This window comes from Shewanella bicestrii, assembly GCF_002216875.1.
Lineage (GTDB): Bacteria > Pseudomonadota > Gammaproteobacteria > Enterobacterales > Shewanellaceae > Shewanella > Shewanella seohaensis.
The window spans coordinates 286,904-748,276 of record NZ_CP022358.1; the positions used below are offsets into that span (position 1 = coordinate 286,904).

Below are 461,373 nucleotides of genomic sequence, written 5' to 3' on the forward strand. Positions count from 1 at the left end.
GGTAAGACGACTCTGCTCACGGCGTTAGCCACAGATTTTGATGAGTCGAATGCTGCGTTAGTCATTTGTCCTATGCATGCCGACAATGCTGAAATTCGTCGCAAGATTTTAGTGCAATTGGTGTCATCTCCGATTTTTGATGACGAAATCTCCCTCGCTGAAACCATACTGCGTGTCGCGCCGAAACAAAGTAAGCCGCTGCACATCATTATCGATGATGCTCATTTGCTCTCTAAAGAATTGTGGGCCGAGTGCATCATACTCAATCAAGTGCAATGCGCGGGTCAGCGTATCGCCGTGACGTTAGCTGTACCGCCTGCATTTCTAGCCGACTTACTCCCTCAGCTGCCAGAGTCGTTAAGACGACAAATTCTGCCAGTCAGCATTGATCCCTTAAGCCTGCCGGAGCGCGAGGCGCTGTATCAAACCTTGCTGCGATATAGTGACCAAAATCCGTTTACGCCAAGGGACATAGTGCGCGCTCAGCTTGAGAAGCAAACGGGCACTCCTCAGGAGGTGGTGTCCTTGCTGGAGCTGGCTCTACATGGTCAGGGTGAGAAAAAATCAGTATGGACACAATACAAAGTCGCGCTAATTGGGCTCGCCAGTGTGCTGATTTCCATAGTAATTTGGCTTGGTCTGGCTAAACCCTTTTCCAGTGAGCCAATTCCTGAGATCGTGACTTATCCTGCTGTGGATTCCGCAGAGTTTCTTGCCCATGGCAAACAGATACTAGTGCCGTATTTTAAGCAGCGAGCCGAGTCGTTAGCGCAGGCATTATTAGCGGAAGCGGTGGAGCAAGCTGACCCATTGGCTAAGTTCCATGGGGAAGAGCCTCAAGTGGAAGGAGAGACAGACATAGCGCCACCAGTCGATGAAGCGACAAGTAAGGGCGACAGCACCGTCACCGAGGTTGATGAGGCAGAGCCTGCGCCAGCTCCTACAGAGCACGCGAAAGATGACTCCGCTACTCAGGTGGTGAATGCAACTCCTGAGCCTGCATCGCCAGTATCTGCGCGGCCGAAAACGGGCTATGCGATCCAAATTGCGACAGTCTCCCAGCGTGAAACTGTACAGTCGCTCCTTAAGAAACTGCATAATGTGCCAGAGGTGCGAGTCGCCAAATACAAACAGTTTTGGGTGGTGTTAGTAGGGCAGTTTAACGACAGTCAATCGGCACAGCAGGCGGCTGCAGAATTGGTCAAAGAGTATCATCTTAGCCAACCTCTGATAAAAAAATGGGCAGAACTCGGCGGTTATCAACTACAAGAAACGCGCTCAAGCGGTGAAATTTCAGAATAAACAGAGTACAATCATGGCCTTTATTTTTGTCGGCATTCATCAAGTTAAATGATCAAAAAACATAGAGCCTTCCTGAAATGGGCCGGCGGAAAATTTAAATTGGTGGATGAGCTCGCGAACTACTTACCGACAGGTGAGCGTTTAGTTGAGCCCTTTGTCGGCGCAGGTTCAGTCTTTTTAAATACTGACTACCCCAGCTATTTACTCTGCGACATCAATCAAGATCTGATTAATCTCTACAACATAGTGAAAGAAAGGCCTGCCGAATACATTGAGGCGGCCAAGAAGCTATTCGTCGATGAGATGAATCAAAAGGATGCCTACTACCGCGTGCGTACAGACTTTAATAAATCCCGCGATCCTTTTTTACGCTCGGTTTATTTTTTGTACTTGAATCGCCATGGTTTTAATGGCCTATGCCGTTATAACCGCAAAGGGGGCTTTAATGTGCCCTTTGGCTCATACAAGAAACCGTATTTCCCTGAGAAGGAAATCCTAGCCTTTTCAAAGAAAGCTCAGCGCGCCGAGTTTAAGTGCATCGGCTATGAAAAAGCCTTCGAGCAAATCCGTGCAGGCGATGTGATCTATTGCGATCCGCCCTATGCGCCACTCTCGACCACTGCGAGTTTTACCACCTATGTCGGTGCGGGTTTTAGCCTAGATGATCAGGCGCTGTTGGCACGTTATTCGCGACATATGGCCTTAGAGCAACGCATTCCTGTCGTGATTAGTAACCATGATATTCCACTGACACGAGAGTTGTATCGCGGTGCCCACCTTGCCAAGATCCAAGTGCAGCGCAACATTAGCCAAAATGGCAGTGGTCGCAACAAAGTTGACGAGCTGATTGCGTTGTACGACGAGAATTATGATCCGCAGGATGATTGATACTAAGTTGTCGTATCGAGTGGCTTAGCCAACGACTTGGCTAACAAGTAGAATCAGGCTGGCGACCAAGGCAATCGCTAACACTATCCCCATCAAGATATAGGGTAATGGTGAGTTGGTCTGGAAGTCTTTTTGACGATTTCTATCTGACTGCACCCCAAAGAAGGCGGCTATTGTACTGTGAAAGACTTGCCAGATCCGGCTTAGCATCAATAGGACTGTTGTGAATTAGCGGGCTTTAGGTCATCGATAGGTTTGTCTTGATGACCATGGAGTAATTCAAGCAAGTCGACAAAATGGAACTGGCTAGAGCGATTTTTGCCAGTGAGCCAAGTCTTCCAGCTTAAGGTTTGCGCCTGTTCGGCACAGCGGTTATTTGGATGGCTGCTAGGTAAGCTGTTGTTGTAACGAGTATCGCTACTACAAGCACAGGCGGAGGTATCGTTACTTGCGGTGAGTTTTTCCACGCCAAAGGCTAAGGAGGCGACGACCACTGCGGTAAATGCCAACATCATCGATGACTTAAAGGTCACCGAGCCTAAAATGTGTGAAAACTGTGTTAACCGCCCCTTCATGATACTTCCTTTACAACCACTAAATGATCCACGATAGCGACCCGAGTATAACAAACTCGCTTAGTTTATGAACAATAATTTATCAATCTTCACTAAAATCTTTCTAACGCTTCAGCATCTCCTTGAGTTTACCGTACGTTATGAGTGCGCCAATTGCGCCTCTATTGGGTTTCAATCGCGATAAATGTGGCATTTGCTATAGAGGCATGACCTAGCTAAGGGTAAAATAAGGCACTTTTTGTTCAATAGCAGCGAGTGTCCTATGCGCCCATTTTTAATTGCTCCATCGATTTTATCCGCCGATTTCGCCCGTTTAGGGGATGACGTTAAAGCCGTGTTAGATGCAGGGGCTGACGTAGTGCATTTTGATGTGATGGATAACCACTATGTGCCCAACTTAACCATTGGCCCTATGGTGTGCAAAGCGTTACGTGACTATGGCATCACGGCCGATATCGATGTGCATTTAATGGTTAAGCCTGTTGATCGTATCGTGCCTGATTTTGCCAAGGCGGGTGCGTCTATTATTACTTTCCATCCCGAGGCCTCTGAGCATATCGACCGCACCCTGCAACTGATTAAAGAATCGGGTTGTAAAGCGGGTTTAGTGTTTAATCCAGCAACACCGCTGCACTATCTCGACCATGTAATGGATAAGTTGGACGTGATTTTGCTGATGTCGGTCAACCCAGGTTTTGGTGGGCAATCCTTTATTCCTTCGACCTTAGATAAATTACGCCAAGTGCGTGAGCGTATCGATGCCAGCGGTTTCGATATTCGCTTAGAGGTCGATGGTGGCGTTAAAGTGGATAACATTGCCGAAATCGCCGCCGCAGGCGCCGATATGTTTGTCGCAGGTTCTGCCATTTTCGGTAAGCCAGACTATAAAGCCGTCGTCGACGAGATGCGCGCCGAGCTAGCGAAAGTTGAGGTCAAATAATGCGGGAACAGATTAAAGCGATTGCCTTTGATCTCGACGGCACACTGATTGACAGTGTGCCCGATCTTGCGGTCGCGACCCAGGCGGCACTCGCCGAATTAGGTTTAGCAAGGTGTACCGAAGCACAGGTAAGAACTTGGGTAGGCAATGGCGCTGAAATGCTGATGCGCCGCGCCATGAGCCACGCTGTAGGTACAGACGTTGAGCAAACGGCATTGGATGCGGCTATGCCCATCTTTATGCATCACTATCAAGAAAACCTTGAGAAGCACAGTGCACTCTATGCCGATGTGCACCAAGTGCTGCAAATCCTGTTTGATGCGGGATTTAAGCTGGCTGTGGTGACCAATAAACCTTATCGCTTTACCTTGCCCTTGCTTGAAGCCTTTAAGATTAATGACTTCTTTAGCTTAGTGCTTGGTGGTGATTCGCTGGCGAAGATGAAGCCAGACCCATTACCGCTCGAGCATCTATTGGCCGAATGGCAACTCGATAAAAGTGAGTTGTTGATGGTGGGCGATTCTAAAAATGACATTTTAGCGGCGAAAGCGGCGGGTGTTGCATCAATCGGCTTGACCTATGGCTACAACTACGGTGAAGATATTGGGCTCACTGGCCCTGACGCTGTATGTGAGCAGTTTGTCGAGATCCTGCGCTGGCTAAATCTCGCTCAGCCAGTTTAATCGAATCTTTTTTATCTTTATTTGGAGCAATGACGTAATGACCAAACCCATAGTACTCAGCGGTGCACAGCCGTCCGGCGAATTAACCATAGGTAACTACATGGGTGCATTGCGTCAATGGGTTGCCATGCAAGATAGCCACGACTGCCTATATTGCGTGGTGGACTTGCATGCCATTACCGTGCGCCAAGACCCTCAAGCATTGCGTGAAGCTTGTTTAGATACGCTCGCACTGTATTTGGCCTGTGGTGTCGATCCAAAGAAAAGTACAGTGTTTATCCAATCCCAAGTGCCACAGCATACCCAACTGGGTTGGGCGTTAAATTGCTATACCCAAATGGGTGAATTGAGCCGTATGACGCAGTTTAAGGATAAGTCACAAAAGCACGCCAACAATATTAACGTCGGTCTGTTTGGTTATCCTGTACTGATGGCGGCGGATATTCTGCTGTATCAAGCAAATGAAATCCCCGTTGGTCAAGATCAGAAACAACATCTTGAGTTAACACGTGATATCGCGACTCGCTTTAACAACGCTTACGGCGAGACGTTTACCATTCCTGAGCCTTTTATTCCTGAGCATGGCGCTAAGGTGATGTCGCTGCAGGAACCGTTGAAGAAAATGTCTAAGTCGGACGACAACCGTAACAACGTGATTGGCCTGCTTGAAGATCCAAAAGCGGTCATGAAAAAGTTGAAAAAAGCCATGACCGACAGTGATGAGCCGCCAGTCGTGCGTTTCGATATGGAAAACAAGCCAGGCGTATCTAACCTGCTGAGTTTAATGTCGGGTATCACGGGTCAAAGTATTGCCAGCCTCGAAGCCGAGTTTGAAGGCAAGATGTATGGTCACTTAAAAGGTGCCGCGGGTGAGGCGGTAGTGGGCATGTTAGAGCCGCTGCAAGAGCGTTACCGTGCGCTGCGTGCTGACCGTGCTTACCTCGACCAAGTGATGAAAGCTGGCGCTGAAAATGCCCAGGCTCGCGCCGAAGTAACGCTTAAAAAGGTGTACGAGAAGATTGGTTTGTTAGTGTAATTTGCCCTAAAGAGCGCATTACACAACACGTTATTAAGCCGACCTATTCTTAGGTCGGCTTTTTTGTATCTGTTATTCATTGGGGTGGTTGATACAAGTGTTTAGGCCTGCGATTTTAGCCAAGAGGAAAAGGCGGCAATCGCGGGTTCAGCCAGACGGCGCTGCTTACAGATAAAACTAAACTCAAAGCCCGTATGAACATCGGGCAGATTAACCGCAACCAGTCTGCCAGTGCTGATATCACCTGCCACCATAAAATCGGGGGCGAGGGCGAGGCCTTGGCCCGCAATCGCCGCCTCAATCGCCATTACGATATGGCTAAAAATATGTTGTTGCTCGTTATTCAGCGGGATCTGGTGAGCTGATGACCATTTGTGCCAATCGAGTCCCAGCGGCCCCTCGTCCACAATCAGTAGCGCCTGTTGCTGGAAATTGCTTAAGTTAATATCACGCCACTTGGGGTAAAAACTCGGGCTACATACTGGGATGAGCCGCTCCTTATGTAGTAACTGTTGCCAATAGCCCCGCTGATTGAGTTTGCCCGCGATAAAGATATCGGCCGTGCTGGTGCTGAGATCGGGGTCTTGAGTGATCATCTCGAGGCGAATTTTAACGCTGGGATACTGGCGTCTAAAATCCGCTAATCTCGGGATCAACCATTTCACCGCAAAAGAGCTGTACACCGCCAAACAGAGTTGTTGGTTTGGGGTGTCGCGGATCTTGAGATTAAGATCGCTTAACTCATTAAAAATCCTTTCTAACTCAATAAATAAGCTTTGGCCTTTAGGCGTGAGTTGCAATTTTCGTCCCTGACGGTCGAAAAGCTGCTCGCCAAAATATTCCTCTAATACACGCACTTGGTGTGAAACTGCGCTTTGGGTAATGCAAAGTTCGGCGGCAGCCTTGGAAAAATGCTGTTGCCTTGCGGCAGTCTCGAAGACTTGTAGCGCGCGTAATGGAGGAAGCTTTCTCATGATTTTCAATGCCTAAAAAATTTAGTATGAATTTAATTCATCTAGCATGAGAAAGCATCATTTCAGCTTAAGTTTTGTGGGGATTATCATGCCAGCATCGAGATTTGCGGATGGTAAAAAATGCAGCGCCCTGTAGTTATCGGTTTGATTTTATTGATAGTGGGTAATCTATTTAGTGCTTTTTACGATGTATCGATCAAATGGCTGCCAGAAGATGCAAATGCGGCCACTTTTCTACTCGTGAGACAAATCACTTCAGTATTGATGTTAATCCCCATTTGGTTGTACTCACAGCGACCCAAGACGGAACATATTTCGGTCCACCTTTGGCGTGCCAACATAGGCTCGGTTGGTGCGCTTTTTTTAATTATTGGCCTAATGGCTTTGCCGCTCGCGACGGTCAGCTCCCTGTTTTACTCGGCGCCGCTGATGATTATTCTGATGGGCTATTGGTTTTTAAAGGAGCGGATCACCACAGGGCAAGTGGTATGCACATTACTTGGGTTTGTCGGGATCTTAATTATTCTCAGACCGAGTGAGATGAACTGGTTTGGATTGGCAGTGTTATTCTCGGCGTTTACCTTTGCCGTCAACCAGTTGACCCTGAAAAAAGTCCCAAATACTGAACATCCAGTATTAACCTTGATGTTGTATAACCTGCTGGGTATTCCTGCGACTTTAATCATCGCGGCCTTTCAAGGAGTTGCGGGGCTGAGCTGGGGATTGTTAGCTGTAGCACTGCTCAGTAATGCCTTCTTGCTGATTTATCACTGGTTCTGCGTGCTGGCCTATCGTCGCGCGCAAGCGAGCGATATTGCGATTGCCGAATATACTGGCCTGTTATTTATCGTCTTTTTGGGCTGGCTGTTATTCGATGAATGGTTAGATAGCCTAAGTTGGTTGGGCGCCGCATTGATTGTGTTGCCGTCACTGTTTTTACCTTGGATTGGCATGTGGGTGGCCAAGTCACCCAAGGTGATGAATGACATCCAAGTAAAAGCGTTAGGACTAGAAGCGGTAGAAGGCGAGCCTAAACCCTAAGGGCTTAGGCTCAATCGGTTATTCGATGTATTCGAATACTTTAACGACTTTACGCACGCCCGCGGTGTTGCGCGCGATATCGACGGCCATGTCGGCCTGAGAGCGGTGAATGAGTCCGAGCAGGAAGACTTCACCGTTTTCTGTGATGACCTTAATACGGGTGACATCCAACTCTTTCTCGTTGAGCATGCGTCCCTTCACTTTCGTTGTCACCCAAGTGTCATTGCTACGGGTGGTGAAAGAGGTTGGGTTACCGATGCGGATCTGATTGTGGATTTTACCGCCAAGCTTAAGATCTTGTACGACCTTAATCGCCTTATCCCTCAACATAGAGTTGGGAGCTTGGCCAATCATCAGCACATTACCGTTAACCGAAACACCCGTGATATTCGTTTGTTTCTTCAGATCTTCATGCTCCAGCAGGGCACTGGTGATCTTAAAATCGGTATTGGTATCGTCGAGCTGAGTCTTCACCGAACGCTCATCGTTGGCCATCATGGCGCCACTAACTGCGCCCACCATAACGGCACCGGCGCAACCTTGCAGCAGCATGCAAACCATTAACAGTGGGGCAGCATATCTCATTGCTGTTCGTCCTGCGGGAAGAGCGTGCGGTCGATATTGTCACAGAGGCAGTGGATAACCAGTAAGTGCACTTCTTGAATACGTGCCGTCACGTTTGAAGGTACACGGATTTCCACGTCGCCTACGCTCAGTAATCCCGCCATCGCGCCACCGTCTTTACCGGTTAAGGCAACGATAGTCATATCGCGGCTCAGGGCGGCTTCCATAGCTTTAATCACGTTGCCTGAATTACCGCTGGTGGAAATCGCTAACAGAATGTCACCCGGTTGACCTAAGGCTAAGATTTGTTTTGAGAAAATCTCATCATAGCTGTAGTCGTTGGCAATCGCAGTGATGGTTGACGTGTCAGTTGACAGCGCAATCGCGGGCAATGGTGGACGTTCAATTTCGTAGCGGTTTAATAGCTCGGCCGAGAAGTGCTGAGCATCACCGGCACTGCCACCGTTACCGCAGGCAAGAATTTTATTGCCGCCCAAAAGACATTGCACCATCATCTCGGCCGCTTTGGCGATGGATTCTGGCAGTGCTTCGGCTGCATCGATTTTGGTCTGGATAGATTCAGTAAAGCTGTCTTTAATGCGTTCTAACATGGATACATCCTTTCAGGATAAAGTGTGGCTATGATGCCATATTTCCACGGTGGAGTTGAGGCATAAGCGTTAAAAATTATTCGATTAGCTGAGTCGAAGGCCTCGTTTAAAAGGCATCTACTAGCCAGTGGATTTGCGCGTCTTCGATGGCGACAACGTCGAATCGGCACGGCACATCCAGTTTATGCGTCTGTAAATAGTGGCTGGCCGCCATGCGGATCCTGCCGATTTGTGCTTTGCTAAGTGCTTGTATTGCGCCGCCAAATTGATTTGCTGAGCGATATTTTACTTCAACAAATACCCAGTGGTGTTTATGGCGCATGACGAGGTCTATTTCACCAAAGGGATAGCGGACATTGCGCTCGACAAAGGTTAACCCTTGCTGTTCGAGGTAACCTTGAGCGAGCGACTCTGCCTGCTGTCCGAGTGTCATAGTTGACGGAAACTGCCTCTCTGATAGCGTCCCCAGCTTAATTGGCGGTTAATCACGCCGTCAGGATTGACGGATAATACGCCGCTACGTCCATTGAACTGGTAACCCGTGAATGAGCGCATCTGCGCCAGTTTGCTGATCAAATCCATGGCATCATAGCCCATCACGAACAGGCGTTTCTGGCCGTTATTCCAACCCGACCACAGAGTGTTAACCATCAGGTTTTCTTCACTGTTTTGCATCAGCCAAGGTGCATCGCTCATGGTCAGGTTATTTAAATCCTGCGCCGTTTGGCTCGATTCGTTGTCGATGCGGCTGCGGCTTGAGGTGTACAACGGCACTGGCTGAGTAAATACGCTGAAGTTCACATCGATAAAGGCCTTGAGCAAGGTTAAATCCTGCGGCGTCGAGATCATATAGATCGCATCGATATCTTGGCGCGAACGAAAATCGGCCTGTACCGAATTACCGAGCAGCTCCTTGATCCGCGCGATACGCGCTTGGCTATCACGGACACCGAGTGCATCCTGCACTGTGGTTTTCATCTTATCGCCACCATCGTAGTAATAGACTTCGATAGGGGTATCGCTTTTCTTTTTCCAGGCTTGGATAAAGCTTTCTGCCATGCGTTTGCCTGTGGCATCGTTGCTGGCAAGCAGTAATGGCATAGTCACGCCATCTTGATACATACGCGTTGCGGCATCGGCAGCTTCTTGGGCTGGTGACAGAGCAAAGTAGAACTTATTGATATCGGGCACAAACTTATCGGTTTGATTTAAAAATAGCTGCGGGATCGGTGCAGTCGGTACCGTGGGCGCGGCAGGTGCAGAGCCCGATGGCATGCTGATCGCAGGGCTGGTGTTGCTGTTCAGTGCCAGCAATTGATCGATTTCATTTGGCAGCAAGGGGCCAATAATAAACTCGGCGCCCGCGTTCACCGCTTGCTGATAGGCCGCTACGGCATCATTGGCGGTATCGTAAAAATTAACCGCAACCTGCTCATTAGGTTTGGCTAAATAGCTGGCCAAAATCCCTTGGCGAATCGCGTTGGCGGCACCCGCGCGCTGGCCTGTAAGCGGAAGCAGAACGGCGATATTCTTCGGCATAAAAGGCTTGGCATTGAGCGCCCGATCCAAATCGGTCGGTAATTTCGCCGCCGCTGGATGATAAGGATTCTGCTTTTGCCAGTCGCCTAAGTAACGAACCAGTTGATTGGGGTCGACCGCATAATGTTTGGCGATATAGGCGAGTTGCAACCAACCGGCAAATACTGGGTTGTTGGCATCGCGGATAAAGGTTTGCAGGGTTTGCTCATGCATTGGCTGCAACACTTGCCAGATTTGGTTATTGACTTCACTCGCCTCGGCGGGCGGTAAATAGGTGGTCAATAAACTCAGCTCGCGCACTTGCTCGATAGGTTGCTTATTCAACTGGAACAAATGCGCTCTAAATTGATGATACGCGGCCATTTGCCAGCCGGGTAAAACCCAAGTGCTTGGATAGCTCAGGGTCTTGAGTGCCTCGACATAGGTCGATGTATGCTCTAATACCCGCGCCGTCAGGTATTTATGCTCGGCCACCAGAGTGGGAGTCTGAGTCAGGCTAGGCTGCATCGACTTCAGCAGTTTCTGCGCCGCCGCATAGTCATTGGCATTGATATAGGCATGCGCCGCCAGCAGCAGGTTAGTATCGCGCTGCTGCGGATCTTTGCTATTCGCGGCCTGTGCTAAATACACATTGGGCGCCAATGGTGCAGAGGCTAAAGAGGTGGCCACTGTGGGGGCTGTACCGGTTGAGCTGGGCGCTTGGCTGCCGCAACCCGCCAACACTGCGGATAAAATGGCCACGGAAACGAACTTAGTTGTATTCAGGCTTTTTAACACTGGGCTTCACTCTGGTAAGATGCTGCCTCTAGTTTAACCTTCTCTTGCGCTTGACGAAAGTCTTGGCACTGTCATTACCGAGGTATATATGGACCAAAGCGTCGCACTCTACATTGTTCCCACTCCCATTGGTAACTTGGGGGACATGAGCCCACGTGCTATCGAAGTGCTCACTCAGGTCGCATTGATTGCCTGTGAAGATACGCGCCACAGCGGCAAGTTATTGAGTCATTTTGGTATTTCTACCAAAACTATCGCATTGCATGACCATAACGAGCGTGCCCGCGCCCAGTGGATTGTCGAGCAGTTAGCCGCAGGGCAATCGATAGCGCTGATTTCCGATGCGGGCACGCCACTCATTTCAGACCCCGGCTATCACTTAGTCTCCCATGTGCGCCAGTCGGGTTTTCGAGTGATCCCATTGCCCGGCCCTTGCGCGGCGATTGCCGCATTAAGCGCGTCGGGTTTACCGTCGGATCGCTTCTCCTTTGAGGGCTTCTTACCTTCTAAAGAGAAGGCGCGCGCCGATAAGTTACTCGAACTTAAGGAAGACCCTCGCACGCTGATTTTTTATGAATCACCGCACCGCATCGAGCATAGTCTGACTACCATGGTTGAAGTGTTAGGAGGCGAGAGGCAAGTGGTGATGGCGCGAGAAGTCACTAAAACCTTCGAGACCTTCCTCTCTGGCCCTGTGGCCGAGGTGTTGACCACGGTCAGCAGCGATCCTAACCAGCAAAAAGGCGAGATAGTGCTGATGGTACATGGTCATCGCGCCGCGGAGGATGATGACGCCATTCCGACTGTCGCCATCAACACCTTGAAATTACTCTGTGAAGAATTGCCCCTCAAAAAGGCTGCTGCCATTGCCGCGCAAATTCACGGTCTTAAAAAGAATGCCCTGTACAAGTTTGGTTTAGAGTCTGATTTATAAGCACTGGTGCACACGGGCGGGATTAACAGTGGTACACGCAGGTTGCTTAGGCTATAATCCGCGCCGAGTTGGCCAGACAGTCGCTGCGCTCGCAAGAGCGGGGAGGAAAGTCCGGGCTTCAAAGAGCGGGGTGCCAGGTAACGCCTGGGCGGTGCGAACCGACGACAAGTGCAACAGAGAGGAGACCGCCATCATAGCTTAGGCTAAGGTGGTAAGGGTGAAAGGGTGCGGTAAGAGCGCACCGTGCGGCTAGCAATAGTCCGTAGCAAGGTAAACTCCACCCGAAGCAAGACCAAATAGGGTTCCGTATGGCGTGGCTCGCGTTGGAACCGGGTAGGTCGCTTGAGCCTGCGAGCGATTGCAGGCCTAGATGAATGACTGTCCAAGACAGGACCCGGCTTATCGGCCAACTCATCAAATTCAGTAAAAAGCCCGTTTATCTATTAGGTAAACGGGCTTTTTATTTGGGTTCAATGCTAGGTTATGTCGCCTAGCAACGTCCCATATTTGAGTGCTGGCGGCGTAATTGTGTTCTTTGCTTTGCCAGCTTTTCCATTGCGGAGAGTATGATATGACTCTTGCTCAGAACCTCTGCATCCTGTTCGCTCTGTTGTGTTGCCTGTTGGGCGATAAGCTCTGTCAGTGAGACGATGAGCTGTTCAGCCTGAGTAAGACTCTGGTGTTGTAGCTCTTTCACATAGAGCAGCAAAAAACGTTGCAATAACACGTCGAGCAGCAAAGGCAAGGTGATATTGAAGTTGCCTTCCTCAGATTTTGGGGGCAATTCTCCCATCGCCGCAATCAAGTGGCATACTGTTTGGCAGCCAGTCGCGCCGATAAAGAGTCGCATCGCATCTCGATTCGACGCAATATACTGTTCCAGTTGATGGGCAAATTCTGCCTTATCCCATTGATAGGCAATAGAGTGGATAACGCTCATGTTGTTGGCTCATCACCTTTCTATCCGTTGTTAACGAAAGAGCATGGATTGCTGCTTTATGATCTCGAGTTGCTGAGATACATGCTCGAGATAGACTCTGCTCAAAATAGCAATGCCTCTATAAAATTCGCTGTCGGCATGTTGCTCCGCTAATTCGAGGCAGCGCTCCGCCCAAGGCAGTAGATGCTGTTGCAATAGTAGCGTGCAGGTTCCGAGGATATTTTTGTCTTCTGGCGAGGCCGCAAGTTGGTTAAATAAATATTCTAATGTCAGTAAAATCAAACCAATATGATCTATCGGCTCGTTTCTCTCTAATGTGAATTCGATATTATGTGCCTTATAGAAGGCCATCAGTTTTTGGGTCGAATCACCATTTAATGACTGCTCTTCCCCGGTATAAACAGACCCCCAAGGCGCCGCTTTAGGGTCGCTTGGACCAAAAAACAACTGTCCGTAATCTACCTTTAACTCGGTAAGTTGCGTTTCTGTGCTTTGCCAGTGGCTTAAATAATTGCCTAGATAGGTTCGCCCCTGTTTTTCATATTCAGAATCCACAAGCTGCGGCCAGCTGATGTGGAGTTCATCCTGCTTAAAACTGTCGATTAAGGGAGCTTCTGGGTAGGTATATAAAATATTATGCAGAACCTTAGCGATAGCTCCCCATGTCAGGTAATCATCCGCTTTTATCTTTGACATAACTCTTCTCTTATCTCGACGGAACCAATGAGGGGCGCCATGCCCCTCATTAATCCTATGACTTAAATTTCAGACCAATTAAGCACTTGCCCACCTGATTGCGCATTTGGGTTATTTTTGACAATCAGATTGGGAGAGGTAATAGATGACGATGGCAATGGTGCAATGTGCCCGTCACCTTCACCATATTTGGCTTTTAGGTTTTCCATAGTGTCAAAGTCGAGTGCCCGTAATGGGCAAGCATTGACACAAATCGGTTTTTTGCCATCGGCGAGTCGGTCATAACAGCCATCACACTTAGTCATGACTTTACGCTGAGTATCTAATTGTGGCGCGTCATAAGGGCAAGCTCTTGCGCAGCTTCCACAACCAATACAGATGGATGATTCCACCAACACTAAACCGTTATCTTGGCGTTTATGCATGGCACCTGTCGGACAGGCTTTTACACACACAGGCTCGCTGCAGTGGTTGCAGCCTATAGATGTGTAGTATGCAAATACGTTTTGCTCGAAACTACCATCGGCATTTTGGCCCCAGTTACCGCCACCGTATTCAGTGACGCGGCGCCATAGCACTCCAGGAAGATTGGCAACGCTACCATTGCCGTCATTTGCGCGGATAAGACCGGTCATTCTGTCTTTACAGGCGATATGGCACGCCTTACATCCAGTGCATTTGCTGCTGTCAAAGTAAAAACCATATTGTGTTTCTTGATTCATTTGTATTTACCTCTTAAGCCTTAGCAATCTGCACGCGGTTAGTGTGTTGTGGGTTACCTTTTGCGGCAGGGCTAGGTTGGTAGCGAGTAAGCGTGTTGATGCAGCCCCCAATATCAATTACATGGCCGGATGGGCCGACTCGACCCGATGGATCTGGGGTATACCAAGCGCCTTGACCCAGAGCCGCCACGCCTGGTGCAACTCTTGGAGTAATGCGAACAGGAACTTCAATGGTGCCACGCTGGCTCCATACATGAACGGTATCTCCCTGCGCTAAGCCACGAGCATTGGCATCAATCGGGTTCATCCAGACCGCGTCTTCAACGGCTTCTCGTAGCCAAGCCACGTTGTGATAGCTGGAGTGGGTGCGGCCCTTGGTGTGATAACCCATTAATTGCAGTGGGTAAGTCTCTATAGTGTCGGCATCCTCATAGCCTTCCCAAGTTGGTTGGTATTTGGGTAATGCGGTGATGTAGTTGCCTTTGACGCTTGCATCGAACTCCCATTCGGCCGCTTTTTGCGCAAAATCGAGTGAGTAGAATTCGACTTTACCGGTAGGTGTGCCGAGAGCTTTACCGCCATTGATATAGCTATCTAAGGCGATGCGCTTGGTGCCATTGAAGGCGCGGAAGACCCCAATTTTTTGAGCTTCTTCATAGGTGCTTGGTAATGCAGGAATGGCGTTCGCACTTGAAGGTGCAGTCAAAGTGCCAGCATAGAGCTGATTTAACCATGCAGTTTCGTCTTTACCTTCAGAGTACTGTTGATAAACGCCCATTTTTTGTGCGATCAGACCGCACATGTCATACATGGACTTGCATTCCCACATTGGCTTCACCGCAGCCTTCATCGCAACTAAGTAGCCCATGAGACCTGTGGCATAGCTGCCATCCACGAGGTCATTAGACTCTAGCCAGCTGGTATCTGGCAGGAGGATGTCGGCATAACGTGCTGAAGGCGTCATCCAGCAATCGGCCACCACGATTAGCTCACACTTAGTATCGTCCTCTAAAATCTTCGAAGTACCGTTAGAGTCGGCATGTTGGTTGACGAGTGAGTTAGAGTTAATGGCGAAAATGGCTTTAATATTCTGCCCCAATGGCGTATCTAAATCGGCCATACCTCTTACGCCATCTTTACGGGCGGTCATTTCTGCGCCGCGCTCAATGGCTTCAGAGAAGGTGAAGAAGGAAATGGATTCTTTAATCGGATTAGACAAGCCCGATAGACTTGATTTGCTCATGCTGCCTTGTACTGGTAAGGCACCGTTGTTGACACCTGGTTGCCCCACTTTGCCCGTTAAGAAGGGCAGCATATAGCAAGCGCGCATCGCCTGTTCGCCGTTGGCATGGCGGTTAACACCTGCACCTATGATGATATAAGGTGCTTTGGCATTCATGACTTTCTGGGCGATAGCTTTGATGTTGGCTTCCGAAATCCCACAAACGGTAGCTGCCCACGCAGGTGTTTTGGCCTCGGTGAATTTACCCTCGCCTAGGATGTAATCGCGGTAGTTTTCTTCGACATCGATAAACTTGGCGTATTCCAGTTTGCTGGCATCGCCCGATGCTTCTAGCTCGGCTTTGGTTTGTTCCAGTGAGGCCTTGTCATAACCGACGCAATACTTATCCAAGAAGGCTTTAGAGTTGGCATCGACCCAGCCTGAAGAAATCATTTCATAGGCAATGGCTTCTGCAAATGCGGCATCTGTGCCAGGGCGGATCGGATACCAGTGGTCTTCTTTACCCGCCATGGAGTCTGTATATCGTGGGTCGACCATGATGACTTCAATGCTTGGGTTATTTTGAATAGCTTGCAGGTAATCGTAACCTTCGCCCGAACCGCTTTGGCGCATTTCGCTAGGGTTATAACCAATGCCTAAAAACAGATCGCTGTCGGCAACGCAGACCATAGAGCTGCCGTTAGTTGAGCTGCCACCCCAAGTGGCTGCGGCGGCTTCAATTTGTTGTGCCCAAGAATAGTTACCATAAATATTCAGGAAGCCACCGTTGAGATTCAGCAGGCGGTTGAAGCAGTTTGAGCTAGAGAAACCATAATAAGCACCTGAACCGTATAGTTTTAAAATTGAACGGTTTGTGTATTCGGCGGTAATACGTTGTAGTTCACTGGCAATCGTTGAGGCCGCTTCATCCCAAGTAATGGGGACAAATTTACCTTCACCGCGCTTACCCACACGCTTCATGGGGGTCTTTAAGCGATCCGCAGCATAAGTGCGTTGTCTGAGTGAGCGTCCACGCGCACAAGCACGGATCTGGTGGTTGTAGCCATATTCGTCAGTGGTTTCATTGTCGGCTTCGACGCGCGTGATCACACCATCTTTAGTAAATACCTTGATTGGGCAGTTAGATCCACAGTTAACAAGGCAGGATGACCAGGTTTGGACCTCACCATCGGTTACCGGAGGCGTTGGTGGTACCACATCGACATCATTCGAGCTGGAGTCACAACCTGTGACGGCCGCCGCTGCACTAAGTGCGGCACTCATCTTTAAAAAACTTCTACGTTCCATTCTCTTCACCTCTGTTAAATCAAGGCAGCATGTAGCTGAAGGTCAACATCAGCAGATGCGCGTTGTAGTTATGATTAAGCTCACCCAAGGTCACTAATCCTGGGACGGCATAGGGGCTGACCTCGGCGTAGTCAGTGTCGTAGTAACGTTCGTACTGGTAGCTCAGCTTGAGTCCCATGCGCTCGTTCAGGGCATAACGGCCATACAGCTCAAGGTTGTGGCTGTAGGAGTAGTAATCGCCGTAAGGTTGGTCAGTGGTTGTGGTGATGAGGGTGTCACTTGCGGAGTTCGCAAATTGGTAATTCCCCCCAATGCTTAAGCGGTCATCCATCAGTCCGTCGTAGGTAAATCCAATATTGAGGTCGATAAACTCATCGTCGACATTGGTGTACCAATCTGGTGAGGCATAAGCTTGGCTTCCTGCCATGTCAGACTCAATCCACTGTTGCCCTGCGCTAGCAAAAACGTTGAGTCTGTTGGACAGCTGGGCACTGAGTTGTACGTTGTACCCGTAGTCCTTCACCCCTGTTAAACCAATAAGGGTGCTGTCGTAATCGTCGTTGTTGTAATGGGCATCGAAATCAACCGTTAGCCATTGCAGGGGAGTATGATTAACCCTGAGTTCGAGCCCATTACGGTTTCTATCAGCAAGGTAAAACTTGCGTAGCAGTGGATTTTCTTCTACTGAGGTGGCTTCTAGACTGTCGTAGGTTGAGCCATCACGGGTTTCGTAACTGGCTTTCAGGTCTACCACGGTTTTAGGGATAACGCGGATATTCAACTTAGCCCATAGCGCGCTGTCTTCGGTCTCTTCACGCTCGGTATAGTTACGCTCAACCGCTTTGTAATCAAAACCACCGAGTAAGCGATAGTCGCTGTTGAAACGGTAACTACTCTGCAGTTTGAAGTTGGTGCGTTGAATATCCATCGCTACGTTTTGCTTAAAGGCACCACTGACGTTGTCGACTTCAAATTGAGCAAAATCCCAAGTAGAGCTTTTATTGTCGCGGTCGCTGTAATCCAGTTGACCGTTCAGGCGCCAGCGGGGGCTTAACATACTGCTAAAGCCGATACGCGCGTCTAAGGTCTCCACTTCGCCGTCCCAGCTTTGCAGAGGATTACCGCTGACTTGGATGAGATTGTCATCCTGGATCATTCGGCCTGTGGCAAGGCGGCCGTTAATCACACTGCTGCCAAGCAGATATTGGCCTGTCAACGAGACTTGATGGGCATCGTTATCCGGAGTGGCGGCATACACATTGTCAGCATAGGGCAGACTTAAGTGATTAATGTGATTGCGGTAGTAACTGCCGTTATAGGCCAGTTCACTCTGCCATTGATGTTGGTCGATGCAGATACCGGCATTGATATTTTGAGTGGTCGCATCCACGGGTAAGGCGAAGTTTATTGGGCCAGAGTTGGCTAATAAACTGCTGCGACGATTTCCCGTTTTATCCTCGTGGTCATAGTTGATATAACCCTTAAGACCATTAAGCAGTGCATCTAATTCACCCTCAAGGCCGATACCGATTTTTTCACGTTGTAATTCGAGGTCAAGGGAACGAGTGTGGCTATCGGGTAGCAGCAATCCATTGTTATGCCATAGTTGGGTTTGGGCAGTGGCGTCATAACGGGTCAGTAGGCTGTAATCGAGTTGGACACCGCCCAGATTGTTTTTACCTGCTTCCAAATGCAAATAACCGTTGTCCGAACCGAGTTCATCGGCTTGCATCGCTGCGTGGTATTCACCTTGTCGATAACTTACATCCCCACCGACACTGCCGCGCCAACCCGCATCACTGTCACCAAAGTTATTACCTGAGTGGATATCGTCACTGCTTGCCCAGCCAACATTGGCGTTAACTTCGCCCCGGTAGCCCTGCGTTACGGTACAGGACTTACATTGATAGGCGTTGGTGTTGACCTTGCTGGTATTGGCTTGCTTAACCGAAAAGTCTGCTGCGTTAACGCTTGCAGAGGCGGCAAGCAGTCCAATGGTGATTAAATTCAAGTTAAATTTCATCTCAGACTCCTTAATCAACGCGCAAAATTGCTGCCAGCAGGGTGGTTGGAGCCGTGGATTTGGCTATGGCAATTCAAACAACCCATACCTGCACCAAAAGCATTGGTACTCGGTTGGCTAACCACGCGGCTCGCATGGCCATCGTCGGCATGACATTGTTGGCATAACTGCGGCACACGTTGTTTAACTAGAGCCTCGTTCACGCTGCCGTGAGGGTTATGGCAGGTTGAGCAGTTTTCGGTGACGGGCGCATGCTCCCATAGGAAGGGGCCGCGTTTTTCGGCATGACAGCTATAACAAGTGTCATTTACCGTGGCTTTTTTGAGGGCGCTCTCATTCGATGAACCGTGGGGAGCATGGCAATCGATACAGGTCATCTGGTCCCATTTCAACGGATGGGATGAGCGTTTGTTCATGTCTGCTTTTTCGCGGGTATGACATGAGGTACAGGTCTGATTAACTTGTTGTTTGTCTAAGATGGGGTCTTTAGCAGCATGCACCTGATGGCAGGAGGCACAGGCGATTTCCTCCAGATTATGCAAGCTATTATGCCAACCCGCTTTTGCGGTATTTTGGTGACACCCCAAACACACGGTATTTTGCGTCGGTGCGGATAACTTGCTATCCCGACCAAAGGTGATCATTGGCTCTTTGCCACCTTTGTTATGGTTGCCTAGAGGGCCATGACAAGATTCGCACTGCAATCCCGCCATCGGGGAATTAGAATGGCTCATGTCACCGTGTTTGCCATCGAAAATTGCCATGACCTTGTCATTTTTCTTATGACACATTAGGCAGGTGTCAGCGCCTTTTGAAGAATATTGACCCGCGGTGAACTTTTGTTCTAATAGCTTTTCAAGTTGCTCACTGCTCTGGGCGTTTTCTGCTATTACTGAGGGAGATAATAAAAGTAATGCACTCGCTCCTATTATCCAGCGTTTTATTTTATGCCATCTCATATTAGCTGCCTTTTATTTACTGTTTATATGATTGGAATTATTAATTCCTGTAAATGTTACCTTCGAGGTGGCGCTTAATTAAGGTATATAAAAGGCTTGTTTTAAAAACTGGAGTTAGCACATAAAACGTAAGGTTATATAGAGTTTGTCACAGTAAAGAGTAACTGATTCTCAATTGAGCGATATTATTTCCCTTTAAATACAGCCTAATGCGTTTCAGGTTTGAATGGGGTGTATTTGGGGTTAAATGAAGGTTGCAATCATGTTTTCTATAGTTGTTGCGGCCCGGGAATTGAAATTGTTCGATGTCACAAAAATAAGAATTACTTATCTTGTTCTGGATTTTTAAATCTCGGAATTACAGGTTATAAAGGTTGTAAATTGAAATTATCATATCGTTTATTAATTAAATGTTTTTAAGTGGAGGCTGATATTGGTAAGCGTTTTCTGAGGTAATTAAAATGATTACCCTAAAGTAACCATTTTAATTAGGATGCATTAAAATACAGCGAAGCATTGTTGAATGAATTATTGTACTGCTGGCAGCGTGTTATTTGAGTGCTGGCTCGCAAGCACTTGCGCAATATTGATAAGATTCTGAGCGAGTTCTTTCGCTTTATCCTCGGGGAATTTGGTCGCCAGTGAGGCTTGCAGTTTTTCCTGCAGGTTTGCTAATACGGCTTGCTTATCGATATCTGTGACTGTCTGCTTGAGGTTAGTGACTCCACTGGCGAGAGCCTGTAGCTCTGGGAACAATTGCGCGTTTTTTAACGGGGCTAAAAGTGCTACGTCCTTTAAATTTGCGTCGTCGACTTTATTATCTAAGGTGAGGAGCAGATTATCGACTCTGTCGAAGGTCTGTTCGCTGCGACTAATTAAAGGCGCGATGGCGACGTCTTCTATGAGTCCGGTGAATTTATCGACGGTGGCGTATAACAATCCCGCGACGATAATCAGCGGCAGCATGATCCCCGTGAATAATCCCACCCAAAAGTTGTTAAGCCCAGCGGCGAAGTTTTTCATTTTAGTCCCTTATTCCCGTTAAACGCTTAAGTTACGCTATGCGCTTTGTCGATGGCTGACAAGCGTTTACTGCTAAAACTGCGTGCTCAGCGATAAAACGAGGCGCATATCCGATGCGAGCTAAACCATGGATTAGAAGCTGCGTTTCACCAGAAAACGCCATTCCCAACTGTTGACCGAATCACCACCCGTGTAGGGCACTGAGAGGTCAATATGGGCGACGTTACCGTAACTGGAGCGAGAGGAATAAATCCGCGCGCCAATACCGACACTGGCAAGCGGACCGCTGACCTCGTTATTGGCCGCTAACGGGCCGCCCGAGGCTTGGCCTACATCGGCAAATACCGCCCAGCCGAGTTCGGCCAATTGGTATAGATTGATATTGGGATAATTACGGATTTCGGCGGTGAGTAACCATTGGTTGTCGCCCTGTTGATATTCGTTGGGATAACCGCGTACCCCGGTTTCATCGCCGAGCCCTTCGGTGAGATCGAGGTACGTGTTATTCGACACACTAGCCCAAGCTTTGCCATAAGCTATCCATTTAGGATTGATTTGATAGAAGTATTCAGCCTGAAGATTGGCTTGATAGGTATCTTTTTGGGTGGTGCCTAAGGTGCTGGTGGCACCCATTTCGAGTAACCATAAATGCTCATCAAACTTATAACCGCGGGTAGTTTGCCATTTGAAGTGGTAGCCCACTGGGTTATTGTCGCCTATGTCATTGGTTTCGATACCCAATTGAATATAGTGGTGCCAACCTAAGTTAAAGTCCTCGTTATTACGAATAAGGTGCACATTATTGAGTACCTGAAAGTCGTCCTGAATAAACTCATAGGCGACCCAAGGATACATAAAGTCCCTGTCCTGCGGTAACTCGGAAGTGGGGTACACCTCTGAATTGGCAAACTCGTGCTTATCTTGGGTAAAACCTGTGATAAAACGCGATAAGTGTTCGTTATTCTTATTGATTAACCAGCCATATTGCAGATTGAGATAGTCGACCGTGTGTTCAAACTCGTTCACCTCGTGGCCGTTCTGGCGCAAGATATCGGTGCGGCTATCATCCAAAAACTCCGCCGAGTACATGGTCTCAGTATTCAATGAATAGAAGGGCTTACTGACATACACATGCTTAGCTTGGCCGTCGCTATTATCGTAAAACTCGGCGGCGACAATACCGTGATCGATAATGCTAATGGGCGCTTCGAAGGCAAACTTATAGCCGGTACGGGATTCATCGGATTGATATTTTAAGCGGGTGCGTATGCCTGTACCGAAGAGGTTGTCTTCTTTCACGCCAAAGGAGTAGCGGGTGTCCCCCCCCGAGCTACTAAAGCTGGCAGTGGGGAGCAGTGACCAGTTATCCCAAGTCTCAATGACGACAGACTCATCATCTGGGTGGACGTCGGACTCAGGATCCTTCTCGCTGACATAGACTTTTGCATCGCGGATATAGGGTTCGGCGCGCAGTAAACGTTGTGACTCATCGAGGTCTTTTTGGGTAACAGTATCGTTTTCATCAAAGGTCAGCCTATCTCGAACCACATATTCCTTGGTGTTGATATGCAGATAGTTAGCCCAGCGGTGGATAAAAAATGCGTCGGGATCGGACTCATCGAAAATCGGGTTGCTCACCACGACAATCTTGCTGACTTTTTTAGGGGCTTCCTCGGGGGGCGTTTTAGGCAAAGCCTCATCCGCTCTGGCTAGGTTGACTAGACCACAGAGGCAACAAGGTAGAATCGATGCATACAGGGTAAACTTCTGCATAAAACCACTCCCGTAAACTGGATGGCGACAGCTTAAGGTTCTGCTGCGCTTCACAATTTAATAACACACGGGAAGTGGCCATTAGTCAAGGAAACATTTTAATAAGATTATGATTTTACTTAAGGTTGCTTTAAGAATCGGGCTGGAGTTCGCGCCAGCCCTGAGAGGAGATGTTACAGCGTACGTCTTGGTGGTACCACGACGTTGGCAAAAATCAGTCCGGCGATAAGCGACATAAAGATCAAAAAGATCTGCGACCCAATATGGGATTGGTTGAGCATGGTTTCGCCGGAGATCAGCGCGTTCAGCCCTATGTAGGTTTTACTGCCGGGCACTAAGATCACAATACCTTGCAGCAGTGCAATCGAGGCGGGCGCCTTCATCCAACGGGCATAGAGATTGGAATAGACCCCTACCGCCAAGGCGCCGAAGAAGATCCCCACAGAATCCCCAAAAAAGTGTCCGCCTAACATGGCGGAGAAGAATGCCACTATCCCCGCCAGTACGCCCCAAGGTGAATCTTGGATCCGTGCCTTAAAGATAAACACCAGTGCCATCGACAGGATGGGCACCGCCGACCAAATTGCCCAGCGTGGTAAGCCCTCTGGCTCGATATGAATGGCTTCACCGAAGAAGGCTTTACCAATCGCCATCCCCAGCACTGCGCCAAAGTACAACTTAAATAACAACATACTGGCATCCATAATCCGCGCTGTGCCCGAGATCAGGTCGCGTGCCGCCAGTTCTGCCAATCCTAAGGTTAAGGCTAAGCCAGGAATAAAGATGATGATGGAGGAGAGGATCACCACGGGAATATTAATATTGGGGTCAATGCGGGCAATGGCGCAGGCGGCAATGGCGCAAACAATCGTCGCGAAGGGCTCTAAGACTTCAGCCATGCGCGTCGAACGCTCGGCGCGGTACACAAAGCCATAGACTAGCAAGCCTAATAAGCCTGACCAAAAGACATCGTTCCAACCCGTGCCCATCAACATGGCAAAGGCGGCCGCCGAGGTACCAAAGGAAAAACAGGTTAATGCTGGGCCGTAGGGGTTGGGTTTGTTGGCAATTTCCTCTAGCCTGTCTAAGGCTTCGGTGAGTGTGCGTTTACCCGAAGTGAGCTCATCTACCAGTTCATCGGTGCGGGCGAGGGAGCCTAAATCCAATTCGCCGGGTTTAACCCGTGCAACATGGTTATATTCTTGATCGGTATCGTGTTGTAATACGAAGGTCATCGAGGTCGGCGAGATTAAAAAATAACCTTCGATTCCGAGCGTCCGTGAGACGGTTTGCAAATGGGTTTCAAGACGGTAAGCGGGTGTGCCAAACTTATGTAAAGCCTTGCCTAGCTTAATGATAAATTTACGCTTTTCGAGAAACTGTTCGTTATCCAATCGGGCTATTCACTGTATAAAAAGTTGTAAGAGATCACGCGCGCATATTAACCTATCTTGTCGCTAAAAGGTTAATGGCTTTTAAGCTTAATACAAATAAATTGCTGAATTTTTGCGGTCTATACCGCGGTGATGTTAATCAAAAGGGAATCGCTATGCCGTTGATGGTAACAGGGTTTTACGCCAGCTTGACTGGGTTGTTGATAATCGCGCTGGCTTATCGAGTGGTGAAATTAAGACGAAGCCAAAAAATCGGTATCGGTGATGGCGGCAACAATGCCTTGACGCTGGCGGGCAGGGTACATGCGAATCTGATTGAGAATGCGCCCATCGTATTGATTTTAATGCTGGTGGCCGAGGCGGGTGGCTTAGCGCATTTCTATTTGCATTGTTTTGGTACCGTGTGGATTGTGGCACGCTTGCTCCATGCGATAGGGTTAACTCAGGGGAAAGGCGGTTATCATTTCGGCCGTTTTTGGGGCGTGTTGCTCACTTGGTTGGTGACTATCAGCCTAGCCTTAGTCAACTTAGTGCATTTTGCCCAAAGTCTGTAATGGCAGAGATAGGGTAATGGCCGTCTAAGCCATATCCCTAGCCACTTTAGGGGTATTGAGCACATTGGTGCAAATACCCCGAAAAACACCTCGGCTGCTGTTTTTTTAATCGCACTTATCCCTGTTTGCCTGCTATACTCCGCGTCCCTAAATCGGTGCGGCCTGTTTTTGCCTGCACCTTTGTTTGACATTACGCTTTTGGGTCAAAATCGATGCAAGTTGAATCCACACTGTTTAGCCATCCCAAGTATTGGGCCGAGTCCTTCGGCACCGCGCCTTTCTTACCTATGTCTCGCAAGGAGATGGAGAAATTAGGCTGGGACAGCTGTGACATTATTATTGTCACTGGTGACGCCTATGTGGACCACCCAAGCTTTGGCATGGCGGTCATTGGCCGGATGTTAGAAGCCCAAGGCTACCGTGTCGGGATTATTTCTCAGCCCGATTGGTCGAGCAAAGATGCCTTTATGCAGCTTGGTCGCCCGAATCTGTTTTTTGGTGTCACCGCCGGCAACATGGATTCGATGATCAACCGTTACACCGCCGACCGCCGTATCCGCAGCGATGATGCTTATACTCCTGGTGATGTGGGCGGTAAGCGCCCAGACCGTGCTGTGACCGTTTATACCCAACGTTGTAAAGAAGCCTTTAAAGATGTGCCAGTAATTATTGGCGGCATCGAGGCGAGCCTGCGCCGTATTGCGCACTACGATTATTGGTCGGATAAAGTCCGTCGCAGCGTGATTTTCGATGCCAAGGCCGACATCTTGATGTACGGCAACGCCGAGCGTCCGCTGGCTGAAGTGGCGCGTCGTTTAGCGGCGGGTGAAGCCATTGGGGATATTCAGGATGTGCGTGGCACAGCCGTTATCCGTAAAGAGCCTATGCCCGAGTGGCGTGGGATGGATTCTCGCAAGATAGATCAACTGCATAAGATCGATCCTATCCCGAACCCCTATGGCGCCGACGATGTGGGCTGTGCCAATTTATCTGGCCCATCGGATGTTAAAATTTTCGATAACGATGCGCCAAAACCCATCAGTGTGCAGCCGCCACGCCCTAAGCCTTGGGATAAAACCTATGTGCTGCTGCCAGCCTTTGAAAAGGTCTCTGAGGACAAATACTTATACGCCCATGCCTCGCGGATTTTGCACCAAGAGCAAAACCCGGGTTGTGCGCGAGCGTTGTTCCAGCCCCATGGTGACCGTGGTGTGTGGGTGAACCCTCCGGCTTGGCCACTCAATACCGACGAGATGGATGCCGTGTTCGATTTACCCTATAAAAGGGTGCCGCATCCTGCCTACGGTAAGGACAAAATCCCCGCCTATGACATGATCAAAACCTCGATCAACATCATGCGCGGTTGCTTTGGTGGCTGTTCATTCTGCTCGATTACCGAGCATGAAGGCCGAATTATCCAGAGCCGTTCGCAAGAATCAATTATTAAAGAAATCAAAGATATTCAGGATAAGGTTCCCGGTTTTACTGGGGTGATTTCCGACTTAGGCGGCCCCACCGCCAACATGTATCGCCTCGGCTGTACCAGCGAAAAAGCGGAGAAAACCTGTCGCCGTTTATCCTGTGTGTATCCATCGATTTGCGGCCATTTAGGCACAGATCATAAACACACTATCGACTTGTACCGCGCCGCTCGTGCCGTGCCCGGCATTAAGAAAATCTTGATTGCTTCGGGCGTGCGTTACGACTTAGCGATTGAAGATCCGGCCTATGTCAAAGAGTTGGTCCAGCACCATGTGGGCGGCTATTTGAAAATTGCCCCTGAGCATACTGAAGAAGGGCCGCTCAGCAAGATGATGAAACCCGGCATGGGCGCCTACGATAAGTTTAAAGAGCTGTTCGACAAGTATTCTAAGGAAGCGGGTAAAGAACAGTTCCTGATCCCTTATTTTATTTCGGCGCATCCGGGCACAACCGACGAGGATATGCTCAACCTCGCGCTCTGGCTGAAGGAGCGTAAGTTTAAGCTCGACCAAGTGCAAAACTTCTATCCATCACCAATGGCAAATGCGACGACTATTTATCACACTGAGTTGAACTCGCTGAAAAACGTCAAGCACACCAGTGAGGTGGTGCCCGTGCCGAAGAAGGGCCGCCAACGCCGCCTGCATAAGGCGCTGCTGCGTTACCACGACCCAGCAGGTTGGCCTATCATCCGTGAAGGTTTGATTGCCATGGGACGTGAAGATTTGATTGGTAACAGTCCGAATCACCTCGTTCCACCAGAAGGGCGCAACGAACGTGGCCAGAAATGGATGAAGGATGCTAACCAAGGGCAAAAAGCCCTGACGCGTTTCTCGGGCAATCAGTTCGATGAGCGTAAGGGTAAAGGCGATGCCAAGGGCAAACCGAGCGCAAGTAAGCCTAAGGGACCCAAGTCTGGGGCGAATGCAACGCAAGGTCAGCAGCCTAAGAGCAGTCGTCCGGGCGCTAAGGCACCTTTTGGTCAGTCCGGCTTTAAGGGAAAATCAGAACAGGGTAAGGCTGGCCACCAAGGTCGCGGAAACAAAGCCTCTTCAGGCCGTCAGCACGCTAAGTAACGGCGAAAAAAAGCCACTCCAGTAAACCTATTTGGAGTGGCGCAGAGATGATGGTAAACCAGCGGTACCATCCAATGAGTGTGTGGCGAGCGTTTGTAGACGGAACGTGCGCCGCACCTCAGTCTCAAATGGGCCCACGGATATGAGGAACGTGAGCCACTATCCCTCAATGTACGGGAGAGCCTGATGAAGACTTTCCATTCCTAAAAGAAGTAGTTAATCCCTACTGCAAAGCCATTATCTTGCTGTGCTTCGAGTGCTGGATCATCCATGTCGCTGAAATCTAACTTCATTTCGGCAAACATCACAGTGTCGTTACTGTAACGGTAGTGCAGGCCAAGCATGGCGAATTGGCGGGTCCATTTGCCTTGGATAGGCGTGCTGGCATCTGTGTCTAAGTCCAAATAGCTGAGGACAATCATAGGCACAAAACCATTATCGAATTGATAGGCTGTCATCAGCTCAGCGCCAGTAGCGTCGTAGAGTTCGCCGCCAACCAGTTCATTGTTCTTACTCTGATGGGCGTTAAAGCCGACGTAGAGACCGCTGGCTTCACGGTTATCGGCGTAGTGATAGTAATCACCATACATGGCGCCGATACCGACGATTTCGTTGGTTTCATCGACTTGAGTGTTTCCTAGGTGACCTTCAAAGTCGCCACGGTTAAAGCCAGCGAGCAGTTTAAATTTATCGGTGAGTGAGTAGGTCAGGCTGGCACCGTAACTGCTGTCGAAATTAAGCTCAGAGTTGGTCATTTCGCTGCCGTCATCGTTTTTTAAGGTGACATCACCATTAGTTTTGGCGGCGTATTGCAGGGCAATTTGCACTGGGCCAAAGCTATTACGGTAGATAAACGCCGAGTCGGCACGGCCTGTTCCTGTTAGTCCGCCATCGCTAAAGGCGTAGGCGCCGACACTATATCCGGCGAAGACGTTCGGTAAGTCCGTTGTGCCTGCGACATCGTAGTAAGCGCCCCATTGCTTACCAAAGCTGAGGCTGCCCCATTCATCGTGCGACATACCGACATAACCTAAACGGTTATAGAGGAAGTCTTCGGTTTTTTCGGCGGCCAGTTTGCCACCTTGCATCACTAAACTGTCATCGCTGGACACCATGTTGATGCCCCATTCCGTGGTGGCAAAGGCGGTCCAGCCATTTCTCTCGCTGCGTTCAAAGCTAAATCGTACTCGGGAGGAGTCATCAATTACTGAGGTGTCGTGGCTGTCGTTGAGTGCCGCGAAGCCTAACCAACCACTTAAATCTAATGAGTTTTTTTGATCGTTATAGAGTTCAACCGCTTGGCTGCTGGTGGCGGCCAACAGCATAGGTAGCATTAACGCGATGCATGTTTTTTTCATAGTTCCACCGAAAATAGGCAAGTTTTGTCTGGGGACCTTAAGCACTGTGGCTTAAGGCCCCTGAAGACGGATTGGTTTTATGTTTCTTATCTAGTAAAGAGTGAGAATCGCAGGGGAGACGTGCTCACGCTGCTTTGATCTCAGCTGTTGGTGTTTTATTGGAAATCACCCCGTAGATGGTCCAACCGAAGAAGGTCGCGATAGCGCCTAACATCACTGCGGTTTCACCAGAGCTATAGAGGGCGTAGAAGCTATACAGGGCGCCGATAACCGCAATCACGTTGGCAACACGGGCCTTGTTCGCTGGTACTTTGAGTTGTTTTTGCATCACACCTAGGGCTGCCATCGACAGGATGTAAGGCACAATGTTAGTCACCACGGCGAGGTTAACCAGGGCTTCAAACTGTTTGCTCAGTGATGGGCTAATAGTCATCAGAGACAGCAGGGTTTGAATCGAAACGATGATGGTCATACCCCAAATTGGTGCATCGGCTTTACTGACCTTAGAGAACACTTTAGGGAAGAAACCTTCATCGGCAGAGGCTTTAAACACTTGCGCGATAGTGAACTGCCAACCCAGCAGTGAGCCAGTACAGGAGATAATGGCGCAGGCCATCACGATTTTACCGACCACAGGGTTAAACATTTGCGCGAAGGCTAGACCGAAAGGTGCGTTTGAGTTGGCAAGGTCGGCGTTAGGCACAATACCGGCAATCACGTTGGTTGAAACGATATAGATAAGCGCTGCACCTAAGGTACCACCCATTACGGCGATAGGAACGTTTTTCTCTGGGTTATCAACTGTCTCCGAGTTAGCACAAGCTGATTCTAAGCCAAGGAATGCCCATAAAGTCATCGCGATTGAACCGCCTAAGGCTTTAAAGAAAGGCATATCGTGTGGGTTCCAAGCACCTTTGTAGAGGTCGATATCGAACCAGAACCAACCGATTAACGACACACCAATCACCGGCAGAATAATCCCCCACACGGTAACGCTACTCACGCGACCCGTAATGCGGGCGCCACCAAAGTTAGCCACTGTCGCTAACCAAAGTACGCCAATGGTGGCAAGACAGATAGCCATTGGGCTTAAGTTCACTTCGAGTAGCACCGCGGCATAACCCACGGCAGAGATAGCGATGGCGACGTTCGCGATTAAAAGCGATACCGCATAGGTGTAGTTCGCCATAAAGTTACCGCTGCGACCGAAGGCATATTCGGCGTAACCGCCCATACCACCTGATTTTTTACTGAACATACCGCATTTGGCAAAGGCATAGGCAAGCGCCGTAGAACCCGCCGCCGTCACTAACCAAGAAAGGATAGAAATAGTACCGACTTGGGCTAATTGGGTAGGCAACATGATAATACCTGAACCCATCATGTTGACTATGGTGATAATAGTTAATTGGACGACACCAATTTTATTTGCTGATTTACTCATAATAATGACCTAATAATGTTATTCATTATAGAAGTTTGAAATTGACTGCAGAGCGGGGTTAATTAACTCTGCAGTCGAGTTTCAATTATTTATTTAATACATAACCTAGGGCTTGGATTTTTCCGTCTGGGGTGTTTTCGAGGTAAACACCTTGTAATTCAGGGGAGAATCCGGGTAATAAGTTGATGCCTTCTTCAAGGGCTAAGAAATAACGTTGTACCGCGCCGCCCCATATTTCACCTGGGACCACACATAACACCCCAGGTGGGTAAGGCAATGCACCTTCCGCGGCAATGCGTCCCTCAATTTGTGACAGTGGCACTAACTCCACTTTGCCACGGATAAACTCGAGGTTGGCTTCCTGTGGATCCATCACTTTTGTTGGGAAATGCGCCTGGCGGAACATTTCTTTTTGCAGTTGTTTTACGTCATGGCTGACATAAAGATTGTGCATTTCTTGGCAGAGTTGACGAATGGTATAGTCTTTATAACGTGCTTTATTGGCGTTATAGACGTTAGGTAATACTTCAGATAATGGCGCATCTTCATCGACTAATTTTTCGAAGCGAGATATTTGCGACACTAAGTGTTGCATCTTTGCCATATCTTCCGCAGGCGTCATCAGGAATAAAATCGAATTTAAGTCGCACTTCTCGGGAATAATATTATTTTCACGTAAGAAGTTAGCCAGAATAGTTGCAGGAATACCAAACTCAGTATATTTACCGGTTTCGGCATCGATACCTGGCGTGGTTAATAGGAACTTACAAGGGTCTACGAAATATTGGCCTTTTTCGTAACCGTCGAAGGAGTGCCATTTTTGTCCGGGTTCAAACTCGAAGAAACGTAAATCATCGGCCATTTGTTCGGTTGGATAATCCTGCCATGGGCGTCCCTCGATCATGCTTGGGATAAATGGCTTGATATATTTACATTTTTTGAGCAGTAACTTGCGAGCTTCAATACCGGCTTTAACCGCCTCACGCCACAGATAACGGCCACTGGCGCCTTCGTGCATTTTAGCGTTCACATCCAATGCGGCAAACAGCGGATAGAAGGGGCTGGTAGAGGCATGCATCATAAAGGCGTTGTTGAAGCGTTTATGGTTGCAGTATCTGGCTTGGCCTTTGATATGTGAGTCTTTTTTGTGAATTTGCGAGGTTTGTGAGAAGCCAGCCTGCTGTTTGTGCACTGACTGAGTCACGATAATACCGGGATCTTCAGGCGTCAGTTCGAGCAGCAGAGGCGAGCAGTCATTCATCATAGGAATAAATTGCTCATAGCCAACCCAAGCCGAGTCAAACAGGATGTAATCACATAGATGTCCAATACGATCAACTACTTGGCGAGCGTTGTAGATAGTGCCATCGTAGGTGCCCAGCTGGATAATGGCTAAACGGAATGGACGTTGTTCATCGGCACGCTCAGGTGCAACGGCGCGGATCTGCTCCCTTAAATAAGACTCTTGGAAGCAGTGGGCGTCGATACCGCCAATAAAGCCGAAGGGGTTACGGGCGGTTTCTAAATAAATCGGTGTCGCACCGGCTTGAATTAACGCGCCATGGTGGTTGGATTTATGGTTGTTACGGTCGAATAATACCAAGTCACCCTTCGCCAGCAGTGCGTTGGTCGCCACTTTATTTGAAGAAGAAGTTCCGTTGAGCACAAAGTAGGTTTTATCGGCGTTAAAAACTTTAGCCGCGTATTTTTGTGCATCCAGTGGCGCGCCTTCATGGATTAACAGATCGCCGAGTTTAACGTCGGCATTACACATATCTGAGCGGAAAATGGTTTCGCCAAAGAAATCGAAAAATTGGCGACCCACAGGATGTTTACGGAAGAATTGACCACCCTGATGGCCTGGGCAGGCGAAGGTGGAGTTGCCCATTTCCACGTATTTTTTCAGTGTGCCAAAGAACGGTGGTAATAGGGCTTGCTCATATTTTTGGACGGCGGTTTCGACCTGTTTGCCATAGAAATCGGTATTGCTACCGCAGAGTTCAAATACCCCGGTAATAGAAGAGCAAATATCATCTGGGAAGGTTTCTTCACAACAAACTGATACGAAAATAGGCAGTTTCAATCCGGTATTTTTAATTTTTTCAACAATACCATTTCTAACATCATCAACAGAGACTACAGCCGCACCCACATCGCAAAAATCTGTGGTTAATACATTGACGACTTCTCTGTCTATTTCAAAACATGATCTAACAGATAAGCTGGCGGCAACTTTTAATGATTTCATCGTTAATTTCCCTTTTACTTTAAAAAGTTTTGGATACAACTTGGCCTATACCTAATTAAAAAATATTAATGGCATTAAATTAGATATGGCTATTCCGTGTGCAGATATGATGAGGCTATAAATCGTCCTAGAATAAAATAGATAGATTTATTCCGAGAGAATTATTTGGCCGCAGCTTGGCTGCACTGACTAAAGAATGCTTTGATTTAGATTCGAGATAATAAACCTGCAAAAACAGTACGATAAGTGTATGCGCTTACAAGGGCAATACCACTTTAGACCTGTTAATTGGCCTACTACCTACGCGAGGATTAGCGAAGGAAGATGTATGAATGGTCGAAATAGTCACGTTGGCTTGGCATCATGATATGTCTGGTGCGCCGGATGTGAGCCATGATTTTTGATTTCCTCTTCATATACAACTCCATTATGAGATTAGAGAAAATGATTGATACGTTTTATTACGGTATGGAGTTTATCTGTGTGTTATCAATAAAAATATGATCAGTGTCGTATTTTTAATTAGCTGTAATTATTTATTTCAATATTTTTACCAAATTAAATACAGTCAATCATCCTTAAGTATCATTATCTAAATAACGAAAGTAAATATTGTCAAATAAATAATGAATTTAAAAAATGCATAAATTAATAAATGATAAATATCTAATTGCTCGCAAACCACAGTATTAATTTGCTTGGTGATTTATAAGGTACGCTATATTTGAATAAAAATGCAGATAAAGTCTTTACAAAATCACCTTGGTGCTTAAATATGACAAAAATCCGCCACTTTTTCTCAATTTTGAGCATTTAGGGAAGAAACTTGGCGTTTTGAGGCAGGTTTGCCACTTAAGACTGGCGTAAATTAGCCCTAATCTAAAGGAGATAATGATGATGCATTTACATAAGTGGATAGTCGGAATTGGGTTATTAACAGCGGCATTCAGCTCGGCGCAGGCCATGACCTTATCGAGTAAAGATATTGGCGAAGGTCAGCAATTATCGAATCAATTTGTTTTTAATGGTTTTGGCTGTAATGGCGAGAATCTTTCTCCCGAACTCACTTGGCGTGATGCGCCAAAAGGCACAAAAGCCTATGCGGTGACAGCTTATGATCCCGATGCGCCAACAGGCAGTGGTTGGTGGCATTGGGCCGTCTACAATATTGGCGGCGAGCAACAACAGTTAGCCCAAGGTGCGGGCTCTAAAGCCAACGCCTTACCTCAAGGGGCGATTGCGCTAAAGAATGACTTTGGCACCACCGACTTTGGTGGCGCTTGTCCGCCGCAGGGGCATGGCATGCACAGGTATATCTTTACTGTGTGGGCGTTACCTTCGCCATTAGAGTTACCTAAAGAGGCATCTCCCGCGCTGTTAGGCTTTATGCTCAATGCGCAGGCCTTAGGTAGTGCTAAGCTGACCGCTGTGTATCAGCGTTAATCGTGCAGGGCTGATGCATGATCCGCATGTTTGAATACGACTCTAAACTGGCGCAGTCACTTTCGCGGGTGCCAGTGCATCAGCCCTCGATTATCCGTGTGATCCAAGGCGAGAAGTCGCTGCTCTGGCAAGATGATGCCCTCGCCGTGAATGCTGAGCAGCTATTATTGTTACCCGCCGGAAGCCATATCAGCTTCGTTAATCGACCGATGAGCGGGCGCTATCGAGCGGTGCAACTCCTCTTACCCTATGAGTTACCCTCGGGCGTTATGCTAGCGGCGACAGATAGAGTAATACCCAAACCCACGCAAACGATTTCACGCTCGGTCGATTTTGCTTGGAATGCGTTACTGCACAGCCTGACCTTAGCTCTACCCACATCGGTGCAGATGCATTATTTAGCCGCCTTGCTGCTCAGTCTGCCGCAGCAAGCGAGTGTCAATTGGCTTTACAGTCATAAGCCTGCAAATGTGAGCCAAGCGGTGCTGGGCTTGCTGGGACAACATCCTTCAGCCCCATGGCAGCAAAAGGACATCGCCGACAAGTTGCATATGAGCACTGCCAGTTTAAGACGTAAATTGGCACAGGAAGACACCAGCTTTAGGCAATTGCTCGCCGAAGTGCGTTTATGTCAAGGCTTAACGCTGCTACAAAACTCTACGGATTCCGTGCTGCAAATTGCCTTGGCCTGCGGTTATTTGTCGGCAGAAAAATTCTCGGCGCGCTTTAAACAGGCCTTTGGCCTGACACCCGCCGCGTATCGCCGTACACTGTGAGCAGCGTTAATCGTCATTACAAGGAGTCGACATGGCAGAGGAACAATTCACTGAGACTGGTTTTTGGAACAAAATCAAAATGTTTGGTCGCCAAGCAGGGCGTGAAGTGGTTGAGCGTGCCCTGTGGCTTTACTATGCGGCGCAAAAGCCCAATACGCCTAAGTGGGCCAAGTCGGTGATTTTTGGGGCCTTGGCTTACTTTATCTCACCTTTAGATGCGATCCCGGATTTGACCCCTTTGGTGGGTTTTACCGATGACTTGGGCGCCTTAGCGGCGGCGCTCACTATGGTTATGCTCTATATTGATGATGAGGTGAAATCCCAAGCGGCGGATAAGTTGGCGCTGTGGTTTGGTGATGAGCCTAAGTCTTAGTCGCGAAAATAGCGGCATCTTTTAGGCTAAAAATATGATTTTATTAGCGGTTAATGAATAGGCTTTACCCTAGTTTTTTAAGGGTAAAAATATTTTTTGTGAAACGTTTCACTATTGGTTAATTGCGCTATATGCTAGCGCTGTTTTGTGAACCCATTGTGTGTGTTTAGGCAAATAAATGAAAAATATTATGGCGGTGATCCTGTGGTTTTTAGGAGTCTCTGCCGCCACCCCCGTGTTCGCCGATAAGGCCTCGCCAGAACAACTCGCCCGCCTGTACCTCGATTTTATGGCTCAGACCAGTCGCCAGAGTGAAGCCCTGTGGCCAGGATTTCGTCTCGACGATAAAGTGCATCTCTTTAGCTACGCAGGCAACGTTTGGTTGCGCCAACCCGGCGGTGAAATTATTCAAGACAACAGCGTGTTAGAGTCGGTTAACTTGCACTCTGGGCTGTCGATTAACTTTGGTTTTCCCCAATATCAAGGGCAAGCGGGTGTGCTTATCCAGCTCGAGTCGCCGACGATTCAATTCGAAAGCTCGACTAAAACCGCCGATTTACCTTTTGTGATTTGGGCCGGCAACAGTGTGCACGAGGCGTTTCATTTTTATGCCCAATCCGAGTGGCGGGTGTTAGAGGATGCGCGTCGATATGAAGGCGAGGTTTATCCACTCAACCTCGATGCCCGTTATTACCGCTTACAACTGTTTAATGCCTTAATGGCGGCCTTAAAACAACCCGATCAGCAGGCGCAGTATTTAGGCTATGCCGCTTACTGGTTACAAGTGTGGCGGCAAACGGCGCCTAACGAAGATAAAGTCAGTTATGTAAATGACTTAGTCGAAGGCAGCGCGAGATATGTCGAGTTAATCGCGGGTGCGCGCTTCTTAAGTCAAAACCAGTCCTACCTCGGCTATCAGCAAATCCTGTTGCAGTACGTGCAGGATTATTATCAACAGCAGCAAATGCTCGGTGGCTGGACGGCCGAGGCCGAGAATATCGGCGCGCTGGCTGGCATATTGCTCGATAGCACTCAAGATGCCTATGTGTGGAAAGAGTCAGTGATGTCGGGCATGTTGCCCGTGGATTTACTGCTGAGTCGCATCAAGCCGATTGCTCCGCCCGTTGCCCAGAATATGGCGCAGAAGAAAAGGCTGCAGGACATGCTGGCCTACTATCCGGCAACGGAGCAAAAACTGACCCAGTTACTTAAGGATGTGCAGGACCCGAAAGTGCCGTTATTGGTGATGCCAAGTGTGAGCGATAGCAGCAGTTTTATCGATGTGGGTGAGGTGCGCTCTGGGTTTTATGTGGTGCCCTATCAAGAAGAAATGACCCAAGCCTATTTAGGTATGAGTTCACAATTCAGTAACTTAAATGTGAGTGGCAGTCCGTTGCTGGATGTGCCCTTACAGAATTATTGTGAGGGCATTGAAGCCGCAACTCTGTTACCTTTGGGGTTCACCTTTCAGCGCGAAGGTCAGTATTTGGTGTTCAATGAGCCGGAAATCCATGGCACCATCCGGGTTTCTGCAAGTGTTGTTGAGGGAAGAACCCTCTACTGTGCGATGAATTAATATGAGAAAAAATCAGCTCGAATTTACCTACATGCGCGGCATCGCGATTATTTTTATCGTGCTTGGCCACAGTATTTATAACTCTGGGGAAGGGTTTCCGTTACTGCTAGAAAATTTACTCAGGGGTGGCACGGCGTTGTTCGTGTTTATCTCTGGTTATTTTTTCCATCGGATTTTTTATAAGGATTTCGATTACGGCAAGTTTATGAAGAATAAGGTACAAAACGTACTTTATCCCTTCTTATTCGTTTCTGTTATTGGCTTATTCTGCTTAAGTTTACGTTGGGTTTTCCTAGAGCATCAACCGCTTGAACAGGTGTTGCTCAGTATTTTTTATACCGTGCGTAACGGCTACATCCTGTATCCGCACTGGTATATCCCGTTTATCATGGCGGTGTTTTTATTCTCGCCAGTGTTTTTGTGGTTTATCCGCTGCTCACAGCAGATGCGTTGGACCCTATTCGTGCTGAGTTGTGTGGTGGCAATTCTGCTCCACAGACCCATAGGTAACGTCAACTTTATCCACTCAGTGGTGTATTTTATGCCTTTCTATTTGATTGGTATTTTATATTCCCAAGATGAACATATTGTGACGCGCTACGGTTCTATTTTCAGTGCGTTAGCGGTGATCTTCCTGATTGTGAGTCTCGTCGAGCAAAGCTACATAGTGCAGCACATTGGTAACTACCATAAGGCGCCGTTTGAATATAACGGCATCGACTGGCAGTTTATCCAAAAGCTGAGTCTGTGTGTGTTAGTGCTTAACTTCTGTGATTGGTTGTCCAAACGCAGTCGTATCCCTTGGCTAGTCGAAACCGCCGAGATGAGCTTTGCGATTTTCTTCATCCATCCGTTATTTGACATGTTGTTTAATACGGTCGCCACAGTGTTACGTTATCGCTTACCGCCGGGGTCTTGGGTCACCAGTATTCTGTTCTCGGCAGGGATTTTTATCTTCCTGATGGTGGGCAGTGTTATCACGGCACGCTTTATCAAAAAACGCTTAGGTAACCGTTCACGTCTGTATATAGGTTGGTAACGCCAAGCGAGCTAACACAGGGGAATTAAGTTTAAATTTATTCCCCTGTGTTAGCGTGTTTTTCATCGAATTTTCCATGGAAAACATAATGAAAACTATCACCCTACCACGCCTTGGAATCGTCGGCCTTATGATGGCGACGCCGGTATTTGCCAATGCGGCTACCGAACCTGCACTTGCCATGGAGCAAGAGACTTTCTTCAATCAATTAGCATCCCATTGCGGTAAAGCATTTGCGGGCAAAGTGGTGTCAACGGACAGCGCCGATGCGGCTTTTCATGATAAAGCGCTGGTGATGCATGTGCGCGAATGCAGTGATACTGAGCTAAAAATTCCGTTCCATGTAGGTGATGACCACTCCCGTACTTGGGTGATCACAAAAACGGCTCAAGGCTTAAGGTTAAAGCATGATCACCGCCATCAAGACGGGACGGAAGATAAAGTGACTATGTATGGCGGCGATACGGCGAGTGTCGGCAGCAGCCAAAAGCAGTCATTCCCTATCGATCAGGCATCGATTGATAACTTTATGCAAAACGGCCTGACCCAGTCAGTCACCAATGTGTGGCATATGGAGGTTACGCCAAGTACTTTCAGCTACCTGCTGACCCGCGAGAATCGTCATTTCCAAGTAGATTTTGACTTGAGCCAACCGCAGCCGTTGCCGCCAGCCCCTTGGGGACATAAGTAATCGCTATCGGGGATAAAAGAAAACCTCCTAATCCTGTGGAATAGGAGGTTTTTTAATGGGGACGACATGACTAAAGCTTAGTTGCCTCTGGGCTCGAAGGAGAAGGATTGTCCCGCCAGCGCCGCTTCAAACATTAATCCACCCTTGGCAACGGTAAATACCGCCATACCATTGATATAGGCGGCAGTTGCCGATTGATTACCACCCGCTTGGCCTGCGCCTGCCGAGTTGCCTGTGGTGCCCGCTTTAGCATTTGCGCCCATGTTAATCGCAACAGCCGAGGCCTGTGCATCGAACTCGAAACTGCCACTGGTGAACTCGTTGTAGGATTTGGCATCCTTAAAGAAGATGATTTCGCTATAGGCTTGTCCGCCTAGCTGAAAACCAATGGAGAGCTGGGTCAGGCTAGAGTCTCCCATATATTGACCTGCTTGAAAGACGCGACCTTTACCGTAGGCGGCGCCAATACCAATTCCGCCTTTACCGACAGTGGGGAAAAGCGCATAACCATAGGCGGTATCAAAGAATTTGCGCGTTTCCTTTGCTTGGTGAAAATTATTTAAAGCCTCGGTGTAGCTATCGTCGGCCTGAGCTGCGGGTGCCATAAAGCTGGCAATCAGACAGGTTGATGCGACGATAAGGGATAAAAATGATTTCATGGCGTTCCTCCTTAATGCTTAGGTTCCATCAGACTACCCTTTGTTTTAACAAATGACAGCCTAAAGCTGAGTTCATGTCAGCTGGGGTTCAGTTTTTACAGGGTGACAGTGTGCCAGTTTTGAGTGCTTTAGGGTGAATTAGTTCTTCGAGCGAGAGGGCGTATTGGTGATTTTTTCTGAGCCTTGGTTCGATTCCTGCTGCAGTTGTTGAATAAATTCAAATTCTTCAGGGGTGAGTATCTCTCCCGCCTGAGGCTCCGCCTTTGGCTGAGGGGCAGACATATGTCCCTTGAGATAGGCGGTGCGGGTGATTTGCTTTAGGCCGTATGCCGCCAGTAGGTAAAAGCTTAGCAGCAGGCTTAAGCGTGGCAGTGCATGGGATAGGGTCGAGAGTGAATCCCCAAGATAAAAGGGAAGCACCACCACAAATACCCTTAACAGCCAGTTAAATAGCATGGCCAAGGTCAGGCCGAACAACCAGCGAAAACGGATCAGCTTTAAGGTTTGCTGCGGCGCCTCGTTACGCTGTTGTTGGCGCAGCTTATGTCGTTGGAACAATCGCCAGAGTGCAAAAAAATAGATCGCCGTTTGGATAAACAGCAACAGAGGCAAGGCCAGACTCCAGTGACTGAGGTCGATATCTTGGCGATGTTTAAAAAATTCTGCCTGAAACCAAAGGGCATTTTTGTGCAAGTTTAGCCGTACAACCATATCCAGTATGGCGAGAAACAGTGTGATCAATGCTGGCCAATAATGCCGTGAGAATCCCACTGGCTCAGTGCTTTGCTCTAGGCTGCGTTTGCAGTAGAGGTAGAGCAGCGGCATGAGTAAAAAATAAATCGGGGTGATCAGGTTAAATAACACATGGATTGGGATGGGGGTGTTATCGCGGTTGAGCATGCCCGTCAGGAAATACAGGCCAACAAGGCTTAAGAAACCCGCGAGCAGTCTTTGATTATTGTTTGAGTGGTAGAAGTAGCGAATATAAATAGCTAACGCGAGGCAATGTAAGCCACCAAATAGGGATAACCACCAATAGGCTTGAGCAAAAAACGTATTAAACTCGTTCATTTTTGACACCTCGACGCCCTGTTATAACAGGGAAATTCGAGGCGCAAAAGTGTTACTAAAGGTTTTTCTGTGAAATTGCGATGCGTTGATGGCGATTAGACGCCGCCTCTGGCACAGATGCGGGAACCGGTTGACGCTCTGCCAGTAAGTGTTTGATTGCGCGAATGGGATGCGGTAACAGCATTCGTGGGCCGGCGAAAATCATAATCTCTTTGACCTGCGCCTTTTGTGCTGGTTTATAGCAGTGCACAGGGCATTTATTGCAGGTGGGTTTATCTTGTCCGTAGGGGCAGCGATCGAGGCGAACGGCGGCATATTCTAGCAGCGCTAAACATTCTTCACACAGGCCGGATGCCGTTTGGCCTTGGTGCTTAGCTTTGCAATAGATTTTCGCCATCGCGCTAATGGTTTCATGCTCGTAGCGCAGTTTACCTGTAAGTAGTGCCGCTGAGTCCATGGGAATACCTTAGTCTGTTACTCGGATAATCCCATCATAAGCAGCGGCGCGGGCTTGTTCAAAACTGAAGTGTCAATTTATGAAGATGCGCACAAAATGAGACTTTAAATATGCATCACCTTATCGGCGGCCAGCGTCCAGCGGGTGAGATCCTGCAGAGTGCCTATTTGTGCGCCTTCGAGCAGCATTTCGGGGTTAACGCCCCGCGCTTGGGCGCAGGTTTTACAGAGTAAAATAGGGACTTGCTGAGCGCTTAGGATTTCAAACATCTGTTGTAGGTTGTAACTGAGGTCTGGAGTCGTTTGATGCTTAAGGGCGCCAAACACCGCATCTGACATTAAAAAGATTTTTAAATCAACTTGTTGCTCTGTTTGATCCTTCAGCGCCAAAGCGATACGTAGGCTATTGAAGAGTTTTTCTGTGCCATAGGGGCTGGCGTGAGCAACGATCAGAATGTTTTGCATTAGGCTTTCCTTAATTTTGCAAATGGTCATAAACCCTAACAGTCTAGCCGAATTGCGCCTATCGATTTGCGTGCAAGATCGGATAAAACGGCATAAATACTTGATTTACACAGACACTATGGACTTTAATAGCGGTTAATCTCTGCTCAACTTTTGGACAGAATCCCTTGCCAGCTTCAGGCCCTTGAGTCGTCCTGGCAAGCCAACTGCAATTGCTTCTGATGGGAAGCAGCCATTAAAGGTGAAGAAGAATGAAGGTCGTTGTCGTTTTTATACTGATCGCTATCGGAGTGTTTTTATTTCGTCGTGCCCAGCGCTTGGCGAAGGAAGAGCAAGAGGCAATGATGGCGAAGAAATCAACCGAAAAGACAAGGGATACAAGCGCTTCGCCCGATGAGGCTGAACCTACGCCTGACCTTGCTCCTTCTGCGACGAACGAGTCAGCCTCCGCTGCTGCGGCCAAAGCGCCCGAGGTTGAATTAATGCCAAGGGACGTTGAGCCAGCGAGCCGCGTTGAGCTGAGCGAAGATATCATTGACGTTGAGATCCCCGCTACAACCCATGACGAGAATGTGATTATCCTTGCCGATACCCATTCTGCGGATGCCGATAAAGACTCTGCAATCCCTAAGGATGACGTTTTGGTCATTAAGGCGAGTGAGGCTAAAGAAGAGTCGGTAGTCGTCGATGCGCCCGTTAAGGCTAAAGAAAGCGTCGAGAGTTCACCAGAGGTGGCAAGCCCTCCTTTGGCGAAAGACGAGTCGCTTGCAGCACTTGGTTCATGGGCGAATGTGACTCTAGAGCGCGCGGTAGAAGAATACCAAAGTGCAGAGACTGCCTTGGCTCGCTATAACGCCTTACAAAACGTCATTGCAGAGTGCTACAAGCAGCGTAAATCGACCGAATATTTAGCCTATGGCGCAGCGCTACATGGGCTGTATCTTGCGTTATTCCACAGTGCGAATGCCGAAAAGCCTAAGGAGCTTGAGCTTAAAACCCCAGGTTTTATGCAGCTCGCGACCCTGTTAAACGATACCCAAGACTTTGATAAAGCGATTGCACTCTGCCAAGAGGCGATCAAACTCGGTTTAACCGATGGCACAGTGACGGGATTTGAAGGACGAATTAGCCGTATCGAGAAGGCGCAGGCGAAAGCGACGACGGCCTAAGGTTGCTCTGACCGCGAGAATAGAACTCAGGCTTTGGTGCTCAAACGCTATTAACTATGCACTTGAGATACCCTTAGCCGAAAAGCGGTTATTTAACCGGGTAAAGCCGTGTAGAATCCTGATACTTACCGCGCAAAAGGCGAACTAAGGTTCGCTTTTTTTATGGGCTATTTTTATGAAGTATGTTGCGAGCTGTTTTAACCGAATCGGCAAAATGAAATTATCCTTGGCCATCTTATTTGTCAGCCTCAGCCTTGGGTTGAGTGGCTGCACTAAAACCCCCGAATGGACGCTATTTTATTATCCTGCGGCGACCTCACTGCCAACGACGCCATTACAAACCGATGATATCAATGGTTATTACGACACTCTCGAGCAGTGCCAGCGCAAAGCCCAAGGATTACAACGCTTAACCGGATCGGGTGTGAGTGGCTTCGAGGCTAGCGGCGCCGGCGTATATCAATGCGGTCAACAGTGTGAGCTTAACGACAAGTCCGTGCTCGTGTGTAAGCAGCTCGTTCAATAGGGAAGGCATTGATGAAGTTTAAACAGGATTTTTTTACCCAGTTACCTGAGTTTTACGCTCAAGTTTATCCACAGGGGATAAGCAATCCTCATTGGCTGGCGTGGAGTGAAGATGCCGCCAAGTTAATCGACTTACAGCAGCCGACAGATGCCTTATTGTTGGGGTTATCGGGTAACGCGGCCGTTGAGGGCGCAAGTTATTATGCGCAGGTGTACAGTGGCCATCAGTTTGGTGGCTATACGCCCAGATTAGGCGATGGTCGCTCGATTATTTTGGGTGAGGCATTAGGCCCCCAAGGTGCATGGGATGTGGCACTCAAAGGCGGCGGGCCGACACCCTATTCTCGCCATGGCGATGGTAGAGCCGTAATGCGCTCAGCGGTGCGGGAGTTTCTTGTCTCCGAAGCGCTGCATCATTTAGGTGTGCCGACGACCCGAGCCTTGGCGGTGATCGGCTCAAATATGCCCGTCTGGCGTGAGAGCCAAGAAACCGCAGCCATTACCGTACGTTTGGCACGTAGCCATATCCGTTTCGGTCATTTCGAATTTTTCTGCCATAGCGAGCGTGGCCAAGCCGATAAGCTCACGCAGTTACTCAACTTTACCTTGAAGCAGCATTATCCGCATTTGAGCTGCGATCTGGCGGGTTATAAAGCGTGGTTTTTGCAGGTAGTACAAGATACCGCGAAGCTCATCGCCCATTGGCAGGCTATCGGCTTTGCCCACGGGGTAATGAATACCGACAATATGTCGATTCTGGGGGACAGTTTCGATTTTGGCCCGTTTGCCTTCCTCGATACCTTCCAAGAAGACTTTATTTGCAATCATTCCGATCCAGAAGGGCGTTACGCCTTTGGTCAGCAGCCCGGTATTGGCCTGTGGAACCTGCAACGTTTAGCGCAGGCGTTGACACCAGTGATCCCGTCCGATGATTTAATTGCTGCCTTGAATCAATATCAGCATGCGCTAGTGCAGCATTATTTGATGCTGATGCGCGCTAAGTTAGGACTGGCTGAGCGAGCGGATTCGACAGCTGAACAGGATCAGCAGGACTTAGAACTGATTGGCCGCTTTACCGTGCTGATGGAGAAAAATCAGCTGGATTACAGCAATACGTGGCGCCGCTTCGGTCAGCTTGACCCGAGTAGTGAGAACTCTTCGCTACGGGATGATTTTATCGACCTTAATGAATTTGATGCTTGGTATCAGGCATATCAGGCGCGGTTGGGTAAAGTTACCGATGTTGAGGCTTGGCAGCAGGCGCGTAATAGCGTTAATCCCAAATACATCCTACGCAATTATTTGGCTCAGGAGGCCATTATTGCCGTGGAGGAGGGCAATCTGGCGCCGCTAGAGCGTCTGCACCAAGTATTGCGCCAGCCGTTTGCCGAACAAGTTGAGCATGAAGATCTGGCCAAGCGTCCACCCGATTGGGGACAAGGGCTGATTATGTCGTGCAGCAGTTGATGGAAGTAAAGATGAAATTAGAAGCCATTCAGTTAGATAGAGCCGCGTTAAGCTTAAGTGTGAGCGGCGATATCGATTTTGACCATTTCGAGGCCTTTGCCGAGCCATTAGCCCACGCCTTAGATTGCCAAGTGCGCGAGCGCCAATGGGGCGCGGATCGCCATCAATGGCTATTGGAGTTTGAGGGCACTTCGCTTTGGCTCAATTATGAGTTTTACGGCAATATCTGTTGGCTGAGTGTGGAACGTGAGGCCGATTTTGAGGTATTGGAATACCTTGCCACACTGTTAAAGTCCTATGTATGAGAGAGTCGCAATGAGCCAAGATAAGTTAGTTTCATCTCAGGGGGCCGTCGATGATACGCATTCGGGCGCAGCCTTCGACTTTCAAGCCTTAACACCGGATTTGATTTTAGATGCGATCGAGAGCCTTGGGATATACCCAGAGACAGGCCTACTCGCGCTGAATAGTTACGAAAACCGCGTGTATCAATTTCGCAGCGATGAAGGGCAACGCTATGTGGTGAAGTTTTATCGTCCCGATCGTTGGACCGATGCGCAGATCCAAGAAGAACACGACTATGCCATCGCGCTTGCCGAGCAGGAAATCCCGATGGCGGTGCCCACTGCCGTGCAAGGGCAGACCTTGCATCATTTCCACGGCTTTCGGTTTGCACTGTTTCCCTCCATCGGCGGTCGCCCCTTCGAAGTGGATAACTTAGAGCAGTTGGAATTTGTTGGGCGTTTTATCGGTCGTATACACCAGTACGGTGCCCAGTCGACATTTAAAGCCCGTGAGCCGCTGAATCCGCAGATTTTAGGCGATGAACCTTTAGCTTGGTTAAAGCAGTCAGATCTTGTACCAAACACACTACGTCCCGCGTTTTTTACCGTGGTGGAGCAAGTGCTGGCGAAGGTGAATCAGCGTTGGGCGCAGCAAGCTTTTACGCCCATTCGTCTGCATGGGGATTTACACCCGGGGAATATTCTTTGGACGCCCGATGGGCCGGGATTTGTGGATTTAGACGATGCCCGTATGGGACCTGCTATTCAAGATTTATGGATGATGCTGACGGGCGATAGAGCGCAGCAGCAACTGCAACTCGAGGTATTACTCGAGGCTTATGAAGAGTTTTGTGAGTTCGATACTCGGCAGTTGGCGCTGATTGAACCCTTACGCGCATTACGGATGGTGCACTATAACGCTTGGATTGGCAGGCGTTGGCAAGATCCTGCTTTTCCTATGCATTTCCCCTGGTTTGGGGATGAAAGGTATTGGGAGCAGCAGATCTTAGCCTTTAAGGAGCAACTCGCGGCACTCGATGAACCGCCGCTGAGCCTGATCCCCTACTAAATGTGTGAACAGGGTGGAATTACGCACCTCTTAGCCCAAACCGATTGAACTCTCGGCTTGAGTTACACTCAAAAAATGAAATATGTTAGGCTCCAGCTAGTTTTGAAAATTGATTTAAGGAAAATTCATGAAAAAAGCATTACTTATGGTGGCAGCGCTGTTATTGGCTCCATTAACTGTATCGGCAGTTGAATACAAAGAAGGCGTACACTACACAGTGATTAACGACGGCCCAGCGACAGCTAAGCCAGAAATCACCGAGTTTTTCTCTTTCTATTGCCCACATTGCTACAACTTCTCTAAAACTGTGGTGCCTAAAATTTTGGCTGAGAAGCCAGAAGGTGTGGCATTCAATCAAGCCCACGTAGACTTTATCGGTAAGGAAATGGGCGTAGAAATGTCACGCGCCTTTGCGGTAGCGCACCAACTGAATGTGGACGATAAAATGGATGCGGCTCTCTTTTCTGCCATCCATGAGAAGAAACAACACTTCACTAACCGTGATGACGTGCGTGCCCTGTTCGTGGCTAACGGTGTTGACGGTAAGGCCTTCGATTCGGCCGCTGACTCCTTTATGGTGAAAGCGCAAATGGCGAAGATGAAGCGTGATACTGAAAATGCGAAGATTTCAGGTGTGCCTGCATTAGTGGTGAATGGCAAGTACCGCGTCGAAACGGGTGCGATCAAGTCTTACGATGAACTGTTAGATATCGCTTACTATTTAGCCAAGAAACAGTAATGATCACCAGATTGCCGTTGTTTTATCATCATTTTGTAATCTAACTGATTGATACTGCGAGCATAAAATTAAAGGAGCCTAGCGCTCCTTTTTTATTGGGTGTGATTGCCTAGTCTGCAGAGCGCAATTGGGTCGTGTTGTGCTTGGCCGAAATTTGGCAAAAAAAAACCGTACTTCCGATGATGGAGAGTACGGACTTGAGTCATATGACTCATTTTTACCCTGAGTAACGCAGATGATTCTAAGCGTGCGTCAAAATAATGTCAATAGTCAAAATTTTGACTATTGAGTTAACTTGTCGTGGAGCTTTTCATTATCTAGGAAAATCAAATGACTAACGGTTTTGAAATGTAAATCTTGAAAATATTACTTAAAGGATGAAACTCAATTGGTAATCTTTCTGTCAAATAGCAGTAGTCAATAACAACAAGAAAGCATGTAGGGGGTTGTATGAGAGTTTTCCCTGTATACGCACCGAAGCTGATTGCAAAGCATGCGCGTATTTTTCTCACTGGCGTGATATGGGTTAAAGACTTAGGTCGATTAGAATTTGAAAAGGGGCGTTTTTTATTGCCAAGAAAAAGCCTGCCAAAAGTGAAGCAGGCTATCTTAGAGCTGAACGAACTGATTGAATCGCAGAATCATCAAACTAAAACAGCTTAGATTTCACTGTTGAGCAGGCCAACAAGTCCGGTGACTTTGTCGTTCCAAGAAGCGAGTTCTTGTTGCAGTTGTTGGTTTTGCTCAGATAATTGTTGATTTTGCTCACTCAAGGTCGACGTCTTTTGCTTCTCTTCCTCTAGCTCCATTTTTAGAAGCTCGATAGTTTCGAGTGTAGCCTGGATCTTGGTTTCCAGTTTGGACAGTAATTCAAGGCTCATCTGGAGAGTCCTATAGTTTCTGGATGGGACTGTGATTCTAGCAGTGCCAATAGCATAAGGAATAGCAGTCTTTGTCGTTTGGTTAAAAAATGCCCGATAACCGCGTACGAATTTAAGTTTTTTTGCATTTGTTACTAACTCGTTAGTATTCTTGGGTTTATTTATTATCGGAAAGGCCCATGTCGCCGAATCTGCTTGCGATACTTCCCCTGTTATTAACCCTAGTGCTAGCCCTTTGGCTGCGGCGTACCTTAGTGGCACTGGGTGTCGGTATCCTCTCGGGCGCCTTAATCATTGCCCACTTCGATATAGTGCAAAGTTTGGGCTATCTCTTGGAGATAGGCGCTAAGCAGTTTTACAGCCAAGGCGCTTGGCAGTGGTGGCATTTAAACGTGTTGATGGCCATGTTGCTGCTGGGCAGCATGACGCAGCTCCTCGCCAGAAGCGGTGCGGTAGAGCAATTTGGTGATTGGCTATATCGACGTATTCGTACGGGACGACAGGCGCGTATTGGTGTGGTGCTGTTGGGCTGGCTAGTCTTTATCGATGGTATTTTTAGTTGCCTCGCCGTGGGGCATGTGTGCCAACCTCTGAGCCAGCGTTATGGCATCCGGCAGACGCAGTTGGCCTATTTAGTTGACTCTAATGCATCGCCGCTCTGTTCACTCTTACCTTTTTCTAGCTGGGGTCCCTATGTGATGGCGCTCTTGGCGGGACTCAGCTTTCTACCCGTTTCTGCCCTTGAGGCCTTTATCGACGTCGCCTTATTCAATTTTTATGCGATAACCACCTTAGGCTTGTCGCTGATTGTGGCTTGGTTTGGGATGGGGTTTCGCCCCATCGAGAATGAAGTATTGGCGGCAGATCCCGTTGAGCCAAGTTTAACTCCCTCCCAAGGCAATCCTTGGCTGCTTGCGATCCCCATGCTGACCTTATTGTGCGCTTCTGTCGGTTTAACTCTCTGGTCTGGTGCGCAGCAGGTGCCGTCATGGGATGTTTCGGCCTGGTTAGCTAAAGCCGATATTGGCGCAGCGATGCGCGATGCCTGTCTGTTATCGACCTTAGTCACGCTAGTGTTGTTGATGTTGTCGGGCCGAAGCATAGGGAAACTGCTGGCGGACTTAGTGCATGGCGTGCGGATGATCGCCTTTGCCATCGCGATTTTACTCTGTACTTGGATGATAGGCGCAGTGATCCAAGATCTGGGCGTGGCGAGCTTGTTAGCGGCTTGGGCTAAATTGTACTTATCCCCGAGCCTGCTGGTGGCGGGGATGTTTCTACTCTGCGCTATCATGGCCTTTGCCACAGGCTCAAGCTGGGGTACCTTTGCGATTATGATCCCCATCGGTGGGGAAATTGCCCATAACATGGATGTCAGCTTGCTGTTACCTGTATTGAGTGCGGTGATGGCGGGCTCGGTGTTTGGCGATCATTGCTCGCCAATTTCCGATACTAGCGTGCTGAGTGCGACGAGTTCAGGCTGTTTACCCCATGACCATGTGGTGACTCAACTGCCCTTTGCGTTAATCGGAGCTGGTGCGGCATTAGTGGGATTTCAGTTAGTTAACTTATCGGTTGCGACCCTATTTGTGTGGTTTGGGGTCATAGGCACTGCGCTAGGGTTATTGGTCTTAATGACACGCTTTTATCCACCTTGGCTGAGCGCTCGTTCGCAGACAAACTGAGCCTTTCGGGGTAGAATGCCCGCAGAATTAACCATTTGATTTAAGAGATTATCCCTATGAGCATTACCCGTTTAGATGTTGGTACACGTATGAGCAGCATAGTGATCCACCAAGGCACTGTGTACTTATGTGGCCAAGTGGCGAAGGATAAGTATCAAAACATCACCGAACAAACGACGACTATGCTAGAGGAAGTCGACACTCTGTTAGCGCAGGCGGGCAGTTCTCGGGAACACTTGTTGTCAGCCACTATCTATCTAAAGGATATGAATGACTACGATGCCATGAATGCGGTTTGGGATGCTTGGGTGCCACAGGGTCATGCGCCTGCCCGTGCTTGTGTGCAGGCGGCCATTGCCGAGCCAGAATATCTGGTTGAAGTTTCTGTGATTGCCGCAGTCGCTAAGGCGTAACTCGCTTCTAATCTCAGTAAGCAGTAAAGCTAAGTCGAACTTGGCTTTACTCGCCCTCAACCATTGCTGCCTTAAATGCTGCGGCATATCTACCGTGACAAGGCTACGCCACGCGATCTTCAATTAGAACGCGATCATTAGCTAGAGCAAGATCTTCAGTTAGAAATAGCGGGCTAAGTTCGCCGGAATATTGGGGCGGTGCGAGGAATACTGCGCCAGTAAGCCTTGAGCGATGGCCCCTATATCCAGCGTTGGTAAACCTTGCTTTATGATGGTCGTGGCCCAAGGTGCGTGGTGCTTGAGTTGGGCATAATGTTCAGTTTCAACAAACCGTGCCAACGAATAACTGCTACCGCCTAATCCATGTCCCCAACCTTCGCTAACGTCAAAGGGAGAATCGAGTCGCTCGCTATCAAACTCCACCAAGTAGGGGGACTGACCGTGGTGACCTCCTGCCCAATCGCCTAATTCCAGCAACAGTATCATCCTTGTCATTTATTTATGCTCCTTTACTACCGGCTTGCAATCATAACACGGCCAAAACTGGCATGGGGATCTGTGGGAGTGATGGCGATAATGCTATCTAGCCGCAGTGTTTGCTGACCAGCTTGATGTTCGACTACCAGCCATTCAGTCTTATCGGCGTGGGTCTGGGTCGTAATTGCCCGTGCTTGGCACAGACTGCCGTCCTGCAACTCAATGTCGAGGCGATAGCCGTGCATACAGGCCAGCTCAAGGTAATCGTAGTGGGCACAGGGGATCATTTTGTAGTCAGACATCATCTTTGTTCTCAGTTGAATGATTTAGATGTAATTCAAGGTCTCATACTCAGCGATAGGAGAATTGAATATGAAGTGCATCTTACTCGTTGGTCTTTTGTGGTTGCAGTTTTGGCAACCCGTATTGGCTCAGTCGTTGACGCCTTTTCAAGCGCAGAGTGCCGTGACCCGCCCTTATATTATCGAACTTTATACGTCACAGGGCTGCAGTAGTTGTCCACCCGCCGAGGCTTGGTTATCTGAGCAGTTTAATAAGACCGACCTATGGCATAAATATTTTCCGTTAGCCTTTCATGTGACTTATTGGGATTACCTAGGATGGAAGGATATTTTTGGCCAAAGGGCTTTCAGTGAGCGCCAATATCAACATTTAAACCAAAAGCATACGCGGCAAGTGTATACACCGCAGTTTGTGATTAATGCTAAGGAGTGGCGTGGTTGGTTCTCGGGTGAGTTAGATGGGATCTTTGCTCTGCCTCAACCTGAGGTGGGGATGCTTAAGTTGAGTATCGCCAACCAGCAGCTTGAGGCGAGTTTTGAGCCGCAGCCCACTTGGGCACAGGATAAAGACTTGCATCGAACACGTTTGCATTTGGCGTTGGTCGGCTCGGGTTTTACGACTGAGATAAAACGCGGCGAGAATCGCCATAGGCTATTACCCCATGATTTTGTGGTGCTGAGTTTGCAATCTTTGCCCGCGAGGAGTGTGCTTGAGCATGCCAAAGACCCTACGCTGCAGTTTACCCAATCCCTCGATGCCATTCCCGCATCAGCGTTTAGTGCGCCCCGTTTGGCTTGGGTGGCCTGGTTAACGCTAAATGAAGAACCTATACAAGCCGTGGGCGGCTGGCTTGAGGCGCCGCATGACGAAATCCAAAGTCAATAAGGGGAGTCAAATGAAGCGATTTGCCCTAACGGCAAGTTGTTAAGACATCTTTTTAACCGCTTATTTTATCGGCTAAGACTTTTAGATGAATCTCACCTATTGACTTTATTCCTGCCGCTACCTAGTCTGCTTGTTCAGTAATCAAGGTGGTATGCGATGGAAATAAAATACGATTTAAAACCTGCGTCCGAACGCCGTACTGAGCAATTCAAGCCCGAAGGAAATGTGGGCTTCGGTAGCCTCAGAACCGATCATATGTTTTTAATGGATTATCGCGATGGTGAATGGCGCGATCCACGTATTGTGCCCTACGGTCCGTTTGAAATGGCGCCGGGTGCGATGGCCCTGCATTATGGTCAGTCCATCTTCGAAGGCGCCAAGGCCTTTATGCATGAAGATGGCGAAATTTACACTTTCCGTATCAACAAAAACGCCGAGCGTATGAATCGTTCGGCGGATATTGTCTGTATTCCTAATATCGATGAGCAGATGCAAATCGATGCGATCAACGCCTTGATCGACGTAGACCGTCTCTGGTTCCCGATGCAAGAAGGTGCCTGTTTATACATTCGCCCCTTTATTTTTGCGACCGAAGACCGTCTGTCTGTGAGTCCAAGTACGCGCTACACATTCTGCGTGGTGTTAAGCCCAAGTGGTGCTTACTACGCGGCGGGTGTGAATAAAGGTATTCGTCTGCTGATCAGCAAGACTTACCATCGCGCCGTATCGGGTGGTACTGGCGCCTCTAAAGCGGCGGGTAACTATGCTGCCTCATTGCGTGCCGGTAAAGCTGCCGCGCAGTTTGGTGCATCACAGGTGCTGTATTTAGATGCGAACAACCAACAGATTGAAGAAGCGGGCGCCATGAACCACTTCCACATTCTGAAAGATGGCGCAGTGATCATCCCAACCTTCACCGATACCATCTTAAAATCCATTACCTCGCAATCCATTATGGAGTTGGGTGAGTTACTCGGCTGCGAAGTGCGCCAAGAGACTGTTATGCTGGATAAGTTTATCGCCGATATCGAATCTGGTGAGATTATCGAAGCGGGTGGTTTTGGTACGGCTGCCGTGGTATCAGCTGTCGGTTCCTATATTTTTGAAGATGGCCGAGTGGTGACAGTGGGCAACGGTGAAGTGGGTGAGCATATTCAACGCATCTACAAGCTGTATACCGATATCCAGAAAGGTCATATTCAAGGCCCGGATGGCTGGGTGAAACGTGTTGAGCGTGTCGCACCTTAATCGTGAAATGATCCAATGAAATAAGGCTCCTTTAGGGAGCCTTATTTTTTTATCTAATTTTATTTTATCTGTTGTTGCAACAGCGCTAAGCAATCCTGGGCGCTGAGTGGCTTACTCAGCAGGAAGCCCTGTACTTGATCGCAGCCTTGTAGCGCCAAGAAGTTAAGCTGCTCTTGGGTTTCAACCCCTTCCGCCACCACATTTAACTCTAGGCTGTGGGCGAGGGCGATAATCGCGCTGGTAATGGCCGCATCGTCGGGGTCGTTGGTAATGTCGCGCACAAACTCACGGTCGATTTTTAAGGTGTCGATAGGGAAACGTTTAAGATAACTCAAGCTCGAGTAGCCAGTACCAAAATCATCCACCGCGATGGTTAAGCCTAGTGCCTTGAGTTTAGAGAGGATATTAACCGACTCCTGCGGATTACCCATGATCATCGACTCGGTTAATTCCAGCTCGAGTGCCTTGGCGGGTAAACCTGATACCGCGAGAGCCACTTCGATGGTCGAGATAATATCGGCCTTCAACTGCCTGGCCGAAAGGTTCACCGCCATGCTGATATCGCCAAGACCTAGCTCATTCCACTCAGCGAGTTGCTGGCAAGCGTGGTTGATCACCCAATGGCCAATCTGGTTAATGATGCCGGTTTCCTCCGCCAACGGAATAAACTCGGCGGGCGAGATTGGGCCTAGTTCGGCATGATGCCAGCGCAGCAACGCCTCAAGCCCTGTGAGTGAGCCATTGCGTAAACAAAACTTGGGTTGATACACCAAGCTTAACTCATTGCGTGAGATGGCCTGTTTAAGCCCTGCCTCAAGTTGCACATGGCGCGTTGCCATCTCATTGAGTTTATTGGTATAAAACTGAAAGTTATTCCGGCCGAGCGCCTTGGCGTGGTACATGGCGGTGTCGGCAAACTTAATCAGCGAATCCACATCTTCCGCATCGTTGGGATACAGGCTGATACCAATCGAGGTTGAGATAGTCAGGGACTTATCATCGAGTAAGAAGGGCGCCTGAAAGGCTTTGAGCACTTTCTCTGAGATCAGCGTCGCCGCCTTGGTTTTCGCCACACCTTCCAAAATAATGGTAAATTCATCGCCGCCTAAACGGGCAACCGTATCCCCTTCGCGAACAGCACTTTGCAGCCTGTGGGCCACGGCTTTGAGCAGCAGATCGCCAATATGGTGCCCCATAGAGTCATTGATATGCTTAAAGCGGTCAAGGTCTAAAAACAGCAGGGCGACGATATTATTCGATCTATGGGCCTGAGATATGGCGTGGTTGAGCCTGTCCTGGAACAAGGTGCGATTCGGCAGCCCTGTCAAGGTGTCGAAGCTGGCGAGGAAGCGAAGATCCTCTTCGGCCTTTTTACGTTCTGTAATATCGGTAAACACCGCCACAAAGTGGCTGGTTTCCCCTTTCACATCGATAACTTGGTTGATCTCAAGCCATACTAGAATCGCCTTGCGTGCCTTGTTGCGGATCCAAATTTCACCCGCCCAATGTTTATGGCGCAGTAGTTGCTGCTCAATGCTATTGAACAGATCTCGCTGTTGTCGGCTGTAGGCTAAGTGAATTAAATATTTATCGCTGATTTGCCGCTCCGAATAGCCGGTAATAGCGCTAAAGGCGGGGTTTACCGAGCGGATACGATAGTCCAAACCTGCCACTACAACGGCTTCGTTCATGCTGTTAAGCACTTGAGAAGAGAGGACTAGCTCGTTTTCGATCAACTTACGCGAAGTGATATTACGGGTGGTGCCCGTCATACGCAGGGGTCTGGCCTGCTCATTGGTTTCGACTACTTTGCCACGCTCAAGGATCCACAGCCAGTTACCCGGTGAATGCTCGATGCGATATTCCATTTCAAAAAATGGTGTGCGCCCCTGTAGATGGTCGGTCAAGACTTGTTTAAACCGCTCCCTATCCTCAGGGTGGGCATTGTCGTGCAACAGTGTGTCGCTACTCCACTGGGAAACCGGAATATCCGTATGGGTACGATAGACCTGCTGCTCTTGGATATTCCAATCCCACATGCCATCGCCCGAAGCCCAGAGTGCCAATTTTAGCCGCTCTTCGGAGGCGCGGATGCTGGTCTCAAACTCTTGTTGCTGCTGGCGTTTTTGCTTACGCCACCGATAGATAATGACCAATAAGGCTAATGCCAGTAACCCATAAAGCACATAGGCAAATTGAGTGCGGTAGAAGGGGGCGTTTACACTTAAATCGACCAACAGTGCATAGTTACCTTCGTTGTTGTACTCCAAGGAATGCCGTACATGCAGTACATAATGGCCTGGTTCGATATTGGTAAAAGTGATTTCATTCCCCGTGGGTAAATCGTGCCATTGGTTATCGAAGCCTTCGAGGTAGTAGCTAAAACGGTTTTTGCCCGTGTAGCTAAAATCCAGCGATGTGACCTCAAAGCTGACCAATTGATCGGTGTAGTTCATCACGATTTGCGGCGGGTGGCTAAGATCGAGGATGGTGTGTTTTTCACCGGCAATCTTATAGGCGGTGAGTGCGACTCGGGCTTCGCCCCGTTTGTCGGGCAATGCTTTAGGATTAAAGCGATTGATCCCGTTAATGCCGCCAAACCAGAGGTCGCCATCTTGATCTTTGAGTTTCACGCCACCGTTAAACTCGAGCGCCTGCAGGCCTTCTTGCTCGTTAAAATTGATGACTTTGCCACTGACGGGATTTAACTTGCCGATGCCCGCATTACTGCTAAACCAAATATGATGATCGGCATCCTCCAGCAGGGCGTAAATGGTGTCGCTGGGCAGACCTTGCTCACGGGTATAATCCTTAAATATCGGAGTGTCGGCTTGTGCCGATAAGCGGCTCATGCCGCCATGGGTCGCAAACCAGATGTCGCCATTACTGGTGACTAAAATGTCTCTAATACGATTGTTGATAATGCTATTTTTGTCATGGGGGTCGTGGTAAAACGCTTCCCCTTTCCCCGTTTGCATATCCAGTTTAACTAAACCATTGAGTGAGCCAATCCACAGTGTGGTGTTATCCACTCTTAGGGTGAGCAGAATATTTTGCTCGGGGTGAAAGTTATCAATATTGGTAATAGAGATGGGCGTAAACTCATCATTCTCTGAGGCTTTTCGATACAGGGAATGGGTAGTCGCAACCCACAGTCTGTTGTGGTCATCTAGCGCTAAACTACGGATATGGTTAGCTTCTGTGGAGGTATCTTGATTATCGGAAACCTTTAACAGACTAAAGTCGCCGCTAGAACTTAGGCGGCCCAGCCCATAGTTACTGGCAAACCAGAGCGTGCCTTGCTGGTCTTGAACAATGGAGCGCACGGTCAGGTTTAAATTTTGCGCCTTAAGGCCTAAGGCGTTGGCAAAAAAGGAAGTGTAATGCTCGTACTGAGTGTGATTGAAGGCGAGCCGCTTGAGTCCTGCGCCTTCGGTCCCTATCCATAGAGCGTTATCTTGGCTACGGTAAATGGAGCGAATATTATTACTTTGCAGGGGAAATTCTGTTGAGTATTCAGATAAATGCTGAAAATACTGCCGACGGGTATTGATCTTATTCAGCCCCGAATAACTCGCGCCAATCCATAGGTTGCCAAACGAGTCCTCTAACAGACAAAGCATATTGTTTTCGCTGATGCTCGTGGGGCGCTTGGTATCGTACTTATGGTAGGCCGCGACAACATGTTCACCTTCGCGATCTAGCTGGATCAAACCCGCCTCTGGCCCCACGACCCAAAACTGCCCTTGGGGTGTTTGGATAAAGTCTTTGATGTAAGGGACATTATGCTCTGTTTGCCAGAGTACTTGTCCCTGCTGTGATACCAGATCATAGTGCCAGAGCTGATTGCCAAGGGCCAAGGTAATGGCACGGGTAGAATTCGCCTTGATCTGATAGGCCACCACATCCTGCGGTACATTGAGTCGGGTGATGGTATTGGCCGTCACGGCAAAGGTACCACTGGCCTTAGTGCCCGCTAGCAAATAGGTGTTATCCACATTGGCTAAGCTGGTGATTTGGGGTTCGATGCTCGTCCCTAATGACACTTGGGTAATTCTGTTGGTGCGGGTGGAGAGCGAAAATAATCCGCCCTGTGTACCAATCCACAAAGTATTGCCCACAATGTTGAGTTTAGTGACTCTAGGGTCGGTCAGGCCTTGCTCGACACCGAAGCGTTCAAAGGTGCCGGTTTTTAAATCTAAGCGGTTGATCCCTTGGCTAAAAGTGCCTACCCAAATATAGCCATGCGCATCTTGAATAATGTCTGAAACATAGCTTTCGGAAATGCTCTTAGGATCGTTCGGCGAGTGGATAAAGAGGTTGAAGTTGTAACCGTTGTAGCTGTGTAATCCATCCTGCGTACCAATCCAGAGCATGCCTGCGCTGTCCATAAACAGGCTGGTAATGGTATTTTGATTTAAGCCTTCTTCGCTGCGGATATGTTCAAATTTCAGCTGTGTGTTAGCCGCATTTAAGGGTAATGCCAAGCCTGTAAGCGGCGCTCCAGATAAGCCAAGAAGACAGAGCGCGGCGAAGAAAAGTTTAAGGATTGGATGGCTCAAAGTTACCCCTATCAAAACCCATTAACCCAAAACTGGGCGGTATAGTGCATTTACCTTGGGGATGCCGCGTATAGTGCAACAAAGACGCGAGCTCAGCTAAATATCAAATTAATAATCAGTATATTCACGGATTTACAGGACGCAAAATGCGGCTTGTGATTATCTTGCTATCGAGGGGGAGTTTAGCAGTTTTTACCGAATGCCAACATATTGGGATTTGCCTAATAACGAAATAAAAAAAGACCTTGCCGGAAGGGGGAGAAGCAAGGTCTTTGGTTGAACGCTTTTCTTGGCTTAAGCCGCCGGTACGCGAACAAAGCCTTCCATCAGCACGCGGGCGCTGCGACTCATAATGGCTTTGACGACAGTCCATTCGCCATTTGTTTGCATGGCCTGAGCGCCGACGCGAAGGGTGCCTGAAGGGTGGCCAAAACGCACCGCTTCCTTGTCACCACCGCCTGCTGCGAGATTGACTAAAGTGCCGGGAATCGCTGCCGCTGTACCAATCGCCACGGCGGCTGTGCCCATCATTGCATGGTGCAATTTGCCCATGGAGAGGGCGCGTACCAGCAGATCGATCTCCTCTGCCGCGACGGCTTTTCCACTGGATGACACATAGTTTTTCGGCTTAGCAACAAAGGCTACCTTAGGCGTATGTTGGCGCGAAGCAGCTTCATCAATATGCTTGATAAGCCCCATACGCACCGCGCCATGGGCACGAATGGTTTCAAACTTGGCCAAAGCGGCATTATCGCTGTTGATATCGTCCTGCAGCTCAGTGCCCGTATAGCCTAAGTCTTCGGCATTGATGAAAATGGTCGGAATTCCCGCGTTAATCATGGTCGCATTAAAGCTGCCAACACCAGGCACTTCTAACACATCCACCAAGTTACCCGTAGGGAACATGCTGCCACCATCGCCGTCTTCGTCAGCGGCGGGGTTCATAAATTCGATTTGCACTTCGGCGGCGGGGAAGGTCACACCATCTAGCTCAAAATCGCCAATCTCTTGCACCATGCCATCGGTAATCGGCACGTGGGCAATAATGGTTTTGCCAATATTGGCCTGCCAAATACGCACTGTGCAGACGCCGTTTTGCGGAATGCGCGCAGCGTCAATCAGCCCATTGCTGATAGCAAAAGCGCCCACAGCAGCGGTTAAGTTGCCGCAGTTACCGCTCCAATCCACAAAGGGTTTGTCGATTGAGACTTGGCCAAACAGATAGTCAACATCGTGATCGGCTTGGCTACTTTTCGACAGGATCACGGTTTTGCTGGTGCTTGAGGTAGCGCCGCCCATGCCATCAATTTGCTTGCCATAGGGGTCGGGGCTACCAATCACGCGAAGGAGCAGGGCATCTCGAGCAGGACCGGGTACTTGGGCTGCTTCGGGTAAGTCCTGTAAACGGAAAAACACCCCTTTACTGGTACCGCCGCGCATATAGGTGGCGGCAACTTTAATTTGGGGCGGAAACGGATTCTTGCTCATGCTATTAACTCCAAGGGGAATAGCGAAAAGGTTAGCGTTGATATAGGCGGCAAGCTTGTCGGCATTGCCGCCTTTTAGCGCGAGTCTTACTTCAGATTCGACTCTAAAAAGTCCTGCGCAAAACGCTGCAATACGCCGCCGGCAGAATAGATAGACACTTCTTCTGCGGTATCGAGGCGACAGGTAACGGGTACTTCGACGCGCTCGCCATTTTTGCGGCTAATCACGACCGTGAGATCCGCTCTTGGCGCGATTTCACCATAGACGTCAAACACTTCGGTACCATCTATGCCATAGGTAGCGCGATTCTCGCCCGCCTTAAACTCCAGCGGTAACACGCCCATACCGACTAAGTTAGTACGGTGAATACGCTCGAAGCCTTCGGCAATAATGGCCTCAACGCCCGCTAAGCGCACGCCTTTTGCAGCCCAGTCACGGGATGAACCCTGACCATAGTCGGCGCCAGCGATAATGATCAGCGGCTGTTTGCGATCCATATAGGTTTCAATGGCTTCCCACATGCGGGTCACTTGGCCTTCTGGCTCGATACGCGCCAGTGAACCTTGCTTCACCTTGCCATCGACAACCGCCATCTCGTTTTTGAGTTTTGGGTTGGCGAAGGTGGCACGCTGGGCCGTTAAGTGGTCGCCCCTGTGGGTCGCGTAGGAGTTGAAGTCTTCCTCTGGCAGACCCATCTTGTGCAGGTATTCGCCTGCCGCGCTGTCCATCATAATCGCGTTCGAGGGTGATAAATGGTCTGTGGTGATGTTGTCACCCAGTACGGCCAATGGGCGCATGCCCTTGAGGGTGCGTTCACCCGCTAATGCGCCTTCCCAGTAAGGAGGACGGCGGATATAGGTCGATTGTGGGCGCCAGTCGTACAGTGGGCTGACCTTATCGCCATAGTCGACGCTCAGGTCGAACATCGGCTCGTAGACCTTACGGAACTGCTCTGGCTTCACGCTTGCTGCAATCACGGCATCGATTTCGGCATCCGTTGGCCAAATATCGATTAAGCGCACTGGGTTGCCATCTTTATCGTGGCCTAACACATCCTTCTCGATATCGAAACGAATGGTGCCCGCGATTGCGTAGGCGACGACTAATGGTGGTGATGCGAGGAAGGCTTGCTTAGCGTAAGGGTGAATACGGCCGTCGAAGTTACGGTTACCGGATAATACGGCGGTGGCGTAAAGATCGCGGTCGATCACTTCCTGCTGAATAACCGGGTCGAGTGCGCCGCTCATACCGTTACAGGTGGTGCAGGCAAAACCGACAATACCAAAGCCTAATGACTCCAGCTCTGGCAGCAAGTTGGCTTCTTCTAAATACAGTTGTACCGCCTTAGAGCCGGGGGCGAGTGAGGTTTTCACCCAAGGTTTACGGCTTAAGCCTTTGGCATTGGCGTTACGTGCCAGTAGGCCCGCCGCAATTACGTTGCGTGGGTTACTGGTATTGGTGCAGCTAGTGATGGCCGCAATAATCACGGCGCCATCTGGCATTAAGCCTGGCTCATTTTCAACTACGCCGCTGATGCCGCGCGCGGCCAACTCTGAAGTCGGAACGCGAGCATGGGGATTCGATGGGCCAGCAATGGTACGCACTACCGATGACAGGTCAAAATGCAGGGTACGTGGGTACTCGGCCTGCTTGAGGTCATCGCTCCACAAACCTGTGGTCTTGGCATAGGTTTCAACCAGCTTCACTTGCTCGTCGCTACGACCCGTCAGGGTTAAGTAGTCCAGCGTTTGTTGGTCGATATAGAACATGGCGGCGGTGGCGCCAAATTCTGGCGTCATGTTAGAGATAGTCGCGCGATCGCCAAGTGTTAAAGCCTCTGCGCCTTCGCCGAAGAACTCAAGGTAAGAAGAAACTACTTTTTCCTTACGCAGGAATTCGGTCAAGGCTAATACGATATCGGTGGCGGTAATGCCCGGTTGAGGCTTGCCTGTGAGCTCAACACCGATAATGTCGGGTAGACGCATATAAGAGGCGCGGCCTAACATCACGCTTTCGGCCTCAAGCCCGCCCACGCCGATGGCGATAACACCCAGCGCATCCACGTGTGGCGTATGGCTGTCGGTGCCCACTAAGGTATCGGGGAACGCCACGCCATCACGGGCATGGACCACGGGTGACATACGCTCCAGGTTGATCTGGTGCATGATGCCGTTGCCCTGCGGGATGACATCAATGTTTTTAAACGCCTTTTGAGTCCAGTTGATAAAGTGGAATCTGTCTTCGTTGCGTCTATCTTCGATGGCGCGGTTTTTCGCAAAGGCATCCTTATCGAAACCACCATATTCCACCGCCAGAGAATGGTCGACAATCAGCTGGGTCGGAACCACAGGGTTAACCTGCGCCGGATCGCCACCCTTAGCGGCAATCGCATCACGCAGACCCGCTAAGTCTACCAGCGCGGTTTGCCCTAAAATATCGTGGCACACTACACGCGCAGGGAACCATGGAAAATCCAGTTCCTGTTTTGATTCAATAATTTGTTTTAGTGAGTCTGTGAGTGCTTCTGGCTCGCAGCGACGCACTAAGTTTTCTGCTAATACACGTGAGGTGTAGGGCAGTTTAGCGTAGGCGCCGGGGCTGATGGCTTCAACGGCTTCACGGGTATCGAAATAGTCAAGTGCTGTGCCTGGTAAGGGCTTGCGATAGAGGCGATTCATAGCTGTGGTCATAGTGGTAATGTCCGTACCTATTTGTACTTCGGTGGCTGCTATCGCAGCCACATAGGGTCAATTCGGCTCTTTTATTAAGGTGTTAGACCTAAAGAGCTCATGCGGAACTGACGCTTAGCGCCAGTTCCTGTTGTGTTATTAACGCTCTGCAATCGGCACGACTTTACGTAGCGCTACACCCACATAGTCGGCACTTGGACGAATAATGCGGTTGTTTGAACGCTGTTCCATCACGTGCGCCGTCCAGCCCGTTACCCGTGAGCAAACGAAGATCGGGGTAAACAGCTTGGTTGGAATGCCCATGAAGTGGTAAGCACTGGCGTGGAAGAAGTCTGCGTTACAGAAGAGTTTCTTCTGTTCCCACATCAGGGCTTCACAGGCGACCGATACGCGGTAGAGGCGATCATCGCCGTAATCGGCGGCCAGCTTTTCAGACCATTCTTTGATGATGGCGTTACGTGGGTCTGACTCACGGTAAATGGCGTGACCAAAGCCCATGATCTTCTCTTTACGCTCGAGTTTACCCATGAGCACATCGCGGGCATCGGCTTCGTCTTTCATGTCTTGGATCAGTTCCATCGCCGCTTCGTTAGCGCCGCCGTGTAGCGGACCACGCAGTGAGCCGATAGCACCAGTGACGCAGGAATGCATGTCCGACAGGGTTGATGCACACACACGGGCGGTAAAGGTTGAAGCGTTAAACTCATGCTCTGCATACAGAATTAATGATACGTCCATTACCTTAGCGTGCAGTGCCGATGGGGCTTTGCCGTGCAGCAGGTGCAGGAAGTGAGCACCGATTTGCTCATCATTGGTTTCGGTTTCGATGCGTACACCATCGTGGCTAAAGCGATACCAGTAGCAGATGATCGATGGGAAGGCCGCCAGTAAACGATCGGCAATTTGGCTTTGCTCGCTAAAGCTGTGCTCGGCTTCGAGGTTACCCAGCATAGAGCAACCGGTACGCATGACATCCATTGGGTGGGCGTCGGCAGGAATGCGCTCTAATACTTCTTTTAATGCCTGTGGCAGGCCGCGCATGCCCTTAAGTTTGGTCTTGTAAGCTTCGAGTTGTGCTGTGGTTGGCAGCTCACCGTAGAGAATGAGGTGCGCGACTTCTTCGAAGGTGGCGTTTTCGGCCAAGTCCTTCACATCGTAACCGCGATAGGTCAGGCCGCTGCCCGATACACCTACGGTACTTAATGCGGTCTCACCCGCGCTCTGGCCACGTAATCCTGCACCACTTAATTTTTTTGCGTCTGACATAATCCTTCCCTTCCGTTAACGCTATGGTTATTGCAGACAGGCTCAATATTGGCCGTCTACCTTTTTGGTTAAAGCTGCATAATGTTGGCGAAATACTCGTTTCGACCTTATGTAGGGTTGCAGCGTGTCGGTGATGCGTGAGCCGTTATTTGAGGTCGCGGCTCGCGCATCTGGGTATCAGTAACAACGCGAAGCCTAAGCTTCTACTGACGTCCATGGTCTGTACTTATCTTTTACTTATCTTGGCTAAACAATTGATCTAACTTGTCTTCAAAGGCGTGGTAGCCCAAGTACTTATACAGATCCGCACGGGTCTGCATAGTGTCTAAGACATTGCGTTGATGACCATCATTCATCAGCGCTTGCATCACTTTCAGTGCGGCTTGGTTAGCGGCGCGGAAAGTGCCGAGTGGGTAAAGCACCATGTCGGCGCCCGCTTCGGCGAGTTCTTCTTTGTTGAACAATTGGGTTTGGCCAAATTCGGTCATGTTTGCCAGAATTGGTGCGTTAACCTGCGCCTTGAAGTGACGGTATTGGTCCAGCTCAGTCAAGGCTTCGGCGAAAATCATATCGGCACCCGCGGCGATATAGGCTTTTGCACGTTCGATACCCGCTTCTAAACCTTCAACGGCAACCGCATCGGTGCGCGCCATGATCACAAAGTTAGGATCGGTACGGGCATCGACGGCGGCCTTGATACGGTCAACCATTTCCTCTGTGCTAACGACCGCTTTGTTGGGTCTGTGGCCACAACGCTTTTGCGACACTTGGTCTTCCATGTGCACGGCGGCAACACCTGCTTTTTCAAATTCTTTAATTGTTCGGGCGATGTTGAAAGCGCCGCCCCAACCTGTGTCGATATCGACCAGCAGTGGCAGTTTGGTTGCAGAGGTGATACGGCCGGCATCGATCAGCACGTCGTTCATCGAGGTCATGCCTAAATCCGGTAAACCGTAGGAGGCGTTCGCTACGCCTGCGCCCGACAGATACAGGGCCTGGAAACCCGTTTGCTCCGCCATCAGGGCGAAATAGGCATTGGTGGTGCCGACGATTTGCAGCGGTTTTGAGTTAGCAAGAGCTTGGCGAAAACGTAATCCTGCGCTTTGGGTCATGGTCTTGTCCTTATCCTATTTAGGGTACTGAGTGTTCAGCATTGGATGCTTATGGGCCGCAACGCCTTAGTTAATATTGGCTAAGGTTTCTTTCGCGGCGGCGTTAGCTTGTAATTCAATCAAGCGTAATTCGGTATTTTTACGGCCTTGCTCAATATGGCGACGCATCAACAGACTGGCGAGTTCACCATCACGCTGGGCGATGGCCTCGACGATACGTCTGTGTTCGGCAATGGCTTTTACTGGGCGGTTCTTATTGGTGCATTGATAGCGATACATCCGCAGCAGGTGGTAAAGCCCACCAATTAAGGTTTCTTGCAGATGCTTATTGCCGCTGGCTTGGATGATTTGGTAATGGAAGTCGACATCGCCTTCCTCTTGGAAATAGGTATCGCCATTGGCCAGCGCGGTTTCTTGCACGGCGAGCAGGTCTTGTAACTTCGCCAGCTGTTCTGGGGTAATGCGGCTGGCGGCGAGTTCGCAGGCCATGCCTTCGAGCACGCTACGCAATTGATATAAATCGTTTAACTCGCTCACTGTGAGTTGAGCAACACGGGCACCCACATGGGGCGCGCGGACAACGAGACGTTGTCTTTCTAAGGTTTGCAGCGCTTCACGGGTTGGGCCGCGGCTGATGCCATATTTTTCGGCGAGGGCTTGCTCGTTGATCTTACTACCCGCAGGCAGCTCACCCTTGATGATGCTGGTTTGTATTTGCACCAAAATTTGATCGGCTAAGGTGGTCGACGATTTTTCGCTGGCGAGGGATTTCACCTTATTCGTTGGGCTCGTCGCGGCATGAGCCACTGAGCTTGAGGTGTCATCTGTTGGGAATATGGTCTCTTGCTTCAACATACTGCGCATCACTCGTTGATTGCTGGATTGTCGACAATGGGTAAAAAATAGTCCCGCCAATGATTATTGTCAACAATATGTTTACTTAGACGTAAGTCTATATTTCTGGTTTTTGCTGTATTAAGTGTTGTATTTGTTGGTTATTTTTGTTTTTGGTTGATTTTGATAATTTTATCTTCTCTATTTTGCAATTGATAATTGTCGACAATTTTAGTGTTGAGTAATATCTGATGCTCCGTTCAAGCACAGCTTTTACCCCATAGCGACTTATTGAGTACAATGCTGAGGAGGTATGGGTCGGCACTCACAGGGTGAAGGTATAGAGGGACAAGATGGAGAAAATCCTCATTAGCAGTTGTTTGCTTGGGCAGGCAGTACGTTATGACGGTGGCCATAATCTGCTGCAAGACGAGTGGATGCAGCGATGGCAGCGAGAAGATCGTATAGTGGCGTTTTGTCCCGAATGCGCGGGCGGATTAGCTACACCAAGGCCTGCTGCCGAGCGTGTTGGCGAGGTAGTGCTAACGGCGCAGGGTGAAGATGTAACAGCAGCTTTTAGGTTGGGGGCGCAAAAGGCGCTTGCTCTGGCTCAGGATCAAGGTATTAAAATTGCGATTTTAAAGGCGCGCAGTCCTTCCTGTGGCAATCAACATATTTATGATGGCACTTTCAGTAAACGTTTAATCGCAGGGCAGGGAATGACGGCGGAATTACTGCAGGCGGCGGGTGTGAGTGTGTTTAATGAAACGGAATTAGCGCAAGCGGCAACAAGGCTGGCGCTGCTTGAGGCGGAATCAGCGGGCTAGGTTAAGCCTAACCCGCTATCGACTCACTTAGGTTAGTGAAGCTGTGTGTGGGTGCTGGTGGCGCTGTCCGTCAGCTGTCGATGTTGCAGTAACAGCGCATCGATTTGCTCGTCCTTCTCGACCCAAATTTGGTTTAACCAACGCTGAAACTCGACGCGGTATTCGGATTCGGCAAAGTAGCGAGTCGCATCGACTTGGGGAACAGGTAAGGCGCGAACTCGCACCACAATCTTATGCACTTTGCCGTTCATCACGCCGAATAACACATCATCCGGCGCATCGGGATACACTAAGGTCACATCCAACAGATTGGTAAATTGCTCACCCATAGCCGACAGGGTAAAGGCAATACCGCCCGCCTTAGGACGCAGTAAATGGCGGTAAGGTGAATCCTGACGCTGGCGTTTGTCTTCGGTAAAACGGCTGCCCTCAACATAGTTGATGATTGAGGTGGGCATATTTTTAAACTTCTCACAGGCGCGGCGAGTGGTGGCTAAATCCTTACCCTTAAGCTTTGGATTTTTCTTAAGTTTTGCCGGGCTGGTTCTGTCCATAAAGGGCATGTCGAGCGCCCAGCAACCTAGGCCCATAATAGGCACATAGATCAGCTCTTTCTTAAGGAAGAACTTCAGCATAGGAATATGGTTACGCAGCAGATAGGTCTGCGCGGCAATATCAAAGCCACTGAGGTGGTTACTGATTAACAAGTACCAGCCGTTTTTATCCAATCCTTCGAGGCCTTGGACGTCCCACTCAATTTTGGCAATCAAATATAAAATGCCGCCATTACAGCTCGCCCATGCCCACATAAAACGGTTCATCAGTGCGGTCACGGCGTTGCGTGCACTTTGAGCTGGCATCAGCATTTTCACTACACCACCGAGGCAAACCAAGGTTCCCCAAAGGGCGGTGTTAATGATCAGCAGGCTCAGACTGAGAATAAACAGCACTGGGCCGGGAAGGAAATTCAACATAGAGGTTTTACCTTACTTCTTGGTCCGCTTGGCCAGCCAGTTGGCTGATCACTTGGTCTTTAGCGAGCCAAATGTCGTTCAATTGTTCTTGGAAGCCAATTTTGAAATCACGGTCATTCATGTAGTCGCCACGCATGTCCGGCGCGATATCACTCACTTTAATGTGTACTTTAACCTTTGGCAGCTTGCCTGTCAGGTAGTCCCAAAAGCTAGGGACTGGGCCCGGGTAGTAAATCGCAACATCCACTAACTTATGGATCTGTTCTCCCATCGCCGATAGCGCGAAGGCCATGCCACCCGCTTTAGGTTTTAACAGATGTTGGAACTGTGAGTTTTGCTTTTTATGTTTAGCCTTAGTAAAGCGCGTGCCCTCGACAAAGTTCATCACACTGACGGGCTTTGTCTTAAATTTCGCGCAGGCTTTACGCGTAATTTCAATATCTTTGCCCTTGAGCTTCGGATTTTTCTTCAGCTGTGCCGTGCTATAGCGGCGCATAAAGGGAAAGTCCAATGCCCACCACGCCAGTCCTAATACTGGTACATAAAGTAGTTCCTGTTTGAGGAAGAACTTCAGGAAGGGAATGCGGCGGTTAAACACCCGTTGCAGGATTAAAATATCTACCCAGGACTGGTGGTTAGCAATCACCATATACCATTCTTTGGTCGAGAATTGGGTGTCACCCGTGAGTTCGACGTCGACTGGGTGCAGCACACGTTCTATCACACCATTGACGCTGATCCAGGCGCTCGCGCAAAAGTCGAGAAAGTAGCTGATGGCCGTTCTCAGTGGTGGCAGAGGGATAAGCTTTATCAGGCTGCCGAGCACTATAGGTATAACCCAAAACAAGGTATTCACGACATAGCCTAAGAAGGCAATGCAGCCTTTTAATTGTGAAAACAGCGTCCCCATTAGTGCCTCCTGATAAAAATTGGAGGCCTATGTTACTCGGTGTCGGCGTTTGGCTCAATCTTACGGCAGCTGGTCGGGGCATTTGTTAATACCAATCACGTTAAATATCTAATTAGTTCAGAGCCTCACAGGCATCTCAATCCAAGGCGCATTGACGCAGAAATGGTTATTCCCTTTTAAGTCAATGTAACACGGGAGTGAGATGCTTGTGAGGCTCCCGCTGAATGAACAGATATTTAATACGATTGGTATAACATTTTGAGCCTCAATACTGCTGGGATAAGCGAGCTAATAGTTTGTCCATGGCGCGATAACCTAAGGCTTGGGCGAGGTGGCGCCGTTCGGTATTGGGGGCTTGCTCCAGATCGGCAATGGTGCGGGCAACACGTTGAATGCGATGGAAGCTGCGAACGGATAACCCGAGCTTGACGACACTCTGTTCTAAAAAGCCTAAGTCGGCGTCGCTGAGGCCACCGAATTGTTTTAGCTGTTTTCCCGAGAGTTCACTGTTGAGCACGCCAGCTCGCGCCAGTTGGCTATCGCGGGCGCGTTTGACTCGTTTAGCGATTTCGTCACTGGTTTCGCTGGCACTTGTTGGTTGGGTGAGTGTGCCCGCGGGGAGTTTTGGGACTTCGATGGTGAGGTCGAACCTATCTAAAAAAGGCCCCGACAGTCTTGCGAGATAGCGCTGAACCTGATCGGGGGTGGCGCGGTTCGCCCCTTCAATATCACCGCTGGGGCTGGGATTCATGGCGGCGATCAACTGAAAGCGGCTCAAAAAGGTTAACTTAGCGGCGGCGCGGGAGATCACTACTTCACCCGTTTCCATGGGTTCACGCAGGCAATCGAGCACCTTACGGGGGAACTCGGCGACTTCATCCAAAAACAACACCCCGCGATGGGCTAGGGAGATTTCCCCAGGTTTAGGAATGCTGCCACCGCCGACCAAGGAGATGGACGAACTGGTATGGTGCGGCGCGCGAAATGGCCGCTTCAAAAAATCCTGCGGTTTGATATTAATGCCCGCCACCGAATGAATGGCGGCGACCTCTAATGCCTCTTCGTAAGTGAGTATGGGCAATAGCGCCATAATTCGGCTGGCTAACATGGTTTTACCTGTGCCCGGCGGGCCGAGCATCAGTAAGTTATGGTTTCCGGCCGCAGCGATTTCGAGGGCTTGTTTGGCTTGATACTGGCCTATGACGTCGCTCAGGCATGGCTGGGTGGTTGGCGCCTCGTCGCTAATCCATTCGAGCTGTTGCTCGAGCATAGGCAATGGCGCCTGTCCGTGGAGAAACGCGGCTAAGCTTTGCAGATGGGAAGCAAAATAGACGCTGTGATAGCCCACAAGCTCGGCATCGTGGCGATTCTCAAGTGGAAGAATTAACTGATTATTATGACGTTTAGCCGCAATGATGGCGGGTAGTAACCCTTGGCAATGGCGTATCTGCCCCGAGAGCGCGAGCTCGCCGACAAATTCGGTATTTTTAAGGCTGCTGGCGGGGATTTGCTCCGAAGCCGCCAGAATACCTATGGCGATGGGCAGATCGTAACGGCCCCCTTGTTTGGGTAAGTCCGCTGGCGCGAGATTAACCGTTATCCTGCGCATGGGGAATTCAAATCCCGCATTGATCAAGGCGCTGCGTACGCGCTCGCGCGCTTCTTTGACCGAGGCTTCGGGTAAGCCCACCAGATTAAAGGCGGGCAGACCATTACTAAGATGCACTTCAACGATGACTTCTGGAGCCTCAACACCGCAACTGGCTCGGGTATGCACGCAGGCTATCGCCATAAACAAATCCTTTTGTTGATCTTTTTGCGCAGAATTTGAGTGTAGCAGTAATTCGCCTAAGGGTTTTCAATTCACTTGGGTCGCTGTCCGCCTGCGCCGTAAGCGGCTGACCCAGGCGTTAGCGTTAGCTGGACAGTGTTGATAGTTTGAACGGTTAAGCGATAGCAAATATTTGATAGAAATGATAAAAAGCCCATATTGGAGCAGTGAGGTAAATATGGATATGTTGTTAGCAGAAAATTCCCCCATTCGTCAGCAGTTGCTCGAGCAAAAGCTGGCACAGTTTAAAGACCCCAAGCTTGCCAACGTTCTCTCGGCGTTTATTCGCAGTAGTGTCGATCTCTATCCCTGTGCAAACGAAGACTATGCCCAGTTAGGTAACAGCCGACTAGGTGGATTGCCGGATTTGCCTGTCGGCATGGATTATCCGGTGACTCTGGTTGGAAGGGAGGAGATGCTGGATGCTTACGCTGAGGAATTCGACCACACTCGCGAGTATATCGAGGAGCATTATTGCTGGTCGCAGGATTGGGACTGGGACGAGGCGGCGCAGGCCTTCCGTGTGCCGATGCAATTTATCGCACAGCTCAACTGTAGCGACCTGAAGGCGTTTCAATCTTATTTGCCTCGAGAAGGGCGATTGTTGTTCTTTTTGGAGCGCTGGCGATTCTCGGAAATGCTTCGCGGCCATGTCTATTATGTCGCTGAAGATCAGCAGCTTAACTCTGGGAAAGCGATTGCCGAACCTAAGTTCGACGATGCTGTATGTGCAAACTATGAGTATGAGGCGGCTTATCAACTTCAGGGGATTGCCAGCATTAAGATGATAGCCCCTGACATGATTAATAGTGACAACCCGCATTTAGTAAAGATAGCCAAGGCACGTTTACAAGCGCTACCAGAACCGCAACAAGCCATGGTGCTGGAAGCCCTTGAGGTTGTGGATGATGAATTGGCACCAGAGTGGCAAGATCAGCTCAAGGGCTATGAGCTGATACAATTGAATGAGCACGGGTTTATCCCTGGTCAGATTCTCACTCAATCGCAATGGGCTAATACCGACTGGCAGTCATCCAACTTGCAGGCATTGCTCGTCCCCAAGCAGCCGCTGCCGTATTACAATGGTATCGCCAGCATTAATGGCCATGGTGATAGCCGCTATAAAGCCCCCGAACTCCACGCTGCGGCTGAATTAGGCGGCAATGCCGAAGATTATCTGGTGCTGTTCAAAGCCGTCTATAGTGAGCACTCGATGCAGTTGAATTTTATTATCCACCGGGATGATTTAGCCTTAGGGAAATTCGACCGCATTTACTGCATTTATGACAACTAGCAGAGCTATAACCAACCTTTTTGCTTGGCGATGCGGGCGGCATCGATTCGGTTGCTCGCATTGAGTTTGGCAATGGCTTCGGATAAATAGTTGCGTACTGTGCCTTCGGCAATAAACAGCATCTCGGCTATCTCGGCGGTGGATTTGCCTTCACTGGCAAAACGTAGGGCGCGGCGCTCTTTATCATTGAGGGGGTCGACATCGCCAATCGCCATGATTGCCAGCTCAGGATCGATAATCCGCTTACCCGCAATCACTTGTTGAATGGCATGGACTAAGGTTTCCGAGGGCGCATCTTTCAGTAAAAAGCCACCCACGCCTGCTTCAATGGCGCGTTTTATATAACCTGCGCGGCCAAAGGTGGTAATAACAACAACTTTGGTATGGCTATGCTGTTCTTTAAGCCAAGTTGCCAACTCCAAACCTGTTCTTCCCGGCATTTCGATATCCGTCAGCAGTAGATCGAAATGTTGTTGTTTCAGCAGGTTTAAGGCTTCATCGCCATTGCTGGCTTGGGTAATGGTAAAACCGCCCGCTAGGGTTAACAGTGCTGCGAGCGCGCCGCGCACCATGGCCTGATCTTCCGCGAGAAGAATGTGCATTAATCTGTTGCTCCCTGCAAAGGTAAACTGACGCTAAAGGCGTATCCCTGTTCAAGATCATAGCTTAAATGTCCCCCAAGGCTAGCGAGCCGCTCGCGGATCCCTGTTAGGCCGTTACCCTCGATAATAGGGCTTGTTGGGGCGTTATCTTGCACGTCGACGATAAGGCTATCGGCTTGCTCGCGAAACTGAATGCGGCATTGGCTGGCGCTGCTGTGGCGCAGAATATTATTCACCAGCTCAGTTAACACTAAACCGAGCTGACTCTCTGCTCTGGCAGACAATTTGGGTAACTCACCTAGCAGCTCCACCGCGATGCCCTTGTCCCTCAGGGAGTGACATAATTGTGTGACGCAGCTGGCCAGCCCTTTATGTTTATAATCAGAGACTGTATGCCTTATTTGGCTCAAGCTTTCCCGAGCGATTTGTCCTAGCTCCTGCAGCTGAGTAGTCGCTAATTGATATTCTTGTTTGGCGAGCAGTTTTTCCGCCAGTTCAGCTTTTAGGGCAATCGATGACAGACTGTGTCCCATTATATCGTGCAAGTCTCTGGCGATGCGTTCCCGTTCAACCATGGTCGCTAAGGTGCTAATCTCCTGCGCGCTTTGTCGCTCCTTTAATCTATGTTGATAACGTTTTTGCTCGGCAATCCCCAGCATGCCAACGCCGAAAACTAACGCCGAGCCATACAGCGGAAAATACAGATTGTTGAACTGACTGAAGTGGTTGAGTAAGAACAATAAAGCCAAAATTCCAAACCAACTTAGCAGGCTGACTCTGAGTGGATAGAAGAAGCCAATAAAGAAGCTGGCAAAGGTAAAGAGAGAAATAGAGCCAGGATTGATGGGTGTTATGGCAATCGCCAGTAATAGCATGACGCTGATGGGTCGATAAGCCACACGAGTATGGCAGCGATAGGCCCAAAAGTAGCTGTAAATAAAGGGAATAAGTACGGCTAAAATGAGTCCAATTTGCCAGCTCGGATAGGGCGTGACAAACAACGGGATCAGGTAAAACGCCAGGTTTATCAGGTAAACCCATGCGATTTTTTGTTCTATTTGCACTGAGTGTTGAGTCATAACGCTTCGCCTAAGGCCAATAGCTGGCTACCGATGGCAGGATTGGCCGCAAACGTCAGCCAATCCTTTTGCCTGTTCTGGGATTATTTTGCACTTATTTGCTGATTTTGCTGAAGTAAAAACTTAGCCCAACCATAATCTTTTTCCACTTGCAGCGCCTGTTGCCAATCTTCAATCGCCCCTTGGGTGTCGCCTAATTCCTGTTTTGCGAGTCCGCGCCAAGTGTAAGCTTCGGCCTCACCCCAGCATATGTCCTCGCAAGGTTGATTAAACCGTTCAATGGCGCTGCTGGCGAGTGACTTGGCAACTTGCATGCTGCCACCAAACATGGCGGGCGTATTATAGGCGGCAATCGCTTTTACTAATGCCACTCGCGGATTAAGCGGTGCCAGTTGTTCGGCTTGAGCAATGGCATGGGCGGATTTGCTCCCAAGCTCGGCGCCTTTGCTGTTATCCAAGGCGATTTGCATGCCGTAAACGGACGATAATAGCGCGAGGGATTCGGCATCGGCTTGGGTATTATTGAGGGTTTCTAAGCTAGTTTGCGCCGAAGTTAAGGCCTGTTCCGCCAAGGTTTTTTGTCCCATCACATTGGCGCTGATGGCTAAACGATAGTTGGCATAGGCTGCTTCGTAATCCTGTGTTGTGGTGCTGAGCAGTTGTAATTTATCGATATTCAAGGTGCTTGCGGCTTTGTCGACTTCTGCGATATTGAGACTCGAGTTGGAAGCCGCGAATACGGGCGAGCAGGTGAGAGCAAGGCTTGATAAAAGTAAGAATGTTTTCATGGTATTTCCTTATTGAAGTGATAACCCATTGCTTGGGGACGGCTTCATTATCAGAAATACCTTGGCCTGAGTGCAGGCACAAAGGTCATCAATTGGGCATGACAAATGTCATGTCTTAGGCCTAAAAGTAAAACACCGGAGAAGTTCCGGTGTTTTGTAAGGCAAGGCGCAGCGTGTTAAACGACCGCTTGGGTGCTGGCTTGATTGACGAGGTAAACCATGTAGCCTAAGTAAGCGACAAGCAGCGTGACACCTTCACGGCGACCGATGCGTAGTCCCGACCAAGCGAAGGGTAAAATCACCACGGCTAAGGCAAGCATCACGATAAAGTCGAAGGATTGGAAACCTAAGGCTGATACTGGGTGCACAATCGCAGTCACACCTAAAATACCTAAAATGTTGAATAGGTTAGAGCCAACCACGTTACCGATAGCGATATCGCTCTCACCTTTGAGTGCCGCTAAAACAGAGGTCACTAACTCTGGCATGCTGGTGCCGATAGCGACAATGGTTAAGCCGATAATGACTTCACTCACGCCAAACACTTTAGCTAAATCGACCGCACCGTTCACAAATAAAATCCCGCCACCGACTAACATGCCGATGCCTACAACAATAAAGGCCACTGAGAGTAATGGGTTTTTAGGGCCTTCTTCGATGATTTCACCATCGGCATCTGTGGTATTTTTCGAGCTGAAATAGCTGAATACGAGGTAGCCAACAAGCAGCGATAATAAAATCACGCCGTCAATCAGGCTGAGTTCGCCGTCCAATAACAATCCCCAAAACAGCATAGAGGCGAGGATCATCAAGGGGATATCCCGTCTTACCATCTGTGACTGTACTTGAATCGGGCGAATAAGAGCTGTAATCGCCAAAATCAAACCAATGTTGGCGATGTTAGAGCCAATCACGTTACCCAGCGCAATGCCGCTATTGCCTGCCAGTGCTGACTTGACACTCACCGCAAGTTCGGGCGCGCTGGTACCAAAGGCCACAATGGTTAAGCCGATGATGAGTGGCGTAATGCCAAGACGTAGGGCGATGGAGCTCGCTCCACGGACTAAGGCTTCTGCGCCTAAGGTTAAAATGATAAAGCCGCCGATAATTGAAAGTGCAATGAGCATTTTAGACTCTGTTAAACCTAATTAAGTGAATTGATTTAAGGTGTATCACCTTACGCTGACAGGCGCACATGATACGTGTTTTTCAAACGCTTTGACAGAATATGTCATAAAAAAGCACACCGAAAAGGTGTGCTTTAGAGGTGAGTGTCATTACGTCAGGATTCGATGGGTTATTTTGCAGATAACTCATCTTCCCAGCGTACTTGCGCACCGCGAATACCGTCGACACGTTCGCTAAATGCCTTCTCGAGCACATGACGTTTGATCTTCAGTGTCGGAGTTAGCGCATCGTTTTCGATGGTCCAAGGCTCGTTCACGACCACAATCGCATCCACATGCTCATGGGACTCTAAATGTGGGTTCACGCTATCGAGGGTCGCTTTTAAAGATGTGCGAACTTCCTCGCGGGCTTGTAAGGTCGCGCCCTCGGAAAGTTGCACTAATGCGACGGGATGCGGCAGACCAGAACCAATAACGCAAATCAGCTCCACATGGGGATCCTGCGCGAGCTTACGTTCAATTGGCACTGGAGCGACGTATTTACCCTTAGCGGTTTTAAAGTTGTCCTTCACGCGGCCAGTGATAGTCACACAACCATCGGCATCGATAGCGCAGAGGTCGCCAGTATGGAAAAAACCATCGGGATCGAAGGCCGCTGCTGTTGCTTCGGGTTGCAGATAATAGGCCGTCATCAGGCCGGGACTTTTCAGTAGCAGTTCGCCGTCCTCACCCTGGCGGATTTGGCAATCCTGCACGGGTTTACCCACAGTGCCGATTTTGCGCACATCGAAGGGATAGTTGATGATGGAGTAAGCACAGTTTTCCGTCATTCCCCAGGCTTCACAAATATCCAAGCCAATGCTGTGGTACCAGTGAATAAGCGAGGGCGGAATAGGCGCCGAACCAGAGCCGAGTAAGCGGCAATGGTTGAGTCCTAACCCTTTGTGGATCTTGTGTTTTACTAGGCTGCTAATCAGTGGGATTTTTAGCAATAGATTGAGTTTGCCAACACCAATCTTGTCGATAATGTTCTTCTGGAACAGGCTCCACAGTCGTGGAACCGAGAAAAACACTGTAGGTTTAGCACGCTGCACATCGGCAACGAAGGAGTCTAAGCTTTCGACGAAGGCGACTGTGCTGCCAGAATAAAAAGACGAGCCCTCGATCGCTACCCGCTCGGTAATATGCGCTAACGGTAAGTAGGACAATAATCTGTCGTTGCCATTGGTACGCAGATCGCGCACCACGGCTTGGCAAGTCCAGCCATAGCTGGCAAACGTTTGAATCGCGCCCTTAGGTTGGCCCGTTGAGCCCGAGGTGTAAATCAGGGTCATGGTCTGATCGAGCTCAGGTAACGGCGCTTCAATCAAAGGGTTGCCCATCTTGAGCAGTTGTTCCCATTGATATTGAGCCGGCATGGTCTCATAGGGCATAGCAAGGCGGAGTAATTCACCGCCGACGCCGGCTTCTTGATCGGCCCAGTGGTCGAGTTTGCCGAGGAAAATCGCTTTGGCACCACTATGTTGCAACACATAGCGGATAGTATCTGTATTGGCGGTGGGGTAGATGGGAACGCTGATATAGCCGCCGTGCATCAGGGCGAGGTCGGTAATAAACCATTCGGCGCAGTTTTTAGAGAGCACGGCGATCTTATCGCCCGGCTCTAAGCCTAAATGGCGCAATGCACCCGCGAGTTGCTGCACTTTTTCTTGCACTTCATTCCACGTGAAATCAAGGTATTGACCCTTGATGGGCTGGCGCAAATAAATCTCATCCCCACGTGTATTCGCCCAGTGCGCCAACATTTCAACTGGCGTCTTAATCGCATTATCCATAGGCAATTCCCTGTTCTTTATTGTTATTTTAACCCCAACATAGGTGCCCAGTATGGCGAGTTTTGTGAGGCCACGCAAATAGTTTGCAAGATTGTAAAATCTTAAAATTAGCGGACTAGCCTATCGTTTGAGTATGAAATGAAAATGAACTTAATCACAGGTCAGAGCAGGAGCCGCGGGCGCATTAAGCAATAAAAAAGGCGCCTAAGCGCCTCGTAAAATCGGTGGAAGCTTACAGCTCCATCACGCCGTCCATTTCGACTTGTGCATCCTTAGGCAGCTGCTTCACACCGATAGCGGCGCGAGCTGGATAAGGTTGGCTGAAGTAACGGCTCATGATTTCATTCACTTTTGCGAAGTGGCTTAAGTCCGTTAGGAAGATATTGAGCTTAACGATATCGTTGATCGTGCCGCCAGCTGCGGTACAAACGGCCGTTAAGTTTTCAAACACTTGCACAACTTGCGCCTCAAAATCATCGCTCACGATTTGCATTGTGCTTGGCACCAGTGGGATTTGGCCGGATAAATACACTGTGCTGCCGACTTTAACCGCTTGAGAATAAGTGCCAATTGCCGCTGGGGCGTTTTCGGTCGCGATAATGATTTTTTCTGCCATGACGCTCTCTCTAAAGTAATGATCAACGATTACGGGATGTACGCAACACCTCGGGCAGTACCCGGATACGGCGCATCACGTTAGCTAAATGGATCCTGTCCTTCACCGAAATTCGCAGGTTAATCAAGTAAACGCGGCCATCGCGCTCTTCGGTGCTAAGGTTGTGAATGTTCGAACCTTCGGCGGCGATAATCGAGGTGATCTTCGCCAGCGCGCCTTGGTGGTTAACAATTTCCACCCGCAGATTGGCTTGATATTCGACGCCTTCGACATTGTCCCACTGTACGGGAATGTATTTATCTGGCTCGCCTTGGTAACCGCGAATGTTAGCGCAGTTTTCCATGTGGACGACTAAGCCTTTGCCTTGGCTCACGTGGGCTATCACCGCATCACCAGGGATGGGGCGGCAGCAGTTAGCGAAGGTTACTAACATGCCTTCGGCGCCACGGATTGGCATCAGGTGAGAATCGCGGCTCTCTTGATTCTCTAAATTATCGCCAATCAAACGTTGGGCGATGACTATGCTCATGGCATTGCCAAGGCCGATGTCGGCGAGTAAGGAATTTAAATTGGCGTGCTTGGTATCGCGCACGACTTTATCAATCTGCTCGGCAGGAATGCTATCGAGCTTGGTTTTACCCAGCGCATGGTTCAGCAAGCGGCGGCCAAGGGCGATAGCATCATCTGCTTTTAGGCTCTTAAGCACTTGGCGGATTTTGGCGCGGGCTTTACCCGTCACCACAAAGTTAAGCCAAGCGGCATTCGGACGCGCGCCTTTGGCGGTAATGATCTCAACGGTTTGGCCGGAGATTAATGGCTGGCTTAACGGATAAGCTTGGCGGTTAACGCGGGCGCCGACACAGGTATTGCCCACATCGGTGTGGACTTCATAGGCAAAGTCGACGGCGGTGGCGTTAACCGGTAATTCTAAAATGCGACCTTCGGGGGTAAAGACGTAAATCTCTTCGGGGAAGAGTTCGGTTTTAACGTTTTCCACGAATTCGAAGGAGGTGCTGGCGCTCTGTTGCAGTTCCAGCAAGCTTTGCATCCACTTGCGGGCACGCACTTGCGTCGTGGTGCCTTGACCATCGGCGCCGCCTTTATAAGCCCAGTGGGCCGCAACCCCTTTGTCGGCCATTTGATCCATATCTTCGGTACGAATTTGGATCTCGACGGGCACGCCGTGTGGACCGAATAACGAGGTATGTAGCGACTGATAACCGTTGGCTTTTGGGATAGCGATATAATCTTTAAAGCGACCCGGACGCGGTTTATACAGGCCGTGCATGGCACCGAGCACGCGGTAGCAAGTATCGATGGAGTCGACGATGACGCGAAAGGCGTAGATATCCATCACCTCTTGGAACTGGAGTTCCTTGCTCTGCATCTTGTTGTAGATGGAGTAGAGGTTTTTCTCGCGACCTTTGACTTTGCCTTTAATGCCCGCATCGTTTAGGCGAGTTAATACCGCAGCTTCAATACCTTGAATGAGTTCTTTACGGTTACCACGGGCAGCTTTGACCACTTCCTTTAACACCCGATAGCGCATTGGATAATAGGCTTGGAAGCCTAAATCCTCTAACTCGGTCTTGATATTGTGGATACCGAGTCGGTTGGCAATCGGCGCGTAAATCTCTAAGGTTTCGCGGGCAATGCGGCGGCGTTTATCGGGGCGCAGTGCACCTAAGGTACGCATGTTGTGGGTACGGTCGGCAAGCTTGATGAGAATAACGCGGATATCCTGCGTCATCGCCATCATCATTTTGCGAAAGTTTTCCGCTTGGGCTTCTTTTTTATCGCGAAATTTCAGCTTATCGAGCTTAGACACCCCTTCAACCAACTCTGCCACGGCTTCGCCAAATTGTTCGGCCAAGTCCTCTTTGGTGACATAGGTATCTTCGATGGTGTCGTGCAACAAGGCAGCCATCAGCGTCTCGTGATCGAGACGCATCTCGGCGAGGATGCGGGCAACCGCAACCGGATGGGTAATATAAGGTTCGCCGCTGGTGCGCATTTGCCCTTCATGGGCATCACGCGCAACTTGGTACGCCTGCTTGAGCAATTCTACCTGTTCAGGTTCTAAGTAACCGGAAGCAGACTCCTTTAGACCTTCAAACAGATACAAGTGGCAGCTCTCCTTTACCCAAACAGGTGTGACTCAATTAGACTTATAGTGAACGGCCTTCAGCGATGGCTGCAACAGCTGCGATTTCAGCTGCTTCACGCTCACGCACTGATTGACGCTCGTCAGCATCTAAAGTGTGAGCATTCACTAAACCTAGTTCGATTTCACGCAGGGCGATAACCGTTGGCTTGTCGTTCATCTCTTCAACCATAGGGTCTTTACCCTGCACGGCGATTTGGCGAGCACGACGCGCCGCAACCAGGATCATATCAAAACGGTTGCCGATTTGTTCTACGGCGTCTTCTACAGTTACGCGAGCCATGTGTTGAAACTCCAGTTTATCTAGGGAAAAAAATGACGCAAAATTGTACACTAAGGCAGTTAGCCTGCCAACAGATCGTTAAGCATATCATTTTGCGCGTGGATCTGACTAGCACCCGTTAAGCGTTGGCTGCGAATGATTGCTCGCAGATCGGCCAGTGCTGTGTCAAAATCGTCATTGACGATAATAAAATCATATTCTTTATAGTGCGACATTTCAGAAACCGCCTGTGCCATACGGCTGGCGATAACTTCTTGACTGTCTTGGCCACGGCCAGTGAGGCGACGTTCTAGCTCATCCCTTGAGGGCGGTAGAATAAATACACCAATGGCCTCTGGCATCACGGCTTTGACTTGCTGAGCGCCTTGCCAGTCGATATCGAGGAAAACATCGATACCTTGAGTCAAAGTGTGCTCAATGACGTGGCGCGAAGTGCCATAGTAGTTACCGAACACTTCGGCCCACTCGAAAAAGGCATTTTGCTCGATCAGCGCTTTAAATTCTTCAACATTAACAAAATGGTAGTGCTGGCCATTCACTTCGCCAGGGCGAGGCGCACGGGTAGTGTGCGACACTGAAACCTGCATGTCGGCGGGTTTGTCTTTCAGCAGCGCTGAAATCAGCGAGGATTTACCAGCACCACTCGGGGCTGAAACAATAAATAAATTTCCGCGTGCGGTCATGAGCAAAATATCCAGTTGGTTAACGCAAGAAGGGCCCAGAAAGCCGAGCATTATACAGATTTTGACCTTAAAAACGCTAGGGCTTGTTAGCCTGCAATTGTTGTCTATTTATGTTTTGCGACAGTTAACGCTGCCGTTGGTGCATTTTTACGGTTTAATGTGACTCAAAGATCGGATACTGAAAATCTCTGTGTCCCTAAGCCTTGCAGAGCCTGAGAATTAAGCCTGATTTAGCTTTAGATGGATATAATCAGCATTTTTGCTTATCTAGCGTCTTATTGCACTGACAATTGCGGCTAAATTCGTTACGCTCGTGCCTATGCGACATTGAGAGTCGTGTGCGCTAGGATTATTTCACTATAAAGGAAGGGTCGTGCTGTTAAAATCTCTTTTCTGCCTTCATGGGCGTGATTCCCGTCCCCGCTTTGTGGCCATCAGTGTTGGTGTGTATTTGGGCATTTCACTGGCTGTCGCCGCGTTTGGGGCGAACTTTTTAATGTATCTTTTAGCGTTGGTGGGCTTACCTTTGCTCGCCCTTACTGCGCTGCGCCGTTTAAATGATGCGGCTAAGCCTAAGGCCTTGGTTGCAGTCTTTATTCTGCCGCTACTGATTTTACTTGCGCTGTATATAGTGGCTGCGCCGCCCGTAGTCGCCATTCTTGGGTTGGTTTTGGGCGCTGGTGCGACATTTTGGGGCACACGTTTAACCTCTCCCACCTTAGTGGAGTATCGTTTGGGCTATTATGGCCCAGCATTAGATATCCCAACCTCGCAGGCCGTTCCCCGTCGTCGAGTCGAGCCCGTATTAACACCAAAGGCCGCAGCGGCACAGAGTGCTAGTGTCTCCCATGCTGCGCCGGATATTCCGGTATCGACAGAAGCCGAAACCTATTCCCATACTGAACCAACGAGTGCTTCCCCCGTTGTGGATGCCGAGTTGGATGCCTTGCGCCAAGATGAACTGCGTTTCGATGCGTTAACTAAAATGACGCAAAATCCTGCAGACTTTGTCGTGCAAGATGCGTTACTCGAGGGCCACGCCGATTTTCGTCCTGCCAATCAGAGCCGAGTCGAGCAAACCCGCATCGATATCGCCGATGTCGATTTAGCCCAAGTCGATTTACAGGGCGCAGAATTTAAACGCGCACCACTCGACCCTGCCGAGCACAGTGATGAGCCGGTATGGCGTTTTGACCCCGATGAAGATACCGCGGCCTTTAACGATACTGAGCATGCTGAAGAAGTGCGTCGTCGCCGCGCCGAGGCGAAAGAGTCAGGCTCAATGACTGAGTTGTTTAGAGGGGTTGCTGAGTTTTTTGCTCCCTATCGACGTTTTATTAAGTTGCCCTCTTTACCTAAGCTTGAGCGCCGTTATTGGTTGCCCGTCGGTGGTGGGGTAGGCGCTGTGTTGTTAGTCCTACTGGTATGGGGATTATGGCCCAATAGTGATGAGTCACTGGCTGAAGAAGCTGCTCCTGTCGTGCCCTCTGCGCCTATTGCCGCAAGCGATCGTGTGACCTTAGATATGCCCGATGGTTTTTCGGTGGCGTTAGAGCAAGATGTGTTAATTATTCGCTGGTTAGGTGAACGTGGTAAACCGCAACAGCTGTGGTCGATTGCCACGGCCAAGGGCGATAAGAGTTGTAGCGCGCTGGTGTTTAATAATGGCACTGAGTATCGCACTATCAGCGTGGACTTGCTTGCCGATTCGGCAACGGAGGCGCGTTTCACGCCGCTGGATACGGCCAATATCATCACAGATCTGGCTCGCCGTGGCAGCATTGGTTTGTGTGGTTACAAGTTCAGCCTCAAGGGTAGCCAAGCGGTTTTAGAGCCTAATCGCAACTTTGGTAATTATTTAGCACGTTAAACCGATAAAATTCTAGTCAGGACTAGAGGGGTAGATTACACTTTTGCTCCTCTTTTTCTCCAATCTTGTTTTAAATGCGCTCGCATAGCCGATTGCGGCGAGGTTCGGGAAAATATCTTTAATACGAACTGAACACTAATCCCACATGAATACAGATTTGACCTTAGTCATTATGGCGGCAGGGCTAGGTAGTCGTTTTGGCGGCGATAAGCAATTGGCCTCCCTCGGTCCTGCGGGCGAACCCATGTTGGTGTTATCGATACAGTCGGCGATCCGCAGCGGATTTAAGCGTGCCGTGCTGGTGATCCGCCCCGAATTGGAAGCGGAACTCCGCGAGCTGTTGATACGCTTTTTGCCGGCGGACTTCGAGTATCACTTCTGTTATCAGTCGCTCACCGATTTACCCGCCGAAGCGCAGCTTGCGGATGTGAGCCATCGTTTAAAGCCTTGGGGAACGGCTCATGCCCTCTGGTGCGCCCGTGATAGTGTTAATGGGCCAATGGCGGTGATCAATGCCGATGATTTTTACGGCGACAGCGCCTTTGCTTCTTTAGCGAAGGGATTAACCGCCAGACCTAACGACTGGATGATGGTGGCTTATCCGATTGCGCTGACCTTGTCCGAGCACGGCGGTGTGAATCGTGGCTTATGCCAAGTGGAGCAGGGGCAACTGCGCTCAGTCGCCGAATGGTTGAATATTCAAGCCCAAGATCATGGTTTTATCGGTGAAGGCCCTGAGGGATTGGCACCGCTTCCTTCGCAGTCGCTGGTTTCTATGACCTGTTGGGGCTTCTCGCCAAGCATATTTGATGTTATTAAACGTGAATTAATCGAATTTATCGAACAACAAGGCCAATTGCCTAAATCTGAATGCTATTTGCCTGCCGTGGTTCAGGCGGGAATTGAGCAAGGTGTGCCCGTGTTTGTCGATGTGGCCAGCGAACCTTGGCTCGGTGTGACCTATCCGCAGGATACTGTCTGGGTAAAGCAAAAATTAATGGAGTTATTGAGTGATAAAACTCATTAGGCAGTCAGTGTTGCCTCATTTTGGAATTGAAGCTGACGAGGCAAAAATCTCAGCGTTAGGGAATGGTCATATTAACGATACCTTGTTAGTGCGTTGGCCTTCGGGTGAATTAGTGCTGCAACGTATTAACACCCAAGTGTTTAAGACGCCGCAGGCATTGGTAAGTAATGCCGATAAGATAAGCCATCATTTATGCGCCAAGGCATTACAACAGCAATATGGTCTTCAAGTGGTGAGTCCATGCCTTACTCAAGAGGGTGAGTTGGCGATCGACTTAGGTGAGCAGGGATTTTGGCGTGCCATCAGTTATTTGCCCCACAGTTTAAGTATCGAGGTGGTGAAGTCTGAAGCCGAAGCCGAAATGGCGGCTAAGGCCTTTGGTCATTTTGCCTGTGCCTTGAGTGATTTCGATGCCACTCAGCTTGAGGATGTGATCCCGCAGTTCCACCATTTACCGGGACGGATGGAAATGCTGCGCCAAGCGGTGCAACAGGATAAAGCCAAGCGGTTGGATTTATGCCGTAACTGGGTCGATTACGCCCTGTCACAGCAGAGTTTATTAGATGAGCTAGCTGAGATTTCGCCACAGCTCTCGCTGCGTATTTGCCATAACGACACTAAAATCAACAATATGCTGTTTGATAAGCGCGACATGTCGAGCATGGCTATTATCGACCTCGATACGTGCATGAAAGGGCATCTGATGTATGACTTTGGCGATATGGTGCGTACCTTCTGTTCGCCTGAAGCCGAAGATTCGACCGCCCTTGATAATGTTAAAGTGCGCCAATCAATCTTTGCCGCCATTTGCCGTGGTTATTTAAGTGAACTGGGCGAAGTACTAACTGAGGTTGAAAAACGTAGCCTTTGGCTCGGGGCACGAGTGATTTGCCTGATGATCGGCGTGCGTTTTTTAACGGATTATCTCAATGGTGACGTGTATTTCCATGTGCATCGTGAAGGCCACAATTTGGATAGGGCTGCGAATCAATTTACCTTGTATCAAAGCCTGTTAGATCAAGAAGCCGAGTTGAAGGCTTGCTTCTAGCCCTAATCAAACGCCCCATTTGGGGCGTTTTGTTTTTGGCTTATATAAGACATAATTGCAACATCAAAACCCTTTAGTCTCATATGGATTTGGCTTGGAATGGGCACCCTCGAAGCTCCCACTGCATTAACGTGTTCGCGCCGTAGCGCTAGAAATCTCTGGTTAAGATGCACCCTGCGTCGCTCGCAGCAGGAAGCCGTGGCTTCGTCGATGATGACGGCGACGAGCGATAACTTTTTCAATGCTTACGCAATTTTTCTCGGTGCCAGTCTTGCACAAATGGGCTTTGTTACCGGTTTGCCACAGCTTTTCGGGGCGATGTCGCAGCTGGTTTCGGTCTGGTTAGCGAGTCACTTTTCCCGCCGTAGTTTTATCGTTTACTGCGCAGCTTTGCAGGCGTTGGTGGTATTGGGAATGGGCGCGTTAGCGGCCTTTCGTCCCGAACATGCGGTATGGATATTTATCGCGCTCGCCGTGGGATACCACGGGTTTATCAATCTTATCCAACCCCATTGGCGTGCTTGGATGGGGTCTATCGTGCCCGAGCGTCGCCGTGGCGCCTTTTTTGCGGCGCGTACCCGCTTAACCATGGGCGCATCCTTAAGCGTATTTTTTGTGGGCGGTGGCATTCTTACCTTTACCGATTCGCTGCAAATGGCCTGGTTAGGCTTTACCTTGTTGTTTTCGATAGCGGCTATGGGGCGTTTTGTCTCGGCTTGGTTGTTATTGCAAATGCACGACCCAGATCCGCGCGAAGCCAAGCAGCGGGGCGTATTTATCCAAACTATCCGCAATTTTCGCGGAGCATGGAAGGATAAAACCTTCCGCCAATACAGCCTATTTGTAGCCAGTATGCAGGCGATGGTGGCCATCTCGGCGCCGTTTTTCGCCGTGTATATGCTGGAAGATTTGAAGTTTAGCTACATTGAATTTGTGCTAGCCAGTGTGGCATCGATAGCGACTCAGTTTGTGACGCTGAAGTTTTGGGGGCGATTTAGCGATCAATTTGGTAATCGTTTGGTGATGATTATCACCAGCTGCATGATCCCAAGCTTGCCGTTATTATGGCTGTTTTCCGATAACTATCTGTATATTCTCCTCATTCAGGCGTTCTCGGGCCTAGCATGGAGCGGCTTTACCCTGAGCACAGCCAATTACCTTTATGATATTCGTCCCTTTCGCAGTGATTTTGCGACCTATGCGGCGCTGCAAGCGTCACTCAGCGCAGGGTTGGTGTTTGTGGGAGCCATGGTCGGTGGCACGATAGCCTCCCATGCGGCAGACTTTTTAGTCTGGTCAGGTTGGAATAGCTGGCTCAGTAGCCCGATTTTTGTGGTGTTTTTGGTGTCGACCATACTGCGCGCATTTGTGACGCTGTGGTTTATTCCGCGCTCGGTCGAACCTAAAGTCAGGCCTAGGCCGCAGTTGCTGCAGCTTATCTTCCGTATCCGCGGTTTTAACGCGATTTCGGGCGTGAGTCTCGACTGGTTAACTGTGGTAAAACGCCGAAATACCCCTGACTAGCTTTACTATCCGTTAGGTTTTTAAAGCTTATAATCGAAGAACTTACGTTTTTCCGGCCCCGAGGCATTAGCGCTGATCTTATTCGGATGTTTATATTCATCCCAACTGGCGACATTACGGCCGACATTGAGCTTAGGAAAGTTCTGTTGGTCTTCGGCGCAGGTCAATCCGATAAATGCTAATAACTGGCCGAGGGCGCCTTGCTGACTTACATCGAGTGATAAGAAGTCATCTCGGCGGGCAAAATAGTCGAACACGCTTTGTTTATGGCGCTGATAACAATCGATAAGATGTTGTGTATCTTGCGGATTTTCGACTACACCTACGCCAAAGCTATGGCGAAAACTGCGTTTCATAATCGGGTGGAATCGGCCGGTTTGCACATCTAAATGTGGCAGCATTCTACTGAGTAACATTTGCATCGACGGCATCCAAGATTCTAGCTCGCGGTCAAGATAGACAAACTTGGCTTTGGGGAATAATCCATCCAACTGTTTGAAATCGCTAAAGCAAGGCGCATCGGAAATCGCATCCGCCTGCATAAAGGCTTCTTTTGTAAACGCCATATGCGCCACTTTTAAGCCTTGCTCCAATAACGCCACACTTACGCTCGTCGTCCCAGTGCGGGGCAGCCCTATGATAATCAGCTTATCGACGAATTCAGGATGAGAATGCTGTGAGGACATGGACAATGGCTCTTAGTGAATGCGTGTGGCGCGATGAAAGTACCGCGCAGTATATCTTAGCGAGCGTGATTTGTCGGTAGTTGAGGATCTGTCTACTGCGCAAGCTTTGGGATTTGCTTCCGGCGCATTTTTAAAGAGGCTTAGTCGGTATTTGCCAGTTTATCCCGTAAAAACTCAATCAATACCGTCACTTTGGTTGGGAGGTATTTTCGCTGCGGATATACGGCATAAATACCGTGTTCGGGGAGTGAAAAGTCAGCCAGTATCGTTTGTAAACGCCCTGCCTGTAGATCGGACTCAACAATAAAGCGTGGTAGGTTGGCGATGCCAAGACCATCGAGACAGGCTCGATGGATGGCATCACTATTATTAACCTGATAGTTCCCTTTGGGTTGGATGCGTTGCATGCCATCGGGACTCTGGAAGCTCCATTCCACACCATCTTGAAAGTAACTGTAAAACAAACAGTTGTGCTGAGTTAGCTCGCTAGGAACCATGGGTAAACCGTGCTGCGCTAGATATGCGGGGGACGCGCAAATCACGCTGAAACAAGGGGCAATTTTGCGGGCGATAAGGCTGGAGTCGGGCAGTTCGCCGATACGGATAGCTAGATCGAAGCCGCCTGCGATTAAATCAGTGGTCTTATCATCCATTTGCATTTGCAGCTGAATATCGGGGTAACGTTTTAAAAACTCAGCGATTAAAGGTGCAATATACAAGCGGCCAAACACCATAGGCACGGAAATTCGCAGATTGCCTTTAGGCGTTTGCTGCAGCTCGGAGATTGCATCCAATCCTTCTTGGGTAAGCAGCACTGCGGGGCGAATATATTCGAAATAGCGCGCGCCAGCATCCGTCAGGCTCAAACTGCGAGTGGTACGTTGTAATAGTTGAATTCCTAAGTGTTGCTCCAGTTGCGTAATACGCTTGCTGATGGCCGATTTGCTCAGCCCAAGTTTTTGTCCTGCGGCGGAAAAGCTACCGCATTCCACTACAGTGACAAAAATGGGCAGGGCAGAAAAATGATCCATTAAAGGGCTCCAATGTTGTGGCTGTGAGTTTTTATGCTCAGGCCGATCAGCGGCGATGATAACCCGTTTTGGAGCTCCTCTCTGGAAACAGGTGCCTAATCTAATTACTGTTGAGATATGCTCAACAATGGGTTTCATGTATGCGGTATTATCAATCTTAAACCAAGATAGTAGACTATTTTGCAACTAAAAACCTATTCCCTTGGAGTTGAAGGCGCTAAAGCATTATTGGCAGATAGACTTGCTAACTATGCTCTGTTTTTCGTGTGCCTTCGCGTTAGATTTTGGGTGTTGTATAGTACTGTGCTGCTTGTCTTGACGGATTAAGCCGTGCCTTTAGTGTGTTGTTAGGAGTCGTATGTCATCTTTAACCCCGAATCATGCTGCCGCTTTACCCTATACTTGGGTGCTTTTTGATGCAGATGAAACTCTCTTTTATTTCGATGCTTTCGAAGGGCTGAAGCGTATGTTTTCAGGTTTTGGCGTCGATTTTACTCGTACCGATTTCGAAGAATATCAAAGTGTAAACAAGCCGTTATGGGTTGCGTATCAGGATGGCAAGATCAGCGCCGCCGAACTGCAAACCATACGTTTCGAGCCATGGGCGGCAAAGCTTGCGCTGACCCCGCAAACCTTAAACAGTGCATTTTTAACGGCGATGGCCGAGATTTGTGCGCCTTTGCCCGGCGCCCGTGAATTGCTGGCCGCGCTGCAGGGAAAAGCCAAAATGGGGATCATCACCAATGGTTTTACCGAGCTACAGACAGTGCGTTTAGATCGCACTGGTTTACAGCATCATTTTGATATTTTGGTGATTTCAGAAAAAGTGGGTATGGCTAAACCCGATGTTGGTATCTTTGAATACGCCCTCGAGTTGATGGGCCAGCCAGCGCGCGAACAGGTGTTGATGGTGGGCGATAACCCGCATTCAGATATTCAAGGCGGCATCAACGCGGGATTTCACACCTGTTGGTATAACGTCCATGGACACGCAGCCCCCGCAGGTATTCGCCCGCACTTTCAAGTCGCCTCCCATCATGAGCTACAGCAGAAACTCATGCCATTACTCGGCTAGCCTCTAAAAAACCAAAAGCCCTTTAAAAGGGCTTTTGTTTTTAGATCACACAAGCAACACTATTCCACGTTCTGGATCTACTTATTGATTGATTACTTAAATGTTTTTAAAATCAATTGGTTTGTTGTTTTTTTTAAATGTTTTTATTTATTTAGTAACCGTTTGTTTGGAGGTTATTACGTGAAGGCTTGTTGTTTCGACAAACATCGAGCGATTAGTTTCTGAAACCTACGGAGCGATTGTGTTTATCCTTGTTCCTACTGTACTTAATTCGTATTCGCTATTTAGCATGCTGTTTACCCAGCGATTGTCTAGGAATTTAAGTTTGCTTATCTGCATGCTACATTCGTAATCCTTCGCAGGGTTACTTTTTGTCGCGATAGTTAACTTACCACGTAGGATAATGTTTTTAGGTTTAATATTTGACCAAAGTTTGTTTTTACTTCACGATTCTCAAAAACATAAAATTAATAAACATATGTCTAACAAGAAAGATGGAAATGAACATTCTGAAACGCCTCAAGAGCTCGTGATTGCTCTTGTTTCGGCTGTTGGCTGTGATTTAGGTCACTTTATCCGTTTAATTGAAGAAGAGTTAGATTTATATGATTTTTCTGTCAATTCCATCAGAGTTTCCTCTGACTTTCTTAAAAGTATTAATCCACCTGAAAGAGCGTTAACTAAGCTAGCATCTATTAACCACATGATGACAGCAGGGAATAGTTATCGTGATATTTGCCGTGATAATGGAGCATTAGCTCATGCTGCGATTGCTAAAATAGCTGAAATGAGAGCCAGTAAAGGCGAGCATGAAGAGCCTAAACCGCTTGATAAACATGCATGGATAATAAGGTCTCTCAAACACCCAGATGAAGTCAAAGTTCTTAGAGATGCCTATGGGGACAGGTTGTTTGTTCTGGGCATACACGCTAGTGAAGAAAAACGTAGAAGTACATTAGAAGCAAAAAGACGAAGCGCTGATTCAAACAGAATAATTGACCAATTGATCGAAAGAGATGCTCAAGAGAAAGATGGGCATGGCCAACATACTCGAGACACCTTTCATTTGTCAGACTTTTTTATTAACGAAGATCAAAACGCTGACAAAAACAGAGCTGATATTGAACGAGTCTTTAAGTTAATCTTTGGTCATCCTTATACCACTCCAACATTCGATGAATTCGCGATGTATATGGCGTTCGCAGCGTCAGTTCGTTCAGCAGACCTTTCTAGGCAAGTCGGTGCCGTACTGACTAAAGATAGTAACATTATCTCAACTGGTGCTAATGACGTTCCTAAAGCCAATGGCGGTCTATACTGGCCGATAAGAGATGAAAAGCAAGCTCATTATGTCGATGTTAATGATGGACGTGACTACACCAGAGGTTTTGATACAAACAAGCAAACGATAAGTGAGCTGTTAAGCGACATTGTTCAAAACATAGATTTGAATAGCATTACTGAGACCAAATCTTTTTCACAAGAATCACAAGGATCTTTCAAAAAAGCTCTATCTTACCAGTTAGCTAAAACTGGTTTAAAAGACATTACTGAGTATGGGCGAATCGTACACGCAGAGATGGAAGCCATACTTTCATGTGGTCGTTCAAATAATAGTACCTATGGAACAACGCTGTACTGTACAACCTTTCCGTGTCATAACTGTGCTAAGCATATCATTGCATCAGGAGTGATGCGGGTTGTTTATGTTGAACCGTATGCTAAAAGTAAAGCGTTTGAGTTTCATAGTGATTCAATCTCGGAAGAACAGTCATCTGATAAGGTGGCTTTTGAGCCGTTTGTTGGGGTTGGACCAAGAAGTTTTCTCAATTTATTCTCTATGAACTTGGGGAGTGGTCGAAAAATTAAAAGGAAGGATTCTGATGGAAAAGTGCTAGACTGGCACAAAGAATCAGCTAAGCTGAGATTAGCTGAGAATGATTTTAGTTACATCACAAAAGAAGATATATCTACTTTTATCCTTGGAAAACAACTAGATATTTATAATAAATACACATCAGGAAAATAAGGCTGCATTATGAAAAAGGTTGATAACCAAGCATTGTTAAGACACGTTGAGAAAGTTAATCAAAAAGTTTCCCAATGGCCACAATGGCAACAGCAGCTGATCAACCAGAGAGTATCTGAGCCTAAGAAGGCGCAGGCTCAGTTAAGAGGTGCAGTTCACTCTTAACCCCTTCGATGAGCCGCCAATGCTGCGGCTCCTTTCGTTTACATACTCGTCACTATGGACAACTGTTAGTCTAAATCTTCTAAAGTACTCCCTTCTTACCTTACTTCTGTAATCAAAGATATTGCTCTCATAATAACTTCATGTATTCAAAGCGGAAAAATTAACTTAGGTATGTGAGAAGCAGAATGTTCTCTTAGTCGACGTACATCTAGGCCAATATTAACGTCGTCATCTATGTGTTATTTGTGCGGATGTTGTTATGAATCACATAAATGATTTTTTTATTAACAGGTCAAATTGTTAAATTTTGCACGGAGTGATACAAGCCTTAAGTGTTAGGATAGGGAAAGGACTAATCAATCATCGTATGGATCAATGAGCAAAAAGATATCACTTCAGCAACTAGAAACTGTTTTATGGAAAGGGATTACTGAGCATCGCGGGAACCTTGATTATTCAGTAATCAGAGACCAAGTGCTGTGTCTCATGTTCATCAAGTATTTGTCTGATCGTTTTTTGCTCGAACGTGAACAGATAACTCAAACTTTTCTTCAACAAGGCCATTCCCTAGATAAATCAGAAGTACTTGCAGAAGAACCTAATGCGTATCAGACAGGTTTCATCCCCCTATCTACAAGTTGGGCATCACTTGTAAATATTAATCCATTTTTCCATCTTGGAAACGAACTAAACCGAGTTGCGGAGTCTATTGAACGATATCAGCCTTGGCTATCAGGAGTTCTAACTTCAGTCGATTTTTGTCAGAGCTTTAATCATGCCGATGAGAAAGCTATAAATCGCTTCTGGGCAGGCCTTATTCACTTTTTTAGTTCGTTAGACTTAGCGTCGGATTATTCAGATGATTTCCCACAGCTTTTTAGCGGATTACTTAAGAGATTTGCTGATGCCGAGGGGAAGAAAGGCGGTGTATTTTATACGCCAAAAGAAGTTGTCAGCCTTATGGTTCATCTGATTAAGCCAAATGCAAAAATGAGTGTATATGACCCAACCTGTGGGTTTGGCGGTGCTCTGATTCAAGCTGACGAATATCTAAGAAAAAATTCCACACCTAGGCTCGCTGACCACTTACTCTTATTTGGTCAGGAGTTAAGCTATAGCACTGCGGCTGTGTGCAGGATGAACCTTATTGCAAACGGTTTATTCTATGCTCGAATCGAATGTGGGGACACATTAATCTCTCCAAAGTATGTCAGAGAAAATCGGCTAGAAAGATTTGACCGTGTACTTTGTCATCCTCCTTTTTCATTAAAACTGACTAATCCTGAAGAGTACTATTTTGATAATTTCGGCCAGTTTAGTTTTGGCTTTCCTCCCAAAAGTTCTGCTGATTTAGCATTTTTACAGCATGTGATTGCTAGTCTAAACGACACAGGCTTAGGTGCTGTAGTCATGCCTTTGGGCGCACTCTTTCGTGGTAATAGTGAACAGGCGATTAGAGAGGAAATTCTTCGTTGTGATTTGGTGGAGTCTGTAATTGCACTCCCTCCGGGGATCTTTTATGGGACATCAATATCAACGTGTTTGGTTATTGTTAATAAGAGCAAGCACCCAGATAGAAAGGGAAAAGTCCTGTTTGTAGATGCGTCACAAGAGTTCGAAGCTGGTCAATATATGAATATGTTGACGGGGGATGGAAGTCAGCGTGTAGTTGAGGCTTTTGAGAAATTTGAGTCCTTGGGGGCATTTAGCAAAGTTATTCCTGTCGATGAGTTACTGCGCAACGATGCTAAATTAGACGTCAAACGCTATATCGATAATTCTCCAGTAATTCGAGAGATTGCCACGCTTTTACGTCACCACGAAGGTTTTGAGCAAGTTTCACTAAGTAATAAGAAAATGGTTAATGCTATAGAAGTGGTTAAGGCCGATACAAATCTAGATACGCCAAATGCGATTTATTTAAGGCGAACCCGACCTGAACATGCTGCTATTTCGCTAGGTTTTAGCATGACACCTAAACCTAACGAATACCTACGGCTAACATTTAATCAAGATAGATTATTATCTGAGTACGCTAAATTATTTTTTGAGTCTCAACTGGGTAAGTTAATGTTGGGGCAAATACCTACTGGTGTAAGTATCCAGCGACTTCAAGCTAAATCCATCCAAGCACTTAGTATCCCCATCCCTAAGCTGGAAGTTCAGCAAGAGGTGATAAAAGTCGCGGGGAAATTAGAAATTGCTAGGAAACAGATTGATTTATTCTTCAGTAAACTGACAACAGAGCCAAAGCAGTACAAAGCGATTGAAGATAACACCGATGCAATGGTTTATACCCTTTCATCAATGAGCGATACCAAATATTTACAGCATTTGATCTCTTTTGGCGAGACACGTCAGATGGAGTTCAAGCAATCATTCTTTGCTAATGCCGATAAGCTTCACAAACCTGAAGGAAGGATTGAAAAAGATAGCGGAGTGCAGGCTGAAGTCATTAAAGATATTGTTTCTTTTATCAATACTAGCGGCGGCATTCTGCTAATCGGTGTGAACGACAAGGGTAAAGTCCTTGGCGTTGACCTTGAGTGTAAACGCTTTAAGTTCAATAAAATGGATAACTATTTCCAAGAGCTTGGCGCTCAATTAGCGTCAAGGATTAGCCCTGATTACCTGCAATACTGCAAGCTGACGGAAGTCCCTTTTGAAGATAAAACAGTTGTTAGAATTGACTGTAGTCCGTCGTCACATCCCATTTTTATGGATAACACTAAATTTTATGTCAGAACGGATACGTCTTCTCCGGAACTCACCGGAAATTCAATGTTAAGATACATCCAGAATCATTTTAAGGTTGCATTGTTCAATGACCCAGAAACTCACTCTCCAACAGCTTGAATCCTTCCTGTGGGAAGCCGCTGACATCCTGCGCGGCAATATGGATGCCTCAGAGTACAAAGACTACATCTTCGGCATGATGTTCTTAAAACGCTTGTCTGACGCCTTTGAAGAGGCGCAAGAAAGCGTGGTTCGGTACTACCTCGATAAAGGCAAGACCCAAGAGCAAGCTGAGGCGCTGGCGCAAGATGAAGACGAATACGATAAAACCTTCTTTGTGCCGCAATCTGCCCGTTGGTCAGCGCTGAAAGACCTTAAACACGATATCGGTGCCACGCTCAACAAAGCCACTGAAGCGATTGAAGAATACAACAGCAGCCTCGAAGGGGTGTTGGTCACTATCGACTTCAACATTAAAAACAAGCTGTCTGATAAAAAGCTGCGCGACTTGCTGTCGCACTTCAGCAAATACCGCCTGCGCAATGAAGATTTTGAGCGGCCAGACTTGCTCGGCACCGCTTACGAATACCTCATCAAAATGTTTGCCGACAGCGCGGGTAAAAAGGGCGGTGAGTTCTACACCCCAAGTGAAGTGGTATCGCTGCTGGTGGCCTTACTCAAGCCTAAAGCGGGCATGCGTATCTACGACCCAACCTCCGGCTCCGGCGGTATGTTGGTGCAAACCCGTAACTACCTAGCGGCCCACGGCGAGAACCCCGGTAACCTGTCGCTGTTCGGCCAAGAGATGAACCTAAACACATGGGCCATCTGTAAGATGAACATGTTCCTGCATGGCGTGCTCAGTGCCGATATTCGTAAGGGCGATACCCTGCGCGAGCCTAAGCACACCGAAGGCGGCGAGTTGATGACCTTTGACCGCGTGATTGCCAACCCGCCATTCTCACTGGCGAAGTGGGGTAAAGACGAGTGCGATAACGACGGCTTTGGCCGTTTCCCCTATGGCACTCCGCCAAAAGATGCCGGTGATTTAGCCTTTGTGCAGCACATGATTGCCAGCACTAATGCCGAAGGTATGGTCGGTGTGGTGATGCCGCACGGCGTGCTGTTCCGTGGCTCCAGTGAAAAGGCGATCCGTCAGGGCATTCTAGAAGATGATTTGCTGGAAGCAGTCATTGGTCTGCCATCTGGCTTGTTCTATGGCACCGGTATTCCTGCTTGCCTACTAATCATCAATAAACACAAAGCGAGCGATCGTAAAGGCAAAGTGCTGTTTATCAATGGCGAGCTGGAGTACGAAGAGGGCAAAAACCAAAACAAACTGCGCCCGCAAGATATTGAGAAAATCGTCACCACCTTTAACAACTACCAAAACATTAAGCGTTACGCCCAAGTGGTTGAGCTGAGTGAGATTAGCGATAACGACTACAACCTCAATATTCGCCGTTATGCCGATACCGCGCCACCAGCAGAGATCTTTGATGTCCGCGCCATCCTGCACGGCGGTGTGCCAGTGCGTGAGGTGGAAGACGAGTATATTCAAGAAGAGATCCTGCAAAGCTTTGACGTCAGCCGCGTGTTTACCTTGAAGACCGAGGGCTACTACCAGTTCCGTTCTGAAATTACCGCCAAAGAGCAGATCCGCGAGTTTGCCAACGATGCCACATCCGCCATCATCAGCCAATTAGAGCGCTGGTGGGACAAGTACCACGTGTCACTCAAACAACTCGACGATGAGGTTGCGACCGCAGAGAGCGTAATGCAAGGCTATCTCAAGGAGCTGGGTTATGAGTGAGCGGGTTCCAGATGGTTGGATGTTAAAAATTGTTAGAGATACTTCTAAATTATCAGCAGGAGGAACACCTAGCACGCAAGTAACTGAATATTGGGAGAATGGTACTATTCCATGGATGTCTTCTGGAGAAGTGCACAAAAAACGCGTGCATAGTGTTGATAATTGTATAACAACGCTCGGCTTAGAAAATAGCAGTGCGAAAATGTTTCCTTCAAAGTCTATATTGGTGGCTCTAGCTGGACAGGGGAAAACGCGTGGAACGGTTGCTATCAGTGAGATAGAGTTAACGACAAATCAATCTATTGCTGCAATTATTGTCAAGGATAAATCAGTTTATCCCGATTTTTTGTATCACAATCTTGATAGCCGCTATGAAGAGTTAAGAGGGGTCTCTGGGGGAAGCGGTCGCGCAGGGTTAAACCTTGCGATATTAGGTGATCTAGATGTTTTGTTACCACCACTCCCTGAACAACAAAAAATCGCCAAGATTCTGACCTCGGTGGATGAGGTGATTGATAAGACACAGGCGCAAATCGACAAGCTCAAAGACCTGAAGACCGGCATGATGCAGGAGCTGTTGACCCAAGGTGTCTGCATCGATGGCCAGCCGCACACCGAGTTTAAGGATTCCCCTGTTGGCAGGATTCCGAATACGTGGCGATGTAAAAAGCTAGGTGAGCTAGTAATTGAAAAAGGACTTCAAACAGGACCGTTTGGTAGTCAGTTGCATTCGCATGAGTACATAGAGTCGGGCATTCCAGTTGTAATGCCAAAAGATATGAAGGGCAACAGAGTCTCAAAAGACTCTATTGCGATGATATCAAAAGAAAAAGCTGAAGAATTAGATAAGCATCGAGTGGTTGAAGGCGATATTTTGTTTAGTCGTCGAGGTGATATTGGCAGATTCGCTTTAATTGAAGAACAGAATAGTGGATGGGTTTGCGGTACCGGAGCCTTAAGAGTTAGGGTTAGTAGCGAGCTGAACGCCTCATTTCTCGCCGCATATCTGACATTGAAAGCCGTAATCGAGTGGTTAAATGTGAACGCTGTTGGGCAGACGATGTTGAATTTGAATACATCAATCTTAGCTGAGCTGCCTGTGGTTGTCCCTAGTAAATCAGAACAGCTATTGATAGCTAAAACGCTGAAATCTATAGATGATAATTTGAATACAAAACTAGGACGACTAGAACAGTTAGATTTGATGAAAAAAGCCCTCATGCAGGATCTACTAACGGGTAAGGTGCGGGTTACCATCGACTAGCAAGGACGAGCAATGTTACAGGCAATTCTCCATGGAAAGGCTGGGCGTATCGATGGCGATAAAGGCCAGTCGAACAGTTGGCGAGAGGTGTTTAAGGGGCGAGAAGACCTAATGACGGCGGCGGTATTTGGCCGCTTTGCCTATCTGTCAGCGCCTGTACAAGCGACCTTAATGCAACGCTGGCTTGGCGTGACTGAGCCAGCGTTTGATGACTTTGAGCAGATTGATTTCTGGCCCAGCTTTTCACTAGCCAATAATGATGATCGCAATCGCGTCGAGCCTGATGCAGTGCTCAATTTTGCCAGTGCTACGGTGATCCTTGAAATCAAACCGCCGCAAGGTGGCGACCAATATATTGACCAATGGCAGCGGGAGATTGCGTCTTACCTGCAAGCGGAAGAGCGCAGCCAGTTACCGCTGTACTTTCTCGCCATTGGCCGTATTCCTTCGCGCAAGATAGTTAATGACTGGATTGATACGCTTAAAAGTGAGTTCAATAGTCAGTTATCGGGTATTAACGCTTTGGTGTGGCAGCCGGTGGTTAATGACATACTGGCGCTCGATAAGGGCGCGTTAGCCTGCGAGCCTAATCAACAAGACAAGCGCATTATTGCCGACATTCTGCACGCAGCGCGCTTATATCAACTCAAAACACAGGCCTACAGCTGGCAGACATTACTCGAACACCCGCTACCGCGCCTGAGCTTGCAGCAACCGCTATTGCAAGATAAGCCACTGGCTAAAGTCTGCGCGCAACCTGCTCGCGCTGGCACGGCAAAGCCTTTACGGCAGTGGCACGATCTATTCACGTTTACTGCCGCGCACCCTCTATCACTCAAGGATATCAATACATGGAACAAGTGAATGATCTGCTATTACAGGTTCGTACCGCTCACCGTTTAATTGCTGCGTATTATCAGCGTGTTGTGCCGACCATTGCTGAGATGGCGAGCAAGCTTGAACTGACCTTTTGCTACTGGGGCAATGCTGATTTTGCGCTTACCCCCGCCACCCATCGCAATATCACCGAGTATTGGCAATGGGATCTGTTGCCGGGGATGAACTCGCATTATCTCTACAGCCAGTTTCAACTAGCCAATAACAAGGTGCGTATTGGCGATTATTTGGTTGAGTTTATTGTAGTGTCGGATACTGGGGTGGATAGCCATGGCAATGGGCATAAAAACGAACCAGACGCGCTTAATTTGCCGCTAGCGGTTGATAAGGCGCAAAGTTTACTGCGTGTGGTGGTATGCGCGCCGTATCAAACGTTTGAAGAGAGTTGGTATAGCAATATTTGGTCTGGTGTTCACTACCCTGACTTCAGCAGTAATCCAACGCCTGCCAAAGATAAAAATAATGAGTCTTGTTTCTTAACAGGGTACGAATGTTCGTTAGCTGAGCTGATGTCTGAGGCTGGCGTTGAGCAAATTATTGAACGGGTTAAGCAACATATCACCGACACCGTTGCCGCGGCGAAAGCTGAGTATGAACGTGTTGCTGGTGGGCAGGGTGTTGCCTCATGAGCAATAACGAATTCGACAAAGTAGAGCAACCAGCCATCGCTCAGCTGCACCAGCTAGGTTGGCATTATATTCCCGGTAAAGCGCTGGCGCCGGAGCACAGTAATCAAGAACGTGATTACTTGCGTGATGTGGTATTGGTGAAGCGCTTAACGCAGGCGATTGAGCGGATTAATCCGTGGATTAGTGAGGAAAACCTGCGCAAAGTGGTGCGCATGGTGACGCACCCGCAATGCGCGGGTTTGATGGAGTATAACCACGGTTTTTATCAAACCATGGTGGGCTATCTCTCGGTCGAACAAGACATTGGCAAGGGCAAGAAAGGCCAAACGGTTAAGCTGATTGATTTTGATGATGTCAGCAAAAACGAATTTATCTGCACCAATCAGTTTAAGGTGGAAGGCGCTAAGCAAACCATCATTCCTGACATCGTTTGTTTTGTGAATGGCCTGCCGCTAGCGGTGATTGAGTGTAAATCGCCGTTCATCTCTACGCCGGTTGCTTGTGGCATTGACCAACTGCGCCGCTACGCTAATCAGCGCCATCCTGAAGATTTTGAGGGCTCAGAAAAGCTGTTTTGGTATAACCAACTGATGGTATCGACTAGCCGCGATATCGCCCGCGTGGGCACCATTAGCTCGCCTGCACAGTATTACGCCGATTGGAAAGATGCTTATCCGCTGACTGATGCGCAGATTGCCCAAGTAGATAGCGATAACGTGGTGCCATTAGCTAAAAAGTTAACGGTAGAGCAGCCTGTTGCCAGCGTTGACGCTGCGGGTAGTGAACTGCCAGAAGTGGCTGAGCCACCAGCAGATTACCAAGTAGCAAAGGTAACCGCGCAGCAACGGCTACTTGCAGGGATGTTTAGCCGTGAGAACTTTCTCGATATCGTGCGTAACTTCATTCTGTTTGAACCTGATGATGGCCGCTTAATTAAGAAAGTGGCGCGTTATCAGCAGTTTCGCGCGGTGAATAAAGTGATTCATCAATTAAAGACTGGCAAAACCCGCAAGGAGAAGTCGGGCGTGGTATGGCATACCCAAGGCAGTGGTAAGTCGCTGACTATGGTGATGCTGGCGGTAAAAATGCGCCATGACCCCGAGCTTAAGCAATACAAGCTGGTATTTGTGACTGACAGGACTCAGTTAGATGAGCAGCTGTCTGCCACCTTTCAAGGAGCCCAAGGCGAAACCGTGTATAACGCGGATTCGGTTGCCGCGCTGCGTGACCTGCTGAAAAAAGACAGCTCAGACTTGGTGACTGCCATGGTGCAGAAATTCCAAGATGCGGAGAAAGAGGCGTTGCAACAGGGCGACAAGAGCTTTGTTAACATCAATACCTCCGACAAGATTATTGTGCTGGCGGACGAGGCGCACCGTACCCAGTTTGGGGGCTTAGCGACTACCATTAACGCCGCTTTGCCGAACGCGCCCAAAATCGGTTTTACCGGCACACCATTGTTGAAAACCCAAAAGATGGATACCGCCTTTGGTGGCTACATTGATAAATACAAAATCAATGAGGCCGTTGAGGACGGCGCAACGGTAAGGCTGTTGTATGAAGGCCGTGAGGTAAAAACCGCTGTGGCGGGGGAATCGCTTGATGCCTTGTTTGAAGAGTATTTCGGTGATTACACCAAAGAAGAACAGCAAGAGATTAAGCGTAAATACGGCGTTGAAAAGGCGGTGCGAGAAGCGCCCGCACGCATTCGTTGGGTGTGTATCGACCTGTTGAAACATTACCGTGAGCGCATTCGGCCTGATGGATTTAAGGCGATGATCGTGGTTGGCAGTCGTCACGCGGCAACCATCTTCAAAAAGACCTTAGACGAGTTAGGTGCGCCGCCATCGGAGGTGATTATCTCCGGTGATCATAATGACCCGCAGTACATTGCCCAATACACTGATAAGGTCCACCAGAAGAAGGTTATCGCTAACTTTAAGAAGCCGTTTGGTACAGATGCACCGGGCACAGATGAGAAACAGCGCAAGTTTGATAATACCGCCTTTTTGATCGTGAAAGACATGCTGCTCACTGGCTTTGATGCGCCGATTGCGCAGGTGATGTATATCGACCGTAAGCTGCAAGACCATACCTTGATGCAGGCGATTGCGCGGGTGAACCGAAACTACAAAGGCAAAGAGTGCGGTTATGTGGTGGACTACTACGGTTTAACCAGTTATCTCACCGATGCATTAGAGCTGTTTAGTAGCGATGATGTCGAAGGCACCTACCAAAGCCTTAAAGATGAGTTGCCTAAACTGCAAGCTGCGCATACGCGGCTTAAGGCGTTTTTCAAAGGCGTGACCAGTGATGACGTTGATGATTATGTTGTCGTCTTGAAAGACGATGCTGTGCGGGCGCAGTTTGAAGTGGCTTACAAGCGTTTTGCTAAGCAATTGAACGTGATTCTGCCTGATGCTTCAGCTAAGCCTTTTATCCCGGATATGACCTTCTTTGGCAAGGTGCATCATGCGGCGCGCAATCGTTATCGTGACGATGGTATGGATTTGCTGGATGTGGGCGAGAAGGTGCGCCAGCTGGTGGACGAGCACATTTTGAGTACCGGCGTAGACCCGAAAATCCCACCGGTAGATTTACTGGCCGCTAACTTTAAAGAGCATGTGCAAAAGATTAAATCGCCTGAGTCAAAGGCCTCAGAAATTGAGAGTGCGCTTAAGCATCACATCAATATCAATTTAGAGGATGATCCCGAGTATTACCGTTCGTTGAGCTTGCGCTTACGCGATATTATTGAGAAGACGGCGGGTAACTGGGAGCGCCAGCTAGAGCTGTTGCTGGAAATGACTGATGACTTGGGCGCTGCACATAAGCAAGCGGCGCAAGATGTTGGCCTGAGTGAAACCGAGTTCGCCTTTTACAATATTCTGTTGGCTGAAGTCACCCGTATCCATGACGGCGATATGATTGATGAAGCATTGCATGATCAAATTAAGTCAATGACACAGGCGTTAGTTCAAGTATTGGATGAAGCGACGCGGATCGTCGATTTCTTCAATAAAGAAGACGAAATCAAACGGATGAAGAAAAAGATTAAGCGAGTGATATTGGAGCAGCCTTTTGGCGATAAAGCGCTGGTAGCAACTCTGCAAGACCGCTTTGTTGATCTGGCTAAGCACAAGTTTGGCAACAAGTGACAGTCACCGCGATGCAAGAGATTGAAGTAATCAAACAAGCGGGCTACGAGGTGCGGGTTGAACGTACCTCGCGCCGTAAATCCGCCACCATCAAAGTGGAGGAGGGTGTGGTTGCTGTGGTTGTGCCCAAAGCGCTGTCATCGGAGAAAGTCCACCAGCTGGTGGCCGCTAAACATCAATGGATTCTCGAAAAGTTGGCGATTCATGCGGAGGCGCGGCCATTGCGTGGCAAGGAGTATGTCTCTGGCGAAGCATTCCCTTATTTAGGTCGTAACTATCGCTTGAAAGTCGTTAGCGGCAAAGTGAGCCCGACCAAATTGGTTGATGGGAAAATTACCGTTACTGTGCCTGAATATGCCAAGCAAGCGCATTTTGTGCGCCGTGCGTTAGTCCACTGGTATAAGCGCAACGCTGATAAGAAAATCCGCGAGAAGGTAGACCGTTATCAATCGGTAGTGGGCGTAGACACGGCGATTGTGCGTATCAAAGACTTTAAAAGTCGGTGGGGCAGTTGTACCCCTTACGGCGACTTAGAGTTCAATTGGCTCATTGTGTTAGCGCCTAACCGTATCGTTGATTATGTTGTCGTACATGAGCTTTGCCATCTGCTGCATCATGACCACTCGCCACAATTCTGGAAAGAGGTTGAGCGGGTGATGCCCGATTACCGTGAGTGCAAAGAGTGGTTGAGGGACAATGCCCAATTGCTGGTGGTGTAGTGGGGCAATCGTTCAAATCCATTATATAAAGGGAATTAATAAATGAGTTTTCGAAAAAGCGACCAAAAGTTAAAAGTCATCCTCAGTGCTGTAAATGTATGGAAAGAGCAATGCCTGCTCCAATCCCGAGGGGTTTTTTCTAATACAAGAACATGGAATTACGCGAATTTTGAAAAGTTATATGAGGATTTCGTCAAACACCCAGATCCTAGTTCTGATAAAGATTTTTTTACCAAACTTGAGCACCAACTGAGGAATTCATCAGCAAATACTATAAGGCTCGCAGCTGAAATGCTTTGGTTTATGTCCTTGGCTTCAATAAACATTTCTACAAGGACAAAAAGAAGCAACATTAAACGAGTGTGGGAATGGAGTGGAGAAGCATTTGATGAGGGGCATCAACTACTCACAGATGGCGTTTTAGGTGGATACGCCAAAACGGGGGTAAGTTTTAATACCAATCGTTGGCGAGAACTCACTTATTTTATCAATGTGATGTTGGCATTTTACAAAGAGAAACCAGAAAAGCGGGGCGAGTTACTTGCTGAAGGGCAGACCTTAGCGCAATGGTTAGAAGGAATAGAAGATACTTCTAACCGTCAATTCAGGCATATCCTTCTGTTTTTATTGTTCCCCAAGCAATTTGAGCGGATAACCAGTAATACGCAGCGTAAGCAAATTGTACAAGCTTTTGAGAACATAACATCAAGGCAAGTTAATAAGTTGTTTTGTTGGCAAATTGATGAGCTTTTACTGGGTATTCGAAAACGAGAATCTAAGCGGTTAGGTACAGATGATATTGAATTTTATCGTTCACCGCTGAAAGAGGTATGGGATCCAGTTGACTCAGAAATTATGACTGAGGATGAGCAGGATATAAGTGATGAGCAGAAAGCAATAAAAGATGAAGAGCAACGAAGCAAGGAAATCGAGCAGAGTAGCAGAAGTGATAAAAATAAGAAGCAGCTTATCGAAGCCCGCAATGGACACGGTAAGTATCGAAAAAACTTATCGAAAGTTGAAACTGATTGCCGGATCACGAAAATTAAGGATAAAAAGTTCCTTACAGCAAGTCATATAAAGCCGTGGCGTCATTGCAATGATAAAGAGTGTCTTGATGGATACAACGGCCTTTGGTTAGCCCCCCATATTGATCGTTTATTCGACAGAGGGTGGATAACCTTTGATTACTCAAGTGGAGCATTGCTTTGTGCCAATACTAATGTGGAAAGAGTATTAGAACTGTGGGGCATAGAGCAGGGAACATCTATTGGTACTCTTAAAAAAGAGCAGGCTCATTATATGAAATACCATAATGAACAGCTTTTTAAAGGAAGTTCAAAGAAAAAATAGCCCTTCAATTTTGATGTCAAGATTAAGTTATGATGCCTTGGTGGTTAAGCTTTTAAGGATGGATAGAGCATGGAGATCTTTGAATATTGGAACTCTTGCCTAGCAATGGGACTGACTAAGCACCCTGATGATCTAGTTGTGCTTGATGAGCTTCATCATGATTTAAATAAAGCCATTGATTGCGAGTTTGAATTTGGCTTGCCACCGGGGCCTTTCTTTGGCCCTTTAAAAACAGCGAAAATCGTGTTGTGCTACGCCAATCCTAGCCGTGATGAAAGCACTGCTGAGGTTGTCACATCGACAGCATTGAAAGAGCGGTTGTTTGCTCAACTTGATGGTTTACAGTCTTATCCTTATCAGATACCGGGTTGGGATAAATGGTTTAAGCCAGTTGCCAATAGTTTGTTTGATGGGAATTGTGAACTGGCATCAAAGCATATCTGTGTGTTTAATTTAGTCCCTTATGCCTCTACCAATATGGACCAAGTACAAAGTTTTGCCGCCAGCTTGCCAAGTGTTTGGGCGGCGCAAGAATACCTTAGGCGGACACTAATCCCGCAAGCTTTGAGAGAAGAAATTCTATTGGTGATGTGCCGTTCTTCTCTATTGTGGGGATTACAGACCCCACATGGTTCAGCAAATATAGTGATTAACAAAACGCGAGTAGGGTTCACTGATGAAACCAAGAAGCGTATTAAAGCGTGGCGAAATGCCATAAACCTAAACTAAGCAGTGACTTCAATCGCGGATGTCACGTTGAGGTATAAGGATTAATTAGCTTTCATTGGATATTTTGAGTTTCTTTAAGTACTTATTAAGTGCTTTTTGGACTGGATCCACTGGTGTTCGAGCTGTGTAACCAAAACCCTTTTTTCGTTCAGTTTTAGAAAATACCCTCATTTCATGTGCTAACTCTGCGTGAGAGCCGCTTAATCTATTGAAATAAGGGGTTGGAAAGACTGCCGAGTAGATATGGAATTTGAGGTGTTCAGCAGCGTTGTCTTTATAGTAATGATCCAGTGCGGACTGGATCAAAAGCAGTGCCTCTGGTCCATCATATTCAGCGATATAGTATTTAACGGTTTCTAGCTCAAATCGATATTGACGAACAATTTCGATAACTTTATCTAAGTTGCGAGTTTGCATTTCACTAAGCTCTATCAACCGCCAATAAGCATTGAGAGCGTTTTCTATATCTATCTGTTTTATTTTTAGGTCAAGGCGTTTATAGAAATGCCACATAAAAGCATTAACAAGTGCATTCGTTCTTACGACTAATTTTCCCTCTTTTGTTTTGGCTCCGGTAGATCGGCCGCCATGGAGCTTACAGCGGCCATTGGCTTTATTGCCATAACGCTTACAAGGGTTACCACTGCGAGTCTGTGCTCCGCAAGGTGGTAGTGTTTCTAAATCAAATCGGCTCATGACTATTTCCTCTTTGGATCAACAAACGTGGATCTCCAATAGGTGGATCTGCTTCGGTTCATGGGCTTTGTTTTGCATTTTGAGGAACGTTTTTTAGTTAGCGCCATCAACATTGCAGATAAACGCCTCAAGCCCTTCGTTTTTCTGTGTTTGAGTGTGTTTCAACCCCCTTTGCAGGTGGATCAATTGCCATTAATGGATCTTGAGTTTTTATCGGTTCATGGGGTACTTAGGTGTGATCCACTACAAAGTGGATCTACAAGGTGATGTAAACTGGATGTCCTAGTCAGAATAGATTCTTTCAGTTGCTGGGTATGGCTTCTTTCGGTAAACCAAGCAAAGGCAGGCTTGATGGATTTAACGGCCTCTCTTATCGTGCTCTCAGCATGCTGGGCTTTTACTCTGCGCTGATTGATTTGAGCCGTAATAAAAGGGTCAACCAAGAGCGTATCTTTACTATCGTCAAATGATGCTGCTGGTTGGATTTTATTGCTCAGAAACGAACGTGCTTTGATACCGATCTCCTTTGTCACTGTTTTGGCAAAGTAACTGAGACGGTAAATAGCATGCTTGAGTGAGGGCTTATTCCCACGACACATTATGTTGAAAGGATTATCGACTAATGACGCTGTTCCACCAGTTCGCTCCCATTGTGATTTAAGCTGACTTAACAGTTTGTGTGGATAGTTAATTTTATGTCCACTGAGCATAAGGGCGACATGATAGTGTTGTATTTCAGAGTGATGTCGCTCTCTAGCACATAGGTATTGCACCTTACACTTGTATTGTTGAGATAGTGCACTGGCCTGCTGCTTAAGGAACTGATTAATTAGATTGTTATCAGCAGAATACTGCTTTGGGTGTAAATCAATTCTAATCACCATGACTTTACTGTAGTGACTTAACATGCCTTCACAGCTGGAAATGATTTTCTCCACAAGTTGTGGCTTAAGCCCTTGAGATTTGGGTTTGTAGACATGGTAAGCATGATCCTTATACATCATTAATATTGAATTGTGCTTGTTGATACAGAACATCGTTTAACCTTCTATTTTTGACATACTGAAAACAGGCGACCATATAATATTTAATATCCGCCTATTTATCGGGCTTGATCGATAGTGTTCGATTGAGCACTCAGGGGTTTTAAAGCTTTTTAGTCGGTTTTGATTTGTAGGCGTTGTGCGTCAAACTGTGTCACTAGACTCGTTAAAAAAAGCAGGCAAAGCCTGCTTTACACCAGAAAGTAGCGTACTCATTCACTTTAATAGCCACTCGCGCACATCTTTGAATAGCCAGCACGAGCGTCCATTCTCTATCGAGGCTGGTTTGGGAAATTTCCCTGCTTTAATTCTTCGCCCTAAGGTTGAGCGGCTAATGCCAAGCAACCGCTGGATTTCTGGCTTTCTAACGACACGATATTCATCAATAAAATGAGCTAAGTGATCGGTATTGGATGTTTGCATTAGCACTTTCCACCTTCGACTGTCTGGCGAGAAGCAACCCATTCAGTTAGTTCGGATAACAGCCAACCGACTGAAGCACTTTGCGGATAGAGTTGTCTGCGCTTAGGAAAAAGGCCCTTACGCTCAAGCGACCACGCTGTAGTGCGAGAAATAGAAGTAATTGCTTTACGCTCGGCTTCACGAACGATGCGGTCTGTAGATGGTTTATTTAATGAGTTCATGCTCACTCCCGTTCATTGTTGTTCGGGAGTGATTATGGCTAATGATGTATTCTTAAAAAGTGCTTCTACATAGTTGAGGGGGGTATTTATTTTTGTAAAGCATTGATATTAATCAAATATATTTTTTGATTGTTGATGTGGTAAACTTAGTTTGGATTAACTCTTTTAATCTTTCAGTACTAACTTTACTCATGCCCTTTGATTTGGAAAAATCATAACCTTTAAGGTACTTATTGATAAATTTGGATGAAGGGAAGCGCTCTGGAAATACTATTAGTGCAGGAAGGTCTAGATTATTACCTTTTTTTGAAAAATCTTTGATTGTATTGAAAATACTATCAACAAGTGCGGACTTGGTGACCTTTCCGTCAATATCACCCATCATTACAAAGTCTGCCATAGCGGTAATCAAATTTTGAACTGGAATGGTTCTGGTTGCAGTTTTCTTACCACCGGCTTGAGGGATTAACACTTTTTGAATAAATCCTGAATTTGCGTGCCGTTCAGTGGGGGTTTTCATGTCATGAGCACCAGCAAAATACCCAGTCAATATTGCCGTTTCTATGATGTTATAGAATAGATTCCAGTTGAAATCCTTCCCTTCATTGGGATTGAGGGATAACTGCAATTCCTTTAGTTGTCTTCCTATGGTATTCAAATGGTCTTTCAAGATAGAAATCTCAGTCTGATAAGAAACATCATTTATAACAACAGATTCTGGGCTGCCATTTCTAAGGCACTTTGGTATTCGGCCTTCTAAAACCCTTAATAATTCAAGCCCTTTATAATTAGCAACATGTAATCGGTAAAGTGCATTATTTTCGCCAACAGGCATTGGTATACCTAACGCATGCAATTTATAAGGGAGCATTTCTGGTAGTAGCATTCTTTTTATGTCATCAATTTGTGACAATATCTCGCTTTTAGGAAGATTCATATTTATTGAAACCTGAATTGTTGATTTTGCTCTTATAGGAAGTACTAGACTAAATATGCGTTTATTATTTCTAACAGTTAACTATCGGGGCTATGAGATTTGCTACTGAGTTGAGAGCATCTAGACGTTCATCAAAGTAATCGTAACGGTCATAAATGCCTTCAACGCCCTTGATTTTGTGGTTAAGGCAACGCTCGGCAATATGAGATGGGACTCCTTGCTTAGCGAGTAGACTTCTGCAAGTACGTCGGAAATCATGAATAGTGAAGTAAGGTATTTCTCCCATACGATTAATGGGTTGTCTGGTTTTGCTTGAGTCATGTCCAAAGAGTGAGGCTACAGCCCGATTCAGGGTATCACCTGAGACATGTGGCTTTTTGCTTGCTTTGCGATTAGGAAATACATAGTCCGAACCACAAGCTCTGATCTGTAACTCTTCAAACCATTCAACGACAGAATCAGGAAGTGGGATTGATATTGCTTTGGAGCTTTTTGTCCTTGGTTGTGGTAGTTTCCATAACTTCAAATTCAGATCTATTTCTTGCCAAGTTAATTTCAAGAGTTCGCCTTTTCTCACCCCTAAGCAAACTAACAAAGCTGAGGCTAGGTAGTTGTCCCGACCAAAACTGCTTATGTTGTCTTTTGCGACACTAAAAAACTGTTTCAGTTCTTCAACTGACAATGCTCTTTCTCTGCTTTTCTCCACGCCACCAGCATCTGCTGGTTTAAAGTGGCTCGCGGGGTTACCATCTTTTAAGCCAAGCTTGCAAGCATGAGTAAATAGCTTTTTGCAATGAAGCAGCGTGTCATTAGCTGTAGTGGGGCGATTACTATGGGCGACCTTTTGGATGATGTTTCTAATATCAAGGGGTGTTACATCCTTAATTTGCAAGCGGCCAATATAAGGTTGGACTTCTTTTGTATAGATTCTTAGTGGGATTTCACTGTGCTTAAGTCGTTTTTTTGCATCGACAAACCAATCATTGAAGAGGTCATCTACGGTTTGAATTTTCTCTTGGCCAATTTTCGCTCTTTCAGCTAGAGGATCGCCTCCCTTACTAATTGATTGCTTTAATATGGCAGCAGCAGCTCTAGCATCCGCTAGAGACATGTGTGGATACTGACCACCTTCTAGGGTCATGAATCGACGCTTGCCGTTTGAGGTATACCTTAACTCCCAGCTCGCTTTGCCTTCTGTCTGCACCCGAATATAAAGCCCATCGTCTACTAATTTACGAGTAGCTGTCTTGCTGCGGATAAATGCTTTGATCTGCTTATCATTCATGCTGTTGGACTCAAGTGGTTACTAAACCTATATAAAGTGGTTACTTGAATGATTTAGTAACCATTTTAGTAACCACTTCATAGCTTACAATAGCAAACAAACTCGAACCTGTAAAAACATTAAACCCAGCAAGTGCTGGGTTTTATTGGTTATTTTAAACAATGGCAATCAGGCTAAAACATCATTCCACATTCTGGATCTGCTCGCGCATTTGTTCGATGAGTACTTTGAGCTCGACTGCGGCGGCGGTGATTTCGGTGCTGATGGATTTTGAGGCGAGGGTGTTAGATTCGCGGTTAAATTCCTGCATCATAAAATCTAAGCGACGGCCTTCGCTGCCACCTTTTTTGAGGATGCGGCGCGCTTCGGCGACATGAGCTTCGAGTCTGTCCATCTCTTCGGCTACATCTTGTTTTTGTGCTAACAGGATCATCTCCTGCTCGATGCGGGCCGGGTCGAGTTCGCCTTTGATTTCAGCAAGGCGATTAGTGAGTTTATCGCGCTGATATTCCATCACTTTAGGCATGTGCTCGCGCACGATAGCGATTTGTTCTTCGACGCCTTCTAAACGGCTTAACAGCATGTCTTTAATCGCTGTACCTTCGCGGCCACGGGCTTCGATAAACTGGTCTATCGCTAAATCGAAAGCCGTTAATAGCTCGGCGCCAATGGCATCCATATCTTGCTCTGAGCTTGAGAGCACACCAGGCCAGCGTAAAATGTCAGTCAGGCTGACTTCGCCTTGGCCGGCTTCTTGTTTTAACCAACTGGCTGCATCGAGCAACTGCTTGGCTAACCCTTGGTTTAATTTGAGTTCGTTATTGCTGTTGTCGGCTAACTCGTAGCGTAAATTGACCTCGACTTTACCGCGGCTTAAGCGTTTACGCAGGCGATCGCGCAGTACGGGTTCGAAGCTGCGGAATTGTTCTGGCAGACGTAGGTAAGTTTCGAGATAACGCTGGTTGACTGAGCGAATTTCCCAAGAGGCAGTGCCCCATTGTGCTTTGTGCTCGATGCGAGCGTAGGCTGTCATGCTTTGGATCATGGGATTGTCCTGATGGTTGAATCGTCATATTGATAGGCGATTATAGAGTCAATGGCTTTAGGATTAAAGGCATACAGTATACTGCGAAGGGGAAGCTTGTGTTGTAAATGGCGGAGTTTGCCAGAGAATTGCCCTAGGCATGGCATCCTCAGGCACAAATCCCTATAATATGCAGCCAAAATCGGTCAATGACTCAGAATACAGGAATCTCGCATGCGTCCAAGTAACAGAACGCCAGCACAAACACGTCCCATCACTATCACTCGCCAGTTTACGGCCCACGCCGAAGGTTCTGTGTTAGTGGAGTTTGGCGAAACCAAAGTACTTTGTACCGCCAGTTTTACTGAGGGTGTGCCACGTTTCCTTAAAGGTCAGGGACAAGGCTGGGTGACGGCGGAATACGGTATGTTGCCACGTTCAACCCACAGCCGTATGGACCGTGAAGCGGCTCGCGGCAAGCAATCTGGTCGTACTCAAGAGATCCAGCGTTTGATTGGCCGTGCGCTGCGTGCTTGCGTCGATATGAAAGCCCTTGGTGAAAACACTATCGTTATCGATTGTGATGTGATCCAAGCCGATGGCGGTACTCGCACCGCATCTATCACAGGTGCCTGTGTGGCTCTTGTGGATGCACTGAACTGGGCCCGTGGTAAGGGCATTATTAAGTCTAACCCACTGAAGTTTTTGATTGCTGCAGTCAGCGTAGGTATCTACAACGGTGAAGCCATCAGCGATCTCGAATATGTGGAAGATAGCGCGGCCGAAACCGATATGAACGTAGTCATGACGGAAACCGGTAAGATTATTGAAATTCAAGGTACGGCCGAAGGTGAGCCGTTTAGCCATGAAGAATTGATTGAGCTACTCGGATTGGCGAAGAACAGTATTCGTGAAATCGTCGATGTGCAGAAAGCCGCATTGAATTAATTGTTGTTGATAAGAAGCCCCGTTATGGGGCTTTTTATTAAATCAATATTGCTATAACCCAATAAAAATAGAACGTTAAAGTCGTAAGGAGAGATTGTGAAAGCCTATCAACGTGAGTTTATTGAATTTGCCCTAGAGCGTCAGGTACTGCGATTCGGTGAGTTTACCCTTAAATCGGGCCGTATCAGTCCTTATTTCTTTAATGCGGGTTTATTCAATACTGGACGAGACCTTGCGCGTTTAGGACGTTTTTATGCGGCGGCGTTAGTGGATTCAGGCATAGAGTACGATCTGTTGTTTGGCCCTGCCTACAAAGGTATTCCGATTGCGACCACAACTGCGGTGGCCTTGTGCGAACACCATGATATCGATATTCCCTACTGCTTTAACCGTAAAGAGAAAAAAGATCACGGTGAAGGTGGTAGCTTAGTCGGTAGCGAGCTTAAAGGTCGGGTAATGCTGGTGGACGATGTGATCACTGCGGGTACGGCGATTCGTGAGTCGATGGAAATCATCGAGGCCCATCAGGCGCAGCTAGCAGGCGTATTAATCGCGCTGGATAGACAAGAGAAGGGCAAGGGCGAACTGTCGGCCATCCAAGAGGTTGAGCGTGATTTTGGCTGCGGTATTGTGGCGATCATCAAACTTGCGGATTTGATCAGCTATCTGTCAGAAAAACCGGGTATGGAAGCGCAACTGGCGGCGGTAAGCCAGTACCGTGAGCAGTATGGCATCGAGGCCTAATAAGGCTTAAGCGGGTTATAAACTGCTAAAACAAAAACGCTGCGATTCATCAAGAATGGCAGCGTTTTTTTATGCACTGATTAAATCTAACAGCTTATTTGGATTGATTTAAAAACTCGGCACGGGTGGCGGGGTTAGATTTAAAAATACCCCCTAAGGCGGTGGTCGTGGTGGAACTGGTGGAGTCCATCACGCCGCGGGATTTGACGCAGTAATGCACCGCATCCATTTTTACGGCCACGTCTTTGGTTTCGAGCAGGGTTTGCAAGGCAACTAACACTTGCTGAGTTAAACGCTCTTGCACCTGTGGACGCTGGGAGAAGAAACGTACTATGCGGTTAATCTTTGATAAACCGATAATTTTCTTACGTGGGATATAAGCGATTGTCGCTGTTCCATCGATAGTGACTAAGTGATGCTCACAGGTACTGGTCAGGCTGATGTCCTGCACGCGCACCATCTCATCGAAGCCCATTTTGTTATCAATGACAGTGATCTTCGGGAAGTTTTCATAGTCTAAGCCGGAGAAAATTTCGTCGACATACATTTTGGCAATGCGGCGTGGAGTGTCGGCAAGACTGTCGTCGGAAAGATCCAATGACATTAGCGTCAGGATTTCCTTCATATGGAATTCAATCTTGTCCTTACGCTCTTCAGGCGTAAACACATTGGGGAGCATGGGGGTTTCAAGTCCGCGTTCTTGTAGGGCGGCTTGTACTTTTACTGCTGCTTCACTTAATGCCATCTTATCCTCCACTACTGCAGTAGCGGCTATCACTGAAAACCTAGCACCCTAAACTGAGTTTGTACAATGGGTGAACTCAGGTACAAATCGACTGGTTCTTATCTGGGTAAGAACAAGGTGGGGGAGAATAGCGCGAATTGCAGATAATTCATACCAAAAAACGCTCACGCTGAAGATGAAAAAGCCGATAGTCCTTATCGATTATCGGCTCCTTGAGGTGCTAAAACATCATTATCTTGATGAAGAGAATAGGGCGTGTCGACGTTTCAGGGTTATTTTTGCAGCAATTTGGCTGGCTTTAATGCAAGGCAAAGTCCGTGCAGTGTAGTTATTCTACATAAACGGACGATAACGCGGCAGAAAAGCCAGCCAAATGCTGCCCGAAGGGTTCGTCTGGCAAGCCCTTGCTCTTACTTTCTGTCATAAGAGCCGCTCGTCATTTGAGTAGAATAACTACACATCATTCCTCGTTTCGCGAGCACGTGATTGCCAGAACGAACAAAATTTAATCTCGAAACGTCAACACGCCCTAGTTATTTTAGTGAGTACTAAAGTTTCAGGTTGGTTTTTAAGAAGCTTAGCATCTGATCGTAATACTTGGCTCTGTGGCTATCATCATAAAAACCATGGCCTTCGTTATCCATCACCAGTTTTTGATAGGGATAATTATGGGCTTTGAGGGCTTTTTCGAGTGATTCGAGTTGTGTTATTGGGGTTCGCTCATCGTCACCGCCATGAACCAATAACAAGTTTGCCTTAAGCTTGTTGACGTTATAGCTTGGAGACATCGCTTTAAGTGTTTCCAAGTTCTTGCCTAGTACATTTTTTTGATAGCTGCTTCCGGAAGATGAGTCCGCAACGTCACTATCGTCTGTCCAGAGGGGGAGATCGTAGATCCCTGACATGCCCACGGCACATTTAAACATATCGGGTGCTAATACCGCACTTTGCAAGGCGCTATAGCCGCCAAAGCTACCGCCTGCGATACACACCCGTTCCTTATCGGCAAAGCCTTGGTCAATCACATATTGAGTTGCATCGATAATATCGTGCTGAACATCCGAGCCCCATTTTTGATAGCCAGCTTGCTCGAAACGCTCGCCATAACCCCCTGAGCCACGGAAGTTTACCTGCAACACCGCCATACCATTTTGAGCAAGTAGTTGGTTTTGTGAGTCAAACCCCCACCAGTCACGAACGCCATGGGGGCCACCATGGGGATTGACGACCAGAGGTAAATTTTTGGCTTCTTTTCCATTGGGTAAGGTTAAGTAGCCATGGATTTTCTGGCCATCACGGTTAGTGAAACTAATTGGTTTAACCTCCGCCATTTTTTCGGGGTCGAGCCATTTACGGGCGGCTGCCAGATACTCTAGCTTGAGCTTTTTCGTATCAAACAAATAGTAATCACCGGGATTGCGATCGTTAAATGCAATCACCACCAATTGTTCGCCATTACGGGTTTCGCTGACGATTTGCACTTGATACCCCGGCAGGGCCGCGAGTAAATCCTTAAGCAGTTTGGCATGGTTATCGTTGTTATCGACAAAGGCATAACTGGGGTAGCCATTTTCAAACTCAACGGCATAGAGCTGTTTGTTTGTGCCATTGATCCAGAAGTTGCTCGGATCGACGACCTCATCTTGAATAATCTCGGCCTTCTCACCTGTTTCTAGGTTGATGCGATAGACGCCTAAGGTTTCATTACCCACTCGGCCTGCGGCATAAATGCTATTTTTATTATCGGCGAAGGAGATAGGCGTAAAATCACTTAAGCCTAGGTTGAGTTTGTCGGTGTTTACCCATTCGCCATCTTTGCGGTAAAAGACTTTAGTAATGTTTTTGCCATCTTCCCCTGCCACAAAGCGGACTTCACCCTCATGGTCTGTCATAAAGCGTGCTTGGCCAATGGGGGAGCCTGTTATACGTTTACGAACCCCGCTAAATAAGTCAACGCGGTAAACATCCTGAAGTGTTTCAGTAAAGTTGGGGGCACCACCCCATGGGATCGCATTGACTAACATATAACGCTCGTCATCAGGCAGGGGATCGAGAATAAAGGCGGTAGCACTTATAGGAGTATTTTTCTTGAGATTCGATCCTGTTTGTTGCTCGCTACTTTTATAACCAAATAAATATTTTGGGCGAGAACCATCGGCATTAACCGCCATTAATTCGCCGTAGTATTGGGGCACATCGCTCCAGCCCTTAAGGTATTCTTTTGCCAGTACTATGCGCTCGCTATTGGCCCATTCATAGGTGCCTACCTGCGCGTTGCTCGGGAAGCGAATTGCGTTAAGCAATTTTTTGGTTTGTGCATCGAGTACTAAGAGGACATTCTTGCCTTCGACACTGGTGATTGCACTTAAGTATTTGCCGGTAGGCGAGATTTTGACGTTAGAGTACTCGTTACCGCGACTGAATAATTGGGATTGTGACAGGGCATTTGTGGCCGAGGTTTCGGCCGCTAATGTGCTGAAAGGCATAATAGGCAAGCAAATTACGGCCAATGCAGCAAATGGCAAAGATTTCATCTGACATCCTTGTAATATTATTGTGGTTTTTGTTTTTAAAATGTTTGCTTGAGATTAAAGCAAAAGAAATATCGATACAAGGAGTAGGGGATAAAAGAAAGGACGGTGATTACCGTCCTTTGTATTGAAAAATCATTAGCTTTGTAACAGCTGATGCTGAATAAAGCGCCACTGTTCATCGAAGTGCTGTGTCGGTTTGAGTTTAAACTCACTGCGCACAAATTGGGCAATTCGCCCTTCGGCGAAGGCTAACAGCAAATTAGCTAAAATAGCCTCATCTAAATTAAAGCCTTTACCTTCACGCAGGGTTTTTTCCCGCAGGATTTGCTTGAGTTGGGTTTCAATTTTGGCAAATAGAGTACTGATACGACTGCGTAGACGCTCGTTTTCACCTAAGAGTGCATCGCCATTGAGTACCCGAGAGATCCCAGGGTTGCGCTCGGCGAAAATCAACAGCAGCTGTAGCACTAATTGGCAACGTCTCATGGTGTCTTTTTCATCGTCCATGATGATGTTTATACGAGAGAGTAATGACTCTTCAATAAACTCAATTAACCCTTCAAACATCCGCGCCTTACTCGGAAAGTGGCGATAGAGTGCCGCTTCCGATACTCCGACCTCAGAGGCGAGTTTAGCGGTGGTAATACGTTGTCCTGGGCTGGTTTCTAGCATTTGCGCTAGGCATTGCAGTATGTGTTCACGACGATTAATTTTTGGGCTTACAGCCATTGCAGTATCCTTGCTCAATATCGATGCTGGTTATTTAGTGCCAGAATGGCCAAATCCACCTTCACCACGATCTGAGCTGTCGAACTCATCAACGAGTTTGAATTGTGCTTGTACCACAGGTACAAACACGAGTTGTGCGAGACGATCACCAATTTCTAAAGTGAATGGGGTATCGCTGCGGTTCCAGCAAGAGACCATCAAGGGGCCTTGATAATCTGAATCGATAAGCCCAACCAGATTTCCGAGTACGATACCGTGTTTATGGCCAAGGCCTGAACGGGGCAGGATCACGGCGGCTAGGCCTGGGTCTGCCACGTGGATGGCGATGCCAGTAGGGATTAATTGAGTCTCACCCGGGGCTATCGTCATTGTGGTATCTATCATGGCGCGAAGATCCATTCCCGCACTGCCTGGTGTGGCATAGGCGGGCAGGGGAAATTCAGAGCCAATACGGGAATCGAGGATCTTTAATTCAATCGGTGTTTTCATTTATTTTGTTTTTTCTTTCACTATCAACGAAAGTAATTGCCGAGCCAACGTGAGCTTATCGGTGGCAGGCAAATCTTGACTACCCTGCGGCCAGAATATACGCAGGGCATTGGCATCGGCATTAAAGCCCAGACCAGCAACGGATACATCGTTTGCGGCGATCATATTCAAATTTTTGCGTTTGAGTTTATCGCGGGCGTAGGTTTCTACATCATGGGTTTCGGCGGCAAATCCCACCACAAAAGGACGGTTTGCCAAGCTTGCGACCGTCGCTAAGATATCAGGATTCCTCACCAGCGCAAGTTGCATTTCTTCGGCGGACTTTTTGATCTTACAGTCCGCAATATCGCTGACGCGATAGTCGGCAACCGCGGCGCAGCCGATAAAAATATCTTTTTTATCAACATTATCCATCACAGCATCGAGCATGTTTTGCGCCGATTCAACATTGATTCGCGTCACCCCTTCAGGCGTGGCTAAATTTACTGGTCCTGCGACCAAGGTCACAGCGGCGCCCATCTCGGCGGCGGCTTTCGCTAAGGCGAATCCCATCTTGCCTGAGCTGTGATTAGAGATATAACGTACCGGATCAATTGCTTCGCGGGTTGGCCCTGCGGTAATGAGCACCGACTGGCCTGCTAGGGGCTGTGAGGAGACATCTTTTGTTGCAAAAAAGTCTGTTGCCAGCTCGGCAATCTCAAGCGGTTCGAGCATACGGCCGGGGCCGACTTCGCCGCAGGCTTGGCTGCCACTGGCGGGGCCCCACAGGGTATAACCGCGGCCTTGTAAACTGGTTAAATTGGCTTGGGTGGCCTCATTGCGATACATCTGCTGATTCATCGCAGGGCACAGGGCTATTGGCGCTTCGGTCGCAAGGCAAGTGGTGGTGATAAGCTCATCCGCCATGCCCGCATTAATACGGGCCAGCAAATTCGCCGTGGCAGGTGCGATAATCACTAAATCCGCCCAGCGCGCCAGCTCGATATGGCCCATTGCCGCTTCGGCAGCGGGATCGAGTAAACTTGATGCCACGGGATGGCCTGATAAGGCTTGCAGAGTGAGTGGGGTAATAAATTCCATGGCGCTCTGGCTCATCACCACACGCACATCAAAGCCGCGTTCTTTTAAGCGGCGTACTAAATCCGCACTTTTGTAGGCCGCAATGCCGCCACCAATACCCAGTAGGACGTTTTTCGTTATCAGGCTCACAGACATAATCCGAGATTGAAATAATGTTGCCAACCATACCACAAAGCGACTAATTGGCGTGACTGTCCCAGTTCAAAAAATCTCGTCCATACTTGTTTAAAGTAAAAATTCGCGCTGACAGGGAGGTCGTATGGCGATTAAGGATTGGCCCGAGGGCGAAGGCCCGCGGGATAAATTATTAGTAAAAGGCGCTGCTCATCTCTCGGATGCAGAATTACTGGCCGTGTTACTGCGAAATGGGTTGAGCGGATTGAATGCAGTCGACCTTGCACGCTCACTGATCCATGAATTTGGTGGATTAAGAAGCTTACTTTGCGCACCAAAGCATCAGGTGTGTCGACTTCCGGGCGTGGGACCTGTAAAATACGCCCAGCTTCAAGCCGCGGCTGAATTAGCGAGGCGTGTGGCACAAGAAAACCTGCAGAGAGGTCAGGTTTTGACAAATCCCGATTTAACTCGGGATTATTTAATGAGACAATTAGCTGACCGCTCCTATGAAGTGTTCGCAATTTTGCTGCTGGATAGCCAGCATAGAGTGATTCAATTCGTCGAATTATTCCGCGGAACAATAGATTCAGCTTCGGTGTATCCACGTGAAGTGGTGAGCCTAGTGCTGGAGAAAAAGGCTGCTGCCGTCATAGTGTGTCACAATCATCCGTCTGGTATTGCCGAGCCCAGTCAGGCTGACAGACGAATAACTGAGCGATTAAAAAATGCGTTAGCAACCATAGACGTATCCTTACTGGACCATATGGTTGTTGGTGATCGAGAGATAGTTTCCTTCGCGGAACGAGGCTGGATTAATTAATCTAACGCTTGATCTTACCTCTATGATCGTGTATAAAATGCGCCCTCTTTGTGCCTCGGGCGACGGCCATACGAGGTACATTAATGCTCGAGCGTTAAAATTGTTTTTTGGAGAAGACTGACATGTCAAGAGTATGCCAAGTTACTGGCAAGAAGCCGATGGTTGGTAACAACCGTTCGCACGCAAAAAACGCGACCCGTCGTCGTTTTTTACCTAACCTGCAAAACCACCGTTTCTGGTTAGAAGAAGAAAAACGTTTCGTACAGTTACGTGTATCTACTAAAGGTATCCGTCTGATCGATAAGAAAGGTATTGAAGTTGTTGTTGCTGAACTTCGTGCCCGTGGCGAAAAGGTGTAATAGATCATGGCTAAAGCTAAAGGTAATCGTGAGAAGATCAAATTAGTTTCTACAGCTAAAACTGGTCACTTCTACACAACTGAAAAAAACAAGCGTAACATGCCAGAAAAAATGGAAATCAAAAAATTTGATCCAGTTATTCGTCAGCACGTTATCTACAAAGAAGCAAAAATCAAGTAATCCTTGTTTAGTGTTTCGAGAAAAGCCCCTTATCTAAGGGGCTTTTTTTTGGGCTTTTTTCGGCTTCTCGTCATCAAGTTGAGATAAATCTGTCCCATACTCGGCAGTGCTGCGAAATCGCATTTGGTTAAAAAAATGTGATTATTTATCCAAAATGCATTTTTTTGAAAATATAAGCACTTTATTGTATTAAAACCGCATTTTAATGAGAATAAATTCTTTATTGGTGAATTAAGATGCAATATTATACGCGTGATTTAGTCATTCATTCCTGGTGTGCCATATCGGCTTTGCCAGCTCAAATATGAGGTGTAAACAACGCGTGCGTACCACTGAACTGGTTGATGGATTTCGTCATTCTGCCCCTTACGTCAATGCCCATAGAGGGAAAACCTTTGTGGTGATGTTGGGTGGCGAGGCTTTAGCACAAAATCAATTTCGCGGCATATTAAATGACGTGGCCCTGTTGCACAGTTTAGGCATTAAAGTGGTGTTAGTGTATGGCGCGAGGCCGCAAATCGATGCGGCATTAGCGGCCAATGGGATTGAACCCGCCTACCACGAAGGTGTACGTATCACCGATGAAGACTCACTCAAAGTGATCAAGCAGGTCGCGGGTGCATTGCAGTTTGATATCACCGCACGTTTATCGATGAGTCTAAGTAATACGCCGATGCAAGGCGCGCAAATTAACTTAGTCAGCGGTAACTTTGTGATCGCCCAGCCTCTGGGGGTCGATAATGGCATCGATTTTTGCCTAAGCGGCAAAGTGCGCCGTATCGATACTCAAGGGCTTAAGCGTCAGCTCGATAACCACTGTATCGTGTTGATGGGGCCGATTGCCGCATCCGTCACTGGCGAAAGTTTTAACCTCACGGCCGAAGAGATTGCCACTCAGGTTGCGATCAAGCTTAAGGCCGACAAGATGATTGGCTTTAGTTCGCAAAACGGCATCCTAGATCGCAATGGCGATGTGATTGCCGAATTAATGCCAAATGATGCGCAAAACATTCTGACTAAGCTCGCTGAGCAAGGTTCGGCCTGTATTGGGACTATGGCCTTCCTCAAGGCGAGTATCGATGCGTGCCGCAATGGTGTGCCCCGTTGTCATTTGGTCAGTTACCTCGATGACGGTGCTTTGCTGCAGGAGTTGTTCTCCCGTGAAGGCATAGGTACGCAAATCGTGACAGAAAGCGCTGAGCGTCTGCGCCGGGCATCGATTAGCGATATTGGCGGCATATTGAATTTAATTCGTCCTCTGGAAGAACAAGGCATTTTAGTGCGCCGGAGTCGTGAGCAGCTTGAGATTGAGATCGAGCAGTTTATGTTGATTGAGCGAGACGGCTTAGTCATTGGCTGCGCGGCCCTGTATCCCTTTGAAGAGGATAACGCAGGGGAGTTTGCCTGTTTGGTGGTGCATCCGGATTATCGCGATGCGGATAGGGGCAGTCTGCTGCTGAAAAACATCATAGGTCAGGCGCGTCATCGGGGTTATTCCCGTTTGTTTGCCTTGACTACCCGCAGCATTCACTGGTTCTTAGAACATGGCTTTGTGATCGAAGATGTGGAGGCCTTACCGCAGAAGAAAAAGCAGCTGTATAACTACCAGCGCCGCTCTAAAATTCTCGCCCTCGATCTTTAAGCTTTTAACGCTTGATAAGATGCCAGCCTAGTGCTGGCATTTTTGTTGACATAATATGTCTTTGTTGGCAGATTAAGCTTTTCTTCCTTAAGGACTGCCCACCATGGTGACTCAGTTTTTCTCCCTCGCGCCTCTGACTCAAACTTCAATTTTAAGCTTTATTATCTTGTTGTTAGGTTTAGCAGGCGTACTGTGGATGTTGTGGGTTAAACCTATGCCGAAAGTGGCTAAATCGGCGAGCTTAGGCATCTTGTTAGTGATGATTGGCGGATTTTCTTGGGTGTTTTATCAATCCCATAATGCTGAAATCGCGCTAACCGACACCGAGCTAAAACTCGATATTCCCTACTATAAAGTGCAATTAGCGCGTTCAGAACTGTTAGTCGAGCAGGCGCGTCTTATCGACTTGAAGCAGGAGGCTGATTTAGCGCCCAGCTTTAAAACCAATGGCATAGGTATGCCAGGGTTTCAACTCGGCTGGTTTAATCTGAAGGGGAAAGGTAAGGCATTTGTGGCCGTGACGGATAAATCCGAGCTAGTGTTAGTGCCAACGACGCGAGGCTACAATCTGTTATTGTCAGTGCCCGAGGGCGAGAAGTTTATTAGCCAGCTACAAAAATAGCTGGTTAAGTAGAGGCTCACTTAACCAGTATTTTTGCAACTGTCGGTAGCGGCGTGATCTCATCACGCCGTTTTGCGTTTATAGGCCATATCGAAGGTGAACACCAACAGGGCGCTCCAGATAAAGCCGAAGGTGATGCTCTTCTCTGCATCGAAGGGTTCATTGAATAAGGTTACCGCGAGGATAAACATAATACTCGGGCCGATATATTGGAAAAAGCCGAGCATAGACAATGGAATGCGTACCGCTGCACCGGCAAAACACAATAGTGGAATCGTGGTAACAATCCCGGCTGCCATCAACAATAAATTAAGGTGCCAATCGTTGGTCAGCATATTCGCCGTGGCGCTATCTAAGGTCGCAACCAGATAAACCAATGCGACCGGTAGCAGGATGGCGGTTTCGACTAGCAGACCCGATTTTGCATCCACATTGACCTTTTTACGCAGCAGCGCATATACCCCGAAGGTGCCCGCTAAGGCAAGGGAGACAATAGGGATTGAGCCGAATGAGACTAATTGGATCAGCACGCCAGCACTCGCCAGCGCGACGGCAAACCATTGCAACTTACGTAATCTTTCACCTAAAAACAGCATGCCGAGCAGTACATTCAGTAGGGGGTTAATAAAGTAACCCAAGCTGGCATCCAGCATATGATCGTTATTCACAGCCCAGATAAAAATCAACCAGTTGGCTGCAATTAATAGGGAGGTGATGGTGAGTACGAGTAGCTGTTTGGGCTGTTTAAACAGCTGGCGCAGTTTTCCAAAGCCACCGATAAACAGCATGATGATCACCATAAACACAAATGACCAGATCACCCGATGCAGTAAAATTTCGGTCGCCGAAACATGGTGGAGTAGTTTGAAATATAAGGGCGCAAATCCCCAAATACAGTAAGCACTGACGGCAAGTAGGATCCCTTTGCGGTATTCGTTATCAGGCATGAGACATCTTCGAAGGACAACAGGACGGCGATTGTAGGAGGCTATGGGAATTGACTCAAGGTGTGTGCGGTCGCCTTTTTCGTTACAGGATGTCTCTAATGACCAGTGCTCAACAAAAAGAAGAGGGGAAACACCTGAATAATCAAAGTGTTTCCCTTTAGCTTATCGATGGTGAATGCGGTAAAAAATTTCTAAAAAACGAGGTGTGACAACGGACTAGCCAACCATATAAGTGCCTGTGCCGAAGGCGATATGAGTTCCTTGCTCGTTGTGAAGTTCCATGCGACACACTGAGACGCGATTGCCTGCACGGATCACGCTGCCCGTGCCAGTGAAAACCTGTCCACGCCCGGGGCGCAGGTAATCGACGCGCATATCGATTGTGCCTAAGGTTTGTAGCCGTTGCTGTAACTCCTCAACCGTCCAATCATCACGGCTAGCAACCAGTCCTGCAAAGGCGGTGAGCCCGCCTACCACGTCGAGCACTGTAGCCGTGACACCGCCGTGGAGAATTTGTTGGTGAATATTGCCAATGAGCTCTGGCTTCATATTGATCACCACTTCGACGCCATCTATGTCGTAGCGCTTGATATCCAGACCCAATAAATTATGAAATGGCACATGCTGGTCAAACACTTCGGCAACACGTTTGAGTACTTCGGCTTGAATTGGGTTTGTCATGCTGTTCGTCCTTGTAGGCTGTAGGGCTTCTTAGAATAGGGTCGAAGCATGCGTAATGGCATTCGACTTAGAGCAATTAATCTACAGCCAAGCCTATGCCTAATGCAACTTAAGCCGCTGTGCGAGTAAATCGTCTTAGGCGTTATGATGAGTCGTGGGAACAGGCTAAGTCTACCCCATTAGTTGTTAGCGCAGGATCAGTTTGGACAAGATGGCGCAAGACAGGAGCGTTTCTGTCCTTTAGAATAGGCGCCCTTACTTTTTAGCTAGAAGATCCATGGAAACTCAGTTACTCGACATACATGATGATCCGCTGTCGCAACGCCTAGCGCAGGTGTTTGGTTACCGTGACTTTAGGGACGGTCAGCGCGAGGTTATCGAACGTGTATGCAGTGGTGAGGACTGCCTTGTGATCATGCCCACTGGCGGCGGTAAGAGTCTGTGTTACCAGTTGCCTGCACTGCTGATGCCTGGCATTACTATCGTGGTATCACCACTGATTTCATTGATGAAAGATCAGGTCGATAGCCTGTTGCAGACGGGTGTTAATGCCGCCTATTTAAACTCATCGCAGCCGCGGGAACAAAGTTTAGAGGTGCTTAGGCAGTTGCATAGAGACGAGCTAAAACTGTTGTATGTGTCTCCTGAGCGGTTGCTGACGGCCGATTTTATCGAGCGCATGCGCTCCCTGCCGCTATCCATGTTTGCCATTGACGAGGCGCACTGCATCAGTCAATGGGGACACGATTTTCGTCCCGAATATGCCGCCCTTGGCCAGTTAAAGCAGTTATTTCCCCATGTACCTATGATGGCGCTCACCGCCACAGCGGATCAGGCGACACGGCAAAATATTTGCGAGCGCCTAGGGATTAATCCTTTTAAATTACTATCGAGTTTCGATCGACCCAATATTCGCTATACGGTTGCCGAAAAACTCAATGCCGCTAATCAGTTACGACAGTTTTTACTGCAACAAAATGGCAGTAGTGGCATTGTCTACTGCAGCAGTCGACGCCGTGTGGATGAGGTGGCAGAAAGACTCACCCTGCAAGGGTTTCATGCTAAGGCATACCATGCGGGCATGACACCACAAGAGCGCGGTGAAGTGCAGGATAGTTTCCTTAAAGATCAAATTGATATCGTCGTTGCCACCGTGGCCTTTGGCATGGGGATTAACAAATCTAACGTGCGCTTTGTGGTCCATTACGATATCCCGAAGAGCATCGAAGCCTATTATCAAGAAACTGGCCGAGCGGGCCGTGATGGACTCGAGGCCGAAGCTTTTATGCTGTTTGATCCTGCCGATATTGGTCGAGTGCGCCATCTTATCGAGCAATCTGAGCCAGGGCCGCAGCAGCAGGTGGATTTCCATAAACTCAATACCATGGCTGCATTTGCTGAAGCGCAAACCTGTCGCCGCCAAGTGTTGCTGCATTACTTCGATGAAAGCGCGTTAGAGCCCTGCGGCAACTGCGATATTTGTCTCGACCCACCTAAGCGTTATAACGGCACTGAGGATGCGCAGAAGGTACTTTCTTGCATTTATCGGCTCGGGCAACGCTTTGGTATCAATCACTTGATTGAAGTATTGCGTGGCTCCAAGGGTGCCGCAATTGTCGACAGAGGACACGATAAACTCAGCACTTGGGGCATAGGCAAAGACAAAAGCCATGAATATTGGTTGAGTGTTATTCGTCAGCTCATCCATTTGGGACTGGCGAGCCAAGATATTACTCGGGGCTCATCCATCACCTTAAATCCTTCGTCAAGACCGATCCTTAAGGGCGAGGTGGCGCTAATGTTGGCAGAGCCGCGTATTCAACTGACGAACATTAAGCGCAAAGTCACTCAATCGCGAGCACCGCTGAATTACGACCGCAAACTGTTTGCGAGGCTAAAAGCCCTACGTCGCACGATTGCAGAGGAGCAGGATGTACCGCCATATTTGGTGTTTAACGATGCGACCTTAGCGGAAATGGCGGCCATGATGCCTACCAGTCCCGGTGAGATGTTGGCAGTTAACGGGGTCGGTGAGCGCAAACTCAGCCGATTTGGCAACGATTTCCTCGATGAGATAGCCGCTTATTTAGCGGGGGAATAATCACTTTGCGGATCGCTCACCTTGAGTTTGCCTAACTGGTTAATGCTCGCGCGTTTCACCAGAGAATCCAAAGTATCAAACTGCTGCATCACTGCAATTCCAATGTTCACCTTGTGCGTACCCTGCCACATTTGGATGGTCGGCGTTATCTGGCTAACGACCTTCTGTGCGCCGACTGCAGAGGTATAGGGCAGCACAATAACGATGTCATCTATCGAATAACGCAGCAGTGTGTCCTGCTCACGTAGCTTGTCTTGCAGCTTATCTAGTAAGGGGGGCAGGTCGACTTGGCGTATTTGACTGGCATTAAACAGCAATAATGACAGCGGATAAGCCCCTTGTTTGGCACTGTGCAGTGTCAGCTCAAGTTGCTCCAGTGGAGGAAGATCAGGGGAGGTCGTATTGGACGCTGGCGCGCGGTTATTTTGTTTATCGATGAAATACCAGATCGCGCCCCCGAGAAGCCCCATAGCGACTAAAAATAGTGTGCTGTAGGCCCAGTCGACATTGAGTTCACTCAACAATGAGACATTATGGTGTTGTTGTTCATCGTCGTTGAGTTGCTGTAAACCTTGCTGATTTAACCTGGCTTTGAACTGCAAAATCCGAGTGTTATTCATCGACTCGTTGGCCTGCTCCGCGGCATCGAAACGCTTTTGGACAAACTCATAGGCGAGTTTGTAGTTGCCGTGAGTTTGATAATAATCGCTTAAAATGCCATAAAACCACTTTAGATCAGAGTATTGCTTTAATGACTCTCCCTGCTCTATGGCGGAGTTCATAAGGGCTAACGCCGCTTCATCTCTATGTTGTGCAAACCGGATCTGTGCCAATAAACGGGTCGAGCGCATCATCGCTGCCCGTTGGTTTTGCAGCTTAAAAGTGTTCATGGCAATGGAGATGTATTCTTCGGCAGTGTCCATTCGTCCCTTATCGAGGGCGATTGAAGCCAAAATGGCATAACTATAGGCGAGTTCGAGTGGCGAACCGATTTCTGGCAGCAGAGTTTTGGCTTGTTTTTCTAATTGGTCGCTGTAATCGCGTTCGCCATTATCCAGTGCGATACGGGCGGCGTTACGCAGTAATTCGTGCCTTACTTTTCCTTTGGCATCTTCACTTTTTAATGCCAACTTAGTGTAATACATAGCTTGGGGTAAGTCGTTAGTAGAATAGAGTAAATTCCCCATAGCTGCGTAGACATAGGCCTGTGGTGGCCACACCCAATTTTGGGTTTGCGAATTGATATCGGGATAGATATCGATAGCGATACGTAGATCTTCGATGGCAGAGGAAAAGTTATCCGTATTGGTATCGAGTTGACCCCTGAGCCTGAGTGCATCGATGAGTGCTTGGGGTTGCTGATAACGTCTGGCCAGAGTAATAGCGGAGTCGAGTAGGGGTAAGGCTTCTTGAATGTTGTCGTAGTTCAGATTGGCATCTGCCTGACAATTCAGAAAATAGGGACGTGCCTGATCGAGTTTTAGCTGTTTAGCGCTGGCCTCGCCGAGTTGGGCAAGGTTGATTGCAGCTTCATTTTCCCCTAGTTGCAACAAACTTTGGCATTTGAGCATGCTAAGGCGCAGTCTATTAATATCGTTATATTTATCAGTTTCTTGCAGTTTTTCTAAAGCGGTGATTTGCGCAAATGCCTTAGTGGGATACTGGTAAACTTGCTCAGTGAGCGCATCTAAATCTAACTGGTCGTTAGCACTGACCCATAAAGGGCAAAGCCATAACAACAGGCTTAGCGCTAAGACACGAAAATCCATTTTTTGCTCCATACCCTAAATTGATTCAACTATCCGTAACCGCGGGCGAGGATTATAACGTGTATCAAGGTTTTTTTGCATAAAAAATGATTTTTTTGTTTAAATTTTGAGTTGTCGCATTTTGTAGATTTTTCTCTACCAACAAGGGATTAATCGGGTTCACAGTTACGGTTAATCCCCCTGTTTTGCTATTTTGCAGCAAATAACTCGCAGAACATGAAAAAAATTGGGGTTGACACACTTAGGCAAGCGAGTTAAATATTAACCGTCCTTATTTTGAGCCAATAGAATAAATATTTAATTTAAATGAATAGAATTAGCAGCAAACTCGACCTCCTCCTTCTCTCTCTCGCGCCACAAACGCGGAGGTCTTAGTGTTGCTCGCTCGATAGATAGGCAAAGCATTCACAAACCCCGCACCAATGTTGCGGGGTTTTTTGTATCTGAATACGGCAAAAGTTAAATAATGAACGGTGACGTTCCATGGAGAAACGAGATGTCTAACAGAGTAATTATATTTGATACCACCTTACGTGATGGCGAGCAGGCGTTAGCGGCAAGCCTGTCGGTCAAAGAAAAGTTACAGATCGCCATGGCGTTAGAACGTCTCGGTGTGGATGTGATGGAAGTGGGGTTCCCTGTGTCATCACCCGGTGATTTTGAGTCGGTACAGACCATTGCCCGTACCATCAAAAATAGCCGTGTGTGCGCCTTATCCCGCGCCTTGGAAAAAGATATCGATGCCGCAGCCCAGGCATTATCCGTTGCCGAACAGTTCCGTATTCATACCTTTATCTCCACCTCCACTATCCATGTGGAGAGCAAGTTAAAACGCTCATTCGAGCAAGTGTTGGAGATGGCGGTAGGCGCGGTGAAATATGCCCGTAGGTTTACCGATGATGTGGAGTTTTCCTGCGAAGATGCGGGACGTACGCCAATTGATAACCTGTGCCGTATGGTGGAAGCGGCGATTCATGCGGGCGCTCGTACCATCAATATCCCAGATACTGTGGGTTACACAGTGCCAAGCGAGTTTGGTGGCATTATTCAAACCCTGTTTAATCGCGTACCGAATATCGACCAAGCCATTATTTCGGTTCACTGCCATGATGACTTAGGCATGTCGGTCGCCAATTCGATTACCGCCGTGCAGCATGGCGCCCGCCAAATCGAATGTACCATGAACGGTATTGGTGAGCGTGCGGGTAACTGCTCCCTCGAAGAAATCGCCATGATCTTAGCGACGCGTAAGAATCTGCTGGGAGTTGAAACTGGGATCAACGCCAAGGAGATCCACCGCACGTCGAATCTAGTCAGCCAGTTATGCAATATGCCGATCCAGTCGAATAAGGCGATTGTGGGGGCCAATGCCTTTACCCACTCTTCGGGTATTCACCAAGATGGCATGTTAAAGGCGCAAAATACCTATGAAATCATGACGCCAGAGAGCATTGGCCTAAACCGAAACAACCTGAATATGACTTCGCGCTCCGGCCGCCATGTGATTAAGCATCGCATGGAGGAAATGGGCTACAGTGAGCAGGATTACAATCTGGACGCCCTGTACGAACAGTTTTTACATTTGGCCGATAAAAAGGGCCAAGTCTTTGATTACGACTTAGAAGCCTTAGCCTTTATGGAGGCGCAGGCGGCGGAAGATAACTTCTATCAATTACAGCAGTTAGTGGTGCAGTCCGACTCCACCGAAGGCGTTGCTACGGCCACTGTGCGCATCGATGTCGGCGGTGAAATTAAAACCGAAGCCGCGACTGGTAATGGTCCCGTCGATGCCGCCTATAACGCCATTGCCCGTGCGACGGACCGTCGTATCGATATCATCAGCTACAAATTGGGCGCCAAGGGCGAGGGGCAAAATGCCTTGGGCCAAGTCGACATTACCGCGGTTTACCATGAGCAAAATTTCCACGGTGTCGGGTTAGCGACCGACGTGGTTGAGGCATCAGCCCGTGCGTTAGTGCACGTGATGAACCTGACATGCCGCGCCGATAAGGTCGCAGATTACAAACAGAATATGCATAAAAACAGAGAGCTGGGCGGCGTATAGCCCAAGCGATATTGAGCATAAAGTTTTCACATTGAAGGAGTGAGCGGGCGTATGAGTTATCAAATTGCAGTATTAGCCGGTGATGGGATTGGGCCAGAAGTTATGGCCGAGGCGCGTAAGGTGTTAAAGGCGGTTGAGGCACGTTTTGGTCTTAATATTGAATACACTGAATATGATGTCGGCGGTATCGCCATCGACAACCATGGTTGTCCTTTGCCTGAGGCAACACTGAAGGGCTGCGAGGCGGCCGATGCCATTCTGTTCGGCTCTGTCGGTGGTCCTAAATGGGAAAAACTGCCGCCCAATGAACAGCCCGAGCGTGGTGCTCTGTTGCCGCTACGGGGTCACTTCGAACTGTTTTGTAACCTGCGCCCAGCTAAATTGCATGATGGTTTAGAACATATGTCACCGCTGCGCAGCGATATTTCCGCTAGAGGCTTCGATGTTCTCTGCGTGCGTGAGTTAACGGGTGGGATCTACTTTGGTAAACCTAAGGGGCGCCAAGGTGAAGGTGAGAGCGAAGAAGCCTTCGATACCATGCGTTACAGCCGCCATGAGATTGCCCGTATCGCCCGCATCGCCTTTGAAGCTGCCCGCGGCCGCCGTAAAAAAGTCACTTCGGTCGACAAGGCAAACGTCTTAGCTTGCTCAGTATTGTGGCGCCAAGTGGTAGAAGAAGTGGCGGTGGATTTCCCCGATGTTGAACTGGAACACATCTATATCGACAACGCGACCATGCAGTTGCTGCGCCGCCCCGATGAGTTTGACGTTATGCTGTGCTCTAACTTGTTTGGCGACATTCTATCGGACGAAATCGCCATGTTGACCGGCTCTATGGGCTTGTTGTCTTCGGCGAGCATGAATAGCACTGGCTTTGGTTTGTTTGAACCCGCGGGTGGCAGCGCGCCGGATATCGCGGGTAAGGGCATCGCTAACCCGATTGCACAAATTTTGTCGGCGGCACTGATGCTGCGCCACAGCTTAAAGCAAGAAGAGGCGGCAAGCGCGATCGAACGTGCCGTCAGTAAAGCGCTGAATTCTGGTTATTTAACTGGTGAGCTATTAAGTAGCGACCAACGCCATAAGGCCAAATCGACAGTCGAAATGGGCGACTTTATCGCCGATGCAGTTAAGGCAGGTGTGTAATGACGACTCCTTCAACATCAACCGCTCCGAAAACCCTGTATCAAAAAGTATGGGATGCCCATGTTGTGGCCACCCCAGAGGGCGAAGCGCCGATTATTTATGTCGACAGACATTTAGTTCACGAAGTGACATCGCCTCAAGCTTTTAGTGGCTTAAAAGTGGCGGGGCGTAAGTTACGCGCCCCAGAAAAAACCTTCGCGACCATGGATCACAACACGTCGACACGCAGTGCCAGCCTCGATGCCTTAAGCCCGATGGCACGCACTCAGGTCGAGACCTTGGCGCAAAACTGTAAAGACTTCGGCGTGCGCTTATATGACATTCACCATCCTAATCAAGGGATTGTGCATGTGATGGGGCCTGAGCTTGGCATTACCTTACCCGGCACCGTCATTGTGTGTGGTGATTCCCATACGGCGACTCACGGTGCCTTTGGCGCCTTGGCTTTCGGTATCGGCACTTCCGAGGTGGAACATGTGCTGGCGACGCAAACCCTGCGCCAATTAAAAGCCAAGACCATGAAAATCGAAGTCCGTGGTCAGGTCACCGATGGCGTCACCGCGAAAGATATCGTGCTGGCGATTATCGGTAAGATAGGTATGGATGGCGGTACTGGCTATGTAGTTGAGTTTTGTGGTGAGGCTATTGAAGCACTGTCGATGGAAGGGCGCATGACTGTCTGCAATATGGCGATTGAAATGGGCGCTAAGGCGGGCATGGTTGCGCCGGATCAAACCACTTTTGATTACCTAGAGGGTCGTGAGTTTGCACCAAAGGGCGAAGATTGGGCAGAGGCCGTCGCCGCTTGGAAGGCGCTGAAAACCGATGTCGGTGCTGAGTTTGATGCCACCGTCGTGTTGGATGCGGCCGATATCGCGCCGCAATTGACTTGGGGCACCAACCCTGGACAAGTGGTTGCCATCGATGCGCCTGTGCCTAATCCTGCCGATGAGGCAAATCCAACGATTCGCGCCAGCATGGAAAAAGCGCTGGATTATATCGGCTTGACCGCAGGCACGCCGATGACAGACGTCGCGATTAATAAAGTCTTTATTGGTTCTTGCACTAACTCGCGGATTGAAGATTTACGCAGCGCGGCGAAACAGGCCAAAGGGCGTAAAGTGGCGTCGGGCGTTACGGCAATCGTAGTACCGGGCTCTGGCCAAGTGAAGGCGCAGGCCGAGGCCGAAGGTTTAGATAAAATCTTTATCGAGGCCGGATTCGAATGGCGTTTACCGGGTTGCTCTATGTGTTTGGCGATGAACGATGACAGATTAGAAGCGGGCGATCGCTGCGCCTCGACCAGTAACCGTAACTTCGAAGGGCGCCAAGGTCGTGGTAGTCGCACTCATTTGGTGAGTCCAGCGATGGCGGCTGCGGCGGCAATTGCAGGGCATTTTGTCGATATCCGTAAACCTTACTAACCGTAATCCCAAGAGGAGAAGTTAATGCAACCTTTTACTAGCCATACCGGGCTTGCGGTCATGATCGACAGCGCCAATATCGATACCGATCAAATTATCCCAAAGCAATTTTTATCTAAGGTGACGCGGGATGGATTCGGCGTGCACTTATTCCACGACTGGCGTTATCTCGATGATGCCGGGGATGTGCCTAATCCTGATTTTACTCTAAACAAACCTCGCTATCGCGGTGCGTCGATTTTGCTGGCTCAGGAAAACTTTGGCTGTGGCTCTAGCCGTGAGCATGCTCCGTGGGCACTGGCGGATTTTGGCCTGCGCGCCATTATTGCCCCGAGCTTTGCCGATATTTTTTATGGCAACTCCATCAACAACGGTTTGTTGCCGGTGAAGCTGAGCGCGAATGAAGTGCGTCAGTTAATGGATGAGGTGGCGAGCGAAGAAGGCGCACAAATCACCGTGGACTTAACGACTTGCAAGGTGATATCGCCTTCTGGAGCTGAATTTAGCTTTACACTGGCCGAGTCGGCGCGACATAAATTGCTGAATGGCTTAGATGCTATTGGATTGACCTTGTCCCACGGGACGCAGATAGGTGAGTACGAAGCAAACATTCCTAGCTGGCGCCGCTAAGCATTCGGCGAACACTTGTACCTTAACGTAAGTTAATCTTAAACGCCTAGTTCGAAAACTAGGCGTTTTTGTTATCCATGTTTAATCGGATAACTATAATTTATTGTATTTATTGGATTAAATTAAGAGAAGCATTCCTTGTATCGCAACCAAAATAAACACTAGTGATTTATGCTGAATTTTAATGGTTAAAATGGCTTACAAGTGTTTATAGTGTTTTTTGGTGTTAATTATTTGTTTTTTAAATTTATTTTTCAGTTTTTATTATCTGCATTAAAATATGTTCAGCAAATAAAGTGCTGCATTTCTGCTGGATTTTCTTGTTTTAAAAGTGATTTATCTCACTAAAAATATTGAATGTCTTTTAATAACTAGTTTTTTTATCTGTTTTGTTCCCGCTTGTTGCAAACATCTTCTGCATCGGTAAACTCCCCTGCATTCAATCTGGAGTGTTTGCTCTATTTTGTGTGAACGCCATTGTGACCAAGTTACTGGCACAGATAACAATAATATTTTCTGAGAATAACAATGCAAAAACGTCTTCTGACTTTGGCTGTGACTGCAGCCTTATTAAGCACAACGACTCAAGTCCATGCAGCGGGTTTCCAACTGGCCGAATACTCAGCGACTGGCTTAGGCCGCGCCTTCGCCGGTGAAGCCGCAATTGCCGATAACGCTTCAGTTCAGGGGCGCAACCCAGCGATGCTGACCTATTTAGAAGGTCGTCAGCTGTCTGCTGGTGGTATCTATGTTATGCCTAACGTGGATGTTAAAGGTGATGTGAGCCTAAGCTCGCCATTACTTGGCCCAAATCCAATCGTGATGAACGGCGATGCCATCGATGTGGCTGATGATGCATTAGTGCCTAACTTCTACTATTCCAATCAGTTAAATGACCAATGGACTTGGGGTCTGGCCGTTAACTCTAACTATGGTCTGTCAACCGAGTTACCTAAAACTCACGCCGCGGCGATTTTTGGTAATAAAACTGCCGTTACTACAGTTGAGTTCAACCCTAACATCGCTTACCGCGTGAATGATGCTGTCAGCGTTGGTGGTGGTGTACGTATCGTTTACGGTGAAGGTGAAATCGGTGCTTCGTTACCTGGCTGGGTAGATAGCATCAAACCCAGTTTACCTGCACAAGTATCTGCAATGTTACCGCCGGGTGGCACTGAGCTGAAAAGCATGAAGGGCGACGACATTGGCTACGGTTGGCAACTCGGGACTAGCTGGCAAATCAACCCAGCCAACCGCGTGGGTTTAGCCTATCACAGCGGCGTTAAGTTTGAGTTAGATGGTCACGCTTCTGGTGTGATTTACGATGGTGGCCAAAATCTATCGATTGAAGGTTATATTCCACTTGAACTGCCTGCGTTTGCCGAGCTGTCGTCTTATCACCAATTAACGGATAATTGGGCAATGCATGCCAGCGTTAACTGGACCGATTGGAGCGTATTCGATCAGTTAGTGGCTTACTTCCCTGGTGAAGTTAAACCAAAGGGCGGCTTAGAATCTGACTTAGTGAAAGAAGAAAACTTTGAAGATAACTGGCGCTTTGCCTTAGGTACGACCTACCAAGTGAACAATGAATGGTTAGTGCGTGCGGGAGTGGCCTTAGACAAAACGGCTGCAGCCGATGAGTGGCGTACCACGACTATCCCTGACTCAGACCGTCTGTGGTTCTCTGTCGGTGCTGGTTATCAGGCGACTAAAAACCTGAATGTTGATTTCGCACTGACCTATATCCGTGCCACGGGTGATGCGCCAATCAACGAGCAGCAAAATCTGCTAAACCTCGCCACAGTAAGCTTCAACGGTGAAGCGAGCGGTGATGTTTGGTTAGCCGGTATCCAAATGAGCTACAAGATGTAAGCATCCAGCTTGATGAAAAAGCCCTGAATCTTCAGGGCTTTTTTGTGCCTAAAAGAACGTGGCCGGATACGCATTTGCCCGATGTTGGCTGGTCATGGCCGCCAATTGCGAATATATTCAAAGCATAATCAATGGAGCATTACGTTCTGCGCCATATCAATTGGGTGCAGGGTAAATAGGATAGGCGTGTGCAGAAAAAATATGTAGTGGCTTTAGACCAAGGCACAACCAGCTCACGGGCGATTGTGTTTGACCACGATGCCAATATTGTCAGTGTGTCACAGCGGGAGTTTACCCAGCTTTATCCAAATCCCGGCTGGGTGGAGCATGACCCGATGGAGATCTGGGCGAGCCAAAGTTCGGTGTTAATCGAATCCCTCGCCAGAGCGGGTATTCACAGCGATGAAGTGGCGGCCATTGGTATCACCAATCAGCGCGAAACCACCATTATCTGGGAAAAGGCCACAGGTAAACCCGTCTACAATGCCATTGTGTGGCAGTGTCGCCGCAGCTCAGAAATTTGTGAGCAACTCAAGGCGCAAGGCTTAGAAGATTATGTGCGGGAGAATACGGGTCTCCTGCTCGACCCTTATTTTTCAGGCACTAAGATCAAATGGATCCTCGATAATGTGCCGGATGCGCGCGCGAAGGCCAAACGAGGTGAACTCTTATTCGGCACGGTCGATACTTGGTTGCTGTGGAAACTCACCGAAGGCAAAGTGCATGTGACCGATCCCACCAATGCCGCCCGCACGCTGCTGTTTAATATCCACAGCCTAAGTTGGGACGCAACACTGCTCGAGGCACTCGATATTCCTGCAGCAATGTTGCCCGAAGTGAAACCTTCCTGCAGTGTCTATGGTACAACCCGTATTGCCGGTGAGGGCAGTGAAATTCCACTCGCGGGGATCGCGGGCGATCAACAGGCGGCGCTCTTTGGTCAGCTTTGTGTTGAGCCGGGAATGGCCAAAAACACCTATGGCACTGGCTGCTTTTTATTAATGAATACAGGCAATAAAGCCGTACGTTCATCCCATGGATTATTAACCACAGTAGCGGTAGGCGCCCAAGGTGAAGTGAATTACGCCCTCGAAGGCTCTGTATTTATGGGCGGCGCGACGATTCAATGGCTGCGGGATGAGCTGGGGTTGATTCGCGATGCCAGCGACACCGAATATTTTGCCTCTAAAGTTTCGGATACCAATGGCGTGTATTTAGTACCAGCCTTTGTCGGACTTGGCGCTCCCTATTGGGATCCTAATGCCCGTGGCGCACTGTTTGGGTTAACGCGCGGTGCTAACCGTAATCATATTATCCGCGCGGCATTAGAGTCGATTGCTTACCAGAGTAAGGATTTACTCGATGCCATGATTAAGGACAGTGGTGAGCGGCTAAAATCCCTAAAGGTCGATGGCGGCGCGGTTGCTAATGACTTCCTGATGCAATTTCAAGCGGATATCACCGACGTTGAAGTCTTAAGGCCGAGCGTGTGTGAGACCACAGCGCTTGGCGCAGCCTTTTTAGCGGGTCTTGCGGTTGGTTTTTGGACCTCAGTGACCGAACTTGAGCACAAGGCCTGTATCGATAAACACTTCAAACCGAATATTGATGCGAGTCAAAGAGAGTTGTTATATGCGGGCTGGCAAGATGCGGTGGCTAGAACCCGTTCTTAGTTTCTTTTAAACCTTGTCTCGTCCTAAGATAGGTTGACAGTTTTTAGGCCAGCTCCAGTAGCTGGCCTTTTCTATTGTGCACCTGATTAGGGGAGTCCATATTCAAACTCAGATGCGGTCTCATATTGTTGTATATTGCTATCGATTCTCTAACAAGTATCTTCAGCTCCGCAAATGTCCTACATCGGTGCAGTAAAAACTCCTGCTTCAGTATGCCATTCACTCTTTCTGCTAATGCATTTTGGTAGCAATCATAACCATCCGTCATTGACGGCTGGATTTGGCTCGCCTGAAGCGCATTCTGATAAACGGCTGAGCAGTACTGTAAACCTCTGTCTGAGTGATGCACTGCGTTGCCGATATAGCGTTTATCTTTGATGGCCATTTTTAACGCTTTCACCACACTCTCGGCTTTCATGTCTTTACTCACGTGATGACCGACTATCTTACGCGAACTGGCATCGGTGATCAGTGACAGGTAGTGCACACCTTGGTCTGACTCAAGATAGGTGATATCACTGACCAGTACATGCCCTGCATCATGCAGTCCTTCCTCTTTCAGCAGATTAGGATGCTTCTTCATCCAGTGCTTGCTGAACGTGGTTTTTGTGTAGCTTTTCTTCGGTTTAACCAGTAAACCTTCACTTCTCAAATAGGTAAAGAACCCATCTCGCCCGAGTTTAATATCGTGCTCAACCAGCTTGGATTTTATCAACGTGTAGAGCTTACGGGCCCCTAACCTTGGCATATATTTACGCCAGTACTGGACCCAGTCTTTGATAACCGATAGCTCAGCTCTACGACTTTCCATTCGAGCAACTGCCTGATAAATACCTTGCCTCGACATACCCGCAGCACGACATGCGGCAGCGAGGTTTATTTCTCCGTTGCCTTTTGCTTGCCAGACGTACCGGATAAGTACTTTTTTCTGAGGCCAGCTCCATATTCATTGTCCATGATATCAACCATGCCATTGAGGATTTGGTTACGCAGTTTCTCTTCTGCTAACTCACGTTCAAGGCGCTTGATCGTTTCGGCAGGGGTTTCTTTTGACTTAGTCATAAGGGGATGTTGAAAAGGTTTCGACCAATCGAGTCTACCATGTTTTCTAAGCCAAACGAGAACCGTTGAACGGCCTTGAATACCAAAATGGGTTTGGGCTTGTTTGTACGTCATTTCGCCTTTTTCAACACGCTCTACAACGCCTAATTTAAAGGCTAAGGTGTAATCTCGTTGTGTGCGCTTACGGCTTGAGTTAATTAATGTTGTCATAAAGAAATCCTCTTTATGTCAACGTATTTCAGGACGGGACACCTGAAACACATAAGGCGCACCTGAGGTTGCGCCTTATTCATTTAATCGCCGTAAGTTAAACTTCGATGTCGATTATGTGCTTGCTGGACGATAGTGCTGTGTCTGCGGTATCGTCGGTAACTTCGAGCACCACACCCTCTTTTAAATCTTGTTGTTTGTCCGATGCGCGGCGCTTTTTATTACGACTGGCGTTGTCGTTTTTGCGCCTTTCCCTGACTTTAACATCTAGCGTTGGGGGCAATTGTGACTGCGGGGTTTCATGGCTATCGGGCGCATTAGCAGTCGCACCGCTCACCTGATCGACGACCCGTTTGGGGGTTAATACGGGTTTTACTGGCTGTGCCAGCATAGCGTAAAGACTGTCCAATCCACTCATAGCGCCTCCTTGGTTTATGACCGCTTAACCTTTTATCGGCGGGAACTGCTTAATATTTAGACTATACGCCGATTTAAGCCTGTACGCGACACTCTCTAGTGCTTGGACTGTGGCCAATATCTGTGCTGGGCTTTGGTGGCTAACTCCAGTTTGCCAGGATGCGCCTCGTGTTGGCAGCTCAGGCGAATACCTTGTGCTAGCTCAGCGGCGGTGAGTTTATCCAGATCATAATCATTGGGGCTGGGCGCCTGCTCGACAAACCTGAGTTTACAGAGGCCGCAGCGTCCGCCACCGCCACATTGGGTTCTTAATCTTTCACTCTCTCGATTAATACTTTCTAAATAGCTGCCACTAAGGTCTGACAATTCGGCGAGCGGCTGAGCGTCTTGAGTAAAAAGCGTCAGTTTTCCACTGGTGTTTTTGCGTCTCAAGAACGGCAGCGATAACTGACCTTGATGGAATTTATGCCCAAGGATGTAAATCCCCGAAAGACCTAACAACAGCACGGCAATGCTGACAAGTTGTGCCAATAAGTTATTAAAATTGATGCCATTATTGGGAGCGTAGTCCATAAAATGCAGCATAAAGAGCAGATCCTTGAGAGCCGATTGGCGATTTTGGTGGGCCAGAACCGCACCCGAAGCGGTATCGATATAAATCCGCGTTCCAACTTCGTCCGCGGCTGTCAGCATAGCAACTGGGCCACTGGCGTCTAATGGCGTTTCGTCGGTGAGGATTTGCGGTGCGCTGAGTTCACCTGGGCCTGAGTAACTCTGTTTGGCAATAGCGAGTATCTCGGCATCATTCAAGGATAGCGGTTGGAGTGAGTCCGCCCAAAACCAGCGAGTTTGTTGAGTTGTGGTGAGCGCATATACGCCGCGTTCGAGCACTGAGGTTAGCTTAAGTTCGATAATGCCTTCTGCTTGATATTGTTGCAGCAGACTAGCAGTGGGGGCGAGAGATGTATTGGGACTCGCAGCTTTATGTGTGGTGCGATATGGGTTCGCATCCAAAAAACGCTCGTCAATCAGGTTAAAGGCGAGTCCTGTCACGACCCAAATTAATAATTGTAGGCCAACGATAAGCCCCAGCCATTTATGTATGGTTTGCAACATTAGGCTGATGGGATGTTTGGTGGCAGTGATGCTGGTATAGCGAAGTGTCGGGAGGCTCATACTCGTTCCTCACGATGTTTGGTTCTAAAACTGATATAAGTCAAGGTGATACCAAAGAGTGCCGTCAACAAGGTGAGACTGCTCATGAGTGTGAGTAAAGGATTGTTTACATTCTCTCGGGTTTCGTAGTCCATAATGTGCAGCATCCACATTACATCGAAGAGCCGCCAATAATCATGGCGGGCGCTGACCAGTTGCCCTGTGACTGCCGAGATATAGAGCGTCGAATGCATGGCATCGTCTAACGTCAGTTGCCAAACGGGGAGTGCGCGGGCTGGGATTTCACTCGGAGCGTTCTGCTCAATGAGGGTCGAGCCGATAAATTTAGCCTGACCCGTATAGACTCGCTGTGCGGCGTCGAGCGCCTGTTGTTTATCGAGCAGCGGTAATACTTCTCCCGTCTCACTGCTAAAGCGCTGCAATTTTCCCGCGACATAGGCGCGATAGTAGAGTGCGCCTTGATTAGCGTACAAACTAATATCCGTCGCGTCGGGATGTGCTTTGACTAAGTCCGTAAAGCTGAAGGCGGGCGCATCTACTTGATACATAGCCATGTTTGCTTTGTTTACCAGTGGCTTACCGCGAATAAATTCGATATCCATCCACACCATATAAGCGCCGGTGGCTAACCAAAGCAGCAATTGAATCGCGGTAAGTAGCGCAAACCACTTGTGCCAGGTTCGGATTTGAGTAGCTGTCATAGCGTTATTCTTTGAGTTAGTCCCGCGGGAGTTTTGATCTTCCTCGCAATCGTGAAATAAAGGCATCCCTAAATTGCAGAATAAATCCGCAACTGAAAATAAAATTTCAGCGATTTATGCTAGAAATTGACGCTCTATAAGCCAATGCGAATGTAAAAAATGAGTCTATTTTGTTGCCTCTTGTGAGTCCAGTGTGATTTTTCACACGGGAAAATCCCATATTTACAGAAACCCTGTGGCAAATATTTCATTGCAACTCCCTGAAAGCAAAAGGCTGCTGCTTTTTTGTTCGCTTTATATTCCCGTGGTTTTCGCCGTTTAGCCGATTTTCCGCTGATCTTTTTGTCAAAACTTTGTCGCTAAGTGATGGGCTCAACATGCTGCTAACCCGCTTGCCGACTGGCTTTATAAAAGGATCCCATCCCTTGACAATGCTTGTCTACTATCCCTAAACTTAGCATTTGTGGGAAATAGTGGATATTTGTGGATCAAAAATCAAAGGATAGGATGAATTAGCGTGTTTCGTGGAGCCAGTGCTATCAACTTAGATACAAAGGGACGGATCGCTATTCCAGTGCGATACCGCGAACCTTTGCAGCTAGAGCACCAAGGCCGCATCGTCATCACAGTTGATATTCAATCTGCGTGTTTACTCCTTTATCCCATCCATGAGTGGGAATTGATCGAAGCTAAGTTACTCAAGCTTTCAGATACCGACAAAACCCAACGGTCCCTTAAGCGCATGTTGCTGGGTTATGCCCATGAGGTGGAACTTGATGGTAACGGGCGCATATTACTGCCACCACCGCTAAGGCAATACGCCAATTTAGATAAGCGCATCATGCTGGTGGGACAGTTAAACAAGTTTGAGCTGTGGGATGAGCAAGCTTGGCTGCAGCAAATTGATGAGTGTCAGGAAACGATTCGAAGCGAGGAGCTCGCGAATAACGAGCGTCTGGCGGATTTTTCACTCTAACGAGTCGCATAACTAAATAAGAAGAGAGTAATGAGTCAAGAATTTGCCCATTTATCCGTTCTGCTCGAAGAAACGGTCGGCGGTTTGAACATTAAAGACGATGGCATCTATATCGATGGCACGTTCGGCCGCGGTGGTCATTCAAGACAAGTGCTGCAAAGACTGGGTGAAAATGGACGTCTGATTGCGATCGATCGTGACCCTCAAGCCATTGAAGCTGCAAAACAATTCGCCGATGACCCCCGTTTTCAAATTGTACATGGCGGTTTTGGCCAGTTAGCAGATTACGTCGAAGAGCTTGGTCTGGTTGGCAAGATTGATGGTGTGTTACTCGACTTAGGCGTGTCTTCTCCGCAGCTCGATGATGCCGAACGTGGCTTTAGTTTCCTGCGCGATGGCCCGCTCGATATGCGCATGGACAATAGCCAAGGCGAAACCGCTGCTCAGTGGTTAGCGCGCGCCGAAATTGAAGATATGGCGTGGGTATTCAAAACCTATGGTGAAGAGAAAAATGCGCGCCATATTGCCCGTTGTATTGCGGCTGACCGTGATAAAACCCCGTTTTTACGCACCAAGGATTTAGCCGATTTAATTGCGCGGATCACCAAAAATAAAGAGCGTAACAAACACCCAGCAACCCGGGTGTTTCAGGCGATCCGTATTTATATCAACAGTGAATTAGATCAAATTGATCAAGCGCTTGAAGGTGCATTAACCGTACTGGCGCCACAGGGACGTTTATCGATTATCAGCTTCCATTCACTGGAAGATCGCATCGTAAAACGTTTTATTCGTCGCCATAGCCAAGGTGAGAGCGTGCCTCACGGTCTGCCAATCACCGAAGATCAAATTAACAAGTCGCGTAAATTGCGCGCCATAGGTAAGGCGATTATGCCTTCCGATGAGGAAATTGAACGCAATGCCAGAGCGCGCAGCTCAGTGTTACGCATTGCCGAGCGATTAGATTACTAGAGGGCAAACAAAGTGAGTAAGCCCTCATTAAATCTGCCACGGATAGTATTAAACGACCTGTGGCAACACAAATGGATCTTGTTACTCGCACTGCTCGTGCTCAGTAATGCTGTGGCTGTGGTCTATACCAGCCATGTGAGCCGTAAGCTCACCACCCAATGGGATCAGCTGCTGCAGGAGCGTGACAGATTAGATATCGAGTGGCGCAATTTATTATTGGAAGAGCAGTCCCAGACCGAGCACAGTCGGATCACGCGGATTGCATCAAAGGATCTCAACATGAGTCGACCCTTACCCAGCGAAGAAGTTGTGGTAAAGGTGCCGTGAACATAGGGAAGATATGACTAGGCAAGCAAAAACCAAACAGGCCAGCAAAAAGCAAAAGCCACAACTGATCCACTGGCGTTTATACGTCGTGGTTGGCTTTGTATTTGCGATGTTTTCGAGCCTTGTGGGTCGTGCTGCTTATATTCAAATTATCGAGCCCGATAAGCTGCGTCACGAGAGTGACATGCGCACATTACGTACCACCAGTCGTGAGGTGCAGCGTGGCTTAATCACCGACCGTAACGGCGATATGCTGGCGGTGAGTGTGCCGGTGCGTGCTGTGTGGGCCGACCCTAAACAAGTCAATGATAACAATGGTTTTACCGATATGCGCCGCTGGCAAGCGTTGGCGGACGTATTGCACGAACCCGTGGAAGATGTGCTCGAAAAGGTGCGCAGCAATCCAACCAAACGTTTTACCTACCTTAAACGCCAAGTCACGCCTGCGGTGGCAGACTATATCACTCAGCTGAAATTGCCTGGGGTGTTTTTAAAGTCCGAGTCACGCCGTTACTACCCCGGTGGTGAGATCACCGCCCAGCTTATCGGCATTACCAATATCGACGATGTCGGTATTGAAGGTGTCGAAAACGCTTACAACAGTTGGCTTACTGGCACGCCATCCAAACAAAAAGTGCGTAAATCCCGCGATGGTCATGTGGTTGAGCGTCTCGATATCGTTCAGGAAGGCGAGAGCCCGAATGATCTGGTCTTGAGTATCGACCAACGTATTCAACAACTTGCCTACCGTGAGTTAAAGCGCACGACTGAGATGAACCAAGCGACCTCTGGCTCGATCGTAGTGCTCGATATTCACACTGGCGAAGTCTTAGCCATGGTGAATACGCCATCCTATAACCCCAACTCGCGCGACAATCTGCAAACCTTCAGAATGCGTAACCGCGCGATGACGGACACCTTCGAGCCGGGTTCGACCATTAAACCGTTTGTGGTTGCTGCGGCGTTAGAAGCGGGTACGGTTAAGTCTACCGATGTGATCCCAACCTCTCCGGGCTGGATGCGTTTAGGCGGTCGCCAAGTACGGGATGCGGCCAACTACGGCGATATGACACTGGCACGTATTCTGGCGAAATCCAGTAACGTGGGGATCAGTAAACTCGCCCTGTCGATTCCTGTGCAGCAGTTATTAGGCACTTATCAATCCATGGGTTTAGGCAGCTTCTCTGGGATTAACCTCACGGGTGAGAGCGCCGGTTTGATCCAAGACCGCCACCGTTGGTCTGATTTTGAGCGCGCGACCTTATCTTTCGGCTACGGCCTAACGGCGACCACGCTGCAACTGGCGCGGATGTACGCCACTTTAGGCAATGGCGGGACTTTATATCCGGTATCGATTTTAAAACTGAAAAAGCCGCCCGAAGGTGAGCGCGTGATCTCACAAGAGGTCGCTCACGATGTGCTGCAAATGATGGTGGGCGTGACCGAAAAAGGCGGTACAGGGACGCTTGCGCATATCGATGGCTACCCCGTTGCGGGTAAGTCGGGCACCAGCCGTAAGGCGGTAGCTGGCGGTTATGGTGATGATTATGTTGCGTTATTTGCTGGTGTCGCGCCGGTGAATAATCCCAAACTCGCGATTGTTGTCGTGGTGAACGAGCCGAAAGGCGATCTCTATTATGGTGGTTCAGTGGCAGGGCCGGCATTCGCTAAGGTGATGTCAGGCGCATTGCAAATGTTAAATGTCGAACCCATTTCCGATAAAGAACAGGTGCAATTGGCGGGACTCGCCGGGAGAACTGAATGATGTTGTTAAGGGATCTATTAGCGCCTTGGTTCCCCTACGCGGGTGAACAAACCTTCTTAGATTTGACTTTAGATAGCCGCGCAATACGTCGCGGCGATGTGTTTTTAGCGTTGCCCGGCCATAAGGTCGATGGTCGTCAATTTATCGATAAGGCCTTAGCTCAAGGTGCGACTGCGGTGTTAGTGCATACGGATAGCATTGAAGAACAGGGCAAGGTTATTGCGACTGAGCAAGGCGTGCAGATTTATTTCTATCAGTTAGCGAAGCAAGTGTCTGCGGTCGCCGCAGTGCGTTATCCCGTTGTCCAAGGTCAGTCCATGGGCATTGTCGGGATCACTGGCACCAACGGTAAAACCTCGACCAGTCAGCTCTGCGCGCAATTAGTTACGTTACTTGAGGGTAAAGCGGCGGTGATGGGCACGCTCGGTAATGGCCTGTGGGGCGAGTTAGTCGATAGCGGTAATACGACCGCCGATGCCATTACCCTGATGCGCCAACTACATGAGTTTGCAGACAAAGGCGTTAATACCTGCGCGATGGAAGTCTCAAGTCATGGTTTAGTCCAAGGCCGAGTTGATGCCGTGCCCTTCGATGTGGCGGTATTCACTAACCTGACCCGTGATCACTTGGACTACCACGGCGATATGGAAAACTATGCTGCGGCCAAGCAAATGCTGTTTCGTTTCGACGCCCTGCGTCACGGCTTAGTGAATCTCGACGATCCCGTTGGCGCCGCCTGGTTATCCGAGCTGGCAAATGTCCCCGCGAAGATGTGGGGCTTTAGCATTGAAGCGCATCCCGAGGCGGCGTTTTACACTAAGAATGCCCAATTTAACGATCAAGGCGTGCAGGCAACATTAGTCTGGCCCGAGGGCGAAATCGACATTCGCTCTCCTTTATTAGGCGCCTTTAATCTCTCGAATTTACTCGCTGCTTTATCCGCCTTGTATTTACAGGGCATGGATATGCGTGCTCTGGCCGCTAAAGTGCCTTATTTAGTGCCCGTGGCTGGCCGCATGGAACGTTTTACTACCGCGGACAACATCACCTTAGTCGTCGATTATGCCCACACCCCGGATGCGATTGAGCAGGCGCTGAATGCCCTGCGTCGTCACTGCGCGGGTGAGTTGTGGTGCGTGTTTGGCTGTGGTGGCGACCGTGATAAGGGTAAACGCCCGCTAATGGGACAAGCGGCGGAGCAATGCGCCGATCGCATTATGGTGACTAGCGATAATGCCCGCAGCGAAGATCCTAACCAAATTATTACCGATATTATCCAAGGGCTGACTCACCCAGAGCGTGCGCTGACCGAGGTTGACCGTGTGGCGGCGATTAAACGCGTCGTGGCACAGGCTAAACCTGGGGATGTGATTCTGCTTGCGGGCAAAGGCCATGAAACTTACCAAGAGGCGGCAGGTGTGCGTCATGACTATGATGAGCGCGCCCTGGCACGTCAGTTATCGGAGCAAAGCCAATGATCCCAATTTCTCTCGAGGCGCTGAGCCAACACTTAAGTGCGCATCGAGTCGGTGATGATGTCACCATCCAAGCATTAAGCAGCGATAGCCGTAAAATCGGCCCTGCGACCCTGTTTGTCGCCTTAAAGGGCGAACGTTTCGACGGCCACGATTTTGCGGCCACGGCCATTGAAAATGGTGCCGTTGCACTGCTGGTTGAACGTGAATTGGCCTTCGATGTGCCGCAGCTTATTGTTGCAGATTGCCAAAAAGCCATGGGCGCGATTGGCGCTTATGTACGTGACCAAGTGGATCCCATTTGCGTGGCCTTAACTGGCTCTAATGGCAAAACCAGCGTGAAAGAAATGATCGCCACAATTTTATCGGCTAAGCATCAAGTGCTTTACACCGCTGGCAATTTTAATAATGAAATCGGTGTGCCACTCACCTTACTGCGCTTAACGCCCGAGGATAAATACGGGGTGTTTGAGCTTGGCGCTAACCATAAAGGTGAGATTGATTACACCTCGAGTTTGGTGCGTCCTCACGTAGCGTTAGTCAATAACGTTGGCAGCGCCCACTTAGAAGGCTTTGGTTCACAGGCGGGTGTCGCTCAGGCCAAATCGGAAATCTACAACCATCTGCAACCCGGCGGCACGGCAATTATCAATGCCGATGATGCCTTTGCCGATGTGATGCGGGTGAAAGCGAAACAATATAAGCAATTAAGCTTCTCCCAGCAGGAAGGCGCGGCTAAACGTCAAATCGATGTGATTGCGACTGGCCACAAAGCCAATAGCGAAGGTTGCTATCGTTTTATCCTCAATTACGCGGGAGAATCCTGCGAAGTGACTCTGCCTCTCGCGGGGCGTCACCAAGTTAGCAACGCGCTAGCTGCGGCAAGTGTTTGTATTGCTTTGGGATTAAGCCTGAAGGAAATCGCCGAAGGCTTGAGCCAGTTGACCCCTGTCAAGGGGCGTATGCAACCAACTCAATTAGGACGCGTTCGCTTAATCGATGATAGCTATAACGCCAATCCCGTGTCAGTGGGGGCGGCTATCGCTTGGTTAAAGGAAATTTCTGAAAATCGCTGTTTGGTACTGGGAGATTTGGGCGAATTAGGCGACAATGCGCCCCTTTTACACGCTGAACTGGGACAACTGGCAAAGCAACAGGGCATCGATGCTCTGTTCTGTACCGGCACCTTAACTCAGCACACTAGCCAAGCTTTCGGGGCGGAGCACCATGACAGCGTGGCGACGTTAGTAGAAAAACTCATAAAACACATCAACCAGTTGCCGGGACAGGTGACGGTTTTAGTTAAAGGTTCACGTAGTGCCGCAATGGAGCGGGTCGTGGATGGCCTAACAGTAGCCTTCGGGCGTGGGGAGTTAGTGTAGATGCTGGTGTATCTGGCCGAGTATTTAACCCGTTTTCATACTGGGTTTAACGTATTTTCCTATGTGACATTTCGAGCCATTTTAGGCTTGTTAACTGCATTAATGTTTAGTTTATGGTGGGGTCCAAAACTGATTGAGCGTTTGCAGTTAATGCAGATTGGTCAAGTCGTGCGTAACGACGGGCCAGAGTCGCATTTCAGTAAACGCGGTACGCCGACTATGGGCGGCCTGATGATTTTAGGCGCCATCTTTATCAGTGTACTGTTGTGGGGCGATCTCGGTAGCCGTTATGTGTGGGTGATGCTGTTTGTATTAGGCAGCTTCGGCATGATCGGTTTTATTGATGATTACCGCAAAGTCGTGCGCAAAGATACTAAGGGACTGATCGCGCGTTGGAAGTATATTCTGCAATCCTTAGCGGCGTTGATCATTGCTTTCTTCCTCTACACCACAGCGTCTAACCCGGGGGAAACCCAGTTAGTCGTGCCTTTCTTTAAGGACGTGATGCCACAGCTTGGCGCTGTGTTTATCGTATTGGCGTATTTCACTATTGTTGGCTCGAGCAACGCGGTGAACCTAACCGATGGTCTCGATGGTTTGGCGATTATGCCAACAGTAATGGTGGCCGCGGCATTCGCCTTGATTGCGTATCTGTCTGGCCATGCTCAGTTTGCTAATTACCTGCATATTCCGCATTTACCTGGTTCGGGTGAGCTAGTGATCGTCTGTACTGCGATTGTGGGCGCAGGCCTAGGCTTTTTATGGTTTAACACTTATCCAGCACAGGTCTTCATGGGCGATGTGGGCTCGCTGTCTTTAGGCGCAGCCTTAGGCGCGATTGCGGTTCTAGTTCGCCAAGAAATCCTATTAGTGATTATGGGCGGTGTGTTTGTGATGGAAACTGTATCTGTGATCCTGCAGGTCGGTTCTTACAAATTACGTGGTCAGCGCATTTTCCGCATGGCGCCTATCCATCACCACTATGAGTTAAAAGGTTGGCCTGAGCCACGCGTGATTGTCCGCTTTTGGATTATCTCGATTTTCTTAGTGTTACTCGGCTTAGCCACGTTGAAGTTAAGGTAATCGCTCATGCAAAGTCAGTATTCACACATAGTGTTAGGTTTGGGTGCCACCGGGCTCTCGGTAGTGCGCTATTTGTGTGGAAAAGGGATCACACCCTTGGTGATGGATAGTCGTCGCCAACCTCCCGGTGCGGATACCCTTGCCAGCGTATTCCCTGAGGTGCAGCTGATTGCCGGCGGATTCGATTGCCGTTACTTAGTGCAAGCAAAGCAAATCATTATCAGCCCTGGTATTGCGATTGACACGCCAGAGGTGCGCGCGGCACTGGATATGGGGATTGAAGTCATTGGCGATGTGGAGCTATTTGCCCGTGAGATTGCCGATCGTAAACCTTGTGTGATTGGGATTACTGGTTCAAATGGCAAGTCGACCGTCACCACCTTAGTGGGTGAAATGCTGCGTGAAGCCGGCATGGCGGTGGCCGTGGGTGGCAATATTGGTATTCCGGCGCTCGATCTGCTGACGGAAAATGCCGATATTTTTGTGCTTGAGCTGTCGAGCTTCCAGCTCGAAACCACCCACAGTTTGAACTGCGTGGCGTCGACCTGTTTGAACGTGACCGAAGATCATATGGACAGATACAGCGATATGGATGCCTATCGCAAGGCCAAGCTGCGTCTGTACCATCAAAGCCGCTCCATCATCTTTAACCGTGATGATGCGCTGACTATCCCGACTGAGCCGATGAACCAAAACAGTTTTGGTTTAGCGCCGCCCGAGGGCGACGAGTGGGGCATTTGTGATAGCAAGATTTACCACGGACACAGTGAAATTATGCCGATCACCGAAGTATCGCTGATTGGTAGTCATAACCATGCCAACTTACTTGCTGCAATGTCTTTGGTCTACGCGGTGGGTGTGGATAAGCAAGTTATGGCCAAAGTGGCTCGCACCTTTACTGGCCTTTCTCACCGCTGTGAAGTGGTCGGTGTGAAAGCGGGCGTGACCTATGTGAACGACTCTAAGGCGACCAATGTTGGCGCCACCGTCGCGGCGCTCGATGGATTAAGCGATCACTTAGGTGACATTATTTTGATTGCCGGTGGTGATGGTAAGGGCGCGGATTTCAGTCCATTGGTCGAGCCGTTAACGAAAGTGACACACCTCATTACCTTGGGTCGCGATGGTAATAAGATAGCTGCATTGAAGGAAGGAGCCATCAAGGTGGACTCTATGGCTGCTGCAGTGGCTAAGGCCGCCGAGTTAGCCACCTCGGGCGATATCGTACTCCTATCGCCAGCCTGTGCGAGTCTAGATATGTACAGCAACTTTATGGCTCGTGGGGATGATTTTAGAAGCCAAGTGGAGCAACTCGATGGCGAGTGATGCAAGACAGCTCAGCCTGTTTGGGCGAGTGCTGAACGCACTGCCTAACTGGCAACGTGATAACGAGGTGCCGGGCGTGCAATTGTACGACCGGGCTTTGCTCACGGCCGTGCTGTCTTTGATTGGCTTTGGTTTTGTCATGGTCATGTCGGCTTCTATGCCAGAGGCGCAAACCTTGACGGGCAATCCCTTCCACTTTATGACCCGCCATGTGGGTTATCTGTTGGGATGCTTAGTGATTGCCGCTTTTGTGCTGAGAGTCGAGATGCAAACTTGGCAGCGGATGAGCCCCATCATGTTGCTTGGCGTGTTTTTGATGTTGCTGGCGGTGCTGGTAGTCGGTACCACAGTCAACGGTGCGACCCGTTGGTTATCCATAGGTCCCATCCGTATTCAGGTGGCCGAGGTCGCTAAGTTTGCGTTCTCTGTGTACATGGCGGGCTATCTGGTGCGTCGGCATCAGGAAGTGCGTGAAAATGCTAAGGGCTTCTATAAGCCGATTGCGGTATTTGCGATCTACGCGATTTTGATTCTGATGCAGCCCGACTTAGGAACAGTGGTGGTGTTATTCGTCGGCACAGTGGGACTGTTGTTCCTCGCGGGGGCGCGTCTGCTCGACTTCTTCGCGCTGATCTTTGCCGGCATCTTAGCCTTCGTGGCGCTGGTATTGCTCGAGCCTTACCGAATGCGTCGGGTAACCTCGTTTTTAGATCCTTGGCAGGATCCGTTCGGCAGTGGTTATCAGTTAACGCAATCGCTGATGGCCTATGGTCGGGGTGATTGGTTTGGTCAGGGCCTAGGTAACAGTATTCAAAAGTTGGAGTACCTCCCCGAGGCACATACCGACTTTATCTTTGCCGTGATCGGTGAAGAGTTAGGTTTTATCGGCATTATCGCTGTGTTATCCGTGCTGCTGTTTGTGGCATTGAGGGCCATTCGCCTCGGTAATTTATGTCTGGCGATGGACAAAGCCTTCGAAGGTTATCTGGCCTATGCCATCGGCATTTGGATCTGTTTCCAGACCGTCGTTAATGTGGGCGCAAGCATTGGTATGTTACCTACTAAAGGGTTAACACTGCCCTTTGTGAGTTACGGCGGTAGTAGTCTATGGGTCATGACGGCGGCGGCAATGACATTGCTGCGCATCGATTATGAGCGGCGCATGAGTTTAGTTCAGGCCGTGCAAGGGAGATTGAAGTAATGACCGACGCGGGTAAACGTATTTTAGTCATGGCAGGCGGCACGGGTGGACATGTGTTCCCGGCGCTCGCGGTGGCAAAATATTTAGCGCAGCAAGGTTGGCAAGTACGTTGGTTAGGTACCGCCGACCGCATGGAGGCGCGTTTAGTGCCTCAGTATGGCTTCGATATCGATTTTATCGACATCAAGGGCGTGCGTGGCAATGGTTTAGTACGTAAATTGGCGGCGCCTTTTAAAATCGTGCGCTCGATTCTGCAAGCCAAGGCCGTGATTGCCGAGTTCAAGCCCGATGTGGTGCTGGGCATGGGCGGATTTGCCAGTGGCCCGGGCGGTGTGGCGGCGAAATTGGCGGGCGTGCCCTTAGTGCTGCATGAGCAAAATGCCATTCCGGGAATGACCAACAAGTTGCTCTCGCGAATTGCGAATCAAGTACTGTGTGCCTTTAAAAATACCTTCACTCAGGTAAAGGCCAAGGTGGTGGGTAATCCCATCCGTCGCGAGCTTATTGCCTTAGGTGCCGAACCTAAGCAAGCCGCAGATGATGCCTTAAAAGTTTTAGTGGTGGGCGGCAGTTTAGGCGCCAAAGTCTTTAACGACTTAATGCCAGAAGTGGTCGCTGCGCTGAGTAAGCAGCAGTCGATTACGGTTTGGCATCAAGTGGGGAAGGATAATCTGACGGGCGTTAAGTCGGCTTATCAACAGCAAGGACAAGAAGGCGGCGTTAACGTTGCCGAATTTATTGATGACATGGAAGCCGCCTATCGCTGGGCGGATGTGGTATTGTGCCGTGCCGGCGCGCTGACGGTATCCGAGTTAGCGGCGGTGGGACTTCCGAGTATTCTGGTGCCTTATCCCCATGCGGTGGATGATCACCAAACCCGTAACGCTCAAGTTTTGGTTGAGGCTGGCGCAGCTTTCCTATTGCCACAGGCCATCTTGGACGTGAATAAGCTGGTGAGTAAATTACAGTTACTCGCCAATGACAGAGCAGAATTAGCCCGTATGGGCCAAAGAGCGAGAGATGTTGCCGTGTTGGATGCGACCGAACAGGTGGCCCAAGTGTGTATCGCTCTCGCCGAGAAAGGATAGGTATGACTAAGACAGAAAGATACTTACAGCTAAGAAGTATGATCCCTGAAATGCGCCGGATTAAGCGTATTCATTTCGTCGGCATTGGCGGCGCGGGTATGGGCGGGATCGCTGAAGTATTAGTAAACGAAGGCTATGTTGTCAGTGGTTCTGACATTGCGCAAAACGCTGTGACTGACAGACTCTGCCTGCTGGGCGCGAAAATTCATATCGGCCATGGCGCCGATAACGTGCAGCAAGCCGATGTGGTGGTGGTCTCGACCGCGATTAATCCTGAGAATCCAGAGATTATTGCGGCGAAGGAATTGCGTATTCCTATCGTGCGCCGCGCTGAGATGTTGGCTGAGTTGATGCGTTATCGCCATGGTGTAGCGATTGCGGGAACTCACGGTAAAACCACGACCACCAGTTTGATTGCCAGTTTGTATGGTCAAGCGGGGCGCGATCCAACTTTTGTTATCGGTGGTTTACTTAACAGCGCTGGCACCAATGCCCGCTTAGGTACTAGCCGTTACCTGATCGCCGAAGCAGACGAAAGTGATGCGAGCTTCCTGCATCTGCAACCTATGGTCAGCGTAGTGACGAATATCGAAGCCGATCATATGGATACCTACGGTGGTGATTTTGAAAAGCTCAAATCGACCTTCGTGGATTTTTTACATAACCTGCCATTCTATGGCGTGGCTGTCGTTTGTATTGATGATCCAGTCGTGCGTGAGATTATGCCGCGTATAGGTCGTCATATGATCACCTATGGCTTCAGTGATGATGCCGACGTGCAGGCGCTGAATTTCCATCAGCAGGGTCACCAATGCCGCTTTACCGTCAGACGTAAAGGCAAAGAAGATTTAGACCTGCTGCTTAATCTGCCGGGTCAGCACAATGTATTAAATGCACTGGCGGCGATTGCTGTGGCGACAGAAGATGAAATTGATGATAGCGCCATCATTCAAGCCTTGGCTGAATTCCAGGGTATTGGTCGTCGTTTCCAACACTTAGGCAAGTTCGCGACGCCAAAGGGCGAAGTGATGTTAGTGGATGATTATGGTCACCACCCCAGCGAAGTGGCGGCGACCATTAAAGCGGCGCGTGCAGGCTGGCCTGACAAACGTTTAGTGATGGCTTATCAGCCACACAGATACACTCGTACCCGCGATCTGTACGAAGACTTTATTGAAGTGTTGTCTCAGGTAGATTGCTTGCTATTGCTCGATGTGTATAGTGCCGGTGAAGCACCGATCCCTGGCGCCGACGGTCGGGCTCTATGCCGTTCGATTCGTTTGCGTGGGCAGTTAGACCCCATCTTTATTGCTAGCCCAGATCAGTTAGCCGAAGTGCTACCCGATGTGTTGCAGGAAGGGGATTTATTGTTGACCCAAGGTGCAGGTAATATAGGTGCCTTGTCGCGTCAGTTAGCCGCCACTGAATTAGGCTTTAGCACGGCTGTGACAACCGAGGTAAAACCTTGATGAATTGCGTGACAACTTGGGTTTAAAGGAAATGTTGATCCGATGTTTTAGCGCTATATAATGGCCGGTTTTCTGTGGTTTTTAGTAGTGTCGTTGAAAGGTGGAAACAAACGTGTCTTGGAGTGATAAGAGGCGACACTGGTGGGCGAGGATGTCACAGGTTAATTGGTACCTGTGGAGCGGAATTGGGTTTTTATGGTTAGTCATTGGGAGTTTTGTCTTTGGTGGCTACCAACTGCATAAGTTTTTAAATGATGCCAGCACGCTGCCCATTGAGGCGGTGGCCATCAAAGGTGAACGGACTTACACCACAGATAGAGATATACAAATTGCACTACAGGATTTAATGCAGCGGAGTTTTTTCAGCGCAGACATCACCTTAGTGCAACAGGCGTTAGAAGCCTTACCTTGGGTATATCGCGCGTCAGTGAGGCGTGAATGGCCTGCGAAACTCAGGGTGTATTTACAGGAGCAACAACCGGTCGCCCATTGGAATGGTACCGCTTGGCTCAATGTGCATGGTGAGGTGTTTGAAGCGCCATCGCATCCTGAGCTAGAGCATCTGCCTTATTTATCCGGGCCAGATGATATGGGGACCGAAGTGTTAACCGCCTACGCGCAGGTTAACTCGCTATTGAAGATTAATGGCTTTACCTTGGCCAATTTGAGTTTGACACCACGTCATGCGTGGCACGCGACACTGGGTAACGGTATTGTTTTAGACCTAGGTCGAGAAGATAAAATGGCAAGGATACAAAGGTTTATCACTGTTTATCCGTTACTGGCGAAACAAGATAAACCGATTGCCAGAGTGGATTTGCGCTACGACACAGGGTTGGCCGTAGGCTGGGGCGATGCACAAACAAGAGAGCCGATAATTAATGACCAAAAACCAAGATAGAAATCTGATCGTCGGATTGGACATAGGAACCTCTAAAGTCGCAGTGATCATAGGCGAAGTTCTGCCCGATGGCGAAATCAGCATAGTCGGCCTTGGTAACCACCCTTCAAGGGGCATGGATAAGGGTGGCGTTAACGATTTAGACTCCATCGTGCGCAGTGTGCAACGCGCGCTCGATCAAGCGGAATTAATGGCAGACTGCCAAGTATCATCGGTTTACCTGAGCATTTCCGGTAAACATATCGCCTGCCAAAACGAAAATGGCATGGTGTCGATTAACGATGAGGAAGTGACGCAGGAAGATGTTGACAACGTGATCCACACCGCTCGCTCGGTGAAGATCCCAACGGAACGTCGCATTCTGCATGTGTTACCACAGGAATACGCGATTGACGTACAAGACGGCATTCGCAGCCCTATCGGCATGTCAGGCATGCGGATGGAAGCCAAGGTACACATAGTGACCTGCGCCAATGATATGGCGAAGAACATCACTAAGAGTGTTGAACGCTGTGGCTTGAAGGTTGATGACTTAGTGTTCTCCGGCATTGCGTCGGCGGATGCGGTATTAACCTTCGATGAAAAAGACTTAGGTGTGTGTATCGTCGATATCGGCGGTGGCACGACGGATATCGCCGTGTACACCAATGGTGCACTGCGTCATTGCGCGGTTGTGCCAGTTGCGGGTAACCAAGTGACCAACGATATCGCGAAGATTTTCCGCACACCTTCGTCACATGCTGAACAAATTAAAGTGCAGTTCGCCTGTGCGCGCAGCTCCATGGTGAGCCGCGAAGACAGTATCGAAGTGCCTTCGGTTGGTGGTCGCCCATCACGCAGCATGTCGCGCCACACTCTGGCTGAAGTGGTTGAGCCGAGATATCAAGAGCTGTTTGAGTTAGTGCTCAAGGAGCTGAAAGACAGTGGTTTAGAAGATCAAATCGCCGCAGGTATCGTGCTAACAGGCGGTACGGCGTCGATTCAAGGCGTGGTGGACATTGCGGAGGCAACCTTTGGGATGCCAGTTCGCGTCGCCTCACCATTGCCAGTTAAAGGGTTATACGAATACGTGGATCAGTCTATTTACTCCACTGGAGTTGGATTGCTCCATTACGGTGCAAGACGGGTGCTTGAGCGTCAATTCGAGCGTCCTGAGCGTCAAGGGGTTACCAGTGCTTGGAATCGGGTCCAAAGCTGGTTTAAGGGTGAATTTTAATAACGCAGGCAACACGGAGATCAGACAATGTTTGAGATCATGGACACTCACTCAGACGACGCGGTGATTAAAGTCATCGGCGTTGGCGGCGGCGGCGGTAATGCTGTCGAACATATGGTCAAACACAACATTGAAGGTGTTGAGTTTGTCGTTACCAACACAGACGCACAGGCGCTACGTAAATCAGGCGCTGGCTCAACGATTCAATTAGGTCGCGATGTCACTAAAGGTCTTGGCGCTGGCGCCAACCCAGAAGTGGGTCGTGCCGCAGCGGAAGAAGACCGCGAAAACATTCGTGCAGCGATCAAAGGCTCAGACATGATCTTTATCGCCGCCGGTATGGGCGGTGGTACAGGTACAGGTGCTGCGCCAGTCGTTGCGCAAATCGCTCGCGAAGAAGGCATCTTAACGGTTGCCGTCGTGACTAAGCCTTTTCCTTTCGAAGGCAAGAAGCGTATGGCTTATGCCGAGCAAGGTATTAGCGAGCTGGCCAAGCACGTGGATTCGTTAATCACTATCCCTAACGAAAAATTATTAAAAGTATTGGGCCGTGGTACGTCATTACTCGATGCGTTTGCCGCAGCGAATAACGTGTTACTCGGTGCAGTACAAGGTATTGCCGAGCTTATCACTCGCCCAGGTCTGATTAACGTCGACTTTGCGGACGTGAAAACCGTTATGTCTGAAATGGGTAATGCCATGATGGGTACTGGTGTTGCGCGTGGTGAAGACCGTGCGGAAGAAGCGGCCGAAGCGGCTGTTGCCAGCCCATTATTAGAAGACATCGACTTAGCCGGTGCCCGTGGTGTGTTAGTTAACATTACCGCAGGTATGGACATGAGCATCGAAGAATTCGAAACCGTGGGTAACCATGTTAAAGCTTACGCTTCTGACAACGCGACAGTCGTTGTAGGTGCGGTGATCGACCCAGAAATGAGCGACGAGCTGCGTGTTACTGTGGTTGCTACTGGTATCGGCGCTGAAAAGCGTCCTGATATTCAACTGGTTTCTAAGCCAGCACCACGTCCAGAGCCAGTGGTTGTGGAACCAAAAGTAGAAGCCTATGTCGAAGAAGCAACTCATGTGAGCTATGCGGCGCCAAAAGGTAACGTGTTACCTGCATCGCCAGCACCGGCTCCAGCGCCAGCACCTTCAACAAAGCATGAATTGGATTACTTAGATATCCCAGCGTTTTTGCGTAAGCAAGCTGACTAAAACAGGTATTTGAGTCCAGCGTGTCGGGTGGTGCCTTGCTCTGTGAGGCTGTACCACCCAATGACTACATTTGTATGACATGGTCAACTTATGTTACTATGTAGTACCTATGTGGTAGTTTTGCCGCCGCTGTGTGTGCAAATATTAGGCTTAATTATAGAAATCTAAACGGGTAACTGAATGATATTTCAAAGAACTGTTCAAAAAATGGTGAAGGCTACTGGAGTCGGTTTGCACTCTGGGAATAAGGTCACCTTGAGCATTATGCCCGCACCAGTCAATACAGGGATCGTACTCGTGCGTACCGACATGAATCCTGCCGTTGCTATTCCAGCAAAGGCGGAACAAGTTCGCGAAACCACTATGTGCACGGCACTTGTCAATGACGAAGGTATTCGTATTTCGACTATTGAGCATTTATTTGCAGCCTTAGCGGGTTTAGGCATTGATAACGCCGTAATCGAAGTGGACGCGCCTGAAATCCCAATCATGGATGGCAGTGCGAGCCCATTTGTCTTCTTACTTCAGTCTGCAGGTATTAAAGAGCAGGCTGCGCCTAAGAAGTACTTAAAGATTAAACGCCCTGTGCGTGTTGAAGACGGTGATAAGTGGGCCGAGCTGAAGCCTTTCAAAGGCTTTAGAGTCAACTTCAAAATTGACTTTGCTCACCCTGAAATTGCTCGTAGTCAGCAGCACGTGGTGATGGACTTCTCTACTTCTGCTTTTGTTAAAGACATTAGCCGTGCCCGTACTTTTGGTTTTATGCGTGATATTGAGTATCTGCGTGCGAACAACCTAGCATTAGGTGGCAGCATGGAAAACGCGGTTGTACTTGATGAATATCGCGTCCTCAACCCCGACGGCCTGCGTTATGAGGATGAGTTCGTTAAGCACAAAATTTTAGATGCGTTTGGTGATCTCTACGTGGCAGGACACGCCATTCTTGGTGAGTTTACTGCCTATAAAACGGGTCATGCACTGAATAACCAATTAGTGCGAGCCTTATTGGCGCAGCAGGATGCGTGGGAGCTGGTGAGCTTTGAGAAAGAAGCCGATGTTCCCGTCAGCTTTACTGTGCCAGGTGGCGCGGTTTACGCTTAATAGCGGTTGATGTTTACTTATTACGGCTGGCCAATGTGGCCAGCCGTTTTAGTTTTTCGCCTAGTGTTCCGCTCACATTTTCTGCAAGCGCAGCAATATGTTCTGCCGCCGCTGGACTGAGTTGCTTGTGTGCCTGTTTCGGCTTTGCGTCATACAATGCTAATCTCGGGTTGACTTTAACTTCAATTGCGGTAAGGATTGGGAGCGTTTCTGCTTGAAGCTGCGCTAGTAGTTTCGGCTTTTGGAAATTAATTCGTGCGGCCCATGCTGCCGAAGTGGTTTCAACCACAAGAACACCCTGGCGGAAATTAGCGACTTTCAGCTGCTCCGCAACAGGACCTGCGACAATCTGCTTCACATGCTGATCCAGATATAAAAGTAGTTCCGCTTTCTCAGCTATATCGGGCAATGTGCCTGACAGATGTAGTAATTGGCTGAGATCCTGAGGGGGCTTTTTCATATGATAATAAGATGGCTGAATTAGGCTATGAGTGTAACAGTATTTATTCAAGGTCGGAATGGCGTCACGCGCTGGCAACCCAGTAAACGCTGGTTGCTCCTTCCCATGCTATTGTTGGCTACTGGTGCCGGTATTTATCAACACAACTCTGCTAAATTTGAAAATCAGCAAGCCAGTGTCGATAACGATCGGATCCAACGCGAACAACAAAAGAAGCAAGTCTTAGAACTAAAGAGTGCCACAGAGTCACAGCTAGCCATGCTTGCGACCCATGTCGCGCGCATGCAAGCCAAAATCACCCGTCTCGAGGCCTTAGGTCAACAAGTCGCTAAACAAAATAAATTGGATGAAGACTTTGATTTCTCCTCTGAAGTGGGTGTGGGTGGCTTGAGCGAATTAGGCTCGAATATCGAACTTGGTCAGCTTATCGATGATATGGATAAACTGGCGTCACGAATTGACAACAATAATGTTCAACTATCACTACTTGAAACAGTGTCATCTAACCACCATATAGATGCTGAACGTTATGTATCAGGGCTCCCACTCGATAAAGGTTGGTTATCGTCGCCCTACGGATTACGTAATGACCCTTTTAACGGTCGTCGAACCATGCATAAAGGGATCGATTTTACCGGTCGAGAAGGGGCTAAAGTTGTCGCGACTGCTGCAGGCGTGGTGACTTGGGCTGGGAATATGTTTGGCTATGGCGAATTGGTCGAAATCGACCATGGTAACGGTTTACGTACACGCTATGGTCATAATAAAGCTTTGTCAGTAGCTGTAGGTGATGTGGTCGCGAAAGGCGAAACCATCGCCAGTATGGGAAGCACTGGGCGCTCAACAGGGGCTCATGTGCATTATGAAGTGTTGCGTGGCGGACAGCAGATAGATCCACAGAAGTTTGTCTACCGCAAGGCAGGTTAATTGAAACATTGGCTTCTAGTTTCCATCATGGACTTGGCCTACAGAAAATAAGTGATTCAGATGTTTGGTAAATTACTGACAAAAGTATTTGGTAGTCGCAACGACCGTACCCTCAAAGGGTTACAAAAAGTAGTTAATAAGATTAATGCGCTTGAAGCCGATTATGAAAAATTAACCGATGAGCAGCTTAAGGCGAAAACCGCCGAGTTCCGCGAGCGTTTAGCTGCCGGAGCTTCGTTAGAGAGCATTATGGCGGAAGCCTTCGCAACCGTGCGCGAAGCATCCAAGCGAGTGTTCGAGATGCGTCACTTCGACGTACAGTTACTCGGTGGTATGGTGCTCGACAGTAACCGCATCGCTGAAATGCGCACCGGTGAAGGTAAAACCTTAACCGCAACTCTGCCAGCCTATTTAAATGCCTTAACCGGCAAAGGCGTTCACGTTATTACCGTCAACGATTACTTAGCCCGTCGTGACGCGGAAAATAACCGCCCACTGTTCGAATTCTTAGGCTTAACTGTCGGCATTAACGTCGCAGGTTTGGGTCAGCAGGCGAAAAAAGACGCCTACAACGCCGATATTACCTACGGCACCAACAACGAATTTGGTTTCGACTATCTGCGCGACAACATGGCATTCTCGCCACAAGAGCGTGTTCAACGTCCATTGCACTATGCACTGATCGACGAAGTCGACTCAATCCTTATCGACGAAGCTCGTACGCCATTGATTATCTCTGGTGCTGCGGAAGACAGCTCTGAGCTATACATCAAGATCAACACGCTTATCCCGAATCTTATCCGTCAAGATAAGGAAGACTCTGAAGAGTATGTGGGTGAGGGGGACTACAGCATCGATGAAAAAGCCAAACAAGTGCATTTCACCGAGCGTGGTCAAGAGAAGGTTGAGAACCTATTGATTGAGCGCGGCATGTTAGCCGAAGGCGACTCACTCTACTCAGCGGCAAACATTTCTCTGTTGCACCATGTGAACGCTGCGCTGCGTGCTCATACTCTGTTTGAACGCGATGTTGACTATATCGTTCAAGACGGTGAAGTGATCATCGTTGACGAACACACTGGCCGTACTATGCCAGGTCGTCGTTGGTCAGAAGGCTTACACCAAGCCGTTGAAGCCAAAGAAGGCGTTCGTATCCAAAACGAAAACCAAACCCTGGCATCGATTACCTTCCAAAACTACTTCCGTTTATATGAGAAGTTAGCGGGTATGACAGGTACAGCCGATACCGAGGCGTTCGAGTTCCAACACATCTATGGTTTAGATACTGTGGTTGTGCCTACGAACCGTCCAATGGTTCGTAAGGATATGGCCGATCTGGTTTACCTCACGGCTAATGAAAAATACCAAGCGATCATTAAAGACATTAAAGACTGCCGTGAACGTGGTCAGCCAGTATTGGTGGGTACGGTTTCCATCGAACAGTCTGAACTGTTAGCGCGTTTGATGGTGAAGGAGAAGATCCCGCATCAAGTGCTTAACGCTAAGTTCCACGAAAAAGAAGCCGAAATTGTTGCCCAAGCGGGTCGTACTGGCGCCGTGACTATTGCGACTAACATGGCGGGTCGTGGTACCGACATCGTGTTAGGCGGCAACTGGAATATGGAAATCGAAGCCCTCGAGAATCCAACTGCTGAGCAAAAAGCTAAAATCAAGGCCGACTGGCAAGAGCGTCACGATGCCGTAGTCGCCGCCGGTGGTTTACATATTTTAGGTACTGAGCGCCACGAATCTCGCCGTATCGATAACCAGCTACGTGGTCGTGCGGGTCGTCAAGGTGACGCGGGTTCTTCACGTTTCTACCTTTCTATGGAAGATAGCTTAATGCGCATCTTCGCCTCGGATCGTGTCTCAGGCATGATGAAGAAACTGGGGATGGAAGAAGGCGAAGCAATCGAGCATCCATGGGTTTCTCGTGCGATTGAAAACGCTCAACGTAAAGTGGAAGCGCGTAACTTTGATATTCGTAAGCAACTGCTCGAATTTGACGACGTCGCAAACGACCAGCGCCAAGTGGTTTACGCACAGCGCAACGAGTTGATGGATGCCGAAAGTATCGAAGACACCATCAAAAACATACAAGACGATGTGATCAGTGCGGTGATCGATCAATACATTCCACCACAATCAGTGGAAGAGTTATGGGATGTGCCAGGATTAGAGCAACGTTTACAGCAAGAATTTATGCTGAAACTGCCAATCCAAGAATGGCTAGATAAAGAAGACGACTTACACGAAGAAACATTGCGTGAGCGTATCATCACTTCTTGGTCTGATGCGTATAAAGCAAAAGAAGAAATGGTTGGTGCGCCAGTACTGCGCCAGTTCGAAAAAGCCGTGATGCTACAAACCCTCGATGGTCTGTGGAAAGAACACTTAGCGGCAATGGATCACTTACGCCAAGGTATCCACTTACGTGGTTACGCCCAGAAGAATCCAAAGCAAGAATATAAGCGCGAGTCTTTCGAGCTGTTCCAGCAATTACTGTCGACCTTAAAGCATGACGTCATTAGCGTGCTATCTAAGGTACAAGTACAAGCACAGTCAGACGTAGAAGAGATGGAAGCTCGTCGTCGTGAAGAAGATGCCAAGATCCAACGTGACTATCAGCACGCAGCAGCCGAAGCCTTAGTAGGTGGGGATGATGGTAGCGACGAGATGATGGCTCATACGCCAATGATCCGCGATGGCGATAAAGTGGGGCGTAACGATCCTTGTCCTTGTGGCTCAGGCCGCAAGTATAAGCAGTGTCACGGCAAGCTAAGCTAATTCAATACGTGAACTCATTTTAAAAGGCGACTGTAATAGTCGCCTTTTTCATACCTGCCGCTTTATAAGTGCTTTAACTCTTCACCAACCATAAAACCCTACGGCGATAAATCCTAACCAGTATCACTGCACTAAAACTAACCACTTTTATCTGTTTTGTGGATAAGTTTGAGGATAAATAGTGGGTATTTTGTGACTAACTGAATGTATTGAAAAAAGATCAAAAAAACCGAAAAAAGCCCTTGCGTAAAAAGTTCTGCTGCCTATAATGCGCATCCACTGACACGGCAGACAGCGATACGCAGTTTCAAGTGCCAGTTCATCGAGTGATTTACTCCTCGATGAGCGAAAAGAAAGTTGCAAAAACTACTTGACGCAAAAACGGGAATGCGTAGAATACGCAGCCCTGACCCGCTGAAATCACTTGCGATAAGGCGATGGTCAACGCTCTTTAACAATTTATCAAGCAAATCTGTGTGGACACTCACAGGTGTTGAGTTAATCGAAATTACTCTGTCGTTTGGCGAGTAATCAAAATTTAAATCAATGAGTGAGTGTTCATAGCAATATGTACAACGACTTATTAAGTTAAGTCGATTCAGAATTCATTGAGTCGAATCTTCGGATTCACAAAACTTTTAATTGAAGAGTTTGATCATGGCTCAGATTGAACGCTGGCGGCAGGCCTAACACATGCAAGTCGAGCGGCAGCACAAGTAAGTTTACTTATGAGGTGGCGAGCGGCGGACGGGTGAGTAATGCCTAGGGATCTGCCCAGTCGAGGGGGATAACAGTTGGAAACGACTGCTAATACCGCATACGCCCTACGGGGGAAAGAGGGGGACTTTCGGGCCTCTCGCGATTGGATGAACCTAGGTGGGATTAGCTAGTTGGTGAGGTAATGGCTCACCAAGGCGACGATCCCTAGCTGTTCTGAGAGGATGATCAGCCACACTGGGACTGAGACACGGCCCAGACTCCTACGGGAGGCAGCAGTGGGGAATATTGCACAATGGGGGAAACCCTGATGCAGCCATGCCGCGTGTGTGAAGAAGGCCTTCGGGTTGTAAAGCACTTTCAGTAGGGAGGAAAGGTTGTAAGTTAATACCTTGCAGCTGTGACGTTACCTACAGAAGAAGGACCGGCTAACTCCGTGCCAGCAGCCGCGGTAATACGGAGGGTCCAAGCGTTAATCGGAATTACTGGGCGTAAAGCGTGCGCAGGCGGTTTGTTAAGCGAGATGTGAAAGCCCCGGGCTCAACCTGGGAATTGCATTTCGAACTGGCAAACTAGAGTCTTGTAGAGGGGGGTAGAATTCCAGGTGTAGCGGTGAAATGCGTAGAGATCTGGAGGAATACCGGTGGCGAAGGCGGCCCCCTGGACAAAGACTGACGCTCAGGCACGAAAGCGTGGGGAGCAAACAGGATTAGATACCCTGGTAGTCCACGCCGTAAACGATGTCTACTCGGAGTTTGGTGTCTTGAACACTGGGCTCTCAAGCTAACGCATTAAGTAGACCGCCTGGGGAGTACGGCCGCAAGGTTAAAACTCAAATGAATTGACGGGGGCCCGCACAAGCGGTGGAGCATGTGGTTTAATTCGATGCAACGCGAAGAACCTTACCTACTCTTGACATCCAGAGAATTCGCTAGAGATAGCTTAGTGCCTTCGGGAACTCTGAGACAGGTGCTGCATGGCTGTCGTCAGCTCGTGTTGTGAAATGTTGGGTTAAGTCCCGCAACGAGCGCAACCCCTATCCTTATTTGCCAGCACGTAATGGTGGGAACTCTAGGGAGACTGCCGGTGATAAACCGGAGGAAGGTGGGGACGACGTCAAGTCATCATGGCCCTTACGAGTAGGGCTACACACGTGCTACAATGGCGAGTACAGAGGGTTGCAAAGCCGCGAGGTGGAGCTAATCTCACAAAGCTCGTCGTAGTCCGGATTGGAGTCTGCAACTCGACTCCATGAAGTCGGAATCGCTAGTAATCGTGGATCAGAATGCCACGGTGAATACGTTCCCGGGCCTTGTACACACCGCCCGTCACACCATGGGAGTGGGCTGCAAAAGAAGTGGGTAGCTTAACCTTCGGGAGGGCGCTCACCACTTTGTGGTTCATGACTGGGGTGAAGTCGTAACAAGGTAGCCCTAGGGGAACCTGGGGCTGGATCACCTCCTTACCTATACGACTAACTCGATGTTTGTTGAGTGTTCACACAGATTTGCTTGATAGAAGATAGAGTAAAAGATGGGTCTGTAGCTCAGCTGGTTAGAGCGCACCCCTGATAAGGGTGAGGTCGGTGGTTCAAGTCCACTCTGACCCACCAATCCTTCCTTCTCAGCGTTGAAAAGTGACTCGTTTAGTGAACTAAACGTCGCCACTGTCCGCCTTGATAAGAAATGATTGGCAAACCAATCCTTTAAGAGGTTTGGAACATCTTATTTGCTCGCACTGCATGTAAATGGGGCTATAGCTCAGCTGGGAGAGCGCCTGCCTTGCACGCAGGAGGTCTGCGGTTCGATCCCGCATAGCTCCACCATTTACTGCAATCTGGTTAGAGATGCCAAAGATAAACTGAAAAATTATCTTTGGCTTTTTTAAGCCCGCTCTTTAACAATTTGGAAAGCTGATAGTAATTAATACAATGATGTCTGTCGTTGTGTTAATACGAAAAAAATTGAGTTCTTAAAACACTTTTTAAGTGTCTTGAATATTCAAGTCTAAGGCGAGTCCATTTCCTTGGTCGGAAATGAGACAAGTAAAACCAGCTGGTCGCAACAATTCAAGTGAAACTCATTTGGGTTGTATGGTTAAGCGACTAAGCGTATACGGTGGATGCCTTGGCAGTCAGAGGCGATGAAGGACGTAGTAACTTGCGAAAAGCGTTGGCGAGCTAGTAACAAGCATTTGAGCTAACGATGTCCGAATGGGGGAACCCAGCAGCATAAGCTGTTATCACTACATGAATACATAGTGTAGTGAGGCAAACGAGGGGAACTGAAACATCTAAGTACCCTTAGGAAAAGAAATCAACCGAGATTCCCCTAGTAGCGGCGAGCGAACGGGGATTAGCCCTTAAGTCAGAGGGGTGTTAGTGGAATGGTCTGGAAAGTCCAGCGGCACAGGGTGATAGCCCCGTACACGAAAACTAACCTTTGATGAAAACGAGTAAGGCGGGACACGTGATATCCTGTTTGAATATGGGGGGACCATCCTCCAAGGCTAAATACTCCTGACTGACCGATAGTGAACCAGTACCGTGAGGGAAAGGCGAAAAGAACCCCTGTGAGGGGAGTGAAATAGAACCTGAAACCGTATACGTACAAGCAGTGGGAGCGGTACTTGAGACCGTGACTGCGTACCTTTTGTATAATGGGTCAGCGACTTACGTTTTGTAGCGAGGTTAAGCGAATAGCGGAGCCGTAGGGAAACCGAGTGTTAACTGCGCGTTTAGTTGCAAGGCGTAGACCCGAAACCCGGTGATCTAGCCATGGGCAGGTTGAAGGTTGAGTAACATCAACTGGAGGACCGAACCGACTAATGTTGAAAAATTAGCGGATGACTTGTGGCTGGGGGTGAAAGGCCAATCAAACCGGGAGATATCTGGTTCTCCTCGAAAGCTATTTAGGTAGCGCCTCGGACGAACACCTTTGGGGGTAGAGCACTGTTAAGGCTAGGGGGTCATCCCGACTTACCAACCCTTTGCAAACTCCGAATACCAAAGAGTGCTATCCGGGAGACAGACGGCGGGTGCTAACGTCCGTCGTCAAAAGGGAAACAACCCAGACCGTCAGCTAAGGTCCCAAAGTGTATGTTAAGTGGGAAACGATGTGGGAAGGCTTAGACAGCTAGGATGTTGGCTTAGAAGCAGCCATCATTTAAAGAAAGCGTAATAGCTCACTAGTCGAGTCGGCCTGCGCGGAAGATGTAACGGGGCTAAACATACCACCGAAGCTACGGGTGCAATCCATTAGGGTTGCGCGGTAGAGGAGCGTTCTGTAAGCCGTTGAAGGTGAAGGGGTAACCCACGCTGGAGGTATCAGAAGTGCGAATGCTGACATGAGTAACGATAAAGGGGGTGAAAAACCCCCTCGCCGAAAGACCAAGGGTTCCTGTCCAACGTTAATCGGGGCAGGGTGAGTCGACCCCTAAGGCGAGGCCGAAAGGCGTAGTCGATGGGAAACAGATTAATATTTCTGTACTTCCGCTAACTGCGATGGAGAGACGGAGAAGGCTAGGCTAGCGCGGCGTTGGTAGTCCGCGTTTAAGGTGGTAGGTGGGTGACTTAGGCAAATCCGGGTCACTATACACTGAGAGCTGATGACGAGTCCCCAAGGGGATGAAGTAGTTGATGCCATGCTTCCAGGAAAATCTTCTAAGCTTCAGGTTAGCGGGAATCGTACCCCAAACCGACACAGGTGGTCGGGTAGAGAATACCAAGGCGCTTGAGAGAACTCGGCTGAAGGAACTAGGCAAAATGGTACCGTAACTTCGGGAGAAGGTACGCTGCTGTTGGTGATGGGACTTGCTCCCTAAGCTGACGGCAGTCGCAGATACCAGGTGGCTGCAACTGTTTATCAAAAACACAGCACTGTGCAAAATCGCAAGATGACGTATACGGTGTGACGCCTGCCCGGTGCCGGAAGGTTAATTGATTGGGTTATCGCAAGAGAAGCTCATGATCGAAGCCCCGGTAAACGGCGGCCGTAACTATAACGGTCCTAAGGTAGCGAAATTCCTTGTCGGGTAAGTTCCGACCTGCACGAATGGCGTAATGATGGCCACGCTGTCTCCAGCCGAGACTCAGTGAAGTTGAAATTGCGGTGAAGATGCCGTATACCCGCGGCTAGACGGAAAGACCCCGTGAACCTTTACTATAGCTTGGCACTGAACATTGACCCTACATGTGTAGGATAGGTGGGAGACTTTGAAGCGGGAACGCTAGTTCACGTGGAGTCGTCCTTGAAATACCACCCTTGTAGTGTTGATGTTCTAACTTGGGCCCCTAATCGGGGTTAAGGACAGTGCCTGGTGGGTAGTTTGACTGGGGCGGTCTCCTCCCAAAGAGTAACGGAGGAGCACGAAGGTTGGCTAAGTACGGTCGGACATCGTACGGTTAGTGCAATGGCATAAGCCAGCTTAACTGCGAGACAGACACGTCGAGCAGGTACGAAAGTAGGTCATAGTGATCCGGTGGTTCTGAATGGAAGGGCCATCGCTCAACGGATAAAAGGTACTCCGGGGATAACAGGCTGATACCGCCCAAGAGTTCATATCGACGGCGGTGTTTGGCACCTCGATGTCGGCTCATCACATCCTGGGGCTGAAGTCGGTCCCAAGGGTATGGCTGTTCGCCATTTAAAGTGGTACGCGAGCTGGGTTCAGAACGTCGTGAGACAGTTCGGTCCCTATCTGCCGTGGGCGTTGGATGATTGAGGGGAGTTGCTCCTAGTACGAGAGGACCGGAGTGAACGAACCGCTGGTGTTCGGGTTGTCATGCCAATGGCATTGCCCGGTAGCTATGTTCGGAATCGATAACCGCTGAAAGCATCTAAGCGGGAAGCGAGCCCCAAGATGAGTCATCCCTTGGACTTTAAGTCCACTAAAGAGCCGTTCGAGACTAGGACGTTGATAGGTCAGGTGTGTAAGCGTTGTGAGGCGTTGAGCTAACTGATACTAATGACTCGAGAGGCTTAACCATACAACCCAGATGGGTTTTGCTAAGTAGCACTTAGCTTGAATACAAACACTTAAGAAGTGCACTCAATCCAGCTTTCCGAATTAATTTACTGCCTGCATGAGATAAGACGGGTAAGTAAATAGCAAATTTGCTTGGTGACAATAGCATTGTGGTCCCACCTGATCCCATCCCGAACTCAGAAGTGAAACGCAATCGCGCCGATGGTAGTGTGGGGTCTCCCCATGTGAGAGTAGGTCATCGCCAAGCGCCTAATTAAATCATCATTGATGATAAAAAATTGCTGATATGGCTCAGTCGGTAGAGCGCATCCTTGGTAAGGATGAGGTCCCCAGTTCGATTCTGGGTATCAGCACCATACAATCTAGTGTGTTTTCCTAGAGCAAAATTTGTTTGGTGACAATAGCATTGTGGTACCACCTGATCCCATCCCGAACTCAGAAGTGAAACGCAATCGCGCCGATGGTAGTGTGGGGTCTCCCCATGTGAGAGTAGGTCATCGCCAAACGCTAAATTAAGAAAGGCCACCTTGTTAGGTGGCCTTTTTGCTTTTTAAAGTTCCTTTTTACTACGCCCCTTGTACAACGTATTTAGTTTGTGGACCTCTGTGTGCACGAGTACACTTTCATTTCGCGATTCATAATGATTTGAGCTCTTAATCAGGCCTAACATTGCTCTTTCTCTTTGCACAATGTTGCTATATACCATTGTCCTGTCAATTTGCTCCATCTTATAGGAGCAGGCGCTAGCTTTGGGCTGCTCCTCCTCGATGGAGCCCGCTACGACAAGATGTGTATCGTTCTCTTTAATGCAATGCGAAGGGTTTAAGGTTTAAGAAGAGAATGTGTAACTCCATTGAACTGGGTTTTGTTGTAAACGACATAATTAGGCTGCCTTTTTATAGAAGTCATGTTTCGAAATTACAGTGTTATTTAAAGCATCGATGCTTTAACCCACTTTAAATAACCTTTACTGCAAGTGACCTACCACCCCAATTGCGGCCTACCACAATAGTTAAAAATTTCGGAATGTGGATAACTATGGGAATAAGTGGTGGGTAGCTTGTGCCTAGTTTGGGTGTAAAAAGCGATTTGAAAAATAATGCAAAAAACCTGAAAAAAGCACTTGCACAAAAGTTTTCGGTGCCTATAATGCGCATCCACTGACACGGCAGACAGCGAAAGCAAGCGCGGTGTGAGTCAGAATCGAATGCAAAATGTGCAGTTGATTCGAAAGCCTCAAGAAGTTTGCAAAAACGCCTTGACGCGACAAGGGAAATGCGTAGAATACGCAGCCCTGACCCGCTGAGCGGTAACGCGAAAGCTGAGGTCAAATGCTCTTTAACAATCTAAACAAGAAATCTGTGTGGACACTCACAGGTGTTGAGTTAATCGAAATTACTCTGCCGTTTGGCGAGTAATCAAAATTTAAATCAATGAATGAGTGTTCATAGCAATATGTACAACGACTTATTAAGTTAAGTCGATTCAGAATTCATTGAGTCGAATCTTCGGATTCACAAAACTTTTAATTGAAGAGTTTGATCATGGCTCAGATTGAACGCTGGCGGCAGGCCTAACACATGCAAGTCGAGCGGCAGCACAAGTGAGTTTACTCATGAGGTGGCGAGCGGCGGACGGGTGAGTAATGCCTAGGGATCTGCCCAGTCGAGGGGGATAACAGTTGGAAACGACTGCTAATACCGCATACGCCCTACGGGGGAAAGAGGGGGACTTTCGGGCCTCTCGCGATTGGATGAACCTAGGTGGGATTAGCTAGTTGGTGAGGTAATGGCTCACCAAGGCGACGATCCCTAGCTGTTCTGAGAGGATGATCAGCCACACTGGGACTGAGACACGGCCCAGACTCCTACGGGAGGCAGCAGTGGGGAATATTGCACAATGGGGGAAACCCTGATGCAGCCATGCCGCGTGTGTGAAGAAGGCCTTCGGGTTGTAAAGCACTTTCAGTAGGGAGGAAAGGTTGTAAGTTAATACCTTGCAGCTGTGACGTTACCTACAGAAGAAGGACCGGCTAACTCCGTGCCAGCAGCCGCGGTAATACGGAGGGTCCAAGCGTTAATCGGAATTACTGGGCGTAAAGCGTGCGCAGGCGGTTTGTTAAGCGAGATGTGAAAGCCCCGGGCTCAACCTGGGAATTGCATTTCGAACTGGCAAACTAGAGTCTTGTAGAGGGGGGTAGAATTCCAGGTGTAGCGGTGAAATGCGTAGAGATCTGGAGGAATACCGGTGGCGAAGGCGGCCCCCTGGACAAAGACTGACGCTCAGGCACGAAAGCGTGGGGAGCAAACAGGATTAGATACCCTGGTAGTCCACGCCGTAAACGATGTCTACTCGGAGTTTGGTGTCTTGAACACTGGGCTCTCAAGCTAACGCATTAAGTAGACCGCCTGGGGAGTACGGCCGCAAGGTTAAAACTCAAATGAATTGACGGGGGCCCGCACAAGCGGTGGAGCATGTGGTTTAATTCGATGCAACGCGAAGAACCTTACCTACTCTTGACATCCAGAGAATTCGCTAGAGATAGCTTAGTGCCTTCGGGAACTCTGAGACAGGTGCTGCATGGCTGTCGTCAGCTCGTGTTGTGAAATGTTGGGTTAAGTCCCGCAACGAGCGCAACCCCTATCCTTATTTGCCAGCACGTAATGGTGGGAACTCTAGGGAGACTGCCGGTGATAAACCGGAGGAAGGTGGGGACGACGTCAAGTCATCATGGCCCTTACGAGTAGGGCTACACACGTGCTACAATGGCGAGTACAGAGGGTTGCAAAGCCGCGAGGTGGAGCTAATCTCACAAAGCTCGTCGTAGTCCGGATTGGAGTCTGCAACTCGACTCCATGAAGTCGGAATCGCTAGTAATCGTGGATCAGAATGCCACGGTGAATACGTTCCCGGGCCTTGTACACACCGCCCGTCACACCATGGGAGTGGGCTGCAAAAGAAGTGGGTAGCTTAACCTTCGGGAGGGCGCTCACCACTTTGTGGTTCATGACTGGGGTGAAGTCGTAACAAGGTAGCCCTAGGGGAACCTGGGGCTGGATCACCTCCTTACCTATACGACTAACTCGATGTTTGTTGAGTGTTCACACAGATGGCTTGTTGAACTTCTCGAAAGAGGAGGGAGAGCGAAATGCACCGCATGCCGGTAAGCATTGTTCTTTAACAATTTGGAAAGCTGATAGTAATTAACGCAATGATGTCTGTCGTTGTGTTAATACGAAAAAAATTGAGTTCTTAAAACACTTTTTAAGTGTCTTGAATATTCAAGTCTAAGGCGAGTCCATCTTCTTGGTCGAAGATGAGACAAGTAAAACCAGCTGGTCGCAACAATTCAAGTGAAACTCATTTGGGTTGTATGGTTAAGCGACTAAGCGTATACGGTGGATGCCTTGGCAGTCAGAGGCGATGAAGGACGTAGTAACTTGCGAAAAGCGTTGGCGAGCTAGTAACAAGCATTTGAGCTAACGATGTCCGAATGGGGGAACCCAGCAGCATAAGCTGTTATCACTACATGAATACATAGTGTAGTGAGGCAAACGAGGGGAACTGAAACATCTAAGTACCCTTAGGAAAAGAAATCAACCGAGATTCCCCTAGTAGCGGCGAGCGAACGGGGATTAGCCCTTAAGTCAGAGGGGTGTTAGTGGAATGGTCTGGAAAGTCCAGCGGCACAGGGTGATAGCCCCGTACACGAAAACTAACCTTTGATGAAAACGAGTAAGGCGGGACACGTGATATCCTGTTTGAATATGGGGGGACCATCCTCCAAGGCTAAATACTCCTGACTGACCGATAGTGAACCAGTACCGTGAGGGAAAGGCGAAAAGAACCCCTGTGAGGGGAGTGAAATAGAACCTGAAACCGTATACGTACAAGCAGTGGGAGCGGTACTTGAGACCGTGACTGCGTACCTTTTGTATAATGGGTCAGCGACTTACGTTTTGTAGCGAGGTTAAGCGAATAGCGGAGCCGTAGGGAAACCGAGTGTTAACTGCGCGTTTAGTTGCAAGGCGTAGACCCGAAACCCGGTGATCTAGCCATGGGCAGGTTGAAGGTTGAGTAACATCAACTGGAGGACCGAACCGACTAATGTTGAAAAATTAGCGGATGACTTGTGGCTGGGGGTGAAAGGCCAATCAAACCGGGAGATATCTGGTTCTCCTCGAAAGCTATTTAGGTAGCGCCTCGGACGAACACCTTTGGGGGTAGAGCACTGTTAAGGCTAGGGGGTCATCCCGACTTACCAACCCTTTGCAAACTCCGAATACCAAAGAGTGCTATCCGGGAGACAGACGGCGGGTGCTAACGTCCGTCGTCAAAAGGGAAACAACCCAGACCGTCAGCTAAGGTCCCAAAGTGTATGTTAAGTGGGAAACGATGTGGGAAGGCTTAGACAGCTAGGATGTTGGCTTAGAAGCAGCCATCATTTAAAGAAAGCGTAATAGCTCACTAGTCGAGTCGGCCTGCGCGGAAGATGTAACGGGGCTAAACATACCACCGAAGCTACGGGTGCAATCCATTAGGGTTGCGCGGTAGAGGAGCGTTCTGTAAGCCGTTGAAGGTGAAGGGGTAACCCACGCTGGAGGTATCAGAAGTGCGAATGCTGACATGAGTAACGATAAAGGGGGTGAAAAACCCCCTCGCCGAAAGACCAAGGGTTCCTGTCCAACGTTAATCGGGGCAGGGTGAGTCGACCCCTAAGGCGAGGCCGAAAGGCGTAGTCGATGGGAAACAGATTAATATTTCTGTACTTCCGCTAACTGCGATGGAGAGACGGAGAAGGCTAGGCTAGCGCGGCGTTGGTAGTCCGCGTTTAAGGTGGTAGGTGGAATGCTTAGGCAAATCCGGGCGTTCTTAACACTGAGAGCTGATGACGAGTCCCCAAGGGGATGAAGTAGTTGATGCCATGCTTCCAGGAAAATCTTCTAAGCTTCAGGTTAGCGGGAATCGTACCCCAAACCGACACAGGTGGTCGGGTAGAGAATACCAAGGCGCTTGAGAGAACTCGGCTGAAGGAACTAGGCAAAATGGTACCGTAACTTCGGGAGAAGGTACGCTGCTGTTGGTGATGGGACTTGCTCCCTAAGCTGACGGCAGTCGCAGATACCAGGTGGCTGCAACTGTTTATCAAAAACACAGCACTGTGCAAAATCGCAAGATGACGTATACGGTGTGACGCCTGCCCGGTGCCGGAAGGTTAATTGATTGGGTTATCGCAAGAGAAGCTCATGATCGAAGCCCCGGTAAACGGCGGCCGTAACTATAACGGTCCTAAGGTAGCGAAATTCCTTGTCGGGTAAGTTCCGACCTGCACGAATGGCGTAATGATGGCCACGCTGTCTCCAGCCGAGACTCAGTGAAGTTGAAATTGCGGTGAAGATGCCGTATACCCGCGGCTAGACGGAAAGACCCCGTGAACCTTTACTATAGCTTGGCACTGAACATTGACCCTACATGTGTAGGATAGGTGGGAGACTTTGAAGCGGGAACGCTAGTTCACGTGGAGTCGTCCTTGAAATACCACCCTTGTAGTGTTGATGTTCTAACTTGGGCCCCTAATCGGGGTTAAGGACAGTGCCTGGTGGGTAGTTTGACTGGGGCGGTCTCCTCCCAAAGAGTAACGGAGGAGCACGAAGGTTGGCTAAGTACGGTCGGACATCGTACGGTTAGTGCAATGGCATAAGCCAGCTTAACTGCGAGACAGACACGTCGAGCAGGTACGAAAGTAGGTCATAGTGATCCGGTGGTTCTGAATGGAAGGGCCATCGCTCAACGGATAAAAGGTACTCCGGGGATAACAGGCTGATACCGCCCAAGAGTTCATATCGACGGCGGTGTTTGGCACCTCGATGTCGGCTCATCACATCCTGGGGCTGAAGTCGGTCCCAAGGGTATGGCTGTTCGCCATTTAAAGTGGTACGCGAGCTGGGTTCAGAACGTCGTGAGACAGTTCGGTCCCTATCTGCCGTGGGCGTTGGATGATTGAGGGGAGTTGCTCCTAGTACGAGAGGACCGGAGTGAACGAACCGCTGGTGTTCGGGTTGTCATGCCAATGGCATTGCCCGGTAGCTATGTTCGGAATCGATAACCGCTGAAAGCATCTAAGCGGGAAGCGAGCCCCAAGATGAGTCATCCCTTGGACTTTAAGTCCACTAAAGAGCCGTTCGAGACTAGGACGTTGATAGGTCAGGTGTGTAAGCGTTGTGAGGCGTTGAGCTAACTGATACTAATGACTCGAGAGGCTTAACCATACAACCCAGATGGGTTTTACTCAGTAGTACTTAGACGAATACAAACACTTAAGAAGTGGTACTCAATCCAGCTTTCCGAATTCATTTACTGCCTGCATGAGATAAGATGGGTAAGTAAATAGCAAATTTGCTTGGTGACAATAGCATTGTGGTCCCACCTGATCCCATCCCGAACTCAGAAGTGAAACGCAATCGCGCCGATGGTAGTGTGGGGTCTCCCCATGTGAGAGTAGGTCATCGCCAAGCGCCTAATTAAACAACGAAGCCAGCTGAACAAGCTGGCTTTTTTGTTTTTGGCGTTTGCCATTTCATTATCTTTATTCCTTCTATTCGCCTCTGCGAAGACGATATTCATTGTTTGCTTATCGATTTGAACGATAAAGCCGTAGATCTAAGAGCTTTGTTCGGGCCAATAAAAAGGGCAGCGTATGGCTGCCCTTTATGCTTAGAATTGGTTTTTAAGCCCGATTATTTAGCTTCTTTTAGCCACTGTGCTGCACGTTTGGCGAAGTAGGTAAGGATGCCATCGGCGCCAGCGCGTTTGAAGCATAGCAGCGATTCCATGACGATGGCCTTTTCTGCTAACCAACCATTTTGAATGGCCGCCATATGCATGGCATATTCGCCACTGACTTGGTAAGCGAAGGTTGGTACGGCTAATTCGGTTTTTACGCGATGAACGATATCTAGGTAAGGCATACCAGGCTTCACCATTACCATATCTGCGCCTTCTTGGATATCTAGTGCCACTTCATGCAAGGCTTCATCGCTGTTGGCTGGATCCATTTGATAGCTATGTTTATTGCCACCTTTTAAGTTGCCTGCTGAGCCTACTGCATCCCGGAAGGGACCATAGTAGCTTGAGGAGTATTTGGCTGAATAGGCCATGATTTGAGTGTTGACATGGCCAGCGGCTTCGAGCGCTTGGCGAATCGCCCCTATGCGACCATCCATCATGTCCGACGGGGCAACAATATCTGCACCCGCTTCGGCATGGGAGAGTGCTTGTTTCACTAAGATCTCTGTAGTGATGTCATTCAGGATATAGCCTGTTTCATCGATAATGCCGTCTTGACCGTGGGTGGTGAAAGGATCTAAGGCCACGTCAGTCATGATTCCCAGTTGTGGGAAGGCCTTTTTCAGTTCACGCACGGCGCGTTGCACTAATGCATCGGCATTGTAGGCTTCTTCTGCCATTAGCGATTTCTTCTCGGCAGGGGTAACTGGGAACAGGGCAATTAATGGAATACCGAGTTCAACTAGCTCTTCGGCTTCTTTTAACAGTAAGTCGATAGAGTAGCGTTCAACCCCTGGCATAGAGGCGACTTTTTCGCTGCGATTAGTGCCTTCAAGCACAAACATGGGGTAGATCAAATCATTGACTGTTAGGTGATTCTCAGCCATCAGGCGACGGCTAAAGTCATGTTTGCGCATGCGGCGCATTCTGCGCTGAGGGAAGGCACTGGTAATGATGTTCACATTAGACTCCTAAGTAGGTTCTGTTTGTGCTGGCGCATACAATTTAACTTGATTGCGTCCGCTATTTTTTGCCTGATAGAGCGCCTTGTCGGCTTGCTCTAATAATTCGGTACTGTGTTGGTCGTTACTGATGACGTCGGCACTGACACCGATACTCACGGTTAAGGGAATGGGCTTGCCTTCCCAAGCGAGGCCGATGCTAGTCACTGCATCTCTTATATTTTCAGCGACTTGAAGAGCGCCATCCGCAGTCGTATTGGGGAGAATAATAGCAAACTCTTCACCACCAAAACGTGATACTAGATCGGTTGGTCGTTTTAAATGTTGCTGCAAGGTTGTCGCTATCACTTTTAATGCCTGATCCCCTGCTAGGTGGCCGAATTGATCGTTGATGGATTTAAATCGGTCTATATCCAGCATTAATAAGGCGATTGGGGTTTCTTGGCGACGACTAATCCGGCTCTCTGCGAGCAGTCGTTTATCGAAGGCGCTGCGGTTTTTCACTCCAGTTAAGCTATCGATAGTGCTCTGCTCGGTAAGTTTTTGGTTAACTTCATGCAATTCGCGCAGGGTTATCTCAAGCTCTAGCGTGCGTTCCTGCACCATCTGTTCGAGTCTTTCATTGGTTTCCGCTTCCACCTTTAAGGCTTCCTCGCGCGCACTACGGATCTTTTGCGCTTGCTTGAGGGCCTCCTGTTGAATACGGAGCTTAGATTTACGTTCATCGTTATAGCGGATGGCGAGGACCAGCGACATAAAGATGATTTCGAAGGTGAGCCCAAGCATCACCGGTGTTTGCGGCTTGATATTGAATTCGATAACACTCAAATAGAGTAGGCTGCTAATGCATGCGCCAGTAAGCATACTCACCCAGCCAATGGTATAGAGCTTTGCCAGCTTTTGGCCGTTAATGGCTTGTATGATGGCGAGTATCATCATGATGATGCTGAGTATCGCTACCGAGATTATCTCGATATACAGCACGGTTCCGTAGCGCAAAAAGGGGACTAAAAGCCCAACAAGAATAATGTAGACCGCGCTGTAGCGGCACATTAATAACATCCGGCGGTTATAGTATTTCAGTTGCAGGATTTTCTCTGTGAACATTAAGGCAAAGGCCATCACCAGAGGTAACAGCACGGGAACCATAAGTTGCTGTAACGCGGGCCAATTAGGCCAGAGAAAACGGAATGCATAACCATTGATCGTAGCCACTAATAGCGTCATGCATAGGACATAACCTGAGTAATAACTGTAGCTAAATGAACCTGAGGCTAACGCGATAAACAGGCTGAAGATCCCTATCGCGGCGAGCACACCGAGCTGAAAGCCATGCTCAACGGCGGTTGATTCGGCAATTTGGGCTAAATCATTGGCTGACCAAAGGTTTAGAGGGACAGCGGCGCTGCCTTCGGTAACGATATGCAGATAGAAGGTGTGTTGCTCATTGGTGCTCAGTTTAAAGGGATACAGAAAGATATTGCTCGGCAGTGGGCGGTTCTTATAGAGCAGTGTGTCACCCATCTCAGTGGTGTTGACGAGCTGATTATTCACTAGATGAAAAACGGTCACTCTATCCAATAATGGATTATCGAGGGCGAGAATGCGTGCAAGACTCCCATCACCGCTCGTAAGGTTTACTCTCAGCCAAAAATCATGTTGGCTAAGGCGTTGAATATCATCACTGGTAAACTTGTGCCATTGCGACTTGGGCAACGCCTGAATATCGTCTAGCTGACTGTTAGCATTGGCGTGCGTCACCATCAACCAAGGAGTTAGATTTAGTGGTGTAGGTGTGTGCTCATCTATGCTCATCGTATTGGCAAAGTTGCCAAATGATATGAGCATACCGAGTAACAACACCAATAAGCTGCCGAACTTAGCCATTCGCTTGACTCAAATTAAAAAAGGCTAGGCTATTTTGATAGCACTGTTTGGCAAATTCAGCCGCATTTTCACCCCGTAGATTGGCAATATATTGCGCGATATAGGGCAAGTACTCGGGTTTATTTTTACTGGACTTAGGCTTAGGCCGCATACTGCGTGGTAGCAGGTAAGGGCTATCCGTTTCAATCAATAAACGCTCTTTGGGAATAAACGGGACGAGCTCGGCAAGTTCTAGGCCGCGCCTCTCGTCACATACCCATCCCGTAATGCCTAAATGTAGATCGAGCTCGATATAGGCTTCCATTTGAGCCCGGGTGCCAGTAAAGCAGTGTAGTAATGCTCCGCTGAGATGGGGGCGGTATTCTTTAACAATACTCAAAAAATCATCGTGGGCATCTCGTTCATGCATGAGTACCGGTTTTTTGAGTTCAACCGCGAGTTCGAGTTGGTCGATAAACGCTTGGCGCTGGGCAGGGCGAGGGGAGAAGTCTCGGTTGTAGTCGAGTCCACATTCACCGACAGCAACAACTTGTGGCGCTTGGCAGAGTGTGGCTTGTAACTGTTTGGAGTCTGCTTGCCATTCGCTAGCATGGTGGGGATGTACGCCTGCGGTGCAGTAAAGCTGTTTGGGATACTGTTGGCATAATTGAATGGCGGCGGCGCTTTCAGTTAAATCGCTGCCAATAACAATTAACGGCGAAACCCCTTGGTCCGCCGCTGCTTGTACGATTTGCGCTATGTCTGGTTCGAGTGCGCTGCCAAGCAAGTTGACAGCGATATCTATATAAGATGGCATTATTTTAGGCGTTTTACCCTCACCTTAGCATTACGACTTTCTGTGCCCATTAAGAAAGAGCCAAGCGCGGCTTTTTCGATAAATACTTTTTCACCGACTTTTAGATTGAATTTACGGTTTTCGGTTTGTTTCCAAACTTGGCCATTGGTAAAGGTAATCTTTAAGGCGCCGTAGGCATCTTCTGCTATCGACTCCACATCGAGATAAATTTTGTCGGTTGTATTCTCTTGGACGCGTTTAACTTCCATACCGAAATTATCTTCGACATTGGTTGCGGCAGCTGCAACAGGAGCTGCAGTCGCCACAGCTACAGGGGCTGCTGCGGGAGTGACAACGGGGGCGACAGCTATTGGTGCCGTGGTGTTATTGGCCACTGTGGTGACTTGAATGCTTGCTGCGAGGTTGTCATAGCATACCAAGCGCTCGAGCTTGTCCGTTATCCCTGCACATTGAGTTAATTGCTGCTCAATCGCGGCATTAGCCTGTGCAGATATCAGTAACACTGCACCAGTCAGTAAAGTAAAACGCATCCCAGTTTCCTTATTATTATTTTCCTCTAATGCCGATTGAGGCATTAGTCGTTCGTTGATTCTTCTTCGTCGGTCTCGTCATCAGGTTTACTGTAAAAACGAGCCGCAAATAATCCGCCTTCGAACAATAACAGCATTGGTACGGCAAGCATAGTCTGGGAGATAACATCCGGTGGCGTTAACAGCATGCCGACCACGAATGCGCCGACAATGATATAAGGGCGTTTTTGTTTGAGATCTTCTGGAGTGGTTACGCCTGCCCAGCAAAGCAGAACCACGGCAACCGGGATTTCAAAGGATAAGCCAAAGGCAAAAAACAATTTCAGCACAAAGTCGAGATAGCTGCTGATATCGGTTGCTACCTGTACTCCCTCGGGGGCCGTGTTGGCGAAGAAGCCAAATACCACTGGGAATACAACGAAATACGCAAAGGCGATCCCTAAGTAAAACAGTACTGTGCTACTGAAGAGTAGCGGCATGACTAAGCGTTTTTCATGCTTATACAAACCGGGCGCCACAAAGGACCAAATTTGATAGAGCACGTAGGGAACAGCCACAAAAAATGACAGGACTAACGTCAGTTTGAAAGGGGCGAAGAAAGGTGCGGCGACATCGGTCGCAATCATGCTGCCACCTAAGGGCAAAGACTGCATTAAAGGGATTGCCATGTAGTGGTAAATATCATTTGCCCAATACACGCTACAAATGAACACGATTAACACACTGGCAATGGATTTAAGCAGCTTGGACCTGAGTTCAAGCAAATGGCTGATAAGTGGCTGCTGTTGCGACATGAATTATCCGTTAGCTTTCGGGTTGGAACGGGTATCCTCGCCCTGATTGGATTCGCTAGTGGGGGCGGAGGAAGCCGAAGGACTCGCCTCTGTAGAAACACTCTGGCTCGCAGGGTTGTGGATCTGGTTTTCCGGTGCGGGAACATCTTGCACTTGGTAAGGACGATTCACAGACTGTGCTGCTTGCTTTAACTGGTCGATCGACTCTTGCAATTCGGGTGAGAGGTTAGATAGACCTTTACTCTCTGCTTTTTTGAGGTCGGCGTGCAACTGCTCGATCTTTAGCTCTTGCTCAAGTTCTTCTTTGACTGAGTTGGCCATGCGTTTCATCGCGCGGATCCAACCTGTTACTGAACGTACTGCAACCGGTAGACGTTCGGGGCCAAGTACCACAAGCCCCAGAACACCGATCAGCAGCAGCTCCATAAAGCCGATACCGTCAAACATAAAGAGTTACGCCTGTTCTTTGTTAGACTCAGGTTTCTTTTCAGTCGCCTGTTGGGTTGGTTGTGCAGATTGTGCTGTTTGCACTGATTTTGCTGCTTCTGCATCTTCTAACGCTTTTTTATCTTCGTCTGAAGACATAGCGTTTTTAAAGCCCTTAACAGCACCACCTAAATCACCACCCAAAGAGCGTAATTTCTTTGTTCCAAACAATAAGACAACGATTAACGCGATGATAAGAAGTTGCCAAATACTAATGCCACCCATGAAGGTATCCTCTTAATTGATATCGGTTCTATTATGAACCTCTGATTAATTAGTGCTAGCTAAAATTTACGATTCTTTGGCCTAGATCGCCATCCGATAATCCACAACACCGCGCCTGAAATCAGACACACGTAAGGGCTCCACAGTGTAGCGTCTTGGTTGAACAATAACGTGCCGCAGATCAATAAAATTGCAGAAGTGATGAGCAAGTAATTACTCTTGTGTGCTTGCTGCTGATATTTCAGATACTTATCTAGCATTTGTTGCTGAGAACTCAGCAATTTCCTGCCTAATTTAAGGTTATCGTAAATTAGCTCAGGGAATTCCGGAAGCTTATCAGACCAATATGGCAGTTTTGTGGATACCTTTTTAAACATTGCCTTAGGGCCCACTTGCTCGGCCATCCACTGTTCTAAAAAGGGTTTCGCCGTTTGCCAGAGATCCAGCTGCGGATAGAGCTGACGTCCTAAGCCTTCGATGTAGAGTAATGTCTTCTCGAGCAGCACGAGCTGAGGCTGCACGACGATATCGAAGTGGCGTGCGGTGCGAAACAGTTCTAATAACACGTGGCCGAAGGAGATTTCATCTAAGGGCTTGTTAAACATGGGTTCACAAACGACCTTGATGGCTTGCTCGAAGGCCTGTAGATCGGTTTTTTCCGATACCCAACCCGACTCGATATACAGCTGCGCGATACGGTGGTAATCACGGTTGAAAAACGCGAGGAAGTTTTCCGCTAAATAGCGCTTATCGACTTCGCTGAGTGTGCCCATAATGCCGCAATCTAGGCCGATATAATAAGGATTCTCGGGATGATCGCGGGAGATAAAAATATTCCCTGGATGCATATCGGCATGGAAAAAGTTATCGCGGAACACTTGGGTGAAAAACAGCTCTACGCCACGTTCGGCCAAGAGTTTAAAGTTAGTTCCCTGTGCCTTCAGTGCGGCGATATCTGATACCGGAATACCGTAAATGCGCTCCATCACCATTAAACGCGGATAGCAAAACTCTTCGTAGACATACGGAATATAGAGCGCGTCTGAGTCGAGGAAGTTATTACGCAGCTTAATGGCATTGAGGGCCTCAAGCTTAAGATTGAGCTCACCTAGAATGGTCACACGGTAATCTTCAATCACCTCCGAGGGGCGCAGGCGATTCCCTTCACCGAGGAGATAATCGATGACCTTAGCCGTTTGCGACATCAACAACAGGTCAGCTTGGATTTTAGCTTCCACATTTGGGCGCAGCACTTTTAATACCACGGCCTTGCCGTTGGATTTGAGCGTGGCGGTATGCACCTGAGAAATCGAAGCCGAAGCTAAGGGTGTTTCGTCAAAGTCGTCGAAGTAGCTCTCGATGGGGGCTTTAAGTTCGGCTTCAATCGCTTGACGTGCCAAGACACCATCGAAAGGCGGGACTTTATCCTGCAACATGGCCAGTTCAGTCGCCCATTCATCGCTCAGTAAGTCACGGCGGGTTGACAGCATTTGCCCAAGCTTAATATACACTGGGCCAAGTTCCTGCATCGCCAGCTTTAAACGCTCGCCGCCAGATTTGCCTTTGTGTTTATTGCGGATCCAAAACAGGCTGTTGCGGGCGAGTTTAAAGTACCAAGGGGTCATCTTTGGCGGTAATACGTCATCTAACCCATATTGCAGTAGGGTTTTAATGACATGATAACCGCGGCGGATACTGGCAAGGGTCATGGCTTAATTTGATCTCTTAATTTGGCAATCCGTTGTTCGAGCGCACGTGTATCGTCAACTAAGTCATTCATTTGATCGCGAAAATGAATGAGTTCAATCCGGTGTGGCGCAAGGCGATATTCTTCAATAGCGAGTTGCCCCAAATGCGAGCGTGTCTTACGCAGCACTTCAAATGCTAAGGCTTTGGCCTGTAGTCCAGTGCTCAGCAGTTTATGGGTTGGCCCATCGCCTAAGTAACGTGACAGAGGCTCGGCAAAATCAAACTCTATGCTACGCAGATAATGGCTGAAGCTTTGTAACAGATTGAGGTCACCTTCGAGGCTGAGCTTATCCTGTTTGATGAGTTCGGTGAGGTTAGCACCTTCTGTCACGCGGTAGAGCGTCGTGGCATCGGCATGCAGGCTGACATCCACATCGCCTTCATAGCGACTCAGTACTTGGATTTCTTTGGCGAAGACCAAGTAAATTGGCCAGCTGAGTTGTGATAATTGAATGCGAAAGACTTTGCCATGTAACTGACGCTGGCGAGCATAGGCGTCGCCGGCTTGGGTCTGAAGTTGCTTCAGACCCGTCTCAATGGCGGCGCAGGCAAGTAACACCACTTCTTGCGGCATCATTAGAATTTATAACCGCGGTGCAGGGCAACAATGCCGTCGGTCATGTTGGTGTAATCGACCTGTTCAAAGCCCGCATCGACCATCATTTGCTTGAGGGTCTCTTGGTCTGGGTGCATACGAATTGACTCGGCAAGATACTCATAGCTGTCGGCGTCTTTCGTAATGATTTCACCCATTTTTGGCAGCACTTTAAAGCTGTATAGGTCATAGACTTTGCGCATCAGCTCATGTTGCGGCTTAGAAAACTCTAACACTAACAACTTACCGCCTGGCTTAAGCACGCGGTTCATTGAACGCAGCGCCGCGTCTTTATCGGTCACGTTACGCAGACCAAAGGCGATAGTGATGATATCGAAGTGATTATCGGGGAAAGGCAGTGCTTCGGCGTTGGCTTGCACATAGCTCACATTGCCAACGATGCCGCGGTCACGCAGTTTAGTGCGGCCCACTTTCAGCATAGAATCGTTGATATCCGCTAATACCACTTCGCCTTTATCGCCCACCAAATGGGAGAACTTAGCGGTTAAATCGCCAGTACCACCCGCAAGGTCGAGCACCTTCATACCAGGGCGCGCGCCAGAGACTTCAATGGTGTAACGCTTCCAAAAACGGTGAATACCGAAGGACATAACGTCATTCATGATATCGTACTTGGCGGCAACCGAATGAAACACGCCGGCAACGAGATCGGCCTTTTTATCCGCCTCTACGGTTTTATAACCAAAGTGGGTATTTTTAGATTCGCCCTCAGACATCAATGTATTCCTATTGTTTTGCAAAGTATTAGTGGCGAGTGTAAGCCATCGCCTGCATTTGCTGAATCTTTGATCTATCACTCTGTGATCGAGTTAGTAAACTCTCCTCAAGGCGTTGGCTTGAGGCGTTTGGCATTGGCCAATGTTGAGTGCGCCGACCCGATAAAATGGATTGGCATTAGACCACAATATCAGGATTTGGTGAATAGCTTAGCGCCCACAAGGGCGCAAGCTTAACATGCTATTGGGCTAAAAAATGACGCCTTGCCTGCACATAGGCATAGATTAACTCGCTGATACTCTGGCCGACATCCCTAAATCCGGCCTCAATACCCGCCTCATGGCAACTTGGCGCGGCTTCGGCCAAGTGCAAATAAGCACAGGGGCAATGGCTGGCGATGTAACTGATATAGTGCGCGGCATCGAGCAGGGGAATGCCCGCCGCCGTTGAGGCGCTGCTGGGCATTTTTGCAATCGCATCGACATCGAGTTCTAATCCAACGGGCAGGGCGGTGTGATTGAGTTTGCCAGCAATCTCCTGCAGCGCCTCAGTAAGGCTCACTTCGCGGCGAATCCAGATCTGTTGCAGGCTATGCCAAGTGCCACCAAAATCAGACAGTTGTTGTAAATTTGCCTCACTGTTTTTGAGCTCGTGCAAACCGAGCACATGGTAATAACCCAGCGCGCCGCGATTGGCGGCATAACTAAAGCCATTACCGCTGTGGCGCCCTTCGAGTAGGCGAAAATCACTGTGCGGATCTAAATTCACCGCGGCAACTTGGCGTTGATAATGGGCCGAAGTCGCCATTAACAGACCGTAGGCATTGTTGTGGCCGCCGCCAATCACTATGGGTTCAAGTCCTGCGGCTTGTATGGCGCTAACGATACTCATCACCCGCTCATCGAGTTGCTCAACTGCTTGGCGTAAACGGGGTAGGCTCGCGCCTTCGCCGTCCTGTGCCTGTAATTGCAGATCCGCCGTATGAACTTGCCCTAAAATCAGGCATTCGGCGCCCGAAAGAAAACGATTTGACTGTAAATTCAGCCATTGGCGCATGCTGGTGGTAAAGGCATCGGTGGCGCCGCCTCTGCCTAAGTTTGCCCGAGGGCCGATATCTTCCCCTACACCTAAAATGGCAAATTGAGCGCCGTGGGCTTTGGCTGTGGCGAGTATCGCCTCGAGCGGATGTTCGTGATTAGCCAAATGTACACATTGACCAATTTTGGTTTCACCCGCTCTTGGGCTCACTAGACTGGCCATATCGGCTTGGGTAAATGGAATAAATTCAGACATGGATTCGTATTCTTATCGGTAGGGACAGGGATATTGTGGCGTACCCAAGGACGAATATTCAATGGGACTTAGCGAAAACAGCCAATAAAAAAGCCAGCTTAGCTGGCTTTCTTGATAGACAATTTGTCATTACTCAATGTCGAGTGGTTCTGGCGACAGGATAATACCAGTGTTATCGGCATAGATATGATCGCCTGGGAGGAAGGTCACGCCGCCAAAGTTGACCGGAATTTCCACTTCGCCCACTGAATTGCCATCGGCACCGACTGGAATCGAGGCAAGGGCTTGAATGCCGATGTCTAATTCTTCCAGCGCATCCACATCGCGTACTGAACCGTAAACGATAATGCCTTCCCAGTTGTTGTTGACTGCGATTTCAGCGATAGAAGCATCGATCAGGGCGCGGCGTAATGAGCCACCACCGTCAACCAGTAAGACTTTACCTTGGCCATCTTCTTGTAAGACCTCGGTGATTAGGCCGTTGTCTTCAAAGCACTTAATCGTGCTGATAGAACCGCCAAAAGAGCTACAACCACCGTAGTTACTGAACATGGGCTCGACTACATCTACGACATCTAAGTACATGTCACATAGTTCTGAGGTGTTGTATTCCATATTTACACTCCTATTGATCCGCGTTGCGTACAGTTTAGCGAGTTTACGCCAGTATAAAAGGGATTACTGAAAAGAAAAGTGTTATCAATCACGGTATTGTTGCACTTGGGGGTTAACACTTCTGTTGTAAACTTTCGTCACTTAACAGGGGTTTGTCCTCAAAACTTGATATCGGTCATTAAATAACGGTTTTTTATTACAACTCTGTTGCGTGTTTTGGTATTATATCCCAAGTTTAAATTAACTTACTTAACTTAATTTGCTTTAGGGGCAAGGACCCCCCGGTACGCTTATGGACGGTAGAGGGCCTTCGAGAGGTGCCTATGGAAGCTGTAAACACAATTGAAATTATTGGTTATTTTGCCTCAGTAATGGTGGCAATTTCACTTATGATGAAGAACATCATCTGGTTAAGATGGTTAAACTTTGTCGGCTGTACCCTGTTTGTTATCTACGGCGTATTTATTTCAGCCTGGCCAGTTGCAGGTATGAACGCTTTCGTAGCCTGTATCAATATCTATCATCTGACGAAAATTTACCGCGCCAAAGCGTTGGTACAAGCCGTCGCTTGAAGGTTTTCTGACAGTGTTGCCCGTTCCTAGCATCAGGGCAGCACTGTATCTCCCCCACGTTTTCCTCTCTTTGCAGTCATTACTCCATTCATCGCGATTTATTTCATCTGCGCGAATGTCATAAAACTTTAGGCCTGATGTCACTTTGCCGTCATCGGGAGTTCTTAGTCTCACCTTAACACTAAGTACTTAAGCAATATCTGTTTAAGTCGCCATAGGGTTTAGCGTGGGGTTCTATCGTGAAATAGTTGTCTGACACGGCGTTAAAACATGCAGACGCTAACGGTTGTCGAGAGAATGCACTCATTAACATCGCCACGATACTCGCTGGCATGCCAGCAAGGAGCCTGTTTTATGTTGAGTTACATTACAGACTTAGATAAGCGCATGTTTTATCGGATTGTGGGTTTGAGCCAACGTCATGGTGTTTATGATTGGGCGAAACGGATATCGGCAACTGGGGATGGGCATGTGTATCTGTATCTTGCTGTCGGGTTGATGCTGACACACGCCCAAGGACAGAACCTATTCAATCTACTGTTAGCGAGCTTTTTGGTTGAATTGCCGCTGTACTTATTAATTAAAAATAGCATTCGCCGCACTCGCCCCTGCCACGCTTTAGTTGGGTTTGAGAAGGGATTCGAGCCTTCAGACAGATTCAGTCTACCTTCGGGGCACACGGCGGCCGCCTTTGTGATGGCCACGAGTGTGGCGCAGGTATATCCCATGGCTGCACCCCCTGCCTACGCCTGGGCGCTCTGTATTGGTGCCTCACGTATTGCGCTTGGAGTGCATTACCCTTCAGATATTGCTGCCGGCGCCTTGTTAGGTACTGGGGCTGTATTGCTGGTACATCCCGTGATTTAACCCAAATCAGGCGCTTATTCGTTAGGTACCTCCTTGATTCACCACTCTTTCATTCACAGTTAAAGGATAAGCAATGCGAATACTCTACGGAGTTCAAGGCACAGGGAATGGCCACCTAAGTCGTGCTCGAGTGATGGCAAAAGCCTTAATTGAGCACAATATTCAAGTCGACTTTTTGTTTTCGGGGCGCAAGCCTGAACATTTTTTCGATATGGAGTGTTTTGGGGAGTATCGCGTACAAGCGGGAATGACCTTTGCGACCCACTCAGGGCGAGTGAATGTGTCGCAAACGGTGAGACAGAATTGCTCCTTGTCATTGCTTAAGGATATCCAAGCATTAGATTTGAGTTGCTATGACCTCGTGCTGAATGATTTTGAACCCGTATCCGCATGGGCGGCGAGGCGCCAAGGCGTCCCTTCCATTGGCATAAGTCATCAAGCGGCCTTGACTCACCCTGTGCCAAAGTTGGGGAGCACTTGGTTTAATGAGTTACTACTCAACTATTTTGCGCCAGTGGATGTGGCACTGGGTTGCCATTGGCATCATTTTGGTTTTCCGATCCTACCTCCCTTTGTCGAGGTCGATGCCAGTCCCATAGAACATACCCATCAAATTTTGGTGTATTTACCCTTCGAAGAGGCGGATGCGATCGCCGAATTTTTTAAGCCTTTTACGGATTATCAGTTTCTGGTGTATCACGCTAAACAGCCGACTGCACCGCTCGCTGACCATATTCAATGGCATGGTTTTAACCGTGACGGATTTAAACAGCACTTAGCGAGCTGCGGTGGAGTGATTGGTAATGCGGGATTTGAGTTGGCGAGCGAGGCGCTGACCTTAGGGAAAAAGTTGTTGGTCAAGCCGCTGATTGGTCAATTTGAGCAGTTGTCGAACGTGGCAGCGCTGCAATTATTGGGCGCGGGTGACAGTATGATGAGTCTGGACATGGGCGTGGTCAAACGTTGGCTCAAGGCGGCATCGCCAAATCCCATCGCCTATCCACAGGTGGGGGATGCCTTAGTGAAATGGATTTGCAGCGGTCAGTGGCAACATACAGCGCCATTGTGCGATGACCTTTGGAGCCAAGTGAAGCTGCCCGACACCTGGCGCTAACTCGAGCAAAGCTTGATGATAAAAGGCGTCGTCGGCTCTAGCTGGAAATTTGGGGTTAGCGTATAATTTGGCCAATTTTGCTGTTAGCCCCAGCAGCGTGTCTATATTGGCCTAGTCTGGCCACAATTTAGTTGTCATAAATGAGCCTTAAGAAGTTTACTCAGTACAAGTTACTGTTTTTAATGTTGTTGTCCCTCGGTATTTTACTTCCTTTTATTCCTGACCAAGCCTATCACATTCCCGGCCCTGATATTGCAACGCAAAATCTGCATGTGATTGAATTTAATGATCAAGGTCAGCCACATAACGATGGACAATGGCAAGGGCTCAAGGCGCGGATTTTACAACCCAATAATGGCACTGCTCCCGAGTTGCTGATTTTTGTCCACGGTTGGCACCATAGCGCTAATCCGACGGACGAAAACTTTGTCGCGTTCGAACAGTTTTATCAACAGATGGCGGCATCCGACTCCCAGCGTAACCTATTGGGTTTATACATAGGTTGGCGTGGTGACAAGCTGGATCCCTTCTGGCTCGATGGCTCAGAAGATGCTACCAGTTGGATTGAGCCGCTGGATTTCCCGACCATTTTACAGCGTAAAGCCGTGGCCAAACGCATTGGGCAAACCGGGCTATCGCAGTTGCTGGATAAGCTGGATGGGTTAGTGGCTGAACATCAATTACTGCGTTATACCGTGATTGGCCACAGTCTTGGCGGCTTAGTGGTGCTGCACGCCAGTAAAGATAGAATCAAGGCGGCCATCGATAATGAGCAGGATAACCCGAATCTTTTCTTACTGTTAAACCCCGCCGCGCCGGCGCAGGATTTTAAACCACTAGATACGCTGATGAGCTTAGATAGGCAAAAACCGAGTATGGTGGTGCTGCAATCTAAGGGCGATTTTGCGGTAAAAGAGGCCTTTAATTACATCAAGGACGGCGAGCGGGCGCTGGGCAACTCTTGGGCAATTACCCATGATATTGATAAATGTTCTGGCGGTAATTGTTCGACGCCGATGAAGATGCCTTCGGCATTAATGGCTCACGATCAAATCCCAGGTTGCATGATGACCTTGCCGCATTCGGGTTGGAAAATCCGTGCTCGCCTTCAGGCGCGGCGCAGCGTGCAAACCTGTCCAGACGCCAATATGCAGGCTGTATGGGTGCTGGCCGTGTCCGATGAAATTGTCTCTGGGCATAATGGTATTTTAACGTCGGACCACGCCAAAGCGCTGTCCGAGGTGATGGGAATGATTGATTTATATCGAAATCAATTGCCTAAACATGCGGTCGAAAGCCCTGCGAATGAAGATTTAGCTACGTTGGCGCCCGACTCGGAAGCGGCAAGCTCGTCGGATACGCAAACAAATACTCCAGCAGAGCCTGTGGTGTTAGTCGAGCCATTACCTGAAGGCGAACAACCTAAGCCACAAGATTCAACAGATTCACAAGAGGCGCCAGAGAAGCAAACACCGATTGAGCAAGGTTTGCCGATAGTGCCGCCATCAGATGAGCACACCCCGCCGCAAGCGATGGATGGCAAGTCGAATGAAGTGAGTGGGGACACTAAACAAGAGGAAGCCGAGACCACAGCTACGCCGCCAGCCATTAATGCTGAGTCTCAAACTAATGCGCAACCTCCAATTAATACTGAGCCCCAAACCGAGATAAATAACACTAAGGATACTCAACCTAATGAGCCAACTCAGCCTCAACCTAAGGTTGAGACTGAGTAACTTAGGAGTTGCTTACCGAATGTAAGCGTATGAGCTTTACTGATTTTTAACCTGAAATTTACGCCAACTAAAATGAAGTAAAAGGATTAAAAGCAGGCTAACGATTGCCCATGTCGGGTATTTATGTTGATGATAAAACGTGAGAATAGGGGCGATTTCATCGCGGATTAACACTGGGCCTAAGCCAAAAAGCGTTACCCAAATGCTGGTGGCGAGTAGGTTTCCCATCACGAATTGCTTAAAGGGCATTTTGGCTAGCCCACAGCCAATAAACATAAACTGCTTAAGCCCTTCGACAAAGCGGCTGAGCACTAAGGCGGCTATGCCATACTGGCCAATCACACTGTGGATCTTGTCCTCAAGCTGCGGCTTTATCCAACCTTTTCGCAGCAATACCTCACCGAAGCGGCGACCGATAAAGTAGCCCAAACTGTTGCCACTCAGGGCGGCGACGCAGGCAACGATTAAGACTAATGGCAGCGACATTTGCCCCGTAGCGGCCAGTAAACTGGCGACAATCAGTAAGGATTGTCCCGGTGCAGGAATACCAAATCCCTCGACGGCGATGGCCACAAAGAGCAGCAGATAACCGTATTGCTGCAACCAAGGTGTCATTTCGGTGATAAGGTGTTGTAAGGCTTCTGGCATGATTAAAACACAGTGCGAGAATGAATCATCCCATCTTACTCGGCACAGCCAAATTTAGGATAGCTTTATGAGCAAAGTTTCATGCCGATTTTATGGAATGGCGCATATTCAAGGCATAAAAAGCCGAACTGAGTTCGGCTTTTTATGCATGACAACTTAATGCTAGCTTAAGCGAAAGCGGCCTGCAGTTGTGGCACAACTTGCTTCTTACGGCTTAATACGCCGTCTAACCACACTTTGCCATCGACTGGGGTTTTACCGTAGGCACGGTTAACCAGATCGGCATCGTCAGAAACCACTAACAGCTCTGAGCCTTCTTTCATAATGTCAGTCAGCAGTAACAGTACGCTGTGACGGTTGCCTTCAACTTTCAGGGCTTTGATATCGGCTTCCAGCTCGGCTTTGATTGAATCAAATACAGACAGATCAATTACTTCTAACTGGCCGATACCCACTAAGTTACCGTTCATGTTGAAGTCTTTAAAGTCGCGCATCACGAGATCGCGTGCTGGCGTGCCTTCAACTGCCGATTTTACCTTGAACATTTCCATGCCCAGCGCTTTAAAGTCTTCAACGCCAGCGATTTCGGCTAAGGCCTCAACGCAGCGGATGTCGGCTGTAGTGCAGGTAGGTGATTTGAAGATCACAGTGTCGCTCAGGATGGCGCACATCATGATGCCAGCGATATTTTTAGGGATGACAACTTGGTGGAAGTCGTACATCATCTTAATGACTGTGTTGCTGCAACCAACAGGGCGGATCCAGCACTCTAAAGGCGTATCAGTGGTCAGATCGCCTAATTTGTGGTGATCCACAATACCTACGATAGTCGCTTGAGCGATATCGTCCGGTGCTTGAGTCAGTTCTGAGTGGTCAACAATGTAGACCTGCTCGCCAGCATAGCTGGTTTTGTATTCTGGCGCTTCAAAGCCAAAACGCTCCAGAATAAAAGCGGTTTCGGGTGATAACTCACCTAAACGTGCGGCAACGGCTTCTTCACCGATTTGGTTTTTTAAATAAGCTAACGCGATAGCACCGCAGATTGAATCAGAATCGGGGATTTTGTGACCGACAACGTACATAGGCATTTCAGGGACTCTCCTTTAAATTTGTGGTAATTTTAACAATATTTCGCCCGATTCGGAAATAGCCAAAGCGCATATCGCTGCGCCCTTAAGTCGCTATTCCACTAAAAACCGACCGCTGGCAGTGGCCATTATTCACACAGGTGTTAGATCTTCACTTTTATCACGACTTTACGCACCGCTGTCGGTGTATCACTCGTGCCGGGCATATGCATGTCGCCAGGGAAAAAGAGCGCAAACATCCCTGCCTTTAGTTGAATGTAGGAGGCGTTGGCTTTATTCGACTCGTAATCGAACTCGGCGTAATCGTGCTTTTCGAAATAAGGTTTTGAGGGTGTTTGGTCGGCCAATGGTAGATAGCCAAACTCTTCTTCGCCGCTGACCACATACTGCACATCGATGTATTTTTGATGTACTTCAAAGGGTTCGGTCGATTGTGGCTTAGTGTGGTAGTCGTTGACTATCACGAAAATATCCTCGCCATCGAGGGGATAATTGCCAACGGGCAGTTGGCTAAAGTCAGTGCTGGCAAGATGTGCTAATGCCGTGGCAATGCGTGGACTGAGTGATTGATAAATATGGCGATTAGCTAAGGTATCGACAATCATGGGGTACTCGATATGGCGTAAGTAAATGAGTGAATTGTAAAGATTATAATCAGTTCACCGCCGTTAGAACATAAGCGATAGACATAAAAAAACAGGCCATAAATGGCCTGTTTTGATGGTTTGCGGCTTAGTAAGTGTACTTAGCCTCGAGGAAGTAGTATCCCCCATTAAATCCAAACGGTGTGTTGGTTAATGGATAGACGAAAATACCATTGAAGTTATTGTCATCTGGGCGTTTTTCAGGATACACATCAAACAAGTTTTGTACGCCAGCGGTGAAGCTTAAGGCATCGGTTGCGGCGTAGCGCACGGATAAATCCATCACCCATTGGTCGCTGTAATTCACATCACCCGTTGAGTAACCCACTGTATAATCGCCAAAATAGCTGAGGCGAATATTAGTCTTAAAGTCACCTAATTCATGGGTCAGTCCTAAGTTACCCGTATTGTGCGGCGTGGCCGAGGTCATGCGGGTTTGTTCGATATTATCGAAGAGTTTAGGGCCGAGTCCGTCCAAAATTTCTGGGAAATGAATATCTTGGATTTCTGTTTTGTTATAGGCGTACGCCAAGTTAGCGCGTAAATCGCCCCAGTTGCCGAGATCAACATCTTGGCTCACCACTAAATCGACGCCGCGAGTACGAGTATCGACGGCATTAATAAAGAAGCGCGCCGATTCTGCATTGGTATTGGCTAGCGCCGCCGCAACAGCAGGTGAGTCGTTTGGCGTCACTGAGCTTGAGAGGATAATCCTGTCATCGATTGAAATCTGATAGGCATCCAAGGTCAGGGCGAGACCCGTATCATTGGTATAGACCAAGCCTAAGCTGAAGGATTGCGATAGCTCTGGGTCGAGCTCGTTAATGCCTAGGGCTTTAGTCACTGGCGATAAGGTGTTGAAGGTACCTGATTCTGTTGGCACTAACTGGCCCGTAGTCGGATCAGGATTGAACAGGGTAGAGATATTGCTGAAGTACAGCTGTTGTACGCTCGGCGCTCTAAAGCCTGTGTTCACTGTGCCGCGCAGGGCTAAATGGTCGGTGAAGTCGTAACGGCCCGCGAGCTTCCAACTGGTGTTACCGCCAAAGTCAGAGTAGTTTTCGTAACGCAGCGCCGCCGCCCAATAAAACTCAGTAGTTAACTGGTTTTCAAGCTCGACATAAACACCGGTATTGTCGCGAGTTTCATCGACTTCTGACTCGGGCGTAAAGCCCGTAAAGCCTTGGCTACCCGCTGCACGGTTATCATAACCGCCATTGATATAAGAGTTGGGTTCGCCCGCCTCAATCTGATAACCGTTTTGGCGCCAAGAGACACCCGTTGCCACTAAGATCTCTGAATCATTGGCAAAGTTATAGTAGCGCGAGGCATCGATGTTCAGGTTTGCTTCGCTGGTGGACAGGGTGCCCGCATCGAATTCCGTTGGGCTATCTGGGCCGAGTGATGCGTTTAGGGTGTTCACAATATTGTATTCGAACGAGTTACCGCCATAGCCCGCTGAGGTATCGATATTCCATTCACCGAGGGTGAACTCATAGCCTAGGACTAATGATGAATCGATGATCTTAGGATTGATCTGCGGTAAAAAGCCGTCGGGATACAGCTCGGTCAAGTTACGAGCATCGAGTGCGCGGCGATAAAATGCACCGGATTTGGTTTCACGTTGGCTAATGCCACCAAAGGCATAGAGTTTACTGTCGTTTGATAAAGGCTGCGCCGCGTTGATAAATAAGCCTAAGTTATCGTATTCGGCGTCGCCCACTTGGTGGCTCTTGCGGTTGAAAGTCGCTTCACGCGGATCATCCGAACCGTCTGGCAGCTTAGGATATTGTTGACGTGGATCTAAGCCTGCGCGGTTGGTGCTGTCTTTATGGTGAGCTTCAACGCCAATATTCACAAAACCGTCGTTGTTTAGGCTGATCCCGTGGTTCACACCAACGCGCCATTGTTCACCGTCACCCAGATAGGTTTGTCCGGCTTGAGCCGACACGCTACCGCCTTGGTCGTTGTCTTTTAAGACTACGTTGATAACACCAGCAATCGCATCTGAGCCGTATTGTGCCGAGGCGCCATCACGCAGGATTTCGATGCGTTTAATTGATGTCATCGGGATTGCGTTCAAATCGACGTTAGATGAGCCCTTGCCGACAGTGCCACTTAAATGCACCAGCGCCGAACCATGGCGGCGTTTACCGTTTACCAGTACGAGCGTGTGATCCGGCGACAGGCCGCGTAAGCTGGCAGGACGCACCGCATCTGAGCCATCGGTGACCGATGAGAAGGGGAAACTGTAACTTGGCGCGGCAAATTGCAGCGCCTTAGCCGTTTCGGTCATACCGGTGGATTCGAGTTGCTCCGCGGTAATGATATCGACGGGGGCAACGCTGTCGGTTGCGGTGCGCAGGGCGATCCGCGAGCCGACGACTTCAATTTTCTCAAAGCTGCTGGCCTGTTCTTCTGCGTGTACGACAGGAAAAACCAAAGTTGAAGATACTGCTAATGCGATAACGGCTGGACGCATAAAACCTCTCAATGTGGAGTAACCTTTAGGCTGGAACGAAAACATTGAACCAACGAAAGTAACAATTCGATAGGGTGAAGGTTATCACTGTAACAATTGTTACATCTAGACAGAAAAGTACTAACTCAGAGCTTACTGTTCTAGATAATCCCTTAAAGCCAGTCGAATATGTTGCCACTTTGAATGTAATGGGCTAAGTGAATAAAATCATCTAGATCCATTAGGTGTACTGAAGGTTTATCGCGCTTAGCGGCTGTGTTTTAATGGCGCTAAACCTCGGGTTTGAGGCACTTTAAGGAGTTAAGTTTTGCCCGCATTACGCTTTCTTGCAGGTCCTACGGCCTTTAACATTATCAGGGAACAAGGTCTGCATCCCGATGCTTTTACACAACTATTGGCCGCATCCGGTGGCCCCAAATGGTTAGGGATTGCGGGTCTTGATAAGTATCTCTTCACGGAATTTTTTAAGCAGCGTAACACACCGCTTTATACCTTAGGGGCTTCGTCGGGAGCATGGCGTTTAGCCTGTTTGGCACAGCAGGATCCACTACAAGCCTACGGGCGTTTAGAGGATTACTATATTGGCCAGCGGTATGAAACCATACCGACACCGCAGGAAGTGAGCGAGCAGGTAAAAGGTATAGTCCAAGGCATTCTCGGCGAGTCGGGCGGGCGCGAGATAGTGAATCATCCTTTTATTCACAGTCATTTAATTGCATGTCGGGCTAAACATATCAATCGCCTTAGCCATAAATTGCCCTTGGCAGCAGGGCTAGCGATGACGGCCGCGACTAACCTCATTAGCCGCAAAACCTTGGGTTGGCATTTCGAGCGGGTGGTCTTTAGCCAGCAACTGGCATCATCTCCCTTTAAACAACTTGAGGATTTACCCAGCCAGCAGGCGCAGCTCACCGAAACCAATATGAACTCAGTGATGTTAGCAACGGGGTCTATTCCACTCGTGCTTGCACCTGTATCTCAGATTGAGGGCGTTGCCACAGGGCAATACTATGATGGTGGCATCACCGACTACCACTTCGATTTGCCTCTATCCCATGCCACAGGGCTGACCTTATACCCGCATTTTTATCCCCATATGAGCCCCGGATGGTTCGATAAATCCCTAACTTGGCGCCGAGCGCGCACCAATTACCATAATGCCTTGGTGCTGGCGCCTTCGGCGGAATTTGTGGCTTCGCTACCCTTTGGTAAGGTGCCCGACCGTGAAGACTTTAAGCAATTGGATACGGCGCAGCGGATGCAGTATTGGCGCCGTTCTGTTGCCTTGAGCGAGCGCCTCGCTGATGAATTTGCTGAGGTGTGTGCAAAAGGAAATATCGCTGCACACCTAGCGCCGTTGTAAGGCGAGAGCGGCAAGTCAGCCTAAATTCTTTTTTGCTGTCAGCGACTTTAGGAAGGAAATTATTTCTCCTGCTACACTCTAAACTAATAAGGGATGCGGCTAGTTTTTGAGCGTTTCCTTCTATGAGTGGGCAGGAGGTTGCTATGCAAACACGAGAAATGGCGTTAATTATGCGCGATGCCTTGTTGCTGCCACAGGGAAGGATTGAGGTCCGCGTGGTCGAGCCGGGTCAATTACGTATGGTCGCGGAAGTCTTAAAAGGTAAGTACGATTTAGCCTTTGCGGCGATGAAACCCAGTGGTACTCCGCCCTGTTATCCCACAGCCACTCAGTGCGACATCATCGATTTTAATCAGCTGGAAGATGACTCCCTCAGCATAGTGTTAGAGGGGCGTCAGAGAGTCAGTATTCTCTCGGCGGCACAGACGAAAGATAAGCTGTGGATGTCCCGCACTTTGCCCTGCCAAAATTGGCAGGAAGAGCCAATAGAAGGGGAGTTCGAGCTGATCAGTGCAGCCCTAGAGCAATTCTATGAGGTGAACCCAGACTTGCTGGAGCTGTATTCTCAAGTGCATTTAGAGGATGCGGCTTGGGTGAGCCAACGTTGGTTAGAAGTGTTGCCCATGTATAACCGCGATAAGCTAGTGCTGGTGAATCAACCCGACTGCCATAAAACTATGGATTTTGTCTTGCAACTCATTAAGTCCCATGTGGACTGAAAAACCACACAGAGGCTAAAATAGCGGCTCATTATCGCCGCTAGTTGTTTCTATGACTCAAACCGCCCGTGCCGCCCAACCATCCTTTGTGGTTCTTCCCTTAGAAGTGGTTGATAAACCAACCGTATTTTCTTTTTTGATCGAGCATTATGCCCATATTGGCGAAGCGGTTTGGCGCCAGCGGATCCTCGATGGCAAAGTGCATTGGCAAGACGGTAGTTTGATTGGATTAGATACAGCCTATCGCCCAACGGCGAGGGCTTACTACTACCGTGAAGTTCCCGTCGAAGCACAAGTCCCGTTCGCGTCGCCGATTTTGTTTCAAGATGACAACCTCATCTTGGCCTACAAGCCGCATTTTTTACCCGTCACCCCCAGCGGCGATTACGTGAATGAGTGCCTAGTGCACCGTTTACGTTTAAGCACTGGGATCGACACTATTGCCCCAGCCCATAGGTTAGATCGGGAAACCGCAGGCGTTATCCTGATGACGACTCGCCCCGAGACGCGGCATATTTATCACCAGTTATTTATTGATGATGCGATCCGTAAAGATTATCAAGCGATAGCCAAACTCACCCCAGAGATTATGTTGCAATATGCCCGTGGCGAATTAACCTTGCCATTGCATTGGACGGTGAAAAATCGCATGCAACGCAGCGAGCCGAGTTTCACCATGAAGATAGTCGAAGGTGAGGCAAATACGCACTCTGAGATTCGTTTAGTGGCGATTCATGGGGAGTTTGGTTTATTCGAGTTAAGTCCTATTACGGGCAAAACTCACCAGCTACGCGTCCATATGCAAAGCCTGGGTATGCCATTATTAAATGATCGCTTTTATCCGACGTTATACCCTAAAGGGCCGGATGATTTTACCAAGCCGCTGCAGCTCTTAGCGCAGCGATTACGTTTTGTTGATCCTATCACTGGCAACAAACATGATGTTCAATGCGAACATTTGTGCTTAAAAAATCATTAATGATCTATTTATGTTAAGTCTTGTGGGGTTTATTACGACGGTGGTTCGTATTTTGATTAATAAATTTATTTATAATGTTTTAAGTTAATGCCATTTATAATTAATTAAAATAATCCTTAGTTTTGTGAACAATCATTTGATATCGTATTGTTATACCTATTATGGTGTATTTACTCCTCCCATCTAATCAATGTTAAATACGGTAACTTTCTTCTGGTGAAATATCTAGGTGGGATCTATCATTTAAGTACTACACGGATGTTTATATTGATTTGAGAGATATATTCCTATTCCGTGCAAGGTTCTTTTATGGCAACCATATATTCCACAAATGTTGCAGGCAATTGTTCTTTAGACGATTTTGTCTGGATTGGCGCCTACAACAGTATTTCATGGCACCCCCAGTTTGAGGTATTCAACTCAGTTGAGGCGTTACTTGATCTCAAGCGTTCACCGGATTGCATCGTATTATCATTACAGGCGGAAGAACAAGATAAGTGCCTGCGCGCACTTAGAAAAAATGACGCCACCTTTTTAAGTCATATATTAGTATGCCATGAGAGTGCCTTATCGCCCTATTTAGCCAATGGATTATGGGATGCGGAATATGACGAAGGTTATCAATTATATCAACTTAAGAAACAACAAATTAAGTTAGATTATCACGACGATCCCCGTTACAAATTATTGACTTATTTGTGGTGTCATCAGGATGCGATATTAGAACCGCATTCCGTACCAGAAAAAAGCTATCTTTATGATTATCCGTTATTACGCTGTTTTGGTATTAATCCTGAGGAAAGTTTTAGCTGGTTAGGCGAATTACAAAAATCTCAGCTGATTGAAAAAGCGGAATTATCCAATAGATTACGTTTTTGCCCAGGGTGTCATTCGGGGCATCTTAATTACATCGATGTGTGTCCTCAATGTCATAGCATAGATACCGAGCAGCAGAGTAGTTTGCACTGCTTTAATTGCGGCCATGTGGGTGCTCAGGCCTCATTTCGCAAATTGAATACGCTGTGCTGCCCTAACTGCTTGCAGAATTTGCGGCATATTGGGGTGGATTACGATCGTCCGATAGAAAATCAACATTGTAATAGCTGCCAAACCTTATTCGTTGATGCCGTAGTCGAGGCGAAATGTCTGCATTGTCAGCTCAGCAGCAAGTTGGATGATTTACACGTGCGGAATGTTTATAGCTTTAAGCTGGCGATCCCTGGGCGGACCTTAGTGCGTCAGGGACGTTCGCAATCTTGGTTTGCCTTAGAGCCAGGCGAGCAAATGACCAGTGCTCAGTTTTATTGGCTGCTGGATTGGCAGAATAAATTAGCGAAACGTCACCATCAAACCCATTCTATTTTGTCGATTCAAATGTTGAACGTGGATGAGTTTTTGGCAACAGAAGGTGAGGCTAAGGGCTTTGCCCAGCTCGATGCCTTGCAAGAGCGTCTGCGCAGCGTGATCCGAGTTACTGATGCCTGCAGCAACTATACCCGCGACGGTTTATTGATGTTATTGCCCATGACGGAGATGAGTCAGCTTAAGAGTATTTACAACAAGTTGTTCGATCTCAAAGAGCTGCAATCGGCATCCAAAATTGAACTGAGTGTAAAAGCCCTGACCTTACCCGCGGACATTGGTGAGAATGTGGGTGAATGGCTAACGGATCAATTACTCAAAGCTAAGCCAATATGAGTGAATTCAACACCATCGGCTATATGGTGCTCGATATCTGGCACCAATTGGCTGAACATTTAAGCTTTTTCGCTTGGCTAGTGCCGCTTATTTTGCTGTATGAGGCACCGCTGATGTTGTTGGTGCTCACTGGCATTATGCGGTTTTACTACACCCACTTCGTGCAGGTACCTCGGCAGTCGCTGTATCACCCTAAAGTGTCCTGTGTGATCACTTGCTATGCCGAGGGTGAAGCCGTCAAATCGACCATAGACTCCTTTATCGAACAGGTTTATGACGGTGAGATAGAAATCATCGCCGTGGTTGATGGTGCCGTGCAAAACGCGCTGACCTATCAAGTGGCGATGGCGGCGGCCAAGGCCTGCCAAGTGCCTAAGCGCAAGGTGGTGGTATTGCCAAAATGGCAACGGGGTGGCCGAGTGTCGACTCTCAATGCGGGTCTCTCGGTTGCCACGGGGGAGATAGTGATCAATGCCGATGCGGATACCTCCTTCGATAACGATATGGTGTCGCAAATCGTGCCCTATTTTGAAGACCCTAATGTGCCCGCCGTGGGTGGCGCATTAAGGGTGCGCAATGTGAATGAATCGATACTGACGCGCATGCAGTCGATTGAGTATCTGATCTCCATGCAGGGCGGCAAGACAGGGCTTGGTCAATGGAATCTGCTAAACAATATCTCCGGCGCTTTTGGTGCCTTTAGGCGGACGTTTTTAATTCAAATAGGCGGCTGGGACACCCATACCGCCGAAGATTTAGATTTAACCGTGCGGATAAAGCAGTACTTTAAGCGTTATCCCAATTGGCATATTCCGTTTGCGACCTTAGCCATAGGCCACACCGATGCGCCGGCCGATCTTAAAACCTTAGTATTACAACGTCTGCGTTGGGATGGGGATTTGTTGTTCCTGTATTTTCGCAAACACTGGCCAGCTTTTACGCCTAAGTTGCTGGGCACTGGAACTTTTATCTTTACCTTGCTCTATGGCTTCTTACAAAACGTGTTGATGCCCTTTGTCATCGTTTTTTATTCCATCGGGATAGTGATGAGTTATCCGTGGCAGTTTATTACTTCGATTTCGTTCACGATTTACGGCTTCTATTTTGCCATCTTAGTGTTCTTTTACTTGATGGTGTTATTGGCGATTTCAGAGCGGCTGTCACAGGACTTACGTCTAGCCATTTGGTTACCTTTATATCCGTTCTATGCGCTGTTTATGCGTATGGTGTGCCTGTTTGCACTCTTGAACGAAGTTTTTCGCCGCTCCCATGAAGAAAGCTCAATGGCGCCATGGTGGGTATTGAAACGTGGGAGAAAGTTTTAATGAAAATTAACTATCAGCCGAGCGACAAGGCGCAGCGTCCAACGGATGACAACGGCATTGGGGTAAAATACGCCGCGGCTAAACGCGGCGGTTTTAAGGGACGTTGGTATTTGTTATTAGCCTTAGTCATTACACCCGTTGCTGTGGTTGGCTGGATATTACTGCGTCCGCATTTGTTTATCTTAGCCAGTGGCATAGTGACGACCGAGCCCTTAGAAGTACGCGCTCCCAGTGCCGGGGATGTGGCCGAGATCCTGGTGAAACGGGGCGATGTGCTTACTCGTGGTGCCAATCTGCTGACCTTAGTCGATGCGCAGCTAGACGCGCAAATCAGTGAGTTGGAGAAGCAACTCGCTCAGCTGCAGCAGGATAACCTCAGCCTAAATGCCGAGATCCTCACGCAATTACAGCAACGCATCGATGTCGCGGCCGAGGGGGTCACTCGGCAGAATGGGCTGCTCGACAGTTTTGAGCGCTATCAGCGTAAAGGGGTAGTACCTACTGCGGATATGGCGGCCGTATTGCAGGCGCACACGGCTTCAAAAATGGCGCTTGAACAGGCCAAAGTCGATTTAATGCAGGCGCGCCAAGGGCAGAAAACCGAGTTACTCGCAGGATCAATTGCCCAATCCAAATACAATGTTGAGTTGCAGCTTGCTCGATTAAAAGCGCAGGAATCACAATTGCATATCAAGGCGCTCAACCCGACAAGGGTTGTCGATGTGCTAGTGCAAGCGGGCGAGCATATCGTCGAAGACAGGCCCTTAGTCTTACTCTCGGGTCGTGAGGCGGCGGTGATCTTTGCCTACCTTGAGCCTAAGTACTTGGAATATACCGCCATAGGCCAAAAGGCGACCATCAAGTTACCTAACGGCACTCGGCTACGGGGTGAAATTTCAGAGCCAACCGAGTTAGTCGGGCGCTTACCTAAACAGCTGTCTGGTCCCTTCGATGGTGAAAAGCCAGTACTTAAAATCACCCTGAAGCCGGAAGTGCCCTTACCCACCTCGATTGAGGGCGTGCCGGTTGAAGTGAGTTTTGATTATCTTTGGTAGCTCAGCCTCTTTTTAGATTCATGCCGCTCTCAAGGGCTGGCGAGCGGCGCAATCTATTAAGGGTGTACAAATTTTAATACTCATCAGCGGACACTACCTAAGGTCTTAAACTGGTGAGAGGGGTGCTTCTGCGGTTATGATACTGTCCGACTAAAGTTTCAGTGCTGCGTTTTATCGACCACTAGGATGGTAAGATGACCAAATCTGCAATCGTTTCAATTTTACTCTGTGCCGCAGTATTGCTGGGCGCCATGTATTTTGGCGGCTGGACTAAGCATCCCTATGTGCATGAGCTGACGACGGAAATCCGTAAGGCCAGCGCGGTGATCGAGCCGAAGAAACCGAGTGCCGAGGTCACGCAGGACGCTGATAATAAAACCGATGTGTCGTTAAAACAGGGCGTTTGGGATCAGATGCACGACGATACTGCGCCGCAAAAACGCCCCGAGTCCCAGTTATTTAAACAGAGCTTGCCTAACCAAGAAGCCACCGCTAAACCTGTGGATTCTGGAGCGGGAGCAACCAGTTCTGAAGCGGCAAAACACAACCCTGTTTAAGCTATTCCTGCCTCGGTGGCTCGAACCGAGTCTCGGTCATATCCCCATGTAAAACCGCAATTTTTGTCGGTTCACCATTTTCAGCTAACGCTAAAATCCCTATCCCACTGCGGTTGACTAAACGCTTGCTGCGCTCGCCATTAGGGCGCCGACCACGAAGCGACATGCGCTTACGTTTGGTGAATAGGTTTAACGGCGAGAAGTGGCCGTAAAGCCAGCCGTTGAGCTTATCGAAAAGCGGCAGTAGTTTCTCTGGGAACTGGTTTTTAATCCCGCTGCAGGTAATTTGATAAATATTCGGGCTGCTACGGCGAAAGCGAATGCTGATGTCATAGGCGAAGGAGTAGTGCACATCCCCCGAAAGGATCACAAATTGCTCTGGGGTTTTGCGGTGCATAAAGATACTCAGCAAGGTATTGGCGGCGCCCGGATGTGCCATCCAGTTTTCGGCATCGACCAGCAGCGAGGCGCCCATGAGTGTCGCCATGCGTTGCACGGCTTCAATCACCTTGACCCCAAACATGGGCGCAGGGGAGACGATAATCACCTTAGATTGGCCGAGTAGCGCTTGTTGTAAATCCATCAAGGCTTCCCAATCCATTAACCCCGAGGGTTTGGCGAGATTGGATTCACTGCGCCAGCGGCGGGTGCGGGTATCTAACACGACCAGCTTAGGCGAAGTGTCTAAGGTGTAATGCCATTGCTCGAATTTGAGTAATAGATCTATTAAGTCATCTTGAGTTTCTGGCGCTGGGCGGGTGAAAAAACCATCTAACAACGGCCGCACCTCGGTATCAAACTGGTTCGGTGCGTTACCTAAACCTTGGAATAAGGTATAAGCAATTAAAGCATTACCAATAATGCGCTTCGAAAAGGCATGGCCGTAGGCCGCCTGTTCCCACTTGGCGGTGAGGTTCCAATCGTCGGTGATGTCATGGTCATCAAACATCATATACACGGGAATATGCGCCATCAGGCGCCTAACCTGTTTAAGTCCCGCCTTAAAGGCCAATAGATTTTGCCATTCGCGCTGCCAACGTAGTTGATTCGCCGCCGAGAGTCCCTCAACCTCCTTGGGTAAGTCGATAAGCTCCCATAATTCGGGCGACCAAGTCAGCAGATACAGGGCAATCATCTCATTGAGACTGACCAAATGGTTTTCGGCAATTGATGAGGTAAAAATCGGATGATTGATATACCAGCGCCAGAGCGCGGTTTTGGCGGGATATTCGGTGCGTGGCAGCAGATTTTTATGGCGTAAATATAAATGCTTAGGCAGGTAACTTAATGCTTCGCTTCCCGCAATATTGGCGCCGTGGAAGGCTTCATGGTGCAAACCTAATTTTTCAATCACTTGACCTATGGCGCATAGCATAGGGCCCGCCACATCATCCACATAGACCTGATCGCCGCTGAGCATCAATAGCGCTGGGCGCTCATTCGCACCTTTATCGATAAGCTGGGCGAGTTTAGTATCGGCGGCGACTAAGGCATCCTCACTGTGGTGATGGGGATTGCGGCATGAGCCGTGCCATACCTGTGTCAGTGCGTGGCTAAAGTAAAGATGGGGCGAGTTAGCATCGCCATAACTCAACGCTTCGACATGATTAAATAGGTCATCAATGCCCTTGGCCGATACGCGATATTGGATAACCGTTTGAGGCGCAAGCAGTTCGGGGCGCGACAGGCGAAGTAAATACTGAAAGGCATGCTGACCGAGCGGCACGCTGTGCACTTCTTCCTCTGTTAACGGGTAACTTTGCTCCCCTAAGGTTAGCTGTAATTCGCTTAACGGCTCGCGGCTCACAAACCAGAGGGTAAAGTGTGAGGCGTCGCAGTGGCGCAGCATGGGGCCTGCAAGAATAAGGGGAAGTGCTTGAGTCAAATTCAGCCTTTTGGTCGTTAATCGGGTTAAGTGGTACAAACTCGATGAGGTTGAGCACAGGCAAATAAGAGTAAACAAGTGCGTTGAATATGAAAAGCTTTTAGAATTATGAGCCAAATGAATGGCTAAGGATCGCGGGGCAATATGGCAAACATCATGGTAACGGGCGCAACCGGATTACTCGGCAGGGCGGTCGTCAAACAGTTAACCGCCGCGGGTCATAGGGTGATTGCCACAGGTTTTAGCCGCGCGGAGGCGGGGATTCATCGACTCGATTTAACCCAAGCCACCGAGGTCGAAGCTTTTATTGCCCGTGAACAGCCCGAGGTGATAGTGCACTGCGCCGCCGAGCGTCGCCCCGATGTGTCTGAGCGCTCACCAGAACATGCCTTAGCGCTGAATTTGAGCGCCAGCCAAACCTTAGCCGAGGCCGCCAAAACCTACCACGCTTGGCTGCTGTATATTTCCACCGACTATGTGTTCGATGGCACAGCGCCGCCCTATGCCGAAAATGCCGTGCCCAATCCGGTCAACTTTTATGGCGAGTCTAAATTGCAGGGCGAAACCTGTGTGCTGAACGCCGATAGCGGTTTTGCGGTATTACGCTTACCTATACTCTACGGTGAAGTGACTCAACTGAGCGAGTCTGCGGTATTGGTGTTAATCAATCAATTGCTGGATAGCAGACCGCAGCGGGTCGACCATTGGGCCATTCGAGCACCAACATCGACGGCGGATATTGCCAATGCCATTGCTAAGCTCATCCAGCGGCAGTTACATGCTGCCGATGTGTCAGGGATTTACCATTTTAGTGCCACGCAAACCATGACTAAGTATCAAATGCTGCTCGGTTTAGGTGAACTGCTGGGGATAGATAGCGCGCATTTACTTCCTGAGCAAACCCCTATGGATAGCGCCAAAAGGCCGCAAGATTGCACCTTAAGTTGTGGGCGTTTAGCCGCCTTGGGGATCTACTCTGAGTTAGCGTTTAAGACAGGGCTAACTCAGGCACTTAGCCAATCCAGCGCCGCACTGGCGGCGGTAGGCTGTAGTTTAAGGAATCACCATGGTTAAGATTTTAGGCACAAATTTGCAAGCCGCCGACCAAGTGGCGCTGCTGCGAACCTTAGGCTTATTGCTGCAAATCGGTTTGACGTTGTTTGCCGCCGACACCTTTGGCCTGAGTTTACAGATGGAGCCGCTAGTGCATGTGTTTGTGCTGGAGGTGCTGTATTTGTCGCTCACCTTGGCATTGCGTAAGCCCTTGTTTGCGAAAGAGCGTGGCCTGTTTATTGCCCTGAGTCTCGATACCTTGTTTTGGATCTCTTGGCTGTATTTTTCGGGCGGGGCGACCAACGCGTTTATCTCCTTACTGCTATTACCCATAGCGCTCGCCGCCGTGACTCTGCCGATTTGGGCGCCTTGGAGCCTGACGGCTATCTCTACGCTTGCCTACAGCCTGATGATTTTTACCGTGCCAGAGTCGCAAATGCATCACCACGGTATGGATATGAGCTCCCACTATCTCGGCATGTGGTTTAACTTTGTGATTTCGGCGCTGGTATTGACCACCAGTGTGGCGTTAATTGCCAAGCGCATGCGCCGTCAAGATGCGCAGCTTGCCTATATGCGTGAAGGACAACTGCGACAGGAGCAATTATTGGCGCTCGGTACCGTTTCTGCGCAAATGGCCCATCAATTGGCGACGCCGCTATCGACACTGCGGTTATTGCTCGACGAATTAAGGGAAGAACAACCCGAACCTTTGATTACTGTTGTTGAAATGGAGACTGCGCTAGGTCGCTGCGAACATACCTTAACCGAGCTGCGGCTGGCGACTGAGTCGATTCGCGATCGTCGTCAGCGGCCACAAAAGATCACCGAGCTGGTGGCGGGATTAAAACAGAAAACCCAGTTATTGATGCCGCAAACTGAACTCAATTGGTTGATCACCTGCGCACCTAAGCTGTTGGAAGAACAGCAGATCTTAACCGATATGAGCTTAACCCCCGCCATTATGGCCTTGATTGAAAATGCCGCCCGCGCCAGCGCCGAAACCTTAGGTGTCGCCCAAGTGGATATCAGCCTAGATAGCGCGCCGAGCGAAGGGCAGATCTATTTGCAGATCCGTGATTATGGCGCGGGTATCGCTCCCTCATTATTGCCACAATTGGGTACCTTATTAATCGAGAGCCCCAAAGGCTTAGGCGTGGCCTTGCTGCTGAGCCATGCCAGCCTAGAACGTTTAGGGGCGGAGTTGATCCTCGCCAATCATCCTCAAGGGGGCACAGTGGCGCAAATTCGTTTTACCCTCTTGCAGCCTAATGCATCGGCCACGACTGCGGAGGCGCTATGAAACGGCTATTGATTATTGAAGACGATCAGGCTCTTGCAGGCGTGCTTGCGCGGCGGTTAACTCGCCATGGTTTCGAATGCCGCTTAAGTCACGATGCCAGTAATGCGCTGCTGGTGGCGCGGGAATTTTGCCCAAGCCATGTCCTGTTGGATATGAAACTGGCCGAGGCCAATGGCCTGAGCTTGATTGTGCCCCTGCGTAATCTGTTGCCTAAGGTGATCATGGTGCTGCTAACGGGGTACGCCAGTATTGCTACCGCAGTAGAGGCGATTCGCCTCGGCGCCGACAACTATCTTGCCAAACCCGTCGATACCCAAACCTTGTTGGCGGCCTTCGAGGTGAATAGTCAGGCGAGCGCACTGCCAGAAGATGAAATCGACGACTCGCCGCTCAGCCCTAAACGGCTGGAATGGGAGCATATTCAGCAAGTGCTCAATGCCAATCAGGGTAATGTGTCGGCTACCGCCCGTCAACTGGGGATGCACCGCCGTACCTTGCAGCGTAAGTTATTAAAGAAACCCGTGAGTGAAACTAGGCCGCTCAAGTAAACGAGAATTTGCTCAAGGAAGGAGTCGTAGTATGCGTGAGTATGATGGGATTGAGGTGCGTTATCGCAGGCCCGATGCCGATTTAGCCAACAGTTTGCAAGTAATTGAAAACCTGTTGGGCTTTGCTCCAGAACCTCTGCAGTTAGACTTTGATTTATCCTTTTGGGCAGGTGGTGCTGGGGTGCTTGATAAGCTGGCTATCTCTTGCAATGTCACGCCCGAGCAGTGGCAAAGACTCAAGCAAAAGCTGGATTTATATTCCCCCGAAGAGATGGTTGCTAGGGAAGATTGTCGCGAAGACTTTATCTGGTTAGTCGCCGATGATGAGGAATGCAGTGATATTTTGGCGGCTTCGGCGCAATTTATTAATGACAATAAGGTTGCCTTCCAAGAAACTTGCCTTGAATCCCATGCTATTTATTTCAGCTATATGAGCGATGTGAATACTTGGACGGCAGTATGGGGGCAAGGCAGCAGAATCAATTATGCCTATTTTTGTGAAGGTTAAGAGGTGCCAAGGCTAAGAGTTGTCAGGGTTAAGCACTGTCATTACTGAAAGCTGCCAAGGTTAATCCGTATCTGTGCTAAACGCTTTTATCGCTACCAAGGCAGCTCAGCACCATCGTAGGCCAAAAAGCTGCCCGTTTGTGCAGGTGTGGCATTGGCGATAATACTGACTAAACATTGGGCGACATACTCTGGTGTAAACAGCTTTTGTTTAGGCACGTTCTGCTGAAAAGGTTTGGATAATGGCGTATCCGTAGTGCCGGGATGCAGTGCTAGCACCACGCAGTGTTTCATGCTTCTTTGCCATTCAATCGATAAGGTTTTAAGGAACATATTCAACGCCGCTTTCGAGGCGCGATAGCTGTACCAACCACCTAATCTGTTATCGCTAATGCTGCCGACTTTGGCCGATACCACGGCAAACCTTGCCGACGCACTGGGTTTTAAAGTGGGTTCAAAGTGTTTTGCCAGCATCATACTCGGCAGCGTATTGAGCTGGATATTGTGCATGAAAAAATCTCCATCGAGTGCCTGCAGGCTTTTTTCTGGCCCCTTATCCTCTGTGTGCAGCATGCCAATACAGTTGATTAGCCAATCTAATTGGGGGATGTTTTGACTCAGTTGCTTAATTTCCTCCTCAAGGGTGATATCCAGTTGATGCCAAATCACGCCATCGTCTCGCCCTGTATCGGGCCTATGATGTTTATAGGTCGCATGGATAGTGGCCTCGGGATAGATTTCGCGCAGCTTACTCACCATGGCGTGACCTATGCCACCGCTACCGCCTAACACTAAAATATTCATAGCGTTTCTCCCATGCGAAGAGCCTCTATAGGCGTTCAAGTTGCGCGAGATGTTGTTCGGCAGTAGCCAGAATGGCCTGCCTTGCTGCCTCATCGGTTTTATCCCAAGTGCGGTACAGCATGGCGATGCGTGGATTGTGGGAGAGTTGTGCGCGGTGTTTATTCATAAAGCGCCAATATAGGCTGTTTAACGGGCAGGCGAGTGCGCCGCTACGTTCTTTTATCTTGTAATGACAACTGCCGCAGTAATCACTCATTTTATTGATATAACTGCCGCTCGCGGCATAGGGTTTAGTGCCAACGATGCCGCCATCGGCGAATAGCGCCATGCCGCGAGTGTTGGGCATTTCGACCCATTCAATCGCATCCACATACACGCCTAAGTACCACTTATCCACCTCATCGGGAGTGATTTCGGTCAATAGACAAAAGTTACCAATCACCATTAAGCGTTGAATATGATGGGCATAGGCATAATCGAGTGACTGAGATAAAGCATGGTGCAGGCAATTCATTCGAGTCTTACCATGCCAAAAGTAGTCGGGCAGCTTGCGCGTGGCCTCGAGGGCATTAATGTTGGCGTAGTTGGGCATATTTGCCCAATAGATACCGCGCACATACTCACGCCAGCCGAGGATTTGTCGAACAAAGCCCTCGACCTGAGCTATCTCAATAAAAGGATTGGCATGATAGTGCTCAATCACCGCATTGATTACTTCTAATGGACTGATAAGTTTAGCATTTAGGCTAAAGGACAGCCGACTATGGTACAGGCTCCACTGCGCTGGATGTTGCTGGGTCATCGCATCTTGAAACCGGCCAAAGGCGGGCAGGCAGTATTCACAAAAATACTGAAGTAATTCGAGGCTTTGCCCGCGGTTTATCGGCCAGAGTAAACGCGTATCCGCCTTGCCCATAGTATTAATCCCATGGCGTTGAAGGCGAGCGAGAATGTCTTGCACATTGTGGCTAAACATCAAGGGGGTTGGGAGCGATTTGATATCTTGGGATTTAAGTTTTTGCCTGTTGTTGGCATCAAAATTCCACTGACCGCCTACGGGCTTGCCATCCGTCATCAAAATATTGAATCTTTTGCGCATTCGCCGATAAAAATGCTCCATCAGCCTATGTTGCCCTTGGGGGAATTCCCTATCAATTTCGTTAAAGGGGAATAAAAAGTGCTCGGTATCGACGCAATTCACAACGGCATTGGCCAACTTCAACTGGCTTAATTGCGCGAGGAGTCGATATTCGTCAGGCCGTTGATATTCAAACTTAATCGCCCCCATTTCGGCGACAAAATACTCTAGTAATGCGTTGAGGTCGGCAAAGTCTTGGGTATCGTCGAGGGTGAGGTAATGCACTTGATGCCCCGCCGCGCCAAGCTCGCTGGCAAACTGCGCCATGGCACCAAAGAACGCGCAAATCTTTTGCACATGGTGCGTCACATAGGTATTTTCTTGATGCAATTCTGCAATCACATACAGAACTTGATCATCAACGCGGTTAAACCAAGAATGCTGGGTATTGAGTTGATCGCCTAAAATTAGCCTGACTGTATGGAATTGCATTGAGTGGACTCTTGGATGACTCTTGCGTTTAGCCTTATCTTTTAATCTTACGAATTGTGTTGATGTGAGGATCACTGTACTGGGGCGTTTGCCGTTATTTCGACAGAGAAAATTTATTCGTAACCTTCGTTTTAATTTCTTTCCAATATAAATCAAAGTCGTGGGGCTTCACCCCACACCCGACCAAGGAGGACTGCTCGTCCTATCCTCCTTGGATTCTCCAAGACGCCCCTAACGGAGTTGAAAGCCCCTTGGGCATTAAGCGTTCTAATGCTATCGCGTCAGACGCTCGTCCCTGATTCGACTGACGCTATCTCGGCATCCATGCCTCGTTCACGCAACGAACGCAAATGCCCTGCGGCAACTCCGAGGGGAGGTGAACTTCTGTGGTTTCCGTGTTAGCTGTAAATCCTAAAAGATATATGCCTATCCTATCTTTCATTGAAACAATAAATTTAACTATAAAGTCAATCAGTTGATTTTAATTACAACTGATTGACTAAAAGAGTTTAGTGCTTTTTTATGGGAAGTTTTTGATTAACTTATATGTAATGCTACTGTTGTCAGCTTTAATTACTTCAATCAATGCCCCTTTATATCCGATAATATTTGATGTCGACAAATCATATTCAACATCATTATTAAAAGCTGGGCGGGCAGTACTATTGCTGAACTCTCTATAGCCAATATTGATTTTATTACCAACTCGGCCGCTGTATATCAATGTTTGTTGAAAACTATTTCCTCTTTCTGAAAGCTGTTTTTTTCTTTCATATTTACCTTCATAACAAGCTTTACCACCAAAAATGGTTACAACACACAGCTCTGCGTCATCTTTTTTTTCCAAAGAAAGCGCTTGAACTGGATCGGATAATACGCCTTGAATAACCCCTATAGGAGAGTAAAAATCATTTTTTTCATCAAAGCCTATCTGTGGGTACTTATTTGCGGTGATATCGTAAGCTACGCCATCAATCGTATTGTGAACAACTAAAATATTTTCTTCTGTTATTGTTCCTTTTTGAACTAGATGATCACCTACATAAGCAGTGATGCTTTGTCCTAATTCTGGATAATTGACCTCTTGTATAAAGGTATCTGCTCCATTGTACTTGACTGTTGTACATCCAGAGATGAAAAGGATTGATAGGATAGATAGTAAAATTTTCATTCATTAGTTCCTTGAATTCGTCCATTTACGTTTCGTTTTCATATTTTTTCAAGCAGTTAGGTATGAAATACTATAAAAATAGTTTTTGTATTACAATGCTTTATAGATTTTTGGTGACAAATTTGAATTGATAAACCTAAAAGGAAGAATATAATGTGATGCTACTCACGTTCGTCGTATTGGATTTTATCGCAACATCTGTTTTTAGATTTTGAATTGTTAGTACTCTATTTTAACGCTAGTAAACAACACTGAAATCTCTGGAGTTCAGCTTCGTCTGCTAAGCAACTCACGAATACATGTAACTTCGCAAGGATCGTTTTGGCTGCGTGTGAAAACAATAAAAAGGAGGATAGGACGAGCAGTCCTCCTTGGTCGACTCTTTATTAAAAATCAGGGGTGAAACCCCACGACTTTAAACTTAAAAAGATTATTGAAACGTATTGCTTAATTACTTGCGTAACGTATTCAAAATAAACCCGCAATTATTCGATTGCGCTAACCAATCCAGTTTGTATTGCATAGCTCTCTAGCTTGATATCAAGATTATCCAAATCTTTATAAAACTCATCATCGAGTTGATTGAGTCGGGCTTCGGCGACTGGATTATCGGTTGCGGCGAGGCGTTGGCCTCTGTCAGTAGGGACAGGATGGTCACCAAATACCGCCTGTTTAGCCTGTTGTAATAGGGCTAACGAGTGCAAAGCGCCAATTTGCTCAAGGCCGCGCTCGGCAACAGCATAATGCTCGCCCGATGAGTTATCGAAGTACTGGATAAAGCCGCCGTTGTAGACTTCGCCAGAGAGACAATTGACGGCGTAATAGTGCTGCGCCGCTTCACTTTGCGTGTGAAAGCCCTGTTTATCGTCGTGCACCCGCACCACAATATCTCGCCACAGCGCTCTAAAAGGGCAGGTTTTATCTAATTCCCGCTCCTTTTGATAATAGGCTTTTGCCTGTTCGATATTTTCACGATTGCCATTTTTACAGGGCATACATAAGCCTGCGTTTCGCTCGGCGGTGCTGGACATGATTAAGGTTTGGCAAGCTGTGCAGGGGACTTTTTCCGACATTATCTTTCCTTAGATACTCAGGTCAGCAAGAGAAGTAACAGATTCACAAACTAACCATGGCATTTATCGAGGCACTCATTGTTAAATTTTACAATGTTGATGGCTATTGGTGTTAACTGCTTACGCCGAAGTTACAGAATACACATCCCCTCGGAGTTGCCGCAGGGCATTTGCGTTCGTTGCGTGAGCGAGGCATGGATGCCGAGATAGCGTCAGTCGAATCAGGGACGAGCGTCTGACGCGATAGCATTAGAACGCTTAATGCCCAAGGGGCTTTCAACTTCGTTGGGGCGTCTTGGAGCATCCAAGGAGGATAGGACGAGCAGTCCTCCTTGGTCGGGTGTGGGGTGAAGCCCCACGACTTTAATTCGATTAGTTGTACTTTATATTCATCGCGATCAGGGGGTCGCGGGAAGCCTTTTCGGCTCGTAGGCGTGCTAAGTACTTTTCCCATAATTCCACTTGGTGAGTGGCGAGATCGTAAAGTACCTGCCAGGAAAACAGCCCGGTATCGTGGCCATCGTCGAAGACAATTTTTACCGCGTAGTTACCTACGGGTTCGATGCTGGTGATATTCACATTTTTCTTGTGAGTGACCAGCTTAGGGTTACCGTGACCATGCACTTCGGCGGAGGGAGAATAGACGCGTAACATCTCACAGGTGAGTTGATACTGCTCGCCGTTATCGAAGCTGATTTCTAAAATGCGCGATTTACGCTTGAGCTTAAGATCGGTGACATTGGGTGTGCTAGTGGTCATAGGTAGTGCCAAGAAAATACGGGGAATGGACAAGCTGTAACATAACAATTTGTGGCTAAGGTTACAAAGTGTAAGCCTTAGCCACAGTCACAATTTTGCACTCAATGTTCGGAACGAACATTGCAGGCTTGGATAACAGCCCTAGTTACAGAATAAAGCGGCTTAGGTCTTCGTCTTGAACCAGATTATCTAAGTGAGCACTCACATAATCGGCGTCAATCACAAATGAGCTGCCAGACTTGTCGGAAGCATCATAGGAGATATCTTCCATCAGTTTTTCCATTACGGTATGCAGACGACGGGCACCAATGTTTTCGGTGCGCTCGTTCACTTGCCATGCCGCCTTAGCAATGCTCTCGATGCCCGACTCGGCAAACTCAATGGTCACGCCTTCGGTGGCCATCAGCGCGATATATTGCTCGGTCAGTGAGGCGTGTGGCTCAGTTAAAATACGTTTAAAATCATCGGCTGATAACGCATCTAGCTCAACGCGGATCGGTAAACGGCCCTGTAGCTCTGGGATTAAATCCGAAGGTTTTGCCATTTGGAACGCGCCCGAAGCGATAAACAGAATATGGTCGGTTTTCACCATGCCGTGTTTAGTGGTGACTGTGCAGCCTTCGACTAAAGGTAACAGGTCGCGCTGTACGCCTTCACGGGATACGTCTGGGCCTGAGGTTTCACCACGTTTACAGATTTTGTCGATTTCGTCGAGGAACACTATGCCGTGCTGCTCAACCAATTCAATGGCTTGCTCTTTTAAATCTTCTTGATTAACCAGTTTGGCCGCTTCTTCTTCGATCAACAGCTTAAAGGCTTCTTTGATCTTCATCTTGCGACGTTTGGCCGGTGCTTGGCCCATGTTTTTAAACAGGCTTTGCAGTTGGTTGGTCATTTCTTCCATGCCCGGCGGCGACATGATTTCGATACCCACCTGTGGCTGGGCCACATCGATTTCGATTTCTTTGTCGTCTAACTGGCCTTCGCGCAGCTTTTTGCGGAAGATTTGACGGGTATTGGAGCTGGTATCGCTGTCCGTGTTGTCCCACTCGTTTTTCGGCTTAGGCAGCAGGGCATCGAGAATACGCTCTTCAGCGTGTTCTTCGGCGCGTTGGCGGCATTTGCCCATTTGTTGCTCGCGGGTCAGCTTGATGGCGATATCGGTTAAATCACGGATGATTTGCTCGACTTCTTTACCCACGTAACCGACTTCGGTGAACTTAGTGGCTTCAACCTTGATGAACGGCGCGTTGGCGAGCTTTGCCAAACGGCGGGCGATTTCGGTTTTACCTACGCCGGTTGGGCCAATCATCAGAATGTTTTTTGGGGTGACTTCTTGACGGAAGTCGGCATCCAATTGCATGCGGCGCCAGCGGTTACGCAGGGCGACGGCGACAGAACGCTTGGCCTTTTTCTGGCCGATAATATGGGCATCCAGCTCGTGGACAATCTCACGGGGGGTCATTTCAGACATAATATTCCTCACGGGCTGTTAGTAGTTAAGTTCTTCAATTGTCTTGAATTGATTGGTGAATACGCAGATATCGCCTGCAATAGTCAACGACTTTTCTGCAATTTCCAGCGCCGATAATTCGGTATTTTGTAGCAGGGCTAACGCCGCCGCTTGGGCATAGTTACCGCCCGAGCCAATGGCGACTAAATCATGTTCTGGCTGCACTACGTCACCATTACCTGTGATGATCAGTGACGCTTCGGCATCGGCGACCACAAGCATGGCCTCAAGTTTGCGCAGCATGCGGTCGGTACGCCAATCTTTGGCCAGTTCAACGGCCGATCGTAATAGATGGCCTTGGTGCATCTCGAGCTTGGACTCGAAACGCTCAAATAGGGTAAAAGCGTCGGCGGTGCCGCCAGCAAAACCTGCCAACACTTTGTTGTGATATAAGCGACGCACTTTCTTGGCGTTACCTTTCATGACGGTATTGCCTAGGGAGACTTGGCCATCGCCGGCGATGACAACTTGGTTATTACGGCGTACTGATACGATAGTGGTCACTTTTGAATCCTCTTCTCTTGCCCGCAATGAAAATCCTGCGGTGGATGATGGAATAGATATGGGGATGGATGGTCAGATTTCAAGTGAAAGCGGAAAAAGCCACAGGGCGTTAGGGATTTTATGCCCTGTGGCTGATGTAGGATATTACTGCGATAAGGTAGAGCGGCCGACAACCGTACGGCCATCGAGGGGATAGTATTTTAGTTCCCAATTCTCGCTGCCAAGGCGGCGATCATCCGACACATAGTTAAAGTAACAATAAGTGTCAGGATCACTTATTGCGCCGCCAGCGTACCAATAGACTATGTCGATATCGGACGCCTGTTGATTTTCCCAATTCGTGTGTGAGGTGAGTACAAAGTCCTGATTATCGAGTAAGGATTGCCACAGTTCGCCGCAGTAAGCGCCTTGTAATTGCGTGCCTTGGTTGCTGCTTTGGGCCGTGTCTTCACCGAGTGGAAAGCCGGTAGTGGTGGAGTCGATTGTGCCGTCACCATAGCAAGCAAGATTTTGGGTGTAGCCCGAGTGTCCGCCCGTCAGCCAACAACTGTGATACAGCTTTACGCCAGAGGTAAAGGCGGCGAAGGCGGCTTTTGCCCTCGCATCGTGGGCATCTTGGCTGAGATTCATAAAACGAGGCGCAGCGACCACGGCAAGAATGCCTAAGATGATAATCACCACCACTAGTTCAATTAGGGTAAATCCTTTAGATGTGTGTAGACGGCTCATACTGCTCACCTGTTGCTAAGATGGCGATATTCTAACGTATCTTTGATAGATGATCATTAAGCTATTGATATCAAATGTTTTGATAACATTGTTATTACACTGATTGCGAGGGTGAAGACAACCGAAATACTTAGAGATAACAGCGCCCTTCGGGGTGAAATTAAGGGCGTCTTGGGTTTACTTTATGCTTTCGAGTCCCTTAGTGTTAACTCCTTTTAAGGCATTTTTCTCTAGCTGTTCTTTCTGTTTTTGATCGTTGAGTTTCTTCTGTTGATTGAGTTGTTGCTGTTCAATGCTGAGTTGAGTTTGCCTTTGTATGGCAAGCTGCTGTGACTCACATTGCTTATATGCATCGGACCAGCCTTGAGCATATTCTTTATCGGTTTCAAAACGTCTGACGTCTTTCTTGAATTGATCGAATAAGCTACCACCTGCGTTGTTACCGCTGTGACAACCATCGTCGAATCCTTCGGCATAGGCCTGTGGGTAACCTTGGCTGATCATGGTATCCCGTTGTGATACACATCCAGTCAGCAATACATGCCCTAAGGCAACAACAGACAATAAAGCGAGTGTTGATTTGTTCATAGTCGAACCTCTACCTAGTTGAGATTAATTATTGGTTGTTGCTCTGTGCTTTAGTGGCATTTTCAATGAGCAATGGCAGTAAATCTTCCCGAGCACTGTTTCCGGATAAAGGAGCTGTGCCTGAGTTAGTCACACTGAAGGAATATCTTTCTTTCCCTTCAAGGATGGCTTCTACGCTAATGTGGTCATGGTCGATGGCCCACCATACGCTGAAGATATAGCCAATACGTTTATCTGGTAGCGGTTTGAGTTGTTTATCTGGCCACTGCTGTTTGATAGAAGTGACGATAACGCTATCTGCCTGTTGAGGTGTGAGGGTGAATATGCCATTGGGCATATTTTGGGTTGAGTTAGTTGATGAGCATCCTGCTAACATGAGTCCAGTGAATAAACTGAGTAATAGTTTCACTTTGTCTGACCTCGTGGATTGAATTGACTAAAGTCTAGTCGGCGTCGAACAATACGCATGTTAGCCATTGCTGATATTGTCTGGGGTTAGATTTAGCAGGAAATAAAACCTAACTCGAGCAATTGCTCTAAATTTGGTGTGCTGTTCACAATTTGAGCTAAAAAGGTTTGGGATGGATAAAGTTGGTCAGATTTTAGCTTGTACGCGATAACGAGTTTGTTCTGGGTCTATAAATGAATTTACTTTGTTGGCGGCTGAGGGGCGAGCCTTGTGGACAAAACCGGAGTGATAAAAAAGCCCCGAGAACACTGGCCGTTCTCGGGGGAAGGTTCTAAGCAGTGGATCTTTAATGCCTACGGGACATAAAGGAGAGAACCTGAGCCGAGTGTGGCAGTTTATTGCTTAAGCGACAAAGCTAAACTGACAAACTGCGACAGCTTGTCGCAGGGTAACATTTGCTAGGGCAAGCAAGGGAAAGTGTTCAAGTCAGGATATCTGAGTAGGGTTAGCAGAGACCTTGTGGCTAAGACTATAGGGCACTAAGGCACTAAGGCACTAGGGTATTAAGGCAGTAGGGCATTGAGGTGAGCTAAATGCTGGACTAATTCGGCCATATTGCTGACCTCGAGCTTTTTCATGATCTTAGCACGATGGACTTCGATGGTTCTTAAGGATAAATACATGGCTTCGGAGATCTGTTTATTGGTCATGCCTTGAACCACATGGGCTAATACTTGTTGTTCGCGCTCGGTCAGTTGGGCAAATTTTTGCTGCAGATGCTGTTGCTCAAAACTGGCTTGGCTTTCTTTATGCGCTTTTTCAATCGCTTGAACCAAAGCTTTTCCGGATACAGGCTTTTGAAAAAAGTCACAAGCGCCCTTACGGAAGGCGCTTAATGCCATAGGTAAATCGCCGTGGCCCGTGAGAAATATCACCCCTAGCGGGCTTTGGGTTTCAAGCAATTTTTGCTGGACTTCTTGGCCGGTGATCTCCGGCATTCTGCTATCTAAAATCACGCAGCCCGCCTGCGTTAATGGGCATTGGGCTAAAAAATCCCGTCCACTGCTAAAGGTTTGTACTTGATAGCCAAATTGCCCGAGCATAAATCCCAGAGAATCGAGAATTGCCTCATCATCATCGACTAAGTACAACGGTAGCTTGGTGGACATGGTTTTCCTTGCAATGGTTTTGGTGTTATCAGCTTAAGCCTGCGGTGCAACTGGCTCAATTTTAAGCCGAGGTCTTGGGAGGTGTATCACTAAATTAGCCGAATCCTATCGGCCATGCGCCAGAGTTTGGGGCAATTCACAGCTTAATTGAAGCGGTGAAGATAAAGTGAACCGATAACAAGGGAGTAGTGGAAAAGGCGAGCGCAATGGGGTTGTGGTGTCGAGCAATACTCGTGAGTGTTATCTTGAGTCTGACAGGGCTTACCCTGTGCTATGCCGATGAAAATGTGCCCGTCAATGAATTTAAGGTGGGTGTGCTGGCCAATCATGGTGTGTTGCAGGCGAAACAACGCTGGCAGCCAATGATGGATTACCTGAGCGAAAAAGTCCCCAATAGCCGTTTTGAAGTGGTGCCCGTGGATTTTAATGGCATGCGTAGCCAGTTACTTAGCCACGACTTGCAATTTATTGTGACCAACCCCGGCCAGTATCTGCACTTGAGTAATAACTTCCCGCTCTCGTGGCTGGCGACCATGAAGAGCCGTAAACATCAGGGCAGCACTTTTACCATAGGCGCGACCATTATTGTGCGTGCCGATAGTCCAATCCGCAGTTTGCAGGATTTACGGGGCAAGAATGTGGTCGCCAGCGATCCGCAGGCGCTCGGTGGCTATCAAGCGGCGATGGGACTGCTGCATAAAATGGGCTATTTGCCGGAGCAGTTTTTCGGTGATGTGCGATTCTTAGGCTTTCCCCTCGAGCCGCTAATCTATCAAGTGCGTGATGGTAATGCCGATGCCGCGATTGCGCCTTTTTGCACCTTAGAGGAAATGATTGAAACCGGACTTATCAATCAGGCCGATTATCGGGTTATTCATCCAACCAATCCCCCCGGTTATGACTGCGAGGTGAGCACCCAGCTTTATCCTAATTGGTCGTTTGCGGCCGCGGATACAGTATCGCCGCGTATTATCATGCAAATTACTCGCGCCCTGTTTGACTTGCCCGCCGACCATGTGGCGGCGATTACCGCCGATACCTTAGGTTGGACAGCGCCGGTGAGTCAGCTCAAGGTGATTGAATTATTTAAAGAATTACAGCTGCAAGGCGCAGCGCCGCCCCTGTATCAAACCGTCTATAAATGGATGGAGAAAAATAAAGAATGGGGCGGGGTATTGCTGCTGATCTTTATCGTATCGACCATTTATCACCTGTGGCTTGAGTATAAGTTTCGCCAAAAGAGTGAGTTTTTGGTCAGCACCGAGCGGCAGTTAAAGGATAAAGCCTTGCAGCTAGAGCGGTTGCAGAGTGCGGCGATTCTCGGGGAGATTGGCGCGGGGCTTGCCCATGAATTAAATCAACCCATAGCCGCCATAACCCAATACAGTGAAGGCGCCATGCTACAGCTAGAAAGGCTGGGGCAGGATAATCCTGAACTCTATGATATTTTAGGGAAAATCAACGCGCAATCGATACGGGCCGGGGCGGTTGTGCACCGTATTCGCGGTTTACTCAAACGTCGCCAGTCTAAGGCCGAACCGCTCAATGTGACCCTAGTCGTCAAAGAAGCCTTGGCCTTGCTGCGGCGCGAGTTAGACCGCGCAGGTGTGCAAGTCATAGTGCTGGTTGAAGGTCATCCCTTTGAAGTCTTGGGGGATAGCGTGGGCCTCAGTCAAATGTGGGTCAACCTAGTCAAAAATAGTTTAGATGCGCTAGAAGCCTGTGAAGATCACCGAACGCGCCAGTTAAAGATTGAGATCCACTATCAACCCACTGAAATTAAAGTATTAGTGATTGATAACGGTGAGGGATTGCAACGCCAAGCCAGTGAGCTAATGGCCTCATTTGCCTCCACCAAGGATGCGGGACTCGGTTTAGGTTTAGCCATTTGTAAGGATGTCGTCAGCCGCCACCATGGCAGTATTGAGATTGAAAACTGCAAGCAATCGGCACATGTCCAATTACCCTGGCAGCAAGGCTGTGTGGTAACCGTGGTATTGCCTAAAGGATAGGCTTAGCCCAAATACGCCATGACAGGATTTTCTGTTAATTTGGTTATCGTTTTGTGTGGTATTAGGCATAAGCGAAATGGGCGCTGGCACAAAAGGATACGCCCACCAATCCTGCAAGAACATTTTAAGAGATAAAAACACAGCACAGGGAGGTGCTGTGTTTTTTACTTTCTTGGAGATATTGGTGCTTAACGCATGGCGAGCATGACCCAAGTGCGGCGCCCTTGCTCGAGAAGAATACCAACAGCCAGCCCAGCGGCGGCGTTGACAGCCAAGCAAGTGACTGCGGTTGCGAGGATCACAAAGATACAGAAGGGCTTACCATCGATAAGGCGCTTTGACCACGCCAGTTGCAAACCGCCGATGGACAGCAAACTGCCGAGAATCGCCACAGGGATAAGCCCGAGCAACCACGCAATTTGCCCATCCCAGAATAGAGCGATAACCACACAAGTACCGCCGAAGATTAATGGCGCGAGGTGAGTGCGTGCGCCAAAGTGGTATTGCACCGCAAGGCCTCCTGCACCATGGCACATGGCTGCCGCACCAAAAGGCGCGAGTAACAAATTGGCAAGCCCAGAGCTAATGGCCAAATTTTTGGGTGTGAGTTTGGCGGCATCTTCGGGGAATTTTTCCTGCGCCATGGCTGAAGTTGCAATGACCGCATTGGTTAAGGTGAGGGCGAGCTGTGGCAGCACCAGTAAAATCGCTGCTGAACTCCACTCGTTAAGGCTAGGCCAAGCTAAGTGTAAGGATGTACTCAAGGCGGGAATATTCAGGCTGGTAGCGATGTCGGTTTGACTATTGGCTTGCCATAACATGCCAGCAGCGATAACGAGTGGCATGGCAAGGTAGCGTAAGGGTAAGAATTTACTCACAAATAGTAAGGCAAACGCGCCGAGTCCGAGCAGCCAAAAGTCGCTCATCATCTTAGTGCCCATCCACATCAACTGCAGGCCAATCGCTAGTTGGATGCCGACACTCACGGCTTGGGATAATTGTTTGGCAAGCCAAGTAATGGCGCCGCTAAAGGCCAAGATTAACAATATGATACCCATCAGCATGGCACTGGCTTGGAGCATCCCTGGCGTTAAGCCTTGGGCGATTACGAGGGCGGCGATGACCTTCATGGGTTGGACGGGAATAGGGCGGCGATAAAATAAGGCGCTTAAGATTGCGAATAGGCCAAAGCCTAAAAATATCCCTTGGGGCGAAAATTGGTTTAGGGCGATTAAGCCCAAGACTAAGGGTAAAAAAGTGCCTAGGTCGGCGAAGGCACCGCTGGTTTCACCGAGTAAACGGTTAAGCGGTTGAGTCGAATGCTGTGTTGGGGTTTTGCCCGCGGTCATAGAGGTTGCCACAATTGAACATTGCCTGTTTAGGCAAAATAAATGCCATAAAAATCAGTTAATTTGACTTATAAACAGAGCCAAACTCCTTTTCACACCTATAGATTGAGACAAACTGGGACAGTGTTATTTTTTAACTGCGGCGATTTGTCTTTGTTGGCTGGTATAGCACGATAAAAAAGAGAGCTTAGCCAGCGGGTACTAAGCTCTCAAAGGTTTGCAGGGGAGCGATACTCGCTATGCCATTAGATTAGGTCAGGCGATAGCGAGTGAAACGGCTTATGGTTGTTTATGTTTAGGGCCTTGCTTGTTTTTCATTGGATCGCCTTGATAGCCCAAGGCTTGCCAATCGAGGCGAGTGCCTTTGTTGTGGCAGTCATTACAGTTAAGCGCTTGTTCCTTCGGTGATACCATGTGGTTGATACGCCACCACATTTCAGTGGCGGCAAAGCCATATTCACCACTGTATTTGATGCCTTTTTCAGTCATGGTGGTGTTTGCTTCCATACCCAGTTTCGCCGCTAAATTCCAATCAAACTCGCTCCAGTATCCGCCCTTGCCATAGGTTTTTGGGGTGATAAAGATATTGAGTTTCTTGTCGTAAATCTGCTTACCTGTATGTACTTTAAAGGGATAAATCTTGGCTTTAGCATCGTTAATATCGCCCATAGGGTAGGTCAGTTTAGTGACGACATTCGGGTCCATCTTGTCCCCCGCCATATAAGCGTTAGCTGTGCCGTTGTACCAAGCGTACTGGGGCTTGACCATTTTCTCCCACACAAAGTCACCCTTCTTCTTCTGATAGGTGTGTTTGCCATATTGATCAACGGTCTCAGGTTTATCATCTCCCGCTGTTGACCAATCCCAGTGCATCTTGGTGGGCTCATTTTTCGCGAAGAATGGAATATGGCAGGTTTGGCAGGCCACGGTTGCGGTATGGGTATTGAGCTTTTTGTTGCTGTGCGGCGCGCTCTCGTGGCAGTTTTCACAACCTATATGGTCGATACCGCCTGGGGAGACCCCCATAGCATTACCCGAAATTTGATGTTTTTCAGTGGTATGACAGTTTTGGCATTGGAAGTTATTGCCGTCGCTGTCCATGTGCACATCGGTGGCTTTATCGGGATAGGCCATAGAGGAGTCGAGGTCGCCGTGTTTAACTGCATCACCACCGCCACCATAGAAGTGGCAGCTACCGCAGTTATCGCGCACGGGTTCACCGACGTTTTGGGCGATCTTCGCCAGATCGAGTTTCGCCATGGGTTCGCCTGCGCCAGCGGGGTCTTTCACATAGGTGCCTGTGGTGTCGTGGCAGACAAGGCAGTCCACTTTGGTTTTGTCTTTAAAATCAAAGTTACTGTCCTTCCAGCCATAACCTGCGTGGCAGCTAGTGCAGCGAGGTTCGTTGCTGGAAATCGACACACAGAAGTTATTAATACTGTTTTTCTTGCCGCGTAATACGGTTCTATCGGGTAGCTTTTGTTCTAACTCCCATGTCCAGTGGGAGGTTTTCATCATGTCTGTGGCTTGTTCTTCGTGGCAGGTTAGGCACTGAGTCGTCACCTCTGAACCTGTGGCGAAGGGGCCTTTGAGAACATCTTTATGGGGATTGGCGGCCTGCGCTTGCAACGCCATACCCGCTAAGGCAATAACAATGAGTTTTTTCATTCTGTACTCCTGCCCTCGGCAATACCGAGGGCTGAATGGCATGTGATTAGAAGTTAATGGTCAGCGAGGCATTCACATCGAAGGCCTTATCGACCGCAGGCAGCATCGAGTAGGCTGAGCCCGCTAAAACCTCATCGATTTTTTGTGGTGCGCCCACAGGCGTGCCGCTACCCGTGTATTCGTAGTCGTAGTAGAGTCCAGCCAGCTTGATAAACATTTTGGGATTGATATCAAAGATGTAATAGGCTTCGCCGACATGGCCACGGGTGGCTAACTTGCTACCGATAGGGTCGTCTTGGGCTTGGGTGAAAGGCGTCCAATACTTAGAACCGTAGTTATATTCCAAGCCAAACTTGCCGTAGGGCGCAGGGATTTGAATACCCACATAGATGCCATAACCATCTTTGTTATCGGTATCGTCGCTGGTTTTCGGCACCATGATGATTTCGGTGCCTGTGCTGTTGAGCTCTGCTTCAAACACCGCATCGGATAACATGCCGCCGAACATGCCGGCATTACCATTAGGCTCTGCGCGCGTCCAGCCTAGTGAGGCAAACCATTTGATATCGTTAGCTTCTTCCCGCGCAAAGCCAATGCCGCCAAGGTACATATCACCAATGACGCCACTAGGTTGCACTCGGGTAACAAAGTTAAAGTTGTCGAACTTTTGCATATCTTGGTACATGGTCGGAGCGAAAATTCCTGCCAGTTGGGTCGGGAAGGCCATAGTGCCTTTAAAGCCGTCGTTGATGTCTTTGGCACCAAACAGGGTGAATTGCAGGAAGTTAGTGCCGTCGTTGATGGCATCGATATTAAAGCCGCCGAGGTGGGTATCCTTGGTGACGATATCGCCGAACATTTCGCCATTGCCCCATTGGGATTCAAAGCCTTGGCCATAACAGAAGCGAACCACTTGCCCCTCAACGCCAGTGATTTCCCCTAGGTTGTAGCCTAAGGTGGCGCCGTCGAAGTTAAAGTTGACTAAATGGCCTGAGGGCGTACCGCCACGCAGTTCGTTTTCACGGTAGTGGCTTGGTGGGCCATAGGTGGATGGACGGCGACCAATCGAGAGGTAAAACTCGGAGCCATTAATTTTTTTCCAGTCGAAATAGGCGCGCTCTACCCTTAACCAGTCACCACTGGTATTGCCGCTGCTGGTGCCATCCATAGTGAATGAGCGCCAGGAGTCGAACACTTGTACGCCTGTGGAGTCGCCCCAGTTTTTATACATACTCAGACGACCGGCAAAACTGACGTTATCCCATACCTTGGCCTTAAGATTTAACCGCAGGCGAGTGGTGTAAAAGATGTCGTTATCAATATCTTGGATATGTTGCTGCGCGAGTACATAGGGCATCACGCCCTGTAACATGCCATTTTGAAAGGCGGCGGCCAGATCAGGATTGGCTTGCATCATCTGTCCGAGTGGCGAGTTAGGATCGTTTGGCATCCCAAAGGCGCCGGACATAGCCTTGGCGCCAAAGTCATTAAAGTTGACCTTAATGGCGGGGTTCCAAACGACATCGCGGTAATGTAGTGAGTGGGCTTTGGTTCTAAAGTCACCGGTGATTTCAAGACGGTCTAACGAAGTGTGGCGCTCGGTTTTATCGACGCGGCTATTGAGTTCATCGAGCTGTTCGGTGATATCGGCCAGCTGTTGCTTCAGCTCGGCCATTTTTTGGGTGTCCGCTGGCGTTTCGTTGGCGGCGGCAAAGGCTTGGCCGGACATAAACAGCGCATTCGCAACCAATATCGAAATGAGTGTAGGTGTACGCATAGGGTTTCTCCCTGAGTGTTCCGCTGGCACTGGCTCAAGGCCCGTGCCAAATTTACCCAACAGGAGGCCCTGAGGTGTGCTCCCCATTTTCTCTTATTGGGCTTGGTTTTATTTCAATGGGTTAACTTACAGTTGCAGGCCTGTGGTTATCCCTTTGATTTAGGCTCGGCAGCGATTAACCGCAGGTTTGCGGTTGCTCCGAGTCGGCGGCATGGTCATACAGGAATTGCTGTATATCTTTGAGATCTTGCTCGGTGAGGCCGTTGAATACCTCAGGTTTGAGTTTGTGTTTATCTTTGTCGAAGAAGCGATCCCATTGGCTCATGGTTTTGCTCATTGGGGTCAGCTCGCCACCTTCACCACCTTGGCTATGGCAGGCTTTACATTCTTTTTTATAGAGGTGTTTTCCCTTTTTGGGATTGCCCCCATCGGCGGCGTAGGCTTGAAGTCCCAGACTGCTGATTAGCGCGACGGCGATTGCGATCTTAGTTGAAGTTTTCATCATCTCATCCTTTCTTAATTGCCATTCACATGACTTTGTTGGTGGAATGTGGCTATTGCTTCCACCTTGTGAATAAATTTATCAAAGCTGATGGGATGTTTATTTGAGGTGTATCACTTTCATTAAAAAAATCTAATTGATAAAAATTTCATTGATAAAAATCTAATTGACTGGCGATGGATTGAATTGGGTGTGAATTTACATTTTCAAAAACAAAGACTTGTTTTTATTGCTAAATTAGCTTGTTGTGTCGCAGCTAGGGATTTCGGTCGGAGAGGACGAAAAAATGATAGTGATCGAGTTAACACTTTGTAAAATTTACGATCTCTAAAGTAGTCAGTCGGAATGATTTTGCTCCATTTTCGCTGTGTCTAAGTGTGAATTTGGCGCAACTTGGTACAGTGGATAGGGGGAGGGTACTCGGTCGATTGCTATATTTTTAAACGCAGCGGCACTCGCGCACTGCGTTTGACCCGTATTAGACAAGGTCGTGCTAAGCAAGTCGCTTAAGGTTGCTGGCGTGTTGGGGCTAACACTATCTCACGCACACAGACATTTTGTGGTTGTTGCCAAGCAAATAATGCCGCAGCGGCCACGTTTTCGGGGGCAATCACGCCGCCCATTTGTACCTTCCAATCTTGATAGCCAGCTTTGATAGCATCATCTGTGGTGTGGCTTAAGAGTTCTGTCTCGACTGCTCCCGGCGCTATGGTGATTAAGCGTACATCGTCCATCGCCACTTCTTCACGGATATTTTCGGTTAAGGCATGCACGGCAAATTTAGTCGCGCAGTAAGCCGCATGGTTGGGGAAGGTCTTACGTCCCGCAACAGAACTGATATTGATAATGGTGCCCGTTTTGCGCGCCTTCATGCTGGCTAAAACCGCATGGATACCATTGAGTACGCCCATCACATTGATATTGAGCATGCGACTCCATTCGTTGGGATCTTGAGTGCCGATTTGCCCGAGCAGCATGACGCCAGCGTTGTTGATAAGGCAACCGACTGGGCCAAACTGTGCTTCCGCTTGGTTAATGGCAGCCTTGATGGCGGCGGTATCTGTTACATCGACACCTATGGCTAAGCTATTGGGTAACTCAAGAGCTTGCATTGGCTCTACACGGCGCGCTAGCAGTAATAGCGGGTGTCCTGCTTCGCTAAACTGTTTGGCGATGGCGGCACCTATACCCGATGAAGCACCAGTGATCACAACGAGGGGGTGAGTGGTATTTGTCATTAGTATTTCCTATCTAAAAGGTTTGAAAGGCAGGCTGAAAGATCGTTTTATCAGGTTGAGTTGAGTATAAGTGGCTGTTTATCGGCTGAAAAATACTTATTGCCACTGGATATGATAGGCTTTGCCTATGACAGAATATTGGGTTGATAGGGTGACCTTAGATGGTGGATTTACGCTTATTGCGCTTTTTTATCGCGATTTACGAAGAAAACAATATTACGGCGGCGGCAACACGCTGTTATGTCAGTCAGCCCTCACTTTCGGCTGGGCTTAAACAGCTAGAGGAAGAGCTAGGTGGCGCCTTATTCGAGCGCAGTAAAAAAGGTGTAAAAGCCTTGGATAGCGCCCACTATCTGTATCCGCTGGCGGTTAAGTTGGTGGAGGAAGCCAGTAAATTACCCGCGCTATTTATGGCTAAGGCGAGTCGGCAAAAGCTGCGCTTAGCCGTGATGCCCGATCTGAGTCAGCGTCGTCTTGCTGGGTTATTAACTCAAATTAATCAGGCTATTAGTCATTTAGATTTAGAGCTGGTGGATTATCAAAGTCCTGCGGATTGTCGGTTAACCCTAGACAGTTTACGCCATGAGGATGAAGTGTTTTTTCCGTTGTGGGAGGAGGACTATGTGCTATGTGTGCCAAGGGAGCATTCACTGGCCCAGGTTAGCAGTATTCGCCCCGAAGACTTAAGTCAGTACGACTTTATTGAGTGCCCACCCTGCGAGGCGCATCAGCAAACCATAGGTTTACTTGCTTGCAGCAATTTGTCGCTCAATTTGGTGGCGAAGGCAGAATCTAAGTCTTTGGTTATGTCGCTGGTGCTGGCGGGATTTGGGGTGAGTTTTCTCCCCGATGGATTAATCGAAGACGAGCCTCGGCTTAAACAGATTAAATTCGATGGGCCTCGGATGTTTCGCCGCATTGGTTTGTGTTATCCATCCCATCAAACCGTTGCACCTACGCTGGCGACATTACTGCGGCATTTGAGCAAAGCCACGGCTTAAGCCGTGGTTTTTAATTGCAGGGTTTGGCTAAGCGGCCAAACCCTAGCATTCAGCAGTTTATCCTTATTCGTTACTCTGTAAGTAAGGCGCAAGTTGGACTTCAATCCTGTCGATTTCATCTTGGGCATACAACAACTCGGACTCTGTTAAGCGCGGCAGGACTTGTTGTTGATACAAGAGTTGATCGCTATTCATCCCGTATTGACCAAAGTTGCGCAGTAATATGCTCGACCAAATATATGTCAGAACCGGTTTATCAATTGACTCATGGCGGTAGATGTCAACGAGGGCTTGCATGCCATCTTGGCTGCCCAAATCGGCGGCTTTGCGGTACCAAGTCTCTGCGGTTTGCAGCGCTTCGCGGCTCGGATGCTCACCCTTGCGGTAGATTTCTGCTTGGTTAAGGTAGTAATAAGTTTGCTGTTCATCGGGGATAGGATGTTGATGCAGAAAGTTATTACACAGGTTCTGGGCTTCGCGGATCTCTAAGGTGCCCAAGCGCTTACTGAGCTTCTCATATGCGTCTTGGTAGTCACTGTTATGGCTCATGGCTGCCAGTTGGTAATACATTAAGGCTTTAATCGGTTGGCGCGAGACGCCTAAGCCTTCCTCGTAGATTTTACCTAGACCGAATAGGGCTTCTTCTTGCCACTGGGATGCCAGAGTCTCGAATTCTGTTCTTGCCTGCTGGTAGTCATCATCCGTTTGTGGGTCGAGTAGCTTAAGCTGTGCCAGCGCTAATTTGGCAAAGACATTGCCAGTGGCGCAGGATTTTTCTAACCAGTGGCGGGCTTTGCCGTAGTCGACGGCAAAATCTTCACCATAAAGGAAACGTTTGCCTAGGTAATACTGGCGATAATCATTTTCTTCGGCATATTCGCTGAGTAGGGCTTCGGCACGGACGAGATCTTTAGGGCCACCTTGGCCTGCAGCCAGCATATGGCCTAAGTTATCTTTTGCGTGTTCATCGCCGGCGGCGACGGCTTTCTCAAAATATTCCCGCGCTTTACTATAGTCTGGCGTGACACGTTCATCGTGCCAATACAGCGTACCTAAGTGGTAATAGGCATCTTGGTTTCCTTGGGCGGCCGCCTTTTCAAACCAGTAAATGGCTTGGCTTGCATCGGGATCGAGAAAGGGTTGTCTGAGATACAAATAGGCGAGCTCATATTGAAACTCGACTTGCCCCGCTTCAGCACTGGCTTTGAGTTGTTTGACCTGTTCGTGCAATTGCTCGGGTGTTTGCGCCTCAGAGGCGACCAAGCTCGGCAGGGTGATCATGGGTAAAAATTGCGGATCGATCTCGGCGGCTTTTCGATACCAATATTCAGATGCCTTGGGATCGGCGGGGACTTGCTGGAATCGACCCGAATACAACTCGGCCATAGCAATGGCGGCCACGGCAAAGCCTTTATCAACGGCCTGCTGAATATAGTCTAGGCCTGAGTTGACTTCGCCCTGATTGATTAATGTGAGTCCGTGATTGAGTAGCGCCGAGGGTTCACCTGCGGCAAGCGCTTCGGCTTGTATTTTCTTTTTTTGGTATTTGGCAAAAAAAATAAACAGAACGACAAAGGCTATAATGATAAGTATCAACAACATAGTATTCCATCACTATCGATATTTGGGCTGCACAGTAAACGCGTATCCCGCAAAAAATGCAAGTTAACTGTGCCAGATGAGGCGAATGTTTGAATTCATTCGCCTCGATGGAGGCGCTTACTTTTCTTGCAAATGAATTTCTCGCACTGGGCAAGCCATTTCGATACCAGACTGTTTGAGGGCGTTATAAATGGCCATATTTATCTTGTATTTATGCTGAAAGTAACTTTGTGTCGGCACCCAGTAACGTACACCAATCTCAATGCCGATGGCATTAAAACCATTGATACCAATATTTGGTGTCGTGTCCTGACTGACATTGGGGTTTTGGCTCAGCAGCTCAGTGATTAGGCTTATCGCCGCCTGAGGGTCGTTGTTATAACTCAGGTTAAATTGAGTTTCGACCAGCTTATTACTGAAGGAGTTATGCAAGATCTCACCAACGATGTGCTTGTTGGGAATGCTAATTTGCTCGCCTTCCTCATTGGTTAAAATCGTCATCCCTAAATTGATCCGTGTGACGACACCGCTTTCTCCTTTGATTTCGATGGTATTTCCGACCACAAAAGGTCGAGTCACAATAATGGTGACCCCAGCGGCATAGTTCGACAACATACCCTGTAGGGCTAAACCTGCGCCGAGGGAGGCGGCACCAATTGCTGCCACCATGGGCGTGACGCTAATGCCTATCTTGCCTAGGGCAATAATTCCCACCATGACAATGATCAGGATGCGGATCAGATTGCTGACAAAGTTACTCAGGGTGATGTCGATGTGATGCTTTTCGCACTGCTTGGCGACTAAGCGCGAGACTTTGCTGGCGACCCACAGACCCAATAAAAAGACCAGCGCTGCACCGATTAATTGGAAACTATAATTGACTAAAAACTCGGTGATCAGCTGGTAAACGCCTTGGAGTTGCTGCAATTCCTGATCGAGTCCAGGTGTTATCATAATGATATCCTTACAATAAATTTAACCGCCCTAGTATAACGTACAATTGCTTTGAAAGGCGTATTCGCCATGCATTGTGAAGCGTATCATGTAATGGCTCGGATTAAATGAGTCGGTTGTGAGACTCGGGTATGCTATTGCCCGTATCAAAAATGGAGTTAAGTGTTTATGAGAAAGCTGTTGTTGTGCCTGTCCTTCCTTTTCACTCCCATGATGGCCTTGGCGGCGAGTTATGTTGCCGGGGATGCGATCAATCCTATTTCATTGCAGGATCAAAATGAGCAAGCGGTCAGTGTGACTGACGAAACCAAAGTGGTGCTCTTTAGTCGCAGTATGAAAGGCGGCGATATTATTAAAGAAACGCTTACACCACTCGCGGGAGATAAGTTTCCGCCGCATTTAGTCTATGTGGCGGATATCAGTGGCATGCCATCGTTGATCGCTAAATTTGTCGCCGTGCCGCAAATGCAGGAGTTGCCCTTTGCCATTGGGTTAGACAGGGAAGGCGAGATCAGCCGCCTGTTACCCGATACAAAAGATATGGCGACGATGATTTTACTGGACCACCGCAATATTCAGGACATCGCCTACTTCGATTCGAGTGAAGCCTTAAGCCAAGCTTTAGCGAAACTAAACGAGTCGCAATAGCCTGTTTTGAAGCCAATGTTGAGGGGGCTATGTTGAAGGGCTCACCCCTCAACTCATTTGATCTCGTTTTAGAGTGGTGATTTTTGGCTCGTGCTGATTGAGCTTGAATCGCTATTCGGCCAACGAGTGTTGCTCAGTATTTTTCCTCAGATCATCCTTAGTTGCATAAGCTTGAGTTGCCGTCGTAAAAAATTCATTTTTCCTACCTCAAAAACGTCAATATTCTCTGTTGTGCTCTTGTGCATAATTATCTGTTTTGATGACAGTTTTTTTAGGTTTGTCATCGCTTAAAATTTCATGGAATAAAAAGTTAGTTATTAAGCATAAAAATTCGTTGCGTTAAGTAAAAAAATAGCGTTTACTGCGCACGTTTTTAAGACAGACAACGAATCTTTTACCATTTGACCCAAAGGAGACTCTGGCCCAATGAGCCAATTTCAATCTATTGATGTTGCTGACTATTATGATGCTGAAACCTTCAAGCGTATTGAAGAGTTTGCCAAAGATAAAGCGACCCCGTTCGTGGTGATTGATACCAGTATCATTGCGAAACAATACGATGACATGGTTAATAGTTTTCCTTATGCCGATGTTTATTATGCAGTTAAGGCAAACCCTGCGGCTGAGATCCTGACGTTACTGAAAAACAAAGGGTCAAACTTCGATATTGCGTCGATTTATGAGTTAGATATGGTCACTAACGTGGGCGTAACGCCTGACCGCGTGAGCTATGGCAATACCATCAAAAAGCGTCAAGATGTACGTGCGTTTTATGAACGTGGTGTGCGTATGTATGCATCGGATTCTGAGGCCGACTTACGTATGATTGCCGAAGAAGCACCAGGTTCACGCATCTATGTACGTATCCTGACCGAAGGTACAGACACCGCCGATTGGCCGCTGTCTCGTAAGTTTGGTTGCCAAAATGAGATGGCTTATGAGCTGTTAGTTCTGGCGAAGGAGTTAGGCTTAGAGCCCTTTGGTATTTCATTCCACGTGGGTTCACAGCAACGTGATATTGGCGCTTGGGATTCGGCGATTGGTAAAGTGAAGAGCATCTTCGATCGTCTGCGCGATGAGCACAACATCGTTCTGAAGATGATCAACATGGGTGGCGGCTTCCCAGCTAACTATATCGACAAAACCAACCAACTCGGTGTGTATGCTGAGCAAATCACCCACTTCCTGAAGGAAGATTTTGGTGATGATTTGCCACAGATCATTCTGGAGCCGGGTCGCTCGCTGATCTCTAACGCTGGGGTATTGGTGTCTGAGGTGGTGCTGATCAGTAAGAAATCCTACACCGCATTAGAGCGTTGGGTATTTACCGATGTGGGTAAGTTCTCTGGTTTAATCGAAACCATGGATGAGGCGATTAAATTCCCAATCTTCACCCACAAACAAGGTGAGTTGGACAAATGTGTTATCGCCGGTCCGACCTGCGATAGCGCCGACATCATGTACGAACACTACAGCTATGGTCTGCCGAATGACCTAGCAATTGGAGACCGTATGTACTGGTTAACCGCCGGTGCTTACACCACCACTTATTCAGCGGTGTGCTTTAACGGTTTCCCACCTCTGAAGGATTACTACCTGTAATCTTGGCCGCAAGGCAACAAAAAGGGCGCTTAGGCGCCCTTCGTTTTTGGTATCACCACTTAATTGTGGGATTTGAGAATTTGATAGATCTCTTCTTTTAAATGCAGTTTTTTGCTTTTGAGTTCTTTCACTGTGGGATTGAAATCACTGCCAACGCGTTTTTCCAGTTGCTTGATTTCTTCATCTAATTGATTGTGCTCGTTGAATTTACGTTGAAAATGAGCATCTTGAGTCTTTAAGGTGGTAATGAGATCTCGATATTCTGGAAACATTGGCGTTCTCCTTGTCGTCTTTTATCGTGCTTTGGTCTCGTCTTAACCCTAACCCTAGCCACGATGATGAAACGTGATATGGATCAATATTTGTCCTCCTACAGATTAATACTAAAGGGTGATTTCAGCAAACTAGCTATAAATCAACAACCTATATCTTTTATATTGCCCAGTGTGGCGAGCGAGTCAGTTCTGGCTCACACTTAATTTCACCTGATTGACGAGTGCCTACAGAAACATCACAGATTTGCTATCTTTGTGATCAAGCTGTAATAGATTTGGTAATTACATTACGAATGAACAATTCTTCTTGCCGATAATTCTGTGATCAAGTTAACCTTCACCGCTTCGATACTAGGTTAAAGTCGATTCAATAAGAATTTTATTATCAAAAATGAAAGGGGTTTTCACGATGGCTGATGTATTTCACTTAGGTTTGACCAAAGCGATGCTCGATGGTGCCACTTTGGCGATTGTGCCGGGCGATCCAGAGCGTGTAAAACGTATTGCCGAGTTAATGGATAATGCCACATTCCTTGCAAGCCACCGCGAGTACACTAGCTACTTAGCGTATGCTGACGGTAAGCCTGTGGTGATTTGTTCTACCGGTATCGGTGGTCCATCAACGTCGATTGCAGTTGAAGAGTTAGCGCAATTAGGCGTGAATACCTTCCTGCGTGTTGGTACCACTGGTGCGATTCAACCCCATGTAAATGTGGGTGATGTGATTGTGACTCAAGCGTCAGTGCGTTTAGATGGCGCGAGCTTACACTTTGCACCTATGGAGTTCCCAGCGGTTGCTAACTTCGAATGTACCACAGCTATGGTTGCTGCGTGCCGCGATGCGGGCGTAGAGCCTCATATCGGCGTTACCGCATCTTCTGATACCTTCTACCCAGGCCAAGAGCGCTATGACACTGTGACTGGCCGTGTAACCCGTCGTTTCGCTGGCTCAATGAAAGAGTGGCAGGATATGGGCGTGCTGAACTATGAAATGGAATCAGCGACCCTATTCACTATGTGTGCGACTCAAGGTTGGCGTGCGGCGTGTGTGGCTGGCGTTATCGTAAACCGCACTCAACAGGAAATCCCGAACGAAGCGACAATGAAGCAAACTGAAGTCAGTGCTGTTTCTATCGTCGTAGCTGCTGCTAAGAAGCTACTGGCTTAATTCGCCGACACGCTCCCCTGCAAAGCGAGTGTTGCTTGCGTAATAATAAAAAAGGTGCCCTAGGCACCTTTTTTATTCGCTGTATCCGCTAAGGCGGGCAGTATCACTTAGATTAGAAGTGGTACTGAGCAATGACAGAATAAGTGTCTTGGTCGACACCCTTCACGCCGTATTTGTTGGTCCACAGATCGTACTCGATACCCACAAGCAGTTTATTTGCCTTGTGGTCACCAAATAGGCTCTTACCTAAATCGTATTTTAGCTGAGGGTTGAAGTGGAAGTTTTCTTCGTAGCCACTGTTATCCGTTGCAAATACCCAATCGATAAAGCCATCGAGCACGATATTGGCCGAACCTACTGGGATATCGATTCTGAAGACTGGGGTGAACTGCCAGCCATCACTGATATTGCCTGAGCTCATCGCATCGCGACGATAAGTGTTGAAGTTAAGGTAGGTAAAGTAAGGTACGGCAACATCGACCCCTAAGCCATAGAGCAAGCTATGCACAGGGCCTTCACCTTCTTCGTAGGTGAGGGCTAATGAAAGATCGGTAATAGGGCCGAACGCAATTTTTTCGCCGAGGATTTTGCTCGCGCTAAAGCGAGGTGAAATCTCTCCGTAGGTGGTGCTATCCATGCCCGTGTGGTCGCCTTTGAAGTAGATAAAATCTTGGAAGGCAAACCAATCACCGTATTTCCATGCACCAGCGGTTTCGAGTGTGACTGTCGTTTGCTTGTCCGAAGGAGCCAAGTCGTAGTCTTCGCCATAAAGGGCGGTTGCACTGAAATCCCACCACTGTACTAAGTCACCAGCAAATGCTTGAGGTGAAAGCATTAATGCTAGACATAGGCATGTCTTTTTCATTGTTATTTCCTGTTGTAGGGGTAGACGCTAAATAAAGTTGTACTCAGTTCCTGCTCCGAGGGCAGAACCTACAAACGGCTAGGGTGGTGCGGCTTGTATGGGTACTGGCTGAGGGCAAGGTAAAAAGTGCGGGCAATATATGCAAAAATTTACAATTATTCAAAGTTTTTTATCGAATGTTGTTGTGAAAATCACATAATCAAATTGTGGGTTTTAAGGTGTTTAATTTATTGATTTTTAGCGGTTATTTTATTTCTCGATACATTTTTGATGATATTGCGAGCTAACTTTTTGAATTGATTGTGCTTAATTTTAGAACAACTCGGGTCGATATTTTGCCGCGAGTCAATTCATCCCCTCATTTTCCCAAGTTAATTGTCTTGCCGTGCTTTTTAAATCGGCGTATAAATTTATGACATATTATGTCGCATGTCTGCCACTCTGCTGCTATAGTGCTGCACAGGATGCTCTCATTTCAGGGGGGAATATGGAGTTTTCGAATCTGATTTTAGTTTGGTCTATTATCGGGATTATCTTGATGTTAGCCGAGCTGGTGATACCTGGAGGTATTGTCGTGCTACTCGGCGCCGCCTGCTTAGTGGTGGCTGGCGCCTTATGGATTGGCCTGGTGGAAGGTGTGGTTCAAAGCCTGACACTGTGGTTTATTTCCGCCATCGTCTTATTACTCGCCTTTCGGCAAGTCACTCAAAAATTGGTTGGTGGAGATTCCCATGTGGATAACACCGATGAAGAACTTGATATCTACAATCAAATCGCCCGTGTTAAACAAACCATAGGTCCAGGACAAACGACAGGAAGAGTCGAGTTCCAAGGGAGCGAATGGCCCGCATTGGGGGATGGTAGTATCATTGCTGCGGGCACTGAGGTCAGGATTATCTGCCGTGAAAACATTGCCCTAGTGGTTGAGCCTGTTGAGCAGGCAACGTCTCAAAACTAAAGGATGAGTCTATGTTTGTGTTTACCTTAGTCATTTTATTTGTCTTGTTTATTCTCTATAAGCTGATGCTGATAGTGCCGATGCGTGAGGTGCATGTCATTGAGCGTTTGGGGAAATTCCGTACTGTGTTACAACCGGGATTCCACTTCCTAATCCCTTTCTTCGATCGCGTCGCATATAAACACGATACCCGTGAGCAAGTGCTCGACGTGCCACCACAAAGCTGTATCTCAAAGGATAACACCCAGCTTGAAGTGGACGGCTTAGTGTATCTCAAGGTTATGGACGGCAAATTAGCGAGCTACGGTATTGAAAATTATCGTAAAGCTGCCGTGAATCTGGCACAGACCACTATGCGTTCTGAAATCGGTAAGCTCACCCTCAGCGAGACCTTTTCTGAGCGTGATCGCTTAAACGAATCCATAGTGCGCGAGATTGATAAGGCGTCTGAGCCTTGGGGGATCAAAGTGTTACGCTATGAGATCCGCAATATCACGCCATCGCGTCATGTGATCCATACCCTTGAAAAACAAATGGAAGCCGAGCGCCGTAAGCGCGCCGAAATCACCTTGGCCAATGCCGAAAAGGCCGCGATGATCAATATGTCAGAGGGTGAGCGCCAAGAGGCGATTAACATTTCTGAAGGCCAAAAACAGAAGCGTATCAACGAAGCTAAAGGTACGGGGCAAGAGATTGCCATTATCGCTAAGGCAAAGTCCGAAGGCATGGCGATGATTTCCCAAGCGTTAGCGGTCAATGGCGGTAACGATGCGATGAATATGTTGTTAAAAGAGCAGTTTATTGCTCAGGTCGGTAAGATCCTCAACGATTCGCAAGTGTCGGTTGTCCCCGCGGAAATGGCAAAACTCGAAGGATTCTTCGAAGGAATGGAACAAGTCACCCAAACCGTGGGTGGCCATAATGCAACTAGCAAAGGAGCACGCTAATGCAAATCCCATTGAATACTGATGTCGCGGTAATGGTCATTTGGGGACTGATTTTCGCCATATTTGTGATTAAGCTGTTCCAATCCATCCGCTTAGTTCCGACTAAATCGGCTTATATTGTTGAGCGTTTAGGTAAGTACCACTCAACGTTAGATGCGGGTTTCCACACCTTAATTCCTTTTGTCGATAAAGTGGCTTATATCCATGACTTAAAAGAGGAAACTATCGACGTACCACCACAGGAGTGCTTCTCCAGTGACGAAGTGAATGTGGAAGTTGACGGGGTGATTTATATCTCTGTTACCGACCCTGTGAAGGCCAGTTATGGCATCACTGACTATCGCTATGCGGCAATTCAACTGGCGCAGACCACCACGCGCTCAGTGATCGGCACCTTAGATCTCGACCGCACCTTCGAAGAGAGGGATGTGATTTCCGCTAAGGTAGTGGAAGTGCTCCACCAAGCGGGTGCCATGTGGGGTATTCGCGTGCACCGCTATGAGATTAAGAACATCACGCCACCCGAGACAGTGAAAAACGCCATGGAAATGCAAGTGAATGCTGAGCGCGAGCGCCGTGCATTACTGGCAAAGAGTGAGGGTGATAAGCAGAGTAAGATCAATCGCTCCGAAGGTATTAAAGCGGAAACCGTAAACCGCTCTGAAGGTGAAATGCAGCGCCGTATCAATGAGGCAGAAGGTAAAGCGGAGGAGATTTTAACCCTGTCGCGAGCCACTGCTGAATCGATTGAACGTTTAGCGACTGTGATTGCCGCGCCCGGCGGCCATAACGCACTGCGTATGCAGCTTGGTGAGCAATACTTTAAGCAGCTCGATGGCTTAAGCCAGAAGTCTAGCCGTGTGGTGCTGCCCGGTAATATGGTCGATTTCGATTATTGGATGAATAGCATAGGCTTAAAAGAGAAAGCTTAAAACGCATAAACCATGTTGCAGCTTAAATATTCATCAGTTTAAGCCCCATAAACCTAAGGCCAAATAGTGATATTTGGCCTTATTTTTTGTGGTTTAGCATGGGATTAATGATAAAAAGCGGGTTAAAAATATCAGTTAACTGGCGCGGCGAATGGGAAATTCAATGCAGCCGTCCATTGGCGTATCGCGTCATCTTCAGCCGTGATTAATAGGCCAGACGCTCGGAAATTTCAGAGTGGGAATGGGTTTCGATAAGGCGCGCTATGGTGTCTTGCTCGAGTACCGCTAAAGCCGAAATCTCGTTGTAAATCTTATCCTGCACATCTAGAGGCATGTGCACATGCTCCATATACATCCGGATGCTTAAGGCGTCACCGCTTTTGAACAGTTGGCTGAATTCAGAGGCTTCAATCTCGATTAATGCATTCATAATACTTCACCCTGAGGTTGGATTTTTGATGAGTAGACAACAGGTTTTGCTGTTACCTAAGAGATACGCCTAAGTTTGATCTAGGTCAATTAAACGCCATATTAATCTTTCTTAATAAACGAATTTACTGTTTAAAAATAGATGGTTATAAATTTCATAAAATGAAATTGTGATTTATACCAATCACATTAAATATCTAATCAGTTCAGAGCCTCACAGGTATCTCAATCCAAGGCCCATTGACGAAGAAATGGTTATTCCCTTTTAAGTCAATGTAACACGGGAGTGAGATACCTGTGAGGCTCCCGAAGGGCGGGGTTGAACGGGCTTTATACTGCGTTTAAGGCTTTCGACAGAGCGCCACTATGCCTTCAAGCCTTCGCCTTGTCTAAAGCCCGTTTAACTCCCGCTGAATGAACAGATATTTAATACGATTGGTATTAGCTCAATGTTTGAAACGGGGCAAAACAGGGTTGCTGGAGTAGGTGTTGGTTGGCAAGAAGATAAAAAAATCGCGGCGCGTGATGGGGCACGCGCCGCGATGTTCAGACTGATTTTGCAAGCAGGATTACTTTGGAACGGCTAACAGCTGGCAGCCATTGATCCCTGCATTTTGCAAGGTGTGGCGTTTACGCTCGGCATCGCGCCTACGTTCGTAGGGGCCGAGGATAACCTTGTACCAAGTGCCTGAGGTGCCCTCGATTTGCCTGACCTGCGCTTCTAACCCTTGGAACGCAATCACGGCCTTCATCTGGTTCGCCTGAGACTCCTGACGGAATGAAGCGCACTGCAATTGATATTGCTGTGGTGTACGCGTCGCCACGACATCGGGAATATCCACTTCGACGTTTTTATTCTCAAGCTCGTCCAGATAGGTCCATTCTTCCTTAGGCTTAGGTGGCAAGGCGTTTGGATCTTTCTTCGGCGCTTCAACGACGGGCTTTTCCTCCACCGGCGCAGTCACTACCACCGCTTGGCGCTCGGCCTCTTTCACCTTAGGCGTGAGAATCGTTGCTGGTTCTTTTGCCTTAGTCGGTTTCTCGGTTTTCACCTCGACAGGCGCTTCCTGCTTGGCGGTATCTTTAATGCTAAACAGAAAATAGCCAAAACTGCCGACGGCAATAAAGGCGAACAGGATCAACGGGATCGGGAGCTTACGGCGAGGCGCAGCCTTTTTAGCGGCAGGCCTCGCTCGTGTCGCGCGAATGGGGCGCTGTTTCGCGCCCGCTTGCGGTCTTCTGTTGGCATAGTCACGATTGCTCATGGCTTACATCCGTTCTAGGGTTTCGATACCTAGTAGATTTAGGCCTTTTTGCAGTGTGTTGGCCGTCAGTTGTGACAGCAGTAAACGGCTATGCTTTTGCTCGTCGTTATCGGCGGCAAGCACTGGGCATGCCTCGTAGAAGCTAGAGAAAGCCCCCGCTAATTCATAGAGGTAACCGCAAAGTACATGTGGTTGGCCCTTGTCGACCACGCGGCTGAGGATTTCACCAAACTGCGCCAGTTTGTTACCTAAGTCTTTCTCTTTTTCATGTTCGAGTACGATCTTGGCTTGGCTTAAGTCAATATCGGTCGCACGTTTGAAGATACCTGCAACGCGGGTGTAAGCGTATAGCAGGTAAGGCGCAGTATTGCCTTCAAAGCTCAGCATTTGCTCGAAGCTGAAGATGTAATCGCTGGTACGGTTTTTGGACAGATCGGCGTATTTGACTGCGCTGATCCCCACTACGCGGGCAATTTCAGCTAAGGTCGCTTCATCCATATCTGGGTTTTTGCTGCGAACCAGCTCAAGTGCGCGAGTATTGGCTTCATCCAGTAGATCAACCAGTTTCACTACGCCACCGGTACGGGTTTTGAACGGACGACCATCTTCGCCATTCATGGTGCCGAAGCCTAAGTGTTCCAGTGACATATCGTTACGGACAAATTTAGCCAGCTTGGCAAGGCTAAACACTTGTTGGAAGTGCAGCGCTTGGCGTAAATCGACAAAGTACAGTACGCGGTCGGCTTTGAGCACGCTTGAACGGTAACGCATAGCGGCTAAGTCGGTGGTGGCATAGAGGTAACCACCATCGGCCTTTTGAATGATAACAGGCAGCGCCTCGCCTTCTTTATTACGGAATTCTTCTTGGAAGACCACTTTGGCGCCGTTGCTTTGGGTCAGTAAACCTTGGGCGTCTAAATCTTTAACTACTTGCTCTAAGTCGGCGTTATAGGCGCTTTCACCGTGCACATCGGCGCGGGTTAAGCTTACCCCTAAACGCTCGTACACTTCGTGGCAGTGGCTTAAAGAAATGTCGTTAAATTCACGCCATAGTTTGTTGCAGTATTCGTCACCTGATTGCAGTTCAACTACAAGTTGACGGGCACGGGTCGCGAACTCTGCCGATTCGTCAAAACGCAGTTTGGCGGCGCGGTAGAAGGTTTCGAGATCCGATAATTCTAATTGGGCTTGTTCGCCATTTTGTGCGCGCAATTCTTCCATGTAGGCCAGCAGCATACCAAACTGGGTGCCCCAGTCGCCTACGTGGTTTTGGCGGATCACTTTATGGCCTAAAAACTCGAGGGTACGCACCACGCTGTCACCAATGATGGTCGAACGCAGGTGGCCGACGTGCATCTCTTTGGCGAGGTTAGGTGAAGAGTAATCCACTACGATAGTTTGTGGCGTTGGTAGCTTAATCCCTAAATGCTCATCGCTAATTGCAGCCTGTAATTGGTTCGCTAACGCGCTGTCATCAATGAAGAAATTGATAAAACCAGGGCCTGCGATTTCAACTTTCGCCACATAGGCTGAGGCGGGTAGGTTGTTGATGATCAGCTGCGCCAATTCACGGGGATTTTTACCCGCCGCTTTGGTTAGCATCATGGCTAAGTTGGTTGCCAGATCGCCATGGCTCTTATCCTTGGTTCGATCTACTTGAATTCGCGCCTCAAAATCCGCAGGCAAAATACCTTGTTGTTTAAAGGATTCGATAGTTTGTTCAAGTAATGATTGGATATGTGATTTCATGGATTAATTAGCTACTAACTTTAAGAATGAATACAGGGAATAACCGCGTATTTTAGCCGTTTGTGGTGACTAATTGCTATCTTCCCGATGATTTTTTATCAAATTATTGAATCACAACAGATCCTGCGGATCCCTATCTAGGATCCAGCGACAACGTTTGGCCTCTGGCAGCTGTTCGACGAGGGGATAAATTCGCTCAAACTCCTGCTGTAATCTATGTCTGTGCTTGGCTTGAAACATCAATTGACGGCGGAACTTACCAGCTTTTCTGTCGAGTGGCGCAGGCATAGGGCCGATGATTTCAAACTCTTTATCTTGGGGTAGCAGTGCTGCAAATGCATTCAGAAAGTTATCGGCATCCACGGCTGAGTGGGCTTCTGCGCGCACCAGCACCATGTGCCAAGCGGGAGGCAGCAGCGCCATTTGCCGCTCCTTTAATTGACTGCGGGCAAACTCGCCATAACCTCGGTGGAGCAAATCCCTCAGTATAGGGTTATCGCTCTGATGAGTTTGCAGCAACACAGTGCCGGGTTTGTTGGCGCGGCCAGCACGGCCTGCGACCTGAGTATAGAGCTGGCCGAAGCGTTCTGGCGCCCTAAAGTCGGCGCTAAAAAGTGCGCCATCGACATCCAGTAATCCCACTAGGGTCACATCTGGAAAGTGGTGCCCTTTGGCAAGCATTTGAGTGCCGACCAAGATTTTGTATTCGCCCTTATGGATCGCACTTAAATGGTTTTCGAGCGAACCCTTAAGGCGGGTGGTATCGCGATCGATTCGCACCACGGGATACTTGGGGAACTCCTGTTGCAGTGCTTCGGCGAGTTGCTCAGTGCCGATACCTTGGCCCATCAACATGGTGCTGCCGCAATTGTGGCACTGCCTTGGAATGGCATATTGGTTACCGCAGTGGTGGCAGCGGATTTCCCCAAGGGATTGATGCACAGTAAAAAACGCATCGCAGCGGTCACACTCATGTAAGTGCCCACACTCGTGGCACAGCAGTGCTGGTGCAAAGCCACGGCGGTTCAAAAACAGGAGTACCTGATTCCCTGCCTCTAAATGGCTGCGGATTTCGTTGATGAGTGGCGCCGACATCCCCGCCTTGAGGGGCAGGTTTTTGATATCGATAATCCCTTGGCGCACTTTTTTCGCATTACCCGCACGTTCCCCGAGTTGCAGGTGATGATAGCGACCACTTAGGGCATTCTGCAGGGTTTCTAACGAGGGCGTCGCCGAACCTAAAATCACTGGTATTGATTCTAAATGTCCGCGCATCACGGCGAGGTCGCGGGCGTGATAGCCAACGCCTTCTTGCTGTTTAAAGCTGCTGTCGTGCTCTTCGTCGAGGATGATTACGCCGGGAAAAGCCATGGGCGTAAACAGGGCGGAGCGGGTGCCAATGATGATGGCGGCTTGACCACAGCGAGCCTGTCGCCAAGCTTCGAGGCGCTGGTTGTCGGTCAGTCCCGAATGCAGCACGGCCACATTGACTTTAAAGCGGCGCTTAAAGCGATTGATGGTTTGCGGTGTTAAGCCAATCTCAGGCACCAGGATCAGCGCTTGCTTACCCTGCTTAAGGATATGTTCGAGTACGGCTAAATAGACCTCGGTTTTACCCGAACCGGTAATGCCCTCGAGCAGAGTGCAGTGGTATCCTTGCTGTTGGGTGAGCAGGGTGACGGCAACTGCTTGTTCCTTATTGAGTCTATGGGGGGCTTCATCGAGTTCCAGTTGGCTGCGCCAATCGAGATTGAGCTCGGCGAGTTTCTCGTGTCTGGCAATCCAGCCCTTATCCTCTAAGGTTTTGAGCGCGGCTTTATTCAGTTCTAAACTGATGACGTCTTCCTGCGTCAAGCTGGTTTGCTGTAAGCGTTCGAGTAAGCGTTTTTGCGCCGGGGCGCGTTTTAATGTCTCAGGCGCAATATTGCTGCCCAGCTCTGTGATTTGCCAGTACTGAATTCTTTGCGGCGCGGCATCGAGCCCTTTACGCAGCGCCACGGGGAGCGCCTGTGTCAGCATTTGTCCTTGGCTGCAAAAGTAATATCTTGCGGCCCAGAGGGTTAATTTATAAAGCGATTCTGGCAATAAGGGCGCGTCATCAATAAACTCTATGACAGATTTAAGTTGCGTAGGGGCCAGTTCACAGCTGTCGGTAATGGCGGTAACAAGGCCTATCAGTTGCTGGCGCCCAAAGGGGACTTTTACTCTTATCCCAATCTGAGGTTGCTGAGCGCTTTCCTTACCTTGCTCATCGGTATCCACTCGATAGGTAAAGTTTTGCCGCATAGGCACAGGTAACGCAACTTCAACAAACAGTGACATATGCAGGGCGAGTCTTAAGGGAAATGAGGTTTAGTGTACTCAGCACGGCTAGCGAGGGCTAGTCCTAATGACAGTTTATCCAAGGATAGTTGAGAGTAAGTAAATGACTAAAATAGCGAAATCATTAGGACTATTCGCCTTAGTGTGTAGCGCTTGTGTACAGGCGCAAGTTTCCCATGTGAGTATCAATAGCCGCATGTTTGATTTGGGTGCTTACCCCAAAATGCGCGTCAATGTGATCACTGATAATCAGGATATGACTCGGCTCGAATTTGCGGTGCAGCAGTCCGGTGGTGAAGAAAAACTCATGGCCGAGCAGCTTAACCGTTTCTTGGTTTTGCTGACGGGCGTGGAAGATGTAACGGATCCTAAAGCGCGGCTGTTAGTACGCGAATACCGTGTCGATCGTTGGTATGAAGTGAAAAACCTGCCGCTGTTTGAGACTGCTTCCTCTGCGGTGTCTTCAGTATCGCAAGCAAAAACGGCGGTTGTGAAATCGAGTAAAGCGGCCACAGCCGAGACAAGTCAGCTGGTGGCAAGCTCTGCTAAAAGTGACAAAACCCCAGTTAAATCAACGAAGGTTGTGCAAGAGGTTAATTTAGTCACCGCTGAAGCTGATGTTGCGCCCGTTGCTTCCGTTGTTGTGGCTGCGGTGACGGCAGAAGTTGCCGCTACGCCTCGCGCCTCAGGATTTACCTTCCCTGAGGATAAGTCTGATGTGAAAGCATCCTCCACCTCGAGTTCGTCGGTAGTGGCATCTGTTGAGGCTAAAGCTGATGTGGCTAAATCTGAGCCATCTAAAACTGAAGCAGCTAAAGCTGAAATGCCTACACCTGAGCCGTCGACAAAAGATGTCACGAGTGAGCCGGCGGTTGCACAAGCGTCTGCTGATCTGCCAATAGTGGATAAAAGCAAAACTGCGATTGATGCGCCCGAAGTTAAGGCTGGCGAAGCGACTGCAACTGAGGTTAATACGGTAAGTTCGACAAATGCTCAGTCAACAAACTCGGGTGAGTGTCTGTTGGATTATCACAACGAGACGTTATGGCGCATTGCCAATCGCTATGCCCCTGACTGGAAAGTGAGTGTCTATGGTGCCATGCTGGCGATCCACGATGCTAACCCTAAGGCATTTTCAAAGAATCGAATTAACGCGCTGAAGAAAGATGCCACGCTTTATTGTCCATCGGCTGAGATACTTGCGCGTTATCCCGAAGCGCAGGCGGCTAAGACAAGTTTCGAAGATAGAGAGGCGGGCAGATAAATGTTCGCGAGCAAGTAGATTATCGTGAAAATGCTCAGATAATCTACTTGTATCCGCGTAGGTGATACTGTACTATTCTGCGCCCTAACATATCGTTATTAACTGCATGTGGTGTCCGACTTCGGGTTGGAAGAGCGACATGGCCTTACATTTGAGGTAATCCCAATGAAACCAGGTATCCACCCAGAATATGCAGTAATCACTGCAAACTGTACTTGTGGCAACGTAATCAAAGTAAACTCTACTGCTGGTAAAGACCTGCACTTAGACGTTTGTGGTGCATGTCACCCATTCTACACAGGTACACAAAAAGTTGTTGATACAGGCGGTCGTATCGACAAGTTCAACAAGCGTTTCGGTATGCTTGGCAAGAAATAATTGCGTAAGCAATGTTTCTAAAAAAGGCGCCTATGGCGCCTTTTTGCTTTCTGACCTTCTGGCACAAAATCGCTACTCTTCTGCCTTTCTGGTACGACTTCACTTAAAAAAGCATCAAAGTCACTTAATAGTAGGCTAAAGCCGCCTAAATTGACTTATTTATAGCAATTAACTATAAGATAACGCAGTTAGCTATCTCTATTGTAATTTAATCAACATTTTTGGCTTTATAAGGCATTTTTTCATTGCTTTAGCGGGTTATGTTCGTTTGTTTCCTACAAATTTAAACAGATAATCATCCTTTATTGGCAGAGATAAGTTTATAAAACTTGGCTTAGAGAGATAAATCTGTCGCAAAGGCGAAATTTCTCAATATCTTATTTAAAAATTAACCCAATTGGCGTATCTTACCCCGACCTGCCACACTGTTTAAATCGCCCGTAAATGAGGTGATCTTGGGTTGGTCGGCCTTACTTCCATACTTATAAATGTCGCATTTCAGGATGTTAAAATGTCAGATATTCGTCAACAAGCACTCGATTATCATGAATTCCCCGTTCCCGGTAAAACCGCAGTCTGCCTCACTAAACCTGCTGAAACGAGCCATGACCTCGCGCTAGCCTACAGCCCTGGTGTTGCTGAACCGGTACGTGAAATTGCTGCTAATCCTGACAATGCCTATCGTTACACCAACAAAGGTAACACTGTCGCTGTTATCACTAACGGCACGGCGATTCTGGGGTTAGGTAATTTAGGCCCATTGGCGTCAAAACCGGTGATGGAAGGTAAGGCTCTGTTGTTTAAACACTTTGCGAATATCGACTCGACCGATATCGAAGTGACCCACAACACCACTGAAGAGTTTATTAACACTGTTGCGGCTATCGCTGGCACCTTTGGTGGTATTAACCTCGAAGACATCAAGGCGCCAGAGTGCTTTGTTATCGAGCGCGAATTAATTGAGCGTTGTAATGTGCCTGTGTTCCATGATGACCAGCACGGCACTGCGATTGTGACGGCTGCGGGTATGATCAACGCCTTAGAAATCCAAGGCAAACTGATCAGCGATGCGACCTTTGTGTGTATGGGGGCTGGCGCTGCTGCGATCGCCTGTATGACCATGCTGGTAAAATGTGGTGCAAACCGCGCCAACATCTACATGTTAGATACCAAAGGCGTTATCCATACGGGTCGTACCGATCTGAATGAATACAAAGCCTTGTTTGCAAACAATACCGACAAGCGCACTTTGCAAGATGTGATTAAAGGTGCCGACGTATTCTTAGGTTTATCTGGCCCTAACGTGATTGGCGCTGAAGAAGTGGCCATGATGGCGGATAAGCCAGTGATTTTTGCCTGCTCAAACCCAGATCCTGAAATCAAACCTGAGCTTGCCCACGCGACGCGCAGCGATTTAATCATGGGTACTGGTCGCAGTGATTATCCGAACCAAGTGAACAACGTTCTGTGTTTCCCATTCATTTTCCGTGGTGCCTTGGATGTGCGTGCATCTTGCATTAACGATGAAATGAAAGTGGCTGCAGTACATGCGATTGCTGGCCTAGCCAAAGAAGAGGTCCCAGCGAGCGTGCTTAAGGCTTATCCAAAGGTGAGTTCATTAAGTTTTGGCCCTGAATATGTGCTACCAAAACCTATGGACCCACGTTTATTACCTCGCGTTGCCCGCGCGGTCGCGCAGGCTGCGATTGATTCGGGTGTTGCGGCAATCACTACGCTGCCACACTACGCCGATTAAGCGCGAGTTCGACTAAAACCCAAAAGAGGCTAATTAGCCTCTTTTTTGTTTTTACTCGGAATAAAAATTCTGCCATGTGAATGCTTTGAGCGGCGTTGAAAACCAATCCTTGGTTGCCTTTTGGCTTATGCTACTGAATAATCTTGAGTAGCATTTGTTTAACTCGTGTTAAGAGTGCACCGATAATTATAATAATCCTGCAGGATAGCGGCTCGATGAAATTCACTCGAATGTTAACTACAAAATTAACCAGTTTTTGGTTAATGTCCTTGGCCGCTATCGCCTTTGTCTTTTTACTCAGCGCCATGATGAGCTTTGTGCAGTTGACCTATAAGTTTCAACAGCAAAAAGTGACTGAGCTGGAATCCCTTTTGATTGAACATTACCAAACTCAACCCGATTGGGAGTTAGAGTCTTGGTTGCCGCCTATGCTGCTGGCGTACAACGCCGTCGAATTCCGTTTGACCATGAAGAGCGAAGTGCTCTTCGCCTATCAGGGCAACGTGCAGACGCAAAATGCCATGGTCTATACCCATCTGCTCGATCCCCAGTCGGGATTGAATATGACCCTCACGCTGCCACAGCCCTTCGAGCATTACAGCGTCAGTTGGTATGAATTGCTTATTTTAGGCGTGGGCTTACTGGCGGTGATTGCGCTGGTGCGTTTTGGCCATGTGTGGTTTTCGCAGCAGTTAGATGGGATTGAAGAGCTTGCTCAGCGTAGCCGATTGATTTTGCAAGGCAAACACGAGCAAGCCCTCGCAACGCCGGGCAATGGTAAACCTAGGCTCATCAACCGAGCCTTAACTAAGCTGCTCGAAGAGTTGCAGGACGCCCATAAAGAACGCGGCCGTTTCGATAAGTTTATTCGCTCCAATACTTTTTTAGATGCGCAAACCCGCATTGGTAATCGGTTGTTTTTAAACAACCGCCTCGACGCCTTGAGTCATGACCAAGGCATGGTGGCCCACGGGGTGATTTATCTGTTGGAGATGGACGACCTCGATTTACTGCAACAGGCTAAAGGAGAGGGCGCGGTTAAAGAGTTGCTCCATGCGACAGTCAACAGCATTAATTCTATTTTGCAGACCTTACCCAACAGTATCTTTGCACGCCGCTCCCATAATCAATTTGCGATTGTCGTGCCCCATGTGTCTTTGATTGAGGCCGATCAGCTTGCCAGTAAATTACTCAAAGTCTGTTTGAGCCAACCTTTACCCGACGATGTGGAGAATCAAGACAACTTTTATCATTTAGGCTGTGCTTACTTTACCGCCGGGGATAATGTTAATCAGTTGCTCGATGAGGCCGATATGGCATTACGCGCCGCGCAATTACAAGGTAACAGTAATTGGTTTATGTACGACAAGGGCGCGATTGATGAGGAGTTTGCTAAAGGCTCGGTGCGTTGGCGCAGCTTCTTAGAGAATGCCTTGGTTCAGCGGCGTTTTTATCCCTTTAGTCAGCCAGTGATGGATTCCGACGGCGTTGAGCATCACAAGGAAATCTTTACCCGGGCGCGGGATAATCAGGGCGCGTTAGTGCGGGCTACACTCTTCATCCCTATGGCGAACAAATGCGGGTTGATGCCACAAGTTGAGCGGCAGATGATTGAGCGAGTGTTAGGTTTGTTGTCGCAAGAAAAACATAAGAATCAAGTCTATAGTGTGAACTTGAGCCTAGATACCTTAATGAGCCGCGCCTTTACCCAGTGGCTTAAAACCACTCTGCTCGAATATCGCCACCTGACGCCACAACTGATTTTTGAGGTGTCCGAGGATATCGTTATCCAACACCAAGATAAGCTTAAGCCTAAGCTGGATATGATCCGTAAGATGGGCGCGCGACTGTGTGTCGACCATGTGGGTCAGCAGGTGGTGGGTACTTACTATATTCGCGAGTGCCATTTCGACATGATTAAACTGCATAGGTCGATTGTGCGTCACATTCATTTACGTCCAGAAAATCAATTATTTATTCGGAGCCTTATCGGTGGCTTATATCGCACCGAAGTGCAAGTCTGTGCCGAGGGTATTGAGGTATTTGAGGAATGGCAAACACTACAAATTCTCGGTGTGGGTATGGCGCAGGGCATGTATTTTAGTGAGCCGATTGAGGTGCAATAGCGGGGAATTTTTTCCTCGCCGTATGTGATCACTGTGGAAGAATAGGGCCGAAATGTCGGATTTCTCTATATAATTCACTGATTAGCGGCTAAACTAGCCTGTGCCAAAATTATGACGCTGGATATGATGGGTTTCACATTTTACAGGTGATGCACATTATCCTTATTTCAGTTTTGGACGTTTGTTATTCGCGCTCTTATGACTCAAGCTTTAACTTTATCGGAAGACAGGCATTTTTATGGATAAAGGACTTTTTGCTCGGTTAGCCTTTTGGCGAGCCAAACAGGCTGGCTCGGCGCTCGGTGTTTATGTCTGTGCCGATAAGCTGTGGGTCTATGCTCCCGCGACTGAAAGTCTTGCAGAACAATGGGTTTCCTATGAGCTGCAACAGGATCTGTGGCAACAGGCCTTCGCCGAACTTGCCAATGCCTTTCCCCACGCATCTTTGCAAATAGTTCTCGGTAGTGGCCGCTATCAGTTGCTCGTGGCCGATAAACCGAATGTCGATAGTGACGAATTATCCCAAGCTTTACTCTGGTCGATCAAAGACATGGTTAATATCCCTGTGCCGCAAATTCACTTGGATTACTTTGAGTCGCCCCTGCCGAGCAATAAGCTCAGTGTGGTTGTGGTCGATAAAGAAAAGTTGCGCGCTATGGTGCAGGCCATCAGCGATCAAGGTTTAAGCGTACTAGGAATTAGCATCGAAGAATTAGCCATGACTAACCTGTTTGATGAGGATAATCAGGCGAGATTAGTCGTGAGCCATCATACAGGGCAAGAGTTGTTGCTGACTGTGGTCAAGCAAGGTCAGCTCTATATGCAGCGTCGAGTGCGCGGTTTTACCGAGCTGGATAAGGCCGAAGTGGATGAGCTTAACTACGGACTGGCGGATAACTTAAGCCTAGAAATTCAGCGTTCTATGGATTACTTTGAAAGCCAATTGCGTCAGCCTCCAGTCGCCTCAATTGAATTATTTGCCGACGGCGCAGTGGATGCCTTGGCTAAGTTGGTATCGGCTAACTTTAACCAAGCCGTTAATGTCGTTAATAAGCGTGCCGTGGGCGCGAGCATGGCGGGATTAGCCTTTAGTGAACTTTCACGAGGTGCCGAGTGATAAAATCGAGAGTCAATCTATATTCTGCGGCATTATTACCCCCAAAGCAGAGCCTAACCTTTTCGAAATTAATGAGTTATACCCTAGGCTTGGTACTGGTCTGCGCCATACTTGCGGCCTTTAGCTATTGGCAATTGGCCGAGTCTCAGCGGGCGCTAAGCCAAGCCTCGGCGCAAAAACAGCAATTCGATCAGCAAAAGGCGGAACTTGAAATGCAAATCGCCGCCCGTAAACCCGATGCTGAGTTAGTCGCGCGCGTCGAGTTAGAGTCGCAGCAGCTCGAGTTAAAGCAATTATTGATGAATGAGCTGGCACTGCGCTCATCCCTCACCAGCCGAGGTTTTGCGCCCGTGCTGAAGGATTTAGCTATGGTGGCCGATGCGAGTGTTTGGCTTAACCATATTGTGATTAACGAGCAGCACTTTATGTTTGAAGGCTTTGCCGATCATCCGCAGAGCATTCCGCAATGGGTGGGCAAGTTAAAGACAACGAACACCTTAAAAGGTCAGGCTTTTTCGTCTATGACCATGGATCGCGGTGAGGATAAACCGCTGGCTTTCACGCTGACGAGTGAGACCCCAGAGGAGCAGGCGCGATGAAAGCCCGATTTGAACAGTTAGCGCAAAAGTTTGATTCTCTCAGCCAGCGTGAGCGCGGGCTTATCGCTCTCGCCGTGTTAGTGCTGGTCGCCATGTCGGCCTATATGCCTATCGAGTCGCTGTGGAAACAACAGCATTCGACGGCGCAGCAAGTGAAGGCGTTAGAGCAAGAAAACAAGATTTCGATGCAACAGATTGATTTATATCAGCAGCGATTGGCTATGGATCCTAATCAGGACTATCGCCAGCGTTTAAGCTTGTTGCAGCAACAGAATCAAGAGATTGATGCTCAGCTCAATGAGCAGATGGTGGACATGGTGCCCGCCGATTATATGCCTGAGTTATTAGGTAATCTGCTTGGGCAAGTTCAAGGCATTAAATTACTTAAGTTTACCTCGGTTACGCCCGTGCCACTCCTTGCCGTGGGTGAAGAGAAAAAGCTGAATCTCTACAGCCATGGAATACGCATGAGCTTGGAGGGGGATTATTTTTCTGTGCTGCGCTTTGTTGAAGCGGTAGAGGCTATGCCCGACAAACTTTACTGGAAACGACTCGACTATAAAGTAGCCGATTACCCTAAGGGGAAAATCGATATTGAGCTTTATACCTTGAGTATCAATAAGGACTTTATCAGTGTCGCTAAATAAGCCTTATATTTTCATTGCATTATTGGGGTTGTCGGCCCACGTATCGGCCGAAACCTTAAGGGATCCAACCTTGCCCGGCAAAGGCTACTCGGCCGCCGGCGCCGTGACTCAGAACCAAAACAAAGCCCTAGTGCTTAACAGCATTGTCAGCTCGGGCAACACGGCCTATGCCGTGATCAACAATAAGATTGTGTCCGTGGGAGACAGCATTCAAGGGGTCAAAGTGGTGCGTATCACTCCCTCGTCGGTCTCCTTGTCTGACGGACGGAAATTAGCATTATTTCAAGCAATAATAGAGAGATAGGGAATAACACTCAGATGACAGCCATTAAATATATTACGCCTCTACTCTCACTTTGCCTTATGGCCTGCCAAACCACGGATAGACCGCAGCCCGTCGCCTCAAAAGAAGCGCTGGCCACCTCAATGCAAACCGCGAGTCAGCCAACACCTCCACCACCGGCCACTATGCCCGATGCGGTGCAGCGTGAGCTGAATGCCAATGCCATGATGGGTGGATTAACTCCGCCAATGGAGACGGAGCGTCGTATCGATGTGTCTGCCCATGATGTGGATGCAAGGGTGTTTTTCCCAAGCCTAGTGCAGGGCACACCCTTTAGCGTGGCAGTGCATCCCGATGTGCAGGGCACGATCTCATTGTCACTCAAAGGCGTGACACTGAGTGAAGCCATTCAAGTGGTGGAAGATATTTATGGTTATGAGGTGAGCCGTGAAGGGCGCATCCTGCGCGTGTTCCCTGCGGGTATGCGGACTGAGACTTTCCCTTTAAATTACTTATACATGGAGCGTGATGGTCTCTCGTTGACCTCTGTGAGTTCGGGCCGGATCTCCGACAATAACAACTCGAATAACAATAACTCCAATAACAACAATTCGAACAACGGCAATTTTGGCAATAACAGCAACAATAACAATTCGAGCAACGGTAATTACGGCAACAATAACAACAGCGATAGCACTAACGGCACCTTTATTCGCTCGCGCACTAAGACCGATTTTTGGGGCGAATTGAAAGAAACCTTGAGCGCCATTATTGGTGACACTGGTGGCGGTCGTCAGGTGGTGGTGACGCCACAGGCGGGATTAGTGACTATTCGTGCCTATCCTAATGAGTTACGTCAGGTACGTGCCTTTTTAAACTCCGCCGAGAGCCATCTGCAACGCCAAGTGATCCTCGAAGCGAAGATCCTCGAAGTCACTTTGTCTGATGGTTATCAGCAAGGTATTCAGTGGGATAACGTATTGGGGCACGTAGGTAATACCAATATCAATTTTGGTACCTCTGCGGGCGCAGGCTTGAGCGATAAAATCACCGCCTCCCTCGGTGGCGTGACGTCTTTAAGCATTAAAGGCTCAGATTTCAATACCATGATTAGCCTGCTCGACACCCAAGGCGATGTGGACGTGTTGTCTAGCCCAAGGGTGACGGCATCGAACAACCAAAAAGCGGTGATTAAGGTCGGTACCGACGAGTACTTTGTGACTGACGTGTCATCGACCACAGTGGCGGGCACTACACCTGTAACCACGCCTCAGGTAGAGTTAACGCCGTTTTTCTCGGGTATCGCGTTGGATGTGACGCCGCAAATCGACAAAGACGGTAATGTACTGCTCCATGTGCATCCTTCCGTTATTGATGTAAAAGAACAAACCAAGGACATTAAGGTCAGCAGCGAATCTTTAGAGCTGCCGTTGGCACAGAGCGAGATCCGCGAATCCGATACCGTTATTCGCGCAGCCTCAGGCGATGTGGTGGTGATCGGTGGTTTGATGAAGAGCGAAAATACCGAAGTGGTTTCTCAAGTGCCGCTGCTCGGTGATATTCCGCTCGTGGGCGAATTATTTAAAAACCGCAGCAAGCAGAAGAAGAAAACCGAGCTGATTATTATGTTAAAACCGACCGTTGTGGGCGGGGATACGTGGAAAAACGAGTTAGAGCGTTCTAAAACCTTACTCGACCGTTGGTATCCAGAAAATAAGTAAGCTTCCATGTATTTGAAGCACTTTGGACTCAGCCAAACGCCATTTTCGTTAACCCCTAATACCGGATTTTTTTTCGGGTTATCCCCGCACGTAGAGGCGCTGCAAGTGTTGCAGACCGCCCTACAAACCGGGGAAGGTTTTATCAAAGTTACAGGCGAAGTGGGCACGGGCAAAACCTTAATCTGCCGTAAGTTGATTAATGAGCTGCCGCAGGGTTTCCATTGTGCGTATCTTCCCAATCCTTATCTGACCCCCGCCGAGCTGCGCTGGGCGGTGGCCAATGAACTTGGGTTAAAATACACCAGCGAAATCGATCAGCAGCAACTCACCGGGCTTATCCAGCAGCAATTACTTGCTCTGAGTGCCCATGGTCACGCCATCGTATTAGTGTTGGACGAAGCGCAGGCCTTGCCCGATGAGAGCCTAGAAGCGCTGCGACTGTTTACCAATCTTGAAACCGAAAGCCGTAAGCTGCTGCAAGTGGTACTCTTTGGCCAGCCCGAGTTGGATGAGCGATTAAGGCGCCAAGCCTTTAGACAATTGCGGCAGCGCATCACCTTTAGCTACAGTCTGCGGCCGTTAACCTGGGATGAAACCGATGCCTACATCCGTTACCGCCTAGCGGTGGCAGGCTATGCGGGACAAGCCTTATTTGGCTCTAAACTCACCCGTAAGATTGCCGAGGCATCTCGTGGCATTCCAAGATTGATCAACATTTTAGCCCATAAGGCCTTGATGCTCAGTTTCGGCGAAGGCGCAACTCAGGTGCGTATGGCCCACATTAAGGGCGCGATACAGGATACCGAAGATGCCAGTCGCGGCTCACAAAGGTGGCCAGCGTATATGGTGATCGCACTGATAGCATGTGCAGCGGCAATTGGGGCATTACTGCTCTCTGGCGTTAACCTGCAACAATTGTGGGGAGGCGTCGCATGAGTGTGATCAACAAGATGCTGCAGGATCTCGAAAAGCGCCAGCAGGGCCATTCCCTTAGCAATGTGGCTGTGCATCAGGCGCAGTATTTAGGGCGCCCCAATCCATCGCGCAAATGGTTAGTAATCAGCTTAGTGTCGCTGCTGGTGGGCGGCTTATCGGTATATGCCTTTCAGGCGAGTTACGGCGTAAAGAGCGTCGCGGATAACAATGTAAATCCTGTAGCGAGTGCGCAAACTCAAGTGGATAACGCCAGCCCACAGACTGATACGAGTCCTCTGGAAACAGAAGCGACTAAATCAACAGATACGACGACACCAACTGAGCCAACTGTCGAGATGGCGCAAGTGAGTTCGTCATCGACAGATGCTCCTACAAAAGATATGTCTGTGTCAGCAGAATCTATCTCAAGTGTGGTTCAATCTGCCCGTGTCAACGCTGCGCCCGCTGAGCCAAGGAGTGAGCAGACAACTGAATCGATTGCGGCAAACACTTCAAGCAATACGCCTAACAAGGCGGCATTAACCCAAGAGTCAGTGCAAACACAGGCTGAGTCACAACAGGTTGCGGTTAAAGCAAATCAAGCAGACGTTAACGCAAATCAGAGCGAAGTAAAAATAATTCAAACAGAGCCTAAGACGAGTGAGTCAGTCGTGCCTGTTGCGACTCAAGCTTCGAGCCAAGCTTCAAGCCCAGCTTCGGCTCAGGCTCAGGCAACGGGGCAAATGGCGATTCGAGAAGTGAAGTTATCACCAAGCCAACTCGCGCAAAAGCAGTTAGTGTTGGCGGCGGATGCCGAAAAGCAGGGGCAGCTGGTTAAGGTGATGGATTACTACGCTAAAGCACTCAAGCTCGACCCAAGCTTGCACGAATCGCGCAAACAACTGGCGGCGCTGCATTATGGTCAAGGTGAGCTGGCGCAAGCCGCCGAAGTGCTAGCGCAGGGACTATTACTTTATCCGCAAGAGTTTGAATTTGCTTTGCTATTGGCAAGGGTGCAACATGCTATGGGCGAGACAGATTCGGCTCTTGCTAGCCTTGCTCAAATCCCCGATAGCCATAGCTTGGCGAGGCAAAAGTGGTTAGCGCAAACGGATTTGGCCCAAAAACACGGCCAATATCCGTTAGTTGAACAGGCTTACCGTAAGTTATTGCAGCAGGAGCCGCAGCAGGGGAAATGGTGGATGGGATTAGCCTATGCCCTCGATTCACAGCAGCAATTCGGCCCCGCCAGTCAGGCCTATCGCACCGCCTTAAGTTATTCAGGCCTGTCGACCCAAGCCACGGCTTTTATTGAACAACGTTTACAACAACTAGGAGATAGCCAATGAAACCCAGATTAAAGATGCGTTTGGGCGATCTGTTAGTTCAAGAATCGATTATTACCGAAGAGCAACTACAACAAGCTTTGGGAGAGCAGCGCAAGACAGGGCATAAGCTCGGCCGAACCCTGATTGAGTTGCGCTCTATTACCGAAACCCAACTATTGCAATTTTTGTCGCAGCAGCTCAATCTGCCGCTGCTAGATATCAGCAAACGCCCCATCCCCGCCGAAGTGGTGAGCCTTATTCCCGAGGTACAAGCGCGGCGTTTTCGCGCCCTCGCGGTGGAAGATCGGGGTGATACGGTATTAGTGGCCATGAGCGACCCGGCGGACTTGCAGGCGCTCGACCATTTAGAAATTTTAATCGCACCGAAAAAGCTCAGTGTTGCGGTCGCCCCCGAGCAGCAATTACTGCAAGCCTTCGATAACCTGTATCGTCGCACCGATCAAATCGCGCAAATCGCCGGTAAGCTCGAAGAGGAATATGCCGCAGACCAAATGTTTGATCTGGCGAGCCTGACCTCAAGCGATAGCGATAATGAAACCACAGTCGTTAAGTTATTGCAGTCGATTTTTGAAGATGCGGTGCAAATGCGCGCCTCGGATATTCATATTGAGCCTGGCGAAAAAGCCCTGCGGATCCGCCAACGTATCGATGGCCAGTTACACGAGACCATTCTAAATGAGGTCAATATCGCTGCGGCCTTAGTCTTGCGCCTTAAGCTTATGGCTGGGCTAGATATTTCTGAAAAACGTCTGCCGCAGGACGGGCGTTTCCATATGGAAATTAAGGGCCACAAAATTGACGTGCGTATGTCGACCATGCCGATCTACCACGGCGAATCTGTGGTAATGCGTCTACTCGACCAATCCGCAGGCTTATTGACCTTAAATGAGACAGGGATGCCGCCGCATATTTTGGCGCGTATCCGTAAGCAGATTAAACGTCCCCACGGCATGTTGCTGGTAACTGGGCCTACGGGTAGCGGTAAAACCACCACCTTGTATGGCATCTTAAGTGAGCTCAATACTGCGGATCGCAAAATTATCACGGTAGAAGATCCGGTCGAATACCAATTGCCAAGGATCAACCAAGTTCAAGTTAACCATAAGATTGGACTCGATTTTTCGAACGTGCTGCGCACCACTTTGCGTCAAGACCCGGACATTATCATGGTCGGTGAGATGCGTGACCAAGAAACGGTGGAGATTGGTCTTCGGGGCGCACTTACGGGTCACTTTGTGTTGTCCACCTTGCACACTAACGATGCGGTGACCAGCGCGCTACGTTTGCTCGATATGGGCGCGGCCAGTTACTTAGTGGCGAGTGCGCTAAGGGTGATTATTGCCCAGCGCCTAGTGCGCCGCGTGTGCCATAACTGCGGGGTGGAATATCAGCCTACGGCGCAGGAAAAAGCCTGGCTAAATAGTGTGAGTCGTCAGGATTTTTCATCGGCTAAGTTCCGCATTGGCACTGGCTGCCAAAGCTGTAACGGCAGTGGTTATCGCGGCCGAATCGGTATTTTTGAGATCCTCGAATTGGATGAAAAGATGATCGATGCGATGCGTACCGGTAACCCACAGGATTTTGCCCGTGCAGCCCTGCAAAGCCCTAACTTTACCCCGCTCGCCGAGTCGGCACTGCAATATTTGAGCGAGGGCATGACGACCATTGAAGAGGTGGCTAAGCTTGTTGAGGACGTGAGTGAGTCGCAGGTGCCACTCTCGCGGGATATTATCAGTCAGCAAGGCGTTGAGGCGTAATTATGCCGGTTTATCAATACCGTGGACGCAGTGGACAAGGTCAGGCTGTAACGGGTCAGCTCGATGCTGCCTCCGAGGGCGCAGCTGCCGATATGCTGTTAGCCCGCGGCATTATCCCGTTAGAAGTCAAAGTCGCTAAAGAAGCTAAGTCCTTTACCTTGGCGCAGTTGTTTAAGCGCAAAGTCGGCTTGGATGAACTGCAAATTTTTACCCGGCAAATGTACTCGTTAACGCGCTCGGGGATCCCTATCCTGCGCGCCATTGCAGGCTTATCCGAAACCGCTCATTCCCAACGAATGAAAGATGCGCTGAATGATATTTCAGAGCAGTTAACTGCGGGGCGCCCACTGTCATCGGCCATGAACCAACATCCAGATGTGTTTGATTCTCTGTTTGTTTCTATGGTGCATGTGGGGGAAAACACCGGTAAGTTAGAGGACGCTTTTATTCAGCTCTCGGGCTATATCGAGCGTGAGCAGGAAACTCGTCGCCGAATTAAAGCCGCGATGCGTTATCCTATATTTGTATTGATTGCCATCGCGCTGGCGATGGTGATTTTAAATATCATGGTGATCCCGAAATTCGCCGAGATGTTTGCCCGTTTTGGTGCCGACTTACCTTGGGCGACTAAGGTGTTAATCGGCACATCAAACCTGTTTGTAAACTATTGGCCCCTGATGCTGATAATACTGCTCGGAACCATTATTGGGATCCGCTACTGGCACCATACGGAAAAAGGCGAGAAACAATGGGACCAATGGAAGTTACACATTCCCGCCGTGGGTTCGATTATTGAGCGCTCGACCCTCTCCCGTTATTGTCGCAGTTTTTCGATGATGTTGAGCGCGGGTGTGCCGATGACGCAGGCGCTCAGTCTGGTGGCCGATGCGGTGGATAATGCATATATGCACGACAAAATTGTCGGGATGCGCCGTGGCATTGAGTCTGGCGAATCTATGCTGAGGGTGTCGAACCAGAGTAAATTGTTTACGCCACTGGTGTTGCAAATGGTCGCGGTAGGCGAAGAAACCGGACAAATTGACCAACTATTAAATGATGCCGCCGATTTTTACGAAGGTGAGGTCGATTACGATCTTAAAAATCTCACCGCTAAGTTAGAACCGATTCTGATCGGAATTGTGGCTGCGATTGTACTGGTGCTGGCGCTGGGTATTTACCTACCGATGTGGGACATGCTCAACGTAGTCAAAGGCGGGAAATAATGCCGAATCGAGAATTTAACTCAATTAGGATCAAATAGATGCAGAGCCAACAGAAGGCCGAAAGCGATCTATTACGTGTGTATGGGCGGCTCGTTAGCCTGACCTTGATCTTGATTATTCTCGCGGTGATTGGATTTAAATATTTTGCGACTATGCCACAACTGGCCGCCCGCAATGTGGAGTTAGAGCATACGCGCTTCTTAAACGTGTTGGCTATGGTGCGTTCTCAATGGTTGTCCCTTGGCAAACCGCCGCAAATGCGACTAGATTGGGAAGTGTTTAGCGAACAAAGCACAAATAATGAACAAACCTTTGTGATGATGAATGCGCAGGGTTGGCCACAACCTAGCCAGTTGGATGACCAAGCGTGTCAGCGATTGTGGCAACAATTAATGGGGCAGGAGCAGGGGGACGAATCCCTTATCGGCTCGTATTTTGCTAAGGATAATAGCTGCCGTTACCGCGCGCAAAATGGGGACAGTATCGGCTATCAGCTCAACTCTGGCAGGGTCATTTTTTTGACGTTTCCGTAAAATATTGTTAAGTAACGGGCTTTTTTAAACTGATTTAGCTGTTAGAATGGACTTTCATCAAGATAGGGAGAGACGAATGAAGACTAAGCAAGATGGTTTTTCATTGATTGAACTGGTCATTGTGATCGTAATTTTGGGTCTGTTGGCCGCAACCGCGATCCCTCGTTTTTTAAATGTCACCGATGATGCTGAAGATGCCAGTGTGGACGGAGTCGCGGGTGGTTTATCCACCGCAGTGAGTTTTGTGCGTTCACAATGGGAAGTCGATGGTCGCCAAAATAGCAGTGTGATCTTAGACGGTACCTCAGTGTCCCTCGACCCGCGTTTTGGCTATCCAACGGGCACCTCTGGTACCGATGCAACGGCGATGACCGATGCAAGCTGCCAGCAGGTATTTAATACTGTGTTGCAAAGTGCACCGCGTAACGTGCTTTATTCGCAAGATGCGCGCAATCAACGTTATACAGTGCGCGTTATCGATGGTGCGGGCGGAAGCTCAAATGCGATTAATGGCACGTCCGTAAGCGGTTTAGATTTATGTGTGTATCATCAAGTGGCTTCACTGGTGCTAAACCAAACCACAGGTGTACCGACGCCAGCGCCAGATTTATCGACTGCGGGTGCAAAAGGGGTGGTGTATAACCCAGGTACGGGCAAAGTATTAAGTTTCACTCAAACACCATTTACGCCTTAATTAAATGTTTTAATTGGTTTATCTTTTAGGTAGTTTATTTTTAACTGACTAAGTTACTTGGTTCTCAAATAAGGGTAGTTTTATATGAAAAGACAACAAGGTTTTACCTTAATCGAATTAGTGGTTGTTATTATTATTTTAGGGATTTTGGCTGTCACAGCAGCGCCTAAGTTTATTAATCTGCAAGGCGATGCTCGATTGTCTGCTTTAAATGGAATGAAGGCAGCAATTCAAGGCGCTAATACATTGGTTTACTCTAAAGCTGCTTTGGACGGTAAAGAGAAATCATCTTCTTCAACAGTTGCAATTGGTGGCACCTCGGCTTCTCCTATCAATGTTAATATAGCATTTGGTTATCTTAAAGCGACTGAATCAGATTTTGAACTGGCACTAGAAAGTGTATTTGATGCAGGTGCTAATGGTTCTCCAACAGCTACAAATGGTACTGCAGATTGGATTATAAAAGTTACTGCGGGTACCTCCGGTAGCCCAGGTTCTGCTGAAGTTTGGCAAAAAGGTGCTCCTGCGGCTTGTAAGTTCACCTATACCGAAGCAGCTAACGCAACAGCAGCTCCAACTTTCTCTCCATTGCCAGCAGCATCTGCTTGTTAATTTGAGTTATACGAAAAGGCCTGCCTAGCAGGCCTTTTTTTTAGGTCAGCAATCTATTGGATTGTGGGCTGTAATGAAATGAATTTGCTAATCATTTCTTTTGTTTAGGCGAAATATTTGCCTTAAGAACCAAGTTGGCAGAAACTGAACCTAGAACCTAGAACCTAGAACCTAGAACCTAGAACCTAGAACCTAGAACCTAGAACCTAGAACCTAGAACCTAGCATCACGGCAAAGCGGACAATGCGTAGATTTTCCAGCGGCAGACAGTTTGGGTTTACCTTAGTCGAACTCGTGACCACTATTATCCTGATTGGGATACTATCGGTGACGGTATTGCCGCGCTTATTTAGCCAGTCATCCTACAGCGCCTTTAGCCTGCGCAATGAATTTATGGCCGAGCTGCGCCAGGTTCAGCAAAAAGCCTTGAATAATACCGATAGATGTTACCGCGTTGTCGTGTCGGCGACGGGTTATCAAGTGAGTCAGTTTGCCAGTCGGGATAGCACTGGTTGTACGGGCTCGCCATTGTCTCCTAACCCTTTATCCAGCCAAGCTTTTCAAGGTGGCGCGCAGTTAGTGCTTATCAGTAACAATGCCAAGAGCTTTTACCTTGATTTTGATATCAATGGTCGAGCATCGCTTGCGTGTAATGGGCCATGTATCAATGTGATTGCCAATGATACTGTGGCGATTAATATCTCCAGCGAGGGCTATATTTATGCGAATTAATCCTCGGCTGTTTTCGATAAGCACATCAGTAAAAGCATCCTCAAAAGCTAAACAACAGGGGTTTACCTTAATCGAATTAGTGATTGGCATGTTAGTCATTGCCATTGCTATCGTGATGCTCAGTAGCATGTTGTTTCCGCAGGCGGATCGCGCCGCCAAGACTTTGCATCGAGTCAAGAGTGCCGAACTTGCCCACTCGGTGATGAATGAGATTTGGGGTAAGCGTTATGATCAAAATACCAATGCCAATGGTGGTGTGCCAGCTTGCGGGAGTCCATTAGGCAGTAGTTGCTCGGCCGTATTAGGGCCAGAGGCGGGCGAGGGGCGTAACGATTTTAACGATGTGGATGACTATCACGGCTTAACTCAAAACGCCACTATGCTCAATTCCAGCCAAACTTACGCGCAGGTGTATCCTAACTATCAATTAAGTGTCTCTGTCGCCTATGGAACAGCGCCCAATACCAAGTTAGTGACCATTAATGTGACCACCCCAGATAACGAAGTGATCACTTACAATCTGGTGAGGAGCAATTACTAATGGGCGCTTTCTCCACCACGCGTATGCCACGTTCAGCATTGGGTTTTACCTTAGTCGAGATGGTCACAGTGATCCTGATCTTAGGTATTCTGGTGGTGGGCGTGAGTAGCTTTATTATTTTCGGCACGCGGATTTTTGTGGAGTCGAGTTCGGTTGACCAAGTGCTAAGCCAGAGTCGTTTTGCTGTGGAGCGTATGACCCGTGAGCTGCGCAGTGCCGTGCCTAATAGTGTGCGGCTCAATGGTAATGGCTTAACCTATCAGTGCGTTGAATTTGTTCCTATTGAGGCGAGTACCACCTATTTATCGATGCCGATTGCGCCGAGTACGGCTGCTCTCACTGGAAATGTGATTTTAGACAATGTGACCAGTAAGATTGCGGCTAACCAATATGTATGGGTTTACCCCTTAACCGACCGTGATGTGTATGACAGCACTAAGCTAAAGCGCGCGCAGATTAACAGCATTAGCAGTGCCGCAAACCAAGTGACTTTAACCTTTACGGCCAATGCGAGATTTGCTGAAGCGTCCCCGCGGCAAAGGATCTATTTTGGTTCGAGCCCTGTGAGTTTTTGTTTTGAAAAAGCGCCATTCAGCGATGAGTTAACTCTTAAGCGTTATACTGGCTATGGGTTGAATGCCAGCCAGCCAACGCCTACGGATATGAGTTCGGGCGTGCTAATGGCCCAGAATGTGGCCAATGATTTAAGTAATAACGCTGACTTACCGCTGATCTTAACGCCATCGAGTCTAGTCAATAATGCGATGGTGCATTTACAACCGCGATTTAATGTCAACGGCGAGACATTTCAATATCGACATCAAGTGCAGGTGATTAATGTCCCCTAACTTATTTAGCCTATCGCGCTCAGCATATCGTCAGTGTGCGGCTCATCGCCAAGGTGGTAGCGCCTTGGTCATCGGTATTTTTGTTATTACCGTGATGTTTTTATTGGCCGCCGCCTTAATCAACATAGTCGAAGATGCCGATACCGGATTAACTCAAGAGGTGTGGGGAACTCGGGCTTTAGCCGCGGCGAACAGTGGTGCCGATGCGGCGCTGGCGCAATTATTTCCATTAAACGCCCCCGCCAATGTGACGGCGACCTGTACCAGTGTTGCAAACTCTTGGACGCCGCCCAATGTGGTGGGGTTTCATGCCTGTAGCGTGAGTTTAAGTTGTACATCCTATGCGGTCGGCACTGTCACTCAGTTCCGCATTAATAGCAAAGCGATATGCGAGAGTGGCGATACCCGTGTAAGCCGTCAAGTAGAGGTAGAAGCCCGTGGCAACTAAGCTATCAAAAATGATATTTAACAAAATAATAGCCAAATTCCCATTAATTCTTTTGCCCATAATCATGGCATTCACATCCCATCTGGTGAAAGCTGATTGGACTACAACCTTTATAGAAGGTGTAAACAATTACAGTAGAAATGGTTCAATTACCTTCAATAGCTCTTATTTATATAATGCACCTGATAATGCGCTTATTTGGTATAGCTATTTACCAACATATAACTATATTCAAGGTGGATACAACCTTGATACTTTATGCTTGACGACTAATAACTCCTATCGTTGGTGCCGAGCAGGAAATTATATTGCCAGTTTACCTTCTAATCGTATTGATTTTTCTCAGTGTACTTCTTCAAGCCCTGTCAATATTGGCCCGCCCACGTGGGATAATACGCGAATTAATGTAACTGAGGGTGAATACAATAATATTACTCTTGATGGAGGTTCAGATAAAACAATACGGTTTGTTAGCAATAATGGCGTGTATAAGATGAAATCGCTTAAGGCTACCTCTGGCCGTATTGAGCTTGCTGCGGGACAATATTGGATTGAAACCTTATCAATTAATAATGGTGTAACTTTAGTTTTCCCCTCTACTGGAACTGTTTCATTTTTTATTAAAAATGATTATAAACATAATGACTTGAATCTTATTGGGAATCCGGAACGTTTTCTCATTTATAATTATTCGAATTTTACACTTAATGGTGGTGCATCTCTTAAATCCTATGTGGTTGCAGAAGGGAACGCGGTGCTAGAAGGCAGTTCTTCTTTGGAAGGATCTATCACTGCAAGAAATATTAGTTTAGGTGGCAATAGTAGTATTAAATTTGACGATAATGCAGCAAAAATTGACGTTGTTCCAAATTGTAATCCTGCGCCCGTTTTACAGTGCTTTAACGATAATTTCTCCCAGAGCGCCCTAAGTAACGACTGGGTAGTATCCCGTAGTAGTGGTACTTTTACTCCAGCCATTGTCAGTGGTCGTATGCGCTTAACCGAGGCAAAATCGAATCAATCCACTGCCTCGACCTATCAAAGATTATTCCCCGCAGCCAATAACTTAGTAGAGATCCAATTTGACCACTATGCCTATGGTGGCAATGGTGCCGACGGTATCGCGCTGGTGTTATCAGATGCTGCTATAACACCGCAGCCCGGCGCCTTTGGTGGGCCTTTAGGTTATGGCTTTAAACCCGGTATCAATGGCTTTGCCGGTGGTTGGTTGGGTATCGGGATCGATGAATTTGGTAACTTCTCCGGTGAAGGGGGAACCATAAATCGTTCGGGTCAACGTCGTCAGTCGGTTGCGGTGCGTGGTTCTGGTACTGGCACATCAGGGTATAATTATTTACGTGGCACCTGTAATGACGGTACCAGCAATACCAGTGGCAACTGTTTATCACCCACGGTCGATGGCAATAATGTCTCGCCTGCGCATAGATATAAAATCACAATCGACTCGCAGGTCTCGGGCCAGTCGATGGTGAAGATTGAGCGTAATACGGGGTCGGGATTTGTCACCTTAATCCCTGCTTTTAATGCCATAGATCAACAAGGACAAGCGGCAACGCCGAGTGATTTCTTGTTGTCGCTTACAGGCTCAACCGGTGGCTCGAATAACAACCATGAAATTGATAACGTTCAAATTTGTGCCTTGAGGTCTAATCCCGTTGGCGCGCAAATCGATCATTTTGAGTTTGACCATACGGGGCAGGGATTAACCTGTAACCCCGAAACTGTGACGATTCGAGCCTGCGCCAACGCCAGTTGTAGTCAGCTTTTTACCGATCCTTTGACGGCGACCTTGTTACCCGAATCGGCCTCCGAAGGCATATGGATTGGTGGCAATCAGGTGAGCTTTAGCAATGGCAGCACTCAGTTACAGCTAAGACGTAATACCCCTGGCGTTGTGACCTTGGGGGTGAAAGGTTCGAGCCCGACAACCAAACCTTTAAGTAAAACCCTATGCCGTATCGGGAATGGGGGCCTGAGTGAAAACAACTGTTCACTCAACTTCGCCGACAGTGGTTTTGTCTTCGATGTGCCCGATAAGCGTGCGAATCGCCCCGAGCAAGTGTTAGTCAAAGCGGTGAAAAAATCCGATGTGACTCAGCAGTGTGTTCCAAGCTTTCAGAGCCAGACCAAGACATTGAATTTCTGGAGCAGTTATCACACCCCGAGTGCGCCTATTTCGCCAAAAGCCGTCACAATCAACAATACGGCCATTGGCACTTCAAGCGCCTCGCCTACGGCGCTGAATCTGGTGTTTGATACTAACGGACAGGCAAGCATTTCAGTGAATTATCCCGACGCGGGCAAATTACAACTCGATGCCCAATATATCGGCAGTGGTAACGAGCAAGGCCTGGTGATGACAGGCTCGGACCAATTTGTCAGTGTGCCGGCGGGTTTGTGCGTCAAACCCGTGGACGCTAGCGCCAGTTGTCCGAGTGCGGATATGAGCTGTAATGCCTACCGTAAAGCGGGGCTGAATTTTGGTATGACGGTCCAAGCAATGGCTTGGGAGAAAGACGGCGATACGGACTTTTGTTCGGGCAACTTATCTACGCCTAATTTTAGTGACCAAGCCATGACACTAACCAGTAAGGTCGTGGCGCCAAACATTGCCAGTGGTGGCCATGATGGCGCATTAGGTGTGGCATCCTATAGTCATGCTATCCAAGCCAATAACCTTAATAGCATCACCAATCAGACGATTAACGAAGTGGGGGTATTCCAAATCGCGGCGCAGGCGAGCCCTAACTATCTCGGTGCGGCTAACAGCTTAAATATTCCGATTGGCTATTCCGCCAATATTGGCCGCTTTGTGCCCGACAGATTCTTAGTGGGTGATATTTCGGTCGTGCCTGCCTGTGGCAGTTTTAGCTATATGGATCAACCCTTCCCTATGTCGATGAGCCTCAAAGCCTTAAATATCGGTGGCGCGGTGACGCAGAACTATTTCCCACCATTCTCCCTCGCGACCGCCAAATTGGTGGGGGAGAACAATAACAATGGTATCGACTTACAGAGTCGCTTAAGTGCCTTGCCCGTCAATGCGGCGAGTTGGGTTCAAGGTGTGGCGACGGTCGATGGCGCTTACCGCGCTAACTTGAGCCGAGTCACCCCGAATGTGACGACGAATCTATATCAAGATGGTCCCTTCGAGCTGCTCGATATTGGTGTGCAGTTGATGGATAACGATCCTCGGCCAAATGGACTTTACAGCTATGTGGCATCGCCTGATATGGATGCGGCAACTACGGGTAATTGCACTAACTGTAATGCCAAGAAAATTACCACACAGAGACTGCGCCACGGCAGGGTGGTGATGGACAATACCTATGGTCCTGAGACCGAAATCCTCAGGATGCCGACCCGAGCCGAATACTGGAATGGGGCTAATTGGGTATTAAATGGCGATGATAGCTGCACTATTGCTACCTATGGCCTTGGGTCGCAGGTGGATAATGCAGGGCTGGGTTATAACTTTGACCCCGATTTGACCACAGGGCAGAGCATTAATCGCTCCGGCGCCACATCAGCATTCCAAGCAGGGCAATTTGATTTGCTGTGGCGAGCACTCACCTCAAGTGGCAATTTATATCGCGGCCAAGTGACCGCGCCTTTAGATGTACCGGCTTGGTTAGAGTGGTATTGGAACTGGAATGGGGTCTCCCCAACTAGCTTATCCGAGCCCCGTGCGAGTGCATTTTTTGGTCGTTACCGTGGCCATGACAGAATCATCTACTGGCGAGAGGTCAATTAAAGCGGTTTTCAATTTGATTTTGCTGAATTGGGTTTCTGCTTTGGTGATTGATCATGAGGCGATGGTTTTTGAGGCGACGTTGCAAAGTGTAATACAGAGGAAAAATGCAAGAAACAGGTTTTACTAATGTTGCGAACTTGTATTGAGAGTGGTTTTTAACTGTTGGATTTTTCATCAATAAAGCGCTTTTTTCGATTAAATAGTGTTTTTGAGCGGCACATTTGAAAAAAAATCACTCCATTAGCGATTGTTAACCTCAACGGTCTTGTGGAATCAGGGTGGCATTGATAAAGTTAGCTGATTTTTCTTTTCTTCTGACTCCACAGAATACAGGCTAGTTACATGTTCAAGAAGCTGCGTGGCATTTTTTCTAATGATCTATCGATCGATTTGGGTACAGCTAACACCTTAATTTATGTTCGTGATGAAGGCATAGTCCTCAATGAGCCTTCTGTTGTTGCTATACGTGGTGAGCGTAGTAGTTCTGGTCAGAAGTCTGTTGCCGCTGTCGGTACAGAAGCCAAACAAATGTTAGGCCGTACCCCTGGCAATATCCAAGCAATCCGTCCGATGAAAGACGGTGTGATTGCCGACTTTTATGTGACAGAGAAAATGTTGCAGCACTTTATTAAACAAGTGCATAACAACAGCTTTTTTCGTCCAAGCCCACGTGTTTTAGTCTGTGTTCCTGTTGGCGCAACCCAAGTTGAACGCCGTGCGATTCGCGAGTCAGCCATGGGCGCAGGTGCCCGTGAAGTCTATTTGATTGAAGAGCCAATGGCCGCAGCAATTGGTGCGGGTTTACCTGTATCTGAAGCCACAGGTTCTATGGTTGTGGACATCGGTGGTGGTACTACTGAAGTCGCGATTATCTCCTTGAACGGTGTGGTGTATTCCTCTTCTGTACGTATCGGCGGTGACAAATTTGATGACGCCATCATCAACTATGTGCGTCGTAACTACGGCAGCTTGATTGGTGAAGCAACGGCTGAGCGCATCAAGCACACTATCGGTACTGCTTACCCAGGTGATGAAGTATTAGAGATTGAAGTCCGTGGTCGTAACTTGGCCGAAGGTGTACCTCGTAGTTTCACGCTGAACAGCAACGAAATTTTAGAAGCACTGCAAGAGCCATTATCAGGCATTGTGAGTGCCGTCATGGTGGCATTAGAGCAATCGCCGCCAGAATTAGCGTCTGATATCTCTGAGCGCGGCATGGTATTAACCGGTGGTGGTGCCTTACTGCGTGATTTAGACCGTTTATTGATGCAAGAAACTGGAATTCCAGTCATGGTGGCGGACGATCCTCTGACCTGCGTAGCGCGTGGTGGTGGTAAAGCCCTTGAAATGATTGATATGCACGGCGGCGATCTGTTCTCCGAAGAAACCTAATCTAACTTCGGTATGGGGCGGTTCATCACCGCCTTAGCTTTCCTATGAAGCCTATTTTTGTTCGTGGTATTTCGAACCAGTTCCGTTTAACACTGGCAATTATCCTGTCGGTGATTTTGCTCGCCGCAAATCACCGTCTCGAGCCTGCCCGTGAATCCCTTTCATCTGCCTTAAGTCCTATCCAATACCTTGCGAGTGTGCCCAGTGCGATTCTCGATTGGTCATCGGAGAGTTTTGCTACCCGTAATATGCTGGCATTGCAAAATAAAGAGTTGTTAAGGCAGCAATTATTAATGAGTGAGCGTCTGCAGCGTTTCGAGCATCTGCGTCAGGAAAACGAGCGTTTACGCGCCCTGTTGGGGTCGCCTGCCTATCAGGATTCCCGCAAGATGGTGGCCGAAGTGATGGAGGTGGCCAGCGATCCTTCCCATCATTATGTGGTGCTGAACCACGGCTCGCGCAGTGGTGTATTTGTTGGTCAACCCGTTGTTGATGCTCAGGGCGTCGTCGGCCAGGTTGTGCAGGTCAGTGAGATGACCAGCCGTGTGCTCTTGCTCTCCGATGTGTCCCACGGTTTACCCGTGCGAATTACCCGTAACGATGTGCGCTTAGTGGCTAACGGTACTGGTGAGCTCGATGAGATTGAACTGCGCCATGTGGCCAAGAGTACCGATATTCGCGTTGGCGATTTATTAGTGACCTCAGGGCTTGGTAATCGCTTTCCGGAAGGTTATCCGGTGGCGAGGGTCATGGAAGTCTTAACCGAAGATGGTCAGAGCTACGCGCGTGTCACGGCTCAGCCGTTAGCGGCGCTCGATAGGATTCGTTATCTGCTGTTGATTTGGCCATCCCCAGATTCTGGCGTGACTTTACCGAACCAACTCCCTGTGCCTGCGGCAGATCATCCTGCGGAAGAAGCCAAACCCGATGCCGGCACTGGCAGTGCTAATCCTCAAGGCGCGGCTGCTAATGCGAGCGTGCCTAGCAGTGCAGCACCTAATACCACGGCTCCTAATACGACAGTGCCTAATACTGGTGCGACGCCAAGCAATGCTAATGGTGCATCGAATGCTGCCACCACTCAACCGCCAGCCGAGGTGCACTAATGAGTTTACAAGCTGCTAATGGCAGACTCGTGGTATGGCTGACCCTCTTTGTCGGGCTCTTGAGCCAGATTATGCCGCTGCCTTCGATTGTCGAAGCCTGGCGTCCCGATTGGCTATTGATGATCTTAATTTATTGGTCAATTGCGCTGCCCCACAGATATAACATTCTCACGGCTTGGCTGATGGGATTGGCCCTCGATATTCTGCTCGGCGCCACCTTAGGCGTGCGCTCGCTGGCCATGTCGCTGGTGATTTATATTGCGATTTTGCATTGTCAGCGTCTACGTAACTTCCCTAAGTGGCAACAGTCGCTGGTGGTGATGGTGCTGATCGTTATCTATCACCTAATTATCTACTGGGTCGAGTTTGTGATGGATGGCGCTAAGTTCCATACGGATCTGTTTTTACCCGCACTATCGGGGCTGGCATTCTGGCCATGGATTTTTTGGATTTTACGTCGTGTTCGACGTCATTATAAGGTTCGTTAGTCGTGAATTTAGTCTTAGCCTCAACCTCGCCGCGCCGTAAAGAGTTATTGACTCATATTGGTTTAGGCCGCGCCGAGTTTCGTTTTACCCAAGTGGCACCGGATATCGACGAAACCCCTAAGAAAGGTGAGTTACCTCGCGACTATGTACAGCGGCTCGCGGCCGAAAAAGCCCAGGCAGGGCTTGCATTATGCTCAGGCATGTCACAGCCTGCCGTATTAGGTTCTGATACTATCGTCGTGCTTGAAAACGAAATATTAGGTAAGCCTGTAGATGAGGCCGATGCGAAGCGGGTACTGCGCGCACTTTCGGGTAAGGCGCACACTGTGATGACAGCTGTCGCCTTAGCTATGACTGACCAAACCTCTGTGCGTTTAGTCGAAACCTTAGTGCGTTTTTGCGTGCTGTCGGACGCCGACATCGATGCCTACGTTGCCTCACAGGAGCCAATGGATAAGGCGGGCAGCTATGGGATCCAAGGTTTGGGCGGTTGTTTTGTCGAATCCATTGAGGGGAGTTACTCCTGCGTCGTGGGCCTGCCCTTAGTGGAAACCCGCGAGCTGTTATCCGAGGCGGGCATAGGCTAATCCATGGATTAAGCGACTCGTTAACGGGCGCAATATGAGGCCTTAGTTGAGTATCCGCTAGACAAACTTCTGTGATATAGGTTTTCAGGCTTAACACATACTGAGATTAATTTAATTTCCCTAATGGGGTGAGTCGTGAATACCGGTCGCTTAAATCCGAATAAAGTTCAGCGCAAGATGGGTTCAGAATTACTGATTAACGTAACCCCATCTGAGGCACGTGTGGCTCTGGTTGAGCATGGCGTGTTGCAAGAAGTCCATATCGAGAGGCGCATGAAGCGCGGTCTAGTGGGCAATATTTACAAAGGCAAAATCAGCCGTGTGTTGCCCGGCATGCAAGCCGCCTTTGTGGATATAGGCTTAGATAAAGCCGCATTTTTACATGCCTCCGACATAGTGCCGCACACCGAATGCGTGGCCGATGTGGAAAAAGGCCATTTTGTGGTCCGTGATATCGCCGAGTTGGTTCGCCAAGGGCAAGATATTATGGTGCAGGTGGTAAAAGATCCGCTCGGCACTAAAGGTGCGCGCCTGACCACAGATATCACACTGCCTTCCCGTTATCTAGTATTTATGCCCGGCTCAAGCCATGTTGGGGTCTCCCAGCGGATTGAGCAGGAAGAAGAGCGCAGTCGTCTTAAGAAAATCACTCTGCCTTTCGTCGATGAAGACGGCGGCTTTATTATCCGCACCGCCGCCGAAGGCGTAGGTGAGGACGAACTTGCTCAGGATGCGGCTTTTTTGCGCCGAGTATGGTCTAAGGTCTCCGAGCGTCGTCAGCGCCGTGGCGTGGCACTCTTATATCAAGATCTCGCCCTGCCGGTACGCATTGTGCGCGACTTTGTGGGAACCGAATTAGATAGAATTCAAGTCGATTCGCGCCGTACCTTTGCCGAGCTGCAAGCCTTCGCCCAAGAGTTTATGCCGGAAATCGCCGACAAGATTGAGCACTATTCAGGGCCTGCACCAATTTTCGATCTCTACGATGTGGAGAATGAAATCCAGCGCGCACTGGGTCGCAAGGTCGAACTCAAATCGGGTGGCTATCTGATTATCGACCAGACCGAGGCCATGACCACGGTCGATATCAACACAGGTGCCTTTGTCGGCCACCGTAATCTTGAAGAAACCATCTTCAACACTAACCTCGAAGCGACCCAAGCGATTGCGCGGCAGCTGCGGCTACGTAACCTCGGCGGCATCATCATTATCGACTTTATCGATATGCTGAGTGACGAGCATAAAACGCGGGTACTCAATAGCTTAAATAGCGCGCTCGCTAAAGACAGAGTCAAGACGAATGTCAGTGGCTTCTCGGGTCTTGGGTTAGTCGAAATGACTCGTAAGCGCACCCGAGAAAGCTTGGAGCACGTGCTGTGCGGTGAATGCCCAGCCTGTCAGAGCACGGGTAGCATGAAGACGGTTGAAACGGTTTCCTACGAAATTTTCCGCGAAATCATCCGCTTGAATCGAGCCTATGATGCCGATGAGTTTTTGCTTTACTGCTCGCCCGCTGTATATAACAGCTTAAGTGGCGATGAAAGTCATCTGGTCGCCGAGCTTGAGGTCTACATAGGTAAACGCATTCGCCTGCAAAATGAGCCCATGTATTCCCAGCACAAATACGACGTGGTGATGATGTAGTGGCAACGCTTTTTACTGCGAAAAAACTAAGCCGTTTTTGCTGGCAATTATTGGCGCTGATCTTAGTCTTGTTTGCCCTGACGGTAAGCTTGATCCGCGGCTTATTGCCCCAAGTCGACGGTGTGCGTCAGCAGTTAGTTGAGTATGTAAAAAGCGAATATCAAATTGATGTGCAGGTCGGCGAGTTATCCGCCCAGTGGCAGGCCTTTGGCCCGGCCGTGACGGTCGATAATCTGGTGATCCCGCCGCAGGAAAAACTCCCCGTCACTGTGCTGGTTAAGAACGTCCAAATTAAATTGGATTTTTGGCAATCGCTGCTGACGACCAGCCCACGCATCGAAGATGTGAATTTTGATGGTGTGCATATTGCCCTCGATATCGACAAATTATCGGGTAATAAGGCGCAGGGCTCGGCCAATCAAACTTCGCAAACCGATTGGTTATATAAATTACTCTTAAAGCAGCTCGAACGTTTCTCGCTGACGGATGCCTCGGTGCAGCTGTTGAGCTTGCAGCATGAATATCGACCCATCCACATTCGCCACCTTAACTGGCGTAATAGTGGTGAGCGCCACCGCGGCGCGGGGGAAATTTACCTCGATAATAATGCCATGGTAAATGAGTCGCTGGGTTTGCAACTCGATCTTCAGGGTGACGCAACTGCGCCTGATACGTTGAAGGGGCAAATCTATCTTGCGGCCCAGTCCTTAGATTTGGGCGAATGGGCATCGCGTCAACCTAATCCCTATGATCCAAGCAAGAAGTTACCCTTAGAAGGGGTGGTCAATCTCAAGGCGTGGTTTGATTTTGCCCATCGTAGCATCAGCGCGGGCTTAGTGCAGTTTGAACCCAGTTGGCTGCAATGGTCGATGGAAGGTGAGCCGCAAAAGTTTGAAATCCAGTCCGGCAGCATTAGCTGGCTACCTAAGGAAACAGGCTGGGAGATCCGCAGTGCGGATTTGGATTTTGTGACCAATGGCGAGCATTGGCCTGACCTTAAGCTTGCGGCCAAGCAGCAAGATGATGCTTTTTATGCCTATGTGAGTCGCTTGGATTTACCGACCCTATTCCCACTCTTGCCATTATTTCCGGGTGTCGATTTAGCCGTCCTTAAGCAATGGTTTCAGCTGGCACCCGAAGGCAGTATTGGGCCGATCCGCCTCTATCAAAGCGCCAAGCAACCCTTGCTGGCCAGTACGTATATCAAGCAATTGCATTGGCAGAAAGCCGAAGGCATACCTAACACAAATCCTTTAGATTTAGCATTGCAATGGCAGAATGACAGCTTAGTGTTTTCGCTACCTGAACAGACCTATACCCTCGATTTTGGCGATCAATTTTCAGCGCCTCTGGTACTGCATGGCGCGGCGTTAACGGGCGCCTTCGATACCCAAAGAGCCACCTTATCCGTGCCTGAGGTTCAGCTCGAAAACGACGATCTTGGCGTTTCTGCCGCCCTAAAACTGGATTTTAGCGCCGAAGCCAGTATGTTGCTCGCCGCTAATGTGGCCGTTAAAAATGCCGCCAATGCGGACAGATACTTCCCCGTCAAAGCCATGGGCGAGGCGTTGGTGGAGTATTTGGATGGCGCTATCAAGGCAGGCCAGAGCCAAAATGCACAGGTGTTATGGCAGGGCGCCTTAGCGCATTTTCCCTTTGAGGATAATAGCGGGGTCTTCCAAGCGGCCTTTACCTTAGATAACGCCGAGTATCAATTTCAACCCGATTGGCCAGCGGTGACTGAGCTTTCCCTCGATGCCTTATTTGAAAATGCTCGCATGGATATCTGGGTTAACCAAGGCAAATTGATGAATGTGGTGGCCGATGGCGCCCATGTGTTTATCCCCGAGTTAGGCGAGCATTCGCTGTTAAAAATTCAGGCCGATCTCGCCACCAACGGTAGCGCCGCCACCCAAGTGTTGCAGGCATCACCACTCGCCGATACTGTGGGCAAGACCTTAAGCGTTGTGCAAGTGCAGGGTGCGGTGACGGGGAATTTAGATATCAGTATCCCCTTGTACGAGGGCGAGGCCGAGGATATCCGTGGCAAAATTGCCTTTGATAATACGCCCGTATTTATTGCCCAGCCCGGGTTACAGCTCAAGGCTGTGACGGGCACAGTGCAGTTTGCGAATGAGATTGTTGAGGGTAAAGGCATTAAATCCCGCTTATTTGAGCAGCCCTTCGAGTTCAGTTTTGCCACTAAACCCGAAGGAAAAGACTTTGCACTTAATGTGGATATGAAGAGCCGTTGGGATCTCAGCCGATTACCACAAGAGCTGCAAAATCCCTTGAGTGAATTTTACCAAGGTAAAGTCGCTTGGGGTGGCAACTTGAATATGGTGTTCGACGATCAAGGCTATCAAATTCAGGCCAATGTCGGCTCCGATCTCGTCGGCGCGACTCTGACATTGCCAGGTGCCTTTGCTAAACCCGAAGACGAGCCTAGACCCTTAATGGCGGTATTTTCTGGCGATCAGCAAACGGCGACCCTAAGCGTAAAACTGGATAAACAGGCCGAATTTATCGGTGGCTTCGAGGCGGAAAAGGGCACTCAATTCAGTTATTTTGACTTGTTATTGGGCCGACTCTTCGATGCGGCCGAGGTGCCCAATACCGAGCTGGGGCATATCAAGATTGATGTGACCAGCGGCAAGCTCGCCAATTGGCTGCCGGTGATTAATGCCTTTGTTGGCACAGACAACAAGCCTCCCCGCGCAGGCATTTTAGTCGAAGAGACGAGCCACTCCGCCTTGTTCCCTTCTGTAGTTGGGATAGACGCCAATATCGGCAAGTTTGATTTATTAGGACAAGGGCTGACCGAACTCAGATTAAATGCTAAGCCGAACGAACATGGCTGGCGTTTCGATGCTAAGGCCAGCGAGTTCGAAGGTTGGGTCGATTTTTATCCCAACTGGATGACCCAAGGATTAAAAGTCACCGCCAGTAAGTTTTATTTCTCCCCCGAAGTAAAACCCGAAGGGGAAGCCGATTTCGCCGCGGACGAGGTGCTGACCAATTTACCGCCGGTTGCCGTGAATGTGGATGATTTTCGCTTCTTCGACAAACCCTTTGGCAAGTTGGTGCTACAGGCGAGCCCACAGGCATCGGGCTATCGTATTCAAACCCTGTCATTGACGACGCCTGAGGTGTCCTTACAGGGTAACGGCATTTGGCAGCAGCAGAATGGTCAAAACCAAACTGAATTAACGGTGAGCTTAAACGCCAGTCAGTTCAATTATTTGAGTCAGCAATTGGGCATAGATCCTGGTGTGAATGAGGCGCCTTTGAAGGTGAATGCCGAGCTTAAGTGGCAAGGTGCACCCTACGCTTTCTCCCTCAATACCTTAAACGGCAAGGTGAAGTTTGAGCTGGGTAAGGGGCATTTATCCCAAGTGAGCGATAAGGGCGCGCGGATTTTCTCCCTGTTCAGCCTCGACTCCTTGGTACGTAAGTTATCCTTAGATTTCAGTGATGTATTTGGCCAGGGCATGTACTTCAATTCCTTTAGCGGCAATCTGCAAATCGATAATGGCGTGGTTAAAACCACGGATACCGAAATGGATGCGATTGCGGGCAATATGAAGGTGCGCGGCTATACGGATCTCACCAGTGAAAGCTTAAATTACGATATCCGATTTGTGCCGCAATTGGCGTCGAGTGTGCCGACCGTGGTGCTGCTCAGTACCAGTGCGTGGACGTTGGGGCTTGGTGCATTTGCACTGACTAAAGTGCTCGAGCCTGTGATTGAGGTTATTTCGGAAATCCGCTTCCGAGTGACTGGCACTATGTCCGATCCTGTGGTGGAGGAACTCGAACGTAAGAGCAAAGAGATTGAGATCCCCGAGTCGATTCTGCCTATGGTGGGTGGCGAATTGCCAGTGCCGACCGAGGGCGCTGAGCCTAAGGTTGATGCGGCGCCCATCAAGAATAGCGCCCCAATTAAGACAGACGCCACGCCACCCATCGAGCCTGAAAAAAACAATGGGCAGCCTGCGCCAGATGCTGATAAACCTAAAGAGGAACCAGTAAAAGCGGTTGAGGAAGAAGCATCGCCGCAAGCGCCAATGCTTCCCAAGGTAGAGCCTGCTGAGCCGCCCCAAGTTGAACCAGAACAACCTAAGCCTTTGAGCACTAAGGTGGTATTGTCGATAAACACAATTCAAGGAGATAGTGATGCGCATCAGCCTGTTGCAATGTCAGAGCAGTCGCGACGTCAGCGCGAATCTGTTGTTTATCGAATCGCAGCTTGAGGAATTAACCCGTCAGCGTCTGCAATGGGATAAAGATGCTCCTCATTTAGTGGTGCTGCCAGAATGCAGCCTGCTGTTTGGTGGCCATGAGAGTCAGCAACTCGCCTATGCCGGCGACAGTCATCTTAGCCCGTTAAAATCCGCCTTAAGTGCCTTAGCCGCCCGTTACTGCGTGTATATGGTGGCGGGAACCATCCCTGCGCTGGCGGAGGATGGGCGCGTCTACAGCCGTTGTTATCTGTTTGATGATAAAGGTGATACCTTAGGGCAATACGATAAACTGCATCTGTTTGACGTGGATGTTGCCGACGGCACTAAGCTATACCGCGAGAGTGAGACCTTCTGCCCAGGCAATCATATCAGCGTCATCGACACCCCGTTTGGCAAAATTGGCTTGACCATCTGTTATGATTTACGCTTTCCGGATTTATTCAGGGCGCTGCGCCTCGCGGGGGCTGAGATTATTACCGTGCCTTCGGCCTTTACTAAGGTCACGGGAGAAGCACATTGGCAGGTGTTATTACAGGCCAGAGCCATTGAAACACAATGCTTTATTTTAGCCGCCGCCCAATGGGGCGCACACAACGAAGGCAGTCGTGAGACCTGGGGGCAGAGCATGGTAATAGGTCCTTGGGGCGAGGTGATTGCCGAGCAGAAAACCGGTACAGGTTGGGTGCATGCCGATATCAATGTGGCCGAGGTGCACGGCATCCGCAGTAAAATGCCCGTGGCGCAACATAATCGCTTTACTGCACCGAACCTTAAACCTTGAACAGATTAAGCCTTCAACAGATTTAGATGAAATAGACTCACAGCGAATTTAAGTTATTTTAAAAATGAGTGAGTTGCCAATTTTAGCCAAGCTTTCAGAGAGAACCGCGATGCCTTTTTTAGCACAAGTAGAGCAAAGTTTATTAAAGGGTGGCTTAGCCCTCGATGGGTTACAGAGTTATTTAAACACTATACATCAACATAAAGTCGATTTTTCCGATCTCTATTTCCAAGGTAGTCGCCACGAATCTTGGGTGCTCGAAGATGGCATTATTAAAGATGGTAGCTTCCATATCGAACGTGGCGTCGGTGTGCGTGCCATCAGCGGCGAGAAAACCGGTTTTGCCTATGCCGATGATATTACGCCAGCGGCATTAAGCGCTGCGGCCGAGGCGGCGCGTGGTATTGCTGGGGCGGGTGAGCAGGCCAAGGTGCAGGCTTTCAAACGTCAACAAGCCTTAGCGCTGTACGATAGTCTCGACCCTATCGCCGCTATGGAAGAAGTAAAAAAAATCAACCTGCTAAAAGAGGCCGATGCCTATATCCGTAGCCTCGACAGCCGCATTATCCAAGTGGTCATTAGCCTAGCGGGCGTGCACGAAGAAATTCTGGTTGCCGCCAGTGACGGCACTTTGGCCGCCGATATTCGCCCGTTAGTGCGTTTTAACTGCAGCGTCATTTTAGAAGAAAATGGCAAGCGTGAACGTGGCAGCGCCGGTGGCGGTGGTCGTCACGATTACAGCGTGTTTATGGTGACGGATGAAACCGGTTTACCTATGTGCTTTGCCTTCGCCCGTGAAGCGGTGCGTCAGGCGCAAGTCAACCTCAACGCCATTGATGCGCCAGCCGGAGAGATGCCTGTGGTACTGGGTAATGGATGGCCGGGCGTGTTACTGCACGAGGCCGTGGGTCATGGCCTAGAAGGTGACTTTAACCGCAAGGGTAGCAGCGCCTTTAGTGGCATGGTCGGCGAACAAGTCGCTTCGAAACTGGTGACTGTGGTGGACGATGGCACGCTTGCGAATCGCCGTGGTTCACTGAGCATCGACGATGAAGGCGTACAAACCCAGAGAACTGTGTTAATCGAAGACGGTATTCTCAAAGGCTATATGCAGGATAAATTAAATGCTCGCCTGATGGGCGTGGCACCAACGGGGAATGGCCGCCGTGAATCCTATGCGCATCTGCCTATGCCTCGTATGACTAACACTTATATGACGGCGGGCGAGTCTGATCCGAGCGAGATCATCAAGTCGGTGAAGAAGGGCATTTATGCGCCTAACTTTGGCGGCGGTCAGGTGGATATCACCTCAGGCAAGTTCGTGTTCTCCGCTTCTGAAGCCTATCTGATTGAAAATGGTGAAGTGACTCAAGCGATTAAGGGCGCTACCCTGATTGGTAATGGCCCAGAAGCCATGAGCCAGATTTCCATGGTGGGTAACGACATGGCGCTAGATAAGGGCGTTGGTGTGTGTGGTAAGGATGGTCAAAGCGTGCCTGTGGGTGTCGGTCAACCGACCCTCAAACTTGACCGTTTAACCGTTGGAGGTACGGCATAACCCGCTTGTTTACTGTCTAGGCAGCACTTAAGGTGGTGGGTTCTAGCCGCCTTCCATGATGGATGTTATCATTTGCAAAGGAAATTAGAGTAACTACTCTAGAGGTGTTAATGAAACTATCACGTTTGGCATGGCTGTGTTTATTGCCTTTGCCCTCGCTATTGCCGTTAGTGGCCAATGCCCAGCCCAGTAGCTTTACTGAGGCTTGGCAGCAAGTGCTTAAGGTGAGCGATAAACTCCAGGCCCAATCCCAAGAGGTGAATCGCGCCAAGGGCGAGCAGGAGGCGGGCGAGAGTTTAAATCTGCCGTCCCTCAGCCTGAATGGCAGTTATACACACCTTGAAAAACCAATCGAATTAGATTTAAGGGATCTTAATCCCTTAGCCTCGCTTGACCCTGCGACCTTACCACCCGCACTCGGCGGCGCCTTGGCGAGTATTCCAGGTTCATTATTTGTCACGCCCTTTACCGAGCAAGATATTTTCCGCGCTAGCTTACAGGCGATGTGGCCAATTTATACTGGCGGCCAGATCACCGCGGCGCAAGGTATTCATGCCGCCATGGTGGCCGAGAAGCAACAGGAATTACAGTTAGCGACCCGCGACTTATTCACTCAGTTAGTCGATAGATACTATGCCGTCGATGTGACTCAATCCCTTGTCAGCACCCAAACCGAGCTGGTGGCCTCCTTAACTAAGCACGTTGATCACGCGCTAGCGCTGGAGCGTGAAGGGCAAATCGCTAAGGTCGAGCGCCTCAATGCTCAAGTTGCCCTAGACAACGCTAAGGTCAATTTAGGCAGCGCCCGTCGTCAACATGAAATGGCCGTGATCGCCCTATCGCGCATGTTGCAGCAGAGCGATGTCAGCACTAACTCACCCCTATTTGTGTTGCCGCAGGCGCCGTCATTGGGGGATTTGACCCAAGTGACCCTGAGCCAACATCCCGCACTTAAACTGCTTGAGGCTAAAGAAGCGCAGGCGAATGGCTTGGTTTCCTTAGAAAAAGGCAAATACCATCCGACTGTGTTCCTCTTTGGTAATTACACCTTATATGAAGATGACAGCTTGTTTTCTAAGGTGGAGCCGGACTGGATGGTGGGTATCGGCGTAAAAGTGCCCTTGCTGAGTCGCGATGGCCGCAGCGGTAAAGTGGAAGCGGCTAAGAGTGCCTTGCTGCAAGCCCGTTACACTAAGGCGCAGACCCGCCAAGACTTAAGTTTGCTGCTAGACCAAAGTTACCGCCAGTTATTGCAGGCTGAGGAAGAGGTCAAGGCACTTAATACCTCACTCGAACTGGCGAGTGAAAACCTGCGCTTAAGGGAAATCGCCTTTAACCAAGGGTTGTCCACTTCTATCGACAGGGTCGATGCCGAATTAAAACTGAGTGCCGTTAAAACCCAGCAGCTTGGTGCCAGTTATCGCTATGTGCAAGCCTATGCCAGATTAATGGCCATCAGTGGTCAATTAGATGAATTTATCGGTCGCAGTGCCACAGGCGCTCAATCGCAGGAGACTATCAATGCGCGCTAACAGAATCCTTGCCCTAACGGCGTTGGTCGCATTAGGCCTTATCTTAGCCTATGGACTCAAACTGGCTTACAGCCCAGCGCCGAGCCTGTTACAGGGGCAAATCGAAGCCCGTGAATATAACGTATCATCCAAAGTGCCAGGGCGTGTCGAGCAGGTCCTTGTGCGCCGTGGCGATAGCGTCAGCGAAGGCGATTTGTTATTTGCCATTCATAGTCCAGAGCTCGATGCCAAGTTGATGCAGGCTGAAGGCGGCCGAGATGCGGCCAAAGCCTTGCAACAGGAGGCGAATAACGGCGCCCGCACCCAAGAGGTAATGGCGGCTAAAGAGCAATGGCTCAAGGCACAAGCGGCGGCAACGCTGGCGAAAACCACCTATACCCGAGTGGAAAATCTCTTCAATGAAGGGGTTGCCGCAAGACAAAAACGCGATGAAGCCTTTACACAGTGGCAAGCGGCCAAGTACACAGAGCAAGCTGCCTTAGCCATGTATCAAATGGCCGAAGAAGGTGCGCGGGTCGAAACCAAAGCCGCAGCGGCGGGTAATGCTCGCATGGCCGAAGGTGCGGTGAAAGAAGTCAGCGCCATCATGGCTGACAGCCAAATGCGTGCACCTAAGTCAGGGGAAATTAGCGAAGTCTTGTTGCAAGCGGGAGAATTGGCTCCGAGTGGCTTCCCAGTGGTAAGCCTTATTGACATGCAGGACGCTTGGGCAGTATTCCAAGTGCGTGAAGATCAACTCAAACGCTTTAAAAAGGGTGATAAACTGCCATTAACTATTCCTGCGCTGGATAAAACCGTGGAGTTCACCGTCGCCCATATTAGCGTGATGGGCGACTTTGCGACTTGGCGTTCAACCGAAAGTGGTCACGATTTTGATATGCGCACCTTCGAGGTGGAGCTGCGCCCAACTGCGCCGATCCCCGATCTGCGTGTCGGTATGTCTGTGCTGCTCAGTGCTGAGTAACCATTGTGGCCAAGTCACCGAGCGAGCAAACGCATGTGAGCGAGCCTAAGCCGTTGAATGGGGCTCAGAATGCGGCGCATCCTGCATCCTCTGGGTTTCTGGCGCTGCTAGTGGCACTCGTGCGCCGCGAGCTTAGGGCGCTATGGCGCGATCCTTGGCAACTGGCCCTGATCAGTTACATCCCGCTGCTGGGCATCTTGTGTCTCTGGTGGTTATTTAGTGCTGGATTACCACGGCAATTACCCGTGGCGATTGTTGACCAAGACCACAGCCAGCTGAGCCGAATGTTGACCCGTCAACTCAAAGCCAACCCTGTCACCGAGCCGCGAAGTTTTACCGATCTTCCTTCGGCCGTTGCGGCCATGCAGCAGGCGCAGGTCTATGCCGTAGTGGTGTTTCCCCATGATATGAAAAAGGATTTACTCACAGGCCATAAACCAACAATCGATGTGCGTTACAACAGCCAGTTTTTGCTGGTGGGTAAGCTGTTGTCGAGTCAAATTCAGTTGAGTCTAGGCGATGGATTGTTGCAGGTCGCAGGCCTTAAGCAGCTGATGACGGGCACGCCAAAATCCCAAGTGGCGGTGAACTTAAGCCCAGTGAAAAGCCAAACGACCGCACTGTTTAACCGTAACAATAACTACATAGGTTTTTTAGTGCCGCCGGTATTGGTCGCGCTGTGGCAGTTATTATCCATGTTGGTAATGGCCAACAGCTTAAACCGCGAGTTGCACCTTAATACCGCGCAGTCAGAGGAGGGGATCTCCAATCGATTGACTGAGCATTTTTGGCCCAAGGTGTTAGCTAAAATCCTGTTGTTTACCCCGATATTGATGCTCCAAGGCGGGTTTATCCTCACTTGGTTGTATCTGTATTTGGCTTTGCCTTTTGCGGGCAGTTTAGCGCTGCTGCTGTTTGCTCAGTTGTTCATGCTGCTGGCGGTGTGGAGCCTTGTGTTGTTTATCTTTGTGCTGATGCGTGATAGCGCGCGGGTCATCAGTTTTTGTACTGCGCTGTTTGCGCCAGCCTTTGCCTTTATGGGGATCACTTTCCCCACCCATGAAATGCCGCAACTCGCCCAGTGGTGGCGACTCATCATGCCATCGAGCCATTATATTGAGTCCCATGTGAGCGTGGTGAGTTATGGCGCGGCGTGGCCGACGGTGGCGCAGCAATTGAGTAGTTATTGGGGGTTTATCGGTTTACTGCCGCTGATTTATCTCTTGGCTCACAAATTACTGCCGATGACGGTAAAAGCTCTGGCTGAAGCGACGGAATACGACGCGGCGCCACTGCCTGCGAAGGGGCAATAACATGAATTTATGGCAGCTTGTGCTGACAGAATTAAAGGCGATTGTGAGCGACAAGGCGATTGCCGTTACCCTATTCGGCGGTGTGCTGTTTTATTCAGTGCTCTATCCCTTGCCTTACTTGCACCAAGTCCCAACAGAACAACAGCTTATCGTGGTGGATTTAGATCATTCCTCCCTGAGCCGTCAACTTATTCGCCATGCGGATGCCAGCGCAAAAATCCAAGTGATAGGCCAAGTGGGCTCCATTACGGAGGCGAAGCGTTTTATCGAAACCGGCAAAGCCCATGGTTTATTGGTGATCCCTGAAGGATTTCGCCGCGACTTGTTGTTGGGCAAGGGCGTGACCTTAAGCTACGGCGGCGATGCCAGTTATTTCTTGATTTATTCGGCGGTGGCCGAGGGGCTTGTCAGTGCGGGGATGGATGCGGGTAAGCAAGTGCAATTAATTGGAATGCTCGCGCAGGGGAAAAATCCAAAAGAAGCCGAGCAGAACCTAAACTCGCTGCATTTAAACAGTGTGCCTGCCTTTAACCCTAGCCTAGGTTATACCCCCTACGTGGTGCCTGGGCTGTTCTTACTTATCCTGCATCAAACCTTGTTGATTGGAACCGGGATCCTCGGTGCGGGGCAGTGGCGCAGCCGCAGCTATTGGCAGCAGGTGTCGCCGCTGCAATTGGTCTGCGGTCGTATTCTCGCCTTTATGTTGATTTATATGGTGTTTACCAGCTTTTATGTGGGGTATTGCTACCACTGGTATAAGGTGAGTATTCAGGCGAGTCTTGGTTTAGTGGCGCTATGGTTGCTGCCGTTTTTATTGGCGACGGCGGCGGCTGGGGTTGCGATGAGCACGCTGTTTAGCCGCCGCGACCTACCGACTCAAGTATTGCTGCTGATTTCTATGCCGATTCTGTTTGTCTCCGGCTTTGTCTGGCCGATTGCATTAATTCCCGAGCCTTTGGTGCTGGGCTCGCAGATAATCCCTGCGGTGCCTGCCATTATGGGGATGTTGGAGCTGAACCAAATGGGCGCAAGCTGGGCGAGTGTGCTGCCAAAATGGTTACAGCTTTGGGGCTTGTTTGTGCTGTTTTTGGGTCTTGCGATGTTGGGGATCAAACGTCGGGCACGGGCATTGACTGAACCCAGTACATCTTAGGCGGCGCTGTTATTCGTACCGACAGAATACTGATTTTTATGTTTGTATTAAATTTGTTATTGGATATTAGGCAGATATAGATATAATCGTCCGGCAAAAAATTAAACAGGGGCCGTTTAATTTCGAAGCAGTTGCTTCATTTTTTATCGCATCAAAAGGAAGATGAAATGCGTAAAATTACTTTACTCTCTTTGGCCATGGGTACTTGTCTGTTGGCCGCCTGCGCCGCTAAACCTCCCATCGTTGCACAAGAAAAAACCGTTGAAGTCGATGGTATCAACCTCGTTTTTGGCGGTAGCTACGATACTGAACGCAAAAATATTTCACTGTCGGTGAATGGCGACTCAGTGATGAAAGGCACTTTCCCACCTTACACGCCAACCCAAAACCTCAGCGGTAAATACAAGGGTTACACCATCTCTAGCCAATGTTATTTTGGCTCAGTGCTGAGCAGCCAAGGTGGCGCATTTGGTGCGATTGCTGGGGTGATCCAATCGACAAAATCCAGCTCTGGCGATAAATGCGACATGCTGGTTAACGGTAAAATCGTCGAAAGCCTTTACTTCTAAGCATTCCTCATATCGCTACATGGCCCCTGTATCTTGTGTGTTCCCTTGTGGATAGCTGTATTGAACTCGGTAGGCTGTTTAAAAAAAAAGGGAGTACCCAAATAAACTAGGTACTCCAAGAAAATAATGAGGGAGAAAATAGTGTTAGAACTTGTAGTCTAAGGTGAGGTAAACCTGTTGACTGTTGTTAATTTCATTGCCGTTTTCTTCATAGTCTTGGGCTAAATAACGGTAGCCGAGATCCGATGAGAAATGCTCGCTCCATTTGTATTGCACGCCCACTTGACCGCCATATACAAAATCGGTTGCCGATTTGCCTGAGACTTTGTTGTCGTTGGCACCAATGCTAACCCCGGCAAACAAATTAACGTCTTTATGTACTGGTAACAGGTAGTCATAGGAGACTAACCAGCTGTACTGTTCCTGCTTGTACTTATCATTGGCAAAATTGAATTTGTCTTCCATATAACCAAAAGTACCTGTAATACGATGGTTCTGTTCAATCAGCATACCAATGCGGGCTTGATAGCTCAGATCTTCGGTGTCTTTGTTGATAACACCTTCAATCTCATCTGCTTGATAACCTAAACCCATACCTGCAAAGTAATCGATCTCGACGGCGTGAACGCTGCTACACAGTAAGGCTGCACCTGCTGCCATCATCATGGTTTTATTTAGTTTCATCATGGACTCCTAAGACTGCTAAGTCGTTTTATCAAAATAATATCGGGTTGATGGAACCTACTTTACGGCAACCCTTTAACGAGGATAAGCCTGTAACCGCGTGTCTCTTTGTCTCAAAAAACGCGACAATCAGATCAAACTCACATAGATAAGTACAAAATTTGTACTCTTCTTAAGCGAAGGAGCCATTTCTGAGAGCTTGCAAAATAGTAAGATTTTTTTATCTGCCTAAAGCACAGATAGGCAACTTAATGCCCTTATTGGGTTGTCTTCGACTCTGTTTTGGGGGAGAATGCGCGCCGCAAAAATAACCGGGGTATTCAGTATCCCGGTTATTTTCTTTTTGTGTGTATAGGTTTTAAACCAATTGAGGCCGGTAAACATCCGGAAATGATATGAGGTTCGTTTGAACCTACTTTACTGAGGACAATTCAATGGGGCTGTTGTTTACCGGATGTTCGGTAGTTGCCGTAAATCAATCTGTTGCGTTTGAAATTCCACCTGCTGCAAAAGGAGGTTGGAAATGAGCCAACAAAATCCAGGCTTAAAGCAAAGCCTTAGTCTGTGGCAAGTGGTTGTGATGGGATTAGCCTATCTCACGCCTATGGCCGTGTTTGACACCTTTGGCATTGTCTCCGAGATCACCTCAGGCCATGTGGCCACCTCTTACCTGCTCGCGTTAGCGGGGATCCTGTTTACCGCCTTTAGCTACGGTCACTTAGTGCGTAAATATCCCTATGCGGGCTCGGCCTATACCTATGCGCAAAAAACCTTTAGCCCGAATGTCGGCTTTATGGTGGGCTGGTCATCGCTGCTCGATTATATGTTTATGCCGATGATCAATATGTTGCTGGCAAAGATTTACCTGACGGCCATGTTCCCTAACGTCGAGCCGTGGATTTTTATCTTTGGTTTAGTTGCTGTGATGACGGTATTAAATCTGAGGGGCATAGATTTAGTGGCGAATTTTAATGGCGTTATCGTATTCGCCCAGATAGCCATTATCTTAGTGTTTATCGGTCTAATGGCCCATAGCCTGTCCCTTGGCGAAGGCGAAGGTGTGATTGCCAGTGTACGTCCATTCTATTCCGAAGAGATAAGCCTTGCGCCGCTGTTTACTGGCGCAACCATTCTGTGTTTCTCCTTCTTAGGCTTCGATGGCTTAAGTTCGTTGAGTGAAGAAACCAAGGACGCTAAGCGAGTCATCCCCCGCGCCATCGTGCTGACGGCGCTGATTGGTGGCGTAATTTTTGTCAGTGTGTCCTATTTCTTACAGCTGTTTTTCCCAGATATTTCTCGCTTCCAGCAGTTAGATGCTGTGCTGCCTGAGATTGCCCTGTATGTGGGTGGTAATTTATTCCAGTCAGTGGTGCTGGTGGCAACCACCATTGCGGTGTTGGCCTCGGGCATGGCAGCTCATGCGGGGGTGGCACGTATTCTCTACGTGATGGGTCGCGACAATATGCTGCCCAATAAAGGCTTTGGCTATGTGCATCCTAAATGGCGCACGCCGGCATTTAACGTGATTCTGGTGGGATTACTCGCGCTTTCGGCGGTGTCCTTCGATCTCGAAATGGCATTGGCGCTTGTCAACTTCGGGGCGCTGGTGGCTTTTACCTTTGTGAACCTGTCGGTAATAGTGCAGTTTTATATTAAAGAGAAACGTAACCAATCCTTGAAAGACCACTTTCAGTACTTCGTCTTACCCTTGTGCGGTGCGGCGACGATTGGCGTGCTGTGGCTTAACCTTGAACCTCAGTCCTTAGAGCTTGGCTTGATTTGGGCAGCAGTTGGGGTCTTGTACTTGGCACTGCGAAGCCTGCGTTTACGCAAGGCGGTAGAGTTACAGAATTAACTCGCAAATTGAGCTAGAAAGTAAAAGACCCGCAGTTGCGGGTCTTTTGGTTTTTACAGTGTCGGCACGGTAAAGCTGAGGGAGGTCTTAACTTGCTTGGGCGTAGTGGTCACGACACTGATTTGACTCCCCGCAGAGGCGGTAAAACTGAGTGGTGTGCCTAAGCCATTCTTGCCAGTGAGAGTGTTAGCTACCTCAATGATATCTGGCGTACCGTTACAATCGACGCAGAGCTCGATTTGGGTCTTAGCAGGCATAATTTGTTTGGCGCTGTCATGTACAAACACCACAAACTCAGACTCGCTACCTGCGGCAACGGGTTTAATATCATTAACGCTTGCGAGTAACACACCGTCTTGCTGCACACTGATATAAGCTTGCGAACCAGACATGCTTAGCACCAAAGCCTTACGCACATAGGTTTTGTTGGCTTGACCAGTGCCACAGAGGCTGCCTACACATTGAGGGCCGTTAAACTTGCCATCGGCAACGGGATAGGTATCACGGGCGAGGTTATCGAAATAGCGCTCGCCACTGTCGTAGCTAAAGTTTTCATTATCATCGCGAAACGCAGTCGGTAAGTCACTAAAACCGCTATTGTGGAAGGTTTCCACATCCATTCCATTGCCGCTGCAGTGAGTTGCTACACCATTGAATAAGCAGGCGTTAGTGATAGCGCCGCCATCGGCACTATCAAACTGATTGTTACCGTTAGTGTCGAAGAAGGTTTCGTGACCCAAGGCGTAGGCCAAGATGGTAATACGGTGATCTTGAGGGCGATAAGCGCCTGAAGTCCAAGTCACGCTACAGGCGCCATTTTGCGTTAGGCAGCTTGGGGCGATTTGGCCACCTTCGGTGTTGAAGTTAACCGTAGTATCATCGGGCGCTGGGTTACCAAAGCTGTCCGACAGTCTGGCGGTAATAGTCGCGGTTTCACCGTCATAATCGCCCGCTTCGGGGTTAAATATCGTCGTCGAAAGACTAAAGCCAAGTTGCTGTGGCAGGCCAGTATTAACCGTTAATTGCTCAGATTGGCTAGAGATCACTTCCTTGGTATCGGCATCCACTGCGCTGGCGACCACGCGAACAGGGGGCGGCACTGTACCCGAAAGCACACGTACACTAGCAATGCCCTGGGAGTTGGTTAGACTCTCGGCGCTGGCGCTGCCATTGGCAAAACTTAAACCGCCGACCACAGTATCTAAACTAAAACTAACCTTTTGCTGGGCTGCGGGCTGGCCATTGGCGCTGGTGACTTTAAAGCTCACCAGTGATGATTCGCTCGACCCAGTTCCGCCAGCGCCTTTAATGCGAATTTGGTTGGGCTCGGCCGCTTCAAAGCTCAGACTGGCTAAGGTTTGACGCTGTAGCGTAAAGGGGAAGTTCGCCGTCAGCGTTTGATTACCCACGACAGTGGTCGCGACGATTTGATCGTTACGCTCGCTATTCCCGCTGCAACTGGTGTCTTGGAAGGTCGAGCTGGCATTGCCCGATAGTGTCGTGACAGGCGAGTCTAAGCTCGCATTATTGCTGGCAGTACAGTCAGAGCTGAAACTGATGGATGACGGCGTCTGTACGCGAGTGACAGTGCCATCGCTGGCCTCTAACACTAAACTTGCGGTCACGCCAAAGCTGCCGCCGGCGCTGATTTTATAGCTGCCATCGGCCTGCGCCGTTAACGTACTGGCCAGTTTTCCTTCTGTAAAACTGCTGCCATTAAATGAGCCTAATTTTAAGGTGCCGGCTTCGTTAACCGCATCTTTGCTGAGTACTTCATACAAGCTGCTGCTTTGTAGCGATTGCCCTTGATACTCCACTGTTACCGTTAAGGCATTGGCGCCTAATTCGGTGGCACTTGGGGTATAAGTGACTTGGGCAATACCTTGCTCATCGGTTAGCGTGCTGGCCGGGGTTAAGGTCGCTGACCCCGCACTGAAGCTGACCTTAGCATCGGCGATACCTTTACTCTCGGCATCGAGGAAAATGGCTTGCAGTTGTACGGCTTCATCAACTTTAAAGCGAGTCACTACATTCGCGCCGCTTTGAATACTGGCGCTCAGTTTGGGGGCGATGGATGCGCCAGTACCGTCGATAGTGCCTGTAAATTCAAAGTTGCGAGTCGCCGATAGCGCGATGCTGGAGTCACTTGGGGTGGTGGTTGCCGTAATCGTTCCGGCATTGATCAGCAAATCTGGATTACTCACAATAACAATGGCTTCACCATTGTTATCCGTGAGTTTGCTTTCCGGTGTTAACGTCCCAAGGTCGGTCGTAAAGTTAACTCTCTGGTTGCTGACCTTTGCAGAACCTTTGTTTAACTTGGCGACAGCACAAAAACCTGCGTCTTTAGGGAAACTTTGAAGTGAGGTAAAACTGCCGCATTGACTACCCGATAAGGTTTTAAAGTCGATAGACAGTTTGTAAATACCGTCGCTGGCATCTGTGCCACCGTTGTCTTCGTCAGAGGGGCCGTTACAGCCCCAAAGTCCAAATAAACCAATAGAAAGCAAAGTAAGATTGCAAAACGTGTTGCTAAATCGCATAAGCAAACATCCTTGTTGGTGCTGAGTTAATTAGTCTTGGATTTCGCTGCGTAGGTATTTAAACAGCTCTTTTGATGATTTGGACTCAGGGCCTTTTGCCAACTCTTTTGTGGCTTGGCGCACTAAGGTACGCAGCTTCTGTCTGTCCAACTGTGGGTAATGTTCCACTAAGGTTTGAATTTCGCTGTCGCCTTGGCTCAGTAAACGCTCGCGCATTTTCTCGAACATTTGCAGTTTAGCGGTTTCGTTGTTGTTTTTGTTCAGTACGATAGCGAGCGCGGCTTTAATAGGCTCCACATCGACGTTACGCATCAACTTACCGATATATTGCATATGGCGGCGATAGGCTTCAGTCTTCGGCTTAATCTTATGAGCTTGCTGGATGCTGTCGTATAAGTGCTCGTCCAGCTCGATTTTATCTAGCTGGGTCTTACTGAGCGACACCAATTCCATACCGACTTTTTGAGCAGCTTCGCAGTCACGCTTGTCCTCGGTTTTGCTGACATACTCTTCGTCACTGTCATAGGGTTGTTTAAAATGCTCTGAATCACCAACAATCTTCATATAGATAAAACCTCAGTTAAATAACGGCCTAATAATAACATCTCCCGCCAAAAATCGCCTAACGAAAGCGCGTGCGCCATGGCTGAGATTGACGAAATAAGCGCGCAATAAATAATGAGAATGGCATGGGTGTTTGTTATGCTAACGCCATTGCCGACAACGAAAGAGTAGCTTTGTGTCTTTGAACAGAATCGATAGTGAATTGGCCGCGCTGAAAGATGCGGTTGCCGTGGCCCTCGAATATGCCAATAAATTAGGGACAAATGCCGCCGAAGTGGCGATCAGTAAACAACAGGGATTATCGGTTTCAACCCGCTTAAAAGAAGTGGAAACAGTTGAATTTAATAAAGATGGCGCCCTAGGGATTACGGTTTATCGCGATGGTTGCAAGGGCAGTTCATCGACTTCCGATCTCAGCCCTGAAGCCATTGCCCTGGCTGTGAAAGCGGCGGACGATATCGCCCGTTACACCTCGGCCGACCCCTTTAGCGGTTTAGCCGACAAAGCCTTGATGGCGACCGAGATCCGCGATCTTAAGCTCTATTATCCTGAAGATATTTCTCCCGACGAATTAGCCCAATTGGCGATTCGCGCCGAAACCGCGGCGCTGGATGCCGATCCGCGCATCAATAACTCCGATGGTGCCAGCGCAAACGCCCACACTTCGGTCAAGGTTTACGGCAATAGCCACGGCTTCTTAAATGGTTATTGTAGCTCGCGCTACAGCTTAAGTTGCAGCGTGATCGGTGAAGACTCAGATGGCAGCATGCAGCGGGATTACGATTACACTATCGCCCGTAAATTCAGTGAGATGCTATCTCCCGAATCCGTTGGCTTGAAAACCGCACAAAAGACAGTGAGTCGTTTAGGCGCGCGTAAGATTGCGACTTCGCGTTTACCAATTCTGCTTTCGCCTGAAATCGCCACAGGGCTTATCGGCCATTTAGTTGGCGCGATCAGCGGTGGCAGCCTGTACCGTAAATCCAGCTTCCTGTTGGATGCGATTCACACCCAAATCTTCCCCGATTGGTTCAACATTGAAGAACAACCGCATCTGCTGGGCGCGCTTGCCAGTGCCAACTACGATAGCGAAGGTGTAGCGACGCAAGATAGACGCATCATCGACCGTGGTATGTTAGAAAGCTATCTGCTGACGAGTTATTCAGCGCGCAAACTAGGCTTAACCAACACAGGCCATGCGGGCGGCATCTACAACTGGACGCTGGCGCACACCGGCCAAAGTTTCGATGAGCTAGTCAAAGGCATGGGCACAGGGTTAATTGTCACTGAAGTGATGGGCCAGGGCGTGAATATGGTGACAGGGGATTATTCCCGCGGCGCTGCCGGTTTTTACGTCGAAAATGGCGAAGTGCAGTTTCCCGTCGAAGAGATCACTATCGCGGGCAACTTGAAGGATATGTTCCGTGGGATTCAGGCGGTCAGTAAGGACTTCGATTTACGTTCGTCTATCCGCACTGGCGGGATTTTATTATCCGAGATGAAGGTTGCGGGTAACTAGCTATCGGCGCATAACGCTTGAGTCAATCGAAAAACAAAAGGGCAAATGCAGCTGCATTTGCCCTTTTTGCTTTAATTGCGCCGTGCTAAATAGCGCTGCCACATTTTAGCGGCGCTGCTCATTAGAATTTGTAGCTAGCGCCTAATTCAAATGAGCGACCCGAACCTGCGATTTGGCTAAAGCCACCCGTGTTATCGGCCTTAAATTCGGCAAGGTTGACACCACCCAGTGGCAGTTCGTAGTAAGTATCAAACAGGTTGTTGATCGCAAAGGTTAAACTCAGCTCTTGCCATTTGATACTGCTGCTTAGATTTAACAGCGAATAGCTGTCGGTCTCATTTTCTAAGCGGCGCTCATCGACCTTATCCTTAGTCGCTACCCATTGCCATGACAGGCGATTTTCCCAATCGCCCAGTTGATGGCTAAGGGCTAACTCGGTTTGTAGCGGTTTGATTTGATAAAGCGGCTCGTTACCCTCATCGCGCTCGCCTCGGGTGATATTCAGCTTGCCCTGCATCTGCCATTTACCGCTGTCGGTATCGGCTAATAGGTAGTTCGCACTCAACTTAGCGCCATATAAATGGGCATCTTCGTTGGTGAATTTAAGGATATTGCGTTTACCGTTGGCAAGGCCACTACGGTTAAAGCTGCCAATCACCTCGGCATCAATATAGTCTGTCACTGCGCTATACCAAGCCGTGGTCGAGAATTGCCATTCATCGCCCGCAAACTTGTAGGCCGCGCTCAGGGTGTGCGCCGTTTCAGGCTTTAGATTGGGATTGCCCACATAACCGTTACCGTCGCCATACCAGCCGATCATTGTGGTTGCCATCACGCCACGGCCCCAGCTGTAACGCTCATACAGGTTTGGCGCGCGGTTTTTACGGGCTAAGCCAAATTCCAATTGTTGCTTGGCCGATAGTTGATAACGTGCCAGCAATGTCGCATCGACTAGGTTGTCGTCTCGGCTTCTATCCATAGCATTAAAGGCTTTTGCCGCTTCGGCATCCATATTCGGCATGCCCATCATGGGCATATTGCTGTAGGCCTGCACTTCGCCCGTATCTGTGGTGACATATTCATAACGCACCCCGGTAGATAACCACCAGAGTGGCGTGAGGTTTTGCTGCCATTCGCCATAAACTGCGGCGCGGCGGCGTTCACCGTCGTTGATATTGATATAGTCATTGGGGGCCATCATAGTGCCGGGCACGGCTGGCCAAGTATCATCGACTTGATAGTGATAATATTCCTGACCGACGAGTAACGTGCTGTCATCGCCCATAGGTAGGCGCCAATGCAGTTGATAGCTGTAATCGCTGCCCTCTGTGTTCATCGGCATCTTGCCGGTTTTTTCTGGGGTGAAGAAGCCCATTTCATGCTTCACACTGTGCCAGTTTAACTGGGCACTAAATTCACCATCGTTGTCTAAATCCCGCAGATAGCGGACTAGGGCGCCGTAACTCTTGTTATCCGTCATATCCATGTATTGGTTAGGAAAACCTTGGAATGGGATAGCCTGGTGCGTTAGCTTAATCGCCAGTTGTTGAGTGTCATCGCGCCATGCCGCCGTTAACGCATGGTTTTGGGCGCGATAGAGGGTATCGAGCACTTTATCGCCGTGACCATCCTGGTAGCTATTGGCATCTTCATAGGCGCCTTGATAGCTGAAACTTAAGGTTTTACTGGCAATCCCAGCCTTAGCGCCGAGTAAGAAGGCATCGCTGGTGCTGCGGTATCCCGATGAGATTTCGCCGCTTTCGAAGTTGAGGTTTTCGCTGTCGCTAAATTTAGGATTAAGGCTATTAACCTTTATCACCCCGGCGATATTGTCGCCGCCCGCACTGACAGGGGACACGCCTGCGACCACTTCTACCGAGCTGATTTGGTTAGCGGACACGTAGGAAAGTGGTGGGTTCATTTGGTTAGCGCAGGAAGTAGTGATATCCGCGCCATCGACTAGCACTTTAATGCGATCGCCCATCATGCCATTAAGCACGGGCAAGGCGGAAACGCCGCCCGCTTCGGAGAAATCGACGCCTTGGTCTTTCAGCAAAGCATCGGCCGAGCCTAAGGCGTTACGGCCAATATTCTGCTCGCCATGGACTTGAATACGTTCGATTTGAGCTTGATTTGTCTCGTTGGCTATGGCCTGTGAGGCAACCGAAGCGACAAATGCTAAGGTCAGCGCGCTGGCGATTGCGGAGCATTTAAAGCCGTGGGGGATAGTTGAAGTGTTTGCAGCCATCGTTTTGTCTTCCATTCACTCGGATAAATTGCGCTGCATTATAAAGATCATCGAAGTGTGACAGGTGCTGCATATTGTCGCAGAGCTTATAAAGATAAAGCTGAAATAGCGGCCTTGAGTGCTAACTAGCGCCAATGTGAAGATAAGCTAGCAGTAAGGTAAGGATATCAAGGGCGCGGTTTAACACGCTTTTGGATTAACCGAAGTGATTGAAGTAGATACGCTGGGTTTCCCCTTCGGCATCCATGGCGGCGAGTGCCTTCGCAAACTCATAGGCCTTCGAATCTTCGGCCAGTTTATTGGGGCTGTTATCTGGGCTGACGGGTAAGTCTGCACGGTAGTTTGGGTTATGTTGCCCACGAAAATGGCGGCTTTTTTTCGAAAACCCCAGATACATGGCTTGAGGCTGCTGGCAGCAATTAGGGTGCAGCTTAAATTGGCTCATGTCCCGCTGTTTAAGGTAGTAGCTGATGGTGGCCTGATCGTAGATAAAAAAATCCCCTTGGCTGGCAAGCAGGTAATCTAAGGCCTTAGGCACATCGAGTTCGGGTGGTTTACGTACCGACATGGTCTCTGGTAAGCCGTTAAAGTCGTAACTGCCGGGGGCGATTAATAGTGTCATCCCACTCTGGGACAACTGCTCTAACGAACTGATATTAGCGGCTCCCGCACGGCTAATGCCGATGGCGCGCTCCGACAGGCCATTAGGGATAAAATAGGCAAATTGGGCGCGCTCTTCACTAAAACTCAGGCCTGGGTAAAAGTCGATATTACCGAGTTTTAAATCCCGTAAAATCCGCATCTTAGGCGCCCGCGTGATCCTGAGTTTGCAACCAATCCGCTCGGCGGCGGCTTGATAGATATCGTGGTAAAACCCTTGGTTATTGGGTTCGTGTTGGATAAAAGGAAGGCGCTCACTGGTGCGATAACCCATGGTAATGATGCACTCAGAGCTTGAAAAAGCCTGCGCTAAGCTGGGGAAGAGGCTGACTAATAGGAAAACGAGGCTAAGTAAGGGCCGATAAATAACTGCAAATTGCAAAATGATCTCCTTATCCCGTGATTACAAAGGGTAATCTTGCCGCCAATGGGCGAGCTAAAAGTACAACTAAGGCGAAGGCTTGTTAGCCTAATGTATTATTTTTATTGAATTAATCTATCATACTTTTTGATAATAAAAAGCGTGATTCTTTGCACTACTGCACAAACTCTGTACATCCTGCCATATTGCGCTATAGTGTCGCCGCAGACTGAGTGAGGTGTATTTGGTCTGTAAATATTAACTGAGGAGTTCCTATGGCAAAGCTTAAAGAGACTAGCGTGCTCGAACATGAAAATGGTCGCGGCACTATTACCGACAACGCACTCAAGGCAGTGGTGACTAGCTCACTGTTTAGAATGCGCACCGAAAAGCCGAAAAAGGGCAAAGGGTCTTACAACCGTAAAGCAGCAAACCGAAAGGGGTATCAGCACAGGGGCGATACCCCTTTCGACTTTATGGGAGTTTGTCTCACTGGAGCCTAGTGTAGACCCCTTAACTTTGCTCGCGATGATTTGTTTTCCCTTATCTCTGCTCGATTTCTCTTTGATTCTTATCCTGTAAACCTCGTAAAGCGCCTTTCTTGAGCTTATCCCTCGACTTATCAGCTGTACCATTTGCTGCCGATATCCTTCAATGCCTATCACTAGGTCGGTAACGATTGCCCATAAAAAAAGCGAGCCCCTTGACTATTAGTATTAATATCAGGGGCTCGCTATTGAAGCTTTTAATCCGGCGAATCGAATGCAAAGGGCAAGCGCTTAGCGCGAATGCCTAAGCCTAGTGTTTAAGTCGAGTGCTTAAGCCTCGATATCATCTTCTGCGTCGACTAACTCGGCCCACAGATCGTGCTCGTCCGAGTGAGTGATTACAGCACGCACTAACATGCCGGGTTCGAGTTCGGTTTCACCGTTGATAAAGACCATGCCGTCGATTTCTGGAGCATCGGCGAAGCTGCGGCCAATGGCACCTTCTTCGTCAACGTCATCGATCAGAATATCCATAGTGCGGCCAACGAAACGGGCTAAACGCACGGCGCTGATCTCGGCTTGGACTTCCATAAATCTGTGGTATCTGTCTTCCTTCACATCTTCGCTGATAAGTTCAGCGATAGTGTTGGCTACAGCACCTTCCACTTCTGAGTACTTGAAGCAGCCTACGCGGTCGAGGCGCGCTTCACGCAGGAAGTCGAGTAGCATTTCGAAATCTTCTTCGGTTTCGCCAGGGAAGCCCACGATGAAGGTTGAGCGGATCACCAAGTCTGGGCAGATTTCGCGCCAGCGTTGGATGGCTTCTAACTGACGGTCAACACGGCCTGGACGCTTCATCATCTTCAGGATGCGTGGGCTGGCGTGCTGCATTGGAATATCTAGGTATGGCAGGATTAAACCTTCGGCCATCAAGGGGATCAGATCGTCTACCCATGGGTATGGGTAGATGTAGTGTAAACGTACCCAAGCGCCCATCTTGCCCAGTTGGCGAGCAAGGCTAGTGATGTCTTGCTTCACTGGCATACCGTTCCAGAAATCGGTGCGGCCGCCCTTGTCTTTACCGTAGGCAGAGGTGTCTTGGCTTACGACTAAAATTTCTTGCACGCCCGATTCAACTAAGCGCTTGGCTTCATCTAATACGCTACCCGCTGGGCGGCTGTCTAAATCGCCACGCAGTGCTGGGATGATGCAGAAAGTACAACGGTTATCACAACCTTCTGAAATCTTTAAATAAGCATAATGCTTAGGCGTTAACTTAACCCCAGTTTGTGGGATTAATGAGGTAAATGGGTTGTGCTCTGGTTTTGGCACGTACTTGTGTACATGCTTTAACACGGCTTCGTAGCTGTGTGGACCCGTGATTTCGAGCACGTCTGGGTGCACTTCACGGATTTGGTTTTCCTTGGCGCCTAAACAGCCGGTCACGATCACTTTGCCGTTTTCTTCTAGGGCTTCGCGCACCGCATCTAAGGATTCTTCAACCGCCGCATCGATAAAGCCACAGGTGTTGACGATTACCAGATCGGCATTGTCGTAGCTGTTGGTGACTTCATAGCCGTCGATGCGTAATTGGGTCAGAATGCGCTCTGAGTCCACTAGGTTTTTTGGGCAACCCAAAGACACGAAACCGATGCGATTCCCGGTAGCAGTAGAATCAGCACTCGCTGCTTCTAATGTCTTGGCTGGGGTCTCAAGCGTGGTTGTTTGCTTAGGATTAAAAGTTTCAACTGTCATGGTGTCTCGCTGATGCTGATAAAAGAGCGCCGTAAAAAGAGCGCGGATTATACCTGAAGTGATTAAAAGGTACAGTGTCTTTGGGTGAAAAGTGTACAGCTAAGAGTGCGTTTCTACCAGTTGCGGCGCGGCAGAGTCCGTAGCTCTGTTATCCCGCCGCATTTCATCTTGCGTGAATGGCTTTAAGGTTTGAATGGCCCAGTGCACAGCCGCTCGCTGCCGATTTAAAAAATTTTCAAAAAAATTAACCCTTTTTATTTTTGCCTGCGTTTATAGGGGTAGTTTGCATGATGCGTGGCTATCGCAACGGACGACAAATGGTGCTGTTACATATTGGTACAGCAAGTCGCACTTTTAACCGATAGCCGCCGCGTCAGAACCACGGCAGTCTCGCCTTAAATGATTTAGTTGGAGTTAACAATGAAGCATTCTCTTTTAGCTGTATTAGTGGCTGGTGGTCTTTTTTCAGGTGTGTTTACCGCGAAGGCGATGGCCGCCGACGTAGATTTTCCCCATATCGAAACCATGGGTGTGAGCCAAATTCAGGTTGAGCCGGATATGGCAGAGCTTAATGTCGAAGTCGCCGTTACTGAGAAAGAGGCTAAGGCCGCTAAGGATAATTCGGATGCCGCAGTGGCGAAATTTATCGCCCGTTTAACCGCTGCGGGCATTACCAAGGAGCAAATCCAAAGCGCTAACTTAAATCTGCAGCCGCAATATGTGTATGCCCAGGATAAGGCGCCAGAGCTGAGTGGTTATACCGCGAGTCGCCAAATCACAGTTACCATTAGTGATTTAGCCCGCTTAAATACCATTTTGGACTCCGCCTTAGAGGAGGGGATTAACAGGGTCAATAATATCGCCCTTAAGTCGAGCAAAGAGGCCGAGTATGTGGCCAAGGCGCGCCAAGCGGCGATTGTCGATGCTAAACAAAAAGCCGAAAGCTTAGCCAAGGGATTTGGGGAGAACCTAGGTAAGGTGTGGCAAATTCGTTATTACGATCAACGCCCTGTGCAGCCCGTAATGTTACGTGTGAATGCCAAGGCCGATGCCATGGGCGCCGCCGAAAGCTATCAATATGGCCAAGTGACTATCGAAGATAGAGTCGAAGTGGTTTATAAACTCAAATAAAACCGCGATGTGAGTATGACTCTCTATCACTCTGGGCTGCTCAACTGAGCAGCCCATTTTTCTATGCTTGGCCGTAAAGGCATATCCCACTCAGCGAGCCGAGTTGAGAAAACGCCAGTCCCATCTTTTATCCTAGTTCGCTGTTTTATTGAATAAAATGGATTCTCGCGTTTTGCTCTCGACTCTAGGGCGGAATTGCGTGTATCGGTTCTTAGCCAACTGATATATCATGCGCCACCCTTAATTGCCTATGGCTCCTGTTTGCCGCTATGTCTTCTAACGCGCTTTATACCGATCTCTCCGGTTATTACGATCTCATGTGCTCCGATATCAACTATCAACAACAGAGCGCGAGCATCCATCGATTGCATCAGTTCTTAGGCAATAATGGCAAGCAACACCTTGATTTAGCCTGTGGCACTGGCCCGCATGTACGGCATTTTATCGACCTTGGCTATCAGTGTCGTGGCCTGGATATTAATCAGCCGATGCTCGATATGGCCATGCGTCGCTGCCCTGAAGCGCAGTTTAATCTACAGGATATGACCGCCTTTTATCTCGAGCAGCCAGTGGATTTAATTACCTGTTTTTTATATTCCATTCATTACAGTGCGGGCATTGAGCGCCTTAAGAGTTGTATTGCCAGCGTGCACCGCGCCCTGAATGACGGCGGGATATTTTGTTTTAACTCGGTTGATAAGCACCGCATCGATAACCGCTTATCGATTAAGCATTTTGCCGAATTTGAAGGGCACCATTTTGCCTTTGAATCTGGCTGGCATTACAGTGGTCAAGGCGAAAACCAGTCATTAAACCTGAGTATTGCAAAGAGTCTCCAGCCTTTTACTCAACAGGCTGATTTCGAAGCCGATACCGATACATCTGCGCATCAGACTGAGTTATGGCAAGACCAACACACTATGGTCGCGACCAGTTTCGCGGAGCTGCAAGCCTTACTCGCGCCATATTTTGAAGTACATATCTTCGAACACGATTATGAAAAAATCGTCCCATGGGATTTAAGCTCAGGTAATGCGCTGTTTGTCTGTGTGAAGATTTAGCCTTAGGTTGAAGGTGTGACAACTTGGGATGTTAGCCCTTACGTTCGTGCTAGCACATGAAATTGCTTAAGTTTCATCAGTCGTGTTAGCAGGCTAAGTCAAAGTCGTGGGGCTTCATCTCACACTTGTTTATGTAGATGTATTGTCATTGCGGCCTAACGGCCGAGGTGAATCAAAGTCGTGGGGCTTCACCCCACACCCGACCAAGGAGGACTGCTCGTCCTATCCTCCTTGGATTCTCCAAGACGCCCCAACGGAGTTGAAAGCCCCTTGTGCTCATAGCCAAATTTGCTATCGCTTCCGAAGGATGCGTCCCTGCACCTGCGAAAGCTAGCTTGCCATCCATGGCAAGACTCACGCAATTTGTCTATTCGCCCTGCGGCAACTCCGAGGGGAGGTGTATTCTGTAATTTCGGTGTAAGCTGTTAAATCTAAAAGAGTTATGTCTGTCCCATCTTTTCCAGTTTTACTACTTTATTTTTACTCACTTATTTGACAGTAATTAGTGCACAATGGGATGATTCTGCTTATTTATAATCGGAGGATTTAGGTATGAAAAAATTAAGAAATAAAACACCTAGCACAACTAAAGTTGAATCAAAAGTTAGAGTTGATCCTCACACACCATCAGAAATTCAAACAATGCTAATTAAAAGTGCATTGAGTACAGCACGAATAGGTTATATTCTTTTTCTGATAATTATTTCTTTCAGTATCTATTTGTTGTCGATAGAACAAATCCAGCTTACTCAAAGTGTTGATATACAAATTCAAGAGTTTTTAAGTTTGAAGTTGTCAAATGCAACTCCTGCAATAACAACATTAGTTTTAGGACTTGTTGTCCTTTTTATTACTAGGTTTGATTATTCCCATATAGAGAAAAAATAATGGACTCTATATACTTCACAACTGTAAAATTGATGTTTATCATAAAAGCAAATATTTGTGGACTGGGACTGGTTTTTTTTATAATTCAGGTAAGAAAAAGTATATTGTCACAAACAAACATATTTTAGATAAAGAGAAAAAAAGATGGTTTCAAGGTGGTGGATTTAATATTCCATCTAAAGTAGTTGTAAAAATTTACGGTTCTCATACTGATTTACTCGAGCACACAATATGGGAAATACAGTTACGTGATGACAAAGGAAATTTTTGGCATTCACATTCAAAAATTGACTGCGATGTAGCCTTAATACCGCTAGATGAAAAAACTCTAATCGACGAGAATTTAAAAACATTTATTCCATATTTCTCTCCAAGATTAACCTTTATATCCGAGCCTTTAATTAATACTGTTGACATTAATAGCTTCGCAATGTTGGCTGTATTAGGGTATCCATTAGCATTTCACGATGCGACCAATAATTTACCTATCGGTCGAACAGCTTCTTTAGCAACACCTTATAATGTTGATTTTAATGGAAAGCCTTGTTTCTTAGTGGATGGGAGATTATTCGAGGGAATGAGTGGTAGCCCAGTTGTATGTACACCTCACAATCTTTTTGTTCAAGGTGGTAAACCGGAAGGTCAAAAGCTCTTAGGAATATTTTCTGAACAAATAATATCAAATAAGCAGCCTTTGCAACTTCATGTGGTTTGGCATGCTAGATTAATCAAAGAAATTGCAGATAAAGTTGAAGAACAAGAAAAATATCAAGATAGCGTGTAGGCATAAGTTTATACCTTAATGATTTATCAGAAAATAATAAAAGATAGGACATGCATCTCCTTTTAGTCAATTGCAGAGAGCACCAATGTGATAGGAATTCACCTTCCCCTGCGAAGTTGCCGCGGGGCGTTGGAATAAATTGCGTGAGTCCGGTCATGGATGACCGGCTAGCTTTCGGGGTACAGGATGTACCATCGGAAGCGATAGCAATTTATCCATAAGACCAAGGCCACTAACTAATGCATGTAACTTCGCTAGGGGCGTCTTGGAGAATCCAAGGAGGATAGGACGAGTAGTCCTCCTTGGTCGGGTGTGGGGTGAAGCCCCACGACTTTGACTTTGGCTTTGATTTTTCTCAGATTAACATTTCAGAATTGAGTTAAATTGGCTTATACAAATAAATCCAAACCCAAGTTTGAAAAACAAAAAAGGCGCCTAAGCGCCTTTTCTACATTTAGAGGTTAAGGAAAAACTCCCTACCTCATCGAAATTTGATTAAACAATCAGATCATACTCTTCACGTAGGATCTTAATAATATCTGCCTTTGGATTGGCTGGCAGCGGAATTGCCGCGCCAGTCACCTTCTCGGCGATGCCTGTGTAAGTGCGTGACACATCCATCATGGCCTCTAATGGCAGGGCATTATCACGGGCGAGGGCTTCGCGCTCAGGCATTCTGTCCTTGTTGAGCAGAATATCAGGATCGGGGAAGTGGTTCAGCAGGAACTGACGGAAGCCTTCCTTAGAGTTTTCAAGGATTTTACCATCGCGGTAGGCGGCGCCGTCCCAAATGCGGGATGAATCTGGGGTGCCCACTTCATCCATATAGATCAGTTTTGAGTTGCCGTTTTTATCGGTCACATAACCAAACTCGAACTTGGTATCCACAAACACTTGGTCAAGGTCGGCCAGAGCTTTAGCGATCACCTTAAAGCCATCTTTTAACAGCTTCTCGTACAGATCGATATCTTCTACCTTTTCAAAACCAAAGGCTTGATAGTTGGCTTCGATATCGCTGCGGCTGATGTTCACATCGTCCTGCGCGGGCACACCGGGGATCCCAGTTAAAATACCTTTGGTCGAAGGAGTGATCAGCAAATCTGGCAGCTTTTGATCTTTCTCTAAGCCTTCTGGCAGTGTGATACCGCAGAATACGCGCTCGCCCTTAGAGTAGGCGCGCCACATTGAGCCAGTAATATATTGGCGGCAAATGGCCTCGACTTTAATCGGACGGGCTTTTTGGACTATCCAAACGAAGGGATGCGGAATATCTAAAATATGGCTGTCGGCTAAACCGTTTTCGGCAAATAGCTTAAACCAATGATTAGAAATGGCATTTAATGCCGCGCCTTTACCAGGAATGCCTTTTAATCCGCCTTCACCGTGGAAGATGCAGTCGAAGGCTGAAATACGGTCGCTAATCACCATAATGGCAAGCGGCGTATCTTCGGGCACATTGTAGCCCTTGGTTTGAATTAAACGGCGGCTGTCGGCGTCGGTTAGCCAGTAAACGCTACGTACCTTGCCGCTATGGACTGGGCTGTCGGTGCGGATGGGTAAATCGTTGTTTACGGCTAATACGGAATCAGCAAGACTCATGACGAGTATTCCTTTGGATAGAGAGTGTAGGGACGAGTTTTTTATTCGTTGCGGTGTGCTTAAGCCGTAAATGCTTTGCCACCTTTTTATTATTGACCAACAACTTATCGCTAAATGCGCACAAGAGATTGGTGAGGTTAAAACGTAAAGCGAATAGGATATTTTCGGGCGATAGGCAGGAGAGAGAAGGTCGGGATAAGGGGTAAAAATAGCACGCAGAGCAAGGTTGGCGCCAGAGTGAATCTGGTCTGTTCAAGCGGGGAAACCCCGTGCCATTTTGCTCGAAAAGGCTAACCATTAATCCGAGAGAACCTTGTTAGACAGCCGCGAAAAGTGGCGCCATTTTACCTTTATTCGCAAAATTTTCCACGGCTATTTATGCACATCTGTGCGGCGTGTCGGGGTAAATTGGGGAGGGGAGTAATGCGGCTGCTGAAAATACTTTCCATGAAACCCGAGCAGAGGAATAGATAAGCTTGAGTTTATAGTGTGACTCGCTAAGGCTTTGAATGGTATTAATCCCAATATAGGCATGCAGTTAGCTCAGTAAATCGGGTTAGCATAGGTGGTCTGAATAAAGGTATTGGCTAAGCACGGTATACAGCGTGGCCTTTTGCGTTAACGCCCATTTTTTGTGAATTGAAAAACACAGTTTGCCCATCAGCCCTTAGCCTAGGTAGGCATGACACAGATAGAGGTAGTCAATGACAGATGTAAAAACGCCGATGATGGCGCGCGCCGCTGCCGAGGGGCGGTATTTTTTCTCGCAGCAATTTCTCGCCTTAGCCGAAAGCCAAACCCAGTGGCAGGAGTTGGAGTTTGAAGAGTGCGAGTTCCACGATTGCCAGTTTAGCGATAGCACATTCCGTAACTGTAAGTTTATCGATTGCCGTTTTGTGGGCTGTAATTTGAGCCTGCTCAAGGTGCCCTTAAGCCAATTTAACGGCGTGCGTTTTGAAGAATGTAAGTTGGTCGGCATAGATTGGACCCGCGCCGCTTGGCCGAGATTATCCTTTGCGGCGCCTTTTAGCTTTAGCACCTGCATCCTAAACGACTGCTCTTTTATGGGGCTTCAGCTCGATGAAATGGTGCTCGAGGGCTGCAAGGCGCAGGATGTGGATTTCCGTGAGGGCAAGTTTAATCGCGCCAACTTTAGTTACAGCGATTTTCGCCACAGCTTATTTGGCCGTACCGAGTTGATGGAGGCGGATTTCTCCGAGGCGACCGATTACGATATCGATATTTTTAACAATAAAATCAAGGGCGCTAAGTTTAGTCGCGACGAAGCGATTCGCCTATTAAATGGCTTAGAGATCACCTTGGTTGACTAACTCCCTTAGGCATTGGCCTTGCTTATGCCTAACTCCCTTTCAACCATTCCCCTGTGACGACTGGGCGAAACGCTTACCTCATACACTTTGCGCACTCGGCCATTCTAAATATGGGAGTGGTTTTTGAGGGTTTTTGAGAACTTTTTAACTTATCAAAGCCGCGAGCCAGTGCGCCGGCTTAGTACAGGTTTAGGCCAAACAGGCTTATTGATCTTATTCACGATTTTTTAGAACAATTTTAACTTTTAGTTGCCGCAGATCACACTCAACTTGGCCATGTGGTTTACCACAATATCCGCCTCTCCCTTTCGGGATAACAATCACCCTGAAACAGCAAAATGCCAGCGTTTCTTAAGGCATTGGCATTAATAACTAAAAACCTGTGAGCGAATTTAGTCTTTAAACCGCAGTGGTAAGCCAAAGCCTAAGTTTGCGTGTGCCAAGTGGTGCATTAGGGTGGATGAGTGTGATGGAGGTAACCATGATTGAGCTTAATAGGCGAACCTTTTTAAAGGGCGCAGGGGCCAGCGGTGCAACATGTGCATTGGCTAGCCTGTTGCCGGGCAGCTTAGCGGCATTAGAGAGCAAGCAGCTAAAGGGAATGGGCAAAGACATTGCCAGTATCTGTGAGATGTGTTCGACCCGTTGTCCGATTTCGGCGCGGGTGCTTGAGGGCAAAAACGTCTTTATCAGTGGTAATAAGGCGGCTAAATCCTTTGGTGGTAAAGTCTGTGCCCGGGGCGGCGCTGGCCATAGTTTGCTTTACGATCCACAGCGTATCGTGAAGCCGCTCAAACGGGTGGGTGAGCGCGGCGAGGGCAAGTGGGCCGAGATCTCTTGGGATGAAGCCTATCAACTGATTGCCGATAATCTGAATAAAATCAAACAAGCTTATGGCCCTGAGGCCGTGGCGTTTTCCTCTAAGTCCGGTTCGCAAGAAAAACATTTATTCCATCTCGCCACCGCCTTTGGTAGCCCGAATACCTTTACCCATGCCTCAACTTGCCCCGGTGGTTACGAAATTGCCGCTAAGGCCATGTTTGGCACTAAGGTGAAGCGCGATTTAAGCAACTCCAAATACATCATTAACTTCGGCCATAACTTGTACGAAGGCATCAATATGTCCGAAACCCGCGGCATGATGGCGGCACAAATGGATAAAGGCGCCAAGCTGGTGGTGTTCGAGCCAAGATTCTCCATCGTCGCCGACAAAGCCGATGAATGGTATGCGATCCGTCCCGGTACCGATGTGGCGGTGGCTTTAGCCTTATGCCATGTATTGATTGAAGATAATCTCTACGACAATGCCTTTATCGAGCGTTATGTTGAAGGGTTTGATGCCTTCGCCGCCGAAGTCAAAGCCTATACCCCTGAGTGGGCCGAAACGGTTTCCGATGTGCCCGCCAAAGATATTCGCCGTATCGCCCACGAATATGCGGCCAAGGCGCCCCATGCTGTGGTGGATTTTGGTCACAGAGCCACCTTTACCACCGAAGAGTTTGAAATGCGCCGCGCTTTGTACGCTGCCAATATCTTGATTGGTAATATCGAGCGTAAGGGCGGTATCTACCTAGGTCAAAAGCCTGGCGACTATAACAAGCTGGCGGGAGAAAGCGTGGCGCCCGTATTGGGTAAGCCCGGCGTAAAAGATATGCCTAAGCCTGCGGCGAAACGTATCGACCAAGTAGAAGAGCAGTACGCCATGATGTGGTCATCGGGTGGGATTTATCAAACGATTCTCGATGCGACCTTAACTGCCGTGCCCTATCAATTACACGGTTGGGTAATGTCCCGTACCAACCCAATGCAAACCATGACCGACAGGGCGCGTGTGGTTGAAGCCTTGAAAAAGCTCGACTTTGTTGCGGTTTGCGATGTGTATATCAGTGAAACCGCCGCCTATGCCGACGTCATTTTACCCGAGTCGACTTACCTTGAGCGCGATGAGGAAATCGCCGACAAGTCGGGTAAAAATCCCGCCTACTATGTGCGCCAACGGGTGGTGGAAACCTTGGGCGACACTAAGCCCTCATGGCAAATCTTTAAGGATATTGGCCATAAGCTTGGGCTAAGTGAATTTTACCCTTGGGACAACATGGAAACCCTGCAACTGCTGCAGGTGAATCGCGATACCGCACTGCTACGCCGCATCAAGGATGAAGGTTTTGTCAGCTTCGGTAAGCCCATCATGCTGCGCGAACCTAAGATGGTGGCCGAGTTTACTAAGGCCTACGCCAATGCCAAACCCGTGGATGAAGACGGCACCTACGGCAGTTTGCTCAGCTTTAAAACCCCAAGCGGCAAGATTGAATTGACCTCGGCCAAGGTCGAGGCAATGGCGCCAGGACGCGGGGTGATTAAGTTCCGCGAAGTGCATTTGAAGAAAGCCGACGAGCTGTACTTTATCCAAGGCAAGGTCGCCGTGCATACCAATGGCGCGACTCACAATATTCCCATGTTAGCTAACCTGATGTCGGATAACGCCATTTGGGTGCATCCCGTCACGGCGGGCAAGTTAGGGATCAGCAATGGTGACCCGATTCGGTTAACCAGCAGCGTGGGTAGCGAAGAAGGCCATGCCTTAGTCACCCCGGGCATTCGCCCCGATACCGTATTTGCCTATATGGGCTTTGGCTCTAAAAACAAAGAGTTGGTTAGAGCGACTGGTAAAGGTATCCACTGCGGAAACTTACTGCCCCATCAAACAGCCCCTGTGTGTGGCATGAATATTCATACGACAGGCGTCACGCTGGCAAAACGCTAATTGGAGGCTCAAATGACGAAAAGATATGTGATGGTGCACGATGAGAACAAGTGCATCGGCTGCCAAGCCTGTAACGTGGCCTGCCGCAGTGAAAATGGCGTCCCCGAGGGTGTGACTCGCTTACAAGTGCGCGTAGAGGGCCCCTTCGGCGAGATGCCGCACCTGCACTTTAAGTACCACAGGGTATCGTGCCAGCAGTGTGAAGATGCGCCTTGTGTGAAGGTATGTCCAACGGGCGCGGCCTATGTGGGTGAGGATGGGATTGTCTCCATCCATGGCGATAAGTGTGTGGGTTGTATGTACTGCGTGGCGGCGTGTCCCTACAAGGTACGTTTTATGAATCCAGAAACCAAAGTGGCTGATAAGTGCAACTTCTGTAAGGACACGCGTTTGGCCCGGGGTGAAGAGCCTGCCTGTGTGACTGTGTGTCCGACCGATGCCTTAGTGTTTGGCGATGCCAACGATCCACAGAGTGAGGTCGCTATGCTACTCAACACTAAGATCACTTACCAAGATAAGACCCATTTAGGCACTCAGCCTAGGGTATATCGCGTTCCTACCAAAAGAGGGGGGATTTGATTATGAACAATACTTGGGGCGATATGGCGCAATATGATCCCGTTACTTGGCATTGGATCATCGCCGTGTATCTGTTTATGGCGGGTTTATCCGCCGGAAGTTTGCTGATTGGCATTGGCCTGCGTTGGTTTAATAAGGATCAAGCGCAGGGGGAGACGAGTATTCTCAAGGCCGCAGCCATTATTGGCCCTGTGGCCATTTGCCTAGGCTTGGCATGTTTAGTGTTTGATTTAACGAAGCCTTTCCATTTTTGGCTGATTTTAATCAACTATAACTTCCAGTCCGTAATGGCGATTGGTGTTTTAGCACTACTGGCTTATTCACCCTTAGCATTTGCCTACGCGATTCTTGTGCTGCGCGATGAGCTGCCAAAGTGGGGCTTAGGTTTCTTCGTGCCTATCGCTAAGCTGCTGATGCCCTTTAGAAAGCTGATTGAAGTTCTGCTGTTTATCCTCGCCATTGGCGTAGGTGCTTATACTGGCTTCTTAATTTCGGCCATGAATGCTTATCCGATGTTGAACACTGCGGTATTGCCGGCGCTGTTCTTAGTCTCTGGTTTATCGGCGGGTGCGGCGGCTAATGCGGTGCTGGCGCTGGTGATGTTCAAGACCGATAGCCACGACAAGACTTTAGCTAAAATGCATGGCTTAGAGTTGCCAGTGATGGCCATCGAAATCATGTTCCTGTTTATGTTGTTCTGTGCCTTGTACTTTAAGGGCGGCGCGGCGGCTGCGGCGCTGGCATCACTCACCTCTGGCGTGTGGGCGAGCGTATTCTGGATTGGCGTGGTCGGGATTGGTTTTGGTATTCCGCTGTTGTTTATGCTGTTGCCGACCGCGACTCGCCACAGCAAGGGCGCGATGATCATGGTGGCCTGCGCCAGCTTAACTGGTGTGTTAGCACTGAGACACTTTATTGTGTATGCGGGACAAAGCTATCTAAGTTAGTGCCATTGGTTAATGGCAATATCTATGGGGTAAATCACCTATCCCAGCAAGCAAAAAGCACCGATTAACGGTGCTTTTTTTATGGGGCGATAAGCAGGATTCTATTGCGGTAATTATTGCGGCAATTATTGCGGCAATAGCTCAATCACTGATTTCACCGTGAGCACTAAGGCGCTGATAGCGCAGAGGGCTAAGGTTGCCATCTTGGTCTTATGCTTATCCACATTCCCCACCAGTTTACCCGCCACTAAATAGCCTAAAAAGACTGAGGGCAGCAGCATCAGGGATAACCATAAATGCTTGATTTCGAGCAGGCCCGTCACCCCAAGGATGACCATCGCTATGGTCGAGCTGAAGATAAAGAAGGCCGACAGTGCGGCGCGAAACTTTGAGGCATCCTTACCCGCCAACAAAATCGCCATCGGCGGACCACCAATGGCGGCAATATTACCAAAGATCCCCGATACCACACCTGCGCCAAATAGCGTCGCTTTATTCACTGGCAGGCTGAATTTATACAGGCTTAGCACCACGGCGACCGCCACAATGCCAGCAATCGCCAGACCAAGAATCGGCTGCGGCGCAAACAGCAACAGGCTGGCACCGATAAAGCCTCCGGGCACGCGACCAATCAGCGCATATTGCAAGCCGTTGAATTCTAAGTGGCCACGCTCACGCAGTAGGGTGAGTAGGGCGATGGAAAAGCCCATCACAATCACGGGGGCGGGCACTAATTCGGGGTCGACAATATACAGCAGCGGACTCGCCACCACAGCAAGGCCAAAGCCAATCAGACTCTGGGTGAGGGCACCTAAAAACACAATCACAGACGCAATGGCGAGCGTTTGTGGATCTATCAAGGAGAACATAGGATTCCATCAAAACAAAATAGGGATCGTTACTCTAACCCATCAGGCAAGATGAGCATTAACGATCCCTAATAATTAGTTACGGCAGGATTATGGACGCCTGAGCGTTATTCCATATCTTCCCACTCGATCCCCATTTCGTCCATCAACCGTTTCGCTTCGGCGGGAATGCTGTCTGGGCTATCTTTCGACAGATCGGCATCATTAGGCAGAGGCTGGCCGGTGTAGGCATGCAAAAATGCTTCACACAAGAGTTCGCTATTGGTGGCGTGGCGCAGGTTGTTCACCTGACGACGGGTACGTTCATCCGTGAGGACTTTTAGCACTTTGAGCGGAATAGACACAGTAATTTTCTTTACTTGTTCATTCTTCTTGCCATGTTCAGCATAGGGGCTGATGTATTCCCCATTCCATTCAGTCATTGACTCACCTGTTATAACGCTAAATTCGGGGCAGATTTTAAACCCTTACAGATAACAGTCAAATTATTGCTACTATTTCTTAGTGATTGCAAACAGATTTCTTTATGTTTAGACGTCTAAACGTCTTAACGCCTATTGACGATGCCACTGGGCTTAGGTACATTTAGACGTCCAGACATCTCTTTGCGAACTTAGGAGTTCCCGATGACCGCAGGCAAATTAGTGACCGAACGTCAATTAGCCACATTAGCAGTGCGTCAGGGTATCGAAAGCGATACTCAGTATGGCGCTGTGGTGCCGCCAATTTACCTGTCGACGAATTACGCCTTCGATGGTCATAAAAATCCTCGCGAATTTGATTACAGCCGTTCCGGCAATCCTACCCGCAGCATCTTAGGTGATGCCCTAGCTAAGCTGGAAAAGGGCGCAACTGGTGTGGTGACTTGCACAGGCATGGCGGCCATTACCTTAGTGACCACTTTGCTTGGCCCTGATGACTTGCTGGTGGTGCCTCACGATTGCTACGGCGGTTCGTACCGTTTATTCACCAACTTGGCTAAAAAGGGCCAATTTAAACTGCTGGTGGTCGATCAAACCGACGGCCAAGCGCTTGAGCAAGCGATTAGCCAGCAACCTAAGATGGTGTGGATTGAAACCCCCTCTAATCCTCTGCTGCGAGTCGTCGATATCGAAGCTATCGCCAAGGCGAGCCACGCCGTGGGCGCTTTAGTGGTGGTGGACAACACTTTCCTCTCGCCAATTTTGCAGCAACCGCTGTTACTCGGTGCCGATATCGTTATCCACTCCACCACTAAGTACATCAATGGTCACAGCGATGTGGTGGGCGGCGCGGTGATCGCCAAAGATCCTCAACTCGGTGAGACCTTACATTGGTGGTCGAACACCTTAGGTTTAACTGGGTCTGCCTTCGACAGTTATCAAACCCTGCGGGGTCTGCGTACCTTAGCCGTGCGCATTCGCGAGCACCAAAGCAATGCCCAGCGTATTGTGCACGTGCTGACGAGCAGCCCTGTGGTGAGCAAAGTGTATTACCCAGGCCTTGCGGAACATCCCGGCCATGCCATTGCCGCCAAGCAGCAAAAAGGCTTTGGCGCTATGCTGAGTTTTGAGCTTAAGGGCGGCGAGGCCGAAGTGGTCGCCTTTTTAGATGCCTTAAGTTTATTTAGCGTGGCCGAGAGCTTAGGTGGCGTTGAGAGTCTCGTGGCCGTGCCCGCGACTATGACCCACAGGGCGATGGAGCCCCAAGCACGTTATGAAGCTGGCATTAAAGACACCCTATTACGTTTGTCGGTTGGTATTGAAGATGCCGACGACTTAGTTGCAGATATTCAAGCAGGATTGGCCGCCGTTGCGGCTTGTCAGTAGAGGAATTCGAGATGGCACGTTGTCACTTACATAAATTTGGTGGTTCCAGCTTAGCCGATGCCGATTGTTATCGCCGAGTCGCCCATATTCTGTTAACCCATGGTCATAGTGATGATCTGGTGGTGGTGTCTGCTGCGGGTAAAACCACTAACTTTTTATATAAATTATTGTCCCTGCGCGATAGCAACCAATTATGGCAAGAAGAGTTACAAGTCCTTATCAGCTATCAGCAAGGCTTGATTGAGCAGCTGTTATCCAATGAGCAAGCGCGGGATCTGCGTGAGCGTTTAACCACGGATAAAGCTCAATTAATCAGTCTGTTATCTTTAGATTCCCGTAACGATTACCAAATTAGCCATGTGGTGAGCTTTGGTGAGCGTTGGTCGGCGCGCCTGATGGCGGCGCTGCTGCGTGAATCGGGTGTGGCCGCAAGCCATGTGGATGCCTGTTCGATTCTTGTGGCCGACGAGGCCGCCGTACCGCAAATCCGTGTGCAAGAATCCCGCGCCAAAGTGCAAGCCTTACTGGCGGCGCATCCTAACGAGCGTTTAGTGATCACAGGTTTTATCTGTGCCAACGAGCGTGGCGATACCTTGCTATTGGGTCGCAATGGCTCTGACTTTAGCGCCAGCTTAATTGCCAGCCTCGCCGACATTGAGCGCGTGACCATTTGGACCGACGTTGAAGGGGTCTTTAACGCCGATCCGAATAAGATCAACGATGCGAAATTACTCAAGAGCATGTCCCTCGCCGAAGCAGACCGCTTGGCGCGCCTAGGCTCGCCTGTTTTGCATTCGCGCACTTTGCAGCCGCTGTTTAACACTGAGGTGAGCCTAGCCGTACGTTCAAGCTACGCCTCCCATACCGACTTTACCCTGATTGCGCCCCACAGCTCCTCGGCGAGTGCGCCCGTGGTGACTAACCTCAATGCCGTGGTGTTATTTGGCTTTAAGATCGCGGGCGATGTAGCCAGTCTGCTCGAGCAATTAGTCGAAGCAGGATTAACGCCACTGGCCCATTGGGTATCGGCGCATCAACGACTCGAGCTTGCTTATACCGCTGAAAACCAAAAACAAGTACAAAAGTTATTGGATGGGCAGGCCGAAGCCCTCGGCATTAAAGATCTGCAAATTAATACCGAACTCGGTTTAGTGGCGCTTGTGAGTGCCGATGCCGAGCATTATCGCCGCAGCTTTGCCCGTTTACTGAGCCGTGACGCTAAGCCCTTGTTCAGTGGTGACTTAAGTCTGGTGACCTTAGTGCCACAGTCGCAGGTTAATCTGCTGACGCAAAAAGTGCATCGCCGCTGCGCTGGTCCACGTAAACGCATTGGTGTATTGCTGCTGGGTGTTGGCAATATTGGCGAGGCGTGGGTGAAGCTGTTTAAGTCAGTTTCTCCCTCGTTAAATCAAGAGCTTGAAGCGCGTGTCGAGCTTGTCGGCTTGGTGAGTTCCAGCAAAGCCCTGATCAAGTCTACGGCTGTGGATTTGGAAAACTGGCAGCAGGAATTCGATGCCGAGGCAACACCTTGGCAATATGAGCACTTATTCGAACAATTAGAACAACTTAACTGCGACGAACTGATTGCATTAGATATCAGTGCTAGCGCCAGTTTAACCCTACAATACCCAGAGTTTTTCGAGCGCGGCATCCATATGGTCAGCGCGAACAAGCTTGCGGGTTCTGGCCCGCTGCCGTTCTACCGCGAGCTGAAGGAACAACTCGGTTATCGCCGTCTATTCTGGCGCTATAACGCCAGCTGTGGCGCGGGTTTACCTATCCAGCACGCCTTAAACGATCTGCGTAACAGCGGCGATACGGTTGAGGCCGTCGGCGGGATTTTCTCTGGTACCCTGTGTTGGTTATTCGAGAAGTACGATACCAGCAAACCCTTCTCGGAATTAGTGGTTGAAGCGCGTGGCCTAGGGATTACTGAACCCGATCCCCGCGACGATCTTTCTGGCCGCGACATGCAGCGCAAGCTGCTGATTTTGGCCCGTGAAATCGGTCTGGAAATCGAGCTTGAGGATATTGAACTGCGCTCCCTAGTGCCAGCCCATTTGGCGGATATTCCACTGGAGCAATTCCTTGCCCGTATCGCTGAGCTGGATGATGAATTGCAGCAACAATACGGCGCAGCGGCGGAGCAAAACAAAGTGCTGAGATATGTCGCCTCCTTGGACAATAGCGGCGCGGCCCTGAAAGCTGAGGTGGGATTACAGTGGATTGATGCGAATCATCCCTACGCTAACCTCACGCCTGGGGATAATGTGTTTGTGATCCGCTCTGCTTTCTACCAAGGTAATCCGCTGATTATCCGTGGACCGGGTGCGGGCCGTGAGGTAACTGCCGCAGCGGTGCAATCGGATCTGACGCAGATCTGTCGCGATCTGCTGCAAGAGTAGTTATAAACCTAGACACTTGAAGAACTTATCCCCCGTATCTTCAAGCTGATTCGGCCAATATTCATAGACGTAAAGGACTCATTCGAGTCCTTTACGTCTATGAATATTGGCGAAGATCAGGACTAAAATCAAGGTGGTCAACGAGGGATAAGAAAATGCCAAAAAGGGGGATTTTTTGGCTTGACTTAACGGCCAGTTTCTCTAGTATATGGACATATAGACGTCCAAACGTCCATATGGATTAAATTACTGCATTTATAAGTCGTACCAGCGCGATGGAGCGTCGCACTCGGGCGGTTGAGGAAATACACATGGCTTTTCATCACGCACAACATTCACATTCGCTAAACCAAAGTTTGTCTGAACTTAATGGCGATATTAATGTTTCTTTTGAGTTTTTCCCGCCATCAACCCCCGAAATGGAACAGATCCTGTGGAACTCTATCCGCCGTTTAGAGCCGCTGAATCCTAAGTTTGTTTCAGTGACCTATGGTGCCAACTCGGGCGTGCGTGACCGTACCCACGGCGTGATTGAACGTATTCAAAAAGAAACCAATCTGGTTGCCGCGCCGCATTTAACCTTAGTGGATGCCAGCGACGAAGAATTGTTAGATCTGGCGAAGCATTACTGGAAATCGGGGATCCGCGACATAGTGGCACTGCGTGGCGATTTACCAGCGGGCAGCCCGAAACCGACTCGCTTTGCGGCGGATTTAGTGCGCTTACTGCGCTCAGTGGCCGACTTTGATATTTCGGTTGCCGCTTACCCAGAAGTACACCCAGATGCGGCTAATGCTCAGGCCGATTTGATTAACCTCAAGCGTAAAATCGATGCCGGTGCGAGCCGTGCTATTACCCAGTTTTTCTTCGATGTGGAATCTTACCTGCGTTTTCGCGACCGCTGCGTTGCGGCGGGAATTGATGTCGAAATCGTGCCCGGCATTTTACCCGTGACTAACTTTACCCAGTTAAAACGCTTCGCGGGCATGACCAATGTGAGTCTACCGAGCTGGTTGCATAAGCAGTTCGATGGCCTAGAGAATGATGCGGGCACGCGTCAGCTGGTGGGGGCAAACGTGGCGATCGATATGGTTAAAGTGTTATCCCGCGAAGGTGTTAAAGATTTCCACTTCTACACCCTTAACCGCGCCGAGCTGACCTATGCGATTTGCCATACCTTAGGGGTTCGCCCAAAGGCGGTATAACGCAGTAAACATTCATAAAAAACGCCGCTATTTAGCGGCGTTTTGCTTTTGGCTAGTGACTAATTCCTAAATCTTAAATTGGGAGAGCAGAGTCGTTAAGCGCATTGAAAGTTGCGCGAGTTCATCTCCCGCCCGTGCGGTTTGCAGTGAAGTTACATTCGGAAAAATTGTTTTTAATCTCATAGGTTAATGAGATTAATGCCACTATCTTCTGCGTCTATTTCCCCCACACAAAGTGATATTACTACCGCCGTTTCATACCGTTTTGCGGATTTCGTGGCAGCGTGCACAGATTTTTTTTTCGTGGCGAATATTTACTTAGCCTGCTAACTAAGTATAATGCTTAGCAGGCTAAGTAAATGAGTAAGCATGATGCAGAAAGAATTAGAGCGATTAAAGGAGTTATCCCTAGCGGAACATTTAGGCCGCTTGCACCGACTATGGCGCACCGTGGCGGATGTGGAATTAGCGCCACTCGGGTTAACTCATCCTCGTTGGACGGCATTGTGGAAGTTATTGCGTCTGGGCGACAACGTGAGCCAGAAGGTGTTGGCGGATGCGCTGGAAATTGAATTGGCTTCTTTGATGCGCACGTTAGGGCAGCTTGAGGAGCAAGGTTTAGTCGAGCGTCATTGCTGCACTAAAGATAAGCGCGCCCGAATCGTATCGCTAACGCCTGCGGGAAAGGATGTATTAAAGCAAGTCGAAGCGCGGATTATTCAAGTGCGCGCAGAGTTGTTGGCTGGGATCAGCGCCAGCGAGCTTGGTGAGTTTGAACGCATCATTAGCCTAATCAGTGATAACGCCTTAGCCAAGTTGGCTAAGAGCACAGAAATTCTTGAGTGAGAAATAAGATGACACCGGATCAACAATTTGCCCGCCTCGTAAAAATCGCCATGCTCGGTTTTGTGGCTGTGTTTGGCTATTTTATGTTTGCCGACGCTATGATGCCCTTGACCCCACAGGCCATGGCAACCCGTGTGGTAACTAAGGTGACCCCGCAGATCAGCGGCAAGATTCAAACCATTAATGTGAAGAATAACCAAGTGGTCGCCAAGGGCGATTTACTGTTTCAAGTCGACCCAGCACCCTTTGAGTTAGCCGTGTCTCAGGCAAAATTGGCCCTAGAGCAAGTGCGTCAGGACAATGCCGAGTTAGATGCTTCGTTGTTAGCCGCCAAGGCGGAAGTGAATGCCAGTACTACGACGGCTCAATTAAAGCGTCGCGAAGCCAAACGTTTAGATGCACTGTATGCCACCCATGGTGTGTCGCAGCAGCAACGGGATCAGGCCGATAGTGATGCGGACGCCGCCGAGGCGAATCTGTTAGCCGCTAATGCTCGTCTCGATAAACTCAAAGTCAGCCGTGGCCTCTATGGCGAAGAAAACCTAAGAGTGCGCCAAGCGAAAAATGCCTTAGAGCAAGCGGAGCTGAACCTGTCTTACACCCAAATTCGTGCCGACCAAGATGGAGTAGTGACCAACCTGCAACTCGAAGTGGGCAGTTTTGCCGCAGTAGGCCAGCCGCTGCTCGCCTTAGTCTCTGATAAATTAGATATTATTGCCGACTTTCGTGAAAAGACCTTACGTGGCGTTAATGCATCTTATCCAGCATTAATCGCCTTCGATGGTGAGCCAGGCCGTTTATATCGCGCCCAAGTGAGCAGTGTTGATGCCGGTGTGAGTGCGGGGCAGTTTGATGCCAATGGCCGCTTAGCGGCGCCGCAGGAGTCGGACCGTTGGGTGCGTGATGCGCAGCGCTTAAGACTACATTTAGTGTTAGACGACGATGCGATGAATAATCTGCCAGCAGGTGCGCGTGCCACTGTGCAATTACTGCCTGACAATACGCTGTTTAGCCTGCTAGCCAAGGTGCAGATTAAGGTCATTAGCCTGCTCCATTACATCTATTAATCTCAAGGCTATTCGCATGTTGTTACGCCACAACCCTTTAACTACCAATGACTTACGCCAGTGTTTGCGCATTGCGACTGGCGGCACCATTGGCTTTACCCTGTGTAAGCTCTTTGGGTGGAGTAATGGGGTGTTTTTTACGGTAACCCCAATGTTATTGCTGGGACTCGTCCCTGTGATGAGTGGCCATGCGATGCGGCAGTTGCTGGCATCATCGGCCATGGCGGGGCTTGAAGTCGGCTTACTCGGCGGTTTCTTCGGTAGCCACCCCGGATTGATGACGCCGATTGTCTTTTTACTGTTTTTATATCGTTTTGCGGCTATGTCCCGCGGTAGCCTATTTCTGTTTGGTGCCAATGGCGTGCTGAGTTTGAGCATAATGCTGCACTTTGCCAGCTATCCGGGCACAGATCTCAATGACTTAATCTTCAGTAATTTCTGGGCGACGGGATTGTCTGTGGTTATCGCCTATCTGATGACGGCACTCTGGCCGGATGTCGAGCCTCGTCCTGCCTACAAACCCGGCCCTAAGGCGCCGCACCGTATGCGCCACGAAGCTTTACTCGGCGCCAGCATTGCCACGCTCTCTTTCTTAGTGTTTCAAATTTTCGATTTGCGTGACTCCATGTCGGCACAGGCGACCACGCTGTTACTCCTGTTCCCCATGCATTGGAACGGGGCGCTGGATTATGCCCGTAAACGCGCGCTGGGCACTCTGCTTGGGGTGTCGTTTGGGGTGATGGTGCAACTTTTCCTCTACGATTGGTCCGGATTACTGATCCTGATTGTGCCGCTGCTGTGGGTTGGGCTTATGTTGTTTGCGCAGGCCCATGTGAAGGAGGCGAGTGGCTCAGGTGTGGGGTTTGGTGCGATGACCACCTTAGGGATTTTGTTTGGCCAATACTTAACCCCTGGTAACGACCTGATTTTTAGTGCGCTTTACCGGGTGAGCAGTATTTTTGTGGCGATAGTGGCGACCTTATTCCTCTGTTACCTGCTTCATAAGTTATTGAATAGCTTTGAAGCGACTCGATTTGGTTATTAAGAACTTAATATTAGATTTTTTTAATGCTTGTTCAGTGGAGATTCGAGGAGTAAGGTACAAACTCGTTTAGTGTGGGCTAAACGTGTGAACGCACCACTCAATTATCTCTTTATAACGACCTAGGTTTAGGACTTGGCTATCACTAGAGCCGTTTAAGTTCTACTCAAGGTATGTTCAAGGATAGAAAATGAATATTAAAATTAGAACATTAGCCAAAGGTATCGCGCTGATCTACGGCTGTGCCTTGACCTCTGTAGCCATAGCCAATCCAACCGCAGTCCCGCCAGCAGGACAAATCTGCGTGACCTGTCACGGCGCCGAAGGCGAGGGCATAGAACCCCTCGGCCCTCGTCTCGCTGGACTCTCGAAAGAATACATCACCACCCAATTACAACATTTTCAGGCAGGTGTGCGCCAAAACGCGACCATGATGCCGATGGCGATGACATTGCAAGGTGATGGCATCGAGCAAGTGGCGAGTTACTTCTCCGCCAAATCACCTAAGACTGAGGTCAAGCCAGTGATCCGTGGTGAGCAGGTGACCTTTAGCGACGATACCGCGCGCTTAGCCTATCAAGGTGATTGGTCTCGCGGCTTACCTGCTTGCGTGACTTGCCATGGCCCCTCAGGTTTAGGCGGCGGTCTGTTTCCACGTTTAGCGGGTCAGCAGGCCAGTTATATCAAGACGCAACTGTTGGCGTGGCAAGCTGGCACTCGTAAGGGAGATGTGGACGGCATGATGGCCAATGTGGCTAACAAGCTGACCGCCGCCGAGGTGGATGCCTTAGCGAACTACTTTGCGAATTTGAAATAAGGAGCCGGCCATGAAATCTTCTGCCATCTTACTATTGGCCGCAATGGGCGTGCTAACCGCTCAAGTGCAGGCTGTGAATGAGTTACCCGACAAACAAGCGCCATTGCCCTCAGTCCCTAAAAATCCTGATCAAAGTTATTTAACCCCAAGACCCTTAAGTGCAATTCCCGAAGGGGCCTTCGGCGATAAAGTACGCTTGGGTTATCAGTTATTTGTGAATACCCAGCAGCTGAGAGATAAGTATGTGGGTAACGAGCTTAACTGTGCCAACTGCCATATGGATGCGGGCCGTAAGGCGAATGCGTCACCGCTTTGGGGCGCCTATTTTGCGTATCCCGCGTACCGTAAAAAAGACGATAAAGTAAATACCTTTGAAGAAAGGGTACAAGGCTGTTTTAACTATTCCATGAACGGTAAAGCCCCCGCTGCGGGCAGCCCCGAGCTGATCGCGCTATCGGCCTATGCCTACTGGTTAGGGATGAGTGGTTTAATGGATGCGGCTAACCTTGATGGCCCAGTGCCAGAACTCAGCGATGCCGAATTGGTAAAAGGCGCCAAACGTGAGGATTTCCCGCTGCCTGACACGCTAGCAAAAGCCACGACAGTGGATCAACGCGCAAATCTGCCTGGCCGTGGTTATCCTGAGATCCCCAAACCTGAGCTCGCGTTCTCACCCGAGCGCGGCAAAGCCGTGTATACCGCTCACTGCCAAGCGTGCCATGGCGCCGATGGTCAAGGCCAAGCGATTGCGGGTGTTTACTCTCTGCCGCCATTATGGGGTCCTAAGAGCTACAACTGGGGCGCAGGTATGCACAGGGTCAATACGGCCGCATTCTTCATTTATGAAAACATGCCCTTCGCTAAGAGTATTCAGCTGACTAACCAACAGGCTTGGGACGTTGCGGCTTACATTAACTCCCATGAACGGCCACAGGACCCACGCAATAAGGGCGATGTGAAACAAGCGCAGGAGAAATACCATAACGACAATGACTACTACGGTGTCGAAGTCGATGGCAAAGTGCTTGGCACCGCCTCTTATCCGGTGTTTCCGAAAAAGTCTTAGTTGAGTAGCTTTGATTGACTGTTCTCGCGGTGAAATAAAGCGAGTGAATTAGTTAGGCAAAAAGCCAGCAAGTTTAAAGTGTGCTGGCTTTTTTATTTGTCAATTGTACCGAGTCATTTGGGTTTTACGTTGAAGGGGTCTTAGTATTTGCAGGCATTAACGTATAGGCTTGTCATGGCATTGGCTCGTCGACACGCAGCGAGTCCATCCGTGGATGCTCGACCGCCCCGTCCTTGGGGCGGACGGTCGTCTCGCTAATCACCATGACTCGCCTTTCGGGTATCAGTGTGGTCTGTTGATTTCAACACCGATCTTGAATGCATGAAACGTATCGAGGGAGTCTAACCCTCGATATGTTTTCTAAAGGGTTGATTTGTTTTGATTTTTTGTCAACGAAAACAAAGTGTTGTTACACCTTACGGTATTTCTTTATCTATAGAAAAGCTCTAGTGATACCAAAAGCGGGCATTCAATGTGCAGTTGAAATTATAAGTTAATAGCATTTACCCGATTTTCAGATCTAGCCAAATGCTAATAAGTATTTATAGTCCTCTTGCCTGCTATTTAAAGATGTTGATTGCACATTAAAATTGATGCTAAGTTTCCGGGACATTTGAGCTAATCCTCCTTGTCATTTCGATACTCAACTCATTACTTGTTGGGGGATTATTAGAAGTGCAAGTCATACGTTAATCCCCTCTTAAAGGTCTAAACAAAACATATGCAAGAATTCAGGGTTGAAAAAAATTTTATCACGTTGATGAAAGTGAGCTTAATAGGTTGTATCGCATTTATGGTATTTGGAATGTCTTTACCATTTTTGCCGGATGATGGCAAAAGCAGTGCAAATGGAACACTTATAGTTTCATTAATGTGTACTGCATTATTCGGATTCTTTGCAGCTTTGTCATGGCGCACTTTGAAAAAGCTACCCCTTGCAGAAATTGCAGCTGATGATGACGGGATTTGGTATTTGCACGCTGGGAAAAATAATGGGTTAGTTACTTGGGAGAAAATACATAAAATTAAAGAAAGGCAGTATCTGCAACGTCTAGATTTGATGGACTCCAACAATAGAGAGTTACTTAGAGTTGAATATCAATTACATGGTTTTGAGCAGCTGCGAGAAGTGCTAAATGAAAAAGCTTGCACGCAAAAGGTAGAATCAGAACAGTTCAAATTCTCTAAAGGGTCTTTTTATCATTTATCAAATCTAGTGGGTATTGTCTGCTTTTCTGCGTTAGGTATCTATGTAGGTCAAGGCGGTAATCCTCTTTTAGGTTATTTTGCGATGAGTGTTTTAGTTGCTGTTATCATCTATGAATACCTAGTAACAGTTACAGGTATCGAAGTCACAAGCAATGGTTTTAAGGTTGCTTATCCATTTACTACAAAAAATATTTCTTACATTGATGTTGAAGATATTATTATTGCTGATGTATTCCACAAGGGTAATCGAATTCCTGAGATTTGGGTCATTACCAAAAATGTAAAAAAACCTTTTAAGTTGAAGCAGCTAGGGACAGACTCAAACGTTATTTATAAGGTACTTAGAAATGCAGTAAAATTGTGATTCAACAAGTTTATTGAAGACACTAATTTCTCCAACGCGCTCCTAGCTACCGAGGAGCACAGAAATCTGTAGTTATTAAAACCTCTAAATGGCTAGCTCAAGTTTATAAACTCAACCACTTTAAAATCAAAGCTGCAAAACGCAATCACCATGTATGAATCCGTGAATACACTTTCCATAACGCAGGAATGCGGCTTATTGAGCTAAATAAATACACCAAATATGATTTTAGTTAGAAAAAGTTGGGACAGACACAGATTTTGGGGATTAATAGTTCGTACAGTAGCTACAGAAGTTCACCTTCCCCAGCGAAGTTGCTGAAGGGCGTTGAAGAAAATCGCGTGAGCGAGGTATGGATGCCTCGCTAGCTTTCGGGGTACAGGATGTACCATCGGAAGCGTTAGCTATTTTCGAATAAACACGAAGCCAGTATTCAATGCATGTAACTTCGCTAGGGGCGGCAAGGGAGATCCAAGAGGGAATTGCTGTTGATCCCCTCTTGGTCGGGTGTGGGTTGAAGACCCACGACTTTGACTTATCTCGGCCGTAAGGCCGCAATGATTCACATACTTACAGCGATAACCTTGCCAATTCAAACGCTAAACAAACCAGCATTATTATCGGGTGCGGGGTAAAGCCCCACGACTTGTTAGCTAAAGCATTCAAACGTAGTTTGAAAAGCTTTAAAGTCTAACCTTGGTGCAAATCAACTCAGCTTGAGTTGCAAAAAAACATTATTATTTCTGCGTTATCACTCCGATACCATAAGGATTACCGTGCCTAAGCACTTACAAGACGTTCAGTTCGATACCGCGCAGCTGTGCCCTTTATGCCAAGAGGGAAATCTGTGTGCTATGACTCTTGGCACCGAGATCAGTGACTGTTGGTGTGCTAAGCAGGCGTTTCCGAAGTTGACTCAATTGCTATCTGGCGATTTGGCGGCAGGCTTATCAACAGACGCTACAGTAGGGCTGAGTGCTGATAAGCTAGCGCAACTATTATCGCTGCCTGCGACGGCTTGCATTTGTGAGACTTGTTTAAGCCGGATAAAGCGCGAGCTAACGGTTTCTACTTCAGAAGATAAAAACAGCCCATCGGGATTAGGCGATGGGCTGGGATATGAGGTGAAATAGCGGGTTATTAATTGATGGTGTAATCCAGTTGTACGCTACTTTGTGCTTCTACGGCTTTACCATTTTCAAATTTGGGTGCGTAACGCCATTTATTTAAGGCTTCGATGCTTTCTTTTTCAAATAAAGTGCCACCCTTAGAGGCTAAAATTTCAGGATTTTTCACAAAGCCATGTTCATCCACGGTAAATTTAAGTTGAACCCAGCCGCTTTTACGTTTTTGGACATAGGATGCAGGGTATTTAGGCGTAGTGCGAAACAGCGGTTGCTGTTCCTGTGCATCGGCCCAAGGGCGCATTTTACCGATAGCAATACAGTGAGCAGTAGATTCTTCGCGTTTTCCTTGGCGCTCATAAAGTTCGACTAGATAAGCATGAGAACTTAACGCATAAGGGTGAGTATAGTTAAGGGCTTCAAACTGCTTAACCACCTCTAATAGTAATGGAATCGCCTTGTCATCATGCTTTTCTGCATATTCAACTGCACCAACTACATAGGTAGCTTTGACTCTGTCGAGGGCATTTTCGGGCAGGATTTCTTTGTAAGTTTCGTAGGCCTCGAAGGCATAGCTTCTTACGCTTCTTGTGTATAGCTCAGTATTGGATAAGCGGTTAAAAGCGGCCATTTTTACATCGGCGATCAGTTTCTTGTTATCGGATTTTTCAGCAATTGTGATTGCATCAAGCAAATCATTTTTCGCATCTTTGGCTTCGACGGCGGTTTGTGCTGCACCAAGTAAGGGATCGATAAGCTCAAGCGCTTCTTTACCATAATGAACTTTATAATTTGTGAGAGCGAGTTGATATAACTCATTCGCCTTCGCTGTTTGTGGCAAATTATTTTCTGCAAATGGGTAAGGGGCAACTTGCTTTTCTATCGCACCAGCCCAGTTCATGGCAAGGTTCGCTAAATCAACACTGTCCTTGCCATATTGAGCTTCACCTAGTTCGAAGGCCCTTTTGGCACTGGCTTCTATTTGGGCGTTATCACCTTGTTTGAGTGCGGTTTGGTAGTCACTGTAGGCTTGGGAAAATGTGTTTTCCGAGGCATTTATGGGTAACGAAGTACTTAAGGCTAAAGCAAATAGACTGGCTAAGGGTAATATTTTTCCGTCTAACATCTTGTATATCCTTATATTTAGTTCCATCGGATAGTACAAATGTTTCACTCTTGATACAAGCTTGTTTTCGCGCTGTTGGTCAGTAGGGGTTGTAGAAGGTAAGCATTTGCCTACCTTCTGACTTTGCCGATTGGCTTGGCGCTCTTTAGGGGGGGAGTTATTTAGCCACGAACTGCAAACCAAATTGACCTAACTCGCCGTAGTGGAATTGGCAGTGCTGATTGAGCGGCAGATCTAACACTCCCGCATATGAGCCTGTGATCACATACTGTCCACGGGTTAAGCCAATACCTTGGGCTGATAAGAAGTTGACTAACCAATAAAGCCCGGCTTTAGGGAAACCGTTTGGATGAACGGCGGCTTTTTGCAGCGTCTCACTTGCTTGCAGCCCGCCAGCGGCGATTTCAACACTCAGGGCGAAATGGCCTGTTTCAGCCGAGGTTGAGATTTCTGGCCCTAACCACAAGCCTTGATTGACTAAGCCATCGGCGAGGGCATCGAAGTGGTTAGCTTCGCCTGGGTTTTGATAACGACTTTTGATCAGTTCTAAGGCGAGGCGCGTTTTACCTAGGGCGGCGTCGATCTCGGCTTCTGAATAAGGCGTGGCTCGTGGTGGTAAATCGCTGCCAATTTCAAAGGCGAGCTCGGGTTCGACACGGGCAAGCCCTTTGCTCGAAGGATAAAGTGGACACTCGGCGGTTTCGACATACACATCATGTTGATAGATAGGTGCTACCACGGTTTTTTCGGCGGTTGGCAGTAGGCACTTCCACCCCGCAATCGGGTTGCCTTGGTTGCTAAACTGCTGCGCAATAGTCTGCTGGATAGCAAAAGCCTGGGGGAAATCTTTCGGTCTTAGCGCTTCTTGCAACAGCGCACCCGCTTCACCTTTGGCGCGTCGCTGGGCGAGTTCTTGTGCTGCAGCGTTAATGGACTCAAGCTGTGCTTTAGCGTCTGTCTGTGACATGTTTAATCCTAACTAACTTATTTTAAAGGACTTATGCAGAGTCATTTATGCCACAATCGCTGAGCGCATAAGGCATAACTCGACTCTGCAAATCCAATCTGAGCTAAAAGAGAAATTGCGCTCAATATACCTTTTTGTGCTGCTAAAGGCTTGATAAAACTTATCTTGAAATGCTCTGCATTTATCGCCAGTCAAGATTGATTTAGTGTCAGCTTAACTATCCAATCCGGCTGAAAAGTTAATCGCTTTTTAGGCTAGATCTTAGCGCGCCGCGGTGCCAGAATGGCGTTCCTTTCAGCGGTACTACTGGGACTTTTCCGTGAATCAAAGCCACTCTGGATCCTTGGCAACTAATCATGCTCAATTAGGATTGTTGTTTATTTCTGTCGCCGTGTTGTTTTGGGGCATGTTACCCATAGCGCTTAAGCTGTCGGGGAGTTTTATCGATCCTGTGACGTTGACTTGGTTCCGTTTTTTAGTGGCGCTTCTTGTCAGTATTTTGGTGCAGTGGAGCGCGGGGAGTTTGAAACAGTTTACGGCGCTCGATGCCAAGGTTTGGCTCAGGCTTATCCTCGCTGGACTGTTTCTAATGCTTAACTATGTGTCATTCGTGTATTCCCTCGATTATCTGGCACCGGGAGCGGCGCAGCTTAATTTTCAAACCTCGCCATTTTTCCTCGCCTTTGGCGGCGTATTGTTTTTTAAAGAACGCTTGAATGCGGTGCAACTCAGTTGTTTTGCCAGCTTAGCTTTAGGGATGTTGATGTTTTTCCATCCCTATTTAGATTTTTCCGCCACCGATAACCATGAGATCTGGCTTGGGGTGATGATAGTGCAGTTTTCCGCATTGTCATGGACTACCTATGCGCTGCTGCAAAAGTCACTCTTGAACCGTTTGTCCCCCGCCAACGTACTCTTAGTCATCTACGGCTTAGGGATCTTTGCGATGGCGCCCTTTAGCGATTTTAGCCAGTTTGCACAAATGGATAGCTTCGACTGGCAAGTGGCGCTGTTTTGCGCCGCCAATACCTTAATTGCCTACGGCTGCTTCGGACAATCGATGAAATACTGGCCGACGGCACAGGTGAGCGCCATGCTGGCGTTAACGCCGGTATTTAGCTTTAGCGCCACGGCGTTAGTGGTGAGTATCGGTTGGTGGCCTGATGTATTTAAGGCCGATAAATTAGATGCGCTATCGCTCTTTGGCATAGGTGTGATTATTGTGTCAGTGATGGTGGTGCAATTACTGCCCCTGTATGGCCAGCGCCGCGCACGACGTTTGCAACCCGCTTCACAAACCACTGAATAGGTACCCGAGTGATAACACGCCTGACCGATATTCAACTTGAACAGATCCGCGGGGTGATCTTCGACCTCGACGGCACGCTTGCCCATTCAAACCCCGATTTTAAAGGCTTAAGAGCGGCATTAGGTATTGGATCGGGTACCGATATTCTCGAGCATATACATAGCCTCGACACCACAATGGCTAAGATGGAGGCGCTGGAAATTGTCCATGACTACGAGCTTGAAAGTTCGCGTCAGGCGAGCTGGATTGAAGGGGCGCAGGCGCTGATTGCCTTTTTAAAGACGCGGCAACTTCCTCTGGCGATTTTGACCCGCAATATGCCCGAGGCGGCGAAAATTACCATCGAAAAACTTGGTATTGATATCCCTTTAGTGCTGACCCGTTACGATGCCGAGCCAAAGCCTCACCCGCAGGGTATCCACTTGATTTGCGAGCAATGGCAGTTGAGTCCGGCGGATATCTTGTATGTGGGGGATTATCTATTTGATCTGCAAACCGCGCAAAACGCCGGTAGCCGCTGCGCCCTCTATTGCCCAGAAGAGGTGCCCGACTATGCCCAAGCTGCGGATTTGCTCATCGCTAATTATCAGAGCTTTATCGACGCTTGGGCATTAGAAGTTAAAGGCTAACTCAAGCGCGGACGGACTAATCCCAATCGGGGGCAAAGTCTGGATCTGCGACCCTGTGATTGCGATCCAGTTGATTGATTTGCTCGATTTCTGCAGGCGTTAAGCAAATCCTTGCTGCGGCAAGGTTGCTGCGAATATTCTCTCTTTGGGTTGAGGAGGGAATGGTGGCAAAACCTAATTGTCGCAGCCATGCCAACACAATTTGTGCGGGAGTGGCTCGATGCGCCATGGCTAAGTTGACAATGGTTTCATCCTGCAACACTGCGCCATAGGCAAATGGCATGTATCCCGTTACTAATACATTGTGTTGTTTACAAAAATCCGTCACTTTGCGATTGATGAGATAAGGATGCACTTCTACTTGATTGGTATAAATAACACCTTCGCCTAAGATGGCAATCGCTTGCGCGAGTTGTGCATTGGTAAAGTTTGATACGCCAATCCGACGGGTTAGGCCTTTATCTAATACCGCTTTGAGTTCTGAAAGATACTCGACCATATTGGGCTCATCGCTGTTTAACGGCCAATGGATGAGTAACAGGTCAAGATACTCGGTTTGCAGCGCCGTTAGACTGTCGATAACGCTAGTCTCAAAGCGTTCCTTCGTCAGGTTTTCAGTCCAAACTTTGGTCGTGATAAACAGTTCTTGGCGTGGGATCCCTGAGGCGTTAATCGCATCCCCGACGGCCAATTCATTACCATAAATTTGTGCCGTATCGATATGGCGTGAACCTTCTTCGAGTGCCATCAACACTGCATCGAACGCAGCTTTATCTTTAAGCCTGAATGTTCCTGTGCCCAGCATCGGCATTGCTGTCAGAGGCGTTTGGTTAAATGCTGTCGCATTGGTGTGAGTCATATTCTTCCCCTTATTCTGTGGATGGGGTAACTGTCACCGATCATGCTTTGTTGATAAAGAGGCTAAAGCACAAATGATTTTTGCTATTACCGCAATAATCTATGGTACTTATAGCCCTAATCACTTCTAAATTTAGAGAGTTAGCCGAGGTTGAATAAAATCAATAAAGGCGGAGATCCGCCGAGCAACGGTTGAGGTCTTGTAATAGACGGCATTGACTTGTTCCCGCTCTATATTCACGACTCGCTCGTTTTCTAGCAAAGGCAATAAACGACCGTGGGCAATATCATCGCTGACCATAAAGCCAGACAGGCAGGCTATGCCGTTACCCGCGAGGGCTAATTGACGTACGGTTTCGCCATTGCTTGCCCGCATTGTGGGAACAATGGGTTCCAGTCCTTTGAGTGGCCATTGATTCAAGACCTTAGCGCCCGTAAAACCGATAAGACTGTGGTGGCTTAGCTCGCTGACGCTTTTAGGTAAACCGCGTTTGGCGAGGTATTCCTTAGAGGCGACAATATGCAGTTTACTCTTACCTAAGGGTCTAGCGTGCAGGGTTGAGTCGGTGAGTTTTCCGATACGAATAGCCACATCTGTGCGCTTTTCAATCAAGTCGACAAAGCCTTCGTTCGAGGTCAGTTCTAGCTCTATCTCGGGGTAAAGCTGTTTAAACTCATGCACTAAAGGGACTATCTGGTGTAGCACAAAAGGGCTGGCAGCATCGACTCTAAGCTTACCCTTAGGTTGCTCTCCTCGACTCATAAGTTCTTCTTCCGCTAACTGTATGGTTTGCAGCCCAAGCCTAACTGCATCGACAAACAGACGTCCCTCATTGGTTAATTCGACTCGTCGAGTCGTGCGGTTGAGCAGGGTGACTTGCAACTGACTCTCAAGTTTGGTCACAGCTCTTGAAACCCTAGCAACTTGAATATCGAGCGCTTCGGCCGCTGCGGAAAATCCGCCACTATCGACCACTGTGAGTAGTATCTGTAAGTCATCTGAGCGAGTCAGCATGTCAGTCTCCAACGAGGTAATTAGTTACGTTTATAGCAAAAATCATTTGTAAAAATCACTCTTTTTGACAATAAACTTTATCGTCAAGATAGCGCCATCTGAAGTTATGTGAACAGGTTTAACTTCAGCTCTATTAGCCCTTATCGAGCTTGTCGCTCGTTTAATACAGGATGGACGCCATCATGCCTTTAGCTTTACTTGCATTGACGCTAAGCGCCTTTGCTATTGGAACAACTGAGTTTGTCATCGTGGGATTAATTCCCACTATGGCGCAGGACTTACAGGTTTCTCTCCCCTCGGCGGGATTATTAGTCAGCCTCTATGCCCTTGGGGTAGCCGTTGGCGCCCCAGTATTAACGGCGTTAACGGGGAATTGGAATCGTAAACATGTGCTGTTAGCGGTAATGACACTATTCGTTGCAGGGAATGTGCTCGCGTGGCAAGCCCCAAGTTATGAAACTCTGATTGCAGCGCGGGTGATCACTGGTTTAGCCCATGGGGTGTTCTTTTCGATTGGCTCAACCATTGCCACTGGACTGGTACCAAAGGAAAAAGCGGCCAGCGCCATTGCAATTATGTTTACAGGACTGACCGTCGCACTGGTAACAGGAGTGCCCCTAGGGACTTATATCGGCCAGAGTTTGGGTTGGCAATCGACCTTTTTAGCCGTTGCTCTGCTTGGCCTTATCGCTTTGATAGGCAGTGCATTCTTAGTGCCGAACAACCTTAAGCAGACCCGTGCTGCCAGTTTACTGACCCAAGCTAAAGTGTTGACCGAGCCAAGGCTGCTACTGGTATTTGCCATTACAGCAATTGGGTATGGCGGTACTTTTGTCGCCTTTACCTTTCTTGCGCCGATTTTACAGCAGATCAGTGGCTTCGATGCGAGTGCGATAGGGATGATCATGTTGGTGTATGGTGTCTCGGTTGCCATAGGCAACATCTGGGGCGGTAAGATGGCCGATAACATGGGGCCAATCAAAGCCCTCAGTTATATTTTTACTGGTTTAGCTGCGGTGTTGTTTATCTTCCATTTTACGGCGTTAAACCCTATTACCGCTGTGTTAACCATACTCGTTTGGGGCGCTTTCGCCTTTGGCAATGTTCCTGGATTACAGGTCTATGTCGTCAAACTGGCTGAAACCTATGCTCCAACCGCAGTCGATGTAGCGTCGGGATTAAATATCGCCGCCTTCAATATTGGGATTGCCTTAGGTGCTTGGGGCGGCGGGCTCATTGTCGAGCAGATGGGATTAATGCAAACCCCATTGATTGGTGCGCTTGTGGTGATTGCGGCGCTGCTATTAACTCGCCTGAGTGGTTATTTGGATACTCAAACTGAGCCTGTTGATGCGTCAGTCGATGGTGTTAAGCAATAGGTTGCTGTTGCAATATGGGCTTGCTAACCACAGTGTTTGCAAGCCCATTAAAGTCTAAATCTACTGTCCAGTTGTATTCGTGGTTAAGGCATCTTGTTTATCTTGCTTAAGCCCAAGCCGAATACTGTCGAGCAATGCCACTAACCAGCAGATCAAAAAGCCATAGAGCAGCTCATTGGCATTGGCAATTGTGGTTTGGGTTTGTTGGGTGATTTCGGCAGATATCACGCCGACATCTAAGGGTAAGGTGCCATTTTGGATCTCTAAGGCGATCACTTGTGCCACTTGATAGATTTGCATGAGTAGCAGCACAAGGCTGATGACAGCTAAGCTAAAAAATACCAGCGCAGTGCGTTTATGTTTAAGGTAAAAGTGGCCGCTGCCGGGGGCAATAAAAGCGGATAACAGGCCAGCGGTAAGGGCTTTTTTCATTGAAATACACTAATTGTGTTGCCAAAGACTAAGCCGACACTAATAGACCTATTGGCTTAAGTGCAAGTTAATTCGGAAAAATGATAGACAACAAAAAAGGAGCCTAGGCTCCTTTTTTAATGCGTTTGTTTAAATCTGCTTAACCTAACGACTTAGGTTTGGCGATTACTCTTCGCGTGGTTTACGTGGTCTACGCTCGCCTGCTGGCTTGTCTGAACGTGGTTTGCGATCAGCAAATGGCTTGTCGCCAGAGGCTGAACGTGGTTTACGCTCGCCCATTGGACGGTCACCACGTGGACGACGGTCGCTACGTGCGCCACGGCCTGAGTCTACGAATACCTGATCGCCAGCTTCACGGATGTTCAGTGGCTTGCCACATACGCGCACTTTCTTCAGGTGCTGCAGCACTTCTTTTGGCATGCCGTCTGGCAGGTCAACGGTAGTTACTGCATCGTATAACTGGATGGCACCGATGTAACGGCTGTCGATGTTCGCTTCGTTTGCAATAGCGCCAACGATGTTGCCCACACCCACGCCATTGTCACGACCCACGTCGATAACATAACGGCACATCTTCAGATCTGGGTTGTCTTTTAACGCTTCAGCGCTACCAAGGCTTGCTGGCATTGGACGTGATTCACGGCTACGACGTTCACCGCGCTCGCCACGTTCAGCACCACGTTCGCTGCGCTCATCGCGAGTACGTTCTTGAATCGCTGGTAATTGCAGTGGGCGCTCTTGCTGAACTTGGTGCAGCAGGGCTGCGGCCAGCAGATCGGTATCCACTTCCAGTTGTTGACATAACTGGGCAACGGCTTCGCGCATAAAGTCCAGATCTTGTGTCATGGTTTGCGCTAACTGCTCACCTAAGCGAGACAGACGACGCTCTGCAACTGTCTCTGGGCTTGGCACTTTCATTGGTGAAATACGGCTGTTAGTTGCGCGCTCGATGGTGCGCAGCATACGCATTTCACGGCTGGTGACGAACAGAATCGCCATACCCGTACGGCCAGCACGACCAGTACGACCGATACGGTGTACGTAAGCTTCAGTATCGTAAGGGATATCGTAGTTTACTACGTGGCCGATACGCTCAACGTCCAGACCACGGGCCGCAACGTCGGTCGCGATCAGAATGTCTAGCTTGCCGCTTTTCAGCTGTTCAACCGCACGCTCACGGGCTTGCTGGTTCATATCACCGTGCAGTGGTGATGAAGCGTAGCCGCGGGCTTCGAGTTTTTCTGCTAATTCAACGCATGAGTTACGGGTACGAACGAAGATGATGATACCTTCGGTATTTTCAACTTCTAATACGCGTACTAAGGCTTCTAACTTGTTGTGCTGAGACACTTGCACGAAACGTTGCTCGATAGAGTCAACAGTGGTGTGGCTCGCCGCGATGCTGATGTTAGTCGCATCTTTTAAGTGCTTGTTAGCAACACGCTTGATTTGTTCTGGCATAGTGGCCGAGAACAGTGCCAGTTGGCGCTGCTCTGGTGTGTGCTCCAGAATCCATTCGATATCGTCGATAAAGCCCATTTTTAACATTTCGTCGGCTTCGTCGAGTACCAGCGCTTGCAGGGTTTCCAGCTTTAAGGTGCCACGGCGCATATGGTCCATAACACGGCCCGGTGTACCCACGATAACCTGTGGGCCACGCTTCAGGGCGTTTAATTGCTGATGCATGCTCTGACCGCCATAGATTGGCAGTACATGGAAACCTTTCATAAATTTCGCGTAGCTGCTGAAAGCTTCTGCTACTTGCACCGCTAATTCGCGGGTTGGCGCTAATACTAAAATTTGTGGAACAGCTTGGCTGGTCACTTTGTTGAGCAGGGGCAGGGCGAAGGCGCCAGTTTTACCTGTACCTGTTTGTGCCTGACCTAAAATATCTTTGCCAGCCATTAATGGGTCGATACTGGCTGATTGGATTGGCGTTGGGTTTTCGTAACCTAGCTCGTCAAGAGCACGCAACAAATTCTCGGACAAGCCGAGTTCACGGAAAGTTCTTTCACTGGATGACATTGGGTTGTAGCCTTGTGGATGCGCCCGGATTGGCGCTTAAGTTTCACAGACAGAAAATCAACCCCGTGTCGATTTCCCGCACCGAAAACGCCAGATTATAGCAGCATTTTAGCCGCTTTACCAAGTGACTCTCGGATAAATACAGGGTTTTGCGTGGATTTTTTTGCCAAAACTGAGCAAGAAACGCGCCACTTCGATTAATTTTTCAAAAAGTCGCCATTGAGTCGTAGGATTTCGAAGGCGGATTCCGTCACCGCCGCGAGAAACACATAGTCCAAAGTGTCGGGGGTATCTTCGGGGGTATGGTATTGCGGATGAGTGGGGACGCCAAAGTAGAGCCAAGGGATCTTAGCTTTATGGAAAGGATAATGATCCGAGGCCCTGAGCCAATCAGTGCTCTGGATGCTTCGTCCCACGGGTTTGGGATGACTCAACTTAATGCAGAGGCGGTTATTCGCGTTTAGCATGGGCCTAAATTGTGGAAACTGATAAAAGTTGCGGCTGCCTTCGAGGTAAATGGCGTAGGGGCGACTCGGATGGCCAATCATATCGAGATTGAGCATCAGTTCAAATTGCGCCTCGGGCATGCGTTGTTTGAGTTGTTCGACGAGGGCCGTACTGCCATACAGCCCAGGCTCTTCCGCATCGGTGGCGACAAACATTAAGTTAATGTTGGGCAGCGAATCGGGGGCGGCGCTTAGCTGTGCTTGCCAGTGGGTGGCCAGAGCCAACAGGGCGGCAACACCAGAGGCGTTATCATCGGCGCCGTGGTAAATCTTGCTGCCAGTCATGCCGAGATGATCGTAGTGAGCCACCAGAATGCGCCATCGATTGGTGGGTTGGCGTGCGGGGATTAACGCCACCATATTGCTTCCCGTCTCTTGGCTAAAAAGCGTGGCATACTCGAAGGGCACCTCGAAAGTCTCTCCCCAAGGAGTAAGCCCAAGTTGTTGATACTGGCTGTGCAGATAGTCGCGAGTCTTGGCGGCGCCTTCTGTTTGGGTTTTACGCCCCATTAATTCTGCGGCGCTGAGTGTTGCTACTGTTTGCTTAAGGTCTGCGGGTTCGGCCCAATTCAATCGAATCACCTCAGGTGAGCAAGTGTATTCGGCGGGTTGATTGGCGCAGGCCGTAAGGCCCAAACACAAACTCAGGATACACAAGCGCAATATGCTCAAGCCTATGCGGTGAGACTGAGGACGAGTGATTGCAGTGAGTGGGTGCGCCAAATTGCCCATGGCTATCCTTAAGGTTGGCAATAGGATGATCAATCCTAAGCCTAACAGGGATTTAGCTTGGCTGCATTGGCCGTAATGCTGAATTAGTCTAAGACGCGGAACTCGGGGGAGAGTGTCGCCTCTTGATGATGGCTTAAATTAAAGTGCTCCAAGCCAGAGACTAAATGGGTACGTGAGCAAATAGTGACTTGGGCGTTTTTGGTGAGTCCGCCTTGGTCTAAAGTGGTGATCCGGCCATCGGGCAAGGCGAGCAGGCTGCTATTGGCTGAGCTATCTAACACTGTCACCTGTAAACGTGTGGGTTGACCGATAAGCGGATCGACAGCGGCGACAACCAATACCACAAGCGTTAACCCGAGGCAGGCGATAAGTAATAGATTGGCGCGACTTAAGCTCGTCAAACTCGGGCGATGCGTTGGCAACATGTTCTCCTCGATTGATAACGGCGAATGGCTTGCCTGAGAGGGTTTTATACCACGATAGGGGGGAATTATAGCGCCTTGGTGATGCCCAAGGCGCTGCTGACACTTAATATTATGACTGCTTGGCTAGCTTAGCATCCCGCTCCAGCAGCGGTTTTAAGAAGCGCGCGGTATGGGATGTCGGATGCTGCGCCACATCTTCTGGCGTGCCGGTTGCTAAGATAGTACCGCCGCCACCGCCGCCTTCTGGGCCTAAGTCGATAATCCAGTCTGCGGTTTTAATCACATCCAGATTATGCTCAATCACCACGATAGTATTGCCGTGGGATTTGAGACGATGCAGTACATCGAGCAGCAATTGGATATCGGCAAAGTGCAAGCCCGTTGTCGGTTCATCGAGAATATACAAGGTCTTACCCGTATCGCGCTTAGAGAGCTCTTTCGCGAGTTTCACCCTTTGGGCTTCACCGCCCGACAGCGTGGTTGCACTCTGGCCTAAACGTACGTAGGACAAACCTACATCCATCAGGGTTTGCAGTTTACGGGCAATGGCTGGCACGGCATCGAAAAACTCCCGCGCATCTTCCACTGTCATTTGCAGCACTTCGTGGATGTTCTTGCCCTTGTAGCGTACCTCTAAGGTTTCGCGGTTATAGCGTTTACCCTTACAGGCATCGCAGGGCACATACACATCGGGTAGGAAGTGCATTTCGACCTTAATTAAGCCATCGCCTTGGCAGGCCTCACAGCGACCGCCTTTCACGTTAAAGGAGAAACGGCCCACTTGATAACCACGGGTTCGGGATTCCTGCGTTGCGGCAAAAATCTCCCGAATAGGCGTAAAGATGCCAGTATAAGTGGCGGGGTTAGAGCGCGGAGTACGACCAATCGGGCTTTGGTCGATATCGACCACTTTATCGCATTGCTCCATGCCGACAATACGATCATAAGGTGCGGGCTCATCGACTGTGGCACCGTTGAGTTGCTTATGGGCAATTCTAAAGAAGGTGTCGTTAATCAGCGTCGATTTACCCGAACCCGATACTCCGGTTACGCAGGTGAATAATCCCACAGGGATGGTTAAATCCACATTGCGCAGGTTATTGCCGCGGGCGCCGTAAAGCTCAATCACTTGTTTGGGATCGTAAGGCGTACGTGCGGTGCTGATATGGATATTACGTTTGCCCGAAATATATTGGCCAGTGACGGACTCGTCGCAGGCAACAATTTTCTCAATCGGGCCGTCGCAAATCACTTCGCCGCCGTGTACACCAGCGCCGGGGCCGATATCGATAATATGATCCGCGATACGAATCGCATCTTCATCATGCTCAACCACGATCACTGTGTTACCTAAATCACGCAGGTGGATTAAGGTCTGCAATAACCGCTCGTTATCCCGTTGGTGCAAGCCGATAGATGGCTCATCGAGCACATACATCACACCGACCAGTCCTGCGCCGATTTGGCTGGCGAGGCGAATACGCTGCGCTTCACCGCCTGAGAGGGTTTCGGCCGAACGCGACAGACTTAAATAGTTGAGGCCGACATTAACGAGGAAGCCTAAGCGATCGCGTACTTCCTTCAATACCTTCTCGGCGATCTGCGCCTTTTGGCCGCTGAACTCGAGTTTGTCGAAGTATTCGAGGGCTTCACCAATCGACCAAACAGTGAGTTTGGGCAGGTTTAGGTCGCCAATAAACACGTTACGGGCTTCTTCACGCAGGCGCGAGCCGCCACAGCTTTGGCAGGCTTGAGTGTTGATAAACTTGGCTAATTCTTCGCGCACCGCGTTGCTTTCGGTCTCGCGGTAGCGCCGGTCCATATTATTTAAGATGCCTTCGAAGGGGTGATTACGCACCACCACATCGCCACGGTCGTTGATGTATTTGAAGGCGATACTGTCTTTGCCTGAGCCGTAGAGGACGATTTTTCTCACCTTATCCGACAGCTGTTCGAAGGGCACTTCGACATCGAACTTATAGTGGTCGGCGAGCGAACTCAGCATCTGGAAGTAATAAAAGTTACGTCTATCCCAGCCACGAATCGCGCCGCCCGCAAGGGATAACTCAGGGTTAGTGAGCACTCTGTCTGGGTCGAAAAATTGTTGTACCCCTAAACCATCACAGGTTGGGCAAGCGCCAGCCGGATTGTTAAAGGAGAAAATCCGTGGCTCAAGCTCGGCCATTGAATAACCGCAGTGCGGACAGGCAAAATTTGCCGAGAAGATTAATTCTTCAGTAGTGCCTTCATCCATGCTGGCGACCACGGCAATCCCGCCGGAGAGCTCGAGCGCGGTTTCAAAGGATTCGGCGAGACGCTGCTGGATATCGCTGCGGACTTTAAAGCGGTCGACCACCACTTCGATAGTGTGCTTAACGTGTAAATCGAGTGCTGGTGGATCGGTTAAGTCGCAGACTTCACCGTCGATTCGGGCTCGGATATAGCCCTGCGCCGATAAACCTTCGAGTAGTTTAACGTGCTCACCCTTACGACCGTTGACCACGGGCGCCAGCAGCATCAAGCGGCTGTCTTCGGGCATTTCTAACACTTTATCAACCATCTGACTCACGGTTTGCGCCGCAAGTGGTTGGCCGTGAGTAGGGCAGCGCGGTTCGCCCACACGGGCAAACAATAGACGCAGATAGTCGTAAATTTCGGTAATAGTCCCGACTGTGGAGCGCGGGTTATGGGACGTCGATTTTTGTTCGATGGAAATCGCCGGGCTCAAGCCTTCGATATGGTCGACATCGGGCTTTTCCATCAAGCTTAAGAATTGGCGGGCATAGGCAGAAAGAGACTCAACGTAACGTCGTTGGCCTTCGGCATATAAGGTATCAAATGCTAGGGAAGATTTGCCTGAACCCGATAACCCTGTGATAACGATTAACTTATCCCTTGGGATAGTCAGGTTGATATTTTTGAGATTGTGGGTCCGTGCGCCGCGTATTTCAATCTTATCCATCTATCGCTCAAGTCTTATGCTTAAAAAAATGAGCCTAAGTATCGCACAGTTCGGCGGCCGAGTTTAGTCGATTCTGTGATCTTGCTGACACGCCCAATGGGCGCGGTTGTGGGGCCGGTATTGCTGATAAAGGTGATGCAGTTAGCGGATTAACGAAGATTAATCCGTCTATTGGCTGTGAACTTAGCCAAGTTCTGTAAGCATCGAGTTAACTATTTGTAGCCAATGGGCTTTTAGATAAGCCTTAAAAATAAAGGCCTAAGCGTACGCTAACGCGCGAGCATCAGCATTGGCGCGGGGCAAAACCCGCTGTTTTACACTCTCGGCGCGGGCGGTTTTTCCTTTTGAGCAAACGCTTTTGGGTGTGTTAACATGCGCCCCCTAAAAGACTTCAATCCAGGGCAAAATCATGGGTAACAACGGACTTTCAGGAACCGAGAAAAAAGTCGCGTTTTCTTTAGCCAGCGTATTTGGTTTACGTATGATGGGCTTGTTTATGATCATGCCCGTCTTTGCACTCTATGGTCAGCATTTAGAAGGTTTTTCTCCCCTTTGGGTGGGGATAGCCATTGGTGCCTATGGCTTGACTCAGGCCGTTTTACAGATCCCGATGGGGATTTTATCCGACAAGTATGGTCGTAAACCTGTCATTCTCGCTGGCCTAGTATTGTTCGCCATCGGCAGCTTAATTGCCGCCAATGCCGATACGATTTACGGGGTGGTATTTGGCCGTGCCGTGCAAGGTATGGGCGCGATTGCTGCCGCCGTGTTGGCCTTAGCGGCGGACTTAACCCGAGATGAGCAGCGCACTAAGGTGATGGCCATTATCGGCATGTGTATCGGCGGCTCCTTTGCTTTGTCGTTACTCGTGGGTCCAATTGTGGCGCAGCATTTAGGCTTATCGGGTTTATTCCTGCTAACCGCTGGCCTTGCGGTACTTGGCATGTTGATTGTGCAGTTATTAGTGCCGAATCCGATTTCCCATGCACCTAAGGGCGATACCTTAGCGGCGCCTGCCAAGCTCAAGCGTATGTTGACCGATCCGCAGCTGTTTAGGCTCGATGCGGGTATTTTTATTCTGCACTTAGTGTTAACCGCGGTGTTTGTCGCCTTGCCACTCGATTTAGTCGATGCGGGTCTGGTGAAAGAAAAACATTGGATGCTGTATTTCCCCGCGTTTGTGGGCGCATTCTTCTTGATGGTGCCGTTAATCATCATCGGGGTGAAGCGTAAGAATACCAAGGCGATGTTCCAAATTGCTTTAGTGATCATGATGTTTGCCCTTGCGGCGATGGCGATGTTTTCGAACAACCTCTGGGTATTGAGCGTAGCGGTATTGCTGTTTTTTACCGGCTTTAACTATCTTGAGGCGTCGCTGCCGAGTTTGATTGCGAAATTCTGCCCAGTTGGTGAAAAAGGCTCTGCCATGGGGGTTTATTCGACTAGCCAATTCTTAGGCGCATTCTGTGGCGGTATGCTCGGCGGGGGGGCGTTCCAATTAGTTGGCGCCGTGGGCGTGTTTATCGTCGCGCTGGTATTGATGGGCGTTTGGTTATTATTGACCCTAGGGATGAAAAATCCTGTGCTGCTTAAGAGTTACACCTTAGAAGCCGCCGTGAAAGATAAGGCCCAAGCGCGGGATATGGCGTCGCAGCTGTCACAATTGATGGGTGTGGTCGAAGCGATTGTGGTGCTAGACGAAAAAGTGGCCTACTTAAAGGTTGATGAGCATTTCGATTTAAGAGAAGCCCGAGCTGTGTTAGGCTCTGCTCAATAATATGTGTTATTGCCGCGAGTTTTAGGGAAGCGGATTTTCCCTTGCGGCAACAATTATAAACAACATACTGAATTAATAGATTATTTAAAGAATCGCAGGAGATTTCAATGGCCAGTCGTGGTGTTAACAAGGTAATTTTGGTTGGCAATTTGGGACAAGATCCAGAAGTACGTTACATGCCAAACGGTAACGCAGTCGCTAACATCACAGTAGCGACCAGCGAATCGTGGAAAGACCAACAAGGTCAACAGCAAGAGCGTACTGAATGGCACCGTGTGGTTCTGTTTGGCAAGTTGGCTGAAATTACGGGTGAGTACCTGCGTAAAGGTTCACAGGTTTACCTCGAAGGTAAACTGCAGACGCGTAAGTGGAAAGATCAAAGCGGTCAAGATCGTTACAGCACTGAAGTGGTTATCGACCAAAGCGGTAGCATGCAAATGTTAGGTGGTCGCAATCAAGGCCAAAGTCAAGGTGCTCCTATGGGTGGCATGCAACAAAACGCGGGTTACCAAGCAGCACCGGCTCAAACTGCGCCAGCGCAAAACCAATACGCGCCAGCACAGCAAAGTTACCAAGCACCCGCACAGCAGCCACAATCTGGCTACAATCAGCAGCCAGCTCAGCAAAGCTATGGCCAGCAACAGCAATCCCATGCTCAGCCACAGCAAGGTGGTTATGCGCCTAAGCCTGCTGCTCCAGCGTATCAAGCACCAGCGGCACCTGCACAACGTCCTGCGCCACAGCCACAACAAAACTTTACCCCAGATTTGGATGATGGTTGGGACGACGATATCCCGTTTTAAGCTTGATTATCTAGCATAGTGCTAAGATTCAAACACAAGGCCCCGTTTACGGGGCTTTGTTTTAATTGCGATTTTTCCGTTGATAGCAAAACGTTGAGTTGCTTTCAAACCATTTACAGGATGTAGATATGGAACCATTTTTTGAGTTGGATGCTTTCTATCACAGGGATGTTTATTTTGTGTATTCGGAGCAGAATGAGCAGCCCTATATTGATAGTTTTACTAAGCCTTTTAATGGTATAACGCCCCTTTACTATGAGGTGGATGTGCTTGATGAGGCAATTACCCAGTACGACATTTTGCCTACCATAGGCCTTCCCCTTGTCAGCTCATTATTTGTCGAGCAATTTAGTGCAGTTAGCGACAAAGAAGTCCAGTTTATCCCTGCTGAAATTCGTGATAACAGCGGAGACATCAATCATCAATTTTATGCGATGAAGGTGCTTAAGCGTTTCGCTTGTATCGATATGAATCGCTCGCAAGTCAGTTATCGCCGCTATGGTGAATGTCAGTCACTCCAAATCCAGACTTTAGTGATTGATGCCAGCAAGGTGGAGGGAGCGTCGATATTTTCGCTACAGGAAAAACTGGCTTATATCATAGTGAATCAAACTATTCGCGATCTGTGTCAGCCGCTTCGGGGCGTAGAGTGTTTGCCGCTGGACGAGGCATTTGGTTCGAGATTTTGGTGAGATTATTTCTAAAGATATTTTGCTAAATATCAAGGTGATAATTGCTTTTGGTACGGTGTAAGGTATTGATTTTGTGACTTAAAGCCTTTTAGCGGCTATAGTAAAAAGTCAATTTATCAGTACTGAGGTAAGCATTTTATCCGGTTAATGAACCCAATTGGGGGGATAAAATGAATTTTTATGAATCATTTCAAGCGAATCCAGTTTAAACACCTGTGGCTATGGCTGCTATTTATCAGCGTGGCCTTACCCTTAAGGGCGGTTGAAGCGCCTTTGTGGCCTGAGTCTGCCGATTTACCCTTAAGTCAACGCGTGCACACAGGCACCCTGACTAATGGGTTGCACTATCTGTTGGTAAACAACAAAACTCCCGAACAGGCCGTTATCGTCCGTATGCGGGTCGATGTGGGATCTGTGATGGAAACGGATGCCGAGCAAGGTCTGGTGCATTTTTTAGAGCATATGGCATTTAATGGCTCTACCGGGCTCGCGGCGGGGGAGATGATCCCAACCTTACAACGCTTAGGCTTAAGTTTTGGGGCCGATACCAATGCGGTGACTGAATTCCAGCAGACGGTTTACCAGTTTAATCTACCGAGCAATAGCCAAGATAAAGTCGATACCGCTTTGTTTTTAATGCGCGAAATCGCTGGTAATCTGTTGCTTGATCCCGCGCTTATCGAGCGTGAAAAGGCCGTGGTCTTGTCTGAACTGCGTGAGCGTAGCAGCGCCGATTTAGAAAACTATCGCCACCAGTTAGCCTTTTTAATGCCGCAAACAGTGCTGTCGCAGCGCTTCCCCGTGGGGGAGGCGACGAGCATTAAAAATGCGAACCGTGAAAAGTTATTATCCCTCTATCAACGTTTTTACACGCCGTCCCGCACAACCTTAATTGTGGTGGGCGATATTGATGTCGGTCGTATCGAGCAAAAGATCAAACAGCAATTTACCGACTGGCAAGCTGCGCCGCAGGCCGCAGGGGTAAAAGCGCAATCTATCGGTGTGGTACAAGCCAAATCTAAGATAGAGGCGAGCGCCTTCTTCGATCCAAGCCTGCAAACCTCGGTTTCTCTGGGGTTGTTAAAGCCTCAACAGCCTAAAGCCGATACCATTGCCCAGCGAGAGCAGGAGATTTTATTAGAGCTTGCCCATGGCATTTTATACCGCCGCCTAGAATCGCAATTACTCCACAGCCAAGGCCTGTACGGCATTAATCTGCAAATTGGCCCCGAGTATGGTATTGCCTACGGCACTCAAATGACGCTGGGCACGCAGGAAAACAACTGGCAACAGGGTATTACGCTATTGGAGCAAACCCTGCGTCAGGCGCTTGAATTTGGCTTTAGCCAACAGGAAATCGACCAACAACTTAAACGAATGCATAAGGGTTATCAGCTCAATGCTGCAGGTAGTAACACTATTCACAGCGTGAACATTGCCGAAAGCCTAGTGAATGCCGTAGCGAGCAGACGGGTGCCCGTCGAGCCTGAGTGGCAATTGGCATTGTTTGAGACACTGATGCCGAGTATCACGCCGCAAAAACTGCAGCAGTTGTTTAAACAGACTTGGAATGGCACGCCTTATTTGTATTTAACCAGCAATAAGCCCATTGATAATGCTGAAAAACAACTATTAGCCGCCTACAACGCGAGTCAAAAGCAAGCGGTAAAAGCGCCTGAAACCAAAGCTATTGCCGAGTTTGCCTATAGTCAATTTGGTGAGCCGGGGCAGATTGTTGCCGATCAGCGTGATGCCACAACTGGGATCCGTAAGATACAGTTTGCCAATGGTGTACGCCTTAATATCAAGCCAACGGATTTTAATCAGGGCGTGGCGTTAGTGAGCTTAAACATAGGTTTTGGCGAGGTGCCATTCCCCGAGTTAGACGGTTTGTCCTATCTGTTTAACAGCGCCTTTGTGCAGGGCGGCTTAGGCTTACATGACTGGGACAGCATGCGCGATATTTTTGCTGGCCAAGATATCTCGGTGAGTTTGAGTCTGCGTGAGCAGAGTTTTGGTGGCGAGATCAGCACCAATGCTGCCGAGCTTCGCACTCAATTAGGCGTGCTGACGGCATACTTAGTCGACCCAGGTATGGATAAGCAAGCCGAGCAGTTATTCCGTGAGCAAGTGATTGCCGAGCAGCAGAGTATTCATAGCAATCCGCAACTGGAGTTTTCGAACCAGTTTGCCCGTATTGCTCATAATGGGGATAAACGCTATGGCTATGGTAATCCAGAGGAAATCCTCAAGCGTCAGTTTGCTGAGCTTGCGCCTAGCTTCCATTCTGCCGTTCAGCAGGGGGCGATTGAACTGGCAATTGCGGGCGATGTGAATGAAGACAAAGCGATTGCTGAAGTGGCGCAAACCTTAGGAGCCATTGCCCGTCAGCCTATCCCTAAGGGGCAGACGATTGTACCCGTGTTTCCCAAAGTGCCCGCACACATGAGCCTGATGCATTATGGTCAGGTCGATATGGCGGCGCTGGCGCAGGTGTGGCCAACCACGGATATGAGCAATCTTCGTGAGCAGATTGGTTTAGGCTTACTCGAACAGGTTTTGAGTATTTTGCTGACCGAGAATGTGCGTGAAAAAGCCGGCGCGAGTTATTCTCCTTCGGCATTCTCATATAATGATTTAAATCCAACGGGTTATGGCTATCTTGGCTTATTTAGCGTCACAACTAAGACCATGTTGCCTGAGGTGGCTCAGTATTACGCCGCCGCGGTGAAGCAAGTCCAAGCGCCAGCGGGGATCAGTGAGGATTTACTCAATCGCGCCCGCCAACCTGTGTTGGAGTGGATGCAGATGGCGCCGCAAAATAACAACTTTTGGCTCGATTTAGCCTCAACCGCCCAAAGCCAACCGGATCGTTTTGCGGGCTTTAACCAACGATTGGTGCTGGTACAACAGATCACGCCCGCCGAGTTAAGCCAATTGGCGCAGAAATACCTCAAGGATGATAAACGCTTAACCATCGAAACCTTACCTGCACCCGCCACGGCGCAGTAATGAGCCAAGGTTTGGCGCCATAAAGCCTTATGATTTTTAGGCGCTAAGCCGTGGCATCTTGTGGTTATCGAATCTAAGTCGCTTCTTAAACCAATCAGCCCCTGTCATCTCAGTATCACGGGGGCTTTTTTATTGAGTCGGTTTTAGCATCTGCAATATCGATTTGTGTCATTAACATGTCGATGATCAATGCGAGGTGTAGAACAACCTCTTGTGGGGATTTTCGCCTAAATGCGACTCTCGCCAGCCGATGCGATGGAGGTGAACTGTAGTGGCGACAGGGCAATTTGTATCAAAAAATCCTGCTAAAAATGTGATTTGTATCAACTTTGGTGTTGTTGCTGAAATGTTTGTTAAGTGTTTGAGTTTGTGAAATATTTGTTTGAGTTTTAAGTGGAAATTGCCGTTGTTGTCATTGTATAACTGCGTAGACTGAACTGAATTTTTTGTCTGCTAATGAGGGATACGATGCTCAACAATAAACTAAAAGGATTCGCGGTTTTAACCTTCGCCTGTTTGGGCGTGACCGCTTGTGGTGGCTCCGATAACAATAAAGACGAGGATACCTCGAAGACCGATACCTATGTGCAATTTTACAATGCCTCTGTGGGGAGCACGGCAACGGCACTGAAAATTGGCGATAAAACCTATGAGAGTGTGAATTACGCCGATGCCATGCCAAGGTTCACGTCGACACCCGGCGTGAGTGCCGTCGAGGTAATGGGTAAGGATGCGTCGAACAAAGATATCTCGCTCTATAAAGAGGATATCGATTTAAAAACCGCAACGGATCACTTCTTCGTCTTACATGGGGATTTTGCCTCGCCATCGCTGCTGAATATCAATTACTCGCGCACTGAGTTAGATAAGCAAAATGCCGAAGCGGACAAGAGCAAAATGCAATTATTGATCGCCCATACGGCGATGGATGCGCCTGCCTACGATGCCTATATTGCCAAAGCCGATCAAAGCTTTGCCGATGCGGTGATGCTAGGCAGTGTCGCCTACGGTGAAGTTTCGACACCGCAGATTTTAGACACTGGGGATTACAAGGTTTACCTCGCCCCCGCGGGAACCACTAACGTGAGCTACACCACGGCAAGCATTAACTTTAAGACTAAGGTGCCCTATAAGTTGATTTTACGGGAAAGCTTTGGTGCTTCGGATGCCAAAATCAGCTTAGATAGCGTGGATTCGACCACCAATGTGCGTAACCATGTAGCCCTCGAAAGCAGCGTCGATTTTAGGGTATTCAATGGTTTAGCAACACACAATGTCGATGTCAAAGTCGTGAGCAACAAGCAAGAAGCCCTATTTAGCAATGTGGCTCCCTTTGGCGTGACTGCTTATCAAGGCGCTGAGTTTAATGACTTTGGTGTGAGCGTGTTTGACCATACTAGCCAAGCTAAACTGCTCGATAATGTGCTGATTACCCTTAATCAGGACGAGATCAAAACCATCTTTATCTACGAACAAGCCACCGAAGAAGGTAGCCAAGTGAAAGCGATGGAGATGAAGCAAACGCAAACGCCGAGTCCCTACAGCTTCAAGTTTGATATCGTCAGTTTTGCCGACAAGAGTAACCTGACGCTGTACTTCTTAAAGGCGAACGACACCATTGAAACCGCAGCCTATAAGATCAGTGCGGTTAACCCTACGGCGCCGCAGTCCTTAGTGGTGCCAAAAGGTGAGTATTTTATCAAGGTGATTGCGGTAGAAAATGGCACTAAGACAGTGGTTTATGCATCAGAGATGATGGATTTTAATAACGAAGATAATGTCACTATGGTGCTGAATAAGGACGCTTCAACCAGCTTTGGCTATAACCTCGTTAAGCTTTAATCGCTAAATAGATTGGGCAATAAAAAAGCACTACCTAGGTAGTGCTTTTTCGTCTTGACCGTCTTTATTCCGACAGTTTTAGCTCTTGGCCAGGCTTAATAATGCTCTTGGCATTGAGCTGGTTCCACTTCATTAAATCCGCGAGCTTCACTTTGTTTTTGCGCGCGATTTTATCTAACGAGTCACCGGACTTTACCTTGTATGTGCTGGCTTTCGCGGCGGGCTTGTCAGCGGTTTTACTGCTGGTTTTAGCCTTAGCCGATTGAGATGTTGTTTGAGCTTTGCTCTGTTTTGGCGTCTCGGTCGAGGCGTTATCTTCGCTTGTCATCGGTGTTAACAGGGTTAATTCTTGACCGATTTTAATTCTATCGGAGCTGAGGTTGTTTGCCTGCTTTAACTCTTTGACTGAGATATCAAATTTCGCTGCAATTGTGCCTAGGCTATCGCCGGATTTCACAATATAGCTTTGGCTGTCGTAATGTTTTTGCGCGGACAGCTGGTGCTGATTCTCTTGATATTGGCCGATGTTTTCAATCGGCAGGGCGATTTGGTATTTGCCCTTACTTGGGATCACGCTTTGGCGATAACCAGGGTTATAGGTTTTAAACTCCGCCTTAGTGAGTCCCGCGGCATTGGCGATTTGGCTGAGTTCAACGCCGTTAGGTGCAGGTAAACGCTCCAAAAATGGGCGGTTGGCAATCGGCATTACTTTGAGATTGTAATGGCTAGGTGCGCGGATAATTTGAATAAAGGCCAGCCATTTAGGTACGGTTTGCACTTGGCGAGCAGGAATATTCAGCGACCAGAAATCCGTGGGTTTGCCTTTAGCTTTGTTTCTATCGATAGCGGCTTTGATCACTAGCTCGCCGCTGTTATAACCCGCAACGGCGTTGATCCAGTCGTTACCTAAGGTGTCGTGCAAGTGCTGTAAATAGTCGAGCACGGCATCGGTCGAGGCCAGTGCATCTTTACGGCCATCGTAGGCCGAGTTGATGGTCAGGCCAAAATTACGTCCCGTCGCAGGGATCATTTGCCAGAGTCCGGCGGGGCCATTTGCCTGAGCGAGCGGGTTATAACCACTCTCAACAATCGGCAGGAGTGCCAGTTCGAGCGGCATGTTGCGGGCTTCGAGTTGGCTGACAATATAGTATAAAAATGGCTCGGCGCGCTGGGTCACCTGAGTCATAAACTTTTGTTTATCATCGAAAAAGTTACGCTGTTTGCGGACTTCGGCATCGTCATGCACATCAATGGTGCGGGCGTGTTGAATTTTTTCCCACACATCGGCGTAACGCTCGTCGATAACTTCCGTTTCAACATGCTGAGGTTGTGCTGTCTCTTCACTATTGCTCTGGGCGTCAGGCATGGTTGCAGCATATTCCGTAGGCGACGTTTGCGCCGACGTGGTTGCGCAGCCGCTGAGCTGGCCCATCAAGATGGCGACCACGAGCGCAGCTAAGGCATGGGGTTGGCGAAAGGTTTTCCGCATGATTGTCCTGTAATCTGTGATGACTTGGTATTCCATGATTTGGCACATGCTAATCTGTTTTCGCATTTGTGAATAGCTTTGCTTAAAATTTGACCGCGTTAGTTACGTTTAGCTTTGGCGCTAAATACGCTAAGATAGCGGCGTTTTTTTATTGCAGTGGATGAGAGAGTGCAGACGTTAGCGCAGTTAAAAGCGGGACAATTACAAGGGGTTACCCGTTTACAGTTGGTTGAAAATTTAACCGAGTTTCCGCGGGAGATCTTCGATTTAGCCGATACCCTTGAGATCCTCGACTTATCCAATAACCAGCTCAGTTCACTGCCTGAAGATTTACATCGCTTAACTCAGTTGAAGATCTTGTTTGCTTCCAATAACCGCTTTGAAGTGTTGCCCGAAGTGTTAGGTCAGTGCCCTAAACTGGAGATGATTGGCTTTAAGGCGAATCAAATTCGTTCGGTTCCTGAGGCGTCATTGCCCTTGCATACCCGCTGGTTGATCTTAACGGATAACCAAATAACCGCCTTGCCCGAACGTATGGGGCAATTGTATCGCCTGCAAAAATTAGCCTTAGCGGGCAATCGGTTAACCTCGCTGCCAGCATCCATGGCCCAATGCCATAACCTAGAGCTAGTGCGTTTATCGGCAAATGCTTTAGCCGCGCTGCCGAATTGGTTGCTTAAGCTGCCTAAACTCACTTGGCTGGCGTTTGCGGGCAATCCCTTTAGCCATACGCTAGTCGACCCCCATGCCGATGTGGCCAGTGTACCCAATGTGTCATTAGCGGATATTGCCCTCGGTGACAAATTGGGTGAGGGCGCCTCGGGTATTATTTATCAGGGGCGTTGGTTAAATCCTGCGATGGTTGCCACCACGGGGACTGAGCAGATCGCGGTTAAGCTATTTAAGGGTGAGGTGACCAGTGACGGTTACCCTGCCGATGAATTGGATTGTTGTTTAACCACGGGCGAGCATCCAAATCTCATCAAGGTTTTAGCGCATATCAGCCAGAAGGATCAGCTAGGGCTAGTGATGGCGTTAATCCCCCAAGGATTTTCTAACTTAGGCTTACCGCCCTCCCTCGAAACCTGCACCCGCGATACTTTTAAGGCGGGCAGCGAATTCAGCCTTAACGGCATAGTTAAGATAGCCTTGCAGTTGGCCGAGACTCTCGCGCATATGCACGCCCAGCAAATCAGCCATGGGGATGTGTATGCGCACAATATGATGATTAATCCGCAGATGGCGCTATTGTTCGGTGACTTTGGTGCTGCTTCAAACTTGGCCAAACTATCCCAATCAGAGCGAGAGGCGATGGAGGCCATAGAGGTGCGGGCTCTAGGTTGTTTGATTGATGATTTGTTGCCCTTCGCTAATCGTTTTGAGGACGAGGGGCTGCACGCACAGCTGCTGCAGTTAAAAGAGCAATGTATGCAGGCCGACTTCGCAAGTCGCCCACGTTTTAGTGAGGTGGCCAAGGCATTAGCGGCACTGACCTAAGCTCACACGGGTGTTATGCCTAAAATAACAAGGGTGGTTCCATTGGTGAAAACCGATGTAGAGACATTAAAGCAAGGGCGATGGTATCTCATCAGCAATGGAGAACTGGCATTATGAGGTTGGTTCCTAAAGTAGCAGTGCTCGGGCAGGGCCTGACCCTGGGCCTCATCTTGAGTTTGAGCCTGCTGAACTCTGCGCCAGCTTGGGCGGGCTGGTGGGATAACCTGTGGCTACAGGAGTTACCCGTCGACCAAACTAAGCCGCCAAAGACTGCGCAACGCTTCGAGTTTACGGGAACCTTACCCGCCCACACCCAGCTCGAATTAGTTGGCTATTACACTTCCTCTACATGTACCCGCAAAGAAATCCGTTTCCCAAATGGTGATATTGCCAACCCCTATCGCGCCACGCTGAATAAGAGTTCGGTTTTGCGACAGACCCTTGATACGACCGACAATGCCAAACCTTTTAACCTGACGTTAGCCCTGCAAGGGGGCGGAGATTGCGATTGGCAATTGGAGGATTTAGTTCTCGATCTTACCCTGCAGCCAAGTCATCCCATCTGGCAAAAGGTTAAGTCATTAAAAGATGGCTATTTACATACGTCACCGCTATTAACATCGAGCGGACCTGTGACCAAAGCCTCGCCCCATGATGGCTTTTATTTGAGTCAGGAGCTGACTATCGAGCCCGTGCTTGCTGGCAGCGAAGAAGATACCAATCTGGTTGCGGCGTTGCCGCTTAGCCTCAATCCCGTGTATTACCCTGTGGTGATTTACAGCCCCAAGACCGACAGCCCCTTTGAGGTAAAGCTTAAGAGTAATCTGCAATCGAGTAGCCGTTTATGGTCAAGCGCGGCGACACAAATGGTGCGATTCGATAAACAGCCAGTGCTGCGGGTGCAGTTTAATCCCGAAATTCTGCCAGATTATCAAGTGAATGTATGGCGTCAGCCTGAGCATATCTCCGTCCATTATCCCGATGGCACAGAGTATCGTTATCCGCGCGGGGACGTTCATCTCTATGCCTATGGTAAGCCTGAATCTATGCTCAATACCTTAAGTGGGAGTAGCAAGGCCGAAGATAAGCGATTGTTAGCACATATCTATTGGGCTGGTCATGCGCTGGCGAAGGATGAAGAAAAAGCGCGCAAATACTACCGAGAGGCGGCCGAGGGCGATGACTTGATTGCGATTCAGTGGATGCAATCACAGGCAGCCTATGCGGGCGAGGTTGAGCAGAGCCGTTATTGGCTACAACGCGCGGCAAGGCTTGGGGATGTCGAGGCCAAGTTGGAACTGATTCGTCAGCCATTTGAGACCATACTGCAAGGCAAACCGAATACGGCCGAGGCGAAAAGCGTCCAAGACAGCGCTTGGAAGCAGTTAAATCAGTTGGTTAATCAAGGTGTTCCCGAGGCCATGAGTATGATGGCGCTGTACCAAGCATTGCCTTGGTCGCCCTACCATGATGCAACGGCAGCGTTAACTCACTATCGTATGAGCGTGCAGGCTGATCCAGCCTTAGCCCATAGCGCCGCCAGTGATTACTATTATTTGCTCGAGGATTTTGAACAAAGCCAAGAGTTTTGGCAGATTGCCGCCGAGCGCGACCTCTATGTTGTCGCTGAATATGCGGATATTCTGTTAAAACCCGACACGCGTGATGCGCATCAAGCGCGCATCTGGCTCGAAAAAGTGGTTTCGCAGGGCGATAAACAAAGCATGCAGCGGGATGTGTTGGGGCGTGCCTATTTTCAGCTTGCGAGCCTACTCGATACGGGCGAAGGTGGCAGCGTTGAGCCAGAGCGCGCCCTTGCGCTCTATCAGCACAGCATTGAACTGGCTAAATCCTTTACGAATGATTACGAAGCTAAGGCCAAGGCAAGAGTACAAGCGCTTGAAAAGCTTTGAGAGTCATGCCAGTTTTAGTGTTTGAACTTGGGATAGTCTAGCCCTATCGTCGCTATGATTATCGATTTATCCCCATATCCAACTATGCCTGAAATGGCTGCTAACCAGCAGTGAAGACCGCCTTGTTAGCGGCAGTACTCTGTATTCTCCTAGGAGCACGTTATGTCCGAATTACCCCATGATTACACGCATATTTATCTTGAGCAGCCCGGCGAGCCTGAGGTGATGCAGCTGACACGCTCGCCATTGCCCGTACCGAGTGCTGGCCAAGTCTTGATTCGTAACCGCGCAGCCGGGGTGAATGGACCCGATATCAAACAAAGGATGGGAATGTATCCACCACCACCTGGGGCCTCGCCGATTATTGGGCTGGAAGTCGCGGGGGAGATCTGTGCCTTAGGCGACGGCGTGACCCAATGGCAGTTAGGAGATAAGGTTTGCGCCTTAGTGCCCGGCGGTGGCTACGGCGAGTACACCTTAACCTATGCCGAGCATTGTTTACCTATTCCACAGGGCTTTTCTGAGCTGCAAGCGGCGGCGCTGCCCGAAACCTTTTTCACTGTGTGGGGCAACCTCTTTATGCGCGCGGGACTCAAGGCGGGTGAAACCGTGTTGATCCACGGTGGTTCGGGTGGCATTGGCAGCACGGCGATTTCACTCGCCAAGCATCTTGGTGCGACCGTGATTGCGACCACGGGGCAGGATGCTAAGCGCGACTATTGCGCCGGATTAGGCGCCCATCTGGTGGTGAACTACAACACCCAGAACTTCGTGGAAGAAGTCATGGCCTTTACTCAAGGCAAAGGCGTCAATGTGGTGTTTGATATTGCTGGTGGCGACTTTATCAACTTGAATCTTCAAGCATTAGCGCTAGATGGCCGCATGGTGTCAGTGTCGACCCAACGTAGCGGTAAGGCAGAGGTGAACATTCTGCAGTTGATGGCCAAACGTATTGTGTGGACAGGGTCAACCTTAAGACCGCAGAGCGTTGCGGCAAAAGCCGAAATCGCCAAGCAATTACGTGAGCAGGTTTGGCCTTTGCTCGATAGCCAGCAAATCGTGCCGCATATCTGTGCCACCTTTCCACTGGCCGAGGCGGCCAAGGCCCATGCGCTGATGCAGTCGGGAGAACATAGAGGCAAAGTTGTATTAACCTTGTGATCCCGCCTGGCTACATCTGCGTAAACGCACTCGCCTCAATCCTTTGATGGAGGCGGGCTGCCGAATTAAAACTTGCTGTGATGTTTTTTTAGACTAAAGTCGTTAATGACAAAATTTTTTAGAGACTTTGGCCGAAATTAATGCGTAATAAGTGAAAATTTCATGGTATGAGGCATTGATTATCGGAAATATTCTGTAAAAATACCCAGTTGAAAACGTCAGAGACTTTCCGGCGCGATTCGTGGATCAAAGCAAGCGACGCTTCGCTTATTCAGACTAAAAAACTCATAGTGTATGTGTTGATTTAAGGGTATTGGCATATATGTATAACACAGCAAAGAAACAGGTTTGGTATGGTGAGCTGAGAACATCGAAGGGCACCGCGATTGTCGTCCATGACAACCAGCTGCCAGAGGCTTCCCCTGGACGAATCTACCTCTACAATACCGAACGTGATGCTATTGTTGAGTATGTAGAAGACATCGTAAAAGTGAACCTACATGACTTAGATGATGCAGCGGTAAAAGCGGCTGAAGCTAAGTTTAGCGGCGCATGGAAAGCAGCTCGAGCTCAATTTATGGGCAAGCATCAAGCTCGCATCGACCTGAACAATGTGAAAGATTCAGGCCCTGTTCGTAAGGCTAAAGCTGAAGTTGAGCCTGAAATTGAAACCGATGCCATTGGCGCCGATTTTGATGAAGATTGGGGCGATGATTTCGACGATTAACACTGAGTTTGCCTAGGGCAAATTTGGTTAGGGTAAGGAATAAATCACTTTATTCCTTACCGGCTTTTCCTTCCTTTATTCGAAAAACCTATCCCAAAACGCATTCATTTTAGCCTTCAATATCAAATTGATAGCGGCTGATATGATGGTAGATTTTCCCCGGTACTAACCAAGCGTCATCACCCAGTAGGGGTTGATTAGGCGAGTCAGGTAATTTTTGCGGTTCAATACACACGCCCTGATAGGCGTTCAAACTTTGTTGGTTTCGCCCTAGGGTTCCCGCTAAAAAGTTAGCGCAGTAGAGCTGCACGCCGGGCTGATTGGTAAAGACTGTCATGGCGCGACCACTGACGGGGCTTGATAGACAGCCAAAGCGGCGCAGTGAATTATCGGGATTGTCCAAGAGATAACAATGATCATAACCTTGGGTGCTGGCCAGCGCCGGATCTTGGAGTTTGTCCCCTAGAGTAACGCCCTGAGTTAAATCGAAAATACTGTTTTTGACCTCGGCAATCCCCGTAGGCACGCCCACCTCATTCATGGTGAGGTAGCGCGTCGCATCGATTTGCATCCGATGTTGATGATTATTCGGCAGTCCATCGAGGTTGAAGTAGGAATGCTGCGTCAGACTGACGGGGCAAGGTTTATCCACCGAGGCGAGGATTTCCACATAGAGATTATTGGCTGCGAGGCGATAGTCTAACTGGACAGTGCAATTGCCGGGGAACCCCATGTCGCCATCAGGGCTGACTAACGATAAACGCACACCGTCGGGAAGTTGGCCTAAGTGCCAGTTTTTTCGATTAAAACCTTCGCGGCCGCCGTGCAAGCAGTTGCTGGCCTGATTGATATCCAGTTGATATTCATGCCCTTGATATTGCATCTTGCCCATCGCAATTCGGTTGGCAAAGCGCCCTGCGATAGCGCCAAGGTGGGCGTTTTGGGTTAGATAATCTTCGGCACTGTCGCAGCCAAGCACGATATTGGCGCGTTGGCCCTGTTTATCGGGCGTCCAAAGTGAGCGAATAATGCCACCTAAGCTGAGCACTTCTAAGGCGATGATGCCATTGTCTATCCGCACACGTTCGATTTCACCGCCGCGGGGATCGGTCCAAGGATCTAGTACACTGAAACGCACCATTTAGCTTCCCTCTAATGTGATTTAACCGCTTGATTTTGCCTCTTAAAAACAACAAATACCATAGGATTCAAGGTTGAATTCGTATGGTATTTGTCTGGAAGAATGGATTGAGCGTGATTGACGGACTAGCTGTCGATGCGCCCCGCGCCCGCACTCGCCGAGCAGAGATACACAGTGGCATCGATTCCGGTCTGCTCATAAAATGCATGCTCGACCGCCGAGACTACGGCATCGGTGAGTTCGTGATCCACTAAGGCGACAACACAACCGTCGGTCATGCGAATGCCGCCACGCTCTCCAATCACTTGGCCGACTATGTCCACCAAAGTGTCAAATTCGGGCAGTGTCACCTCAAAATCATCCCGCAGGGATTGATGGGACTGTGCCATTAACAAACTGAATTTAGATAGATTATTTTGCTCTAGCGCCCGAGCAGCACTCTGAGTGCGTTTGTTTTCGGTGACGACGTGTTTGGCACGGTGATACAGGGTGTCATCCAATTGATCTTTAGCACTTTCGAGCTGGCGCAGGTCGAGGTGGCGCAGGGCATCGAGACCAAAAAAGTCGGCAGCCTGTGCGCATTCTTCGCGGCGTTGTTGATTTATCGCCGCCAGACGTTGTTTCTCGATATGGGCATCGATAATGATAAGGCTGAGGTTTTCAGGGATCGCAATAGGCTCGCTATCCAGATCCAGACAATCGATGAGTAAGGCATGATCCGGTTCGCCCATGGCGCAGATCATATGATCCATAATGCTGCAAGCCGATGAGACATAACGATATTCACCGCGCTGAGCGAGTTGTGCTACCGCCATAGGAGATAAATGCAGTTGGCTGCTGTCGCTAATGGCGGTGCCAAAAGCGACGACTAAGGCGCCGGAGGAAGACAGACCCGCAGCTAATGGCACATCGCCGACAACCGCTAAGTCTAACCCTTTGGCGATAAGCCCAGTGTTGGCCATGGCCACCGTTAGGCCTTTGAGATAATTGACCCAACCATCTTCGGGATTGATTTCGGTGTCTTTACCGAAACTCCATTCTTTGATTTGTCCCGAAAAGGCGTCGGCAACGGCGCGAAACTTATTGTCCTCTCGACGCTTAACGGCAATCACAGTATGAAAATTAATGGCGGCGGGCAACACGAAGCCGTCGTTGTAATCCGTATATTCACCGATCAAATTAACCCGACCTGGGGCTTGGTATAAATCATCGGCTTTAGTGCCAAAGGTTTGGACAAATAACTTAGTGGCGCGCTGCGCAGGGTTCGACATGCTGAGAAGACTTCCAAAAAAGCTGAGCTAAATTGCGTTCTTGTCTTCGATTTATATCACGACTAACTCGGCCTTGTAACTGAGATTTTGTAGGGTATAGACGATAGTCTCGTTAGGGAAAATCGATACAGAACAAGCAACCGATTAGTTCTGTCTGGCGAATCACTGCAATTAGTTGATTTTGATTGTTTTTAACATTTTAAGGGGAGAGATAAGTTGGCTCAGGAGGTTTAATTTCCTGAGCCAACATCAGCCTAAATAAGATGATTTTTATTCAAGGCTAGATTAGACAGAGCCAGAGGTCGCGTTAGCGTTAATTGGTGACTTGTCGGCATTGGCTTCGGCCTCTGCGCGGGTTTCTGAATCGGGTAATAATTCATGGATCACATGATCGACAAAACCCGCACCCGCCGCTTCGTACAAGTTATACACGCTGTGTACGCCAGAGGTTCTCAGCGAGGCGGCATCATCGCCGTATTGTACGATGGCGCTGAGTTTACCCTGATAGTTCAGCTTCTTAAGCTGCTCAACGGCGAACAGATTTCCCGCATGGTGCGGCATGGCCAGCAGCACTAACTCAAGATTTGGCGCTCTATCGAGCTTTTCCCAAAAGTCGGTATCCGCGGCATCGCCTTGCACGACGTTGCGGCCATTGGCACGGTGCAAATCCACCAGTTCCTGCTTGTGTTCAATCCCGAGGATTTCACCATCGAAACGCGCGCGCAGTTCGTCGTAGGCACCGCTACCAATGCGGCCCATACCTAAGATCAAGAAGCGGGGATTACCAATGGCAATTGGTCTGTCTTCTGGGTGCAACGGGGGCTTCTCGAGTCGAATCAGACGTTGTTGGAAGCGTTGATAAATATTGCCTACGGTAGCGTTGAGTGGCGCCGCAAATAAGAAGCTGAAACTTAAGGCGACCGCGATAATCACCAGCCATTGTGGTGGTAGCCAACCTTTGCTGGTGGCAACGGCGGCCACGATAAGGCCGAACTCAGAGAAGTTACCTAAGTTGAATGAGGCCAGCATAGAGGTGCGTGAACGCAGCTTGAATCGTGTCAGTAAGTAGACGAATAACAGGATTTTTAACGGCACTAACAGCACTAATAAGGCCGCGAGTACCACATCGGATACCGTGGGTAAGCCGTTGAGGCCAATGGTTAAGAAGAAGGCGACAAGGAAGAGTTCTTTAAAGTAGAACAAGGATTTAGCCAGCTCAGAGGCCTTTTTATGCCCCGCGAGTAAAATCCCGATGATCAGTGCGCCGAGATCCGGTTTGAGGCCGACGGATTCAAATAACCAAGCGCCGACAACCAGCGCCATCACTAATCCAAATAGCACTAAGAGTTCGCCGTGACCAACACGGTCGAAGGCTTTGTAAATCAGCGGTTTTGCCAGAGGCAACAGCAATAATGCCAGCGCCCAGACAGACGGAATGGCACCCTTGGAAATAGTTAAGAAAACGACGGCAAAAATATCCTGCATAATCAGGATACCAATGGCGACACGGCCATAGAGGGACTGCACATCGCCTTTATCTTCCAATACCTTAATCGCGAACACCGTACTGGAGAAGCTGAGCGCAAAGGCGATTAATGACAGCTGTGCCACGCTCAAACCGTCGAGCTGGCTTAAGCCAATCAGGCCGAGGATTTTGAGGATGGGAATAAACAGCACCATGGAGAGCACTAAATGTATGCTCGACCCGGCCCAGACTTCGGCCTTAAAGAGGCTACGGATATCCAGTTTAAGACCAATGGCAAAGAGTAATAAGGTGACCCCGAGGTTAGCGAGTTCTTGCAGCAGGGGCAGGCTTTCTTTCTCAATACCAAAAACAAAGAGTACAAAGCCTGCCACTAAGTAGCCGATCAGGGGAGGCAGCCCTATGCGGCTAACCAGCATGCCGCAGATAAGTGTAATGATGAGAATAGCCGGTTCCATAATGCTCCAATCTAAAAAGTCCACGTTAAACAGGGATTGTATAAGAAATCGATGACAGCGTGATAAAAAAGCGGACTTTTAATGAAAAAAGTCCGCTTTTTATTGGTTTGACGCTAAAACGGCGCAGAGATAAATTGGCGTTTTAGCTGAGATTATTTCACTAAGTGATCTAAATGGGCGGCAAATTCCTTCGGTCCCATAAAGCCAGTCACTCTTAAATCTTCCCTCTGCTCGCCTTGCTCGTTAAACATTAGCAGCGTCGGCAGGCCCAGTACGTTGTATTTCTCTAGCAATGCGACATCTATGGCATCGCTCTTAGTTACGTCGGCCTGTAATAACACTATCTTGTTCATCCGCACTAACACTTCGGCGTCCTTAAAGGTGATGGCCTCAAACTCTTTACAGGCCACACACCAATCGGCGTAGAGATCCAGCATCACAGGCTTACCCGCAGCGGTTGCGGCGGCGATTTCACGGTCTAAATCTTCAATAGATTTAATCCGTTTAAAGCCGTGCTCCTGCTCGGTTGTCGCCACAGTGCCCATTGGCGCATGAGTAAAGCCAAAGTGGCCCATGACCGCTTGGAAACCGTAGGAGAAACTGGCCAGCAGCGTGAGCGTCAGCAGCACTGAGCGCACGGTTTGCTTCCAGTTGAAGGCGCTGAGTTTGTTTTGGTGCATCAGATAACCGGTGAAGCTAATGCCCCAGAGCGACCAGAGCACATCGGAAACCACACCCGTCCAAATACGGCCAAGCATCACAATCGATACCGCAATCAGGAGGAAACCGAACACGGTTTTAATGATGTTCATCCAAGCGCCAGCGCGTGGCAGTAACTTACCACCCGAGGTGCCGATGATAAGTAGCGGCACACCCATACCCATGCTCAGCACGTAGAGCGCGAGGAAACCTTGCAATAAATCACCGGTTTGCGCCACATAGACTAAGGCGCCTGACAGCGGGGCCGTTGTACAAGGTGAGGCCACTAATCCCGAGATCACCCCCATCAAAAACACGCCTACTAAATTGCCGCCCTTTTGATTGTTGGAAATTGAGTTCATCTTCTCCTGCCAGCTAGAAGGCAGTTTGAGATCGTACAAACCGAACATGGATAAACTGAGTACAAAGAACAGGATAGCTAAAAAGATCAACACAGCGGGATGTTGCAGTGCCGCTTGATATTTCATCCCCGCGGAGGCAACGACTAGACCTAAAATCGAGTAGGTGATCGCCATACCCTGTACATAGGCCATCGACAGGGTGAAGGCCTTGGCAGTCGAGAGTTTTTGCCCTTGGCCGACAATAATGCCCGATAGGATCGGATACATAGGGAAGACGCAAGGCGTGAGCGCCAGACCAATCCCTAGGCCGAAGAAGATCACTAAGGTCCAGAGCAAACTGTCGTTAGACAGCATCTGGCTTAGGCTATCTTGCTGGGTAATAGGTTGGCTTGGTGCACTAGCTGTTTGCTTAACATCAGCTGTGGCGGCAGGTTCAGTCGTTTCGTTGTTGTCTGTGCCAGTCGCGATTTGCCCATCATTGGCCGCGACGGCTTTTAGGGTGACATCGCGCTTGGTCGGTGGATAACAGAGTTTACCCTCGGCGCAGCCCATAAAGGTCACGGTTAAGGTGCCGTTATCATCGGCTTGTTTCAGGCCAACGGGAATATCGATATAGGTGTAGTACACCTCTTGCTCACCGAAATATTCGTCGTTGTGGGGTTTGCCCTTTGGCAGATCTATGGTGCCAAGTTCGGCGCCATTGACACTAAACTTAAGCTTATCTCGGTACATGTAGTAGCCGTCGGCAATGACCCAATTGAGGGTGACCTTATTGCCTTCCTGCTTAAAATCGAAGGCAAAGGCTTGATCGACAGGCATTAACTCTGGCTCACTTTTTAGAAAACCGAAGCTATTGGCGAAGACATTGCTACTTTGAGTTAAGGGCGCAAGCAGCAGTAATGCGGTGAAGATAAAGCTAAGTAGTTTTTTCATGGCTGAGTGTTATCTTTTATCCAATCTAAATAGGCTGGTAGCCCGTGAGTGACGGGTACGGCAATAATTTCAGGCACTTGATAAGGGTGGAGTTGAAGCACAAGCTGTTCTAACTCGGCATAGCGGCTTTGTAAACATTTAATGTGTAAGCTAATTTCTTGCTCCTCACAGATTTTTCCTTCCCATGCATGCACTGAGCGGATCGGCGCCGAGATATGCACGCAAGCGGCGATGCGCGCTTCCACTAAGGCATGGGCGATGCGCTTTGCCTGAACTTCATCAGGGCAACTGGTGCTGACCACTAAATACTGAGCTTGCATGGTGTGAGGTATCGTCCCTTAACAATCTTAAACTTCGCTTAAGCCTATTAGGCTAAGCTACTTTACGTGCTTTTATGGTCTCATACATTAACCGGGTAACAAAAGAGTGAGCTAAATATCAGAAGTTTCACTCCCTTACCGACAGCGCCAGCCAAGAGACTTGAATTAAGACCGGATAGCCCCCATTTAGTTTTCAAGTAAGCGAGATAAATCTGAGGTCGGTATGTTTTTAATCCTGTTTTTATTATTTGTGCTGATCCCAGTTATCGAACTGTCAGTGTTAATTCGCGTGGGCGAGGTGCTCGGCACTTGGACCACTATTGGTCTGGTGTTATTTACCGCCGTGTTGGGTGTGTCCCTCGTGCGTAGCCAAGGGCTGAGCACGCTGATGCAAGTGCAGCAAAAACTCACGCGAGGCGAGGCGCCAGGGCAGGAAATTGTCGAAGGCATGATGTTAGCCATGGCGGGTGTATTGCTGGTTATCCCTGGCTTTGTGACTGATTTTATTGGCCTATTATTACTCACACCCTTAACGCGCCGCCCGATTGCCGCCTTAGTGTTTAAGCGTATGCAGCTGCGCGTGGTGTCTGGTTTACAGGGCGGAATGCGCGGCGGTTTTGGTACGGGTCCATTTGGACCTCATTCAGGCTCACAGTCGAATCCATTTGGCCAATCCCCCTTTGAGCAACATACTCACTCCGACGGCAATGTGTATGAAGGGGACTTTGAGCATAAGGCTGATCCGAGCGATAAACGCCCCGAGAGTCATCAATTAACGGATAAAGATGGCGACGCGAAAGTGCATGAGCCTAACGACACTCAGCACAAAGATCCAAAATCTTAACCATTGATCCTGACAGATTAAGCCGTTACTCACGCAATATTCTACAAGCTCCCACTGGTGCAAACCTCTGGGAGCTTGTTTTTATGCGCGTTGTCGCAATAGTTGTAGTGGGTAGCTTAAGTCGGTTTGCTTCAACTTAGCGACGTACTATAGTAAAGCTCGAACATATTATTCATGGAGGTTGAATATGAGTCTGACTAAGTTAAAGCTGATGTCGGGATTGTTGTCTGTCGTAACTTGCTCGCTGATTACCTATAGCGCAGTCGCAGGGCCCTTAGATCCTAATTGCGACCCTGAAAAAGTCGCCAAGAATGCGGCGGTTAAGGCGACTACTGGCGTGAGTGGTCGCTGTACTCCCGAGAAAGCCGCCGAGCGTACGGCGAAAGATGCCAAGGATGCCGTTGGGGATGCTAAGGATAAAGTGACGGATTCGGTCAGTGATAAGGTCGATGATATTAAACCCGACGATAAGCTATCCGACAAAGCCTCCGATGCGCTAAAGCAAGATAAGCACGAACACGACAAGCACGATAAGAAAGAGGGTGTCGATGCTAAGAAAGTCGTGAAAAAGGTCGTCAATTAACGCCGGGCTCGATAGTCATTCACTCTTACCGCGCCTAGATTTTATGCTAACCAAGCTGAAATCTAGGCGTTTTTGTATTCGGCTTAAGTGGATAATCAAGAGAAGGAAAGGGCCAATCGATGAGCAATACTACATCGATCGGCCACGCCGGGAAGCGTTTAGGGAGAGTGACGTGCTAGTTGGTGCTCGCCACTGCATTCGGTTTGATGTTAAAGGCCAAGCTGTACATCACTGGTAGCACTATCAGGGTCAGTAATGAGGCAAAACCTAAACCAAAGATGATAGTGATCGCCATCGAACCGAAAAAGGCGTCGGGGATCAGCGGGATCATCCCGAGCATAGTGGTGATCGCCGCCATTAATACGGGGCGCACACGACTCACACTCGAATCGACAAGGGCGGCATAGGCGGGTTTACCTTCACCGAGCTCGAGGTTGATTTGGTCAACCAACACAATGCCGTTTTTAATCACCATGCCCGAGAGGCTCAGTAGGCCCAGCAGCGCCATAAAGCTAAAGGGGGCATCGAAAATCAATAATCCCGCCGAGACACCAATCAAGGCCAGTGGCACGGTAAACCAAATCACTAAGGGCTGACGCACAGAGTTAAACAGGAACACTGTGATTAAAAACATCGCCAAGTAACCCATAGGAATCGAGCTAAATACCGCGGTTTGGGCTTCGCCTGCAGTCTCATACTCGCCGCCCCATTCGAGGTGGTAACCAGCGGGAAGACTGATGGCTTCAACCTTATCCTTCACTTTACGCAGCACAGAATCGGCTGTCTCATCGCTGCCAAGCTTTGGATCGGCCAGAACCGCTAACATCCGCATCCGGTCGCGACGCTTCACCAACGGGTTTTCCCACTGGGTTTCGAACTGGCTCACCACTTGGGTGGCTGGCACGAAGGTGTTGTGCTCGGTACTCCAAATTTGCAGTTTCCACAGGCTGTCGGCCTGTAAGCGCTCTTCGGCGGGCGCACGGGCAACGATAGGCAGCAAATGGCTGGTTTCACGGTACAGGCCAATCTGTTTGCCGCTAAAGTTGATGAGCAGTGCGTTATCCAGATCTTGCTTACTGATCCCGGTTTCCCTCGCCTGAGCATTTTGCAGCTGCGGGCGGATCAGCGGCACTTGATTGCGCCAGTCATGGCGAACACCGTCCATCGTTGGTTCTGCATGGAAAATCGCTTCGGCCTGCGCGCCTAATGCACGCAGCACTTCGGGGTCATCACCGTAGAAACGAGCCTCAATCTTCGCGGCGGGAGACGGGCCGTTTTCCATATTCTTGAATCGATATTGCGCCTGCGGGAATCGTTTATTTAACTGTCCTTCTAACTCAGACATATAGACTTTGAGCGACGCTAAATCCTCCATCTCGATGATCAACTGGGCAAAGGCGGGGTAGCCTTTCTCGGGTTGATAGGGCAGGACGAAACGCTGCGCACCTTGGCCAATCACTGTGGTTAAGTGTTTTAGGCCGCTGTGTTGTTCCTCCGCTTGCTTGAGTAGCATCTGCTCAATATCGGCGGTAAAGCGTTCTGTACCTTTGATATCCGTGCCTTCTGGCATCCAAATATCCACAAAGAAGATTGGCGTATTTGACGCAGGGAAAAACACATTTTTGATATGCCCAAAGCCAATTACCGCAGTAACGAGCATGGCACCGACCAAGAGAATACTGGTGAGCCTAAAACGCAGGGCAAAGGTCAAACTCGTGCGGTATAAGCTAAAGAACCAGCCCTTGTATGGGTCCTGTTCTTCATCGTCTGCTGGTGCATCTTTAAAGAGCAAGTGGCAGAAGAAAGGTGTTAGGGTGATCGCAGTAATCCAACTGATAAATAAAGAGATCATTAACACTTGGAACAGGGAGCGACAAAACTCACCGGCGGCATTTTGTGATAAACCAATCGGCGCAAAGGCGATAATCGCGATCACTGTGGCGCCAAGTAGCGGCCACTGGGTTTGCGACACAATTTGTTTTGCGGCTTCGAGGCGAGTCTTACCTCGGCGCAGGCCAATCAGAATGCCTTCCGTCACCACAATGGCGTTATCGACTAGCATACCAAGTGCGATGATCAGGGCGCCGAGGGAGATCAGTTGCAGCTCAATGCCCAGTACTTTCATCACGATAAAAGTGCCGAGAATGGTCAGCAGCAGGATTAATCCCATCAGTAAGCCAGAGCGTAAGCCCATAAACAGCAATAGCACGGCAATAACGATGGCAATCGATTCTAATAGGTTGATTAAAAATCCATTAACTGTGTCATCTACCGCCAGACTCTGGTTATAAACCGTATCTAAGTTCATCCCAATTGGGCGTTGTGACTCCAGCTCGGCAAGGCGCTGGCTAACGCTTTTACCCACTTCGACTACGTTGACGCCACTCGAAAACGAAATCCCAAGGGAGAGGGCGGCTTCGCCACGGTTGTGATAGAGCACACTCGGGGTCTCGTCGTAATCTTTCTCAATATTGGCAATATCCCCTAAATAGATGAGTTCGGTGCTACCGGGCGGGCTGACAATCAGACGCGCCAGATCCTGCACACTGCTGAATTCACCCGTAGGGTGGATACGAATGCGATTATCGCCAACCACTAAACTCCCGGCGTTGGATACTACGTTTTGGTTGTTGATAAGACCGTAGATATAGTTTTGATCTAGCCCCAGTGCCGAGAGTTTTTGTTGTGATATTTCAATCACCACTTGCTCGGTCACACTGCCCGCGACTGAGACTTTTTTCACCCCTGGCACTAGCACTAATTCGCGGCGCAAATAGTCGGCGTAGTTGGTTAATTCGCGGTTGCTGTAATCCGGGCCTGAAAGATTGAACAAAATCCCATAGACGTCGCCAAAGTCGTCATAAACCTTGGGCGAGGTGCTGCCGGGGGGCAGTTGTCCTGCGGTATCGTTAACCTTACGGCGCACTTCATCCCACACCTGTGGCAGGCTGGTTTTGTCGTAGGTTTCTTTGATCTCAATTTGGATCTGCGACAGACCAGCACTGTTGATTGAGGTCACATGCTTAACCGCATCGAGCTGCTGTAATGCATCTTCGAGGGGCAGGGTCACCTCCTCTTCGACTTGCTCGGGTGATGCGCCCGGGTAAGCGGTGATCACTAGGGCTTCTTTAATGGTAAATTCGGGAAATTCTAATTGCCCAAGACCCGTAAAACTGACGCCGCCACCCACGAGTAGCAGCAACACAAACATCCAGCTGATGACTTTATGGCGGATGGAATACTCAGCAATATTCATGAATTACACTCCGCGCTGCCAGCGTAGTGGTTTGACTTTCATCCCATCGGATAACTGGGAAACTCCTGCACTCACAATCAAGTCGCCCTTGTTGATGCCGCCTAAGACTTCGATGCCTTGAGTAGTGACACGCCCTAAGGTGACGGCAGTGGGTTTCACTTCACCCGACTGAGACTGATACACCCATACTTGAACTTGGCCGTCTTGGTCGCGTTTATCGATGGCGGTGACTGGCACTATGGCCGAAGCGGTTTGGTCTGGCGTCTTTACTAAGGCGAGGGTTAACTCGGCACTCATCCCTGGAAGTAATTGAATATCTTTAGGTTGAGGTAAGGAAAACACTACTTCGTAGGCCTGAGTCCCAGGCGTGACTTGGGTGGAGTACTCCTTGAATTTCGCATCAAACTCCATGCCTGCTAATGCACTAAAACGCACTTTAGCGACAAACTTTTGCTGCTGGATATAAGTGTTTAAACCCGCGGCCATCGACTCGGGTACTTGGATACTTACATCGAGCAAATGGTTGTTTTGTAGGGTTAATATTCCTTGATTAGCCTGCACAATTTGGTGGTTATCCACTAAACGTTTGGCCACAGTGCCACTAAAAGGGGCGATAAGCTTGGTATAACTTAACTGGTCACGGGCGGCAGCTAAGGCGGCTTTGGCCGATTTAAGCTGTGCTTGGGCGCTATCAAACTCGGCTTGGGAGATTGATTTACGCTTTAGGAGTTCAGTTTTACGCTGAAAATCCGCCGCTAACAGTTCATGGTCTGCTTCGCGGGTCATTAAATTGTTATAGGCATCCCTGTCGTCCAGTTTAGCCAATAGGCTACCTTGGTTAACACTTTGCCCCTCTACCAGCGCCAACTCTGTAAGTTGCCCAGAAATGCGAAAGGACAATTCTGCACGACTATTGGCGCTCACCCGCGCGGGGAAGGTTCTAAAATCTCCGCCCTCGAGTTTGGCAACCTCAAACAGTTTTACGGGTCTGATGACACTCGCCTGTACCGAGCTTTCCGCTGGCGTGCAGGCTGTAAGCAGGGCTGGCAATAACGCCGCCAAGGGAATAAGTCGATAAGCTTTCATGGTGGAGAGTCCTCAATAACAATTTATCAGCATTTCAGGGGCGCGAAGTTATCAGCTAAAGTTGTTGCAATAAACGGGATACTTTGGGATTATCAATCCCACATAATGAGATTGATATTAAGTTAAAAATGAATACAGAGGACCTCGCGTTATTTCACCGAATCGCTGAAACCGGCAGTTTGATTGAAGCGGCGGATTTGCTTAACTTACCAAAATCGACCGTGAGTCGGCGTTTACAGGCATTGGAAGATGAGCTGAATATCAAGCTATTCCACCGACAGAGCCGCTCGATGACGCTGACCTCGGCTGGAAGCCATTTTTACCAACGTTCACAGAATATCTTGGCGCAGCTCGATGAAACTCTGTTTGAGATGACTAACGAAGATGCTGAGATCAGTGGCCATCTCCGCATTCAAATGTTTCCTATCCACAGTATGAATGTGTTGATGCAAGCCATTTTTCGTTTTATGGATCTGCATCCCAAGCTCACGGTTGAAGTGATTAGTAGCGCAGAATCTGTTGATATGGTGAAGAATAATCTCGATGTAGCCTTTGTGGTCGAACACGCATTAGATACCTTAGATTTAGTGGTGCGGCCGATATTCACCACGGATTTGCGTTTTTATGCCAGTCCCCAATACCTAGTGCAACATGGTATGCCGCAGACTCCACAGGAGATTGAGTCCCATAATGTGGCTTTATTTAGGCTCTCAAATGGCAAGATCTTTAATGAGTTATGGATTGGTGCAGAACAGGAAGTTCGGGTTCGGGGGAATTTCTGCTCCAACAGTGTCGAGGTCGCGGTAGAGTTTGCTCTGCAAGGGCGCGGCATTGTGTATGCGCCTGCGGAAGTTGTGGCTGATTTTGTGGCTTCAGGGCAGCTAATTACCCTGTTACCTGAGATAGAGTCCCATCCTGGCGAATGCTATTTGGCCTACCCATCAAGGCGTTATGTAAGCTTGGCCAGCAGACGCTTTATCGACTTTATTATTAAAGAACTGGCGCCGAAAGGTGTACCAACTAATCTCAGCACGCAAAGTGTGCGCCGAGTTTGTAAGGCATCGGAGGAGCCCTTCCCACCCAATGATGTGCGTTTTAGCCTAAAAAGCACAACCTAAATAGCGTCGGCGGTCGTGACCTTGGTCGGCTCGCAAATCCGCTGCGCTAAGTAATAACAGGCAATCCCCATCAAGAGGTTGGTGATGGGGAGCGCGAGTAATAAGCCTTTTACGCCATCAATATAAGATCCCAGCGCCGCCAGTGGCAGCATCAATAGCACTAAGCGGCACAGGTTAATCACTAACGAACTCATCGGCCTATGGTAGGCATTAAGCGCCGTGGCAAAGATGATCACTATGCCCAAGGGGCCGTATGCGCAGGGCAGCACCAGAATATAGAAGCTTAACCACTCTAACACCTGCGGATCGGTGCTGAATAAATGGGCGATAGGCTGGGCCAAAAACGCCAGCGGAATATAGAGTAAAGTTTGGAATACTAAGATAAATTTCAGCGATAACAGCAGTGCCTGTTTGGCCCTTTGCGGCTGCCCAGCACCGAGATTTTGCGCGATAAATGGCATTAAGCTTGATGAAAGCGCCATCACTACAATCAAGAGCACCGATTCTAAGCGCGTGCCCGCACCAAAGGCCGCGACGGCGCTGTGGTCGATATGCGCCAGCATCGCCATAATCACCGCATTGGCGAGTGGGTTGATTAAATTCATCAGTGCCGCGGGCTGGGCGATATGGGCGAGCTTACTCCAGTTGGCGCGCATTCTATCGATATCAAATGCCGCCCACTCCAACATATTGCGCTTAATCATCAATAAATAACCCGAGAGCGACAAGGCGACCAGCCAGGAACACAGCGTCGCTATCGCCGCGCCTTGGATCTCTAAGCGCGGAAACGGCCCGATACCGAAGATTAATAAAGGATCGAGAATTAAGTTGATGATCGCCGCCAGCGCCATAATCATCGCGGGGGAGCGGGTATCTCCGGTCGAGCGTAATCCCTGATTCCCCACCATCAATAACACCAACAGTGGCGCGCCCACATACCAATACACCATATAGTCGTGGATCAGCGGCAGACTGGTGTCATTGGCACCAAGCAAACTAAATAGTGGCTTAATAAAAATGCTACCTAGGGCGGATAAACTGGCGATCAGGATAAAGGTCAGCAGCAGTGCATCGTGCAAAAACACTTTGGCACGAGGGGCATTACCCGAGCCAATCAGCCTGCCAAGGTTGGTCGATACGCCAGCGCCAATCCCAATCGCAATGCTGGAAATAATCAAGGTCACCGGAAAGGTAAAACTGATCGCCGCTAAGGCTTCTGTCCCTAACTGGCTGATAAAAAAAGTGTCAGCGAGGCTAAAACCCAGAATGGTCATAATGCCAATCAAGTTAGGGAGGCTCATGTTGAGCAGTACACGACCAATTGGCGCGCTAAGCAGCCCGTGTCTGTCTTGCATGGGGAAATGGTGCCTTGTTTGCGAGCGGAGGCGGAATTCTAACAGGATTGTGCTCGCTTGAAAAAACTGACATCAAAAAAATGAATTTTTTTTTGTAAAGGCACTTGGATCTGGCGGGGGCTAACCCCATATCACAGACATCAAAGGGGACGGCGAATACGCTTCCTCTTTTTCATCACAAAATCGCCTCGATTGTTGGGCATTAAATCATTAGGAGAGTTCATAGATGAATATTCGTCCATTACATGACCGCGTAATCGTTAAGCGTTTAGAAGTTGAATCAACTTCAGCGGGTGGCATTGTATTAACTGGTAGCGCCGCTGAAAAATCGACTCGCGGAGAAGTACTGGCAGTAGGCAACGGCCGTATTCTCGAAAATGGCACTGTAAGACCGCTAGATGTGAAAGTAGGTGATGTAGTGATCTTCAATGAAGGTTACGGTGTGAAGAAAGAAAAAATCGACGGTCAAGAAGTCTTGATCCTGTCAGAAGCTGACCTGATGGCCATCGTAGGTTAATCCACGACATCAATTCGACATTCCAATTAATCATCAAAAATTTAAAGGATACTCAATATGGCAGCTAAAGAAGTTGTATTTGGTAATGACGCACGCGTAAAAATGCTGGCTGGTGTAAACATTCTGGCTAACGCAGTGAAAGTGACCTTAGGCCCTAAAGGCCGTAACGTGGTATTAGACAAGAGCTTTGGCTCTCCACTGATCACTAAAGACGGTGTGTCTGTTGCAAAAGAAATCGAATTAGAAGACAAATTCGAAAACATGGGCGCGCAAATGGTGAAAGAAGTTGCTTCTAAAGCCAACGACGCCGCCGGTGACGGTACCACTACTGCAACCGTACTGGCACAAGCCATTGTAACTGAAGGCTTAAAAGCCGTTGCAGCGGGCATGAACCCAATGGACTTAAAGCGCGGTATCGATAAAGCCGTTGCTGCAGCCGTTATCGAGCTGAAAAACCTTTCTCAAGATTGCGCCGACTCAAAAGCTATCGCTCAAGTAGGTACTATCTCTGCTAACTCTGACGAGTCAATCGGCCAAATCATTGCCACTGCAATGGAAAAAGTCGGTAAAGAAGGCGTGATCACCGTTGAAGAAGGTCAAGCACTGGAAAACGAACTGGACGTAGTAGAAGGTATGCAGTTCGACCGTGGCTACCTGTCTCCATACTTCATCAACAAGCCAGAAACTGGCAGCGTTGAATTAGATCACCCATTCGTACTGTTAGTAGACAAGAAAATTTCTAACATTCGCGAACTGTTGCCAATCCTTGAAGGTCTGGCAAAAACCGGCAAGCCATTACTGATCGTTGCCGAAGACGTTGAAGGCGAAGCCTTAGCAACGCTAGTTGTGAACAACATGCGCGGTATCGTAAAAGTGGCTGCGGTTAAAGCCCCAGGCTTTGGTGACCGTCGTAAGGCAATGCTGCAAGACGTAGCGATTTTAACTGGCGGTACTGTAATCGCTGAAGAAATCGGTTTAGAGCTTGAAAAAGCAACCTTAGAAGATTTAGGTACAGCTAAGCGTGTTGTGATCACTAAAGACAACACCACCATCATCGATGGTAACGGCGAACAAGCGCAAATCGAAGCGCGCGTTAGCCAAATCAAGCAACAAATCGAAGAATCAACTTCAGACTACGACAAAGAAAAACTGCAAGAGCGTATGGCTAAATTAGCTGGCGGTGTTGCGGTAATCAAAGTCGGTGCAGCGACCGAAGTTGAAATGAAAGAGAAAAAAGCTCGCGTAGAAGACGCGCTGCACGCAACCCGAGCTGCGGTTGAAGAAGGCGTGGTACCTGGCGGCGGTGTTGCTCTGGTACGTGTTGCTTCTAAGATTGCTGACGTTGAAGTGGCTAACGAAGACCAAAAACACGGTGTGGTTATCGCACTGCGTGCAATGGAAGCGCCACTGCGTCAAATCGCGACCAACGCAGGCGAAGAAGCCTCTGTTGTGGCGAACAATGTGAAACACGGCAGCGGTAACTACGGTTACAACGCGGGCAACGACACCTACGGTGACATGCTAGAAATGGGTATCCTTGACCCAACTAAAGTGACCCGTAGCGCACTGCAATTCGCAGCGTCTATCGCAGGCCTGATGATCACCACCGAAGCAATGGTAGCTGAACTGCCAAAAGCTGATGCGCCAGATATGGGCGGTATGGGTGGAATGGGTGGAATGGGCGGCATGATGTAATTTTTGCTGGTTTAAATCGGTTATTACGGCGTTGCTGCTCGCTCACATACAAACAACGTATGCTACGCTCACAGCGCCTTGTACTAACACGATTTATCCTGCGCAAAAAGCATCTGTGGTCTTTAGCTTAATCGCTTAAAACCCAAATAGTTATAAAAGAAAATGAAAACCCCGACTCGGGTAACTGAGTCGGGGTTTTGTTTTTGGCGCTGACAGCGCCAGAGTGATTGATGTTATCTCGGCAGAGATAGATGCTGTGAATGGACTACAGCCGTGCTGTAAGCTTCAGTATTCCCTAATTGCCTGCCGCAGGCTTTTGCACTGTAAGTTTAACTGAATTTGAAAAAAGCTCGTCCCTGATTCGACTGACGCTATCTCGGCATCCATGCCTCGCTCACGCAACGAACGCAAATGCACTGCGGCAACTCCGAGGGGAAAGGTGAACTTCTGTGAACTCAGTGTTGGGTGTTAGACCATAAAGAGTTATGCCGGCCATATTTTTGATATGAGTTATAAACTGTATTTTTTAAGCAATAGCTTTGCATGTCCAACCCCCGTGTTTGAAAGCCGATATGTTTTTCTTCTATTTTTTTTATCGTATTTTACTTCAAAGAAAACATCGAACTTCATATTTAAAAGTCTCCCAATATTCTCTCTAAATTTAGGCTTGTCTAGCATGAAGAAGTTATTAAGGTTTCTGCAAATCTCACCCGTTGTGAGATAATTACTCTTTTCTCCGTCAGTTTTCAATCTGTATAATGTTATTATAACTAAGTCATATAGTCTTTGCTTATTACCATCTATTTTTGATTTTTCAATTGTTTCAGTGTTATATGTGTCGGATTTTAAACATTCGCTTGAATACTTTTCGTAATAAATAGATTTTGTTTCGTTATTTTCAATGGTCAGAATTCCACTTCTTTTTTGCAGAATCTCAAGCCCCATTCCAAGTTCTCTAAGATCTCTTTCTTCTAAGTTTTCTGTAGTGTTTGTTGTTTCACTTCGATTTCTAATTAATTTTCTTTTAATTCTTAACTCTGAGCTTGCTGTAATATTTATTACTTTTATCTCTCCTGATGTTAGGTAGTTATCTAAGATGAAATCAACTTCTTCAGCTTTCCTAAAACCAGTAATTATTACATTTGACCAGTTGTATTTTTCTAGAAAATCAAGTACTTTTTCAGCAACTAAGGTCGGTCGCTCTTTAAGAATTCTTTGAGCAAACTCACCTATTTTAACATCACTTCTTTCTCCATGTGTTTCTAAATAAATTAAATGCATGAAGTCTGATGCTTCAATATGTAAAAATGAATGTTTTTCTGCTAGATAGTCAGCAATCGTTGTCTTTCCTGTGCAGCTAAGCCCAACAACAATGTGCAAACTGGATAGGAATGAGGCATCTCTTTGTATTCTAGTCGTTTTTGTTTTATTTGTTATTAAATTTTTTTTATGAAGAAAATTTAATAGATCTTGGAATGCTCCCTTTCTAAAATCATATTTGTCGGCAACTTCAATAGGCATCTCGCTAATTATTGTTGATTCAGCCTCGGGGCAAAACCATTTGTTGAATGTTTTGTTATCTAGCCATGGATATATCGGGTTTGTTTGTAAGTCATAATTAACTTTTTCTGTTATGGTGCCCTTTGTATAGCTAGAAAAGTAAAATTCGTATGGCGGTATTGTCGGTAAGTATAACACAAGGTCAGACCTAACTATGACGTTTCTATTGTTGTTTGAAAATAATAATTGTAAATCAATTGTCTCAAAGTTAGTTTCTCGCATCCAGTATTTTATATCAGTGCCTGGATATTCTAGATTGTTTTTACTTAAGGCATCAATTATTACTGATGTATCTTCTAATATGAAGGGTTGGTTCGGACTTAGTCCTGCAGAAATGGCTTTGTCTTTAGCGCTATCAAGGCTTTCTTTTAACAGTTTTTCCCGATCGCTAATTCTAGGTTCGTCATAATTTGCATGGTAAGTTTTTTCTCTGAAATTGGATATTTTTACATCGTAATTTCTTACTAAGTATTGGGCATGCTGTGTTTTTGTTCGATTAGATGTAAAAAATATTATTTCAAACATATTCAATGTCTCTTCCAGTATTGCAAGCACTAAAAGTCATCAAATTATAGTTATCTTTATCTAGACAGGTTTCAATTTTTCTAATGTTTCTTGAAAAAAAGTAAATACTGTTTCCAAAACTACTCATTCCTGCACAGTCTACTTTTAGGCTGTTTAAATAATTAATTAGATTAATATTCGAATTGCTCTGAGTTATCTCAGACTTCTTCCAAAATGTATTTTGCGTTTCATTTATACTAGAGCAAAATAGTTCATAATTAGATTCTTTTATACTGGAGAAAGTTCCAAATATTGCTAGGTATGTAGCAAAATATGCCTCTGAATCTGGAATTGGGCATGTGTTTTTGAAAAATTCGACCTCATTTATATCTGATATCTCATTTCTTTTTTTAGGAAGGATAATCCCAAATTCCCAATTTGGGAAATCACATCTTGCCAGTACATTAGATGTTGAACGTGTGCTTTTTTGTGATGATGGAAGATGTTCATTATTATCTGATTTTATTCCAATATCGATTACAAATCCACCGCTGAAATATGTATTAATTCCAATTCCTGATGTACCTCCGCGTTTAGATTCTTCGATTATTTTATTGTGTTCTACGCTTATTTTATTACATAAAAATAAAGCTTCTATGCAAGCAAGTGTCACCGCTGTACCAACCCCAAGACCTATATGAAAATAATAATATCCATGAAGTTCAATTTTTATAGAATTTTTAAGTTTATATTTTTCTTTAATGTCATTAAGGATATTTTCTATCTTTTGTATTCTTAAGATATTGTTGCAATCTCCTTTAATTGTTATTTTATTTTCTACATATTCTTCTGCTGTGAGGTAATTGCTATTGTTTAGGATTGAAAAACCTAATCCACCATACTTTCTGTATTTACATGAGTGCATGGCTAATAAGTTTAAATGTAGTCTAAATGGTATTGTTATTTTTATCATGTACATTCTTCCCATTCAGCCTCGAAGAAGTTTATAAAATCAGTTACGTATGGTGAATTTGATTTGAAATGAATTGAATTGCTGTATTTGCTTTTCTTTTTATGGAAATAAGGTCCAATTATTGCTGAACTTTCATTCATGAAAATGTTGTGAGTTTGAATGTGTTTGTAGTATCTATAGTCAAAGTTATCTTTGTATTTGATTTTTAATCTTTTGAAGTTGTTTTCTGCAATTCTAAAATTGTCTTTTTCATCATCTGGTAAAAGTGATTCGTCTATTAATAATAACCTTATTTTAACTCCTTTTTTTAGTGCTTCTATAATTGCATTGTCACCATCGAAATCTTGACAGAAATCTTCAGAAAACCGTTTTCCTGTATAAAATAAAAGATTTAGTTTCTCTTTTGTTGTTTTAATTATCTTTTCATAATAATCTTTGTCATCTCTTCTTTCTAAAAAGTTAACAACGCCACTCTTGGTTAGTTTTTCATTGTTTTTAAAATCTTGATACTGCATGAGAAATTGAATAAAAACAGCAATTAAACTAACAAGACCACCTCCTATCAGTGGTTCAATTTTAGGTGATTTTATTATCTCGAGGAAATATAGGATTGAAAAAATAATAATTGAACTTATATAAAGAGCTAACATAATTGAGCTAAGAGTAAGCTCAAATTTAGTTTTGAATAATTTCATAATTTTTTCTCTTTGGTTAATATGTTAGTTTTTATTATGTTGTAAATTAATATAGTTACCTTCCATTCTTCTTTGCTCGTTTTATATCTCTTACCCATAGCACTGAGCCGTGGGTTTTACGCATTTCGAAGAGATCTATTGCGGCAAAGAGATCGCTGAGTTTTTTAAATCCGTAGTTTCGTTGATCGAATGAGCTGTGATTGGATATATGCGAGCCAATGTGACCAAGTTGTGCCCAGCCTTCTTCCTCTTCGGTTGCTTCTATGGCTTGGCGCAAAAGGTTGATCAGTTTGGTGTCACTTTTTAAATTGCATTTTTGTGGAATCGCGGTTTTGGGCTGAGCTTGCTCGGTTTTACTGACTGCGTCTGGTGTCGTTGGTGGCGGCTGGGTTACTTCTGATATCACCTCAATTTCTTCTGCGACGACTACAGGTTCAGCATCGAGGTAGAGGAAGCGAGAGCAGCTATTTACGAAAGCGGCTGGTGCTTTACGTTCACCGAAACCAAAAACGGTTTTACCGTCGGCTAAGGCTCTGGTCACAAGGGGAGTAAAGTCGCAATCCGAAGAAATTAAGCAAATGATGTCTATATCCTTTGTGTAAAGAATATCCATAACATCAATAACTAAAGCTATATCACTGGCATTTTTACCTTTGGTTAAATCGAATTGTTGAATAGGCTGAATGGCATATTCATGGAGGATATCTTCCCATGGCTTTAGGTTCGGGCTTTTCCAGTTACCATAAGCTTTTCGAATACTGATGAGACCGTGTTTTGCAAGCTCAGCGAGTACCACATCAAACTTTCTGGCTGGCGCATTATCGGCATCAATAAACACCGCAATTTTTTCTTTATTCTGCATGTGGGTTCCAACGAATGTAGTTGTTTTACTCGTTCATAAGCAGGGAGGTCGGTTTTAGCTTTGAAGTTAATGGCGGTGCTTTTATCCAAGTATGTAAGCACGCTACCGCCCATGGCACTTGCTACCAGACAGCAAATACAGACAATAAATTTTAAGAAAAACAATCATAAAGCTATCAGTTAATCGTCGAATGAACTTTAGCCAGAATCACAATTGTTTGAGAGGGGAGCATTGTTAAGGTGGGTATTGAAAACTTATCCTTGCATAGCTCATTTTGATGAGCTGCTCTTCCCTGACTCATTTCATCGCTATTTTGATTAGCGAAATTTATCGTTAACACTAAATCGGTATTGATTAAGTAACATCTTAACTGTTGTTTATTAATCAAAATTTAACCTAGCGTACAGCATGTGGTGAATAGCGGCAAGAGAGATTCAAGAGGGACTGTTATCACTTCTCTTATGAAAGTTTCAGGTGTCGGTGTTCGCATTTGAAGTGGATATAAATTTAGGCTTATATCCACTGATAAACAAAACCGTACGATTTAAGTTCACCCGCCCTAGAGGATTACTAACACTCGCTTCTATAGCTCATAGTGATTCATTGGTACTTGGCTTAGGTTGTCTAGTCGCCATGCGCCTTGTTCATAGATAAAGCTTAGGCTCTGTAGATCATCTTTAAAGTCATAGCGCTCGTTGGAAGGACTGAGTCTGTCCTTAAACTCAATTTGGATATTTTTATAACCATCGGCCAATTTCTGCTGACCTAAGTGATTGGGGAGTGTGATAAGGCGAGAGAGGGCGCTATCCAGTTCCTTATCTTGTATTGGCAACTGTTCTTGTTTAAAGCGCTCGGTAAAAAGGGCGGAGAACTTTTGTTTATCTTTGCTATGACTGTAGGCGGCTAGTGTCCAGTTGGCTAGCACGAGTTCAAACGTGCTGTCGGCTTGGTTAAGCGCTGCAAAGGGCGTTTTATCCTTGTTTGACAAATAATCTTGGAAGCGAGGGGACGCATTTCGGTAGCTGTCTTTAAGGATTTTGCCGATTTCGTCGAGTTTCGGCTGATTGTAGGTTTTAAACTGTGCGGCCAGCGCGTCGATAGCCTCACCTTTTTGCTCCCAGCTTAAGCCGCCCTCACCAATTACGCTTAAATCTTTCTCGTGGGGTGTGACTAGTGGTTTGAGATCGGGGTTTTGATTCATGATGTTGCGGATCTTGTCACCAATCCCTTCCATAAAGGCAGTAGATTGTAAGTTGGCTTTACTATCAAAGAATAATCCCGCGCCGCTATAAGGGTCGACCCAGAGATCTGGATTGTTGATTTCGGTCATGCGGTTTGCATCAAGCGCCTTTATATCAGCCACCTTGGTATACAGCTGGCCGAGCGTTGCTTGATGTTTAAGGGTGAAAGCGGAACGTTCGGCTTTGGCTTTAGCATCAATTTGGCTGTATTGCTGAGCGAGTGATATTAGCTCTGCATCATCTTGGATCCTTTGGTGCGAGTAGTAACCGCAGCGACTATCGCAGGCATAGTTAGCTAGTGTTGAAATGCTGTCTAACTCTATTTGCTTGGTTTGCACAAACACTAGGCTGCTATAAAGGTAAAGTGGTGTATCCGTGCTCTTATCGACCAGATAAACCTTATTATTGGGGTTATGTTGGCCTGTGACATTGAGATCTTTCTTGGTGGCACAGACACTAAATTGATGTGCAGTTACGGGAATATTCCGCTGATAGACTGAGACAAACAGTTTATCTAGGCTGATGTGAGCCGGAACTTCGCCTTTGATCTCGATATCGCATGTCTGTGCGAGGGCCAAGTGAGAAGAACAGCCAAGGAGTATGGCTGCGAGAATCAGTCCTTTGTTCATAGAAAGCATCCTTATTTCTACCAATTTACTGTGTATCGGCGAGTGTAATGTCGCGTTGTTAAAAATGGTTTGTATCTTGTTAATCGCATCCCAATCAAGACCGGGACTAGGTGGAAACTGAGGCTATTGTGCGGGGGCGTTATCAGCAGAATCCATTCATAACTTGATAATAAACAAACCCATAGTACCTAAGTAACAGCAAAAAGTTAAACTTGAGATTGAATTTAGGTAAACGGTAGCGTGATAGATTCACCCGTGACGGTGATATTGCGGCGGTATTCTGGGAATAGTTACGGGTGCAATGGTTACATTGATACCCATTGTTGAAGTTCGGATTAGCGACTAATGCCTATCCAAGGCCTTTATCTTGGCTTTTATTTCTTCTCTGATTTTTTTGTGGTAGGGATTTTTAATTTCCCGTTTGTGATAGACCAAATGATAGGGAATAAAGTCGGTCTTAAAGGGGCAGGTTAATATTTGCAGGTTTAATTTATCGGCCCATTGCTCGGCAAATGTGCGTGCGATAACGGCGATAGAATCACTCTGAGCAATATTGAGCGCAATGCTGGCGATGGAGTGACAAATTAATGCAATTTTGCGTTCTTCAATCGGTTCATTGGCAAAGAGTTCGAAGGCGCGAATTTTATCCCAGGTGCCACTATAAAGTGCATGTTCTTCGTTATAAAAGGCCTCTTTAGTAATGCTGTGCTGAATTCGTGGATGGTCACGACGGCAAATAACGACTAAGGGTTCTAAGTAAATTTCTTCCACCATAAAGGCGCTATCTCGGGTCAGAAAACTGTCGACTATGATGTCAGTTTTTTCGTGGCGAAGGTGTTCAAATAGATGGTGTTTCTCTGGTGATGATTCTTGCAAGTTAATGTTTTCAATTGGAAATAATGCACTTATCAGTGATTCATTGCAGCAAACATTAAATTGGGTGCGCATGTTCATCGCATTTTCGATGATGCTAAGGGCTTGGCGAAATGCGGGGATCAATTGTTGCCCTTTACTGGAGAGTTCGATTCCTCGACCTTGCTTGATAAAAAGGTTTTCGCCATAGCGATTTTCTAAGCGTTTAATTGCGGCGCTGATTGCGGGTTGCGTTAATTGTAAATGTTCAGCGGCTTTAGTGTAGGACTGGCATTCGGCCACGACTAAAAAGGTGCGCACTAAATTTAAATCCATAAATTTAAACCCATAATCTTCAATTCATAAATTTGATTTATGTATCTTAAAACATTTTGATGATTGTTTCTTGTACAAATTAGGTCTAGCCTGAGTGGGATGTTTATTTTTTGTGAGAGATGAGATCACCCCCAACCGTAAAAATGGAGTCTTTATGAGTACAGGAAAAAAACGCGCTCAAATAAGTTTGTGCTAAATGCCTGCACACTTGCTTTGGGCGCCGCGTCAGTGACAGCCTATGCTGCAGATAAACCAAATATTCTGGTAATTTTTGGTGATGATGTGGGTTACTGGAACTTAAGTACCTACAACAATGGAATGTTGGCATATAGCACGCCCAATATTGACAGTATTGCCGCAGAAGGAACTAAGTTTACTAACTTTTATGCTCAGCAGAGTTCTACCGCGGGTCGTAGTGCCTTTATTACTGGCCAGATGCCTAAGCGCACAGGTCTATCTAAAGTCGGTATGCCAGGCGCCCCCGAAGGGATTAGCGAAAAAGATCCCACCATTGCAACTATGTTAAAAAATTTAGGTTATGCAACGGGTCAATTTGGTAAAAACCACTTAGGCGACCGCGACGAGCATTTGCCGACTAACCATGGTTTCGACGAATTCTTTGGTAACTTGTACCACCTCAATGCCGAAGAAGAGCCTGAAAACGTCGATTATCCTAAAGATCCCGCCTTCCGTAAGAAGTTTGGCCACGCGGCGTCATCCATTCCTATGCCGATGGCAAAATCGAAGATACAGGTCCACTAACCCGTAAGCGTATGGAAACCGTCGATGGCGAGTTCCTCGATGCGGCCGAAACCTTTATCGAGAAGCAAGTTAAGGCGGATAAACCCTTCTTCACTTGGTTTAACACCACGCGTATGCACAACTATACCCACGTGCCTGACTCCTATGCCGGTAAAACCGGTGCCGGATTCTATGCCGATGGTATGAAGCAGCACGACGATGAGGTGGGTAAGTTACTGAAGAAGATCAAAGATCTGGGTATTGATGATAACACTATCATCATCTACACCTCGGATAACGGTCCAATGGTCGACATGTGGCCTGATGCGGGTATGACGCCCTTCCGCAGTGAGAAAAACACTGGCTGGGAAGGTGCATTCCGTGTGCCTGGCATGATCAAATGGCCTGGACACATTAAGCCTGGAACTACTAAAAACGGTATGGTCTCTTTGGAAGACTTTTTCCCAACCTTAGTCGCCGCAGCAGGCGGTGAAGGCGTTGAGAAAGAATTACTCAAGAGTAAAAAGGTCGGTAAACAAACCTACAAAGTGCACCTCGATGGTTACAACCAACTGCCTTACTTCACCGATAAAACCCAAGAGTCGGCTCGTAAAGAGTTCGTCTACTGGAGTGACGACGGTGACTTATTGGCATTGCGTTACAACCAATTCAAGTTCCACTTCATGATCCAAGAGCATGAAACGGGCTTTGCGGTTTGGCAATATCCATTCACTAAGCTGCGTGTACCTTTGATTTTCGACCTCAGTGTCGATCCATTCGAGAAGGGTGACAAAGGTATGGGCTACAACACTTGGATGTACGAACGTGCATTCTTGTTAGGCCCCGCCATGGCTAAGGTTGCTGAAGTGATGGAAAGCTTTAAAGAGTTCCCACCGCGGATGGAAGCTGGTACGTTTGTTCCTAGATAAACAAGCTGTTTTTTAAATAGAAATTGGCTGACGTTCATGTGAACGTCAGCCAATACAAGGAAGTCTGCATGACGAAAACTTCAATGCGAGCATCAACGATACTCGATGTTGTACCGTTAAAATCAGCTGCAAAAGCACTTGGAGAGCATCCCGATTACCAACGTCGTTTTCACGTGATGGCTAAACCCGGTGGGGCGAAATGTAACATCGATTGCCAATATTGTTTTTATCTGCACAAAGAAGGCTTATTGCATCAGCCTAAGCAACCAGAGATGGATGATGCGACCCTCGAAGCCTTTATTAAAGGTTATATCGAAAGCCAAGATGGCGACGAAATCGTATTCTCATGGCAGGGTGGCGAGCCGACCCTGTTAGGCGTGGACTACTATCGCAAGGTAGTTCAGCTACAGAAAAAATATCAGCCCGTGGGCGTTAAAATTGAAAACGATCTGCAAACCAACGGCATCCTATTAAACGATGAGTGGTGCCAGTTTCTTGCCGAACATAATTTCCTCGTGGGTTTATCCATCGACGGTCCCGAAGAACTCCATAACAAATATCGTGTGACCCGCAGCGGCAAGCCAACCTTTCATTTAGTGATGGCTGCGGTCGAAAAACTCAAACAATACAAGGTGCGTTTTAATGCTTTAGTGACGGTTAACCGCCACAACGTTAAGTACCCGCTCGAAGTTTATCGCTTTGTCACCAAAGAGTTGGGCGCGACCTATATCCAGTTCAATCCTGTGGTTGAACCCAGCGATTTTAAAACCACGGCACCACAGTTTTGGAACAGCAGCATGGTACCCACAGTCGGCAGCGAGCTGGCAAAGCCTGGGCATCCTATGTCGGTGGTGACGGATTGGTCAGTCGATGCCGATGACTGGGGCAAGTTCCTTGTCGTTACCTTTGAAGAGTGGATCAACAACGATCTTGGCCGAGTACTGGTTAACCTGTTTGAGACGGCGGTCGCCCAAGTGATGGGTAAACCGGCGCAGCTTTGTATTACCGCTGAGTTTTGCGGTAAGGGCTTAGCCATTGAGCATAATGGCGATGTCTTTAGCTGTGACCATTATGTTTACCCCGAATATAAGATTGCCAATGTGCGCGAGCGTCCTTTAAATGAAATGGCGTTCTCAACCCGGCAATTAACCTTTGGTATGGCGAAGCGCGACTCGTTACCCCAATACTGTAAAGACTGCCCTTATCTCAAACTCTGTTGGGGCGAATGCCCTAAAAATCGCCTGCTGAAAACCCCAGATGGGGAAGAAGGGCTTAATTATCTGTGTCCAGGGATTAAAGCATTTTTCGATTATTCGTTGCCAATTCTGACGGGATTGGCCGTATTGCTAGGACAACCACATGGAACCAATGGCTAACACACAAACGCGTGCCCACGGGGATATTCTCGCCTTAATTGAACAGGTTGAATCTCAAGTCGTAGGGCAACGCACAGTGATCCGCAGTCTGATTTTGGGCTTACTGTGTAGCGGCCATGTGCTGCTCGAAGGTTTGCCCGGAACGGCAAAAACCCGCTCGGTTAAAGCCTTGGCCAATGCCTTGGCGATTTCCTTTGGCCGGATCCAGTTTACGCCGGATCTCTTGCCCTCCGATGTGACGGGCACTGAGGTGCTTCACGAGGCTGAGGGGAAATCGACACTCAGGTTTCAGCCGGGGCCAGTGTTCAACCAAATCGTGCTGGCCGATGAAATTAACCGTGCCCCCGCCAAGGTGCAGGCGGCGCTGTTAGAGGCCATGGCCGAAGGCACTATTACCGTGGCGGGGCAAACCCATGTGCTGCCCGAACTCTTTATGGTGCTGGCGACGCAAAACCCCATCGAGCAGGAAGGCACCTATCCGCTGCCCGAGGCGCAGATGGATCGTTTCCTGATCAAAGCTTCGGTGGAATACCCTACAAAAGAAGCCGAGCGTGACATAGTGCGCCTCGTCCGCAGTGAGGAGAACGGCGTGTTTAGCGCCGAAAAACCGCAAACCATCACCATAGATCCCGCCAGTATTCTCAAGGCGCGGCAGCAAATTGCGGCCGTGACGCTATCGGATATGGTGGAGAACTATATTATCGATTTAGTGATGGCGACGCGCCAGCCAGAGCAATATCCCCAATCTAAGTTAGCCAGCTGGCTGATGATTGGCGCCAGCCCACGGGCATCCATTGCGCTAGACAAATGTGCCCGCGCCTTGGCTTGGCTAAATGGCCGCGACCATGTGCTGGTGGACGATGTGCGTGAGGTGGCGATTTTAGTGTTGGGCCATAGGTTGAGCCTCTCCTATGAGGCATTAGCGGATGGAGTCAATCAGCGCGATCTGGTGCATGAACTGCTCGATGTGGTCAGTATTGGATAACGGCTATGGCGCTCGCATCTCTGGCCGCATCCACTCGAACTCAGTCGTCCATGTCCGCTGCCGCTAAGCAACAGGACTCCCGTATCTACGCCAGTTTGCCGCAACTGGTGCGATTGCAGGGACAGACGACGCAAATCAAAATGCTTAGTCTGCGTTACTCTCGGGCGCATCTTTCTGGCCGTTATCAATCGCATCAACGGGGGCGTGGGCTGAACTTTGAAGAGCTGCGTCACTACCAACTGGGTGATGATATTCGTCAAATGGATTGGAAGGTCACCCAGCGCACGGGTAAGCCCCATGTGCGCAGTTACACCGAAGAGAAAGATCGCCAAGTAATCCTCTGCGTTGACCAACGTAGCTCCATGTATTTTGGCTCGGTGAGCCATATGAAATCCGTCGTGGCCGCCGAGATTGCCGCTTTAATGGGCTGGCTGGCGCTGGCCAATAATGACAGGGTTGGGCTGTTGATATCCGCGACTCAGCAGCTGCATTGGTGCTCGGCAAAGCGTGGTACGGCGCATTTTTTAATGGGATTAGATAGGCTTATCCAAGCCAATCATTCTCTGAGCGCGGCGAGCCGAGATAGCAAACGGGTAAGTTTCGCCCAGTGGATGCAAATCTTAAGTCAGCGCAGCCTCAAAGCCGCAACGCTAGTGATTGTCAGCGACTTTGCCGATGCCGATAACCAATCCCTCAAACAGTTAAAGTACCTGCAGCAGCATAATGATGTGCTGTGTATTTTTATCTCTGATCCGATGGAAACCCATGTGCCCGAGGATAGTGTTAGCAGCACTTGGGTGGTGGGTGATGGCCAATATCAGTTGGCATTACAGAAGGGACAACAAACGGCCGAGGTGAATAAGGCGCTGCAAAAACAATATCTTGAGAAACAAACCCAACTCAAAAATCTGATGGCAATGCAGCGTATGCCCTTTATTGAAATCGGCACTCAAGGCGATCATCTGCTGCAACTGGCTCGTACCCTGAGTGATATCCAATGACGGCAATCTTACTGTTTGGTGCAACTCAGTCTCCTCCCAGCAGCTACATGCTGAGGGAGTTAAAAGACGTGGCTCAGCCCGATCCTGTGAGCTGGTGGCCACAGACTCTGGGCTGGCAAATATTGCTGCTGGTATTGCTGCTGTATCTGGGTTATCGCCTGTATCTCAAGGGGATTTTCTGGTGGCGAAACCGTTACCGCCAGGAGGCGATAACGGCCTTGCTGAGTCTGTCGGCGGAGGATCCGCATTGGCCGACGCAGATGATGAAGATTATTAAAATCGTGATGGTCTACTTAGAGCCGAAAAATGCCTCCCTCTACGGTGCTCCCTTGCTCGAGCAGATGGGGCGTTACCATACGAAGGCTCACCTCGCGAACGACGAATCGTTTCAGCAGTGGCTAAAATGCCTTGAAGATCCTAATGCCGCTCGCCCCGATTTTAGCGCTGTGCGCCAAGGGCTAAGCCAGTGGTTAAGCGGGCATCAATTGCCGGAGGCTCGCCATGGATCAGCTTGAGTTTGCTTATCCTTGGGCGTTTATCCTGTTGCCGCTGCCCGTGCTGGTGTACTGGTTTGTGCCCGCGTACCGTAGCCGCGAAGACGCAATCAAAGTGCCGTTCTTTACCGAAATCCTTCGGGCATTGAACGAGACTCCCAAAGTTGCCGCTGGCCTGCTCAGCCCGAAACATTGGCAGCGGGGCATGCTGATCCTCTCTTGGCTGTTGATTGTCACCGCATTGGCTAAACCCAGTATCCTAGGTGAAGTGCAAACCCGCGAAGCCTTCGGGCGGGACGTCCTCATGTTAGTGGACTTGTCTGGCTCGATGGATGAGGCGGATTTTACCACCGCCGATGGCAGTACCTTAACCCGCTTAAACGCGGCGAAAAACGTCTTAAAAACATTTATCGCCAAACGCAGTGGCGACCGGTTTGGGCTGATCTTGTTTGGGGATGCCGCCTTTATCCAAACGCCATTTACCGCCGATCAGCAGGTGTGGTTAAGCTTGCTAGAGGAAGCGCAAACGGGGATGGCGGGGCAGAGCACCCATCTTGGCGATGCGATTGGTCTTGGCATTAAAGTGTTCGAGCAAAATCCGCAGCCATCGGAGCAGCAGGTGATGATAGTGCTGACCGATGGTAACGATACTGGCAGCTTTGTTGAACCCGTGGATGCCGCCAAGATTGCCGCCGCGAGAGGCATCAAGATTTACACTATTGCCATGGGCGATCCAACCCATGTGGGCGAGCAGCCAATGGATATGGAGGTGGTTCAAAGGGTGTCGCAGCTCACTCAGGCGCGCGCCTTTATCGCTATCGACCAAGCGGAATTGGATAAGGCGTATAAGCTGATCGATAAGCTAGAGCCGCAGCAATACAGCAGCGCCAGTTTCCGCCCGAAAATTACCCTGCATTACTATCTGATTGCCATTGTGCTCGCCTTACACTTGTTGATTTTCAGTTGGATGACGCTGCGGCAAATGTTCAGCCGCACCGAGGTGGCCAATGAGTGATTGGCATTTAGAACTGCAAATGTTGGCGCAGTTTCATTTTATTCGGCCACTCTGGTTATTGACCCTCATTCCGCTCGCCATGGTGCTGATGCTGCGTTGGCGCCGGGATGATGTGCAGCAACGGCTAGTATTTTTTCCCAACCATTTGCGCAGTGCGCTCACGTTGAATCAAGGCGGTTGGCGCAGTCAATTACCGTTGAAAATCTTAATGTTATTGCTGTTATTGGCGGTAATTATCTGTGCGGGACCGACCTGGGAGCGTGAAGCGTCACCCTTTGGTGAGGACGATGCCGCGCTGATGGTGTTGCTCGACAGCAGTGAGAGTATGAAACAACAGGACGTGGCACCGGATAGACTCAGCCGCGCTAAACATAAGATCTTGGATTTAATCGCGGCACGAAGCGGCGGTAAGACGGGGTTGATGGTGTTTGCGGGCAGCGCCCATGTGGCTATGCCCGTTACCAGCGACGCTAAGGTGCTGCAGCCTTACCTTGAGGCGATCAGCCCTGAGGTGATGCCGTTATCGGGCAAGGCGGCGCAAACCGCACTGAGTCAGCTCGCTGAGCAATTACCCGCGAATACGGGCAACAGTGTCTTACTGCTTACAGACGGCGTTGACCAACTCACTATCGATGCCTTTGAACGATATTTTACCGAGCAGTTTGAACATCCTCCCTATCAACTGTTGATCTTGGCGATCGGCGATCCCGATGTTCAATCGCAGGTGCCTGTGGATGTTGACTCTCTTGCCAACTTGGCCGATAGCACGGGTGGCAGTCTGTACCGCATGACAATAGATGATGCGGATATTCAGGCACTTGAGCGCAAAATTGAACGCTTTAGCATGCTAAATAATGACACCAGCATGCCTTGGTTAGATGAGGGCTATTGGTTGCTTTGGCCCTTAGCTTTGCTCAGTTTGCTGTGGTTTCGCCGGGGCTGGTTGGTGAAGTGGAGCCTAGTGTTAGCGTTAACGCTACCGAGTATTGCGCCGCAACAGGCCTATGCCGAAATCACCGTTTCTAAGGCGGCCACCGAGCCCCAAGTGACACAAGTCAGCTTTGCCGAGCGGAGTTGGCAATGGTGGTTGGATCTGTGGCTAACGCCGGATCAACAAGGCGCACTCTGGTTTAATAGGGGTGAATTTGCCAAGGCGGCAGCGGCTTACCATTCGGTGCTCAACAAGGGCATCGCCTACTACTATGGCGGCGAGTATAAGCTCGCCCACTCGGCCTTTATGCAGGTACAAACCGATCTTGGCGCCTATTACGCCGCCAGCGCATTAGCTCGGCAGCGGGAATATATCGCGGCGCGTAAGCTATTGAGGACGCTGGCGAAGAAGCAGGATATTGCTCCCGAACTCAAAGCCGATATCGAGCATAATCTTAAGGTTATCCAAGGGCTTATTGATGAAATCAATCAAGCGAGTGCCTCCCAAGCCAACAGTATGGGCGATCAGGAAACCTCCATCGAGTTGCCGGATGATCAGCCGCAGACCGCCGAAGGCGCCGATGAACAAACCTCACAGGATAAAATGCAGTCGCAAAACCTGACGGCGGAGCAGATGTTAGGCGATCCTAAATTGGCCGAAGTCTGGCTAAAGCGAGTCGAGGCTAATCCCGAACAATTTTTACGGGCGAAGTTTCAGCTGCAAAACCTGCAACCTAAGGGCGCACAGAGCACTGATAACGCCAAGGGAGGATTGCAGCCATGAGTCATGCAATCAGTGCACTGAGCAGCGACAAAACGCTATTTGGCAGTAGAGTGCGAGTATCGATAAAGCCAGTCATCGGCGGTGCGAGATTGATGGCAATAAGAGTCATCGCTTTGATGTTCATCACCTTAGTATTGAATGGTTTGCTGCTGGTAACCCATGCCCAGGCGCAGACGCAGACGGACGATGCCCTACCTACTGAGCCCGCCACCGCAGTCAAAGTGAAGGCGTGGTTGGGTGAAAAACCGGATGCAAATCCCGATGGAACTGAAAAGCTATGGGCGCCGACGGAGCAGATATTGTTGCAGATTGAGGTGTCGACCAACCGCTGGTTTACCTCGGGCACTCAGATAAAGGGCATTGAAATCCCCAATGTGTTAGTGAAGCAACGCAATACCTTTGCCGTTAACTATACCGAGCAGGAAGACGGCCAGACTTGGTCGCGGCAGCGCTGGGAAATCGCCCTCTATCCACAAACCAGCGGTGATTTTAGTGTGCCAGAAGCTACAGTCATCACTCAGGTGGCTGGCGTCAATGGCGACAAACAAGCTGTCACGCTTACAACCCCTGCGATGGGATTTCGGGTGGCTCTGCCCAGTGCCGAGCTTGCCAGCACAAAGGCTTGGTTTGCGGCATCGGACGTCAAAGTGCAGCAGGAGTGGAGCCCAAATGAGGCTGAGGTACTCAAGGTGGGGGATAGCCTAGTGCGCACCATTCATATTGAGGCCAATGATTCCCTATCTGTGCTGCTGCCCAATCTTATGCCGGCGCAAGCTTCTTCCGATTGGAAGCTGTATCCCAGTTCTCCCGAGCTGGTGGATAAACAAAGCCGTGAAGGTTATGTGTCGAGCCGAATCGATAGCCAAACCTATGTGTTGCAGCATGGCGGCGATGTGAGCTGGTCCGAGTATCGACTCTGGTGGTGGAACACTCAAAGCGGCCAGTTGGAGCAGATAGTGTTGGAAGGGAAGACTATTAAGGTCAAGCATACCCTGAGTTCTTGGTTGAAGTACCACGCATGGACACTATTCACCCTGCTGTTAAGCGCGGCGATATTGGGGTTATTGATGCGCTGGGGGAAAGCGTATTACCAAACCCATCCTATTCCCGTGTGGTTAGTGTTTTACCGCGCCCTGCGCCGAGGTGAGTGGCAAACCTGTCGAGCACTCTTGTACCGACGCTTACGTCGACGCAAACAATTACTGTCGATGACAGCGGCATCCACAGAGCCAGATTGGCAAGCTGCTGCCCTGAGGTTACAAACCCATTCGACTCGTCGGGCGGATTTTATCTACCTCTGGAAGCGCATTAAGCGAGTCCGAATGGGGTTGGCCTTACCTAAGGCCCTCGTTGCATTAGAGACGCAACCCTTACTAACCGAAAAAGTAGCCGCTGGAAAAGTGTTATCCGAACCCAAAGCCTCTGAGTCATAGAGGGACATTACCGATCGTAATAAGGAGATACCCTGTGAGAATCATACGACTATACCGCAATTGGATGTTGTTACTCGTTAGTATGTTGCTGGTGGGGCAAGCTTACGCGGCCCAGAGTGACCCTTTGGCATCTTGGAACGATGGCAAGGCCAAGGCGGCCATTACACAGTTTGTGCAGCAAGTGACGGATAAGAATTCTCAATATTTTGTGCCAGAAGCCGAGCGGATCGCGACCTTTGACAACGACGGCACCCTATGGTCTGAACAGCCCATGTACTTTCAAGTGTTGTTTGCCCTCGACCGCCTCAAAACCCTGGCTCCAAGCCATCCCGAATGGAAAACCGAGGAACCCTTCGCCAGCGTGCTTAAGGGCGATGTGAGCAAGCTGCATACCGAAGACTTGGTGAAAGTGATTTATGCGACCCATTCCGGCATGAGCACCGATGAGTTCGATGCCATAGTGAAGGACTGGATTGCGACGGCCAAGCACCCCACCACAGGGAAAAAGTACACCGAAATGGTGTTCCAACCTATGTTAGAGCTGCTGGATTACCTGCGTGCTAATGGCTTTAAGACCTTTATCGTTTCCGGTGGCGGCACGGGTTTTATGCGGGCTTGGGTGGAAGGCGTTTACCATATTCCCCCAGAGCAAGTGGTGGGCAGTACCTTTGAGACCGAGTTCAGCTTGGTTGACGGTAAGCCAACATTAAAACGTATGCCAAATTTCTTAGTGAACGACGATAAAGAAATGAAAGTGCAGGAAATATATGAACGTATAGGCCGCAGACCCATAGCCGCCTTTGGTAATTCGGATGGCGACTTGGCCATGTTGCAATGGACCGCGGCGGGTGACGGCCTACGTTTACCTATGTACATCCACCATACCGATGACAAGCGTGAGTGGAAATATGATCGCGACTCCCATATCGGTCAGTTAAACAAAGGCTTAGATGAAGCAACGTCCAAAGGCTGGCCCATGGTCGATATGAAAGCCGATTGGAAGCGTATTTATCCCTAAGGCCTCAGATTGGCAGATGGGCTCTTAAACCCATAGTCTGCAAACAGTTCGTCGTGAATGGGTTTATCCAATCGGGATAAACCCATTGTTATTTTTGCGCCCTAGCATCCACCTAAGGAGTATGGCGCGAGCGCGCTATCTTCCCTAGAGTAGGCTAACTGAGATGGGATAACACAGGGATTGAATAAATGAATGATGAACAATACGAGAAGGGGCTGGAAGTACGCCGCGCCGTGATGGGCGATAGTTTTGTCGATAAGGCCTTGAGCAGTGCCACGGATTTTACGCGTCCATTACAGGAGTTGGTGACGGCGAACTGCTGGGGCGAGGTTTGGGTGCGTGAGGGGCTTTCTCGGCAAACTCGCAGTCTGGTGACCATAGCGACGCTTGCCGCATTAAAGGCATCGACCGAATTAAAAGGCCATGTGCGCGGCGCGTTGCGTAACGGTTGCACAGTGGAAGAAATTCAAGAAGTGCTTTTACATTCAACTATGTATTGCGGCATGCCATCGGGCATTGAGGCCTTTAGGGCGGCAAAAGAAGTGATTGAAGAGTGGCAGGCTGAGCAGGCCAAGGTGTCGGGGCAGTCTTAATGTTTGCCCCCTGTGGCATGTATCCTTTGAGTCATCGGGTGTCGAACCATCACCTGATGTGTGCGTACTTAGGATACCTCGCCAGAACGAGGGGATACTATTCGCTCGATGTTCGATGTTCGATGTTCGATGTTCGATGTTCGATGTTCAATAAGTGTGGCCTGAGTTTTTGCCCGAAGCTTGCGGCTCATACTCAGGCCAACGCTTGTTAGAGTCGCGGATCCGCCGATTGACTCTCCACTTGGCCGATAACCGTGATGTCACTCAAACTCGAGAGTGTGCCCCACTGCTGAATGGTCATCATGCCAGTGATTTCCTGCGCGGTGAAACTCAAGCGCAGCCCGTCTTTGCGGTAATCCTGCGGCAGATTTTTAGGCAATATTTTTTGGCCGTTGTCGGCGATAATGCCCCAGAATCCACCTTCTAAATTCATATATCTCACAGTGCCTTGCAGCATTACGCCTTCTCCTTGTGGTGAAATACTTGGCTTGATAAAACCTTTATCAGTCGACGTGTGAAGCTGCGGAGTGTCGCGCTTATCCACAGTGACCGTTTTGTCCTCGGTCGTCTCTTTTGGGGGCGTGTCAGTTTGAGCTGCGCTTGTTTGTGCGGTGTCCGTTTGGGCGGTGCTTTGCGCGGCGGTTTTGTCCACAGTCGATGGATTTTGCGCCTGAGTCTGCTCTTGGCAACCCAACAACAATACGGGCAATAGTAGTGCTAATAGGGGAGTACGTGGGCGCATCTTGCTTCCTTGTTGTCACTGATGTCACAACACTCTAGCAAATATTATTCGCGAGGGGGGATAAGGTTTTTATATCTTTATGTAACAGCGTGGAACAGGAGATAAAGGTAAAGCGAACGTCGCTTTACCTTTTTAAGCCATGGGCTGGAGCGGCATTACTTTTGTAGCTGTGCCTTGGCGGCTTCAACCTTAGCGAAATCAAGACCTAACTCGAGTACGGCTTCTTTGATTAACGCCGGATTTTGCATTACCAACGCCATCAGTTGCTGCAGTTTTTCGGGTGGGATCCCAAGCTGACCAATAATGCCCATCGCCATGAGAGGATTATCGGTTAATGATTGAAAAAGCTCGTTAATTTTTGCATCAGTGACATTGTGTTCTTTTAAGATGGCAATAATGGGATTCATTGCAATACCTTGTCGAAGTTAACAGAAAACGGCGGCCATTTTATCACAGTTACGCCTAAGTGGTGGTACGGCCGTGAAGTAACGGCTTAATCGCTGTTTAGCCCGATACCGCATGGATTGCCGTAAGTCGGGATTTTGATAATCCTTTCATAAATTAACAATCGTTAATCTATTTTGGCGATTCCAATCATCGATTTTAATCATTTCATATAGTTAGCTCGCATCACTACACTTTCTGGCATCGATTGTGGTGACGGTTTCATGCATTACCCGAGAATTACACAACGAGACATGGGGTTGAGCAGCAAACAAACGACACACATCTGTGCAGGCAGATATGTCCTTACTAGAAGAAATAGGTAATCATCATGAAGAAAACTACTATTCCTACCTTGTCAGCGCTGACCTTGGCGATGTCGTTGGCATTTGGTGGGGCTGCTATCGCACAAGAGCAAGTCACGGGTAATCAATTTTGGTGGCCTGAACAGCTAAATTTAAGCCCGCTACGTCAAAATGCAGTTGAATCAAATCCTTATGGTAGCGACTACCACTACGCCGAAGCTTTTAAATCCTTAGATCTCGACGCCGTTAAAAAAGACATCAAAGCCCTGATGACTGAGTCTCAGGATTGGTGGCCAGCGGACTACGGTCATTATGGTCCTTTCTTTATTCGTATGGCGTGGCACAGCGCGGGTGTTTATCGGATTTTTGATGGTCGTGGTGGTGCCGCTGGTGGTCAGCAACGTTTCGAGCCATTAAACAGCTGGCCAGATAACGTGAACTTAGATAAGGCGCGTCGCCTGCTGTGGCCTATCAAACAAAAATACGGTAGCAAGATTTCGTGGGGCGACTTAATGGTGCTCACGGGTAACGTGGCGCTGGAGTCTATGGGCTTTAAAACCTTTGGTTTTGCCGGTGGTCGTGTCGATGACTGGGAAGCGGAACAGGTGAACTGGGGTTCAGAAAAAGCCTGGCTCGATAGCAAGCGCCGCAATGAAAAGGGCGAACTGGCTAAGCCGATGGGCGCGACCCAAATGGGCTTAATTTACGTTAACCCAGAAGGCCCTAATGGTGTGCCAGATCCATTAGCCTCGGCGAAGGAAATTCGTGACACCTTTGGCCGTATGGCGATGAATGATGAAGAAACCGTTGCGCTGATCGCGGGTGGCCACACCTTTGGTAAGGCGCATGGCGCGCATGATCCCTCTAAATGTGTCGGTGCCGATCCCGCCGCCTCTGGTGTTGAGGCACAAGGTTTAGGCTGGAAAAACAAATGCGGCAAAGGTCACTCGGAAGACACTGTTACCAGTGGTTTAGAAGGGGCTTGGTCATCTAACCCAACCAAATGGACCATGGAATACTTAACTTGGCTGTATACCTTTGATTGGGTACAAACCAAGAGTCCAGCAGGCCATATCCAGTGGATACCTGCCGACGGTAAGGCCGCTAATCTGATCCCCGATGCGCATATTGCGGATAAGCGCCATGCGCCTATGATGTTCACCAGTGATATCGCGCTGAAGGAAGATCCTATTTACCGCGAGATCACGACCCGTTTCCTTAAAAATCCACAGGAGTTTGAGCTGGCCTTCGCTAAGGCATGGTTTAAGTTAACTCACCGCGATATGGGACCCAAGGCAAGATACTTAGGTGCCGATGTGCCAGCGGAAATGTTGATTTGGCAGGATCCTATTCCCGCCCTTGACCACCCTGTAATCGATAACGCCGATATCAAAGCCTTAGGTAACAAAATCTTGGCTTCTGGCTTAACGGTTCCCGAATTGGTGAGAACGGCATGGGCTTCGGCCAGCAGCTTCCGGGGTACCGATATGCGTGGTGGTGCAAACGGCGCGCGTATTCGTTTAGAGCCTATGATGAACTGGCAGGCGAACAATCCTAAAGAGTTAGCTAAGGTGCTGGCTAAATTGGAAAAAGTCCAAAAAGACTTCAACGGCTCACTGAAAGGTGGCAAGAAGGTTTCGTTGGCCGATGTGATTGTGCTCGGTGGTAGCGTGGCAGTAGAAAAGGCTGCGAAAGAGGCGGGTGTGACTGTTTCTGTACCATTCACTCCAGGACGTATGGATGCGACTCAGGCACAAACCGATGTGTCATCCTTTGCGGTTCTTGAGCCAACGGCCGATGGTTTCCGTAACTACTACTCGAAGGACAGTAGCCATTCTCCCGCCGAGATGCTGATTGAACGTGCGAACATGCTTAATCTGACCGTGCCAGAAATGACTGTACTGGTAGGTGGTCTGCGCGCCTTAGATGCCAACAGCGCTGGCGTGAAACACGGGGTGTTTACCGACAAACCTGGCACCTTAAGCAATGACTTCTTCGTTAACTTGCTCGATATGTCGACCAAGTGGAGCAAGTCAGAGAAGCAAGAAGGTATCTACGAAGGGCAAGATCGTAAGAGCGGTAAACTGAAATGGACCGCGACTCCCGTCGATTTAGTCTTCGGTTCGCACTCTGAATTGCGCGCCGTGTCTGAAGTGTACGGCGCTCAAGATGGACAAGACAGATTCGTGCAAGACTTTATCAAAGCCTGGAATAAGGTGATGAACGCCGATCGCTTCGATATCTAAGCGCCATTGACTCTGGGTTTTATCGCCCGTGAGTTCAACTCTCATAAGTCCATCCGTGCCCTGTGCATGGGTGGACTTTTCTCTTTCTATCCTCACTTAACTTGAATTGAGTTTTCGCTGAAGACCTCGCTTGTTGGCCTTAGACGTTTCCTTATGCCGCTTAGCCAAGTAGTATCGGGGGAAATCTCTTTGCAGCGAAACGAATATGCTCTCAACATCTCGCCTCCATTTAGCAAGGCCGCAGCGCCGCTCACGTAAGTCCTTTAATATGGGGCTGCGGCAACAGGGTTTTACCGGTGTTCAAGTCTTGTTGATGATACTGGTGACCATAGTGCTCACCGTGGGGATTACCTTTTTTGTGGTTCGCAGTTATATCTTCCCTAAGCCTTTGACGCCTGTGAGTTTATCAACCAAAGAAGAGGCAAAGCTTGAGGATAAACTGAGTCAGCTAGGTTGGCAGCCAGAGCGCAAGGCCTCGGCTCATACCAAGGATTCGGCTCAGTCGTCCTCGAGTGACGATTTACAACCTGAGCCCTACCGCGAGCGGCCTGAAGATAGGCTAGTGAGTTTTAGCGAGCGCGAAGTCAATGCCATCATTGGCCGTAATCCCGACTTTGCACAGCGTATTGCCATTGATTTTTCAGATAATTTAGCCAGTGCCAAAATTTTAGTGCCGATCCCTAGGGACTTTCCTGTGATGGCGGGTGAGATTTTACGGGTTAATGCCGGACTCGATATCCATCTCGATGCTAATCGCCGCCCGAGTGTGTCTTTGGTGGGCGTAAGTTTAATGGGCGTGCCTATTCCTAACGCTTGGCTAGGCAATATGAAGAATGTCAATCTTGTCAGTGAGTTCGGCGACAGAGGCTTTTGGAATGCCTTTGCCGACGGCGTCGAAGATATTCAAATTCGCGAGGGCGAGTTGTATATCAAATTACGCCCCTGATCCCTGTTTGTGTCAGCCCTTTGCATAAAGTCGAAGGGACAAAAACGATAACAGCTTGTTAGACTTGGATAAAAATCACCCCAAAGGACGTACTCAATGCAGCATTACACCACAGACTCTCAGGCGATAGCCGTTAAGGGATTACGCTACGGCCGCGGTAATGAACTGTTAGTGGTTGAAGATTGGCAGCTAATGCCTGCGCAGCATTGGGCGATTTTTGCGACCGACAGTTACAGCGGTTCATTGCTTGGGCGAATATTGGCGGGGGATATTGAGCCCGATGCGGGGCAAATTACGGGGCTGCCCGCGCGAATTGGCTGGGTGTCTCTCGGTTTGCAACAGGCGCTGCTGGAGCGGGAATTAGAAAAGGACGAACTCGATTACGGCTCGACGGTCGAGTCATTGGTGCAGGAATGCTGCCTAAATGATGCACACTTGGCGGCCATTTTACAGAAAGTTGAATTAACCCATTTAAAGCATCGCGGGTTTAGGCAGTTATCGACCGGTGAAACCCGGCGAGTGATGTTAGCGCGGGCGCTGGCAACTGAGCCCAACCTGCTGATTTTAGATGACCCTTATGCAGGGCTGGATATCGAGCATCAGCTTAGCCTGTCGCAGTTACTGGTGGAGGTTGCCGAACATACGCAGCTGCTAATCATTACCTCACGCCAAGAAGAATTACCGCCCTGTATTAGCCATGTGGCGCTGTTTAATAGCGATATGCTCAAATCGGGTCAGCATGTGCATCAACTAAGCGCGCCCATGTCGATTGAGCAGTGGCATACACATCCTGTGATGGCGCAGCTTAATGCGCTTTCGGCCAGCCGCAGCGCCGAACTCTTGGCATTGATGGCGCGTCAACGCCACAATGCCGAGGCGTTTGACCCGATAGTCGACATTAAAAACGGCAAGGTCGAATATGTGAGCGGCTTGATTTTTAAAGGGGTGAATTGGCGGATTAGCGCGGGCCAGCATTGGCAAGTGCGAGGGCCCAATGGTTGTGGCAAGAGTACTCTGCTCGGACTGATTTTGGGCGACCATCCCCAGTGCTACAGCAATGACATTACCCTCTTTGGCCGACCCCGTGGTAGCGGTGAGAGTATTTGGCAGATTAAACAACGGATTGGCATAGTGTCGTCGGCATTGCATTTACAGTATCGCGTCAGTTGTTCGGCGCTCGATGTCTTATTGTCAGGTTTTTACGATTCCATCGGCCTGTATCACAAGCCCACTAAACCCCAATTGGATCTGGCCAAGGAGTGGTTGGCAATTTTGCACATGAGTGAGTTTGCTAGCACGGGCTTTAAAAAACTGGATTACGGTCAACAGCGGCTATTACTCATAGGTCGAGCCTTGATTAAACAGCCGTTATTATTGATTTTGGATGAGCCATATCAAGGGCTCGACTTTATCAATCGCACCTTAGTGATGCGGGCTTTGGATATGATTGCCGAGCATCATCTCAGCCAATTGTTGTACGTCTCCCACCATAGGGAAGATGCCTTGCCCGCCATCAAAAACTTTGTCGATTTTATCAAGCAGGATGAAGGTTATTCGGTAGAGGTGAGTCGCAGTCCTGATTAGGGGGCTTACTCCCTGTTAAATGCGGATGATTAACAGCGGCTGGTTGCCATAAGCGTTAGTTATTCAACCGCTTAACGTCGAATAAATTTAATACTAAAGTTTGACGCCTTCATTTTTATCTATCATCTTATAGTAGGATTTTAAGCTTGGCTTATTTTCCTACGTCAACTGACGAACAGGCACACCCGTTGTGAAACGGGGTCGCAAAGCTTCGGATCTTATTGTACAGGCTGTTATTAAGATGGCTGAGTTGCCGAATCAGGTGAAAAACCTTGGCGATATGCAAACCCAATGCATGCGCTAACGGGATATGGATATTTGTTTTTTACCTTTCGGAGAATATATGAAATTTAAATCGACACTCGTAGCGTTAGCTACCTTTGTGTTTGCAAGTTCCGTTAATGCCACTGTTACCTATGATGAAAATGGTAATGGTTTTATTGGCAAAGGAGATATTCAATCGGTATTTGACTGGAATAATAGCCAATTACAGACGAATGCCTCTGCTCTAGAGTTCCGCTTTTTTGCTGAAGGTACAGTGACTTGGACCTGTGAATGGTGGACGGGTAGCTCGGGTACAACAAATGGGAGCGCGAATAACCAAGGGACTCTCAAATATCATAGTGAAGAGGCGGAAATTTCCTATGATATAAATAAAGTGGTCAATTTTGATTCTCGCAAAAATAAGCAACAGATGGTGACAGGTTTTACGTTAACTGGTAATTCGGTTGCACTAAATTCGGTTAACTCAACCAATTCAGTGGCAAGTTGTGGCGGAAAAGGGGCGGGGAAAACTGTTGTTGAAGACTCCATAAAATATGAAGGCAGTGAAAGCCCATTATTGCAAGTACGCTTTGCCCCGCAGGACGCAGAACCTAGTGATTGGTTCGATTTACCTATCACCGAATAAGTCGGGAAGTGTCAGTTTATCTTCTATTGTAGTGACTCCTTAACCACAATCGAATTCGGAGTCTCGTTGTTATGGGACTCCTTATCATCAATACCAGCTCTTGTTGCTTTGTTCGATTGTTAGGACGGTATTCGATTCTAGATCACTCATTCTTCCTCAGTGTGTTCTTGCGATACTAATGAGTAAGGCCGCGCGATGGCGTGACGGATATCATTCAATGAAAACACCTTCGAGAAACGCCCAAAGGTTTTGCCATAAAACACGGTTTCGACCACTGGCAAACTAAAGACCTGGTAGCTAGCGGCAATCTCGCCTTGGGCCTCACAATCGATATATGCCAGCGCCATTTGGGGAAACTCTCTCGCCAACAAATCCGCAATCTGAGGCTTTAGGGCCTGACACACACCACAGCTTGGTGCCCCAAAGAGCAAAACTACCGCATGGTGTTGATTCAACAGTGTGTCGAGCATGGCTCGAGATTCAATTTGATGTACGGTTGGATGGCTCATTTACTCACTCTCTGACGGTTTTTTAATGCTGCAATTTTTTAACATTTAACCAGCGTTAGGGATGATAAACATCCCCATTTATCACTTAGTTAAACCTCACGAAATGGGGGCTGTATTTTATTTAATACATTGTTTTACAAGTAGCATTTTGTAGCAAACGCCCTTATCGAATTGACGCCTTATGCACTAACGGCAATTATCCGCGATGTTGTAATTATGTTGCATTTAATGACAGTTAATCGTGGATAAAAGGGAAGATAATGCTTACACACAATAAAGTCGCCGTGATGGTGGCGACCGCTTTATACGTTGGAAGCGGTATTGCTTCAACAAGCGCACTTAATACGGTCGAACCGTCTTCAGCATGGGGACCCGCACCTGCGGATTACGCGCCCAAACCATTAGCGGAAGACACTTTTACTTGGGAAAACCAAGTCAATAAAACAATTAAAAAACAACATGCAGTCTTCAATGCTGAAGCCGATATTCAAGGTGTTCACAAGTATATAGTACAACTTAGTGATGCTCCTATTTCGACCTATCAGGGTGGTGTCGGTCAGTTGGCCGCGACACAGACTACGGTTGCTAAGGCACGAAATACCAAAGCACCGCTCAACTTAAACCAGCCCCAGCTCAAAGCCTATAACAACTATCTGGCAGAAAAACGTGCTGCTGTTGTCTCACAAGCGCAAACATTACAGGGACTCGATTTAAAAGTCGGTCGTGAGTTTTCGGTTGCGCTTAACGGTTTTGTCACTGAAATGACGCAGGAGCAGGCGGCCAAACTGGCGAAGGTGCCCGGCGTTAAACGCATTACCCGTGAAAAAATCTACGAGCTTAAAACCTTTAGCACGCCAGACCAAACAGGGGCGACGAGTGTATGGAGCAACAGTGCGCTCAATAGCTCCAATATGGGTGAAGGTATGGTTGTCGGTGTTATCGATACCGGTATTAATGCTGACCATCCTTCATTTGCCGCCGTGGGTGGTGATGGTTACAAACATACCAACCCGCTCAATGGCAAATACTTAGGTGATTGTGCGGCTTCGCCTGAATACTGTAACGATAAGTTGATCGGGATTTATTCCTATCCAGAAATTACTAAGGCGTATACCGATCCGGTATTTAGCGAGACCCGTCCCGCAATCGGTTTGGATTATAACAGCCATGGTTCTCACGTTGCCGGTACTATTGCGGGTAACGTGATCAAAGACTTACCTCATACCATTACCGAATACACTCCAGACGGCAAAGGGATAGAAACGGGGTTAGTGTTACCGCAAGTGTCGGGTATGGCTCCACACGCCAATATCATCGCCTATCAAGTCTGCTGGCCAGGTGGTTCGGGAGATCCTTATGCAGGTTGTCCAACGTCGGCCATCGTGGCGGCAATTGAACAATCTGCTATCGATAATGTTGACGTTATCAATGCTTCACTCGGTGGATTAGAAGAAGACCCATGGTCAGAGCCAATGGAACAAGCCTTCTTGAATGCGGCGGCATCGGGCGTATTTGTGGCCGTGGCTGCGGGTAACTCAGGTCCTGAGTTAATGACGGCCGACCATTCATCACCTTGGGTAACCACAGTGGCGGCTCATACTGCCGATCAAATTGTGACCTTCAAGGCTAATGGTGTAGAGAATCTGTCAGGCGGAGCAACCGCAGCACCGATGAACATTGTTGGTTCGACCAAAAACTTTCAGTCGGTGACAGGGTTAGTGGTAGATGCCAAAAACTTCAAAAACCCGAATGAGACTATCACTTCAAGCATTAAGAACTGTGATAAGCCTTTCCCTGCTGGCACTTTCGATCTGGCTGATAATCCTGCGACTACCGATATCGATGAAAGTCAGCAAGATGTGATTGTGCTTTGTTCTCGTAGCTCTTTGCCACTATTGAATAAGGCGGCCAACGTGCAAGCGGGTGGCGCAGAAGGTATTGTTATTGCAAGTATTTCACCAACACAAGATAACAATCTCCCTGGCGTGCCATATGCTATCCCTGGTACGTTAATTAAGTACAGTGACGGCAACTTACTGCGTACTTGGTTAGCTTCTGGTGCGGGACATATGGCAACGGTCACGGCGGGCGCTGCTGATATTCAGGCAGTGGATAAGGAGCGTGTGGCTAACTTCTCAGGCCGTGGGCCTTCTTATTTTGGTATCGATACTTTGTTTGTCGATATCGCCGCTCCTGGGGTCGATATTTTTGCGCCAGCATCGGATGACCAGCCATTTACTAAGAATCCAGTGACAGGAAATTGGGCAACCTTATCCGGCACTTCAATGGCGAGTCCACATGTGGCTGGGGCGGCAACGATTTTGCGTCAATCTCACCCAGATTGGAGCCCTATGCAAGTGCAATCGGCATTAATGATGACGGCATCTAATACCCTAACCAACGCGAGTTATTTGGATAACTACGCTGATTACGGTGAAGAGTCTGGCCTGCAGGATGCGGGGGCTGGTCGTATGCATGTGGAGTTAGCCGATAAAGTTGGCCTAGTACTCGATGAGTCTATGGATAACATGGCGGCAGCCGATCCGAACCTCGGTGGTCGTCCAAAGAATCTAAACACAGCATACATGGTCGATAACGAGTGTCCTAATGAGTGTTCGTTTGTACGGACTTTTACCGCGACTGAAGATGGCCATTGGACCGTTGATACTCAAACTTGGATTGGTAACTTTGATATTAATGTTCAACCAGCCAGCTTTAGCATCAAGGCGGGTGAATCACAGTCTTTAGTCATTAAAGCTAAGACCAAAAAGAACGTATCGGGTGCTACCTATCTGGATTACACAGGCAATCAAGGCCAAGTGAGATTGGTTTCTGACAATCCGAACTCTCCGGTGCTTGAACTGCCCGTGTGGACCTATGAGGGAGATTCTGGCTTACCTGATTACGTGAAAATCAATGCTCACCGTAAGTCGGCAACCTTGAATGTAGGGCCATTTAATACCGCAGAAATTACTGATTTCACTGCGCGTAGTTATGGTTTAGTGAAGGGTGAAGATAAGACCATTCACACTTATACCGATAAAACGGGTGGCGATCCCTTCGATACTCTTGAGATCGATGGGGTGCAAGTGAACCCTAACCATATCGAATGGACGGATGTGCCCGAGGGCGCGAAGTTACTGGCAGGCAGTGTTGTTGGCAATGACTATAGTCGAGTGTTGGTCTTTATGGGACAAGACTCTGATGGCGATGGTGTGCCTTCAATGGATGAAACCTTATGTATGTCAACCAACTACAGCATTGCTAACTTCTGTACTATCAGTAATCCACAGGCAGGACGTTACTTTACTGTCTATATGAACTTGGCCACTCTCTCGTACGGACAAGTGGATCAAGGTCGCGATATCCGCATCTCGACTGCAGTGGTCACTGGCGATGAGGGTAACTTAACGGTTAAAGCGCCTGCGCAGATCCCTGGTTACTCTGAATACAATCTCGAATTAGCCTATCAACTGCCAGAAATGGAAGTTGGCAATACCTACTTTGGTGGTTTTGATATAGGTTCGAATGCCAACGATGCGGGCAACTTAGGTTTTGTGCCTGTGATTGTTAACCAAATCGATAAGGATGTGACCTTTACCGCAAGCCGTGAAACGGCAATTCCTGGTGAAGTGGTTGAATTCCAAGTCAATGTGATTGCTAACAATGAGGGTGAGGCTCGAGATTTTGCCTTGAACGCATCATTCCCTGATGCGATTCAAATCATCCCTGGCAGTGTTGTCGCCTCACATGCCACACCTGGTACGCCAGTACTCGAAAACAACGCGATAAGCCTCGCGGGTGTGCAGGAAACGACGAAAGATGTTGTGCGTAACTATAAGATTACTAACAACCAAAACGATCCAATGTGTTCACTGACGGCGGCTAAATCACCGTATCCTGGTTACCTTGAGTTGAAGGAAGGCCTAGGGTGGAAAACGCTAGAAGGTGTTCAAGGGGCTTACAATAACGAGTTCCAGTATAAGCTGAAGGACTTGATGAATACTGATGCGGATATTAGCTTCCCATTCTTTAACAAGTACTTTGTCGATACGATTAAGCTCAACCCTGCGGGTCTAGTGACATTCAACACGGCACGTCGTACACCAGTGTCTCATGTTGAATTCCCCTCTGGCACGCTTGGTTTGTTACCTATGCCAGAATTTATTGTTGCCCCTTACTGGACGGGTGATAACCGTATTCCAAAACGTTTCGACGGTGGTTATGGTCAATACCATCTCAACGCGGGTATTACCCCAACCTATACGGTTTCGCGTGATTGGTTAGTGTTGGAGTGGGATAACGTTGAGCGTGCAAATACTCCTGGTCAATTGGTTGATTTTGAAATGTTCTTACGCATGAACATTAACTATGAGCCAGGTAACTATGAGATGTTGTTTGCCTATGACAATCTACAAATGGTGGATGATAAAGGCTCTATCGGTTTCAAAGCGGCCGATGGCCGAATGATTGTCGATGGTGATACGCCAATCGATCTCAACCTAGGTGATTCGGTGGCATACAACAATTTAGGCTCAGTACTGAGCAATAAGTTTGTTGTCTGTATGGATTATACCGGTCCAGAAGAGTCACAGTTTAACCTGCAGTTTAAGGCCTATGTGTCTGAAAAAGCAGCGGGAACGACTCAAACTCTCAAAGTTGAAAACCACTTAGTGGGCGCCGACAGTGAAGTGCTTGAGCTGCAACTTGCAGTCGCAGGGAATATTCAGCTGGCGGCGATTGCCAATAAGACGGTAAAAGAAAATGAATCGATTAGCTTCGACGTGCTCTATTCAGATGAAAATCAAGTGAGCAATGTGATTGAAGTTATCGGTGATAACTTTACGACTAGCGTAAATGGTAACACTGTGACATTAACCCCAACGGCGAACTTCCATGGCGAAACTCTGGTGACTGTGATGGTAAAAGACAGCGTGAATCCAGAAGATGCGGCATCGACTAGTTTCAACTTAATGGTTGAGTCCGACGGTATTGAGTATGGCTGTACTAACAGCGGCGCGACTAACTATGATGCTTCGGCCAATACCGATGATGGCAGTTGTAAGCTGCCAGTTGTCACCATCGAGCCTGAAGAGAAAAGTTCGGGTGGTGCCTTAGGTTGGTTAGCCTTAGGTTTGCTTCCATTAGCTTACAGACGAAATCGTAAAACACATTAAGACGTTTTAGGCTGAAGCGCGCAGCTGACGGTATAAACTGTATCTGATGCTGTCACTTCATCCGAGCTAAAAGCCCCTGTTGATTAACAGGGGCTTTTTATTTCGTTAATGGCCACACCACTGGCGCTCGCAGGGGATGCCGTCACCATCGCCATCCATTTGAGTATTCGGACAGTGATTGATGTAATACGTTGCTTCGTCGCAAGAGCTCATATGGCTGCAATGGGTTTTACCAGCCTCGCAGCGAAACTGAGCCTGAGGTGCTGACTGAGGCTGAGTTTGAGGCTCATACAGGGGCGTTGTCTCAATCTCTGCGTTGTTAGGCGCCTGAGCTATCTCGAACTCGGTATATTTCTTAAAACCAAATATTCCAATGCCAAAGATTAATAACAGCGGCAGCAGTGTATTTGATAGGGAGCGACTCGGGGGATTTGTATTGCGTCGTGGGCTTTTACTTGTGTTCGCTAACACGGCGACGCCTTCGATAGAGGCCTTGATGGCCTTCACTTTGCCATCGTTTTGTATTTCGGTTCGATACAAAATACTATCGCCGACTTGGGGTTTTCTAGCCATGTGCTTCAGCACAGTGATATGGATAAAAACGTCTTTACCCTTTGAATCTTCTGGTTGAATAAACCCGAATCCTTTCTCATCGTTCCAACGAACTAAAATGCCTCTTTCCATGAGTTTGCTCTAAGTGCTTAATTTATGTTCTTTATATGTGGGATTGACCTTAAGGTCAATGGCGTTAATCGGATTATGACTGGGATGACTGCATCAACTTGTTGGCTTTTTTGACCGCGTACATGGCTTGATCCGCATAGTTGATCAGGGTCTTAGCATCGGTGCCGTGGCAGGGGAAAATTGCCGAGCCAATACTCACTCCGATGCGTAACTTGTGTTCATGGATAATATAAGGCGCGGTGACCGCTTGAGTGATTTTTTGAGTCAACACGGGCACGCTTTCTTCGTTGGGTAAGTGTTCCAGCAAAATCACAAATTCATCCCCGCCGAGGCGGGTTATAGTATCGATTTGTCGAATGTTGCCCGTGAGTCGTTTTGCGACTTCCTGCAATAACTTGTCGCCGACATCGTGGCCAAATTCATCGTTGACCGGTTTGAAGTTATCCAAATCGAGAAACAAAATGGCAAAGATCCCGTCTGAACGCTGCGCATGGATGATCGCTTGTTCCAATTTGGTATGGAATAGCACCCGATTGGGAAGGTTGGTGAGGGCATCGTGGTGAGCTATGTGGCGTAAATGTTCTTCTTCGGCTTTACGCTCAGAAATATCGGTGATCACAATCACGAAGTGAGTTAGTCGGTTATCTTGGTTACGTACAGTATTTATCCGCACGCTAAGGGGAAGATAACCCGAGGCGGTTTCTTTAATCAGCTCTCCTTGCCATTGCTCTCCCTGTTGGAGCAGATTGAGCATGGCTTGATAGGCATCTTCGCTCGGATGCCCAGTATTGATAAAGCGTGAGGCGTCTTGATGTAAATCCTGCTCGGTTAAGCCAGTGATATCGGTAAAGGCTTGATTGATAGAGATAATACTCAGTAGGGGATCGGTAATGATAATGCCGTCTGTGCTGGCATTAAACACGGTTGCTGCGAGCCGCAGTTTATCTTCTGCCTGCTTGCTGCTGGTTAAATCCATAAAGTAGGCGACCCCTTCATGGGTGCTGCTGTTTAAAAAGCTCGCGCCTAGCATCACGGATACATGTTCGCCCGTTTTACTAATGAGTTGTTTTTCATACTGATTGCAATGACCTAATTCGATGAGTTCGGCGATGGCGATTTGATCTCTGGCCTCAAACTCAGGCGGTGTGAGCGAGCGCCAATTGACTTGGCCTGAGGCGAGATCCTCACGGTCAAATCCCAACATATTGAGAAAGTGATCGTTAGCATCGTGTATGGTGCCATCGAGCTGCCATGAAATAATGCCTATGGTGTCGGAGTCTTTCAGGCTGTTAAATCGTGACTCACTGATAAGTAAGAGTTTTTCTGATTTGGCAATGTTGCGGATAATCTGCCTACTGGCCAACACTCCAATGCTGATAAACAGCAGCAGCACGCCTAGGCTGATTAACCAAGTGATTTGTTTCACCCAGCGGGCGCCCTCACTGAGTACGGCGGAGAATTCAATCTCTAAACTGAGTAACTCTTCGCTCAGTTTGATGATTTGTTCTCGATATTGACTAAGGTCTGCCGCGTTGCCCCCTGACAGGTTGATTTCTTGGTGCATCGCGCTGGCGAGGGACATCATGGTACTGAATTTATCGTCGGCGAGGCCCCAAATCTTGACGGCCTGCTGCATATAGTGGGTACGGTTAAAATGGCGGAAAAACCAGATTAAGGACTCTGTATCCCTGTCGTCATTTAATCCCTGGATAAAGCCTTCCCTTGCTTTACGCTGATTAATCGGTAAGGAGAGTAGGGCCTCGCGAGCTTGTTTGTCGCCCTGCATAACGGCGGTTGCCGCTAGGTAGCGTTGATAATCTACTTCATTTTTATTGTAGGAATATTGGATCAGATAAAAAGTGGCATCCTTTTGCGCCTTCGCCCACAGTCCTTCACCTCTGACATAGGTACGAACGCCATCGAAAATATTGCCCTGAACATAGACGAGGGCAACCTGCACGATACAGATAGTGATAAACATGCCAATAATCAACAGTACCTTAGCGACGGTTGAACGGGACTGTTGCTGCAATATGTTGATGAATTGCCTTAATTTACTACCCATCCTTCCTCCCTAACGCCATGGGAGTGCTGATGAGTAAAGGCGAGTCAGTTTGGCCTATGAGGTCGTTAACCTGTGGGTTTCTCATCTGTTCCTTGGAAAATGTGTCGTGATACGCGATGTATGCCTCTGTAATGAGCGTGCTCGGCCTCCAAGTTGGTTAGGAAGTATGTATGACTGTAGCAAAGGCTAAAGTGCTTTCAAGTTAACCGAATGAAATACCGTCAATTAGAGCGGATTTCAGTCCTTAGACTCTGACCGTTCGTTTGGGGAAAGACTTGGGTCGAGTTCACTATGGGCTTGCTGCCGGTATTGTTCGAATAAGCCTTCCTGTTTCATTTGCTTAAGGGTGGTGCTGAGTTTGGCCGCCAGTGCTTTATGGCGTTTATGCAGGTAGCCGAAGCTAATGAGGTCGTCCAATTCGCCCACGGGATGGATTTTACTGTGTTGAAATTCAGTGTATTTAAGGACTTGTTCCCCAATCGCTTCGGTATCTATGTAGATATCAATCCTATCGCGCAGCATACGGCGAAAGGAATTTACGGGGGAAGAAGAGGTGGTGATACGGTCCTGGGGCACTAGCCCTTCAAGTTTCTGTTCGATATAAAAAATCCCTCGATAATATTCAATACGATATGGATGATTCAGCAGTGAAGCCCAGTTCTGAATTTGCATATCGGGATGGATACCATAGGCGATGAGTTTAGTCTCGATCACGGGTTCTTCGATTCGGATTAAGTTCTTAAATTTCAGTCCATAGGAAAATACCCGCGCCGGTTCACCATCGATTTTGCCCGAATCGGCCATTAGGCTGGCGCGCATCGGCGGAACCACTTGATAACTAAATCGATAACCAAGGCGAGCAAATGCCTCGGTGTAAATCAGTTCACCCAATCGAAAATACAGGTTGTCCTTAGGATCCTCATAAAACGCCATAGAAATAACGGGCATATCGGCTGTGGTGGGCGTTGGGGATATGGGGGAGGGATTGGCGCTGAGTGTCTGGCATAACAGTGAATTAAATAGTAAGCCTAAGCAGATGCTCAAGAGAAAAGCCTTTATTCCGTTGGGACGACAGGGGGCTTGCATAGGGTATCCTTAACCTTTTTAAGTGCTTAAAGTATAGACACTCTCGCAAAAGTGGGGGCGGGGATTTTGAGGTTGGTAATGTGAGCTGCCTTAGTTTGTTCATCGCGGAATAAAATGTGATCTTGAGGAGGACAATTTGTCCTTTTGCGGATAAAAACGTGCGATACAGCACGTAAAATAGAAAGATAACTGTCATTGGTGATTTTTTCCTCAGCAGAGTTTGAGCTTGATCCGCTTTTTAACCGTGAAGACAGCGTTAAATCCGTGTCACTCATTCGTTGATGCGGGAAGGAAAAATGAAGTTATTCCATACGGTTGCAGGATGGCGAACCAAGGCTTATTTATCTGGAGTTTGGTTATTGCCGCTCTATGGTTTATCGGGTGTAAGCTTGGCCGACAGCGCAGATAATATTGAACGCTTAGAAGTGCGTGGCAGACAAATCAATACCTTAGGCCATAGTACTTCGGCGTCGGAAGGGATAGTGGGTGCGGCGGAAATCGAAAGTCGTCCGCTACTGCGCACGGGGGAGATCCTCGAGTTTGTCCCTGGGATGATAGTCACTCAGCACAGTGGTTCGGGTAAGGCGAATCAGTATTTTCTGCGTGGCTTTAACTTAGACCATGGCACAGATTTTAATACCCGTGTCGAAGGTATGCCAGTCAATATGCGGACCCACGGCCACGGTCAAGGTTATACGGATCTTAATTTTTTGATCCCCGAGCTGTTAGGGGAAATCCGTTATGCCAAAGGAGCTTATTATCCTGAAGTGGCGGACTTTTCCGGCGCGGGTGCGGCGCAAATTCAGCTCGCCGATGAACTCGCTTATCGCCAAGTTGGGGTGACCTTAGGGGAATACGGTTATCAACGGCTGGTGGCCACTCAGGATATGAAGACCGAGGCCGGCCGATTTATTTTAGGAACAGAATTACAGGCTTACGATGGTCCTTGGAGTGATATTAAGGAAGATGTCAGCAAAATCAATGTGGTAGGCCGCTATCTTACTAAGCTTAATGGCGGGGACTTTAGCCTCACTATGATGGCCTACGACAATAGCTGGAATTCGGCGGATCAAATTCCGGCGCGGGCGGTGGAGTCTGGGGTGATTGATTTTTACGGTTCACTCGACACCGATGTGGGCGGAGAGGCCAGTCGTTACAGCATTTCGGCGAATTATGACGCTGGCAACTGGCAGGCCAATGCCTATGCCATTCGCTCGACCATGGATCTGTTTTCAAACTTTACTTACTTCTTAAACGATCCCATCAATGGCGATGAATTTGAACAGGTCGATGAGCGCACCATTTGGGGCGGCGATATTAAACGCGACTGGCAAATGAGTCTGGCGGGGACACAAATCAATTACAGTCTAGGTGCCGATGTGCGCTACGACGATATCGGTGCCGTGGGTTTATATAACACCAAAGCACGGGAACGCCTCAGCACTGTGAGGCTCGATGAAGTGCAGGAACTCTCCACGGGATTATTTGGCAAGCTGGAATGGTTACCAGCTGATCAATGGCGTTTGAATATAGGCTTGAGATACGACTATTTCGATGTGCAGGTCGATAGTGATAATCCCCTCAATAGCGGCGATGCTTCCGATGGCATGTTGAGCTTAAAGGCGGACGCTTCCTACCTAGTGAACGATAATCTGGAACTCTATATGAATGCGGGGCAGGGATTGCATTCTAACGATGCCCGTGGTGCAACCATTAAGGTCGACCCAGTCACGGGCGATCAGGTTGAAAAGGTCGATTTGTTAGTCCGCTCCAATGGCGGCGAGTTTGGCGTCAAATACTATGATCGCGACTTTATTAACTTTTCGGCGGCTCTTTGGTATTTGGAACTCGACTCTGAACTACTCTTCGTCGGCGATGCGGGCAATACCGAACCAAGCCGCGCCTCTGAGCGTTACGGTGTTGAAGTCACGGCCTATTATTGGCTTAACGATGATTTGAGTTTAGATATGGAACTGGCCTGGACCCGTGCCCGTTTTACTGAGAATGAGCTCGATGAAGGCAAATATGTCGATGGTGCAGTGCCCTTTGTTGGCAGTGCGGGCATAACCTACCGTCCCGATGGCGATGGTTGGTATACCAGTGTCAGGCTGAGATATTTAGGCGAGCGAATTCTCGATAGTTTTGATGAGCATAAAGCCGATGACACGACTTTAGTGAACCTTGCCTTGGGTTATCAGATATCGGGCTTCGATACTAAGCTCGAGCTATTGAATATATTTGATAGCAAAGACCACGATATCGATTATTTCTACGAGTCTCGTCTAGCGGGTGAGCCAGCTGAAGGCGTGGAAGACTTGCATTATCATCCTGTTGAGCCGCGCATGGTGCGGGTGAGTGTCAGTTATCGTTTCTAACTGGAGTGACCATTCTTGAGTGACCATTGCTAGCGCCAATCGATACGCTAAGTTTATTCCGCAACGAGATTAAACTTAGCATTTTCTATTCTGTTTACTGCAATCATTCCGACATCTAGCTGCAATAAAAACGCCATTAAAATCACGCCAGTTCGTCATATATAGCATTGAAAATGTGGGCGCCTCTTAAGGGAATACCCTCATACACTCAATAATAAAATCGGTGATGAACGTGATGAATATTAAACGGATCGCTGCAGCTATCTCCTGCAGCTTAATGACGGTTGTAGCCCACGCTGCAGTCTTACCCGCAACCCAAACTGACAGTCAGTGGTTTAAAGACAGTGCAGCCAATGTCGCGACTAAAGCGCAGCTTGAAACCAAGAAAACAGCTAAAAACGTGATTCTTTTTGTCGGCGACGGCATGAGTATTTCAACCTTAACTGCCGCCCGTATTCTGCAAGGACAGCAGCAAACGGGTAACCAAGGCGGTGAAGAAAACTTCTTAAGTTTCGAGCAGTTTCCCCACACTGCGTTAGTGAAAACCTACAACACTAACCAGCAAACTCCTGACTCCGCAGGTACCATGACCGCCATGGCGACCGGGGTAAAAACCAAAGCCGGTATCATCTCGATTTCTGACACCAGTTTACGTGGTAACTGTTTGTCTTCTAAAGGCAATGAACTAGTTTCTCTGGTTGATTTAGCCAATGCAAAAGGCTTATCGACCGGGATTGTCACGACCGCCCGTTTAACTCATGCGACGCCTGCCGCGACTTACGCTAAATCACCAGAGCGTGATTGGGAAGGCGACTTTAACCTGCCTGCCGAAGCCGTTGCGAACGGCTGTACCGATATAGCCAGCCAACTGGTGATGCGCGATGAGGCAAACTCACTTAGCGTTGCACTGGGTGGCGGTCGCAGCTATTTCTTACCAAAAGAAGTCACTGACGGTGAGAACAAAGCCGGTAAACGTAAAGACGGCAAAGACCTGACTAAAGCGTGGGTCGAAAACTTTAGCAAAGCGGCTTACGTGTGGGACAAAAAAGGTTTCGATGCCATCGATGTCGCCAATACCGATCACTTACTCGGCCTCTTTAACCCATCCCATATGGAATACGAAGCGGACCGTGCCGATGACGTTGGTGGTGAGCCATCACTTTCAGAAATGACCGCGAAATCCCTCGAGATTTTAAAGAAAAACGATAAAGGCTTCCTGCTGATCGTGGAATCGGGTCGTATCGACCATGGCCACCATGCGGGCAACGCTAACCGCGCCTTGACCGACGCAGTTGAATTATCTAACGCAGTGAAAGCCGCGGTAGATGCAACCAGCAGCGATGACACCCTGATCATGGTAACAGCTGACCACAGCCATGTATTTACCATTGCAGGCTACCCAAAACGCGGTAACCCGATTTTAGGTTTAGTCCACGATGTGGATGGTTCGTTAGCCCTCGCTAACGACGGCAAGCCTTACACCACGCTGGCCTACACTAACGGCCCAGGCGCTGTGGTTGGCGTGCGTGACGACTTAACCTCAGTCGATACTCAAGACAAAGACTTCATGCAACAAGCACTTATCCCAATGGAAAGTGAGACTCACGCCGGTGAAGACATCAGCTTACACGCAATGGGCCCAGGTTCGAATCTGGTACAGGGCGTGATTGAGCAGAACGTGATCTTCCACATTATCAACCAAGCCCAGCAGCTTGGCGGCACTAAGTACTAATAGGTCGTCTGCGACCTACAGTTCTCACTTTTGGAGTTAAAAATGAATAAGAAATTACTGGTACTCGCAATCTCTGCCATGCTGGGTTTAGCCGCATGCGGTAGCGATGGTGACAACGGCGCGGCAGGTACGCCGGGTTCGAATGGTTCTAACGGTTCCAATGGCAGCGACGGTAAAGACTGGACCGCAGTCAACCAATGGTATGTCGATGCTCAAGCGCGTGTGACTAAGGCCGATGGCCTGAGCGTTAACAACGATGTGGGTGCGGCGAAAAACGTGATCCTGTTTGTTGGCGATGGCATGGGCGTCTCGACTATCACTGCGGCGCGTATTTTAGAAGGCCAATTAAAGGGCAAGACGGGTGAAGAAAACTCTTTATCTTTCGAAACGCTGCCTTACGTCGGTTTATCTAAGACCTATAACGTCGATGGTCAAACACCAGATTCTGCGGGCACTATGTCGGCGATGATGACTGGGGTGAAAACCGATGTGGGCGTGATTTCACAGGCCGAAGGCGTAGTGCGTGCTAACTGCGCATCGACTAAAGATCAAAACTTAGTGACATCACTGGAACTGGCCGCCATGGCGGGTATGTCTACTGGTGTGGTCACCACAGCGCGTTTAACCCACGCAACACCTGCAGCAACCTATGCCCACGTACCTGAGCGTGACTGGGAAGCCGACTCAAACCTGCCAGCCGAAGCCGTGACCAATGGCTGTAAAGATATCGCCGCGCAAATGCTCGACTTTAACTATGGCAATGGCTTAAACGTGATGATGGGCGGTGGTCGTCGCAGCTTTATTCCAAAAACCTTAATTGATCCAGAAGGTAAAGCGGGCAAGCGTAACGATGGTCGCGATCTGACTGCCGAATGGTTAGCTAAGTACACTAATGCGGCCTACGTTCAGGACAGAGATGGTTTCCTCAATGTGGATGTTGCCAGCACTGATCATTTATTGGGCCTGTTCAACTCATCCCATATGGAATACGACTACGACCGCACCGAAGCGGGCGTGAAGGGCGAGCCATCACTTGCTGAGATGACAGCCAAGTCGATTGATATTCTGAAGAAAAACACCAAAGGCTATGTGCTGATTGTCGAAGCGGGTCGTATCGACCATGCGCACCATGCGGGTAACGCCGCTCGTGCCCTGTACGACACAGTTGCGCTTTCAGAAGCGGTACGTGTTGCGATGGAAAAAACCTCGGCCAACGACACTCTGTTAATGGTGACGGCTGACCACAGCCATGTGTTCACCATTGCAGGTTATCCAACCCGTGGTAACCCGATCCTAGGTCTGGTGAAGAGTAACGATGCGAACGGTATCGCCGAAGTGACTAACTCAACCGACGCTAACGGTTTACCTTACACAACAGTAGGTTATGCCAACGGTATGGGTTATGCGTCATTAGCAACCGGTGGCGATGAGCGTTATAACTTCCCAGTTGATGCTGGCCGTAAGGACTTGAACTTTGTGGATACCCAAGATGTTGGATTCCATCAAGAAGCCCTAGTGCCATTAAGCGATGAAACCCATGCGGGTGAAGACGTGGCGATTTTTGCCCGTGGCCCAAGCTCGGATCTGGTTCAAGGTACGGTTGAACAAAACCATATCTTCCACGTGATGAACCGTGCGGCGAACTTAGTCGCGAAAGCGGAAGCTGCAATGGCGGCGAAGTAAGCCAAATGCCGATGGTGGGTTGTCCTGCCATCGGCTTTTATCTAACTGTCTGTAAAGATGTTAGTCAGTAATGCGAGTCATAAAATTAGCGTGTAAGTGAGATATAACATGAACAAACTCCTCTTAGTCACTCTGGTATCGACGTTAGCCTCCCCAGTGATGGCCTTAGCCACTCCCGTTAGCGCTGCTTCTGCCAATCAGGCCAATACACAATGCGCAACACTCGAGGCCAGCCATTTAAAAGCCCAGTACCAAGTCACCAATGCTAAGGGGCAAAGCTGGCAGATGACCCTGCTAAGAGATGGACAAGATTTTATTATTCAACGGGATAACACCACCTTCGAACAATGGGCACCCAATGGCGAATATGTGCGTTATTTCCCCGTTGAAAAACGCTCAGTCACCTATCGCAAGGGCGACTTAAGGGCGCTAAACATTCAGCACGACCGCAATCAGTTGTACCATGTAGTGTCTCCTGCATTGTCAGCTAACTTGGCGAAAACCGAGCAAAAACAACTGCCTTGTTTTGCGACCCAAGGCTTTGCGGGTAAGGTCAATGGTATGGACAGCCAGCTCGACTGGATTGCCAGCATTGAACTGCCGCAGCAATTTAACTTAGGCGATGTATTGAGTTACCAATTGCTCAAGGTTGAGCCCTACAGCCACGAGGCATTTGCCGCTTTAACCCAGAATTATCAAGACATTGATTTTGCCGATGTGGGCGACAGTGAGTCTGACCCCTTTATCGCCAAGATGATTAACCAAGGCTTTATCGAGCACGGTAGCAGTGGTTTTTATAACAGCGAAGGCCATGCCATTGAGGCACAAGGCGGCCATGGCAGTCATTCGCACTAAGCGACTTTTTGAGTTACCACAAAACGCCCGCATTTGGGCGTTTTGCTTTTTGGAGAGGACGCCGCAATATTTTACTATTCGAGCCAAGTTCTCGGCGGCTAGAATGAGTAGTATCTAAAGTTGTCTTTGCCTGTGAGATTAAGCTTGCCCTATGAGCCGTGTGACTCCCGTTGAAAATATCAATTACTGGCGCCATCCCAGCCTCTCGGGCATTGAACTGAGTCAGGCCGAATTTACCTATTTCAGTTTTGATAAACACGTGCATCTGGATTACCACTTAGGGGTTGTGACTCAAGGGGCGCAGCAATTTATCAATAAGGGCAGTCGTTATCAGCTCGGGCAACATGGGCTGTCGACCCTCAATCCCGATGAAACCCACGATGGACAAAGCTGCGACGCCGAAGGGTATCGGGTTAAGGTGATGTCGATCCCCGTGGAGTATATGAACAGCATTAGCCAAGAAATGGGGCTCAAGGCCCATTTCTTTAATGCGCCCATGGTGGATGACCCTGCGTTATATCAATACTTTATCCAGTTGCATGATGTACTCATTCAAGGTCAATGCTCTGAGCTTGCGGCCGAGTCCCATCTGCTGAACTTTATGGAGCTGTTATTGACGCGCCACCCCACGGGAATGCTGAATTTACGGCAGGATAGGGGGTTATCATGGCAGCAGTTAAATCGCATCAAACAGAAAATTCACGATGAGCCGTGGCAAAACACTCAGCTTGAGGCGCTCGCCGATGAGGTCAATCTGAGTAAGTTTCAGTTTTTACGCCAATTTAAACTAGCGACTGGGATGACACCCCATGCCTACCTGAAGCGAGTGCGATTAGAGTTAGCGAAAAAGTCCTTAACCCATGGCGCCTTAGTGGCGGATGTCGCACAGCAGTTAGGCTTTTTCGACCAGAGTCATCTAAATAAGGCGTTTAAGCAGGCCTTTTTACTCTCACCCGTCCAATTTCAGCGGCGCATGCTTTAAGGTAAATTTAGCCGCGTGCAATTTCTTACAATGCAGATGCTGAAGGCTTGGGCATACTGGCGTTCTTACATGTATTTGCGGAGCCCTATTGATGGATGTATCCCTGTTAGTCACCTTAGCCGTAATTCACTGCGTAGCCTTAGTCAGCCCCGGGCCGGATTTTGCCATTATGGTGAAGATTGCTACGTCGCAGCCGCGAAACACCGCAATCGCCACGGCGGCTGGGATATCGGTAGCGATTTTAGCCCATACCATTTTGAGTTTAACTGGCGTTAGCTTAGTGATTAAAAGCTCCCATAGCTTGTATCTGTTAGTGCAATTGCTGGGCGCTTCGTATTTGGCGTGGACGGGATTTGGCGCGCTTAAGGCTGCGGTCGCCTTTTTCAGTAAACCCAAAACCGTATTGAACGGCGAGGGCGTAGAGCCCACTGGATTTACAACAACCTCGGAAAACAGCCTTGATATGCCTACGGCGGGCGCGGTAAACGCCTTATCACCTAAACAGGGGTTTATGCGGGGGCTTTATACCAATTTATTGAATCCTAAAGCCTTAGTGTTTTTCTTAACCTTATTCTCTGCTCTGATCACCCCGAGCGTGACTCCGGTGACTAAATTCGCCGCTGCGCTGATGTTATTTGTGTTGTCATTGCTCTGGTTTGGCTTTCTGGCACTGATGCTCTCTAAAGCCAAGGTGCAGCAAAAGCTGCAACGACTCACACCTATTATCGATGGGGTGATTGGGTTGATCTTTATGTCGGTGGCGGTAGCGATAGTGTCTAATTTGCTGCTGGCCTAACGGGGTGACAGTGGGGCTGTGATGCGGCTTACAGTACATAAGTTTGGGGGGATTGTGTGTGTTTATCCCTCCTTAGCTATGCTATCCTTGCGAAGTCTTAATTTGGATGTTTTTGACTTTAAAGGAATAAATCATGTCTAGTCGCCCATTTTTTCAAGGTTTTTCAGCGATTAATCGACTCTCGCGTTTAGGGCTTTATTCGGGTTTGTTGCTGGGGAGCCTTAGCGCAACGCCACAGGCTCTGGCTGCCCTAGAGGCGGAGTACGTGCCGCAGGTGCAAGCCTTGATTGATGCGGCCAAGGCGAGTGATCGTCAGGCGATTGCCGAGCAAATTTCTTATCCCCTCCAGCGGGAATATCCGCTCCCCGATGTGCAAAATCCACAACAATTGCTGACGAGATTTCAGCAAGTCTTTGATAGCAAGTTGCTGAGTCAAATCGCCAATTCGACCACAGAGAACAACTGGGAGACTATGGGCTGGCGCGGCATTATGCTCGACCACGGCAGTGTCTGGTTGGATTTCGATGGCAAAATCTCGGGCATTAATTATCAAAGCCCAGAGGAAGCTAAGTTAAGGGATGAACTGATCGCCCAGCAAAAAGCGATGCTACACGAGAGTGTGCGCGAGTTTGCTAGCCCTGAGCTGGCGTGGGAAACCGAGCGATTCATCATACGTGTCGATGCCCTCGATCGTCAGCAATACCGTTATGCCGCTTGGTCAAAGGGTAAATCCCTGAGCGAGAAACCTGATTTAGTCCTCAAAAAGGGTAAGTTAGTCCTCGATGGTAACGGCGGTAATCATTCCTTCCAGTTTAAAAGTGGTCCCTATCTCTATGTTTGCGATGTGATTGTGCTTAGCGCCGAAGAGAGTCCAGTGGGTAGACTTTATGTTTACAAAAACGATCAATTGTTGGTGCAGGAGCCTGTGATTAAGGCGTTATAGCTTAATTGGCCATTCGCTTAAGGCTAATTCCCTGAAGCGAATGCCATCAAGCTTGTCTGTAACTGTCTTTTTACCACCACTGGATTAAGGTTTGTTGTCATGATTAATCCCACTAAAATCGCCATATTCAGCAGTGCCATAGTGCTGTTGTTTTTACTGACAGAATGTCGCCAAAAAGAGCAAATTCCCCTGTGTGGCCACGTCGAAGGGACGCCAATCGATACCAGCTTTGATGGCGGCCTCGATAATAACGACCGCACTCTAGCATCAACCAACTGCCTAAAAATCAAAGCGCTTTACGATAAAAGCGATCGCCAGACGAAATGGTTTAGCAGTTCGCCCTCCATCGCCGTGATGAATGCCTTGGGTTATCTTGAACAAGATGATGCCAACAACCGTGGCGATAGCTATGCGATGACGTTTAACGTGCAAGACGAGTTTGTATTTGGCCCGAGCCGAGGCGAATACGCCCTGTTTCGTCAGGACGGTAAAGGGGTCATCTTACCCGGCAGCGAAGCAGCCAAGGGCAATGAGGCCAAGGTTGGTGTTAACGGTCAGTTTGACCGCTGGTGCCAAAAATTGGCTTCACTCGAGTTTGCAGGTAAAGACAATTGGCGCAGGCCAACAGAGCAGGAGTTAAACACTCTCTATGGGTACGGCGAGAGTCGTGCAGCCTATCAACGTGCGCAGTGGAGTTCGACAATCCCTTCTTGGTCTCGCACAGTGTATGAGACCGAATTCGAGGTCGGCATTATCTCGGTCGCCCCCAGCGGCTATAGTTTTCGCAGTTATGCCAATAGTGCCAAATTTGCTGTTTGTGTCGCCGCGTTTTGAATACTAAAGAGAGCTTGAATAAGCTCTCTTCTCGTCTCATTTAATCAGCCTTATTTAATCAACTTAATCAGCGCCTTAAATCGGTCGCCTTGGGCTTCGTGTTGCAGTTCAAATAACAGTGACTCCACATTGGTGAGAGTGGCTCCCTTGGCGGTCATCATTTGAATGCCCAGCTGTTTATTGTCAACGCTGCGGGAAGACACCGCATCGGCGACAAGATGCACAGAGTAGTGTTGGTCGAGCAGATCGCGGCAAGTTTGGTACACGCAGACGTGGGTTTCTATCCCCGCAAGCAACACTTGTTTGCGTCGAGATTTCGTGAGTGCATTGGCAAATTCATCACAATACCAACCGCTAAAATGTTGCTTGGCAATGGGCGAGCCAGTTCTTTCGAGCAAGGTTTTTAACTCTTCGGTGGTCGAGCCAAGTTTGGCGGGCAATTGCTCGAGCCAGAGGATGGGGATTTCAAACAGCTGTGCGCCTTGGATAAGTGTACTCAACTGCTGATGAAGCTTGGCTGAGTTATCCATGATCTGAGCGAGCTTTCCCTGCACATCGACGATTACGAGTACACATTCTTCGGGTTTTAACATCGGGCGTTCCTTCTGCGCGGGTGGATAAAGGCATCGTTTAGCGATTGCTCTGCTTATTTTGTGAATTGTGTGTTTTTTGCACTGTTAGTAAACCCTAATTGGGCAGCCTCACCAATAGGGCAAAGGTCGAATATGGCGTGCACTTAAATTGCTCACTAAAAGAGTGCGTCGCCCCCACGCTTGCACAAGTCTGGTGCATTTTTAATCGAACTATTCCTGGCTAATCTTTATTATTTCTTTTAAATCAATGAATTAAAATTATGGCCTGATGATTGAATTATCTTGGCTACAAGTTAATAACAATCGCGTTTTTTGGAGGTCAGGATGAAACTAGTCAGCGCTATCATCAAGCCATTTAAATTGGATGATGTCCGTGAAGCTATCGCCGGTATTGGTATTGAGGGGATGACGGTGACCGAGGTTAAAGGTTTTGGCCGTCAAAAGGGGCACACGGAGTTGTACCGTGGCGCCGAGTATCAGGTGGATTTTTTGCCAAAAGTAAAACTAGAAATTGCCACTAAAGCAGAAAATCTCGACATGCTAATTGAGGCGATTACCAGTGCGGCTCATACGGGAAAAATTGGTGACGGAAAGATTTTCGTTATCGACTTAGAACATGCCATCCGTATTCGTACGGGTGAACTCGACACTGAAGCGCTATAGGGGGCGGAAGATGGAAGAACTAACAAAATTAGGCGTGACAGTCTCTGAACTGCGCTTTGCACTCGACACCTTTTATTTTTTGATTTCAGGCGCTTTGGTTATGTGGATGGCGGCGGGTTTTGCCATGCTCGAAGCCGGCCTAGTGCGCTCTAAAAACACCACCGAAATTTTAACTAAAAACGTGGTGTTATACGCGATTGCCTGTGTGATGTACCTATTGGTTGGCTACAACATTATGTACGTCGACAATGCCGAAGGCGGTTGGTTGCCTTCACTCGGTACGCTGATTGGCTCACAAGCCGAAGATGCAAACCATGCCTTAGAATCTGACTTCTTCTTCCAAGTGGTGTTTGTGGCAACGGCGATGTCGATTGTCTCTGGCGCCGTGGCGGAGCGGATGAAGTTATGGGCTTTCCTGTTCTTCTCCGTGGTGATGACAGGCATTATCTATCCTGTTGAAGGCTACTGGACTTGGGGTAAAGGCTTTATCTCTAGCTTAGGTTTTGTGGACTTTGCGGGTAGCGGTATTGTGCATATGACAGGTGCTGCGGCGGCTATCGCTGGGGTGTTACTGCTCGGTGCTCGTAAGGGGAAATACGGCCCTAACGGCCAAGTGAATCCGATCCCAGGCTCTAACCTGCCAATGGCAACCTTAGGGATGTTTATCCTGTGGATGGGCTGGTTTGGTTTCAACGGTGGCTCACAATTAATGGTTTCAGATGCAGCCAACGCTAGCTCTGTCGCTAAAGTCTTCGTGAACACCAACACCGCGGCCGCTTTTGGTGCTATCTCTGCCCTAGTTGTGTGCAAAATGATTTGGGGTAAAGCGGACTTAACCATGATCTTAAACGGCATTCTGGCAGGCTTAGTGGCGATTACTGCCGATCCGCTGTCGCCTTCGCTGCTAATGGCTGGGGTAATTGGTGTAGTTGCTGGTGGTTTAGTGGTGTTCTCTATCGTGGGTCTGGACAGAATCAAGATCGACGACCCAGTGGGCGCGATTTCTGTGCACGGTGTTGCGGGTTTCCTCGGTTTGATGTGTGTCCCCTTATCGAATGCCGACGCCACTATCACAGCGCAATTAACTGGCGCAGCGATTATCTTCGCATGGGTATTTAGCGCGTCGTTTGCGGTGTGGTTTGTACTGAAGATGACCATGGGCATCCGTGTTTCAGAGGAAGAAGAATATAACGGTATGGATGCATCTGATTGTGGTATCGACGCTTACCCAGAGTTTGTGACTGTCAAAAGTGCAGGCTAACAGGTATTGATATCACTTGATGCCTCTAAGGGATAAGAGGATAGTAAAGCAGAGCCTAGTGCTCTGCTTTTTTTATGGGTCTTCGACTGCCATGCTGATACCACAAGGAGTGAACAATGCGCTTAATCTTTGATTCCACTGGACGACTCAGACGCACCTGTTTGCTTGGGGGCATTCTGAGTGCGCTCATAGCCTTGCCCGCTTTGGCGGGGCAAGTCGTAGTGACTCGCTCGGATGAGCCTTTCGATGCTTTTGCCGTGCGCGATCAAGTGTTGAAAGATTATGAATGGCAGGAATCTTTGCGAAGACAGGAGCAAATTCAAATTCTGCAGGCCTTGCCACTCGGTTGTATCGCGCAGGTAAAGCCTTACCCTTACTTCACTTGTGGTCAGGATAACTATCGCCCCTATCGTTATCAGCAGCAGGATGTGTATATCAAGGTTGACCCTCCGGCGCAGCGTTAACCTTTAAGCTGCCGCAATCCTTTGTGGCAGGCCATTATTTTTTGTAACCATTTTATGACGTCTTTTTGGCCAAGTGTAATAAGCTCAAATAGGAGCCTTATGGTCTGGGGGACGTATTATGATACAACTGCGCACCATCTCTAGCGGTATATTCTGCTCATTATTACTTTTACTATTATGGGGTTGCAGCTCGACAGTCCCCAAACCAAGTGATGATGAGATAGATGCCCTATTTGCAGATTCGTTATTTAAATCTGTCAGCAATATTCCTAGCGTCGAGGATATTTTCAGCCTTCCGTCCTCGGTCGCAGCTGATGTCCGGCGCGCCTACGACCGCTACAGCTTATCGACTAAAAACCCCGTCGCGGTGCATGAATGGTTAGCCAGTTATATCAATGCCAATCAGCTCGGCGGCCACAGCGATTTTCACTATCAAGATAATTTGACTCAAACCGCCAGCGAAACCTACGCCCAGCGCGCGGGGAATTGTATGTCGCTGGTGGTGATGACATCGGCACTCGCGGATGTGTTTAAAATTGGCACTGAGTTTCAGGATATTGCGATTGAACCCGTATGGGACAAACAGGGCGAGTTTTATCTGATCAACGGCCATGTCAATTTACGCTTGCTACCCGCTGAGAGCGTGCACACTGTGTATGTGTCGGCCCATGCAATTCTGGTCGACTTTATGCCCGAGCGCGCCCTGCGAGGCTACAACAAAGTGCAAATCAATCGCCAGACCTTAACCAGTATGTTCTATAACAATATGGCCGCCGAATCCTTGGTCGACGGGGATTTAGATCGCGCCTATGCGTTGATTAAAGCGGGCTTAAAATCAGGACACTTTATTCCTGCGCTCAACACCTTAGCCGTGATTTATCGCCACAAGGGCGATGAAAAGCGGGCCGAGCAAGTCTATCGCTATGCACTCAAATATGATGCCGATGATATGACGACGCTTTATAACTTGGCGGTGATTTTAGGTGAGCAGGGCCGTTTGGAAGAGTGGGCGCAGGTCAATAAAGTGCTGGAGTTAGCGCGTATTCGCAATCCTTATTACTACTACGATATGGGTGAGCAGGCCTATGATGAGCATCAATACAGCGAGGCGCTCGCTTGGTATCAAAGGGCCGTGGATAAAGCCGATTATCGCCATGAGTTTTTCTTTGGCCTGTCACGCACCTATTGGGCGCTGGGGGATGAAAAGCGCGCCAAACTCAATATGGAAAAAGCCATGGCTCTAAGCCGCGAAGCCACAGATAAACATCGCTATCAGGCAAAACTGCAGGCCATGCAACAACATTAATCCTTTACTCAACCTCCTTTGTTTGCGATTAACTACTGGCAAAGGAGGTTTTTTATTTCCGCTTTCACCACCGTTTGCTTCCAACCCCAACACTCGTTTGGCTTTAGTTTGCATATCACATTGAAATATTTGAATTTGCATTTTTTAAAAATATGTTAAAACAATACGTTATATTTGATTTCTTGAAATGGAGACAACTTGGTTGCATTAGCGGCGCAGACTGGATAAATTGAACTCAGTATTGCAGTTGAGATCCCCTATTGCAGCGATAAAAATAGCCTAAACACGAGAGTTGGAGCAGTAAATTATGTATTACCAAAATGATGACGTTCGCATTAATGAAGTCAAAGAGTTACTTCCACCGATTGCGATTCTAGAACGATTTCCTGCCTCCGAAAACGCTGCTGCAACTGTGTTTAACGCCCGTCAAAGCATTCATAACATTCTTGCCCGCCAAGATGATCGTTTGTTAGTGGTCATTGGTCCTTGCTCAATTCACGATCCTAAGGCCGCATTGGAATATGGCCAGCGACTGGTTGCGCTCAGAGAACGTTATCAAGATCAGCTTGAAGTGGTGATGCGTGTTTATTTTGAAAAGCCGCGTACTACAGTGGGTTGGAAGGGACTCATTAACGATCCTTATATGGATAACAGCTTCAAACTGAACGATGGTTTACGTACCGCGCGTAAACTTTTAGTCGATTTGAATGACTCTGGCATGCCGACCGCAGGTGAGTTTCTCGATATGATCACTCCGCAATATGTGGCGGATATGATGTGCTGGGGCGCGATTGGTGCGCGCACCACAGAATCGCAGGTGCATCGTGAATTAGCTTCTGGGTTATCTTGCCCTGTAGGCTTTAAAAATGGCACTGACGGCACGATCAAGGTGGCGATTGATGCCATCGGCGCCGCGAATGCGCCGCACCACTTCTTATCGGTGACCAAATTTGGCCATTCGGCGATTGTGTCGACCAAGGGTAATCCTGATTGCCATATCATTTTGCGTGGCGGCCGTGAGCCTAATTACAGTGCCAGCCATGTTGCGCAGATCAGCGAACAACTGAAAAAGGCCAAGCTTGTCGATAACATTATGATCGACTTTAGCCATGCCAATAGCAGCAAACAATATCAACGCCAGATGGACGTTGCGAATGATGTGGCCGAGCAAGTGGCCGCGGGTAATAAGGCGATTTTTGGTGTGATGGTTGAAAGCTACTTAGTGGAAGGTCGCCAAGATTTGATTGAAGGCCAAGAGCTATGTTATGGCCAGAGTATTACGGATGCCTGTATTGGCTGGGATGATACCGAACGTCTGTTAGCGGTGTTAAATCAGAGCGTTATTGCACGCCGCCAGCGGGTCTAAGTCCTGAAAAGCTCAAAAATAAAGGCGCTATCCTGGCGCCTTTATTTTTATTATTTTTTGCTCATTTCGGCTAAGTATTCGTTAGCTTTGGCCAAGCTACCAAAAGCTGCAATGAGGTTATTTCTGCCTTTGTCCTGAATTTCTGGATTGCCTGATTCGATCATCATCCACACCCAAGTTTGGATCAGTGGTAATGGCGGGTATTGAACTTTAGCGGAATCCAACATAAAGCTTCCTTCGATCTTAATTTATTAGAGTTATCGTTAGTGTTATCGCAGAACGAGTGCAGCACGGCATTTACACACGGATCTACGGCCAGAGATTTGCAAATCCTGCTGCTAGCGATCTTAAGTCCATAGGGCATTTTGGGTAAAACCGACAAAATAATCAACAGTAGAACCCTTGATGTTAGGCCTATTTTAACGGTTACTGTTCTGATAAAGCCAAGCTTGTTTCAGAATTTTTTCACCTTAATATTCGCGTTGCGAACTCTCTGAGCGTAAGTCGTTAGCATGACATTTTTATTTCGATAAGCCAGAGAGATTTTGCCAAGATGGCCGCTTTTTGTCTGTCAGAAAAATCTGATTGATTTTATTCAAACTTTCCCTGTTTGCTTTCGCCTTAACGTGCGCCATGCTGCTACAATTGAGCGACTTTGGCAAAGGTTTAGACATATGCGCCCAACACTGTATTTTGAAGGTCCCATCGATAAGCTCAATTGGCACGTAGTTAAGTTGCTCTGGCCTTATTTGCTCGAGTACAAGGGCCGAGTGGCATTGGCCATGTCTTGTCTTATCGTCGCTAAGCTTGCCAGCGTGGGCTTGCCCTTTATTCTTAAAGATTTAGTCGATACTTTGGATGCCAATAAGACCGCGCAGGCCTTGAGTGTGCCCATCGGGTTGGTATTAGCCTATGGCGCGGTGCGACTATTAACTGTGATCACGGGTGAAATCCGCGACACACTCTTTGGCCGTGTCACTGAGCGGGCCATTCGCCGTTTAGGTTTGGCGGTGTTCGATCACCTGCATCGACTCGATTTGGATTTTCACTTAGAGCGGCGCACGGGCGGCTTGTCGAGGGATATTGAGCGCGGCACCAGTGGCGTGAGCTTCTTGATGCGCTTTATGGTGTTTAACATAGTGCCGACCCTGCTAGAAATCGCCATGGTTATTGGTATTTTCTTTTTTAATTATGGCATTGCCTTCGCCGCGATCACTTTTACCTCTGTGATGGCCTACATCTGGTTTTCGGTGGTGGCGACTGAGTGGCGCACCGAATACGTCCGCGATGCGGCCAAGGCCGACTCACTCTCCAACACCCGCGCCATCGACAGTCTGCTCAATTATGAAACCGTGAAGTATTTTAATAATGAAAAGTATGAATCGGATCGATATGACCAAGCCTTAGACCAATGGGAAGTGGCTAAACGTAAGAATCGTTTATCGCTATTTGCCCTCAACGGTGGGCAGGCGCTGATTATTGCGTTGGCGATGACGGCGATGATGGCGTTAGCCGCCTATAAAGTGACCAATAATGAGATGACCTTAGGTGACTTTGTACTGATCAATGCCTTTATGATGCAGCTCTTTATGCCGCTCAACTTTTTGGGATTTGTCTACCGTGAAATTCGCGGCGCCTTAGCCAATATCGAGCGGATGTTCAGTCTGCTCGATAAGCACCCTCGTATAGTGGACAAACCCGATGCCTTAGACTTTGAGCCTAAGCGCGGTGAGCTTAGTTTTGAACATGTGAGTTTTAGCTACGATGACAGGCCCATACTACGCAACGTCAGCTTTAAGGTGGCGGCGGGGAAAAAAGTCGCCGTCGTTGGAGATAGTGGCGCCGGAAAATCAACACTCATCAAGTTACTGTTCCGTTTTTACGATGTGGAGCAAGGGCGCATTTTGATTGACGGGCAAGATATTCGTCACTTAACCCAGGATGCACTGCGCCGTGCTATTGCCATAGTGCCGCAGGATACTGTGTTATTTAATGATTCCTTAGTGGAGAACATTCGTTATGGCCGCCCCGATGCGACGGATGAAGAAGTGCGCAATGCCATCAAACTCGCACATTTAGAGCATTTTATCGCGTCGCTCTCCCAAGGTTGGGATACCAAAGTGGGTGAGCGGGGCTTAAAGCTCTCGGGCGGGGAGAAACAGCGTGTGGCCATTGCGCGGGCGATTTTAAAAGGCTCTCCTGTGTTAGTGTTTGATGAGGCCACATCCTCCCTCGATAGCCGTTCAGAACAAGCTATTCTGTCGGCACTGCGCGAGGTCGCCAAAGGGCATACCAGTTTAGTCGTGGCGCATAGGTTATCGACCATAGTCGATGCCGATCAGATCGTGGTCTTAAGCCAAGGGGAAATTGTCGAGCAGGGGAATCATCAGTCTTTACTGGCTCAGGATGGTTTATACGCTAAGTTGTGGCGCATACAAAATGAGCAACAGCAGCTTTCGGTAGAAGTGTAACAGCGTTGGGACAATTCAGTTTTTATTCAGGTTCGGCTCTCTATACTCAAATCCAAGCAAATAATGATAAGAGGTGCTTGGCATGGAAAATATGGCATTAAGAGTCAATATTGAAGGCAGAGAAGAGAAAGTAAGCACAGACTGGTTTGCGATTATGGCAACCCTTAAAAAACGCGGTGTGGATTATGATTCGCTACAACGCATTCACGCAGAGTTAAATGCAGGCCTTAAAGTGACCACAAGACGTTTAACTCTGGCAAAATTGAATCAAGAACTTGAATTAGCTGGGATTATCCGTAAAACCAATGAATATAATGCAGATATTCGTGGTGGGTATTAGAGAGTATCACTGCTGAAACAAAACAAGGGAATATAAGAAATTATATTCCCTTTGGTTTTTCTGCCTTCCAACCTTCACACAACAGATTGAATTTGGTGGTCGATTCGTCGATTCGCGTGAGCCGAATGACTTGGCCTTCACGAAAACACACTAGTTCGCCTTCGATCTCGGTCAAGCGATTACAGCTCTTACAGCTTGTGCTGGCAGTCTTACTGTCTGGCATATGGCTTACAAAGCTTGCTTTCACAGTGTTTCCTTAACTTAATATGCAGTTGTTTAATCTCATGCGTGCATCACGGATCTTACCCCTTTTGTGATACGCATTCAAATTACCTCTTGCTAAATTAACTTTAGACGAAAGTCGTACAAAATGCATACAGAGCTAGGTTACTTATTGATTGATATGGGAATAGTACTTATCCAATGAAACCGACAAACCGCTCTCGAGCACAATCCTCACATGGGATGGCTTGAGTTGTCTTGGCTCTGTCACCCCGCAGGAGTGGGCTATCAAGGCTAAATCGTGGTGTAGGTTATGGTTATAGTTGGCAACACGCGTCGATTTATCTCTAGGATCAAGACCTTGCTGGAGTTTCTTGTTGTGAGTCGTGATACCCGTCGGACAGGTATCTTTGTTGCATTGCAGCGCTTGAATACATCCGAGGGCAAACATATTGCCACGGGCAGAGGCGATAAAGTCTGCACCTAAGGCGAGCGCCCAAGCCACCCTCGATGGCACTATGAGCTTGCCCGAGGCGATTACTTTAATGCGTTTACGTAGCCCACGCTGAATTAAGATATTCACCAGTATGGGCAGGCTTTCCTTGAGTGGCAGTCCCACATAATCCATTAAGGGTTGAGGGGCGGCGCCCGTGCCGCCATCGGCACTGTCTAAGGTAAAAAAGTCCGGGGCGGATGCTTCGCCACGGCGCTCAATTTCATCGCAAAAATCTTCAAGCCACTGCACGTCTCCAAGTACGGCCTTAATGCCTGTGGGTTTACCAGTGACCTCACGCACTCTGGCAATCATATCCAGAATGTCAGCCACATTTTTAAACTCGATATGACCATTGGGGCTTATGGAATCATGGCCCTGCGGGATACCGCGAATTTTGGCGATCTCCTCGGTGACTTTGACTCCCGGCAAGATACCGCCCTTGCCTGGTTTGGCGCCTTGGCTCATTTTGATTTCAAACATTTTAACTTCAGGGTGTGCGGCGATCTCTTTGAGCTTGTCATCGTCTAAATGGCCATGCTCATTACGTACACCGTATTTAGCGGTACCAATTTGAAAGACTAAGTCGCAGCCGCCTTTTAAATGGTAAGGGCTTAAGCCACCTTCACCGGTATTTAACCAACATCCCGCCTGCGCTGCGCCGTGGGATAAGGCGGTGACGGCAGGGCGTGATAGGGCGCCGAAGCTCATGGCGGAGATATGGCAAATAGCCTTAGTGGTGTAGGGCTCACGGCAATGGGGGCCAATGGTTTGAGGCAGAATTGGAGTGATATCTTCATCTTGAGTAGGAAAGGCGGTATTCATAAACATGATGGCGCCCGTGCTGTCTAGCGGGCGTGTCGACCCAAAGGCGATGGTTCTGTCGACGTTTTTCGCGGCGCGATATACCCAGCTCCGCTCGGCGCGGTTAAAGGGTAATTCTTCCCTGTCCTGTGCGAAAAAGTATTGTCTAAAAAACTCACCTTGTTTCTCAAATAAATACCGAAAGCGACCTATCACAGGGTAGTTGTGGCGCACGGCCTGCTTGGTTTGTAGCTTGTCGGCGATGTACATATAGACGACAGCGAGGGCGCCTAAGCCAATGAGAATTAAAAAGAGTCCTGAGAAGAGATCCAGTCCCCACATAAACCAATTGAGTTCTTGCATCTTGTTATCCTCTATTCGTGTCCATAACGGGTGGAGATAAGGCTCGCTGGCTGTCCATCATGGATGGAGAGTAAAAACAGCTGACTGTAATCATCTTCTGCGATGGTGGGGATTTCTGGGCCGCCAAGGGCCTTGATGATCAGTGGGACGGTATTGGAATGCCCCGCGATTAAGCTGTTACCTTTAACGGCATGTACTTGTTCAACAATTTGCTGGATATGGGCTTCGAGTGGTTTTTCTGCCGCAACCACGGTAATGGGTAAATGTCGCTCCGTAGACATAGGCAATAAGGTTTGCTGGGTTCTTTGATATTGGGTCGCGATCAGTTGCGAGATCTGCGTCCTTTGCAAGGCGCTAACCAGCGCGAGGGCACGTGCATGGCCATCATCTGAAAGTGTAGGATCGCCTGCTGGAGCGTCGGCTTTTTCGGCGTGTCTCACCAAAATAATCAATCGATTATCGGCAAAAGCTTGATTGATAGGGCAGAGTCCAATGCTGGTAAAGAGTAACAGGCCTAACAGCAGAGTGTGCAATAGCCGAAGGGCATTGAAGCTGGTGATGCGCAAGGAGTGGCTGACCACTGTTAACCATTGGAAAATTGCCATGCCGTATATCCTTATCTAATGGGCGTATGCAAGTGTGACACTGAGGCGAGTAGATTCATCATGGGGATCATTGCCTTAGGTTGTGATGGTACTGCAATTTATAAAATTACTAAAGTTGCTCAATTTTTGGTCGATAATAAAGTCATCCCAAATTGAATGGATTAGCATCATGGAAATCAACAACCCTGCACAGGTACAGACGCCTTCAACGCCCCATAAGAAGTATGCTGACAATGCCGCTGCTAATAGTGATAAAGCGAAAAATGTGGAAGCGCCCGGCAAACAAACTGCGCAGCAAACGAGTAAGCAGTTAATGAATCAGGCGATTCTGTCGGCGCAGGAAGATGTGAGTCTAAAATCCGGTGATCAATCCATGACTTTGCTTTATCGCGCGGCAATTGAAGCGATAAACAAAGAGTTAGCTCCTTCGATGGGCGAAAATGCGATTCAAACCGCCTACGATAATAATGTCGATACTTCCCCCGAGGCGACGGCCGATAGGATTGTGAGTTTTGCGACGCAATTTTTTAGCATTCACCAACAGCAAAATTCGAATATGAGTCTAAATGATCAGCTTGACAGTTTTATGAGCATCATAGGTGGCGCTATCGATAATGGCTTTAAGGAGGCGCGGGATATTTTGTCCGGCCTTAAAGTGCTGCAAGGGGATATCGCCGATGGCGTCGATAAAACCTATGGATTAGTGCAAGAGGGATTGCAGGCCTTCCGAGATAGCTTCAATAAGAAACCTGATGAGACACAAACGGCTAGCGCATAATGTCCCGCGCTTAGCACTCAATGTTGTTGCCATTTCCCTTGTCTTAAGCCCCTTGCAATAAGGGGTTTTTGTTGCGCAGAGAACAGTCTATGCTAGGGGTCTATTTAACGTTTTGCTTGAGGGCGAGTTATGTGGACTAGGGGACGTGTTATTGAACGTATTGATTGGAGTGATAAATTATTTTCGCTGCGGATAGCGGCCGAACTGGCGCCCTTTATTCCGGGTCAATTTATTAAACTCAGTCAGCTGCAAGATGATAAGCGTGTCGCTAGAGCCTATTCCCTGGTTAATTCCCCCGATAAACCCTATGCCGAAATCTTGGCTGTCGCCGTAGAAGATGGCCAGTTATCCCCACAATTACAAAATCTTGCTATCGGGGATGAAATCGAGATCACTCCCACAGCCACAGGCTTTATGACTTTAGATGAGATCCCTAAGGGTGCAGGGCAAGGCCGTCACTTATGGTTGTTAGCCACGGGCACGGCCGTGGGGCCATTTTTATCTATGCTCGATACGCCAGAGCCTTGGCAGCGTTTCGAAAAAGTCGTACTCGTCTATGGTGTCCGCGAAGCTAAAGATTTAGCTTACCTCGATAAATTAAAGGCTTATTCGGTGCAATATCCTGATCAGTTTATCCTGTGTTTAACCGTCACCCGTGAAAAGCTTGACGATGCACTGCAATGCCGTATCCCCGATGGCTTAGTCTCGGGGGAGATTGAGGCTAAAGTCGGTTTAGCGCTCAGCGCGGCGGATTCGCAGGTGATGATTTGTGGTAATCCGGGGATGATCAGTGGCGCGCAGGCCGCGTTGCTCGACAAGGGACTCGCGAAGAATTTACGCCGCGCTCCGGGACAAATTACCGTCGAGAAGTATTGGTAATCGGTTGAGTGTTAATGACAAATAATTAGTCTTAATCGTTTTAATGTCAGTCATATAGAAGGATTTTTTGATGAAGTTGCTCTGCTCCCTCGCTTCACCCTATGCTCGCTGTGTTCGCACATTAATCCGTTATTTAGGGATTAAGGATATCGAAGAAGTCTTAGTCAATCCGATGGAAAACACCGCCGAGCTGCTCGATGTTAACCCGCTTGGGCAGATCCCTTGCCTCATCACCAACGATGGTGTACCTATCTTCGATAGCGAAGTGATTATGCGCTATTTAGACGCCGAATTAGGTGAACAGCAGATGTTCGGTGGCCAAGTGAATAATTGGGTATTACAGTGCCAATATTCGATGATCAAAGGTCTTATCGATAGCGCAGTAAAATTGCGCCAAGAACAAATGCGTGAAGAGGAAGGGGTGAGATCGGCCTTTTGGACATCGCGTTTTGAGCAAGCGCTGCTGCGTGGTTTGATGCAAATGGAACATCAGAGCGTGATCACTCAGGCAACGATTCAGGCGCCACAATTAGCCTTAATTTGCTTATTAGATTATGTGGATTTCAGACATCCAGAACTCGATTGGCGTAAAGTGGCTCCCGCGACCTCGCTCTGGTTTAGTGAGATGCGCGATCTCCCAGCGTTTGTGGAAACTCGCCCAGCGTAAAAGGCGTTTAATGGTCTGTCGAGCGGCGGCCTCTATGGGTCTCACGGCGATTATGTTCACCAAACGCGCCGTAGAGATCCTTCGTTATGCCGTAATCTACCCTACGGTCATTACCCGTTTGGCGTCTATCATCATAGTGTTGATAGCGGCATTGGCAATTGGCCATAGTGCATTCTTCCATGGGAAGCTCAGGGGCTTCCTTTGATAGAAAACGTTTCCCTTTGAGCTCATCTACCTGATCACAACAACTACCGTCATTTTCGATACTGACACAGTGGAAGCGGCGATCTTGCCCTGCAAGTCGTTGATTTTTATTTTTTGCGGTTTCCATGAGTTTGACAAAGTGCTTGCGCTTTTTAGGGCCTCGCTTGAGTGTCAGCAATGCGAGTAGCGCTACCGCGATGACCAGCAGTAGTAAAACGCCCAACATACCGCCTCCTCATGTATTTTAAGCAAATTAAGGTTCAGTTTAGTTTGGTTTGAGATAATCACCAGTTTTAAGTTTTATTTCATTAAAAACAAAAAGTTAATCAACCTATTGCCCTAGTTCATTTGATCTATTACTCTTGCGCAACTGATAACTATTATCATTAATAGTCTTAAGAATTGACTCACGCTTGCTGTCATCATTTTGGGGAGAAATCGCGAATGAAATGGGTAACTTGTGCCGCTTTACTTGGGTTAATGTCGGTTGCGAATTCGGCTAGCGCTGATGAGACATTAACCGTTTACTCCTACCGTCAGCCCTTTCTGGTTGAGCCTATTCTGAAGCGCTTTACGGAGGAAACGGGCATTGGGGTAAATTTTGTCTTTGCGAAAGACGGTATTGCCGAGCGTATCGCCCGTGAAGGCCGTTTATCCCCTGCGGATTTAGTGTTAACTTCAGATTTCTCTCGCTTGGTTGAATTGGTCGACAAAGACCTGACTTCTTCCGTGAAAAGTGAACAGCTCAATAGCAATATCCCCGCGCAATACCGCGATCCCGATGGACAATGGTATGCCTTAACGATGCGTGTACGTAATCTCTATACGGCAAAAGATCGTCTCGGCCCACAAGCGATCAGCTACGAAGAGTTGGCCGATCCTAAGTACAAAGGCAAGATCTGTACGCGCAGTGGCAAGCATCCTTATAACATCGCCTTAGTGGCGTCTATGATAGCCCACCACGGTGAGGCCGACACTAAAACTTGGTTGCAAGGCGTGAAAACCAACTTAGCACGCAAGCCTCAGGGTAACGATAGGGCGCAGGTGAAGGCGGTTAAAGAGGGCTTGTGTGATATCGCCATTGGTAACAGCTACTACTACGGCAATATGCTGCAAGATCCAGAGCAAAAGAGCTGGGCAGAGGCAGTGGTGATTAACTTCCCGAACCAAGCCGATCGCGGTGCCCATGTGAACGTTTCTGGTATGGTGCTCACTCGCCATGCTCCGAATAAAGACAATGCTATCAAGTTGATGGAGTTCCTGTCTGCGGATGTGGCACAAAAAGCCTATGCCGAAGTGAACATGGAGTATCCGGTCAAAGCCGATGTCGCGCCTTCAACCTTGGTCGCCTCTTGGGGCGAGTTTAAATCCGACCAATTACCGATTTTCAAGCTGGCGGAATACCACCAAGCGGCGGTGAAACTATTAGATGAAGTTCAGTTCGATCTCTAGTTGAGCGCTTATAACGACTAGAAATAGTAAAAGTAAAAAGTGCGCCTTGATTGGCGCACTTAGGTTAAAGGATCCACATGATTTTAGGATTAGCCAGAAGCTGGTCGCTTACTGGTTATGCCATAGCCGCGCTACTGGTGTTACCCCTCTTTGCGTTAATTCTTCAGGCGGCGCAGCCCGATGAGGCCGTTTTTGGTCATCTGCTCTCCACTGTACTACCTACTTATATCTCCAACAGCCTATGGTTGATCCTGTGGGTGAGTATTGGCTCACTCTTGTTGGCACTGCCCTGCGCTTGGTTAATGGCGCGCTGTGAGTTTGTTGCTAGGCGTTATCTGCAATGGGCCTTATTGCTCCCCTTGGCCATGCCAGCCTACATTGTTGCCTACGTATATACCGATTTACTCGATTACGCCGGCCCAGTACAAACTGGGCTTCGTTCTGTGTTTGGTTGGAGTTCACCGCAGGATTACTTTTTCCCCGATATTCGTACCTTAGGCGGCGCGGCGTGTGTGTTGTCGCTGGTGCTCTTTCCCTATATTTATCTGTTGGCGCGCACCGCGTTTATGGAGCAATCCCTAAGCTTGGCCCACGCCTCGAGGATTATGGGCTGCTCGCCGTGGCAGAGTTTTTGGCGTTTATCTTTGCCAATGGCAAGGCCCGCCTTGGCCGTGGGCGTGGCCTTAGTGGCGATGGAGACTGCGGCGGATTTTGCCACGGTCAACTACTTTGCCGTACCAACCCTGACCACTGCCGTGTACGACACTTGGCTAGGTTATGGCAATTTGACTGCGGCGGCTAAGCTCTCGGCCATTATCCTCTTGGTAGTGTTTAGTCTGATTGGAATAGAACGTTTTGCTCGCCGTAAGCAGCAGTTATTCCAAAAGCAGTCCCGTATTCAAGCCAGCGATTTATATCGACTCTCACCGCTGCAAACCCTATGTGCTCTCGGCTATTGCATCACCTTGTTAGTGCTAGCCTTTGTGCTGCCAAGCGGGATTTTACTCTCCTATGCCATTGATTATTTTGAGCAGAGCTGGGATCCGATTTTCTGGCAATTGAGCGTGAATAGTTTGAGCCTCGCACTCATCACTAGCCTAGTGTGCTGCACTATTGCATTGATATTGATGTTTATTCGCCGCGTGAGCCCGAGATCGAGCGATGCGCTGCCATCACGCTTGGCATCGACTGGCTATGCCTTGCCTGGCACAGTGCTCGCCATTGGCGTACTGGTGCCATTAACGCTGCTCGATTTTGCGATCAACAACTTAGCCGATTGGTTGGGGATGACAGGCCCAGGACTCCTGCTTACGGGCAGTACGGCCGCGCTGGTTTTTGCCTTTTGTGTGCGCTTTGTGGCTATCGCCATCGGCAGCGTGGAGACTAGCTATAAACGCATTTCGCCGTCACTGGACATGGTGAGCCTGACCCTAGGACAGAGCCCTAGGCGATTGCTACAAAGAGTGCATCTGCCGCTGCTCACTAAGGGGTTATTTGCCGGGGCGCTGCTGGTGTTTATCGAAAGCATGAAAGAATTACCGGCGGCATTGTTGCTGCGGCCCATAGGATTTGAGAATCTCGCCACCTATGTCTTCCAGTTTGTCTCAGACGAAAAGCTTGAACATGGCGCCTTGCCCGCCATTGTGATTGTACTCGTGGGTTTAGTCCCGCTGATTTATTTAAACCGTTCCTTGGAGCAAGATAGCCGATGACCAGTACCCTCAATCTTCATCAAGTTCATAGCGATTATCAGGGCCAACAGGTACTCAAAGGCTTAGATTTAACCTTGGCACAAGGGGAAATCCTTGCGCTGTTAGGCCCAAGTGGCTGCGGCAAAACCACTTTGCTCAGGGCGGTTGCAGGATTGCAGGCCATCAGCCAAGGTGAAATCCAAATCAATGGCAAGACGGTTAGCGGCGCAGGGCAATTTGTGCCGAGTGAGCAACGGGGCATAGGGATGATTTTCCAAGACTATGCCTTGTTCCCCCATTTGACCGTCGCCGAGAATATTCTCTTTGGTGTGGCAAGATTAACGCCTGCGCAGCGCAAGGCGCGGTTAGATGACATGCTCGCCCTGGTGAAACTCGAAGGGTTAGCTAAACGCTATCCCCATGAACTATCCGGCGGGCAGCAGCAGCGGGTGTCGATTGCGCGCGCACTAGCCTATGAGCCGCAATTACTGTTACTCGATGAGCCTTTTTCAAATATCGATGCCCAAGTGCGCCACAGCATGATGGCGGAGATCCGCAGCATTCTCAAACAGCGTAATGTCAGCGCGGTTTTTGTGACCCACAGTAAGGATGAGGCCTTCGTCTTTGCCGATACCTTGGCTATTTTCAACCAAGGCGTGATAGTGCAGCATGGGCGCGCCGAGGACTTATATGCCGCGCCCAATAGCCGCTATGTGGCGGATTTTCTTGGCAGTGGTAACTACTTACCCGCCGAAGTGCTCGATGGCCATAGTGTTGCCACCCCGATTGGTGAGCTGCGCAGCCTGACGCCCTTGTCGCAATCCCATGCTTTCAATGGGCAAGTGTTTTTGCGGCCACAGCAATTGGCGCTTAGCGCCGATGATACGGGTGTGGGGACCATTACCGAGCGGCGCTTCCTCGGGGCATTTTGCCATTATTGGGTGAAAGTCGAAGCGGCATCCCACGCCCATTATGTTGAAGTGCGCAGTCAAATCATGCAGTTGAATGTTGGCCAGCGAGTGGGATTAAGCACTGAGCCACATTCTCTGGTGCTATTTGAGTCTTAAGCAGGCCGCAGAGGATATGTCACTGTATCAGCATAAAGTATGACATTTTTGCTTACGTTTAACTTGGGCAAAAAAATTCTAGATTGCTGATATTTTCAGCCTTCCTTGTTACCTTAATTCCTCCAGAGTGGGAGGAATTATGATAAAAACAATAAAATCAATTTGTACCTTAGTCACAGTGGCGACAGCAATGTCGTCATCGGGAGTATTGGCCATGGATAGGATAACGGGTAAAGCCTTTGCGACGCGCTCAGAAGTGTATGCCACCCATGGGATGGCTGCGACGAGCCAACCGCTGGCGACACAGGTGGCGATTGATGTATTAAAACAGGGCGGCAGTGCCGTGGATGCGGCGATTGCCGCCAATGCCATGCTGGGTTTAGTCGAGCCGACTGGCTCGGGTGTCGGTGGTGATTTATTTGCCATCGTCTGGAGTGCTAAAGATAAAAAGCTCTATGGCCTCAATGCTTCGGGTCGTAGCCCCAAATCCTTAACTCTAGAGAAGCTTAAATCCCTTGGATTAGATTATTTACCGCCTTTTGGGCCGCTGCCCGTGTCGGTTCCCGGCGCGGTGGATGGATGGTTCGAGCTGCACAACAAGTTCGGCAAACTGCCGATGGCCGATAATTTAGCGCCAGCGATTCGTTATGCCCGCGAAGGCTTCCCCGTTTCTGAGCTGATTGCTTATTATCTTAATGGCAGTGGTAAAAAACTCGGTCAATTCCCCGGTTTTAAGGAAACCTATATGCCCAATGGCAAAATGCCTGCGGTAGGGGAGATCTTTAAAAATCCCGCATTAGCAAACACCTACGAGAAAATTGCCAAAGGCGGCCGCGATGCCTTTTACAAGGGCGATATTGCCAAGAGCATAGATAAATACATCAAGGCTCAAGGCGGTTACCTCAGTTATGAAGACCTCGCCAGCCATACTAGCGACTGGGTTGAACCCGTATCGGCCAACTACCGTGGCTACGATGTGTGGGAATTACCGCCCAATGGGCAGGGGATTGCTGCACTACAGATCTTAAAAACCATGGAGCCCTTCGATGTTGCTGCCATGGGCTTTAACAGCCCCGAATATGTGCATTTATTCGTAGAGGCTAAAAAACTTGCCTTTGCCGACCGCGCGAAATTCTATGCCGATATGGCCTTTAACAAAGTGCCAGTTAACGATCTGATTTCGCAGCAATACAACTACAATCGCGCTAAGCTCATCGACTTAAACAAGGCGGCTAAGAGTGTCGATGCGGGTAATCCTGCGCTGCAACATGGGGATACTGTGTATCTCACTACCGCGGATAAAGACGGCAATATGGTGTCGCTGATCCAGAGTAACTACCGCGGCATGGGCTCAGGTATGACGCCACCAGATCTCGGCTTTGTGCTGCAGGATCGCGGGCAGATGTTCGATCTCACCGAAGGCCGTTTCAACACTTATGCGCCGGGTAAGCGTCCCTTCCATACCATTATTCCCGCCTTTGTGACTAAAGACGGTAAACCTTGGTTAAGTTTTGGCGTGATGGGCGGTGCAACACAGCCGCAAATGCACGCGCAGATTATTGTTAATCTGATTGATTTTAAAATGAACTTGCAAGAAGCGGGTGATGCCCCCAGAATTTTGCACACAGGTTCGACCGAGCCTACGGGTGAGGTGATGAATGACGGTGGCTATGTGAGCTTAGAATCAGGCTTCCCCGTTGAAACTCGCCGTGAGCTAATTAAGAAAGGCCATGTGCTACGCGATGGGCTCGGTGATTTTGGTGGATATCAAGCCATTGGTTTTAATGCCGAAACGGGCGTTTACCGCGGTGCCTCAGAGAGCCGTAAAGATGGTTATGCCGCGGGTTACTAAGGCATAATTCGCCTTTGGCCTAATGAGCGCCGAAGCTTGCGTAAGACGAATTGACGAGGCGTAATGGCCTCGTCAATTTTTATATTCCAGTCTACAAACGTGTTTACATTACAAAGACGGACAAACTGTGCGTTACTTAATGTCATTTTCAGGTAAAGTTGCGGATAATATTGCCGAAAATGAATCGACAAAAGGGTGATAACCAGATGGATATTCAAAATATGCCGCGTGAACAGTTGGGTGTGTGTGCAGAGGGAAACTTACATAGCGTCTATTTGATGTTTAATGCGAGCGACAACGATAACGTTGAATCGCAATTGCGTCCCTGTATTGCCAACGTTGCGCAGTATATTTATGAGTTGACGGATCAATATTCCGACAGCGCATTCAATGGTTTTGTGGGCATAGGTGCCAACTATTGGGACAGCCTCTATCCCGATGCTCGCCCCGAAATGCTCAAACCATTCCCAGCGATGCAAGCGGGTAACCGTGAGGCGCCTGCGATCGAATACGATCTGTTTGTGCATATTCGCTGCGACCGCTACGACATTTTGCATTTAGTCGCCAACGAAATCAGCCAAATGTTCGAAGACTTAGTCGAGTTAGTCGAAGAGGAACGCGGCTTTAGATTTATGGATAGTCGCGATTTAACGGGCTTTGTCGACGGCACAGAAAACCCTAAAGGACGCCATCGTCAAGAGGTCGCCTTAGTCGGGGATGAAGATCCTGAATTTAAGGGCGGCAGCTACATTCACGTGCAAAAGTATGCCCACAACTTGAGTAAGTGGCATCGATTACCGCTTAAAAAGCAAGAAGATATTATTGGTCGCACCAAGCAAGACAACATCGAATACGAGTCGGAAGATAAGCCATTAACTAGCCATATCAAGCGGGTAAACCTCAAGGATAACAACGGCAAGTCGATTGAGATTTTGCGCCAGAGCATGCCTTACGGTTCGCTCAAGGAGCAGGGGCTGATGTTTATTTCAACCTGCCGTACGCCAGAGCACTTCGAGAAGATGCTTCACAGTATGGTGTTTGGTGATGGTGCGGGTAATCACGACCATTTGATGCACTTCACCAGCGCATTAACGGGCTCTTCTTTCTTCGCCCCAAGCTTAGATTTTTTGATGCAGTTCGATAATTAAGCCTGCGTAAAATCTTAGATAACGCACTGAGCCTTAAAGCCTCAGTGCGTTTTTGTTTGTGGGCTTAACTCGATGCCGTCCACTTACTGAGATCCTGCTGCCATTGCTGGGCGGTAAAATCGATAAAGGCGCGCACCAGCGCTTGTTGATAACTGCGGGAGAGATACACAGCCCAAAGGGTTTGCCCTGGCGCCGTGTATTCGGGGAGTACTTCTTGTAGTTGGCCGCTGGCCAGATAGGGATTGGCTAAGTCGCAGGGCAAGTAGGCAATGCCATGCCCGCGCAATGCGGCGCTGACAAGCACTCCCATTTCATTCGCCATCATATTCCCCATAGGTTTAATCAGCTCGCTCTGTTGCTCCTTGAGGAGCTGCCAATGTTGCTGCGAACTATGGATAAGGCAATTATGGCTGAGCAAATCGTTAGGGACGGTTAACGGCTCGGCTTGAGTCAAGTAACTGGGCGCGGCGCATAGCACGGCATCTATGCTCATCAGTTTGCGGGCAATCAAATTCTCATCGGGCTGTTCGGTATAGCGCAGTGCCACGTCCACCCGCTCATCCACCAATTGGGCAAAACTGTCCGACATTAACAGCTGAATATTGACCTTAGGGTGTAATTTTATAAAGCGATCGACCACATCAAACAGACTGTGCTGCCCAAGCCCGACGGGCGTGGCAATACGAATACTGCCAACTAATTCGGTGTTATGACTATGGGCGCGGCTTTCCATTGCGGCGACTTCGCTCAGCACTCGCTGACAATATTGCAGGGCTTCTTCACCCTGTAGAGTGAGGCTCACGCTGCGGGTCGTGCGGTGCAGTAAACGTAAACTCAGCCACTGCTCAATTTCTTGAATATGACGTGAAACCTGTAGGCGACTCAGATCGAGGTGTTCTGCGGCCTTAGTAAAGCTGCCACAGTTGGCCACTTCGATAAAGCTACGCATGGCGGCGATTTTATCCATTAGTATCTCAATCTGAAACAATCATGCTCATTTATCGATATTTATCACGTGAAGTGTCGCAAGTAAACTGGTCTCAATTTAAATCAGTAGCGAGACTTATCAAATGAAAATTGCAGTATTAGGTGCATCAGGTTGGATTGGCGGAACCATTTTTAACGAGGCGCTGAGCCGTGGTCATGAAGTGGTTGCCTTAGTGCGTGACCCAAGCAAGCTTGGCGAAACAGCGGCAGAAGTGCGTAGTGTCGACCTGACTCAGCCATTGAAAGCCGACACATTTGCAGGTGTCGATGTAGTGATCGCCGCAGTGGGTGCGCGCGCCGAGCAGAACCATGGCATAGTCGCGAAGACGGTCAATAATCTGTTAGCCGTGTTGCCACAGGCAAAAGTGCCTCGCCTACTTTGGGTCGGTGGTGCAGGTAGTTTAGAAGTCGCGCCGGGAGTGACCTTAGTGTCTACGCCAGATTTCCCGCCCGCCTATAAGGATGAAGCCTTGGCTCAAGGTGAGGCATTGAAGGCATTTCGCGCCGCTAACACCACTGTTAACTGGACTTTTGTCAGCCCTGCGGCAGAAATCTACCCAGGCGCCAGCGAAGGCCCATACCGTTTAGGTGGCGATAGCTTCTTTACCGATGCGAATGGCCAGAGCAAGATTTCAGTGGCCGACTACGCCAAAGCGATGCTGGATGAAGCAGAAAAAGCGGCGCATCTTAATCAAAGGATCAGTGTGGCCTACTAAGGCTGATGAGCTTAGAACTACGGGCTAAAGTCGACGAACTAAGGTTTGTAAGCTCAGGTTTGTGAGCTCAGGTTTGTGAGCTCAGGTTTGTGAGCTCAGGTTTGTGAGCTCAGGTTTGTGAGCTCAGGTTTGTAAGTTTGGGGTGACGAGTCTTTTTTCCAAGTACGCGTCATCCAAGCCAACAGATAGGTCTTGTGCTGTAACGTAATCGGGACACCAGCCCTGAAACAAGGGCAATGTTGGACTGAAAAGCGTACAGATAAAACAGAACAGGTCAGCAAGCTGACCTGTTTTTTTATTCTGCGTAGTTGAATAAAGATTTGATGGTTTCCAAGGTATCGGCGATATCTTGGATGCTGGATGGACAGATAAAGATAGTGTCGTCTCCGGCAATGGTCCCCAAAATCCCTTCTGGTTTACCGATGGAATCCAATAAACGGGCAATTAATTGCGCGGCGCCAGGGCTGGTGCGAACGACAATCATCGCTTGGTTATGGTCAACATCGAGTACTAAGTTCTTTAACGGGCTGCCAGCGGTAGGCACGCCGAGTTCGGCGGGTAAGCAATAAACCATCTCCTGCTTAGCGTTGCGGGTGCGCACTGCACCGAACTTGCTGAGCATCCGAGACACTTTCGATTGGTTAATATTGCTAAAGCCTTCTGCTTGTAAAGCGGCGACAATTTCACTCTGGGAGCCAAAGCGCTCCTCTTTTAAAATCGCCTTAAAAATTCTAACAAGGTCATCCTGATTCTTGGTCGTTTGCATAGTCTTATTCTTTATTCAAAAAAACAGGCGTATTTTGAATAGTTTTGGTCAAAGTGTCAACAAATAACCATTATGACTGAATAAAAATGCAATTTATGGATGGCTAGATAGCCGTGTTGTCGGTATTGATATTGAACTAGAGTAAATATTCAACATTGGAATGCTCAGTTTCGCTAAAACTTTGTCTCCACGACTAAGGGATAATTGAAATTAACGTGACATTCCAGTAATGTGACGCCAACGGAAATTAGATCCATGTCACACATATCCGAGAAATAACGGAGATAACTATGAAAGTTGCTGTACTTGGTGCTGCTGGTGGTATCGGCCAGGCTCTCGCCCTACTGTTAAAAACTCAATTACCTGCGGGTTCTAAACTGTCTCTATACGATATCGCACCGGTTACTCCGGGTGTTGCGGTTGACTTGAGCCACATCCCTACTGCGGTAGAAATCAAAGGTTTTGCTGGTGAAGATCCAACGCCTGCACTGGAAGGTGCTGACGTTGTTCTAATTTCTGCTGGTGTTGCGCGTAAGCCTGGTATGGATCGTTCAGATCTGTTCAACATCAACGCAGGTATCGTTCGTAACCTGATCGAAAAAGTGGCAGTGACTTGCCCTAAAGCGTTAGTGGGTATCATCACTAACCCAGTAAACACTACTGTTGCTATCGCAGCTGAAGTGTTGAAGAAAGCCGGTGTTTACGACAAGAACCGTCTGTTCGGTGTGACAACTCTGGACGTTATCCGTTCTGAAACTTTCATCGCTGAATTAAAAGGCTTAAACGTTGCAGACGTTAAAGTGAACGTTATCGGCGGCCACAGCGGTGTGACTATTCTGCCATTACTGTCCCAAGTTGAAGGCGTGACTTTCTCTGATGAAGAAGTGGCTTCTCTGACCAAGCGTATCCAAAACGCAGGTACTGAAGTGGTTGAAGCTAAAGCCGGTGGCGGAAGCGCGACTCTGTCTATGGGTCAAGCGGCTTGCCGTTTCGGTATGTCTCTGGTTCGTGGTCTGCAAGGCGAAGCTAACATCGTTGAATGTGCTTACGTTGACGGCGGTAGCGAGCACGCTGAATTCTTCGCTCAACCAGTGCTGTTAGGCAAAAACGGTATCGAAAAGGTACTGCCTTACGGTGAAGTGAGCGCATTCGAAGCTAACGCCCGTGATTCTATGTTAGATACGCTGAAAGGCGATATCAAATTAGGCGTTGATTTCGTTAAGTAATCCATCTGGATTATCAAAAACGGAGCCTAATGGCTCCGTTTTTTATGGGCTGAATTTGAGTCTTAGCTTTAGGCTAGTTACTTAGGCAGCTGGCATTGATTGTCGCAGCGCGCCTTGCCCGTTAGTAAATAAGAGATGCGGTATCTGTGCTTGGCAAATCTCAGGTAGCACCAGTCCGCGATAGGTTTGATAAGTGGCAACCGTAGCATCTGCACCCAAGGGCGCGTACCCGTTAATCCCCAAGCTTTGCAGGTGACATCGAGCCCAAGCAAAATCTCCCCCGACGCCGTTTCACCATGCAGAATGGTATTGGCGTACTCTTTATCGATATAGCTGAATCGAGAGCTGAAATTGTCAGCATTAAGATCCACAAGTTCGATGCGATCATCGGTATCGCGCGCTTTAAGCTGACGCATTTCGGCGCTACATAAAGGGCAATTGCCGTCGTAAAAAATCCGCAGTTCCATAGGGCTTCCTCGATTAAGCTGGCCTTGAGTATACGCGGGCGCCATCATTTTAGATCTAAATCATGCAGCCTTTAATGCCTTAATGATTAGGCGCAGGATGATAAAGGCAGTAACATTCTGCGTATTACACTGTTTTATTGATGATTTGGCTAACTAGATTTGCCCTACATTGAACCCATAAGCCCGTACTAGGCAAATAACAGGATGAATATGACAGCTCCCATTATTATCACAGGTGTGGGTAAACGCATTGGCTACGCCCTCGCGAAACACTTGCTCGCCCAAGGGCACAAGGTGATTGGCACCTATCGCAGCCATTATCCCAGCATCGATGAGTTGCAGTCTTTGGGCGCGACTCTAATCCAATGCGACTTCTACGATAATGCGCAGCTGCAAACCCTGATTGAGCAATTGAGCCAATACCCTAAAATCCGCGCCATTATCCATAACGCCTCTGACTGGCTGCCAGATAACAACCCAAGCCTTGCCGCCCATGAAGTCATGCAACGCATGATGCAGGTGCATGTGAGCGTGCCCTATCAAATGAACTTGGCCTTAGCCTCACAGCTGCGAGCGAGAGCCGAGGGCGAGATTGGCGCCAGCGATATTATCCATTTCACCGATTATGTGGCCGAAAAGGGCAGTGCCAAGCACATGGCTTACGCGGCCAGCAAGGCGGCACTGGATAACTTAACCTTATCCTTTGCGGCGCAATTGGCACCCGAGGTTAAAGTGAATGCGATTGCGCCGGCGATGATCCTCTTTAATCCAAGCGATGATGAAGCCTATCGGCAAAAGACCTTGGCTAAGGCCATCTTGCCAAAAGAAGCTGGAAATCAGGAGATTATCGCCTTAGTGGATTATCTATTGGCGAGCCGCTACGTCACAGGGCGTAGCCACAATGTCGATGGTGGGCGGCATTTAAAGTAAAGCTGCGTGATAGCAGTGAACTTAATCAAGTACTGGGTTTAAAAAAGTCACTGGATTTAAACGATTAGCAGGGTTTAAACGAATAACTGGGCTAAGTCGAGTCATAGGACTTAGCCGAATGACTCGGCTGATTCAACTAAACGACCTAGTCGAACCGCCATTCTTTGCTTGGGGTGATAATAGTCGGTAAGGGCACATCCCAATGCTCGCAGGGCAGGGCTGTGACTTGCTGGCAATCATGGGCGTAACCCATGGGCAGAGGTTTACCTTTGGCGTGCCAATTGGCAAGCGTTCTGTCGTAATAGCCGCCGCCCATCCCCATGCGGTTGCCTTTGATATCAAAGGCAACCAGCGGGGTGATCACCACATCGAGCCGCTCAATTGGCATCACTGCGCGCACATCCAACTGAGGCTCTAAAATGCCAAATTGATTCGGCAGCATTGGCGAGTCGGCGTGGTAATCCAAAAACAATAATTGCCCGGCATTAAAGGGGTGGAGCCGTGGCAGATAGGTGTGAATCCCCTGCTGCCAAAGTGCTTCGATAAGCGGAGCGGTTGCCAGTTCACCATCGTGGGTGAGGTAAAGTGCGACATGCTGGGCCTTCAGCGTGCTGAGTTTTTCGAGCATTCGCTGACCTGCGGCAAGGCTTGCCTCTGCCTGCTGCTCTGTCGAAAGCGAGCGGCGAGCTAAGCGGATCTGTTTACGCAATTCGGCGCGGCTTAGCGTTGGGCTTAGGCTTAGCGTTGGGCTTAGGCTTAGCGTTGGGTTTAGATTTGGGCTTAGCGACTGGGTATCAATTGCAGACTGAGTGCCGTGTGGCCCCTTGACTGTTGGGGCCGAAGTGTTCGAGACAGGTGACGTGATAGACATAAATAAGATGCTCCCCAGAATGCCGCTACCGGTGTAGCCCTTGAACCGTAGGTTCAAGGCGGGTAAATGATTACCTCCTAAGGCTTCTCGGTACGAGCCGAGCATGCTCAATGTCAGTAAAGCATTCACCCTGAGATCAAAATTATCGGCACAGGGACATTACCAGTTGGCCTGCACCCCAGGGAGCAAAAACGGTATTGAATCGCTAAAATCTTGGCTTAAAAAGTATAGGCCAGTTTAGCCATTCACTGTGCAACTCTTCTCAGATAGATGGTGCTTGGCACCGAGTGGCACAGTCTAAATCTATTTGGTTGAACGCTCAACTAAGGCGTTTTCCAAGGTTGACTGCAACAGGCTGATGCGGTCATCCATTTGTTTCATATAGTGCTTATTCTTTTGCTTTTCTTGGTACAACTCGTGTCCAATATTCAGCGCCGCCATAATGGCAATTTCTTCGCGGCTTAAGCTGTTGGTGCGATTTTTCATCGAGATGAGCTGTTGCTCAACACCTTGCGCCACAACGCGTAGGGCATCTTCCTGACCTTTGGGGCAGGCGATAGAGTAGGTGCGCCCTAGCAGGGTGATTTCAACTGCACTATTACTCATTCGAAGATGATCCTTTCGTTGGCATCGATAGGGCGGACTATATAGGGCTGATATTAAAAGTGCAAGGTGAGCCGCGGATGGATTGCACATTCGCCGTTTTGTTTGCTGCTTGTGTGAGCAGTTGCCGGAATTTTTATCTTCGCCCCCAAGAATGCCGGATCAGAGTTGGTTCAAGTCTTTATCTCTGCTAGCATTGCTGCTGGAAAATTCTGATTGGAACCTGATATGGCGACCCCTCCTTCGTTACGTATCGACAGCTTAAAAATCGCCCTCGATGCGGCTGAAATTGGTCAGCATCCCGTGGAAGTGCACGGTGCCCTTGTGGGGTTAATCTGCGGTGGCGTAGATCAAACTGGCGATCTGTGGATTAAACCTTTATTTGACCTGATGAATGATGGTCAACCTTTACCAGCGCCTCTGCATCAATTGGTGTGTGAGCTATTCCAAGACTCGGTTGCCCGTTTAGGCGACTTTGAGTTTGGCTTTATGCCACTGCTTCCCGAAGAGGAAGAGCCGTTAAGTCAACGCGTTGAAGCGTTATCACTGTGGACACAAAGCTTCTTAACCGGCATCGCGATTATCCAGCCAAAGCTGAATAAAGCCTCGGCCGAAGTGCGTGAAGTGATCAAAGATCTGGCGGAGATTGCTCAGGTCGAGTTTGACGTGACCGAAGATGAAGAATCGGAAACGGCTTACACAGAGTTGCTTGAGTTTGTCCGCATTGCCGCCATTTTGTGTTACTCCGAGTTTGGCCCAGAGCCGAGCCACGGAGAGGGCGACGATCCTGCGGTGATCCACTAATCGTAGAAAGAGAAAGGTCGTAGAAAGAGAAAGGCGGAACGATTCCGCCTTTAATGAGTTTCAAATCTAACATCCGATGGCGAAACGCTTTTAGCCATGCCATAGCTTGAATGAGAACCCCATGACGGTAGCAGAGCACATGGATAATTCAGTTCAAAATGTCGATATTGCCATTGTTGGTGGCGCCATGGCGGGGGCGACCCTCGCGCTGGCCTTAGCGCGTTTATCTGGCACTGAAAAACCTTTATCTATTGCCTTAATCGAGGCGCATCTTCCCGACAACAGCCATCCCGGCTTTGACGCCCGTTCCATCGCCATTGCCCATGGTTCCATCTTCGAGTTATCCCGCTTAGGTTTATGGCCGAAACTGGCGCATTTAGGCACGGCGATTAGGGATATCCACGTATCCGATCGCGGCCATTTTGGGATGACGGAACTCAACGCCAGTCAGTTTCACTTAGATGCGCTAGGGCAAGTCGTCGAGCTGGAAAGAGTCGGCCAAGTGCTGTTTAGCGAGCTTCACAAAACTCAGGTTAAACTCTTTTGCCCTGCCAAACTGTCAGAGTTAATTGCGGCTAACGAGAGTCACACCTTAGTGCTCGATTCCGGCGAGCGGATTTGCGCCAAGCTGGTGGTCGCTGCCGATGGCTTGCAGTCTAAGGTGCGCAGCAGTTTTAATCTGCCCATCACCCAAGTGGCGTTTGAGCAAACCGCGATTATCGCTAATCTGCAAACCGATAAGCCGCATCAGCACTGGGCTTATGAACGCTTTACCGAGACTGGCCCACTGGCATTATTACCGATGGCTGATAGCCAAGGACAGCCGCGTTTATCCCTCGTCTGGGCACTCGACGATAACCGCGCCCAAGCGATGCTCACCGCGCCCAAGGCCGAGTTTTTAGCTGCGTTGCAGCAAGCTTTTGGCTATCGCGCAGGCCAGTTTATCGACGTTAGCGAGCGCCATGCTTATCCGTTAAACCTGTCCTACATGCCAAGGCCGATTCACCATAGATGCGTGTTTATCGGCAATGCGGCGCAGACTCTGCACCCAATTGCAGGGCAGGGGTTTAACTTGGGTCTTCGGGATGTCGTCAGCCTGCTCGATGTGCTGCAACGCGCGCTAGTGCAGGGTGAGGATATCGGCGGTGTCGCCGTTACCCATGGCTATTTGCAGGCCCGCGAGGCGGATAGAAACAGCACTATTCGCAATATTGAATTTTTAGTCCGTGGCTTCTCTAACCTATACTGGCCCTTGGCCCTTGGGCGTAATCTGGGATTGCGTCTGTTATCTTGGTTCCCGCCACTGAAAACCCCCGTCGCGCAGAAGGCGATGGGCTGGAAATAATTATTACTGGTATCGCAACGCGAAAAGGATGTACCCATGTTAAGTTCACAAGCCTATGACATTGCCATTGTGGGTGGCGGCATGGTGGGACTCGCCACCGCGATAGGATTGGCGCAGGCCAATTTGAATGTCGTCGTGATCGATGCTCAAAGCACCCAAGCCGTAAGCGGTGAGCCAAGGCTTAGGGTCAGCGCGATTAACAAGGCGAGCCAACGTCTGCTCGAGCACCTCGGCGCTTGGCACTATGTCGATGCCAGCCGCGCGACGCCCTATCAAAAAATGGCGGTATGGGATAAAGACGGCTTTGGTAAAATCGCCTTCGATGCCAGCAGCATCAGTGAACCTAGTCTTGGCGCTATTATCGAAAATGATGCCATCAGCTACGCCCTCGCCAAGCGTGCCAGTGAATTTGACAATATCACCCATATCGAAAACCAACGCATAGAGCGTATCGCCTTTGGTGAGCGCGAAGCTTGGTTGACCTTAGCCAATGGCGCCGATGCTGACATCGAGAGCGTTAGCGCCGCACTGGTGATTGCCGCCGATGGTGCCAATTCTTGGGTGCGCGAACAATGTAAGATCCCGTTAACCTTCTGGGATTATGGTCACCATGCGATCGTGGCGACCATTCGCAGCGAAATGCCGCACCTTGCCACTGCCCGCCAAGTCTTTTTGCAGGACGGTCCGCTGGCCTTCTTGCCCTTATATGAAGACAACCTCTGCTCCATCGTCTGGTCAGTGCCGCCAGAGCGCGCCACCGAGTTACTCGAGATGGCGCCAGAGCAGTTCGAGCGCAATCTCACCGCCGCCTTCGACGGTCGCCTTGGCATTTGTAAGCTTGAGAGTGAACGCCAAGCTTTCCCACTGCGGATGCGCTATGCCCGCCATTTTGCCCGCCACCGTTTAGTGCTCGCGGGGGATGCGGCCCACACTATTCATCCATTAGCTGGCCAAGGGGTAAACCTAGGTTTTCTCGATGCCGCCAGCATTATCGAAGTCATCGGCGAGCTGCACGAGGCGGGTAAGGATATCGGCGATTATGCCCAGCTGCGCGCGCTTGAGCGTTGGCGCAAGGCCGATGCGATGGAGATGATTGCGGCGATGGAAGGCTTTAAGCGTTTGTTCGAGGGTAGCAATCCCCTTAAAAAAGCCATTCGCGATCTGGGACTCAACCTCGTTGATAATGTCGCTGGGCTGAAAACAGTGTTCATGCAACAGGCCATGGGCAATAAGTCCTCACTCCCCAAGTTATGTCGCTAGCCTCGGTTGCGCTAATGTGATCAGAATTGCCGCTATTATCAGCATTTTGCCCACAGGCTGCGCAAATCTCGCTTTCGTATGTAAAAAAATTACATGTTAAAGATGAGAAAATCTAATGACACTGGCTTCGGATTAGAAAAATCTCCTGTATACAAATTTGTGACGCAAGGTATAATTTCGCCGCATTTTAGACCCTAGTACTTATACCAATCACGATAAATATCTGATTAATTCAGAGCGAAATCAGGCGTTGCAGTGACAGACGCATTGATACAGAAAGAATCACCTTTCAAATTGATGCATCGTGGAAGTGAAATGCCGATTAGCCAGATATTTAGCCGGATTTGTATCACCCTACGCTAGGCAGAGACCTGAAAAAGGCCGCAAAAAAGGGATAACAATGGCTAATAAAACTGTTCTGTTTAACAAGCACTTAGAATCAAACGCTAAGATGGTCGACTTCCACGGTTGGGATATGCCCCTCAACTATGGTTCACAAATCGAAGAACACCACGCCGTGCGTCAAGACGCAGGTATGTTCGACGTGTCCCACATGACTGTGGTTGATGTGACCGGAACCGACGCTTGTGCATTCCTCCGTAAGTTGCTGGCAAACGATGTGGCCAAACTTAAAGTTCCTGGTAAAGCCTTATACGGCGGCATGTTAGATGACAATGCCGGCATCATCGACGACCTGATCACTTACTATCTGACCGACACTTTCTACCGTGTTGTCGTCAACAGCGCGACCCGCGAAAAAGACTTAGCGTGGATCGCCAAACAATCCCAAGGTTTTGATGTCACTGTGACTGAGCGTCCTGAGCTGGCGATGATCGCCGTTCAAGGTCCTAACGCTAAGGCCAAAGCCGCCGCCGTATTCAATGCCGAGCAAAATGCCGCCATCGAAGGCATGAAACCTTTCTTCGGTAAGCAAACCGGTTCTCTGTTTATTGCCACCACAGGTTACACAGGTGAAGTGGGCTACGAGATCATCGTGCCAGAAACTGAAGCCGAAGCCCTGTGGCAAGCTCTGTTAGATCAAGGCGTTAAACCATGTGGTTTAGGCGCTCGCGATACATTACGTCTCGAAGCTGGTATGAACCTCTACGGCTTAGATATGGACGAAACCATCAACCCGCTGGCCGCCAACATGGGCTGGACCATCGCATGGGAGCCAACTGACCGTGACTTTATCGGTCGTAAGGCACTTGAAGCCCTGCGCGATGCGGGTACCGACAAATTAGTCGGTCTGGTGATGGAAGAAAAAGGCGTGTTACGCCATGATATGCCAGTATTTTTCACCGATGCAGCGGGTGTTGAGCAGCAAGGCGTGATCACTAGCGGTACTTTCTCGCCAACATTGGGCTATTCTATTGCGATGGCGCGTGTTCCTAACTCGATTGGGGATACGGCGGAAGTCGAAATGCGTAAAAAGCGCGTGGCTGTTAGAGTAGTAGCGCCAAACTTTGTGCGCAACGGTAAACAAGCATTTTAAAAAAACGGAACAAGGAACAAGAACAATGAGCAATATTCCGACAGAACTGAAATACGCCTCTTCACACGAATGGATCCGCAAGGAAGAAGACGGTAGCTACACTGTGGGTATCACTGAGCATGCTCAAGAGCTGTTAGGTGACATGGTTTTCGTTGAGCTGCCAGAAGTGGGCGACACTGTGACTGCAGGCGACGACTGTGCAGTGGCAGAATCAGTGAAAGCGGCTTCTGACATCTACGCGCCAATCTCTGGTGAAGTGATTGCCGTCAACGAAGCACTGGAAGATTCTCCAGAGCTCGTAAACAGCGACGCTTACGGCGAAGGCTGGTTCTTCCGCGTTATGCCTTCAGATGAATCTGAAGTTGACGCTCTGCTCGATGCAGAAGGTTACCAAGCTGTCATCGACGAGGAATAATCGTCGACGCTAACGAAGCCCCAAGGGGCTTCGTTTGTTTTAGCGCAAGTTTGACATAACAATAGCCCGTTTATCAGTACCCTACAGTTCTGAGCTACGGCAAATCTGGAACAAGGTTTATCATGACCAAGCAAACCCTCACTCAGTTAGAACAGCACGATTTATTCTTACGTCGCCATATCGGCCCGGATAGCAGCCAACAACAAGAAATGTTGAACTACGTTGGTGCTGAGTCTCTGGACGATCTGACTGCGCAAATCGTGCCTGAGTCGATCCGTTTAAGCCAAGAGTTGAGCATTGGTGATTCCTGCGGCGAAGCCGAAGGCATTGCTTACATTCGTGGTTTAGCCAAACAAAACCAAGTCTTCAAAAGCTACATTGGTATGGGTTACTACGGTACCCAAGTACCTAATGTGATTTTACGTAACGTCTTCGAAAATCCAGGCTGGTACACGGCGTACACGCCATATCAGCCAGAGATCGCCCAAGGCCGTTTAGAAGCCATTCTAAACTTCCAACAAGTGTCTATGGATTTAACCGGTTTAGATTTAGCCTCTGCTTCACTGCTGGACGAAGCGACTGCCGCCGCCGAAGCGATGGCGCTGGCTAAGCGTGTGTCTAAAGCCAAAAAAGCCAACATCTTCTTCGTAGCCGATGACGTATTCCCACAAACCTTAGACGTAGTGAAGACTCGCGCTGAGTGTTTTGGTTTTGAAGTGGTGGTAGGTCCTGCCCATGAAGCAGTAAACCACGAACTGTTTGGTGCCCTGTTCCAGTATTCAAACCGTTTCGGTCAAATCACTGACTTCACAGACTTATTCGCCGAATTACGCGCGAAGAACGTGATTGTGACTGTGGCTGCCGACATCATGGCATTAGTGTTACTCAAGTCACCGGGTGCCATGGGCGCCGACGTGGTCTTCGGTAGCGCACAGCGTTTCGGTGTGCCGATGGGCTTTGGTGGCCCACACGCGGCCTTCTTCGTCGCCCGTGATGAGCACAAACGCTCTATGCCTGGCCGTATCATCGGTGTGTCAAAGGACACCCGTGGTAACCGCGCACTGCGTATGGCGATGCAGACTCGTGAGCAACATATCCGCCGCGAAAAAGCCAACTCAAACATTTGTACCGCGCAAATTCTGTTAGCGAACATGGCGTCTTTCTACGCCGTATTCCACGGCCCACAAGGCCTGAAAACCATCGCATCACGCATCAACCGCTTCACCGATATCTTAGCCGCTGGCTTACAAGCTAAAGGCGTGAGCTTAGTGAACAACACTTGGTTCGATACCATCAGCATCAAAGGCTTAGACGTTGCAGCAGTGAATGCTCGTGCGCTGGCCGCTGAAATGAACCTGCGTTTCGATGCTGACGGCATCGTCGGCGTGAGCTTAGATGAAACCACTATCCGCAGCGATATCGAAGCCCTGTTCGATGTGATTTTAGGTGCTGGCCATGGCTTAGACGTTGCCGCATTAGACGCGCAAATCGTGGCGCAAGGTAGCCAATCGATTCCAGCGTCTTTAGTGCGTGAAGATGCCATCCTGAGCCACCCAACCTTCAATCGCTACCAAAGCGAAACCGAGATGATGCGTTATATCAAGCGTCTCGAAAGCAAAGACTTAGCACTGAACTACTCAATGATTTCATTGGGTTCATGCACCATGAAGTTAAACGCTGCGGTTGAAATGCTGCCGGTGAGCTGGCCAGAATTTGCTAACATGCACCCATTCTGCCCACTGGATCAAGCCAAGGGTTACACTCAACTGATTGAAGAACTGTCTTCATGGTTAGTGAATGTCACAGGTTACGATGCCGTGTGTATCCAACCTAACTCTGGCGCACAGGGTGAATACGCGGGTCTGCTGGCGATTCGTAAATACCACGAGTCTCGCGGGCAGGCCCACAGAAACATCTGCTTAATCCCACAATCTGCCCACGGCACTAACCCTGCATCGGCGCAATTAGCCGGTATGCAAGTGGTTGTGACTGCCTGTGACAAGCAAGGTAACGTGGATTTAGAAGATCTGAAGGCCAAAGCGGCTGAAGTGGCAGAAAACCTGTCATGTATCATGATCACTTACCCATCGACCCACGGTGTGTACGAAGAATCTATCCGCGAAATCTGCAACATTGTGCACCAGCACGGTGGTCAAGTGTACTTGGACGGCGCCAACATGAACGCCCAAGTTGGCTTAACCTCACCAGGCTTTATCGGTGCCGACGTATCGCACCTTAACCTGCACAAAACCTTCGCGATTCCACATGGCGGCGGTGGTCCAGGTATGGGCCCAATCGGCGTGAAAGCGCACTTAGCGCCGTTCGTCGCGGGTCACGTTGTAGTGAAACCAGGCCGCGAAAGCGATAACAACGGTGCAGTTTCTGCAGCGCCATACGGCAGTGCTGGCATTCTGCCAATCAGCTGGATGTACATTAAGCTACTCGGTTCAAACGGCCTGAAAAAGTCGACTCAAACCGCACTGTTAAACGCTAACTACGTGATGAAGAAGCTGTCTGAACACTACCCAGTACTGTTCCGTGGCCGTAACGATCGCGTTGCGCACGAATGTATTATCGACCTGCGTCCAATTAAAGAAGCCTCTGGCGTGACCGAAATGGATATCGCTAAGCGTCTGAATGACTACGGTTTCCATGCACCAACCATGAGCTTCCCTGTTGCGGGCACGCTGATGATTGAGCCAACCGAATCTGAGTCTAAGGTTGAACTGGACCGCTTTATCGACGCTATGGTGTCCATCCGCGCCGAAATCGCGAAAGTTGAAGCAGGCGAGTGGCCAGCGGACAACAACCCGCTGCACAACGCGCCACACACTATGGCCGATATTATGGACCCAGCGTTCGATTCACGCCCATACAGCCGTGAAGTGGCCGTGTTCCCAAGTGCTGCAGTGCGTACTAACAAGTTCTGGCCGACCGTGAACCGTATTGATGACGTGTACGGCGACCGTAATTTGTTCTGTGCGTGTGTGCCGATGGAAGACTACGAGTAAGGATAATGGCTACTTGGCCTAGATAATTCGGCGTCAGCCAATACTTTTCGCTACTCATTGACACCAGTCAACTCCGTGGCTAAAAGCATCGGCTTCCTTGCCTTATCGTCGGCAGTAACGCCATTATCATTCTTAGGCTTTAGCGAATTTGAAGCATCGAAAAGCGAACCCCTTGGTTCGCTTTTTTATTGGTGGATTTCTATTTATTCAATTACTAAACAAGCGATTAATTGCTGATTCTGCTCGAGAAATTGATGAAGTTTGCTCACCCATTTCAACTTTAAAACAGTTGAAACTAGGTCCAGCCTCAGGTGACCAATCCTCAAACTGAATGACTCTCATACTTCTACCTTGTGGTGGCAGTAAAAAATCCAATAAGCGGTTGGTAAGATCTTCATGGTGACTAGTAACAATCACTTGTCGTTTCCACTTATCTCTATCGTTAGCATATGCCATCTTTCTGAGTAACACTGCTGCGGGGATCAATTGGTTCATATCTAACGATGTTGTGAAGTCATCAAAACCTATTACTTGATGGTTTAACGTATCTGCGAGCGCTAAATTAAGATTGATGGTCCAACAAATAGCAAGTTGGGTTTTTTGCCCTGTCGATAAGTCGGAAAATTTAACCTTATTTTGTGTTTCAAAAGTCCATGTAGGTTTTTTATCTGTACCAGTATTACTAAGTTTGATTGGGAGGAAGCCTTTAGGGAAATGAAATCTATTTAGTAATGAATTCATGTTTTCAGTCAAACTTTGTAGCTCAACAGCAGGAATTTCGCTCATAAGGTTTAGTAATTGGCTGTTTATTCCTGACTCCTGTTTACAAATTTTTATCGCACTAGATAGTAAGGTTTCTGCATTTTCAATACTCTCAGGTTGGCTAATATTTTTTTCATCAACTTGTTTGTCATACTCAATACTTGACCAATCCCGAAATGTACCAATCAAAATTTTAAGTGAGTAAATATCGTTATTTTCAAATTGAGCTTTTGGCAATTTAGCAAGTTTGTTTTTTGCGTAACTAAGTGCTTCACCTACCGTTAACGTTTTTTCTTGGAATTTTTCTTTTAACTCAAAATTGAAACGATTGAATTGATCTGCCGCAGTACTATATAAGTTTAATCGTTGGATTTCTGTTGAAATTCGTTTACCTTGATCTTCAATTTTTATACGTTGCTGATATAGTTCTTTAAGCTTTTTCTGGCTAATAACTTTTAATTTGTCAAGGTTGTAAGTCAAATCTTCAATAATTTTGGCTAAACTAACGCTTTCAGCATCATTATCAAAAGCACTTAGCCATTGCTCGATATTTTCATGAAAACTATTTAACCAGTTTTCAAGACTATCACTGTCTATAAGCTTTCTTATTACATCCGATACTTTTTGATATTCTTTTCGAAGTTCTTCTTGTTCAGGTAAAAGTTTTTTTATCTCAGGTAAATACTTATTCTCATCAACATCAACAATAAGCAGATCTAACGATGAGGGTGATAAATTATTTCCTTTTCTTCCATCTAACCATTTTACTTCTAATTCAACAGGTAACTGTTCCAGTATATCGAAGAAGGCAGGGTCAAACTCTAGATTTTTATCTTGCTCAGGTTTATCTGCCATTATTTTTAACTCAACATCTCTGAGGCACTTTTCAATATGAGCTAAATACTCAGGAATACTCTCACCTATTACCTTGTTATTACTCGTTAATTCACTTAGTCCTTTAGACAGATTTCTTATTTGCGAGTCCCATTTACTCTGCAAATTCCCATTATTTATTGTGAGCGTAGATGACTTTAATAATGCTTTAATAGGATTGTCATTGTTAAGAGATTCTGTTTTTTCAGTGATTATTCCTGCAAATTTCTTCCGTTCTGCTTCATAATCTTTTCGGTATTTACTCTGCTGTAATTTTTGTTGCAATTTCTCTAATTCTATTTGCAGTGATTTAAGGCTCGCTTTCATTTCGTGCGCGGGCTTGTTATCCGGTTCAAGTAGTTGTATTACTTCATTGCAGGCTAGTTCTTTAATATGTTCCTGAAAGAAAAAAGTTGATACAGTCTTTAAAAAATCACCCACATGATTTTTTTCACCTATGTCGAACTTATTACCATTTACCACGACTAACCCAGTTTTTTCATCTTGATTAAGATATTTTTTAGGGATACCGTCTTGGTTCATCGTCCAGTCTAAGGCTTCTAATAATGATGTTTTTCCTACACCATTCTTGCCTGTGATCAGAATTAAATCAGCGTTATCAAAATCAAAACGATTATTTGTTTGACCTTGGTTATACCTATATCCTTTAAAATTTTGAAGCTCAATTGAACTGATAGTTTTATTAAGCGTCATTTTTTGTTCCTTCAAAGAATTGTGTACCTAATAGGTTATTTAAATCATCAACAATCTCTTGTTGCCAATTTCGAGCCATTTTATCTACTTGTCCATGCTCCAAAGCTTGAAGCACATTATCTGTATACCGCCCAAAAAGCTGCGGTTCAGTACCTGTTGGAATTTTTGCAGAAGGAATAGTCTCAAGTAAAAGTTCTTTAAAACGTTTGTTATCAATACGCTTGGGCGAATACGCCTTAACTTGTAATGCTCCAGTCCATTTATCTAAAAGCTCTTTTACACTAGGATACTCTTCAGCATTTGCTATTTGGACAATAAAACGGCCACGGTGCCAGTCCTGATCACCTGTTATGTTAATCCATTGATTTAATATGTTTTGTTTGTTGATGGCATCAAGATCAATGATCGCAATTAATGGTGAGAAATACTGAAGGTCGCGAAGTAAATCTGCCAGTTGGTCCATTTTCTGCGCGATGTCAAAACGCATATCAGTCCAATTAATTTTGTCAGCATTAATTGCTGGCGATAACCATATAACTAAATTGCAAGCTGATGAGCAATGGACTGAGATAGGCATTATTGATAATGTTTGATCAGTTCTTTTATCTAGCTCGATGCTAAAGTAGTCATTTTTTTCCAATTTTCACTTCCTTTAGACTTGTATTAAGTAAGAGCGCTTATTTAAGCTTGGCTGGTTCGCATAGTAATAATGAGTAGGTGATTGAACTGCATCCATTAGTCTTTTATTTATAGACGAAATACTATTCAGGCGCCCATCATAGAAAATATGCTTCCATCCCAAAGCAATTATGGTGCTAGGTTGCAAGGTGCTTTTGTCCACGGTTTTTGATAAACGATGTATTTGTGGTCTAGTACAACTTCCCGAATTTCCTATTAGAAGAATCAATTCTGCGGCACCAGTTATTTTATTTGATATATTTGAATCGGTTAAGAATGATGGGCTGGCTGAAACGTACAGAGATTTCACTTCATCTTTTAGCGAAATCCCAATACCTCTTTTTTGGCAAAAGCTAATCTGTTCTTTACGATTTTTATGCAAAATAAATAGCAACAACATCAGCTCGGACATCAGCGCTTTATTTTCATTAACGGGTACGTAGTGAGCAGATTCGTCTTGCTCATTAAAATGGCCTTTTAACATCTGAAGACACGTACTAAACGCTTGATAAATATTTTCTGGTAATATTGTCCTAGCACATATCTGTTTTAACGAGCTCAACCAGTCTGGCACACTTGTTATTTGCGATTTTTCATTATCTTGAAGTTTGTCATCGTCAAGAGTCTTTTCGAAGGTCGATAAAATCTCGCCAAGTATTGTTGAAGCATAGGGAACAATTGCAGTAAAACTTGCATTTGCAGCAACAATACAGTGCTTAAGCGCATTGATTAACAGTTGGCGATAGATACGCTCAAAAATAGCCTGCCATAGTTCGTCAGCAGATAAAGACCATCCAATCTTAGGGTTCCGAATAATTAGCTGATCGCCATCTAGCGCGTTGAAACCATGCTGAAAAGCATATGTTTTAACAATTTGCTGTTGGTGAAAACTAGGATGTGGTGCGTAAATTGCTACTATTGGTGCAGTTGGCGTATCAAATAAAGTTCCATTTGCCTTTTTTGGCGAATAGTCGGAATATTCATCCAATACTGTTTGTAATGTATGATGAATTTGTGGTTCGTCGCTACCAAACCCATTAAAAAATAATGTATTAGAACGTAGTCTGTCTTTAAATATATCTGCTGCCCATTGCCGATTACGCCATTGTTGCAGTTGACGTTCAGTAAGTAAGATTCGCTCACATTGATCTTCATTACTACCATCGCCTAGTTCTTTAGCACAACCGTTTATTTTGAAAATTTTAAGATGATTAACGACTTCATTTGACGCTGCACCGAGTTCTCGATATTTATTCAGGTTTGCGATTACATCAGCATACCCCTTGCCTGCGACTTTTTCGTAAGCTTTTTCAAAGTTACAATCATAGTTGGTCGTGATAACTTCATTGATTAAGGACTCTCTAGCCAGTTTAGCTATAATTTTATGAGTAGGAGTTGGTTCGAGTTTTGTGTATTCGATAATTCTTAACAACTCAACAAGTTGTTTGTAAGGTGTTTCAGGATTATTCGATTCATCGTATTGGCTATTTACTTCCCACAAGAAAAGTTCAGCCAAATTTCCTAGTTTAAGGTTTTTCGCTGCTAAAATTACGTCACAAAAGAAGCAGCCAGATTTAATGTTGCCAACCGATACAATTGAATGCCCTAGCTGTTTCAGTCTTATTTGGCATCCTTGTTGAACATTTATTCCGTTAATCGTTGTAATATGGGTGCAAACTGGGCCATGAAGATTTTCATTATAATTAGCAACACGCCGTTTTAACAAATTTTTTTCGAGAGTCTCTACCATCCACGGTACACTGTGATAATTATATGTTTCAGGATGCTTACTAGATATCGAAATACCAGCCCCAGCAACAGGAACACATCGTCTATTTAGAATTTGTCTAACGGCATATTCGAAAGAATTATTAGGGTTCATTTCAAACTCAATTTGGTTTTATCTATCTTCAAAAATAGAGTCAGTTTAAGTTTATCTAATTTCATTTCCCAACCTCGCTTTTACTTAGGCATCTTTGGGCGACTTGGTAGATGATGGTGTCGACCTGTTGCTGGGTAAGATCTTGGGTTTTCAGTTTCGGGATCGTTCCGACTAATTGTTTGTGGTTGAGGATCGGGAACGGTGGTTTTGATTGACTGGTGACATACCAGCCGGGGAATACTAGGGCTGGGGTGGCTGCGACGGGGGAGCCTGTGGCTTTGGTTAACCATTGGCTGACCCACTTAGCCTGACGTTCGGCTTGTTCTATGGGTTTGGTTTCGGTCCACGAGGGGAAGTTTAAGCGCCCGTCTTTGTAAAATACTTCATAGCCTTTCTTACCAGAACTAGAGCCAGAGCCTCCGCCATTGCCATTGGTTTGGCGTAGGTCTTTATTGCGCTTATGGCGACCTTTGGTTTCAATCGCGAATACACCATTTTTGCCGATGACGAGGTGGTCGATATTAAAGCCGTCGGCTTGCACATCGTGAAACACTTGATAGCCCAAGGCTTGTAGGCCGATTAGTTCATTAGCGGTGGCGATCTCTGCCGTATGCCCTAGGCGTAATTTGGTGAGTTTGGAAAAGTTTTTCCACGTTTTAAAGCTGCAATAGCTTAAGCCCATTAACGCTGAAATACTTAACATCCAAGGGAATTTACCTGCTGCGATATGAGCTTGAATGCTGTTAAGTGCAAAGGGGAAGCAAAAGATCATGGCTCCCATCATCATGTAACCCATTAAATCTAATTGCAGATCTTGGATTTGCTTTTGTAAGCCATAGGCGGGAATGCGGGTTAGCTGCTCACGGTCAACGGGCAGGGTTAGTGTTGCATCGCGGTATCGAAGAAACACATGCAACACTCCTGCTCCGACAAATAGGCTGGATAGAATAATTACAACGGATAATAGATTGCTGCCGAAATCTGCCATTTACATCCTTGAAATAGAAAGGTTTATTGTTAATTCCATAACGCACACATGTTGAATGTGCTTGATACCTTGGTGGCAGAGGAGGCTGTTAAGAGTGGGGCGGCATGGTACAGATTGGCTGCTTTGTCCTTAAATAGCGTGCTCGATAGTGGCGTTCGAGTGTGGCTCTGCATTTCCCTTAGTGGTCACACTTTAACCCGCGCTATGCGGTTTAATCAATGCGTTTTATCACAAAAGCTTATTTTAAATAACAACTTGTGAATACTTGGGGAGATGAATTGCTGGGCGGTTTGGGGTTATACAGGGCAAATAAAAACGGCCAATCGAATTGGCCGTTTTTATTATCCATTAAGCGGTGGGTGCTTAACGGTAAAATGCTTCTACTGTGCCTTTGATGGTTAACAGTAGAGGTTGACCGCGACGGTCTAAAGATTTGCTTGGTACTTTAACCCAGCCTTCGCTGATGCAGTATTCTTCAACATCGAAACGTTCTTTACCGTTCACGCGGATACCCACATCGTATTGGAAGACTTCAGCTACATGGTGGCGGCTGCGTGGGTTAACCGAAAGACGATCCGGTAATGCGGGTTGTGAAGTTGTGTCAGTCATGGTCGTTATCTGTAGTGAACAAAAAGTGCGTTATTGTAGGCAATCCCGCCGCCTTGCTCAAGGACTGTTGTTGTCAGTCTGTGACGCCTGAGCCGCTATCTTGGGCGAGCGGCGCTTAGCGTGAGTTGATGCGTGAGTTGTTGCATGGGTCTGTATCGTCTTTTGTTCGCACGCCCTGCAGGGTAAACTCTTGCGGCGTTGGCTATATGCATCTCGCAAAATGCTTAGTGCTTTGCGCTTACGACTTAGCGCCGCGCTCCGTTATTCACCCATATTCGACCCAAGGCCCGATAGTTAACTTGCCATGCACGATGATATTAGTATTTCCTTGCCATCCCTTATCCATCGCATCGGCCGCGAGGCGGTTAAGCGGGCGCAGGCGATTGCTGTGCAAAAGGGCTGCGAGCTAAAGCGGGTGCGCCGCTCCCGTAATTGGATCATCACTGGGCAGGCTATCGCGATTCAAAGCTGTTGTGTCGAGTTAAAAGCACTGAGTGATACTGCCGAATTTGCCTTTATGATCAAAAAGATCGACAGCGGCTTATTACAACACGCCGATAAGCTTGAACCACTCGGCGCAAAATTGATTCGTCTGATCAACCAAAACCCCGCCATTACCTTGGGCGAACTGATGCAACAAACCCAATGCACGATGAGCGAGGCGCGTCTTGCCCGCTTCGAGGCCGAGCTTTGATGCCGAGCGTCGATGCCGAACTTTGAGGCTGAACTCTCATGTCGCCCCTGAGCTTATGCAGAGTTATTCGCTGGCAGCCAGCAAGAAAAAGGCCTCAATTGCTTGAGGCCTTAAGTGGTTAAAGATAGCGATTTATACCGAATAGATTATCACTGAATCGACGTACGCCGAGGTGATGAACACCTAATCGACGTACGCCGACCGTAGATATCACGCCTTAGGCGTTAAATCTTAAATTGGCCCACGAGTTTGCCGAGGTTAAGTCCTTCCTGCGACACGGTTTGGCTCACGCTCGCCGCCTCTTCGCTGGAGTGCAGTAGCTCATTCACAATCTCTTGAATAGCAAACACATTGCGGTTGATTTCTTCGGTCACTGAGCTTTGCTCGGTCGCCGCCGTGGCAATTTGGGTACTCATATCGTTGATGGCGGTCACAGCCGAGGTCACTGAGCCTAAGCTTTCGGAGATGGCGCGGGACGAATCCACCGAGCGTATACAACTCTGCTGACTCTCTTCCATGGTTTTAACCGCTAAGCTCACCAGCTTGTGCAGCTCAGATAGCATCTCGTTGATTTCTAATGTGCTTGATTGAGTGCGGCTGGCTAAGTTACGTACCTCATCGGCCACCACGGCAAAGCCGCGACCCTGCTCACCGGCGCGGGCGGCTTCAATCGCGGCGTTTAATGCCAACAGGTTGGTTTGCTCGGCAATACCGCCGATCACCGAGAGCACGCTATTAATTTTTTGCGACTGTTCACTCAAAGATTGAATGTTGCTGGCGGCATTATTGATTTGCGCCATCAGCGCCGAAATCTCCTCTAACGAGGCATCGACACAGCGCTGGGCATTGGCCACATCGCCCGTGGCGGCGTGGGTCGCTTCGGCCACTTGGGTGGTGTTTTGCGCCACTTCACTCGCGGTGGCAGACATCTCAGTAATGGCGGTAACCACTTGATCAGTCTCATTGTTATGGCTGATAAGCTGGCGCGACATTACCTTGGTTTGGTCATGAATCGCATTGGCTGCGGTTTTGACCTTAGCGGTGGCATGGGCCACATCACCGATAATGGTTTGCAGTTTATCGACAAACAGGTTGAAGGAGCGGCCGAGTTGGGCAATTTCATCGTCGCCCTTCACCGCAAGGCGCTTGGTTAAATCGCCTTCGCCTTTGGCGATATCGTTTAAGTTATCGGCCATATTTTTAATCGGTGTGACCATGCGCTGTGCGGTCACTAAGATCACGGCGGCGGTAATGGCTGCTAATAACAGTGCAATCAATAAAATCGCGTAGGACTTATCGATCATCTGCTCGGTCACTGTGGTGCGGTAATCCTCAACCACGGCATCGATATCGTCGATATAGGCGCCGGTGCCGAGCATCCAATCTGTGCCTGGGATCATCATGGAGTAGCCGATTTTTTCGATTTGCTCGTTGGTATTGGGTTTTTGGAAATAGAACGAGAAATTACCGTCACCGTTTTTGGCAGCATTGAGTAGGCCGACAATGATCTTGGTGCCACGGGGATCGGTCATATCGATTTTATTCTGCCCCTCGAGGTTGGGCATGACCGCATGGAATAGGTTTTTACCTTGGGAATCATAAATAAAGAAGTAGCCCGAACTGCCAAAGCGAATATCACGTAGGGCTTGGTTAACATTGCCCTGTTCTTTTAACGATAGCTGGTATTGCACTATGCCTGCGGCGATTTGGGTGGCTTCTTTGATTTGGGTTTTACGCTCACCGATTAACTTTTCTCTAAATGTGGTGACTTCATCGGCAAGCGCCGATTGCTCGACATGGTAGGAAACTGTCATCAGCACTATGAGGGTCAGAATCAACGGGAACAGTGCGAGTAGGAGCAATTTGTTACGTAAACTGAAATTAGACATGTTCAACAACTCCGGAATAAGCCGCTTTAATATTGCAGGGCAGTATAACGAATCCCCAATATTCTTAAGTGCTTAAGTTAACAAAAATCTAATGTAACCGACAAAAGTGCAAAGTGGTATTTGACTTAAGGATGAGGGCGACAGGCTGAATCACTTCGTTGATCTTAATCAAAGCCTCAATAAGCCAATGCGCTCATTATATTAGCTAATCTTTATGCATAGGCGGCGCTTGTTTGTTTGAGTGGCTAAACGGTGCGATGCAAGCTTAAACAAGACGACTCAAGCTTAATCAAGACCCGCAACTAAAGGCAGGACTGTGACTAATCAAAGGCTGATAACGCTGTTAAAAATCTGCATTGGCCTTGGGCTGTGTCTGATTATGCTTGGGATTTATCTGCATAATTTTAATGAAACTGTCGAAGCCATGGGCGTAAGAGGCATTATTATCAGCGCCGTTTGCGTTGCCGTTGGCATGGCGTTATCCCTGCCGACAAAGATGTATCTCACCTTTTTACTGGTTAAGCGCGAGGCGGATAAGCAAGGCAGTGCCGAGCATTAAGCCTTGGCTAAACCACAGTGGATGCTGCAATAAATCCTACTGCTCTGCTTGCAACTCATCGCATAAAAATCCCGCTGGTGTTTTTTTAACATAATTAACCCAAGACTAATGGGCGAAAAACACCGATAATTCCCCCCAAGACGATAGCGCCCAAGGGCAATGCTGTGCGGTAACGAATGCGATTATCGCGTTTGAGCATATTAAGTGGAAAAATTCTAATGGAAATCAAAGTTAATTTTCTCGACAACCTGAGACTCGAAGCAAAGTTCGACGATTTTACGGTAACGGCCGATCAGCCCATCCGTTATAAGGGCGATGGCTCGGCGCCGAGTCCCTTCGACTACTTCTTAGCTTCTTCGGCATTGTGCGCCGCCTACTTTGTGAAGGTATATTGTAAATCCCGCGATATTCCGACGGACAATATCCGTCTGTCACAAAACAATATTGTCGACCCAGAAGATCGCTACAACCAGATTTTCCAGATCAATGTCGAATTACCCGATGATATTTCGGATAAAGATCGCGAAGGTATTTTGCGCTCTATCGACCGCTGCACAGTGAAAAAAGTCGTGCAGACTGGCCCAGAATTTAGAATCGAAACCGTTGAAAACCTCGATGCCGATGCCAATGCCATGTTGATGGGTCAGCCAGGCGACGACAGCAGCACCTATATCTTGGGTAAAGACTTACCGTTGGAGCAGACCATTGCCAATATGACCGGCATTTTGGCTGAGCTGGGGATGAAGATTGAGATCTCCTCATGGCGCAATATTGTGCCCAACGTGTGGTCACTGCATATCCGTGATGCTGCATCGCCGATGTGTTTTACCAATGGTAAAGGCGCAACCAAAGAGAGCGCGCTGTGCTCGGCCCTCGGTGAGTTTATCGAGCGTTTAAACAATAACTTCTTCTATAACGATCAATTCTTTGGGGTTGAGATCGCAAGCAGCGAGTTTGTGCATTATCCCAACGAAAAGTGGTTTGCCTTAGAAGAGGATGATTCGCTGCCAGCGGGCCTGTTAGATGACTACTGCCTAGAGATTTATAACCCCGATGAGGAGCTGTGTGGCTCGCATCTTATCGACACCAACTCGGGCAATCGTGACCGTGGTATTTGTGCGATTCCGTACAAGCGTAAATCCGATGGTGAGACGGTGTACTTCCCATCAAACCTGATTGAAAACCTGTTCTTAAGCAATGGTATGAGCGCGGGTAACAACATCAAAGAAGCCGAAGTACAGTGTCTGTCTGAAATCTTCGAGCGCGCGGTGAAACGCCAAATTATCGAGCAAGAAATCGTTCTGCCAGACGTGCCTATGTCGGTGTTAGAAAAATACCCAAGCATTCTTGCGGGCATTAAGGGCTTAGAAGAACAAGGCTTCCCTGTGGTAGTGAAAGACGCCTCCTTAGGCGGCCAGTTCCCAGTCATGTGCGTGACGCTGATGAACCCGAAAACCGGTGGAGTATTTGCCTCCTTCGGTGCTCACCCAAGCTTTGAAGTGGCATTGGAGCGCAGCCTGACCGAATTGCTCCAAGGTCGCAGTTTTGAAGGCTTAAACGATGTACCAAAACCGACCTTTAACAGCATGGCGGTGAGCGAGCCTGAAAACTTTGTTGAACACTTTATCGACTCAACGGGTGTGATCTCCTGGCGCTTCTTTAGCAGCAAGCATGATTATGAGTTCTGCGAATGGGATTTCTCTGGCACCAACCAAGAGGAAGCGGACCGCTTATTCGGCATTTTAGAAGATCTCGGTAAAGAGGTGTATGTTGCCGAATTTACCGAATTAGGCGCATCGGCTTGTCGTATTTTAGTGCCTGATTACTCAGAAGTTTATCCAGTAGAAGACCTGATTTGGGATAACACCAACAAGGCGCTGGATTACCGTGAAGATATTCTGAATCTGCATTCTTTAAGCACTAAGCAATTGGTTAACCTAGTCAATCGTTTAGAAGAAAGTCAGCTCGATAACTACACAGATATTCGTACCCTGATTGGTATCGTCTTCGATGAAAATACTGTCTGGGGTAAGTTGACGATTATCGAACTTAAGATCCTGATTTATCTGGCACTCGGCGCGCATGAAGAAGCACTGGAATTAGTCGGTGAGTTCCTGCAATTTAACGATAATACCGTGAAGCGTAATCTGTTCTTCCAAGCAATGAGCGCGGTATTGGAAGTGACGCTGGATGAAGACCTTGAACTCGAAGACTTTAGCCATAACTTTACCCGCATGTTTGGCGCGGAAGTGATGGAACAAGTGGTCGGTAGCGTTACGGGTAAAGTCCGTTTCAGCGGTTTAACTAAGACCAGCATGCAGCTCGAAGGGATTGAGCCACATTTACGCTTAATCGAGAGCTATAAGAAACTGCATGCCGCCCGCAAGGCCAAAGCGGCGCAATAATCGCGACGCTAAGTGTGTGAAGTACATAAAAAAGCGAACCTAGGTTCGCTTTTTTATTGGTGCTTTACCGGGTGGATGCGGCATCAAGCGCTATTGGCGATAACACGGTTTTTGCCATCTCGCTTGGCTTGATAGAGCGCGGCATCGGCGCGTTTTAGGGTGTCTTCATAGGATTTATCGCCCGCTTCTATGCTGGCGACACCAATGCTGACGGTGGCAAATAATCCCTTTACCGAGAGTTGCTGCAATGCCTTAAAGCAGCAGTCACAGAGGTACTCGGCAAACACTATGGCTTGGTCATGCTCAACCCCAGGCAGGGCAATCACAAATTCATCGCCACCAAAACGGTAGGCGCTGTCAGTTTTGCGAAATTGCTGTTGGCAGGCTTCGGCGACCGCGATGATGATGCGATCGCCCGCTTGGTGACCCAGTTGATCGTTAATAAGCTTCAGGTGATCCAGATCGAGCACTAAGATCGAGGCCGGAATATGGTGGCGGCTAAAGGTGTCGAAGAGAAAATGTAAGTCACGGTCTAAGCGGCGGCGGTTATAGAGTCCAGTCAGTTGGTCGGTATCACTTAATTGCCGCAGTTGTATTTCTAGCTTATGGCGCTTGGAAATATTACTGGCGACCCAGAGGACGACGGGTTCGTTATCCACTAGAAAATCTAACGCCTGAATGCGCCCCTCAAACCAGATGGGTTCTGAAGGACCTTGATCGGATAAGCCTTTGACATCCTTGTTACTGAGCTCATATTCCTCAATCAGTAATTTACGGCTATCTAAGGCTTGCTGAATAATCTTGAGGTAGTAAGTGGTTTTTTCGTCGTTGAGTACATCGCTCAGGTAAAGGCCGACTAATCCACTGCCGTCGTGGTAATAACGCGCATCTTTACCACCAAATACGGCAACATAGCGGCCGCTTTGGGACAGGATAAACGCCGGATCGGGTAGCGCGTCCAGCACTAAAGCCATTTGCTCAACACTGACCATCAAACAAGCTCCCTATTCGTTAAAGGGTCTAATAGATAGAAGCGCTTTTGTTTGGCTTCTAGTCTGTTATCACACCTGTTACTGCGATTACTCCAAATCATCTACCCATGTGGTTTTTTTCGAGCCTAGGCATGAGCCGGAGTAACACTCTAAGTGTATCTGATGTTGGTAATGAACAGCGTAGATTAGCGTTGATTTCGTTAGGTGAAACCTATTGCTTAGAATCAGGATAGCGTATTCTTTAAGCGGTGAAAACAACACTCTGATTGAAAACAATAGATTAAATTATACTGATATTAACTCGAGCGGCAGAGTTGAGCCTTCAGCTCTGCTTCACTGGTAAAACCGCGATAGCCTTTGATTAACTCTCCCTTGGTATTGAGCAGCAGCAAGATTGGCGTGGCAGGAATACCGCCCATATCCTTTAGCAAAGCGGGCGGCGCGCGGTAGGCTTCAAAGGGGAAATTCAGCCTAAACAGGGCACGTTTTAAGGCTAAGTTATCTCCATTGACCCCAAGCGCCACGGTGTGCACGCCTTGATGACAGCTTTGATGCAGCTGCTTGAGTACACTGGCCTGCTTGATACACCAAGGGCACTCAGGCTCAAAGAACATCAATGCCATTGCTTGCCCCTCGAGATGTGACAAGTCAGTCACTTGCTGACCCCGCAAGGCTTGAAACTGATAATCGCGGGTGAGCTGTGCCGCCGATAACGGCAGGGCGCAGCACAACAGCATAGGGAGAAGAATGCGCAGCATTAGAAGCTAAACTTCATGCCAGCGTAGATTTCTCTGCCACGCAGTGGGCCATAGATATAGCCCACGTCGAAGGCGCCCTCGGCATCGTAAAACAGTGGCGTGTCTTCATCTCCCGCTTGGGTATAGTCAAACAGATTGCTGACCCCAGTGTAGAGTGACAGGGTATCGTTGAGCTGATAACTGACCTTTAAATCTAAAGTCACGTAAGCGGGCGCATCCGTGGTCTTTTTCGAGCTAGGGTCGACTTGGCCATTGGCATCGAGGCGGTTATAGCCTTCGTAACCAAATTCGGCGAGATCGCGACTACCGATCCACACTAGGTTGGCAAAAATTTCCCAGTCATTCACGTCCCAATCCATGCTGAGGCTGACCCGTTTTTCAACAGGCGCAATGGCATAGGAGGATTTGAAGACAGAGTCATAATCAAAATGCTCGGCGGTTAGGCTAAGGCTCATATCGTCGGTCAAGCGATAACCTAAGGCGATATCGCTGGTGATAACCCGTGCTTTTTCATCGAGTTGGGTCAGTAATGGAATGCCATGGTCGTTAGTGGTTAATGCCGCTAAATGCTCGACTTCGGTCCAAGCAATCGAGGCGGTCGAGGTGAGGCGTTCACCTTCGTAACTTAGGGCATAGTTGACCGAGTTGGAACGCTCTAGCTCGTCGATATCGATATCGAAGCCGAGTGAGCCATCTAAAATGCCGTGGTCGGTTTCAAAGAAGGATAATGGCGCGCGATAGCCGCGACCTGCGGATAGGCGCGAGGTCCACTCATCATTGTGGCGCAGACGAATGTCGACCCTAGGAGACAGAATCGACTCATCGAGTTCAGTGCCGGGTTTGTTGGGGTCGGTAAAATCGGCGCTGATAGTATCGTAACGTAGTGCCATTGCGACTTCTAACGACTCAGTGGCTTGCCAAGTGTCCTGTAGATAAACGCCTTTTACATCATAGTCAAAGGAGTCGGAAACATAATCTGGGTTGGCACTGCCAGAGCGGGAATGGGAGCGCATTTCCTCTGTGCGTAAGTCGGCGCCGAAGGTCAGTAGTTGGCTCTCGCTCAACAGATAATTAAAGCGTGCATCGAAGAACCACATTTTGTCATCGGCGCTGTAATCGAAGCCTTCGTAGAAGGAGTCCTGTTTATGATCGGCGTAGCTGGCGGCAAGGTGCATGTTCCAGTCGTCGTTAAATTCCCTCAGCCAAGCGAGTGAGGCTTCGTTACGTTCGGTCTTAATCCATTCGGTGGTTTCCCAGGCTTTTCCTGTGTAGCGCTTACGCACATCACCATCTTCAAACAGTTGTTGTGGCTCGCTCGGTTGGCCATCGTAGCCGGATAACACGTTCCCCGTGCTAGACGCTACGCCATCGGTGAAGGTGCTGCCTATCATAGGGCCGCCGAAAATTTCCGATTGAATATTGGCGACGCGCAGCACTAGGTTATCGGCATCGGTCACATCGTGGGAGACTCGAGCGGTCAGGCTGCGGTTTTCCTGCATCGGTGCTTCGTTGACTTTGTTATTGTCCGCGTCGGCTTGATCTCTATCGTCATATTGTGCAACGAGTGTCGCGCGGGTGCGGCCATCTTGGGTCACCCCTTTACCGAGAAAACCCAGTTTACGGTAGCCATTTTCACCTGCGGACAAATCCAGTTCCGCGCCGTTTTCTGTGGGCTCATAGCTAACAATATTAATGGTGCCGCCAATGGCTTCGGGGGCGATTAAGGAGGCGCCCGCGCCACGGGCGACTTCGATACGTTCGACCCCAGTTGTTGGGATCGCATCGACCGCATAATAGCCCGAAATCATAGTGTGTACGGGTAAACCATCGACCAGAATCGTGGTTTGCTCGCCTTTCATGCCGTTGAGCATAATGCGCTTCACGCCACACATTGAGCATTCGTTGGAGACTTTGACGCCGGGGGAGTTATCAATTGCCTCGGAGAGGTTAACGGCATTTTTGTTCTC

Annotated in this window: 386 protein-coding genes, 3 tRNA genes, 7 rRNA genes, 2 other RNA genes, 1 pseudogene and 1 riboswitch (2 of these 400 only partly in view); of the genes and pseudogenes, 231 read left to right on the plus strand and 168 right to left on the minus strand. The window is 48.5% G+C overall.

Annotation, left to right across the window (positions count from 1 at the left end; genetic code table 11):
• Window positions 1–1,302, plus strand: partial view of an AAA family ATPase gene (locus CF168_RS01355; protein ID WP_089066712.1) — the 3' portion only. The gene continues 114 nt to the left of window position 1, outside the view; only the last 1,302 of its 1,416 coding nucleotides appear in the window; its start codon lies off the left edge, out of view; it ends in the stop codon at window positions 1,300–1,302.
• Between the two features lie 48 nt (window positions 1,303–1,350).
• On the plus strand, window positions 1,351–2,190 hold the full coding sequence (locus CF168_RS01360) for a Dam family site-specific DNA-(adenine-N6)-methyltransferase (RefSeq protein ID WP_089066713.1): 840 nt from the start codon (window positions 1,351–1,353) through the stop codon (window positions 2,188–2,190).
• 24 nt (window positions 2,191–2,214) lie between these two features.
• Here the strand turns inward: CF168_RS01360 and CF168_RS01365 are convergent, their stop codons facing one another.
• Complete coding sequence (locus CF168_RS01365; RefSeq protein WP_011624416.1) at window positions 2,215–2,400, minus strand: DUF2970 domain-containing protein; 186 nt, start codon at window positions 2,398–2,400, stop codon at window positions 2,215–2,217.
• Window positions 2,400–2,765: a hypothetical protein gene (locus tag CF168_RS01370; protein ID WP_011624415.1), complete on the minus strand. Its 366-nt coding sequence runs from the start codon at window positions 2,763–2,765 to the stop codon at window positions 2,400–2,402. The genes CF168_RS01365 and CF168_RS01370 overlap by 1 nt, the downstream gene beginning before the upstream one ends.
• Window positions 2,766–3,027: 262 nt before the next feature.
• Between CF168_RS01370 and rpe the strand changes: the two genes are divergently transcribed.
• From rpe to trpS, 3 genes are read left to right on the plus strand one after another with little or no spacing between them, the layout of a single operon-like run.
• Window positions 3,028–3,705: a ribulose-phosphate 3-epimerase gene (rpe, locus tag CF168_RS01375; protein ID WP_011624821.1), complete on the plus strand. Its 678-nt coding sequence runs from the start codon at window positions 3,028–3,030 to the stop codon at window positions 3,703–3,705.
• Window positions 3,705–4,388: a phosphoglycolate phosphatase gene (locus tag CF168_RS01380; protein ID WP_089066714.1), complete on the plus strand. Its 684-nt coding sequence runs from the start codon at window positions 3,705–3,707 to the stop codon at window positions 4,386–4,388. The genes rpe and CF168_RS01380 overlap by 1 nt, the downstream gene beginning before the upstream one ends.
• Before the next feature lie 37 nt (window positions 4,389–4,425).
• The gene (gene trpS, locus CF168_RS01385; RefSeq protein WP_089066715.1) at window positions 4,426–5,424 is read left to right on the plus strand and encodes a tryptophan--tRNA ligase; all 999 of its coding nucleotides are present in this window, start codon (window positions 4,426–4,428) and stop codon (window positions 5,422–5,424) included.
• 101 nt (window positions 5,425–5,525) lie between these two features.
• Here the strand turns inward: trpS and CF168_RS01390 are convergent, their stop codons facing one another.
• Entirely contained in the window at window positions 5,526–6,398 is an 873-nt protein-coding gene (locus CF168_RS01390) for a LysR substrate-binding domain-containing protein (protein WP_089066716.1), read from the minus strand.
• Window positions 6,399–6,518: 120 nt separating this feature from the next.
• On the opposite strand from CF168_RS01390, the gene CF168_RS01395 reads away from it, so the two are divergent.
• On the plus strand, window positions 6,519–7,439 hold the full coding sequence (locus tag CF168_RS01395) for a DMT family transporter (RefSeq protein ID WP_089066717.1): 921 nt from the start codon (window positions 6,519–6,521) through the stop codon (window positions 7,437–7,439).
• Window positions 7,440–7,457: 18 nt separating this feature from the next.
• On the opposite strand, the gene dolP is transcribed toward CF168_RS01395, so the two are convergent.
• The 4 genes from dolP to CF168_RS01415 all read right to left on the minus strand — a co-directional run bounded on the left by dolP (window position 7,458) and on the right by CF168_RS01415 (window position 10,930).
• The gene (dolP, locus tag CF168_RS01400) at window positions 7,458–8,024 is read right to left on the minus strand and encodes a division/outer membrane stress-associated lipid-binding lipoprotein (RefSeq protein ID WP_011624409.1); all 567 of its coding nucleotides are present in this window, start codon (window positions 8,022–8,024) and stop codon (window positions 7,458–7,460) included.
• Window positions 8,021–8,614, minus strand: a complete 594-nt coding sequence (locus CF168_RS01405) for a phosphoheptose isomerase (RefSeq protein WP_011070670.1) — start codon at window positions 8,612–8,614, stop codon at window positions 8,021–8,023. Before CF168_RS01405 ends, dolP begins: the two co-directional genes overlap by 4 nt.
• A gap of 106 nt (window positions 8,615–8,720) precedes the next feature.
• Complete coding sequence (locus CF168_RS01410) at window positions 8,721–9,047, minus strand: YraN family protein (protein ID WP_023266395.1); 327 nt, start codon at window positions 9,045–9,047, stop codon at window positions 8,721–8,723.
• Window positions 9,044–10,930: a penicillin-binding protein activator gene (locus CF168_RS01415; RefSeq protein ID WP_089066718.1), complete on the minus strand. Its 1,887-nt coding sequence runs from the start codon at window positions 10,928–10,930 to the stop codon at window positions 9,044–9,046. Before CF168_RS01415 ends, CF168_RS01410 begins: the two co-directional genes overlap by 4 nt.
• Window positions 10,931–11,018: 88 nt before the next feature.
• Between CF168_RS01415 and rsmI the strand changes: the two genes are divergently transcribed.
• Both rsmI and rnpB read left to right on the plus strand, forming a co-directional pair.
• Window positions 11,019–11,864, plus strand: coding sequence for a 16S rRNA (cytidine(1402)-2'-O)-methyltransferase (gene rsmI / locus CF168_RS01420; protein WP_089066719.1), 846 nt, complete (start codon window positions 11,019–11,021; stop codon window positions 11,862–11,864).
• Window positions 11,865–11,928: 64 nt separating this feature from the next.
• Window positions 11,929–12,282, plus strand: an RNA gene (rnpB, locus tag CF168_RS01425) — RNase P RNA component class A.
• 72 nt (window positions 12,283–12,354) lie between these two features.
• Here the strand turns inward: rnpB and CF168_RS01430 are convergent.
• The 9 genes from CF168_RS01430 to CF168_RS01470 all read right to left on the minus strand — a co-directional run bounded on the left by CF168_RS01430 (window position 12,355) and on the right by CF168_RS01470 (window position 23,924).
• Window positions 12,355–12,804, minus strand: coding sequence for a hypothetical protein (locus CF168_RS01430; protein ID WP_089066720.1), 450 nt, complete (start codon window positions 12,802–12,804; stop codon window positions 12,355–12,357).
• Between the two features lie 30 nt (window positions 12,805–12,834).
• Window positions 12,835–13,500, minus strand: a complete 666-nt coding sequence (locus CF168_RS01435) for a TorD/DmsD family molecular chaperone (RefSeq protein ID WP_089066721.1) — start codon at window positions 13,498–13,500, stop codon at window positions 12,835–12,837.
• 62 nt (window positions 13,501–13,562) lie between these two features.
• Window positions 13,563–14,222: a DMSO/selenate family reductase complex B subunit gene (locus CF168_RS01440; protein WP_089066722.1), complete on the minus strand. Its 660-nt coding sequence runs from the start codon at window positions 14,220–14,222 to the stop codon at window positions 13,563–13,565.
• A 13-nt stretch (window positions 14,223–14,235) separates the two neighbouring features.
• Window positions 14,236–16,752 (minus strand): DMSO/selenate family reductase complex A subunit, encoded by a 2,517-nt coding sequence (locus tag CF168_RS01445; protein ID WP_089066723.1) that lies wholly within the window; start codon window positions 16,750–16,752, stop codon window positions 14,236–14,238.
• A gap of 19 nt (window positions 16,753–16,771) precedes the next feature.
• Complete coding sequence (locus CF168_RS01450; protein ID WP_089066724.1) at window positions 16,772–18,775, minus strand: MtrB/PioB family decaheme-associated outer membrane protein; 2,004 nt, start codon at window positions 18,773–18,775, stop codon at window positions 16,772–16,774.
• A 14-nt stretch (window positions 18,776–18,789) separates the two neighbouring features.
• Window positions 18,790–19,734 carry a DmsE family decaheme c-type cytochrome gene (locus CF168_RS01455; RefSeq protein ID WP_089066725.1) on the minus strand — a complete coding sequence of 315 codons (945 nt, stop codon included), beginning with the start codon at window positions 19,732–19,734 and terminating at the stop codon, window positions 18,790–18,792.
• A 528-nt stretch (window positions 19,735–20,262) separates the two neighbouring features.
• On the minus strand, window positions 20,263–20,757 hold the full coding sequence (locus tag CF168_RS01460) for a hypothetical protein (RefSeq protein WP_089066726.1): 495 nt from the start codon (window positions 20,755–20,757) through the stop codon (window positions 20,263–20,265).
• Window positions 20,758–20,889: 132 nt separating this feature from the next.
• On the minus strand, window positions 20,890–22,530 hold the full coding sequence (locus CF168_RS01465) for a ShlB/FhaC/HecB family hemolysin secretion/activation protein (RefSeq protein ID WP_089066727.1): 1,641 nt from the start codon (window positions 22,528–22,530) through the stop codon (window positions 20,890–20,892).
• A gap of 173 nt (window positions 22,531–22,703) precedes the next feature.
• A complete protein-coding gene (locus CF168_RS01470; protein ID WP_089066728.1) occupies window positions 22,704–23,924 on the minus strand; it encodes a threonine/serine ThrE exporter family protein in 1,221 nt (406 codons plus the stop codon).
• Window positions 23,925–24,079: 155 nt separating this feature from the next.
• Here CF168_RS01470 and CF168_RS01475 point away from each other — a divergent pair, with 155 nt between their 5' ends.
• Window positions 24,080–24,478 (plus strand): MAPEG family protein, encoded by a 399-nt coding sequence (locus tag CF168_RS01475; protein WP_089066729.1) that lies wholly within the window; start codon window positions 24,080–24,082, stop codon window positions 24,476–24,478.
• Window positions 24,479–24,690: 212 nt separating this feature from the next.
• A complete protein-coding gene (locus tag CF168_RS01480; protein ID WP_089066730.1) occupies window positions 24,691–27,036 on the plus strand; it encodes a YgiQ family radical SAM protein in 2,346 nt (781 codons plus the stop codon).
• A gap of 203 nt (window positions 27,037–27,239) precedes the next feature.
• On the opposite strand, the gene CF168_RS01485 is transcribed toward CF168_RS01480, so the two are convergent.
• The 4 genes from CF168_RS01485 to speFL all read right to left on the minus strand — a co-directional run bounded on the left by CF168_RS01485 (window position 27,240) and on the right by speFL (window position 32,514).
• Window positions 27,240–28,394, minus strand: a complete 1,155-nt coding sequence (locus CF168_RS01485; protein ID WP_089066731.1) for a porin — start codon at window positions 28,392–28,394, stop codon at window positions 27,240–27,242.
• Window positions 28,395–28,518: 124 nt separating this feature from the next.
• The gene (gene potE / locus CF168_RS01490) at window positions 28,519–29,838 is read right to left on the minus strand and encodes a putrescine-ornithine antiporter (protein WP_011718605.1); all 1,320 of its coding nucleotides are present in this window, start codon (window positions 29,836–29,838) and stop codon (window positions 28,519–28,521) included.
• Between the two features lie 85 nt (window positions 29,839–29,923).
• Complete coding sequence (gene speF / locus CF168_RS01495) at window positions 29,924–32,086, minus strand: ornithine decarboxylase SpeF (RefSeq protein WP_011624390.1); 2,163 nt, start codon at window positions 32,084–32,086, stop codon at window positions 29,924–29,926.
• Window positions 32,087–32,397: 311 nt separating this feature from the next.
• A complete protein-coding gene (gene speFL, locus CF168_RS22715) occupies window positions 32,398–32,514 on the minus strand; it encodes a leader peptide SpeFL (protein WP_374897525.1) in 117 nt (38 codons plus the stop codon).
• 466 nt (window positions 32,515–32,980) lie between these two features.
• Between speFL and CF168_RS01505 the strand changes: the two genes are divergently transcribed.
• The 6 genes from CF168_RS01505 (at window position 32,981) to CF168_RS01530 (ending at window position 37,984) form a co-directional block, all read left to right on the plus strand.
• The gene (locus tag CF168_RS01505; RefSeq protein ID WP_089066732.1) at window positions 32,981–33,529 is read left to right on the plus strand and encodes a YbhB/YbcL family Raf kinase inhibitor-like protein; all 549 of its coding nucleotides are present in this window, start codon (window positions 32,981–32,983) and stop codon (window positions 33,527–33,529) included.
• 17 nt (window positions 33,530–33,546) lie between these two features.
• A complete protein-coding gene (locus CF168_RS01510) occupies window positions 33,547–34,305 on the plus strand; it encodes a helix-turn-helix transcriptional regulator (protein WP_089066733.1) in 759 nt (252 codons plus the stop codon).
• Between the two features lie 31 nt (window positions 34,306–34,336).
• Entirely contained in the window at window positions 34,337–34,678 is a 342-nt protein-coding gene (locus tag CF168_RS01515) for a YkvA family protein (RefSeq protein WP_089066734.1), read from the plus strand.
• A 178-nt stretch (window positions 34,679–34,856) separates the two neighbouring features.
• The gene (locus CF168_RS01520; RefSeq protein ID WP_089066735.1) at window positions 34,857–36,254 is read left to right on the plus strand and encodes a hypothetical protein; all 1,398 of its coding nucleotides are present in this window, start codon (window positions 34,857–34,859) and stop codon (window positions 36,252–36,254) included.
• Between the two features lies 1 nt (window position 36,255).
• Window positions 36,256–37,293 carry an acyltransferase family protein gene (locus CF168_RS01525; RefSeq protein ID WP_089066736.1) on the plus strand — a complete coding sequence of 346 codons (1,038 nt, stop codon included), beginning with the start codon at window positions 36,256–36,258 and terminating at the stop codon, window positions 37,291–37,293.
• 88 nt (window positions 37,294–37,381) lie between these two features.
• On the plus strand, window positions 37,382–37,984 hold the full coding sequence (locus tag CF168_RS01530; RefSeq protein ID WP_089066737.1) for a hypothetical protein: 603 nt from the start codon (window positions 37,382–37,384) through the stop codon (window positions 37,982–37,984).
• Window positions 37,985–38,061: 77 nt separating this feature from the next.
• Here CF168_RS01530 and CF168_RS01535 read toward each other — a convergent pair whose 3' ends face one another.
• The 4 genes from CF168_RS01535 to CF168_RS01550 all read right to left on the minus strand — a co-directional run bounded on the left by CF168_RS01535 (window position 38,062) and on the right by CF168_RS01550 (window position 40,635).
• Entirely contained in the window at window positions 38,062–38,643 is a 582-nt protein-coding gene (locus CF168_RS01535; protein WP_011624854.1) for a lipid-binding SYLF domain-containing protein, read from the minus strand.
• Window positions 38,644–38,781: 138 nt separating this feature from the next.
• Complete coding sequence (locus tag CF168_RS01540) at window positions 38,782–39,714, minus strand: hypothetical protein (RefSeq protein WP_089066738.1); 933 nt, start codon at window positions 39,712–39,714, stop codon at window positions 38,782–38,784.
• A 55-nt stretch (window positions 39,715–39,769) separates the two neighbouring features.
• Window positions 39,770–40,171, minus strand: coding sequence for a nitrous oxide-stimulated promoter family protein (locus CF168_RS01545; protein WP_011718580.1), 402 nt, complete (start codon window positions 40,169–40,171; stop codon window positions 39,770–39,772).
• A 104-nt stretch (window positions 40,172–40,275) separates the two neighbouring features.
• Window positions 40,276–40,635, minus strand: a complete 360-nt coding sequence (locus tag CF168_RS01550; protein ID WP_011624373.1) for a DsrE/DsrF/TusD sulfur relay family protein — start codon at window positions 40,633–40,635, stop codon at window positions 40,276–40,278.
• Window positions 40,636–40,886: 251 nt separating this feature from the next.
• Here CF168_RS01550 and CF168_RS01555 point away from each other — a divergent pair, with 251 nt between their 5' ends.
• From CF168_RS01555 to CF168_RS01585, 7 genes are all read left to right on the plus strand, one after another.
• Window positions 40,887–41,804 carry a hypothetical protein gene (locus CF168_RS01555; RefSeq protein ID WP_089066739.1) on the plus strand — a complete coding sequence of 306 codons (918 nt, stop codon included), beginning with the start codon at window positions 40,887–40,889 and terminating at the stop codon, window positions 41,802–41,804.
• A gap of 214 nt (window positions 41,805–42,018) precedes the next feature.
• Entirely contained in the window at window positions 42,019–42,330 is a 312-nt protein-coding gene (locus CF168_RS01560) for a hypothetical protein (protein ID WP_041413181.1), read from the plus strand.
• Between the two features lie 11 nt (window positions 42,331–42,341).
• Window positions 42,342–43,796, plus strand: a complete 1,455-nt coding sequence (locus CF168_RS01565; RefSeq protein WP_089066740.1) for a protein adenylyltransferase SelO — start codon at window positions 42,342–42,344, stop codon at window positions 43,794–43,796.
• Window positions 43,797–43,807: 11 nt separating this feature from the next.
• Window positions 43,808–44,101, plus strand: a complete 294-nt coding sequence (locus CF168_RS01570; protein ID WP_083757946.1) for a DUF3630 family protein — start codon at window positions 43,808–43,810, stop codon at window positions 44,099–44,101.
• Window positions 44,102–44,111: 10 nt separating this feature from the next.
• The gene (locus CF168_RS01575; protein WP_089066741.1) at window positions 44,112–45,149 is read left to right on the plus strand and encodes a serine/threonine protein kinase; all 1,038 of its coding nucleotides are present in this window, start codon (window positions 44,112–44,114) and stop codon (window positions 45,147–45,149) included.
• A gap of 127 nt (window positions 45,150–45,276) precedes the next feature.
• Window positions 45,277–45,888 (plus strand): thiol:disulfide interchange protein DsbA/DsbL, encoded by a 612-nt coding sequence (locus CF168_RS01580; protein WP_011718574.1) that lies wholly within the window; start codon window positions 45,277–45,279, stop codon window positions 45,886–45,888.
• 450 nt (window positions 45,889–46,338) lie between these two features.
• Window positions 46,339–46,551 (plus strand): DUF1107 domain-containing protein, encoded by a 213-nt coding sequence (locus CF168_RS01585; protein WP_011624366.1) that lies wholly within the window; start codon window positions 46,339–46,341, stop codon window positions 46,549–46,551.
• Here the strand turns inward: CF168_RS01585 and CF168_RS01590 are convergent.
• Window positions 46,548–46,769 carry a cell division protein ZapB gene (locus CF168_RS01590; protein ID WP_089066742.1) on the minus strand — a complete coding sequence of 74 codons (222 nt, stop codon included), beginning with the start codon at window positions 46,767–46,769 and terminating at the stop codon, window positions 46,548–46,550. The genes CF168_RS01585 and CF168_RS01590 overlap by 4 nt on opposite strands.
• A gap of 179 nt (window positions 46,770–46,948) precedes the next feature.
• Between CF168_RS01590 and CF168_RS01595 the strand changes: the two genes are divergently transcribed.
• Together CF168_RS01595 and CF168_RS01600 are read left to right on the plus strand one after the other, a co-directional pair.
• Window positions 46,949–48,454: a Na+/H+ antiporter NhaC family protein gene (locus CF168_RS01595; protein WP_089066743.1), complete on the plus strand. Its 1,506-nt coding sequence runs from the start codon at window positions 46,949–46,951 to the stop codon at window positions 48,452–48,454.
• 56 nt (window positions 48,455–48,510) lie between these two features.
• Window positions 48,511–48,867 carry a RidA family protein gene (locus CF168_RS01600; RefSeq protein WP_037413739.1) on the plus strand — a complete coding sequence of 119 codons (357 nt, stop codon included), beginning with the start codon at window positions 48,511–48,513 and terminating at the stop codon, window positions 48,865–48,867.
• 159 nt (window positions 48,868–49,026) lie between these two features.
• Here the strand turns inward: CF168_RS01600 and CF168_RS01605 are convergent, their stop codons facing one another.
• Both CF168_RS01605 and CF168_RS01610 read right to left on the minus strand, forming a co-directional pair.
• Window positions 49,027–49,362: a hypothetical protein gene (locus CF168_RS01605; protein WP_089066744.1), complete on the minus strand. Its 336-nt coding sequence runs from the start codon at window positions 49,360–49,362 to the stop codon at window positions 49,027–49,029.
• 17 nt (window positions 49,363–49,379) lie between these two features.
• Entirely contained in the window at window positions 49,380–49,646 is a 267-nt protein-coding gene (locus CF168_RS01610; protein ID WP_164717902.1) for a Rho-binding antiterminator, read from the minus strand.
• A gap of 70 nt (window positions 49,647–49,716) precedes the next feature.
• On the opposite strand from CF168_RS01610, the gene CF168_RS01615 reads away from it, so the two are divergent.
• Both CF168_RS01615 and CF168_RS01620 read left to right on the plus strand, forming a co-directional pair.
• Window positions 49,717–50,532 carry a DUF1223 domain-containing protein gene (locus CF168_RS01615; protein WP_089066746.1) on the plus strand — a complete coding sequence of 272 codons (816 nt, stop codon included), beginning with the start codon at window positions 49,717–49,719 and terminating at the stop codon, window positions 50,530–50,532.
• 156 nt (window positions 50,533–50,688) lie between these two features.
• Window positions 50,689–51,780 (plus strand): branched-chain amino acid aminotransferase, encoded by a 1,092-nt coding sequence (locus CF168_RS01620; protein WP_089066747.1) that lies wholly within the window; start codon window positions 50,689–50,691, stop codon window positions 51,778–51,780.
• 59 nt (window positions 51,781–51,839) lie between these two features.
• Here the strand turns inward: CF168_RS01620 and CF168_RS01625 are convergent, their stop codons facing one another.
• The 6 genes from CF168_RS01625 to CF168_RS01650 form a co-directional block, all read right to left on the minus strand.
• A complete protein-coding gene (locus CF168_RS01625; RefSeq protein WP_089066748.1) occupies window positions 51,840–56,357 on the minus strand; it encodes an EAL domain-containing protein in 4,518 nt (1,505 codons plus the stop codon).
• Between the two features lie 279 nt (window positions 56,358–56,636).
• On the minus strand, window positions 56,637–57,830 hold the full coding sequence (prpF, locus tag CF168_RS01630; protein ID WP_089066749.1) for a 2-methylaconitate cis-trans isomerase PrpF: 1,194 nt from the start codon (window positions 57,828–57,830) through the stop codon (window positions 56,637–56,639).
• Window positions 57,831–57,916: 86 nt separating this feature from the next.
• Window positions 57,917–60,520 carry a Fe/S-dependent 2-methylisocitrate dehydratase AcnD gene (gene acnD, locus CF168_RS01635; RefSeq protein WP_089068879.1) on the minus strand — a complete coding sequence of 868 codons (2,604 nt, stop codon included), beginning with the start codon at window positions 60,518–60,520 and terminating at the stop codon, window positions 57,917–57,919.
• A gap of 138 nt (window positions 60,521–60,658) precedes the next feature.
• Complete coding sequence (prpC, locus tag CF168_RS01640; protein WP_011624355.1) at window positions 60,659–61,786, minus strand: bifunctional 2-methylcitrate synthase/citrate synthase; 1,128 nt, start codon at window positions 61,784–61,786, stop codon at window positions 60,659–60,661.
• Window positions 61,787–62,019: 233 nt separating this feature from the next.
• On the minus strand, window positions 62,020–62,898 hold the full coding sequence (prpB, locus tag CF168_RS01645) for a methylisocitrate lyase (protein WP_089066750.1): 879 nt from the start codon (window positions 62,896–62,898) through the stop codon (window positions 62,020–62,022).
• A 66-nt stretch (window positions 62,899–62,964) separates the two neighbouring features.
• Window positions 62,965–63,753, minus strand: a complete 789-nt coding sequence (locus CF168_RS01650; protein WP_089066751.1) for a GntR family transcriptional regulator — start codon at window positions 63,751–63,753, stop codon at window positions 62,965–62,967.
• Window positions 63,754–64,085: 332 nt separating this feature from the next.
• On the opposite strand from CF168_RS01650, the gene CF168_RS01655 reads away from it, so the two are divergent.
• Window positions 64,086–64,559, plus strand: coding sequence for a DUF523 domain-containing protein (locus CF168_RS01655; protein ID WP_089066752.1), 474 nt, complete (start codon window positions 64,086–64,088; stop codon window positions 64,557–64,559).
• Between the two features lie 32 nt (window positions 64,560–64,591).
• Here the strand turns inward: CF168_RS01655 and CF168_RS01660 are convergent, their stop codons facing one another.
• The 3 genes from CF168_RS01660 to CF168_RS01670 all read right to left on the minus strand — a co-directional run bounded on the left by CF168_RS01660 (window position 64,592) and on the right by CF168_RS01670 (window position 68,235).
• Entirely contained in the window at window positions 64,592–65,533 is a 942-nt protein-coding gene (locus tag CF168_RS01660) for an acyltransferase (RefSeq protein WP_089066753.1), read from the minus strand.
• Between the two features lie 7 nt (window positions 65,534–65,540).
• Window positions 65,541–66,443 carry an acyltransferase gene (locus CF168_RS01665; RefSeq protein WP_089066754.1) on the minus strand — a complete coding sequence of 301 codons (903 nt, stop codon included), beginning with the start codon at window positions 66,441–66,443 and terminating at the stop codon, window positions 65,541–65,543.
• A 265-nt stretch (window positions 66,444–66,708) separates the two neighbouring features.
• Complete coding sequence (locus tag CF168_RS01670; protein ID WP_089066755.1) at window positions 66,709–68,235, minus strand: YifB family Mg chelatase-like AAA ATPase; 1,527 nt, start codon at window positions 68,233–68,235, stop codon at window positions 66,709–66,711.
• A 217-nt stretch (window positions 68,236–68,452) separates the two neighbouring features.
• Between CF168_RS01670 and CF168_RS01675 the strand changes: the two genes are divergently transcribed.
• A complete protein-coding gene (locus CF168_RS01675; protein ID WP_089066756.1) occupies window positions 68,453–69,568 on the plus strand; it encodes a DUF1963 domain-containing protein in 1,116 nt (371 codons plus the stop codon).
• 5 nt (window positions 69,569–69,573) lie between these two features.
• On the opposite strand, the gene CF168_RS01680 is transcribed toward CF168_RS01675, so the two are convergent.
• The 9 genes from CF168_RS01680 to gmk all read right to left on the minus strand — a co-directional run bounded on the left by CF168_RS01680 (window position 69,574) and on the right by gmk (window position 78,745).
• The gene (locus CF168_RS01680) at window positions 69,574–70,170 is read right to left on the minus strand and encodes a response regulator transcription factor (protein ID WP_011624346.1); all 597 of its coding nucleotides are present in this window, start codon (window positions 70,168–70,170) and stop codon (window positions 69,574–69,576) included.
• On the minus strand, window positions 70,170–71,249 hold the full coding sequence (locus CF168_RS01685) for a sensor histidine kinase (protein WP_089066757.1): 1,080 nt from the start codon (window positions 71,247–71,249) through the stop codon (window positions 70,170–70,172). The genes CF168_RS01680 and CF168_RS01685 overlap by 1 nt, the downstream gene beginning before the upstream one ends.
• Before the next feature lie 83 nt (window positions 71,250–71,332).
• Window positions 71,333–72,037, minus strand: a complete 705-nt coding sequence (locus CF168_RS01690) for a tetratricopeptide repeat protein (RefSeq protein ID WP_089066758.1) — start codon at window positions 72,035–72,037, stop codon at window positions 71,333–71,335.
• Window positions 72,038–72,213: 176 nt separating this feature from the next.
• Window positions 72,214–73,164 carry a calcium/sodium antiporter gene (locus CF168_RS01695; protein WP_089066759.1) on the minus strand — a complete coding sequence of 317 codons (951 nt, stop codon included), beginning with the start codon at window positions 73,162–73,164 and terminating at the stop codon, window positions 72,214–72,216.
• Between the two features lie 170 nt (window positions 73,165–73,334).
• Complete coding sequence (locus CF168_RS01700) at window positions 73,335–74,999, minus strand: AMP-binding protein (RefSeq protein ID WP_089066760.1); 1,665 nt, start codon at window positions 74,997–74,999, stop codon at window positions 73,335–73,337.
• A 232-nt stretch (window positions 75,000–75,231) separates the two neighbouring features.
• A complete protein-coding gene (locus CF168_RS01705; protein WP_011718553.1) occupies window positions 75,232–75,615 on the minus strand; it encodes a RidA family protein in 384 nt (127 codons plus the stop codon).
• A gap of 22 nt (window positions 75,616–75,637) precedes the next feature.
• Window positions 75,638–77,740 (minus strand): bifunctional GTP diphosphokinase/guanosine-3',5'-bis pyrophosphate 3'-pyrophosphohydrolase, encoded by a 2,103-nt coding sequence (gene spoT / locus CF168_RS01710; RefSeq protein WP_011624879.1) that lies wholly within the window; start codon window positions 77,738–77,740, stop codon window positions 75,638–75,640.
• A 43-nt stretch (window positions 77,741–77,783) separates the two neighbouring features.
• Complete coding sequence (rpoZ, locus tag CF168_RS01715; RefSeq protein WP_011624339.1) at window positions 77,784–78,062, minus strand: DNA-directed RNA polymerase subunit omega; 279 nt, start codon at window positions 78,060–78,062, stop codon at window positions 77,784–77,786.
• A gap of 59 nt (window positions 78,063–78,121) precedes the next feature.
• The gene (gmk, locus tag CF168_RS01720) at window positions 78,122–78,745 is read right to left on the minus strand and encodes a guanylate kinase (RefSeq protein WP_041417076.1); all 624 of its coding nucleotides are present in this window, start codon (window positions 78,743–78,745) and stop codon (window positions 78,122–78,124) included.
• Between the two features lie 373 nt (window positions 78,746–79,118).
• On the opposite strand from gmk, the gene CF168_RS01725 reads away from it, so the two are divergent.
• From CF168_RS01725 to CF168_RS01740, 4 genes are all read left to right on the plus strand, one after another.
• The gene (locus CF168_RS01725; protein WP_089066761.1) at window positions 79,119–80,615 is read left to right on the plus strand and encodes a hypothetical protein; all 1,497 of its coding nucleotides are present in this window, start codon (window positions 79,119–79,121) and stop codon (window positions 80,613–80,615) included.
• 145 nt (window positions 80,616–80,760) lie between these two features.
• The gene (locus tag CF168_RS01730; RefSeq protein ID WP_089066762.1) at window positions 80,761–81,642 is read left to right on the plus strand and encodes a nucleotidyltransferase family protein; all 882 of its coding nucleotides are present in this window, start codon (window positions 80,761–80,763) and stop codon (window positions 81,640–81,642) included.
• Window positions 81,626–82,690: an aminoglycoside phosphotransferase family protein gene (locus tag CF168_RS01735; RefSeq protein ID WP_167373526.1), complete on the plus strand. Its 1,065-nt coding sequence runs from the start codon at window positions 81,626–81,628 to the stop codon at window positions 82,688–82,690. Before CF168_RS01730 ends, CF168_RS01735 begins: the two co-directional genes overlap by 17 nt.
• A 99-nt stretch (window positions 82,691–82,789) precedes the next feature.
• A complete protein-coding gene (locus CF168_RS01740; protein ID WP_089066763.1) occupies window positions 82,790–84,214 on the plus strand; it encodes an MFS transporter in 1,425 nt (474 codons plus the stop codon).
• Window positions 84,215–84,234: 20 nt separating this feature from the next.
• On the opposite strand, the gene CF168_RS01745 is transcribed toward CF168_RS01740, so the two are convergent.
• Together CF168_RS01745 and CF168_RS01750 are read right to left on the minus strand one after the other, a co-directional pair.
• Window positions 84,235–84,900 (minus strand): sulfotransferase family protein, encoded by a 666-nt coding sequence (locus tag CF168_RS01745; RefSeq protein ID WP_089066764.1) that lies wholly within the window; start codon window positions 84,898–84,900, stop codon window positions 84,235–84,237.
• 140 nt (window positions 84,901–85,040) lie between these two features.
• Entirely contained in the window at window positions 85,041–85,931 is an 891-nt protein-coding gene (locus CF168_RS01750; RefSeq protein ID WP_089066765.1) for a LysR family transcriptional regulator, read from the minus strand.
• Between the two features lie 358 nt (window positions 85,932–86,289).
• On the opposite strand from CF168_RS01750, the gene yjjG reads away from it, so the two are divergent.
• From yjjG to CF168_RS01805, 12 genes are all read left to right on the plus strand, one after another.
• The gene (yjjG, locus tag CF168_RS01755) at window positions 86,290–87,006 is read left to right on the plus strand and encodes a pyrimidine 5'-nucleotidase (RefSeq protein WP_089066766.1); all 717 of its coding nucleotides are present in this window, start codon (window positions 86,290–86,292) and stop codon (window positions 87,004–87,006) included.
• A 403-nt stretch (window positions 87,007–87,409) separates the two neighbouring features.
• Window positions 87,410–89,035 (plus strand): anti-phage dCTP deaminase, encoded by a 1,626-nt coding sequence (locus tag CF168_RS01760; RefSeq protein WP_206191652.1) that lies wholly within the window; start codon window positions 87,410–87,412, stop codon window positions 89,033–89,035.
• A 9-nt stretch (window positions 89,036–89,044) separates the two neighbouring features.
• On the plus strand, window positions 89,045–89,200 hold the full coding sequence (locus tag CF168_RS22275) for a hypothetical protein (protein WP_157705910.1): 156 nt from the start codon (window positions 89,045–89,047) through the stop codon (window positions 89,198–89,200).
• Window positions 89,201–89,575: 375 nt separating this feature from the next.
• On the plus strand, window positions 89,576–92,056 hold the full coding sequence (locus CF168_RS01765; RefSeq protein WP_089066767.1) for an N-6 DNA methylase: 2,481 nt from the start codon (window positions 89,576–89,578) through the stop codon (window positions 92,054–92,056).
• Window positions 92,025–93,749 (plus strand): type I restriction-modification system subunit M, encoded by a 1,725-nt coding sequence (locus CF168_RS01770; protein ID WP_089066768.1) that lies wholly within the window; start codon window positions 92,025–92,027, stop codon window positions 93,747–93,749. The genes CF168_RS01765 and CF168_RS01770 overlap by 32 nt, the downstream gene beginning before the upstream one ends.
• Complete coding sequence (locus tag CF168_RS01775) at window positions 93,742–95,013, plus strand: restriction endonuclease subunit S (RefSeq protein WP_089066769.1); 1,272 nt, start codon at window positions 93,742–93,744, stop codon at window positions 95,011–95,013. The genes CF168_RS01770 and CF168_RS01775 overlap by 8 nt, the downstream gene beginning before the upstream one ends.
• A 12-nt stretch (window positions 95,014–95,025) precedes the next feature.
• The gene (locus CF168_RS01780) at window positions 95,026–95,877 is read left to right on the plus strand and encodes a hypothetical protein (protein WP_089066770.1); all 852 of its coding nucleotides are present in this window, start codon (window positions 95,026–95,028) and stop codon (window positions 95,875–95,877) included.
• Window positions 95,865–96,539 (plus strand): hypothetical protein, encoded by a 675-nt coding sequence (locus CF168_RS01785; RefSeq protein ID WP_089066771.1) that lies wholly within the window; start codon window positions 95,865–95,867, stop codon window positions 96,537–96,539. Before CF168_RS01780 ends, CF168_RS01785 begins: the two co-directional genes overlap by 13 nt.
• A complete protein-coding gene (locus tag CF168_RS01790) occupies window positions 96,536–99,697 on the plus strand; it encodes a type I restriction endonuclease subunit R (RefSeq protein WP_089066772.1) in 3,162 nt (1,053 codons plus the stop codon). Before CF168_RS01785 ends, CF168_RS01790 begins: the two co-directional genes overlap by 4 nt.
• Entirely contained in the window at window positions 99,694–100,416 is a 723-nt protein-coding gene (locus CF168_RS01795) for a M48 family metallopeptidase (RefSeq protein WP_240520052.1), read from the plus strand. The genes CF168_RS01790 and CF168_RS01795 overlap by 4 nt, the downstream gene beginning before the upstream one ends.
• Window positions 100,417–100,458: 42 nt before the next feature.
• Entirely contained in the window at window positions 100,459–101,769 is a 1,311-nt protein-coding gene (locus tag CF168_RS01800; RefSeq protein ID WP_089066773.1) for an HNH endonuclease, read from the plus strand.
• 69 nt (window positions 101,770–101,838) lie between these two features.
• Entirely contained in the window at window positions 101,839–102,498 is a 660-nt protein-coding gene (locus tag CF168_RS01805; protein WP_089066774.1) for a hypothetical protein, read from the plus strand.
• 45 nt (window positions 102,499–102,543) lie between these two features.
• Here CF168_RS01805 and CF168_RS01810 read toward each other — a convergent pair whose 3' ends face one another.
• The 7 genes from CF168_RS01810 to CF168_RS01840 all read right to left on the minus strand — a co-directional run bounded on the left by CF168_RS01810 (window position 102,544) and on the right by CF168_RS01840 (window position 108,148).
• Complete coding sequence (locus CF168_RS01810; RefSeq protein WP_089066775.1) at window positions 102,544–103,194, minus strand: HGGxSTG domain-containing protein; 651 nt, start codon at window positions 103,192–103,194, stop codon at window positions 102,544–102,546.
• Window positions 103,195–103,412: 218 nt separating this feature from the next.
• Complete coding sequence (locus tag CF168_RS01815) at window positions 103,413–104,231, minus strand: YagK/YfjJ domain-containing protein (RefSeq protein WP_089066776.1); 819 nt, start codon at window positions 104,229–104,231, stop codon at window positions 103,413–103,415.
• A 222-nt stretch (window positions 104,232–104,453) separates the two neighbouring features.
• Entirely contained in the window at window positions 104,454–104,660 is a 207-nt protein-coding gene (locus tag CF168_RS01820) for a helix-turn-helix transcriptional regulator (protein WP_157705913.1), read from the minus strand.
• The gene (locus CF168_RS01825) at window positions 104,660–104,881 is read right to left on the minus strand and encodes a helix-turn-helix transcriptional regulator (protein ID WP_167373527.1); all 222 of its coding nucleotides are present in this window, start codon (window positions 104,879–104,881) and stop codon (window positions 104,660–104,662) included. Before CF168_RS01825 ends, CF168_RS01820 begins: the two co-directional genes overlap by 1 nt.
• Window positions 104,882–104,993: 112 nt before the next feature.
• Window positions 104,994–105,818 (minus strand): hypothetical protein, encoded by an 825-nt coding sequence (locus CF168_RS01830; RefSeq protein WP_089066779.1) that lies wholly within the window; start codon window positions 105,816–105,818, stop codon window positions 104,994–104,996.
• Window positions 105,819–105,888: 70 nt separating this feature from the next.
• Complete coding sequence (locus tag CF168_RS01835) at window positions 105,889–107,103, minus strand: tyrosine-type recombinase/integrase (protein WP_011718521.1); 1,215 nt, start codon at window positions 107,101–107,103, stop codon at window positions 105,889–105,891.
• A 181-nt stretch (window positions 107,104–107,284) separates the two neighbouring features.
• Entirely contained in the window at window positions 107,285–108,148 is an 864-nt protein-coding gene (locus tag CF168_RS01840; RefSeq protein ID WP_089066780.1) for a YicC/YloC family endoribonuclease, read from the minus strand.
• A gap of 213 nt (window positions 108,149–108,361) precedes the next feature.
• Here CF168_RS01840 and rph point away from each other — a divergent pair, with 213 nt between their 5' ends.
• Together rph and pyrE are read left to right on the plus strand one after the other, a co-directional pair.
• Window positions 108,362–109,075: a ribonuclease PH gene (gene rph, locus CF168_RS01845; RefSeq protein ID WP_011624329.1), complete on the plus strand. Its 714-nt coding sequence runs from the start codon at window positions 108,362–108,364 to the stop codon at window positions 109,073–109,075.
• A gap of 96 nt (window positions 109,076–109,171) precedes the next feature.
• Window positions 109,172–109,819: an orotate phosphoribosyltransferase gene (gene pyrE, locus CF168_RS01850; protein ID WP_011624328.1), complete on the plus strand. Its 648-nt coding sequence runs from the start codon at window positions 109,172–109,174 to the stop codon at window positions 109,817–109,819.
• Window positions 109,820–109,913: 94 nt separating this feature from the next.
• On the opposite strand, the gene folE is transcribed toward pyrE, so the two are convergent.
• From folE to coaBC, 5 genes are all read right to left on the minus strand, one after another.
• Window positions 109,914–110,564, minus strand: coding sequence for a GTP cyclohydrolase I FolE (gene folE, locus CF168_RS01855; protein ID WP_011624327.1), 651 nt, complete (start codon window positions 110,562–110,564; stop codon window positions 109,914–109,916).
• A 548-nt stretch (window positions 110,565–111,112) separates the two neighbouring features.
• Window positions 111,113–113,098, minus strand: a complete 1,986-nt coding sequence (locus CF168_RS01860) for an alpha/beta hydrolase family protein (RefSeq protein ID WP_089066781.1) — start codon at window positions 113,096–113,098, stop codon at window positions 111,113–111,115.
• A gap of 135 nt (window positions 113,099–113,233) precedes the next feature.
• Window positions 113,234–113,827: a nucleoid occlusion factor SlmA gene (gene slmA / locus CF168_RS01865; RefSeq protein ID WP_011624325.1), complete on the minus strand. Its 594-nt coding sequence runs from the start codon at window positions 113,825–113,827 to the stop codon at window positions 113,234–113,236.
• Between the two features lie 30 nt (window positions 113,828–113,857).
• Window positions 113,858–114,316 (minus strand): dUTP diphosphatase, encoded by a 459-nt coding sequence (dut, locus tag CF168_RS01870; RefSeq protein WP_011624324.1) that lies wholly within the window; start codon window positions 114,314–114,316, stop codon window positions 113,858–113,860.
• The gene (gene coaBC, locus CF168_RS01875) at window positions 114,317–115,534 is read right to left on the minus strand and encodes a bifunctional phosphopantothenoylcysteine decarboxylase/phosphopantothenate--cysteine ligase CoaBC (RefSeq protein ID WP_089068882.1); all 1,218 of its coding nucleotides are present in this window, start codon (window positions 115,532–115,534) and stop codon (window positions 114,317–114,319) included.
• Window positions 115,535–115,655: 121 nt separating this feature from the next.
• Between coaBC and radC the strand changes: the two genes are divergently transcribed.
• The 5 genes from radC to CF168_RS01900 all read left to right on the plus strand — a co-directional run bounded on the left by radC (window position 115,656) and on the right by CF168_RS01900 (window position 119,136).
• Window positions 115,656–116,333 (plus strand): RadC family protein, encoded by a 678-nt coding sequence (gene radC / locus CF168_RS01880; RefSeq protein ID WP_011624904.1) that lies wholly within the window; start codon window positions 115,656–115,658, stop codon window positions 116,331–116,333.
• Window positions 116,334–116,455: 122 nt separating this feature from the next.
• Window positions 116,456–116,692 (plus strand): 50S ribosomal protein L28, encoded by a 237-nt coding sequence (gene rpmB, locus CF168_RS01885; RefSeq protein WP_006079870.1) that lies wholly within the window; start codon window positions 116,456–116,458, stop codon window positions 116,690–116,692.
• A 6-nt stretch (window positions 116,693–116,698) separates the two neighbouring features.
• Window positions 116,699–116,872 (plus strand): 50S ribosomal protein L33, encoded by a 174-nt coding sequence (gene rpmG / locus CF168_RS01890; protein WP_006079871.1) that lies wholly within the window; start codon window positions 116,699–116,701, stop codon window positions 116,870–116,872.
• A gap of 322 nt (window positions 116,873–117,194) precedes the next feature.
• Window positions 117,195–118,514: an amino-acid N-acetyltransferase gene (argA, locus tag CF168_RS01895; RefSeq protein ID WP_164717898.1), complete on the plus strand. Its 1,320-nt coding sequence runs from the start codon at window positions 117,195–117,197 to the stop codon at window positions 118,512–118,514.
• A gap of 103 nt (window positions 118,515–118,617) precedes the next feature.
• Entirely contained in the window at window positions 118,618–119,136 is a 519-nt protein-coding gene (locus CF168_RS01900; RefSeq protein ID WP_089066783.1) for a PH domain-containing protein, read from the plus strand.
• A 62-nt stretch (window positions 119,137–119,198) separates the two neighbouring features.
• Here the strand turns inward: CF168_RS01900 and rarD are convergent, their stop codons facing one another.
• Both rarD and CF168_RS01910 read right to left on the minus strand, forming a co-directional pair.
• The gene (rarD, locus tag CF168_RS01905; RefSeq protein ID WP_089066784.1) at window positions 119,199–120,083 is read right to left on the minus strand and encodes an EamA family transporter RarD; all 885 of its coding nucleotides are present in this window, start codon (window positions 120,081–120,083) and stop codon (window positions 119,199–119,201) included.
• Window positions 120,084–120,299: 216 nt separating this feature from the next.
• Window positions 120,300–120,764, minus strand: a complete 465-nt coding sequence (locus CF168_RS01910) for a thioesterase family protein (protein WP_011624318.1) — start codon at window positions 120,762–120,764, stop codon at window positions 120,300–120,302.
• A gap of 277 nt (window positions 120,765–121,041) precedes the next feature.
• On the opposite strand from CF168_RS01910, the gene recQ reads away from it, so the two are divergent.
• Window positions 121,042–122,865 (plus strand): DNA helicase RecQ, encoded by a 1,824-nt coding sequence (gene recQ / locus CF168_RS01915; RefSeq protein ID WP_089066785.1) that lies wholly within the window; start codon window positions 121,042–121,044, stop codon window positions 122,863–122,865.
• Here the strand turns inward: recQ and CF168_RS01920 are convergent.
• On the minus strand, window positions 122,847–124,634 hold the full coding sequence (locus tag CF168_RS01920; RefSeq protein ID WP_089066786.1) for a diguanylate cyclase: 1,788 nt from the start codon (window positions 124,632–124,634) through the stop codon (window positions 122,847–122,849). The two genes, recQ and CF168_RS01920, sit on opposite strands and share 19 nt — an antisense overlap.
• A 496-nt stretch (window positions 124,635–125,130) precedes the next feature.
• Between CF168_RS01920 and leuA the strand changes: the two genes are divergently transcribed.
• From leuA to glpK, 6 genes are all read left to right on the plus strand, one after another.
• The gene (leuA, locus tag CF168_RS01925) at window positions 125,131–126,699 is read left to right on the plus strand and encodes a 2-isopropylmalate synthase (protein WP_011624315.1); all 1,569 of its coding nucleotides are present in this window, start codon (window positions 125,131–125,133) and stop codon (window positions 126,697–126,699) included.
• Between the two features lie 51 nt (window positions 126,700–126,750).
• Window positions 126,751–127,845 (plus strand): 3-isopropylmalate dehydrogenase, encoded by a 1,095-nt coding sequence (gene leuB / locus CF168_RS01930; protein ID WP_089066787.1) that lies wholly within the window; start codon window positions 126,751–126,753, stop codon window positions 127,843–127,845.
• Window positions 127,845–129,269, plus strand: coding sequence for a 3-isopropylmalate dehydratase large subunit (gene leuC / locus CF168_RS01935; protein ID WP_089066788.1), 1,425 nt, complete (start codon window positions 127,845–127,847; stop codon window positions 129,267–129,269). Before leuB ends, leuC begins: the two co-directional genes overlap by 1 nt.
• Before the next feature lie 24 nt (window positions 129,270–129,293).
• Window positions 129,294–129,899 (plus strand): 3-isopropylmalate dehydratase small subunit, encoded by a 606-nt coding sequence (leuD, locus tag CF168_RS01940; protein ID WP_011624914.1) that lies wholly within the window; start codon window positions 129,294–129,296, stop codon window positions 129,897–129,899.
• A gap of 528 nt (window positions 129,900–130,427) precedes the next feature.
• On the plus strand, window positions 130,428–131,774 hold the full coding sequence (locus tag CF168_RS01945) for an outer membrane protein transport protein (RefSeq protein ID WP_089066789.1): 1,347 nt from the start codon (window positions 130,428–130,430) through the stop codon (window positions 131,772–131,774).
• A gap of 188 nt (window positions 131,775–131,962) precedes the next feature.
• Window positions 131,963–133,447, plus strand: a complete 1,485-nt coding sequence (gene glpK / locus CF168_RS01950; protein ID WP_089066790.1) for a glycerol kinase GlpK — start codon at window positions 131,963–131,965, stop codon at window positions 133,445–133,447.
• A gap of 43 nt (window positions 133,448–133,490) precedes the next feature.
• Here the strand turns inward: glpK and CF168_RS01955 are convergent.
• The 4 genes from CF168_RS01955 to CF168_RS01970 form a co-directional block, all read right to left on the minus strand.
• Window positions 133,491–134,719 (minus strand): IS3 family transposase gene (locus CF168_RS01955; RefSeq protein WP_089066791.1). Its coding sequence is split into 2 segments (ribosomal slippage): window positions 133,491–134,368 and window positions 134,368–134,719, totalling 1,230 coding nucleotides; the frame shifts between segments, so codons are not numbered across the junction.
• Between the two features lie 97 nt (window positions 134,720–134,816).
• Complete coding sequence (locus tag CF168_RS01960; protein ID WP_089066792.1) at window positions 134,817–135,137, minus strand: hypothetical protein; 321 nt, start codon at window positions 135,135–135,137, stop codon at window positions 134,817–134,819.
• A gap of 95 nt (window positions 135,138–135,232) precedes the next feature.
• The gene (locus tag CF168_RS01965) at window positions 135,233–136,312 is read right to left on the minus strand and encodes a PepSY domain-containing protein (protein ID WP_089066793.1); all 1,080 of its coding nucleotides are present in this window, start codon (window positions 136,310–136,312) and stop codon (window positions 135,233–135,235) included.
• Window positions 136,309–137,013 carry a PepSY domain-containing protein gene (locus CF168_RS01970; RefSeq protein WP_089066794.1) on the minus strand — a complete coding sequence of 235 codons (705 nt, stop codon included), beginning with the start codon at window positions 137,011–137,013 and terminating at the stop codon, window positions 136,309–136,311. Before CF168_RS01970 ends, CF168_RS01965 begins: the two co-directional genes overlap by 4 nt.
• A 517-nt stretch (window positions 137,014–137,530) precedes the next feature.
• Here CF168_RS01970 and mraZ point away from each other — a divergent pair.
• The 15 genes from mraZ to lpxC all read left to right on the plus strand — a co-directional run bounded on the left by mraZ (window position 137,531) and on the right by lpxC (window position 154,510).
• Complete coding sequence (gene mraZ / locus CF168_RS01975) at window positions 137,531–137,989, plus strand: division/cell wall cluster transcriptional repressor MraZ (RefSeq protein ID WP_011624306.1); 459 nt, start codon at window positions 137,531–137,533, stop codon at window positions 137,987–137,989.
• 30 nt (window positions 137,990–138,019) lie between these two features.
• The gene (gene rsmH / locus CF168_RS01980) at window positions 138,020–138,961 is read left to right on the plus strand and encodes a 16S rRNA (cytosine(1402)-N(4))-methyltransferase RsmH (RefSeq protein ID WP_011624305.1); all 942 of its coding nucleotides are present in this window, start codon (window positions 138,020–138,022) and stop codon (window positions 138,959–138,961) included.
• 12 nt (window positions 138,962–138,973) lie between these two features.
• Complete coding sequence (ftsL, locus tag CF168_RS01985) at window positions 138,974–139,288, plus strand: cell division protein FtsL (RefSeq protein ID WP_011624304.1); 315 nt, start codon at window positions 138,974–138,976, stop codon at window positions 139,286–139,288.
• Window positions 139,289–139,301: 13 nt separating this feature from the next.
• The gene (locus CF168_RS01990) at window positions 139,302–141,053 is read left to right on the plus strand and encodes a peptidoglycan D,D-transpeptidase FtsI family protein (protein WP_089066795.1); all 1,752 of its coding nucleotides are present in this window, start codon (window positions 139,302–139,304) and stop codon (window positions 141,051–141,053) included.
• A complete protein-coding gene (gene murE, locus CF168_RS01995) occupies window positions 141,050–142,531 on the plus strand; it encodes a UDP-N-acetylmuramoyl-L-alanyl-D-glutamate--2,6-diaminopimelate ligase (RefSeq protein WP_089066796.1) in 1,482 nt (493 codons plus the stop codon). Before CF168_RS01990 ends, murE begins: the two co-directional genes overlap by 4 nt.
• A complete protein-coding gene (locus CF168_RS02000) occupies window positions 142,528–143,910 on the plus strand; it encodes a UDP-N-acetylmuramoyl-tripeptide--D-alanyl-D-alanine ligase (RefSeq protein WP_089066797.1) in 1,383 nt (460 codons plus the stop codon). The genes murE and CF168_RS02000 overlap by 4 nt, the downstream gene beginning before the upstream one ends.
• Window positions 143,911–144,993, plus strand: a complete 1,083-nt coding sequence (gene mraY, locus CF168_RS02005; protein ID WP_011624300.1) for a phospho-N-acetylmuramoyl-pentapeptide-transferase — start codon at window positions 143,911–143,913, stop codon at window positions 144,991–144,993.
• 6 nt (window positions 144,994–144,999) lie between these two features.
• The gene (murD, locus tag CF168_RS02010) at window positions 145,000–146,319 is read left to right on the plus strand and encodes a UDP-N-acetylmuramoyl-L-alanine--D-glutamate ligase (protein WP_089066798.1); all 1,320 of its coding nucleotides are present in this window, start codon (window positions 145,000–145,002) and stop codon (window positions 146,317–146,319) included.
• A complete protein-coding gene (gene ftsW, locus CF168_RS02015; protein WP_089066799.1) occupies window positions 146,309–147,520 on the plus strand; it encodes a cell division protein FtsW in 1,212 nt (403 codons plus the stop codon). The genes murD and ftsW overlap by 11 nt, the downstream gene beginning before the upstream one ends.
• Window positions 147,520–148,608, plus strand: coding sequence for an undecaprenyldiphospho-muramoylpentapeptide beta-N-acetylglucosaminyltransferase (gene murG, locus CF168_RS02020; RefSeq protein ID WP_089066800.1), 1,089 nt, complete (start codon window positions 147,520–147,522; stop codon window positions 148,606–148,608). The genes ftsW and murG overlap by 1 nt, the downstream gene beginning before the upstream one ends.
• A 2-nt stretch (window positions 148,609–148,610) precedes the next feature.
• Window positions 148,611–150,077 (plus strand): UDP-N-acetylmuramate--L-alanine ligase, encoded by a 1,467-nt coding sequence (murC, locus tag CF168_RS02025; RefSeq protein WP_037422821.1) that lies wholly within the window; start codon window positions 148,611–148,613, stop codon window positions 150,075–150,077.
• A gap of 151 nt (window positions 150,078–150,228) precedes the next feature.
• The gene (locus tag CF168_RS02030) at window positions 150,229–150,978 is read left to right on the plus strand and encodes a cell division protein FtsQ/DivIB (protein ID WP_011624930.1); all 750 of its coding nucleotides are present in this window, start codon (window positions 150,229–150,231) and stop codon (window positions 150,976–150,978) included.
• Window positions 150,959–152,194 carry a cell division protein FtsA gene (gene ftsA, locus CF168_RS02035; RefSeq protein ID WP_011073897.1) on the plus strand — a complete coding sequence of 412 codons (1,236 nt, stop codon included), beginning with the start codon at window positions 150,959–150,961 and terminating at the stop codon, window positions 152,192–152,194. Before CF168_RS02030 ends, ftsA begins: the two co-directional genes overlap by 20 nt.
• 27 nt (window positions 152,195–152,221) lie before the next feature.
• Entirely contained in the window at window positions 152,222–153,409 is a 1,188-nt protein-coding gene (gene ftsZ, locus CF168_RS02040) for a cell division protein FtsZ (protein WP_086903078.1), read from the plus strand.
• Window positions 153,410–153,589: 180 nt separating this feature from the next.
• Window positions 153,590–154,510 (plus strand): UDP-3-O-acyl-N-acetylglucosamine deacetylase, encoded by a 921-nt coding sequence (gene lpxC / locus CF168_RS02045; protein ID WP_011624293.1) that lies wholly within the window; start codon window positions 153,590–153,592, stop codon window positions 154,508–154,510.
• 13 nt (window positions 154,511–154,523) lie between these two features.
• On the opposite strand, the gene CF168_RS02050 is transcribed toward lpxC, so the two are convergent.
• Window positions 154,524–154,970 carry a DUF721 domain-containing protein gene (locus CF168_RS02050; protein WP_011624931.1) on the minus strand — a complete coding sequence of 149 codons (447 nt, stop codon included), beginning with the start codon at window positions 154,968–154,970 and terminating at the stop codon, window positions 154,524–154,526.
• Window positions 154,971–154,997: 27 nt separating this feature from the next.
• Here CF168_RS02050 and CF168_RS02055 point away from each other — a divergent pair, with 27 nt between their 5' ends.
• The 12 genes from CF168_RS02055 (at window position 154,998) to rrf (CF168_RS02110) (ending at window position 170,902) form a co-directional block, all read left to right on the plus strand.
• Entirely contained in the window at window positions 154,998–155,897 is a 900-nt protein-coding gene (locus CF168_RS02055; protein ID WP_011624932.1) for a M23 family metallopeptidase, read from the plus strand.
• Between the two features lie 60 nt (window positions 155,898–155,957).
• On the plus strand, window positions 155,958–158,684 hold the full coding sequence (gene secA / locus CF168_RS02060; protein ID WP_011624291.1) for a preprotein translocase subunit SecA: 2,727 nt from the start codon (window positions 155,958–155,960) through the stop codon (window positions 158,682–158,684).
• Window positions 158,685–159,323: 639 nt separating this feature from the next.
• Window positions 159,324–160,866 (plus strand): 16S ribosomal RNA (locus CF168_RS02065).
• 70 nt (window positions 160,867–160,936) lie between these two features.
• A tRNA-Ile gene (locus tag CF168_RS02070) sits at window positions 160,937–161,013 on the plus strand.
• 137 nt (window positions 161,014–161,150) lie between these two features.
• A tRNA-Ala gene (locus tag CF168_RS02075) sits at window positions 161,151–161,226 on the plus strand.
• 269 nt (window positions 161,227–161,495) lie between these two features.
• Window positions 161,496–164,388, plus strand: a 23S ribosomal RNA gene (locus tag CF168_RS02080).
• Window positions 164,389–164,518: 130 nt separating this feature from the next.
• Window positions 164,519–164,634: ribosomal RNA gene (gene rrf / locus CF168_RS02085) — 5S ribosomal RNA — on the plus strand.
• Between the two features lie 33 nt (window positions 164,635–164,667).
• Window positions 164,668–164,743: transfer RNA gene (locus CF168_RS02090), tRNA-Thr, on the plus strand.
• Between the two features lie 34 nt (window positions 164,744–164,777).
• Window positions 164,778–164,893, plus strand: a 5S ribosomal RNA gene (rrf, locus tag CF168_RS02095).
• Window positions 164,894–165,913: 1,020 nt separating this feature from the next.
• Window positions 165,914–167,456: ribosomal RNA gene (locus CF168_RS02100) — 16S ribosomal RNA — on the plus strand.
• A 306-nt stretch (window positions 167,457–167,762) separates the two neighbouring features.
• A 23S ribosomal RNA gene (locus CF168_RS02105) occupies window positions 167,763–170,656 on the plus strand.
• A gap of 130 nt (window positions 170,657–170,786) precedes the next feature.
• Window positions 170,787–170,902: ribosomal RNA gene (rrf, locus tag CF168_RS02110) — 5S ribosomal RNA — on the plus strand.
• Together the 16S, 23S and 5S rRNA genes with 3 tRNA genes alongside form the textbook arrangement of a ribosomal RNA operon.
• A gap of 222 nt (window positions 170,903–171,124) precedes the next feature.
• Here rrf (CF168_RS02110) and hemB read toward each other — a convergent pair.
• The 12 genes from hemB to rraA form a co-directional block, all read right to left on the minus strand.
• The gene (gene hemB, locus CF168_RS02115) at window positions 171,125–172,135 is read right to left on the minus strand and encodes a porphobilinogen synthase (RefSeq protein WP_011624289.1); all 1,011 of its coding nucleotides are present in this window, start codon (window positions 172,133–172,135) and stop codon (window positions 171,125–171,127) included.
• Window positions 172,136–172,144: 9 nt separating this feature from the next.
• The gene (locus CF168_RS02120) at window positions 172,145–174,022 is read right to left on the minus strand and encodes a sensor domain-containing diguanylate cyclase (protein WP_089066801.1); all 1,878 of its coding nucleotides are present in this window, start codon (window positions 174,020–174,022) and stop codon (window positions 172,145–172,147) included.
• A complete protein-coding gene (locus CF168_RS02125) occupies window positions 174,015–174,818 on the minus strand; it encodes a TatD family hydrolase (protein ID WP_086902293.1) in 804 nt (267 codons plus the stop codon). Before CF168_RS02125 ends, CF168_RS02120 begins: the two co-directional genes overlap by 8 nt.
• Window positions 174,818–175,348, minus strand: a complete 531-nt coding sequence (locus CF168_RS02130) for a hypothetical protein (RefSeq protein ID WP_089068883.1) — start codon at window positions 175,346–175,348, stop codon at window positions 174,818–174,820. Before CF168_RS02130 ends, CF168_RS02125 begins: the two co-directional genes overlap by 1 nt.
• 44 nt (window positions 175,349–175,392) lie before the next feature.
• Window positions 175,393–176,142 (minus strand): twin-arginine translocase subunit TatC, encoded by a 750-nt coding sequence (gene tatC, locus CF168_RS02135; RefSeq protein WP_086902292.1) that lies wholly within the window; start codon window positions 176,140–176,142, stop codon window positions 175,393–175,395.
• A gap of 3 nt (window positions 176,143–176,145) precedes the next feature.
• Window positions 176,146–176,589 (minus strand): Sec-independent protein translocase protein TatB, encoded by a 444-nt coding sequence (gene tatB / locus CF168_RS02140; RefSeq protein ID WP_086902291.1) that lies wholly within the window; start codon window positions 176,587–176,589, stop codon window positions 176,146–176,148.
• 6 nt (window positions 176,590–176,595) lie between these two features.
• Window positions 176,596–176,853, minus strand: coding sequence for a Sec-independent protein translocase subunit TatA (gene tatA, locus CF168_RS02145; RefSeq protein ID WP_086902290.1), 258 nt, complete (start codon window positions 176,851–176,853; stop codon window positions 176,596–176,598).
• Between the two features lie 59 nt (window positions 176,854–176,912).
• Window positions 176,913–178,562 carry a ubiquinone biosynthesis regulatory protein kinase UbiB gene (gene ubiB / locus CF168_RS02150; RefSeq protein WP_089066802.1) on the minus strand — a complete coding sequence of 550 codons (1,650 nt, stop codon included), beginning with the start codon at window positions 178,560–178,562 and terminating at the stop codon, window positions 176,913–176,915.
• Window positions 178,559–179,179 (minus strand): ubiquinone biosynthesis accessory factor UbiJ, encoded by a 621-nt coding sequence (locus CF168_RS02155; protein ID WP_089066803.1) that lies wholly within the window; start codon window positions 179,177–179,179, stop codon window positions 178,559–178,561. Before CF168_RS02155 ends, ubiB begins: the two co-directional genes overlap by 4 nt.
• On the minus strand, window positions 179,179–179,934 hold the full coding sequence (ubiE, locus tag CF168_RS02160) for a bifunctional demethylmenaquinone methyltransferase/2-methoxy-6-polyprenyl-1,4-benzoquinol methylase UbiE (RefSeq protein WP_086902287.1): 756 nt from the start codon (window positions 179,932–179,934) through the stop codon (window positions 179,179–179,181). Before ubiE ends, CF168_RS02155 begins: the two co-directional genes overlap by 1 nt.
• A gap of 241 nt (window positions 179,935–180,175) precedes the next feature.
• Complete coding sequence (locus tag CF168_RS02165; protein WP_089066804.1) at window positions 180,176–181,228, minus strand: formimidoylglutamase; 1,053 nt, start codon at window positions 181,226–181,228, stop codon at window positions 180,176–180,178.
• 129 nt (window positions 181,229–181,357) lie between these two features.
• On the minus strand, window positions 181,358–181,843 hold the full coding sequence (rraA, locus tag CF168_RS02170) for a ribonuclease E activity regulator RraA (protein ID WP_011624278.1): 486 nt from the start codon (window positions 181,841–181,843) through the stop codon (window positions 181,358–181,360).
• Window positions 181,844–182,166: 323 nt separating this feature from the next.
• Here rraA and CF168_RS02175 point away from each other — a divergent pair, with 323 nt between their 5' ends.
• From CF168_RS02175 to CF168_RS02190, 4 genes are all read left to right on the plus strand, one after another.
• The gene (locus CF168_RS02175) at window positions 182,167–182,415 is read left to right on the plus strand and encodes a YgjV family protein (protein ID WP_089066805.1); all 249 of its coding nucleotides are present in this window, start codon (window positions 182,167–182,169) and stop codon (window positions 182,413–182,415) included.
• A 354-nt stretch (window positions 182,416–182,769) separates the two neighbouring features.
• Window positions 182,770–183,282: a phosphatase PAP2 family protein gene (locus tag CF168_RS02180; RefSeq protein WP_089066806.1), complete on the plus strand. Its 513-nt coding sequence runs from the start codon at window positions 182,770–182,772 to the stop codon at window positions 183,280–183,282.
• Window positions 183,283–183,355: 73 nt separating this feature from the next.
• Window positions 183,356–184,396 (plus strand): MJ1255/VC2487 family glycosyltransferase, encoded by a 1,041-nt coding sequence (locus CF168_RS02185; protein ID WP_086902284.1) that lies wholly within the window; start codon window positions 183,356–183,358, stop codon window positions 184,394–184,396.
• Window positions 184,397–184,536: 140 nt separating this feature from the next.
• A complete protein-coding gene (locus tag CF168_RS02190) occupies window positions 184,537–186,132 on the plus strand; it encodes a thioesterase (RefSeq protein WP_089066807.1) in 1,596 nt (531 codons plus the stop codon).
• A 36-nt stretch (window positions 186,133–186,168) separates the two neighbouring features.
• On the opposite strand, the gene CF168_RS02195 is transcribed toward CF168_RS02190, so the two are convergent.
• From CF168_RS02195 to CF168_RS02210, 4 genes are all read right to left on the minus strand, one after another.
• Window positions 186,169–186,780: a DedA family protein gene (locus CF168_RS02195; RefSeq protein WP_089066808.1), complete on the minus strand. Its 612-nt coding sequence runs from the start codon at window positions 186,778–186,780 to the stop codon at window positions 186,169–186,171.
• 167 nt (window positions 186,781–186,947) lie between these two features.
• Window positions 186,948–187,868, minus strand: a complete 921-nt coding sequence (locus CF168_RS02200; protein ID WP_089066809.1) for a manganese-dependent inorganic pyrophosphatase — start codon at window positions 187,866–187,868, stop codon at window positions 186,948–186,950.
• A gap of 143 nt (window positions 187,869–188,011) precedes the next feature.
• Window positions 188,012–188,473, minus strand: coding sequence for a YhcH/YjgK/YiaL family protein (locus CF168_RS02205; RefSeq protein ID WP_011624946.1), 462 nt, complete (start codon window positions 188,471–188,473; stop codon window positions 188,012–188,014).
• Between the two features lie 127 nt (window positions 188,474–188,600).
• A complete protein-coding gene (locus CF168_RS02210; RefSeq protein WP_089066810.1) occupies window positions 188,601–190,994 on the minus strand; it encodes a TonB-dependent receptor plug domain-containing protein in 2,394 nt (797 codons plus the stop codon).
• Window positions 190,995–191,301: 307 nt separating this feature from the next.
• Here CF168_RS02210 and CF168_RS02215 point away from each other — a divergent pair, with 307 nt between their 5' ends.
• From CF168_RS02215 to CF168_RS02245, 7 genes are all read left to right on the plus strand, one after another.
• Window positions 191,302–192,357 carry an alpha/beta hydrolase gene (locus CF168_RS02215; RefSeq protein ID WP_089066811.1) on the plus strand — a complete coding sequence of 352 codons (1,056 nt, stop codon included), beginning with the start codon at window positions 191,302–191,304 and terminating at the stop codon, window positions 192,355–192,357.
• Between the two features lie 143 nt (window positions 192,358–192,500).
• Entirely contained in the window at window positions 192,501–193,076 is a 576-nt protein-coding gene (locus CF168_RS02220) for an LON peptidase substrate-binding domain-containing protein (RefSeq protein ID WP_089066812.1), read from the plus strand.
• A 52-nt stretch (window positions 193,077–193,128) separates the two neighbouring features.
• Window positions 193,129–194,055 (plus strand): pseudouridine synthase, encoded by a 927-nt coding sequence (locus CF168_RS02225; protein WP_089066813.1) that lies wholly within the window; start codon window positions 193,129–193,131, stop codon window positions 194,053–194,055.
• A gap of 309 nt (window positions 194,056–194,364) precedes the next feature.
• Window positions 194,365–195,753 carry a diguanylate cyclase gene (locus CF168_RS02230; RefSeq protein ID WP_089066814.1) on the plus strand — a complete coding sequence of 463 codons (1,389 nt, stop codon included), beginning with the start codon at window positions 194,365–194,367 and terminating at the stop codon, window positions 195,751–195,753.
• Window positions 195,750–197,078, plus strand: a complete 1,329-nt coding sequence (locus tag CF168_RS02235; RefSeq protein WP_089066815.1) for a glycosyltransferase family 2 protein — start codon at window positions 195,750–195,752, stop codon at window positions 197,076–197,078. The genes CF168_RS02230 and CF168_RS02235 overlap by 4 nt, the downstream gene beginning before the upstream one ends.
• Window positions 197,078–198,133: an HlyD family secretion protein gene (locus CF168_RS02240; protein WP_089066816.1), complete on the plus strand. Its 1,056-nt coding sequence runs from the start codon at window positions 197,078–197,080 to the stop codon at window positions 198,131–198,133. The genes CF168_RS02235 and CF168_RS02240 overlap by 1 nt, the downstream gene beginning before the upstream one ends.
• A 194-nt stretch (window positions 198,134–198,327) precedes the next feature.
• Window positions 198,328–198,690, plus strand: a complete 363-nt coding sequence (locus tag CF168_RS02245) for a hypothetical protein (protein ID WP_089066817.1) — start codon at window positions 198,328–198,330, stop codon at window positions 198,688–198,690.
• A gap of 1 nt (window position 198,691) precedes the next feature.
• Here the strand turns inward: CF168_RS02245 and CF168_RS02250 are convergent, their stop codons facing one another.
• Window positions 198,692–200,539 carry an alkaline phosphatase D family protein gene (locus CF168_RS02250; protein WP_089066818.1) on the minus strand — a complete coding sequence of 616 codons (1,848 nt, stop codon included), beginning with the start codon at window positions 200,537–200,539 and terminating at the stop codon, window positions 198,692–198,694.
• Between the two features lie 180 nt (window positions 200,540–200,719).
• Between CF168_RS02250 and CF168_RS02255 the strand changes: the two genes are divergently transcribed.
• Genes CF168_RS02255 through CF168_RS02270 form a run of 4 tightly spaced genes read left to right on the plus strand, consistent with a single transcriptional unit; the run spans window position 200,720 to window position 203,987 of the window.
• Window positions 200,720–201,649, plus strand: a complete 930-nt coding sequence (locus CF168_RS02255; RefSeq protein WP_089066819.1) for a dTDP-4-dehydrorhamnose reductase family protein — start codon at window positions 200,720–200,722, stop codon at window positions 201,647–201,649.
• Entirely contained in the window at window positions 201,642–202,931 is a 1,290-nt protein-coding gene (locus CF168_RS02260) for an ATP-binding protein (protein WP_089066820.1), read from the plus strand. Before CF168_RS02255 ends, CF168_RS02260 begins: the two co-directional genes overlap by 8 nt.
• Complete coding sequence (locus CF168_RS02265; RefSeq protein ID WP_089066821.1) at window positions 202,928–203,479, plus strand: response regulator transcription factor; 552 nt, start codon at window positions 202,928–202,930, stop codon at window positions 203,477–203,479. The genes CF168_RS02260 and CF168_RS02265 overlap by 4 nt, the downstream gene beginning before the upstream one ends.
• A 31-nt stretch (window positions 203,480–203,510) precedes the next feature.
• A complete protein-coding gene (locus CF168_RS02270) occupies window positions 203,511–203,987 on the plus strand; it encodes a hypothetical protein (RefSeq protein WP_089066822.1) in 477 nt (158 codons plus the stop codon).
• A 92-nt stretch (window positions 203,988–204,079) separates the two neighbouring features.
• On the opposite strand, the gene CF168_RS02275 is transcribed toward CF168_RS02270, so the two are convergent.
• The 11 genes from CF168_RS02275 to CF168_RS02335 form a co-directional block, all read right to left on the minus strand.
• Window positions 204,080–204,790, minus strand: a complete 711-nt coding sequence (locus CF168_RS02275) for an SDR family oxidoreductase (protein WP_089066823.1) — start codon at window positions 204,788–204,790, stop codon at window positions 204,080–204,082.
• A 25-nt stretch (window positions 204,791–204,815) separates the two neighbouring features.
• Entirely contained in the window at window positions 204,816–206,360 is a 1,545-nt protein-coding gene (locus tag CF168_RS02280; RefSeq protein WP_089066824.1) for a cryptochrome/photolyase family protein, read from the minus strand.
• Window positions 206,361–206,880: 520 nt separating this feature from the next.
• Window positions 206,881–207,531: a hypothetical protein gene (locus CF168_RS02290; protein ID WP_089066825.1), complete on the minus strand. Its 651-nt coding sequence runs from the start codon at window positions 207,529–207,531 to the stop codon at window positions 206,881–206,883.
• A gap of 485 nt (window positions 207,532–208,016) precedes the next feature.
• Entirely contained in the window at window positions 208,017–208,604 is a 588-nt protein-coding gene (locus CF168_RS02295) for a DMP19 family protein (RefSeq protein WP_089066826.1), read from the minus strand.
• Window positions 208,605–208,976: 372 nt separating this feature from the next.
• Window positions 208,977–209,363, minus strand: a complete 387-nt coding sequence (locus CF168_RS02305; protein WP_089066827.1) for a gamma-butyrobetaine hydroxylase-like domain-containing protein — start codon at window positions 209,361–209,363, stop codon at window positions 208,977–208,979.
• A gap of 145 nt (window positions 209,364–209,508) precedes the next feature.
• Window positions 209,509–210,837 carry an ATP-dependent protease ATPase subunit HslU gene (hslU, locus tag CF168_RS02310; RefSeq protein WP_089066828.1) on the minus strand — a complete coding sequence of 443 codons (1,329 nt, stop codon included), beginning with the start codon at window positions 210,835–210,837 and terminating at the stop codon, window positions 209,509–209,511.
• 18 nt (window positions 210,838–210,855) lie between these two features.
• Window positions 210,856–211,380, minus strand: a complete 525-nt coding sequence (gene hslV, locus CF168_RS02315) for an ATP-dependent protease subunit HslV (protein WP_011073856.1) — start codon at window positions 211,378–211,380, stop codon at window positions 210,856–210,858.
• Window positions 211,381–211,524: 144 nt separating this feature from the next.
• Entirely contained in the window at window positions 211,525–212,109 is a 585-nt protein-coding gene (locus tag CF168_RS02320; RefSeq protein WP_089066829.1) for a type II secretion system protein, read from the minus strand.
• Between the two features lie 177 nt (window positions 212,110–212,286).
• Window positions 212,287–212,697: a hypothetical protein gene (locus tag CF168_RS02325; RefSeq protein ID WP_089066830.1), complete on the minus strand. Its 411-nt coding sequence runs from the start codon at window positions 212,695–212,697 to the stop codon at window positions 212,287–212,289.
• A gap of 28 nt (window positions 212,698–212,725) precedes the next feature.
• Window positions 212,726–213,106 (minus strand): hypothetical protein, encoded by a 381-nt coding sequence (locus CF168_RS02330; protein WP_157705916.1) that lies wholly within the window; start codon window positions 213,104–213,106, stop codon window positions 212,726–212,728.
• Between the two features lie 563 nt (window positions 213,107–213,669).
• Complete coding sequence (locus CF168_RS02335; protein WP_011718460.1) at window positions 213,670–214,275, minus strand: response regulator transcription factor; 606 nt, start codon at window positions 214,273–214,275, stop codon at window positions 213,670–213,672.
• A gap of 206 nt (window positions 214,276–214,481) precedes the next feature.
• Between CF168_RS02335 and CF168_RS02340 the strand changes: the two genes are divergently transcribed.
• Window positions 214,482–216,287 (plus strand): sensor histidine kinase, encoded by a 1,806-nt coding sequence (locus tag CF168_RS02340; protein WP_089066832.1) that lies wholly within the window; start codon window positions 214,482–214,484, stop codon window positions 216,285–216,287.
• A 188-nt stretch (window positions 216,288–216,475) separates the two neighbouring features.
• Here the strand turns inward: CF168_RS02340 and CF168_RS02345 are convergent, their stop codons facing one another.
• The 5 genes from CF168_RS02345 to CF168_RS02365 all read right to left on the minus strand — a co-directional run bounded on the left by CF168_RS02345 (window position 216,476) and on the right by CF168_RS02365 (window position 222,821).
• Window positions 216,476–217,636 (minus strand): putative sulfate/molybdate transporter, encoded by a 1,161-nt coding sequence (locus tag CF168_RS02345; protein ID WP_167373678.1) that lies wholly within the window; start codon window positions 217,634–217,636, stop codon window positions 216,476–216,478.
• Between the two features lie 279 nt (window positions 217,637–217,915).
• Window positions 217,916–219,304 carry a tetrathionate reductase family octaheme c-type cytochrome gene (locus tag CF168_RS02350; protein WP_089066834.1) on the minus strand — a complete coding sequence of 463 codons (1,389 nt, stop codon included), beginning with the start codon at window positions 219,302–219,304 and terminating at the stop codon, window positions 217,916–217,918.
• A 46-nt stretch (window positions 219,305–219,350) separates the two neighbouring features.
• On the minus strand, window positions 219,351–221,081 hold the full coding sequence (locus CF168_RS02355; RefSeq protein WP_089066835.1) for a DUF3373 domain-containing protein: 1,731 nt from the start codon (window positions 221,079–221,081) through the stop codon (window positions 219,351–219,353).
• A gap of 175 nt (window positions 221,082–221,256) precedes the next feature.
• The gene (locus tag CF168_RS02360; RefSeq protein ID WP_011624971.1) at window positions 221,257–221,586 is read right to left on the minus strand and encodes a c-type cytochrome; all 330 of its coding nucleotides are present in this window, start codon (window positions 221,584–221,586) and stop codon (window positions 221,257–221,259) included.
• Window positions 221,587–222,089: 503 nt separating this feature from the next.
• Entirely contained in the window at window positions 222,090–222,821 is a 732-nt protein-coding gene (locus tag CF168_RS02365; RefSeq protein ID WP_089066836.1) for an SDR family oxidoreductase, read from the minus strand.
• Window positions 222,822–222,982: 161 nt separating this feature from the next.
• Here CF168_RS02365 and CF168_RS02370 point away from each other — a divergent pair, with 161 nt between their 5' ends.
• A complete protein-coding gene (locus tag CF168_RS02370) occupies window positions 222,983–223,822 on the plus strand; it encodes a LysR family transcriptional regulator (protein ID WP_089066837.1) in 840 nt (279 codons plus the stop codon).
• A 63-nt stretch (window positions 223,823–223,885) separates the two neighbouring features.
• Here the strand turns inward: CF168_RS02370 and CF168_RS02375 are convergent, their stop codons facing one another.
• Both CF168_RS02375 and CF168_RS02380 read right to left on the minus strand, forming a co-directional pair.
• Window positions 223,886–225,424 (minus strand): tetratricopeptide repeat protein, encoded by a 1,539-nt coding sequence (locus CF168_RS02375; RefSeq protein ID WP_089066838.1) that lies wholly within the window; start codon window positions 225,422–225,424, stop codon window positions 223,886–223,888.
• A gap of 117 nt (window positions 225,425–225,541) precedes the next feature.
• Window positions 225,542–226,378, minus strand: a complete 837-nt coding sequence (locus tag CF168_RS02380) for a mechanosensitive ion channel family protein (protein ID WP_089066839.1) — start codon at window positions 226,376–226,378, stop codon at window positions 225,542–225,544.
• A 168-nt stretch (window positions 226,379–226,546) separates the two neighbouring features.
• Here CF168_RS02380 and CF168_RS02385 point away from each other — a divergent pair, with 168 nt between their 5' ends.
• A complete protein-coding gene (locus tag CF168_RS02385) occupies window positions 226,547–227,026 on the plus strand; it encodes a hypothetical protein (RefSeq protein WP_011624239.1) in 480 nt (159 codons plus the stop codon).
• Window positions 227,027–227,452: 426 nt separating this feature from the next.
• The gene (locus CF168_RS02390; protein ID WP_011624238.1) at window positions 227,453–228,628 is read left to right on the plus strand and encodes a type III PLP-dependent enzyme; all 1,176 of its coding nucleotides are present in this window, start codon (window positions 227,453–227,455) and stop codon (window positions 228,626–228,628) included.
• A 59-nt stretch (window positions 228,629–228,687) separates the two neighbouring features.
• Here the strand turns inward: CF168_RS02390 and CF168_RS02395 are convergent, their stop codons facing one another.
• Window positions 228,688–228,900 (minus strand): YdcH family protein, encoded by a 213-nt coding sequence (locus CF168_RS02395; protein ID WP_011624237.1) that lies wholly within the window; start codon window positions 228,898–228,900, stop codon window positions 228,688–228,690.
• A 412-nt stretch (window positions 228,901–229,312) separates the two neighbouring features.
• On the opposite strand from CF168_RS02395, the gene udp reads away from it, so the two are divergent.
• Window positions 229,313–230,071: a uridine phosphorylase gene (gene udp, locus CF168_RS02400; protein ID WP_011624236.1), complete on the plus strand. Its 759-nt coding sequence runs from the start codon at window positions 229,313–229,315 to the stop codon at window positions 230,069–230,071.
• A gap of 112 nt (window positions 230,072–230,183) precedes the next feature.
• On the opposite strand, the gene CF168_RS02405 is transcribed toward udp, so the two are convergent.
• Window positions 230,184–230,936 carry an outer membrane protein OmpK gene (locus CF168_RS02405; RefSeq protein ID WP_011624235.1) on the minus strand — a complete coding sequence of 251 codons (753 nt, stop codon included), beginning with the start codon at window positions 230,934–230,936 and terminating at the stop codon, window positions 230,184–230,186.
• 487 nt (window positions 230,937–231,423) lie between these two features.
• Between CF168_RS02405 and CF168_RS02410 the strand changes: the two genes are divergently transcribed.
• From CF168_RS02410 to CF168_RS02420, 3 genes are read left to right on the plus strand one after another with little or no spacing between them, the layout of a single operon-like run.
• On the plus strand, window positions 231,424–231,894 hold the full coding sequence (locus tag CF168_RS02410; RefSeq protein ID WP_011624234.1) for an NfeD family protein: 471 nt from the start codon (window positions 231,424–231,426) through the stop codon (window positions 231,892–231,894).
• A gap of 11 nt (window positions 231,895–231,905) precedes the next feature.
• Entirely contained in the window at window positions 231,906–232,841 is a 936-nt protein-coding gene (locus CF168_RS02415; protein WP_011624233.1) for an SPFH domain-containing protein, read from the plus strand.
• Window positions 232,841–233,773 (plus strand): SPFH domain-containing protein, encoded by a 933-nt coding sequence (locus CF168_RS02420; protein WP_089066840.1) that lies wholly within the window; start codon window positions 232,841–232,843, stop codon window positions 233,771–233,773. The genes CF168_RS02415 and CF168_RS02420 overlap by 1 nt, the downstream gene beginning before the upstream one ends.
• A 205-nt stretch (window positions 233,774–233,978) precedes the next feature.
• Here CF168_RS02420 and CF168_RS02425 read toward each other — a convergent pair whose 3' ends face one another.
• The 4 genes from CF168_RS02425 to priA all read right to left on the minus strand — a co-directional run bounded on the left by CF168_RS02425 (window position 233,979) and on the right by priA (window position 239,538).
• Window positions 233,979–234,203, minus strand: coding sequence for a hypothetical protein (locus CF168_RS02425; RefSeq protein ID WP_011624229.1), 225 nt, complete (start codon window positions 234,201–234,203; stop codon window positions 233,979–233,981).
• 568 nt (window positions 234,204–234,771) lie between these two features.
• Window positions 234,772–235,467: an SPOR domain-containing protein gene (locus CF168_RS02430; RefSeq protein ID WP_089066841.1), complete on the minus strand. Its 696-nt coding sequence runs from the start codon at window positions 235,465–235,467 to the stop codon at window positions 234,772–234,774.
• A 3-nt stretch (window positions 235,468–235,470) separates the two neighbouring features.
• A complete protein-coding gene (gene argS, locus CF168_RS02435; protein WP_089066842.1) occupies window positions 235,471–237,216 on the minus strand; it encodes an arginine--tRNA ligase in 1,746 nt (581 codons plus the stop codon).
• A gap of 111 nt (window positions 237,217–237,327) precedes the next feature.
• Complete coding sequence (gene priA / locus CF168_RS02440; RefSeq protein ID WP_089066843.1) at window positions 237,328–239,538, minus strand: primosomal protein N'; 2,211 nt, start codon at window positions 239,536–239,538, stop codon at window positions 237,328–237,330.
• Between the two features lie 103 nt (window positions 239,539–239,641).
• Between priA and CF168_RS02445 the strand changes: the two genes are divergently transcribed.
• The 34 genes from CF168_RS02445 (at window position 239,642) to CF168_RS02615 (ending at window position 280,187) form a co-directional block, all read left to right on the plus strand.
• Window positions 239,642–240,802 carry a FimV/HubP family polar landmark protein gene (locus CF168_RS02445; RefSeq protein ID WP_089066844.1) on the plus strand — a complete coding sequence of 387 codons (1,161 nt, stop codon included), beginning with the start codon at window positions 239,642–239,644 and terminating at the stop codon, window positions 240,800–240,802.
• Window positions 240,803–240,967: 165 nt separating this feature from the next.
• Window positions 240,968–241,180, plus strand: coding sequence for a 50S ribosomal protein L31 (rpmE, locus tag CF168_RS02450; RefSeq protein ID WP_011624224.1), 213 nt, complete (start codon window positions 240,968–240,970; stop codon window positions 241,178–241,180).
• 511 nt (window positions 241,181–241,691) lie between these two features.
• Complete coding sequence (locus tag CF168_RS02455; RefSeq protein ID WP_089066845.1) at window positions 241,692–242,936, plus strand: malic enzyme-like NAD(P)-binding protein; 1,245 nt, start codon at window positions 241,692–241,694, stop codon at window positions 242,934–242,936.
• 215 nt (window positions 242,937–243,151) lie between these two features.
• Window positions 243,152–245,062, plus strand: coding sequence for an RNase E specificity factor CsrD (csrD, locus tag CF168_RS02460; protein ID WP_089066846.1), 1,911 nt, complete (start codon window positions 243,152–243,154; stop codon window positions 245,060–245,062).
• A 238-nt stretch (window positions 245,063–245,300) separates the two neighbouring features.
• A complete protein-coding gene (locus CF168_RS02465; RefSeq protein ID WP_011718436.1) occupies window positions 245,301–246,179 on the plus strand; it encodes a hypothetical protein in 879 nt (292 codons plus the stop codon).
• Complete coding sequence (locus CF168_RS02470; protein WP_089066847.1) at window positions 246,176–246,778, plus strand: PilN domain-containing protein; 603 nt, start codon at window positions 246,176–246,178, stop codon at window positions 246,776–246,778. The genes CF168_RS02465 and CF168_RS02470 overlap by 4 nt, the downstream gene beginning before the upstream one ends.
• Window positions 246,775–247,425, plus strand: a complete 651-nt coding sequence (locus tag CF168_RS02475; protein WP_089066848.1) for an MSHA biogenesis protein MshJ — start codon at window positions 246,775–246,777, stop codon at window positions 247,423–247,425. Before CF168_RS02470 ends, CF168_RS02475 begins: the two co-directional genes overlap by 4 nt.
• Window positions 247,412–247,729: an MSHA biogenesis protein MshK gene (locus tag CF168_RS02480; protein ID WP_011718433.1), complete on the plus strand. Its 318-nt coding sequence runs from the start codon at window positions 247,412–247,414 to the stop codon at window positions 247,727–247,729. The genes CF168_RS02475 and CF168_RS02480 overlap by 14 nt, the downstream gene beginning before the upstream one ends.
• 14 nt (window positions 247,730–247,743) lie before the next feature.
• On the plus strand, window positions 247,744–249,429 hold the full coding sequence (gene mshL, locus CF168_RS02485; protein WP_089066849.1) for a pilus (MSHA type) biogenesis protein MshL: 1,686 nt from the start codon (window positions 247,744–247,746) through the stop codon (window positions 249,427–249,429).
• Window positions 249,430–249,435: 6 nt separating this feature from the next.
• Window positions 249,436–250,365 (plus strand): ExeA family protein, encoded by a 930-nt coding sequence (locus tag CF168_RS02490; RefSeq protein WP_089066850.1) that lies wholly within the window; start codon window positions 249,436–249,438, stop codon window positions 250,363–250,365.
• On the plus strand, window positions 250,362–251,693 hold the full coding sequence (locus tag CF168_RS02495; RefSeq protein WP_089066851.1) for a tetratricopeptide repeat protein: 1,332 nt from the start codon (window positions 250,362–250,364) through the stop codon (window positions 251,691–251,693). The genes CF168_RS02490 and CF168_RS02495 overlap by 4 nt, the downstream gene beginning before the upstream one ends.
• Entirely contained in the window at window positions 251,690–253,450 is a 1,761-nt protein-coding gene (locus CF168_RS02500) for a GspE/PulE family protein (RefSeq protein WP_011624214.1), read from the plus strand. The genes CF168_RS02495 and CF168_RS02500 overlap by 4 nt, the downstream gene beginning before the upstream one ends.
• A gap of 2 nt (window positions 253,451–253,452) precedes the next feature.
• A complete protein-coding gene (locus CF168_RS02505; protein WP_089066852.1) occupies window positions 253,453–254,673 on the plus strand; it encodes a type II secretion system F family protein in 1,221 nt (406 codons plus the stop codon).
• Between the two features lie 38 nt (window positions 254,674–254,711).
• On the plus strand, window positions 254,712–255,206 hold the full coding sequence (locus CF168_RS02510) for an MSHA biogenesis protein MshF (RefSeq protein ID WP_089066853.1): 495 nt from the start codon (window positions 254,712–254,714) through the stop codon (window positions 255,204–255,206).
• Between the two features lie 76 nt (window positions 255,207–255,282).
• The gene (locus CF168_RS02515) at window positions 255,283–255,900 is read left to right on the plus strand and encodes a prepilin-type N-terminal cleavage/methylation domain-containing protein (protein WP_011624994.1); all 618 of its coding nucleotides are present in this window, start codon (window positions 255,283–255,285) and stop codon (window positions 255,898–255,900) included.
• Between the two features lie 84 nt (window positions 255,901–255,984).
• Entirely contained in the window at window positions 255,985–256,512 is a 528-nt protein-coding gene (locus CF168_RS02520) for a type II secretion system protein (RefSeq protein ID WP_089066854.1), read from the plus strand.
• A gap of 243 nt (window positions 256,513–256,755) precedes the next feature.
• Window positions 256,756–257,244, plus strand: coding sequence for a prepilin-type N-terminal cleavage/methylation domain-containing protein (locus CF168_RS02525; protein ID WP_088210042.1), 489 nt, complete (start codon window positions 256,756–256,758; stop codon window positions 257,242–257,244).
• On the plus strand, window positions 257,234–257,785 hold the full coding sequence (locus CF168_RS02530) for a prepilin-type N-terminal cleavage/methylation domain-containing protein (protein WP_089066855.1): 552 nt from the start codon (window positions 257,234–257,236) through the stop codon (window positions 257,783–257,785). Before CF168_RS02525 ends, CF168_RS02530 begins: the two co-directional genes overlap by 11 nt.
• Window positions 257,785–258,633: a PilW family protein gene (locus tag CF168_RS02535; protein WP_089066856.1), complete on the plus strand. Its 849-nt coding sequence runs from the start codon at window positions 257,785–257,787 to the stop codon at window positions 258,631–258,633. The genes CF168_RS02530 and CF168_RS02535 overlap by 1 nt, the downstream gene beginning before the upstream one ends.
• Window positions 258,623–259,081, plus strand: a complete 459-nt coding sequence (locus CF168_RS02540) for an MSHA biogenesis protein MshP (RefSeq protein ID WP_089066857.1) — start codon at window positions 258,623–258,625, stop codon at window positions 259,079–259,081. The genes CF168_RS02535 and CF168_RS02540 overlap by 11 nt, the downstream gene beginning before the upstream one ends.
• 10 nt (window positions 259,082–259,091) lie before the next feature.
• Entirely contained in the window at window positions 259,092–262,856 is a 3,765-nt protein-coding gene (locus CF168_RS02545) for a DUF6701 domain-containing protein (RefSeq protein WP_089066858.1), read from the plus strand.
• 342 nt (window positions 262,857–263,198) lie between these two features.
• Complete coding sequence (locus CF168_RS02555) at window positions 263,199–264,248, plus strand: rod shape-determining protein (protein ID WP_011624203.1); 1,050 nt, start codon at window positions 263,199–263,201, stop codon at window positions 264,246–264,248.
• Between the two features lie 44 nt (window positions 264,249–264,292).
• On the plus strand, window positions 264,293–265,354 hold the full coding sequence (mreC, locus tag CF168_RS02560) for a rod shape-determining protein MreC (protein WP_089066860.1): 1,062 nt from the start codon (window positions 264,293–264,295) through the stop codon (window positions 265,352–265,354).
• Window positions 265,354–265,842 (plus strand): rod shape-determining protein MreD, encoded by a 489-nt coding sequence (gene mreD / locus CF168_RS02565; protein ID WP_011625002.1) that lies wholly within the window; start codon window positions 265,354–265,356, stop codon window positions 265,840–265,842. Before mreC ends, mreD begins: the two co-directional genes overlap by 1 nt.
• A gap of 2 nt (window positions 265,843–265,844) precedes the next feature.
• Window positions 265,845–266,429: a Maf family protein gene (locus CF168_RS02570; RefSeq protein ID WP_089066861.1), complete on the plus strand. Its 585-nt coding sequence runs from the start codon at window positions 265,845–265,847 to the stop codon at window positions 266,427–266,429.
• Between the two features lie 177 nt (window positions 266,430–266,606).
• Complete coding sequence (rng, locus tag CF168_RS02575; RefSeq protein ID WP_049764552.1) at window positions 266,607–268,073, plus strand: ribonuclease G; 1,467 nt, start codon at window positions 266,607–266,609, stop codon at window positions 268,071–268,073.
• Entirely contained in the window at window positions 268,073–272,326 is a 4,254-nt protein-coding gene (locus tag CF168_RS02580) for a YhdP family protein (protein ID WP_089066862.1), read from the plus strand. Before rng ends, CF168_RS02580 begins: the two co-directional genes overlap by 1 nt.
• Window positions 272,250–273,098 carry a carbon-nitrogen hydrolase family protein gene (locus CF168_RS02585; RefSeq protein WP_089066863.1) on the plus strand — a complete coding sequence of 283 codons (849 nt, stop codon included), beginning with the start codon at window positions 272,250–272,252 and terminating at the stop codon, window positions 273,096–273,098. Before CF168_RS02580 ends, CF168_RS02585 begins: the two co-directional genes overlap by 77 nt.
• A 109-nt stretch (window positions 273,099–273,207) precedes the next feature.
• A complete protein-coding gene (gene tldD, locus CF168_RS02590) occupies window positions 273,208–274,656 on the plus strand; it encodes a metalloprotease TldD (protein WP_041408898.1) in 1,449 nt (482 codons plus the stop codon).
• Between the two features lie 110 nt (window positions 274,657–274,766).
• A complete protein-coding gene (locus CF168_RS02595; protein ID WP_089066864.1) occupies window positions 274,767–276,188 on the plus strand; it encodes a TolC family protein in 1,422 nt (473 codons plus the stop codon).
• Window positions 276,178–277,152 carry an HlyD family secretion protein gene (locus CF168_RS02600; protein WP_011625009.1) on the plus strand — a complete coding sequence of 325 codons (975 nt, stop codon included), beginning with the start codon at window positions 276,178–276,180 and terminating at the stop codon, window positions 277,150–277,152. Before CF168_RS02595 ends, CF168_RS02600 begins: the two co-directional genes overlap by 11 nt.
• Window positions 277,153–277,250: 98 nt before the next feature.
• Window positions 277,251–278,465, plus strand: coding sequence for an ABC transporter permease (locus CF168_RS02605; RefSeq protein ID WP_167373679.1), 1,215 nt, complete (start codon window positions 277,251–277,253; stop codon window positions 278,463–278,465).
• 1 nt (window position 278,466) lies between these two features.
• Entirely contained in the window at window positions 278,467–279,618 is a 1,152-nt protein-coding gene (locus CF168_RS02610) for an ABC transporter permease (RefSeq protein ID WP_089066866.1), read from the plus strand.
• Between the two features lie 167 nt (window positions 279,619–279,785).
• A complete protein-coding gene (locus CF168_RS02615; RefSeq protein WP_086902227.1) occupies window positions 279,786–280,187 on the plus strand; it encodes a hypothetical protein in 402 nt (133 codons plus the stop codon).
• A 144-nt stretch (window positions 280,188–280,331) separates the two neighbouring features.
• Here CF168_RS02615 and CF168_RS02620 read toward each other — a convergent pair whose 3' ends face one another.
• Window positions 280,332–280,874 (minus strand): outer membrane beta-barrel protein, encoded by a 543-nt coding sequence (locus tag CF168_RS02620; RefSeq protein WP_240520053.1) that lies wholly within the window; start codon window positions 280,872–280,874, stop codon window positions 280,332–280,334.
• A gap of 520 nt (window positions 280,875–281,394) precedes the next feature.
• Here CF168_RS02620 and CF168_RS02625 point away from each other — a divergent pair.
• On the plus strand, window positions 281,395–282,726 hold the full coding sequence (locus CF168_RS02625; RefSeq protein ID WP_089066868.1) for an APC family permease: 1,332 nt from the start codon (window positions 281,395–281,397) through the stop codon (window positions 282,724–282,726).
• A gap of 53 nt (window positions 282,727–282,779) precedes the next feature.
• Here the strand turns inward: CF168_RS02625 and CF168_RS02630 are convergent, their stop codons facing one another.
• Window positions 282,780–285,269 carry an Ig-like domain-containing protein gene (locus CF168_RS02630; protein WP_089066869.1) on the minus strand — a complete coding sequence of 830 codons (2,490 nt, stop codon included), beginning with the start codon at window positions 285,267–285,269 and terminating at the stop codon, window positions 282,780–282,782.
• 30 nt (window positions 285,270–285,299) lie between these two features.
• Window positions 285,300–285,833: a ribosome biogenesis factor YjgA gene (yjgA, locus tag CF168_RS02635; protein ID WP_011625015.1), complete on the minus strand. Its 534-nt coding sequence runs from the start codon at window positions 285,831–285,833 to the stop codon at window positions 285,300–285,302.
• Between the two features lie 175 nt (window positions 285,834–286,008).
• Between yjgA and pmbA the strand changes: the two genes are divergently transcribed.
• Window positions 286,009–287,352 carry a metalloprotease PmbA gene (gene pmbA / locus CF168_RS02640; RefSeq protein ID WP_011624186.1) on the plus strand — a complete coding sequence of 448 codons (1,344 nt, stop codon included), beginning with the start codon at window positions 286,009–286,011 and terminating at the stop codon, window positions 287,350–287,352.
• Window positions 287,353–287,473: 121 nt separating this feature from the next.
• Here pmbA and CF168_RS02645 read toward each other — a convergent pair whose 3' ends face one another.
• Together CF168_RS02645 and CF168_RS02650 are read right to left on the minus strand one after the other, a co-directional pair.
• Window positions 287,474–289,600, minus strand: a complete 2,127-nt coding sequence (locus CF168_RS02645; RefSeq protein WP_089066870.1) for a TonB-dependent receptor plug domain-containing protein — start codon at window positions 289,598–289,600, stop codon at window positions 287,474–287,476.
• A gap of 196 nt (window positions 289,601–289,796) precedes the next feature.
• The gene (locus CF168_RS02650) at window positions 289,797–290,642 is read right to left on the minus strand and encodes a substrate-binding periplasmic protein (RefSeq protein ID WP_089066871.1); all 846 of its coding nucleotides are present in this window, start codon (window positions 290,640–290,642) and stop codon (window positions 289,797–289,799) included.
• A gap of 254 nt (window positions 290,643–290,896) precedes the next feature.
• Here CF168_RS02650 and CF168_RS02655 point away from each other — a divergent pair, with 254 nt between their 5' ends.
• On the plus strand, window positions 290,897–291,124 hold the full coding sequence (locus CF168_RS02655; protein ID WP_011624183.1) for a ribosome alternative rescue factor ArfA: 228 nt from the start codon (window positions 290,897–290,899) through the stop codon (window positions 291,122–291,124).
• A 315-nt stretch (window positions 291,125–291,439) separates the two neighbouring features.
• Here CF168_RS02655 and rimO read toward each other — a convergent pair whose 3' ends face one another.
• Window positions 291,440–292,864, minus strand: coding sequence for a 30S ribosomal protein S12 methylthiotransferase RimO (gene rimO / locus CF168_RS02660; protein ID WP_089066872.1), 1,425 nt, complete (start codon window positions 292,862–292,864; stop codon window positions 291,440–291,442).
• Window positions 292,865–293,284: 420 nt separating this feature from the next.
• Between rimO and CF168_RS02665 the strand changes: the two genes are divergently transcribed.
• The 4 genes from CF168_RS02665 (at window position 293,285) to CF168_RS02680 (ending at window position 296,728) form a co-directional block, all read left to right on the plus strand.
• Window positions 293,285–293,995 (plus strand): oxidative stress defense protein, encoded by a 711-nt coding sequence (locus CF168_RS02665; RefSeq protein WP_089066873.1) that lies wholly within the window; start codon window positions 293,285–293,287, stop codon window positions 293,993–293,995.
• Window positions 293,996–294,264: 269 nt separating this feature from the next.
• Window positions 294,265–295,056: a class I SAM-dependent DNA methyltransferase gene (locus tag CF168_RS02670; RefSeq protein ID WP_089066874.1), complete on the plus strand. Its 792-nt coding sequence runs from the start codon at window positions 294,265–294,267 to the stop codon at window positions 295,054–295,056.
• Window positions 295,057–295,608: 552 nt separating this feature from the next.
• On the plus strand, window positions 295,609–295,944 hold the full coding sequence (locus CF168_RS02675; protein ID WP_089066875.1) for a hypothetical protein: 336 nt from the start codon (window positions 295,609–295,611) through the stop codon (window positions 295,942–295,944).
• Between the two features lie 55 nt (window positions 295,945–295,999).
• Window positions 296,000–296,728, plus strand: a complete 729-nt coding sequence (locus tag CF168_RS02680) for a trypsin-like peptidase domain-containing protein (protein WP_089066876.1) — start codon at window positions 296,000–296,002, stop codon at window positions 296,726–296,728.
• A gap of 495 nt (window positions 296,729–297,223) precedes the next feature.
• On the opposite strand, the gene CF168_RS02685 is transcribed toward CF168_RS02680, so the two are convergent.
• A complete protein-coding gene (locus CF168_RS02685; protein WP_011625022.1) occupies window positions 297,224–298,327 on the minus strand; it encodes a phosphoribosylaminoimidazolesuccinocarboxamide synthase in 1,104 nt (367 codons plus the stop codon).
• 704 nt (window positions 298,328–299,031) lie between these two features.
• On the opposite strand from CF168_RS02685, the gene CF168_RS02695 reads away from it, so the two are divergent.
• From CF168_RS02695 to nrfD, 4 genes are all read left to right on the plus strand, one after another.
• A complete protein-coding gene (locus CF168_RS02695) occupies window positions 299,032–299,658 on the plus strand; it encodes a pentapeptide repeat-containing protein (protein WP_011625024.1) in 627 nt (208 codons plus the stop codon).
• A 481-nt stretch (window positions 299,659–300,139) separates the two neighbouring features.
• Window positions 300,140–302,422 carry a thiosulfate reductase PhsA gene (phsA, locus tag CF168_RS02700; RefSeq protein ID WP_086902217.1) on the plus strand — a complete coding sequence of 761 codons (2,283 nt, stop codon included), beginning with the start codon at window positions 300,140–300,142 and terminating at the stop codon, window positions 302,420–302,422.
• A gap of 12 nt (window positions 302,423–302,434) precedes the next feature.
• Window positions 302,435–303,001, plus strand: a complete 567-nt coding sequence (locus tag CF168_RS02705; protein WP_011624174.1) for a 4Fe-4S dicluster domain-containing protein — start codon at window positions 302,435–302,437, stop codon at window positions 302,999–303,001.
• Window positions 303,002–303,003: 2 nt separating this feature from the next.
• A complete protein-coding gene (gene nrfD / locus CF168_RS02710; RefSeq protein WP_089066878.1) occupies window positions 303,004–303,948 on the plus strand; it encodes an NrfD/PsrC family molybdoenzyme membrane anchor subunit in 945 nt (314 codons plus the stop codon).
• A 125-nt stretch (window positions 303,949–304,073) separates the two neighbouring features.
• Here nrfD and CF168_RS02715 read toward each other — a convergent pair whose 3' ends face one another.
• Window positions 304,074–304,817: a sulfite exporter TauE/SafE family protein gene (locus CF168_RS02715; RefSeq protein ID WP_011718394.1), complete on the minus strand. Its 744-nt coding sequence runs from the start codon at window positions 304,815–304,817 to the stop codon at window positions 304,074–304,076.
• Window positions 304,818–304,924: 107 nt separating this feature from the next.
• Window positions 304,925–305,239, minus strand: a complete 315-nt coding sequence (gene metJ / locus CF168_RS02720) for a met regulon transcriptional regulator MetJ (RefSeq protein WP_011718393.1) — start codon at window positions 305,237–305,239, stop codon at window positions 304,925–304,927.
• 222 nt (window positions 305,240–305,461) lie between these two features.
• Between metJ and metB the strand changes: the two genes are divergently transcribed.
• The 10 genes from metB to CF168_RS02770 all read left to right on the plus strand — a co-directional run bounded on the left by metB (window position 305,462) and on the right by CF168_RS02770 (window position 317,779).
• Complete coding sequence (gene metB, locus CF168_RS02725; protein ID WP_167373680.1) at window positions 305,462–306,625, plus strand: cystathionine gamma-synthase; 1,164 nt, start codon at window positions 305,462–305,464, stop codon at window positions 306,623–306,625.
• 11 nt (window positions 306,626–306,636) lie between these two features.
• Window positions 306,637–309,030, plus strand: coding sequence for a bifunctional aspartate kinase/homoserine dehydrogenase II (locus CF168_RS02730; protein WP_089066880.1), 2,394 nt, complete (start codon window positions 306,637–306,639; stop codon window positions 309,028–309,030).
• A 311-nt stretch (window positions 309,031–309,341) separates the two neighbouring features.
• Window positions 309,342–310,235: a methylenetetrahydrofolate reductase gene (gene metF, locus CF168_RS02735; protein WP_011624168.1), complete on the plus strand. Its 894-nt coding sequence runs from the start codon at window positions 309,342–309,344 to the stop codon at window positions 310,233–310,235.
• Window positions 310,236–310,607: 372 nt separating this feature from the next.
• Window positions 310,608–311,081, plus strand: coding sequence for a transcriptional regulator SlyA (gene slyA / locus CF168_RS02740; protein ID WP_086902296.1), 474 nt, complete (start codon window positions 310,608–310,610; stop codon window positions 311,079–311,081).
• Window positions 311,082–311,089: 8 nt separating this feature from the next.
• Window positions 311,090–312,148: an HlyD family secretion protein gene (locus CF168_RS02745; protein ID WP_086902212.1), complete on the plus strand. Its 1,059-nt coding sequence runs from the start codon at window positions 311,090–311,092 to the stop codon at window positions 312,146–312,148.
• A 16-nt stretch (window positions 312,149–312,164) separates the two neighbouring features.
• On the plus strand, window positions 312,165–313,193 hold the full coding sequence (locus CF168_RS02750; RefSeq protein WP_086902211.1) for a DUF2955 domain-containing protein: 1,029 nt from the start codon (window positions 312,165–312,167) through the stop codon (window positions 313,191–313,193).
• Between the two features lie 187 nt (window positions 313,194–313,380).
• On the plus strand, window positions 313,381–314,007 hold the full coding sequence (locus CF168_RS02755) for a c-type cytochrome (RefSeq protein WP_086902210.1): 627 nt from the start codon (window positions 313,381–313,383) through the stop codon (window positions 314,005–314,007).
• A gap of 10 nt (window positions 314,008–314,017) precedes the next feature.
• The gene (locus tag CF168_RS02760; protein ID WP_089066881.1) at window positions 314,018–315,073 is read left to right on the plus strand and encodes a c-type cytochrome; all 1,056 of its coding nucleotides are present in this window, start codon (window positions 314,018–314,020) and stop codon (window positions 315,071–315,073) included.
• A gap of 805 nt (window positions 315,074–315,878) precedes the next feature.
• Complete coding sequence (locus tag CF168_RS02765; protein WP_206191653.1) at window positions 315,879–316,646, plus strand: hypothetical protein; 768 nt, start codon at window positions 315,879–315,881, stop codon at window positions 316,644–316,646.
• 776 nt (window positions 316,647–317,422) lie between these two features.
• Window positions 317,423–317,779, plus strand: coding sequence for a cysteine-rich CWC family protein (locus tag CF168_RS02770; RefSeq protein ID WP_089066883.1), 357 nt, complete (start codon window positions 317,423–317,425; stop codon window positions 317,777–317,779).
• 7 nt (window positions 317,780–317,786) lie between these two features.
• On the opposite strand, the gene CF168_RS02775 is transcribed toward CF168_RS02770, so the two are convergent.
• Window positions 317,787–318,896, minus strand: coding sequence for an energy transducer TonB (locus tag CF168_RS02775; protein WP_089066884.1), 1,110 nt, complete (start codon window positions 318,894–318,896; stop codon window positions 317,787–317,789).
• A gap of 157 nt (window positions 318,897–319,053) precedes the next feature.
• Complete coding sequence (locus CF168_RS02780; protein WP_089066885.1) at window positions 319,054–319,863, minus strand: hydratase; 810 nt, start codon at window positions 319,861–319,863, stop codon at window positions 319,054–319,056.
• Window positions 319,864–320,182: 319 nt separating this feature from the next.
• On the opposite strand from CF168_RS02780, the gene CF168_RS02785 reads away from it, so the two are divergent.
• Window positions 320,183–321,172, plus strand: a complete 990-nt coding sequence (locus CF168_RS02785) for a DMT family transporter (protein ID WP_089066886.1) — start codon at window positions 320,183–320,185, stop codon at window positions 321,170–321,172.
• An 8-nt stretch (window positions 321,173–321,180) separates the two neighbouring features.
• Window positions 321,181–321,801 (plus strand): HAD family hydrolase, encoded by a 621-nt coding sequence (locus tag CF168_RS02790; protein WP_089066887.1) that lies wholly within the window; start codon window positions 321,181–321,183, stop codon window positions 321,799–321,801.
• A gap of 16 nt (window positions 321,802–321,817) precedes the next feature.
• On the opposite strand, the gene dkgB is transcribed toward CF168_RS02790, so the two are convergent.
• Window positions 321,818–322,660 (minus strand): 2,5-didehydrogluconate reductase DkgB, encoded by an 843-nt coding sequence (gene dkgB, locus CF168_RS02795; protein WP_206191654.1) that lies wholly within the window; start codon window positions 322,658–322,660, stop codon window positions 321,818–321,820.
• Between the two features lie 132 nt (window positions 322,661–322,792).
• Window positions 322,793–323,674: a LysR family transcriptional regulator gene (locus CF168_RS02800; RefSeq protein WP_089066888.1), complete on the minus strand. Its 882-nt coding sequence runs from the start codon at window positions 323,672–323,674 to the stop codon at window positions 322,793–322,795.
• A 182-nt stretch (window positions 323,675–323,856) separates the two neighbouring features.
• Between CF168_RS02800 and CF168_RS02805 the strand changes: the two genes are divergently transcribed.
• On the plus strand, window positions 323,857–325,053 hold the full coding sequence (locus CF168_RS02805) for an MFS transporter (protein ID WP_089066889.1): 1,197 nt from the start codon (window positions 323,857–323,859) through the stop codon (window positions 325,051–325,053).
• A 60-nt stretch (window positions 325,054–325,113) separates the two neighbouring features.
• On the opposite strand, the gene CF168_RS02810 is transcribed toward CF168_RS02805, so the two are convergent.
• The 5 genes from CF168_RS02810 to uvrA all read right to left on the minus strand — a co-directional run bounded on the left by CF168_RS02810 (window position 325,114) and on the right by uvrA (window position 332,135).
• Window positions 325,114–325,485, minus strand: a complete 372-nt coding sequence (locus CF168_RS02810) for a hypothetical protein (RefSeq protein WP_089066890.1) — start codon at window positions 325,483–325,485, stop codon at window positions 325,114–325,116.
• Window positions 325,486–325,650: 165 nt separating this feature from the next.
• Entirely contained in the window at window positions 325,651–327,510 is a 1,860-nt protein-coding gene (locus tag CF168_RS02815; RefSeq protein ID WP_011718375.1) for a DEAD/DEAH box helicase, read from the minus strand.
• 197 nt (window positions 327,511–327,707) lie between these two features.
• Window positions 327,708–328,748 (minus strand): M28 family peptidase, encoded by a 1,041-nt coding sequence (locus CF168_RS02820; RefSeq protein ID WP_089066891.1) that lies wholly within the window; start codon window positions 328,746–328,748, stop codon window positions 327,708–327,710.
• An 83-nt stretch (window positions 328,749–328,831) separates the two neighbouring features.
• Window positions 328,832–329,173, minus strand: a complete 342-nt coding sequence (locus CF168_RS02825) for a hypothetical protein (RefSeq protein WP_089066892.1) — start codon at window positions 329,171–329,173, stop codon at window positions 328,832–328,834.
• 109 nt (window positions 329,174–329,282) lie between these two features.
• Window positions 329,283–332,135 (minus strand): excinuclease ABC subunit UvrA, encoded by a 2,853-nt coding sequence (uvrA, locus tag CF168_RS02830; RefSeq protein ID WP_089066893.1) that lies wholly within the window; start codon window positions 332,133–332,135, stop codon window positions 329,283–329,285.
• Between the two features lie 409 nt (window positions 332,136–332,544).
• On the opposite strand from uvrA, the gene CF168_RS02835 reads away from it, so the two are divergent.
• From CF168_RS02835 to CF168_RS02855, 5 genes are all read left to right on the plus strand, one after another.
• Window positions 332,545–333,912, plus strand: a complete 1,368-nt coding sequence (locus tag CF168_RS02835; RefSeq protein ID WP_011624151.1) for an MFS transporter — start codon at window positions 332,545–332,547, stop codon at window positions 333,910–333,912.
• A gap of 107 nt (window positions 333,913–334,019) precedes the next feature.
• Window positions 334,020–334,715, plus strand: coding sequence for a single-stranded DNA-binding protein (ssb, locus tag CF168_RS02840; protein ID WP_089066894.1), 696 nt, complete (start codon window positions 334,020–334,022; stop codon window positions 334,713–334,715).
• A gap of 128 nt (window positions 334,716–334,843) precedes the next feature.
• Complete coding sequence (locus CF168_RS02845) at window positions 334,844–335,407, plus strand: imm11 family protein (RefSeq protein WP_089066895.1); 564 nt, start codon at window positions 334,844–334,846, stop codon at window positions 335,405–335,407.
• A 180-nt stretch (window positions 335,408–335,587) separates the two neighbouring features.
• A complete protein-coding gene (locus tag CF168_RS02850) occupies window positions 335,588–338,419 on the plus strand; it encodes a M16 family metallopeptidase (protein WP_089066896.1) in 2,832 nt (943 codons plus the stop codon).
• 468 nt (window positions 338,420–338,887) lie between these two features.
• On the plus strand, window positions 338,888–340,261 hold the full coding sequence (locus tag CF168_RS02855) for a DUF4397 domain-containing protein (RefSeq protein WP_089066897.1): 1,374 nt from the start codon (window positions 338,888–338,890) through the stop codon (window positions 340,259–340,261).
• Window positions 340,262–340,325: 64 nt separating this feature from the next.
• On the opposite strand, the gene CF168_RS02860 is transcribed toward CF168_RS02855, so the two are convergent.
• Entirely contained in the window at window positions 340,326–341,750 is a 1,425-nt protein-coding gene (locus tag CF168_RS02860; protein WP_089066898.1) for a LysM peptidoglycan-binding domain-containing protein, read from the minus strand.
• Between the two features lie 168 nt (window positions 341,751–341,918).
• On the opposite strand from CF168_RS02860, the gene CF168_RS02865 reads away from it, so the two are divergent.
• The 4 genes from CF168_RS02865 (at window position 341,919) to CF168_RS02880 (ending at window position 347,048) form a co-directional block, all read left to right on the plus strand.
• Entirely contained in the window at window positions 341,919–343,247 is a 1,329-nt protein-coding gene (locus CF168_RS02865) for a leucine-rich repeat-containing protein kinase family protein (protein ID WP_089066899.1), read from the plus strand.
• Between the two features lie 113 nt (window positions 343,248–343,360).
• The gene (locus CF168_RS02870; protein ID WP_089066900.1) at window positions 343,361–345,160 is read left to right on the plus strand and encodes a tetratricopeptide repeat protein; all 1,800 of its coding nucleotides are present in this window, start codon (window positions 343,361–343,363) and stop codon (window positions 345,158–345,160) included.
• Between the two features lie 162 nt (window positions 345,161–345,322).
• Window positions 345,323–346,321: an NAD(P)H-quinone oxidoreductase gene (locus CF168_RS02875; protein WP_089066901.1), complete on the plus strand. Its 999-nt coding sequence runs from the start codon at window positions 345,323–345,325 to the stop codon at window positions 346,319–346,321.
• Between the two features lie 322 nt (window positions 346,322–346,643).
• On the plus strand, window positions 346,644–347,048 hold the full coding sequence (locus CF168_RS02880; RefSeq protein ID WP_011718360.1) for a hypothetical protein: 405 nt from the start codon (window positions 346,644–346,646) through the stop codon (window positions 347,046–347,048).
• Between the two features lie 109 nt (window positions 347,049–347,157).
• Here the strand turns inward: CF168_RS02880 and CF168_RS02885 are convergent, their stop codons facing one another.
• From CF168_RS02885 to cutA, 5 genes are all read right to left on the minus strand, one after another.
• Window positions 347,158–348,189, minus strand: a complete 1,032-nt coding sequence (locus CF168_RS02885) for an aldose epimerase family protein (protein WP_089066902.1) — start codon at window positions 348,187–348,189, stop codon at window positions 347,158–347,160.
• 125 nt (window positions 348,190–348,314) lie between these two features.
• Complete coding sequence (gene galK / locus CF168_RS02890) at window positions 348,315–349,460, minus strand: galactokinase (protein ID WP_089066903.1); 1,146 nt, start codon at window positions 349,458–349,460, stop codon at window positions 348,315–348,317.
• Window positions 349,461–349,745: 285 nt separating this feature from the next.
• Window positions 349,746–351,401, minus strand: a complete 1,656-nt coding sequence (locus CF168_RS02895) for a cation:proton antiporter family protein (protein WP_086902167.1) — start codon at window positions 351,399–351,401, stop codon at window positions 349,746–349,748.
• Window positions 351,402–351,553: 152 nt separating this feature from the next.
• Window positions 351,554–353,395, minus strand: coding sequence for a protein-disulfide reductase DsbD (locus CF168_RS02900; RefSeq protein WP_089066904.1), 1,842 nt, complete (start codon window positions 353,393–353,395; stop codon window positions 351,554–351,556).
• The gene (cutA, locus tag CF168_RS02905) at window positions 353,392–353,715 is read right to left on the minus strand and encodes a divalent-cation tolerance protein CutA (RefSeq protein ID WP_089066905.1); all 324 of its coding nucleotides are present in this window, start codon (window positions 353,713–353,715) and stop codon (window positions 353,392–353,394) included. Before cutA ends, CF168_RS02900 begins: the two co-directional genes overlap by 4 nt.
• 223 nt (window positions 353,716–353,938) lie before the next feature.
• Here cutA and CF168_RS02910 point away from each other — a divergent pair, with 223 nt between their 5' ends.
• Entirely contained in the window at window positions 353,939–354,559 is a 621-nt protein-coding gene (locus CF168_RS02910; protein WP_089066906.1) for an FxsA family protein, read from the plus strand.
• Window positions 354,560–354,746: 187 nt separating this feature from the next.
• Window positions 354,747–355,142, plus strand: a complete 396-nt coding sequence (locus CF168_RS02915; RefSeq protein ID WP_089066907.1) for a hypothetical protein — start codon at window positions 354,747–354,749, stop codon at window positions 355,140–355,142.
• A 175-nt stretch (window positions 355,143–355,317) separates the two neighbouring features.
• Here the strand turns inward: CF168_RS02915 and CF168_RS02920 are convergent, their stop codons facing one another.
• Together CF168_RS02920 and CF168_RS02925 are read right to left on the minus strand one after the other, a co-directional pair.
• Window positions 355,318–358,398: an efflux RND transporter permease subunit gene (locus CF168_RS02920; RefSeq protein WP_089066908.1), complete on the minus strand. Its 3,081-nt coding sequence runs from the start codon at window positions 358,396–358,398 to the stop codon at window positions 355,318–355,320.
• Window positions 358,399–358,401: 3 nt separating this feature from the next.
• The gene (locus CF168_RS02925) at window positions 358,402–359,484 is read right to left on the minus strand and encodes an efflux RND transporter periplasmic adaptor subunit (RefSeq protein ID WP_089066909.1); all 1,083 of its coding nucleotides are present in this window, start codon (window positions 359,482–359,484) and stop codon (window positions 358,402–358,404) included.
• Between the two features lie 128 nt (window positions 359,485–359,612).
• Between CF168_RS02925 and CF168_RS02930 the strand changes: the two genes are divergently transcribed.
• Window positions 359,613–360,602 carry a LysR family transcriptional regulator gene (locus CF168_RS02930; protein WP_089066910.1) on the plus strand — a complete coding sequence of 330 codons (990 nt, stop codon included), beginning with the start codon at window positions 359,613–359,615 and terminating at the stop codon, window positions 360,600–360,602.
• Here the strand turns inward: CF168_RS02930 and CF168_RS02935 are convergent.
• Window positions 360,599–361,957, minus strand: coding sequence for an MATE family efflux transporter (locus CF168_RS02935; RefSeq protein ID WP_089066911.1), 1,359 nt, complete (start codon window positions 361,955–361,957; stop codon window positions 360,599–360,601). The two genes, CF168_RS02930 and CF168_RS02935, sit on opposite strands and share 4 nt — an antisense overlap.
• A 226-nt stretch (window positions 361,958–362,183) precedes the next feature.
• Between CF168_RS02935 and CF168_RS02940 the strand changes: the two genes are divergently transcribed.
• Together CF168_RS02940 and groL are read left to right on the plus strand one after the other, a co-directional pair.
• Window positions 362,184–362,474: a co-chaperone GroES gene (locus CF168_RS02940; protein WP_011071021.1), complete on the plus strand. Its 291-nt coding sequence runs from the start codon at window positions 362,184–362,186 to the stop codon at window positions 362,472–362,474.
• Between the two features lie 57 nt (window positions 362,475–362,531).
• Window positions 362,532–364,169 (plus strand): chaperonin GroEL, encoded by a 1,638-nt coding sequence (gene groL / locus CF168_RS02945; RefSeq protein WP_089066912.1) that lies wholly within the window; start codon window positions 362,532–362,534, stop codon window positions 364,167–364,169.
• A gap of 510 nt (window positions 364,170–364,679) precedes the next feature.
• On the opposite strand, the gene CF168_RS02950 is transcribed toward groL, so the two are convergent.
• The 6 genes from CF168_RS02950 to CF168_RS02975 all read right to left on the minus strand — a co-directional run bounded on the left by CF168_RS02950 (window position 364,680) and on the right by CF168_RS02975 (window position 371,821).
• On the minus strand, window positions 364,680–366,284 hold the full coding sequence (locus CF168_RS02950; protein ID WP_206191655.1) for a non-canonical purine NTP pyrophosphatase: 1,605 nt from the start codon (window positions 366,282–366,284) through the stop codon (window positions 364,680–364,682).
• Window positions 366,247–367,206 carry a beta-ribofuranosylaminobenzene 5'-phosphate synthase family protein gene (locus CF168_RS02955; RefSeq protein ID WP_157705918.1) on the minus strand — a complete coding sequence of 320 codons (960 nt, stop codon included), beginning with the start codon at window positions 367,204–367,206 and terminating at the stop codon, window positions 366,247–366,249. Before CF168_RS02955 ends, CF168_RS02950 begins: the two co-directional genes overlap by 38 nt.
• Window positions 367,203–367,901, minus strand: a complete 699-nt coding sequence (locus tag CF168_RS02960) for a hypothetical protein (protein ID WP_089066915.1) — start codon at window positions 367,899–367,901, stop codon at window positions 367,203–367,205. Before CF168_RS02960 ends, CF168_RS02955 begins: the two co-directional genes overlap by 4 nt.
• 55 nt (window positions 367,902–367,956) lie before the next feature.
• The gene (locus tag CF168_RS02965) at window positions 367,957–368,763 is read right to left on the minus strand and encodes an NYN domain-containing protein (RefSeq protein ID WP_089066916.1); all 807 of its coding nucleotides are present in this window, start codon (window positions 368,761–368,763) and stop codon (window positions 367,957–367,959) included.
• A gap of 583 nt (window positions 368,764–369,346) precedes the next feature.
• Window positions 369,347–370,633, minus strand: coding sequence for a hypothetical protein (locus CF168_RS02970; protein WP_089066917.1), 1,287 nt, complete (start codon window positions 370,631–370,633; stop codon window positions 369,347–369,349).
• Window positions 370,634–370,975: 342 nt separating this feature from the next.
• The gene (locus tag CF168_RS02975) at window positions 370,976–371,821 is read right to left on the minus strand and encodes a LysR family transcriptional regulator (RefSeq protein WP_089066918.1); all 846 of its coding nucleotides are present in this window, start codon (window positions 371,819–371,821) and stop codon (window positions 370,976–370,978) included.
• Window positions 371,822–371,975: 154 nt separating this feature from the next.
• On the opposite strand from CF168_RS02975, the pseudogene CF168_RS02980 reads away from it, so the two are divergent.
• The 10 genes and pseudogenes from CF168_RS02980 to CF168_RS03025 all read left to right on the plus strand — a co-directional run bounded on the left by CF168_RS02980 (window position 371,976) and on the right by CF168_RS03025 (window position 383,120).
• A pseudogene (locus CF168_RS02980) lies at window positions 371,976–373,491 on the plus strand (arylsulfatase).
• A 68-nt stretch (window positions 373,492–373,559) separates the two neighbouring features.
• Window positions 373,560–374,867 carry an anaerobic sulfatase maturase gene (locus CF168_RS02985; protein ID WP_089066919.1) on the plus strand — a complete coding sequence of 436 codons (1,308 nt, stop codon included), beginning with the start codon at window positions 373,560–373,562 and terminating at the stop codon, window positions 374,865–374,867.
• Complete coding sequence (locus CF168_RS02990; protein ID WP_089066920.1) at window positions 374,851–375,852, plus strand: AAA family ATPase; 1,002 nt, start codon at window positions 374,851–374,853, stop codon at window positions 375,850–375,852. Before CF168_RS02985 ends, CF168_RS02990 begins: the two co-directional genes overlap by 17 nt.
• 5 nt (window positions 375,853–375,857) lie before the next feature.
• The gene (locus CF168_RS02995; RefSeq protein WP_089066921.1) at window positions 375,858–376,853 is read left to right on the plus strand and encodes a DUF58 domain-containing protein; all 996 of its coding nucleotides are present in this window, start codon (window positions 375,858–375,860) and stop codon (window positions 376,851–376,853) included.
• Complete coding sequence (locus CF168_RS03000; protein WP_089066922.1) at window positions 376,850–377,368, plus strand: DUF4381 domain-containing protein; 519 nt, start codon at window positions 376,850–376,852, stop codon at window positions 377,366–377,368. Before CF168_RS02995 ends, CF168_RS03000 begins: the two co-directional genes overlap by 4 nt.
• Entirely contained in the window at window positions 377,355–378,362 is a 1,008-nt protein-coding gene (locus tag CF168_RS03005) for a VWA domain-containing protein (protein WP_089066923.1), read from the plus strand. The genes CF168_RS03000 and CF168_RS03005 overlap by 14 nt, the downstream gene beginning before the upstream one ends.
• A complete protein-coding gene (locus tag CF168_RS03010; protein WP_089066924.1) occupies window positions 378,355–380,076 on the plus strand; it encodes a VWA domain-containing protein in 1,722 nt (573 codons plus the stop codon). Before CF168_RS03005 ends, CF168_RS03010 begins: the two co-directional genes overlap by 8 nt.
• Window positions 380,073–381,509 (plus strand): BatD family protein, encoded by a 1,437-nt coding sequence (locus CF168_RS03015; protein ID WP_089066925.1) that lies wholly within the window; start codon window positions 380,073–380,075, stop codon window positions 381,507–381,509. Before CF168_RS03010 ends, CF168_RS03015 begins: the two co-directional genes overlap by 4 nt.
• A gap of 34 nt (window positions 381,510–381,543) precedes the next feature.
• Window positions 381,544–382,527: an HAD family hydrolase gene (locus CF168_RS03020; protein ID WP_089066926.1), complete on the plus strand. Its 984-nt coding sequence runs from the start codon at window positions 381,544–381,546 to the stop codon at window positions 382,525–382,527.
• 188 nt (window positions 382,528–382,715) lie between these two features.
• Complete coding sequence (locus CF168_RS03025; protein WP_089066927.1) at window positions 382,716–383,120, plus strand: carboxymuconolactone decarboxylase family protein; 405 nt, start codon at window positions 382,716–382,718, stop codon at window positions 383,118–383,120.
• A gap of 208 nt (window positions 383,121–383,328) precedes the next feature.
• Here the strand turns inward: CF168_RS03025 and CF168_RS03030 are convergent, their stop codons facing one another.
• Together CF168_RS03030 and CF168_RS03035 are read right to left on the minus strand one after the other, a co-directional pair.
• Window positions 383,329–383,862 carry a hypothetical protein gene (locus tag CF168_RS03030; RefSeq protein WP_089066928.1) on the minus strand — a complete coding sequence of 178 codons (534 nt, stop codon included), beginning with the start codon at window positions 383,860–383,862 and terminating at the stop codon, window positions 383,329–383,331.
• A gap of 155 nt (window positions 383,863–384,017) precedes the next feature.
• Entirely contained in the window at window positions 384,018–384,269 is a 252-nt protein-coding gene (locus tag CF168_RS03035) for a DUF2999 family protein (protein ID WP_089066929.1), read from the minus strand.
• 368 nt (window positions 384,270–384,637) lie between these two features.
• Between CF168_RS03035 and katG the strand changes: the two genes are divergently transcribed.
• The 4 genes from katG (at window position 384,638) to CF168_RS03055 (ending at window position 390,297) form a co-directional block, all read left to right on the plus strand.
• A complete protein-coding gene (gene katG / locus CF168_RS03040; RefSeq protein ID WP_086904760.1) occupies window positions 384,638–386,857 on the plus strand; it encodes a catalase/peroxidase HPI in 2,220 nt (739 codons plus the stop codon).
• Between the two features lie 205 nt (window positions 386,858–387,062).
• A complete protein-coding gene (locus CF168_RS03045; RefSeq protein ID WP_089066930.1) occupies window positions 387,063–387,803 on the plus strand; it encodes an arginine N-succinyltransferase in 741 nt (246 codons plus the stop codon).
• A gap of 96 nt (window positions 387,804–387,899) precedes the next feature.
• On the plus strand, window positions 387,900–389,387 hold the full coding sequence (locus tag CF168_RS03050; protein WP_089066931.1) for an ATP-binding cassette domain-containing protein: 1,488 nt from the start codon (window positions 387,900–387,902) through the stop codon (window positions 389,385–389,387).
• A gap of 168 nt (window positions 389,388–389,555) precedes the next feature.
• A riboswitch (cyclic di-GMP riboswitch) is annotated at window positions 389,556–389,645 on the plus strand.
• An 85-nt stretch (window positions 389,646–389,730) separates the two neighbouring features.
• Window positions 389,731–390,297, plus strand: coding sequence for a hypothetical protein (locus CF168_RS03055; protein WP_089066932.1), 567 nt, complete (start codon window positions 389,731–389,733; stop codon window positions 390,295–390,297).
• A gap of 146 nt (window positions 390,298–390,443) precedes the next feature.
• On the opposite strand, the gene CF168_RS03060 is transcribed toward CF168_RS03055, so the two are convergent.
• The gene (locus CF168_RS03060; protein WP_089066933.1) at window positions 390,444–390,806 is read right to left on the minus strand and encodes a thioredoxin family protein; all 363 of its coding nucleotides are present in this window, start codon (window positions 390,804–390,806) and stop codon (window positions 390,444–390,446) included.
• A 260-nt stretch (window positions 390,807–391,066) separates the two neighbouring features.
• Between CF168_RS03060 and CF168_RS22620 the strand changes: the two genes are divergently transcribed.
• A complete protein-coding gene (locus tag CF168_RS22620) occupies window positions 391,067–395,983 on the plus strand; it encodes a S8 family peptidase (RefSeq protein WP_089066934.1) in 4,917 nt (1,638 codons plus the stop codon).
• A 105-nt stretch (window positions 395,984–396,088) separates the two neighbouring features.
• Here CF168_RS22620 and CF168_RS03070 read toward each other — a convergent pair whose 3' ends face one another.
• From CF168_RS03070 to CF168_RS03080, 3 genes are all read right to left on the minus strand, one after another.
• Complete coding sequence (locus CF168_RS03070) at window positions 396,089–396,667, minus strand: excalibur calcium-binding domain-containing protein (RefSeq protein ID WP_089066935.1); 579 nt, start codon at window positions 396,665–396,667, stop codon at window positions 396,089–396,091.
• A gap of 73 nt (window positions 396,668–396,740) precedes the next feature.
• Window positions 396,741–398,732 carry a diguanylate cyclase domain-containing protein gene (locus CF168_RS03075; protein ID WP_089066936.1) on the minus strand — a complete coding sequence of 664 codons (1,992 nt, stop codon included), beginning with the start codon at window positions 398,730–398,732 and terminating at the stop codon, window positions 396,741–396,743.
• Between the two features lie 237 nt (window positions 398,733–398,969).
• A complete protein-coding gene (locus CF168_RS03080) occupies window positions 398,970–399,818 on the minus strand; it encodes a hypothetical protein (protein WP_089066937.1) in 849 nt (282 codons plus the stop codon).
• Between the two features lie 296 nt (window positions 399,819–400,114).
• Between CF168_RS03080 and CF168_RS03085 the strand changes: the two genes are divergently transcribed.
• The 8 genes from CF168_RS03085 (at window position 400,115) to CF168_RS03120 (ending at window position 410,018) form a co-directional block, all read left to right on the plus strand.
• A complete protein-coding gene (locus CF168_RS03085; RefSeq protein WP_089066938.1) occupies window positions 400,115–402,193 on the plus strand; it encodes a TonB-dependent receptor in 2,079 nt (692 codons plus the stop codon).
• A gap of 235 nt (window positions 402,194–402,428) precedes the next feature.
• The gene (locus tag CF168_RS03090) at window positions 402,429–403,925 is read left to right on the plus strand and encodes an alkaline phosphatase (RefSeq protein ID WP_089068885.1); all 1,497 of its coding nucleotides are present in this window, start codon (window positions 402,429–402,431) and stop codon (window positions 403,923–403,925) included.
• A gap of 42 nt (window positions 403,926–403,967) precedes the next feature.
• Window positions 403,968–405,608 (plus strand): alkaline phosphatase, encoded by a 1,641-nt coding sequence (locus tag CF168_RS03095; RefSeq protein ID WP_011624102.1) that lies wholly within the window; start codon window positions 403,968–403,970, stop codon window positions 405,606–405,608.
• 108 nt (window positions 405,609–405,716) lie between these two features.
• The gene (locus CF168_RS03100) at window positions 405,717–406,463 is read left to right on the plus strand and encodes a hypothetical protein (protein WP_089066939.1); all 747 of its coding nucleotides are present in this window, start codon (window positions 405,717–405,719) and stop codon (window positions 406,461–406,463) included.
• 151 nt (window positions 406,464–406,614) lie between these two features.
• Window positions 406,615–407,445, plus strand: coding sequence for an AraC family transcriptional regulator (locus tag CF168_RS03105; protein ID WP_089066940.1), 831 nt, complete (start codon window positions 406,615–406,617; stop codon window positions 407,443–407,445).
• 91 nt (window positions 407,446–407,536) lie between these two features.
• Complete coding sequence (locus CF168_RS03110; RefSeq protein WP_089066941.1) at window positions 407,537–408,241, plus strand: LysE family translocator; 705 nt, start codon at window positions 407,537–407,539, stop codon at window positions 408,239–408,241.
• Window positions 408,242–408,374: 133 nt separating this feature from the next.
• Window positions 408,375–409,184: a hypothetical protein gene (locus CF168_RS03115; RefSeq protein WP_089066942.1), complete on the plus strand. Its 810-nt coding sequence runs from the start codon at window positions 408,375–408,377 to the stop codon at window positions 409,182–409,184.
• Between the two features lie 99 nt (window positions 409,185–409,283).
• Window positions 409,284–410,018: a DUF1566 domain-containing protein gene (locus tag CF168_RS03120; protein WP_089066943.1), complete on the plus strand. Its 735-nt coding sequence runs from the start codon at window positions 409,284–409,286 to the stop codon at window positions 410,016–410,018.
• Window positions 410,019–410,068: 50 nt separating this feature from the next.
• Here CF168_RS03120 and CF168_RS03125 read toward each other — a convergent pair whose 3' ends face one another.
• The gene (locus CF168_RS03125; RefSeq protein WP_011624096.1) at window positions 410,069–410,611 is read right to left on the minus strand and encodes a hydrolase; all 543 of its coding nucleotides are present in this window, start codon (window positions 410,609–410,611) and stop codon (window positions 410,069–410,071) included.
• Window positions 410,612–410,935: 324 nt separating this feature from the next.
• Here CF168_RS03125 and CF168_RS03130 point away from each other — a divergent pair, with 324 nt between their 5' ends.
• From CF168_RS03130 to aroG, 5 genes are all read left to right on the plus strand, one after another.
• Window positions 410,936–411,274 carry a P-II family nitrogen regulator gene (locus CF168_RS03130; protein WP_011624095.1) on the plus strand — a complete coding sequence of 113 codons (339 nt, stop codon included), beginning with the start codon at window positions 410,936–410,938 and terminating at the stop codon, window positions 411,272–411,274.
• Window positions 411,275–411,284: 10 nt separating this feature from the next.
• Entirely contained in the window at window positions 411,285–412,535 is a 1,251-nt protein-coding gene (locus CF168_RS03135; RefSeq protein WP_011624094.1) for an ammonium transporter, read from the plus strand.
• A 116-nt stretch (window positions 412,536–412,651) separates the two neighbouring features.
• Window positions 412,652–412,999 (plus strand): hypothetical protein, encoded by a 348-nt coding sequence (locus CF168_RS03140; protein ID WP_089066944.1) that lies wholly within the window; start codon window positions 412,652–412,654, stop codon window positions 412,997–412,999.
• 118 nt (window positions 413,000–413,117) lie between these two features.
• Window positions 413,118–414,305, plus strand: a complete 1,188-nt coding sequence (locus CF168_RS03145) for a tetratricopeptide repeat protein (RefSeq protein ID WP_089066945.1) — start codon at window positions 413,118–413,120, stop codon at window positions 414,303–414,305.
• 307 nt (window positions 414,306–414,612) lie between these two features.
• Complete coding sequence (gene aroG / locus CF168_RS03150) at window positions 414,613–415,671, plus strand: 3-deoxy-7-phosphoheptulonate synthase AroG (protein WP_089066946.1); 1,059 nt, start codon at window positions 414,613–414,615, stop codon at window positions 415,669–415,671.
• 50 nt (window positions 415,672–415,721) lie between these two features.
• Here aroG and CF168_RS03155 read toward each other — a convergent pair whose 3' ends face one another.
• Complete coding sequence (locus CF168_RS03155; RefSeq protein ID WP_011624090.1) at window positions 415,722–415,898, minus strand: hypothetical protein; 177 nt, start codon at window positions 415,896–415,898, stop codon at window positions 415,722–415,724.
• A gap of 447 nt (window positions 415,899–416,345) precedes the next feature.
• Here CF168_RS03155 and CF168_RS03160 point away from each other — a divergent pair, with 447 nt between their 5' ends.
• Window positions 416,346–418,142, plus strand: a complete 1,797-nt coding sequence (locus CF168_RS03160; RefSeq protein ID WP_089066947.1) for an ABCB family ABC transporter ATP-binding protein/permease — start codon at window positions 416,346–416,348, stop codon at window positions 418,140–418,142.
• 82 nt (window positions 418,143–418,224) lie between these two features.
• The gene (locus CF168_RS03165; RefSeq protein ID WP_086902750.1) at window positions 418,225–418,482 is read left to right on the plus strand and encodes a hypothetical protein; all 258 of its coding nucleotides are present in this window, start codon (window positions 418,225–418,227) and stop codon (window positions 418,480–418,482) included.
• 40 nt (window positions 418,483–418,522) lie between these two features.
• On the opposite strand, the gene CF168_RS03170 is transcribed toward CF168_RS03165, so the two are convergent.
• From CF168_RS03170 to CF168_RS03180, 3 genes are all read right to left on the minus strand, one after another.
• Complete coding sequence (locus CF168_RS03170; protein WP_086902751.1) at window positions 418,523–418,729, minus strand: hypothetical protein; 207 nt, start codon at window positions 418,727–418,729, stop codon at window positions 418,523–418,525.
• A gap of 144 nt (window positions 418,730–418,873) precedes the next feature.
• Window positions 418,874–420,364: an FMN-binding glutamate synthase family protein gene (locus CF168_RS03175; protein ID WP_089066948.1), complete on the minus strand. Its 1,491-nt coding sequence runs from the start codon at window positions 420,362–420,364 to the stop codon at window positions 418,874–418,876.
• An 11-nt stretch (window positions 420,365–420,375) separates the two neighbouring features.
• Window positions 420,376–420,969 carry a histidine phosphatase family protein gene (locus CF168_RS03180; RefSeq protein ID WP_089066949.1) on the minus strand — a complete coding sequence of 198 codons (594 nt, stop codon included), beginning with the start codon at window positions 420,967–420,969 and terminating at the stop codon, window positions 420,376–420,378.
• Window positions 420,970–421,138: 169 nt separating this feature from the next.
• Here CF168_RS03180 and CF168_RS03185 point away from each other — a divergent pair, with 169 nt between their 5' ends.
• The 3 genes from CF168_RS03185 (at window position 421,139) to CF168_RS03195 (ending at window position 423,293) form a co-directional block, all read left to right on the plus strand.
• The gene (locus CF168_RS03185; RefSeq protein WP_089066950.1) at window positions 421,139–421,747 is read left to right on the plus strand and encodes a DUF5610 domain-containing protein; all 609 of its coding nucleotides are present in this window, start codon (window positions 421,139–421,141) and stop codon (window positions 421,745–421,747) included.
• A 129-nt stretch (window positions 421,748–421,876) separates the two neighbouring features.
• Entirely contained in the window at window positions 421,877–422,626 is a 750-nt protein-coding gene (locus CF168_RS03190) for a ferredoxin--NADP reductase (protein WP_089066951.1), read from the plus strand.
• Between the two features lie 70 nt (window positions 422,627–422,696).
• Window positions 422,697–423,293, plus strand: a complete 597-nt coding sequence (locus CF168_RS03195; RefSeq protein WP_011718305.1) for a glutathione S-transferase — start codon at window positions 422,697–422,699, stop codon at window positions 423,291–423,293.
• Between the two features lie 7 nt (window positions 423,294–423,300).
• Here CF168_RS03195 and CF168_RS03200 read toward each other — a convergent pair whose 3' ends face one another.
• Window positions 423,301–423,723, minus strand: a complete 423-nt coding sequence (locus tag CF168_RS03200; RefSeq protein ID WP_011625110.1) for a hypothetical protein — start codon at window positions 423,721–423,723, stop codon at window positions 423,301–423,303.
• A gap of 218 nt (window positions 423,724–423,941) precedes the next feature.
• On the opposite strand from CF168_RS03200, the gene CF168_RS03205 reads away from it, so the two are divergent.
• From CF168_RS03205 to CF168_RS03225, 5 genes are all read left to right on the plus strand, one after another.
• Window positions 423,942–424,949 carry a Fe(3+) ABC transporter substrate-binding protein gene (locus CF168_RS03205; RefSeq protein ID WP_089066952.1) on the plus strand — a complete coding sequence of 336 codons (1,008 nt, stop codon included), beginning with the start codon at window positions 423,942–423,944 and terminating at the stop codon, window positions 424,947–424,949.
• A 77-nt stretch (window positions 424,950–425,026) separates the two neighbouring features.
• Window positions 425,027–426,661, plus strand: a complete 1,635-nt coding sequence (locus CF168_RS03210; protein WP_089066953.1) for an ABC transporter permease — start codon at window positions 425,027–425,029, stop codon at window positions 426,659–426,661.
• Complete coding sequence (locus tag CF168_RS03215) at window positions 426,658–427,707, plus strand: ABC transporter ATP-binding protein (protein WP_089066954.1); 1,050 nt, start codon at window positions 426,658–426,660, stop codon at window positions 427,705–427,707. The genes CF168_RS03210 and CF168_RS03215 overlap by 4 nt, the downstream gene beginning before the upstream one ends.
• Before the next feature lie 139 nt (window positions 427,708–427,846).
• A complete protein-coding gene (gene ggt / locus CF168_RS03220) occupies window positions 427,847–429,559 on the plus strand; it encodes a gamma-glutamyltransferase (RefSeq protein ID WP_089066955.1) in 1,713 nt (570 codons plus the stop codon).
• Window positions 429,560–429,765: 206 nt separating this feature from the next.
• Window positions 429,766–430,707 (plus strand): Dyp-type peroxidase, encoded by a 942-nt coding sequence (locus CF168_RS03225; protein ID WP_089066956.1) that lies wholly within the window; start codon window positions 429,766–429,768, stop codon window positions 430,705–430,707.
• A 64-nt stretch (window positions 430,708–430,771) separates the two neighbouring features.
• On the opposite strand, the gene CF168_RS03230 is transcribed toward CF168_RS03225, so the two are convergent.
• Window positions 430,772–431,674 carry a LysR family transcriptional regulator gene (locus CF168_RS03230; protein WP_089066957.1) on the minus strand — a complete coding sequence of 301 codons (903 nt, stop codon included), beginning with the start codon at window positions 431,672–431,674 and terminating at the stop codon, window positions 430,772–430,774.
• A gap of 103 nt (window positions 431,675–431,777) precedes the next feature.
• On the opposite strand from CF168_RS03230, the gene CF168_RS03235 reads away from it, so the two are divergent.
• Window positions 431,778–432,410: an NAD(P)-dependent oxidoreductase gene (locus CF168_RS03235; protein WP_089066958.1), complete on the plus strand. Its 633-nt coding sequence runs from the start codon at window positions 431,778–431,780 to the stop codon at window positions 432,408–432,410.
• Window positions 432,411–432,705: 295 nt separating this feature from the next.
• On the opposite strand, the gene argR is transcribed toward CF168_RS03235, so the two are convergent.
• Window positions 432,706–433,176 (minus strand): transcriptional regulator ArgR, encoded by a 471-nt coding sequence (gene argR, locus CF168_RS03240; protein WP_011624073.1) that lies wholly within the window; start codon window positions 433,174–433,176, stop codon window positions 432,706–432,708.
• 290 nt (window positions 433,177–433,466) lie between these two features.
• On the opposite strand from argR, the gene mdh reads away from it, so the two are divergent.
• Complete coding sequence (gene mdh / locus CF168_RS03245; protein ID WP_011718296.1) at window positions 433,467–434,402, plus strand: malate dehydrogenase; 936 nt, start codon at window positions 433,467–433,469, stop codon at window positions 434,400–434,402.
• Window positions 434,403–434,479: 77 nt separating this feature from the next.
• On the opposite strand, the gene CF168_RS03250 is transcribed toward mdh, so the two are convergent.
• Window positions 434,480–434,869, minus strand: a complete 390-nt coding sequence (locus CF168_RS03250; RefSeq protein WP_089066959.1) for a thiol-disulfide oxidoreductase DCC family protein — start codon at window positions 434,867–434,869, stop codon at window positions 434,480–434,482.
• A gap of 210 nt (window positions 434,870–435,079) precedes the next feature.
• Here CF168_RS03250 and folM point away from each other — a divergent pair, with 210 nt between their 5' ends.
• Window positions 435,080–435,799: a dihydromonapterin reductase gene (gene folM, locus CF168_RS03255; protein ID WP_089068886.1), complete on the plus strand. Its 720-nt coding sequence runs from the start codon at window positions 435,080–435,082 to the stop codon at window positions 435,797–435,799.
• Window positions 435,800–435,944: 145 nt separating this feature from the next.
• Here folM and CF168_RS03260 read toward each other — a convergent pair whose 3' ends face one another.
• The 3 genes from CF168_RS03260 to CF168_RS03270 all read right to left on the minus strand — a co-directional run bounded on the left by CF168_RS03260 (window position 435,945) and on the right by CF168_RS03270 (window position 437,276).
• On the minus strand, window positions 435,945–436,670 hold the full coding sequence (locus CF168_RS03260) for a 5-formyltetrahydrofolate cyclo-ligase (RefSeq protein WP_089066960.1): 726 nt from the start codon (window positions 436,668–436,670) through the stop codon (window positions 435,945–435,947).
• Window positions 436,671–436,677: 7 nt separating this feature from the next.
• Window positions 436,678–436,858, minus strand: a non-coding RNA gene (gene ssrS, locus CF168_RS03265) — 6S RNA.
• Window positions 436,859–436,973: 115 nt separating this feature from the next.
• Entirely contained in the window at window positions 436,974–437,276 is a 303-nt protein-coding gene (locus tag CF168_RS03270; RefSeq protein WP_089066961.1) for a cell division protein ZapA, read from the minus strand.
• A gap of 225 nt (window positions 437,277–437,501) precedes the next feature.
• Here CF168_RS03270 and CF168_RS03275 point away from each other — a divergent pair, with 225 nt between their 5' ends.
• From CF168_RS03275 to gcvP, 6 genes are all read left to right on the plus strand, one after another.
• Window positions 437,502–438,077, plus strand: coding sequence for a UPF0149 family protein (locus tag CF168_RS03275; protein ID WP_089066962.1), 576 nt, complete (start codon window positions 437,502–437,504; stop codon window positions 438,075–438,077).
• A 121-nt stretch (window positions 438,078–438,198) separates the two neighbouring features.
• Window positions 438,199–439,422 carry a 2-octaprenyl-6-methoxyphenyl hydroxylase gene (gene ubiH / locus CF168_RS03280; protein ID WP_089066963.1) on the plus strand — a complete coding sequence of 408 codons (1,224 nt, stop codon included), beginning with the start codon at window positions 438,199–438,201 and terminating at the stop codon, window positions 439,420–439,422.
• A 36-nt stretch (window positions 439,423–439,458) separates the two neighbouring features.
• The gene (locus tag CF168_RS03285) at window positions 439,459–440,682 is read left to right on the plus strand and encodes an FAD-dependent oxidoreductase (protein ID WP_089066964.1); all 1,224 of its coding nucleotides are present in this window, start codon (window positions 439,459–439,461) and stop codon (window positions 440,680–440,682) included.
• A gap of 400 nt (window positions 440,683–441,082) precedes the next feature.
• Entirely contained in the window at window positions 441,083–442,177 is a 1,095-nt protein-coding gene (gene gcvT, locus CF168_RS03290) for a glycine cleavage system aminomethyltransferase GcvT (RefSeq protein WP_089066965.1), read from the plus strand.
• 25 nt (window positions 442,178–442,202) lie between these two features.
• Entirely contained in the window at window positions 442,203–442,592 is a 390-nt protein-coding gene (gcvH, locus tag CF168_RS03295; RefSeq protein WP_011071083.1) for a glycine cleavage system protein GcvH, read from the plus strand.
• Window positions 442,593–442,714: 122 nt separating this feature from the next.
• Window positions 442,715–445,603, plus strand: coding sequence for an aminomethyl-transferring glycine dehydrogenase (gene gcvP, locus CF168_RS03300; RefSeq protein ID WP_089066966.1), 2,889 nt, complete (start codon window positions 442,715–442,717; stop codon window positions 445,601–445,603).
• 207 nt (window positions 445,604–445,810) lie between these two features.
• On the opposite strand, the gene CF168_RS03305 is transcribed toward gcvP, so the two are convergent.
• The 5 genes from CF168_RS03305 to CF168_RS03325 form a co-directional block, all read right to left on the minus strand.
• A complete protein-coding gene (locus CF168_RS03305; RefSeq protein ID WP_089066967.1) occupies window positions 445,811–447,952 on the minus strand; it encodes a recombinase RecF in 2,142 nt (713 codons plus the stop codon).
• The gene (locus tag CF168_RS03310) at window positions 447,942–448,592 is read right to left on the minus strand and encodes a hypothetical protein (RefSeq protein ID WP_089066968.1); all 651 of its coding nucleotides are present in this window, start codon (window positions 448,590–448,592) and stop codon (window positions 447,942–447,944) included. The genes CF168_RS03305 and CF168_RS03310 overlap by 11 nt, the downstream gene beginning before the upstream one ends.
• Before the next feature lie 12 nt (window positions 448,593–448,604).
• Window positions 448,605–450,512, minus strand: a complete 1,908-nt coding sequence (locus CF168_RS03315; protein WP_089066969.1) for an SIR2 family NAD-dependent protein deacylase — start codon at window positions 450,510–450,512, stop codon at window positions 448,605–448,607.
• 61 nt (window positions 450,513–450,573) lie between these two features.
• Window positions 450,574–451,500: a nuclease-related domain-containing protein gene (locus CF168_RS22475; RefSeq protein WP_206191656.1), complete on the minus strand. Its 927-nt coding sequence runs from the start codon at window positions 451,498–451,500 to the stop codon at window positions 450,574–450,576.
• A gap of 363 nt (window positions 451,501–451,863) precedes the next feature.
• Window positions 451,864–452,109: a DUF3297 family protein gene (locus CF168_RS03325; protein ID WP_011624059.1), complete on the minus strand. Its 246-nt coding sequence runs from the start codon at window positions 452,107–452,109 to the stop codon at window positions 451,864–451,866.
• Window positions 452,110–452,413: 304 nt separating this feature from the next.
• Between CF168_RS03325 and CF168_RS03330 the strand changes: the two genes are divergently transcribed.
• On the plus strand, window positions 452,414–452,803 hold the full coding sequence (locus CF168_RS03330) for a ribosome recycling factor family protein (protein ID WP_089066970.1): 390 nt from the start codon (window positions 452,414–452,416) through the stop codon (window positions 452,801–452,803).
• A 224-nt stretch (window positions 452,804–453,027) separates the two neighbouring features.
• On the opposite strand, the gene CF168_RS03335 is transcribed toward CF168_RS03330, so the two are convergent.
• A complete protein-coding gene (locus CF168_RS03335) occupies window positions 453,028–454,692 on the minus strand; it encodes a methyl-accepting chemotaxis protein (protein WP_011624057.1) in 1,665 nt (554 codons plus the stop codon).
• Between the two features lie 316 nt (window positions 454,693–455,008).
• On the opposite strand from CF168_RS03335, the gene CF168_RS03340 reads away from it, so the two are divergent.
• Window positions 455,009–455,251 (plus strand): hypothetical protein, encoded by a 243-nt coding sequence (locus CF168_RS03340; protein ID WP_089066971.1) that lies wholly within the window; start codon window positions 455,009–455,011, stop codon window positions 455,249–455,251.
• 218 nt (window positions 455,252–455,469) lie between these two features.
• Window positions 455,470–457,656 carry an OsmC domain/YcaO domain-containing protein gene (locus tag CF168_RS03345; RefSeq protein ID WP_089066972.1) on the plus strand — a complete coding sequence of 729 codons (2,187 nt, stop codon included), beginning with the start codon at window positions 455,470–455,472 and terminating at the stop codon, window positions 457,654–457,656.
• 83 nt (window positions 457,657–457,739) lie between these two features.
• Here CF168_RS03345 and CF168_RS03350 read toward each other — a convergent pair whose 3' ends face one another.
• The 3 genes from CF168_RS03350 to CF168_RS03360 all read right to left on the minus strand — a co-directional run.
• On the minus strand, window positions 457,740–458,648 hold the full coding sequence (locus tag CF168_RS03350; protein WP_089066973.1) for a GGDEF domain-containing protein: 909 nt from the start codon (window positions 458,646–458,648) through the stop codon (window positions 457,740–457,742).
• 296 nt (window positions 458,649–458,944) lie between these two features.
• Window positions 458,945–459,406, minus strand: coding sequence for a TlpA family protein disulfide reductase (locus CF168_RS03355; RefSeq protein WP_089066974.1), 462 nt, complete (start codon window positions 459,404–459,406; stop codon window positions 458,945–458,947).
• Window positions 459,406–461,373, minus strand: partial view of a TonB-dependent receptor plug domain-containing protein gene (locus CF168_RS03360; protein WP_089066975.1) — the 3' portion only. Its footprint extends 195 nt past the window's final position; only the last 1,968 of its 2,163 coding nucleotides appear in the window; the start codon falls outside the window, past its right edge — the gene reads right to left on this strand; the stop codon is at window positions 459,406–459,408. Before CF168_RS03360 ends, CF168_RS03355 begins: the two co-directional genes overlap by 1 nt.

Excerpts from the sequence above, each read along its gene's own strand:
- CF168_RS02815 (WP_011718375.1), bottom strand. The coding sequence starts at position 327,510 with ATGTCATCCAGTGAAAGAACTTTCCGTGAACTCGGCTTGTCCGAGAAT.
- CF168_RS02610 (WP_089066866.1), top strand. The coding sequence starts at position 278,467 with ATGAATTTATGGCAGCTTGTGCTGACAGAATTAAAGGCGATTGTGAGC.
- CF168_RS01765 (WP_089066767.1), top strand. The coding sequence starts at position 89,576 with ATGAGCAAAAAGATATCACTTCAGCAACTAGAAACTGTTTTATGGAAA.
- CF168_RS02730 (WP_089066880.1), top strand. The coding sequence starts at position 306,637 with ATGGCACGTTGTCACTTACATAAATTTGGTGGTTCCAGCTTAGCCGAT.
- CF168_RS02845 (WP_089066895.1), top strand. The coding sequence starts at position 334,844 with ATGGAACCATTTTTTGAGTTGGATGCTTTCTATCACAGGGATGTTTAT.
- CF168_RS02920 (WP_089066908.1), bottom strand. The coding sequence starts at position 358,398 with ATGAATATTGCTGAGTATTCCATCCGCCATAAAGTCATCAGCTGGATG.
- CF168_RS03050 (WP_089066931.1), top strand. The coding sequence starts at position 387,900 with ATGCAGCATTACACCACAGACTCTCAGGCGATAGCCGTTAAGGGATTA.
- CF168_RS02510 (WP_089066853.1), top strand. The coding sequence starts at position 254,712 with ATGCAGAGCCAACAGAAGGCCGAAAGCGATCTATTACGTGTGTATGGG.
- CF168_RS03030 (WP_089066928.1), bottom strand. The coding sequence starts at position 383,862 with ATGCGCCCACGTACTCCCCTATTAGCACTACTATTGCCCGTATTGTTG.
- rimO (WP_089066872.1), bottom strand. The coding sequence starts at position 292,864 with ATGACAGTTGAAACTTTTAATCCTAAGCAAACAACCACGCTTGAGACC.
- CF168_RS01700 (WP_089066760.1), bottom strand. The coding sequence starts at position 74,999 with ATGGATAATGCGATTAAGACGCCAGTTGAAATGTTGGCGCACTGGGCG.
- CF168_RS02420 (WP_089066840.1), top strand. The coding sequence starts at position 232,841 with ATGCAAATCCCATTGAATACTGATGTCGCGGTAATGGTCATTTGGGGA.
- metF (WP_011624168.1), top strand. The coding sequence starts at position 309,342 with ATGGCTTTTCATCACGCACAACATTCACATTCGCTAAACCAAAGTTTG.
- CF168_RS03190 (WP_089066951.1), top strand. The coding sequence starts at position 421,877 with ATGTGGACTAGGGGACGTGTTATTGAACGTATTGATTGGAGTGATAAA.
- CF168_RS01515 (WP_089066734.1), top strand. The coding sequence starts at position 34,337 with ATGGCAGAGGAACAATTCACTGAGACTGGTTTTTGGAACAAAATCAAA.
- CF168_RS02620 (WP_240520053.1), bottom strand. The coding sequence starts at position 280,874 with ATGATGAAACTAAATAAAACCATGATGATGGCAGCAGGTGCAGCCTTA.
- CF168_RS03215 (WP_089066954.1), top strand. The coding sequence starts at position 426,658 with ATGACCAGTACCCTCAATCTTCATCAAGTTCATAGCGATTATCAGGGC.
- CF168_RS01670 (WP_089066755.1), bottom strand. The coding sequence starts at position 68,235 with ATGGCGATAGCCTGCGTGCATACCCGAGCCAGTTGCGGTGTTGAGGCT.
- CF168_RS01450 (WP_089066724.1), bottom strand. The coding sequence starts at position 18,775 with ATGAAATTTAACTTGAATTTAATCACCATTGGACTGCTTGCCGCCTCT.
- CF168_RS01745 (WP_089066764.1), bottom strand. The coding sequence starts at position 84,900 with ATGTCCTCACAGCATTCTCATCCTGAATTCGTCGATAAGCTGATTATC.
- CF168_RS02120 (WP_089066801.1), bottom strand. The coding sequence starts at position 174,022 with ATGGCTAAGTTCGGCAGCTTATTGGTGTTGTTACTCGGTATGCTCATA.
- tldD (WP_041408898.1), top strand. The coding sequence starts at position 273,208 with ATGCCTTTTTTAGCACAAGTAGAGCAAAGTTTATTAAAGGGTGGCTTA.
- CF168_RS01455 (WP_089066725.1), bottom strand. The coding sequence starts at position 19,734 with ATGAGATGGCATAAAATAAAACGCTGGATAATAGGAGCGAGTGCATTA.
- CF168_RS02430 (WP_089066841.1), bottom strand. The coding sequence starts at position 235,467 with ATGAGCAATCGTGACTATGCCAACAGAAGACCGCAAGCGGGCGCGAAA.
- CF168_RS02915 (WP_089066907.1), top strand. The coding sequence starts at position 354,747 with ATGAGTCTGACTAAGTTAAAGCTGATGTCGGGATTGTTGTCTGTCGTA.
- recQ (WP_089066785.1), top strand. The coding sequence starts at position 121,042 with ATGGAAACTCAGTTACTCGACATACATGATGATCCGCTGTCGCAACGC.
- CF168_RS01650 (WP_089066751.1), bottom strand. The coding sequence starts at position 63,753 with ATGTTGAAGCAAGAGACCATATTCCCAACAGATGACACCTCAAGCTCA.
- CF168_RS02325 (WP_089066830.1), bottom strand. The coding sequence starts at position 212,697 with ATGAACAAATCAACACTCGCTTTATTGTCTGTTGTTGCCTTAGGGCAT.
- CF168_RS01775 (WP_089066769.1), top strand. The coding sequence starts at position 93,742 with ATGAGTGAGCGGGTTCCAGATGGTTGGATGTTAAAAATTGTTAGAGAT.
- CF168_RS01430 (WP_089066720.1), bottom strand. The coding sequence starts at position 12,804 with ATGAGCGTTATCCACTCTATTGCCTATCAATGGGATAAGGCAGAATTT.
- CF168_RS02820 (WP_089066891.1), bottom strand. The coding sequence starts at position 328,748 with ATGGGCAATTTGGCGCACCCACTCACTGCAATCACTCGTCCTCAGTCT.
- CF168_RS03225 (WP_089066956.1), top strand. The coding sequence starts at position 429,766 with ATGGATATTCAAAATATGCCGCGTGAACAGTTGGGTGTGTGTGCAGAG.
- CF168_RS02775 (WP_089066884.1), bottom strand. The coding sequence starts at position 318,896 with ATGTTAGACGGAAAAATATTACCCTTAGCCAGTCTATTTGCTTTAGCC.
- CF168_RS03325 (WP_011624059.1), bottom strand. The coding sequence starts at position 452,109 with ATGACTGACACAACTTCACAACCCGCATTACCGGATCGTCTTTCGGTT.
- CF168_RS02695 (WP_011625024.1), top strand. The coding sequence starts at position 299,032 with ATGACAGATGTAAAAACGCCGATGATGGCGCGCGCCGCTGCCGAGGGG.
- CF168_RS03075 (WP_089066936.1), bottom strand. The coding sequence starts at position 398,732 with ATGGGTAGTAAATTAAGGCAATTCATCAACATATTGCAGCAACAGTCC.
- rsmI (WP_089066719.1), top strand. The coding sequence starts at position 11,019 with ATGGACCAAAGCGTCGCACTCTACATTGTTCCCACTCCCATTGGTAAC.
- leuD (WP_011624914.1), top strand. The coding sequence starts at position 129,294 with ATGCAACCTTTTACTAGCCATACCGGGCTTGCGGTCATGATCGACAGC.
- CF168_RS01440 (WP_089066722.1), bottom strand. The coding sequence starts at position 14,222 with ATGAATCAAGAAACACAATATGGTTTTTACTTTGACAGCAGCAAATGC.
- CF168_RS03035 (WP_089066929.1), bottom strand. The coding sequence starts at position 384,269 with ATGAATCCCATTATTGCCATCTTAAAAGAACACAATGTCACTGATGCA.
- CF168_RS03025 (WP_089066927.1), top strand. The coding sequence starts at position 382,716 with ATGAATGATGAACAATACGAGAAGGGGCTGGAAGTACGCCGCGCCGTG.
- CF168_RS03125 (WP_011624096.1), bottom strand. The coding sequence starts at position 410,611 with ATGTTAAAACCCGAAGAATGTGTACTCGTAATCGTCGATGTGCAGGGA.
- CF168_RS01530 (WP_089066737.1), top strand. The coding sequence starts at position 37,382 with ATGAAAACTATCACCCTACCACGCCTTGGAATCGTCGGCCTTATGATG.
- CF168_RS02825 (WP_089066892.1), bottom strand. The coding sequence starts at position 329,173 with ATGTTGCCAACGCATCGCCCGAGTTTGACGAGCTTAAGTCGCGCCAAT.
- murC (WP_037422821.1), top strand. The coding sequence starts at position 148,611 with ATGACTAAGACAGAAAGATACTTACAGCTAAGAAGTATGATCCCTGAA.
- CF168_RS01825 (WP_167373527.1), bottom strand. The coding sequence starts at position 104,881 with ATGAACTCATTAAATAAACCATCTACAGACCGCATCGTTCGTGAAGCC.
- speF (WP_011624390.1), bottom strand. The coding sequence starts at position 32,086 with ATGAAATCATTAAAAGTTGCCGCCAGCTTATCTGTTAGATCATGTTTT.
- mraY (WP_011624300.1), top strand. The coding sequence starts at position 143,911 with ATGCTGGTGTATCTGGCCGAGTATTTAACCCGTTTTCATACTGGGTTT.
- CF168_RS02540 (WP_089066857.1), top strand. The coding sequence starts at position 258,623 with ATGTCCCCTAACTTATTTAGCCTATCGCGCTCAGCATATCGTCAGTGT.
- rpmB (WP_006079870.1), top strand. The coding sequence starts at position 116,456 with ATGTCAAGAGTATGCCAAGTTACTGGCAAGAAGCCGATGGTTGGTAAC.
- CF168_RS03145 (WP_089066945.1), top strand. The coding sequence starts at position 413,118 with ATGATACAACTGCGCACCATCTCTAGCGGTATATTCTGCTCATTATTA.
- rpmE (WP_011624224.1), top strand. The coding sequence starts at position 240,968 with ATGAAACCAGGTATCCACCCAGAATATGCAGTAATCACTGCAAACTGT.
- CF168_RS02270 (WP_089066822.1), top strand. The coding sequence starts at position 203,511 with ATGCGTGAGTATGATGGGATTGAGGTGCGTTATCGCAGGCCCGATGCC.
- CF168_RS02055 (WP_011624932.1), top strand. The coding sequence starts at position 154,998 with ATGAGTGTAACAGTATTTATTCAAGGTCGGAATGGCGTCACGCGCTGG.
- murE (WP_089066796.1), top strand. The coding sequence starts at position 141,050 with ATGATGTTGTTAAGGGATCTATTAGCGCCTTGGTTCCCCTACGCGGGT.
- CF168_RS01615 (WP_089066746.1), top strand. The coding sequence starts at position 49,717 with ATGAAGTGCATCTTACTCGTTGGTCTTTTGTGGTTGCAGTTTTGGCAA.
- ubiB (WP_089066802.1), bottom strand. The coding sequence starts at position 178,562 with ATGACCCTTGCCAGTATCCGCCGCGGTTATCATGTCATTAAAACCCTA.
- ftsZ (WP_086903078.1), top strand. The coding sequence starts at position 152,222 with ATGTTTGAGATCATGGACACTCACTCAGACGACGCGGTGATTAAAGTC.
- galK (WP_089066903.1), bottom strand. The coding sequence starts at position 349,460 with ATGTCGAACCCTGCGCAGCGCGCCACTAAGTTATTTGTCCAAACCTTT.
- CF168_RS02245 (WP_089066817.1), top strand. The coding sequence starts at position 198,328 with ATGACCAAATCTGCAATCGTTTCAATTTTACTCTGTGCCGCAGTATTG.
- CF168_RS02230 (WP_089066814.1), top strand. The coding sequence starts at position 194,365 with ATGGCAACCATATATTCCACAAATGTTGCAGGCAATTGTTCTTTAGAC.
- CF168_RS03270 (WP_089066961.1), bottom strand. The coding sequence starts at position 437,276 with ATGAGTAATAGTGCAGTTGAAATCACCCTGCTAGGGCGCACCTACTCT.
- CF168_RS02615 (WP_086902227.1), top strand. The coding sequence starts at position 279,786 with ATGCGTAAAATTACTTTACTCTCTTTGGCCATGGGTACTTGTCTGTTG.
- CF168_RS02685 (WP_011625022.1), bottom strand. The coding sequence starts at position 298,327 with ATGAGTCTTGCTGATTCCGTATTAGCCGTAAACAACGATTTACCCATC.
- CF168_RS03000 (WP_089066922.1), top strand. The coding sequence starts at position 376,850 with ATGACGGCAATCTTACTGTTTGGTGCAACTCAGTCTCCTCCCAGCAGC.
- CF168_RS02240 (WP_089066816.1), top strand. The coding sequence starts at position 197,078 with ATGAAAATTAACTATCAGCCGAGCGACAAGGCGCAGCGTCCAACGGAT.
- CF168_RS01620 (WP_089066747.1), top strand. The coding sequence starts at position 50,689 with ATGGAAATAAAATACGATTTAAAACCTGCGTCCGAACGCCGTACTGAG.
- CF168_RS01675 (WP_089066756.1), top strand. The coding sequence starts at position 68,453 with ATGGATATGTTGTTAGCAGAAAATTCCCCCATTCGTCAGCAGTTGCTC.
- CF168_RS01900 (WP_089066783.1), top strand. The coding sequence starts at position 118,618 with ATGGTGACTCAGTTTTTCTCCCTCGCGCCTCTGACTCAAACTTCAATT.
- CF168_RS01965 (WP_089066793.1), bottom strand. The coding sequence starts at position 136,312 with ATGAGCCTCCCGACACTTCGCTATACCAGCATCACTGCCACCAAACAT.
- CF168_RS02545 (WP_089066858.1), top strand. The coding sequence starts at position 259,092 with ATGATATTTAACAAAATAATAGCCAAATTCCCATTAATTCTTTTGCCC.
- CF168_RS02940 (WP_011071021.1), top strand. The coding sequence starts at position 362,184 with ATGAATATTCGTCCATTACATGACCGCGTAATCGTTAAGCGTTTAGAA.
- CF168_RS02355 (WP_089066835.1), bottom strand. The coding sequence starts at position 221,081 with ATGCGTACACCTACACTCATTTCGATATTGGTTGCGAATGCGCTGTTT.
- tatA (WP_086902290.1), bottom strand. The coding sequence starts at position 176,853 with ATGGGTGGCATTAGTATTTGGCAACTTCTTATCATCGCGTTAATCGTT.
- acnD (WP_089068879.1), bottom strand. The coding sequence starts at position 60,520 with ATGACCACAGCTATGAATCGCCTCTATCGCAAGCCCTTACCAGGCACA.
- gmk (WP_041417076.1), bottom strand. The coding sequence starts at position 78,745 with ATGACCGCACGCGGAAATTTATTTATTGTTTCAGCCCCGAGTGGTGCT.
- CF168_RS01920 (WP_089066786.1), bottom strand. The coding sequence starts at position 124,634 with ATGGATTTTCGTGTCTTAGCGCTAAGCCTGTTGTTATGGCTTTGCCCT.
- CF168_RS02525 (WP_088210042.1), top strand. The coding sequence starts at position 256,756 with ATGCGTAGATTTTCCAGCGGCAGACAGTTTGGGTTTACCTTAGTCGAA.
- rpoZ (WP_011624339.1), bottom strand. The coding sequence starts at position 78,062 with ATGGCTCGCGTAACTGTAGAAGACGCCGTAGAACAAATCGGCAACCGT.
- radC (WP_011624904.1), top strand. The coding sequence starts at position 115,656 with ATGGCGATTAAGGATTGGCCCGAGGGCGAAGGCCCGCGGGATAAATTA.
- CF168_RS02455 (WP_089066845.1), top strand. The coding sequence starts at position 241,692 with ATGTCAGATATTCGTCAACAAGCACTCGATTATCATGAATTCCCCGTT.
- CF168_RS01780 (WP_089066770.1), top strand. The coding sequence starts at position 95,026 with ATGTTACAGGCAATTCTCCATGGAAAGGCTGGGCGTATCGATGGCGAT.
- rpmG (WP_006079871.1), top strand. The coding sequence starts at position 116,699 with ATGGCTAAAGCTAAAGGTAATCGTGAGAAGATCAAATTAGTTTCTACA.
- CF168_RS02670 (WP_089066874.1), top strand. The coding sequence starts at position 294,265 with ATGTCTTCTAACGCGCTTTATACCGATCTCTCCGGTTATTACGATCTC.
- CF168_RS03100 (WP_089066939.1), top strand. The coding sequence starts at position 405,717 with ATGAACAAACTCCTCTTAGTCACTCTGGTATCGACGTTAGCCTCCCCA.
- murD (WP_089066798.1), top strand. The coding sequence starts at position 145,000 with ATGCAAAGTCAGTATTCACACATAGTGTTAGGTTTGGGTGCCACCGGG.
- CF168_RS02755 (WP_086902210.1), top strand. The coding sequence starts at position 313,381 with ATGAATATTAAAATTAGAACATTAGCCAAAGGTATCGCGCTGATCTAC.
- gcvP (WP_089066966.1), top strand. The coding sequence starts at position 442,715 with ATGACCAAGCAAACCCTCACTCAGTTAGAACAGCACGATTTATTCTTA.
- CF168_RS02335 (WP_011718460.1), bottom strand. The coding sequence starts at position 214,275 with ATGTCCACCAAGCTACCGTTGTACTTAGTCGATGATGATGAGGCAATT.
- CF168_RS02265 (WP_089066821.1), top strand. The coding sequence starts at position 202,928 with ATGAAACGGCTATTGATTATTGAAGACGATCAGGCTCTTGCAGGCGTG.
- CF168_RS03165 (WP_086902750.1), top strand. The coding sequence starts at position 418,225 with ATGGAAAATATGGCATTAAGAGTCAATATTGAAGGCAGAGAAGAGAAA.
- CF168_RS01860 (WP_089066781.1), bottom strand. The coding sequence starts at position 113,098 with ATGAAATCTTTGCCATTTGCTGCATTGGCCGTAATTTGCTTGCCTATT.
- CF168_RS03090 (WP_089068885.1), top strand. The coding sequence starts at position 402,429 with ATGAATATTAAACGGATCGCTGCAGCTATCTCCTGCAGCTTAATGACG.
- CF168_RS01790 (WP_089066772.1), top strand. The coding sequence starts at position 96,536 with ATGAGCAATAACGAATTCGACAAAGTAGAGCAACCAGCCATCGCTCAG.
- metJ (WP_011718393.1), bottom strand. The coding sequence starts at position 305,239 with ATGACTGAATGGAATGGGGAATACATCAGCCCCTATGCTGAACATGGC.
- CF168_RS02280 (WP_089066824.1), bottom strand. The coding sequence starts at position 206,360 with ATGCAATTCCATACAGTCAGGCTAATTTTAGGCGATCAACTCAATACC.
- CF168_RS02030 (WP_011624930.1), top strand. The coding sequence starts at position 150,229 with ATGTCACAGGTTAATTGGTACCTGTGGAGCGGAATTGGGTTTTTATGG.
- CF168_RS01380 (WP_089066714.1), top strand. The coding sequence starts at position 3,705 with ATGCGGGAACAGATTAAAGCGATTGCCTTTGATCTCGACGGCACACTG.
- CF168_RS02880 (WP_011718360.1), top strand. The coding sequence starts at position 346,644 with ATGTATAACACAGCAAAGAAACAGGTTTGGTATGGTGAGCTGAGAACA.
- CF168_RS01480 (WP_089066730.1), top strand. The coding sequence starts at position 24,691 with ATGCAAGTTGAATCCACACTGTTTAGCCATCCCAAGTATTGGGCCGAG.
- CF168_RS01830 (WP_089066779.1), bottom strand. The coding sequence starts at position 105,818 with ATGAATCTTCCTAAAAGCGAGATATTGTCACAAATTGATGACATAAAA.
- CF168_RS03345 (WP_089066972.1), top strand. The coding sequence starts at position 455,470 with ATGGAAATCAAAGTTAATTTTCTCGACAACCTGAGACTCGAAGCAAAG.
- CF168_RS01445 (WP_089066723.1), bottom strand. The coding sequence starts at position 16,752 with ATGGAACGTAGAAGTTTTTTAAAGATGAGTGCCGCACTTAGTGCAGCG.
- tatB (WP_086902291.1), bottom strand. The coding sequence starts at position 176,589 with ATGTTTGACGGTATCGGCTTTATGGAGCTGCTGCTGATCGGTGTTCTG.
- CF168_RS22275 (WP_157705910.1), top strand. The coding sequence starts at position 89,045 with ATGAAAAAGGTTGATAACCAAGCATTGTTAAGACACGTTGAGAAAGTT.
- rng (WP_049764552.1), top strand. The coding sequence starts at position 266,607 with ATGGGTTCAGAATTACTGATTAACGTAACCCCATCTGAGGCACGTGTG.
- argS (WP_089066842.1), bottom strand. The coding sequence starts at position 237,216 with ATGAAATCACATATCCAATCATTACTTGAACAAACTATCGAATCCTTT.
- ubiH (WP_089066963.1), top strand. The coding sequence starts at position 438,199 with ATGACGGTAGCAGAGCACATGGATAATTCAGTTCAAAATGTCGATATT.
- CF168_RS03235 (WP_089066958.1), top strand. The coding sequence starts at position 431,778 with ATGAAAATTGCAGTATTAGGTGCATCAGGTTGGATTGGCGGAACCATT.
- CF168_RS02165 (WP_089066804.1), bottom strand. The coding sequence starts at position 181,228 with ATGTCTGAATTTATTCCATTTACCCAAGCCGATATGGCCAGTCTAGTG.
- dut (WP_011624324.1), bottom strand. The coding sequence starts at position 114,316 with ATGAAAACACCGATTGAATTAAAGATCCTCGATTCCCGTATTGGCTCT.
- CF168_RS02475 (WP_089066848.1), top strand. The coding sequence starts at position 246,775 with ATGAAAGCCCGATTTGAACAGTTAGCGCAAAAGTTTGATTCTCTCAGC.
- CF168_RS02505 (WP_089066852.1), top strand. The coding sequence starts at position 253,453 with ATGCCGGTTTATCAATACCGTGGACGCAGTGGACAAGGTCAGGCTGTA.
- CF168_RS01685 (WP_089066757.1), bottom strand. The coding sequence starts at position 71,249 with ATGACTCAACACTCAGTGCAAATAGAACAAAAAATCGCATGGGTTTAC.
- CF168_RS02305 (WP_089066827.1), bottom strand. The coding sequence starts at position 209,363 with ATGACCACTAGCACACCCAATGTCACCGATCTTAAGCTCAAGCGTAAA.
- CF168_RS01960 (WP_089066792.1), bottom strand. The coding sequence starts at position 135,137 with ATGAGTGGATTGGACAGTCTTTACGCTATGCTGGCACAGCCAGTAAAA.
- lpxC (WP_011624293.1), top strand. The coding sequence starts at position 153,590 with ATGATATTTCAAAGAACTGTTCAAAAAATGGTGAAGGCTACTGGAGTC.
- CF168_RS02530 (WP_089066855.1), top strand. The coding sequence starts at position 257,234 with ATGCGAATTAATCCTCGGCTGTTTTCGATAAGCACATCAGTAAAAGCA.
- ftsW (WP_089066799.1), top strand. The coding sequence starts at position 146,309 with ATGGCGAGTGATGCAAGACAGCTCAGCCTGTTTGGGCGAGTGCTGAAC.
- CF168_RS02970 (WP_089066917.1), bottom strand. The coding sequence starts at position 370,633 with ATGAACAAAGGACTGATTCTCGCAGCCATACTCCTTGGCTGTTCTTCT.
- CF168_RS02360 (WP_011624971.1), bottom strand. The coding sequence starts at position 221,586 with ATGATGAAAACTTCAACTAAGATCGCAATCGCCGTCGCGCTAATCAGC.
- ftsA (WP_011073897.1), top strand. The coding sequence starts at position 150,959 with ATGACCAAAAACCAAGATAGAAATCTGATCGTCGGATTGGACATAGGA.
- yjjG (WP_089066766.1), top strand. The coding sequence starts at position 86,290 with ATGTCATCTTTAACCCCGAATCATGCTGCCGCTTTACCCTATACTTGG.
- CF168_RS03060 (WP_089066933.1), bottom strand. The coding sequence starts at position 390,806 with ATGAGCCATCCAACCGTACATCAAATTGAATCTCGAGCCATGCTCGAC.
- mdh (WP_011718296.1), top strand. The coding sequence starts at position 433,467 with ATGAAAGTTGCTGTACTTGGTGCTGCTGGTGGTATCGGCCAGGCTCTC.
- cutA (WP_089066905.1), bottom strand. The coding sequence starts at position 353,715 with ATGCAAGCTCAGTATTTAGTGGTCAGCACCAGTTGCCCTGATGAAGTT.
- uvrA (WP_089066893.1), bottom strand. The coding sequence starts at position 332,135 with ATGGATAAGATTGAAATACGCGGCGCACGGACCCACAATCTCAAAAAT.
- CF168_RS01665 (WP_089066754.1), bottom strand. The coding sequence starts at position 66,443 with ATGGGGACGCTGTTTTCACAATTAAAAGGCTGCATTGCCTTCTTAGGC.
- CF168_RS02985 (WP_089066919.1), top strand. The coding sequence starts at position 373,560 with ATGACGAAAACTTCAATGCGAGCATCAACGATACTCGATGTTGTACCG.
- CF168_RS02520 (WP_089066854.1), top strand. The coding sequence starts at position 255,985 with ATGAAAAGACAACAAGGTTTTACCTTAATCGAATTAGTGGTTGTTATT.
- CF168_RS02860 (WP_089066898.1), bottom strand. The coding sequence starts at position 341,750 with ATGCGGAAAACCTTTCGCCAACCCCATGCCTTAGCTGCGCTCGTGGTC.
- CF168_RS02250 (WP_089066818.1), bottom strand. The coding sequence starts at position 200,539 with ATGCTGCGCCACTGCGACGCCTCACACTTTACCCTCTGGTTTGTGAGC.
- CF168_RS02585 (WP_089066863.1), top strand. The coding sequence starts at position 272,250 with ATGCGCATCAGCCTGTTGCAATGTCAGAGCAGTCGCGACGTCAGCGCG.
- CF168_RS02910 (WP_089066906.1), top strand. The coding sequence starts at position 353,939 with ATGTTTTTAATCCTGTTTTTATTATTTGTGCTGATCCCAGTTATCGAA.
- CF168_RS01730 (WP_089066762.1), top strand. The coding sequence starts at position 80,761 with ATGAATACAGATTTGACCTTAGTCATTATGGCGGCAGGGCTAGGTAGT.
- CF168_RS01550 (WP_011624373.1), bottom strand. The coding sequence starts at position 40,635 with ATGCAAAACATTCTGATCGTTGCTCACGCCAGCCCCTATGGCACAGAA.
- CF168_RS01820 (WP_157705913.1), bottom strand. The coding sequence starts at position 104,660 with ATGCAAACATCCAATACCGATCACTTAGCTCATTTTATTGATGAATAT.
- secA (WP_011624291.1), top strand. The coding sequence starts at position 155,958 with ATGTTTGGTAAATTACTGACAAAAGTATTTGGTAGTCGCAACGACCGT.
- CF168_RS01605 (WP_089066744.1), bottom strand. The coding sequence starts at position 49,362 with ATGACAAGGATGATACTGTTGCTGGAATTAGGCGATTGGGCAGGAGGT.
- CF168_RS02645 (WP_089066870.1), bottom strand. The coding sequence starts at position 289,600 with ATGGCTGCAAACACTTCAACTATCCCCCACGGCTTTAAATGCTCCGCA.
- CF168_RS02810 (WP_089066890.1), bottom strand. The coding sequence starts at position 325,485 with ATGAAAAAAGCCCTTACCGCTGGCCTGTTATCCGCTTTTATTGCCCCC.
- CF168_RS03005 (WP_089066923.1), top strand. The coding sequence starts at position 377,355 with ATGGATCAGCTTGAGTTTGCTTATCCTTGGGCGTTTATCCTGTTGCCG.
- CF168_RS03115 (WP_089066942.1), top strand. The coding sequence starts at position 408,375 with ATGTCTAGTCGCCCATTTTTTCAAGGTTTTTCAGCGATTAATCGACTC.
- CF168_RS01740 (WP_089066763.1), top strand. The coding sequence starts at position 82,790 with ATGGGCACCCTCGAAGCTCCCACTGCATTAACGTGTTCGCGCCGTAGC.
- CF168_RS03260 (WP_089066960.1), bottom strand. The coding sequence starts at position 436,670 with ATGTCTATCACGTCACCTGTCTCGAACACTTCGGCCCCAACAGTCAAG.
- aroG (WP_089066946.1), top strand. The coding sequence starts at position 414,613 with ATGTATTACCAAAATGATGACGTTCGCATTAATGAAGTCAAAGAGTTA.
- CF168_RS01370 (WP_011624415.1), bottom strand. The coding sequence starts at position 2,765 with ATGAAGGGGCGGTTAACACAGTTTTCACACATTTTAGGCTCGGTGACC.
- CF168_RS03175 (WP_089066948.1), bottom strand. The coding sequence starts at position 420,364 with ATGCAAGAACTCAATTGGTTTATGTGGGGACTGGATCTCTTCTCAGGA.
- CF168_RS03200 (WP_011625110.1), bottom strand. The coding sequence starts at position 423,723 with ATGTTGGGCGTTTTACTACTGCTGGTCATCGCGGTAGCGCTACTCGCA.
- CF168_RS01460 (WP_089066726.1), bottom strand. The coding sequence starts at position 20,757 with ATGAAAAACTTCGCCGCTGGGCTTAACAACTTTTGGGTGGGATTATTC.
- CF168_RS02385 (WP_011624239.1), top strand. The coding sequence starts at position 226,547 with ATGAGAAAGCTGTTGTTGTGCCTGTCCTTCCTTTTCACTCCCATGATG.
- mreC (WP_089066860.1), top strand. The coding sequence starts at position 264,293 with ATGAAGCCTATTTTTGTTCGTGGTATTTCGAACCAGTTCCGTTTAACA.
- CF168_RS01590 (WP_089066742.1), bottom strand. The coding sequence starts at position 46,769 with ATGAGCCTTGAATTACTGTCCAAACTGGAAACCAAGATCCAGGCTACA.
- CF168_RS01815 (WP_089066776.1), bottom strand. The coding sequence starts at position 104,231 with ATGTTCTGTATCAACAAGCACAATTCAATATTAATGATGTATAAGGAT.
- CF168_RS02875 (WP_089066901.1), top strand. The coding sequence starts at position 345,323 with ATGTCCGAATTACCCCATGATTACACGCATATTTATCTTGAGCAGCCC.
- CF168_RS02870 (WP_089066900.1), top strand. The coding sequence starts at position 343,361 with ATGAGGTTGGTTCCTAAAGTAGCAGTGCTCGGGCAGGGCCTGACCCTG.
- rpe (WP_011624821.1), top strand. The coding sequence starts at position 3,028 with ATGCGCCCATTTTTAATTGCTCCATCGATTTTATCCGCCGATTTCGCC.
- CF168_RS02125 (WP_086902293.1), bottom strand. The coding sequence starts at position 174,818 with ATGCCATCTTATATAGATATCGCTGTCAACTTGCTTGGCAGCGCACTC.
- CF168_RS02465 (WP_011718436.1), top strand. The coding sequence starts at position 245,301 with ATGGATAAAGGACTTTTTGCTCGGTTAGCCTTTTGGCGAGCCAAACAG.
- yjgA (WP_011625015.1), bottom strand. The coding sequence starts at position 285,833 with ATGAAGATTGTTGGTGATTCAGAGCATTTTAAACAACCCTATGACAGT.
- speFL (WP_374897525.1), bottom strand. The coding sequence starts at position 32,514 with ATGGAGTTGTATATGAAGAGGAAATCAAAAATCATGGCTCACATCCGG.
- CF168_RS02180 (WP_089066806.1), top strand. The coding sequence starts at position 182,770 with ATGTTGAGTTACATTACAGACTTAGATAAGCGCATGTTTTATCGGATT.
- prpF (WP_089066749.1), bottom strand. The coding sequence starts at position 57,830 with ATGAGCAAGAATCCGTTTCCGCCCCAAATTAAAGTTGCCGCCACCTAT.
- ubiE (WP_086902287.1), bottom strand. The coding sequence starts at position 179,934 with ATGTCTGAGGGCGAATCTAAAAATACCCACTTTGGTTATAAAACCGTA.
- CF168_RS03330 (WP_089066970.1), top strand. The coding sequence starts at position 452,414 with ATGCACGATGATATTAGTATTTCCTTGCCATCCCTTATCCATCGCATC.
- argR (WP_011624073.1), bottom strand. The coding sequence starts at position 433,176 with ATGCAAACGACCAAGAATCAGGATGACCTTGTTAGAATTTTTAAGGCG.
- CF168_RS02190 (WP_089066807.1), top strand. The coding sequence starts at position 184,537 with ATGAGCCTTAAGAAGTTTACTCAGTACAAGTTACTGTTTTTAATGTTG.
- CF168_RS02885 (WP_089066902.1), bottom strand. The coding sequence starts at position 348,189 with ATGGTGCGTTTCAGTGTACTAGATCCTTGGACCGATCCCCGCGGCGGT.
- CF168_RS01840 (WP_089066780.1), bottom strand. The coding sequence starts at position 108,148 with ATGATCCAAAGCATGACAGCCTACGCTCGCATCGAGCACAAAGCACAA.
- CF168_RS02415 (WP_011624233.1), top strand. The coding sequence starts at position 231,906 with ATGTTTGTGTTTACCTTAGTCATTTTATTTGTCTTGTTTATTCTCTAT.
- CF168_RS02515 (WP_011624994.1), top strand. The coding sequence starts at position 255,283 with ATGAAGACTAAGCAAGATGGTTTTTCATTGATTGAACTGGTCATTGTG.
- tatC (WP_086902292.1), bottom strand. The coding sequence starts at position 176,142 with ATGTCGCAACAGCAGCCACTTATCAGCCATTTGCTTGAACTCAGGTCC.
- CF168_RS01505 (WP_089066732.1), top strand. The coding sequence starts at position 32,981 with ATGATGCATTTACATAAGTGGATAGTCGGAATTGGGTTATTAACAGCG.
- CF168_RS01805 (WP_089066774.1), top strand. The coding sequence starts at position 101,839 with ATGGAGATCTTTGAATATTGGAACTCTTGCCTAGCAATGGGACTGACT.
- prpC (WP_011624355.1), bottom strand. The coding sequence starts at position 61,786 with ATGTCAGACGCAAAAAAATTAAGTGGTGCAGGATTACGTGGCCAGAGC.
- CF168_RS01390 (WP_089066716.1), bottom strand. The coding sequence starts at position 6,398 with ATGAGAAAGCTTCCTCCATTACGCGCGCTACAAGTCTTCGAGACTGCC.
- CF168_RS01555 (WP_089066739.1), top strand. The coding sequence starts at position 40,887 with ATGAAGGTCGTTGTCGTTTTTATACTGATCGCTATCGGAGTGTTTTTA.
- CF168_RS03315 (WP_089066969.1), bottom strand. The coding sequence starts at position 450,512 with ATGAACCCTAATAATTCTTTCGAATATGCCGTTAGACAAATTCTAAAT.
- CF168_RS03285 (WP_089066964.1), top strand. The coding sequence starts at position 439,459 with ATGTTAAGTTCACAAGCCTATGACATTGCCATTGTGGGTGGCGGCATG.
- CF168_RS03080 (WP_089066937.1), bottom strand. The coding sequence starts at position 399,818 with ATGCAAGCCCCCTGTCGTCCCAACGGAATAAAGGCTTTTCTCTTGAGC.
- CF168_RS02595 (WP_089066864.1), top strand. The coding sequence starts at position 274,767 with ATGAAACTATCACGTTTGGCATGGCTGTGTTTATTGCCTTTGCCCTCG.
- CF168_RS01810 (WP_089066775.1), bottom strand. The coding sequence starts at position 103,194 with ATGAGCCGATTTGATTTAGAAACACTACCACCTTGCGGAGCACAGACT.
- CF168_RS01575 (WP_089066741.1), top strand. The coding sequence starts at position 44,112 with ATGAGCCAAGATAAGTTAGTTTCATCTCAGGGGGCCGTCGATGATACG.
- mshL (WP_089066849.1), top strand. The coding sequence starts at position 247,744 with ATGACAGCCATTAAATATATTACGCCTCTACTCTCACTTTGCCTTATG.
- CF168_RS03045 (WP_089066930.1), top strand. The coding sequence starts at position 387,063 with ATGCTCTCAACATCTCGCCTCCATTTAGCAAGGCCGCAGCGCCGCTCA.
- dolP (WP_011624409.1), bottom strand. The coding sequence starts at position 8,024 with ATGAGATATGCTGCCCCACTGTTAATGGTTTGCATGCTGCTGCAAGGT.
- CF168_RS02380 (WP_089066839.1), bottom strand. The coding sequence starts at position 226,378 with ATGATAACACCTGGACTCGATCAGGAATTGCAGCAACTCCAAGGCGTT.
- CF168_RS03010 (WP_089066924.1), top strand. The coding sequence starts at position 378,355 with ATGAGTGATTGGCATTTAGAACTGCAAATGTTGGCGCAGTTTCATTTT.
- CF168_RS02445 (WP_089066844.1), top strand. The coding sequence starts at position 239,642 with ATGACTAAAATAGCGAAATCATTAGGACTATTCGCCTTAGTGTGTAGC.
- hslU (WP_089066828.1), bottom strand. The coding sequence starts at position 210,837 with ATGTCTGAAATGACCCCCCGTGAGATTGTCCACGAGCTGGATGCCCAT.
- CF168_RS02855 (WP_089066897.1), top strand. The coding sequence starts at position 338,888 with ATGCTCAACAATAAACTAAAAGGATTCGCGGTTTTAACCTTCGCCTGT.
- CF168_RS02495 (WP_089066851.1), top strand. The coding sequence starts at position 250,362 with ATGAGTGTGATCAACAAGATGCTGCAGGATCTCGAAAAGCGCCAGCAG.
- CF168_RS01475 (WP_089066729.1), top strand. The coding sequence starts at position 24,080 with ATGCCGTTGATGGTAACAGGGTTTTACGCCAGCTTGACTGGGTTGTTG.
- udp (WP_011624236.1), top strand. The coding sequence starts at position 229,313 with ATGGCTGATGTATTTCACTTAGGTTTGACCAAAGCGATGCTCGATGGT.
- CF168_RS02960 (WP_089066915.1), bottom strand. The coding sequence starts at position 367,901 with ATGAAATTATTCAAAACTAAATTTGAGCTTACTCTTAGCTCAATTATG.
- CF168_RS01945 (WP_089066789.1), top strand. The coding sequence starts at position 130,428 with ATGCAAAAACGTCTTCTGACTTTGGCTGTGACTGCAGCCTTATTAAGC.
- CF168_RS02290 (WP_089066825.1), bottom strand. The coding sequence starts at position 207,531 with ATGAAAATTTTACTATCTATCCTATCAATCCTTTTCATCTCTGGATGT.
- CF168_RS01435 (WP_089066721.1), bottom strand. The coding sequence starts at position 13,500 with ATGTCAAAGATAAAAGCGGATGATTACCTGACATGGGGAGCTATCGCT.
- CF168_RS01910 (WP_011624318.1), bottom strand. The coding sequence starts at position 120,764 with ATGACAAACCCAATTCAAGCCGAAGTACTCAAACGTGTTGCCGAAGTG.
- CF168_RS01660 (WP_089066753.1), bottom strand. The coding sequence starts at position 65,533 with ATGTTGAATTTCCTTCCCGGCCCAGTGCTGTTTATTCTCAGTCTGAGC.
- nrfD (WP_089066878.1), top strand. The coding sequence starts at position 303,004 with ATGAACAATACTTGGGGCGATATGGCGCAATATGATCCCGTTACTTGG.
- CF168_RS03275 (WP_089066962.1), top strand. The coding sequence starts at position 437,502 with ATGGCGACCCCTCCTTCGTTACGTATCGACAGCTTAAAAATCGCCCTC.
- groL (WP_089066912.1), top strand. The coding sequence starts at position 362,532 with ATGGCAGCTAAAGAAGTTGTATTTGGTAATGACGCACGCGTAAAAATG.
- leuA (WP_011624315.1), top strand. The coding sequence starts at position 125,131 with ATGTCTAACAGAGTAATTATATTTGATACCACCTTACGTGATGGCGAG.
- CF168_RS02665 (WP_089066873.1), top strand. The coding sequence starts at position 293,285 with ATGAAGCATTCTCTTTTAGCTGTATTAGTGGCTGGTGGTCTTTTTTCA.
- CF168_RS01610 (WP_164717902.1), bottom strand. The coding sequence starts at position 49,646 with ATGTCTGACTACAAAATGATCCCCTGTGCCCACTACGATTACCTTGAG.
- CF168_RS03105 (WP_089066940.1), top strand. The coding sequence starts at position 406,615 with ATGAGCCGTGTGACTCCCGTTGAAAATATCAATTACTGGCGCCATCCC.
- CF168_RS02760 (WP_089066881.1), top strand. The coding sequence starts at position 314,018 with ATGAAATCTTCTGCCATCTTACTATTGGCCGCAATGGGCGTGCTAACC.
- CF168_RS03355 (WP_089066974.1), bottom strand. The coding sequence starts at position 459,406 with ATGCTGCGCATTCTTCTCCCTATGCTGTTGTGCTGCGCCCTGCCGTTA.
- CF168_RS01540 (WP_089066738.1), bottom strand. The coding sequence starts at position 39,714 with ATGAACGAGTTTAATACGTTTTTTGCTCAAGCCTATTGGTGGTTATCC.
- CF168_RS02975 (WP_089066918.1), bottom strand. The coding sequence starts at position 371,821 with ATGGATTTAAATTTAGTGCGCACCTTTTTAGTCGTGGCCGAATGCCAG.
- CF168_RS02675 (WP_089066875.1), top strand. The coding sequence starts at position 295,609 with ATGAAAAAATTAAGAAATAAAACACCTAGCACAACTAAAGTTGAATCA.
- potE (WP_011718605.1), bottom strand. The coding sequence starts at position 29,838 with ATGAGTAAATCAGCAAATAAAATTGGTGTCGTCCAATTAACTATTATC.
- CF168_RS03110 (WP_089066941.1), top strand. The coding sequence starts at position 407,537 with ATGGATGTATCCCTGTTAGTCACCTTAGCCGTAATTCACTGCGTAGCC.
- CF168_RS02375 (WP_089066838.1), bottom strand. The coding sequence starts at position 225,424 with ATGTTGTTGATACTTATCATTATAGCCTTTGTCGTTCTGTTTATTTTT.
- mreD (WP_011625002.1), top strand. The coding sequence starts at position 265,354 with ATGAGTTTACAAGCTGCTAATGGCAGACTCGTGGTATGGCTGACCCTC.
- katG (WP_086904760.1), top strand. The coding sequence starts at position 384,638 with ATGAAGAAAACTACTATTCCTACCTTGTCAGCGCTGACCTTGGCGATG.
- CF168_RS02255 (WP_089066819.1), top strand. The coding sequence starts at position 200,720 with ATGGCAAACATCATGGTAACGGGCGCAACCGGATTACTCGGCAGGGCG.
- CF168_RS01585 (WP_011624366.1), top strand. The coding sequence starts at position 46,339 with ATGAGAGTTTTCCCTGTATACGCACCGAAGCTGATTGCAAAGCATGCG.
- CF168_RS02715 (WP_011718394.1), bottom strand. The coding sequence starts at position 304,817 with ATGTTCTCCTTGATAGATCCACAAACGCTCGCCATTGCGTCTGTGATT.
- CF168_RS02955 (WP_157705918.1), bottom strand. The coding sequence starts at position 367,206 with ATGATAAAAATAACAATACCATTTAGACTACATTTAAACTTATTAGCC.
- csrD (WP_089066846.1), top strand. The coding sequence starts at position 243,152 with ATGAAATTCACTCGAATGTTAACTACAAAATTAACCAGTTTTTGGTTA.
- murG (WP_089066800.1), top strand. The coding sequence starts at position 147,520 with ATGACCGACGCGGGTAAACGTATTTTAGTCATGGCAGGCGGCACGGGT.
- CF168_RS01690 (WP_089066758.1), bottom strand. The coding sequence starts at position 72,037 with ATGAAAACATTCTTACTTTTATCAAGCCTTGCTCTCACCTGCTCGCCC.
- leuB (WP_089066787.1), top strand. The coding sequence starts at position 126,751 with ATGAGTTATCAAATTGCAGTATTAGCCGGTGATGGGATTGGGCCAGAA.
- rph (WP_011624329.1), top strand. The coding sequence starts at position 108,362 with ATGCGTCCAAGTAACAGAACGCCAGCACAAACACGTCCCATCACTATC.
- CF168_RS01800 (WP_089066773.1), top strand. The coding sequence starts at position 100,459 with ATGAGTTTTCGAAAAAGCGACCAAAAGTTAAAAGTCATCCTCAGTGCT.
- CF168_RS02390 (WP_011624238.1), top strand. The coding sequence starts at position 227,453 with ATGAGCCAATTTCAATCTATTGATGTTGCTGACTATTATGATGCTGAA.
- CF168_RS02350 (WP_089066834.1), bottom strand. The coding sequence starts at position 219,304 with ATGAAAAAACTCATTGTTATTGCCTTAGCGGGTATGGCGTTGCAAGCG.
- CF168_RS03070 (WP_089066935.1), bottom strand. The coding sequence starts at position 396,667 with ATGGAAAGAGGCATTTTAGTTCGTTGGAACGATGAGAAAGGATTCGGG.
- CF168_RS02965 (WP_089066916.1), bottom strand. The coding sequence starts at position 368,763 with ATGCAGAATAAAGAAAAAATTGCGGTGTTTATTGATGCCGATAATGCG.
- CF168_RS02320 (WP_089066829.1), bottom strand. The coding sequence starts at position 212,109 with ATGAGCCGTCTACACACATCTAAAGGATTTACCCTAATTGAACTAGTG.
- CF168_RS02935 (WP_089066911.1), bottom strand. The coding sequence starts at position 361,957 with ATGCAAGACAGACACGGGCTGCTTAGCGCGCCAATTGGTCGTGTACTG.
- CF168_RS03305 (WP_089066967.1), bottom strand. The coding sequence starts at position 447,952 with ATGACGCTTAATAAAACTATCAGTTCAATTGAGCTTCAAAATTTTAAA.
- CF168_RS03230 (WP_089066957.1), bottom strand. The coding sequence starts at position 431,674 with ATGGATAAAATCGCCGCCATGCGTAGCTTTATCGAAGTGGCCAACTGT.
- CF168_RS01770 (WP_089066768.1), top strand. The coding sequence starts at position 92,025 with ATGACCCAGAAACTCACTCTCCAACAGCTTGAATCCTTCCTGTGGGAA.
- CF168_RS01990 (WP_089066795.1), top strand. The coding sequence starts at position 139,302 with ATGACTAGGCAAGCAAAAACCAAACAGGCCAGCAAAAAGCAAAAGCCA.
- CF168_RS02490 (WP_089066850.1), top strand. The coding sequence starts at position 249,436 with ATGTATTTGAAGCACTTTGGACTCAGCCAAACGCCATTTTCGTTAACC.
- CF168_RS02800 (WP_089066888.1), bottom strand. The coding sequence starts at position 323,674 with ATGCTGACTCGCTCAGATGACTTACAGATACTACTCACAGTGGTCGAT.
- CF168_RS02175 (WP_089066805.1), top strand. The coding sequence starts at position 182,167 with ATGGAAGCTGTAAACACAATTGAAATTATTGGTTATTTTGCCTCAGTA.
- CF168_RS03155 (WP_011624090.1), bottom strand. The coding sequence starts at position 415,898 with ATGTTGGATTCCGCTAAAGTTCAATACCCGCCATTACCACTGATCCAA.
- slyA (WP_086902296.1), top strand. The coding sequence starts at position 310,608 with ATGCAGAAAGAATTAGAGCGATTAAAGGAGTTATCCCTAGCGGAACAT.
- ssb (WP_089066894.1), top strand. The coding sequence starts at position 334,020 with ATGGCCAGTCGTGGTGTTAACAAGGTAATTTTGGTTGGCAATTTGGGA.
- CF168_RS02260 (WP_089066820.1), top strand. The coding sequence starts at position 201,642 with ATGGTTAAGATTTTAGGCACAAATTTGCAAGCCGCCGACCAAGTGGCG.
- CF168_RS03185 (WP_089066950.1), top strand. The coding sequence starts at position 421,139 with ATGGAAATCAACAACCCTGCACAGGTACAGACGCCTTCAACGCCCCAT.
- CF168_RS02625 (WP_089066868.1), top strand. The coding sequence starts at position 281,395 with ATGAGCCAACAAAATCCAGGCTTAAAGCAAAGCCTTAGTCTGTGGCAA.
- CF168_RS01705 (WP_011718553.1), bottom strand. The coding sequence starts at position 75,615 with ATGGCAGAAAAAATCATTATCGCGACCGAAAACGCCCCAGCGGCAATT.
- CF168_RS22620 (WP_089066934.1), top strand. The coding sequence starts at position 391,067 with ATGCTTACACACAATAAAGTCGCCGTGATGGTGGCGACCGCTTTATAC.
- CF168_RS02195 (WP_089066808.1), bottom strand. The coding sequence starts at position 186,780 with ATGCCAGAAGCCTTACAACACCTTATCACCGAAATGACACCTTGGTTG.
- CF168_RS01750 (WP_089066765.1), bottom strand. The coding sequence starts at position 85,931 with ATGGATCATTTTTCTGCCCTGCCCATTTTTGTCACTGTAGTGGAATGC.
- CF168_RS02705 (WP_011624174.1), top strand. The coding sequence starts at position 302,435 with ATGACGAAAAGATATGTGATGGTGCACGATGAGAACAAGTGCATCGGC.
- CF168_RS01465 (WP_089066727.1), bottom strand. The coding sequence starts at position 22,530 with ATGCAGAAGTTTACCCTGTATGCATCGATTCTACCTTGTTGCCTCTGT.
- CF168_RS02750 (WP_086902211.1), top strand. The coding sequence starts at position 312,165 with ATGTTGTTACGCCACAACCCTTTAACTACCAATGACTTACGCCAGTGT.
- CF168_RS01680 (WP_011624346.1), bottom strand. The coding sequence starts at position 70,170 with ATGCACATTCTTCTCGCGGAAGATCAGGCCATGGTGCGCGGCGCGCTC.
- CF168_RS02835 (WP_011624151.1), top strand. The coding sequence starts at position 332,545 with ATGGGTAACAACGGACTTTCAGGAACCGAGAAAAAAGTCGCGTTTTCT.
- CF168_RS03120 (WP_089066943.1), top strand. The coding sequence starts at position 409,284 with ATGATTAATCCCACTAAAATCGCCATATTCAGCAGTGCCATAGTGCTG.
- CF168_RS02050 (WP_011624931.1), bottom strand. The coding sequence starts at position 154,970 with ATGAAAAAGCCCCCTCAGGATCTCAGCCAATTACTACATCTGTCAGGC.
- CF168_RS02130 (WP_089068883.1), bottom strand. The coding sequence starts at position 175,348 with ATGCGTTTTACTTTACTGACTGGTGCAGTGTTACTGATATCTGCACAG.
- CF168_RS01760 (WP_206191652.1), top strand. The coding sequence starts at position 87,410 with ATGTTTTTAGGTTTAATATTTGACCAAAGTTTGTTTTTACTTCACGAT.
- CF168_RS03160 (WP_089066947.1), top strand. The coding sequence starts at position 416,346 with ATGCGCCCAACACTGTATTTTGAAGGTCCCATCGATAAGCTCAATTGG.
- rarD (WP_089066784.1), bottom strand. The coding sequence starts at position 120,083 with ATGCCTGATAACGAATACCGCAAAGGGATCCTACTTGCCGTCAGTGCT.
- CF168_RS02990 (WP_089066920.1), top strand. The coding sequence starts at position 374,851 with ATGGAACCAATGGCTAACACACAAACGCGTGCCCACGGGGATATTCTC.
- trpS (WP_089066715.1), top strand. The coding sequence starts at position 4,426 with ATGACCAAACCCATAGTACTCAGCGGTGCACAGCCGTCCGGCGAATTA.
- rsmH (WP_011624305.1), top strand. The coding sequence starts at position 138,020 with ATGAGTCAAGAATTTGCCCATTTATCCGTTCTGCTCGAAGAAACGGTC.
- CF168_RS02925 (WP_089066909.1), bottom strand. The coding sequence starts at position 359,484 with ATGAAAGCTTATCGACTTATTCCCTTGGCGGCGTTATTGCCAGCCCTG.
- CF168_RS02205 (WP_011624946.1), bottom strand. The coding sequence starts at position 188,473 with ATGATTGTCGATACCTTAGCTAATCGCCATATTTATCAATCACTCAGT.
- CF168_RS02405 (WP_011624235.1), bottom strand. The coding sequence starts at position 230,936 with ATGAAAAAGACATGCCTATGTCTAGCATTAATGCTTTCACCTCAAGCA.
- CF168_RS03210 (WP_089066953.1), top strand. The coding sequence starts at position 425,027 with ATGATTTTAGGATTAGCCAGAAGCTGGTCGCTTACTGGTTATGCCATA.
- CF168_RS03250 (WP_089066959.1), bottom strand. The coding sequence starts at position 434,869 with ATGGAACTGCGGATTTTTTACGACGGCAATTGCCCTTTATGTAGCGCC.
- CF168_RS03095 (WP_011624102.1), top strand. The coding sequence starts at position 403,968 with ATGAATAAGAAATTACTGGTACTCGCAATCTCTGCCATGCTGGGTTTA.
- CF168_RS03140 (WP_089066944.1), top strand. The coding sequence starts at position 412,652 with ATGCGCTTAATCTTTGATTCCACTGGACGACTCAGACGCACCTGTTTG.
- CF168_RS03205 (WP_089066952.1), top strand. The coding sequence starts at position 423,942 with ATGAAATGGGTAACTTGTGCCGCTTTACTTGGGTTAATGTCGGTTGCG.
- CF168_RS22475 (WP_206191656.1), bottom strand. The coding sequence starts at position 451,500 with ATGGCAGATTTCGGCAGCAATCTATTATCCGTTGTAATTATTCTATCC.
- CF168_RS02900 (WP_089066904.1), bottom strand. The coding sequence starts at position 353,395 with ATGAAAAAACTACTTAGCTTTATCTTCACCGCATTACTGCTGCTTGCG.
- CF168_RS02745 (WP_086902212.1), top strand. The coding sequence starts at position 311,090 with ATGACACCGGATCAACAATTTGCCCGCCTCGTAAAAATCGCCATGCTC.
- CF168_RS01360 (WP_089066713.1), top strand. The coding sequence starts at position 1,351 with ATGATCAAAAAACATAGAGCCTTCCTGAAATGGGCCGGCGGAAAATTT.
- CF168_RS02850 (WP_089066896.1), top strand. The coding sequence starts at position 335,588 with ATGAATCATTTCAAGCGAATCCAGTTTAAACACCTGTGGCTATGGCTG.
- CF168_RS01970 (WP_089066794.1), bottom strand. The coding sequence starts at position 137,013 with ATGACAGCTACTCAAATCCGAACCTGGCACAAGTGGTTTGCGCTACTT.
- CF168_RS01560 (WP_041413181.1), top strand. The coding sequence starts at position 42,019 with ATGAAATTATCCTTGGCCATCTTATTTGTCAGCCTCAGCCTTGGGTTG.
- CF168_RS03055 (WP_089066932.1), top strand. The coding sequence starts at position 389,731 with ATGAAATTTAAATCGACACTCGTAGCGTTAGCTACCTTTGTGTTTGCA.
- rraA (WP_011624278.1), bottom strand. The coding sequence starts at position 181,843 with ATGGAATACAACACCTCAGAACTATGTGACATGTACTTAGATGTCGTA.
- CF168_RS01395 (WP_089066717.1), top strand. The coding sequence starts at position 6,519 with ATGCAGCGCCCTGTAGTTATCGGTTTGATTTTATTGATAGTGGGTAAT.
- gcvT (WP_089066965.1), top strand. The coding sequence starts at position 441,083 with ATGGCTAATAAAACTGTTCTGTTTAACAAGCACTTAGAATCAAACGCT.
- CF168_RS02220 (WP_089066812.1), top strand. The coding sequence starts at position 192,501 with ATGCAAACACGAGAAATGGCGTTAATTATGCGCGATGCCTTGTTGCTG.
- CF168_RS01525 (WP_089066736.1), top strand. The coding sequence starts at position 36,256 with ATGAGAAAAAATCAGCTCGAATTTACCTACATGCGCGGCATCGCGATT.
- CF168_RS02155 (WP_089066803.1), bottom strand. The coding sequence starts at position 179,179 with ATGATGCCGCAAGAAGTGGTGTTACTTGCCTGCGCCGCCATTGAGACG.
- CF168_RS03135 (WP_011624094.1), top strand. The coding sequence starts at position 411,285 with ATGGAAGAACTAACAAAATTAGGCGTGACAGTCTCTGAACTGCGCTTT.
- CF168_RS02210 (WP_089066810.1), bottom strand. The coding sequence starts at position 190,994 with ATGCGTCCAGCCGTTATCGCATTAGCAGTATCTTCAACTTTGGTTTTT.
- CF168_RS03180 (WP_089066949.1), bottom strand. The coding sequence starts at position 420,969 with ATGGCAATTTTCCAATGGTTAACAGTGGTCAGCCACTCCTTGCGCATC.
- CF168_RS03085 (WP_089066938.1), top strand. The coding sequence starts at position 400,115 with ATGAAGTTATTCCATACGGTTGCAGGATGGCGAACCAAGGCTTATTTA.
- CF168_RS02535 (WP_089066856.1), top strand. The coding sequence starts at position 257,785 with ATGGGCGCTTTCTCCACCACGCGTATGCCACGTTCAGCATTGGGTTTT.
- CF168_RS01600 (WP_037413739.1), top strand. The coding sequence starts at position 48,511 with ATGAGCATTACCCGTTTAGATGTTGGTACACGTATGAGCAGCATAGTG.
- CF168_RS02555 (WP_011624203.1), top strand. The coding sequence starts at position 263,199 with ATGTTCAAGAAGCTGCGTGGCATTTTTTCTAATGATCTATCGATCGAT.
- CF168_RS01545 (WP_011718580.1), bottom strand. The coding sequence starts at position 40,171 with ATGGACTCAGCGGCACTACTTACAGGTAAACTGCGCTACGAGCATGAA.
- folE (WP_011624327.1), bottom strand. The coding sequence starts at position 110,564 with ATGGCATTAAGTGAAGCAGCAGTAAAAGTACAAGCCGCCCTACAAGAA.
- dkgB (WP_206191654.1), bottom strand. The coding sequence starts at position 322,660 with ATGACTCACACCAATGCGACAGCATTTAACCAAACGCCTCTGACAGCA.
- CF168_RS02780 (WP_089066885.1), bottom strand. The coding sequence starts at position 319,863 with ATGTCACAGACAGACGCTAAAGCACAGCTTGAGTCCATTAACGCTGCA.
- priA (WP_089066843.1), bottom strand. The coding sequence starts at position 239,538 with ATGTCACTGTTTGTTGAAGTTGCGTTACCTGTGCCTATGCGGCAAAAC.
- CF168_RS01595 (WP_089066743.1), top strand. The coding sequence starts at position 46,949 with ATGTCGCCGAATCTGCTTGCGATACTTCCCCTGTTATTAACCCTAGTG.
- CF168_RS02895 (WP_086902167.1), bottom strand. The coding sequence starts at position 351,401 with ATGGAACCGGCTATTCTCATCATTACACTTATCTGCGGCATGCTGGTT.
- CF168_RS01565 (WP_089066740.1), top strand. The coding sequence starts at position 42,342 with ATGAAGTTTAAACAGGATTTTTTTACCCAGTTACCTGAGTTTTACGCT.
- CF168_RS02185 (WP_086902284.1), top strand. The coding sequence starts at position 183,356 with ATGCGAATACTCTACGGAGTTCAAGGCACAGGGAATGGCCACCTAAGT.
- slmA (WP_011624325.1), bottom strand. The coding sequence starts at position 113,827 with ATGGCTGTAAGCCCAAAAATTAATCGTCGTGAACACATACTGCAATGC.
- CF168_RS03130 (WP_011624095.1), top strand. The coding sequence starts at position 410,936 with ATGAAACTAGTCAGCGCTATCATCAAGCCATTTAAATTGGATGATGTC.
- CF168_RS01835 (WP_011718521.1), bottom strand. The coding sequence starts at position 107,103 with ATGAATGATAAGCAGATCAAAGCATTTATCCGCAGCAAGACAGCTACT.
- CF168_RS02930 (WP_089066910.1), top strand. The coding sequence starts at position 359,613 with ATGAATACAGAGGACCTCGCGTTATTTCACCGAATCGCTGAAACCGGC.
- CF168_RS02370 (WP_089066837.1), top strand. The coding sequence starts at position 222,983 with ATGGTGGATTTACGCTTATTGCGCTTTTTTATCGCGATTTACGAAGAA.
- folM (WP_089068886.1), top strand. The coding sequence starts at position 435,080 with ATGACAGCTCCCATTATTATCACAGGTGTGGGTAAACGCATTGGCTAC.
- CF168_RS03195 (WP_011718305.1), top strand. The coding sequence starts at position 422,697 with ATGAAGTTGCTCTGCTCCCTCGCTTCACCCTATGCTCGCTGTGTTCGC.
- CF168_RS03335 (WP_011624057.1), bottom strand. The coding sequence starts at position 454,692 with ATGTCTAATTTCAGTTTACGTAACAAATTGCTCCTACTCGCACTGTTC.
- CF168_RS01365 (WP_011624416.1), bottom strand. The coding sequence starts at position 2,400 with ATGCTAAGCCGGATCTGGCAAGTCTTTCACAGTACAATAGCCGCCTTC.
- ggt (WP_089066955.1), top strand. The coding sequence starts at position 427,847 with ATGATAAAAACAATAAAATCAATTTGTACCTTAGTCACAGTGGCGACA.
- CF168_RS01520 (WP_089066735.1), top strand. The coding sequence starts at position 34,857 with ATGAAAAATATTATGGCGGTGATCCTGTGGTTTTTAGGAGTCTCTGCC.
- CF168_RS02410 (WP_011624234.1), top strand. The coding sequence starts at position 231,424 with ATGGAGTTTTCGAATCTGATTTTAGTTTGGTCTATTATCGGGATTATC.
- CF168_RS02655 (WP_011624183.1), top strand. The coding sequence starts at position 290,897 with ATGGCAAAGCTTAAAGAGACTAGCGTGCTCGAACATGAAAATGGTCGC.
- CF168_RS01695 (WP_089066759.1), bottom strand. The coding sequence starts at position 73,164 with ATGCTCATTGCACTTTCAATTATCGGCGGCTTTATCATTTTAACCTTA.
- CF168_RS02995 (WP_089066921.1), top strand. The coding sequence starts at position 375,858 with ATGGCGCTCGCATCTCTGGCCGCATCCACTCGAACTCAGTCGTCCATG.
- CF168_RS02630 (WP_089066869.1), bottom strand. The coding sequence starts at position 285,269 with ATGCGATTTAGCAACACGTTTTGCAATCTTACTTTGCTTTCTATTGGT.
- CF168_RS01580 (WP_011718574.1), top strand. The coding sequence starts at position 45,277 with ATGAAAAAAGCATTACTTATGGTGGCAGCGCTGTTATTGGCTCCATTA.
- CF168_RS02365 (WP_089066836.1), bottom strand. The coding sequence starts at position 222,821 with ATGACAAATACCACTCACCCCCTCGTTGTGATCACTGGTGCTTCATCG.
- CF168_RS02765 (WP_206191653.1), top strand. The coding sequence starts at position 315,879 with ATGTCTTTACCATTTTTGCCGGATGATGGCAAAAGCAGTGCAAATGGA.
- CF168_RS01510 (WP_089066733.1), top strand. The coding sequence starts at position 33,547 with ATGATCCGCATGTTTGAATACGACTCTAAACTGGCGCAGTCACTTTCG.
- CF168_RS01405 (WP_011070670.1), bottom strand. The coding sequence starts at position 8,614 with ATGTTAGAACGCATTAAAGACAGCTTTACTGAATCTATCCAGACCAAA.
- CF168_RS02500 (WP_011624214.1), top strand. The coding sequence starts at position 251,690 with ATGAAACCCAGATTAAAGATGCGTTTGGGCGATCTGTTAGTTCAAGAA.
- leuC (WP_089066788.1), top strand. The coding sequence starts at position 127,845 with ATGACGACTCCTTCAACATCAACCGCTCCGAAAACCCTGTATCAAAAA.
- CF168_RS01570 (WP_083757946.1), top strand. The coding sequence starts at position 43,808 with ATGAAATTAGAAGCCATTCAGTTAGATAGAGCCGCGTTAAGCTTAAGT.
- gcvH (WP_011071083.1), top strand. The coding sequence starts at position 442,203 with ATGAGCAATATTCCGACAGAACTGAAATACGCCTCTTCACACGAATGG.
- CF168_RS02395 (WP_011624237.1), bottom strand. The coding sequence starts at position 228,900 with ATGTTTCCAGAATATCGAGATCTCATTACCACCTTAAAGACTCAAGAT.
- CF168_RS02340 (WP_089066832.1), top strand. The coding sequence starts at position 214,482 with ATGGGGTTGTGGTGTCGAGCAATACTCGTGAGTGTTATCTTGAGTCTG.
- CF168_RS01485 (WP_089066731.1), bottom strand. The coding sequence starts at position 28,394 with ATGAAAAAAACATGCATCGCGTTAATGCTACCTATGCTGTTGGCCGCC.
- CF168_RS02225 (WP_089066813.1), top strand. The coding sequence starts at position 193,129 with ATGACTCAAACCGCCCGTGCCGCCCAACCATCCTTTGTGGTTCTTCCC.
- CF168_RS02275 (WP_089066823.1), bottom strand. The coding sequence starts at position 204,790 with ATGAATATTTTAGTGTTAGGCGGTAGCGGTGGCATAGGTCACGCCATG.
- prpB (WP_089066750.1), bottom strand. The coding sequence starts at position 62,898 with ATGACCCAAAGCGCAGGATTACGTTTTCGCCAAGCTCTTGCTAACTCA.
- CF168_RS02600 (WP_011625009.1), top strand. The coding sequence starts at position 276,178 with ATGCGCGCTAACAGAATCCTTGCCCTAACGGCGTTGGTCGCATTAGGC.
- CF168_RS02425 (WP_011624229.1), bottom strand. The coding sequence starts at position 234,203 with ATGAATGCATTAATCGAGATTGAAGCCTCTGAATTCAGCCAACTGTTC.
- CF168_RS01410 (WP_023266395.1), bottom strand. The coding sequence starts at position 9,047 with ATGACACTCGGACAGCAGGCAGAGTCGCTCGCTCAAGGTTACCTCGAA.
- CF168_RS02235 (WP_089066815.1), top strand. The coding sequence starts at position 195,750 with ATGAGTGAATTCAACACCATCGGCTATATGGTGCTCGATATCTGGCAC.
- CF168_RS02345 (WP_167373678.1), bottom strand. The coding sequence starts at position 217,636 with ATGACCGCGGGCAAAACCCCAACACAGCATTCGACTCAACCGCTTAAC.
- CF168_RS02200 (WP_089066809.1), bottom strand. The coding sequence starts at position 187,868 with ATGCCTATGTACGTTGTCGGTCACAAAATCCCCGATTCTGATTCAATC.
- phsA (WP_086902217.1), top strand. The coding sequence starts at position 300,140 with ATGATTGAGCTTAATAGGCGAACCTTTTTAAAGGGCGCAGGGGCCAGC.
- CF168_RS02000 (WP_089066797.1), top strand. The coding sequence starts at position 142,528 with ATGATCCCAATTTCTCTCGAGGCGCTGAGCCAACACTTAAGTGCGCAT.
- CF168_RS02295 (WP_089066826.1), bottom strand. The coding sequence starts at position 208,604 with ATGTCGGAAAAAGTCCCCTGCACAGCTTGCCAAACCTTAATCATGTCC.
- CF168_RS01535 (WP_011624854.1), bottom strand. The coding sequence starts at position 38,643 with ATGAAATCATTTTTATCCCTTATCGTCGCATCAACCTGTCTGATTGCC.
- CF168_RS01655 (WP_089066752.1), top strand. The coding sequence starts at position 64,086 with ATGGAGAAAATCCTCATTAGCAGTTGTTTGCTTGGGCAGGCAGTACGT.
- CF168_RS03015 (WP_089066925.1), top strand. The coding sequence starts at position 380,073 with ATGAGTCATGCAATCAGTGCACTGAGCAGCGACAAAACGCTATTTGGC.
- CF168_RS02805 (WP_089066889.1), top strand. The coding sequence starts at position 323,857 with ATGCCTTTAGCTTTACTTGCATTGACGCTAAGCGCCTTTGCTATTGGA.
- CF168_RS03350 (WP_089066973.1), bottom strand. The coding sequence starts at position 458,648 with ATGGTCAGTGTTGAGCAAATGGCTTTAGTGCTGGACGCGCTACCCGAT.
- CF168_RS01785 (WP_089066771.1), top strand. The coding sequence starts at position 95,865 with ATGGAACAAGTGAATGATCTGCTATTACAGGTTCGTACCGCTCACCGT.